Source organism: Mesorhizobium sp. M0496 (assembly GCF_040321205.1).
GTDB lineage: Bacteria > Pseudomonadota > Alphaproteobacteria > Rhizobiales > Rhizobiaceae > Mesorhizobium.
On sequence record NZ_JAMYRC010000001.1, the window covers coordinates 111,372 to 565,353 of the forward strand.

General features: G+C 61.9%; 431 protein-coding genes, 5 tRNA genes, 7 pseudogenes and 1 riboswitch (2 of these 444 only partly in view). Of the genes and pseudogenes, 260 read left to right on the plus strand and 183 right to left on the minus strand.

The genetic code is table 11. The features are described 5' to 3' along the window. Window positions 1–500: the final stretch of a 3,4-dihydroxy-2-butanone-4-phosphate synthase gene (ribB, locus tag NKI73_RS00580; protein ID WP_013532799.1), read on the plus strand. The gene continues 601 nt to the left of window position 1, outside the view; only the last 500 of its 1,101 coding nucleotides appear in the window; its start codon lies beyond the left edge, outside the window; the stop codon is at window positions 498–500. Window positions 501–544: 44 nt separating this feature from the next. On the opposite strand, the gene NKI73_RS00585 is transcribed toward ribB, so the two are convergent. Continuing rightward, window positions 545–1,768: an MFS transporter gene (locus NKI73_RS00585; RefSeq protein ID WP_352626551.1), complete on the minus strand. Its 1,224-nt coding sequence runs from the start codon at window positions 1,766–1,768 to the stop codon at window positions 545–547. A gap of 121 nt (window positions 1,769–1,889) precedes the next feature. Between NKI73_RS00585 and NKI73_RS00590 the strand changes: the two genes are divergently transcribed. Then, window positions 1,890–2,498, plus strand: a complete 609-nt coding sequence (locus NKI73_RS00590) for a TetR/AcrR family transcriptional regulator (RefSeq protein ID WP_352626553.1) — start codon at window positions 1,890–1,892, stop codon at window positions 2,496–2,498. Window positions 2,499–2,836: 338 nt separating this feature from the next. Then, the gene (locus NKI73_RS00595) at window positions 2,837–3,820 is read left to right on the plus strand and encodes a hypothetical protein (protein ID WP_352626555.1); all 984 of its coding nucleotides are present in this window, start codon (window positions 2,837–2,839) and stop codon (window positions 3,818–3,820) included. A 164-nt stretch (window positions 3,821–3,984) separates the two neighbouring features. On the opposite strand, the pseudogene bluB reads toward NKI73_RS00595, so the two are convergent. After that, window positions 3,985–4,566, minus strand: a pseudogene (gene bluB, locus NKI73_RS00600) (5,6-dimethylbenzimidazole synthase); the annotation flags it as partial. Window positions 4,567–4,667: 101 nt separating this feature from the next. Continuing rightward, window positions 4,668–4,846, minus strand: a riboswitch (cobalamin riboswitch). 121 nt (window positions 4,847–4,967) lie between these two features. On the opposite strand from bluB, the gene NKI73_RS00605 reads away from it, so the two are divergent. From NKI73_RS00605 to NKI73_RS00630, 6 genes are all read left to right on the plus strand, one after another. Then, window positions 4,968–5,894, plus strand: a complete 927-nt coding sequence (locus tag NKI73_RS00605) for a histone deacetylase family protein (protein WP_352626557.1) — start codon at window positions 4,968–4,970, stop codon at window positions 5,892–5,894. A 3-nt stretch (window positions 5,895–5,897) separates the two neighbouring features. Next, the gene (locus NKI73_RS00610; protein WP_013532792.1) at window positions 5,898–6,149 is read left to right on the plus strand and encodes an exodeoxyribonuclease VII small subunit; all 252 of its coding nucleotides are present in this window, start codon (window positions 5,898–5,900) and stop codon (window positions 6,147–6,149) included. Between the two features lie 109 nt (window positions 6,150–6,258). Beyond that, window positions 6,259–6,525 carry a DUF2277 domain-containing protein gene (locus NKI73_RS00615; RefSeq protein ID WP_027035955.1) on the plus strand — a complete coding sequence of 89 codons (267 nt, stop codon included), beginning with the start codon at window positions 6,259–6,261 and terminating at the stop codon, window positions 6,523–6,525. A gap of 40 nt (window positions 6,526–6,565) precedes the next feature. Beyond that, window positions 6,566–7,486: a pirin family protein gene (locus NKI73_RS00620; RefSeq protein WP_352626560.1), complete on the plus strand. Its 921-nt coding sequence runs from the start codon at window positions 6,566–6,568 to the stop codon at window positions 7,484–7,486. Window positions 7,487–7,629: 143 nt separating this feature from the next. Then, complete coding sequence (gene dxs / locus NKI73_RS00625) at window positions 7,630–9,543, plus strand: 1-deoxy-D-xylulose-5-phosphate synthase (protein WP_352626561.1); 1,914 nt, start codon at window positions 7,630–7,632, stop codon at window positions 9,541–9,543. A gap of 149 nt (window positions 9,544–9,692) precedes the next feature. After that, window positions 9,693–9,980 carry a hypothetical protein gene (locus tag NKI73_RS00630; protein WP_352626562.1) on the plus strand — a complete coding sequence of 96 codons (288 nt, stop codon included), beginning with the start codon at window positions 9,693–9,695 and terminating at the stop codon, window positions 9,978–9,980. Between the two features lie 84 nt (window positions 9,981–10,064). Here the strand turns inward: NKI73_RS00630 and NKI73_RS00635 are convergent, their stop codons facing one another. Beyond that, window positions 10,065–11,213 (minus strand): GNAT family N-acetyltransferase, encoded by a 1,149-nt coding sequence (locus NKI73_RS00635; protein ID WP_352626564.1) that lies wholly within the window; start codon window positions 11,211–11,213, stop codon window positions 10,065–10,067. Further along, window positions 11,210–12,205 carry a sterol desaturase family protein gene (locus tag NKI73_RS00640; protein ID WP_352627293.1) on the minus strand — a complete coding sequence of 332 codons (996 nt, stop codon included), beginning with the start codon at window positions 12,203–12,205 and terminating at the stop codon, window positions 11,210–11,212. The genes NKI73_RS00635 and NKI73_RS00640 overlap by 4 nt, the downstream gene beginning before the upstream one ends. A 219-nt stretch (window positions 12,206–12,424) precedes the next feature. Here NKI73_RS00640 and NKI73_RS00645 point away from each other — a divergent pair, with 219 nt between their 5' ends. From NKI73_RS00645 to NKI73_RS00660, 4 genes are all read left to right on the plus strand, one after another. After that, entirely contained in the window at window positions 12,425–12,559 is a 135-nt protein-coding gene (locus NKI73_RS00645) for a hypothetical protein (RefSeq protein WP_352626566.1), read from the plus strand. Further along, complete coding sequence (locus NKI73_RS00650) at window positions 12,556–13,320, plus strand: TlyA family RNA methyltransferase (protein ID WP_352626568.1); 765 nt, start codon at window positions 12,556–12,558, stop codon at window positions 13,318–13,320. Before NKI73_RS00645 ends, NKI73_RS00650 begins: the two co-directional genes overlap by 4 nt. Then, window positions 13,317–14,558: a class I SAM-dependent RNA methyltransferase gene (locus NKI73_RS00655; protein ID WP_352626569.1), complete on the plus strand. Its 1,242-nt coding sequence runs from the start codon at window positions 13,317–13,319 to the stop codon at window positions 14,556–14,558. Before NKI73_RS00650 ends, NKI73_RS00655 begins: the two co-directional genes overlap by 4 nt. A gap of 158 nt (window positions 14,559–14,716) precedes the next feature. After that, entirely contained in the window at window positions 14,717–15,001 is a 285-nt protein-coding gene (locus NKI73_RS00660) for a hypothetical protein (protein ID WP_352626571.1), read from the plus strand. Between the two features lie 24 nt (window positions 15,002–15,025). Here NKI73_RS00660 and tldD read toward each other — a convergent pair whose 3' ends face one another. Continuing rightward, complete coding sequence (tldD, locus tag NKI73_RS00665; RefSeq protein WP_352626572.1) at window positions 15,026–16,438, minus strand: metalloprotease TldD; 1,413 nt, start codon at window positions 16,436–16,438, stop codon at window positions 15,026–15,028. A 127-nt stretch (window positions 16,439–16,565) separates the two neighbouring features. Continuing rightward, on the minus strand, window positions 16,566–17,108 hold the full coding sequence (locus NKI73_RS00670) for an invasion associated locus B family protein (RefSeq protein ID WP_352626573.1): 543 nt from the start codon (window positions 17,106–17,108) through the stop codon (window positions 16,566–16,568). Between the two features lie 376 nt (window positions 17,109–17,484). Between NKI73_RS00670 and coxB the strand changes: the two genes are divergently transcribed. From coxB to NKI73_RS00740, 15 genes and pseudogenes are all read left to right on the plus strand, one after another. Then, window positions 17,485–18,384, plus strand: a complete 900-nt coding sequence (gene coxB / locus NKI73_RS00675) for a cytochrome c oxidase subunit II (RefSeq protein ID WP_502905636.1) — start codon at window positions 17,485–17,487, stop codon at window positions 18,382–18,384. Between the two features lie 37 nt (window positions 18,385–18,421). Continuing rightward, window positions 18,422–20,074, plus strand: a complete 1,653-nt coding sequence (ctaD, locus tag NKI73_RS00680; RefSeq protein WP_352626576.1) for a cytochrome c oxidase subunit I — start codon at window positions 18,422–18,424, stop codon at window positions 20,072–20,074. Window positions 20,075–20,150: 76 nt separating this feature from the next. Beyond that, a complete protein-coding gene (locus tag NKI73_RS00685) occupies window positions 20,151–21,095 on the plus strand; it encodes a heme o synthase (protein ID WP_352626577.1) in 945 nt (314 codons plus the stop codon). Further along, window positions 21,092–21,259, plus strand: a complete 168-nt coding sequence (locus NKI73_RS00690) for a cytochrome c oxidase system small membrane protein (protein ID WP_023759130.1) — start codon at window positions 21,092–21,094, stop codon at window positions 21,257–21,259. Before NKI73_RS00685 ends, NKI73_RS00690 begins: the two co-directional genes overlap by 4 nt. Next, a complete protein-coding gene (locus NKI73_RS00695) occupies window positions 21,259–21,891 on the plus strand; it encodes a cytochrome c oxidase assembly protein (RefSeq protein WP_352626579.1) in 633 nt (210 codons plus the stop codon). Before NKI73_RS00690 ends, NKI73_RS00695 begins: the two co-directional genes overlap by 1 nt. 1 nt (window position 21,892) lies before the next feature. Next, window positions 21,893–22,774 (plus strand): cytochrome c oxidase subunit 3, encoded by an 882-nt coding sequence (locus tag NKI73_RS00700; protein WP_352626580.1) that lies wholly within the window; start codon window positions 21,893–21,895, stop codon window positions 22,772–22,774. 148 nt (window positions 22,775–22,922) lie between these two features. After that, window positions 22,923–23,033, plus strand: a pseudogene (locus NKI73_RS33600) (L,D-transpeptidase family protein); the annotation flags it as partial. 21 nt (window positions 23,034–23,054) lie between these two features. Further along, entirely contained in the window at window positions 23,055–23,441 is a 387-nt protein-coding gene (locus NKI73_RS00705; protein WP_352627295.1) for a DUF983 domain-containing protein, read from the plus strand. Further along, entirely contained in the window at window positions 23,438–24,193 is a 756-nt protein-coding gene (locus tag NKI73_RS00710) for an SURF1 family protein (protein ID WP_352626582.1), read from the plus strand. Before NKI73_RS00705 ends, NKI73_RS00710 begins: the two co-directional genes overlap by 4 nt. Window positions 24,194–24,281: 88 nt before the next feature. Beyond that, on the plus strand, window positions 24,282–25,292 hold the full coding sequence (ispH, locus tag NKI73_RS00715) for a 4-hydroxy-3-methylbut-2-enyl diphosphate reductase (protein WP_023759136.1): 1,011 nt from the start codon (window positions 24,282–24,284) through the stop codon (window positions 25,290–25,292). 5 nt (window positions 25,293–25,297) lie between these two features. Continuing rightward, window positions 25,298–26,260, plus strand: a complete 963-nt coding sequence (locus NKI73_RS00720; protein WP_352626584.1) for a homoserine kinase — start codon at window positions 25,298–25,300, stop codon at window positions 26,258–26,260. Between the two features lie 11 nt (window positions 26,261–26,271). Continuing rightward, window positions 26,272–26,802 (plus strand): ribonuclease HI, encoded by a 531-nt coding sequence (gene rnhA / locus NKI73_RS00725; RefSeq protein WP_352626585.1) that lies wholly within the window; start codon window positions 26,272–26,274, stop codon window positions 26,800–26,802. A 39-nt stretch (window positions 26,803–26,841) separates the two neighbouring features. Next, window positions 26,842–27,420 carry a histidine phosphatase family protein gene (locus NKI73_RS00730; protein ID WP_352626587.1) on the plus strand — a complete coding sequence of 193 codons (579 nt, stop codon included), beginning with the start codon at window positions 26,842–26,844 and terminating at the stop codon, window positions 27,418–27,420. Between the two features lie 101 nt (window positions 27,421–27,521). Continuing rightward, the gene (locus NKI73_RS00735; RefSeq protein ID WP_352626588.1) at window positions 27,522–27,815 is read left to right on the plus strand and encodes a ribbon-helix-helix domain-containing protein; all 294 of its coding nucleotides are present in this window, start codon (window positions 27,522–27,524) and stop codon (window positions 27,813–27,815) included. Beyond that, window positions 27,805–28,119, plus strand: coding sequence for a type II toxin-antitoxin system RelE/ParE family toxin (locus NKI73_RS00740; protein WP_352626590.1), 315 nt, complete (start codon window positions 27,805–27,807; stop codon window positions 28,117–28,119). Before NKI73_RS00735 ends, NKI73_RS00740 begins: the two co-directional genes overlap by 11 nt. Before the next feature lie 4 nt (window positions 28,120–28,123). Here NKI73_RS00740 and NKI73_RS00745 read toward each other — a convergent pair whose 3' ends face one another. From NKI73_RS00745 to NKI73_RS00755, 3 genes are all read right to left on the minus strand, one after another. Beyond that, window positions 28,124–28,600, minus strand: coding sequence for a DUF2938 domain-containing protein (locus NKI73_RS00745; protein WP_352626591.1), 477 nt, complete (start codon window positions 28,598–28,600; stop codon window positions 28,124–28,126). A 79-nt stretch (window positions 28,601–28,679) separates the two neighbouring features. Further along, window positions 28,680–29,162 carry a peroxiredoxin gene (locus NKI73_RS00750; protein ID WP_352626592.1) on the minus strand — a complete coding sequence of 161 codons (483 nt, stop codon included), beginning with the start codon at window positions 29,160–29,162 and terminating at the stop codon, window positions 28,680–28,682. Between the two features lie 86 nt (window positions 29,163–29,248). Then, the gene (locus NKI73_RS00755; protein ID WP_352626594.1) at window positions 29,249–30,055 is read right to left on the minus strand and encodes a protein-disulfide reductase DsbD domain-containing protein; all 807 of its coding nucleotides are present in this window, start codon (window positions 30,053–30,055) and stop codon (window positions 29,249–29,251) included. Window positions 30,056–30,225: 170 nt separating this feature from the next. On the opposite strand from NKI73_RS00755, the gene NKI73_RS00760 reads away from it, so the two are divergent. Then, the gene (locus tag NKI73_RS00760; protein WP_292185166.1) at window positions 30,226–30,834 is read left to right on the plus strand and encodes a YqgE/AlgH family protein; all 609 of its coding nucleotides are present in this window, start codon (window positions 30,226–30,228) and stop codon (window positions 30,832–30,834) included. Between the two features lie 5 nt (window positions 30,835–30,839). On the opposite strand, the gene NKI73_RS00765 is transcribed toward NKI73_RS00760, so the two are convergent. Genes NKI73_RS00765 through thrC form a run of 4 tightly spaced genes read right to left on the minus strand, consistent with a single transcriptional unit; the run spans window position 30,840 to window position 37,048 of the window. Then, a complete protein-coding gene (locus NKI73_RS00765) occupies window positions 30,840–33,728 on the minus strand; it encodes an EAL domain-containing protein (protein ID WP_352626597.1) in 2,889 nt (962 codons plus the stop codon). Between the two features lie 3 nt (window positions 33,729–33,731). Further along, a complete protein-coding gene (locus NKI73_RS00770; RefSeq protein WP_352626599.1) occupies window positions 33,732–34,328 on the minus strand; it encodes a GNAT family N-acetyltransferase in 597 nt (198 codons plus the stop codon). Between the two features lie 15 nt (window positions 34,329–34,343). Further along, window positions 34,344–35,636 carry a M16 family metallopeptidase gene (locus NKI73_RS00775; protein WP_352626600.1) on the minus strand — a complete coding sequence of 431 codons (1,293 nt, stop codon included), beginning with the start codon at window positions 35,634–35,636 and terminating at the stop codon, window positions 34,344–34,346. Window positions 35,637–35,650: 14 nt separating this feature from the next. After that, complete coding sequence (thrC, locus tag NKI73_RS00780) at window positions 35,651–37,048, minus strand: threonine synthase (protein ID WP_352626602.1); 1,398 nt, start codon at window positions 37,046–37,048, stop codon at window positions 35,651–35,653. 128 nt (window positions 37,049–37,176) lie between these two features. On the opposite strand from thrC, the gene NKI73_RS00785 reads away from it, so the two are divergent. After that, complete coding sequence (locus NKI73_RS00785) at window positions 37,177–37,905, plus strand: hypothetical protein (protein WP_352626604.1); 729 nt, start codon at window positions 37,177–37,179, stop codon at window positions 37,903–37,905. Window positions 37,906–37,994: 89 nt separating this feature from the next. Here the strand turns inward: NKI73_RS00785 and NKI73_RS00790 are convergent, their stop codons facing one another. Beyond that, window positions 37,995–38,864 (minus strand): SDR family oxidoreductase, encoded by an 870-nt coding sequence (locus NKI73_RS00790; protein WP_352626606.1) that lies wholly within the window; start codon window positions 38,862–38,864, stop codon window positions 37,995–37,997. A gap of 104 nt (window positions 38,865–38,968) precedes the next feature. Here NKI73_RS00790 and NKI73_RS00795 point away from each other — a divergent pair, with 104 nt between their 5' ends. Further along, complete coding sequence (locus NKI73_RS00795) at window positions 38,969–39,859, plus strand: LysR family transcriptional regulator (RefSeq protein WP_352626608.1); 891 nt, start codon at window positions 38,969–38,971, stop codon at window positions 39,857–39,859. Window positions 39,860–39,929: 70 nt separating this feature from the next. On the opposite strand, the gene NKI73_RS00800 is transcribed toward NKI73_RS00795, so the two are convergent. Beyond that, the gene (locus NKI73_RS00800) at window positions 39,930–40,616 is read right to left on the minus strand and encodes an HAD family hydrolase (RefSeq protein WP_352626610.1); all 687 of its coding nucleotides are present in this window, start codon (window positions 40,614–40,616) and stop codon (window positions 39,930–39,932) included. 163 nt (window positions 40,617–40,779) lie between these two features. Here NKI73_RS00800 and NKI73_RS00805 point away from each other — a divergent pair, with 163 nt between their 5' ends. After that, window positions 40,780–41,913, plus strand: a complete 1,134-nt coding sequence (locus NKI73_RS00805; RefSeq protein WP_352626611.1) for a site-specific DNA-methyltransferase — start codon at window positions 40,780–40,782, stop codon at window positions 41,911–41,913. Between the two features lie 66 nt (window positions 41,914–41,979). Here the strand turns inward: NKI73_RS00805 and NKI73_RS00810 are convergent, their stop codons facing one another. Continuing rightward, on the minus strand, window positions 41,980–42,591 hold the full coding sequence (locus NKI73_RS00810) for an HAD family hydrolase (RefSeq protein ID WP_352626613.1): 612 nt from the start codon (window positions 42,589–42,591) through the stop codon (window positions 41,980–41,982). After that, window positions 42,584–43,765, minus strand: coding sequence for an A/G-specific adenine glycosylase (mutY, locus tag NKI73_RS00815; RefSeq protein ID WP_352626615.1), 1,182 nt, complete (start codon window positions 43,763–43,765; stop codon window positions 42,584–42,586). Before mutY ends, NKI73_RS00810 begins: the two co-directional genes overlap by 8 nt. Window positions 43,766–43,820: 55 nt before the next feature. On the opposite strand from mutY, the gene NKI73_RS00820 reads away from it, so the two are divergent. The 4 genes from NKI73_RS00820 to NKI73_RS00835 all read left to right on the plus strand — a co-directional run bounded on the left by NKI73_RS00820 (window position 43,821) and on the right by NKI73_RS00835 (window position 49,413). Then, complete coding sequence (locus tag NKI73_RS00820) at window positions 43,821–44,321, plus strand: DUF721 domain-containing protein (RefSeq protein WP_352626617.1); 501 nt, start codon at window positions 43,821–43,823, stop codon at window positions 44,319–44,321. 163 nt (window positions 44,322–44,484) lie between these two features. After that, window positions 44,485–45,237 (plus strand): DsbA family protein, encoded by a 753-nt coding sequence (locus NKI73_RS00825; RefSeq protein WP_352626619.1) that lies wholly within the window; start codon window positions 44,485–44,487, stop codon window positions 45,235–45,237. Window positions 45,238–45,342: 105 nt separating this feature from the next. After that, window positions 45,343–48,801, plus strand: a complete 3,459-nt coding sequence (smc, locus tag NKI73_RS00830; protein WP_352626621.1) for a chromosome segregation protein SMC — start codon at window positions 45,343–45,345, stop codon at window positions 48,799–48,801. Between the two features lie 219 nt (window positions 48,802–49,020). Then, window positions 49,021–49,413, plus strand: a complete 393-nt coding sequence (locus NKI73_RS00835; RefSeq protein ID WP_352626623.1) for a hypothetical protein — start codon at window positions 49,021–49,023, stop codon at window positions 49,411–49,413. A 219-nt stretch (window positions 49,414–49,632) separates the two neighbouring features. Here NKI73_RS00835 and NKI73_RS00840 read toward each other — a convergent pair whose 3' ends face one another. The 3 genes from NKI73_RS00840 to NKI73_RS00850 all read right to left on the minus strand — a co-directional run bounded on the left by NKI73_RS00840 (window position 49,633) and on the right by NKI73_RS00850 (window position 52,537). Beyond that, window positions 49,633–51,723, minus strand: coding sequence for an O-antigen ligase family protein (locus tag NKI73_RS00840; protein WP_352626625.1), 2,091 nt, complete (start codon window positions 51,721–51,723; stop codon window positions 49,633–49,635). A gap of 267 nt (window positions 51,724–51,990) precedes the next feature. Then, window positions 51,991–52,065, minus strand: a tRNA-Gln gene (locus tag NKI73_RS00845). 127 nt (window positions 52,066–52,192) lie between these two features. Next, window positions 52,193–52,537, minus strand: coding sequence for a VOC family protein (locus NKI73_RS00850; RefSeq protein ID WP_352626627.1), 345 nt, complete (start codon window positions 52,535–52,537; stop codon window positions 52,193–52,195). A 227-nt stretch (window positions 52,538–52,764) separates the two neighbouring features. On the opposite strand from NKI73_RS00850, the gene ppdK reads away from it, so the two are divergent. From ppdK to NKI73_RS00865, 3 genes are all read left to right on the plus strand, one after another. Beyond that, complete coding sequence (gene ppdK, locus NKI73_RS00855) at window positions 52,765–55,443, plus strand: pyruvate, phosphate dikinase (RefSeq protein WP_352626629.1); 2,679 nt, start codon at window positions 52,765–52,767, stop codon at window positions 55,441–55,443. A 125-nt stretch (window positions 55,444–55,568) separates the two neighbouring features. Further along, window positions 55,569–56,672, plus strand: a complete 1,104-nt coding sequence (locus NKI73_RS00860; RefSeq protein WP_352626631.1) for a glycosyltransferase family 9 protein — start codon at window positions 55,569–55,571, stop codon at window positions 56,670–56,672. A gap of 181 nt (window positions 56,673–56,853) precedes the next feature. Further along, window positions 56,854–57,573 carry a polysaccharide deacetylase family protein gene (locus NKI73_RS00865; RefSeq protein ID WP_352627297.1) on the plus strand — a complete coding sequence of 240 codons (720 nt, stop codon included), beginning with the start codon at window positions 56,854–56,856 and terminating at the stop codon, window positions 57,571–57,573. A gap of 173 nt (window positions 57,574–57,746) precedes the next feature. Here the strand turns inward: NKI73_RS00865 and NKI73_RS00870 are convergent, their stop codons facing one another. Both NKI73_RS00870 and NKI73_RS00875 read right to left on the minus strand, forming a co-directional pair. Beyond that, window positions 57,747–58,136 (minus strand): DUF427 domain-containing protein, encoded by a 390-nt coding sequence (locus NKI73_RS00870; RefSeq protein ID WP_352626633.1) that lies wholly within the window; start codon window positions 58,134–58,136, stop codon window positions 57,747–57,749. 148 nt (window positions 58,137–58,284) lie between these two features. Then, window positions 58,285–58,641 carry a hypothetical protein gene (locus tag NKI73_RS00875; RefSeq protein ID WP_352626635.1) on the minus strand — a complete coding sequence of 119 codons (357 nt, stop codon included), beginning with the start codon at window positions 58,639–58,641 and terminating at the stop codon, window positions 58,285–58,287. 181 nt (window positions 58,642–58,822) lie between these two features. Here NKI73_RS00875 and NKI73_RS00880 point away from each other — a divergent pair, with 181 nt between their 5' ends. Both NKI73_RS00880 and NKI73_RS00885 read left to right on the plus strand, forming a co-directional pair. Then, window positions 58,823–60,451 carry a fatty-acid--CoA ligase gene (locus tag NKI73_RS00880; RefSeq protein ID WP_352626637.1) on the plus strand — a complete coding sequence of 543 codons (1,629 nt, stop codon included), beginning with the start codon at window positions 58,823–58,825 and terminating at the stop codon, window positions 60,449–60,451. A gap of 80 nt (window positions 60,452–60,531) precedes the next feature. Next, window positions 60,532–61,317, plus strand: a complete 786-nt coding sequence (locus NKI73_RS00885) for a DUF1499 domain-containing protein (RefSeq protein ID WP_352626638.1) — start codon at window positions 60,532–60,534, stop codon at window positions 61,315–61,317. Between the two features lie 70 nt (window positions 61,318–61,387). Here NKI73_RS00885 and NKI73_RS00890 read toward each other — a convergent pair whose 3' ends face one another. After that, window positions 61,388–62,386: a LacI family DNA-binding transcriptional regulator gene (locus NKI73_RS00890; RefSeq protein ID WP_352626640.1), complete on the minus strand. Its 999-nt coding sequence runs from the start codon at window positions 62,384–62,386 to the stop codon at window positions 61,388–61,390. A 243-nt stretch (window positions 62,387–62,629) separates the two neighbouring features. On the opposite strand from NKI73_RS00890, the gene NKI73_RS00895 reads away from it, so the two are divergent. From NKI73_RS00895 to NKI73_RS00915, 5 genes are read left to right on the plus strand one after another with little or no spacing between them, the layout of a single operon-like run. After that, the gene (locus NKI73_RS00895; protein WP_352626641.1) at window positions 62,630–63,622 is read left to right on the plus strand and encodes an ABC transporter substrate-binding protein; all 993 of its coding nucleotides are present in this window, start codon (window positions 62,630–62,632) and stop codon (window positions 63,620–63,622) included. 27 nt (window positions 63,623–63,649) lie between these two features. After that, window positions 63,650–64,687 (plus strand): ABC transporter ATP-binding protein, encoded by a 1,038-nt coding sequence (locus NKI73_RS00900; RefSeq protein WP_352627299.1) that lies wholly within the window; start codon window positions 63,650–63,652, stop codon window positions 64,685–64,687. Then, the gene (locus tag NKI73_RS00905) at window positions 64,684–65,571 is read left to right on the plus strand and encodes an ABC transporter permease (protein ID WP_352626643.1); all 888 of its coding nucleotides are present in this window, start codon (window positions 64,684–64,686) and stop codon (window positions 65,569–65,571) included. Before NKI73_RS00900 ends, NKI73_RS00905 begins: the two co-directional genes overlap by 4 nt. Beyond that, window positions 65,564–66,355 (plus strand): ABC transporter permease, encoded by a 792-nt coding sequence (locus tag NKI73_RS00910; RefSeq protein WP_352624600.1) that lies wholly within the window; start codon window positions 65,564–65,566, stop codon window positions 66,353–66,355. The genes NKI73_RS00905 and NKI73_RS00910 overlap by 8 nt, the downstream gene beginning before the upstream one ends. 14 nt (window positions 66,356–66,369) lie before the next feature. Then, on the plus strand, window positions 66,370–67,290 hold the full coding sequence (locus NKI73_RS00915) for a phosphorylase family protein (protein WP_352626644.1): 921 nt from the start codon (window positions 66,370–66,372) through the stop codon (window positions 67,288–67,290). Window positions 67,291–67,324: 34 nt separating this feature from the next. On the opposite strand, the gene NKI73_RS00920 is transcribed toward NKI73_RS00915, so the two are convergent. Next, the gene (locus NKI73_RS00920; protein ID WP_352626646.1) at window positions 67,325–68,233 is read right to left on the minus strand and encodes an MBL fold metallo-hydrolase; all 909 of its coding nucleotides are present in this window, start codon (window positions 68,231–68,233) and stop codon (window positions 67,325–67,327) included. Window positions 68,234–68,357: 124 nt separating this feature from the next. Here NKI73_RS00920 and NKI73_RS00925 point away from each other — a divergent pair, with 124 nt between their 5' ends. Continuing rightward, window positions 68,358–68,948 (plus strand): biotin transporter BioY, encoded by a 591-nt coding sequence (locus NKI73_RS00925; RefSeq protein ID WP_352626647.1) that lies wholly within the window; start codon window positions 68,358–68,360, stop codon window positions 68,946–68,948. An 87-nt stretch (window positions 68,949–69,035) separates the two neighbouring features. Here the strand turns inward: NKI73_RS00925 and NKI73_RS00930 are convergent, their stop codons facing one another. Further along, complete coding sequence (locus NKI73_RS00930; protein WP_352626649.1) at window positions 69,036–70,223, minus strand: Fic family protein; 1,188 nt, start codon at window positions 70,221–70,223, stop codon at window positions 69,036–69,038. 662 nt (window positions 70,224–70,885) lie between these two features. On the opposite strand from NKI73_RS00930, the gene NKI73_RS00935 reads away from it, so the two are divergent. The 26 genes and pseudogenes from NKI73_RS00935 (at window position 70,886) to NKI73_RS01060 (ending at window position 101,596) form a co-directional block, all read left to right on the plus strand. Beyond that, window positions 70,886–72,025 (plus strand): sugar transferase, encoded by a 1,140-nt coding sequence (locus NKI73_RS00935; protein ID WP_352626651.1) that lies wholly within the window; start codon window positions 70,886–70,888, stop codon window positions 72,023–72,025. Window positions 72,026–72,067: 42 nt separating this feature from the next. Next, window positions 72,068–72,697 carry a nucleotide sugar dehydrogenase gene (locus NKI73_RS00940; RefSeq protein WP_502909537.1) on the plus strand — a complete coding sequence of 210 codons (630 nt, stop codon included), beginning with the start codon at window positions 72,068–72,070 and terminating at the stop codon, window positions 72,695–72,697. Beyond that, window positions 72,694–73,719, plus strand: a complete 1,026-nt coding sequence (locus NKI73_RS00945; protein ID WP_352626653.1) for an NAD-dependent epimerase — start codon at window positions 72,694–72,696, stop codon at window positions 73,717–73,719. The genes NKI73_RS00940 and NKI73_RS00945 overlap by 4 nt, the downstream gene beginning before the upstream one ends. 45 nt (window positions 73,720–73,764) lie before the next feature. Next, entirely contained in the window at window positions 73,765–74,658 is an 894-nt protein-coding gene (locus NKI73_RS00950) for a glycosyltransferase family 2 protein (protein ID WP_352626655.1), read from the plus strand. Beyond that, a complete protein-coding gene (locus tag NKI73_RS00955) occupies window positions 74,655–75,923 on the plus strand; it encodes an MATE family efflux transporter (protein ID WP_352626657.1) in 1,269 nt (422 codons plus the stop codon). The genes NKI73_RS00950 and NKI73_RS00955 overlap by 4 nt, the downstream gene beginning before the upstream one ends. Before the next feature lie 55 nt (window positions 75,924–75,978). After that, window positions 75,979–76,728, plus strand: a complete 750-nt coding sequence (locus NKI73_RS00960; RefSeq protein WP_352626659.1) for a class I SAM-dependent methyltransferase — start codon at window positions 75,979–75,981, stop codon at window positions 76,726–76,728. Further along, complete coding sequence (locus NKI73_RS00965) at window positions 76,706–77,863, plus strand: glycosyltransferase (RefSeq protein WP_352626661.1); 1,158 nt, start codon at window positions 76,706–76,708, stop codon at window positions 77,861–77,863. The genes NKI73_RS00960 and NKI73_RS00965 overlap by 23 nt, the downstream gene beginning before the upstream one ends. Continuing rightward, the gene (locus NKI73_RS00970) at window positions 77,860–79,005 is read left to right on the plus strand and encodes a glycosyltransferase family 4 protein (protein ID WP_352626663.1); all 1,146 of its coding nucleotides are present in this window, start codon (window positions 77,860–77,862) and stop codon (window positions 79,003–79,005) included. The genes NKI73_RS00965 and NKI73_RS00970 overlap by 4 nt, the downstream gene beginning before the upstream one ends. A gap of 644 nt (window positions 79,006–79,649) precedes the next feature. Beyond that, on the plus strand, window positions 79,650–79,817 hold the full coding sequence (locus tag NKI73_RS00975) for a hypothetical protein (RefSeq protein WP_352626665.1): 168 nt from the start codon (window positions 79,650–79,652) through the stop codon (window positions 79,815–79,817). Between the two features lie 72 nt (window positions 79,818–79,889). Then, entirely contained in the window at window positions 79,890–80,384 is a 495-nt protein-coding gene (locus NKI73_RS00980) for a hypothetical protein (RefSeq protein ID WP_352626666.1), read from the plus strand. Further along, a complete protein-coding gene (locus NKI73_RS00985; protein ID WP_352626667.1) occupies window positions 80,365–81,402 on the plus strand; it encodes a polysaccharide biosynthesis/export family protein in 1,038 nt (345 codons plus the stop codon). Before NKI73_RS00980 ends, NKI73_RS00985 begins: the two co-directional genes overlap by 20 nt. Before the next feature lie 228 nt (window positions 81,403–81,630). Further along, window positions 81,631–81,774, plus strand: a pseudogene (locus NKI73_RS00990) (hypothetical protein); the annotation flags it as partial. 303 nt (window positions 81,775–82,077) lie between these two features. Beyond that, a complete protein-coding gene (locus NKI73_RS00995) occupies window positions 82,078–83,820 on the plus strand; it encodes a GumC family protein (RefSeq protein WP_352627300.1) in 1,743 nt (580 codons plus the stop codon). Continuing rightward, window positions 83,708–84,967: a tetratricopeptide repeat protein gene (locus NKI73_RS01000; protein WP_352626669.1), complete on the plus strand. Its 1,260-nt coding sequence runs from the start codon at window positions 83,708–83,710 to the stop codon at window positions 84,965–84,967. Before NKI73_RS00995 ends, NKI73_RS01000 begins: the two co-directional genes overlap by 113 nt. Continuing rightward, window positions 84,964–86,256 carry an O-antigen ligase family protein gene (locus NKI73_RS01005; RefSeq protein ID WP_352626671.1) on the plus strand — a complete coding sequence of 431 codons (1,293 nt, stop codon included), beginning with the start codon at window positions 84,964–84,966 and terminating at the stop codon, window positions 86,254–86,256. Before NKI73_RS01000 ends, NKI73_RS01005 begins: the two co-directional genes overlap by 4 nt. Before the next feature lie 190 nt (window positions 86,257–86,446). Then, on the plus strand, window positions 86,447–87,328 hold the full coding sequence (gene rfbA, locus NKI73_RS01010) for a glucose-1-phosphate thymidylyltransferase RfbA (RefSeq protein WP_352626673.1): 882 nt from the start codon (window positions 86,447–86,449) through the stop codon (window positions 87,326–87,328). Continuing rightward, a complete protein-coding gene (gene rfbC / locus NKI73_RS01015) occupies window positions 87,329–87,883 on the plus strand; it encodes a dTDP-4-dehydrorhamnose 3,5-epimerase (protein ID WP_352626675.1) in 555 nt (184 codons plus the stop codon). A 36-nt stretch (window positions 87,884–87,919) separates the two neighbouring features. Then, complete coding sequence (gene rfbB / locus NKI73_RS01020; protein ID WP_352626677.1) at window positions 87,920–88,990, plus strand: dTDP-glucose 4,6-dehydratase; 1,071 nt, start codon at window positions 87,920–87,922, stop codon at window positions 88,988–88,990. Further along, window positions 88,987–89,895, plus strand: a complete 909-nt coding sequence (gene rfbD, locus NKI73_RS01025; RefSeq protein WP_352626679.1) for a dTDP-4-dehydrorhamnose reductase — start codon at window positions 88,987–88,989, stop codon at window positions 89,893–89,895. The genes rfbB and rfbD overlap by 4 nt, the downstream gene beginning before the upstream one ends. Then, a complete protein-coding gene (locus NKI73_RS01030; protein WP_352626680.1) occupies window positions 89,892–93,773 on the plus strand; it encodes a glycosyltransferase in 3,882 nt (1,293 codons plus the stop codon). The genes rfbD and NKI73_RS01030 overlap by 4 nt, the downstream gene beginning before the upstream one ends. Before the next feature lie 33 nt (window positions 93,774–93,806). Next, complete coding sequence (locus NKI73_RS01035) at window positions 93,807–94,589, plus strand: ABC transporter permease (protein ID WP_352626681.1); 783 nt, start codon at window positions 93,807–93,809, stop codon at window positions 94,587–94,589. Next, window positions 94,579–95,991 carry an ABC transporter ATP-binding protein gene (locus NKI73_RS01040; protein WP_352626682.1) on the plus strand — a complete coding sequence of 471 codons (1,413 nt, stop codon included), beginning with the start codon at window positions 94,579–94,581 and terminating at the stop codon, window positions 95,989–95,991. The genes NKI73_RS01035 and NKI73_RS01040 overlap by 11 nt, the downstream gene beginning before the upstream one ends. After that, window positions 95,975–97,711, plus strand: a complete 1,737-nt coding sequence (locus tag NKI73_RS01045) for a capsular polysaccharide synthesis protein (protein ID WP_352626683.1) — start codon at window positions 95,975–95,977, stop codon at window positions 97,709–97,711. Before NKI73_RS01040 ends, NKI73_RS01045 begins: the two co-directional genes overlap by 17 nt. A gap of 230 nt (window positions 97,712–97,941) precedes the next feature. After that, entirely contained in the window at window positions 97,942–99,930 is a 1,989-nt protein-coding gene (locus NKI73_RS01050; protein ID WP_352626684.1) for an SDR family NAD(P)-dependent oxidoreductase, read from the plus strand. A gap of 72 nt (window positions 99,931–100,002) precedes the next feature. Beyond that, window positions 100,003–100,935 (plus strand): glycosyltransferase family 2 protein, encoded by a 933-nt coding sequence (locus NKI73_RS01055; RefSeq protein WP_352626686.1) that lies wholly within the window; start codon window positions 100,003–100,005, stop codon window positions 100,933–100,935. 121 nt (window positions 100,936–101,056) lie between these two features. Beyond that, window positions 101,057–101,596, plus strand: coding sequence for a sugar transferase (locus tag NKI73_RS01060; RefSeq protein ID WP_352626688.1), 540 nt, complete (start codon window positions 101,057–101,059; stop codon window positions 101,594–101,596). A gap of 31 nt (window positions 101,597–101,627) precedes the next feature. Here the strand turns inward: NKI73_RS01060 and NKI73_RS01065 are convergent, their stop codons facing one another. Continuing rightward, a complete protein-coding gene (locus NKI73_RS01065; RefSeq protein ID WP_352626689.1) occupies window positions 101,628–102,563 on the minus strand; it encodes an NAD-dependent epimerase/dehydratase family protein in 936 nt (311 codons plus the stop codon). Further along, on the minus strand, window positions 102,560–103,885 hold the full coding sequence (locus NKI73_RS01070; protein WP_352627301.1) for an O-antigen ligase family protein: 1,326 nt from the start codon (window positions 103,883–103,885) through the stop codon (window positions 102,560–102,562). Before NKI73_RS01070 ends, NKI73_RS01065 begins: the two co-directional genes overlap by 4 nt. A 486-nt stretch (window positions 103,886–104,371) precedes the next feature. On the opposite strand from NKI73_RS01070, the gene cysD reads away from it, so the two are divergent. The 3 genes from cysD to cysQ are packed head-to-tail and all read left to right on the plus strand — an operon-like array spanning window position 104,372 to window position 108,016. Beyond that, on the plus strand, window positions 104,372–105,277 hold the full coding sequence (gene cysD / locus NKI73_RS01075) for a sulfate adenylyltransferase subunit CysD (RefSeq protein ID WP_352626691.1): 906 nt from the start codon (window positions 104,372–104,374) through the stop codon (window positions 105,275–105,277). A gap of 2 nt (window positions 105,278–105,279) precedes the next feature. Continuing rightward, on the plus strand, window positions 105,280–107,217 hold the full coding sequence (gene cysN / locus NKI73_RS01080; RefSeq protein WP_352626692.1) for a sulfate adenylyltransferase subunit CysN: 1,938 nt from the start codon (window positions 105,280–105,282) through the stop codon (window positions 107,215–107,217). Between the two features lie 10 nt (window positions 107,218–107,227). After that, a complete protein-coding gene (gene cysQ, locus NKI73_RS01085) occupies window positions 107,228–108,016 on the plus strand; it encodes a 3'(2'),5'-bisphosphate nucleotidase CysQ (protein WP_352627302.1) in 789 nt (262 codons plus the stop codon). A 14-nt stretch (window positions 108,017–108,030) separates the two neighbouring features. Here cysQ and NKI73_RS01090 read toward each other — a convergent pair whose 3' ends face one another. The 4 genes from NKI73_RS01090 to NKI73_RS01105 all read right to left on the minus strand — a co-directional run bounded on the left by NKI73_RS01090 (window position 108,031) and on the right by NKI73_RS01105 (window position 112,026). Then, on the minus strand, window positions 108,031–109,173 hold the full coding sequence (locus NKI73_RS01090) for a DegT/DnrJ/EryC1/StrS family aminotransferase (RefSeq protein WP_352626694.1): 1,143 nt from the start codon (window positions 109,171–109,173) through the stop codon (window positions 108,031–108,033). Window positions 109,174–109,433: 260 nt separating this feature from the next. Then, a complete protein-coding gene (locus tag NKI73_RS01095) occupies window positions 109,434–110,357 on the minus strand; it encodes a carbohydrate kinase family protein (protein WP_352626696.1) in 924 nt (307 codons plus the stop codon). Continuing rightward, entirely contained in the window at window positions 110,354–110,800 is a 447-nt protein-coding gene (locus NKI73_RS01100; RefSeq protein ID WP_352626698.1) for an RbsD/FucU family protein, read from the minus strand. The genes NKI73_RS01095 and NKI73_RS01100 overlap by 4 nt, the downstream gene beginning before the upstream one ends. Then, on the minus strand, window positions 110,800–112,026 hold the full coding sequence (locus tag NKI73_RS01105) for an ROK family transcriptional regulator (protein ID WP_352626700.1): 1,227 nt from the start codon (window positions 112,024–112,026) through the stop codon (window positions 110,800–110,802). The genes NKI73_RS01100 and NKI73_RS01105 overlap by 1 nt, the downstream gene beginning before the upstream one ends. Before the next feature lie 268 nt (window positions 112,027–112,294). Here NKI73_RS01105 and NKI73_RS01110 point away from each other — a divergent pair, with 268 nt between their 5' ends. The 10 genes from NKI73_RS01110 (at window position 112,295) to bglA (ending at window position 128,479) form a co-directional block, all read left to right on the plus strand. Next, on the plus strand, window positions 112,295–113,272 hold the full coding sequence (locus NKI73_RS01110; protein ID WP_502898064.1) for a sugar ABC transporter substrate-binding protein: 978 nt from the start codon (window positions 112,295–112,297) through the stop codon (window positions 113,270–113,272). Between the two features lie 158 nt (window positions 113,273–113,430). Beyond that, window positions 113,431–114,492: an ABC transporter permease gene (locus NKI73_RS01115; protein WP_352626701.1), complete on the plus strand. Its 1,062-nt coding sequence runs from the start codon at window positions 113,431–113,433 to the stop codon at window positions 114,490–114,492. 2 nt (window positions 114,493–114,494) lie between these two features. After that, the gene (locus tag NKI73_RS01120; protein ID WP_023760533.1) at window positions 114,495–115,277 is read left to right on the plus strand and encodes an ATP-binding cassette domain-containing protein; all 783 of its coding nucleotides are present in this window, start codon (window positions 114,495–114,497) and stop codon (window positions 115,275–115,277) included. A gap of 234 nt (window positions 115,278–115,511) precedes the next feature. Then, window positions 115,512–117,980: a glycogen/starch/alpha-glucan phosphorylase gene (locus tag NKI73_RS01125; protein WP_352626703.1), complete on the plus strand. Its 2,469-nt coding sequence runs from the start codon at window positions 115,512–115,514 to the stop codon at window positions 117,978–117,980. A gap of 107 nt (window positions 117,981–118,087) precedes the next feature. Continuing rightward, window positions 118,088–120,301, plus strand: coding sequence for a 1,4-alpha-glucan branching protein GlgB (glgB, locus tag NKI73_RS01130; RefSeq protein WP_352626705.1), 2,214 nt, complete (start codon window positions 118,088–118,090; stop codon window positions 120,299–120,301). A gap of 52 nt (window positions 120,302–120,353) precedes the next feature. Further along, window positions 120,354–121,619, plus strand: coding sequence for a glucose-1-phosphate adenylyltransferase (gene glgC, locus NKI73_RS01135; RefSeq protein ID WP_352626707.1), 1,266 nt, complete (start codon window positions 120,354–120,356; stop codon window positions 121,617–121,619). A 3-nt stretch (window positions 121,620–121,622) separates the two neighbouring features. After that, on the plus strand, window positions 121,623–123,068 hold the full coding sequence (gene glgA, locus NKI73_RS01140; RefSeq protein ID WP_352626709.1) for a glycogen synthase GlgA: 1,446 nt from the start codon (window positions 121,623–121,625) through the stop codon (window positions 123,066–123,068). A gap of 3 nt (window positions 123,069–123,071) precedes the next feature. Next, the gene (locus NKI73_RS01145; RefSeq protein ID WP_352626711.1) at window positions 123,072–124,700 is read left to right on the plus strand and encodes an alpha-D-glucose phosphate-specific phosphoglucomutase; all 1,629 of its coding nucleotides are present in this window, start codon (window positions 123,072–123,074) and stop codon (window positions 124,698–124,700) included. A gap of 172 nt (window positions 124,701–124,872) precedes the next feature. After that, a complete protein-coding gene (glgX, locus tag NKI73_RS01150; protein ID WP_352626713.1) occupies window positions 124,873–126,867 on the plus strand; it encodes a glycogen debranching protein GlgX in 1,995 nt (664 codons plus the stop codon). Further along, complete coding sequence (bglA, locus tag NKI73_RS01155; RefSeq protein WP_352626715.1) at window positions 126,860–128,479, plus strand: beta-galactosidase BglA; 1,620 nt, start codon at window positions 126,860–126,862, stop codon at window positions 128,477–128,479. Before glgX ends, bglA begins: the two co-directional genes overlap by 8 nt. An 18-nt stretch (window positions 128,480–128,497) precedes the next feature. On the opposite strand, the gene NKI73_RS01160 is transcribed toward bglA, so the two are convergent. Beyond that, the gene (locus tag NKI73_RS01160; RefSeq protein WP_352626717.1) at window positions 128,498–130,264 is read right to left on the minus strand and encodes a Tad domain-containing protein; all 1,767 of its coding nucleotides are present in this window, start codon (window positions 130,262–130,264) and stop codon (window positions 128,498–128,500) included. Then, entirely contained in the window at window positions 130,265–130,723 is a 459-nt protein-coding gene (locus NKI73_RS01165) for a TadE/TadG family type IV pilus assembly protein (RefSeq protein ID WP_502905599.1), read from the minus strand. A 273-nt stretch (window positions 130,724–130,996) separates the two neighbouring features. Here NKI73_RS01165 and NKI73_RS01170 point away from each other — a divergent pair, with 273 nt between their 5' ends. The 4 genes from NKI73_RS01170 to NKI73_RS01185 all read left to right on the plus strand — a co-directional run bounded on the left by NKI73_RS01170 (window position 130,997) and on the right by NKI73_RS01185 (window position 136,459). After that, a complete protein-coding gene (locus NKI73_RS01170) occupies window positions 130,997–132,589 on the plus strand; it encodes a peptide ABC transporter substrate-binding protein (RefSeq protein ID WP_352626718.1) in 1,593 nt (530 codons plus the stop codon). 165 nt (window positions 132,590–132,754) lie between these two features. Then, the gene (locus NKI73_RS01175; protein ID WP_352626719.1) at window positions 132,755–133,678 is read left to right on the plus strand and encodes an ABC transporter permease subunit; all 924 of its coding nucleotides are present in this window, start codon (window positions 132,755–132,757) and stop codon (window positions 133,676–133,678) included. Further along, window positions 133,671–134,792, plus strand: coding sequence for an ABC transporter permease subunit (locus NKI73_RS01180; protein ID WP_352626721.1), 1,122 nt, complete (start codon window positions 133,671–133,673; stop codon window positions 134,790–134,792). Before NKI73_RS01175 ends, NKI73_RS01180 begins: the two co-directional genes overlap by 8 nt. Window positions 134,793–134,839: 47 nt before the next feature. Next, a complete protein-coding gene (locus NKI73_RS01185) occupies window positions 134,840–136,459 on the plus strand; it encodes an ABC transporter ATP-binding protein (RefSeq protein ID WP_352626723.1) in 1,620 nt (539 codons plus the stop codon). A 44-nt stretch (window positions 136,460–136,503) separates the two neighbouring features. Here NKI73_RS01185 and NKI73_RS01190 read toward each other — a convergent pair whose 3' ends face one another. The 6 genes from NKI73_RS01190 to NKI73_RS01215 form a co-directional block, all read right to left on the minus strand. After that, on the minus strand, window positions 136,504–136,851 hold the full coding sequence (locus NKI73_RS01190) for a hypothetical protein (protein ID WP_352626725.1): 348 nt from the start codon (window positions 136,849–136,851) through the stop codon (window positions 136,504–136,506). Between the two features lie 201 nt (window positions 136,852–137,052). Next, on the minus strand, window positions 137,053–137,496 hold the full coding sequence (locus NKI73_RS01195) for a hypothetical protein (RefSeq protein WP_352626727.1): 444 nt from the start codon (window positions 137,494–137,496) through the stop codon (window positions 137,053–137,055). 6 nt (window positions 137,497–137,502) lie between these two features. Continuing rightward, on the minus strand, window positions 137,503–137,718 hold the full coding sequence (locus NKI73_RS01200) for a hypothetical protein (protein ID WP_352626729.1): 216 nt from the start codon (window positions 137,716–137,718) through the stop codon (window positions 137,503–137,505). Between the two features lie 72 nt (window positions 137,719–137,790). Then, a complete protein-coding gene (locus NKI73_RS01205) occupies window positions 137,791–138,090 on the minus strand; it encodes a DUF1236 domain-containing protein (RefSeq protein WP_352626731.1) in 300 nt (99 codons plus the stop codon). 638 nt (window positions 138,091–138,728) lie between these two features. Next, on the minus strand, window positions 138,729–139,715 hold the full coding sequence (locus NKI73_RS01210; RefSeq protein WP_352626733.1) for a TerC family protein: 987 nt from the start codon (window positions 139,713–139,715) through the stop codon (window positions 138,729–138,731). A gap of 477 nt (window positions 139,716–140,192) precedes the next feature. Next, window positions 140,193–140,269, minus strand: a tRNA-Pro gene (locus tag NKI73_RS01215). 199 nt (window positions 140,270–140,468) lie between these two features. Between NKI73_RS01215 and NKI73_RS01220 the strand changes: the two genes are divergently transcribed. After that, window positions 140,469–141,989 (plus strand): phosphomannomutase/phosphoglucomutase, encoded by a 1,521-nt coding sequence (locus tag NKI73_RS01220; protein ID WP_352626735.1) that lies wholly within the window; start codon window positions 140,469–140,471, stop codon window positions 141,987–141,989. 11 nt (window positions 141,990–142,000) lie between these two features. Next, the gene (locus NKI73_RS01225; RefSeq protein ID WP_352626737.1) at window positions 142,001–144,241 is read left to right on the plus strand and encodes a mannose-1-phosphate guanylyltransferase/mannose-6-phosphate isomerase; all 2,241 of its coding nucleotides are present in this window, start codon (window positions 142,001–142,003) and stop codon (window positions 144,239–144,241) included. 7 nt (window positions 144,242–144,248) lie between these two features. On the opposite strand, the gene betB is transcribed toward NKI73_RS01225, so the two are convergent. From betB to betI, 5 genes are read right to left on the minus strand one after another with little or no spacing between them, the layout of a single operon-like run. Then, on the minus strand, window positions 144,249–145,712 hold the full coding sequence (gene betB, locus NKI73_RS01230; protein ID WP_352626738.1) for a betaine-aldehyde dehydrogenase: 1,464 nt from the start codon (window positions 145,710–145,712) through the stop codon (window positions 144,249–144,251). Between the two features lie 58 nt (window positions 145,713–145,770). After that, window positions 145,771–147,423: a choline dehydrogenase gene (gene betA, locus NKI73_RS01235; RefSeq protein WP_352626739.1), complete on the minus strand. Its 1,653-nt coding sequence runs from the start codon at window positions 147,421–147,423 to the stop codon at window positions 145,771–145,773. Beyond that, a complete protein-coding gene (locus NKI73_RS01240) occupies window positions 147,416–148,417 on the minus strand; it encodes a threonine/serine dehydratase family protein (RefSeq protein WP_352626740.1) in 1,002 nt (333 codons plus the stop codon). The genes betA and NKI73_RS01240 overlap by 8 nt, the downstream gene beginning before the upstream one ends. Continuing rightward, entirely contained in the window at window positions 148,417–149,946 is a 1,530-nt protein-coding gene (gene betC, locus NKI73_RS01245) for a choline-sulfatase (protein WP_352626742.1), read from the minus strand. The genes NKI73_RS01240 and betC overlap by 1 nt, the downstream gene beginning before the upstream one ends. Then, window positions 149,943–150,533 carry a choline-binding transcriptional repressor BetI gene (gene betI / locus NKI73_RS01250; protein WP_352626744.1) on the minus strand — a complete coding sequence of 197 codons (591 nt, stop codon included), beginning with the start codon at window positions 150,531–150,533 and terminating at the stop codon, window positions 149,943–149,945. The genes betC and betI overlap by 4 nt, the downstream gene beginning before the upstream one ends. A gap of 200 nt (window positions 150,534–150,733) precedes the next feature. Between betI and NKI73_RS01255 the strand changes: the two genes are divergently transcribed. Next, on the plus strand, window positions 150,734–151,900 hold the full coding sequence (locus tag NKI73_RS01255; RefSeq protein WP_352626745.1) for an acetyl-CoA acetyltransferase: 1,167 nt from the start codon (window positions 150,734–150,736) through the stop codon (window positions 151,898–151,900). 28 nt (window positions 151,901–151,928) lie between these two features. Then, the gene (locus NKI73_RS01260) at window positions 151,929–152,933 is read left to right on the plus strand and encodes an asparaginase (protein ID WP_352626746.1); all 1,005 of its coding nucleotides are present in this window, start codon (window positions 151,929–151,931) and stop codon (window positions 152,931–152,933) included. 8 nt (window positions 152,934–152,941) lie between these two features. Here the strand turns inward: NKI73_RS01260 and NKI73_RS01265 are convergent, their stop codons facing one another. Continuing rightward, window positions 152,942–154,318 carry a TIGR03808 family TAT-translocated repetitive protein gene (locus tag NKI73_RS01265; protein ID WP_352626749.1) on the minus strand — a complete coding sequence of 459 codons (1,377 nt, stop codon included), beginning with the start codon at window positions 154,316–154,318 and terminating at the stop codon, window positions 152,942–152,944. A gap of 120 nt (window positions 154,319–154,438) precedes the next feature. Here NKI73_RS01265 and greA point away from each other — a divergent pair, with 120 nt between their 5' ends. Then, window positions 154,439–154,912, plus strand: coding sequence for a transcription elongation factor GreA (gene greA, locus NKI73_RS01270; protein ID WP_352626750.1), 474 nt, complete (start codon window positions 154,439–154,441; stop codon window positions 154,910–154,912). Here greA and NKI73_RS01275 read toward each other — a convergent pair. The 4 genes from NKI73_RS01275 to NKI73_RS01290 all read right to left on the minus strand — a co-directional run bounded on the left by NKI73_RS01275 (window position 154,909) and on the right by NKI73_RS01290 (window position 159,150). Then, on the minus strand, window positions 154,909–155,295 hold the full coding sequence (locus NKI73_RS01275; RefSeq protein WP_352626751.1) for a type II toxin-antitoxin system death-on-curing family toxin: 387 nt from the start codon (window positions 155,293–155,295) through the stop codon (window positions 154,909–154,911). The two genes, greA and NKI73_RS01275, sit on opposite strands and share 4 nt — an antisense overlap. Beyond that, window positions 155,292–155,522, minus strand: coding sequence for an AbrB/MazE/SpoVT family DNA-binding domain-containing protein (locus tag NKI73_RS01280; protein ID WP_227348380.1), 231 nt, complete (start codon window positions 155,520–155,522; stop codon window positions 155,292–155,294). Before NKI73_RS01280 ends, NKI73_RS01275 begins: the two co-directional genes overlap by 4 nt. 71 nt (window positions 155,523–155,593) lie before the next feature. Next, the gene (gene scpA, locus NKI73_RS01285; protein WP_352626753.1) at window positions 155,594–157,711 is read right to left on the minus strand and encodes a methylmalonyl-CoA mutase; all 2,118 of its coding nucleotides are present in this window, start codon (window positions 157,709–157,711) and stop codon (window positions 155,594–155,596) included. After that, a complete protein-coding gene (locus NKI73_RS01290) occupies window positions 157,708–159,150 on the minus strand; it encodes a methylmalonyl-CoA mutase subunit beta (RefSeq protein ID WP_352626754.1) in 1,443 nt (480 codons plus the stop codon). The genes scpA and NKI73_RS01290 overlap by 4 nt, the downstream gene beginning before the upstream one ends. Window positions 159,151–159,429: 279 nt before the next feature. On the opposite strand from NKI73_RS01290, the gene NKI73_RS01295 reads away from it, so the two are divergent. After that, window positions 159,430–160,977: a helicase HerA-like C-terminal domain-containing protein gene (locus NKI73_RS01295; RefSeq protein WP_352626756.1), complete on the plus strand. Its 1,548-nt coding sequence runs from the start codon at window positions 159,430–159,432 to the stop codon at window positions 160,975–160,977. Between the two features lie 36 nt (window positions 160,978–161,013). Here NKI73_RS01295 and NKI73_RS01300 read toward each other — a convergent pair whose 3' ends face one another. Both NKI73_RS01300 and NKI73_RS01305 read right to left on the minus strand, forming a co-directional pair. Next, window positions 161,014–161,838 carry a L,D-transpeptidase gene (locus NKI73_RS01300; RefSeq protein ID WP_352626758.1) on the minus strand — a complete coding sequence of 275 codons (825 nt, stop codon included), beginning with the start codon at window positions 161,836–161,838 and terminating at the stop codon, window positions 161,014–161,016. Between the two features lie 174 nt (window positions 161,839–162,012). Continuing rightward, on the minus strand, window positions 162,013–162,675 hold the full coding sequence (locus tag NKI73_RS01305; protein WP_352626760.1) for a haloacid dehalogenase type II: 663 nt from the start codon (window positions 162,673–162,675) through the stop codon (window positions 162,013–162,015). A gap of 156 nt (window positions 162,676–162,831) precedes the next feature. Between NKI73_RS01305 and NKI73_RS01310 the strand changes: the two genes are divergently transcribed. The 4 genes from NKI73_RS01310 to NKI73_RS01325 all read left to right on the plus strand — a co-directional run bounded on the left by NKI73_RS01310 (window position 162,832) and on the right by NKI73_RS01325 (window position 166,031). Beyond that, window positions 162,832–163,710, plus strand: a complete 879-nt coding sequence (locus tag NKI73_RS01310; protein WP_352626762.1) for a branched-chain amino acid aminotransferase — start codon at window positions 162,832–162,834, stop codon at window positions 163,708–163,710. A gap of 107 nt (window positions 163,711–163,817) precedes the next feature. Then, entirely contained in the window at window positions 163,818–164,417 is a 600-nt protein-coding gene (locus tag NKI73_RS01315) for a superoxide dismutase (RefSeq protein WP_013532667.1), read from the plus strand. Window positions 164,418–164,633: 216 nt separating this feature from the next. After that, complete coding sequence (locus NKI73_RS01320) at window positions 164,634–165,071, plus strand: c-type cytochrome (RefSeq protein WP_352626764.1); 438 nt, start codon at window positions 164,634–164,636, stop codon at window positions 165,069–165,071. A 9-nt stretch (window positions 165,072–165,080) separates the two neighbouring features. Beyond that, on the plus strand, window positions 165,081–166,031 hold the full coding sequence (locus tag NKI73_RS01325; protein WP_352626766.1) for a c-type cytochrome: 951 nt from the start codon (window positions 165,081–165,083) through the stop codon (window positions 166,029–166,031). Here NKI73_RS01325 and NKI73_RS01330 read toward each other — a convergent pair. The 3 genes from NKI73_RS01330 to NKI73_RS01340 all read right to left on the minus strand — a co-directional run bounded on the left by NKI73_RS01330 (window position 166,028) and on the right by NKI73_RS01340 (window position 169,325). Beyond that, entirely contained in the window at window positions 166,028–166,429 is a 402-nt protein-coding gene (locus tag NKI73_RS01330; RefSeq protein ID WP_352626768.1) for an SET domain-containing protein, read from the minus strand. The two genes, NKI73_RS01325 and NKI73_RS01330, sit on opposite strands and share 4 nt — an antisense overlap. A gap of 149 nt (window positions 166,430–166,578) precedes the next feature. Further along, window positions 166,579–167,205: a LysE family translocator gene (locus NKI73_RS01335; protein ID WP_352626769.1), complete on the minus strand. Its 627-nt coding sequence runs from the start codon at window positions 167,203–167,205 to the stop codon at window positions 166,579–166,581. Then, entirely contained in the window at window positions 167,202–169,325 is a 2,124-nt protein-coding gene (locus NKI73_RS01340) for a S9 family peptidase (RefSeq protein ID WP_352626771.1), read from the minus strand. The genes NKI73_RS01335 and NKI73_RS01340 overlap by 4 nt, the downstream gene beginning before the upstream one ends. A gap of 116 nt (window positions 169,326–169,441) precedes the next feature. Between NKI73_RS01340 and NKI73_RS01345 the strand changes: the two genes are divergently transcribed. Together NKI73_RS01345 and NKI73_RS01350 are read left to right on the plus strand one after the other, a co-directional pair. Continuing rightward, on the plus strand, window positions 169,442–169,810 hold the full coding sequence (locus NKI73_RS01345) for an SH3 domain-containing protein (protein ID WP_352627304.1): 369 nt from the start codon (window positions 169,442–169,444) through the stop codon (window positions 169,808–169,810). A 444-nt stretch (window positions 169,811–170,254) separates the two neighbouring features. Then, window positions 170,255–170,680, plus strand: a complete 426-nt coding sequence (locus tag NKI73_RS01350; RefSeq protein WP_013532660.1) for a Ros/MucR family transcriptional regulator — start codon at window positions 170,255–170,257, stop codon at window positions 170,678–170,680. 91 nt (window positions 170,681–170,771) lie between these two features. Here NKI73_RS01350 and NKI73_RS01355 read toward each other — a convergent pair whose 3' ends face one another. Both NKI73_RS01355 and NKI73_RS01360 read right to left on the minus strand, forming a co-directional pair. Beyond that, complete coding sequence (locus NKI73_RS01355; RefSeq protein ID WP_352626773.1) at window positions 170,772–171,200, minus strand: SufE family protein; 429 nt, start codon at window positions 171,198–171,200, stop codon at window positions 170,772–170,774. 100 nt (window positions 171,201–171,300) lie between these two features. After that, window positions 171,301–171,654, minus strand: coding sequence for a DUF5330 domain-containing protein (locus NKI73_RS01360; protein WP_352626775.1), 354 nt, complete (start codon window positions 171,652–171,654; stop codon window positions 171,301–171,303). A 533-nt stretch (window positions 171,655–172,187) separates the two neighbouring features. Here NKI73_RS01360 and NKI73_RS01365 point away from each other — a divergent pair. The 3 genes from NKI73_RS01365 to NKI73_RS01375 all read left to right on the plus strand — a co-directional run bounded on the left by NKI73_RS01365 (window position 172,188) and on the right by NKI73_RS01375 (window position 175,174). Further along, on the plus strand, window positions 172,188–173,936 hold the full coding sequence (locus NKI73_RS01365; protein WP_352626777.1) for a PAS domain-containing sensor histidine kinase: 1,749 nt from the start codon (window positions 172,188–172,190) through the stop codon (window positions 173,934–173,936). Further along, on the plus strand, window positions 173,911–174,705 hold the full coding sequence (locus tag NKI73_RS01370; RefSeq protein ID WP_352626779.1) for a peptidoglycan-binding domain-containing protein: 795 nt from the start codon (window positions 173,911–173,913) through the stop codon (window positions 174,703–174,705). Before NKI73_RS01365 ends, NKI73_RS01370 begins: the two co-directional genes overlap by 26 nt. A 121-nt stretch (window positions 174,706–174,826) precedes the next feature. Next, window positions 174,827–175,174: a DUF1491 family protein gene (locus tag NKI73_RS01375; RefSeq protein WP_352626780.1), complete on the plus strand. Its 348-nt coding sequence runs from the start codon at window positions 174,827–174,829 to the stop codon at window positions 175,172–175,174. Here the strand turns inward: NKI73_RS01375 and NKI73_RS01380 are convergent. Further along, window positions 175,152–176,189: a hypothetical protein gene (locus NKI73_RS01380; RefSeq protein WP_352626781.1), complete on the minus strand. Its 1,038-nt coding sequence runs from the start codon at window positions 176,187–176,189 to the stop codon at window positions 175,152–175,154. The two genes, NKI73_RS01375 and NKI73_RS01380, sit on opposite strands and share 23 nt — an antisense overlap. A 209-nt stretch (window positions 176,190–176,398) precedes the next feature. On the opposite strand from NKI73_RS01380, the gene NKI73_RS01385 reads away from it, so the two are divergent. Further along, window positions 176,399–176,587 carry a hypothetical protein gene (locus tag NKI73_RS01385; protein WP_352626783.1) on the plus strand — a complete coding sequence of 63 codons (189 nt, stop codon included), beginning with the start codon at window positions 176,399–176,401 and terminating at the stop codon, window positions 176,585–176,587. Between the two features lie 36 nt (window positions 176,588–176,623). On the opposite strand, the gene NKI73_RS01390 is transcribed toward NKI73_RS01385, so the two are convergent. The 14 genes from NKI73_RS01390 to NKI73_RS01455 all read right to left on the minus strand — a co-directional run bounded on the left by NKI73_RS01390 (window position 176,624) and on the right by NKI73_RS01455 (window position 191,497). Beyond that, window positions 176,624–177,193: a DUF1254 domain-containing protein gene (locus NKI73_RS01390; protein WP_352626784.1), complete on the minus strand. Its 570-nt coding sequence runs from the start codon at window positions 177,191–177,193 to the stop codon at window positions 176,624–176,626. Then, on the minus strand, window positions 177,186–177,770 hold the full coding sequence (locus NKI73_RS01395; protein ID WP_352627305.1) for a DUF1214 domain-containing protein: 585 nt from the start codon (window positions 177,768–177,770) through the stop codon (window positions 177,186–177,188). Before NKI73_RS01395 ends, NKI73_RS01390 begins: the two co-directional genes overlap by 8 nt. A gap of 120 nt (window positions 177,771–177,890) precedes the next feature. After that, window positions 177,891–180,044, minus strand: a complete 2,154-nt coding sequence (locus tag NKI73_RS01400; protein ID WP_352626786.1) for a transglycosylase domain-containing protein — start codon at window positions 180,042–180,044, stop codon at window positions 177,891–177,893. 249 nt (window positions 180,045–180,293) lie between these two features. Further along, on the minus strand, window positions 180,294–181,538 hold the full coding sequence (locus NKI73_RS01405) for a Zn-dependent hydrolase (protein WP_352626787.1): 1,245 nt from the start codon (window positions 181,536–181,538) through the stop codon (window positions 180,294–180,296). Further along, complete coding sequence (locus NKI73_RS01410; RefSeq protein ID WP_352626789.1) at window positions 181,535–182,377, minus strand: BtpA/SgcQ family protein; 843 nt, start codon at window positions 182,375–182,377, stop codon at window positions 181,535–181,537. The genes NKI73_RS01405 and NKI73_RS01410 overlap by 4 nt, the downstream gene beginning before the upstream one ends. Beyond that, window positions 182,374–183,285 carry a ribokinase gene (locus NKI73_RS01415; protein ID WP_352626790.1) on the minus strand — a complete coding sequence of 304 codons (912 nt, stop codon included), beginning with the start codon at window positions 183,283–183,285 and terminating at the stop codon, window positions 182,374–182,376. The genes NKI73_RS01410 and NKI73_RS01415 overlap by 4 nt, the downstream gene beginning before the upstream one ends. Before the next feature lie 2 nt (window positions 183,286–183,287). Continuing rightward, window positions 183,288–184,058 carry a glutamine amidotransferase gene (locus tag NKI73_RS01420; RefSeq protein WP_352626793.1) on the minus strand — a complete coding sequence of 257 codons (771 nt, stop codon included), beginning with the start codon at window positions 184,056–184,058 and terminating at the stop codon, window positions 183,288–183,290. Window positions 184,059–184,088: 30 nt separating this feature from the next. Further along, complete coding sequence (locus tag NKI73_RS01425; protein WP_352626794.1) at window positions 184,089–185,177, minus strand: phosphotriesterase family protein; 1,089 nt, start codon at window positions 185,175–185,177, stop codon at window positions 184,089–184,091. A 1-nt stretch (window position 185,178) separates the two neighbouring features. After that, complete coding sequence (locus tag NKI73_RS01430; RefSeq protein WP_352626796.1) at window positions 185,179–186,198, minus strand: ABC transporter permease; 1,020 nt, start codon at window positions 186,196–186,198, stop codon at window positions 185,179–185,181. Beyond that, the gene (locus tag NKI73_RS01435; protein ID WP_352485862.1) at window positions 186,195–186,992 is read right to left on the minus strand and encodes an ATP-binding cassette domain-containing protein; all 798 of its coding nucleotides are present in this window, start codon (window positions 186,990–186,992) and stop codon (window positions 186,195–186,197) included. Before NKI73_RS01435 ends, NKI73_RS01430 begins: the two co-directional genes overlap by 4 nt. Window positions 186,993–187,089: 97 nt before the next feature. Beyond that, window positions 187,090–188,031, minus strand: a complete 942-nt coding sequence (locus tag NKI73_RS01440) for an ABC transporter substrate-binding protein (RefSeq protein ID WP_352599320.1) — start codon at window positions 188,029–188,031, stop codon at window positions 187,090–187,092. Between the two features lie 141 nt (window positions 188,032–188,172). Next, on the minus strand, window positions 188,173–188,787 hold the full coding sequence (locus NKI73_RS01445; protein ID WP_352626798.1) for a cupin domain-containing protein: 615 nt from the start codon (window positions 188,785–188,787) through the stop codon (window positions 188,173–188,175). A 162-nt stretch (window positions 188,788–188,949) separates the two neighbouring features. After that, window positions 188,950–189,882, minus strand: a complete 933-nt coding sequence (locus tag NKI73_RS01450) for a dimethylarginine dimethylaminohydrolase family protein (protein ID WP_352626800.1) — start codon at window positions 189,880–189,882, stop codon at window positions 188,950–188,952. Continuing rightward, entirely contained in the window at window positions 189,869–191,497 is a 1,629-nt protein-coding gene (locus tag NKI73_RS01455; RefSeq protein ID WP_352626802.1) for a zinc-binding metallopeptidase family protein, read from the minus strand. Before NKI73_RS01455 ends, NKI73_RS01450 begins: the two co-directional genes overlap by 14 nt. An 84-nt stretch (window positions 191,498–191,581) precedes the next feature. On the opposite strand from NKI73_RS01455, the gene NKI73_RS01460 reads away from it, so the two are divergent. The 5 genes from NKI73_RS01460 (at window position 191,582) to NKI73_RS01480 (ending at window position 196,558) form a co-directional block, all read left to right on the plus strand. After that, entirely contained in the window at window positions 191,582–192,508 is a 927-nt protein-coding gene (locus NKI73_RS01460) for a LysR substrate-binding domain-containing protein (RefSeq protein ID WP_352626803.1), read from the plus strand. A gap of 90 nt (window positions 192,509–192,598) precedes the next feature. Further along, complete coding sequence (locus NKI73_RS01465; RefSeq protein WP_352626805.1) at window positions 192,599–193,693, plus strand: ABC transporter ATP-binding protein; 1,095 nt, start codon at window positions 192,599–192,601, stop codon at window positions 193,691–193,693. Between the two features lie 69 nt (window positions 193,694–193,762). Beyond that, window positions 193,763–194,893, plus strand: coding sequence for an ABC transporter substrate-binding protein (locus NKI73_RS01470; RefSeq protein ID WP_352626807.1), 1,131 nt, complete (start codon window positions 193,763–193,765; stop codon window positions 194,891–194,893). A 25-nt stretch (window positions 194,894–194,918) separates the two neighbouring features. Further along, window positions 194,919–195,752 (plus strand): ABC transporter permease, encoded by an 834-nt coding sequence (locus NKI73_RS01475; protein WP_352626809.1) that lies wholly within the window; start codon window positions 194,919–194,921, stop codon window positions 195,750–195,752. Continuing rightward, a complete protein-coding gene (locus tag NKI73_RS01480; protein ID WP_352626811.1) occupies window positions 195,752–196,558 on the plus strand; it encodes an ABC transporter permease in 807 nt (268 codons plus the stop codon). Before NKI73_RS01475 ends, NKI73_RS01480 begins: the two co-directional genes overlap by 1 nt. A gap of 90 nt (window positions 196,559–196,648) precedes the next feature. On the opposite strand, the gene NKI73_RS01485 is transcribed toward NKI73_RS01480, so the two are convergent. Beyond that, window positions 196,649–197,716: a glycosyltransferase family 2 protein gene (locus NKI73_RS01485; RefSeq protein ID WP_352626813.1), complete on the minus strand. Its 1,068-nt coding sequence runs from the start codon at window positions 197,714–197,716 to the stop codon at window positions 196,649–196,651. 583 nt (window positions 197,717–198,299) lie between these two features. Between NKI73_RS01485 and NKI73_RS01490 the strand changes: the two genes are divergently transcribed. The 14 genes from NKI73_RS01490 to NKI73_RS01555 all read left to right on the plus strand — a co-directional run bounded on the left by NKI73_RS01490 (window position 198,300) and on the right by NKI73_RS01555 (window position 213,959). After that, on the plus strand, window positions 198,300–198,707 hold the full coding sequence (locus NKI73_RS01490) for a DUF3168 domain-containing protein (RefSeq protein ID WP_352626814.1): 408 nt from the start codon (window positions 198,300–198,302) through the stop codon (window positions 198,705–198,707). A 173-nt stretch (window positions 198,708–198,880) separates the two neighbouring features. Then, window positions 198,881–199,180 (plus strand): hypothetical protein, encoded by a 300-nt coding sequence (locus NKI73_RS01495; protein ID WP_352626816.1) that lies wholly within the window; start codon window positions 198,881–198,883, stop codon window positions 199,178–199,180. A 91-nt stretch (window positions 199,181–199,271) separates the two neighbouring features. Then, window positions 199,272–199,937, plus strand: a complete 666-nt coding sequence (locus NKI73_RS01500) for a response regulator transcription factor (protein ID WP_023812809.1) — start codon at window positions 199,272–199,274, stop codon at window positions 199,935–199,937. Further along, on the plus strand, window positions 199,921–201,354 hold the full coding sequence (locus NKI73_RS01505; protein ID WP_352626819.1) for an ATP-binding protein: 1,434 nt from the start codon (window positions 199,921–199,923) through the stop codon (window positions 201,352–201,354). The genes NKI73_RS01500 and NKI73_RS01505 overlap by 17 nt, the downstream gene beginning before the upstream one ends. 186 nt (window positions 201,355–201,540) lie before the next feature. Further along, window positions 201,541–201,978: an RT0821/Lpp0805 family surface protein gene (locus NKI73_RS01510; RefSeq protein WP_352626821.1), complete on the plus strand. Its 438-nt coding sequence runs from the start codon at window positions 201,541–201,543 to the stop codon at window positions 201,976–201,978. Between the two features lie 96 nt (window positions 201,979–202,074). After that, complete coding sequence (gene ccmI, locus NKI73_RS01515; protein WP_352626823.1) at window positions 202,075–203,208, plus strand: c-type cytochrome biogenesis protein CcmI; 1,134 nt, start codon at window positions 202,075–202,077, stop codon at window positions 203,206–203,208. An 8-nt stretch (window positions 203,209–203,216) separates the two neighbouring features. Beyond that, complete coding sequence (gene ccmE / locus NKI73_RS01520) at window positions 203,217–203,660, plus strand: cytochrome c maturation protein CcmE (RefSeq protein WP_352626825.1); 444 nt, start codon at window positions 203,217–203,219, stop codon at window positions 203,658–203,660. A gap of 38 nt (window positions 203,661–203,698) precedes the next feature. Further along, entirely contained in the window at window positions 203,699–205,690 is a 1,992-nt protein-coding gene (locus NKI73_RS01525; RefSeq protein WP_352626827.1) for a heme lyase CcmF/NrfE family subunit, read from the plus strand. Further along, the gene (locus NKI73_RS01530; RefSeq protein WP_352626829.1) at window positions 205,687–206,154 is read left to right on the plus strand and encodes a cytochrome c-type biogenesis protein; all 468 of its coding nucleotides are present in this window, start codon (window positions 205,687–205,689) and stop codon (window positions 206,152–206,154) included. Before NKI73_RS01525 ends, NKI73_RS01530 begins: the two co-directional genes overlap by 4 nt. 128 nt (window positions 206,155–206,282) lie before the next feature. Beyond that, window positions 206,283–207,833: a Do family serine endopeptidase gene (locus NKI73_RS01535; protein ID WP_352626831.1), complete on the plus strand. Its 1,551-nt coding sequence runs from the start codon at window positions 206,283–206,285 to the stop codon at window positions 207,831–207,833. A 345-nt stretch (window positions 207,834–208,178) separates the two neighbouring features. Then, on the plus strand, window positions 208,179–208,853 hold the full coding sequence (locus tag NKI73_RS01540) for a response regulator transcription factor (protein WP_352626833.1): 675 nt from the start codon (window positions 208,179–208,181) through the stop codon (window positions 208,851–208,853). 7 nt (window positions 208,854–208,860) lie between these two features. Beyond that, a complete protein-coding gene (locus tag NKI73_RS01545) occupies window positions 208,861–210,336 on the plus strand; it encodes a sensor histidine kinase (protein ID WP_352626834.1) in 1,476 nt (491 codons plus the stop codon). Continuing rightward, a complete protein-coding gene (locus NKI73_RS01550) occupies window positions 210,336–213,326 on the plus strand; it encodes a bifunctional [glutamine synthetase] adenylyltransferase/[glutamine synthetase]-adenylyl-L-tyrosine phosphorylase (RefSeq protein ID WP_352626836.1) in 2,991 nt (996 codons plus the stop codon). The genes NKI73_RS01545 and NKI73_RS01550 overlap by 1 nt, the downstream gene beginning before the upstream one ends. 153 nt (window positions 213,327–213,479) lie before the next feature. Continuing rightward, complete coding sequence (locus NKI73_RS01555) at window positions 213,480–213,959, plus strand: EF-hand domain-containing protein (protein ID WP_352626837.1); 480 nt, start codon at window positions 213,480–213,482, stop codon at window positions 213,957–213,959. A 38-nt stretch (window positions 213,960–213,997) separates the two neighbouring features. Here NKI73_RS01555 and NKI73_RS01560 read toward each other — a convergent pair whose 3' ends face one another. Further along, window positions 213,998–216,319 (minus strand): PAS domain-containing sensor histidine kinase, encoded by a 2,322-nt coding sequence (locus NKI73_RS01560; protein WP_352626839.1) that lies wholly within the window; start codon window positions 216,317–216,319, stop codon window positions 213,998–214,000. 222 nt (window positions 216,320–216,541) lie between these two features. Here NKI73_RS01560 and NKI73_RS01565 point away from each other — a divergent pair, with 222 nt between their 5' ends. Both NKI73_RS01565 and NKI73_RS01570 read left to right on the plus strand, forming a co-directional pair. Further along, on the plus strand, window positions 216,542–216,838 hold the full coding sequence (locus NKI73_RS01565; RefSeq protein ID WP_352626840.1) for a type II toxin-antitoxin system RelE/ParE family toxin: 297 nt from the start codon (window positions 216,542–216,544) through the stop codon (window positions 216,836–216,838). Between the two features lies 1 nt (window position 216,839). Then, complete coding sequence (locus tag NKI73_RS01570; RefSeq protein WP_352626842.1) at window positions 216,840–217,145, plus strand: addiction module antidote protein; 306 nt, start codon at window positions 216,840–216,842, stop codon at window positions 217,143–217,145. A 24-nt stretch (window positions 217,146–217,169) separates the two neighbouring features. Here NKI73_RS01570 and pepN read toward each other — a convergent pair whose 3' ends face one another. After that, a complete protein-coding gene (gene pepN / locus NKI73_RS01575; protein ID WP_352626843.1) occupies window positions 217,170–219,815 on the minus strand; it encodes an aminopeptidase N in 2,646 nt (881 codons plus the stop codon). A gap of 156 nt (window positions 219,816–219,971) precedes the next feature. On the opposite strand from pepN, the gene NKI73_RS01580 reads away from it, so the two are divergent. Both NKI73_RS01580 and NKI73_RS01585 read left to right on the plus strand, forming a co-directional pair. Next, a complete protein-coding gene (locus NKI73_RS01580; protein WP_352626845.1) occupies window positions 219,972–222,278 on the plus strand; it encodes a xanthine dehydrogenase family protein molybdopterin-binding subunit in 2,307 nt (768 codons plus the stop codon). A gap of 71 nt (window positions 222,279–222,349) precedes the next feature. Continuing rightward, window positions 222,350–223,252, plus strand: coding sequence for a DMT family transporter (locus NKI73_RS01585; protein WP_352627307.1), 903 nt, complete (start codon window positions 222,350–222,352; stop codon window positions 223,250–223,252). Here the strand turns inward: NKI73_RS01585 and NKI73_RS01590 are convergent, their stop codons facing one another. The 3 genes from NKI73_RS01590 to NKI73_RS01600 form a co-directional block, all read right to left on the minus strand. Further along, window positions 223,253–224,065: a helix-turn-helix domain-containing protein gene (locus tag NKI73_RS01590; protein WP_352626847.1), complete on the minus strand. Its 813-nt coding sequence runs from the start codon at window positions 224,063–224,065 to the stop codon at window positions 223,253–223,255. It lies immediately after the preceding gene. A gap of 134 nt (window positions 224,066–224,199) precedes the next feature. Continuing rightward, window positions 224,200–225,066, minus strand: a complete 867-nt coding sequence (locus NKI73_RS01595) for a uracil-DNA glycosylase (RefSeq protein WP_352626848.1) — start codon at window positions 225,064–225,066, stop codon at window positions 224,200–224,202. A gap of 49 nt (window positions 225,067–225,115) precedes the next feature. Continuing rightward, window positions 225,116–225,760 carry a hypothetical protein gene (locus NKI73_RS01600; RefSeq protein WP_352626850.1) on the minus strand — a complete coding sequence of 215 codons (645 nt, stop codon included), beginning with the start codon at window positions 225,758–225,760 and terminating at the stop codon, window positions 225,116–225,118. A gap of 219 nt (window positions 225,761–225,979) precedes the next feature. Here NKI73_RS01600 and NKI73_RS01605 point away from each other — a divergent pair, with 219 nt between their 5' ends. Beyond that, the gene (locus tag NKI73_RS01605; RefSeq protein WP_352626852.1) at window positions 225,980–227,659 is read left to right on the plus strand and encodes an electron transfer flavoprotein-ubiquinone oxidoreductase; all 1,680 of its coding nucleotides are present in this window, start codon (window positions 225,980–225,982) and stop codon (window positions 227,657–227,659) included. A gap of 140 nt (window positions 227,660–227,799) precedes the next feature. Continuing rightward, window positions 227,800–228,399, plus strand: a complete 600-nt coding sequence (locus NKI73_RS01610; RefSeq protein WP_352626854.1) for a DUF922 domain-containing Zn-dependent protease — start codon at window positions 227,800–227,802, stop codon at window positions 228,397–228,399. Window positions 228,400–228,403: 4 nt separating this feature from the next. Here NKI73_RS01610 and NKI73_RS01615 read toward each other — a convergent pair whose 3' ends face one another. The 5 genes from NKI73_RS01615 to NKI73_RS01635 all read right to left on the minus strand — a co-directional run bounded on the left by NKI73_RS01615 (window position 228,404) and on the right by NKI73_RS01635 (window position 232,088). After that, entirely contained in the window at window positions 228,404–229,414 is a 1,011-nt protein-coding gene (locus NKI73_RS01615; protein ID WP_352626857.1) for an endonuclease/exonuclease/phosphatase family protein, read from the minus strand. Window positions 229,415–229,514: 100 nt separating this feature from the next. Further along, window positions 229,515–230,978 (minus strand): AMP nucleosidase, encoded by a 1,464-nt coding sequence (locus NKI73_RS01620; RefSeq protein WP_502899385.1) that lies wholly within the window; start codon window positions 230,976–230,978, stop codon window positions 229,515–229,517. Between the two features lie 159 nt (window positions 230,979–231,137). Further along, the gene (locus tag NKI73_RS01625) at window positions 231,138–231,332 is read right to left on the minus strand and encodes a hypothetical protein (protein ID WP_352626860.1); all 195 of its coding nucleotides are present in this window, start codon (window positions 231,330–231,332) and stop codon (window positions 231,138–231,140) included. A gap of 39 nt (window positions 231,333–231,371) precedes the next feature. Beyond that, window positions 231,372–231,530 (minus strand): hypothetical protein, encoded by a 159-nt coding sequence (locus NKI73_RS01630; protein ID WP_023812838.1) that lies wholly within the window; start codon window positions 231,528–231,530, stop codon window positions 231,372–231,374. Between the two features lie 216 nt (window positions 231,531–231,746). Beyond that, window positions 231,747–232,088 carry a DUF2147 domain-containing protein gene (locus NKI73_RS01635; protein WP_352626862.1) on the minus strand — a complete coding sequence of 114 codons (342 nt, stop codon included), beginning with the start codon at window positions 232,086–232,088 and terminating at the stop codon, window positions 231,747–231,749. A gap of 449 nt (window positions 232,089–232,537) precedes the next feature. Between NKI73_RS01635 and NKI73_RS01640 the strand changes: the two genes are divergently transcribed. Together NKI73_RS01640 and NKI73_RS01645 are read left to right on the plus strand one after the other, a co-directional pair. After that, a complete protein-coding gene (locus tag NKI73_RS01640; RefSeq protein WP_123167916.1) occupies window positions 232,538–232,804 on the plus strand; it encodes an SEL1-like repeat protein in 267 nt (88 codons plus the stop codon). 385 nt (window positions 232,805–233,189) lie between these two features. Beyond that, entirely contained in the window at window positions 233,190–234,311 is a 1,122-nt protein-coding gene (locus NKI73_RS01645; RefSeq protein ID WP_352626863.1) for an ABC transporter substrate-binding protein, read from the plus strand. An 88-nt stretch (window positions 234,312–234,399) separates the two neighbouring features. On the opposite strand, the gene NKI73_RS01650 is transcribed toward NKI73_RS01645, so the two are convergent. The 3 genes from NKI73_RS01650 to NKI73_RS01660 all read right to left on the minus strand — a co-directional run bounded on the left by NKI73_RS01650 (window position 234,400) and on the right by NKI73_RS01660 (window position 238,703). Further along, window positions 234,400–236,382 (minus strand): acetyl/propionyl/methylcrotonyl-CoA carboxylase subunit alpha, encoded by a 1,983-nt coding sequence (locus NKI73_RS01650; protein ID WP_352626865.1) that lies wholly within the window; start codon window positions 236,380–236,382, stop codon window positions 234,400–234,402. A 181-nt stretch (window positions 236,383–236,563) separates the two neighbouring features. Next, window positions 236,564–237,094 carry an O-acetyl-ADP-ribose deacetylase gene (locus NKI73_RS01655; protein WP_352626867.1) on the minus strand — a complete coding sequence of 177 codons (531 nt, stop codon included), beginning with the start codon at window positions 237,092–237,094 and terminating at the stop codon, window positions 236,564–236,566. A gap of 1 nt (window position 237,095) precedes the next feature. After that, window positions 237,096–238,703 carry a carboxyl transferase domain-containing protein gene (locus tag NKI73_RS01660; protein WP_352626869.1) on the minus strand — a complete coding sequence of 536 codons (1,608 nt, stop codon included), beginning with the start codon at window positions 238,701–238,703 and terminating at the stop codon, window positions 237,096–237,098. A 119-nt stretch (window positions 238,704–238,822) separates the two neighbouring features. On the opposite strand from NKI73_RS01660, the gene NKI73_RS01665 reads away from it, so the two are divergent. Both NKI73_RS01665 and NKI73_RS01670 read left to right on the plus strand, forming a co-directional pair. Next, window positions 238,823–239,077: a type II toxin-antitoxin system HicA family toxin gene (locus NKI73_RS01665; protein WP_352626870.1), complete on the plus strand. Its 255-nt coding sequence runs from the start codon at window positions 238,823–238,825 to the stop codon at window positions 239,075–239,077. Further along, entirely contained in the window at window positions 239,074–239,442 is a 369-nt protein-coding gene (locus tag NKI73_RS01670; RefSeq protein WP_352626872.1) for a type II toxin-antitoxin system HicB family antitoxin, read from the plus strand. Before NKI73_RS01665 ends, NKI73_RS01670 begins: the two co-directional genes overlap by 4 nt. Here NKI73_RS01670 and NKI73_RS01675 read toward each other — a convergent pair. From NKI73_RS01675 to NKI73_RS01685, 3 genes are all read right to left on the minus strand, one after another. Further along, complete coding sequence (locus NKI73_RS01675; RefSeq protein WP_352626875.1) at window positions 239,439–240,602, minus strand: isovaleryl-CoA dehydrogenase; 1,164 nt, start codon at window positions 240,600–240,602, stop codon at window positions 239,439–239,441. The genes NKI73_RS01670 and NKI73_RS01675 overlap by 4 nt on opposite strands. Window positions 240,603–240,667: 65 nt before the next feature. Further along, a complete protein-coding gene (locus NKI73_RS01680; protein ID WP_352626877.1) occupies window positions 240,668–241,318 on the minus strand; it encodes a TetR/AcrR family transcriptional regulator in 651 nt (216 codons plus the stop codon). Window positions 241,319–241,391: 73 nt separating this feature from the next. Then, window positions 241,392–241,676 (minus strand): acylphosphatase, encoded by a 285-nt coding sequence (locus NKI73_RS01685; RefSeq protein ID WP_352626879.1) that lies wholly within the window; start codon window positions 241,674–241,676, stop codon window positions 241,392–241,394. Window positions 241,677–241,842: 166 nt separating this feature from the next. Between NKI73_RS01685 and NKI73_RS01690 the strand changes: the two genes are divergently transcribed. After that, window positions 241,843–242,835, plus strand: a complete 993-nt coding sequence (locus NKI73_RS01690; RefSeq protein ID WP_352626881.1) for a bifunctional helix-turn-helix transcriptional regulator/GNAT family N-acetyltransferase — start codon at window positions 241,843–241,845, stop codon at window positions 242,833–242,835. A 37-nt stretch (window positions 242,836–242,872) separates the two neighbouring features. Here NKI73_RS01690 and NKI73_RS01695 read toward each other — a convergent pair whose 3' ends face one another. Then, complete coding sequence (locus NKI73_RS01695) at window positions 242,873–243,985, minus strand: pyridoxal phosphate-dependent aminotransferase (protein WP_352626883.1); 1,113 nt, start codon at window positions 243,983–243,985, stop codon at window positions 242,873–242,875. A 317-nt stretch (window positions 243,986–244,302) separates the two neighbouring features. Between NKI73_RS01695 and NKI73_RS01700 the strand changes: the two genes are divergently transcribed. Together NKI73_RS01700 and NKI73_RS33605 are read left to right on the plus strand one after the other, a co-directional pair. After that, window positions 244,303–244,393, plus strand: a tRNA-Ser gene (locus NKI73_RS01700). Between the two features lie 143 nt (window positions 244,394–244,536). After that, window positions 244,537–244,746: pseudogene (locus tag NKI73_RS33605) on the plus strand (hypothetical protein); the annotation flags it as partial. Here the strand turns inward: NKI73_RS33605 and NKI73_RS01705 are convergent. Both NKI73_RS01705 and NKI73_RS01710 read right to left on the minus strand, forming a co-directional pair. Beyond that, window positions 244,653–245,552: an alpha/beta fold hydrolase gene (locus NKI73_RS01705; protein ID WP_352626885.1), complete on the minus strand. Its 900-nt coding sequence runs from the start codon at window positions 245,550–245,552 to the stop codon at window positions 244,653–244,655. The pseudogene NKI73_RS33605 and the gene NKI73_RS01705 overlap by 94 nt on opposite strands. Before the next feature lie 255 nt (window positions 245,553–245,807). After that, a complete protein-coding gene (locus NKI73_RS01710) occupies window positions 245,808–247,880 on the minus strand; it encodes a lytic transglycosylase domain-containing protein (protein ID WP_352626887.1) in 2,073 nt (690 codons plus the stop codon). Window positions 247,881–248,230: 350 nt separating this feature from the next. Between NKI73_RS01710 and dapA the strand changes: the two genes are divergently transcribed. From dapA to NKI73_RS01725, 3 genes are read left to right on the plus strand one after another with little or no spacing between them, the layout of a single operon-like run. Continuing rightward, entirely contained in the window at window positions 248,231–249,112 is an 882-nt protein-coding gene (gene dapA / locus NKI73_RS01715; protein ID WP_352626889.1) for a 4-hydroxy-tetrahydrodipicolinate synthase, read from the plus strand. A gap of 25 nt (window positions 249,113–249,137) precedes the next feature. Next, window positions 249,138–249,617: an SsrA-binding protein SmpB gene (gene smpB / locus NKI73_RS01720; protein ID WP_013532594.1), complete on the plus strand. Its 480-nt coding sequence runs from the start codon at window positions 249,138–249,140 to the stop codon at window positions 249,615–249,617. Between the two features lie 15 nt (window positions 249,618–249,632). Further along, window positions 249,633–250,343: a glycoside hydrolase family 25 protein gene (locus NKI73_RS01725; RefSeq protein WP_352626891.1), complete on the plus strand. Its 711-nt coding sequence runs from the start codon at window positions 249,633–249,635 to the stop codon at window positions 250,341–250,343. 42 nt (window positions 250,344–250,385) lie between these two features. Here the strand turns inward: NKI73_RS01725 and NKI73_RS01730 are convergent, their stop codons facing one another. Together NKI73_RS01730 and NKI73_RS01735 are read right to left on the minus strand one after the other, a co-directional pair. Beyond that, window positions 250,386–251,042: a uracil-DNA glycosylase gene (locus NKI73_RS01730; protein WP_352626892.1), complete on the minus strand. Its 657-nt coding sequence runs from the start codon at window positions 251,040–251,042 to the stop codon at window positions 250,386–250,388. An 11-nt stretch (window positions 251,043–251,053) separates the two neighbouring features. Next, entirely contained in the window at window positions 251,054–251,635 is a 582-nt protein-coding gene (locus NKI73_RS01735) for a LabA-like NYN domain-containing protein (RefSeq protein WP_023762095.1), read from the minus strand. 328 nt (window positions 251,636–251,963) lie between these two features. Here NKI73_RS01735 and rpoZ point away from each other — a divergent pair, with 328 nt between their 5' ends. The 15 genes from rpoZ (at window position 251,964) to NKI73_RS01810 (ending at window position 267,038) form a co-directional block, all read left to right on the plus strand. Beyond that, on the plus strand, window positions 251,964–252,365 hold the full coding sequence (gene rpoZ / locus NKI73_RS01740; protein ID WP_023762094.1) for a DNA-directed RNA polymerase subunit omega: 402 nt from the start codon (window positions 251,964–251,966) through the stop codon (window positions 252,363–252,365). 128 nt (window positions 252,366–252,493) lie between these two features. Beyond that, window positions 252,494–254,722, plus strand: a complete 2,229-nt coding sequence (locus NKI73_RS01745) for a RelA/SpoT family protein (protein WP_352626895.1) — start codon at window positions 252,494–252,496, stop codon at window positions 254,720–254,722. Window positions 254,723–254,835: 113 nt separating this feature from the next. After that, the gene (gene pyrE / locus NKI73_RS01750) at window positions 254,836–255,414 is read left to right on the plus strand and encodes an orotate phosphoribosyltransferase (protein WP_352626897.1); all 579 of its coding nucleotides are present in this window, start codon (window positions 254,836–254,838) and stop codon (window positions 255,412–255,414) included. Between the two features lie 10 nt (window positions 255,415–255,424). Next, window positions 255,425–255,817, plus strand: a complete 393-nt coding sequence (locus NKI73_RS01755; protein WP_352626899.1) for a VOC family protein — start codon at window positions 255,425–255,427, stop codon at window positions 255,815–255,817. A gap of 14 nt (window positions 255,818–255,831) precedes the next feature. Continuing rightward, complete coding sequence (locus NKI73_RS01760; RefSeq protein WP_352626901.1) at window positions 255,832–256,242, plus strand: RidA family protein; 411 nt, start codon at window positions 255,832–255,834, stop codon at window positions 256,240–256,242. Window positions 256,243–256,499: 257 nt separating this feature from the next. Next, entirely contained in the window at window positions 256,500–257,099 is a 600-nt protein-coding gene (locus tag NKI73_RS01765; RefSeq protein ID WP_352626903.1) for a DUF2062 domain-containing protein, read from the plus strand. Then, window positions 257,096–257,509, plus strand: a complete 414-nt coding sequence (gene acpS / locus NKI73_RS01770; protein ID WP_352626905.1) for a holo-ACP synthase — start codon at window positions 257,096–257,098, stop codon at window positions 257,507–257,509. The genes NKI73_RS01765 and acpS overlap by 4 nt, the downstream gene beginning before the upstream one ends. Window positions 257,510–257,587: 78 nt before the next feature. Beyond that, window positions 257,588–258,337, plus strand: a complete 750-nt coding sequence (gene lepB / locus NKI73_RS01775) for a signal peptidase I (RefSeq protein ID WP_352626907.1) — start codon at window positions 257,588–257,590, stop codon at window positions 258,335–258,337. Next, complete coding sequence (gene rnc, locus NKI73_RS01780; protein ID WP_352626908.1) at window positions 258,337–259,092, plus strand: ribonuclease III; 756 nt, start codon at window positions 258,337–258,339, stop codon at window positions 259,090–259,092. Before lepB ends, rnc begins: the two co-directional genes overlap by 1 nt. After that, window positions 259,089–260,015: a GTPase Era gene (gene era, locus NKI73_RS01785; protein ID WP_352626909.1), complete on the plus strand. Its 927-nt coding sequence runs from the start codon at window positions 259,089–259,091 to the stop codon at window positions 260,013–260,015. The genes rnc and era overlap by 4 nt, the downstream gene beginning before the upstream one ends. Before the next feature lie 87 nt (window positions 260,016–260,102). After that, window positions 260,103–260,996 (plus strand): aminoglycoside phosphotransferase family protein, encoded by an 894-nt coding sequence (locus NKI73_RS01790; protein WP_352626911.1) that lies wholly within the window; start codon window positions 260,103–260,105, stop codon window positions 260,994–260,996. 670 nt (window positions 260,997–261,666) lie between these two features. After that, window positions 261,667–262,761, plus strand: a complete 1,095-nt coding sequence (locus tag NKI73_RS01795; RefSeq protein ID WP_352626912.1) for a porin — start codon at window positions 261,667–261,669, stop codon at window positions 262,759–262,761. Window positions 262,762–262,897: 136 nt separating this feature from the next. Continuing rightward, on the plus strand, window positions 262,898–263,674 hold the full coding sequence (gene recO / locus NKI73_RS01800) for a DNA repair protein RecO (protein WP_352626913.1): 777 nt from the start codon (window positions 262,898–262,900) through the stop codon (window positions 263,672–263,674). Next, a complete protein-coding gene (locus NKI73_RS01805) occupies window positions 263,671–264,189 on the plus strand; it encodes a PaaI family thioesterase (RefSeq protein WP_352626914.1) in 519 nt (172 codons plus the stop codon). Before recO ends, NKI73_RS01805 begins: the two co-directional genes overlap by 4 nt. A gap of 83 nt (window positions 264,190–264,272) precedes the next feature. Then, entirely contained in the window at window positions 264,273–267,038 is a 2,766-nt protein-coding gene (locus NKI73_RS01810) for a DUF2339 domain-containing protein (protein ID WP_352626915.1), read from the plus strand. Window positions 267,039–267,040: 2 nt separating this feature from the next. On the opposite strand, the gene NKI73_RS01815 is transcribed toward NKI73_RS01810, so the two are convergent. Then, window positions 267,041–267,469, minus strand: a complete 429-nt coding sequence (locus tag NKI73_RS01815) for a type II toxin-antitoxin system VapC family toxin (RefSeq protein WP_352626916.1) — start codon at window positions 267,467–267,469, stop codon at window positions 267,041–267,043. After that, the gene (locus NKI73_RS01820; protein ID WP_023762078.1) at window positions 267,459–267,713 is read right to left on the minus strand and encodes a type II toxin-antitoxin system VapB family antitoxin; all 255 of its coding nucleotides are present in this window, start codon (window positions 267,711–267,713) and stop codon (window positions 267,459–267,461) included. Before NKI73_RS01820 ends, NKI73_RS01815 begins: the two co-directional genes overlap by 11 nt. 290 nt (window positions 267,714–268,003) lie before the next feature. Here NKI73_RS01820 and NKI73_RS01825 point away from each other — a divergent pair, with 290 nt between their 5' ends. The 4 genes from NKI73_RS01825 to NKI73_RS01840 all read left to right on the plus strand — a co-directional run bounded on the left by NKI73_RS01825 (window position 268,004) and on the right by NKI73_RS01840 (window position 272,081). Further along, window positions 268,004–268,522 carry a sigma-70 family RNA polymerase sigma factor gene (locus NKI73_RS01825; RefSeq protein WP_352626917.1) on the plus strand — a complete coding sequence of 173 codons (519 nt, stop codon included), beginning with the start codon at window positions 268,004–268,006 and terminating at the stop codon, window positions 268,520–268,522. Further along, window positions 268,519–269,310, plus strand: coding sequence for an anti-sigma factor family protein (locus NKI73_RS01830; protein WP_352626919.1), 792 nt, complete (start codon window positions 268,519–268,521; stop codon window positions 269,308–269,310). The genes NKI73_RS01825 and NKI73_RS01830 overlap by 4 nt, the downstream gene beginning before the upstream one ends. Before the next feature lie 204 nt (window positions 269,311–269,514). Then, complete coding sequence (locus NKI73_RS01835) at window positions 269,515–270,612, plus strand: peptidase C39 family protein (RefSeq protein ID WP_352626921.1); 1,098 nt, start codon at window positions 269,515–269,517, stop codon at window positions 270,610–270,612. A 5-nt stretch (window positions 270,613–270,617) separates the two neighbouring features. Then, window positions 270,618–272,081, plus strand: coding sequence for a RimK family ATP-grasp domain-containing protein (locus NKI73_RS01840; RefSeq protein ID WP_352626923.1), 1,464 nt, complete (start codon window positions 270,618–270,620; stop codon window positions 272,079–272,081). Window positions 272,082–272,210: 129 nt separating this feature from the next. On the opposite strand, the gene NKI73_RS01845 is transcribed toward NKI73_RS01840, so the two are convergent. Beyond that, on the minus strand, window positions 272,211–273,122 hold the full coding sequence (locus tag NKI73_RS01845; protein WP_352626924.1) for a LysR substrate-binding domain-containing protein: 912 nt from the start codon (window positions 273,120–273,122) through the stop codon (window positions 272,211–272,213). A gap of 111 nt (window positions 273,123–273,233) precedes the next feature. Here NKI73_RS01845 and NKI73_RS01850 point away from each other — a divergent pair, with 111 nt between their 5' ends. Then, on the plus strand, window positions 273,234–274,124 hold the full coding sequence (locus NKI73_RS01850) for a fatty acid desaturase family protein (protein WP_352626926.1): 891 nt from the start codon (window positions 273,234–273,236) through the stop codon (window positions 274,122–274,124). 12 nt (window positions 274,125–274,136) lie between these two features. Here NKI73_RS01850 and NKI73_RS01855 read toward each other — a convergent pair whose 3' ends face one another. The 3 genes from NKI73_RS01855 to ygfZ form a co-directional block, all read right to left on the minus strand. Next, entirely contained in the window at window positions 274,137–276,278 is a 2,142-nt protein-coding gene (locus NKI73_RS01855) for a putative bifunctional diguanylate cyclase/phosphodiesterase (protein WP_352626927.1), read from the minus strand. Window positions 276,279–276,342: 64 nt separating this feature from the next. After that, on the minus strand, window positions 276,343–276,975 hold the full coding sequence (locus NKI73_RS01860) for an HD domain-containing protein (protein ID WP_352626928.1): 633 nt from the start codon (window positions 276,973–276,975) through the stop codon (window positions 276,343–276,345). Beyond that, window positions 276,975–277,835, minus strand: coding sequence for a CAF17-like 4Fe-4S cluster assembly/insertion protein YgfZ (ygfZ, locus tag NKI73_RS01865; protein ID WP_352626930.1), 861 nt, complete (start codon window positions 277,833–277,835; stop codon window positions 276,975–276,977). Before ygfZ ends, NKI73_RS01860 begins: the two co-directional genes overlap by 1 nt. Window positions 277,836–277,910: 75 nt before the next feature. On the opposite strand from ygfZ, the gene NKI73_RS01870 reads away from it, so the two are divergent. From NKI73_RS01870 to NKI73_RS01880, 3 genes are all read left to right on the plus strand, one after another. Next, complete coding sequence (locus tag NKI73_RS01870; RefSeq protein WP_352626931.1) at window positions 277,911–279,242, plus strand: dihydroorotase; 1,332 nt, start codon at window positions 277,911–277,913, stop codon at window positions 279,240–279,242. 53 nt (window positions 279,243–279,295) lie between these two features. Then, window positions 279,296–279,523: a hypothetical protein gene (locus tag NKI73_RS01875; RefSeq protein WP_352626933.1), complete on the plus strand. Its 228-nt coding sequence runs from the start codon at window positions 279,296–279,298 to the stop codon at window positions 279,521–279,523. Between the two features lie 70 nt (window positions 279,524–279,593). After that, window positions 279,594–280,322 carry a nucleotidyl transferase AbiEii/AbiGii toxin family protein gene (locus NKI73_RS01880; RefSeq protein ID WP_352626934.1) on the plus strand — a complete coding sequence of 243 codons (729 nt, stop codon included), beginning with the start codon at window positions 279,594–279,596 and terminating at the stop codon, window positions 280,320–280,322. Window positions 280,323–280,327: 5 nt separating this feature from the next. Here the strand turns inward: NKI73_RS01880 and NKI73_RS01885 are convergent, their stop codons facing one another. The 4 genes from NKI73_RS01885 to NKI73_RS01900 form a co-directional block, all read right to left on the minus strand. After that, complete coding sequence (locus tag NKI73_RS01885; protein ID WP_352626935.1) at window positions 280,328–281,116, minus strand: hypothetical protein; 789 nt, start codon at window positions 281,114–281,116, stop codon at window positions 280,328–280,330. Between the two features lie 70 nt (window positions 281,117–281,186). Then, a complete protein-coding gene (locus tag NKI73_RS01890) occupies window positions 281,187–281,444 on the minus strand; it encodes a hypothetical protein (RefSeq protein WP_008874920.1) in 258 nt (85 codons plus the stop codon). A gap of 361 nt (window positions 281,445–281,805) precedes the next feature. Next, on the minus strand, window positions 281,806–282,183 hold the full coding sequence (locus tag NKI73_RS01895) for a TIGR02301 family protein (RefSeq protein WP_352626937.1): 378 nt from the start codon (window positions 282,181–282,183) through the stop codon (window positions 281,806–281,808). Window positions 282,184–282,280: 97 nt separating this feature from the next. Then, window positions 282,281–282,715, minus strand: coding sequence for an NUDIX hydrolase (locus NKI73_RS01900; protein WP_352626938.1), 435 nt, complete (start codon window positions 282,713–282,715; stop codon window positions 282,281–282,283). 127 nt (window positions 282,716–282,842) lie between these two features. Between NKI73_RS01900 and NKI73_RS01905 the strand changes: the two genes are divergently transcribed. Continuing rightward, window positions 282,843–283,604 (plus strand): SOS response-associated peptidase, encoded by a 762-nt coding sequence (locus NKI73_RS01905; RefSeq protein ID WP_352626939.1) that lies wholly within the window; start codon window positions 282,843–282,845, stop codon window positions 283,602–283,604. Window positions 283,605–283,733: 129 nt separating this feature from the next. Here NKI73_RS01905 and NKI73_RS01910 read toward each other — a convergent pair whose 3' ends face one another. Continuing rightward, entirely contained in the window at window positions 283,734–283,889 is a 156-nt protein-coding gene (locus NKI73_RS01910; RefSeq protein WP_111549195.1) for a hypothetical protein, read from the minus strand. A 387-nt stretch (window positions 283,890–284,276) separates the two neighbouring features. Between NKI73_RS01910 and cysS the strand changes: the two genes are divergently transcribed. The 9 genes from cysS (at window position 284,277) to NKI73_RS01955 (ending at window position 292,240) form a co-directional block, all read left to right on the plus strand. Next, complete coding sequence (gene cysS / locus NKI73_RS01915) at window positions 284,277–285,713, plus strand: cysteine--tRNA ligase (RefSeq protein ID WP_352626942.1); 1,437 nt, start codon at window positions 284,277–284,279, stop codon at window positions 285,711–285,713. A 298-nt stretch (window positions 285,714–286,011) separates the two neighbouring features. Next, window positions 286,012–286,419 (plus strand): endonuclease domain-containing protein, encoded by a 408-nt coding sequence (locus tag NKI73_RS01920; protein ID WP_352626944.1) that lies wholly within the window; start codon window positions 286,012–286,014, stop codon window positions 286,417–286,419. Continuing rightward, on the plus strand, window positions 286,416–286,802 hold the full coding sequence (locus tag NKI73_RS01925; protein ID WP_352626946.1) for a VOC family protein: 387 nt from the start codon (window positions 286,416–286,418) through the stop codon (window positions 286,800–286,802). Before NKI73_RS01920 ends, NKI73_RS01925 begins: the two co-directional genes overlap by 4 nt. Window positions 286,803–286,808: 6 nt before the next feature. Then, window positions 286,809–287,300 carry a GFA family protein gene (locus NKI73_RS01930; protein ID WP_352626947.1) on the plus strand — a complete coding sequence of 164 codons (492 nt, stop codon included), beginning with the start codon at window positions 286,809–286,811 and terminating at the stop codon, window positions 287,298–287,300. Beyond that, window positions 287,297–287,773: a GFA family protein gene (locus NKI73_RS01935; RefSeq protein WP_352626949.1), complete on the plus strand. Its 477-nt coding sequence runs from the start codon at window positions 287,297–287,299 to the stop codon at window positions 287,771–287,773. The genes NKI73_RS01930 and NKI73_RS01935 overlap by 4 nt, the downstream gene beginning before the upstream one ends. Next, the gene (pip, locus tag NKI73_RS01940; protein WP_352626951.1) at window positions 287,770–288,729 is read left to right on the plus strand and encodes a prolyl aminopeptidase; all 960 of its coding nucleotides are present in this window, start codon (window positions 287,770–287,772) and stop codon (window positions 288,727–288,729) included. The genes NKI73_RS01935 and pip overlap by 4 nt, the downstream gene beginning before the upstream one ends. Before the next feature lie 197 nt (window positions 288,730–288,926). Further along, window positions 288,927–290,543, plus strand: coding sequence for a citramalate synthase (cimA, locus tag NKI73_RS01945; protein ID WP_352626953.1), 1,617 nt, complete (start codon window positions 288,927–288,929; stop codon window positions 290,541–290,543). Between the two features lie 83 nt (window positions 290,544–290,626). Next, window positions 290,627–291,544 carry an EamA family transporter RarD gene (gene rarD, locus NKI73_RS01950; RefSeq protein WP_352626954.1) on the plus strand — a complete coding sequence of 306 codons (918 nt, stop codon included), beginning with the start codon at window positions 290,627–290,629 and terminating at the stop codon, window positions 291,542–291,544. Window positions 291,545–291,553: 9 nt separating this feature from the next. Then, the gene (locus NKI73_RS01955; RefSeq protein WP_352626956.1) at window positions 291,554–292,240 is read left to right on the plus strand and encodes a glutathione S-transferase family protein; all 687 of its coding nucleotides are present in this window, start codon (window positions 291,554–291,556) and stop codon (window positions 292,238–292,240) included. Window positions 292,241–292,252: 12 nt separating this feature from the next. Here the strand turns inward: NKI73_RS01955 and NKI73_RS01960 are convergent, their stop codons facing one another. After that, window positions 292,253–293,251, minus strand: a complete 999-nt coding sequence (locus NKI73_RS01960; RefSeq protein ID WP_352626957.1) for a transporter — start codon at window positions 293,249–293,251, stop codon at window positions 292,253–292,255. 178 nt (window positions 293,252–293,429) lie between these two features. After that, on the minus strand, window positions 293,430–293,720 hold the full coding sequence (locus NKI73_RS01965) for a muconolactone Delta-isomerase family protein (RefSeq protein ID WP_352626959.1): 291 nt from the start codon (window positions 293,718–293,720) through the stop codon (window positions 293,430–293,432). A gap of 111 nt (window positions 293,721–293,831) precedes the next feature. On the opposite strand from NKI73_RS01965, the gene NKI73_RS01970 reads away from it, so the two are divergent. Next, the gene (locus tag NKI73_RS01970) at window positions 293,832–294,728 is read left to right on the plus strand and encodes a LysR substrate-binding domain-containing protein (RefSeq protein WP_352626961.1); all 897 of its coding nucleotides are present in this window, start codon (window positions 293,832–293,834) and stop codon (window positions 294,726–294,728) included. Window positions 294,729–295,130: 402 nt separating this feature from the next. Here NKI73_RS01970 and NKI73_RS01975 read toward each other — a convergent pair whose 3' ends face one another. Next, the gene (locus tag NKI73_RS01975; protein WP_352626963.1) at window positions 295,131–295,742 is read right to left on the minus strand and encodes an LOG family protein; all 612 of its coding nucleotides are present in this window, start codon (window positions 295,740–295,742) and stop codon (window positions 295,131–295,133) included. Between the two features lie 143 nt (window positions 295,743–295,885). Between NKI73_RS01975 and NKI73_RS01980 the strand changes: the two genes are divergently transcribed. After that, a complete protein-coding gene (locus NKI73_RS01980) occupies window positions 295,886–297,445 on the plus strand; it encodes a LysM peptidoglycan-binding domain-containing protein (protein WP_352626964.1) in 1,560 nt (519 codons plus the stop codon). A 29-nt stretch (window positions 297,446–297,474) separates the two neighbouring features. Here the strand turns inward: NKI73_RS01980 and NKI73_RS01985 are convergent, their stop codons facing one another. Beyond that, on the minus strand, window positions 297,475–298,266 hold the full coding sequence (locus NKI73_RS01985; RefSeq protein ID WP_352626965.1) for an NAD(P)H-dependent oxidoreductase: 792 nt from the start codon (window positions 298,264–298,266) through the stop codon (window positions 297,475–297,477). A 95-nt stretch (window positions 298,267–298,361) separates the two neighbouring features. On the opposite strand from NKI73_RS01985, the gene NKI73_RS01990 reads away from it, so the two are divergent. The 4 genes from NKI73_RS01990 (at window position 298,362) to NKI73_RS02005 (ending at window position 302,106) form a co-directional block, all read left to right on the plus strand. Next, window positions 298,362–299,294, plus strand: a complete 933-nt coding sequence (locus NKI73_RS01990) for a LysR family transcriptional regulator (protein WP_352626967.1) — start codon at window positions 298,362–298,364, stop codon at window positions 299,292–299,294. 67 nt (window positions 299,295–299,361) lie between these two features. Then, on the plus strand, window positions 299,362–299,703 hold the full coding sequence (locus tag NKI73_RS01995; RefSeq protein ID WP_352626969.1) for an ArsR/SmtB family transcription factor: 342 nt from the start codon (window positions 299,362–299,364) through the stop codon (window positions 299,701–299,703). A 76-nt stretch (window positions 299,704–299,779) separates the two neighbouring features. After that, window positions 299,780–301,660, plus strand: a complete 1,881-nt coding sequence (locus NKI73_RS02000; RefSeq protein WP_352626971.1) for an ABCB family ABC transporter ATP-binding protein/permease — start codon at window positions 299,780–299,782, stop codon at window positions 301,658–301,660. A 98-nt stretch (window positions 301,661–301,758) separates the two neighbouring features. Then, window positions 301,759–302,106: an antibiotic biosynthesis monooxygenase gene (locus NKI73_RS02005; protein WP_352626972.1), complete on the plus strand. Its 348-nt coding sequence runs from the start codon at window positions 301,759–301,761 to the stop codon at window positions 302,104–302,106. Here the strand turns inward: NKI73_RS02005 and NKI73_RS02010 are convergent. Next, on the minus strand, window positions 302,103–302,975 hold the full coding sequence (locus NKI73_RS02010; RefSeq protein ID WP_352626974.1) for an SMP-30/gluconolactonase/LRE family protein: 873 nt from the start codon (window positions 302,973–302,975) through the stop codon (window positions 302,103–302,105). The genes NKI73_RS02005 and NKI73_RS02010 overlap by 4 nt on opposite strands. Before the next feature lie 272 nt (window positions 302,976–303,247). On the opposite strand from NKI73_RS02010, the gene NKI73_RS02015 reads away from it, so the two are divergent. Next, window positions 303,248–303,946, plus strand: a complete 699-nt coding sequence (locus tag NKI73_RS02015) for a phosphatidylserine decarboxylase (RefSeq protein ID WP_352626976.1) — start codon at window positions 303,248–303,250, stop codon at window positions 303,944–303,946. A 3-nt stretch (window positions 303,947–303,949) separates the two neighbouring features. Continuing rightward, a complete protein-coding gene (locus tag NKI73_RS02020) occupies window positions 303,950–304,768 on the plus strand; it encodes a CDP-alcohol phosphatidyltransferase family protein (protein ID WP_502905575.1) in 819 nt (272 codons plus the stop codon). 143 nt (window positions 304,769–304,911) lie between these two features. On the opposite strand, the gene NKI73_RS02025 is transcribed toward NKI73_RS02020, so the two are convergent. The 3 genes from NKI73_RS02025 to NKI73_RS02035 form a co-directional block, all read right to left on the minus strand. Next, the gene (locus NKI73_RS02025) at window positions 304,912–305,727 is read right to left on the minus strand and encodes an SDR family oxidoreductase (protein ID WP_352626977.1); all 816 of its coding nucleotides are present in this window, start codon (window positions 305,725–305,727) and stop codon (window positions 304,912–304,914) included. 132 nt (window positions 305,728–305,859) lie between these two features. Beyond that, window positions 305,860–308,082: an AMP-binding protein gene (locus tag NKI73_RS02030; protein WP_352626979.1), complete on the minus strand. Its 2,223-nt coding sequence runs from the start codon at window positions 308,080–308,082 to the stop codon at window positions 305,860–305,862. Between the two features lie 132 nt (window positions 308,083–308,214). After that, on the minus strand, window positions 308,215–308,622 hold the full coding sequence (locus NKI73_RS02035; protein ID WP_352626981.1) for a tautomerase family protein: 408 nt from the start codon (window positions 308,620–308,622) through the stop codon (window positions 308,215–308,217). A 114-nt stretch (window positions 308,623–308,736) separates the two neighbouring features. Here NKI73_RS02035 and NKI73_RS02040 point away from each other — a divergent pair, with 114 nt between their 5' ends. Beyond that, entirely contained in the window at window positions 308,737–309,594 is an 858-nt protein-coding gene (locus NKI73_RS02040; protein ID WP_352626983.1) for a LysR substrate-binding domain-containing protein, read from the plus strand. Window positions 309,595–309,727: 133 nt separating this feature from the next. Here the strand turns inward: NKI73_RS02040 and NKI73_RS02045 are convergent, their stop codons facing one another. The 3 genes from NKI73_RS02045 to NKI73_RS02055 all read right to left on the minus strand — a co-directional run bounded on the left by NKI73_RS02045 (window position 309,728) and on the right by NKI73_RS02055 (window position 313,280). After that, window positions 309,728–310,636, minus strand: coding sequence for a DMT family transporter (locus NKI73_RS02045; protein ID WP_352626984.1), 909 nt, complete (start codon window positions 310,634–310,636; stop codon window positions 309,728–309,730). 60 nt (window positions 310,637–310,696) lie between these two features. Further along, on the minus strand, window positions 310,697–311,584 hold the full coding sequence (locus NKI73_RS02050; RefSeq protein ID WP_352626985.1) for a DMT family transporter: 888 nt from the start codon (window positions 311,582–311,584) through the stop codon (window positions 310,697–310,699). 178 nt (window positions 311,585–311,762) lie between these two features. Then, window positions 311,763–313,280 (minus strand): S10 family peptidase, encoded by a 1,518-nt coding sequence (locus NKI73_RS02055; RefSeq protein WP_352626987.1) that lies wholly within the window; start codon window positions 313,278–313,280, stop codon window positions 311,763–311,765. A 153-nt stretch (window positions 313,281–313,433) separates the two neighbouring features. On the opposite strand from NKI73_RS02055, the gene NKI73_RS02060 reads away from it, so the two are divergent. Then, the gene (locus NKI73_RS02060; protein WP_352626988.1) at window positions 313,434–314,141 is read left to right on the plus strand and encodes a response regulator transcription factor; all 708 of its coding nucleotides are present in this window, start codon (window positions 313,434–313,436) and stop codon (window positions 314,139–314,141) included. Window positions 314,142–314,218: 77 nt separating this feature from the next. On the opposite strand, the gene NKI73_RS02065 is transcribed toward NKI73_RS02060, so the two are convergent. Both NKI73_RS02065 and aguA read right to left on the minus strand, forming a co-directional pair. Then, complete coding sequence (locus tag NKI73_RS02065) at window positions 314,219–315,325, minus strand: polyamine ABC transporter substrate-binding protein (RefSeq protein WP_352626990.1); 1,107 nt, start codon at window positions 315,323–315,325, stop codon at window positions 314,219–314,221. A 43-nt stretch (window positions 315,326–315,368) separates the two neighbouring features. Next, window positions 315,369–316,475, minus strand: a complete 1,107-nt coding sequence (gene aguA, locus NKI73_RS02070; RefSeq protein ID WP_352626991.1) for an agmatine deiminase — start codon at window positions 316,473–316,475, stop codon at window positions 315,369–315,371. A 211-nt stretch (window positions 316,476–316,686) separates the two neighbouring features. On the opposite strand from aguA, the gene NKI73_RS02075 reads away from it, so the two are divergent. Beyond that, complete coding sequence (locus NKI73_RS02075; RefSeq protein ID WP_352626992.1) at window positions 316,687–317,193, plus strand: OsmC family protein; 507 nt, start codon at window positions 316,687–316,689, stop codon at window positions 317,191–317,193. Window positions 317,194–317,196: 3 nt separating this feature from the next. Here NKI73_RS02075 and NKI73_RS02080 read toward each other — a convergent pair whose 3' ends face one another. The 16 genes from NKI73_RS02080 to rpsF form a co-directional block, all read right to left on the minus strand. Then, a complete protein-coding gene (locus NKI73_RS02080; RefSeq protein WP_013532531.1) occupies window positions 317,197–317,418 on the minus strand; it encodes a hypothetical protein in 222 nt (73 codons plus the stop codon). 164 nt (window positions 317,419–317,582) lie between these two features. Beyond that, a complete protein-coding gene (locus NKI73_RS02085) occupies window positions 317,583–318,212 on the minus strand; it encodes a hypothetical protein (RefSeq protein WP_352626994.1) in 630 nt (209 codons plus the stop codon). A gap of 76 nt (window positions 318,213–318,288) precedes the next feature. Further along, window positions 318,289–319,035, minus strand: coding sequence for an SDR family NAD(P)-dependent oxidoreductase (locus NKI73_RS02090; RefSeq protein WP_352626996.1), 747 nt, complete (start codon window positions 319,033–319,035; stop codon window positions 318,289–318,291). A gap of 350 nt (window positions 319,036–319,385) precedes the next feature. Continuing rightward, on the minus strand, window positions 319,386–320,855 hold the full coding sequence (purF, locus tag NKI73_RS02095; RefSeq protein ID WP_352626998.1) for an amidophosphoribosyltransferase: 1,470 nt from the start codon (window positions 320,853–320,855) through the stop codon (window positions 319,386–319,388). 105 nt (window positions 320,856–320,960) lie between these two features. Next, entirely contained in the window at window positions 320,961–321,629 is a 669-nt protein-coding gene (locus tag NKI73_RS02100) for a CvpA family protein (protein ID WP_352627000.1), read from the minus strand. A gap of 65 nt (window positions 321,630–321,694) precedes the next feature. Continuing rightward, window positions 321,695–323,098: a DNA repair protein RadA gene (gene radA / locus NKI73_RS02105; protein WP_352627002.1), complete on the minus strand. Its 1,404-nt coding sequence runs from the start codon at window positions 323,096–323,098 to the stop codon at window positions 321,695–321,697. A gap of 222 nt (window positions 323,099–323,320) precedes the next feature. Further along, window positions 323,321–324,811 (minus strand): replicative DNA helicase, encoded by a 1,491-nt coding sequence (locus tag NKI73_RS02110; protein WP_126068580.1) that lies wholly within the window; start codon window positions 324,809–324,811, stop codon window positions 323,321–323,323. Between the two features lie 229 nt (window positions 324,812–325,040). Then, window positions 325,041–326,270 (minus strand): RNA polymerase sigma factor, encoded by a 1,230-nt coding sequence (locus NKI73_RS02115; protein ID WP_352627003.1) that lies wholly within the window; start codon window positions 326,268–326,270, stop codon window positions 325,041–325,043. Further along, window positions 326,267–326,632 (minus strand): YciI family protein, encoded by a 366-nt coding sequence (locus NKI73_RS02120; protein ID WP_352627005.1) that lies wholly within the window; start codon window positions 326,630–326,632, stop codon window positions 326,267–326,269. Before NKI73_RS02120 ends, NKI73_RS02115 begins: the two co-directional genes overlap by 4 nt. 48 nt (window positions 326,633–326,680) lie before the next feature. Next, entirely contained in the window at window positions 326,681–327,394 is a 714-nt protein-coding gene (locus NKI73_RS02125; protein WP_352627006.1) for a DUF1428 domain-containing protein, read from the minus strand. A gap of 142 nt (window positions 327,395–327,536) precedes the next feature. Further along, window positions 327,537–328,508, minus strand: coding sequence for a small ribosomal subunit Rsm22 family protein (locus tag NKI73_RS02130; protein ID WP_352627007.1), 972 nt, complete (start codon window positions 328,506–328,508; stop codon window positions 327,537–327,539). 1 nt (window position 328,509) lies between these two features. After that, window positions 328,510–328,833 (minus strand): YnfA family protein, encoded by a 324-nt coding sequence (locus NKI73_RS02135; protein ID WP_352627008.1) that lies wholly within the window; start codon window positions 328,831–328,833, stop codon window positions 328,510–328,512. Between the two features lie 67 nt (window positions 328,834–328,900). Then, complete coding sequence (locus NKI73_RS02140) at window positions 328,901–330,205, minus strand: cyclopropane fatty acid synthase (protein ID WP_352627010.1); 1,305 nt, start codon at window positions 330,203–330,205, stop codon at window positions 328,901–328,903. 300 nt (window positions 330,206–330,505) lie between these two features. Further along, the gene (gene rplI / locus NKI73_RS02145) at window positions 330,506–331,090 is read right to left on the minus strand and encodes a 50S ribosomal protein L9 (RefSeq protein ID WP_352627012.1); all 585 of its coding nucleotides are present in this window, start codon (window positions 331,088–331,090) and stop codon (window positions 330,506–330,508) included. Between the two features lie 237 nt (window positions 331,091–331,327). Then, the gene (rpsR, locus tag NKI73_RS02150; RefSeq protein WP_006203718.1) at window positions 331,328–331,576 is read right to left on the minus strand and encodes a 30S ribosomal protein S18; all 249 of its coding nucleotides are present in this window, start codon (window positions 331,574–331,576) and stop codon (window positions 331,328–331,330) included. After that, the gene (rpsF, locus tag NKI73_RS02155; protein ID WP_352627013.1) at window positions 331,576–332,076 is read right to left on the minus strand and encodes a 30S ribosomal protein S6; all 501 of its coding nucleotides are present in this window, start codon (window positions 332,074–332,076) and stop codon (window positions 331,576–331,578) included. The genes rpsR and rpsF overlap by 1 nt, the downstream gene beginning before the upstream one ends. Before the next feature lie 462 nt (window positions 332,077–332,538). Here rpsF and NKI73_RS02160 point away from each other — a divergent pair, with 462 nt between their 5' ends. Further along, on the plus strand, window positions 332,539–334,194 hold the full coding sequence (locus tag NKI73_RS02160) for a pilus assembly protein TadG-related protein (RefSeq protein WP_352627015.1): 1,656 nt from the start codon (window positions 332,539–332,541) through the stop codon (window positions 334,192–334,194). 47 nt (window positions 334,195–334,241) lie between these two features. Here NKI73_RS02160 and NKI73_RS02165 read toward each other — a convergent pair whose 3' ends face one another. Then, window positions 334,242–336,194 carry an LTA synthase family protein gene (locus NKI73_RS02165; RefSeq protein ID WP_502905576.1) on the minus strand — a complete coding sequence of 651 codons (1,953 nt, stop codon included), beginning with the start codon at window positions 336,192–336,194 and terminating at the stop codon, window positions 334,242–334,244. 253 nt (window positions 336,195–336,447) lie between these two features. On the opposite strand from NKI73_RS02165, the gene fabD reads away from it, so the two are divergent. The 3 genes from fabD (at window position 336,448) to fabG (ending at window position 338,459) form a co-directional block, all read left to right on the plus strand. After that, window positions 336,448–337,401 carry an ACP S-malonyltransferase gene (gene fabD / locus NKI73_RS02170; RefSeq protein WP_352627018.1) on the plus strand — a complete coding sequence of 318 codons (954 nt, stop codon included), beginning with the start codon at window positions 336,448–336,450 and terminating at the stop codon, window positions 337,399–337,401. Window positions 337,402–337,466: 65 nt separating this feature from the next. Continuing rightward, a complete protein-coding gene (gene relB, locus NKI73_RS02175; RefSeq protein ID WP_352627019.1) occupies window positions 337,467–337,691 on the plus strand; it encodes a type II toxin-antitoxin system RelB family antitoxin in 225 nt (74 codons plus the stop codon). A 30-nt stretch (window positions 337,692–337,721) separates the two neighbouring features. Further along, window positions 337,722–338,459, plus strand: a complete 738-nt coding sequence (gene fabG, locus NKI73_RS02180) for a 3-oxoacyl-[acyl-carrier-protein] reductase (protein ID WP_352627021.1) — start codon at window positions 337,722–337,724, stop codon at window positions 338,457–338,459. A gap of 79 nt (window positions 338,460–338,538) precedes the next feature. Here the strand turns inward: fabG and NKI73_RS02185 are convergent, their stop codons facing one another. After that, the gene (locus NKI73_RS02185; RefSeq protein ID WP_352627311.1) at window positions 338,539–340,419 is read right to left on the minus strand and encodes a putative bifunctional diguanylate cyclase/phosphodiesterase; all 1,881 of its coding nucleotides are present in this window, start codon (window positions 340,417–340,419) and stop codon (window positions 338,539–338,541) included. Window positions 340,420–340,551: 132 nt separating this feature from the next. Further along, entirely contained in the window at window positions 340,552–341,082 is a 531-nt protein-coding gene (locus NKI73_RS02190) for a putative pterin-binding protein (protein ID WP_352627023.1), read from the minus strand. A gap of 498 nt (window positions 341,083–341,580) precedes the next feature. On the opposite strand from NKI73_RS02190, the gene NKI73_RS02195 reads away from it, so the two are divergent. The 5 genes from NKI73_RS02195 to gmk all read left to right on the plus strand — a co-directional run bounded on the left by NKI73_RS02195 (window position 341,581) and on the right by gmk (window position 346,186). Continuing rightward, on the plus strand, window positions 341,581–341,817 hold the full coding sequence (locus NKI73_RS02195) for an acyl carrier protein (protein WP_006203723.1): 237 nt from the start codon (window positions 341,581–341,583) through the stop codon (window positions 341,815–341,817). A 35-nt stretch (window positions 341,818–341,852) separates the two neighbouring features. Further along, entirely contained in the window at window positions 341,853–343,115 is a 1,263-nt protein-coding gene (fabF, locus tag NKI73_RS02200) for a beta-ketoacyl-ACP synthase II (RefSeq protein WP_352627025.1), read from the plus strand. A gap of 102 nt (window positions 343,116–343,217) precedes the next feature. Then, window positions 343,218–344,477, plus strand: coding sequence for an endolytic transglycosylase MltG (mltG, locus tag NKI73_RS02205; protein ID WP_352627026.1), 1,260 nt, complete (start codon window positions 343,218–343,220; stop codon window positions 344,475–344,477). A 158-nt stretch (window positions 344,478–344,635) separates the two neighbouring features. After that, window positions 344,636–345,526 carry a YicC/YloC family endoribonuclease gene (locus NKI73_RS02210; RefSeq protein WP_352627027.1) on the plus strand — a complete coding sequence of 297 codons (891 nt, stop codon included), beginning with the start codon at window positions 344,636–344,638 and terminating at the stop codon, window positions 345,524–345,526. A gap of 3 nt (window positions 345,527–345,529) precedes the next feature. Then, window positions 345,530–346,186 carry a guanylate kinase gene (gmk, locus tag NKI73_RS02215; RefSeq protein ID WP_352627028.1) on the plus strand — a complete coding sequence of 219 codons (657 nt, stop codon included), beginning with the start codon at window positions 345,530–345,532 and terminating at the stop codon, window positions 346,184–346,186. A 5-nt stretch (window positions 346,187–346,191) separates the two neighbouring features. Here gmk and NKI73_RS02220 read toward each other — a convergent pair whose 3' ends face one another. From NKI73_RS02220 to lptF, 7 genes are all read right to left on the minus strand, one after another. Then, window positions 346,192–346,542, minus strand: a complete 351-nt coding sequence (locus NKI73_RS02220) for an ASCH domain-containing protein (protein WP_352627029.1) — start codon at window positions 346,540–346,542, stop codon at window positions 346,192–346,194. An 8-nt stretch (window positions 346,543–346,550) separates the two neighbouring features. Next, a complete protein-coding gene (gene rsmA, locus NKI73_RS02225) occupies window positions 346,551–347,390 on the minus strand; it encodes a 16S rRNA (adenine(1518)-N(6)/adenine(1519)-N(6))-dimethyltransferase RsmA (RefSeq protein ID WP_352627031.1) in 840 nt (279 codons plus the stop codon). A 10-nt stretch (window positions 347,391–347,400) separates the two neighbouring features. Then, window positions 347,401–348,417 carry a 4-hydroxythreonine-4-phosphate dehydrogenase PdxA gene (gene pdxA, locus NKI73_RS02230; protein WP_352627032.1) on the minus strand — a complete coding sequence of 339 codons (1,017 nt, stop codon included), beginning with the start codon at window positions 348,415–348,417 and terminating at the stop codon, window positions 347,401–347,403. Between the two features lie 13 nt (window positions 348,418–348,430). Next, window positions 348,431–349,357 (minus strand): SurA N-terminal domain-containing protein, encoded by a 927-nt coding sequence (locus NKI73_RS02235; RefSeq protein ID WP_352627034.1) that lies wholly within the window; start codon window positions 349,355–349,357, stop codon window positions 348,431–348,433. 99 nt (window positions 349,358–349,456) lie between these two features. Beyond that, the gene (locus NKI73_RS02240; protein WP_352627036.1) at window positions 349,457–351,901 is read right to left on the minus strand and encodes an LPS-assembly protein LptD; all 2,445 of its coding nucleotides are present in this window, start codon (window positions 351,899–351,901) and stop codon (window positions 349,457–349,459) included. Continuing rightward, window positions 351,901–352,986 carry an LPS export ABC transporter permease LptG gene (gene lptG / locus NKI73_RS02245; protein ID WP_352627312.1) on the minus strand — a complete coding sequence of 362 codons (1,086 nt, stop codon included), beginning with the start codon at window positions 352,984–352,986 and terminating at the stop codon, window positions 351,901–351,903. The genes NKI73_RS02240 and lptG overlap by 1 nt, the downstream gene beginning before the upstream one ends. Then, window positions 352,983–354,185 carry an LPS export ABC transporter permease LptF gene (gene lptF / locus NKI73_RS02250; RefSeq protein WP_352627038.1) on the minus strand — a complete coding sequence of 401 codons (1,203 nt, stop codon included), beginning with the start codon at window positions 354,183–354,185 and terminating at the stop codon, window positions 352,983–352,985. The genes lptG and lptF overlap by 4 nt, the downstream gene beginning before the upstream one ends. A gap of 354 nt (window positions 354,186–354,539) precedes the next feature. Here lptF and NKI73_RS02255 point away from each other — a divergent pair, with 354 nt between their 5' ends. Together NKI73_RS02255 and NKI73_RS02260 are read left to right on the plus strand one after the other, a co-directional pair. Continuing rightward, window positions 354,540–356,051 carry a leucyl aminopeptidase gene (locus tag NKI73_RS02255; RefSeq protein ID WP_352627314.1) on the plus strand — a complete coding sequence of 504 codons (1,512 nt, stop codon included), beginning with the start codon at window positions 354,540–354,542 and terminating at the stop codon, window positions 356,049–356,051. Between the two features lie 28 nt (window positions 356,052–356,079). Then, on the plus strand, window positions 356,080–356,529 hold the full coding sequence (locus NKI73_RS02260) for a DNA polymerase III subunit chi (RefSeq protein WP_352627040.1): 450 nt from the start codon (window positions 356,080–356,082) through the stop codon (window positions 356,527–356,529). A 128-nt stretch (window positions 356,530–356,657) separates the two neighbouring features. On the opposite strand, the gene NKI73_RS02265 is transcribed toward NKI73_RS02260, so the two are convergent. Together NKI73_RS02265 and NKI73_RS02270 are read right to left on the minus strand one after the other, a co-directional pair. Beyond that, window positions 356,658–357,176, minus strand: coding sequence for a DUF995 domain-containing protein (locus tag NKI73_RS02265; protein ID WP_352627042.1), 519 nt, complete (start codon window positions 357,174–357,176; stop codon window positions 356,658–356,660). A gap of 131 nt (window positions 357,177–357,307) precedes the next feature. After that, window positions 357,308–358,231: a glycoside hydrolase family 26 protein gene (locus tag NKI73_RS02270; RefSeq protein WP_352627044.1), complete on the minus strand. Its 924-nt coding sequence runs from the start codon at window positions 358,229–358,231 to the stop codon at window positions 357,308–357,310. A 608-nt stretch (window positions 358,232–358,839) separates the two neighbouring features. Between NKI73_RS02270 and NKI73_RS02275 the strand changes: the two genes are divergently transcribed. Together NKI73_RS02275 and NKI73_RS02280 are read left to right on the plus strand one after the other, a co-directional pair. Continuing rightward, on the plus strand, window positions 358,840–360,720 hold the full coding sequence (locus tag NKI73_RS02275) for a glycosyltransferase family 2 protein (protein WP_352627046.1): 1,881 nt from the start codon (window positions 358,840–358,842) through the stop codon (window positions 360,718–360,720). Window positions 360,721–361,011: 291 nt separating this feature from the next. Continuing rightward, window positions 361,012–361,419 (plus strand): hypothetical protein, encoded by a 408-nt coding sequence (locus tag NKI73_RS02280; RefSeq protein ID WP_352627048.1) that lies wholly within the window; start codon window positions 361,012–361,014, stop codon window positions 361,417–361,419. A 206-nt stretch (window positions 361,420–361,625) separates the two neighbouring features. Here the strand turns inward: NKI73_RS02280 and NKI73_RS02285 are convergent, their stop codons facing one another. The 3 genes from NKI73_RS02285 to NKI73_RS02295 form a co-directional block, all read right to left on the minus strand. Beyond that, window positions 361,626–362,630, minus strand: a complete 1,005-nt coding sequence (locus tag NKI73_RS02285; RefSeq protein ID WP_352627316.1) for a glycosyltransferase family 2 protein — start codon at window positions 362,628–362,630, stop codon at window positions 361,626–361,628. Between the two features lie 44 nt (window positions 362,631–362,674). Further along, entirely contained in the window at window positions 362,675–363,601 is a 927-nt protein-coding gene (locus NKI73_RS02290) for a lysylphosphatidylglycerol synthase transmembrane domain-containing protein (RefSeq protein WP_352627049.1), read from the minus strand. A gap of 191 nt (window positions 363,602–363,792) precedes the next feature. Continuing rightward, window positions 363,793–365,418, minus strand: a complete 1,626-nt coding sequence (locus NKI73_RS02295) for an ArnT family glycosyltransferase (protein ID WP_352627051.1) — start codon at window positions 365,416–365,418, stop codon at window positions 363,793–363,795. A gap of 104 nt (window positions 365,419–365,522) precedes the next feature. On the opposite strand from NKI73_RS02295, the gene NKI73_RS02300 reads away from it, so the two are divergent. Both NKI73_RS02300 and NKI73_RS02305 read left to right on the plus strand, forming a co-directional pair. Next, window positions 365,523–366,251: a DUF995 domain-containing protein gene (locus NKI73_RS02300; protein ID WP_352627052.1), complete on the plus strand. Its 729-nt coding sequence runs from the start codon at window positions 365,523–365,525 to the stop codon at window positions 366,249–366,251. Between the two features lie 348 nt (window positions 366,252–366,599). After that, entirely contained in the window at window positions 366,600–367,025 is a 426-nt protein-coding gene (locus tag NKI73_RS02305) for a hypothetical protein (RefSeq protein ID WP_352627054.1), read from the plus strand. 1 nt (window position 367,026) lies between these two features. On the opposite strand, the gene galE is transcribed toward NKI73_RS02305, so the two are convergent. Further along, window positions 367,027–368,058: a UDP-glucose 4-epimerase GalE gene (gene galE / locus NKI73_RS02310; protein ID WP_352627056.1), complete on the minus strand. Its 1,032-nt coding sequence runs from the start codon at window positions 368,056–368,058 to the stop codon at window positions 367,027–367,029. Continuing rightward, window positions 368,055–369,092 carry a UDP-glucuronic acid decarboxylase family protein gene (locus NKI73_RS02315; protein ID WP_352627318.1) on the minus strand — a complete coding sequence of 346 codons (1,038 nt, stop codon included), beginning with the start codon at window positions 369,090–369,092 and terminating at the stop codon, window positions 368,055–368,057. The genes galE and NKI73_RS02315 overlap by 4 nt, the downstream gene beginning before the upstream one ends. A 1,120-nt stretch (window positions 369,093–370,212) precedes the next feature. Here NKI73_RS02315 and NKI73_RS02320 point away from each other — a divergent pair. From NKI73_RS02320 to NKI73_RS02345, 6 genes and pseudogenes are all read left to right on the plus strand, one after another. Continuing rightward, window positions 370,213–370,818 carry a hypothetical protein gene (locus tag NKI73_RS02320; protein WP_352627057.1) on the plus strand — a complete coding sequence of 202 codons (606 nt, stop codon included), beginning with the start codon at window positions 370,213–370,215 and terminating at the stop codon, window positions 370,816–370,818. Window positions 370,819–370,880: 62 nt separating this feature from the next. Further along, the gene (locus NKI73_RS02325) at window positions 370,881–371,735 is read left to right on the plus strand and encodes a 23S rRNA (adenine(2030)-N(6))-methyltransferase RlmJ (protein ID WP_352627058.1); all 855 of its coding nucleotides are present in this window, start codon (window positions 370,881–370,883) and stop codon (window positions 371,733–371,735) included. A gap of 215 nt (window positions 371,736–371,950) precedes the next feature. Continuing rightward, complete coding sequence (locus NKI73_RS02330) at window positions 371,951–372,403, plus strand: hypothetical protein (protein WP_352627060.1); 453 nt, start codon at window positions 371,951–371,953, stop codon at window positions 372,401–372,403. 136 nt (window positions 372,404–372,539) lie between these two features. Further along, window positions 372,540–373,121 (plus strand): TetR/AcrR family transcriptional regulator, encoded by a 582-nt coding sequence (locus NKI73_RS02335; protein WP_352627061.1) that lies wholly within the window; start codon window positions 372,540–372,542, stop codon window positions 373,119–373,121. Then, a complete protein-coding gene (locus tag NKI73_RS02340) occupies window positions 373,118–373,954 on the plus strand; it encodes an EamA family transporter (protein WP_352627063.1) in 837 nt (278 codons plus the stop codon). Before NKI73_RS02335 ends, NKI73_RS02340 begins: the two co-directional genes overlap by 4 nt. Window positions 373,955–373,988: 34 nt before the next feature. Then, window positions 373,989–374,664, plus strand: a pseudogene (locus tag NKI73_RS02345) (LysE family translocator). 97 nt (window positions 374,665–374,761) lie between these two features. Here NKI73_RS02345 and NKI73_RS02350 read toward each other — a convergent pair. Both NKI73_RS02350 and NKI73_RS02355 read right to left on the minus strand, forming a co-directional pair. Then, window positions 374,762–375,073: a transcriptional regulator gene (locus NKI73_RS02350; RefSeq protein ID WP_352627065.1), complete on the minus strand. Its 312-nt coding sequence runs from the start codon at window positions 375,071–375,073 to the stop codon at window positions 374,762–374,764. A 222-nt stretch (window positions 375,074–375,295) separates the two neighbouring features. Further along, window positions 375,296–375,523 (minus strand): hypothetical protein, encoded by a 228-nt coding sequence (locus tag NKI73_RS02355; RefSeq protein WP_352627066.1) that lies wholly within the window; start codon window positions 375,521–375,523, stop codon window positions 375,296–375,298. Between the two features lie 122 nt (window positions 375,524–375,645). Between NKI73_RS02355 and NKI73_RS02360 the strand changes: the two genes are divergently transcribed. From NKI73_RS02360 to NKI73_RS02370, 3 genes are all read left to right on the plus strand, one after another. After that, window positions 375,646–376,113, plus strand: coding sequence for a hypothetical protein (locus tag NKI73_RS02360; protein ID WP_352627068.1), 468 nt, complete (start codon window positions 375,646–375,648; stop codon window positions 376,111–376,113). Between the two features lie 163 nt (window positions 376,114–376,276). Next, window positions 376,277–376,882, plus strand: coding sequence for a GNAT family N-acetyltransferase (locus NKI73_RS02365; RefSeq protein WP_352627070.1), 606 nt, complete (start codon window positions 376,277–376,279; stop codon window positions 376,880–376,882). A 244-nt stretch (window positions 376,883–377,126) separates the two neighbouring features. After that, on the plus strand, window positions 377,127–377,723 hold the full coding sequence (locus NKI73_RS02370) for a glutathione S-transferase family protein (protein WP_352627072.1): 597 nt from the start codon (window positions 377,127–377,129) through the stop codon (window positions 377,721–377,723). A gap of 105 nt (window positions 377,724–377,828) precedes the next feature. Here NKI73_RS02370 and NKI73_RS02375 read toward each other — a convergent pair whose 3' ends face one another. Continuing rightward, complete coding sequence (locus NKI73_RS02375) at window positions 377,829–378,485, minus strand: outer membrane protein (RefSeq protein ID WP_352627074.1); 657 nt, start codon at window positions 378,483–378,485, stop codon at window positions 377,829–377,831. A gap of 412 nt (window positions 378,486–378,897) precedes the next feature. Between NKI73_RS02375 and NKI73_RS02380 the strand changes: the two genes are divergently transcribed. The 7 genes from NKI73_RS02380 to NKI73_RS02410 all read left to right on the plus strand — a co-directional run bounded on the left by NKI73_RS02380 (window position 378,898) and on the right by NKI73_RS02410 (window position 384,597). Continuing rightward, window positions 378,898–379,662: an SDR family oxidoreductase gene (locus tag NKI73_RS02380; RefSeq protein WP_352627075.1), complete on the plus strand. Its 765-nt coding sequence runs from the start codon at window positions 378,898–378,900 to the stop codon at window positions 379,660–379,662. Then, window positions 379,659–381,743 carry an excinuclease ABC subunit UvrC gene (uvrC, locus tag NKI73_RS02385; protein ID WP_352627077.1) on the plus strand — a complete coding sequence of 695 codons (2,085 nt, stop codon included), beginning with the start codon at window positions 379,659–379,661 and terminating at the stop codon, window positions 381,741–381,743. The genes NKI73_RS02380 and uvrC overlap by 4 nt, the downstream gene beginning before the upstream one ends. Before the next feature lie 101 nt (window positions 381,744–381,844). Further along, window positions 381,845–382,441: a CDP-diacylglycerol--glycerol-3-phosphate 3-phosphatidyltransferase gene (pgsA, locus tag NKI73_RS02390; protein WP_352627078.1), complete on the plus strand. Its 597-nt coding sequence runs from the start codon at window positions 381,845–381,847 to the stop codon at window positions 382,439–382,441. A gap of 1 nt (window position 382,442) precedes the next feature. Beyond that, entirely contained in the window at window positions 382,443–382,700 is a 258-nt protein-coding gene (gene moaD, locus NKI73_RS02395) for a molybdopterin converting factor subunit 1 (RefSeq protein ID WP_013532479.1), read from the plus strand. Window position 382,701: 1 nt separating this feature from the next. Further along, window positions 382,702–383,178 (plus strand): molybdenum cofactor biosynthesis protein MoaE, encoded by a 477-nt coding sequence (locus tag NKI73_RS02400; RefSeq protein ID WP_352627080.1) that lies wholly within the window; start codon window positions 382,702–382,704, stop codon window positions 383,176–383,178. A 96-nt stretch (window positions 383,179–383,274) separates the two neighbouring features. Next, the gene (locus tag NKI73_RS02405; protein WP_352627082.1) at window positions 383,275–384,039 is read left to right on the plus strand and encodes a YbaY family lipoprotein; all 765 of its coding nucleotides are present in this window, start codon (window positions 383,275–383,277) and stop codon (window positions 384,037–384,039) included. 288 nt (window positions 384,040–384,327) lie between these two features. Next, entirely contained in the window at window positions 384,328–384,597 is a 270-nt protein-coding gene (locus NKI73_RS02410) for a hypothetical protein (RefSeq protein WP_352627083.1), read from the plus strand. Window positions 384,598–384,641: 44 nt separating this feature from the next. Here the strand turns inward: NKI73_RS02410 and NKI73_RS02415 are convergent, their stop codons facing one another. From NKI73_RS02415 to ndk, 3 genes and pseudogenes are all read right to left on the minus strand, one after another. Next, entirely contained in the window at window positions 384,642–384,977 is a 336-nt protein-coding gene (locus tag NKI73_RS02415) for a class I SAM-dependent methyltransferase (protein ID WP_352627085.1), read from the minus strand. A 26-nt stretch (window positions 384,978–385,003) separates the two neighbouring features. Further along, window positions 385,004–385,282, minus strand: a pseudogene (locus NKI73_RS02420) (class I SAM-dependent methyltransferase); the annotation flags it as partial. A gap of 102 nt (window positions 385,283–385,384) precedes the next feature. Further along, window positions 385,385–385,807, minus strand: coding sequence for a nucleoside-diphosphate kinase (ndk, locus tag NKI73_RS02425; RefSeq protein ID WP_352627087.1), 423 nt, complete (start codon window positions 385,805–385,807; stop codon window positions 385,385–385,387). A 398-nt stretch (window positions 385,808–386,205) separates the two neighbouring features. Between ndk and NKI73_RS02430 the strand changes: the two genes are divergently transcribed. Next, entirely contained in the window at window positions 386,206–386,460 is a 255-nt protein-coding gene (locus NKI73_RS02430; RefSeq protein ID WP_352627089.1) for a DUF2934 domain-containing protein, read from the plus strand. A gap of 87 nt (window positions 386,461–386,547) precedes the next feature. On the opposite strand, the gene NKI73_RS02435 is transcribed toward NKI73_RS02430, so the two are convergent. Continuing rightward, the gene (locus NKI73_RS02435; RefSeq protein ID WP_352627091.1) at window positions 386,548–387,240 is read right to left on the minus strand and encodes a glutathione S-transferase family protein; all 693 of its coding nucleotides are present in this window, start codon (window positions 387,238–387,240) and stop codon (window positions 386,548–386,550) included. Between the two features lie 60 nt (window positions 387,241–387,300). Here NKI73_RS02435 and NKI73_RS02440 point away from each other — a divergent pair, with 60 nt between their 5' ends. Beyond that, a complete protein-coding gene (locus NKI73_RS02440; RefSeq protein ID WP_352627093.1) occupies window positions 387,301–387,813 on the plus strand; it encodes a DinB family protein in 513 nt (170 codons plus the stop codon). A gap of 50 nt (window positions 387,814–387,863) precedes the next feature. On the opposite strand, the gene NKI73_RS02445 is transcribed toward NKI73_RS02440, so the two are convergent. Together NKI73_RS02445 and NKI73_RS02450 are read right to left on the minus strand one after the other, a co-directional pair. Continuing rightward, window positions 387,864–388,454 (minus strand): GNAT family N-acetyltransferase, encoded by a 591-nt coding sequence (locus NKI73_RS02445; protein WP_352627095.1) that lies wholly within the window; start codon window positions 388,452–388,454, stop codon window positions 387,864–387,866. A gap of 71 nt (window positions 388,455–388,525) precedes the next feature. After that, the gene (locus NKI73_RS02450) at window positions 388,526–389,485 is read right to left on the minus strand and encodes a LysR substrate-binding domain-containing protein (protein WP_352627096.1); all 960 of its coding nucleotides are present in this window, start codon (window positions 389,483–389,485) and stop codon (window positions 388,526–388,528) included. 111 nt (window positions 389,486–389,596) lie between these two features. On the opposite strand from NKI73_RS02450, the gene NKI73_RS02455 reads away from it, so the two are divergent. From NKI73_RS02455 to NKI73_RS02480, 6 genes are all read left to right on the plus strand, one after another. Beyond that, complete coding sequence (locus NKI73_RS02455) at window positions 389,597–390,430, plus strand: hypothetical protein (RefSeq protein WP_352627098.1); 834 nt, start codon at window positions 389,597–389,599, stop codon at window positions 390,428–390,430. A gap of 45 nt (window positions 390,431–390,475) precedes the next feature. Continuing rightward, window positions 390,476–391,402 (plus strand): DMT family transporter, encoded by a 927-nt coding sequence (locus NKI73_RS02460; RefSeq protein ID WP_352627099.1) that lies wholly within the window; start codon window positions 390,476–390,478, stop codon window positions 391,400–391,402. Next, a complete protein-coding gene (locus tag NKI73_RS02465; protein ID WP_352627101.1) occupies window positions 391,395–391,598 on the plus strand; it encodes a hypothetical protein in 204 nt (67 codons plus the stop codon). Before NKI73_RS02460 ends, NKI73_RS02465 begins: the two co-directional genes overlap by 8 nt. A gap of 162 nt (window positions 391,599–391,760) precedes the next feature. After that, window positions 391,761–392,207: a Ros/MucR family transcriptional regulator gene (locus NKI73_RS02470; protein WP_352627102.1), complete on the plus strand. Its 447-nt coding sequence runs from the start codon at window positions 391,761–391,763 to the stop codon at window positions 392,205–392,207. Between the two features lie 136 nt (window positions 392,208–392,343). Continuing rightward, on the plus strand, window positions 392,344–394,221 hold the full coding sequence (locus tag NKI73_RS02475; protein WP_352627104.1) for an ABC-F family ATP-binding cassette domain-containing protein: 1,878 nt from the start codon (window positions 392,344–392,346) through the stop codon (window positions 394,219–394,221). Window positions 394,222–394,304: 83 nt separating this feature from the next. Next, complete coding sequence (locus NKI73_RS02480) at window positions 394,305–396,413, plus strand: molybdopterin-containing oxidoreductase family protein (protein ID WP_352627106.1); 2,109 nt, start codon at window positions 394,305–394,307, stop codon at window positions 396,411–396,413. A gap of 24 nt (window positions 396,414–396,437) precedes the next feature. Here the strand turns inward: NKI73_RS02480 and NKI73_RS02485 are convergent, their stop codons facing one another. Both NKI73_RS02485 and NKI73_RS02490 read right to left on the minus strand, forming a co-directional pair. Further along, window positions 396,438–397,580 carry a flavin-containing monooxygenase gene (locus NKI73_RS02485; RefSeq protein ID WP_352627107.1) on the minus strand — a complete coding sequence of 381 codons (1,143 nt, stop codon included), beginning with the start codon at window positions 397,578–397,580 and terminating at the stop codon, window positions 396,438–396,440. Between the two features lie 76 nt (window positions 397,581–397,656). Next, on the minus strand, window positions 397,657–398,136 hold the full coding sequence (locus tag NKI73_RS02490) for an Lrp/AsnC family transcriptional regulator (protein ID WP_352627109.1): 480 nt from the start codon (window positions 398,134–398,136) through the stop codon (window positions 397,657–397,659). Window positions 398,137–398,240: 104 nt separating this feature from the next. Here NKI73_RS02490 and NKI73_RS02495 point away from each other — a divergent pair, with 104 nt between their 5' ends. From NKI73_RS02495 to NKI73_RS02530, 8 genes are all read left to right on the plus strand, one after another. Then, window positions 398,241–399,449 carry a diaminopropionate ammonia-lyase gene (locus tag NKI73_RS02495; RefSeq protein WP_352627110.1) on the plus strand — a complete coding sequence of 403 codons (1,209 nt, stop codon included), beginning with the start codon at window positions 398,241–398,243 and terminating at the stop codon, window positions 399,447–399,449. Beyond that, window positions 399,446–400,672, plus strand: coding sequence for a Zn-dependent hydrolase (locus NKI73_RS02500; RefSeq protein ID WP_352627112.1), 1,227 nt, complete (start codon window positions 399,446–399,448; stop codon window positions 400,670–400,672). Before NKI73_RS02495 ends, NKI73_RS02500 begins: the two co-directional genes overlap by 4 nt. 18 nt (window positions 400,673–400,690) lie before the next feature. Continuing rightward, a complete protein-coding gene (locus NKI73_RS02505; protein WP_352627113.1) occupies window positions 400,691–401,863 on the plus strand; it encodes a M20 aminoacylase family protein in 1,173 nt (390 codons plus the stop codon). 434 nt (window positions 401,864–402,297) lie between these two features. Continuing rightward, complete coding sequence (locus NKI73_RS02510; RefSeq protein WP_352627115.1) at window positions 402,298–402,471, plus strand: hypothetical protein; 174 nt, start codon at window positions 402,298–402,300, stop codon at window positions 402,469–402,471. 83 nt (window positions 402,472–402,554) lie between these two features. Beyond that, window positions 402,555–404,648, plus strand: a complete 2,094-nt coding sequence (locus NKI73_RS02515; RefSeq protein ID WP_352627117.1) for an ATP-dependent helicase — start codon at window positions 402,555–402,557, stop codon at window positions 404,646–404,648. Window positions 404,649–404,659: 11 nt separating this feature from the next. Beyond that, the gene (gene dapB / locus NKI73_RS02520) at window positions 404,660–405,484 is read left to right on the plus strand and encodes a 4-hydroxy-tetrahydrodipicolinate reductase (RefSeq protein ID WP_352627118.1); all 825 of its coding nucleotides are present in this window, start codon (window positions 404,660–404,662) and stop codon (window positions 405,482–405,484) included. A 394-nt stretch (window positions 405,485–405,878) separates the two neighbouring features. Continuing rightward, the gene (locus NKI73_RS02525; RefSeq protein WP_352627119.1) at window positions 405,879–406,136 is read left to right on the plus strand and encodes a DUF680 domain-containing protein; all 258 of its coding nucleotides are present in this window, start codon (window positions 405,879–405,881) and stop codon (window positions 406,134–406,136) included. A 237-nt stretch (window positions 406,137–406,373) separates the two neighbouring features. Further along, window positions 406,374–406,598, plus strand: a complete 225-nt coding sequence (locus NKI73_RS02530) for a DUF680 domain-containing protein (protein ID WP_352627120.1) — start codon at window positions 406,374–406,376, stop codon at window positions 406,596–406,598. Window positions 406,599–406,645: 47 nt separating this feature from the next. On the opposite strand, the gene NKI73_RS02535 is transcribed toward NKI73_RS02530, so the two are convergent. The 3 genes from NKI73_RS02535 to purM are packed head-to-tail and all read right to left on the minus strand — an operon-like array spanning window position 406,646 to window position 409,005. Further along, window positions 406,646–407,155 (minus strand): SixA phosphatase family protein, encoded by a 510-nt coding sequence (locus NKI73_RS02535; protein WP_352627122.1) that lies wholly within the window; start codon window positions 407,153–407,155, stop codon window positions 406,646–406,648. Window positions 407,156–407,170: 15 nt separating this feature from the next. After that, entirely contained in the window at window positions 407,171–407,884 is a 714-nt protein-coding gene (gene purN / locus NKI73_RS02540) for a phosphoribosylglycinamide formyltransferase (RefSeq protein WP_352627124.1), read from the minus strand. Continuing rightward, window positions 407,881–409,005, minus strand: coding sequence for a phosphoribosylformylglycinamidine cyclo-ligase (gene purM, locus NKI73_RS02545; protein WP_352627126.1), 1,125 nt, complete (start codon window positions 409,003–409,005; stop codon window positions 407,881–407,883). Before purM ends, purN begins: the two co-directional genes overlap by 4 nt. A 268-nt stretch (window positions 409,006–409,273) precedes the next feature. Between purM and NKI73_RS02550 the strand changes: the two genes are divergently transcribed. From NKI73_RS02550 to hdaA, 4 genes are all read left to right on the plus strand, one after another. Continuing rightward, window positions 409,274–410,263, plus strand: a complete 990-nt coding sequence (locus NKI73_RS02550) for a methyltransferase (protein WP_352627128.1) — start codon at window positions 409,274–409,276, stop codon at window positions 410,261–410,263. Between the two features lie 223 nt (window positions 410,264–410,486). Further along, complete coding sequence (locus NKI73_RS02555; RefSeq protein ID WP_352627129.1) at window positions 410,487–411,044, plus strand: CDP-alcohol phosphatidyltransferase family protein; 558 nt, start codon at window positions 410,487–410,489, stop codon at window positions 411,042–411,044. Next, entirely contained in the window at window positions 411,016–412,224 is a 1,209-nt protein-coding gene (locus NKI73_RS02560; protein WP_352627130.1) for an AI-2E family transporter, read from the plus strand. Before NKI73_RS02555 ends, NKI73_RS02560 begins: the two co-directional genes overlap by 29 nt. A 1-nt stretch (window position 412,225) precedes the next feature. Continuing rightward, complete coding sequence (gene hdaA / locus NKI73_RS02565) at window positions 412,226–412,930, plus strand: DnaA regulatory inactivator HdaA (protein ID WP_352627131.1); 705 nt, start codon at window positions 412,226–412,228, stop codon at window positions 412,928–412,930. 79 nt (window positions 412,931–413,009) lie between these two features. Here the strand turns inward: hdaA and NKI73_RS02570 are convergent, their stop codons facing one another. After that, on the minus strand, window positions 413,010–413,735 hold the full coding sequence (locus tag NKI73_RS02570) for a glycosyltransferase family 25 protein (protein WP_352627132.1): 726 nt from the start codon (window positions 413,733–413,735) through the stop codon (window positions 413,010–413,012). Window positions 413,736–414,163: 428 nt separating this feature from the next. After that, window positions 414,164–414,240: transfer RNA gene (locus NKI73_RS02575), tRNA-Pro, on the minus strand. Window positions 414,241–414,364: 124 nt separating this feature from the next. Between NKI73_RS02575 and NKI73_RS02580 the strand changes: the two genes are divergently transcribed. The 4 genes from NKI73_RS02580 (at window position 414,365) to NKI73_RS02595 (ending at window position 416,541) form a co-directional block, all read left to right on the plus strand. Then, window positions 414,365–414,670, plus strand: coding sequence for an ETC complex I subunit (locus NKI73_RS02580; protein WP_352627134.1), 306 nt, complete (start codon window positions 414,365–414,367; stop codon window positions 414,668–414,670). A gap of 50 nt (window positions 414,671–414,720) precedes the next feature. Next, a tRNA-Arg gene (locus tag NKI73_RS02585) sits at window positions 414,721–414,797 on the plus strand. A gap of 192 nt (window positions 414,798–414,989) precedes the next feature. Next, on the plus strand, window positions 414,990–415,799 hold the full coding sequence (locus NKI73_RS02590; protein WP_352627320.1) for a nucleotidyltransferase family protein: 810 nt from the start codon (window positions 414,990–414,992) through the stop codon (window positions 415,797–415,799). Continuing rightward, window positions 415,792–416,541 (plus strand): metallophosphoesterase family protein, encoded by a 750-nt coding sequence (locus tag NKI73_RS02595; RefSeq protein ID WP_352627135.1) that lies wholly within the window; start codon window positions 415,792–415,794, stop codon window positions 416,539–416,541. Before NKI73_RS02590 ends, NKI73_RS02595 begins: the two co-directional genes overlap by 8 nt. A gap of 44 nt (window positions 416,542–416,585) precedes the next feature. Here the strand turns inward: NKI73_RS02595 and NKI73_RS02600 are convergent, their stop codons facing one another. Next, window positions 416,586–416,768: a hypothetical protein gene (locus NKI73_RS02600; RefSeq protein ID WP_352627136.1), complete on the minus strand. Its 183-nt coding sequence runs from the start codon at window positions 416,766–416,768 to the stop codon at window positions 416,586–416,588. A gap of 515 nt (window positions 416,769–417,283) precedes the next feature. On the opposite strand from NKI73_RS02600, the gene NKI73_RS02610 reads away from it, so the two are divergent. From NKI73_RS02610 to NKI73_RS02625, 4 genes are all read left to right on the plus strand, one after another. After that, window positions 417,284–418,645: a c-type cytochrome gene (locus NKI73_RS02610; protein ID WP_502905577.1), complete on the plus strand. Its 1,362-nt coding sequence runs from the start codon at window positions 417,284–417,286 to the stop codon at window positions 418,643–418,645. Window positions 418,646–418,658: 13 nt separating this feature from the next. Next, window positions 418,659–419,159: a (2Fe-2S)-binding protein gene (locus NKI73_RS02615; RefSeq protein WP_352627140.1), complete on the plus strand. Its 501-nt coding sequence runs from the start codon at window positions 418,659–418,661 to the stop codon at window positions 419,157–419,159. Beyond that, window positions 419,156–421,408, plus strand: a complete 2,253-nt coding sequence (locus NKI73_RS02620; RefSeq protein WP_352627141.1) for a xanthine dehydrogenase family protein molybdopterin-binding subunit — start codon at window positions 419,156–419,158, stop codon at window positions 421,406–421,408. Before NKI73_RS02615 ends, NKI73_RS02620 begins: the two co-directional genes overlap by 4 nt. Before the next feature lie 116 nt (window positions 421,409–421,524). Then, window positions 421,525–422,280 carry an NYN domain-containing protein gene (locus NKI73_RS02625; RefSeq protein WP_352627143.1) on the plus strand — a complete coding sequence of 252 codons (756 nt, stop codon included), beginning with the start codon at window positions 421,525–421,527 and terminating at the stop codon, window positions 422,278–422,280. Between the two features lie 451 nt (window positions 422,281–422,731). Here the strand turns inward: NKI73_RS02625 and NKI73_RS02630 are convergent, their stop codons facing one another. Continuing rightward, the gene (locus tag NKI73_RS02630) at window positions 422,732–423,604 is read right to left on the minus strand and encodes a hypothetical protein (protein WP_352627329.1); all 873 of its coding nucleotides are present in this window, start codon (window positions 423,602–423,604) and stop codon (window positions 422,732–422,734) included. Window positions 423,605–423,660: 56 nt separating this feature from the next. Between NKI73_RS02630 and NKI73_RS02635 the strand changes: the two are divergent. Next, window positions 423,661–424,068 (plus strand): annotated as a pseudogene (locus tag NKI73_RS02635) (transposase); the annotation flags it as partial. A 144-nt stretch (window positions 424,069–424,212) separates the two neighbouring features. Here NKI73_RS02635 and NKI73_RS02640 read toward each other — a convergent pair. The 8 genes from NKI73_RS02640 to NKI73_RS02675 form a co-directional block, all read right to left on the minus strand. Beyond that, complete coding sequence (locus NKI73_RS02640) at window positions 424,213–424,419, minus strand: hypothetical protein (protein ID WP_352627145.1); 207 nt, start codon at window positions 424,417–424,419, stop codon at window positions 424,213–424,215. Between the two features lie 62 nt (window positions 424,420–424,481). Next, window positions 424,482–424,787, minus strand: coding sequence for a DUF1236 domain-containing protein (locus tag NKI73_RS02645; RefSeq protein WP_352627147.1), 306 nt, complete (start codon window positions 424,785–424,787; stop codon window positions 424,482–424,484). Window positions 424,788–425,083: 296 nt separating this feature from the next. Continuing rightward, window positions 425,084–425,575, minus strand: a complete 492-nt coding sequence (locus tag NKI73_RS02650) for a sarcosine oxidase subunit gamma family protein (protein WP_352627149.1) — start codon at window positions 425,573–425,575, stop codon at window positions 425,084–425,086. Beyond that, on the minus strand, window positions 425,568–428,522 hold the full coding sequence (locus tag NKI73_RS02655) for a sarcosine oxidase subunit alpha family protein (protein WP_352627150.1): 2,955 nt from the start codon (window positions 428,520–428,522) through the stop codon (window positions 425,568–425,570). Before NKI73_RS02655 ends, NKI73_RS02650 begins: the two co-directional genes overlap by 8 nt. Beyond that, window positions 428,519–428,785, minus strand: coding sequence for a sarcosine oxidase subunit delta (locus NKI73_RS02660; RefSeq protein ID WP_352627151.1), 267 nt, complete (start codon window positions 428,783–428,785; stop codon window positions 428,519–428,521). Before NKI73_RS02660 ends, NKI73_RS02655 begins: the two co-directional genes overlap by 4 nt. A 14-nt stretch (window positions 428,786–428,799) precedes the next feature. Beyond that, the gene (locus NKI73_RS02665) at window positions 428,800–430,056 is read right to left on the minus strand and encodes a sarcosine oxidase subunit beta family protein (RefSeq protein ID WP_352627152.1); all 1,257 of its coding nucleotides are present in this window, start codon (window positions 430,054–430,056) and stop codon (window positions 428,800–428,802) included. Window positions 430,057–430,066: 10 nt separating this feature from the next. Further along, the gene (locus NKI73_RS02670) at window positions 430,067–431,215 is read right to left on the minus strand and encodes a M24 family metallopeptidase (RefSeq protein ID WP_352627154.1); all 1,149 of its coding nucleotides are present in this window, start codon (window positions 431,213–431,215) and stop codon (window positions 430,067–430,069) included. Between the two features lie 36 nt (window positions 431,216–431,251). Beyond that, on the minus strand, window positions 431,252–432,442 hold the full coding sequence (locus NKI73_RS02675) for a M24 family metallopeptidase (RefSeq protein WP_352627156.1): 1,191 nt from the start codon (window positions 432,440–432,442) through the stop codon (window positions 431,252–431,254). 231 nt (window positions 432,443–432,673) lie between these two features. Between NKI73_RS02675 and ehuB the strand changes: the two genes are divergently transcribed. From ehuB to NKI73_RS02700, 5 genes are read left to right on the plus strand one after another with little or no spacing between them, the layout of a single operon-like run. Next, window positions 432,674–433,543, plus strand: coding sequence for an ectoine/hydroxyectoine ABC transporter substrate-binding protein EhuB (gene ehuB, locus NKI73_RS02680; RefSeq protein WP_352627158.1), 870 nt, complete (start codon window positions 432,674–432,676; stop codon window positions 433,541–433,543). Window positions 433,544–433,596: 53 nt separating this feature from the next. Then, window positions 433,597–434,325 carry an ectoine/hydroxyectoine ABC transporter permease subunit EhuC gene (ehuC, locus tag NKI73_RS02685; RefSeq protein ID WP_352627160.1) on the plus strand — a complete coding sequence of 243 codons (729 nt, stop codon included), beginning with the start codon at window positions 433,597–433,599 and terminating at the stop codon, window positions 434,323–434,325. Further along, window positions 434,322–434,981 (plus strand): ectoine/hydroxyectoine ABC transporter permease subunit EhuD, encoded by a 660-nt coding sequence (gene ehuD, locus NKI73_RS02690; protein WP_352627162.1) that lies wholly within the window; start codon window positions 434,322–434,324, stop codon window positions 434,979–434,981. The genes ehuC and ehuD overlap by 4 nt, the downstream gene beginning before the upstream one ends. After that, complete coding sequence (ehuA, locus tag NKI73_RS02695) at window positions 434,978–435,757, plus strand: ectoine/hydroxyectoine ABC transporter ATP-binding protein EhuA (RefSeq protein ID WP_352627164.1); 780 nt, start codon at window positions 434,978–434,980, stop codon at window positions 435,755–435,757. Before ehuD ends, ehuA begins: the two co-directional genes overlap by 4 nt. Further along, window positions 435,754–436,476, plus strand: coding sequence for a GntR family transcriptional regulator (locus NKI73_RS02700; protein ID WP_352627166.1), 723 nt, complete (start codon window positions 435,754–435,756; stop codon window positions 436,474–436,476). The genes ehuA and NKI73_RS02700 overlap by 4 nt, the downstream gene beginning before the upstream one ends. Before the next feature lie 12 nt (window positions 436,477–436,488). Here the strand turns inward: NKI73_RS02700 and NKI73_RS02705 are convergent, their stop codons facing one another. Further along, complete coding sequence (locus NKI73_RS02705; RefSeq protein WP_352627168.1) at window positions 436,489–437,679, minus strand: NADH-quinone oxidoreductase subunit D; 1,191 nt, start codon at window positions 437,677–437,679, stop codon at window positions 436,489–436,491. A 64-nt stretch (window positions 437,680–437,743) separates the two neighbouring features. Further along, on the minus strand, window positions 437,744–438,127 hold the full coding sequence (locus NKI73_RS02710) for a hypothetical protein (protein WP_352627170.1): 384 nt from the start codon (window positions 438,125–438,127) through the stop codon (window positions 437,744–437,746). On the opposite strand from NKI73_RS02710, the gene NKI73_RS02715 reads away from it, so the two are divergent. Further along, the gene (locus NKI73_RS02715) at window positions 438,090–438,521 is read left to right on the plus strand and encodes a hypothetical protein (protein WP_352627172.1); all 432 of its coding nucleotides are present in this window, start codon (window positions 438,090–438,092) and stop codon (window positions 438,519–438,521) included. The two genes, NKI73_RS02710 and NKI73_RS02715, sit on opposite strands and share 38 nt — an antisense overlap. A gap of 38 nt (window positions 438,522–438,559) precedes the next feature. On the opposite strand, the gene NKI73_RS02720 is transcribed toward NKI73_RS02715, so the two are convergent. Continuing rightward, window positions 438,560–440,470, minus strand: a complete 1,911-nt coding sequence (locus NKI73_RS02720) for a multicopper oxidase domain-containing protein (RefSeq protein WP_352627174.1) — start codon at window positions 440,468–440,470, stop codon at window positions 438,560–438,562. 194 nt (window positions 440,471–440,664) lie between these two features. Between NKI73_RS02720 and NKI73_RS02725 the strand changes: the two genes are divergently transcribed. Next, window positions 440,665–441,096, plus strand: a complete 432-nt coding sequence (locus NKI73_RS02725) for a hypothetical protein (RefSeq protein ID WP_352627176.1) — start codon at window positions 440,665–440,667, stop codon at window positions 441,094–441,096. Window positions 441,097–441,319: 223 nt separating this feature from the next. On the opposite strand, the gene NKI73_RS02730 is transcribed toward NKI73_RS02725, so the two are convergent. The 4 genes from NKI73_RS02730 to NKI73_RS02745 all read right to left on the minus strand — a co-directional run bounded on the left by NKI73_RS02730 (window position 441,320) and on the right by NKI73_RS02745 (window position 444,396). Then, window positions 441,320–441,787 (minus strand): YbhB/YbcL family Raf kinase inhibitor-like protein, encoded by a 468-nt coding sequence (locus tag NKI73_RS02730; protein WP_352627178.1) that lies wholly within the window; start codon window positions 441,785–441,787, stop codon window positions 441,320–441,322. A gap of 55 nt (window positions 441,788–441,842) precedes the next feature. Then, window positions 441,843–442,085: a hypothetical protein gene (locus NKI73_RS02735; RefSeq protein WP_352627180.1), complete on the minus strand. Its 243-nt coding sequence runs from the start codon at window positions 442,083–442,085 to the stop codon at window positions 441,843–441,845. A 32-nt stretch (window positions 442,086–442,117) separates the two neighbouring features. Further along, a complete protein-coding gene (locus NKI73_RS02740; protein WP_352627181.1) occupies window positions 442,118–442,324 on the minus strand; it encodes a hypothetical protein in 207 nt (68 codons plus the stop codon). A gap of 80 nt (window positions 442,325–442,404) precedes the next feature. Continuing rightward, entirely contained in the window at window positions 442,405–444,396 is a 1,992-nt protein-coding gene (locus tag NKI73_RS02745) for a protein-L-isoaspartate(D-aspartate) O-methyltransferase (RefSeq protein WP_352627183.1), read from the minus strand. Window positions 444,397–444,712: 316 nt separating this feature from the next. Between NKI73_RS02745 and NKI73_RS02750 the strand changes: the two genes are divergently transcribed. The 8 genes from NKI73_RS02750 to NKI73_RS02785 all read left to right on the plus strand — a co-directional run. Further along, window positions 444,713–447,124, plus strand: coding sequence for a phosphoketolase family protein (locus NKI73_RS02750; RefSeq protein WP_352627185.1), 2,412 nt, complete (start codon window positions 444,713–444,715; stop codon window positions 447,122–447,124). After that, window positions 447,121–448,308 carry an acetate/propionate family kinase gene (locus tag NKI73_RS02755; RefSeq protein ID WP_352627187.1) on the plus strand — a complete coding sequence of 396 codons (1,188 nt, stop codon included), beginning with the start codon at window positions 447,121–447,123 and terminating at the stop codon, window positions 448,306–448,308. The genes NKI73_RS02750 and NKI73_RS02755 overlap by 4 nt, the downstream gene beginning before the upstream one ends. A 219-nt stretch (window positions 448,309–448,527) precedes the next feature. Continuing rightward, on the plus strand, window positions 448,528–449,532 hold the full coding sequence (locus NKI73_RS02760; protein WP_352627188.1) for a L,D-transpeptidase family protein: 1,005 nt from the start codon (window positions 448,528–448,530) through the stop codon (window positions 449,530–449,532). A 214-nt stretch (window positions 449,533–449,746) separates the two neighbouring features. Then, window positions 449,747–450,814, plus strand: a complete 1,068-nt coding sequence (locus NKI73_RS02765) for a type III polyketide synthase (protein WP_352627190.1) — start codon at window positions 449,747–449,749, stop codon at window positions 450,812–450,814. Then, window positions 450,811–451,533 carry a methyltransferase domain-containing protein gene (locus NKI73_RS02770; protein WP_352627192.1) on the plus strand — a complete coding sequence of 241 codons (723 nt, stop codon included), beginning with the start codon at window positions 450,811–450,813 and terminating at the stop codon, window positions 451,531–451,533. Before NKI73_RS02765 ends, NKI73_RS02770 begins: the two co-directional genes overlap by 4 nt. Before the next feature lie 2 nt (window positions 451,534–451,535). After that, on the plus strand, window positions 451,536–452,786 hold the full coding sequence (locus NKI73_RS02775) for an NAD(P)/FAD-dependent oxidoreductase (RefSeq protein ID WP_352627193.1): 1,251 nt from the start codon (window positions 451,536–451,538) through the stop codon (window positions 452,784–452,786). Between the two features lie 171 nt (window positions 452,787–452,957). Further along, on the plus strand, window positions 452,958–453,422 hold the full coding sequence (locus NKI73_RS02780) for a DUF2231 domain-containing protein (protein WP_352627195.1): 465 nt from the start codon (window positions 452,958–452,960) through the stop codon (window positions 453,420–453,422). A 308-nt stretch (window positions 453,423–453,730) separates the two neighbouring features. Beyond that, a protein-coding gene (locus NKI73_RS02785; RefSeq protein WP_352627197.1) for an isocitrate lyase/PEP mutase family protein crosses the window boundary here: on the plus strand, window positions 453,731–453,982 show its 5' portion. Its footprint extends 663 nt past the window's final position; the window shows 252 of its 915 coding nt (coding positions 1–252); its start codon is at window positions 453,731–453,733; its stop codon lies off the right edge, out of view.

Consider the following 453,982-nt stretch of genomic DNA (forward strand, 5'->3'; position numbering starts at 1 on the left):
GGCAACGCAAGGAAACGCTGGTCGAGCGCGTCGCCTGCTCGGAAATCGACACGCTTGGCGGCAAGGCGCAGGTCTTCACCTACACGCTGCCGTGGGACTCCATGCATCACGTTGCCATCGTCTTCGGCGACATCCGCGACGGCGAGGACGTGCCGGTGCGCCTGCATTCGGAAGACGTCGTGACGGATGTGTTCGGCACCAGCCATCGGCTCGACGCCATCATGAAGACGATGGGCGAGCGCAGGCGCGGCGTCATCGTCTATCTGCGCGAAGGCTCCGTCGGCGTCGCCCATCAGGAGCGCAAGCGGCCGGCGAGCGGTGACCGCGAAGATCATGAAGAGGCGCGCCGCCGCGAAAACGAGTGGCGCGAGATCGGGCTCGGCGCGCAAATCCTGAAAGATCTTGGCATTTCCTCGATCAACCTGATCGCCTCGCGCGAACGCCACTATGTCGGCCTCGAAGGTTTTGGCATCCACATCGCCAAGACCGAGATTCTCTGAGCTTCCGGCCGACAGCGCCCGGTTTAAAACCGGGCGCCCGTCAACTATTCCGCAGGGATGGCGGCGGCTTCGCATCCGTCCAGTTCGCACTCATTCGTAGCAAGGCTGCGCTGGCCAAGCAGCACGGTAGCCAGGGCGATTGTGCCTGAAGCAACCGAGACCCAGAACCCGTTCTGAGCGCCGAACGCGTCCACCACCGCACCGGCGGCGAATGACCCGATGGCCATGCCGATGCCGATCCCCGTCATCACCCAGGTGATGCCTTCGGTCAGCATCGCTTCCGGCACGTGCCGCTCGATCAGGCCGAAGGCGGTGATGAAGGTCGGCGAGATCGCCACACCGCTGATGAACACGGTCAGCGCCAGCAGTGGCACGGTGTCGGCGGTGAGCGGCAGCAGCGTACCGAGCGCGACGAGGGCGACTGCGATGGCCAGTTGGCGTTGCAGCGGTGCTTGCAGGTTGAGCGCGCCGACGATGATACCCAGCACGAACGATCCCAGCGCATAGACGCCGATGACCAGGCTGGCGGCCCCCGGTTGGCCAAGCTCCTTGGTGATCGCCACGGTGCTCACTTCCGTCGTCGCGAAGGTCGCGCCGATGAAGATCAGGGCGAAGGTGATGATCTGCACCGGCCGCAGGCGGATTGCCGAGCCGCGTGAACCCTGTTCCACCGGCCGCACTTGCGGCTCGGTCGAGCGCTGCAGGATGAAGGCGGTCGAGCCGAAGGCAAGGAACAAGGTGCTCACCAGCATGCCCGCTTCCGGGAACAGGGCAGCACTCAGGCCCACCGACAGCGATGCCCCGGCGATATAGACCAGCTCGTCGGCCGCCGACTCGAAGGCGAAGGCGGTGTTCATCTGCGGCCGCCCGCGGAAAATCTCGGTCCAGCGTGCGCGCACCATCGCCGGGATGCTGGGCATCGCCGCGGCCAGCAGTGCCGACACGAACAGCGTCCATACCGGCCAGTCCCGGTTGGCCGCCGCAATCAACACGACGAAAGCCAGTACCGAAATGATGGTGGTGGGCACCACGATCCGCGTCTGGCCAAGGCGATCCACCAGTCTCGATATCTGCGGCGCGAGAAAAGCGTTGGCCAGCGCGAACGTCGCGGCGACGGCGCCCGCCAGCCAGTACTCGCCACGCGTCTGCGACAGCATTGCCACGATGCCGATTGGCGCCATGGCAATCGGCAGGCGCGCCATGAAGCCGGCGGCGGCAAAGCCCTTGGTTCCTGGGGCACGAAAGATCTCCGAGTAGGGATTTTGCATGGGTTGGTTCCTCGACAAAGCACGATTCGACAATTACATACGATGCGTATGAATGTTAAATAGAGCATACGCCGCGTATGTCAATTGGCATACGGTTCGTATGTGGATAGGGCCAGGAGCCATGCACAAACCCCGCAAGGAGATGATTGCCGAGACGCGCGCCAAGCTGATCGCGGCGGCCCGCCATGCCTTCGGCACAACAGGCTATGCCGAAGCCTCGATGGATGATTTCACCGCATCGGCCGGGCTGACGCGCGGCGCGCTCTATCACCATTTCGGCGACAAGAAAGGTCTGCTGCAGGCGGTTATTGCCGAAATCGACGGCGAGATGGCGGCGCGCATCAATGAGATAGCGTCGAGAGCGCCGACCCGCTGGCAGCATTTCGTCGACGAATGCTCGACCTATATCGAGATGGCGTTGGAGCCGGAAATCCAGCGCATCATGTTCCGGGATGGCCCGGCCGTTCTGGGGGATCCGGCACAATGGCCGAACGCCAACGCGTGCATCGCTTCAATGACAGGCCATCTGACAGCGCTGCAGGAGGAGGGGGTTGTCGTCTCTAGTCTCGACCCCGAAACTGCCTCGCGGCTGATCAACGGTGCGAGCAGCCAGGCGGCGCAACGGATCGCCAATTCGACGGACCCCGAAGCGACGTCGAAGAAGGTGGTGGAGGCGTTCAAGCAACTGCTCGAAGGCCTGCTCAAAAGGCCGGGTTCGCAACCGGACTGAAATCCCGTCGGCGGTCAGGCACACCGGGACTCCGAACTCAGGTTAACAAAAGGCCTGAGGACGGCCAGTCCAGCGGTGTCGGCAGCTTTTGTGCCGGTAGCTTTCGTGTCGATAGGAATTTTTTCTTGACTTCGTGACCTCAGCTATGGTACATATCCATCCATGGTGCTGATTTGCGCCAGTGACCCGCCGCACAGGCGGGTTTTTCGTTTCCGTCAGCCAACGCGCCGGCGAACCTGTTAACCCGAGTTCGTTGCCCTGCGGCGCCACGGCCGACAATTGACAATCGCCGGGTTGGGTCCATCCTCTTGCACCACCTCTGGGGGGAGATTCGGGACATGTGGGATTTCGATATCGGCAGGTCGGTGTCCATCATGATGCGGACCTGGCCGTTCATTGTCTTTCGCATGATCGTCTATTTCGGCATCACGCTGGCCTACATCATGGCGACCGGCATGGGCGCCAGCGTCGGCTATGGCGTCGGCCATATCTCCACCGATCCCGACGGGCCGCTATCCTTTGCCCTGTGGGGCGGGGTGGTCGGTTTCGGCGTCGTCTCGATCGCCGTTTACTGGATCCGCGAATACATCCTCTATGTCGTCAAGGCCGGCCATATCGCCGTGATGGTCCATCTGATCGACGGCCGCGACATTCCCGGCGGCCAGGACCAGATCGCCTACGCCAAGGATATCGTGACCCAGCGTTTTGCCGAGGCCAACATCCTTTTCGTCGTCGACCAGCTGGTCAAGGGCGCCATCCGCGCCATCACCGGCCTGCTCGGCGGCATCGCCGCTTTCCTGCCGATCCCGGGCTTGAGCGGCCTGATCTCCTTCGTCAACACAGTGATCCGCCTGTCGCTGACCTATGTCGACGAGATCATCCTCGGCTACAACATACGCATCAATTCGTCCGCGCCGTTCGAGACGGCGCGCCAGGGCGTCGTGCTCTATGCCCAGAACGGCAAGGTCATGGTCAAGAATGCCGTCTGGCTGGCAGTCATCATGTGGGGCGTGTCGTTCGTCATTTTCCTGCTGATGCTGGCGCCGGCCGCCGCCATTCTTTTCCTGATGCCAGGGCAATTGGCGGGCTGGGCCTTCGTGCTCGCCATCGTCTTCGCCTGGGCCTTCAAGGCGGCCTTCATCGAGCCTTTCGCCATCGCTTGCCTGATGCAGGTCTACTTCAAGACTATTGCGGGCCAGGTGCCAGATCCGGCCTGGGACGCCCGGCTGGCTGAGGCGTCGTCGAAGTTCAGGGAACTCAAGGACAAGGCGCTGGCCTCCTTCGGCGGCTCGCGCTGGGGACCGGCCGGCGCGACACCCTGATCAGCGAGGCTCGACGGCGCGGCAGCAACAGCGTTGAGGCGCGCCACGGTCGATTTGAGCAACGCTTCACCTTGCCCGGAAAACGTCTCACTCATGATCAGCTCCGGTAGCGGCAGTCGCCGTCCCCAGCCATGCGTTTCGAGGTCGGGCTTTGGCGCGAACTCCGAGACGCGGCCGACGCAGAGATAGGCGACCGGCGTCACATGATCGGGAATTGACAGCAGGCTTTTCAGCGCCTGCGCCTCGATGATGCTGACCCAGCCGACGCCGACGCCTTCGGCGCGTGCCGCCAGCCAGAAATTCTGCACCGCGCAGACCGTGCTGTAGAGGTCCATCTCCGGATTGTGCCAGCGTCCCAACGGCGAACCCTTCGAGCGTTGGCGGTCGCAGGTGATGCAGATGTTGAGCGCGCTTTCGCAGATGCCTTCCAGCTTGAGCTTGCGGTAAAGCGCCTGCCGGTCTTCCTCAATTGCCGGCAATTCCTGCTCGCGTGCCGTCAGGAACAGGTCGCGCACCCTTTCCCGTCGTTCGGCATCGCGAATGACTATGAAGTTCCAAGGCTGCATGAAGCCGACCGACGGCGCGTGGTGGGCGGCAAGCAGCAGCCGCGCCAGCACCTCATCATCAAGCGTGGTGGGCAGGAAATGGCTGCGCACGTCACGCCGTGTGAACATAGCGCGATACACCGCATCGCGCGCATTCTGCTCAAATCCATTGCCAACAGCAGCGGTCATGTGTTCCGGCATCGCTTGTCCCCTTGCGATTGCAGCAGTTTCAAACGGTCAGAGCGTACTTTGTGCGTCCAAGTGGACGCACGTCGCTCTGATGTCGTCCGCCTGACCATGCGGATGACGATGCCTGCCAGGCCGGTCTTCTGGCTCGGGATCAACCCGCGTCCGGTGCCTTCCCGTCATCGACAGTGGCGTATACCGGCGCGGTCCCCCTTACAGCGTTGGGCACGCCACGGAATTCAACCGTGTTCCCGATTCTCCCGTTTGCACGGGCACCAGGCAGTGGCGGGGACCTTACGCCGAAGCGCAGACGACGCCAATGCCTGCGGCGACACGAATGGACGCAGGCGCGATTTTCCCCAGTCATCAGCCGCCTGCGCATGGCCTTTGTCGATCCGGGTCACTAGATTAGGACGATGACCACTCGTCTCTACACCCATCCGATCTTCCTCGAGCACCTCACGCCACCCGGCCACCCCGAACGGCCGGACCGCTTGCGCGCCATCGATCGCGTGCTCGATGACGAGGCCTTTGCCGCGCTCGATCGTATCCAGGCGCCGGAAGGCGACGAGGCCACCATCCTCTACGCGCATCCCGCCGATTTCGTCGCCCGCGTGCGGGCCGCCATTCCCGACGAGGGGATTGCGCGCATCGACGCAGACACCACTGCCAGCCCGAAGAGCTGGCAGGCGGCGATCACCGCGATCGGTGCCGCCAACGCCGCCGTCGACGACGTCTTTGCAGGCCGCGCCGACAATGTCTTCGTCGCCGCGCGGCCACCCGGCCATCATGCCGAAAAGACCACGGCGATGGGCTTCTGCCTGTTCAACACCGCGGCAATCGCGGCGCGCTATGCGCAGAAGAAACACGGCGTCGAGCGCGTTGCCGTCGTCGACTGGGACGTGCATCACGGCAATGGCACGCAGGATATTTTCTGGGACGATCCGTCGGTGCTCTATTGCTCTACGCACCAGATGCCGCTTTATCCCGGCACCGGGGCAAAAAACGAAACCGGCGCCGGCAATATCGTTAACGCACCATTGGCGCCGCAGACCGGCAGCGAGGTTTTTCGCGATGCCTTCCTGTCGCGCGTGCTGCCGGCGCTCGACAATTTCGCGCCCGACCTGATCGTCATTTCGGCCGGGTTCGACGCGCACCACCGCGATCCGCTGGCCGAGATCAACCTGACCGAGGACGATTTCGACTGGGCGACCGGCCAGCTGATGCAGCGCGCGGCGCGCCACAGCGGCAACCGGCTCGTCAGCCTGCTCGAGGGTGGCTACGATCTGCAGGGATTGGCATTTTCGGTCGCCGCCCATGTCGGGCGACTGATGAAAGGATGAATGATGGCTGGTGAGACCAACGAAGACGTCAAGGCGATGAGCTTCGAACAGGCACTCGACGCGCTGGAGAAGATCGTCGATGATCTGGAGCGTGGCGACGTGCCGCTCGACCAGTCGATCCGGATCTATGAGCGCGGCGAGGCACTGAAGGCGCATTGCGACCGGCTGCTGAAGGCCGCCGAGGACAAGGTCGAGAAGATCAGGCTGTCGCGCGACGGCAAGCCGGTTGGAACGGAGCCGCTTGACGCGGATTGAGGCAGTCCGAACGATGGTCTTGCCTCACCGGTTTTTGGACATGATCATGATCGAGGATAGAACGCATCCCGATTGAAAGCGCTCCAGGACAAGAGGAGATACGGAAACGATGTGCAGAAACATCAAGACCCTGTTCAATTTTGATCCGCCTGCAACCAATGACGAAGTCCGCGATGCGGCCCTTCAGTTCGTCCGCAAGCTGAGCGGAACGACGCGGCCTTCGAAGCAGAACCAGCATGCCTTCGACCACGCGGTCGAAGCCATCGCGGCATCGGCGCGCGAACTGCTCGATTCTCTCGAAACCCACCAGCATCCGCGCAATCGCGAAGAGGTGGCGGCCAAACTGCGGGCAAAGGCGGCGATCCGCTTTGCCTGACGCGGCCAGGGCAGGCATTGCCCGCTGACAAGGAGAGTTCATGAGCTTCTTCCCGGGGAAAGACCCTGAAGTCGGCGACGCCTTCGCCAGCGACCAGATCGAACTGATGGTCATCCCGAATGCGAAGGATATTGGCGGTTTCCAGGTGCGCCGCGCCCTGCCGACCGCCAAAAGGCGGCTGGTCGGACCCTTCATCTTCTTCGACCGCATGGGCCCGGCGATCCTGCGCGCCGGCCAGGCGCTCGATGTCCGTCCCCATCCGCATATCGGTCTGTCGACGGTCACCTATCTGTTCGATGGCAGGATCAGGCATCGCGATTCGCTGGGCACCGAAATGGTCATCCAGCCCGGTGACGTGAACCTGATGACCGCCGGCCGCGGCATCGTTCATTCCGAGCGTACGCCGGAGGAACTGCGCGGCGCGCCGATGTCGATCTCCGGCCTGCAGACATGGCTGGCATTGCCGGACGGCAAGGAAGAAGTGGCTCCGGTGTTCGAGAACACCGCAGTGCTTCGGCTGCCCGAGATCGACGCCGAAGGCGTCAGCGGGCGCATCGTCATTGGTGATTTCCAGGGATTGCGGTCCCCGGTCAGGGCCGACTCCGAGACGCTTTATGCCGATCTGCGCCTGGCGCCAGGCGCCAGCGTGAAGATCCCGGCCGATGCGGAAGAACGAGCGATCTACACACTGGAAGGCGAGGTCTCGATTTCGGGCGACGTTTTCCCGGCCGAACGGCTGTTGGTATTCCGGCCGGGTGATGGGATCGTCGTGTCGTCGCAGACCGGGGCACATTTCATGTTGTTTGGCGGCGCCTCGCTCGGCTCGAAGCGTTACATCTGGTGGAATTTTGTCTCGTCATCAAAGGAGCGCATCGAACAGGCCAAGGAAGAGTGGAAGACGGGCCGTTTCGATATCGTTCCTGGCGACGAGAAAGAATACATTCCGCTACCTGAAGGCTAGGTCATGATCCCGAAAAGTGGGAACCGGTTTTCGGAAGAGATCATGCCCAAACAAAGAGACAGGCCCAATCCGCGTCACTGGCACGCATTTACTTTCACTGTCTGGCGGCCTATCCCGCCAATGAACAGAAAGCCTGAGCACCCGTGAACGCAACGCCGCATACGCCGCTTCTCGACAAGGTCCGCATCCCGGCCGACCTGCGCACGCTTGCCGAAAGCGAGCTGCCGCAATTGTCAGCCGAGCTTCGCGCCGAACTGATCGACGCCGTCTCCCACACCGGCGGCCACCTTGGCGCCGGCCTCGGCGTGGTCGAGCTGACGGTGGCGCTGCATTATGTTTTCAACACCCCCGAGGACCGGTTGATCTGGGATGTCGGCCATCAGGCCTATCCGCACAAGATCCTGACCGGCCGCCGCGACCGCATCCGCACACTGCGCCAGGAAGGTGGCCTGTCCGGCTTCACCCGCCGCGCCGAGAGCGAGTACGATCCCTTCGGCGCCGCCCATTCCTCGACATCGATTTCGGCCGGCCTCGGCATGGCCGCCGCTCGCGATCTTTCCGGCGGCCGCAACAATGTCATTGCCGTCATCGGCGACGGCGCGATGTCGGCCGGCATGGCCTATGAGGCGATGAACAATGCCGGCGCGCTCGATGCGCGGCTGATCGTCATCCTCAACGATAACGACATGTCGATTGCGCCGCCGACCGGCGCGATGAGCGCCTATCTGGCGCGTCTGGCCTCGGGCAAGGCCTATGTCGGCCTGCGCGATTTCGGCAAGAAACTGACCTCCTATCTTGGCAAGCGTGCGGATCGTGCGATCACCCGGGCGGTCGAGCATGCGCGCGGCTACGTCACCGGCGGCACGCTGTTCGAGGAACTCGGCTTCTATCATATCGGCCCGATCGACGGTCACAATCTGGAGCATCTGATCCCGGTCCTGAAAAATGTCCGCGACAATGGCGAAGGCCCGGTGCTGATCCATGTCGTCACCCAGAAGGGCAAGGGCTATGCGCCGGCGGAAGCCGCCGCCGACAAATATCACGGCGTCAACAAGTTCGATGTCATCACCGGCGCGCAGGCCAAGGCGCCGGCCAACGCACCGGCCTACACCAAGGTGTTCGCCGAAAGCCTGGTTCAAGAAGGCCGCGCGGACGACCGCATCGTCGCCGTCACCGCCGCCATGCCGAGCGGCACCGGTCTCGACCTGTTCGGCGAAGCATTCCCGTCGCGGATATTCGATGTCGGCATCGCCGAACAGCACGCGGTGACTTTCGCGGCAGGCCTTGCCACCGAAGGCTACAAGCCGTTCGCGGCGATCTATTCGACCTTCCTGCAGCGTGCTTACGATCAGGTCGTCCACGATGTCGCGATCCAGAAATTGCCGGTGCGCTTTCCCATCGACCGCGCCGGCTTCGTCGGCGCCGATGGCGCGACGCATTGCGGCGCTTTCGACACCACCTTCCTGGCGACATTGCCGGGTTTCGTAGTCATGGCCGCTGCCGACGAGGCGGAACTGCGCCACATGGTGCGCACCGCGGCGAGCTATGATGAGGGTCCGATCGCCTTCCGCTATCCGCGCGGCAATGGCGTCGGTGTCGACATGCCGGAGCGCGGCTCGGTTCTCGAAATCGGCAAGGGCCGCATCGTCAAGGAGGGCACCAAGGTAGCACTGCTGTCCTTCGGTACGCGGCTGCAGGATTGTCTGATCGCCGCCGAGGAGCTAGGTGCCGCCGGGCTTTCCACCACGGTCGCCGATGCCCGTTTCGCCAAGCCGCTCGACGAAGATCTGATCCGGCGGCTGGCCCGCTCGCATGAGGTTCTGGTGACGGTGGAGGAGGGCGCCGTCGGTGGCTTCGCCAGCCACGTGCTGCAATTCCTCGCTCACGAAGGTCTGCTGGAAAGCGGGCTGAAGGTGCGTCCGCTGGTTCTGCCCGACGCGTTCACCGACCACGCCAAGCCGGAGAAAATGTATGCCGATGCCGGGTTGGACGCAGCCGGCATCGTGCGCACGGTCTTCGTCGCGCTCGGGCACAGCACCCACGCCCAGCGTGCCTGAATCAAAGTCTCAAAGACTTGATTCAGTTCGTCGGTCAACGATGTTAAACCATTGTTTACGCTGACGTTTGGCTTTTCGCTTACCGTGTCTCTTGGCCGTTTTTCAACGGCGCCCTGCTAGATCGTTGATCAGGCAGGGAGACGACAACAATGAAAACGCTTCTGTGCGGCGTAGCGCTTTGCGCTGTCATCGCCGCGCCGGCCGCCGCCGAAACGCGCTATGATCGCAGCCTCGAAAAGGCGGCCATGGGCATCGTCGCCGGCAAGATGGGCGATATCCGCGGCGGCTTTTCCTACAAGCAGGTGCCGCAGCTTGTGGTCGTGCCGGTAGCAGCGCCGGCGGCTGTGACCGAACGCTCACGCGAGGAAGCCACGGGCAAGCCGGGCGACGGTCTGTCGCCCGCCGTGGAACGGCAGGTTTCGCGAACCATTTTCTAAATTGGAAGCCAGCAAGCCTACAGCTGCTTGAGAGGGTATGATCGGAAGCGGTCTATCATGCCGCCCATCGGCGATCTGAAGAGGCTACTCCTCCGCCAGCTCCGCTTCTTTCGCCGGTTTCCCGGAGCGCCAGGATTTCGCGGCGTGGCGAGCGCGGTCGGCCACCACGGCGAGGCGTCCGCGCAGGCTTCGCCCACCCAGCACCGATGACAAGGTCACCGAATGCGTCGCAAAGCGGCGCTTGAAATCCTCGCCGCCGCAGAGAAAGTCGATCGTGGTCAAGCCCCGGTCAAGCGACCACTGAATGTAATCCATCATCAGGACCATGCCCGGCGAGGCACGCTCGAAGGCCGGGGCATAGGTTGTGACGAAAGCCATCATCGTTCCATGCTGCTCGAAATTGATCGAGATGGCGATGATCTCGTTTTCGCGTTCGAGCACGAAGATACGCAGCAATCCGAGCCCGGCCAGAACGGAGACCAGCGCCGCCAGAGCGGCGGAGCCCTCGTCGAAGAGATCCGAAACGCGGCCGTGCTTTGCCAGCCATAGCCGCTTCAGCGCCGCGACGCGCTCCAGCACCGGCTCGCGGGCTTCGTGCGCCTCCATCAGGCGGAAGCGCAGCGCGCCGCCTTCCTCCATGAATTTGCGGCCACGGCGATAGTTTTGCCGGGCTTTTTTCGATTGGCTTTCGAACCATTGCGCGCCGCCTTGCCAGGCGCCAGCGACACGATAGCTGACCTCGCTGCGGTGGTTTGGCTGCAAGATCGTGCCGTGGCCTGCGGGAGCGGAGCCGAGCAGGGCTGGCAATCGGGCATCGGGCAAAAGACGATTCAGATAGACAAGGTCGAAGCCGCCATCGTCGAGAATGCGTTGCCAGAGCTGCCGCAGGATCTGCGGGTCGCAATCGGGGGCAAGCAGGACATCGCCATAATCGCAGTGGTCTTTCGCCGCCCATTCCAGGACGCGGATGCCGGAGCGCCTGAAGGTCGCGAGCGCAATGACGGCCACGAGCCGCTCGTCGCTCCAGACCAGCCCGATCCTGAGGCTGCGTCGCTCCTGATGCGGCGTCGTGCGCCACCAGGCCGAGATCCAGTCCGGATGCTGGAAAACGAGGCCGCCGGCACGTTGCCAGAGCGCCGCCCAGGCGGGCGCGATTTCTGCCAGGCGCGCATCCGACGTTGCGACTTCGATCCGGTGCGTTCGCGGCAGCCGGCACACGACAGGCCCGTTCAAGGCTTGGCCCTTTGCGAGGATTGCCGTGGCTCCGGCTTGTCGGTTCGAAAGTGTCTGGCGATCTGCCCCCACATCCGCTTCAGCGGCAGGACATAGAGCCCTGCGAGCGACTGATAGTCGCGCACGTTGCGTTCGATCAACCCGAATTTGAAGTCCTCGTCGGGTCTGGGAACGCATAGGGTTCCGAACAGCCGGTCCCAGAACGAGAAGAGCAGCCCGAAGTTCTTGTCGTAGTGGCGTGGGTCGGTGCTGTGGTGCAACTGATGCCAGTGCGGGCACAAGATCAGGTTGTTCAGCGGCCCAAACGAGATCTTGAAATGCGTGTGCCTGACGAAATCCATCATCAGGATGTTGCGTATGATGTAGACGTTGACGCCGAAGACCGTCAGCTCGACGAGGTTCAGCGACACCAGCGACCAGATGCCGAAGCAGATGCCGGGAATGACGCCGTCCCAGGCCCGGTTCATCAATTCGTCGAGCGGGTGGACGCGGTCCTTGGTGATGCCGACCATCACCTCGGCCGAATGGTGCACCTTGTGCAGTTCCCAGAGCACCGGATAGCGGTGCTGGGCGACGTGATAGAGATAATACGAGATGTCGTAGGCGAGCAGCATCGTGACGGTGAAGATCGTCACCGTCACCGGCCCTGCCGGCCCCTCGATCAGGGGCGGCTGGATCGATAGCAGCGTCGAGAGCAGCCAGTTCGTCGCATAGCCGACGGCGCCGACGAAGACGATGCCGGCAGGCAGCATGAGGAATGGCATGAGGGCCTTCCTCGTCACCCAGAACAAAAGATCGGCTCTCGCCGAGGGATGGGTGATCACCTCGTGCGGAACCGCGAACTCGAAGAATTCTTTCCAGCTCTTTTTCTCGACCGTGCGCCAATAGGCGACGAGGGCGCTGGCCAAAGCGGTCAACAACAGAAGTCCGGTCGCCAGCAGGCCGGCGCCGGAAATCCGGTCAAGCACCTTGTAGACGATATCGCTGGCCATTTCCAAGATTGACGCCTCTTCATCCCGTTTTGCGGGCTGTCGCAGTCATAACATTTAGTCCTCAAGCAAATGCGACGAAAATAGGTTAACAATTTATGAGATTTCTGGAATTCGGGGCAGTGATCTGCAAACGGCGACGCCTCATGCTTCGGCAGTCACGCGCCTCATGCTTCGGCAGTCACGCGCCTCAACGAGTGTAGTTTTCAAAGGATAGTGGGCGTGACAGAACTAACCACCATCGTCTCAAAGCCCAATATTGCTGGGATGATGGTTGGAGTGGGTGACGAATACCTCCCGCAATGTCCGGTTGGCGCCCTTGCCATCGTCTTCGGCTTTCGCCATGAAGGCCGATGAATTCGCCTCTGCCAGCCAGCACCCGCCAGCGGCTCGACGACCTGCTCGTCCAGCGCGGGCTGTTTGCCAGCCGCTCGCGTGCCCGCGACGCGGTCGAACGCGGCACAGTGACGGTCGACGGTGTCCTCGCCCGCAAGCCGGGCCAGAGTGTTTTGCCGCAATGCCTTGTTACCATCGACGATCCGGCGCAAGGCTATGTGTCGCGCGCGGCACTCAAGCTGATCGGTGGGCTCGACCATTTCAACCTCGATCCAGCCGGCTGCGAGGCGCTCGACATCGGCGCCTCGACCGGCGGCTTTACTCAGGTCCTGCTGGAGCGTGGCGCGGCTCATGTCACCGCGATCGATGTCGGGCATGGTCAGGTGCACCCTGATGTCGGCCGAGACCCGCGTGTGACGGTGATTGAGGGCCTGAACGCGCGCGATCTCACAGCCGCCGATCTTGGCGGTCGTATTCCGGATTTCATCGTGTCCGATGTCAGCTTCATTTCGTTGAAACTGGCGATGCCGCCGGCGCTTGGCCTTGCGAAGGCTGGCGCCAAGGCCATGTTTCTGGTCAAGCCGCAATTCGAGGCCGGTCGCGAAGCGATCGGCAAGGGTGGTCTGTTGAAAGACCCCTACGACGCCTCCCGTGTCGCCGGCCTGCTGCAGGATTGGCTCGACACCGTTCCCGGCTGGCGCTCGCTCGGGCTGCATTTGTCGCCGATCGAAGGCGGCGACGGCAATCGCGAATTCCTGCTCGGTGGGATCAAGGATCGATGAGCGCGCGCTTCAGCATCAGGAAACTTGGCGCCCAGGGTGACGGCATCGCCGAGACCGAGAACGGCGATCTGTTCATTCCCTTTACATTGCCTGGCGAGATCGTCACCGCCGCGCGCGAAAGGGATCGCGCCATGCTGATGGCGGTGCTGGAAGCCTCGCCGCTGCGCATCGATCCCGCCTGCCGCCATTTCACCGAATGCGGCGGCTGCGCCCTCCAGCATTTCGAAGCTGAAGCCTATCGCCAGTGGAAACGCGAAAAGGTGGCGCACGCCCTGAAGGGCAAAGGCATCGATTGCGAGATCGGTGGACTGGTCGCCTGCGCGCCGCACACGCGCCGCCGTGTCGTGCTTGCCGCCCGGCGCACCGATACAGGCATGCTGCTTGGCTTCAACCGTCATCTGTCGCCGGAGATCATCTCCATATCGGAATGTCCGATCTCGCTGCCCGAGATCGTCAGCGCGCTCGGCCCGCTGAAGGCGCTCGCCGAGTTGATATGCGCCACAACAAAATCGTTTCGGCTGGCTGTCACCGTGACCGGTTCGGGCCTTGATGTCGCGGTACACGAATCCGGCAAGCTCGGCGAACACCAGCGCCGTATCGCTGCCAACTTCGTCATGGCCCAGGGATTTGCCCGGCTCTCGATCGATGACGAGATCGTCATCGAACCCAAGAAGCCGGTGGTCATGTTCGGCGGCGTTGCCGTTGCCATTCCGCCGGGCGCCTTCCTGCAGGCAACCGAAGCCGCCGAACAGGCGATGGCCGATATCGTCGGCGGACATCTGAAGCGTGCCAAGAAAGTGGCGGACCTTTTCGCCGGTTGCGGCAGCTTTGCCTTGCGGCTGGCAATGAAATCGGAAGTCCATGCGGTGGAGGGCGATGCGGCAGCCCTTTCGGCGCTCGACCGGGGATCGCGCTTCGCCACCGGGCTGAAGCGGGTGACGGGCGAACGCCGCGACCTGTTCCGCCGGCCGCTGACGTTCAAGGAGTTGAATGCCTTCGATGGCGTGGTGTTCGACCCGCCGCGGGCGGGCGCCGAAGACCAGTCGAAGCAGATCGCTCGTTCGGATGTGTCGTACGTCGCTGCCGTGTCCTGCAATCCGGTGACGCTGGCGCGGGATTTGCGCATCCTCATCGACGGCGGCTACACCTTGAAAAGCGTCACCCCGATCGATCAGTTCCTGTGGTCGCCGCACGTCGAGGCGGTGGCGCTGCTGGAGAAGCCGAAGAAGAGGCGGTAGGTCTTGCTATCTGTTTGACGAAACCGGCTGCGTTGCGAGGTCCGCTTTCCCGAAATCCCAATCGGATTGATCGCTAAAGTTGTGGATCATAGCCGTTGCGGTTGAACCCGCCGTTCAAAAGGGCATAATCCAAGATGGGATCGGGTAGGGGGAGGAAGATGATTTCACCAGGATTCGTTGCTGAGATTTTTGGCTCGGCGCTCGTCATGGCGCTCACCGGTGCGTTGCTCGCTTGGGTCTTGAGAAAGGTCATCCGTATAGGCTTACTGTCATCCTATGCGCTTGGCATCGCGGTTATGACGTTTGTCGGCGCAGCGCTGTATGTATTCGGCCACAATGGGACCGTCGACTACCTAAGTGCCTGGATCCAGTATGCGATCGGCGGAGTGGTCGGCTTCCTGATTTTGTATGCTACGTCGCGCCGGTCTGTCAGTAAGACGTAGCCAATGGCTCCAGTGGCCATCGCATCAAACCCGCGTGCCGCCCACCGTCATCTGGTTCATGCGCAAATGCGGCTGGCCGACGCCGACCGGCACGCCCTGTCCGGCCTTGCCGCACATGCCTATGCCGGTGTCGAGCTTCATGTCGTTGCCGATCATCGAAACGCGGTGCATGGCATCCGGCCCGTTGCCGATCAGCATCGCGCCCTTGATCGGCTGCGTCACCTTGCCGTTCTCGATCATGTAGGCCTCGGTGCAGCCGAACACGAATTTGCCCGAGGTGATATCGACCTGGCCGCCGCCGAAGGACACGGCATAGATGCCGTTCTTGACCGAGGCGATGATTTCGTCCGGCTCCATGTCGCCCGCCGTCATATAGGTGTTGGTCATGCGCGGCATCGGCTGGTGGGCATAGCCTTCGCGCCGGCCGTTGCCGGTCGCCGTCATGCCCATCAGCCTGGCATTCTGGCGATCCTGCATGTAGCCGACCAGTTTGCCGTCCTCGATGAGCACATTGCGGGCCGAAGGCGTGCCTTCGTCGTCGACGGTGAGCGAGCCACGCCGCTCGGGCATGGTGCCGTCATCGACGACGGTCACTCCCTTGGCGGCGACCTGCTGGCCCAGCAGTCCGGCGAAGGCCGAGGTCTTCTTGCGGTTGAAATCGCCTTCGAGCCCATGACCGACGGCCTCGTGCAGCATGACGCCCGGCCAGCCGCTGGACAGCACGATGTCGAAAGTGCCGGCCGGCGCCGGTATGGCCTCGAGGTTGACCAGGGCTTGCCTGAGCGCCTCCTTGGCGGCGTGCTTCCAGCTGTCTTCGACCAGGAATTCGCCAAAGGCCTTGCGGCCGCCCATGCCGTAGGAGCCGCTCTCCTGGCGGTCGCCATCGCCGACCACGACAGAGACGTTGATGCGGACCAGCGGGCGGATGTCGCGCACCACCTGGCCGTCGGCGCGCACGATCTCGACATGCTGCCAGGAGGCGGCAAGCGAGGCTGAAACCTGGCGAACGCGCGGATCCTCGGCGCGCAGCCATGCGTCGATTTCCTGCAAAAGCTTTGCCTTGGCCTCGAAGGAAGGCGAGGGGATCGGGTTCTCGTCGCCGTAGAGATGGCGGTTGGTGCGGGCGGGTGCGGCGGCAAGCGTGCCGGAATAACCACCCTTGACGGTTGAAACGGCATCCGCGGCGCGCAGCAGCGAGGCCTCGGAAAGATCGCTAGAATGCGCGTAGCCGCTGGCTTCGCCTGCGACGGCGCGCAGGCCAAAGCCCTGGTCGGTGTTGAAGTTGGCGGTCTTCAGCCGGCCATTGTCGAACATCAGCGCTTCGCTCTCGCTGTATTCGAGAAACAGCTCGCCGTCGTCGGCGCCGTTGATGGTCTCAGCGACGATCTGCTTGATGCGATCGTCTGAAATATCGAATTGGCCGATCAGGCTGTTCATGGCGCGTCCGTTCACAGGAGGAATGGGTCTTTGCCACGATGTAGGCGCGAAGGCGCGCCGAGACAATCGTCCTGCCGCATTGTAAAGGCAAATGCACTCCGACGTCAGGTTCTCGGCGTCGCTTTTGTCAGGGCAGGGCGGCAAAACCGTCGGCGAAGCCCTTGAGATCGACCGGGATGCCGATGCCTTCTTCCGGGGTCTGGAAGACGATGAAGGTGGCCGACGTGCCGGTCTTCAGCGTGTCGAGCAGCGGCTTTTCGAGAATGACCTCGGCATAGCAGCCGTCCTGGAAGCAGCGCACGAAATAGGCGCGGCCGATGTCCTTGCCGTCGACATTGAGGCCGAGCCCGTTCGGCAAAAGCACGCCGAGCGGTGCCAGCACGCGCAGGATCTCCGCCTTGTTGTCGGCGGTGCGCAGCACGACAACCGACAGTCCCATCTCCGGACGGTCCTCGGCGACGACGTTCTGCATCATCACGCATTGTTCCGACGTGGCGCCGGCCGGCGTGTCGCAAATGATCGACCACGCGCCATGCGTCGAGCGCACCGTGCCGCTCGGTTGCGCGGCGTTGGCCGTGCCGGACAAGCCGATACCGGACAGGGCGGCGAGAACGATGACCTTCGCCCAGTTTCTCGAAAACCGAGAGTTTCTCGAAAGCCAAGGGGTCATGACGGCTCCATTGCGAATCACGGCACTTTAAGCCGCGCCAAAGCCAAGTAAAGGACGAGACCGCAGCCGGTCTGCCCCGAAAAAGCCAATGCGGCGCTTTTCCCTGTCAATTTCGCCCGAATTGCGACGTCCGGCACGAGCGGCCCGCAAGAATGCGACCGTTGGCCCAACATAGGCGATTCGGGGCCACCGTCGCTGCCTTCAAAGGCACATCCGGGCTTGCGCGCAAAAATGCCGCACGGTTTCGCCCGCTCCTTTCTTGCGGAGGGAAAAAGAGTATGGTTTGAACCAGTTTGAGACTGTCGGGATTCCCGTCCCGGCATTATTCGTTATTCTCGTGGATACCGCCGCGAGGAACTGGGAGACGATGAGGGCGATGAGAAATTTCCTGGCAAACGCCAAGTTTCCAGCAAGTGCCAAGCTTCTAAGTGCTTGTGCCGCTGTCACGTTTTTCGCCGGCACATCCGCCCATGCCGACCAGCCAAAGAACTGGGAGACAACCTTCCAGGCGCCGGCGACCGATATGATGCGGCAGATCGAGTGGTTCGGAAACTACACGATGTGGTTCATCGTCCCGATCACCATCCTGGTGCTTCTTCTCCTCGCCTATTGCATCGTGAGATTCCGCGCGAGCGCGAACCCGGTACCGTCCAAGACCAGCCACAACACGCTGATCGAGGTGATCTGGACTGTCGGCCCGGTCGTCATCCTGCTTTGCCTCGCCATTCCCTCGTTCCAGCTGCTGACCGCGCAGTACACTCCGCCGGAAGAAGCAAAGCTGACCGTCAAGGCGACCGGCAACCAGTGGAACTGGGACTACGAATACCAGACCGAGAACACGCTCTCCTTCAACTCCGCGATCCTCCAGGAAACTGACCGAGCCGCCGCCGGCAAGGAGGACCGCAAGGAATATCCGCGCCTGCTTGCCGTCGACAATGAACTGGTGGTGCCGGTCAACACCATGACCCGCGTGCTTGTTACCGCGACCGACGTGATCCACTCCTTCGCCATGCCGTCGTTCGGCATCAAGATCGACGCCGTTCCGGGCCGCACCAACGAGACCTGGTTCAAGGCGGAGAAGGAAGGCCTCTACTACGGCCAGTGCTCGCAGCTCTGCGGCAAGGACCATGCCTTCATGCCGATCGCCATCCGCGTCGTCTCCGATGCGCAGTTCAAGACCTGGCTGGCGGCGGCCAAGACCGATCTGCCCGGCGCCAACAAGACGCTGATGGCCGAGGTCGACGGCCGAAACAAGGTAGCGGCCGCCGGCAACTGATGCCGCGGCCAGAAAAGATCAGGGAACGGAGCGGAACATGGCAGACGCTGCAGCTCACGACGGGCACGACCACAAGCCTTATCACGGCTGGGTGCGCTGGGTTTATTCGACCAACCACAAGGACATCGGTACGCTCTACCTGATCTTCGCGATCATGGCGGGCATCATCGGCGGCGCCCTGTCGGTTGCCATCCGCATGGAGTTGCAGGAGCCGGGCATCCAGATCTTCAGCGGCCTGGCGCAGATGGTCTACGGCATGAACGGTGACGCCGCGATCGACGGCGGCAAGAGCATGTACAACGCCTTCGCCACCGCGCATGCGCTGATCATGATCTTCTTCATGGTCATGCCGGCGCTGATCGGCGGTTTTGCCAACTGGATGGTTCCGATCATGATCGGCGCACCCGACATGGCGTTCCCGCGCATGAACAACATCTCCTTCTGGCTGCTGCCGCCGGCCTTCATCCTGTTGCTCACCTCGATGTTCATGCCGAGCGCGCCGGGCGCCTTCGGCGTCGGCGGGGGCTGGACGCTTTATCCGCCGCTGTCGACCTCGGGCCAGCCCGGACCGGCGATGGATCTGGCGATCCTGTCGATCCACATTGCCGGTGCGTCGTCGATCCTTGGCGCCATCAACTTCATCACCACCATCTTCAACATGCGCGCGCCCGGCATGACGCTGCACAAGATGCCGCTGTTTGCCTGGTCGGTGCTGATCACCGCCTTCCTGCTGCTGCTGTCGTTGCCGGTTCTGGCCGGCGGCATCACCATGCTGCTCACCGACCGTAATTTCGGCACGACCTTCTTTGCTCCCGATGGCGGCGGCGATCCGATTCTGTTCCAGCACCTGTTCTGGTTCTTCGGTCACCCGGAAGTCTACATTCTGATCCTGCCGGGCTTCGGCATCATCAGCCACGTCATCTCGACCTTTTCGAAGAAGCCGGTGTTCGGTTATCTCGGCATGGCCTACGCCATGGTGGCGATCGGGGCCGTCGGCTTCATCGTCTGGGCGCACCACATGTACACGACCGGCCTGTCGCTCGACACGCAGCGTTATTTCGTCTTCGCCACCATGGTCATCGCGGTGCCGACGGGCGTGAAGATCTTCTCCTGGATCGCGACGATGTGGGGCGGGTCGATCTCGTTCAAGACGCCGATGCTGTGGGCGCTGGGCTTCATTTTCCTGTTCACCATCGGTGGCGTCACCGGCGTCCAGCTGGCCAATGCCGGTCTCGACCGCTCGCTGCATGACACCTATTTCGTCATTGCCCACTTCCACTACGTGCTGTCGCTGGGCGCGGTGTTCGCCATCTTCGCCGGCTGGTACTACTGGTTTCCGAAGATGACCGGCTACATGTACTCGCCGGTCATCGCCAACACCCACTTCTGGGTCACTTTCGTCGGCGTCAACCTGATCTTCTTCCCGCAGCATTTCCTCGGCCTCGCCGGCATGCCGCGCCGTACCATCGACTATCCGGACGCGTTTGCCGGCTGGAATTATGTGTCGTCCATCGGCTCCTATATCTCAGCCGTCGGCGTCCTGATCTTCCTCTATTGCGTGTTCGAAGCTTTCCAGAAGAAGCGGATCGCCGGTGCCAACCCGTGGGGGGAGGGTGCAACGACTCTCGAATGGCAGCTGCCTTCGCCGCCGCCTTTCCACCAGTGGGAACAGCTGCCGAAGATCAAGTAAGGCGGCTTCCCGCTCGAATACGAAACCGCCGGTTCGCCGGCGGTTTTGGCCAACGGAATAATGGACTTAAGTACGCATGGCCCTTGTCGACGACCCATTGACTGACGAAGCGGGCTTTCGCATGTCGGAAGCAACAGCGGGCGATTTCTTCGCCCTGCTGAAGCCGCGCGTCATGTCGCTGGTGGTGTTCACAGCCTTTGTCGGCATGGTCGCGGCACCCGTGACCATCAATCCGCTGCTGGCGGTGATCGCCATCCTGGCTATTGCCATTGGCGCTGGCGCCTCGGGCGCGCTCAATATGTGGTACGACGCCGACATCGACGCGGTGATGACAAGGACCGCCAGCCGTCCGGTCCCGTCCGGTCGCATCCAACCGCACGAGGCGCTGAGCTTCGGTCTGGTGCTTTCGGTGCTGTCGGTGATGACGCTCGGCGTTCTGGTCAACTGGCTGGCGGCGACGCTGCTGGCCTTCACCATCTTCTTCTATGCCGTCGTCTATACGATGTGGCTGAAGCGCTGGACGCCGCAGAACATCGTTATCGGCGGTGCTGCCGGCGCCATTCCGCCCGTGATCGGCTGGGCCGCGGTGACCGGCACGGTCAGCCTTGAAAGCATCGTCCTGTTCCTGATCATCTTTCTGTGGACGCCGCCGCATTTCTGGGCGCTGGCACTGTTCAAGTCCGAGGATTACGCCAAGGCCGGTATCCCGATGATGCCGAACGTCGCCGGACACGCCTCGACCCGCCGCCAGATATTCGCTTACGCGCTGGTGCTGGCCCCCGTCGGTGTGCTGCCGTGGCTGCTTGGCTATACCACGCCGGTCTACGGCGTCGCCGCCGCGCTGCTTGGGCTGGGGTTTGTCTGGTACGCATGGAAAGTGCTTGCCATGGCCGACGACGACCGCGTCATGAAACCGGCCAAGGCCTTGTTCGCCTATTCGCTGCTTTATCTCTTCGCCATCTTCGCTGCCTATCTGGCCGACAGCGTTGTCGAACGCGCGCTTGCCATGGGCGGAGCATGACCATGATCGAAGAAAAGCTCGAACTGGTCACGCTGACCGAGCGGCAGAGGAAAGCCAGACGCAACCGTTCGGTCGCCATCGGTGTAGCGCTGGCTGTACTGGTCGTCATTTTCTACATCGCGACGATCGTGAAGTTCGGCCACAATCTGTCAGGCACGATGTGATGAGCGTCGACACGCCCAAAAGACCGGCCGGGAAGAGCGGCAACCTCGTCGTCGCAGCCGTCTGCCTTGCCTTCTTCACCGGCATGATCGGCATGGCCTATGCCGCGGTGCCGCTCTACAAGATGTTCTGCCAGGCGACGGGCTATGGCGGCACGACGCAACGTGCCGAGAAGCAGTATGCCGGCCGCGTGCTCGACCGTGAGATCACCGTCCGCTTCGATGCCAACATCGCCGGCGTGCCGTGGGACTTCCAGCCGGTCCAGCGCTCGGTGACCATGAAGATCGGCGAGACGGTGCAGGCGCACTACAAGGCCACCAACAAGTTCGATCGCCCCGTGACCGGCCGCGCCACCTTCAATGTGCAGCCGGAACTGGCGGGACCCTACTTCAACAAGGTCGAGTGCTTCTGCTTCACCGACACGACGCTGAAGCCCGGCGAGACGCTGGACATGCCGGTCCTGTTCTATGTGGACCCTGATATCGTCAACGTGCCCGAACTGAAGGACGTCAAGACGATCACTCTGTCCTATACGATGTTCCCGGTCGAGAAGACCAAGCCGGTCGCCTCCTCGGAGCCGGCCCAGGGCAACAGCAAGACAATTTCCAATACCGAAGAAAATCTCGGGGGTTGATATGGCAGACGCGCACGCAAAACCACAGCATGACTATCATCTCGTCGATCCGAGCCCATGGCCTTTCCTGGGCTCGGTAGGGGCGCTCGTCATGGCCTTTGGCGGTGTCTGCCTGATGGAGTACCTGAAGGGCGGTTCCTTTCCGATCTTCGGCTTCAACATCGCCAATCCGTGGCTGTTCTTCATCGGTCTGGTGATCGTGCTCTACACCATGTTCGCCTGGTGGTCGGACACGATCAAGGAAGCGCATGAGGGCCATCACACGCGGGTCGTGTCGCTTCATCTGCGCTACGGCATGATCATGTTCATCGCCTCGGAGGTGATGTTCTTCGTTGCCTGGTTCTGGGCCTATTTCGACGCCAGCCTTTTCGCCGGCGAGGTGCAGAACTACGCACGAAATACATTTACCGGTGGCGTCTGGCCGCCGAAGGGCATGGAGGTTCTCGATCCCTTCCATTTGCCGCTCTACAACACCGTCATCCTGCTTCTGTCGGGCACCACGGTCACTTGGGCGCACCATTCGCTCATCCATGGCGATCGCAAGGGATTGATCAACGGCCTGGTGCTGACCGTCGGCCTCGGCATGCTGTTCACCATGGTGCAGGCCTACGAGTACATGCACGCTCCGTTCGGCTTCAAGGATTCCATCTACGGCGCCACCTTCTTCATGGCGACCGGCTTCCACGGTTTCCATGTCATCATCGGCACCATCTTCCTGCTCGTCTGCCTGATCCGGGCGATGAAGGGTGATTTCACCCCCAAGCAGCATTTCGGCTTCGAGGCGGCCGCCTGGTACTGGCACTTCGTCGACGTGGTCTGGCTGTTCCTGTTCGCATCGATCTACGTCTGGGGATCGGTCGGCGCGGTGGTCGAAGCTCACTGATCTAGCTTTTAGGATTTCGATTTGGGGAGGGGCGGCCGCGGCGACGTGGCCGCCTTCTTCTTTTCGGCGCAATGATCGCCGATCCGTAGCCGATGCGGCCGACGATTCCCTGTGCCATTTGCGCATTCATGATCATGACGTTGCCGAGCTGCTTCAATTGGTCGACTGGACCGACGACTGCATTGCGGTTACGGACTCCGACATGGACGAAATCTGGGCAATGGTGGCCGATGGGACACCGATTGAGATCGAGCGGTAAGCAATGAGCGACGACGCTTCCATGAGCGACGACAAGGCGATCTGGCCTCCGATCGACCCGATTTCGGCCGGCCTGCATGGCCGCTGTCCACGCTGCGGCGAGGGGCGGCTGTTTGCCGGGTTCCTCACCGTCGGCAAGCGCTGCGTCAATTGCGGCCTCGACTATTCCTACGCCGATGCCGGCGATGGGCCGGCGGTCTTCGTCATCCTGATCATAGGTTTCATCATTGTCGGCCTGGCGCTCTGGGTTGAAGTCACGCTGAGCCCGCCGCTCTGGCTGCATCTGCTGGTCTGGATCCCGCTGGCTGTCGTGTTGTGCCTGACGGCGCTCCGGCTGATCAAGGGCGTCCTGCTCACCCTGCAATACCGCAACAAGGCGGCCGAGGGGCGGCTGGATCGCGGCGAATGAGCGAGGCATCCTTCAAAGCCGGTGGCCATTCGCGGCCACGGACGGCCTTGCTGTTCGGCCTTGGCACGGCACTGTTCCTGATCCTGCTGGCGCTCGGCACCTGGCAGGTCCAGCGCCTATACTGGAAGGAAGGTCTTCTTGAGACCATCGACCAGCGCACCCACTCAGCGCCACGGCCGCTGGCCGAGGTTGAGAAAGAATTCGCCGCCACCGGGGACGTCGACTACACGCCGGTCACCGCCACAGGCACGTTCCTGCACCAAGGTGAACGGCATTTCTACGCGACCTGGGAAGGCGACGCGGGTTTCAATGTCTACACGCCGCTTGCCCTGGACGATGGCCGCTTCGTCCTGATCAATCGCGGCTTCGTGCCTTACGATCTGAAGGACGCCGCCAAGCGCGCCAAGGGACAGGTGACAGGCAAGGTGACGGTCACCGGGCTCGCCCGCAATCCGCTGCCGGCAAAGCCGTCTATGATGCTTCCCGACAATGATGTGGCGAAGAACATCTTCTACTGGAAGGACCGCGACGTGATGGCGGCGAGCGCCGGGTTGCCGGCGGGCGCTGCGCTGGTGCCGATCTTCATCGACGCCGACAAGACGCCAAATCCAGGCGGCTTGCCGGTGGGCGGCGTCACCATCATCGACCTGCCGAACAGCCATCTGCAATATGCGATGACCTGGTATGGGCTTGCTGCTGCGCTCGCCGCCGTGCTTATCCTGCGACTTCGCCGTCCCGCGAAAGAGGAATGAACGCGACCGACGCCCGCCTCTCTACCGATGCCCTTGACAGGGCAGGGGTAGGCACCTCATTTCGGCTTTGATCAACCGGCCCGGATTCATGCTTCAGACAACGACCAAACCACCTTTGACGATCCGGCTCTGCCAGCCGCGCGGCTTTTGCGCCGGTGTCGACCGTGCCATCCAGATCGTCGTACTGGCGCTGAAGAAATATGGCGCGCCGGTCTATGTCCGCCACGAGATCGTGCACAACCGTTACGTCGTCGAGGGGCTGCAAAGCCTTGGCGCCGTCTTCATCGAGGAACTCTCCGAGATCCCGGCCGAACACCGGCAGTCGCCAGTCGTGTTCTCGGCGCATGGCGTACCGAAGTCGGTGCCGGCGGATGCCCAGGCACGCAACCTCTTCTATCTCGATGCCACCTGCCCGCTAGTGTCGAAGGTTCACAAACAGGCAATGCGCCATCAGCGGCTTGGCAGGCATGTGCTCTTGATTGGCCATGCCGGACATCCCGAGGTGATCGGCACCATGGGCCAACTGCCGGACGGCGCGGTGACGCTGATCGAGACCGAAGCCGATGCCGCCAAGCTCGCGCCTGCCGACCCGCAGGCGCTCGGCTTCGTTACCCAGACCACGCTGTCGGTCGAGGACACCGCCGGCATCATCCGCGCCTTGCAGGATCGCTTTCCAGCCCTGCAGGCGCCGGCGGCGGAATCGATCTGCTACGCCACCACCAATCGCCAGGAGGCGGTCAAGGAGACCGCGGCCGGCGCCGATCTCTATTTGATCGTCGGCGCACCCAATTCCTCCAACTCGCGGCGCCTCGTCGAAGTGGCGGAACGTGCCGGCGCCTCGATGTCGCTTCTCGTGCAGCGCGCCGCCGAGATTCCGTGGAATGACATCGCCAACATCTCGACGCTTGGCCTGTCGGCCGGCGCATCGGCGCCCGAAATCATCGTCGACGAGATCATCGACGCGTTCCGGCAACGTTTCGACGTGACGATCGACCTGGCCATCACGGCCACGGAAACGGAGGATTTTCCGGTCATGCGGGTACTGCGCGATGTCGAACTGACGCGGGCCGACATGGCCTTCGTCAATGGAGCCGCGTAAGGCACATGGCGGTCTACACCGACGTTGCGGAAGGCGAACTCAGCGCGTTCCTGAAGCACTATCCGGTCGGCGAACTCCTGTCTTACAAGGGCATCGCCGAAGGCACCGAGAACTCGAACTTCCTGCTGCACACCTCCAGCGGCTCCTACATCCTGACGCTCTACGAAAAGCGGGTCGACAAGGCGGATCTGCCGTTTTTCCTCGGGCTGATGGGCCATCTCGCAAAAAAGGGCGTGTCCTGCCCGCTGCCGGTGACCGCGGATGACGGCAGCGTCATCGGCACGCTCGCCGGCCGGCCGGCTGTCATCATCACCTTCCTCGAAGGGCTTTCGCTGCGGCGGCCGACAGCGACGCATTGCGGCGAGGTCGGCAAGGCGCTGGCGCAGTTGCATCTGGCCGGCGCCGATTTTTCGATGACGCGTCCGAATGCGCTGGCCATCGACGGCTGGCGCAAGCTCTGGAACGCATCCCGCGACCGCGCCGATGAAGTCGAGCCAGGCCTTGCGGCCGAGGTCGATGCCGACTTCGCCGATTTCGAGCGCAACTGGCCGAAAGACCTGCCGCAAGGCATCATCCATGCCGATCTTTTCCCGGACAACGTCTTCTTCCTCGGTGAAAAGCTTTCCGGTCTGATCGATTTCTATTTCGCTTGCGACGACCTCTACGCCTACGATGTCGCCACCTGCCTCAATGCCTGGTGCTTCGAGAAGGATTTTTCCTTCAACCTCACCAAGGGTAGGGCGTTGCTTGCCGGCTATCAGAGCGTGCGTCCCCTAAGCGACCAGGAGAAGGCGGCGCTGCCGATGCTGGCGCGCGGTTCGGCGCTGCGCTTCATGCTGACCCGGCTGTACGATTGGCTAACCGTGCCCGATGGCGGGCTGGTGATGAAACGCGACCCGACCGAGTATATCCGCAGGATGCGGTTCCATCGGGCGATCAAATCTCCTTCGGAATATGGATTGGCCTAATATGGGGTATCATGAGCAAGCAGGTTGAGATCTTCACCGACGGCGCCTGTTCGGGCAATCCCGGTCCCGGCGGCTGGGGCGCGATCCTGCGCTTCAATGGCACCACCAAGGAGCTTTCCGGCGGTGAGGCCGAGACGACCAACAACCGCATGGAACTTCTCGCCGCCATCTCGGCGCTGAACGCGCTGAAGGAACCTTGCGCGGTCGAACTTCACACCGACAGCAAATATGTCATGGATGGCATCTCCAAGTGGATCCACGGCTGGAAGAAGAACGGCTGGAAGACCGCCGACAAGAAGCCTGTGAAGAACGGCGAGCTCTGGCAGGCGCTCGATGAAGCCAACCGGCGCCACAAAGTCACCTGGAACTGGGTCAGGGGCCATGCGGGCCATACCGAGAACGAGCGTGCCGATGAACTCGCGCGCGAAGGCATGGCGCCGTTCAAGAAGGGTCCATTCAAGCCTGCTGTGGCCTCAAAGCCAGCTGTGCAGACAAAACAGCCGGCAGTCGCAAAGGTGCGGCGCTCAACCCAGAGCTATTGATCCCGAGAGCGGGGCGGCTCTCGCCCGAGGACCTCTGTCGTGCCGATCCTCTACTACGTCACGCATCCTCAGGTTCAGGTCGATGCCAATGTTCCGGTGCCGGAATGGGGGCTATCCGACATAGGACGGGCGAGAGCGTTTGCAATGCTCGATCAGCCCTGGGTCGGGTCGATCCGGCGTATCGTGTCGTCGGCTGAACGCAAGGCGATGGAAACCGCCGAGATCCTCGCAGCGCATCTGCGTCTTGCCATCGAGGTGAGGGAACGGATGCACGAGAACGATCGCTCGGCAACGGGCTTTCTGCCGCCGCCGGAGTTCGAAGCGGTCGCGGACCAGTTCTTTGCCAATCCACACAAAAGCATTCGCGGATGGGAAAGAGCCATCGATGCGCAGCATCGTATCGTGAGCGAGGTCGACACCGTGCTCCGCACCAACGACGCCGACGACATTGTTTTCGTGGGTCATGGAGGCGTGGGAACGCTGCTGTTGCTATCCCTCAGTGGTCGCGAGATCAGCCGCGAAGCGGATCAGCCAGCCGGTGGCGGCAACTGTTTTGCTTACGATATCGGCGTTCGCGATGTTATCCATGGATGGCGGCCGATCGACAGGCTGCCTTGATCTGTAGGCGTACGCATAGGGCTAGGACGGACTTTTCTGGTGGCTATGCAGTTGCTCAAGGATATGGATGGGAGTAATATTTCCTACTATAGAGCAATGTAATGAGGAAGCAGCGTGGCAAACGTGGAAAAAATGAGCTTGCTGTGACCCCGCAACAGGCCGCCATCATGCGAGAAGCTGTGGAAGCGGGCGAGTATGCCACTGCAAGCGAGATTGTGCGTGAAGCGGTGCGGGATTGGTTGGCCAAGCGCGAACTGCGGCATGACGATATCCGCCGGCTGAGGCAGTTGTGGGATGAAGGCAAGGCAAGCGGGAGACCGGAGCCTGCGGATTTCGATGCGTTGCGAAGGGAAGCTCGGCGAAAGCTGACGGAAGCTTCACCGAATGGCCGCTAGGCTAGTCTGGTCACCTGCGGCCAAAGCGGACCTCATCGACATCTACGTGATGATAGGCAGCGAAAACATACGGGCCGCCGATCGATATTATGATCAGATAGAAGCGCGGGCCATGCAGATGGCAGACCAGCCGCGCATGGGTGATAGGCGACCGGACATTAGGTCTTCCGCACGAATGCTGGTGGAGGCGCCGTTTGTACTGCTCTACGAAACGATTCCGGACGCAGACGATGGCCCCCCTGTTGAGTGGGTTGAAATCGTCTGTGTGGTGGACGGGCGGAGGGATCTGAACCGTTTGTTCTAGCTGTCTATCGTATCAGCAGTGCTGTGCCCCAAAGCCCGAGCGCGAACACCGTGTGCGACACCAAATTGAGCGCCCGGATCAGCATCGGATTGGGTCGCTTCGATGCTGCCCAGCCGGCGCCCATGCCGGGCGCCAGCAGGAACCAGCCGGCGCCGACGGTGACGATGCCGAGGATGAAGGCCGGCAGGAACGTCGGCGCGGCAAGCCAGCCTGCTCCGGCCAGCACCACCAGGATGACGCCGTAGACGATGCCAACAAAATAATGAAAGGCCCAGCCCAGCGCTTTTTCATGCGCGTAGGGCGCTGCACCGCCGATATCGTCGTGAAAGATCTTGTCGCGCAGATGCCAGACCCAGCGACCGACCGGCCCCCAGTTCGGTCGTGGTTGGCCGAACGCCTTGTGCAGGAACATGGCCCACAGGTCCATCGCCACGGTGGCGCCGATGCCGATCACGATAGCGCGCCAGAAGATGTCAAACATCGCTAAGTCCCCCAAAGGCAAGCCCTGGACTACAGGCGCGATCGTGGTTGCGATCCCACGCCCGACGCTGCGCTGAAGTTCAGAGCTGCCCCAGAATATGAGCCGCGCCGGACTCGTCGACACCGGGCTTGGTCTCGACATTGAGTGCTGTGACCTTGCCGTCGTCGACGATCATCGAAAACCGCTTCGAGCGCAGCCCCATGCCGCCTGCGGAAAGGTCATTGTCGAGGCCCACCGCCTTGGCGAAATCGCCACTGCCGTCGGCGAGGAACAGGATCTTGCCCTCACCGCCGGTGAAGCGCGCCCAGGCGCCCATGACGTGCACATCGTTGACCGAAACGACGGCGATGGTGTCGACACCGCGCGCCAGGATGGCGTCATGGTTTTCGAGATAGCCCGGCAAATGGTTGTTGCTGCAGGTCGGCGTAAAGGCGCCGGGAACTCCAAACAGCACGACCTTCTTGCCCGAGAAGATCTCGGCCCCGGTGATCGGCTTGGCGCCATCGGCAGTCATCGTCTTGAAGGTCACATCAGGCAGCTTGTCGCCAACGGAAATGGTCATGAATTCCTCGCTTGGGGAAAGTTGGGAAGAATGTGTCATTGCGTAGCGAACTCAACGGCTTCCTGCAACCGTTCGGGCAGGCTGGATCAAGGGAAAGGCAGAACCCCTTCGACCGCACCCGACGAACTCGTCAGCGTATAGTGAAGCCCGCCATCCGTCGGCGTCGTCGAAGGGCGATCGAGGATCGGCACGGTGAAGATCAGCTTGCCGTCCTTTTCGCTGCGCGCTGGAGTGCCGAACATATAGTCCCGCTCGCCGGCAACGAAGAAATCCGCTGCTTCCGGGTCGCCGGGGAAGCTCGCCTCGACAATCAGCGTCTCGTGGTCGCCGGGCAGCACATTGATGCCGAAATCGGACCTCGCGGGCGCCGGCAGTGCCGTGAAACTTGCCTTCACCAGCGCCGCGTCCTCGGCATTGTCCGGATCGGAAGCAGGGTCGACGGTCAGCCGCGTCTGCACCGGAATGCAGATCGTTTCGCAGATGCCGAGAAAGATGTCGGCATCGATCACCGCCGGCTGGTTCGGCGTCGCCAGCGTGAATGTCACCGGCAGGGAAACCGGATAATTGTAGCCAGCCCATTTGCCATAGCCGTCATCATGGCGCTGGGGGGCAGGAAACGACAGAGCGGCGTCGGCGATGTTGGTGCTGCCTGAGATGTCGAGCTGCGGCGGCACTCCCGCGTCGCCCGGATCGCGCCAGTAGGTCTTCCAGCCGGGCTTGAGCGCTATGTCGAGAACGCCCTGGATGCGGCCGGCGTCATCGGCTTTGCCTGATGTCACCAGCCGGACCTTGCCGCCTTCGCTGTTGTACCATGCGGATGAAGAGGCGGCGGCGGGAAGAGCGGTTGCCGATCCGATGGCAGCGCCGAGCAGCAGGATTTTCAAGCTTTGCATGGCGGTGATTTGATCGTCCGTTCGTGGCCGCGCAATGATCTCATGGCCTTGCCGGTATCATATTTGCGTGACTTCGAGGGGAGAAATGCTCGATCCGACGCCACAGGCTTTGGTAGAATCCCGCACGGCGCATCTTTTCGACGCTTTGGAAACGCGTTACGCTCCCCTTCATGGACTTGTTGCGCCACAAGAAGACGGTCGCCAGCCGCGGCTTTCTCGACGATCAGTTCCTGATTGCCATGCCCGGCATGAAGGACGACCGTTTCACGCGCTCGGTCATCTATGTCTGCGCGCACTCGGATGAAGGCGCCATGGGCCTGATCATCAACCAGACGCAGCAGATGCTGTTTCCGGACCTGCTGGTGCAACTGGGCATCATGAACGAACAGGAGGCGATCCGCTTGCCGGCGCAAGCCCGCGACTTCGTCGTGCGCAACGGCGGGCCCGTTGACCGCAGCCGGGGCTTCGTCCTGCATTCGGGCGACTACCGGGTGGAATCGTCGCTGACCGTTTCGGACGACATCTGCCTGACCGCGACCGTCGACATATTGCGCGCCATATCGTCGGGGCGCGGGCCTCGTCACGCGCTGATGGCGCTCGGCTATTCCGGCTGGGGCGCCGGCCAGCTGGAGACCGAGATCGCCGAGAATGGCTGGCTGACCTGCCCGGCCAATGCCGAGCTTCTGTTCGACACCGACATCGAGCGCAAATACGATCGGATCCTCGCCGCGATCGGCATCGATCTGGCGCATCTCAGTCTCGCCGCCGGGCACGCCTAAGCCTCTTACGCTTGCGTCAGCGGATACTGTTCCTTCAGCGTCTTCAGCACCTGGTCGCCCGGCATCGGCGCGCCGAACATGAAGCTCTGGACATATTCGCAGCCCATCTGACGCAATTCCAGCGCATCGCTTTCGTCCGAAATGCCCTCGGCGACCACAGACAGGCCGAGTTCATGCGCCATGTTGACCATCGATTTGAGCAGCACCGCGCGCTTCGGCGTGTTGTCGTCGACGAAACTCTTGTCGATCTTGATGGTGTCGAAGGGGAAACGCGTCAGATAGGCCAATGAGGAATAGCCGGTGCCGAAATCGTCCAGCGACAGGCCGATGCCGAGCTGCTTCAGCTTGGTCAGCACATGGGCGGTCTGCTCGGGATTGTCCATGACAAGCGATTCGGTGAGTTCGAGGCGGAAGCAGCGCGGCTTCAGATTGGCCCGCGCGATGACCGAGCGGACATCGCTCACCAGATCGCGGCGGATCAGCTGGCGGCTCGACAAATTGACCGAGACCGACAGCGGCGCGTCGCCGATCTGCTTTTGCCAGCCGGCAAGGTCTTCCGCCGCCTGCTGCATGGCGAACAGGCCAAGCTGCACGATCAGCCCGCAGCTCTCGGCGACCGGGATGAAATCCGCCGGCGGGATCATGCCGCGGCGTGGATGGTCCCAGCGCAGCAGCGCCTCGAAGCCGGCGACGCTGCCATCCTCGAGGCGCACGATCGGCTGGTAGGCGAGCGTGAATTCGCGCCGTTCGATGGCGCGGCGCAGGTCGGATTCGAACTGCAGCCTGTCGGTGCCGACGGTGCGGAAAGCCGGGCGGAACGGCTCGATCCTGTCGCCGCCGAAGCGCTTGGCTTGATGCATCGCAAGCTCGGCATCCTTGACCATGTCCTCGGCCGACATCTGCGGCGAATTCCAGGTGATCAGTCCGATCGACGCGGTCAGCACGATTTCGCGCTTGGCGAAGGTGATGGGATTGTTGATGGCATGCTTGATGGCGTCCGCCACGGCGGCAATGCGGGCAGGATCCTGTTCGGACAGCAGCATCAGCGCGAACTGGTCGCCGGCAAAGCGCGACAGCGAATCCTTCGGCTTGAGCAGCCGATGCAGCCGGCGCGCGATGGTCAGCAAAATGGTGTCGCCGGCTGAGATGCCGAGCCCGTCATTGACCTGCTTGAAACGGTCGATATCGATGACGAAGACGGTCGGGCGCACTTTTTCCTCGGTGCGCGCGATCGAGATGATCGCTTCCAGCCGGTTCATCAACAATTCGCGGTTCGGCAGGCCGGTCAGGTTGTCGTGCACGGCGTCGTGCAGCAGCCGCTCTTCGGACTTCTTCTGCTCGGTCACGTCAACCATGGTGCCGACGCAGCGGATGACCTCGCCGTCCGATCCGATCACCGGGCGCGCGCGCAGCGAAAACCAGTGATAGTGGCCGTCGGCGCCGCGCAGGCGGAAGTTCTGCGACACCCGGCCGCGCCGATGTTCGAGTACCACGTCGAGCGTCGTGCGGAATGTGTCGCGGTCGTCGGCATGCAGCACCGGCAGCCAGTTGCGCGCGGCACCGCCGAGGCTGTTGGGCGCCAGGCCGAGCTGGATGCTGACATCGGGCTTGGTGACGACGCGGTCGCGCAGCACGTCCCAGTCCCACACCGTATCGCCCGATCCGGCCACGGCCAGCGCCTGCCGCTCGAGGTCGGAGAACAGGCCTTGATGCAGCGCGCCGCCGGCGAAGGCATGCTGCATGACGGTGAAGCCGATCAGAAGGATGATCAGGATCAGCCCGCCGCCCAACGCCGGCTGGGCGATGTCGTTGTCGAGCATGCCGGTGATCGCCATCCACGATCCGCATAGCCACAACAACACCATGACCCAACTGGGCACCAGCATGATGGCGCGGTCGTAGCCGCGTATGCCAAGGAAGATGATCAGGCCGAGTCCGGTCAGGGCGGTGGCGGCGAAGGACAGCCTGGCAATGCCGGCGGCAACCGCCGGATCGACGATGGCGACGCCGGCGATCAGCACCAGTCCGAGGATCCAGACCAGCGCGCCGTAACTGAAGTGGCCGTGCCATCGGTTGAGATTGAGATAGGCGAACAGGAACACCACGAAGGTTCCCGCCAGCGCCACCTCCGTTCCCGCTCGCCACATCTGCTCATTGCCGGGCGATATTTCGATGATCTTGTTGAGGAAGCCGAAATCGACGCAGATATAGGCCAGAACAGCCCAGGCAAGTGCGGCAGTGGCCGGGAACATCGACGTTCCCTTGACCACGAAAAGGATGGTCAAAAACAGCGCCAGCAGGCCGGCAATGCCGATGACGATGCCGCGAAACAGCGTGTAGGAATTGACCGAGTCCTTGTAGGATTCCGGATCCCACAGGTAGACCTGCGGCAGCTTCGGCGAGGCGAGTTCGGCGATGAAGGTGATCACCGTGCCGGGATTCAGCGTCACCCGGAACACGTCGGCGTCGGGGCTGGTCTGGCGGTCGAGCGCGAAGCCTTCGCTGGGCGTGATGGCGGCGATGCGCGTCGAGCCGAGATCCGGCCAGAAGATGCCGGAATTCACCAGGCGGAAATGCGGTGCGACGATCAGCCTGTCGAGCTGCTGGTCGGTGGTGTTGGCGAGCGCGAACACCGCCCAGTCGCCGGTCGAACGCGCATCATTGGCCTCGACCTCGATGCGCCGCACGATGCCGTCCGGTCCCGGAGCGGTCGATACCTGGAAATTCTCGCCCTGGTTCCGGTAGATCTCGACGGCACCCGAAAGGTCGAGCGCGACGTCGTCACGGGCAATCTTGATCGGCTCGACGGCAAAGGCCGACGATGCCGCGCACAGCGTCAGGATTGTCGCGAGGATAAAGGCGAACAGCGGCCCGTTTCGCAGGAAATTCGTCAAAAATCAGTCCTTCGTTCCAACGCCCGGCGGATCGTCCGCGATCCGGGCGTAGAGGTAGTGGTCCTGCCAGATGCCGTTGATCCTGAGATAGGATCGCAGAAGTCCTTCGCGCCGGAATCCGGCTTTTTCAAGCACGCGGATCGACCGGGCGTTGTCGGGAATACAGGCCGCTTCGATCCGGTGCAACCTCAGCGTATCGAAGGCGAAGCGGGTCACCACCTTGACCGCGTCGGTCATCAGGCCGCGGCCGCCAAAGCGCTCGCCGATCCAGTAGCCGACATGGCCGCTTTGCGAGACGCCATGGCGTATGTTGCCGAGCGTGATGCCGCCCGCCAGCTTGCCGCTGCTCCTCTCGAAGATGAAGAAGGCGATCGCGGTCCCTTGCGCATAGTCTTCGCGGTAGCGGCTGATGCGCAGCCGCCATGCGTTGCGGTCGAGTTCGTCGGGAGTCCAGCGCGGCTCCCATGGTTCGAGGAAGGCACGGCTTTCGCCGCGCACCGCCGCCCACTCGCGGTAGTCATTGGTGAATGGTACGCGCAGCGTGACGCGGTCGCCCTTCAGCGCCGGCAGGTCACGGCGAAAGAAAGGGAGCGCGAACATGGCGCTTTGAGGGGCTTAGACGGCGAGCTTGCGGGCCGTGGTCTGCGTGCCTGCGAGCGATTCGAGGATCGTCTCGTATGGCGCCAGTGTGCCCACAGGCCCGACAGCGGTAAGCGTCGGCTTGGTCGAGAACAATCGCGACGACAGATCGGTCAGCCGCTCGACTGTCAGCGCCGACAGCCGTTCCATCAATTCCTCCTTGGCGATCGGCCGGCCGAACAGAAGCAGTTGCCGTGCGATCTGCGAAGCCCGGCTGGCCGGGCTTTCGGCGGACATGATCAGCCCGGCGCGATATTGGGCGCGCGCGCGATCGAGTTCTTCCTGCAGGATCTTCTCGCCGGCCTTCTGCAGTTCGTCGATGATGACAGGCACCAGTTCGGCGATGTCGCTCTGGCCGGTCGCGGCATGGACGCCGAAGACGCCGGTGTCGGAAAACCCCCAATGGAAGGCATAGACCGAATAACACAGGCCGCGTTTTTCGCGGACCTCCTGGAACAGGCGCGACGACATGCCGCCGCCGAGGATCATCGACAGCACCTGCGAGGCATAGAAATCGCGCACATGATAGGCGCGGCCTTCGAACCCCAGCACGATCTGCGCGTCCATCAGGTCGCGGTCCTCGCGGAAGTCGCCGCCGACATATTGCGCATATTGCGGGATGGTGCTGTCGGCCTTGCTGCGGAAGCCGCCGAGCTGCTTTTCGACCTCGCGCACGAAATTGTCGTGCTTGATGTCGCCGGCAGCGACGATCACCATGCGCTCGGCGCCATATTGCCGTTCGATGAAATTGTGCAGCTGCTTCGAGGTGAAGGATTTGACGGTTTCCGGCGTGCCCAGGATCGAGCGGCCGATTGTCTGGTGGCGAAACGCCGTCTCGGTGAACCGGTCGAAGACGATGTCGTCGGGCGTGTCGTGCGCGGCGCCGATCTCCTGCAGGATCACATGCTGTTCGCGTTCGAGTTCCTGCGGGTCGAATTCGGATTCCTGCAGGATGTCGGCAAGAATGTCGACGGCCAGCGGCACATCGTCGGAGAGCACCCTGGCATAATAGGAGGTGGTCTCGACGCTGGTGGCGGCGTTGATCTCGCCGCCGACGTCCTCGATCTCCGAGGCGATTTCGAAGGCGCTTCGCCTTTTCGTACCCTTGAACGCCATATGCTCGAGCAGATGGGCCATGCCATGCTCTTCGTCACGTTCATTGCGGGCACCCGATTTGACCCAGGCACCAAGGGCTACCGATTCGATGCTTTGAAGGGTTTCGGTGGCGACTGTCAGGCCGTTCGACAGACGGCTTACCTCAACACCCATATGGCTACTACTCCCTAACGCGCCGCCCGCGCGCGGCGGCCGACGTAATCTTCCACCATTTTCAGGTCGGATGGAAGTACCGTGTATTTTTCCTCCGCTGTCATCAACCCACCTAGCCATGCGGGCAGTGCCGGCGACACGCCGCTGGCGGCTTCGACGGCGGCCGGAAACTTTGCCGGGTGGGCGGTGCCCAGCACCACCATCGGCACGGCGCCCGACGCCTTGCCTGCCGCGACATGCACGGCTGCCGCGGTGTGCGGATCGAGCAGATAGTTGCTGGCCGCGAGCGTCGAGCGGATGGTGGCGGCGACCTCGTCCATATCAGCGCGGCCGGCGTCGAATTCGGACCGCATACCGGCGATTTGCTGGGTTTCGATGGTGAAAGCGCCGGACTGCTTCAGGCCGTCCATGTAGCGCCGCACCGTCGCGGCGTCACGGCCGGAGGCCTCGAACAGCAAGCGTTCGAAATTGGACGACACCTGGATGTCCATCGACGGCGACGTGGTCGCAAAGACGCCTTTGGTTCGGTATTCGCCGGTCGAAAAGGTCCGCGCCAGGATGTCGTTGTCGTTGGTGGCGATGACCAGCCGTTCGATCGGCAGGCCCATCTTCTTGGCGGCGTAGCCGGCGAAGATATCGCCGAAATTGCCGGTCGGCACGGTGAAGGAGACCGGCCTGTCCGGCGCGCCGAGCGACAGCGCCGAGGAGAAATAATAGACGATCTGGGCCATGATACGGGCCCAGTTGATCGAATTGACGCCAGAAAGCGCAACCCGGTCGCGAAAGCCATGATCGTTGAACATATCCTTGAGCAGGCCCTGGCAATCGTCGAAATTGCCTTCGATCGCCAGCGCATGGACGTTTTCAGCCGTCGACGTCGTCATCTGCCGCTGCTGCACCGGCGAGACGCGGCCATGCGGGAAAAGGATGAAGATGTCGGTGCGGCTGCGCCCGGCAAAAGCATCGATTGCCGCCCCGCCGGTGTCGCCCGAGGTGGCGCCGACGATGGTGGCATGCTGATCGCGTTCGGTAAGCACATGGTCCATCAGCCGGGCCAGAAGCTGCATCGCCACGTCCTTGAAGGCGAGCGTCGGCCCGTGGAAGAGTTCCAGGATGAAGGTGTTGGGGCCGGTTTGCACCAGCGGGCAGACGGCCTCGTGGCGGAAGGTGGCATAGGCTTCGCGCACCAGCCGTTCGAAGACGGGTGCCGGGATTTCGTTGCCGAGGAAAGGCGACAGCACGCAGATGGCAAGATCGGGATAGGCAAGGCCGCGCATGGCGCGGATCTCGGCCGCGGAAAACCGCGGCCACTCCCGCGGCACATAGAGCCCGCCGTCGCGCGCCAGCCCAGCCAGCACGGCGTCGGAAAATCCAAGAACGGGGGCTTCCCCGCGGGTGCTCACATATTGCATGTCACAAATCCGTTACTGCTTGGCTTTTCCGTCCACCGCAAGGTGGTTAATTTCTGCGCTGGCTTAGTCGCATTTTTGCCGCGCGGTTGATATACGTCACCAGCTTTGCGAGAGGGAAGTGCAGTTTCATGGCGTTTCGTACATTCAGTGGTCGCTTTTTGGCGGGTCTTGCGCTCACCGGCTTTATGCTTGCCGCCGCCGGCTGCCAATCGGGCGACAATGGCATCCTGAACCTCGGCTTTGGCAAGAAGGACCCAACGGCGCCACCGCCGCCGCAGGATCCCAAGATACTGGCCAGCCAGTTGCAAGCCTATTGTCCCAGAGTGACGGTCCGAGAGGGCACGGCATTCTTCAACACTTACTCCAAGGACGTCCAGAAGCCCAAGCCCAGGATTAAGAAGACAGGCGACGCCGCGCAGGATGCCGCGGCCCAAGCTGAGGCCGACGCCGCCGCTGCTACTCCGCCCGACGAGTCGGCGAACATCATCTACCAGGCATCGGTCAGCGACGTGACACGCGATTGCAGCCGTGCCAACGGCCAGCTGACGATGAAGATCGCGGTCGCCGGCAAGATCGTGCCGGGACCGAAGTTCTCGCCCGGCACCATCACCATGCCGATCCGCACCGCCGTGATGCACGGCACCGAAGTCCTCTACTCGCAGCTTCACCAATATCAGGTCCAGGTCACCGATCCCTCGGTCGCCACGCAGTTCGTCTTCACCGATTCCAATGTCGTCGTGCCCGAGCCGACGGCGCAGGACTATCAGGCCTTTGCCGGCTATGATGAAAACGCGCCGAAGGCAACGACGGACAAGTCCAAGAAGACCCACCGTAAGAGAGCTGCTGCGACGAACTAGTTTCGTTGACAAAGTGCATCGGAAGACAGGGCAGTGCGAGACCCTCTCATGCCTGAGCGCGCGTCAATGGGACTTCGCCTTCCGGGTCGTCAGGCGGAGGCAGCGATCTGTGACGCGAAGTCGCGATATGGGCGCAGTGCGCGGCCCAGAAGCGCAGTCAGGCGATCGACGTCGCCGGCCTCAGGCAGCATTCCGTCGGTCAAGAACCGCTCGCCCATCAAGCGCATGTCGTAGGCCATCCAGGCAGGCAAGAACTGCTTGAGGTTTTGCTCGAAGCCCTCTGTATTGTCGCCGACGTAGTTGATCGGGCGGGCGAGCACGTCCGACCAGATTGCGGCGATATCCGCCCCGGTTAGTGTCTGCGGACCGACGAGGTTGATCCGCTCGAGCGCAAGCGGCTCTGCGGCCTGTTCGCGGCGCAGCAGCTCAAGGGCGGCGGTCTCGGCGATATCACGCACGTCGATCATGGCGAGACCCTTGGCGCCGATCGGCATCGTGTAGGTGCCGTAGCCGGTGATGATGTCTTCGATCATCAGATCGTTCTGGATGAAGTAGGCTGGGCGCAAGATCGTAGCCTTGAAGTCCATCTGCTCGATCATTCGCTCGACGCCGAACTTGCCCGCGAAATGCGGCACGTTGACGTAGACGTCAGCGTGGAGCACCGAAAGATAGACGATCCGCTCGATCCCGGCCGATCGGGCAATGTTTAGCGCGACCAAAGCCTGCGTGAATTCGTCCGGCACCACGGCGTTCAAGAGGAACAGAGTGGAAATGCCGGACATGGCTTTGCGCAGCAAATCGACGTCGAGAAAGTCGCCCTGCACGACGGATACGCCTGCCGGGAACCTGGCTTTCGAAGGATCGCGGACCAGAGCACGGACGTCGGCGCCGCGCTGGACGAGGTGTTCGACGACTTGGCGGCCAACATTGCCTGTGGCGCCTGTAACGAGAATGGTCATGGAAATTTCTCCTGTTGGATTGCTTGACACGCCCGATATGGGTGGCTCACTAGCAGTCTAACAGACGGAAATTTTGGACGCAGTGTCCCACTGGTGGAACGAGCATGGATCTCCTTGCCCTCGCCGACTTCAACCTCGTTGCCCGCCATGGTGGCTTCGGCAAAGCGGCAAGGGCCACCGGTCGGCCCAAGGCAACGCTGTCTCGGCGAGTCGGAGACTTGGAAAGCAGTCTTGATCTGCGCCTGTTTGAACGAGGTGCGCGCAACCTGAAACTCACCGAGGAAGGGCGGGCGCTCTTCGAGCGGACGGGGACCTTGCTCGCCGAACTGGACGAGACGGCTTCAGCGATCGCCTCGGGCGGTCAGAGACCCAAGGGGAGATTGCGGATCAGCGCCCCTTTACATTTTTCGCAGACCGCAATGGGGAGGATCGCCGCGGGGTTTGCCCTTAAGTTTCCGGAGGTGAGGCTTGAGGTGACGACCGAGGACCGACCTGTCGACATGATCGAGGAGGGCTACGATCTGGTAATCCGAGTCAATCCAGATCCCGACGAAAGCCTGGTCGGACGGGCGTTTCTCCGCGACCGCCTGGTCATTGTGGCGAGCCCCGACCTTCCGCGCACGACCGGCGGACGCGCCGCTCCTGGCGTTGCGCGGGGGCTAGGCGAGGGGCAAACGTGGCACGTGAAGACAGCCGGTGGCCGGTCAACAATTAAAATCGAGCCGGTCCTCACTTTGTCAACGCTCATCATGGTCCGGGATGCGGTGCGAGCCGGCGTCGGTGTTGGACGTCTTCCCATTTCGTTGGTGAGCCACGACTTGGCTGACGGCACACTTGTAAATTGGGGAGATATTGACGGCCCCGAAATTTCACTATGGACGCTCTACCCATCTCGGCGGCTGCTCAGCGCGCGAGTGTCGGCGTTCTTGGATTTCCTAGAACAGGCTTTCCCAAATGGGACGCCGGACGAACTGGCCGCCTATATTGGCAGGTGATGACCGAACCGCTTTCGGGCGTATTCCGATGCACTTTGTCAACAGAACCTAGGCGGCGGCTGGACGTACCTCAGGCGTCCGACCACTCCGACAGCGCCGCGATCACGCTTTTCAGCTCCGCCCAGCGGCGGATCACCGTCTCGGCGCCGGCCTCCGTCAGTGCGTCGGCATGGCCGGGATAGCTGTGGGCGGCACCGGTGAAGCCGATCACGCGCATGCCTGCCGCCCTGGCGCCATGGACGCCGTGCACCGAATCCTCGATGACGAACGTGTTCGCCGGGTTGGCGTTGAGTTTCTCCGCCGCAAACAGGAACACGTCGGGCGCCGGCTTGGTCTTCTTGGTTGGTATCTCCAGCCCCGAAAAGATCCGGCCGGCGAAAAACGGCAGCAGATGCACCTTCTCCAGCATGAATTCGATGCGCTCGGAGCGCGAATTCGAGCAGACGCAGCGCGGCGCGGTTACCGCGGCGACCGCCTCGCGCACGCCATCGATGGCACGCACGTCGCTGCGCAATTTGCGGTCGACCAGCTCTTCGGCGCGGTCGATCAGCGAGACCTGGAACGGGATGCTGGATTTCTCCTCGACCCGCATCATGATGTCCTTGAACGTCAGACCAGCGTAGGTCTCGGCGAGTTCTTCCGCAGAGATTTCGTACCCTGCCAAGGTCAGCAGTTCCGCCTCGACGCGGGCGGCGATGATTTCGGAATCGACGAGAACGCCGTCGCAATCGAAGATGACAAGGTCTGGCTGGGGCATGGTGATCCGGACAATGGGAGGATGAAATGGCCTCGGGAGGCCCAGGCGGCGCGGCATACACCAACAGGGCAGCGTTCGCAAACTCTGCAGTCTTCACCGAATATTTACGCTGATCGGTAACCATAACGGAGAGTAAACAGTAACGCGTGCCTTGGGTGTCAGAATGTCTGCCGTGCGTCTTCTCGACGAGCTATCCCACGCTCCCCAGCAATCCGAATGGCTGGACACGATCCTCAAGGGCGATTGCGTCGCCGCACTCGACCGGCTGCCCGAAAAGTCGATCGACGTCATTTTCGCCGATCCGCCCTACAATCTGCAGCTTGACGGCGATCTGCACCGGCCGGATCAGTCCAAGGTCGATGCCGTCGACGACGACTGGGATCAGTTCGAGAGTTTCGAGGCCTATGACGCCTTCACCCGTGCCTGGCTGCTGGCGGCGCGTCGGGTGCTGAAGCCCAACGGCACCATCTGGGTCATCGGCTCCTATCACAACATCTTCCGGGTCGGCGCCAAGATGCAGGATCTCGGCTTCTGGATCCTCAACGACGTGGTCTGGCGCAAGACCAACCCGATGCCGAATTTCCGTGGCCGCCGCTTCCAGAATGCACATGAGACGATGATCTGGGCTTCGCGCGACCAGAAAAGCAAGGGCTATACCTTCAATTATGAAGCGATGAAGGCGTCCAACGATGACATCCAGATGCGCTCCGACTGGCTGTTTCCAATCTGCACCGGCGGCGAGCGGCTGAAGAACGACAATGGCGACAAGCTGCATCCGACGCAGAAGCCGGAAGCGCTGCTCGCCCGCATCATGATGGCCTCGACGAAACCGGGCGACATCGTGCTCGATCCCTTCTTCGGCTCCGGCACCACCGGCGCGGTCGCAAAACGCCTCGGCCGCCATTTCGTCGGCATCGAACGGGAGCAGGCCTATATCGAGGCCGCCAACGAGCGCATCGACGCGGTGCGGCCGCTGGATGGCGCGGACCTCACCGTGCTGACCGGCAAACGTGCCGAGCCGCGCGTTGCCTTCGTCAGCCTGATCGACACCGGGCTGATGATGCCGGGTGCCACGCTCTACGACGCCAAGAAGCGCTGGGCGGCCAAGGTGCGTGCCGACGGCACGGTGGCGATCGGCGACAGCGCCGGCTCGATCCACAAGATCGGCGCCGAAGTGCAGGGGCTGGATGCCTGCAACGGCTGGACCTTCTGGCATTATGAGCGCAGTGGCGGCCTGACCCCGATCGACGAGCTTCGCCGCATTGCACGGCTTGGCATGGAGCGGGCAGGGGCCTGAGCCCCTGCCAATTGCTTCGGATTTTGTTGATTCAAAAGCTCAACGGATCGCTGGAAGCGATTCAAATCACGCCTTGATTCCGAGACGTTCAAGGTCTGCTTGAAGCGTCTTCGCATCGGTGAACAGCACCGACTGCCAGCCGGCCGCCTTGGCGCCGTCGACATTCTTCTGGCTGTCGTCAATGAACAGCGTCGCGGCCGGTTCGAGGCCGAACGCGGCAACGTGATGATCGTAGATGCCGCGATCCGGCTTGATCATGCCGATCTCGCCCGAGATGGTGACGCCGCGCGGCCGTTCGAGAAAATCGAAGCGCTCGCGCGCCTCGGCCAGCGTGTCGCTGGCAAAATTGGTCAGCATCGTCACGTCGTGGCCGCTCTCGATCAGGCCGACCATGATGGCGACGCTGTCGTCATAGGCATGCGGCACCATTTCGTGCCAGTGGCGGCGGAAACCGCGGATGTTTTCCGCGTGGTCGGGGTGGTCCGCTATCAGCAGCGCCTCGGCCTCTTCCCAGGTCCGGCCGCGGTCCTGCTCTATGTTCCAGTCATGCGTGCAGACATTGTCGAAAAACCACTTTCTCTCCTCGGCATCCGGAATGAGGCGGCTGAACGGAATGTTGGGATCGTAGTGGATCAGCACCCTGCCGATGTCGAAAACGATGTGGCGTATTTCAGTCATGGGGCCTCTTTGCACTGTGTGGTGACGGCTTTTTCGTCGCGCCGGGCATCGCAGCCTCGATTGCCTTTTTCATGACAGTGGGCAACGCCTCGCCGGAAATCTCGTGGGCGAGCGACCAAAAATGCCCTTCCGGCGCATCACCTTTGATGTGGGCGTGAAAGACTTCGAGTTCGAGAGCGAAATGCGTGAAGACATGGGCAATCTGGCCGGCGCGCCGCCAGCTGGCAGGGAAAGGCGCGGCCGCTTCCGTGGTCCCCCCATCGATCCGCGCGGTCCAGCCTGTCGTCGGCACCTCGGTCATGCCGCCAAGCAAGCCCTTCTCCGCCCGTTTGCGCAGAAGGATGGCGCCGTCGCCCCGCACGGCGACGAAGGCCGCGCCGCGCCGCAGCGGCTTGTCGGCCTTGGGCAGGCGCGCCGGGAAGTGCTCGGGATCGCCTGAAACGACCGCGTCGCAGTCTTCGCGCAGCGGGCACAGCATGCAGCGCGGCCGGCGCGGCGTGCAGATGGTGGCGCCGAGATCCATCATCGCCTGGGCGAAGTCGCCCGGTCTTGTCCTTGGCACCATGCGCTCGACATGGGCGCGGATCTCGGGCTTGGCTTCGCTCAGCGGCGTCGTGATAGAAAACAGCCGGGAGATGACGCGTTCGACATTGCCGTCGACGACGGCGGCGGGGCGGTCAAAGGCGATCGCCGTAATTGCCGCCGACGTATAGGCGCCGATGCCGGGCAGCTCTCTCAAAGCCGTCTGCGTGTCGGGAAACCGGCCGCCACGCTGGGCTACCAGATCGGCGCAGGCCTTGAGATTGCGGGCGCGGGAGTAGTAGCCGAGCCCGGCCCAGGCCTTCATCACGTCTTCGGTCGGCGCCGCGGCCAGTGCCTCGACATCGGGCCATTTCTCGACGAAAACGCGGAAATAGGCCTTCACCGCCTCGACCGTGGTCTGCTGCAGCATGACTTCCGAAAGCCAGATGCGATAGGGATCAGGCCTCACGCCGCGCGCATGCTCAATTGGCGTGATGCGCCACGGCAACTCACGGTGATGCACGTCGTACCAGCCAAGCAGGCGGGATGCGATATCGTCGCTATCTCCAGATGCGACTGGGCTGCTATCTCCCGATGCAGCTTTGCTGCTATCTCGGGATGCGGTCTTGCGGGTCTGGTCTGCTGGTGCCATTGATCGGGAATTGGCCTTGGCCGATACTGATGAACGTCGTGGCTGGAGAACGTACATGGCAGGGAGAACGCCCTACGGCAATCCCGTCCCGGTCAGCGACCTCGCGACCAAGATCCTCGATCCGGTGCTGCGCAAGCGTGCCGGCATTTCGATCGGCCTCGTCCAGTCATGGGAAGAGATCGCCGGCCCGCGCCTGGCCAGCCACTCGCGCCCTGAAAAAATCCAGTGGCCGCGCCGCATGCATGAGGACGATCCGTTCGAGCCGGCGGTGCTGGTCATCGCCTGCGAGGGCATGGCGGCGCTGCACTTGCAGCACGAGACCGGCGAGATCATCAACCGGGTCAACGCCTTCCTCGGCTTCACCGCCATCAACCGCATCAGGATCGTGCAGAAGCCGGTGACGGCCGACAAAGGGCGGCGCAAACCGGGCCTCAGGCCGCTGACAGCAGCCGAGAAGACGAAATTGTCCGGCACTGTCGGCTTGGTCGACAATGATGGACTGCGCGCCTCGCTGGAAAGACTTGGCGCCACCATTATAGGGGAGAGGAAGCCATAAGCCCCTTGAAGAACGCCCTGGATTCGTCGTCAATATCTCGCATTCGTGATCGCCCTTGTCAGGTTTTGCGATTGGATTGGGGATCGAGATGCCTTAATTCGCGCCAACTCTCGCCTTTTCGTGCCTTTGCATTGCAAAATCCAACCCTTGTCAGGTGATTCGTATGAACCGTCCCCCGTTTGGCCAAAGCTTGTCTCGCAGAAACGTCCTGTCTTCGCTGGCCGCCATTCCGGCGGTTGCCCTGCTCGCCGCCTGCAGCGACTCCAGCGAGGAGGCCAAGGCCGCGGATGTGAAGCCAGCAGCCCCGGCCGCTCCCGCCAAGCCTGCGACGGCGGCCACGCCGGCCGCCGCTACCGCGCCGGAAGCCCAGGGCACTGTGGATATGGCGGAATTGCTGAAGCCGGGTGCACTGCCCGACAAGCAGCTCGGCAAGGACGACGCCAAGGTCACTATCGTCGAATACGCCTCGATGACCTGCCCGCATTGCGCGCATTTCGCCGAGACCACCTTTCCGGATCTGAAGACGAAGTATATCGACACCGGCAAGGCCCGCTACATCCTGCGCGAATTCCCGTTCGATCCGAGTGCCGAAGCCGGTTTCATGCTGGCGCGCTGCGCCAAGGATAACTATTACCCTATGGTCGACGTCCTGTTCAGGCAGCAGGCGAACTGGGTTGGCGTTCAGAACACCAAGGATGCGCTGCTGCAAATCTCGAAGCTCGCCGGTTTTACACAGGAGTCCTTCGAGGCCTGCTTGACGGACCAGAAACTTCTGGACGATGTGAGATCGGTCCAGAAGCGTGGCGCCAATGAATTCAAGGTCGACTCGACACCGACCTTCTTCATCAACGGTAAGACCTACAAAGGGGCGATGTCGATTGAGGAAATGTCGGCCATCATCGACCCTCTGCTCTGATGTCCAGTCAGCACTGAGGCGGCGGCGCTTCGGCGTGCGCGGCTTCTTGTCGTGCCGCGAATTCTCATCGCAAAACCACCGACATCCGCTTAATGGGCGGCGCGAATGAAGTTTTCGCGCCTTCGCCTCCTCGGTTTCAAGTCCTTCGTCGAGCCCGGCGAGTTCGTCATCGAACGCGGACTGACCGGCATTGTCGGGCCGAATGGCTGCGGCAAGTCGAACCTTGTCGAGGCGCTGCGCTGGGTGATGGGCGAAAGCTCCTACAAGAATATGCGCGCGTCCGGCATGGACGACGTCATCTTTTCCGGCTCGGGCACGCGCCCGGCACGCAACACCGCCGAAGTCACGCTTTTCCTCGATAACAGCGATCGCTCGGCACCCGCTGCCTTCAACGATGCCGACGAATTGCAGGTGTCGCGCCGCATCGAGCGTGAGGCGGGCTCGCTCTACCGCATCAACGGCAAGGAAGCGCGCGCCAAGGACGTGCAGCTCCTGTTCGCCGACCAGTCGACCGGCGCGCGCTCGCCGTCGATGGTCGGCCAAGGCCGCATCGGCGAACTGATCCAGGCCAAGCCGCAGGCGCGCCGCGCGCTGCTCGAAGAGGCGGCCGGCATTTCCGGCCTGCACACCCGCCGCCACGAAGCCGAACTGCGGCTGAAGGCGGCCGAACAGAACCTTGAACGGTTGGACGACGTCGTCGGCGAGCTGGAAAGCCAGATCGAAAGCCTGAAGCGCCAGGCGCGCCAGGCCTCCCGCTTCAAGAACCTGTCCGCCGATATCCGCAAGGCCGAAGCAACGCTCTTGCATCTGCGCTGGACGCTGGCCAAGACCCAGGAAGGCGAAGCGCGCTCGGCGCTTGCCGTTGCCACGGCACTCGTCGGCGACCGTGCCGCCGCCCAGATGGCCGCCGCCAGGGAGCAAGGCATCGGCGCTCACCGCCTGCCGGACCTGCGCGACGCGGAAGCCGCGGCGGCCGCCGCCCTCCAGCGCCTGTCGATCGCCAAGTCGCAGATCGAGGAGGAAGCCGGCCGCATCCGCGCCCGTCAGAGCGAACTCGAGCGCCGGCTGCAGCAGCTCGACGGCGATATCGCGCGTGAGGAGCGCATGGTCCGCGACAATGCGGATATCCTCGAACGCCTTCGCACCGAAGAAGCCACGCTCAATTCGGAAAATGCCGGCGCCGCCGAGCGCGAGGCCAGCACTCGCGCCGCATTCGAACAGGCGGCATCGACGCTTTCGCAAAGCGAGGCCAAGCTCGCCGCGCTGACCGCCGAGCGGGCAGAGGCCGCCGCCTCGCGCAACCAGATCGAACGGACGCTGCGCGACACCGCCGAGCGCCGCGACCGCTTCGCGCGCCAGCTTGCCGACGTCGATCGTGAATTGTCGGAGATACTCTCCAAGGTCGCCGGCCTGCCGGACCCGGCGGAGAAGCGCGTGCTGGTCGAGCAGGCCGTGGCGCTGCTGGAGGAAGCCGAGGCTGCCGTATTGGACGCCGAACACTCGGTGATCGATGCCCGCGCCACGGAAAGCGCTGCCCGGCCGCCGCTTCAGGATGCCAGGGCCGAGCTGGCGCGGATCGAGACGGAAGCGCGCACGCTGGCCAAGATACTCAATGCCGCAAGCGGCGACCTTTTCCCGGCCGTGCTGGAACAGATCAGCGTCGATCGTGGCTTCGAGACGGCGCTGGGTGCGGCCCTCGGCGAAGACCTCGACGTGCCGCTCGACCGCAGCGCGCCGGTGCATTGGGGCGAAAGCGGAATCCAGCCTGGTGACGCGGCTCTGCCCGAAGGCGTCAGGAGCCTTGCCAGCGTTGTTCACGCGCCGGCACAGCTCGCCCGACGCCTGGCGCAGATAGGTATCGTCGAGTCAGGCGATGGCCGCCGGCTGCAGGCGCTTCTTACTCCCGGCCAAAGGCTGGTCAGCCGCGAGGGCGCGCTCTGGCGCTGGGATGGCTTTACCGCCAGCGCCGACGCACCGACCGCCGCCGCGCAGCGGCTGGCGCAGAAGAACCGGCTGGCCGAACTCGATGCCGAAGCCGTGCAGGCGACGCTCGTCCTGCGCCAGGCCGAGGAAGCGCTCGCGCAAGCCGAGCAGGCGCTTCACCTGGCGAGCGAGGCCGAGCGCAACGCGCGCCAGGCCGGTCGTGACGCCCAGCATCGGCTGGACGCTGCCCGCAACGCGCTGGCCGAGGCCGAAAAGGCTGGCGGCGAATTGCAGAGCCGGCGCGCGGCACTGGATGAGGCGCGCGCCCGCATCGTCGACAGCCATGAGGAGACCTCGGCGGCCTTCGCCGAGGCCGAAATGCTGCTGCAGGACGCGCCCGATCTCGGCGACCTGCAGTTGCAGCTCGAACAGTCTTCGGCCAACGTCGCCCGCGATCGCGCCACGCTTGCCGATGCGCGTGCCGTCCATGAGGGTCTGCGGCGCGAAGCCGAGGCGCGCGCGCGCCGGCTCGATGCCATTGGCGCCGAGCGCAGCAACTGGCTGGAACGGGCCGAAAACGCCTCGACGCAGATCGCATCGCTTGGCGAACGCAAAGCCGAAGCCGAGGCCGAACGCGAGCGGTTGGCGGATGCGCCCGATGAAATCGACGCCAAGCGGCGCGCGCTGCTATCGCAACTCACCGAGGCCGAGACCTTGCGCAAGGCGGCGGCCGACCGTCTGCAGGAAGCTGAGAACCGGCAATCCGAAATGGACAAGGCCGCCGCCGGCGCCATCCAGTTCCTGGCCGAGGCACGCGAAACCCGCGTTCGCGCCGAAGAGCGGCTGACGGCGGCCGATGAACGCCGGCTGGAGGTCGAGGCGCGCATCCAGGAGACGCTGAACACGCCGCCGCATCTGGTCATTCGCCACACCGGCCTGGAGGCTGACAGCCCGATGCCGGAAATGGTCGAGATCGAGCGTCAGCTCGACCGGCTGAAGATCGAGCGCGAACGGCTCGGCGCCGTCAATCTGCGCGCCGAGGACGAGCAGAAGGAGCTTTCCGACCGGCTCGAGGCGATCGTGTCGGAGCGCGAGGACATCATCGAGGCGATCCGCAAGCTCAGGCAGGCGATCCAGAGCCTCAACCGCGAAGGCCGTGAGCGGTTGCTTGCCGCCTTCGACGTTGTCAACAGCCATTTCCAGCGGCTGTTCTCGCATCTGTTCGGCGGCGGCACGGCGGAATTGCAGCTGATCGAATCCGACGACCCGCTCGAGGCCGGGCTAGAAATCCTGGCCCGTCCGCCCGGCAAGAAGCCGCAGACCATGACACTGTTGTCCGGCGGCGAGCAGGCGCTGACGGCGATGTCGCTGATCTTCGCGGTGTTCCTGACCAATCCGGCGCCGATCTGCGTGCTCGACGAAGTCGACGCGCCGCTCGACGATCACAATGTCGAGCGCTTCTGCAATCTCATGGACGAAATGGCTGCCACCACCGAGACACGTTTCGTCATCATCACCCATAACCCGATCACCATGGCGCGTATGAACCGGCTGTTCGGCGTGACCATGGCCGAGCAGGGCGTCAGTCAGCTTGTGTCGGTCGATCTGCAGGCAGCCGAAGCGATGCGCGAAGCGAGCTGACGCGGTCCGGCTGTCAACTACCGGTCAGCTGCAATTCAACGCTCGATCACATCCGATAACATTTGCGTTCCAAGTCGTTTCAACGCCGGAGTGGCCTCCATATATGCCTTCTCGGGCCGAGGACCGCCGGCCGATGAATGCGCCACTGCGGCTCGACGCGACCAAACGGCCCTTTTGGAAAGCGGCTTCGCCGCTCGCTTCATCATAGGAGATATCGTCATGCGCACCTTCATGCCAAAAATCATCGCGGCCGCATCGATCTTCGCGGCCATACCGCTTTCGAGCGCCTACGCTGTGGACCGTCACCACAGGGTAAAGGTCGACACCCAGACCACGGCATCGGTGCCAGCGGATCCGGAAGCGAGGGCGGCGTCAGAGCAGTTGCTCGGCGTGAAGCAGGGTATCCGCGCGGCTAGGAAAACTGGCAAGATCACGCAGGATCAGGCCCGCGACCTGATGCAGCAGGCGGATATTATCCAGCACACTGCGTCGACCTCAGCCCGTTCGAAGCTTGGGCAGATCAATGCACTCGATCGGCGGCTTCAGGCTGCCACCGGCCAAGGAACCTATATGGGTGATGGCGCGGATGGCGGCTACTATCCAAACGGCTGACCAACACACGCCCTTCAAAAAACGGCAGCCGGCGTGAACGGCCTCCTCAACCTCACGCCGGCACCGCGACGCGGCGGTGGATGGGCCGGGCTCCTGTAGGGACGCTCGTGCGTGGGGCAGGGCGGTGGTGCCCGCTACGATTGCACCGGATCTTAGAAAAAAGACGGAACCATCATTGAGTCAGACCGGTTGGCCGGGTGCGCGGTGCGAGAGCCGGCCCTAAAAATAGGTTCGCGGCGCGACAAGGTTCTTCTGCTGGCGAACATAAAAACAATAGAAGCCGAACGCTGCGGCGAACCACATGAAGGCCTCACCCATAGCCAGCCGGTTGTTTGAATTGGTAAGGATGGTTAGGGCGAAGAAGACCAGTGTTGAGATGTAGCAGGACCATGCGGCCGGAGCGATAAGCTTGGCCCGCATGGCTAGCAGAACCTGCCTGGCCGACCAGGCGTAAAGAAAGGCAAAGAACGCCAGTCCGACCACACCATAACGCACGGCAATCTCCAGATAACCGTTGTGGAAGACGTTGAAGATCATGGGATGATAGGTTCTGTTCTGCCATTCGGTCAGCCAGCTGGAGCTGGCTCCGAAGATCGGGTGGCGTTTCCAGATCTCGATCGCGTCCGCCCACAGCATCAGCCGTTCCTTGGCTGCAAGCGGAACCGTTTCGCTCGCGATGGCGCGGTCGAAGGCCGGAAGGACGCCATGCCTCAAGACATCCGGAACCAAGGCCTTGGCGAAGATCATGGTGTCGCCGGCGGTGGACGAGAAGATATTGTGTGTTGCGACAATGCCGGCCGCCACGATCGCCAGCACGCCACCCGAAACCAGCAGTTCGCGGCGATGGCCTCTCGCCAGGGTCATGACCGCCAACAAGAGCAGGGCGAGCGCAAGCGCAAGCCAGACCCCCTTTGACCGCATCTCGATGATGTTGACGAGGGCAAACAACAGAACGGCTGTCGACAGCGCCCAATGCAGGTTCTTGGTTGCTTTCCTGAGGTCCGTTCTATGGGCCGTGTATGCCATGAACTGCAGCGTGCAAAGGAAGATGAAACCGGCCGCCACCGACGCGTGGATGGGATTGTTGAAAAGCCGCGGGGTCGGTTGGATGCCTTGAAGCATGTCCGAATAGAAGGTATCCGCCGCCAGGAAGACAAGACTGAGGATCATGAACCAGAGGACGAGCCGTGCGGGCTGCCTGACAAACAGCAGGAACGCGAAGCCGGTCGTCGCATAGAACAGCGGAAACATGTAAATGCCTTCGGCGCCACCCAACTGGTGGGTGCCGAAATAGACGATCGCCAGCCGGATGAAGACGTAGAGCGACCAACCCAGACACAAAAAGCCGACCCAACCGATCAGCGGTTTGCTGTAGGTCCACAAATCCACCCTGAACCAGCGGATGACCGCGACCAGGGCCAGCGCCAGGCCCGCATAGCGGTAGGTGTCGGCCTCGCGCCACACCGCGGAGACCAAGCCGAGAATGGCGAGTGCCGCAAGCAACAGAAGCAAGGTGTGGCGCGGCGCGTTGTCCTTGGCATAGTCCAGGGTTTCTCGCGGCAAAGGGGGCCGCAGCAGGACGTGATGCAGGCGGCGCAGCTCGTCGCTGGCCCGCAAGACTCCTGCACGTAGCCGGCTCGGCCCGCCCAGCCTTGCGAATTTGTAGCTTCCCGATGGACCGGCTATGCCGGAAATCTTGCTGCTGGCGGCGAAGCCAAGCACGTTTTGGCGGACCGAATAGACTTTCAGGCCGGTATCCCAAAATCGTTCGAGTGCGACATCCCATGGCATTTTCATCACGGCGAGCGCCGACAACAGTCCCTGCGCGCCCTCCCGCGTCACCAGATAGGCGGCCGCCGAGCCTTGCGGGCCATGCAGCGCTCGACCGACCTCGTCGCCTGCCGTCGTCTCGACGGCGCGGATGAAGAAACTCATGCGATGGTTGGTCAGCTTGATGACGTCGAAATCCGGGACCGCGGCGATGATGGCTTCGATGCGCGGTATGGTGTTTTCGCTGAAGAGAACGTCGTCCTCGACAATCAGGCCATGGGCGCCGCCACTGGCCAGGAAGGTTTCCAGCGCTTGGATATGGCTGCGGTAACAGGCATATTCGCCGGGCAGAATGTCGCGCCCGCTCAGCTTGCGCGCGGTTGGAAGATCGATCTCCGTCCATTCCTCCTTAGCGAGAGCGCGGCCGTCGATGGCGGCAATGCGCTGCAAGGTCAGGCCGGCCGCTTCGGCGCTGGCGACCAATTCGCTCCAGCGACCGGTCTCGCGATCGAGGTTGATGGCGAAGATAGGAAGGTTCATTGAAGTTCCATGTTGAGCCGCCACCCCTCTGGTCGACCTATGTATGGAAAGAGGGAGATGTTCAATACTGTTCAGACTGCAAAGTGACGATCTCGGTTCGCCGCGATTTGCACTAGGATCCCCTGGCCGCAATCCAAACCCTGGAGAACTGTCCCTAATTCTGGAGAACTGTCCCTAATTAATTAGTGTCTCACCCAAGGGGTGCACTACACCATGTCTCCGGTATAAACCGTAACCTATGTGTCCGGAACGGACCCTAAAGGATGATGGCTGGGGCGCCAGGATTCGAACCTGGGAATGTCGGTACCAAAAACCGATGCCTTACCACTTGGCGACGCCCCAATTGCCGTCAGAGTCGCTTGTGCGGCGCGTTATTAGCAGAGCAGCCGAAAAGCACAATCCTTATGAGCGGCAGTCAGAACGATCAAATTTGGTCAGGCAAAGCAGCGCCGCCGGACGACATGGGCGGCTACTCGGACCACACAGCCATCTCGTTGCCGGCCGGATCGACAAAGTGGAAGCGCCGGCCGCCGGGGAATGAAAAGATCGGCTTGACGATCATGCCGCCGGCGCTCTCGACGGCACCGAGCGTATCTTCCAGATCCTTGCTGTAAAGCACGGGTAGCGGCTTGGCTGGCGCTTCCCCGGCGTCGGCCTGGAAGCCACCGTCCAGGCCTTCGGAAAAAGCCGAATAGGTCGGTCCATAGTCGGTGAACGACCAGGCAAAGGCATTGCTGTAGAAGGCCTTGAGCCGGTCCAGCGTTCCACCGGTCGCCGGCATTTCCAGATAGTCGAGTTTTCCGGACAGTTTCATGAATCACCCCGTTTGTTCCCTTTATGTTCTACCGTAAAAGCCTAGGAATGGCAAGTCTTTTTGACGCATCCTCGGACCGGGCTTTTGCTTAATCGATTGTAGCGGCCGCGCGGCTGCGCCTACGCCTTGCCTTTCGCACTGCAGCATCATATCGCTCCAAAGTCGGACACAGGCGGAGCTTTCCATTTCGCCAATCTTTCCAATCTCCTGCAACCGGAGAGCAAAGCATGACCAAATGGGTTTTCACCTTTGGCGATGGCGCGGCGGAAGGCCGTGCCGGCGACAGGAATCTGCTGGGCGGCAAGGGCGCCAACCTGGCCGAGATGTGCAGCCTGGGCCTGCCGGTGCCGCCGGGCTTCACCATCACCACAGAGGTCTGTAACGCCTATTATGCCAATGGCCGTACCTATCCGGCCGAGTTGGAAGCCGATGTCGCGGTTGCGCTCGATCACATCGGACATTTGACCGGCCGCCGGTTCGGCGACCCGTCGAAACTGCTTTTGGTGTCGGTGCGTTCGGGGGCCCGCGCCTCGATGCCCGGCATGATGGACACCGTGCTCAATCTCGGGCTGAACGACGAGACGGTCGAGGCGCTGGCTGCCGATTCCGGCGATGCGCGCTTTGCCTATGACAGCTACCGCCGCTTCATCCAGATGTATTCCGACGTCGTCATGGGCCTCGACCATGAGGTGTTCGAGGAAATCCTGGAAGACCAGAAGGGCGGGCTCGGCCATGAACTCGACACCGAACTGACGGCGCTCGAATGGCAAGGTGTCATCGCGCTCTACAAGGCCAAGGTCGAGGAAGAACTCGGCAAGCCGTTTCCACAGGATCCGCACGAGCAGCTATGGGGCGCGATCGGCGCCGTGTTTTCGAGCTGGATGAACAATCGCGCCATCACCTACCGGCGCCTGCACGACATTCCCGAAAGCTGGGGCACGGCGGTCAACGTCCAGGCCATGGTGTTCGGCAATATGGGCGAGACGTCAGCCACCGGCGTCGCCTTCACCCGCAACCCGTCGACCGGTGAAAAGATGCTCTATGGCGAGTTCCTGGTGAACGCGCAGGGCGAGGACGTCGTCGCCGGCATCCGCACGCCGCAGAACATCACCGAGGCGGCGCGCATTGCGGCGGGCTCGGACAAGCCATCGCTGCAGAAGCTGATGCCGGACGCATTCCAGTCCTTCGTCACCATCTCCGACAGCCTGGAAAAGCACTATCGCGACATGCAGGATCTCGAATTCACCATCGAGCGCGGCAAGTTGTGGATGCTGCAGACCCGCTCCGGCAAGCGCACCGCCAAGGCGGCGCTGAAAATCGCCGTCGAGATGGCGCGCGACAGACTGATCACAAAAGAGGAAGCCGTCGCCCGCATCGACCCGGCCTCGCTCGACCAGCTGCTGCATCCGACCATCGATCCGAAAGCCGCGCGTGACGTCATCGGCATCGGATTGCCGGCGTCGCCCGGTGCCGCCACCGGCGAGATCGTCTTTTCCTCTGCTGACGCCGAGGAGTTGAAGACGCAAGGCCGCAAGGCGATCCTGGTGCGCATCGAAACCAGCCCCGAGGACATTCACGGGATGCATGCGGCGGAAGGCATCCTGACCACGCGCGGCGGCATGACCAGCCACGCCGCGGTGGTGGCGCGCGGCATGGGCAAGCCTTGCGTGTCGGGTGCCGGCTCGCTGCGTGTCGACTACAAGGCCGGCACGCTGATGGCGATGGGCTCGACCTTCCGCAAGGGCGATATCGTCACCATCGACGGCGGCAATGGCCAGGTGCTGAAAGGCGCCGTGGCGATGCTGCAGCCCGAACTTTCCGGCGATTTCGCCGCCATCATGGAGTGGGCGGACGCGGTACGCCGCATGAAGGTGCGCACCAATGCCGAAACGCCGCTCGACGCCCGCATGGCGCGCTCCTTCGGCGCCGAAGGCATCGGCCTTTGCCGCACCGAGCACATGTTCTTCGATGGCGACCGCATCGTCGCCATGCGCGAGATGATCCTGGCCGACACCGAAAAGGACCGGCGCACGGCGCTCGCCAAGCTTTTGCCGATGCAGCGTTCGGATTTTCTCGAACTGTTCGAGATCATGGCCGGCCTGCCGGTGACGATCCGTCTGCTCGATCCGCCGCTGCACGAATTCCTGCCCAAGACCGAGGAGGAGGTGGCCGAGGTTGCCGCCGCCATGAAGGTGTCGCCGGACAAACTCAGGCAGCGGACCGAGGCGCTGCACGAGTTCAACCCGATGCTCGGCCATCGCGGCTGCCGCTTGGCCGTCTCCTATCCCGAAATCGCCGAGATGCAGGCGCGTGCCATTTTCGAGGCGGCCGTCGAGGCCGGCAAGAAGGCCGGCGCGCTTGTGGTCCCCGAAATCATGGTGCCGCTGGTCGGCCTGGTAAAGGAACTCGACTACGTCAAGGCGCGCATAGATGCCGTCGCCAAGAGCGTCATGGAGGAAACCGGCGTCAACATCGACTATCTCACCGGCACCATGATCGAACTGCCGCGCGCGGCGATCCGCGCCCATGTCATCGCGCAGTCGGCCGAGTTCTTCTCCTTCGGCACCAACGACCTGACCCAGACGACGTTCGGCATTTCGCGCGACGATGCGGCGTCGTTCCTTGAGACATACCGCCAGAAAGGCATTATCGACCAGGATCCGTTCGTCTCGCTCGATATCGACGGCGTCGGCGAACTGGTGCGCATGGCTGCCGAAAAAGGCAAGGCAACACGGCCCGACATCAAGCTCGGCATCTGCGGCGAACATGGCGGCGACCCGGCCTCGATCCGCTTTTGCGAAGAGGTCGGGCTCGACTACGTGTCCTGCTCGCCCTATCGCGTACCGATCGCCAGGCTGGCTGCCGCACAGGCGGCGGTGCTGGTCGCAAAGGCAGGCCGCGGCTAGGATCCGTTCAGATCGAGCTTACGGTTTTGTAAGCCAATTCACGCGAACGTGCTGGCGGCATTGCATAATTTCGACACTGTTCGCGCCCAATTTGCGGACATCCTGCCAATTGTTTCCGGAAGCAGATGTTGCAGACCTCACCCGCGCCGTTTCGCTCTATCCTGGTCATTCAAACGAAGTTCATCGGAGATCTCGTCCTCGCCTCGGTGCTCTCCGAAAACCTGCGGCTTGAATTCCCCGATACTAGGCTTGTGTTTCTGTGCGAGGCTCGCTTCGAGAGCTTCGTGATCGCCCATGGCATCGCATCCGAAGTGGTCACGTTCAGCCGCGCCCGCATGCGCGGCACCCCGCTGGAGCGTGGCAAAGAGCTTTACGCTACGGTGCGGGCGCTGCGCCGCTTCCGCTTCGACCTGACGATCGATCTGGCCGATTCGAAGACGTCGCGGCTCATCAACGGGTTCGTCAACGCAAGGACCCGCGTCGGCTACAATCCTTCCGAAAGACCCTTGCGTATGCTGGAGCGCCAGCCCGCCAACGTTTTTGCCAAGCCCTACGGCTTTGACGGTCAGCATTTTCTGTACCGCTACCTCTCGCCGCTCGAAGCGCTCGGCATCGAACTCCGCAAGGTGATTCCGAGCCTTCAGCCGCTGCCGCTGGAGACGGCGAAGGCATTGACGCTGCTGGGCAAGCACTACCTGCGGCCAAACGCCTTCATCGCCGTGCATGCGGGTGCAAGCTTCGAGGGGCGACGTTGGCAGCCGGAGCGATTTGCCGCGGCGATCGGCGAGATTGTGGGCGAAACCGGTCTGGACGTCGTCCTGGTAGGCGGCCCGGACGAGCGGAAGATTGCCGAACGTATCGTCGCCAGGACCGCGCCGTCGGTCGTCAATCTCGTCGGTGACCTGTCGCTCGAAAGTCTGCTGGCGGTGCTGAAGCAAGCCCGGCTGTTTCTCGGCAACGAGAGCGGCCCGATGCACATGGCCGCCGCTACCGGAACCCCGGTTGTCGGGCTGTTCGGTTTGACGCATCCGTCGCGCTGGGGTCCTGTCGGCGTGCCCAGCATCTCGCTCCAGCCGCCGATGCCTTGCAACTGCCTGGCCAAGGGCCTCTGCCGCGCGCCGGATCCCAGCAGGGCCTGCTGCGTCTGGGGCCTAGAGGTCAAGCCGGTTGTCGACGCGGTGCGCGAGGTTCTTTCGCGCACCGAAATGAAACTGGGACGCGCCATCTGACATTATGGTCGCGCGGACAACCGCTATCGCGGAATGGCCTGTTCACCACACGAACGGTCAAATTGTCGCGCCGCGCGCTTTTCTGCTATCCACCATCCCGATTTCCGCCTTCATGCGGGTCTAGGGATGCCTGCTTGAAACGACCGGTCAGGAATTCGGTTTGCTGCAAAAAAATCTCTGCATGATCGCCATGTCGTTGGCCATGGTATCCGCCGGTCATGCCGCGCCGCTCGTCGAGCCCACGCTGCACATCAGGCCGGAGGCGAGCGGAGCCGGCCGCGTTGCGCTCACGCTCGATGCCTGCGGTGGACAGACCGACAACCGGATCCTTTCGGCGCTGGTGGACAACAAGATCCCCGCCACCATTTTCGTGACCGGCATCTGGCTGAAGCGAAACGCCGCCGCCGTCGAGATCATGCGGGCGCATCCCGATCTGTTCGAGCTGGAAAATCACGGTGGCCATCATATCCCGGCGGTCGACACGCCGCAGAAGATCTACGGCATCCGCAGCGCCGGCAGCCCGGACGCGGTGCTGGCCGAGGTCGAGTCGGGTGCCGCTGCTCTTGCCGGGACCGGCGAGCCGGCGCCGAAATGGTTTCGTGGCGCGACCGCCGAATACAGCCCGTCGGCAATCGCCATGATCCGCAAGCTTGGCTTCAAGATCGCGGGATTCTCGATAAACGGCGACGGCGGCTCATTGCTTGGCGCCAAGGAGACGGCGCGGCGCATTGCGGCGGCCAAGGACGGTGATGTGATTATCTCGCACATCAACCAGCCGACCCATGCCGCCGGCGAAGGCGTGGTGCAGGGGCTCCTGGCGCTCAAGGCCAAGGGCCTGACCTTTGTGCGGCTCGACGATGCCGATGCCGATGGTCTTGGCGATCACGGCACCACCGACTGACCGGTGCATTGATATTCAGGTGATGCCGGCCTGCGAATGTTGGTTTCCTGCGCTTCCGGTACTCACGGACCAAAAGTCCGCTCCGTTCCGGTTCTCGGAACCCACCATTCTCGACTCGGCCTGACCTGAATCTCAATGCACTGACGCCGAGTTCGCCTGGGTTGGAAAATCGCTCAGTCCGGTTTGGCTTCGATGCTGACCTTGCTGGCGTAGAACGCGCCGTGGTTGCGGATCTCAGCCATTTCGTCGAAAGGATGCTCGTAGGCCCACATTGCGTTCTGGCCGGTTTCGCCGGCAGGCAGCACGCTCCAATAGCTTGCATCGCCCTTGTAGGGGCAATGGGTCGAGTGTTCGGTGCTGCTGAGCTTGCCGAAATCGATGTCGGCGAACGGAATGTAGAAGGCCGCGGGATAGGGGGCCTCGGTCAGCACCTTGGCCTTCGCGGATGAAGCGATGACCACGTCTCCGGCGCGCACGGTGACGGTGCCGGCGTAGGGCTCGATGGTGATGACCTTGTCGGGATTGCGTTGAAAACCGGGGGAGGGGTTGGCGATCTGATCCATGCGGGGTCTCCTTGCGTCGACTTTAAGTGTGTCGCGCAAGGGCATTGTGCAAGGTCTGCTGTCGCCATCCAGCACGCAAGGCCTTACCGAGGCCGACACTGACAGATCGCGCCTCCGAAGCTAATTGAAACACCTGCCGCCAGCGCGGTCAGGCGGCAGCCTTGAACACGTCCATGAGACCGGCATAGGCGGCTGCGATGCCGGCCACCGGGTTGCTGCTTCTCGACGCTGTCTCTACCTTCAAGGGGCCGCCGCCGGTCGGCAGGGTGAGCAGCAGGAACTGGCGATTGCCGCCGTCGCCGACGGATGCGGCCGCGACATGCTGGCCTTCACCCTGGTTCTGGACGCACATCTTGAACAGCAGCGTGCCGCCGACCGCTTCGAGCGCGCCGCCGACAACTTCAACAAATTCGTCTTCGGAAACAGTCTTTGCATCCGGCACCAGATCGGCCAGACCTTCGGCAAGCGTACTCTCAAGGGCCTTGTCGTCGAGCTGCGCGTCCATGCGAACCTCTTTCAGTCGCCAATCGCCCCTTGCCCGTTAACGAAGCTTAACGCCGACGATGGCCGGATTGTGGCGGTTTTCCACCAATGCAGCGCTCGGCTGCGCTGGCGGCTGGACAATCCGGCGGTTCGCTCCACAATGGCACAAAAAGCACAACGCAAAAGCGTGAGGGAGGAACCAAATGCTGGGACTGATGCAGGAATGGCCGCTGCTTTGCCACAAGCTCATCGACAATGCCGAGCGGCAGCATGGCGTGCGCGAGATCGTGTCGCGCTCGATCGAGGGGCCGATCGTGCGCACCACCTATGCCGACATCCATCGTCGCGCCCTGAAGGTCGCCCAGCGGCTGGAGCGTGACGGCTACCGCTTGGGCGACCGCATCGCCACGCTGGCCTGGAACACCGCGCGCCACATCGAGGCCTGGTATGGCATCATGGGCATCGGCGCCATCTACCACACGCTCAATCCGCGGCTGTTTCCCGAGCAGATCGTCTGGATCATGAACCACGCCGAGGACAAGGCTGTCTTCGTCGACCTGACCTTCATGCCACTGCTGGAGAAGATCGCCGGTGCCGTCAAATCGCTGAAACAGGTGATTGTGCTGACCGACAAGGCGCACATGCCGCAGACGACCTTGCCGAATGTGGTCGCCTACGAGGACTGGCTTGACGAGGCGGATGGCGACTTCGCCTGGAAGACCTTCGACGAAGGCACCGCCGCCGGCATGTGCTACACGTCGGGCACGACGGGTGATCCCAAAGGCGTCGTCTACAGCCACCGTTCGAACGTGCTGCACGCCATGATCGCCGCCATGCCCGACGCCATGGGTCTGTCGTCGCGCGATACGATCTTGCCGGTCGTGCCGATGTTCCACGCCAATGCATGGGGTCTTGGCCAGAGCGGACCGATGATCGGCGCCAAGCTGGTCATGCCTGGCTGCAAGATGGACGGCGCCTCGATCTATGAACTGCTCGACACCGAGAAGGTGACCTTCAGCGCCGCCGTGCCGACCGTCTGGATGATGCTGCTGCAGCATCTGGAGGAGAGCGGCAAGAAGCTTCCCTATCTCAACAAGGTCGTCATCGGCGGCTCGTCCTGCCCGCGCGCGATCATGACGAAGTTTCAGCAGAACTATGATGTTCAGGTCATCCATGCCTGGGGCATGACCGAAATGTCGCCGCTCGGCACGCTGTGCACCTTGAAGCCGGACTATGTCGGGCTTCAAGGGGAAGCCCGACTCGATGTCCAGCAGAAACAGGGCTATCCGCCCTTCGGCGTCGAAATGAAGGTGACCGACGACGACAACAAAGAGCAGCCCTGGGATGGCAAGACATTTGGCCGCCTGAAAGTGCGTGGACCGGCCGTTGCCCGCGCCTATTATGGCGGTGCTGGCCCGGAACAGTTCGACGAGGATGGCTGGTTCGACACGGGCGACGTCGCTCACATCGACGCCGGCGGCTACATGCAGATCACCGATCGCGCCAAGGACGTCATCAAGTCCGGCGGCGAATGGATTTCGACCATCGACCTCGAGAATCTGGCTGTCGGCCACCCCGATGTCGCCGAGGCCGCAGCCATCGGCGTCCCTCATTCGAAATGGGGCGAGCGGCCATTGCTGGTCGTCGTCCGCAAGCCGGGCAAGGAACCGACCAAAGCGGACATTCTCGGCTTCATGGACGGCAAGGTGGCCAAATGGTGGATGCCGGACGATGTCGCCTTCGTCAGCGAAATCCCACACACCGCCACCGGCAAGATCCAGAAGATCACCTTGCGCCAGCAGTTCAAGGATTATCGCTTGCCGACGGATTGATGGGATGTTGCGTGTTTCGGCTTCATGCCATTGCAAAAAGGTTCTAAGTCTCCGTTCGGGTTGGGGTGGTGCGGCAATCGATGGCAAGTATTCCTGAACGGCAAACGTCGAGGGCGGCCGGCTGGTCGCGGCGCACGGCCGCTTTTTCATTGGTGTTGTTGCTTACGGTCTTCGTAGGCCATCGCTTCGACCTCGTCGAAACGCCGGCTTTCCTGTGGGTGCTGGGCATTGTCGCTCTGCTGGCGGCTCTGGCGCTGTTGTTTGCCGGATTTGCCTTTTCGCGGCTGTGGAACTTCGGCGACCGCGGCGGTCGCGACCTGACAGTCGGCGCCCTCCTGGCGTTGCTGGTGCTCGCACCTTTTGGCGTTGCCGCCTACTGGGCGACAATCTATCCGCCGCTCAGGGATATCTCGACCGATTTCGACGAGCCGCCGGCGCTCGACGTGAGTGACCGAACGAAGGAGATGAACGTGCTCTCCCCGTCGACGCCTGGCGAACAGCGGCTGCAGACCGATAGCTATCCGCTGGTCAGCGCACGCAGCTACGACCTGCCGTTCGAGACTGTCGTCAATGCCGTCGAAACCGTGCTCGACCGGCGCGATTGGGATCTCTCCGAACCCTATCCTGACCTCGCCGGGCAAAGTGACGTGACCATTACCGCAGTCGCCAAGGGGTTCGTGATCGGTCTTCCCGCCGACGTTGCGATCCGCGTGACCGACGATGGCGATGCGGTCATCGTCGACATGCGGTCAGCTTCGCGATACGGCCGCTTCGATCTCGGCGACAACGCCGCGCGTATCGTCGATTTCCTCGCCGAACTCGACCAGGAAGTCGCCGGTCAGGTTGGTGCGGCGCCGGCCGAGTGATGGTTCAGAATTTGTTGTAGTTAGGCGGATCCGCCTGTCGCCGTAGAGATGCAGCTTGAGCTGCGGCCGACTATTCGCCAGGGTCGAACTCACCTTTGAACAAGACTGTCTCCACCGGCCCGAGGGGATTGACGATCCGGCTCTCCAGGACTTCGACAAGTTTGCGTCCGACACCCGCTATGTCCACGAAATGAACGCCGATCTTCGCAGGCAGGAAGCGCGATAGCCGCGTGCTATCCCGAGTGACAATGTGGATGTCACTCCCTGGCGCGAGACCTCTTCTGCCAAGAGCGTGTAGTGCCCCCAGAAGGCCAAGTTCGTTGGCGCATGCCAAGCCCGTCGGCGGATCTGACCAGGCCAGCATGCGATCGAACCAGGCTGCGCTCGATTCCATGGTGAACATTCCATGACCGATCAGCGACTGATCGATCGGAATACCAGCCTCGGCCATTGCCCTTCCATACCCGGAAAGACGCATGGCACTCGCCTGGTCCCCCGGAACGAGAAGTTGCAGCGCAATGCGTCGGCAGCCCTTGTCCATGAGCCACCGGGTCGCCTCGTAGGCAATCTGTTCATTGTCGATGTCGACATAAGGATATGCTGTATCCAGGTCAGTTCTTCCAAACGCGACGAATGGCATGCCTCTATCCAGCAATAGCTTAACGCGCGGATCACCCGAGACCATACGCGTGATAATCAGTCCGTCTGTGCTGCCCGCCTGAAGCTGTCGCTGCACACTCTCGACGGGATCGTCATCGGGCGTAGTGGAATAGATGGACAGACTATAACCCGCTTGCCGCGCCGCCAGCGTCATGCCTTCGATCAAGGGAAGCTTCAACAGATCGGACAGATGGTCTTGTGTCTCCATCGGGTATACGGCCGTCATCGTCAGCGTACGGCCAGTTTTGAGCGCGCGGCCATGATGATTTGGCACATAGCTGACCCGCTTCGCCGCCTCCTTGACGCGAGCGATGGTGGCGGGATGAACTTCCGGCCCATCCTTTAGAGCGCGCGACACCGTGGTCACCGAAAGGGAAAGTTCCGCCGCGATCTGTTTTAGATTGGCCACCTCGCCCGACCTCATTTGTGAAAGCGCCGGCTGATCTTGCTGACCGTCACACGCTACCGGATTCCACCTCACGGTCAATCCAAGCTCTCGCTAAAGCAGCTTGACACTGGCACGCTTCGATGCAATCGTAACGTTACGATTACAAAGAAATGGCTATTTTAAGCGCATCTTGACAAATCCCAAGGAGGAGAACCTATGTCCTGGCTACGCATTTCCTTGACGACATTGGCTATCTCGACCGCCGTGCCGGTCTATGCCCAATCAGTCACCATCACGACCGCGGGTGGCGACTATGGCACCGCCATGAAGGAGGCCATGTGGGCCCCTGCTGCAAAAGAGCTTGGCTATGATGTCCGCGAGGAGACCCTAAGCGACGGCCTGGCCGCCCTGAAGATGCAGGTCACCTCAGGTGCGGTCACAACCGACGTCATTCACCTGGGCTCACCGGAAGGCGCGCAGGCCGCCGCACAATCGCTGCTGGAGCCGCTCGACTACAAGATCATCGACCCAAAGGCCGTGCCGGACGGCGCAAAGTCCGACTACTGCTATCCGTTCGACTCCTATGGCACCGTCTTATCGTGGAACACCAAGACCTATGGCGAGAACCCGCCGAAGACATGGGCGGAGTTCTGGGACGTTGCCAAATTTCCCGGCCGTCGTGCGCTGCGTGCCAATGCGCAAGACTCGATTGAGATCGCACTGCTCTCCGATGGCGTAGCACCGGCGGACGTCTATCCCGTTCTCAGCACGCCGGAGGGGCTGGATCGCGCCATCAAGCGGCTTGAAGCAATCAAACCAAATGTCGCCGTGTGGTGGACCTCGGGAGCGCAGTCGGCGCAGTTGCTGAAAGATGGTGAGGCGGATTTGGTCGTTACCTGGAACGGGCGGGCCCAAACCGTGAAAGCGGATGGCGGCGCGGCCGACTACACGTTCAAGGGTTCGGTCATTGGCACCGACTGTCTTGCGGTGCCGAAGGGGGCGCCGAACAAGGAAGCAGCTATGAAGCTCATCGCGGCGATGACACAGCCCGCGCGCGTGGCGAAGCTGACCGACTTCATAGCCTATGGCCCGGTCAATCCTGCTGGCTATGAGGGTGGCCTTATCCCCGAAGACCGTCTCAAGACCCTGGCGACCGCGCCTGAAAATGCCGGCACTTCGGTGTTTTCGAATTCAGAATGGTGGGTCAAGAATGGCGAGGCTGCCCAAAAAGCCTTTGATGAGATGATGGCCCGCTGAGTCTCAGCTCTAAGGCTTGAGCACATGATGAAGTCGCTCCCGATCACCATCGACAGCGTGCGCAAGGCCTATGGGTCTTACGTCGCGCTGGACGATGTCTCGCTCGACATTCGGGCTGGCGAATTCCTCACGCTGCTGGGGCCGTCGGGATCGGGCAAGACCACGCTGCTCATGGCTTTGGCCGGTTTTGTCCGGCCCGATTCCGGTAAACTCTTGTTGGACGATCGGGACATCACTCGCCTGGCCCCCAACAAGCGGGACATCGGCATAGTATTCCAGAACTACGCCTTGTTCCCCCACATGAACGTCCTGGCAAATGTCGCGTATCCGTTGGTGCTGCGCAAGGTGCCGAAAGCCGAGGCCCGCCAGCGGGCGCTCGGCACTTTGGCCCGCGTGAAGCTCGAAGGTTTGGCGGAGCGCAACATTGCCGCATTGTCCGGCGGCCAGCGCCAGCGCGTAGCGTTGGCGCGGGCGATCGTCTTCGAACCGCGCGTGATGCTGATGGACGAGCCGCTGTCGGCGCTCGACAAGAACCTGCGCGAGACCATGCAGTACGAGATCCGGCGTCTGCATGATCATCTACGGATCACCACGATCTATGTAACCCACGACCAGCGCGAAGCGCTGATTATGTCTGACCGGATTGCGGTGATGAATTCCGGCCGCATCCAGCAGATAGATACGCCGCAGCGGATTTATGATCGTCCATCGACCCGCTTCGTCGCGGAGTTCATGGGCGAGGCCAACATTGTGGCCCCGGGCTCGGCGCGCAGAATGGACGGCGCCGAAGCATCACGCGAAACCCTGATGATCCGCGCCGAAAGCTTCCATCTTGATGCGAAGCTCGTCGGGGGAGACGGGATAGCGCTCGAAGGAACACTGCGCGCCAAGGCGTTTCGCGGCGAGAACTGGCTTCTGACGCTTGTGTCGGACGGCGGGCAAGAGGTTCTTGTCTGCATTCCGGCAGCGCTGGCCGGCGGCTGCGCCGAGCTTGCCGCCGGTCAGCGGATGACCGCGTATGCACCGGCAGCGAAGGTTCACGCGATACCGGGAGCGATGGCGTGACCGTCGTCCGGGACCCGGCGCTCGCGGCGGACGCGCGGCGCGAGCGGCGGTTTTTTCTTTCACTTTCGCTCCCGGCGCTGTTCATCGTTGGACTGGCGGCGATACTGCCCATCCTTTGGATCATCCGGCAATCCTTCCTGACCACCGGGGGTGAGTACACCGTCGGCAACTACGAGAAGGTCCTTTCGAGCGGACTGACGTGGTCGGCGCTCGTCACGACCCTCGAACTATCCTTGGGTACACTGGCGGCCTGCATTGTTCTCGGCACTCCTCTGGCGCTGGCTCTGGCCAGCGTCAGACCAAGGCTAGCCAACGTGCTCATGGCGTTCGTCATGCTGCCGCTGTGGACCTCTATTCTGGTGCGTACCTATGGTTGGCTCGTGCTCTTGCGGCGCGACGGCCTGATCAACGCGGCTTTGACCGGTTCAGGCCTGACTGCGGAGCCATTGCCGCTGGTCTACAACTTCACGGGAACGCTCATCGGCATGGTGCACTATATGCTGCCACTTTTTCTGCTGCCTGTTTATGCTGCGATGCGCGATATCGACCCAAATCTCATTCGCGCGGCTGCGAGCATGGGGGCCACTCTCAGGCAAGTCATCCGCACAGTCATTATGCCGCTTTCGGCGGGCGGCATCTTCTCGGGTTCGATCATCGTCCTCATCTACGCCATAGGTTTTTTCATCACGCCGGCGGTGCTTGGCGGCGGCAAGGTAAATCCGCTCTCTACCCGGATCGAGCGTACACTATCGACCTTTCAGGATTGGGGGTCGGCAAGCGTCCTGGGCATTCTGCTCCTCGTTCTTATGGCGCTGATCGGCGTGATGTTGCTGGCGGCGCGCCGTCTGGTGGCCCGGAACACCGTGGAAGCCTCCCATGCTTGAAGCCTATCCGCAAAACAGGCTCGCCCGCATTTTGCTCTGGAGCTTTGCCGCTCTTGTCATGGCATTTCTGATGCTACCGACGCTCGTGGTGGTGCCGCTTTCCTTCTCGGCGTCGAATCTCCTCGAGTTTCCGCCGCACGCTTACTCGTTGCGCTGGTACGAGAACTTCTTCGGCTCGGCAACGTGGATGGCCGCGCTGAGAACGAGTTTGATCCTTGGGACGTTGACGGCGTTGATCGCGGTGCCTTTCGCGCTGCTCGCCTGCATTTCAATGAATCGGCTGGGCGGAAAGACCGCTGCGGCCATCCAGAGCGTCCTGCTGACCCCCTCGATCACCCCAGGTATCCTGCTTGCGATCGGTCTCTTCTTTGTGTTGGCCGCACAACATCTGATCGGAACGCTATTCGGTGTGCTGGTCGGACATGTGGTGCTGGCCGTTCCAGTCGCCTGCATTGTGTTGCTACCCGCTCTCGCCCGCTTTGACTGGAACCAGGTTCAGGCGGCGCGCAGCCTCGGTGCAAACTGGGCCAGGTCCATTGGCGGAATCATCGTTCCGCAACTTCGGATCAGCTTGCTGTCAGCGACATTGATGGCGTTCCTGACTTCGCTCGACGAGTCTGTGATTTCGATCTTCATCGCAAGTGGTCGCAACAGCACGATGCCGAAGCTTATGTTCCTGTCGCTGCGCGATCAGATCGATCCGACCATTGCGGCGATCTCGACATTGTGGACCGTCATCGTCGTGGCGGTGGTCCTGATTGTGACCCTTCGCCAAAAATCCTGACCGAGACTGGAAACATGCCCACCAATTACCATGCAGCCGACGATCTGACGGATCATTCGACGGACATCCCTCAGGTAGGGTTGGCCATCATCACCGGGTCGGCCAACTGGGGGCTTGCCTTCCCGGAAGATGTCGAATTCGATGGTGTGCGCACCTTGCGGCGCGACATGAGTTTTGAAACGCCTTTCGGTCGCTCCGACAACTGGAAGCTTCTCGAGTTCGATGCGTCGATTACAGCCGAAGGTAAAACCAAACGTGCATTGTGCATGTATTCGCACGGCAATCCCCGAGACCATATCGACCATTCCTGCCATCGCCGCGCGTTCTGGGTGTTGATGAGCGCGGGTGTACGGCAAGTGCTCGCTTGTTCGACCGTTGGCGCCGTCAACAAGGCGATCCAGCCCGGAGACATGGTGGTGAGCGCCGATATCATCGAACTGTCGCAGACCCCGTTTTCACTGCTGCCTGGCCGCCAGAGCTTCGACTGCTCGGGCAAGCAGATCGTATGTCCAAGATGTGCGGCATTGCTGGCCGAGACCGCCCGGCGCCATTGGCCTACCGAATGCCGGGTCCATGGCATCGAACAGCAGTTGGTGGCCGCTCATTGCTATGGGCCGCGATTGACCACCCCCGCTGAAGCTCTGGCGTATCGAAACATGGGAGCGGATGTGCTCAACCATTCGATCGCCCCTGAGGCGACCCTGTCGCGCGAGATCGGCGCGTGTTTCGTGCCCTTTGCGTTCGTGACCGCGGGTTTCAACGACTATATGGACCGCAACCGCCAGGAATTGCTGCAAAAAGACGTGTTGCCGAGCCTCTCCATGACAGCCTCGCGGGTTGCTCTGGAGACCGCGGCACGACTTCCGGCTAACCCTGAATGCTCTTGCCAGGGCTTGAAGTCGCCCCAACCGGCAGAGCGCTCCAGCCGTTTCTAACGTATGAGAGCACGGATGAACTCGTGCCCAGGTTTTAAGCGGCCGGCACAAAAATACCGGCTATGGCCGGGTCGCCGTCGGTGCCGACAAGACCGCGCGCCACCAGATCCTCGAGATGGGCAAGCACCGACAAGCCGGCGGCGCCATGCAGCCGCGGGTCGGTATCCCTGTAGATCGCCTTGACCATGTCCACGATCGTCCGGTCGCCGGCTCTGACACGCTCCAGTATGGCGCGCTCGCGCATTTTGCGGTGCGTCTTCAATCCGCGCATGAAGGCGCGCGGCGCCGTCACCGGCCCGCCATGTCCCGGCAACAGCAAACGGTCCCCGCGTTCGATCAGCCGGTCCATCGAGGCCATATAGTCGGCCATCGCCCCATCCGGCGGGGCGACGATGGAGGTTGCCCAGGCCATGACATGATCGGCAGAAAACAGGATGCCGGTTCCCTCCAGAGCGAACACCGCGTGATTGGCGGTGTGGCCGGGGGTCAGAGCCGTCCTGATCGACCAGCCGTCGCCGTCGACCACCTCGTCGTCGGAAAGGGCTATATCGGGGACGAAGGCCATGTCGGCACTGGCGTCGAGCGCATTGGTCTCGCCGATATGCAGGGGTCTTGCCGGCCTGTGTGGCCCCTCTGCCAGCACTGGCGCACCGGTGCGCTCTTTCAGCCGGGCCGCCAGCGGGGAGTGGTCGCGGTGCGTGTGGCTGACGAAGATATGGCTGACCGGCCGGCCTGCGATCACGTCGAGCAGGGTCCGTAGATGCGCCTCGTCATCCGGGCCCGGATCGATCACCGCCAGCGTATCGCGGCCAACGATGTAGCTGTTGGTGCCGTGAAAGGTGAAGGGGCTTGGATTGCGGGCCGTGACACGCTGGATATCAGGCGCGACACTTATCCCTTGGCCATAATGGGGGTCGAAGCCGGTATCGAATCTGAGTGCCATGGCGGATGCATCGGTGCCTTGTTTCGGGAAACGGCAAAACCGATTGCCGCATAACACGCAAGCCAATATAGGAGAACGTGAGGCCGCGAACATCGGATAGCGGCAACCGGATTGGGGAAATACCATGGCAATTGCAACTACGATGCGTCCGCTTGTTTCTCTGGCTCTGCCGCAAAATGCCGCGGCGCGGCTGGCAACGCAGCTTTTCCTGGCCATCGCCGGAACGCTGCTGCTGACCCTGTCGGCCAAGACCAAGGTGATGCTCGGGCCGGTCGACATTTCGATGCAGACGCTGGCCGTGCTGCTGATCGCCGCCGCCTTTGGCATGCGTCTCGGCGTCGCCACCCTGCTGCTCTACATGGCGGAGGGCGCCATGGGCTTCCCCGTCTTCCAGAGCACTCCGGAGAAGGGCATCGGCCTTGCCTACATGCTCGGCTCGACCGGCGGCTATCTCGCCGGCTTCGTGGTCATGGCGGCAATTGTCGGCTGGGCCGCCGATCGCGGCTGGGACCGCCATCCGATCAAGCTTTTCAACGCCATGCTGGTTGCCGAAGTCGTCATGATGGCAATGGGCTTTGCCTGGCTGGCGCTGCTGATCGGCCCGGAAAAGTCATGGCAGTTCGGCGTCGTGCCGTTCATCGTCGGCGACCTGATCAAGGTGGCGCTCGCGGCAAGCCTTGTGCCGGCAGTGTGGACGTTGCTGAAGCGCGGCTGAAACGCGAGCAGCAGCCAGCGGCTTGAGCAATCAATCCTGGCTGGATCGGAGTGACTGGCGGGCGTGGTGTCAGCCAAGTGATCCCATCTAGGTTTCCGGAAACAGCTTCGGAAACAGCGCATCCAATGCGTCGGCCCGGAAGCGTAGCGACACTGGGCCTTTGGGTGTTTCCGACGCCAACAGACCGAGCGCGATCACGTCATTGAACACGCGACGCGCCGTGCGCTCGGGCAGTCCGCTAATACGGGATGCTTCGCCGCGTTCAAATTCACCGCGCATTAGCGCTTCCTCCAGGAGGCGGCCGGCTTCGGGTTTCAGGCCGCTGCGCTCGACATAGCGACGTAGCCGCGTCGCGAGCGTGTCGAGATCGAACAAACCGGTCATAAAGTTCACCTGATCGATGCACACCTGCATGAACCATAGCGTAAAGTCGCCGAGTGCACGCTCGGAGAGGTTGCCTCGTCCGTCGAGATCTCCCTGGCGGGGCATATCGGCATGATCCATCATCCGCTTGTAGTCCGTGCGGCTTTTTAAGCCGCGCGCCAGACCGCGTGAGATCGACCACAGCCCATGCGCGGCGATCCCCGCTTCATGCGCCATGGCGTGGCTCATCAAACGGCTGACGCGGCCGTTGCCGTCGGGGAACGGGTGAATGAAGTTGAAACGATGATGCGCGGCGGGAATGGCCAGGATCCGTCCGGCTTTGCCCAGCCTATCGAAGCGATAGCGCATGGCAAAATGCTGCATGAAATCATCGACGCGCTTGCTCGAAGGCGGCTCATGCCGGCCGACGGCGACGTCATGTTCTGGCTTCGATCGCCACTCGCCTGGCGCCATGACGAATTCACGGCCGGCACCCTTGACAGTCAGCATGGGCGCTTCCGCATCGCGGTAGAATTCCGTATGCAGCCATCGCAGAAACTCTGTGGATGCAGGCTCAGGCAACCGCTTCTCGGCGGCCATACGATCGATCTCGGCTTGCAGGCGAACATGGGCGGCCGCCTCTAGCTGCAAGTTGCGGCGGTTCTCGTCTCGATCGAAATTTCCTGCCAGCGCCCGCTCGATGTCGCGCGGGCGCGTATCATGGCCCTCGATCAGGTTGCTGTAGTACGTGTTCATGATGCGTACCAGATCGGCGAGGTTGGCGGCGGTACGTGGGTGCAGGCTTTGGCCCAAAATGGCCGAGGTGGCCGATAGCTCCGCCAGCGCATCCGATATAGTTTCGGAAACATCCGTCAGGCGTGCCGGTTCGATGCGCTGTACGCTTTCTTCCATGGTTGGCCGATCTTGGCTTCCGCTAAATGCATAATTATAAATATATATTTCGAATTTGCCAAGATATTTGGCCGATCTTCTGGCCGATCATCGGCACTCTGCAGGCTTCGCGGGCCATAGGTGTCACGACGACGCCAAGATCCAGCGGCTTCGGGAACACAATATCCCCTCTCGAAATCGATCTTTCCAAGCTCCCGCGCGACTCGCTATCGCTAAGGGATGCGATCGCCGAAGCAGTGCTGAAACTGCTCAGCCTCATTGGCTCCACCATCCCCGCATCGGCACTGTGCGCACAGCGGCTTTTCTGAAGCATCAAACAGTTCTGTTGATCAAAACTTCTACTAACTGTTGATATGAAATAGATGCTTGCTGGTGCAACCGCACTGTCGTAGACCATTGATCTTCGACTATGTCGAAATCGCCGGGGGGCGAGGCGTTCGGTTCGTTCTACGAACGGGCAGGTCAGGTGCAGAACCACGCTGGCCTGTCGCCGTCACGGCAACTTCGGGGGGAGGGGCAAGGCGTTGAATGTCGCAGCGTCAACGATCGTCGGAAGCCGGCATTTCCTGTTCAGGATTCGATTTCAGCTGCTTGGCGGGCTGACATTCGCGATTTTTGCGCCGGCCATTATCAGGATTGTCTTCAATCCTGAGTTTATCTATTTGGCAAACCTTCAGGTGACGGTGACCGCCGCGGCGATTGCACACCTGGCGGGCTTCCTCTCCTATCGCCGTATCGGAAATTTCCCGGGCGTGGCCGCGGCGAGTTACATCTTGCCGACATTTGCCCTGTCCTACGGGGCTGTTTTCCTGACCATCTTCTTCTTTCGTTTCGAGTACAGCCGGTTTCAGGCCGCCGCCAGTTTCACGCAGTCAACCCTCTGGTATTTCGGCCTGAGCCTGTTGACGCGGCGTCTCGATCCGTACCGGCTCGTCGTGGTTCCCGGCGGAGATGTCGAGCGTCTCAAGACCTTGCCCGGGGTGCACTGGTTCTGGATCAAGTCTACCGACACGATCGTTGAAACAGCCAGCGGCGTGGTCGTTGATCTGCGTGCCGATCTTGGCGCGGAATGGGAACGATACATCGCGGATCGGGCCCTTTCGGGAACGCCGGTATATCATGTCAAGCAGGTCAGGGAGTCATTGACCGGTCGGGTCGAGATCGAGCATCTGTCCGAAAACACGCTCGGCTCGCTCAATCCGAACCAGGCCTATCTCAAGATCAAGCAGGCAGCCGATTGGGTCTCCGCGCTTATCCTGATCGTCGTTCTTTCACCCGTTCTGGCGCTCGTAGCCCTGCTGATCAGGCTGGATTCCGAGGGTCCCGTGCTGTTTCGACAGCACCGCATGGGCTACCGGGGCAAGATCTGCACGGTCTACAAGTTTCGCTCGATGCGACAGCACGCCGGCGCCGGCGGCGACAAGGAGAAGGCCATCACCAAGCGCGACGACGATCGCATCACCCGCATTGGGCGTCTCCTGCGAAAGTTCAGGGTCGACGAACTGCCGCAGGTCATCAACATCCTGCGTGGCGAAATGAGCTGGATCGGACCGCGACCGGAAGCTGTCGTGCTGTCGCAGTGGTACGAGGCGGAGCTGCCATTCTACCGCTACAGGCATATCGTCAGGCCAGGTATAAGCGGATGGGCGCAAGTAAATCAGGGGCATGTGGCTGCCGTCGATGACGTTATGGAAAAATTACACTACGATTTCTATTACATAAAGAACTTTTCGCCTTGGCTTGACGTTTTGATAACCCTCAAGACAATGAAAACGATGCTTACCGGCTTTGGCGCCCGATAGCCAAAGCGAAGCATGAATCCGGGCAACAATCTCAGGAAGCAGATGGATCTCGCCTCCAGGAAAATAGTCATCATCGGACTTGGCTACCTCGGCCTGCCGCTGGCGGTCGCCTTCGGTGCCACCAGGGATGTCGTCGGCTTCGACATCAACCAATCGAGGGTGGACGCGCTGGAGCGCGGCGAGGACCATACGCTGGAAGCCAGCAGCGATGAGATCAGGGCAGCCAAGGTCATCGAGAACACCCAGAGGGACCTCAACATCGCGCTGATGAACGAGCTGTCGCTCATCTTCGGCAAGCTGGGCATCGACACATCCGAAGTGCTGGAGACCGCCGGCACCAAATGGAACGTCCTGCGCTTCACGCCGGGTCTCGTCGGCGGTCACTGCATTGGGGTCGATCCCTACTATCTCACCCACAAGGCCCTGGAACTGGGCTATCATCCGGAGGTGATTCTTGCCGGCCGCCGTATCAAATGCGTGCGCGCCTTCGGCATAACGAGCATGAAGGACATTCCCGACGGGCGCTATGACGGCGTCATCGTGGCCGTCGGCCACAGGCAGTTCCGTGCGCTGGGCGTCGACGGCCTGCAGGCACTTTGCAAGACCCCGGGCGTCATCTACGACATCAAGGGTCTGTTCCCCAGGCATGTTACGGATGGGCGCTTCCGATGAAGGTTCTGGTCACCGGCGCTGCCGGCTTCATAGGCTATCACGTGTCGAAGCGGCTGCTCGAGCGCGGCGACGAGGTTGTCGGCATCGACAACGTCAACAGCTACTACGATCCGCAGATCAAGGAGGCGAGGCTGCGGCTGCTGGAGGAGGCGAGCCGAAAGACCAATGCGGGCTATCATTTCATCCGCGGCAATCTCGCCGACAGAAGCGTTGTCGACGATTGTTTTGCCGACCACGCATTCGACCGGGTAATCCATCTCGCCGCCCAGGCTGGGGTTCGCTACAGCTTGGAAAACCCGCGTGCCTATGTCGAAAGCAACATCATCGCCTATACCAACATGCTGGAAGCGTGCCGCAACAGCGGTGTCGCGCACCTGACCTACGCCAGCACATCGAGTGTCTACGGCGCCAACACCGACATGCCATTTTCCGAGCACCGGCCGGCCGACCACCCGCTGCAGTTCTACGCCGCGACCAAGCGTGCCAACGAGCTGATGGCGCACAGCTACAGCCATTTGTTCGGGCTGCCGACGACCGGGCTTCGCTTCTTCACCGTGTATGGCCCATGGGGGCGCCCGGACATGGCGCTTTTCCTGTTCACCAAGAACATCCTTGCCGGCGAGCCGATCAAGCTGTTCAACAACGGCAACCACACGCGCGACTTCACCTATGTCGAGGACATCGCCGAAGGCGTCGTCCGGGCCAGCGACAGCCCGGCCACGGGCAATGCCGCCTGGGACTCTAGCCGTCCGGATTCGGCCACCAGCAGCGCCCCTTGGCGCATCTTCAACATTGGCAACAACAACCCGGTGAAGCTGACCGCCTATGTCGAGGCGCTGGAAAGCGCGCTCGGCAGGAAAGCCATCGTCGAGCTGCTGCCGCTGCAGCCCGGCGACGTGCCCGACACCTTTGCCGACACATCGGCGCTGGAGCAGGCAGTGGGCTACCGCCCGACGACGACGGTGACCGAGGGCGTCGGGCGGTTTGTGGAGTGGTACCTGGCGTATTTTGGGCGGGGATAGGCCTGTTCCTGGCGGTTCCCGGCTGATCCTCGATAGCTCCGTTCGATGACCGCGCAACCAGGAGGGGATGGAATCGATACGGTTCGCAAACAGGCAGTCTGCAATCCATTGCAGTCCCAAGCGCTGTTGAGCGTTTGCATCCCTACGTTTAATCGGCGGGATCGCGTTGCTGCGCTGGTTCGGGAGCTGCTGCGCGCGAAGTGCCCGTTGCAAATATGCGTCCATGTCGACGGTTCGACCGACGGGACAAGCGAAGCGCTTGCGGAAATCGCGTCTCGCGACGCCAGATTGGTGGTCACAACTGGCCCCAATGGCGGCAGAGGGGCCGCGATGTTTTCGGCGATCGCTTCCGCCACTGCCGATTATTGCATGATTTTCGATGACGACGACGATCTCTTCGCCGATCGCTTGCCTGAGGTTTGTGAGCGTCTCTCCCGGCAAAGTGCCGATGAGAAGCTTGCGGGTTTTGTGTTCTCGATGGTTCTGAGTGAACCAGATGCGAGAGCAAACCAGTTTCCGTCAGGGCGTACAAACCTGATCAAGATGCGAGCTGACGAAGGTGTGGTCGGCGACAAGAAGGAGGTCATCAGAACTGCCTTGTTGAAACGGGTTGCCGTGCCACCCGCAGGGCGGTTCCGCCGTGTTCCAACATCTCTTCTCTGGTCCAGATTGGCGATCGAATACGACGTTGTTTGTGTCAACGTCGATATCGGGCGAAAGCGGTACCTGCCGGAGGGGATGACCGCAAGAATTCGCCTTCTTCAACGACAAAATCCGTATCCGATGTTTTTGCTGAATTTGAACTACGTCAGGGCATTCTGGATTGGACGATATCGCTCGGTTCGATTCTTGGGCAAGGCGGTCCTTGCCTGCTTGAGCTTTGGTGTCTTGAGTTTCCCATTCTTGCTCAAGAGGTCATTCGCACGGGTGACCCCATGAAAAGAGCCAGCCTGTGGGAATTTGTGGAGTCCATCCTCATACGAATTGTGCCTGGTCTACTAAATATAGTGACCTTACTATATATCGGAAGCCATCTGGAAACTCGGCAGTATGGGATTTTCAGCACAACGATTGTGACGGTTTCATTTATTTCGACGCTTGTTTTTGGAATCGTAACTTATTCCATAATGCCAGTTTCTGCAAAAATGCATGCCGCAGGGTTAGGTCGAGAGTACGTATCGTCTGTTCTTGTCGCCCTGTCTATTGTGGCGTTATGTGTCGTCTCGGTCGGATCGGTGCTGGTCTGGTTCGGATTTGGCAACGCCGTCGCCGCAACCATCATCGTTTCATTCGGCTTGCACACCGCACTTCAAGAACTCCTAAGGTCGCAACTGCGTTTGTGGGCATATGGTTGGTCGGCGATTGGCCAGGCTGTCGCATACCAGGCGGGAGCTATAGTCCTGCTTGTCGGAGATGCGAAAATAGGCTCCGCGCTTACGGCCTTTTCGCTCAGCTATGTCGCCGGAGCGCTGATTTCATTTGCTTTCCTGGGGCCGATGACTCTGAGGCGGCCCCGCCTTTCCTATCTTGACGGGTCGCTGGCCACAGGCTGGGGATTTGTGTTGAGCAATCTGGCCGAGAGCGGCGTGTTTGTCGGCATTCGATACATCATTTTGATGTTTGGCTCTCAGGCCCATCTCGGCGTCTTCTCGTTTTGTGTCGATCTTTCACAACGCACCGTCGGCTTCTTCATGAATGCGGCCAGCTTCGTGTTCGTGCCAAGCGCGTTTCTCAGTGCCGCAAATGGAAACGTCCGGGAGTTTCGGCGCGGATTGTTTGAGGGGGCGACCATTGCGCTGATTTTTGCAGCTGCGTCTGCCGCGGGGTTAATTGGTCTGTTTTTTTCCGGCTATGCGTCCGGATGGCTGGGGAGGTCATTTGACCCGACGGTTTTTGCGATCGTTTCTTGCGCTGTTCTAACAAACAGGACGAAGAAGGTGATCATCGATCCGTTTGCGCTCCGCTCGAACAACGCAATGACGCTGACCTATTCTTACGCGACAGGAGCATTGGCTTGCTGCTGTTTGGCGGCATTGAGTCTGTGGTGGCGGCTGCCGCTTGGCAGCGAAATGGCATTCCTGTCCGGCTATGCCATAGCCGCGGCTTGTTCGGTTTTCGCGTTGAGGAGCGTGATCGCCGATGACGGGCCTGATGCCACGCAGAGAGTTTTTTTGGCAACTGGCTCTGATGCCAAGAATGAATGAGAGAAGTAGCGGGCACAGATCGGCCAACGGAATTCATGGTGAAGCAGTGTCGATATTGCGAAAGTTCGTTCGCGCGAACGTGGCCATTTCCGAGTTCCTGGACCGGGCGCTACCGTTGCGTCTTCGGATCGACGGCGACCGAATTTTTGCAACGGAGATAGCGCCTGCCTGGCTTGTCTCCGATGCGCTGGTTTACGACCTTGGCGGGGGTGCAAGGCCGTTCGTCAGTCTCTCGGAGAAGCGGCGCCTGAGGCTTTTTGTCGTTGGGGTCGACCTGGACGCGCAGGAATTGTCGAAAGCGCCGCGTGGGCTATACGACGAGGAGATTGAAGCGGACCTTACCTCGTTTGAGGGGAGGGGCAATGCTGACATTGTGATCTGTCAAGCGACGCTCGAACACGTGCGCGACGGTGAGGCTGCCTTGCGTGGCATTGCCAGTTGCGTGCGGCCAGGAGGCGTGGTTGCCATTTTCTCGCCCTCGCGCAACGCTGTTTTCGCCAGGCTCAATCGAGTCCTGCCGGAAGGAGTGAAACGACGGCTGCTTTTTGCGATCTATCCAGAAAAGGGCAAGGGTCATGACGGGTTTCCGGCTTTCTACGACAAGTGCCTGCCAAGTGACGTCGAAACAATCGCAAGACGGAATGAGCTGGAACTCGTCGAGCGTCGTCTGTTCTGGAAGAGTTCCTATTTCTATTTTTTCGTGCCGGCCTTTCTCGCCTGGCGCATCTGGCTAGGCGTTTCGGCTCTTCTTCTCGGCAAGGATGCTGCCGAAACCTACGCTTATGTCTTTCGGCGAAAACAGTGAAACCTCGCAGCTCATGAAAAGGAAGCTCGCGCTGATCGCCATCCCGCTTGACATCAAAGGTGGAGCCGAAACCATCCTGAAACTGGTTGCGCGTGTCCTCGCGAGCCGGCCCGATTGGGACGTCGAAATAGGCTTCCTGGGTGGCCAGGCAACGGGGGACGCCGTTGGATCATATCGGGATGGAATTCGGCGCAGTTACGGCTTTGGCTCCGGCAAGGCGATGAGCGAACTTTTGCTTGTTCCGCGGCTGATCCGGCATCGGTACGACCTGGTGTTGTCGAGCCATGCGCGGGTGAATTCGTTTCTGGCTGCCGCCCGAAGTGTTGGAACTCTTCGAAGCCGCAGGCTGGTCGCTCGCGAGTCCACGATCCTGCTGGACCGCTTCAAAGGCCCTCGCGCACTGGCCTACAAGACGCTCTACGCTGCCTATGGCAGCCAGGACATGGTTGTCGCGCAAACGAGCTACATGAATGAGAGCCTGCGTGACGTATTGCCCCGGCGAGTAATCGATAAACTTTGTACTTTGCCAAATCCGGTCGATGAAGATCTCATCGTCAAAATGTCCAAGGAAACATTGTCTGAGCATGACGCCAAGATATTTCTCCGCCGTCCACAGATAGTCTGGTGCGGCCGGCTGATTGAAGTGAAACGCCCAACGATCGCGGTTGATGTGCTTGCCGAGGTCAGACGAAGGACCGGCGAAGATTATGAGCTTACCATGGTTGGCTCCGGGCCCATGGAAGCGGAACTGAGGGCCTATGCCGGTAGGCTCGATCTGGCCTCGCGCGTAAATCTGCTCGGTCAGAGAGACAATCCATTTCCGCTGTTTCGCGCATCGTGCGCCAGCATACTCACGTCGGCGGCCGAGGGATTTCCAAACGTCCTTCTGGAAATGATGGCTTGCCGGGTTCCGGGCGTCGTCACCACGCCCTGTGCGGGAGATCTGGACATGCTGTCCGGCCTGGAGATTTCAGCCGGCTTTGGCGCGTCCGAAATTGCGGATGCACTGTTGAAGGTCGTTCACGGCGGCGATCGGTCGACCCTATATGCAAAGACCTTGTCGGAAAGGTCGCCCGGGCGATTTGCGGATATGCTGTTGGGAGCGCCTTCGTCATATCCGGGTGGGCGGAGATGATGCCCGCAGTTCGCAACAAGATAATCATCTCGATAAACACGTCCTGGAACGTCGTCAATTTCCGCAAAGGCCTGATCGAGGCGTTGCGGAGCCGTGGCTACGACGTCGTCATCGTCGCGCCGAGAGACGAGTATTCTTCGCTGATAGCGGCGATGGGCTGCCGCCATGTCGAACTTGACATGGACAATTCCGGCACGTCGCTGTTGCGGGATATGGTTCTTCTGTGGCGCTACTGGCGTCTATTGCGGCGGGAGAGACCGTTGGCGTTCGTCGGCTTCACGATCAAACCCAATGTGTTCGGCTCCATCGCGGCCAATTTGAGCGGTGTTCCAGTCATAAACAACATTTCCGGGCTGGGGACGGCATTCGTCCGCGGTGGCCTCCTGCTCAGAATTGCCAAGGCCCTGTATCGGGTGGCGCTGGCCCGTTCCAAAATGGTTTTCTTTCAGAATGACGATGACCGGATTCTGTTCGTCGATGGGCATCTGGTTCGCAAGGAGCAAACCGGGCTTTTGCCTGGCTCCGGCATCGACCTCGTGCGTTTTGCCCCGTCGTCCGAAGTGCGCACCCGGTCTGATGCGATTGTGTTTCTTCTCGTGGCCCGGCTTCTCTGGGACAAGGGCGTCGGCGAGTTCATCGAGGCGGCCCGTCTGGTTCGCCAGGAGCTGCCCGGTGTGCGTTTCCAGCTGCTCGGCTTTCTTGATGTCGAGAATCGAACCGCGGTCAGCCGGCAGAACGTCGAGCAATGGGCCGGTGAGGGATTGGTCGAGTATCTCGGCTCCACCGACGATGTGCGGCCTTTCCTGCGTGCTGCCGATTGTGTCGTCTTGCCCTCCTACAGGGAGGGAACGCCGCGCTCGCTGCTCGAGGCGGCTGCCATGGGCAAGCCGCTGATCGCGACCGACGTGCCCGGATGCAGGGAGGTGGTGGACCACGCCGTCAACGGCTTCCTGTGCAAGGTGAGAGACCCTGATGATCTGGCAAGCAAGATGATCGAGTTTGCGCGGATGAACGGCGCATCCAGGAACAGGATGGGCGCTCAGGGCAGAAACAAGGTCGAGCGGCAGTTTTCGGAAACGATCGTCATCGAGAGGTACATACAGCAGATAGAAAAGCTGGATGGCCTCGCGGCGAAAGAATGAACGGGTTTGACGGACAGTTGGGCCGGATGGAGGACGGCCTTCGGAGCGGCGCGCCGGGACTATCAGGGGATGGTCCTGACCTGCAAATCCGTTGGTGCTGGAACGCCTTGTGATGGCAAGATCGCTTCGAACGTTGGCGATACCCTGGTTGTGCAGTGCTTGACGGCCAAGCGGGAAAGCCTGGCTATCATATTTACGCAGGGTCGTATTCTCTGCGGCCAGCCGGTTCAAGCCGATCCAATGTACAAGTCTTGCCGAACGGCTACGGATTGGATGCTCTTGCGGCGAAATGAATGGATCTGTCCCTGAACCCGACCGGCGGTTTCCTGCATTTGAGTATTTACGGTCATCTGTTGGGTAAAGTCGGTTCTTGAGCTTTTTTGGTCGAAACTGTTCATGCAATCTAGCTAAAATACTGTGCTCCGACAGTCGCGAATCGCTCTAAGTTGCCTCGCGCGCAAAATGTGTTGGAATTGTGATCGAAAAACTGCTACGTGCTGATCTGCTTTCTTTGGTGCGTCCGAAGGTGGATGCAGAGGGGATCAAAGACAGATGAATCTGTGAGCAAAATTGCGCCTGCCGTATTTGTTGCGTCGATCGGTTCGGCGGCTGCAGCCTGAATGTGCCGGCCAATTCGAGTCTCGATGTTTTCCGCCTCGACGACAACATTTTGCCTCAAGCTCGTTGGTTCCAAACAGACGGTCGCCATTCAGCCGTCCGGTGGCGGCGGGGTTGATCTGCCGGAAGCGATTTTGCTGACAACTGCCGTGCTCGCGGTGACGCAGTACGACGTCAACGGCGTCAGCCACTGACGGAGATTGCCGGGGGTGGAGCCGGTGTAATTCGTCCCAAGAGGGTGAGTTGCAGGTTTGGGTGGGGTAAAAATGAGGATTCGTCGTAGGTTCGGGGCTGTTTTCGTTTTTGTTGTATTCGCCGCAGAGGGCATTCTGGTTGCAACGCCCGATGCTTTCGCTCAGGAGACCTGTTCCTGTCCTGCGACCGTGCCGGCGTCCGCCGGTGCGATAGGTCGCCTTACACAGGTCCAGGGTAACGTTCAGATGTCCCAGGCCGGCGGCTATGCTGGCGTGGGGCCCGAAGCGCCAGTGTTTTCGGGCGCGCGCATCATGACCGGGGCAGAGGCGTCCGCCTTGCTGGCGGTGGGTGCCAATTGCGCATTCGATATTCCTGGCAACACCACGGTCAAGGTCGATCCTGTCGAAGGTGGCATCTGCGTTTCGCTCGATACGCCAGTTGCGACGGTTGTGCCTGCCAGCTCGGAGCCTGTCATGCTGCCAGTTCTCTTGGGCGGGGCCGCGGTTGGTGGCGCCGCCGCTCTTATTACTGGGCTGCAGGACGACGATGACGCCGTCAGCCGATAGCAGAGGTTCGACACCCGCTGTTTTGCGCAATTTTGTCGAATGCGTCATTCGCCTTCATGCGAGTAGCGCATTTGTGTTTTGTCGAGGCGAGGCTTTTGGCGGTCAACCGTCCGGACGCGATATTGCAGGATCGGGCGCTCGTGCTCATTGGAAAGCGGAATGCGAAAAGGTCTCGTGCCCGCAGCGTAGGCCGTTTCGGCGGATTTGGCCGGCTGTTCAAGAGCGGGACCCAGCGATCGGCATTTTCGATTTTGCAAGGCGTCATGCAAGCATCCTAACAGCGTTGCTCGCATCGCTGGCTATATCTGCTTGCACCAGCACCGCGTCGACATCGACGTCATCCACAAATCCTGTCAACGCCCTTCAGCCGGCGGCGTCCTCCACGGTTCTTTCGGGCGGCGGCACACTGCAGGTGGTGAAGGATCTTCCGCCGCCGCAGAACACCCAGAATGGCAGCGAGCAGCCCTTGTCTGCCAATGACGTGCTGGAGGTTAGCGTGTTCCAGGTCGACAATTTGAACAGAACTGCTCAGGTCGACGCAGGCGGGCAGATTTCACTTCCGCTGATCGGAACGATGACTGCGGCAGGCAAGACCGTTCGTCAGCTCGAGAAGGAAATCGAGACTGCCTACGGTGAAAAGTACCTGCAAGCGCCGGATGTGACGATTTTCGTCAAGGAATCGATTGGTCAGCGCATCACGGTCGATGGTGAAGTGAACAAGGCCGGAATCTATCCTGTGTCCAGCAGTGCTTCTTTGCTGGATGCGATCGCCCTTGCCGGAGGCTTCAATCCGGTCGGTGATGCCGGCAAGGTCTTCGTTTATCGGAATATCGGCCAAAACAAGCTCGTGGCAAACTACAATGTCGAGGAAATCCGGGCCGGCAAAAATCGCAACCCACGCATTTATGGCGGCGATGTGATCGTCGTTTTTGCTTCGAAGTCGAAAATCGCGATGAACAATTTGAAGGATGCTCTGGGCCTCGCCTCCAGCGCGGCCCGCATTGCGGTCATTCCTTAGGACAGGTCACGATACGGACAACGCAGGATCACCTCGCGCATGCTCGATCATAACAGGCAGCCCCAACGTGCCGAACCCGGACATGGCCAGGCTCAGTCCGCGGACCTCTATTGCGACGTGCCGCAAAACTACCGTCCTTATGGTCGCGGCTATGCCGGTCAGGATGAGGGGTTCAACCTGCTCAAGCTGCTTTTCTACATTGTCCAGTATCGTTGGCTCATCGTCATGATGGCAGCTGCTGGGCTTGTTGCCGGCGTCATCGTGACAATGATGCAGACACCAAAATATCAGGCAACGACGCAGCTCGAAGTTCTGGTCCCTTCGGCGAAGGTCTTTCAGGACATCGAAGTTGTTTCCGAAAACAGCGACGTCAGGGCCTTCCTGACCGCCCGTGAAAAGCTGAAGAGCCGCGCGCTGGCTCAGCGCGTGGCGTTCCAGCTGGGGCTTGGCGAAAAGCCGGACTTCCTGTTTCCGACGCCGAGCTTTTCGCTGAGCAACATTGTCTACCGGGCGTTCGGACTTTCGAAGTCGCCTTCCATCGAGGAGAAAACGCCCGAAGAGCGCGAAGCAATTGCTATCAAACGGATCCTGGACGACCTGACGGTCAATCTGGTCACCAACACAAGCCTGCTGTCGATCACCTTTGTCGATCAGAAGCCGAAATATGCAAGCGACGTGGCCAACCAGGTCGCCCAGAGTTTTATCGATCAACGCCTCGATCAGACCAGCGAGACCTCCGATCTGGCAAGGCAGTTTATCCAGGAACAAGTTTTGCAGGTGAAGCAAAAGCTGCAGACTTCCGAGGAGGAATTGGTCACCTATGCAAAAGATGCCGGCATCACGGTTACCGGCGACGACAAATCGCTGATCGGCTCGAACATCGAAGCCCTGAACACCGCGCTGGCCACGGCAATCCAGGAGCGCCTCGATGCGGGGCGGGTGGTGGATCAGATAGAAAAGGGGCGCGGCTCAAGCCTCGGCCCGGTTCTGGAAAGCGAAGGTCTGCAGAAGCTCAGCGAAAAGCTGGCGGATCTGTCCAGCCAGTATCAGCAGAAACTGGGCATCCTGAAGCCTGGTTTTCCGGAAATGCAGCAATTGCAATCGCAGATCAAGGAACTGCAGCGGCTCTATGACAATGGCGTTCTTGCGATAACGGATTCGTTGCGACTGAAATACCAGGAAGCGCAAAGCAAGGAAGCCGACCTAAAATCCAAGCTCGCGGAGATGGAGAGACAGCAGGCCGTCTTCAACGACAAGAATATCAAATACACGATCCTGAAGCGTGAGGTAGATTCCAATCGGTCGCAGTATGACAGCCTTATCACCAAGCGGAATGAAGTCGGGGTTAGCTCGGAACTCAAGACGCAAAGCGCTGCGATCGTCGACTTCGCTTCGCTGCCCGTAGCCCCCTATTCTCCACGCCTGAGCATCAATCTTGCAATCGCGCTGGCGCTTTTCATGGCTTTGACTGCATCGATCATCTACATCATCGAGCTCTTGAACAACACCTTCACCAATCCGGAGCAGGTCGAGAAAGAGCTGAGGCTGGCGATGCTCGGCATCCTGCCGCTTGTCGATGACCGCGAACTCATCGCCAGCATCGCCGATCAAAAATCCGGGCTCTCAGAGGCCTATCGTTCGTTGCGAACATCGCTGCAGTTCTCCGGTGCTGAAGGCGCGCCGCGATCGCTGCTGGTGACCAGTTCGGAACCTTCGGAAGGCAAGTCGACCACGTCGTTCAAGCTTGGCCAGGATTTCGCGGCGCTCGGTGCAAGGGTTCTGCTGGTCGATGGCGATCTTCGCAAACCGAACCTGCATCGGCTGTTCGGTCTCGACAACGCGATCGGGTTGAGCAACCTTCTGACGAATACCGTTCGCAAGGATGATCTGGCGGGCATTTTCAGGACGACGAAATACCCTAACGTGACTGTACTGACGTCCGGGACGATTCCGCCGAACCCGGCCGACCTGCTCTCTTCGCAGAAGATGGCGCTGATCTTGACCAATCTCGGCAAACGCTTCGATCTGATCATCATCGATGCTCCACCGGTCGTCGGCCTTTCCGACGGCCCAATCCTCAGCCGGCTTGCGGAAGGCACCTTGATGGTCGTTTCCACCAACCAGGTCACGCGCAAATCAGCCAAGACGGCGCTCAAGCGTCTGCGCGCAGCCGGTGCGAATGTGATCGGAGTGGCGATGTCGAAATTTGCCGTGAACAAGTTCGACTACAACTATGCCTACAAATACATGAACTACCAGTACTACGACTACGGCGCGAGTACCCCGAAAATTGAGGGCAAAGTCGATGACGGAGCAGGCCAGCCCGCTCACGCAAAATCTCCGGCGTTCAGGCGTTTGGTTCGTCGCCTCCGTTCTGGTGTTGGCGGCTTCGTCGATCGGGCTAAGTCGGCTCCTTGAGGCCGGAACGCCGGCCGTCTCGCTTGCGCTCGATCCGTTGAACATAAATGCCTTGGTAGGTGACATCACCGATGAGCTGAATGAAACAGGCAGTGGTCCTGATCTCGACGCTTTGGCCGTCAAGGCAAGGGGCGCGCTTCGCTTCAATGTCGCGGACGCCCGGCTTTACAGCCTGTTAGGCGAGATCAGGTACCGGCAAGGCGAGAAAGACGAAGCTTTTGAACTCTTCGATAGGGCTCGAAAGCTGTCCAAGACGGAAATCCATGCGCTTCAGAGATCGATCGACCGTTCGATCGAGGGAGGCGATCTGTCGAAGGCCGTCGGCGAGATCGATACCTTGCTGCGCCGGTGGCCGGACCGTTTTCCAGTCATCGCGGCGGGCATGCCGGCCATTCTTTCAAATCCAGACGGATATCGGGCTGTCCTGGCAGCCATGAAGATCGGGGCTCCGTGGAGGTCCAATCTTTTCTCCGCCCTTGGCCACGATCCGCGGGGCCTGCGCGCCGCCAGCCAACTGTTGCTCGACCTTGCCGGATCGAGTTCACCACCGACATCGAAGGAACTGTCCGCGGTGATCAACGGCTATATCAGGCAAAAGGAATACGAGCCTGCCTATCGGCTGTTCCTTTTCAGCCTGTCCGATCAGGAACGGACGCTGGGTGGCTATATTTTCAACGGCGGCTTTGAACCGGTCCGCAGCGGCAAGCCATTCGACTGGCAGGTTCACGATCGCTCCGGTCTGGAAATTACTTTTGCCGGGTCGCGCGATGTTGGCGAGAGCGACAGCGGAGCGACCGTTCGATTTTTGAATACGCCGGTGAAGAACGCAGCATTCCAGCAATATGTCGAATTGCCTCCCGGCTCCTACAGGATTTCCCTGACTGCCTCCGGGAGAAACCTGAAGCTGCCAAAGCAGCTGTTCTGGTCCATCAGATGCGCGGATCCGGCAAGCGAAATAGCCCGGTTCAACATTCCGGAAGGCACATTCAACCGGCAGGACCTGAGCCTGGATTTCGCGATCGGACCGAGTGCGTGTCCGATGCAATTGCTACGGCTGGAAACAGCCGCCATCACTGAGAGCTGGCGATTTCGATACGTAGGCACGTTGGTCATGCACAAGCTGAGCATCGAAAGAGTTTCATCTTGAGAGAGCGGTCAATTCGGCCCACGGAATGGGAAAAGTACCTGCTTGGGTCGGTTCTTTTTCTGTCGGTGCTGATTGGCGGCGGCACGGCGAGTGGCCTTTACACCGAAATGCTGATCGAAATCGCGGCGATTGTCTCGGCCGCGATCGTCCTTTCAAGGCCGTTGGGGCAGAGGGTCCCTCGGTCGGTCCTATGGCTGCTTGCCCTGGTCCTTGCCGTATTCTGTTTTCAAATCGTGCCGCTGCTGCCTGCGGCCCTGTTGAGCGGATTGCGGCCCGAGGTGCTGCTGGCAAGTCCATGGCTGGCCGGCGAAACCCGGCTGCGTTTCGTCAGTGTCGGCGTGGGGCGCACGATCGAATGTTTTTTGTATTTCTCGGCGGCGGCGGCATTCTTCCTGAGCGTCGTCCGCTTGCGCCCGGATCAGGTCTACGGCCTTCTGCCTTTCTTTTTCATGGGTGTCATCTGTAACGGATTGGCGGCCGCGATCCAGTACTCACTCTCCGATACGGTTGCCATAAAGGGATTGTTGCCGTTCACGGTCAATGCCGGGCTGTTTGCCAACCAGAATCATTTTTCGGCGTTGCTCTTCGTCTCCATCCCTTTCGCTGTCTACTACGGACTGTTCCGCGGGAATCTTCTGTCTGGATCACTCGGATTGATAACACTGTTGCTGCTGCTTCTGGCCACCGGTTCGCGCGCCGGTATTCTGATAGGATTGGCGATCACCATCGTATCGGTTGTCTTTCTGTCCGCTCGCTCCAGGCTAGGTGGTTATGGCATCCTTGCGGTTTTCATCGGTCTTTCGCTCTACACGATGGGCGCGTGGACGAAGATCGATGCGGAGGTGGTTGATCCGACCTTTGGGCGCGCCGAATTTGCCCGCACGACGATCGCGGGAATTGAAGAGAACTGGACGACAGGAGTGGGTTTCGGCAGCTTTCAGAAGGTCTATCAGATTTACGAAAAGGGCGAGATGATCTTCAAGCCCTACGTGAATCACGCTCACAACGACTATCTGGAACTGACACTTGAGGGTGGCGCGCCCGTTGTTCTTCTGATCGTGGTCTACCTGACATTGCTTTTCGCGTCGTCCGTTGGGATTCGGCGGTATCCGCTGCAGAAAGCCGCGTTCCTCTCGGTGTCGTTTCTTCTCGTTCACTCGCTGGTTGATTACCCCTTGCGAACAGCGGCGCTTGCGATGATTTTTGCCTACATGAATGGCATTATCTTTCACAAAGGCTTTGCTGAACGGTTGAACCCCAAGAGGCGAGCCGACCGAGGCCCATCATGACAATCGGCTTGTTCCCGTCATGCCGCCGGCGTTGGCAAGATGACAGCATTGGGTTCGCCGGGAATTGACCGCGGCATCGGTGCCGGGCTGATCCGGTCGTTTGTCGAGCGCCGAGATTGACAAGCCATTGCGTGGAACCTAATCACGGGCAGCAAGGGCCAGGGGGCCTAGGCATGTCAAGGAGAGCTTCTTGAAAGGAATTATCCTTGCTGGGGGCAGCGGAACGCGTCTTTACCCGCTAACATTAGCGATCTCTAAGCAGATTCTGCCGATATACGACAAGCCGATGATCTATTATCCGCTGAGCGTTTTGATGCTTGCGGGTATCCGTGAGATTCTGGTCATTTCAACGCCGCGCGATCTGCCGGTCTTTCGTGATCTGCTTGGCGATGGATCGGAGTTCGGGCTTGAACTGTCTTATGCCGAGCAACCACAGCCCAACGGCCTTGCGGAAGCCTTCATCATTGGCCGCGATTTCATTGGCAAGGACAGCGTGTCGATGATCCTTGGCGACAACATCTATTTCGGCGACGGGTTGTCGCAGCTTTGCCGGGCCGCGGCCTCGCGCGAAAAGGGTGCTTCGGTGTTCGCCTATCATGTCGAGGATCCCCAGCGTTATGGTGTGGTGTCCTTCGACAAGGCCACCGGAACGGCGCTGACGATCGAGGAAAAGCCGCAGAACCCGAAATCCAACTGGGCCGTCACCGGTCTCTATTTCTATGACAACGACGTCGTCGACATCGCCCCCGCCATCCGGCCCTCGGCGCGTGGCGAACTCGAGATAACGGCGGTCAACAATGTGTACCTCGAGCGTGGCCAGTTGCATGTGCACCGGTTGGGGCGCGGCTATGCCTGGCTCGACACCGGCACGCATGACAGCTTGCATGAAGCCTCCTCATTCGTGCGCACCATCGAGCATCGCCAGGGCATCAAGGTTGCTTGTCCGGAAGAGATTGCCCTTGAACAGGGTTGGCTGACAGTGGACCAGATTCTGCGGCGCGCCGACCGCCTGGGCAAGAATGAATATGCCGCCTACCTGCGCCGGCGTGTCGTCGAGCTGTCGGAGGGCTAGATGCTGGAAGTCAGGTCCCTCGGCATTGATGGCGTGCTGGAAATCGTCCCGAAGCGGCATGGCGACGCGCGCGGTTTCTTTGTGGAAACCTATAATGCCGAGCGCTTTGCGCAGGCAGGCATCGACCTGCTTTTCGTGCAGGACAATCATTCATATTCCGCGGCGGCAGGTGTTTTGCGCGGGCTTCACTACCAGCTTGCGCCGCGGGCTCAGGACAAGCTGTTGCGCGTCATTCGTGGCAGCATTCTCGATGTCGCGGTCGACATTCGCCGTAGTTCGAAGACCTTTGGGAAATGGGTCGCTCTCGAAGTGTCGGCCGAAAAGGGCAATCAGATTCTGGTGCCGAAAGGCTTCGCGCACGGCTTCGTAACGCTCGTGCCCGACACCGAGGTCCTGTACAAGGTCACCGACACCTATTCGCAGGCGCATGACCGGTCGATCCGCTTCGACGATCCCGCCATCGGCATCGAATGGCCGTCCTTGGCCGGCGGGTTCCAGCTTTCGGACAAGGACCTCAAGGCGCCGCTATTGGCCGCCGCCGAGGTGTTTGCCTGATGGATTGCCAAAAGGGTGTAGAATGAGGACAGCGGCATGAATTTTCTGGTGACGGGCGGTGCTGGCTTTATAGGTTCGGCGGTGTGCCGGCATTTGTGCGCCAACCCGGCCTATCGGGTGACCAATCTCGACAAGCTCACCTATGCGGGAAACCTGGCCTCGCTGCGGCCGATCGAGAATGCACACAATTACCGCTTCGCGCAGGCCGATATCTGCGATGAGAGGGCTGTGCTCGACATCCTCCGCCGGGACGATATCGACATCGTCATGAACCTCGCCGCCGAGAGCCATGTCGACCGCTCGATCGACGGGCCAGGCACGTTTATCGAGACCAACATCGTTGGCACCTACAGGATTCTCAATTCCGCGCTGGAATACTGGCGCGGCCTGCCCGAGGACAGGAAAAGCCGCTTCCGCTTCCATCATGTCTCGACCGACGAGGTGTTCGGCGATCTTCCTTTCGATGGCGGCATGTTCGTCGAGGAAACGCCCTACGCGCCGTCTTCGCCCTATTCCGCCTCGAAAGCGGCCTCGGACCATCTGGTACGCGCCTGGCACGAAACCTATGGCCTGCCGGTCGTGCTTTCCAATTGCTCGAACAATTATGGACCCTATCACTTTCCCGAAAAGCTGATCCCGCTGGTCATCCTCAATGCGCTCGACGAAAAGCCGCTACCGGTCTATGGCGCCGGCGCCAATGTGCGCGACTGGCTGTTCGTCGAGGATCACGCGCGGGCTCTGGAACTCGTCGCCACGAAAGGACAGCCGGGCGAAAGCTACAATGTCGGCGGCAATTCCGAGCGGACGAACCTGGGCGTCGTCGAGACGATCTGCGATCTGCTCGACATCAGGCGTCCCCGGGCCGGTGGCAAGAGCTATCGCAACCTGATCTCTTTCGTCACCGACCGCCCCGGTCATGATCGCCGCTATGCCATCGACGCATCGAAAATAAGCCGGGACCTGGGCTGGGCGCCCAACGAGAATTTCGACAGCGGCCTGGCGAGAACCGTGGACTGGTTCCTGGCCAACAAATGGTGGTGGGGGCCGATCCGCGAACAGCACTATGCCGGTGAAAGACTGGGCGAAGCGCGCAAGGGGGCCGCGTGAGGCTCGTTGTCACCGGACGCGAAGGCCAGGTCGCGGCAAGCCTTCTGGAAGCCGGCCGGCGAAGCGCCGGCGTGGAGGTCATTGCCATTGGCCGGCCGGAACTCGATTTGGCAAGACCCGACATGGTGAGCGAAGCCATTGCGGCCGCCAAGCCGGACATCGTCGTGTCGGCCGCCGCCTACACGGCGGTGGATCAGGCCGAGGATGAGCCCGACCTGGCATTCGCGGTGAACGCCGTCGGCGCCGGCAAGGTGGCGGAAGCGGCAAGGCGGCTTGGCGTTCCCGTCATCCATCTTTCGACCGACTATGTCTTCGACGGCTCGAAGGACAGCGCCTATGTCGAGACCGACGCGACCGCACCAGCCAGCGTCTACGGCGCCTCCAAGCTTGCCGGTGAGCAGGCGGTGGCATCAGCCAATCCGCATCACCTGATCCTGCGCACGGCATGGGTCTACAGCCCGTTCGGCAAGAATTTCGTCAAGACCATGCTGCGGCTTGCCGCCGATCGCGACGAGATCGCCGTGGTGGCCGATCAATGGGGAAATCCCACATCCGCGCTTGATGTCGCCGACGCAATCCTGCATGCAGCGGCGATGCTGCATGGCAACACAGGCTTTGGTGCATCTGGCATTTATCATCTGGCCGGAACCGGCGAGGCCAACTGGAGCGGCTTTGCCCGTCATATCCTGGACACAAGCCGCGTGTTTGGTGGTCCTTGGGCGCGGGTACGGGACATTGCTACGATGGACTATCCAACCAAGGCGCGCCGCCCCGCCAATTCCCGGCTTTCGAGCGCAAAGTTCGCCTCCGTCTTCGGCTGGAATGCGCCGGACTGGCGGCAATCGGCGGAAGCGGTTGTGCGGCGGCTTCTCATCGATGGGACGAAACAGGCATTGACGGCATGAATAAGCATCCTTCACGGGAAACCACGCGCGATGCGACGCCTGTTGACCGCAAGGCAAAGCCGAAAGCAGCCAAACGCACCTGCATCATGGTGCTCGGCATGCATCGCTCGGGCACCAGTGCGCTGACGAGAGCGATCAGTCTGCTTGGCGCGGAATTGCCGAAGAACATGCTCGGCGCCAATCCAACTAACGAAGCGGGCCATTGGGAGCCCGTGCGGCTGATGGAACTTCATGACCGGATGCTCGCGGAGGCCGGCAGCCGGTGGGATGATTGGCGTTCATTTGACCCCGTCGATCTTGGCGCGGCGCGTCTTCGTTTCTACAAAGCCGAGATCACCAAGCTGATAGACGAGGAATATGGCAGCGCGCCGCTATTCGTCCTCAAGGACCCGCGCATTTCACGTTTCGTACCGCTATACGCAGACATTCTGAAACGGATGCGTGTCGACGTTCGCTGCGTACTGATCCAACGCAATCCGTTGGCCGTGATTGCCTCGCTCGACAAACGTGATCGCTCAACGCCCGGGTTCGGTGCATTACTTTGGCTTCGCCATGAGCTAGAGGCCGAGCGATCTACGCGCGGCGCACCGCGTGTCTTCGTCTCCTATGAAGGGATGATGCAAGGCTGGCGGCCAAGCTTGGACAAAATCACGACGGCGCTCCCTGTTACCTGGCCGAGGTTAATCGAGGAGGTTGCTGATGAGGTAGATGCCTTTATATCGAAAGACCATCAACACCACGTGGCAAGTGATGATGCGCTCTTCGCAGACAAACGCATCGCTGAATGGGTGAAGGACGCCTATGCGGCACTCCAGGCCTTAGAAACAGACACTGGTGACGCCGAGGCAATAGCGGTTCTTGATCGCGTCAGAATGGAGTTCGACGAGCAATCTGCGATCTATGGCAGCGTCTTCTTCTCCGAACTTGGAGCGCGCCTTCGTGCACAAAGCGAAAAGGACGCGGTTCATCGACGATTGGAGGAAGAACAGAATCAAGAGATTAGTGGGTTAACCAGTCAGCTTGCCTCTAAGGACATGAAAATCGCGCAAGAATTAGAAGAGAGCGACAGGCTCAGGATCGAGACAAGGAATAAATCGGAGGAAATTCAGAATCTCGCGCAATACAATAGGATCATCTTGGAGAGCCTTGATCGATATAGGAGTAAAAACTCAAATCTTCTCAAGAGAAACGCTGAGATTGAGGGGGTAGTTGCCGTTCTTGGTCAAAAGGAAGTAGATTTGTCGCGTTTGATGGGGTCATATTCTTGGAAAATCACACGCCCATTGCGTGTGATGGCAAGAAGCGTGTTCACCCTCAGAAAGATCATTCGTAAGAAAATTTCACTGGCAAGTTTCTTTGGTGGAAAACTACACTATTCTCTAAGAACTTTTGGTGGGCCTGCTACCGTTAGGAAGATCGTTGACTATGCTAGGCGTTATCGGGGGCGCTGGAAAGACGGAGATTATTTTGTAAATGGGCTTCATCCGAGAGGAAATGTAACAGATCTTGCGAAATTCTACCCTGACGAAGTGCATTCCTATTCGACCGAGATAGTCGTGCTTCGAGTTCTTATTGTTGCGGAGATTTCAATTCCGCAATGTAAAAAATACAGAGTTGATCAGAAAGTTGAGATGCTCAAGTCGCTCGGCATCGAATCTCTGGTTGTTGACTGGAAAGAGTTGGAGAAGGTCCGTAGCGCCCTTCAGTTGTTTTCAATGGCAATTTTCTACCGCGTTCCTGGCACCGAGGGAGTGATCAATTTAATAAATGAGGCGGCGCGTTTGCGTGTGAAAACCTATTGGGAAGTTGACGATCTCATTTTTGACAAAGAGCTCTACAAAGCAAACAAGAACCTGTCTAGGTTAAGGCCTGAAGAAGTCATAGGACTATTGTCCGGCGCGGCCCTGTACCGCGAAGCGATGTTGGCGTGTGACGAAAGCATCGCTTCTACACCTCCGCTTGCCCAGTTGATGGCAACGGCAACCGGTCGGTTTGCGCATGTCGTGCCAAACGCATTGGATCATGAAACACGACGCTTCGCCGAGAAGGCGTTAGGGGGGGCAGGTTCACGTGAGGATGCCGAGGATGTGGTTATCGTCTATGGGTCTGGAACCAAGACCCACGACGCTGATTTCGCCGAAGCCGCTGAGGCGCTCCTCCGTATAATGTCGGCTAGGCCTCTCGTTCGTCTGCAAATTGTCGGACCCTTGGAATTGGATCCACGCTTCAGTCAGTTTGTTGATAGAGTCGATAGAATAGAGTTCATAGACTTTGAGGAGTATATTGCCGTACTTTCAAGATGCGATATAGGCATAGCTCCGTTGGAGGCAAGTTATTTCAATGATGCTAAAAGCAACATAAAATATATTGAATATTCAATATTGAAGATTCCTTCGGTGTCTTCGCCGGCCGCGGCATTTCGAGCTGCCATTACCGACGGTGACGACGGGTTTTTGGCGGTGGGTGCTGAGCAGTGGGAAGACAAAATACTACGTCTCATCGACAATCCGGCCCTTCGGCGTGTCATGGGTCAAAAAGCGTATCAGACTACCGTCGAACGGTTCAACCTCGAGGGTGTTGCAAATAGTAGCCTTCAGCCAATCCTTCAATCGTACAATGCCAGGGAAGCTAAATTTCGAATACTGATGGTGAACATTTTTTTCAGCCCGTTGTCATTTGGAGGTGCGACCGTCGTAGTAGAAGAGTTGGCAAGGCGTATTGCTGAAATCGACGGAAATGACGTTTTTATATTGACGTCTTGGTCGAATGAATCGGCGCCGGATGGGGCGATAGTGCGTTACAAAGTTGGAAAGGTTAATGTTGTTGCAATTAAATTGTCAAAGGTCACTGAAGCTATAGATGATCTTAGCAACAAGCTCGTAGAGCGCGCATTCGTCGAAGTCCTCAAAGCTGTCGAACCGTCCGTTGTGCATTTTCATTCGATCCAAGGTCTTGGCGCTTCGCTTGCAAATCTGTGCGCCGGGCAGGAAATTCCTTTCGCGGTCACTCTTCACGACGCTTGGTGGATTTGCGAGCGGCAGTTTATGGTGACCGCTAAACATGAATATTGTTTCCAGAAAAAAATAGATACGGCTGTATGTGCAGTATGCGTTCCGGACGCTCATTATAACAAAGTCAGAGCTGCATTTCTTAGAGATGCCTTGTCTAAGGCAAGTATGCTGTTGGCCCCGAGCGGATTTTTCCGTGAACTGTACGCGGAGAACGGCTTTGACGAGAAGAAGATATTTGTGAACAAAAATGGAGTAAATCTTCCTGGAAGTGAATTTTCAAGGAAACCAGACTCTCGTATTCGCTTTGGATATGTTGGAGGAAATACTCCGATAAAAGGGTTTGATCTTATATTGAAGGCGTTTTCTAGCATAGACCGCGACGACGTTGAATTTGTTGCGGTCGATAATACACTGAATCTCGGATATCAAAGTGTTGACCTCTCCCGAAGGGGTTTGAAAGTCCCATATCGCACCGTGCCTGCATATACTCAGGCGACGATGGATGGCTTCTTCTCAGAAGTAGATGTCTTGCTTTTTCCAACGCAGTGGAAGGAGAGTTTTGGATTGGCTGTCCGTGAAGCGCTCGCTCGTGACATTTGGGTGATCGCGTCGGACGCGGGCGGGGTTGTCGAGGACATCGTGGAAAATGAAAATGGATACATCATCCCCATAACTCGCGATTATAGGGTTCTGAAGGAAGCCATCGAACGCACTATAAAAATGTTTGCGGAGAGGCGAAACTTATACAGCAACCCTTACAAGAAGAGAATTCAGGATTTTGATTCCCAAGCGAATGAGTTGTTGGCCTTGCTACGAAACATCGGAAGTCCTGAGGGAGATCTGAAGGGGAACTATGGACCTAATTAAAGTAATTGTTGCCGGTCGATCGAGGGTCATTCTGTGTTCGAACTGACTATGACCCTCATTCGTCGCGAGATTGCAGGTCGATATCGGGGCTCTGCCCTTGGCTTGTTGTGGTCGCTGCTCAATCCGCTGTTCATGCTGGCCGTCTACACTTTTGTTTTCGGCGTGGTAATGAAGTCCCGTTGGACAACCCCCGACCAGCAGAGTGTCGCGCATTCGACTGGCGAGTATGCGGTCATCTTGTTTTCCGGGCTGATCGTCTTCCAGTTTTTCGCGGAGATGGTTTCGCTATCGCCCGGGCTGATCGTCGCCAACGCCAACTACGTCAAGAAGATTGTATTTCCAATCCAGATCCTGCCGGTGGTTTCAGCCGGCGCTGCACTGTTTCACGCGGCCGTCAGCTTACTGGTGTTGCTGGTCTTTGCCTATGTCGTTTTTGGCAACATCCCACGGACGGCGGTTCTAGCACCGGTTGTCTTTGCGCCGCTGATTCTCCTGGTACTCGGCATTGCGTGGATATTGGCCTCGATCGGCGTCTATTTCCGTGACATGAACCAGATCGTGGCGCCATTGGTTACCGCGACTTTGTTCTTGTCGCCGGTATTCTTTCAGAGAGCGGCTCTGCCGGCCTGGCTGCAACCCTGGCTTTCGCTCAATCCTCTCGCGATTCCGGTCGAGAGTTTTCGCAACGCAGTTATCTTTGGTGTACCACCTGACTGGGCGGCGCTTGGCTATTACTCATTGGTGGCGATTATAGTTGTGTTTCTCGGCTACCAGTTTTTCCAGAAGACGTGTCGAGGTTTTTCCGATGTCCTCTGACAAGTCTGACGCCCGCAGCTCGGGTGTCGCCATTCGCGTGCGCGATGTGTCGAAACACTATGTCATGTTTGAGCGGCCGGAAGACCGCTTCAAACAGATGGTCGTGCCGCGGTTGGAGCGGCTGATTGGTCGACCCCCGCGCCGCTATTTTCGTGACTTCGCCGCTCTGTCAGGTGTCTCGTTCGAGATCGGCAGAGGCGAGACGGTCGGCATCATCGGTCGCAACGGCTCTGGCAAGTCGACGCTGCTGCAGATCATTTGCGGCACGCTGCAGCCGACCAGTGGCTCGGTAGAGGTCAATGGCCGTATTGCCGCGCTACTGGAACTTGGTGCCGGATTCAATCCCGAATTTACCGGACGAGAAAACGTCTTCCTCAACGCCTCGATCCTAGGCGTCCCGCGCAGGGAGATGGAGTGGCGCTTCGACGACATTGCTCGCTTCGCCGATATCGGTCCATTCATCGATCAGCCAGTGAAGACCTATTCATCAGGCATGTATGTACGGCTGGCATTCGCCGTCGCTATCAACGTTGACCCGGACATCCTGGTGGTTGACGAAGCACTTTCAGTCGGGGATGAGGCCTTTCAGCGCAAGTGTTTTGCTCGCATCGAACAGATCAAAGAACGGGGGGGCACAATCCTATTTGTGAGCCACGGCGCTCAGACTATTGTGCAACTTTGCTCGCGAGCGATATTGATTGATAGGGGAGAAAAGATACTAGAGGGCGAACCAAAGGCTGTGGTGAGTCAATACCAGAGGCTGGTGAATGCAAGTTCGGAAACAGCTCTGCAACTGCGCGACGCAATCCGAAATATAGGCCAAGGGAAGACGCAAGAGATTAACCAGAACGACAGTCAGGATCGAAATTCGAAAGGTGAAGAAACTGCTCGCCACACGGAGGGGTATGATCCCGCTTTTATCTCGAAAAGTGTGGTCGAGTATGAAAGTAAAGGAGTTAGAATACACAACTTGCGGATAGTCAATAAGAGCTCAAGTATCGTAAACACGCTTCAGAGTGGACGTCGATATATATTTGAGTATAAAGTATCATACGAAGAACAAGCCAGCGATGTTTCTTACGGAATGCTCATAAAGACAGTCAGTGGAATTGAGATCGCGGGTACGGCCACTAACTTGATCGAAGGGCCGAAGCAAGACGTTGCGGCTGGATCGACAGTGGCAGTACGAATGGAATTTGATTGCGCATTGGCTCCTGGAGTATACTTTATTAACGCGGGTACCGGAAAGCAGAAGAACGGTCAGCGGATAATGGCCCACCGTATTCAGGATGGGCTTATGTTTCGCGTTAATACCTCTGGGAAAGTCGCATTTACGGGGATGGTAGACCTAAACATTCTTTCATATTTCGACGCCGAATTGACAGATGGTGTACCGAAATGATGCATTGGACCGTGGAATATTGGTGACCAAATTGAATAGAATAATATGGACCTGCTGGTTTCAGGGGCAGGAATCGGCTCCCGAGATCGTAAAAAGATGCCTAAAAAGCTGGGTCGAAAAGAATCCGGGCTGGGAATTTAGGTGCTTGGATGCTTATAGCGTAGAAGAATATGTGAACATAAAAGAATACATAAAACTTAATATCCAGGAGATAACTGCTGCGTCTCTTTCCGATATTGTAAGAATACTTTTGTTGCATGAGTATGGTGGTGTTTGGGTCGATGCCACTTTGTTCTGCAGTCAACCTCTGGACAATTGGCTACCTGAGAAGTTAGTTGAGGGCTTTTTCGCCTTCGCCCGCCCCGCCCCCGATCGTCCTCTTTCAAGTTGGTTTCTCGCGTCGGCGCCCGGCAATCGTCTCGTGTCTCAGTGGTGCGGGGCGACCCTGCGCTATTGGGATGGCCGCAGTCGGGCGGATTCCTATTTCTGGTTCCACTACCTGTTCAAAGAGCTTTGTGCGAGCGATGAAGAATTCGGGCGTAGTTGGCAAAGAGTCCCTCATGTGAGCGCAGATGGCCCGCACTCAATACAAACGGCCGGAATGTATGAAGCCTTCCGCGAGGTGTCCGCTCGCGTGGATTGGGCATCAACCGTATACAAGCTTACCTATCGCGTTGAGGTAGATAAGATAAAGCCGGACAGTTTGTTGGCCAGTCTCTTGAGTCCAATTCAAGATACGGGTTCGGGAGAGGCCGAGACAACTTCCTCGGCGTTGTTGAGGCACGTTGTACCCCGATCTGCCGAGGAGATGACATTTGCTTCACTGAAGGTATCAACAGAGAATTTGGGCGACCATATTCAAATTCTGGCCGGCGAGCACCTTTTCAAGCGCTTTGGAGTTCGGCCACAGGTCTTCTTGGACCGGGACGACGAGATTCGATCGGCCCCGGTTCTGGAAGGGTTTCCTGGACCGGTGCCGATACTGATGAACGGCTGGTTCAAACGAAATGGTACGGAATGGCCCCCGAACGGTAAACTTCTTCCGATTTTTATCGGCTTTCATATTCGACTGTTTCAGAGCCCGGAGCTTTTGTCCGACGAGAGTATAGAGTATTTTAAAAGATTTCAGCCAATTGGGTGCAGGGACATATACACCGAGATGCTTCTACGAGGCAAAGGTGTGGAAACCTATGAAAGCAATTGCCTGTCGCTTACCTTGGATAAAAGAATTTTTGATGGTGGAGATGAGATATTTGTAGTGTCACGAGACAGGAGAATAATTGAATTCATACCGGAGCGGCTTGGGCCGTTCACGTTCCGATCTCATTACACCGGATCAAACGATTTTGAAAATAACATGAGATCGGCTAGTGATTTACTAAATGAATACAAATCGCGGGCAAAGTTGATCGTCACTTCGTTGCTGCATTGTGCTCTGCCAGCGATAGCGATGGGAATCCCGGTGGTGGTTATTTATCCAGTTAACGATCAAGCGGGGCACGCTTCGGATAGAGAACGCTTCTCCTCCCTAGAACGATTGACTCGAATATATCACATTGACCAGCTGGGCGAGGTCGATTGGGAGCCAAAGCCAATCGATGTCGGTATGATAAAGCTTGCTCTTCACGACTGCTTGAAATCGGCTTTACAAGCGTTACACATGCAGCCAAGCGTTATGCTGGGTCCGATCGCTTCCTCGGATATGTTACCTCCTCCGTAATGTGCTTGGGATATCGAGTGTTTTAGGTACCAGCACCAACTTCTACCGACAGCTTGATCAACTCCGAGCTCCCAAAAAACATCTGGCTATGCCTTCACGCCCGCAGTATGCGATACAGGACGGCGGGGACTGGGGATGGCACTTTGAGAAAGATGAGCGGCCTCGAAGTATTTCGTGTTCGCATTTCGCTGGGTGTTCATGCCCTTGATTATGGAGTCTAGTACCATCCCATGAATTCTTACCTCGAAGCAGTATTCGGGCTCAGACCACAGATGCGGCGCGCCTTCATCATGATCCAGGACGTGGTCATGGTTCTGGTCGCCGTGGCGCTCAGTCTCGTGCTTTCGCGGTCGAATCTTTCGTTCGAAGCGCTCTCCAACGAGGGCTTGGCAACCTGGGCGGGCATTGTTCTCATCAGCCATCTGCTATTCCGGTATTGTGGCCTCTACACGACCGTCTGGCGCTTTGCCTCGACGCCGGATTTTTTCAACATCCTGAAGAGTTGCGCGATTTTGACGTTCGCTCTGTATGCCACTTCGTTGGCGGTTCGCACTTTCCAGCCTGTGCAGGGACTAAACGAGCGTCAGTTCATCGTCTTCTTCCTCGTCTCCTTCACGATCATATCGGCGCCTCGCCTGTTCTACCGCTTCCTGCGTGATGGCGCGAGCTGGGGCATTCTGAGCCTCAAGACCGACAAGACGCAGACCAAGCGCGCATTGTTCGTCGGCCGTCTCGGTGAGGCCGACCTGATCATTCGCTTCACGCGCACGGCGCAGCCGGCGGACTACTCCATAGTCGGGATCATGGCTACCGAGCGCGGCGCGCCTTTGGGCACACGGATCCAAGGTGTTCCCGTGGTGGCGACCCTGCCGCGTTTGATTGACGTCCTGGAAGACTACGCGACCGGCACCAAAAGCCTGGACCTGCTGATTTTCGGCAGCGGCGCCGAGCACGAGATCGAGGAGTATTCGGAACTCGTCCGCGTCGCCCGGCACGGCGACATAAATGTGGTGCAGTTTTCCGGTCTTTCGGAGCTGGAACGGCACGGAAAGCTGGTTCTCGACACCGTCGAGATGGAAACAATCCTGCGCCGTCCGACGGTCGCGTCCGACATCGAGCGCATCAGTGCCTTTGTTGGCGGCAAACGTGTTCTGGTGACGGGCGGTGCCGGCTCGATCGGCCGAACGCTGGTCAAACGGTCGCTGGAACTGGGAGCGGAGGCGGTGCTGGTCGCCGACAACTCCGAGTTCGGCATCTTCCAATTGAGCCAGTATATTGACGAGAAGGACCACGACCGTCTCAAGGTTCGCATCGTCGATGTCGCGGACCGACGCCAGATAACGCGTGTCGTTACGGAATTCCGGCCGGATATCATTTTTCACGCCGCGGCGCTCAAACACGTTCCGTTGCTCGAGGAAAACTGGGATTCGGCCATCCAGACCAATATTTTCGGAACGCTCGTCTGTGCCGAGGTCGCCGCCAAATGCGGGGTTGCGCAATTTGTCCTGATATCGAGCGACAAGGCGGTGGATCCCTCATCGGTGCTCGGCATGACAAAGCGAGCCGCTGAACAGATCGTCAGCGCCTTGCATGGGGCGCCAGCGGGCGAGCCGGGCGGGCGTCGCTCCGCCACCAAATTCATAGCTGTGCGGTTCGGTAATGTCTTTGGCAGCAATGGTTCGGTAGCGACCATATTCCAGGCGCAGATCGAGGCCGGAGGGCCTGTCACCATCACCGACCGGCGCATGACACGCTATTTCATGACCGTGGCGGAAGCCGTCGATCTCGTCATCATGTCGGCCGCCGATGCCGCGTCGCGGCAGAGTGGGGATGACTATGCCGTCTATATGCTCGACATGGGCAAGCCGGTGCCGATTCTTGAAGTGGCCGAAACGATGATCCGCATGTCCGGAAAGAGCCCATACAAGGACGTCGCAATCCGGTTCACCGGCATAAGGCCGGGCGAAAAACTCCACGAAACGCTGCATGGCGAAGATGAGGAACTCGTCGAACTCGGCATTTCGAAGATTTTTGGTCTCAGCACGGACGTCGTGGAATGGTCGGATGTCCAGGTCGCGCTCACAGCGCTGCAGCAGTCGGCGAAAAACCAGGACAAGGCTGCCGCGCTCGCCGTGCTGGCACGCCTTGACCGCGCCAAGAAGGCCAAGGGGAGCATTCATCAGGACGCGATCCCGAAAACGGTCGGGCAGGCGAGCTAACCGTTCCTCTTCCGACGCGACCATGATTCGGGGCTCTGAAAATCTCGGGCATATGCAAGGTGTTTGACGTTCGTGGATAAAGCAGATCTGCGCATCGCAGTCCTGATGGGCACGAAAGATGGCGCCGCCTTCATCGATGAGCAGCTGCAGTCGCTGCTCGCGCAGTCGCATCCTCTGATCGACCTGTGGATATCCGACGATGGTTCCACCGATGGCACGATTGCCATCATCGAGGCATGGCAATCCCGCTGGCCGAAGGGGCGAATGACCCTTGTGGAGGGGCCGCGGCAAGGATTCGCGGCCAATTTCCGGTCGATGATCCTTGATCGACGCATCGATGCGGACGGCTATGCCTTCTGCGACCAGGACGATATCTGGGAGCCCGACAGGCTGGAGAGCGCTATCAGCTGGATGCAGGCCTATGACGCAAACACCCCGCTGATGTTTTGCTCGCGAACCGCGACCATGACGGAAACGGGAAGCCTTGTCGGCCATTCGCCGCTGTTTGCCCGCCCGCCGTCCTTTCGCAACGCACTTGTGCAAAGTATCGCCGGCGGCAACACCATCCTGCTCAACGCCGCGGCACGCGACCTGTTGGCCAGGGCCTCTGCGCGGACCGGGTTCGTCAGCCACGACTGGTGGGCCTATCTCATCGTGACCGCCGCCGGCGGCATCGTCCGCTACGATCCACGGCCGCTGGTGCGCTATCGGCAGCACGCGGCAAACCTGGTTGGCGCCAACGTGTCGTGGAGAGCAAGGATTTCCCGGCTTGGCCGCCTCTTCAAGGGCGAGTTCGCCGACTGGACGGATCTCAATCTTGACGGACTCGCCGTCAATCGCGATCTGCTGACCGAAGACGCGGCGGCGTGCTTTGACCTGTTCACCAACGGTCGGCAGGGCGGTCTTTTCCGCCGCTTGGCTGGTTTGCGCAAAAGCGGTGTCTATCGACAGACCCTTCCCGGGACCCTGGGGCTCTATCTCGCTTTCATCCTCGGGCGCATCTGAGCATCGAACGACTGCGTGGCGCGCTTGGTCAAGAGATGAGCTCATGCTACGTCGACCGGATTGATGGGCTTGGCCTGCGGCGTTGCCTCGGGACTTTGGCAGGGAGCACGATCGGCCGTTCATGAAGGCAACCAAGCAAATCTTCGATCTTGCCGGTGCGGCTTTGCTGCTGGTGGTCACGTCCCCCGTATTGGTGCTTGCCGTCCTTGCCGTTCGGGCATCGTCGCCCGGTCCGGCTATTTTTTCGCAGACGCGGGTCGGCCGCGACGGCAGGCCTTTTCGCTGTCACAAGTTGCGCACCATGTATGTCGGGACGCCGTCATTGCCCTCGCATGAGGCGCCCCCGAATTCCGTGACATCGGTCGGAAAGGTCCTGCGGAAGTTCAAGCTCGATGAGCTGCCACAGTTCTGGAACGTCCTGAAGGGCGAGATGAGCCTGGTCGGGCCGCGTCCCTGCCTGCCGACCCAAACGGAATTGATCGAGTGTCGCAGGCGGCTGGGGGTTTTGGCGGCGCTTCCAGGCATAACCGGCCTGGCTCAGATCAGGGGAATCGACATGTCGAACCCTGAGCTTTTGGCTGAAACGGATGCCACCTATCTGAGGACCGCGTCGTTCCGGCTTGACCTTCGGATCCTGCTCGGAACGCTCTATCGAGGCTGAACAAACCACGATCCCAAAAGTGGATAGGAAGCTACGACTTACCGAGCCGCGCCAGCTCGGCCAGCCGCTCCAACGGATCGGTTTCCGGCGCCCATCCCTGCGATATCAAGAGGGCGGGATCGCATATCTGTGTCGCTGTCATGCTGTCCCAAAATGCCTGCTTGCCCAGCAAGCCCGCGACCGGTCGCATCAGGCCGGCCGGTACCGTCATCAGCCGCGTCGGCCGTCCAAACCCCCTGCGAAAGGCGGCAATGACGGCCTCGACGGCGACCGGTGGCATGTCGGCGCCGACATAGATTGGGCGGAGCGCTCCGGAATGGCTCAGCAGGTGCGACACCGCCCGCACTACGGCCTCGGCGGACATCAGCGAGCGGACTCCCGTCAGGGCACCCGTCGGCAGCGGCAGCGCCGTATCGGCAAGGCGCATCAGCGTCGCCAGGTTTCCCTTCATGCCGCTTCCGTAGATCGGGGGCAGGCGCAACACGGCGGCGTCGGAGCGGCCATGCGACGCATAGGCGTCCAAAACCTTGATCTCGCTTTCGCGCTTCGAGCGCCCATAGACGCATTGCGGGTCAGAAAACGTGTTCTCGTCGATCGTCGCGCTGACGCGAGCGCCGATCACGGCCCGGATCGAGGAGAGATGGATGAAGCGTCCGCTTGCCTGCGCCGCCGCGGCATGCGCCAGCCGCGCGCTCAATTCCACATTGGCCGCCCGGTAGTCGGCTTCGGTGGCATTGCCTTGATCGTTGTTGAGGCCGGCACAATGGACGACGTGGGTTACTTCCCTGGTGAGTGTCAGGAAGGCCGCGGCCGGCGCATCGAAATTGGGCATCGGCACCGCGCCATCCCCCGGCCCAAGCCGCTCCGGGTGGCGGGAGGCGAGGCGAAGCTCGGCGCCGGCTTGGCGAAGATGATGCACGACCAAGCGGCCGATGAAACCCGTCGCGCCGGTGACCAGGACCCTCATTGCCTTGCTCGCAACAGCTCTTGGGTGGCTGCCGGAAGCGCCTGCTCTTCCATCACTGGTGGAGGTGCATGCTTTTCCATCAACGGAGCCTGACGGCCGGAGGCAAGATACGTTCCGCACACCAGGAAGATCATCAGCACCGAGTCCAGAATGTCATGGCCGACGAGGATGCCCGTCATCCCCGCCGTGAGATAGGTGACAATGACGATGACAATCATGGTGGCGCCGAACCGCTCGACCGGATCGCTGCTGTTTCGCAAGACCCGGACAGCATTTCCAGCGGCAACGACAAAGATCGCCGCCAGCGTTGCGGCGCCCAGAATTCCTGCTTGCACCAAGGCGGTCAGGAAGCCGTTATGAAAATGGTTGAAGCCTGTGCTCATTGCGAACTGATCATGAAAGCCCTGCTTGATCAAAAGCTGGGTCGCACCCACCCCGTGCCCGAACAGCGGCATGTCACGGAATGCTTTGAGGCCGATCTCCCAAAGCGCAACACGTATTCCCAACGAGCTGTCGTAATTGCCCTGCGCGCCCAGCGCATTCCAATCGGAGTGCAGAAAGTCGATGCGCCCGGATATCAACTGGAAGCCGAAAGCGGCGACCACGATGCCGACTGCCGCCAGCAGCAGAAGCACACGAACGGCATTCCTACCTTTGAGCCTCCGATGGTTGATAAGCAAAACAGCGATGCCGGCAACCAGCAGAGCCAGCCAGGCAATACGCGAACCGGAATAGATGATGGCTATCGTCCCGGCCAATGCGGCGTAGAAAAGGGGATTACGGGCTCGCTCTATGCCTGACAAGGCGCCGGCCACGCAGACCACCACGGCAAGGCAGACGACGGTTGCGAAGACGATTGGATTGCCGGCCCCGCCCTCGGCCCTGACCCCAATCCAATATTGCTGGATGACGGCCATGAGCAGCGCGACAAAACAGGCGGCCATGCTGCTGAGCACGATGGTGCGGGCAAGCATGGTTTTCTGCGTGATGCTCCAGGTCGAATAAGAGACGGGGAAAAACAGGAAGGTGACGAGCGGGATAAGGTGTGGCGCATCGCGGACGAACGAATTGTTGACGACGGTGGCCAGGAGATTGGCCGCGCAGTAGGCGTAGATCGCTATCGTCAGCCAGATCATTGGCCGGTCTGCGTTGAAGCGCCTTTTCCCAGATGCAATCAGCACGACGGAAGCCAGGGCTCCGCCGTTGAAAACAAAACTGACCACCGATCCCAGAACCGGTGGAAAAAAGAAACAAAGGATGGAGAAGTAGATGTTCACCCGCGAGGGCGTGAATTGCTGTTTCAGGGATGAAAGCCTGCTCAATTTTTCCGGCTCGCTATTTTCGGGAATTTCATGCGGCGGATCTTGTTTAGCGACGTAGAATGCGCTCGCCTCGAGACTGCCCATGCCCCATGATGCACTTGCCCGCTTCCCAAGGGCGGTATAGCGGCTGGGCTCCCTTTTCGATAGTGTGTCGGGGTCCCAATTGCCACTGAAAATCGGCAGCCGGCGCGGGTCGATCGGAGGAGGTTCCCGGAAGGAACCGTAGCCTGTCTATTCAAGCAATATTTTTCCTGCGTTTTCTCACCTGTCGAGCTTGCGAGCAGGAATTTCCGGGTTTTTCGGCATCCGTGGAAAATTCATTCCCGAACCATGTGCCGCAGGACCAGTCTTGCATTGTTCTAGACACCGGCGATCTGGTAGAACGCCGGACGAGAGAGATTGTCCAGAAGCAGGCTTGAACCGGGCGCAAAAAGCTCGAATAGGTGACGTCTTCTGTCGGAATGTACGAAAGAACGCCCGCAGTCCATGACAACAGCGCTTACGCATCTTCAGCGGCTTGAAGCCGAGTCCATCCACATATTCCGCGAGGTTGCGGCCGCCTTTTCCAAGCCGGTCATGCTTTATTCCGTCGGCAAGGATTCATCGGTGCTGATGCATCTGGCGATGAAGGCGTTTTATCCCGCCAAACCGCCGTTTCCCTTTCTTCACGTCGACACGACGTGGAAATTCCGCGAGATGATCGCCTTTCGCGATCAGATGGCGCAGAAACTCGGCTTCGATCTCCTGGTTCACGTCAACGAAGATGGCGTGCGTGACAACATCAATCCGTTCGACCATGGTTCGAACACCCACACCCATGTGATGAAGACTGTGGCGCTGCGCCAGGCGCTCGACAAATACCGTTTCGACGCGGCCTTTGGCGGCGCCCGTCGCGACGAAGAGAAATCGCGCGCCAAGGAGCGCATCTTCTCCTTCCGCAATGCCCAGCATGTGTGGGACCCGAAGAACCAACGCCCCGAGATGTGGAAGATATTCAACACCCGCATCGCAACAGGCGAATCGATCCGCGTCTTTCCGCTGTCGAATTGGACTGAACTCGATATCTGGCAGTACATCCTGCAGGAAAGTATCCCGATCGTGCCGCTCTATTTCGCCAAGGAACGGCCGGTGGTGGAACGCGACGGCATGTTGATCCTCAGGGATGACGAGCGCATGAAACTGCGCCCCGGCGAGACGGTGGAGAACCGGCTGGTGCGGTTCCGCACGCTGGGCTGCTATCCGCTGACCGGCGCCATAGAATCGGATGCCGACACGCTGGAAGCCATCGTCGGCGAAATGCTGACCGCGCGCACCTCCGAACGGCAGGGGCGCCTGATCGACCGCGACGAATCTGGCTCGATGGAAAAGAAGAAGCGCGAGGGGTACTTTTGACCATGCGCCACATCATGGCAAAGAGCCTCGCCCCCACCGACGGCGTCCGCGACTATCTGGCGGCGCAGGAGAAGAAGTCGCTGCTGCGCTTCCTGACCTGCGGTTCCGTCGATGACGGCAAGTCGACGCTGATCGGGCGCCTGCTTTCCGACACCAAGCAGATTTTCGAGGACCAGCTCGTCGCGCTCGAACGCGATTCGCGCAAGCACGGCACGACCGGCGACGACATCGATTTCGCGCTGCTGGTCGATGGCCTTGAGGCCGAGCGTGAGCAAGGCATCACCATTGATGTCGCCTACCGCTTCTTCGCCACGCCGAAGCGCAAGTTCATCGTCGCCGACACGCCCGGCCACGAGCAGTACACCCGCAACATGGCGACCGGTGCCTCCACCGCCGACCTGGCGATCGTGCTGATCGATGCGCGGCAAGGGGTGCTGCGCCAGACGAGGCGCCACTCGATCATCGCCTCGCTGCTCGGCATCCGCCACATCGTGCTGGCCGTCAACAAGATCGATCTCGTCGGGTTCGACCAGGCGGTCTTCGAGCGGATCGTTGAAGACTACCGGCAATTCTCGCGCGATCTCGGCTTCCAGACCATGGTGCCGATCCCGATGTCGGCCCGTTACGGCGACAATGTCAGCCGCCACTCCGAAAGCATGGAATGGTATTCCGGCCCGACGCTGATCGAGCATCTCGAAACCGTGTCGGTCGATGAGGCGGTGGTTGAACTGCCGTTCCGGTTTCCGGTCCAGTATGTCAATCGCCCCAATCTCGACTTTCGCGGCTTTGCCGGCACGATCGCCTCCGGCTCGGTTGCGTCAGGCGACGAGGTCGTCGTCGCCAAATCGGGCAAATCCTCGCGCGTCAAGCGGATCGTCTCGTATGGCGGCGATCTTGCCCAGGCGGCTGCCGGCCAGGCCGTCACGCTGGTCCTTGACGACGAGGTCGAGATCTCACGCGGCAACATGCTGGTTTCGCCGGCCGCACGGCCGCAGGTCGCCGACCAGTTCGCCGCCAACATCGTCTGGTTCGACGAGCATGCGCTGCTGCCCGGCCGTTCCTACATCCTGCGCACCGAGACCGACCAGGCCAGCGCCACCGTCACCGACCTGAAATACCGGATCAACGTCAACGACTTTGCCCATGAGGCGGCCAAGTCGCTCGAAATGAACGAAGTCGGCATCTGCAACATCTCGACGCGGACGCCGATCGCCTTCGACCCGTTCGCCGAGAACCGCACCACCGGCGCCTTCATCCTGATCGATCGCATCTCCAACGCCACGGTCGGCGCCGGCATGATCCTGCACACGCTGCGCCGCGCCGAAAACATCCATTGGCAGTCGCTCGATGTCGGCAAACGCGTGCGCGCCGACATGAAGAACCAGCGGCCCGCCGTGTTCTGGTTCACCGGGCTGTCGGGCTCCGGCAAGTCGACCATCGCCAACCTGTTCGAAAAGAAGCTGTTCGCCACCGGCCGCCATACCTATATCCTGGACGGCGACAACGTCCGTCACGGTCTCAACCGCGATCTTGGTTTCACCGACGCCGATCGCGTCGAGAACATCCGCCGCGTCGCCGAAGTGGCGCGGCTGATGGCCGATGCCGGGTTGGTCGTCATTGTGTCGTTCATTTCGCCGTTCAGCGCCGAGCGGCGCATGGCACGCGAATTGATGGCCGACGGCGAGTTCATCGAGGTGTTTGTCGATACGCCCTTCGAGGAATGCGCCAGGCGGGATCCCAAGGGCCTCTATGCGCGCGCACTGAATGGCGAGATCAAGAATTTCACCGGCGTCGATTCCCCTTACGAAGTGCCGGAAAACCCGGAAATCCATCTCAAGACACTCGGCAAATCGGCCGAGGAGATGGTAGACGCCCTGGAACACTGGCTGAACGAGCGCGACATTGCCGAAGACCAATACGACAACGGCGGCGGCATCTGACGACAGGCCGATGCTCGAAATCTTCGAGCGGCTGGCGCTGGCGGCCGGGCGCGAGGTGATGCGTGTGTTCCACGCCGGCTGCGCGGTCGACCGAAAATCCGACGCCTCACCGGTGACCGAGGCGGACCGCGAGAGCGAGAAGATCATTCTCGCCGGACTGCGCGCCGCATTTCCCGACATTCCCTGCGTCGCCGAGGAGGAGGCATCCGCCGGCATCGTGCCGCCCGACCTGGACGGTGCTTTCTTTCTGATAGATCCGCTCGACGGCACCAAGGAATTCGTCAACCGCCGCACCGACTTTACGGTCAACATCGCGCTTGTTCGTCACAGAGTGCCGGAAGTCGGCGTCGTCTTTGCGCCCTGCACGGGCCGCTTCTTTTCCGGCCTGCCGGGCAGGGCGGAATCTCTCGAAATCGATGGCGACTACCAGATCGTCGGGCGCCGGCCGATTTCGGTGAGAACAGCCATGGCGCCGCTGGCCGTCGTTGCCAGTCGTTCGCACAACACGCCGGAAACCGAGGCCTATATTCGCGACCTCGGTGCCGCCGAAATCGTCTCGGTTGGCTCGTCCTTGAAATTCTGTCTTGTCGCCAGCGCCGAAGCGGATGTCTATCCGCGCTTCGGGCGCACCATGGAATGGGACACGGCGGCGGGCGACGCCGTGCTGCGCGCGGCCGGCGGCATGACACGCACACTGGACGGCCAACCTTTGCTCTACGGCAAGCGCAGGCAAAGCGACGACGAGGATTTTGCCAATCCGCATTTTATTGCCAGCGGGGCAGGGGCCAGCCCCGCTTGAGAAGGCCCGGCAGCTTACTCGGCTGCGGCCTGCGCTGAATTCGAGCCGATGTAGTTGCGGATCGTTTCGATGATGCGGTCCTGGTCGGCTTCGTTCAGATAAGGGTGCATCGGCAGGCAGAGGATCCGCTTCGGCAGGTCTTCCGACACGGCAAGGCCGGTCGGCGTGCGCGGGTAGTCGCGATAAGCGACCTGGGCATGCAGCGGCTTCACATAGTAGATAACAGACGGAATGCCCTTTTCGCCGAGATGCGCTTTCAGCCCGTCGCGCTTGGGCGTCTCGATGGCGTACTGTGCCCAGGCCGAACGGCTGCCGTCCAGATTGCGGGCGGCGGTGACGATGTCGCCGAGCCCGTCGGCGTAACGCTTTGCCACCACCTGGCGGACAACCATCTCGTCTTCGAAGATGGCCAGCTTCTCGATCAGGATCGCCGCCTGCAGCGTGTCGAGCCGCGAATTGATGCCGACGCGGACATTGTCGTATTGCGTTTCGCCCTTGCCGTGGAAGGCGAAAGACCTGAGCTGCTCGGCCAGCGCGTCGTCATTGGTGAACATCGCGCCGCCGTCGCCGTAGCAGCCAAGCGGCTTTGCCGGATAGAAGCTGGTCGAGCCGACCGCGCCGAAGGAACCGCACATCTTACCGTCGAGCGAACCGCCCATCGACTGGGCGGCATCCTCGATCACCATCAGCCCTTCGCGGTTGGCTATCGCCATGATCGCCTCGTAGTCGGCGGCAAGGCCGAACAGATCGACCGGGATGATTGCCTTCGGCTTCAGCCGGCCTTCCTTCTTGATCATGGCGATGGCCGCTTCGAGGCTGGCAATGTCGATGTTGTAGCTATGCGGGTCGACATCGACGAAAACCGGCTCGGCCTTGGCCAGTGCCACCACTTCGGCGGTGGCGGCAAAAGTGAAGCTCGGCACGAACACCGCGTCACCCGGGCCGACACCGGCCGCAAACAGCGGCAACAGCAGCGCATCGGTGCCGTTGGCGCAGGCCACGACATGCTTGGTGCCGATATAGGCGGCGAGCTTGTTCTCGAATTCGGTTACTTGCGGGCCGAGGATATAGCGGCCCTCGTCGACGACACGGTCGATCGCGGCCTTCAGCCGGTCGCGGATTCGTTCGCGCTGCGCGCCAAGATCGATGAACTGCATGTCGGCCTCAAAACGGTTTAAACAGGCGGTTTAGCCAGATAACGGCCCGCTGGTACCAGAGTTGCGCCTGTCGAGAAAGCCGGACAGGTAGAGCCGCGAATTGCCTAGGTGTCGCAGTCTGTTACCAGTATTTTCCGATGCATCTTCACAACATGCCGGAAATCCGGCCTTCGTTGACCGCGATCCTGCCCTTATAGTCCCTGCGATCGGTCCTGCGAAACATAAAGTGATCGACTGGCTCAACTTATGTTGAGCGGTACTCAGGCAATTTCATGCCGCCACGGCGGATTGGCGCCGGCCCGTGACACCGTGACCGCTGCTGCCTTGGCGCCAAGCGCCAGCGCCTTGTGGATGGCTTCTTTCGACAGGTCGGAAATCGCCGCCTTTGTCAGCAGGCCCTGCTCATGCAAGGAAGCGAGGATGCCGGCGTTGAACGTATCGCCGGCCCCGACCGTATCGTCTACCTCCACCTTTTCCGGCATCACCGTCACGGCGTGCTCCTTGCTGTAGCCGACGGCGCCTTCGCTGCCATGGGTAACGACAATCAGCTTCGGGCCGCGATCGAGCCAGTTGCGGATGACATCCTCATGTGAGCCGGCTTCGCCGAACCACTTCAAATCTTCGTCCGACAGTTTCACGATGTCGGCCATCGCCATCATGGCGCGGATGCGCCTGAGGTGCTTGGCCTTGTCCGGGATGAAGTTCGGCCGGATGTTGGGATCGAGCATCATGACGCGGCTTGCGTGCTCGCGCCGCATGAACTCTTCATAGGCACTGCCGGCGGGCTCCGAGATCAGGCTGATGGCGCCGAACAGCATGGCCTCGATCTCGTTGCCGAGTTGCGGCAGGTCGTCGATGGTCAGCATGCGTCCGGCGGTGTTCTCGTCATAGAATGTGTAGGTCGCCTGGCCATTGGTGAGCTTGACGAAGGCTAGTGTGGTCGGCCGTGGCGAGGTGTGTGCATAGGTGGAGCTGACCTTGCTCGCGCCAAGCGCATCCCTGAACTGACCGCCGAACAGATCCGACGACAGTCCGGAAAAAAAGCCTGCCGGCGCGCCGAGCCGGCCAAGCGCGATCGCCGTGTTGAACACGGCGCCGCCGACATAAGGCGCAAAGGCCGGCTCGCCCGCTGTTGTCGTGCGCGGCAGCATGTCGATCAGGGCTTCGCCGCAGCAGAGAATCATGGCTTCCTGGTCTCCGGCGGATAGATCACGCCCTTGCGGATGATGATGTTGGCGTAGAGCCGCGGCTCGCTTGTCGCGACGATGGCATGCGCCGATTTGACCCGTGCATAGAAGTCGGCGCCGGCCAGTGCAACCACCTTGCGGCCCGGCGCGCGGTTGGCACAGATCGCCTCGATCTCATGATGGACGGGATCGGCAAGCGAAGGGTCGCCCTTGACCGAGGCGCGAAACAGCGCCTCCGGCACGGCGTCGTCCACCGGCAAGACGCTCAATATCGCATCGAGCACCGGGATGAGGTGGTGACCATCGGCCCGCACCAGCCTGGTTGCCTGTTGTTCCGCCGGATAATTTCCGTCGACAAGGGCGATTTCGTCGCCATGGCCCATGCCGCGCAAAATCGCCAGAAGCTCCGGACCGAGCAGCACCGGGATTCCGATCAGCATCAGGCGCTCCTGGAAATCGTCGTCGAGCCGATCAGGAAGCGTTCGGAAAGTGGCAGGCTGGCGCCACCAAGCGCCCGGGCATGAATGCCGACGGTCCCCTCGCGTACCGCGGGCAGCTTCAAGCCTTCACCGTCGATGGTGGCGATGGCCGCGATGATGGCGTCGACCAGCCGGCGGCGCACCGCCTTCGGCATCCATCCGTCGATCACCGCCGCTTCGAAATCGATGACCGAGGATGCGGCGACGATCGCGTAGGCGAGCGCTCGCGAAGCACTGACGATCCAGTCGTCGAGTTCGGCGCCGATCTCGCCCCAGTCTTCCGGCGATGTCCAGAGATGCGAGGCCTCGAGACCGCGCGCATTGAGCGCCTTTTCGAGCATGGCGATGGACGCCACGTCGATCAGTTGGGTCGGCTTGCCGTCCGGCCCTGGCACGGGCATGGAGCCGAGTGCTCCGGCATTGCCGGTCGGGCCGCCAAAAAGCCGGCCATTCAGCACGATGCCGCCGCCGGCAAAGGCGCCGATGTAGAAATAGACGAAGTCACGCGCAGCACTCGTCTGGCCGAAGACGAGTTCGGCGCCGCAGGCTGAAGTGGCGTCGTTCTGCAGGTAGACCGGAAAATCGCATTGCGCCTGAATGTCGCCCCTGATGTCGCGATGACGCCATTCGTCCATGACGTCGCGCGGGGCGCCGGCGGTATCGGCCCAGTTCCACAACTCGAATGGCATGGCGATGCCGAGCCCGGCGATGCGCTTGTCCTGGGCAGGCGTCAGTTCGCCGCGCATCTGCCGCATGCCGTTGCTGACGAAGTCCACCGTCTCGCGTGGCGCAGGGTAGCGGTATGAATGCTGCAGCATCGAGCGCACATTGCCGAGAAAGTCGATCAGCACGAGTTCGGCGCTGCGCCGCCCGATCTTCAGGCCGATGAAGAAAGCGCCTTCGGGATTGAGCGCCATCGGGATGGAGGGTTGGCCGATCTTGCCGCGCAACGGTGCCTGGCGCAGCAGGAGGCTCTCTTCCTCCAGCTCGCGCATGATGACCGAAACCGTCTGCGCCGAAAGTCCGGTCATGCGGGCGATGTCGGATTTCGCCAGGCTGCCATGCTGGCGCACCAGCGAGAGCACCAACCGCTCGTTGTGGTCGCGCATGCCGCTCTGGTTGGTGCCGCGGTGAATGAGGCTGTCATTCGCCTCGGGCGAACCGTGCCTCGCTATGGCGGTTTCCACCCTGTTCCTCCCGTCGTTTCCCCGCAATGCTTTTGGGCCAGAATGGGTGAACGAAGCAAGGCTGTCAATAATAAATAAGAGTGATTTAATTATTGACAGAGGCCCCGGCCTGGTGTCTGTTGAGGCAGCGTCCACGCTGGGAGAATTTCGTTGGATGCGCTGCAGGTGCCGGTTGGCCGGCATCCGGAATGGTTCCACTGGGAGGAAAATCGTGACCAATACAAAACTGTTGAAATCGACCGTGTTTGCCGCCGCGGCTCTGGGCCTGATGGCGTTTGCGTCGTCCGCATCCGCGGCCGGTGTCGGCGCCTGCCTGATCACCAAGACCGACACCAATCCTTTCTTCGTCAAGATGAAGGAAGGCGCCACGGCTAAGGCCAAGGAGCTCGGCGTCGACTTGAAGACCTACGCCGGCAAGATCGACGGCGACAGCGAGAGCCAGGTCGCGGCGATCGAAAGCTGCATCGCCGACGGCGCCAAGGGCATCCTGATTACCGCATCCGACACCAAGGGCATCGTGCCAACCGTGAAGAAGGCGCGTGATGCCGGCCTGCTGGTGATCGCGCTCGACACGCCGCTCGATCCGATCGACGCCGCCGACGCGACCTTTGCAACGGACAATCTCGAAGCCGGCAAGCTGATCGGCGCCTGGGCCGCCGCCACGCTCGGCGACAAGGCCAAAGATGCCAAGATCGGCTTCCTCGACCTGACCCCCTCGCAGCCGACCGTCGACGTGCTGCGCGATCAGGGCTTCATGATGGGCTACGGCATCGACGTGAAAGACCCCAACAAGATCGGCGATGAGGACGATGCGCGCATCGTCGGCCACGACGTCACCAACGGCAATGAAGAGGGTGGCCGCAAGGCGATGGAGAACCTTCTGCAGAAGGACAACACCATCAACGTCATCCACACCATCAACGAGCCCGCTGCTGTCGGCGCCTACCAGGCGCTCAAAGCTGTCGGCCTCGAAAGCCAGGTGCTGATCGTTTCCGTCGATGGCGGCTGCCCCGGCGTGAAGTCGGTGGCCGAAGGTGTCATCGGCGCCACGTCGCAGCAATATCCGCTGCAGATGGCGGCGCTCGGCATCGAGGCGATCGCTGCTTTCGCCAAGGACGGAACCAAGCCGAAGCCGACCGAAGGCAAGAATTTCTTCGACACCGGCGTCAACCTGGTGACCGACAAGCCGGCCACCGGCGTGAAGTCCATCGACACCAAGGAAGGCCTCGCCAAGTGCTGGGGCTGATGCCGGTCTGACCGGTAACAACCGAACCTGAGCGGTCGGGGCTTGATCCCCGGCCGCTTCGGGTGGACGATGGTCGCGTGACCGCGAACAATCCCGGCAGCAGACCGGAAAAGCGTGGATGGCGTCGGCGTTTGGCTGAAGCCCTACGGGGAGAAAACATGGCTCAAGCTCAGGAATTCGAGAAAGTTCTCTCGAGCAGCGACACCAGCGTAGCCGCTTTTGACGAGCACAAATCTGCCGTCAAGCGCATTCAGCATTTCCTGCATTCAACTCCGGCCGCCGTGCCATTGATCGTGCTGGTTCTGGCCATCATCGTCTTCGGCATCACCATCGGGGGGCGCTTCTTTTCGTCCTACACGCTGACGCTGATCCTGCAGCAGATAGCCATCATCGGCATTCTGGGTGCTGCGCAGACGCTGGTCATCCTGACGGCCGGCATCGACCTGTCGATTGGCGTGATCATGGTGATTTCAGCGGTGATCATGGGCAATTGCGCGGTCAGCTACGGCATGCCGAGCGTGCTCGCCATAGCGATCGGGCTTGCCGCCGGCGCGGCCTGCGGGCTGCTCAACGGGGTACTGGTCGCCTATATGAAGCTGCCGCCCTTCATCGTGACGCTTGGCACTTGGAACATCGTCATGGCCACGAACTTCATCTATTCGGCCAATGAGACGATCCGCGACACCGACGTCGACACCCAGGCGCCACTGCTGCATCTCTTCGCGTTGAGCTTCAAGGTTGGCACGGCGGTGCTGACGCTCGGCGTCATTGCCACGGTCGTGCTCGTTTTAGTCCTGTGGTACGTGCTCAATCACACGGCATGGGGTCGCCATGTCTACGCCGTTGGCGACGATCAGGAGGCGGCGAAGCTGTCGGGCATCCAGACCAAGAAGGTGCTGATGACGGTCTACACCCTTGCCGGACTGATCGCCGCTTTCGCGGCCTGGGTCTCCATCGGCCGCAACGGCTCGATCTCGCCATCCGCCGCCGTCACCGACTACAATCTGCAGGCAATCACCGCGACGGTGATCGGCGGTATTTCCCTGTTCGGCGGACGCGGCTCGATCCTGGGCACGCTGTTCGGCGCGATGATCGTCGGTGTCGTCTCCATGGGCCTCAACATGCTCGGCGCCGATCCGCAATGGAAAGTGCTGCTCACCGGTGTGCTGATCATCGGCGCCGTGGCAGTCGACCAATGGATCAGAAAGGTTTCGGCATAGCCATGACCCAGGAACCCATCCTTACCGCACGCGGTCTCATCAAGCGCTATGGCCGCGTCACCGCCCTCGACAATGCCGACTTCGACCTCTACCCGGGCGAAATCCTCGCCGTCATAGGCGACAATGGCGCCGGCAAGTCGTCGCTCATCAAGGCGATTTCCGGCGCGGCCGTGCCCGATGAGGGCGAGATCCGGCTCGAAGGCAAACCCGTCGCCTTCAAATCACCGATGGAGGCCCGCGAAGCCGGCATCGAGACCGTTTATCAGAATCTGGCGCTGTCGCCCGCGCTGTCGATCGCCGACAACATGTTCCTCGGCCGCGAGATCCGCAAACCGGGTTTTCTGGGCGACTGGCTGCGTATGCTCGACCGTCCGGCGATGGAAAAGCGCGCCCGCGACAAGCTCACCGAACTTGGCCTGATGACCATCCAGAACATCAGCCAGGCGGTGGAAACGCTCTCAGGCGGCCAGCGCCAGGGCGTGGCGGTGGCGCGCGCCGCCGCATTCGGCAGTCGTGTGGTGATCATGGATGAACCGACGGCAGCCCTAGGCGTCAAGGAAAGCCGCCGCGTGCTCGAACTGATCCTAGACGTCAAGAAGCGCGGCCTGCCGATCGTGCTCATCTCGCACAACATGCCGCATGTCTTCGAAGTGGCCGACCGCATTCACATCCACCGGCTGGGTCGTCGCCTCTGCGTCATCGATCCCAAGCAATATACGATGTCCGATGCCGTGGCTTTCATGACTGGTGCAAAGGTTCCACCCGAGGCAGCGCTCGCGGCTTGATGCATGTCGGCCAAAAGTGCGTAACGGTTTGGGACAACGACAGGCACGGAACAAGAATTTGAAGCGCGACGCGCAGATCGTCTGAGCGCGCCGCGCTTGAAATTGTCAAATTGCCGCAGGGTAAAGCAAGCATGGGCTGATCTAAATCGATTGAACATATAGCGGTATCGGCTAGCATGGGCTGGGAGGAACGATGAAAGCCGGTATGATCATGGCAACCGCACGAGAGGCAGCATGACGAGCGCGATGACATCCGAACCCCTCCCGCCACTGCTCGAAAATCCTGATCCAGAGACGCTCGCAAGGGAAGTCCTGATGGCCCTCAAATACCGGGTCGGCAAGGACACCACCGTCGCGACCCAGTACGACTGGCTGACCGCCTCGATCAAGGTCGTGCGCGACCGCATCGTCGATCACTGGATGCAGGCGACGAAGGAGGCCTACGACCAGAAGGAAAAGCGCGTCTATTATCTGTCGCTGGAGTTCCTTATTGGCCGTCTGATGCGCGACGCCTTCTCCAATCTCGGCCTGATGGACGATATGCGCGCGGCGCTGTCGTCGCTGGGCGTCGATCTCGATCTCATCGCCGCACTCGAGCCTGATGCGGCACTCGGCAATGGCGGCCTGGGCCGGCTTGCCGCCTGCTTCATGGAAAGCATGGCGACCGTCGACATCCCCGCGCATGGCTACGGCATTCGTTATGCCAACGGCATGTTCCGCCAGGAGATTCACGACGGCTGGCAGGTCGAATTGCCCGAAACCTGGCTCGATCACGGCAACCCATGGGAGTTCGAGCGCCGCGAACGCTCGTTTGAGGTCGGGTTCGGTGGTTCGGTGGAATCGATCACCTCCAAGGACGGCCGGCTCGAGCGCCATGTCTGGAAGCCGACCGAGCATGTTTTGGCCGTTGCCTATGACACGCCGGTCGTCGGCTGGCGGGCCAATCGCGTCAACACGCTGCGGCTCTGGTCGGGCATGCCGGTCGATCCGATCCTGCTGGACAAGTTCAATGCCGGCGACCACATCGGCGCGCTTGCCGAAAGCAACAAGGCCGATGCCTTGTCGCGCGTGCTCTACCCCGCGGATTCCCACAAGGCCGGGCAGGAACTGCGGCTCAGGCAAGAGTACTTTTTCTCCACCGCCTCGCTGCAGGACATCGTTCAGCGCCATCTCAGCCAGTATGGCGACCTGAAGTCGCTGCCCGACAAGGCTGCGATCCACCTCAACGACACCCATCCGGCCATCGCCGTGCCTGAGCTTATGCGCCTGTTGATGGATGTCCACGGCATGGATTTCGATCAGGCCTGGGATATCACCAAGCGCACCTTCGGCTACACCAATCACACGTTGCTGCCCGAGGCGCTGGAAAGCTGGGCGGTGCCGCTGTTCGAGCGGCTTTTGCCGCGCCACATGCAAATCGTCTATGCCATCAATGCCGAAGTGCTGCTTGAGGCGCGCGCGTCCAACCAGTTCTCGGACGAGCAGATCAGCCGCATCTCGCTGATCCAGGAAAATGGCGACCGCCGTGTGCGCATGGGCAATCTGGCCTTTGTCGGTTCGCACTCGATCAACGGCGTTTCGGCCCTGCACACCGACCTTATGAAGGAGACGGTGTTCGCCGACCTGCACAAGCTCTATCCTGATCGCATCAACAACAAGACCAACGGCATTACCCCGCGGCGCTGGCTGATCCAGTGCAACCCCGGGCTGACGTCGCTCGCCCGTGAGGCGATCGGCGACCGCTTTCTCGATGACATCGACGCCATCAAGGATCTCGATGGCTTCGCCGACGATGCCGCCTTCCGCGACAAGTTCGCCGCCGTCAAGCGCGCCAACAAGGCGCGGCTGGCCAACCTCGTCGCCGACCGGCTCGGCATCAAGGTCGATCCCTCGGCGCTGTTCGATATCCAGATCAAGCGCATCCACGAATACAAGCGCCAGCTCCTGAACATCCTCGAGGCGATCGCGCTTTACGACCAGATCCGTTCGCATCCGGAACGCGACTGGATGCCCCGCGTGAAATTCTTCGGCGGCAAGGCGGCGCCCAGCTATCACAATGCCAAGCTGATCATCAAACTCGCCAACGACGTCGCCAAGGTCATCAATCGCGATCCGGCCGTGCGCGGTTTGCTGAAGGTGGTGTTCCTGCCGAACTACAATGTCAGCCTTGCCGAGATCATGATGCCGGCTGCCGACCTTTCCGAGCAGATCTCGACCGCCGGCATGGAAGCGTCGGGCACCGGCAACATGAAGTTCGCGCTGAACGGTGCGCTGACCATCGGTACGCTCGACGGCGCCAATGTCGAGATCAAGGAATGCGTCGGCGACGACAACATCTTTATCTTCGGCCTGACCACAGCCGAGGTCGCCGAGCGGCGCAACAATGGCTACAACCCGCGCGCCGTCATCGAAGGATCGTCTGAACTGGCGCAAGCAGTTGCCGCCGTTTCGTCGGGTGTCTTCTCGCCGGACGATCCGGAGCGTTATCGCGACCTCATCAACGGTCTTTACAACAGCGACTGGTTCATGGTCGCCGCCGATTTCGATGCCTATGCCGCCGCCCAGCGCGAGGTCGATGCGGTCTGGCATAACAGTCCCGACTGGTACGCCAGGGCAATCCGCAACGTTGCGCGTGTCGGCTGGTTCTCCTCCGATCGCACGATCCGGCAATATGCGAAAGAAATCTGGAACGTGCCTGTCTGATGTGATTGCATGAGGCCGCGAACAATGTGGTCCCGGTGGTGTGAATTTGAAAGTCGGATCACACCACTAGAAACAAACACTCGGTGCCCGGGGAGGGACGCTGCCTGATGAAGAAGCCGCGCGCGACCGCTGCGACAAGCGGGCCGGACGGACTGGCGCCAGCCAGCGATGTTGCGGCGATTGTTGCCGGCACGCATGGCGACCCCTTCGCGGTTCTTGGCGTCCATGAGGTCGGCAAGACCCTGTTTGCTCGCTGCTTTGTCCCACATGCTGAATTCGTCACCGCCTACACGCTGACCGGCATCATCGCGGGTGAACTGTCCAGGCGCGACGATGGCGGCTTTTTCGAAGGCAAGCTCTCGATCAAGAAGCGCCAGCCCCTGCGCTATCACGCGCGCAACGCCGCCAGCGACTGGTGGCTGACCGATCCCTATTCGTTCGGTCCGGTGCTAGGCCCGATGGACGACTATTACATCGCCCAAGGCTCGCATCTCAGGCTGTTCGACAAGCTCGGCGCCCATGTCATTGACCACGAAGGCGCTTCCGGCGTGCATTTCGCCGTCTGGGCTCCCAATGCCCGACGCGTATCGGTGGTCGGCGACTTCAACGAATGGGACGGCCGCCGGCACACGATGCGCGATCGCCGCGATACCGGCATCTGGGAACTGTTCGTGCCCGATATCGGTGCCGGACGACCTTACAAATACGAGATCATCGGTCCTGATGGCGTGAGACTCCCGCTGAAGGCCGACCCGTTCGCCTTCAAATCCGAACTGCGTCCGGCCACCGCTTCGGTCGTTGCCATGCCACCGGCGCATGAGTGGGGTGACGAGGCGCACCGCAATTTCTGGCGCAATGCCGATCACCGGCGCGAAGCCATCTCGATCTACGAGGTCCATGCCGGCTCCTGGCAGCTTCGCGACGACGGTACGTTCCTGTCATGGGACGAACTGGCCGACCGGCTGATCCCCTATGTGGTCGAGACCGGTTTCACCCATATCGAATTCATGCCGATCTCCGAACACCCCTATGACCCGTCCTGGGGCTACCAGACGACCGGCCTCTACGCGCCGTCGGCCCGCTTCGGCGACCCGGACGGCTTTGCCCGTTTCGTCGATGGCGCCCACCGCGCCGGCGTCGGTGTCATCCTCGACTGGGTGCCGGCGCATTTCCCGGTCGACGAGCATGGCCTGGCCAATTTCGATGGAACCGCGCTCTATGAGCATGCCGATCCGCGCAAGGGTTTCCATCCCGACTGGAACACCGCGATCTACAATTTCGGCCGCCGCGAAGTGGTGTCCTTCCTTGTCAACAATGCACTATTCTGGGCCGAGAAATACCATGTCGACGGTTTGCGCGTCGATGCGGTCGCCTCGATGCTCTATCTCGACTATTCGCGCAAGGCCGGCGAATGGATCCCCAACGAGAAGGGCGGCCGCGAGAACCTCGAGGCGGTCAGCTTTCTGCAGAAGATGAACAAGGAGGTCTACGGCCACCATCCCGGCGTGATGACCATCGCCGAGGAATCGACTTCATGGCCGAAGGTCTCGGCGCCGGTGCACGAGGGCGGCCTAGGCTTCGGCTTCAAGTGGAACATGGGCTTCATGCACGACACGCTGGAGTATTTCTCCAAGGAGCCGATCTTCCGCAAGCACCACCACAACGACCTCACCTTCGGCCTGACCTACGCCTTCTCGGAGAACTTCATGCTGCCGCTCTCGCATGACGAGGTCGTGCACGGCAAAGGCACGCTGCTCGGCAAGATGGCCGGCGACGACTGGCAGAAATTCGCGACGCTACGCGCCTACTACGCCTTCATGTGGGGTTATCCCGGCAAGAAGCTGCTGTTCATGGGGCAGGAGTTCGCGCAGCGCCGCGAGTGGAGCGAGGCGCGCGCGCTCGACTGGAACCTGCTCGAGTTCCGGACGCATCGCGGCGTCTGGCAGACGGTCCGCGATCTCAACTATCTCTACCGTTCGCGTCCGGCGCTGCATGGCCGCGACTGCGAACCGGAAGGGTTCTCCTGGCTGATCGTGGACGACAGCCAGAATTCGGTTTTTGCCTGGCTGCGCAGCGCACCCGGCGGCAGCCCGGTGGCCGTCATCTCCAATTTCACGCCGGTGCCGCGCGATAATTATCGCGTGCCGTTGCCGACGGCCGGCAAATGGCGTGAAATCATCAACACCGACGCTTCGGAATATGGCGGTTCCGGCAAGGGCAATGGCGGCATGGTCGAGGCCCGGGGCGAGGGGGGAAGCATCTCTGCAACGATGCTTTTGCCGCCGCTGTCGACGATCATGCTCGAGCTTGTCGCCGACTGAGCCCGTCGACCCTGAGCAACATGTCGAGACTGAGTAACTTGGGAGGGTAGAAATGGCAGACTTGAAACGGACCCAGCCGCTGGCGCGCGATGCCATGGCCTATGTATTGGCCGGCGGCCGTGGCAGCCGCCTCAAGGAACTGACCGACCGGCGCGCCAAGCCGGCCGTCTATTTCGGCGGCAAGACACGCATCATCGATTTCGCGCTCTCCAACGCGCTCAATTCCGGCATTCGCCGCCTCGGCGTCGCCACCCAGTACAAGGCGCATTCGCTGATCCGCCACCTGCAGCGCGGCTGGAACTTCCTGCGGCCCGAGCGAAACGAGAGTTTCGACATCCTGCCGGCCAGCCAGCGCGTGTCGGAAACCCAGTGGTACGAGGGGACGGCCGACGCCGTCTATCAGAACATCGACATCATCGAGGCCTACGGCCCCGAATACATGGTGATCCTGGCTGGCGACCACATCTACAAGATGGACTACGAACTGATGCTTCGCCAGCACGTCGACGCCAATGCCGACGTCACCGTCGGCTGCCTCGAAGTGCCGCGCATGGAAGCCACCGGCTTCGGCGTCATGCATGTCGATGGCAAGGACAACATCATCGCCTTCGTCGAAAAGCCCGCCGATCCGCCCGGCATTCCCGACAAGCCGGAGTTCGCTTTGGCCTCGATGGGCATCTATGTCTTCAAGACCAAATTCCTGATGGAGCAGTTGCGCCGCGATGCGGCCGAGCCTGGCTCAAGCCGCGACTTCGGCAAGGACATCATCCCTTATATCGTCCAGCACGGTAAGGCGATTGCCCACCGCTTCGCCAAGTCCTGCGTCCGCTCGACCGCCGAGAACGAGGCCTACTGGCGCGACGTCGGAACGGTCGACGCCTATTGGGAAGCCAATATCGACCTGACCGACATCACGCCTGAACTCGACCTCTACGACCGCGACTGGCCGATCTGGACCTATGCCGAATTGAAGCCGCCGGCAAAGTTCGTGCATGACGAGGATGGCCGCCGCGGTTCGGCCGTGTCCTCGCTTGTCTCGGGCGACTGCATCGTCTCGGGTGCTTCGCTGAAGAGAAGCCTGATCTTCACCGGCGCGCGCATCAATTCCTTTTCGACGCTGGAAGAAGTCGTCATGCTGCCCGACGTTCATGTCGGCCGGAACGCAAAGTTGAAGCGCGTGGTCATCGACCATGGTGTTAGGATACCGGAAGGGCTGGTGGTCGGCGAAGACCCTGCTCTCGACGCCAAGCGTTTTCGGGTCTCGGAAAAAGGCATCTGCCTGGTCACTCAGGACATGATCGACAAGTTGGGGCTCTAGTGCATGCAGGTTCTGTCGGTCACGCCCGAGATTTTCCCGCTGATCAAGACCGGTGGGCTTGCCGACGTGACCGGCGCGCTGCCCATTGCGCTGGCGGCCAAGGGCGTGAGCATGCGCACGCTCATTCCTGGTTTTCCGACCGTCATGGCCGCTTTCAAGAAAAGGAAGGCGGTGCTGCAATATCCCTTGCTGCAGGGCGGCAAGGCCTCCGTCCACTCCGTTCAGCTCGCCGGGCTCGAGCTTTTCGTGCTCGACGCGCCGCATCTGTTCGACCGTCCCGGCGGCCCCTATGGCAATGCGACCGGGGTCGATTGGCCCGACAACTGGCGGCGCTTCGCGGCGCTGAGCCAGGTCGGCGGCGACATTGCCGGTGGCGCCATCTCGGGCTACCAACCCGACATCGTCCATGCCCATGACTGGCAGTCGGCGATGACGCTGGCCTATATGCGCTACGGCAAGGCCGTCGGTGTGCCATCGATGATGACTGTCCACAACCTCGCTTTCCAGGGCCAGTTCGGCGCCGCCATCTTTGGCGAACTCGGTCTGCCGGCAGCGGCGATGGCGCTCGACGGCGTCGAATATTACGGCGGCGTCGGCTTCCTCAAGGCCGGCCTGCAGGCCGCCTGGACAATCACCACGGTCAGTCCGACCTACGCGCAGGAGATCCGCTTGCCGGAATTCGGCATGGGCCTCGACGGCCTCATCAACATGCGCTCCAGCGATCTCCATGGAATCGTCAACGGCATCGACACCGGCATCTGGGATCCGGAAACGGACAAGCATCTGGTGTCCACCTACACGGCCAGCACGCTGAAGGCGCGCGCCCCCAACAGGGCTGCCGTGGAAGACCGCTTCAGCCTTGAGCGCGACGACAGTCCGATCGTCTGCGTCGTCAGCCGCCTGACCTGGCAAAAGGGCATGGATACCTTGGCGACAGCGGTCGATGGCATTGTTGCGACCGGCGCGCGCCTGGCCATCCTGGGCTCGGGCGATGCCGGCCTCGAAGGCGCGCTGCTTGCCGCGGCTGCCAGACATCGCGGCCGCATCGGGGTCGTTATCGGCTACGACGAGGGGCTTTCGCACATCATGCAAGGCGGCTGCGATGCCATCGTCATTCCCTCGCGCTTCGAACCCTGCGGGCTGACGCAGCTTTACGGCCTGCGCTATGGCTGTGTGCCAGTGGTGGCGCGCACCGGCGGCCTGGCCGATACGGTCATCGACGCCAATGAGGCTGCCGTCTCTGCCGGCGTCGCCACCGGCTTTCAGTTCGCTCCCAACAATGGCGGCGCCTTGCTGCACGCCATTCGCCGCCTCGTTGACGCGCATGCCAGTCCGGCGGTCTGGGAATCGTTGCAGCGCCAGGGCATGAAGGCCGATGTGTCGTGGGACAAGAGCGCGGAAAAATACGTTGAACTCTATCGCTTGCTGCTTTCGAAAAGGGTTGCCTGAAGCATGATACGAACCGTCCCCACCAAACCCTATTCCGATCAGAAGCCCGGCACGTCGGGCCTGCGCAAGAAGGTGCCGGTGTTCCAGCAGGAGCACTATGCCGAGAATTTCATCCAGTCGATCTTCGACGCGCTAGACGGCTTCAAGGGCAAAACCCTGGTGATCGGTGGCGACGGCCGCTTCTATAACCGCGAGGTCATCCAGAAGGCAATCGCCATGGCCGCCGCAAACGGCTTCGGAAAGGTGATGGTCGGGCAGGGCGGCATTCTGTCGACGCCGGCCGCTTCGCATGTCATCCGCAAATACAAGACCTTTGGCGGCATCATCCTGTCGGCCAGCCACAATCCGGGCGGCCCGCACGAGGATTTCGGCATCAAGTACAATGCCGGCAATGGCGGCCCGGCGCCGGAAAAGCTGACCGACGCGATCTTTGCCAAGACCAAGGCAATCGCGAGCTTCAAGATCGTCGATATCGATCCGATCGACATCGACACAACAGGCACGGTCAAGGCGGCCGGCATGACGGTCGAGGTCATCGATCCGGTCGCCGACTATGCCGAACTGATGGAAAGCCTGTTCGATTTCGACGCGTTGCGCAAACTGTTCAAGTCCGGCTTTCGCATGCGCTTCGACGCCATGCACGCGGTGACCGGCCCCTACGCCAAGGAGATACTGGAAAACCGGCTTGGTGCGCCCAACGGCACCTGCCGCAATTTCAAGCCGCTGCCGGATTTCGGCGGCCATCACCCGGACCCGAACCTCGTCCATGCCAAACACCTCTACGACGAGATGATGGGGCCGGACGCGCCGGATTTCGGCGCTGCCTCGGATGGCGATGGCGACCGCAATTTGATCATCGGCAAGGGCATTTTCGTCACCCCGTCGGATTCCGTCGCCATGCTCGCCGCCAACGCCCGCCTGGCGCCCGGCTACAAGGCTGGTTTGAAAGGCATCGCCCGCTCGATGCCGACCAGTGGTGCTGCCGATCGTGTCGCCGAAAAACTTGGCGTCGGCATTTATGAGACGCCGACCGGCTGGAAGTTCTTCGGCAATCTGCTCGACGCCGACATGGCGACGATCTGCGGCGAGGAAAGTGCCGGCACCGGCTCCAACCATGTCCGTGAAAAGGACGGCCTTTGGGCAGTGCTCTTGTGGCTCAACATCCTTGCCGCGCGCGGCGAAAGCTGCAAGCAGATCGTCACCGAGCACTGGGCGACCTACGGTCGCAACTACTATTCGCGGCACGATTATGAAGAGGTCGAGAGCGACCGCGCCAACGCGCTGGTCGATGAACTCCGCGCCAAGCTCGGTTCGCTGTCCGGCACCAGCGTGCGCGGCATGACAATCGCCAGCGCCGACGATTTTGCCTATCACGATCCGGTTGATGGTTCGACCAGCGAGCATCAGGGCATCAGGGTGCTGTTCGAAGGTGGCTCGCGCGTCGTCTTCCGCCTCTCCGGCACCGGCACTTCGGGCGCGACGTTGCGCGTCTATATCGAGCGCTACGAGCCGGACAAGTCGAGGCACGATCTCGACACGCAGGCCGCATTGGCGGATTTGATCGCCGCGGCCGATGATATTGCCGGGATCCACAGCCATACCGGCCGTCCCAAGCCGAGCGTCATTACTTGAGGGTGGCTGTGCGCGCTTTCCCTTCTCCCCTTGTGGGAGAAGGTGGATCGGCGCGTAGCGCCGAGACGGTTGAGGGGTGCGCGAAGGATCGCCGTCCCTGCCAAGCTGGAACACCCCTCATCCGTCGCCTTCGGCGACACCTTCTCCCACAAGGGGAGAAGGGGGAGACTGCATGACCCCACTCGGCGCCACCGTCACCCGCGAAGGCATTCGCTTTGGCGCCTGGTCGCAGGCCGCCCGCCGGCTCTGGGTCTCGATGTTCGACGAGCAGGGCAATCGGGAAATCCAACGGCTCGAATTGCAGCCGGAAGGCGAGGGCGTGCATGGGCTGTTCGTCCCAGGTCTCGCCGCCGGCACCCGCTACGGCTTTCGCGCCGATGGCGAGTATGCGCCGGAGCGCGGGCTGTGGTCCGACCCCACCAAGCTCCTGACCGATCCCTATGCCGCCGAGATCGACAGGCCTTACGCCTATGACTGGCGGCTGGGCCAGCGTCGGGGCGAGGGGGCCGATACCGCGCCGCTGATGCCGAAGGCGATTGCCCCCGCGCCGCTGAAGCGCGTGCCGGCTGCGCCGCCGCTATTCCAGCCCGGCGGCCTGATCTACGAAATTCCGGTGCGCGCCTTCACCATGTTGCATCCGGACGTCCCGGAAAAGCTGCGCGGTACGGTCGCCGCTCTCGCGCATCCGGTGGTTGTCGAGCACCTGAAAAAACTCGGCGTCGGCGCGGTTGAACTGATGCCGGTGACCGCCTCGATCGACGAGCGGCATTTGCCGCCGCTCGGGCTGCGCAACGCCTGGGGCTACAATCCCGTGACGTTCATGGCGCTGGATCCACGCCTGGCGCCGGGCGGCATCATGGAATTGCGAAACACGGTCGCCGTGCTGCGCCAGGCCGGCATCGGCGTCATCCTCGATCTTGTCTTCAACCATACAGGCGAGAGCGACAGGCTCGGGCCCACGCTGTCGCTGCGCGGTCTCGATAACCAGGCCTATTATCGGCATACATCTGACGGCAGGCTGGCCAACGACACCGGCACCGGCAACACCGTCGCTTGCGATCATCCGGTCGTCAGGGAAATGGTCCTCGACACGCTTCGCCATTTCGTCAGGGATGCCGGCGTCGATGGTTTCCGCTTCGACCTGGCGCCCATTCTGGGCCGTGTCGAAGGAACATTCGATGCCGAGGCGCCGCTGCTGAAGGCGATGCGTGAAGATACGCTGCTGGCCGATCGCGTATTGATCGCCGAGCCCTGGGATATCGGCCCGGATGGCTATCAGCTCGGCAATTTTCCGCCGCCTTTCCTCGAATGGAACGACAAATACCGCGACGATGTTAGACGCTTCTGGCGCGGTGACGCCGGCATGGCCGGCGCCTTGGCGACCCGGCTCGCCGGTTCGTCCGATGTGTTTGCCGCGAAGGAACAAAACGTCAGCCGCACGGTCAATTTCATCGCCGCCCATGACGGCATGACGCTGGCCGACATCGTGCGCTACGAGCACAAGCACAACGAGGCCAATGGCGAGCAAAATCGCGACGGCCACAATGAGAACCTGTCGTGGAATAACGGCGTGGAAGGTGATGCGGACGACCCGGCTGTGGCAGTGGCTCGCCTGAACGACCAGCACGCGCTGCTCGCTACGCTGTTTGCCTCGCGCGGCACGATCATGCTGACGGCTGGCGACGAATTCGGCCGCACCCAGCAAGGCAATAACAATGCCTATGCGCAGGACAACGAGATCACCTGGCTCGACTGGGTCGGCCGCGACCAGGCGCTGGAGCGGTACACGGCGCTGCTCTCGACGTTGCGCCGCGCGATATCAGCGCTTTCCGACACAGGCTTCCTCACCGGCCAGCCACCGGCAGGCTCAGAGATGCCGGACGTCGCATGGCTGACCGAGACAGGCGCACCGCTCGACGAACAGAGCTGGCAGGATCCGCAGAGGCACCGCCTTGTCATGATCTTGGGTGGCGACGGCGAGTGCCGTGTTGCCGTCATCATCAACGGCGATCGCCGGGCTTGCATGGTCACGCTGCCTGAGCGCGAAGGGTTCTTCTGGACCGCTGCCGTCGATGCGGCGGACATCTCGCGGCCGGTATCGGGGCGGACGGTGATCTTCATGATCGAGCGCGTGCAGGCCGGCACAAGGGAGAAGCGCAATGGGTGACAAGGCCGGATGGTGGCGCGGCTGCGTCATCTACCAGATCTATCCGCGCTCGTTCCAGGACACGACCGGCGACGGCAGCGGCGATCTCGCAGGCATTACGTCGAGGCTCGCTCATGTCGCCTCGCTTGGTGTCGACGCCATCTGGCTGTCGCCCTTCTTCAAGTCGCCGATGGCCGACATGGGCTACGACGTGTCGGATTACCGCGATGTCGATCCGATGTTCGGCGCGCTTGAGGATTTCGATGCGCTGGTCGCCGAGGCGCATCGTCTCGGCCTGAGGATCATCATCGACCAGGTGCTGTCGCATTCGTCCGACAAGCATGACTGGTTCGTCGAAAGCCGCGCCAGCCGCGATAACCCCAAGGCCGACTGGTATGTCTGGGCCGATACCAAGCCCGATGGCGGCGCGCCCAACAACTGGCTCTCCGTCTTCGGAGGCCCGGCCTGGGAATGGGACTCGACCCGCCGCCAATATTACATGCACAATTTCCTCGCCTCGCAGCCCGACCTGAATTTCCACAATCCGGAGGTTCAGGACGCGCTTTTGGAAACGGTCCGGTTCTGGCTCGAGCGTGGCGTCGACGGCTTCCGGCTCGATACGGTCAATTACTATGTCCACGACCGCTGGCTGCGCAGCAATCCACCTTTGGCATCGAGCGTCGCCGGCACCAACAGCGAGACCAACACCTACCTCTACCAGGAGCATATGTTCGACAAGACGCAGCCGGAAAACCTGGCATTTCTCCGCCGCTTCAGGGCACTGCTCGACGAATATGGCGACCGCGCCGCTGTCGGCGAGATCGGCGATGAAGGCCGCTCCTTGCAGACGCTCGCCGCCTACACATCCGGCGGCGACACGCTCCATATGTGCTACACTTTCGATCTGCTGGGACCACAGTTCTCGGCGGCGCATGTGCGTGGTTGCGTCGAAGCCTTCGAGGCGGCCGTTTCCGACGGCTGGGTCTGCTGGGCGTTCTCCAACCATGACGTGGTGCGCCATGTCAGCCGTTGGACAAGGCCGGACAGCGATCCCGACGCGATCGCAAGATTTTCGATCATGCTGCTCTCCTGCCTGCGCGGCTCGATCTGCCTCTACGAGGGCGAGGAACTCGGCCTGGAGGAGGCGGAGCTTGCCTATGAGGATCTGCGCGACCCCGTCGGCATCCGCTTCTGGCCGGGCGTCAAGGGCAGGGATGGGTGTCGCACGCCGATGGTCTGGGAGGCCGGCGCCGACAATGCGGGCTTCTCCACTGGCAAACCGTGGCTGCCGATCCCGGCCAGCCATCGCGCCCGCGCGGTCGACGTCCAGAACGCCGACGCGGCCTCTGTGCTGACGTCCTATCGGGCCGCTCTGGCGTTGCGCAGGGAGCATGAGGCGCTGGCAACAGGCTCGATCCGTTTTCTTGACGCTGAGGGTGACATGCTCGCGTTCGTCCGCGAAGGCAGCGGCGAAAGACTGCTCTGTGTCTTCAATTTCGCCGGGGAACCAGGGAACTGGCCATTGCCGCCCGATATCGGAGCGGTCGCAAAGCTTGATGGCGATGCCGCGATTATCGAGGGGACCGAGCTTTCGCTGCCCGAGCTCGGATGCTTTCTTGGCCGCTTCGACTAATTTGGCGCTTTGGTCGCCTTACTGGACAAGCACGGAACGCCCGCATGTCGCGCCGGTGACCCGAACATCGGCTTCGCCGACACCGACACCCAGCGCTGAAAGCACATTGTAGAGTAGGTCGTCGACGGGTGCCGTTATGCCGTTCAGCACGGCCACCACCGCCGGCTTGACTGCTCCGAGCAGGGCGGTGAGATCGATCCCCAGACCAAGCGCATTGACCGAAAGCGACAGGTTGCTGACCAGCGATGTGGTGAGCGACTGTGTGATGTTGCGCGTCGAAACGGTCCTGATCGTCTTGTTGGCGATATCGGTCGCATCGAAGGTCAGCGTCGTCGGGTTGTTGTTGGTGATCGCGGTGGCGGCGGAGCCCATCACCTGTATCAGCGGAATGTTGATCAGCAACAGCTTGAGGCTCACATCCGCGATTTCCGCGTCGGTGAATGTCTGCGGTTGGCTGAAGTCGCCAAAGCCTGAGGTGTTGCTGTTGGCCAGATGCAGCGCGGCAATGCCTGGGTGCGCCGCGATGGAAACCTTGATGCTGGAAGGCCCTGTCGGACAGGTGATGTCGGTCAGTCTGGCTTCGGCATAGGCGACTTCCACATTGAGCGGCAGATTGACGGCCAGCAGACTGATGCCGCCGCCGAGACTGGGTGTGCCAACCCCGACGCTGGCCACCAGCTTGATACGCGTCTGGGCCGTGCGCACCGTGGTGCCGATTCCGCCGATCGCGAGCCATGGCGAAAATTGCGCCGGCTCGCCAATGGCAATGGTAAGCTGAGTGGAAAGAAGCCCAGGTACGGTGGCTCCGAGATTGACCTGAGCCTGGTTGGTGCCGTTCGCCAGCACGGCGGCGGCGGTCAACATTCCCATGGCGCTTGCATCGACCCCAAGGCCTGTCGGAGTTTGTCCCAGTCCAAGGCTGCCCACGGTGCCTAGGTCGACAAGGCTGCTGAGCGGGATCTTGACCGTACTGGTCGACTTGGAAGCGATCGTCTGCAGCGCGACCTTGGCCGTGTTGCCTAGTCCGGGCACGTTGGCCATGGCGGTGGCGATCTGACCGACGGTCGCCTTGGAGGCCAGCACATCCGAATAGGTGCCTCCGGTCACGTTCACTTGTGTGGCAAGGGCACTTATGAAGGAAAGGACACTGACGTCGGCCGAGATCAATCCGTTGTAGTCCATGACGCTGAGCGAAATGTTGCCACCGAGAAGACTGCCGAGAAGTGCGTTGAGGATGCCGCCATTGACGCTGGCGAGCCTCGACCCGACCGAGAACGTCGCCTGCGGCGTCATGCTGGCGATAGCCTCGGTGCCGATGACGGGAGTGGGGATCAGCGAACTTGCGAAATAGCGGGCGGGGATCTTCTTCAGGGTGACACGGACTGCATTGTAAGGTGCTACGCTGGCCTGGAAGCGCTGGCTCACATTGGTGCCGGATGCCGCGTATCGCCCTGGCGTCACCGACACCACGGTTTTGCCGACGGCCGGCGCGATCGTCTGCCCCGAGCCTTGAACGACCACCCCTGGCATGCCGTTATCAGTTAGCGTGGTCACGACAGCTGTGTTGATGTTGGTGATGTTCGAGGCGGCGGTGATCGCCGCCAGGTCGACCATTGCCTGGGCTTCGCGGCGCTCGGTGTAGATCGAGGCTTCGTCGATGGCGACGGCAGCCAGCGCAAGCCCGACCGGCGCCATGAGCGCCGTCATCACGGCAAAATTTGCCTTTCTGTCACTCAGCATTAGCCGCGCCAGCCGGCCAATCTCTTTGCGCGCATGCGGCAACATTCAGATGCCTCCGACCCGTATCGTTGACTGGCGTGTGATCGTGGTCCTTGGCATCGCGATGCCCGGAAAGAGATTCCATATCGGCAGGTTGCGGGCATCGTATTGGATGGAAACCACGAACTGGCTGCCATCGGCTGTGCTGTCGTTGGCCTGATAGGTCAGCTTGCTCGCATCGACGAAGGGATATCCGCCGGCATTGTTGGTGACGAAGCTGGCCACGAGCGTTTGCCGTTCGGTCTGGTTCATTCCCGCAATGGCTGTCCGTGCGGCGTCCGCCGCGATTTGCTGGATCGAGTTGGCCGCACCGAAATATATGCCGTACGCAACCATTCCGAGCAGGATGAGGATGAAGATCGGTGAGAGCATGGCGAACTCAACCGCCGAAGTTCCCGAAGTATTTGTCCGGAATCGGTGGCTTCTGGCCATGAGAACGAGGTTGCGAACCATGGCGCTGAACATGCCAAAGTTCGCATGCAAAAAGCGGAAACTCTAGGTGCAACCTGGAGGTGTGAGTGATTGAAAGGAAGTTCTAATTTAGCAAATGTCTCTTTTATTTCTGATTGTTGACTTAAGGTCACTCAGTACTCGGTTGAAAAGAGCTTACCTCCTGTCTAGTCTCCTGCCACCAGCCGCAGGAAGGGAACCGGCGGCGCGCTCAAAGGAGTCAGATATCGGCTCCGGGGCGTCAACACGTAAAGGCGCGCCGACGGCAGCGCCGACAGGGAGAACTTCATGCTGAAAAACATGCTGAAGGCGACGGTATTCGCCACGACGATGGCGCTGGCCGCCGGCACGTTCTACACGCCGGCTTTCGCCGAGAGCGTCTACAACCGCGGATCCGCCGCCGAGGCGGAGACGCTCGATCCGCACAAGACCTCAACGGTCTACGAAGCCGATATCATACGCGACCTGTTCCAGGGCCTCGTTATGCATGACCAGAAGACGAACCTCATTCCGGGCGCCGCCGAAAGCTGGACGGTGTCCGACGACGGCACCGTCTACACCTTCAAACTGCGCAAGGACGGCCTCTGGTCGGATGGCAGCCCGGTGACGGCGGACGACTTCGTCTATTCGTTCCGTCGGCTGGAAGATCCGGCCACCGCCGCCGAATATGCTTCCATGCTCTATCCCGTGAAGAACGCCGAGGAAGTCAACACCAAGAAGGGCAAGCCGGAGGATATGGGCGTCAAGGCGCTTGACGCAAATACCCTCGAAGTCACGCTGAAGGCGCCGACGCCTTACTTCCTGGAGATGCTGACCCACCAGGCGACCTATCCGGTCAACAAGGCGTCTATCGAAAAGCTTGGCGCCGACTGGATCAAGGCAGGCAAGCTGGTCTCCAACGGGGCCTTTACGGCGGCGGAGTGGATTCCCAACGACCATCTGAAGCTGGTCAAGAATCCGAAATTCTGGGACGCCGCGACCGTCAAGTTCGACGTGGTCAACTACATTCCGACCGAGGATCGCTCGTCGGCGATGAAGCGCTTCGAGGCCGGCGAACTCGACAGTTACGGTGACCTGCCGACCGAACAGCTCGCCGATCTCAAGACCAAATTCGGCGACCAGATCCGTGTCGGGCCATATCTTGGCACCTATTATTATGCGGTCAAGACCGACAAGGCGCCGTGGGACAATGTCGAGCTGCGCAACGCCATCTCAATGGCGATCGATCGCGACTTCCTGGCGGAGAAAGTCTGGCAGAATTCGATGCTGCCCGGCTATTCGATGGTACCTCCGGGCATCGAGGGTTACACGCCGGCACTGGCCAAATACGCCGACATGCCGCCGATCGACCGCGAGGACGCTGCCAAGAAGATCCTCGAGAAGCTCGGCTATACACCCGAGCATCCGTTGAAGATGGAAATCCGCTACAACACCTCGGAAAACCACAAGAACACCGCTGTCGCCATCCAGGAACAGTTGAAGCCGCTTGGTGTCGAGATCACGCTGCTCAACACCGACACCAAGACCCACTACGGTTTCCTCGAGCAGAAGGGCGACTACGACGTGGCGCGCGCCGCCTGGATCGCCGACTACAAGGACCCGGAGACCTTCCTCGGCATCTCGCGCAAGGCCAGCGGCAACAATTATTCGAACTACGATAGCCCAGCCTATGAAGCCGCCATGGACAAGGCCGCCGCCGCCGGCGGCAAGCCCGAGGAGCGCATGAAGGATCTCGCCGAGGCCGAGCGCATCCTCGTCGACGACGTTGGCGAGATCCCGCTTCTCTACTACAGCTACCACGACATCGTTTCCTCGAAGCTGCATGGCTTCGACGACAATGTGATGGACATCCACCCGTCCCGCTTCATCAGCAAGGACTGATCCCTTGGCTGGGCCGCCGCGCAACCAATGCGCGGCGGCTCTGGTTTGCCATCGCATCGGCCCGGGAACCGGATTCGATTTTCGACAATGTCGGTGCGAAGATTTGAAGGCTAGAGCGCAATCGTCCAGCTGGACGCGCGCTGCTCTGGATCAAGCGGGGCACCGATGCTGCGATATGTATTAAGGCGGCTTTTGACCGCCATTCCGACGCTGTTCGTCATCGTGACCATGGCGTTTTTCCTGATGCGCGTCGCGCCAGGCGGCCCGTTCAACCAGGAGCGGGGACTGAGCCCCGAGATTAGAGCCAATCTTGAAGCCCAGTTCGGTCTCAACGACCCGCTCTGGCTGCAATTCGTCCACTATCTCGGCAATCTTTTGCGCGGCAATTTCGGCCCGAGCTATAACATGCCGGATTTCACCGTCACCGAACTGTTCGCCAAGGGTCTGCCCATTTCGGTCCAGCTCGGTGCGTCGGCTCTCATCCTGGCGCTTCTGCTCGGTTCCGTGCTCGGCACCATCGCCGCGCTCAACCAGAACAAGCTTGGCGATTATACGGTGATTGCCCTGGCGACGGCCGGCAGCACCATCCCCACCTTCGTCATCGCGCCGGTGATCCAGCTCTTGTTCGGACTGACCTGGAAGCTGCTGCCGATCGGCGGATGGGGCGATGGCGCTTTCATCAACAAGGTCGGCCCGGTGCTGACGCTCGCGCTGCCGCAGATCGCCATTGTCGCCCGGCTGATGCGCGGCTCGATGATCGAATCGCTTCGATCCCATCACATCCGCACGGCGCGCGCGCTCGGCCTCTCCGATTGGTCGGTGGTGGTCAAGCACGCGCTGCGCGGCGCCATCCTGCCGATCGTCTCCTTCACCGGCCCGGCAGCCGCGGCACTGCTGACCGGCTCGGTCATCGTCGAGACGATTTTCTCCATTCCGGGCGTCGGCCGCTATTTCGTCGATGCCGCGCTCAACCGCGACTACACGCTGGTGATGGGAACGGTCGTCGTGATCGCCATCTTCACCATCGTGTTCAACCTGATCGTCGACGTCATGTACGCGGTCGTCGATCCGAGGGTGCGCTATGACTGACATCGCAGCCACGGCACCCGCCGTCGTCGGACGCTCGCTCTGGGGCGATGCCTGGGCGCGCCTGAAGGCCAATCGCGCCGCCATGTTCAGCCTCTATTACCTCGCTTTGATCGCGGCCATCAGCGTGTTCGGCCCCTCACTCGTGCCGCATCAATACACGACCATCTATGGTGACTATGTGCGCACGCCGCCAAGCCTTTCGGCCTATCCGAAGGCCGACACGATCGAGACGGCGCTTACCGAAGCGATCAAGCGCATGCGGGTCGATATCAAGGAGTGGCGGCAGGAAGGCAACCAGGTCTTCGTTACCGTCAAGTCGACCAAGCCGATCGACGACCGCAACATCCGCTATCTCGACCGTTCCGATGCCTTCGACGACACCAAGATCGAAAGCAAGTCGCCTGACGGTCTCGAAGTGACGATGAGCGCCTCGATCAAGCAGCAATATTTCCTGTTCGGTACCGACAACACCGGCCGCGATCTGTTGTCTCGTACGCTGATGGCCGGGCGCATATCGCTGGCCATCGGCCTGCTCGCTGGCGTCGTGGCGGTAGTCATCGGCGTGGTCTACGGTGCCGCGGCCGGCTTTGCCGGCGGCAAGATCGACGAGGTGATGATGCGCATCGTCGACGTGCTCTATTCCTTGCCCTTCATCTTCTTCGTCATCATGCTGGTGGTGTTCTTCGGCCGCAACTTCGTGCTGATGTTCCTGGCCGTCGGCGCCGTGCTGTGGCTCGACATGGCGCGCATCGTGCGCGGCCAGGCGCTGTCGATCCGCCGGCAGGAATATGTCCAGGCGGCGGAGGCCATGGGTGTCGGCCAGCGCGGCATCCTGCTGCGCCACGTCATCCCCAACCTGCTCGGTCCGGTGGTGATCTACATGACGCTGCTGGTACCGCAGGTCATCATCCTGGAGAGTTTCCTGTCGTTCCTCGGACTCGGCGTGCAGGAGCCGATGACCAGCTGGGGCGTGCTGATCTCGGTCGGCGCCAAGAACATCGGCACGGCCAACTGGCTACTTCTGTTTCCCGCCTTCTTCCTCGTCTCGACGCTGTTCGCGCTGAACTTCGTCGGCGACGGCCTGCGCGACGCGCTCGACCCAAGGGATCGCTAAGATGGGGATCGCTAAGATGGGGATCGATAAAGATGGGGATCGCTGAAATGGCTGCTTCCGAAACGATCCTCAGCGTCAAGGACCTGCGCGTCCGCTTCCGCACGCTCGACGGTGCGGTCGAGGCGGTCAAGGGCATCAACATCCACGTCAATGCGGGCGAAACCGTTGCCGTTGTCGGTGAATCCGGCTCCGGCAAGAGCCAGACGATGATGGCGGCGATGAGTCTGCTGGCGTCGAATGGCGAAGCGACAGGCAGTGTCGATTATCGCGGCCGAAACCTTCTGGCACTGAGCAAATCCGAGCTGAACAAGGTCCGTGGCCGCAAGATCAGCATGATCTTCCAGGAGCCGATGACCTCGCTCGATCCGCTCTATTCGATCGGCAACCAGCTGATCGAACCGATCCGCCGGCATCGGGGCTTGAAGGCCGCCGAGGCGCACGAAGAGGCGCTCAAACTGCTGCGGCTGGTGCACATTACCGATCCCGAACGGCGGATGAAATCCTATCCGCACGAAATGTCCGGCGGTCAGCGCCAGCGCGTGATGATTGCCATGGCACTCGCCAACGACCCCGACATTCTGATCGCCGACGAGCCGACGACAGCGCTCGACGTGACCATCCAGGCGCAGATCCTGATGCTCTTGGCCGAATTGCAGCGCAAGCTCGGCATGGCGATCGTCTTCATCACCCACGATCTTGGCATCGTCCGTCGCTTTGCCGACCGGGTCTACGTCATGCGCCAGGGCGAGGTTGTGGAGGAGGGCGAGGCGGAAGCCATCTTCGTCAACCCGCAGCATGCCTATACCAAGATGCTGTTGGCGGCCGAGCCGACCGGCAATAAGGCGCCGCCGCCCGCCAATGCTCCGGTGTTGCTCGAAGGTAGGAATGTCGAAGTGACGTTCAGGATCGGCGGCGGGTTTCTTGCTGGCGAGCCGCTGATGCTGCGTGCCGTCGATCACATCTCGATCCGGCTGCAGCGCAACCAGACCATCGGCATCGTCGGTGAATCCGGCTCGGGCAAATCGACGCTCGGCCGCGCCTTGCTGCGATTGTTGCCAAGTGACGGTCTCATCCGTTTCGGCGACCGCGACATTTCCACTGCCGACCGACAGACGATGCGGCCGCTACGGCGCCAGATGCAGCTCGTCTTCCAGGATCCGTTCGGTTCGCTGTCGCCGCGCATGACCGTCGGCCAGGTCATCACCGAGGGGCTTCTGGTGCATGAGCCGAACCTTTCGGGCAAGCAACGCGACCAGCGCGCGGTCGAGGCCTTGCGCGAAGTCGGCCTCGATCCCAACGCACGCAATCGCTACCCGCACGAATTCTCCGGCGGCCAGCGGCAGCGCATCGCCATTGCCCGCGCCATGATCCTGAAGCCCAAGCTGGTGGTGCTGGACGAGCCGACCTCGGCGCTCGACCGCTCGGTCCAGAAGCAGATCGTCGAACTGCTGCGCAAGCTGCAGGCCGACCACGAACTGTCCTACCTCTTCATCAGCCACGACCTGTCGGTCGTGCGCGCCATGGCCGACTACATCATCGTCATGAAACAGGGCAAGATCGTCGAGGAGGGACCGACCGAGGCGATCTTCAGCAATCCGCAGCACGTCTACACACAGACGCTGATGGCCGCGGCGATCGACGTCACGCGTTTCCGATTGAGCGCCTGAGACAGTAGTCACCAAGAGGCGCAAAGCACCAAGGCAGCGCCTGTTCACTCAGTCCATTGACCTCGGCACTTATTTGCTCGTACCGCGACGATGGCGTCTTGCTGCTGCTTCAGTCGGTCGATCCTGGCCGTTTCACGGTCGGCGACCGCGGCTTTCACGCGCGAGCCGCCCAGCAGCCAGCGTGGAACGTTGGTGTTCGCGACCTTGCCGCGGGTGATTGCGGTTCGCGAGATGTCACGGGCGATGCCTCCCAGCGTGCTGTTGAGCTCGGTGCATGTCATCGAATCGTATTTTGCCGGATCGACGGTTCTGCCGATCGATGAACAGCCGGCGACGAGAAACAGCGCGATCATCAGGGCCGGTGGCGAGGCTGTCGTCGAATTCAAATTCATATCGCATCCGGCTTGCCGTTTCATTGACCCCATCATACCGCACCGAAGTACCTAGGGCCGACGGCCATGTCGTCAAAGTTTGCGGCCGCGACGGGACCCAGCCACCGAGCTGGGCGTTGTCGGTCAATGCAGTAGCGTTCTTCCCATCGCGCCCGCCTCCCAAAAATTATCGGACCATTCATCCAATTTCCCTGCAAATTCTCACGCTGCCTCGGCAACGAATGTCGTCGGGTCGTCCCCCTCGAGCACTGCCTGAGCGATACTGATCTCGTTTTCATCGACATGCGCGGTCACCAAAACGATCCCCTCTGCGATACTTCGGTCCTCCGGCTTTGCGGCAGTCGCGGTGAATGTTGCGAGCAGGCCGCCGGCAACGCCGCCAAAGACCGCGCCTGCCACTGCTGTTGCCGATAGTCCCGCGGCAAGAGGATTGATGGCGTGAACGGCAACAGCGCCCAGGCAGGCCAACCCGCCAGCACCAGCGCCAACGATGGACGCCAGAGCGAGAGCCCATAGAAATCCCGCTTCGTCCTTATAAGGTCCAATGATGGCGATCTGTACCCGAGGAATTCCGGATCCCACAAGGTCGCCGGCGACTCGGGCCGCTTCGGCGGGCGAATCAAAAAGTCTGCTGATTGTTGGCATGGTCGTTCAAGGCTTTTGGTTGGTCAGCAACATATCGGTGACGAAAGACGCGGCAATCAGGTCGTCACCCTGAATTCGACCCTCGTGGTCCTTCATGATGGCCGCGACCTTCTGGAAGGTCTTCATTTCGCTTTCGGTGATCTGAGCCTCCTGCATCCTGGCTTTGAGGTCAGCCACGCGCACTCCCAGCGCTTGGGATTTTTCAGTCTCACGGTTCGACATGGCGATCTGCGTCCGTTTTATTGGGAAGCCCGTCGCCTCGAGGGCGGCGAGCTTCAGCCGTAAGCGGCTGGTTCAGTCGATGATCTTGATGATCTTGTGGGTGCCCGGATCCACAACAACTGTCCGGTTGTCGATCACTGTGTAGCGGTATTTGACGTTGGGGACTTCGTGAAGCTCGACCGTGTCGGGCAGCGCTGTTCCGATATTGAGTTCCACACCGGGAACCTTCACCGAAGCGAGGGGCTGCTTCTTCACATATTCACGGATGACTGTTTCCTGCTCGGGCTGGATGATGATGTCCTCGGCTGCGGCTGCGCCGACACCCGCAAGCAGCAGAAGCGACGCCGCGGCGGCGGCAAGATGCACTTTCATGAATTCCTCCTTTGCAAACCGACGCAGCACAACAACGTCTGCGCCCAACCAACCGAACTTTGGGCAAGCGCAAACGTTCCCGAGGCTGGGCTTCGGTCGGGCGGGGCGGGGGACTTAAGTCTGATCGCAAAACGCAATGGTCTTACCAAGGGCGTCGCCCGGAACGGCCACTGTTTGCGGTCGTTGTCGGCTGCAAGTTTGTGGGAGGAAACCAATGGAGAAGAGTGTTGGCCAGGCACGCTGGTTGCTCGCACCGGTCTTCGCGGCGGCCATCACTTTGATGGTGATTGGAGTAGCTCTTGGCTGATCGTCCAGGAGAATTGGCGAACGAATTTGCACATCGGCGCAGCTACGTCCCTTCCTGAGCCGATAGGGGTTCGCTCGCCGGGTGCAAATCCTGGCGAGCGAACTCTCATTTCCATACCCGCCGCAACCGGGCATTTTGGTTCCTTTCGAGTGAAGGAGGCCAGGCGCCGTAGTCGGCGTCGCTGACATATTCCAACCAGTCCACGACCTTGCCGTCTTTTGACCTCCTGGAGGGCAATGTGGGTCATGGCGGTCGGCATCCGGAGCAGGAACAGCGCCGGTCTGTAGCTCCTCGTCGTTGCGTTGACCGACGGACGGGGTCGGCTCCCCGTTCACGCAGACTGCCGCTGCTGATCCCTAGTCTTGAGAAGACTCCAAACCACGCCGGCCGCGATGATCGCAAAGGTAATGCCGAGCGAGAAGGCGGCCGGGAACTTTTCAAGGCCAAGGAGATCGGCGACGAAGATCTTCGAGCCGATGAAGATCAGAACGATAGCGAGCGCGGGCTTCAGGTAACGGAAGCGCTGGATCATCGCCGCAAGCGCGAAATAGAGGGCGCGAAGGCCGAGGATCGCAAAGACGTTTGAGGTGTAGACGATGAACGGATCGGTCGTGATCGCGAAAATCGCAGGGACGGAATCCACGGCGAAGATGACGTCGGCCACCTCGACCATCACCAGCGCCATGAAGAGCGGCGTGATGAACCAACTCGCCTGGCCCGTTCCGGGATTTGTCTTTTTGACGAAAAACCGCTGTCCGTGGTGCTCTTCGGTGACGTTGAAGCGATTGCGCATGAAGCGGAAGAGGACGTTCTTAGACAGGTCGGGTTCTGCCTCCTTGACGATCAGCATCTTGATGCCGGTGATGATCAGGAATGCGGCAAAGATATAAAGAACCCAGGCGAACTCGGCGACCAGCATCGCGCCGACACCGATCATGATGGCCCGCAGCACCAAGACGCCGAGGACGCCCCAGAAGAGCACCCGGTGTTGGTAGATGCGCGGCACAGCAAAGAATGAGAAGATCAGGGCAATTACGAAGATGTTGTCGAGCGCCAGCGTCTTTTCGACGACGAAGCCTGTCAGATAGGCGAGGCCGGCGTCGGAGCCGAGATACCACCATACCCAGGCACCGAAGGCGAGCCCGAGGGTGACATAGAGGGCAGAAAGCATCACGCTTTCGCGGACGCCAATTTCCTTGTCCTGCTTATGAAGAATTCCAAGGTCGAACGACAAAATGGCGATAACGAGGACAAAAAAGCTCGACCACATCCAGACCGGCGTTCCGAGCCATTCGATGAACAAAAATGAGAAACTCAAGGGCAATCCCCTGTCGGCACGGCTGTCAGAAAATCGGTCCGACATCGTAAGAGTACCGAGGCTCTCACCAGAGGGGCCCGGACCAGCGGGTTGGTACCCACTTGGGAACTCATTTTCTGGCGATCAAGGGTCCGGCGGGACTTTTACTGGGGCCGGAAGATTTGTCTCTCGGAGTCCGCTTAGGTCGTAAGACGTATGGGCTATCTCTTCAGATATGGCACCGGTACACCACCTGGTCCGCAAGCTGGTGCGGCCTGGAGTTGAACTGGGGTTTTGCTATGAGACTGGTCCGACGGGCTACAGCCCTGCGTCGGAGTCGCCTGATTCCCGCGAAGGAACGCCGCCATGACCAAGACTGAAAATAAGACTGCCAGCGCTGCCGTCAAAGACATTCTGCTCTCGAACCCGGATGGATTGCCCGAAGGTCTCGCGCTGTGGGGTATCGGGAGAAACAAATACCTAAGTATCTGTTTTTTCTGGTCGGAGTGGCAGGATTTGAACCTGCGACCCCCTCGTCCCGAACGAGGTGCGCTACCAGGCTGCGCTACACTCCGTGACCAGACCGCGGGCTTATAGCTGCCGTACTTCGTTCCTGCAAGCGGCAATGGCAGCACTTCTGTCGCATTTCATCTGCTTTCGTCGGGCATTTCCGCAAAGCCCGGATTTCGGCCCGGGATAAACGTGGCTTAAAGCCTTCTGTGCTAAGCCACAGCCTCGATAGATCGTGTTTCCACCGCCTGGAGTTCTGCTGTCTTGCATCCAAAAATCGTTGGCGAGGCCCGGCCCAACAGCTTCGAATTCGAGACCTCGGCGCTGATCGACGCATCCGGCTTTCGCGAATATGATGCGCGCTGGTGGTTCGGCCATCCTGGCTCCGCGCGGCCGCCGGAACTCAACCTGATCGGTGCCCAGGCGCTCGGCATGGGGCTTGGCACGCTGATCCGCCGTCTCGGCGCCGGTCCCGATATCGTCACCGGGCATGACTTCCGCTCCTATTCGCTGTCGATCAAGCTGGCGCTGGTGTCCGGCCTGATGGCTGCCGGCGCCCGGGTGAGAGACATCGGCCTGGCATTGTCGCCGATGGCTTATTTCGCCCAGTTCGCGTTGGATACTCAATCCGTTGCCATGGTCACGGCCTCGCACAACGAAAATGGCTGGACCGGCGTCAAGATGGGCGCGGCGCGGCCGCTGACCTTCGGTCCCGAAGAGATGAGCGCGCTGAAGACGATCGTGCTGGCCGGCGACTTCGACCTCGCCGACGGCGGCTCCTACGATTTCGTCCGCGATTTTCGCGCGACCTATCTCGACGATGTGACCCGCGACAAGCGCATCGCGCGAAAACTGAAAGTGGTCGCTGCGTGCGGCAACGGCACAGCGGGCGCCTTTGCCCCGCAAGCGTTGGAACGCATCGGCTGCGAGGTCATCCCTCTCGATGTCGAGCTTGACCACACCTTCCCACGCTACAACCCCAATCCGGAAGACATGCAGATGCTGCATGCCATCAGGGACAAGGTGCTCGAGACCGGAGCCGATGTCGGCCTTGGCTTCGACGGCGATGGCGACCGCTGCGGCGTCGTCGACAATGAAGGCAATGAGATCTTCGCCGATAAGGTCGGGGTGATGCTGGCGCGGGATATTTCCAGCCAGCATCCGGGCTCGACCTTCGTAGTCGACGTCAAGTCGACCGGCCTGTTCAACACCGACGCAGTGCTGCGTGCCAACGGAGCCGTCACTGATTACTGGAAGACTGGCCACTCCTACATCAAGCGCCGCGTCGCCGAGCTTGGCGCGGTCGCCGGCTTTGAGAAGTCCGGCCATTTCTTCTTCAACCCGCCGATCGGCCGCGGCTATGACGATGGGCTGATCACCGCCATCGCTATCTGCCAGATGCTGGATCGCAGCCCCGGCAGTTCGATGGCCGATCTCTACCGCGCGCTGCCGCTGACTTTCGGCACACCGACCATGTCGCCACACTGCGCGGACGATGTGAAGTATGGCGTGGTCGAGCGGGTGGTTGCCGACTTTCAGGCCATGAAGCGCGATGGCGTCACCTTTGCTGGCCAGAAGATCGCAGACCTCATCACCGTCAACGGCGTGCGTGTCGTCGCCGAGGACGGCACCTGGGGGCTGGTGCGCGCCTCATCGAACAAGCCGGAACTCGTGGTGGTCGTCGAAAGCCCGGTATCGTCGCAGCGTCGCCGGCAGATGTTCGACGCCGTCGATACCATACTGCGCCGCAGCCCCGAGGTGGGCGCCTACAACCAGACCTTTTGAATGGTAATTGAATGACCGAGCGGATTGTCAGTTTTGTCATGAGCGGCGGCGTCGGGTCGCGGTTGTGGCCGCTGTCGCGCGAGGACAATCCCAAGCAGTTCCACGATCTGTCGGGCGACGGCTCGATGCTGGCCAAGACCTTGCGCCGGCTGACGGCAAGGCCGGAAGGCCAAACGCCGATCTTCCTGATCGCCGCGGAGCGACACGCCGATCGGGTTCATGCCGATCTTGCCGGCCTCGACCTCGCGGGCGGCGGTCCGCTGTTCGAGCCGACCGGTCGCAACACGGCCGCCGCCGTCGCACTGGCGACGCTGCGCACATTGTCCGAGTTCGGCGACGGCCTGGTTCTGGTGGTGCCTTCGGACCATGAGATATCGACCCCGCGCCAATTCTGGCAGAGCGTCGAAGCCGGTACCGAGGCCGCGCGCACCGGCCGGCTGGTGGTGTTCGGCATCAAGCCGACACAGCCCGAGACCGGCTACGGCTATATCGAGGTCGCAGCCGAAAGCGGCGGCACCTTCGACGTGTCGCGCTTCGTCGAAAAGCCGGATCTCGCGACGGCGCAGAGCTATCTCAAGGCTGGAAATTTCTACTGGAACACCGGCATCTTCCTGTTTCGCGCCGGCGCCATGCGCGACGCCTTCGCGGCGTTCCAGCCTGATATCTGGCAGGCTACCGAAGCAGCCTACAAGGCCGCGACATCGGATCTCTCCGGCCTCTATATGCCGCTTGAGCTCTACGCCGCCATCCCGTCGAATTCGATCGACTACGCCATCATGGAGCGGGCAATAGACATCGCCATGGTGCCAGCCGGCTTCCGCTGGAACGATCTCGGCTCCTGGCAGTCGCTGCTCGATGTCGGCCCATCCGACAGCAAGGGCAATGTGATCGTCGGCGATGTCGTCGCCATCGACTGCGAAAACTCCTACATCCGCAGTGACAGCCGCCTGCTGTCGGCGATCGGCATGAAGGACGTCGCCATCGTCGCGACATCGGACGCCACCTTCATCGCCCCCGTCAGCCACAGTCAGCACGTCAAGAAGATCGTCGAGCAGCTCGAAAAATCGGGCCGGCTGGAAACCAGGTTCACGCCGGCGCAAGACCGCGTCATCGAAAGCGGCGCCTGGCGGCGGCGCGTGCACCACTGGCTGTTTCAGGAGACCTTGCCGCTGTGGTCGACATCGGGCGTCGACGAACGCCATGGTGGTTTTCATGAAGCGCTCGGCCTGGATGCCTCGCCGCTGATGAAGCCCAAGCGCATGCGCACCATGGCAAGACAGGTCTATGCTTTTGCGGTCGCCAAGGAGCGCGGCTGGGACGGTCCCGCTAACCGGCTGATCAGCCACGGCATCGACTTCATGGCCGGGAAGGGCCGCACCGACAAAGGCGGCTGGGTACGCACGCTGAATGTCGATGGTTCAGTCGCCGACGCCACCGAGGACGCCTACGATCATTCCTGCGTGCTTCTGGCGCTGGCGCATGCGCATATGTCGGGCAATCCCGACGCCTTGCGGCTCGGTGAGGAAACCTTCGCCTTTCTCGATGCGCATCTCGAGGACAGCCGCATGACCGGCTTCCTCGAAACGTCGGACGGCGAAGGCGAGCGTCGCTCCAACCCGCACATGCATCTGCTCGAGGCATTTCTTGCCTGGTACCAGGCAACCGGCGAGCGCGCGCATCTGCGCCGCGCGGCACGCATCATCGACCTCTTCCGCAGTCATTTCTTCGACCCGGAAAGCTGGACACTGGGCGAGTACTTCGATGCCGAATGGAAGCCGTCCGCCGGCGAGAAAGGCTCATGGACCGAGCCTGGCCACCATTTCGAGTGGGCCTCTCTGCTGGTCGATTTCGCCGGACGCAGCGGTCAGGCTGAGTTGAGCGGCTTTGCCAGGAAACTCTATGCATCTGCCATAGCGAACGGCCTCAACCGCGCCACCGGCCTTGCCTATGGCGCCGTCTCCAGGCAGGGCCTGCCGCTTGACCAGATATCACGCAGCTGGCCGCAGGCCGAGGCGATCAAAGCGGCCATAGCACTCGACGGCTCGGGCGGACCGGATCTCAAGCCCGAGATCGAGGCGCGTGTCGGCCGACTGTTCCGCTGGCATATCGACCCGGCGCCGCTCGGCTTGTGGATCGATCGCATCGACGAACGCGGCCGCTCGCTGGCAACTGACGTGCCGGCCAGTATCTTCTATCATCTGGTTTGCGCGTTGACGCAGTATCTGGACAGCACAGCAGAAAAGGTCGCTTAGGGTTGGCTCAGTACGGGCTCGCCACGTCCCCGGTCTCGACATAGATCGACTTCAACTGCGAATAGAGTGCCAGCGCCGCCAGCGAATTCTCGCGACCGATGCCGGACTGCTTGAAGCCGCCGAACGGGATTTCCACCGGCGTCAGATTGTAGGCATTGATCCAGCAGGTGCCGGCCTGCAGCTCGGCGATGACGCGGTGAGCGCGCGGCAGGTCGCGCGTGAAGACGCCTGCGGCAAGGCCGAATTCGGTGTCGTTGGCGCGGTCGATCACCTCGTCCTCGCCGTCGAATTTCAGCACGCTCATCACCGGCCCGAAGATCTCCTCGCGGGCGATGCGCATCGTGTCGGTGACGCCGGTGAACACCGTCGGCTCGACGAAGAAGCCGCCCTGGAAACCCTGCAGTGAAGGCACGTTGCCGCCGTAGGCGAGAACGGCGCCATCCTGCTTGCCGATTTCGATATAGCCGACCACCTTGTCATGCTGCGCCTTGGAGACCAGCGGACCCATCTGGGTTTCGGGGTCGAGCGGGTCGCCGATGCGGATTTTTTTGGTCCGCTCTACCAGACGTTCGACGAAGCGGTCGTGGATGCCGCTCTGGACGAAGACCCGCGTACCGTTGGAGCAGATCTGGCCAGTCGAATAGAAATTGCCGAGCATGGCGCCGCCGATGGCATTCTCGATATCGGCATCGTCGAACACGATCAGCGGTGACTTGCCGCCGAGCTCCATCGTCGCGTGCTTCATCTTCGAACCGGCCAGCGATAGCACCTTGCGGCCGGTCGGTACCGAGCCGGTCACCGAGACCTTGGCGACGACATCGTGGCCGACGAGCCCGGCGCCGACATCGCCATAGCCCTGCACCACGTTGAACAGCCCGTCGGGCAGCCCTGCCTCACTGTAGATCTCCGCCAGTGCCAGTGCTGAAAGCGGCGTGTTTTCCGATGGCTTGAACACCATGGCGTTGCCCATGGCGAGCGCCGGTGCCGATTTCCAGCCGGCGATCTGGATCGGGTAGTTCCAGGCACCGATGCCGACACAGACACCGAGCGCTTCGCGCCTTGTGTAGGCGAAGGGCCCGCCGAGATCGACGGATTCACCATTGTAGGCGGCGACGGCGCCGCCGAAATATTCGAGGCAATCCGCAGCCGACGGCGCGTCCGCCACCAGCGTTTCCTGGATCGCCTTGCCGGTGTCCAGCGTCTCGATGCGGGCGAGGTCGGCATTGCGGGCGCGCAATATGTCGGCGGCGCGGCGCAGGATGCGCCCGCGCTCGACCGGCTTCAGCCGCGCCCAGGCGGGCTGCGCCGCGCGTGCGGCCTCGACGGCGAGTTCCAGCACGTTCGGCGTCGCCGAACGCAGCATGGCGATGGTCTCACCGGTTGCCGGATAGATGACCGGCAGAGGCGCGCCGCCTTCGTCCTCGATGTAGCGTCCGTTGACATAGTGCGATGCCGTGGGCTGGGCGCGCATGGGAGATCTCCAAATCGTCTTTCGCGGCATCCGGATCGTGCAGTCACACGATCATGCTCTATCTGTCCGACGCCTGCCAGCGCGGATTGATCCATGGTTCCTGGTTGGACGGCGCCAGAGGCGTGCGGCCAAGGATGTGGTCGGATGCCTTCTCGCCGGTCATGATCGAGGGCGCATTGAGGTTGCCGTTGGTGACGCGCGGGAAGATCGAGGAATCGGCGACCCGCAAGCCGTCGACACCGATGACCCGGCACTCCGGATCGACGACGCTCATCATGTCGTCGGCGCGGCCCATCTTGCAGGTGCCGCAGGGATGGTAGGCGCTCTCGGCGTGATCCCTGATGAAGATGTCGAGGTCGTCGTCCGACTGCACGCGCGAGCCCGGCGAGATTTCCTGGCCCCGATAGGGATCGAACGCCGACTGTCCGAAGATTTCGCGCGTCAGTCGGATGCAGTGGCGGAACTCCGTCCAGTCGTCTGGGTGCGACATGTAGTTGAAGCGGATCACCGGCTTCGATTTCGGGTCCGGCGAGCGCAGCGTCACCGAGCCGCGCGACTTCGAGCGCATCGGCCCGACATGCGCCTGGAAACCGTGCGACTTCGCAGCCGCCTTGCCGTCATAACGAACCGCCGCCGGGATGAAATGGTACTGGATATCGGGGTAGTCGACGCCGGCGCGCGAGCGCACGAAGGCGGCCGCCTCAAAGTGGTTGGTGGCGCCAAGCCCGGTCTTGAAGAACAACCATTGCGCGCCGATGCGCGCCTTCGAGAACGGATTCAGCACTGAATTGAGCGTGATCGGCAGCAAGGATTCCTGCTGGATGTAGAGTTCCATATGGTCTTGCAAATTGCGGCCGACGCCGGGCCGGTCGGCCAGCACTGGAATGCCGTTTTCGCGTAAATGCTCGGCAGGGCCGATGCCGGACAGCATCAGGATCTTGGGTGAATTGATCGACGAGGCGGCGACGATCACCTCGCGTCGCGCCTTAACGACCTGAATCTGTTTGTGAGCTTCGATCTCGACACCGATGGCGCGTTGATTCTCGATGATCACCCGCCGCGCAAAGCCCTTGATCAGGCTGACATTTTTGCGTCCGAGAGCCGGCTTCAGATAGGCTGATGCCGCCGACCAGCGGCGTCCGCCGCTGATGGTTTGCTCCATCGGCCCGAAACCTTCCTGCTTCGAACCGTTGTAGTCGTCGGTCAGTTCGAACCCGGCCTGGCGGCCGGCCTCTACGAAGGCGCCGTAGAGCGGATTGCGGCGCGAGCCGCGCTGCACATGCAGTGGCCCGCCGTGGCCGCGCCAGCCATCCTCGCCACCATCCGAATCCTCCATCCGCTTGAAATAGGGGAGCACATCGGCGAAGCCCCAGCCGGCCGCACCCTCTTCGGCCCAATGGTCGAAGTCGCGGGCGTGGCCGCGCACATAGACCATGCCGTTGATCGAGGACGAACCACCGATGACCTTGCCGCGCGGCGTCGCCAGCACGCGGCCGCCGAGATGCGGCTCCGGCTCGCTGGCAAAGCCCCAATCGTAGAGGCTCATGTTGAGCGGGATCGACAGCGCCGACGGCATCTGGATCAGCGGCCCGATATCGCTGCCGCCGAATTCGATGACGATGACCGAATGCTTGCCGTCTTCCGACAGGCGATAGGCCATGGCCGAGCCGGCCGAGCCGGAGCCGATGATGACGAAATCCGCTTCAAGCATGGTTCATATGCGCCATAAAATCGGCGAGCGAGACATTGCCGCCGGTAGCCACAACAAGGACGGTCTTGTCCTTCACATCCACCTTGCCGCCGAGCAGTGCCGCCAGCGACGCCGCGCCCGACGGTTCGAGCACCAGCTTCAACCGCTCGAAGGCGATTCGCATCGCGCGCCGCACCGAGGAATCGTCGACCGTGATACCGCGGACACCGGCGGCCTTCACAGCCGCAAACGGCGCGTCGCCCGGCCGTCGCGACATCAGCCCGTCGCAGATCGATTTCGGGCCGATCGGCATCGTCTCGATGCTGCCATGCGCCAGCGACGAACCCATGCCGTTGAAACCCTCCGGCTCGACGCCGATGATCTCGGTGACTGGCGAGAGATAGTGGAAGGCGAGCGAAACGCCGCCGATCAACCCACCGCCGCCGACCGAGCAAAACAAGAGATCGGCGCTGGCGTCCTTGGCTTCGAGTTGGTCGAGCGCTTCGAGCCCGGCGCCTGCCTGGCCGGCGACGATTTCCGGGTCGTCGAACGGATGCAGCAGGGCAAGTCCTTCGGTCTCGGCGATCTCGCGTGCCTTGGCGGCGGCGACCTCTTCACGCGCTCGCTCGCCATGGTCGGTCAGCACGACACGAGCGCCATAACCTGCCGTCGCGTCGCGCTTGGCGGCCGGTGCATCGATCGGCATGACGATGGTCACGGGAATGCCGAGCGCCTGGCCGGCAGCCGCCAGCCCTTGCGCGAAATTGCCGGAGGAATAGGCGACGACGCCTTTCCTCGCCTCGTCGGCCGAAAGCTGCTTCAGGCGCCAATAGGCGCCGCGCACCTTGAACGAGCCGGCCCATTGCAGCGATTCCGGCTTGATGAAGACGCGGGCCGCCCCCGTCTCTCTGGTCAAGGCTGCCGATTCCAGCAGCGGCGTGATCTGCGTCGCCCGGGAGGTGACGGCATAGGCCTGCCTGAGATGGTCAAGGGAGGGGACGAGAAGGTCTGACATCATTCGCCTCGCGGATACCTTTTGCTCTCTTCGAGATTGTCGAGGTTCATGTGGTTTCGCATGAACCGCTCCGAGGCCTTCTGCAGGGGCTGGAAATCCCAGGGGTAATAAGCGCCGTTGCGCAGCGCCGGATAGACCACCCAGCGGCGCGCCTGGCTTTCGCGCACGGCGGCGTCGAAGCCGGCCATGTCCCAACGCGCCCGAATCTTGTCCATGAAATCAGCCACCAGGCCATCATTGGCGGGGTCGTCGGCCAGCTTGTTTCGCTCGAGCGGATCGGCTTCGAGATCGAACAGTTGCGGCGGATCGAGTTCGCAATGGACGAATTTGTATCTGCCGTCGCGGATTGCAACGAGTGGCGCGCTGGAGCCTTCCGCCGCATACTCCATCAACACAGGCGCGGTGCGCTCGATGCCCTTGGTGAGCGGCAGCAGCGACTGGCCGTCGGTCCACGGTGCGATCGCAGCGATGTCGATACCGGCGAGGTCGCAAAGCGTCGGCGCCACGTCGAGATTGGAAACCGGCGTCTCGATCAGCCCGGCGCGAACGCCCTTGCCGGCAATCATCAGCGGCACCCGCGCCGAACCCTCGAAGAAGGTCATCTTGAACCACAGGCCGCGCTCGCCGAGCATGTCGCCGTGGTCCGAGCAGAACAGGATGATTGTGTCGTCGGCCATGCGGGTGTGCTCGAGAACGTCCAGGAGCTCGCCGAGCTTGTCGTCGACATAGGAGATGTTGGCGAAATAGCCGCGCCGCGAACGACGCACTTGCTCCGGCGTGATCTCGAAAGAGGGATAGTCGCTGGCGTGGTACAGCCGCCGGGAATGCGCATCCTGCTCGTCATCCGCGATGAACCCGGTTTCCGGATCCAGCGCCTGGCAATGCTCATAGAGATCCCAATACTGCTTGCGCGCGACATAGGGATCGTGCGGGTGCGACAGCGAGACGGTGAGGCACCAGGGCCGATGGTTCGCATCATCCTGTTCGCGCGAAAGCTGATAGAGCTTCTGCGTGGCCAGGAACACGACCTCGTCGTCATACTCCATCTGGTTGGTGATCTCGGCGACGCCGGCGCCGGTCACCGAGCCCAGATTGTGGTACCACCATTCGATACGCTCGCCGGGCTTGCGGTAGTCCGGCGTCCAGCCGAAATCGGCCGGGTAGATGTCGGTGGTCAGCCGCTCCTCGAAACCGTGAAGCTGATCCGGCCCGACGAAATGCATCTTGCCCGACAGGCAGGTGTAGTAGCCGGCAGCGCGCAGATGATGGGCGAAGGTCGGGATCGATGAGACGAATTCGGCCGCATTGTCATAGACACCGGTGCGCGACGGCAACTGCCCGCTCATGAACGAGGCACGACCCGGTGCGCAGAGCGGCGAGGCCGTGTAGTTGTTGGCAAAGCGCGCCGAACGTGCGGCCAACGCTTTCAGATGCGGTGTGTGCAGAAACTCTGCCGGCCCGTCCGGAAACAGGGTCCCGTTGAGCTGATCGACCATGACGATGAGGAAATTGGGTCGCTTCGTTGTCACTGTTTGCGCCGTTCGCCAAGTTTGGTTTCGAGATAGTCCTCGACCAGCGCGATCGCGGTCGCGGCATCAGGCACGCCGTCCTTCAGCGCCCGCCTGATGTAAAGCCCGTCGATCATCGCCGCCGTCGCTTCGGCGGCGCGGTCGGCTTCGGCTCGGGGCAAGATGCCGGTCAGGCCGCTCATCAAATTGGAGTGCAGGCGCCGCGCGTAGACCCTGAGCAGCCGGCGCAAGGCAGAGGATTTCTGTGCCTCGACATAGAAGGCAAGCCAGGCGGCGATGGTTTGCGGCTGGAACTGGATGTCGGAGAAGTTGACGGCAACCACCGCCGAGACGCGCTCGCGCGCGGTGCTGGCTGAACCAAGGGCGCGCAACGTGTCGGCGGTCAGTTCGGCCAGGATGTGGCGCATCGTTGCCAACAGCAGCTCGTCCTTGGCGCCGAAATAGTGATGGGCAAGCGCGGAGGATACACCAGCGCGCCCGGCGATCTCGGACATGGTGACGTCGAGCGAACCGCGCTCGCCGATCGCCGAGATCGTCGCGTCGATGAGCGCCTTGCGGCGCAATGGCTCCATTCCGACTTTCGGCATCTCGCTATGATCCTTTGAAGCAAGATTATTTTTTATTGACGGGTCAATCAACAAAAAAATCGGCACTGGTTTCGTCTGTACCAAGCGATTGTCCGGTTCCAGCCCTTCACGAAGCGGGCACGATTGTTTATATTTGAACAATAAATGCGAGGTGCGCCAACCAGCCACGTGCTAGGCTGGCGCCAAGGATGGAGACCGCCATGACCGCATGTATCGTTGGCTGGGCGCATTCGCGCTTCGGCAAGCTTGAGGGCGAAACGCTCGAAAACCTCATCGTCAAGGTGGCAACGGACGCGCTCGACCATGCCGGCATCGGCCCGGACGAGGTAGACGAGATCGTGCTCGGCCATTTCAATGCCGGCTTTTCGGCGCAGGATTTCACTGCCAGCTTGGTGCTTCAGGCCGACGACCGGCTACGCTTCAAGCCGGCGACGCGCGTCGAGAACGCCTGTGCCACCGGATCGGCGGCGGTCCGGCAAGGCATCCGCGCCATCGACGCCAATGCCGCCCGCATCGTGCTGGTGGTTGGCGCCGAGCAGATGACGACGACGCCCGGTCCCGAGATCGGCAAGAACCTGCTCAAGGCCTCCTATCTGCCCGAGGATGGCGAGACGCCGGCGGGTTTTGCCGGTGTCTTCGGCAAGATCGCGCAGGCCTATTTCCAGCGCTATGGCGACCAGTCGGACGCGCTGGCGATGATTGCCGCCAAAAACCACAAGAATGGCGTCGACAATCCCTATGCGCAGATGCGCAAGGATTTCGGCTACGAGTTCTGCCGCCAGGAGAGCGAGAAGAACCCGTTCGTTGCCGGCCCGCTGAAGCGCACCGACTGCTCGCTGGTCTCCGACGGCGCTGCCGCCCTTATTCTCGCCGACACCGCGACGGCACTGAAGATGCGCCGTGCCGTTGCCTTCCGCGCCAACGAGCATGTGCAGGATTTCCTGCCGATGTCGAAGCGCGACATCCTCACCTTCGAAGGCTGCGAGCAGGCCTGGACCCGGGCGCTGAAATCGGCCGGTGTGACGGTCGACGATCTCTCCTTCGTCGAGACGCATGATTGCTTCACCATCGCCGAACTGATCGAATATGAGGCGATGGGTCTGGCCAAACCGGGAGAGGGCGCCAGACTGGCGCTGGACGGCACAACGGCTAGGGATGGCCGCCTGCCGGTCAATCCGTCCGGCGGGCTGAAGGCCAAGGGCCACCCGATCGGCGCCACAGGCGTGTCCATGCATGTCTTGACTGCCATGCAGCTTGTCGGCGAGGCCGGCGGCATTCAGGTGCCGGGCGCAAAACTCGGCGGCATCTTCAATATGGGCGGTGCGGCGGTCGCCAACTACGTTTCAATATTGGACCGGATCAGGTAGAAGCAGCCCGTATTTTTTCGGGGTAGCCATGACAAATCCGGTTCTGATCGAAGTCTCGCGCGGCGCGATCGTCGAGAGCGCGCATCGTGGCGCGGTCGCAGTCTTCGATGCCGACGGCAAGCCGGTCTGGGAAATCGGCGATACGGCCAAGCCGGTGTTCCCGCGCTCAGCGGTCAAGGCGATTCAGGCATTGCCGCTGGTCGAAAGCGGCGCGGCCGACGCCTATGGCTTCGGCAACCGCGAACTGGCGCTTGCCTGCGCGTCCCATTCGGGCGAGCCGGCGCATGTCGAACTGGCGCGGTCGATGCTGGCCAAGGCCGGGCTGGACGTCTCGGCACTCGAATGCGGCACGCATTGGCCGTCCAATCATGACGCCGAGATCGCACTCGCCCGGGCCGGCGGCTCGCCAAATGCATTGCATAACAATTGCTCCGGCAAGCATTCCGGCTTCCTCTGCACATGCGTCCATGCCGGCATTGCGCACCGCGGCTATGTCAAGCCGGGGCACGGCCTGCAGGCGATGGTGCGAGACGCCATGCAGGCGGTGACGGGCGCTGTCCATGGCGCGGACGAACGTGCGACCGATGGCTGCTCGATCCCGACCTATGCGGTGCCGCTCCGGAGCTTCGCGCTTGGCTTTGCCCGCATGGCAACGACAAATGGTTTTGGTCCCGAGCGAGCCAAGGCCGCGAAGCGCCTGCTGGCTGCCTGCATGGCCGAGCCCTTTTTCGTTGCCGGCACCGGCCGCGAAGACGTCGCGCTTATGGAGGCCGCACCAGGGCGGATTTTTACGAAAGGCGGCGCCGAAGGCGTCTATTGTGCCGCAATTCCGGAACTTGGTCTCGGCATTGCGCTCAAATGCGATGATGGCGCCGGCCGCGCCGGCGAAGCCATGGTTGCCACCGTTCTTGCCAAACTGTTGCGCGCTGACGAGGCCTTGGCAGCTAAGCTGACCGACTTGGCGAACGCGCCAATCGAAAGCCGGAACGGTGCCAAGGTCGGGGCGCTGAGGCCCACCGGCGCCCTGAATTAAAACGGCCCTCAACTGGCGTGATTGCGCTCGACGGTCAGATGCGCATATCCGGTATCGTTTGACGAGGAGAGATCGCCTGTCGCCGGCTGGGCCCAGCGTTGGCCAACAATGGCGCCATTCTGCGCACTGTCGATGACATTGTCTGAAATGACCGCCGTGCCGGCGCCCTCGACCACCGACACGACGATGCCGGTACCAACCTTGCGGATGATGTTGCCGGTGGCGACGACATTGCGCAGATACGGTCCCCAGCCGATCTGCATGCCATAGAGCGGCGCGTTCTCGATGACGTTGTTGGAAACGGTCGTGTCGGCTTCGACGCCGATGCCGACACCGAATCCAGGCGCGTCGGCGGGGTAGGGGCCGCTGGTCGACAGATTGCGCACGATGTTGCTGGAGCAGACGCCCATGCGGCCGCCTTCGTTGAAATTGACGATCGAGATACCGTTGGCGGCGCCGTCGACGATGTTGTTGCTGATGATGGCGCCTTCGAAGGAGAACTCGGAGTAAACTGCTGTCTCCCCCGAACGCGAGCAGGTGTTGCCCGATATCTGCAGATTGCTGGCGCTGTTGGCGCGGATTGCCGAGAAGGCGCAGTCCGAGACGATGTTGCCTGAAATAACCACGTTGCCGGCGCGAAAGGCGTTGATGCCATTGCCGTTCTGTCCGGTTCCGCCGCTGCGCGCCCGGATACGTTCGACGCGGTTGCCAGTCACCATGGTGCCGTCTTCCGCTGCCTGCCAGCGGTGCACGAGGATGCCGCCATTGGCGCAGTCGGAGACGGTGTTGCCCGTGATCGCCAGCCCCCCGGCCTCGACCGAATAGATGCCGGCATCGGCAGCCCCCGATATTTCCGAACGTTCGACCCGGCCCGCCGCGTGTTCCAGCGCCAGCCCGTTCTTGCCGCTGCCGGTGATCTGGCAATTGTCGACGACCAGATGAGCGACCCGGCGCAGATCGAGCAGCCCTTGCGCATAATCGCCCATCGTACGGTTCGAGCCGTCGAAGACCAACCCAGTGAGTTCGATATGGTCGGCTTGCTCGGCCATGAACAGATGACCGTCGCCGCCATAGACGATGCGCGTTGCGCCCGGCACGCCGGAAAGACGCACGCGGCTGGGCAGCGAGAGGTTAGATACGATATAGGTGCCGGGTGGCAGGAACACCGGCATGTCGCGGTCGTTGGCATCGCGCAACAGCTTGGCGAAGGCCTTGCTCTGATCATCGAAGGTGCCGGGCTGCACGCCAAGTTCGGTGGCATTGATCGAGCCGCGCATCGAGGCTTTCTCGATACCGGTCAGGCTGGCGGCCGCCGCCTTGCCAAGCGAGAGGCCCATGACGGCAAAGCCGGCGGTTCCGGTCAGCAGCGTTCGTCTGTTCAACATCGGCACAGGTCCTGGCTTTCAACCCTGACACCGCAGGAATCGTGCCAGCCGGCCTGCCTCTCCTCCCGAGGGCAACGACAATGGCTTGTCGAGCAGCCTTTCCGCGCCTAAGTTCAGGAAATGAGCAGAGCTTTCACGCGTGAGGAAGACAGCGAAAACGCCATCGCCGGTGTCGGCGAGCGGCCGATCAGCCAGCACCGCAATCTGGTGACGGAGCATGGCCTGGCACAGATCGAGGACAATCTGGCCGAGTTGCGCGACATACTGGCGAAAGCCGAAAGGAAGGCAGACCGCGAGCGCATCGCGGTGGTGTCGCGTGACCTGCGCTATTGGACCGCCCGGCGCGAAAGCGCCGAGCTATCCGTGCCGGAGCCGGGCAGCGACTTGGTGCGGTTCGGCATGGGCGTCACACTTGAGGGCGATGACGGCAGGAAGGTGCACTGGAAAATCGTCGGCGAGGACGAAGCCAATCCGGCCAAGGGCACGATTTCGCACGTATCGCCAATGGCGGTCGCTCTGTTCGGCAAGAAGGTCGGCGACGTGGCAAGCGTCAACGGCAAGGAATGGGAAATCGTCAAGCTCTCCGACAGCTAATCCTCTAGCTTGACGACATGATCGCGGAAGAAGGCTGTGGCGCCAGTCTCGTCGATTTCGCCAGCGGCAACCATCAAGACCAGTTGGATGACGTCCTGCTGGTCGGCCTCAATGCTTAATCCGTTGAAATAAAGAAACAAATCGGCTGCGGCAAAGGCAGTACGCTTGTTGCCGTCGACGAATGGATGGTTCTTGGCGATGCCGAACAGGTATGCCGCCGCCAGTTCGCACAAATCCGGATCGCCATAGATCTCTCGCTGCTGTGGACGGGAGAGCGCCGATTCCAGCATGCCCTCATCGCGTATACCTGCCGCCCCGCCGTGCAGGCGCAACTGCTCGGCGTGAAGCGACTCCACGAACTCCCGCGAATGATGTTCGGTCATTTCGCGAGCGCGCGGTAGGCAACCTCGTATTTTTTCATCCGCTCACGTGCGATCTTCATCTTGCGCTCGAACTCTTCGGCGCTATCCTCGGTGCGGCGCAAACGAAGCTCATCGCCTTCCTGAACGATGACGATGCTGTCGCCCGCCTTCATGTTCAAACGATCGAGCAGATCCTTCGGCAGGATCACACCTTCGGAATTGCCGATCTTGCGAATGGTCGTGTTCATGATGGATCATCCTGTTGCAACGTCGATTATAACTCGATTGGCACGCTGTTGCAACGGGTATTATAACAGACCTAGGCCAGCAGCCGGTCCAGCAAGCGATCCGCCGCCTCCGGAATGACGGTGCCAGGCGGGAATATCTCCGCCGCGCCGGCTTGCAGCACTGCGTCATAGTCCTGTGGCGGGATGACGCCGCCGGCAACGATCAGCATATCGCCGCGGCCAAGCTTCTTCAGCGCGTCGCGCAGTTCGGGGATGAGAGTCAGGTGTCCCGCCGCCAGTGACGAGGCGCCGACGATGTGGACGTCTTGCGCGACGGCGAGCCTGGCGATCTCATCGGGTGTCTGGAACATCGCTCCGATGGTGACGTCGAAGCCGAGATCGGCGAAGGCCGTGGCGATAACCTTCTGCCCACGATCGTGGCCGTCCTGTCCCATCTTGGCGACGAGAATGCGCGGCTTGCCGCCAGTTTTCTTTTCAAAGGCGTCAAGCTTGTCCTGCAGCCCGTCGACCACGGGATGATCGCCAAGGGCCTTGCGATAGACGCCGGAAATGGTCTGCACCGTGGCGACGTGGCGACCAAAGACCCTTTCCAACGCAAATGAAATCTCGCCGACCGTGGCATTGGCGCGCGCGGCGCGGATAGCGAACTCCAGCAGGTTTTCATTGCCTTGCGCGGCACGGGTCAGCGCATCGAGTGCGCTTTCGACAGCGGCGACATCGCGCGTGCCCTTCAGCCGTTGCAGCTTCGACAATTGCCGGGCCCTGACTTCGGCATTGTCGATCTTCAGCACGTCGACCTCGATGTCGGTCTCGGGCCGATGCGCGTTGACGCCGACCAGCATTTGCTCGCCGGAATCAATGCGCGCCTGCGTGCGTGCGGCGGCTTCCTCTATGCGCAGCTTGGGAATGCCCTGTTCGGTCGCGGCGGCCATACCGCCGAGCGCCTCGACCTCCTCGATATGGGCGAGCGCGCGCGCCGCGAGATCATGTGTCAGCCGTTCGAGATAGGCCGAGCCGCCCCACGGATCGATGACGCGCGTGGTGCCGGATTCCTTTTGCAGGATGAGCTGCGTGTTGCGCGCGATCCGTGCCGAGTGGTCGGTCGGCAGCGCCATTGCCTCGTCGAAGGAATTGGTGTGCAGCGACTGCGTGTGACCCTGCGTCGCGGCCATCGCCTCGATCATGGTGCGGATGATGTTGTTGTAGGGGTCCTGCGCCGTCAGCGACCAGCCCGAGGTCTGGCAATGGGTACGCAGCGACAGCGAGCGCTCGTCCTTCGGCGAAAAATTCTTCTTCATCAACGTCGCCCACAACAGGCGCGCCGCACGAAGCTTGGCGACTTCCATGAAGAAGTTCATGCCGATCGCCCAGAAGAAGGACAGGCGCGGCGCGAAGCGGTCGATGTCGAGGCCCGCCGCAACGCCGGCGCGGGCATATTCGATGCCATCGGCAATCGTATAGGCGAGCTCAAGGTCGGCCGTCGCGCCGGCCTCCTGCATGTGGTAGCCGGAGATCGATATCGAATTGAACTTCGGCATGTTCTTAGACGTGTAGGAGAAGATGTCCGACACGATCCGCATCGAGGGCTTTGGCGGATAGATGTAGGTGTTGCGGACCATGAACTCCTTCAGAATGTCGTTCTGGATGGTTCCGGCGAGATCCTTCTGCGCAACGCCCTGTTCTTCAGCCGCGACGATGTAGAGCGCCATGATCGGCAGCACCGCGCCGTTCATCGTCATCGACACGGTCATCTCGCCGAGCGGAATGCCGTCGAAGAGCTGGCGCATGTCGAGAATGGAATCGATGGCGACGCCCGCCATGCCGACGTCGCCGGCAACGCGCGGATGGTCGCTATCATAGCCGCGATGCGTGGCAAGATCGAAGGCGACCGACAGCCCCTTCTGGCCAGCGGCCAGATTGCGCCGGTAAAAAGCGTTGGATTCTTCTGCCGTCGAGAAGCCAGCATATTGCCGGATCGTCCAGGGCTGCTGGACATACATGGTCGGGTATGGGCCGCGCACGAAGGGCGGCAGGCCCGGATAGGTGTCGAGATGCGGCAACTCCTTGAGGTCGCTTTGATTGTACAAATGCTTGGCGACAAGGCCTTCCGGCGTCGTCCGCTGGCCCTTGACCTCGACGGGAACGCGGCGTGGCGGCACCCAGCCGACCTGGCTGAAATCGGGGATCAAGAGGCGGCTCCGATCGATTGGTCGATGCCGGCCGGAAACAGGGGCTCGCAAACGGCAACGCCTTCGGTGAAGGCCGGCCGCCGTTCCGCAGCCAACGTCTCGACCGGACGTTCGCTTTTCATCGGGTAAAGCGTCGTGCCGATGATGGTCCGCTCGCCTGCCCGGTAGGCCGCATTGCGCTGCGCTGCCGCGGCGTGAACGCGCTTCTGGATATGTCCGTCCCGAAGGCTGGACAGGATGCCGCCCTCGGCCTCGATTGTCTGCAATTCCGCCCAGGCAATCTCGCAGAGTTCGGCGGTCAGCGCTTCGATCGCGCCGGAACCATAGGCGGGATCGGCGACATGATCGACATGGCTTTCATTGGCCATGATCAGTTGCGCGTTGCGGGCAACGCGACGCGCAAACCCCGCCGGCAAACCATGCGCGATCGTGTGCGGCAAGATCGAGATCGAATCGGCACCGCCGGACGCCGCGGCAAAGCAGGCAATCGTGGTACGCAGTATGTTGGTCTCCGGATCCATCGCCGTCATCATGCGAAACGACGTCTCGGCATGGATATTGGCCGTGGAGGTCGGGATCGAGCAGGCCTCCTGCACCCGTGCCCAGAGCCTGCGCAAAGCTCGCACCTTGGCCATCGACAGCAACTGGTCCTGGTCGACGCTGAGCGCAAAGCCGATATGGGGTGCCGCATAGACAAGCGGCTGCCGCGCCGTCTCGAACATTCTAAGGTAGGAAACCGCCGAAGCCAGCATGATGCCAAGCTCTTGCGCTTCCGTCGCGCCGGCGTTGTGGAACACACGCCCGTCCGCCTCCAGCAGCACGCCCGGAACGCCCATCGAGAAGAAATGCGCCAGCGATTGCGGCATTGAGGCCTGCAACGCCTCGATCGACATGCGCAGCCGGCCGGTTCCGGCAAAGATCGCCGCCGGATCGATGCCGAAGGAGAGGTTGAGCTTTGCCGGGTCGGACCGGCGCTTGCTCAGGAACGCCACCAGCCAGTCGGCCACGGCGCGGCTCCAGGGATGGGCGTCGATGCGAACCTGGATGCGGTTGAGCGGCACGCCGTCCAGCACCGTCTCCAGCGCTTTCGCCGTTCTCGGCAGGCCGTAGCCGAACGCGTTCGGCGCCCCTTCGAAGACAAGCGACAATCCCGTAGCGCCTTGTGCCACGTCCTCCAGAGCCTGGGTCCTGGCGCGGTCGATATCCGGATCGTCGATGCGCTGGCTGACGATCCAGGGCGATTTCGGATTTGCGCGCACGATCGGTTCCGCCGAGGTGCTGCGGTCGTAGAGAGGTTCGATGCGGATGTTGTCGTCGGTATGCGAGACCAGCTTCTCCTCGAAGGATGCGCCGGCCAGCGCCTTTTCCGCCAGGGCCAGCCATCGCTGGCGCTCGGCGTTCTCGGGTTCGACATCCCTGGTCAAGGCTCCGGCGCCCATCCGTTTTCCTCGTTTTATGCGGCCGCACCTGCCTAGAGCAATTCAGTCTACGGTCCCCGGTCCGATATCGCAATGCAATGCGCTTTCAGCGGCCGAATTCGATCCATCAGATATAGGTCGACCTGCGTGGACGAACCATGAACGATTGCCAAACACCTGCAAAATTCGCAAGCTCCAAAAAACCGATTTTTAGGATCGGCATTGTCGCTGCGCAACGGCCTCACTATACCTGCGGCAAGGCCACTGGCTTTAACACATCAGTTTGCGGAGACCGGACATATGGCTGACGACACCAGTATTTTCATCGGCGCCAGCCGCAAGCCCGACGACAGCTATCAGCGTGCCGAGCAGCTGTTGCTGCAATATGGGAATCGCCACGGTTTGGTGACCGGCGCCACCGGTACCGGCAAGACCGTCACCTTGCAGATCCTGGCCGAAGGTTTTTCCAACGCCGGTGTGCCGGTGTTCTGCGCCGACATCAAGGGTGACCTGTCCGGCATCGCCATGATGGGCACAGCGCAGGATTTTCTCGTCAAGCGGGCCGAACAGGTCAAGCTCGACCCCTATGACTTCCAGGAATTTCCGGTCATCTTCTGGGACCTGTTCGGCGAACAGGGCCATCCGATCCGCGCCACGGTTTCGGAAATGGGGCCGTTGTTGCTGTCGCGCCTGATGAACCTGACCGAGGCGCAGGAAGGCATCATGAACATCGCCTTCCGACTGGCGGACGAAGAAGGTCTGCTGCTGCTCGACATGAAGGATCTGCAGGCGCTGCTCGCCAACATCGCCGAGCGCGCCGACGAGATCGGCTCGCGCTACGGCAATGTAACGAAGCCCTCGGTCGGGGCGATCCAGCGCACGCTGCTGGTCCTGGAGCAGCAGGGCGCGGCAAACTTCTTCGGCGAGCCGGCACTGCGCATCGCCGACATCATGCGCACTACCCGCGACGGGCGCGGCGCCATCAGCGTGCTTGCCGCCGACAAGCTGATGATGAACCCACGGCTCTACGCGACCTTCCTGTTATGGCTGATGTCGGAACTGTTCGAGGTGCTGCCGGAAGTCGGCGACCCGGACAAGCCGAAGCTGGTGTTCTTCTTCGACGAGGCGCATCTTCTGTTCGACGAAGCACCCAAAGTGCTGATCGACCGCGTCGAACAAGTGGTCCGCCTGATCCGCTCGAAAGGCGTCGGTGTCTATTTCGTCACGCAGAACCCTTTGGATATCCCTGAAAAAGTTCTCGCCCAGCTCGGCAATCGCGTACAGCACGCGCTGCGCGCCTATACGCCACGTGAGCAGCAGGCGGTGAGGACGGCGGCCGAAACGTTCCGGCCAAATCCCGATTTCGACTGCATGACCGCCATCACCCAGCTCGCCACCGGCGAGGCGCTGGTCTCGACGCTTGGGGCCAAGGGTATTCCGTCCATGGTGCAGCGGACGCTGATCCGCCCGCCATCCTCCCGGCTTGGGCCTATAACAGTGGCCGAGCGACAAAAGCTGATCCAGGAAAGCCCGGTCGCCGGTCAGTACGATCAGGTCGTCGATCGCGAATCGGCCTTCGAGATGCTGCAGAAAAAGGCCAAGGACGCGCAGGATGCCGAAGAGCAGGCGCAGCAGGCCGGCAGCGGCGGCTCGCGCTGGACCATCCCGGGCTTCGGCAATGACGATCCGGCACCCCAATCCGGTGGCAGGCGCGCGCCTGCGCCGCGCCCGTCCAATCGCCAGACCGTGGCCGAGGCGGCGATCAAGTCGGTGGTGCGATCCGTCGGCTCGTCGGTCGGCCGGGCGATCGTGCGCGGGATATTGGGCAGCTTGTCGAGGGGACGTTAGGACTTGAGGCAGCGGCGTTGCCGCTGCCTCGTTGGCTCAGAAGATCGAGTCGGTGATCGCCTTTACGGGGCCGAGCAGCACTGATCCGTCCGGCACACCGGCATCGATCGGAATAGCCTTGCGGTTGGCCGTCGCCACCACCGGCTGGCTGGCGTCGCTGGTCACGACGACCGGGGTCTTCGACGGCACGCGATCATAGAGGTCGATGATGTCCTGATTCATCAGACGCACGCAGCCTGACGAGACCGACTTGCCGATCGACTTCCATTCCGGCGAGCCGTGCAGGCGGTAGAGCGTGTCCACGTTGCCCTGGAAGAGATAGAGCGCGCGCGCGCCGAGCGGATTCTTCAGCCCGCCGGGCATGCCGCCATTGTCCGCGCTGTATGGCTTCAGTTCCGGCTGCCGGGCGATCATTTCATCCGGCGGTGTCCACTTTGGCCATTTCTGCTTCCACTGGACGACGGCATCGCCGGACCATTCGAAGCCGGCGCGGCCGAGACCGACACCGTAACGGATTGCCTGGCCGCCGGGGCGAACCAGGTAGAGGAAATGGCCGGTGGTATCGACGACGATTGTTCCCGGCTTCTGCCCGGTCGGGTCGGGAACGATCTGGCGCAGGAACTGCGGATCGATCCTGTCGAAGGGGATTGCCGGCAAATCGAAGCCGCCATCGCTGACGGCCGCGTACATCGTCGCGTAGTCGGCGAGCGGCGGCTCGACATAGGTTGGCGGCGGGGGTTCAACCGGCCCCGGTCCGGTGGTCGCACATGCTGAAACCGCGATCGAGGCGGCGCCCAATGCTGCGGCGTTGAGAAAGACACGACGGCTCAGGCGATAGGATTCGATTTCGGTTTTGGACATGGTTGCCTTCTTTAAGTCTCAAATCGCAACAAAGCGTCAATGCTCCGACCGTTGCGCGGGTGCCTGACAACACCTGGGGCGATAGGCGGTTCCGATTCTGGCCTGAAGGTGGACAAACAAAGGCGAAGCTGTGACCGCGTCGCCACTGTGGCGCCAGGGACACACGTGCGTGTCTCAGCTACCCGGCACCAAAGCTTCGAGCGACGGCAGGATCAGGGCCGGCGGGAAGTCCCGGTATTCTTCGGGCTGATTGGAACGGTTGATCCACACCGTGCGAAAACCGAATTTGGTGGCGCCTGCGATATCCCAGCGATTGGAGGACTGGAAGGAAACCGCGCCGGGGTAGAGGCGCCAACCGGTGGCGACCATGTCGTAGACCGCCGGATCGGTCTTGAAGCGCTGGACCGTATCGACGGAATAGATATCGTCCAGAACCTGGTCGAGCGCGGCGGATTTGACCGCTGCCTGCAGCATTTCGGGCGAGCCGTTGGACAAGATCGCCAGTCTCGCTCCCGAAGCCTTGAGCGCCTTGAGCACGGCCGGCACTTCCGGATAGCAGTCCAGCCGCCAGTAGGCATCCAGCAATGTCGCCTTGAGGCCGGGATCGGCCGAGGGAACTTTGCGCAGGGCGAAATCGAGCGCCTGTTCAGTCAACTGCCAGAAATCGGCATAGGCGCCCATCAGCGTGCGCACCCAGGAATATTCGAGCTGCTTGGCGCGCCATATCTCGGACAACAATTGGCCCTCCGGCCCAATCCGATCGGCATGACGGCGCACGGCGGCATGCACGTCGAACAGCGTGCCATAGGCGTCGAAGACATAGGCGGCGTATTGCATGACAACAGTTTTGAGGGCAGGCGCGACAAGGTGCAAGCCTTGATTGCAGCGGCTCCGGCGCTGGCCTCAACAAAACTCCTCGATGCTGGTTGACGGCGCCCGCCAAAGCATCTTCCAATGGCCGTCACAACAGACCGATTGAGACGGGACAACACGATGACACTGGCGGCTGCGGCGCAATCCGCGACATGGACTTTCGTCGATGGTGATTGGTACGAGGGCAATGTCGCCATTCTGGGGCCGCGCAGCCACGCCATGTGGCTCGGCACCAGCGTGTTCGACGGCGGCCGCTGGTTCGAGGGCGTCGCGCCGGACCTCGATCTTCACGCCGCCAGGGTGAATTCTTCGGCGATTGCACTCGGCCTCAAGCCGTCGATGACCGCCGACAAGATCGTCGGGCTGACATGGGATGGGTTGAAGAAGTTCGACGGCAAGACGGCGGTCTACATCAGGCCGATGTACTGGGCCGAGCATGGCGGCTATATGGGCGTGCCGGCCGATCCCGCATCGACCCGCTTCTGCCTTTGCCTCTATGAATCGCCGATGATCCCGCCGACCGGCTTCTCGGTGACTGTGTCGCCGTTCCGGCGCCCGACCATCGAAACCATGCCGACCAACGCCAAGGCCGGCTGCCTCTACCCCAACAACGGCCGTGCCATTCTTGAAGCCAAGATGCGTGGCTTCGACAACGCAATGGTGCTCGACATGCTGGGCAACGTCGCCGAGACCGGAACCTCGAACATCTTCCTGGTCAAGGACGGCCATGTGCTGACCCCGGCGCCAAACGGCACCTTCCTGTCCGGCATCACCCGCTCGCGCACAATGACGCTGCTTGGCGAATATGGCTTCAAGACCACCGAAAAGACGCTGTCGGTGCGCGATTTCCTCGAAGCGGACGAAATCTTCTCGACCGGAAACCATTCCAAAGTGGTGCCGATCACGCGTATCGAGGATCGCAACCTGCAGCCCGGTCCGGTGGCCAAGAAGGCGCGCGAACTCTATTGGGATTGGGCGCATTCGACTTCCGCCGCCTGAGCGGATAAAAAGGCGATCGGCGCTTCATTCCGGAGTTGCCCCAACCCATTCCAGACCTATCTTAGTCCGGTATCGACACCGGATTTTTCCACGAGGGAGTACTATCGATGGCTTTTGAATTGCCCGCTCTGCCTTACGACTATGAGGCGTTGCAGCCTTACATGTCGAAAGAGACGCTGGAATATCACCACGACAAGCACCACAAGGCCTATGTCGACAACGGCAACAAGCTCGCTGCCGAGGCCGGCTTGGGCGATCTGTCGGTCGAAGAGGTGGTCAAGCAGTCGTTCGGCAAGAATGCCGGCCTCTTCAACAATGCCGCCCAGCACTACAACCACATCCATTTCTGGAAGTGGATGAAGAAGGGCGGCGGCGGCAACAAACTGCCGGGCGCCCTGCAGAAGGCGGTCGATAGCGATCTCGGTGGCTATGACAAGTTCAAGGCCGACTTCATTGCCGCCGGAACGACGCAGTTCGGCTCTGGGTGGGCCTGGGTCTCGGTCAAGGACGGCAAGCTGGCGATCTCGAAGACGCCGAATGGCGAGAACCCGCTCGTCCATGGCGCGTCGCCGATCCTCGGCGTCGATGTCTGGGAACACTCCTACTACATCGACTATCGCAACGCCCGGCCGAAATATCTCGAGGCGTTCGTCGACAGCCTGATCAACTGGGATCACGTGCTGGAGTTGTACGAAAAGGCCAAGTGATCGATTTTCAGAAAAGCCCCGGCATCTGAACTGGCCCCCGAAGGTTGATGTCCAACTTTCGGGGGCCAGTTCACATCCCCGGGGCTTTTCTTTTTCTGCGTCTAAGTTCCCGTAACAGCAAAAGTTTGCCAAAAAATCATCCGGGGAAGGGAATTTTCCCCCTGTAGCATCCGTTAACGTCCTGTCCCGAAATGCCTTCATCACGGAGCCAATTGAATGAGAAAGCTTGTTATCGCCATCTCTACGCTCGCCCTCGCGGCGTCGGCGGCCTTTGCCGACCCGATCCTCGATCGGCAGGCTCTGATGAAGGAACGCGGAAAGATCGCCGGCGGCCTGTCGAAAGTGGTCAAGGGCGAGGAGCCTTTTGACGCCGCGGCGGTGCTGACGGCACTGCAGGCCTTGCAAGCGAATGAGGAGAAATTGGATGTCGACGCGCTGTTCCCGGCGGGCAGCGACACCGGCGATACCACGGCGTCGCCGAAGATTTGGGGAGACATGGCTGGCTTCAAGGCCGCCAACGACAAATATCTGGCCGACATCAAGGCAGGGATCGCCGCCGCTCCTGCCGATGTCGATGCGTTGAAGACGCAGTTTGGCACCATCGCGTCCAATTGTGGCACCTGCCACCAGACCTATCGGGTGAAAAAAGGCTGATAGCGGGCGATGCCCTGGCTGAAAAAACTCGTCGGCGCCCTCGTCGTTCTGGGCGGCGTCGGCGCGGCTGCCGGGTGGGTTCTGTCGGCGCCGGTGAGGCTCGACAGTGAGATCCCGGTCAAGCTCGGTCCTGGCGACGCGGCCAAGGGCAAGCGCATTTTCTATGCCGGCGGTTGCACCTCCTGCCATGCAAAGCCGGGCTCGCAGGGCGATGCGCGGCTTCAACTCGTGGGTGGGTTCGAACTCAAGACGCCGTTCGGCACCTTCGTGCCGCCCAACATCTCGCAAGATCCCAAGGACGGCATCGGCGCGTGGTCGGTCGAGGACCTCGCCAACGCCATGCTGAAGGGTGTCTCGCCCTCGGGCGAGCATTTCTATCCGGCATTTCCCTATGCTTCCTACGCGCGCATGAACGCGGTCGACATTGCCGACCTCTACGCCTTCCTGAAGACATTGCCGGCCGTCGCCGGCAGAGCGCCGGGCAATTCGCTCAGTTTTCCCTTCAACATTCGTCGCGGCATCGGCCTGTGGAAACTACTCTACCTCAGCGACCAGCCGGTCGTTGCGTTTGCCGAAGGCACGCCAAATCCGGTGATGGCCGGCCGCTATCTGGTCGAAGGGCCAGGCCATTGCGGCGAATGCCACACGCCGCGCGACTTTGCGGGCGGCACGAAAAAGAGCGAATGGCTGGCCGGTGCCGTGGCTGCCGAAGGCAAGGGCATCGTGCCCAACATCACATCGGGCGAGGGTGGTATCGGCAATTGGTCGGAAGCCGACATCGCCAACTACCTCGAAACTGGTTTTACGCCTGATTTCGATTCCGTCGGCGGCGCCATGGTCGACGTGCAGCGCAACATGGCCCAATTGACGCCAGAGGACCGTGCGGCCATCGCCGCCTATCTCAAAGCAATACCGCCGCATCCAAACGGCTATCCGGCGCGCAAGAAGACGACGAACTAGTCTTCGGATGACAGGTGGCGGTCGCCGAGAAAGTCGAAGCCTGTTTCGAAGAAGTGGTTGTAGTTGCAGGTTAACTCCTCGCCGGGTGCGATGTCGCGCAAGGCGTAGGTCTCCTCGGGCGAGGAGACATCGCAATTCGGTTCGTCGTCATGGTTCATGTAGCGCGCGTCGTCGGCTTCGAAGACGATGTAGTTCGGATCGCGCCGGTCGGGATAGGAGTAGCGGTCGAGATAGTTCTTCACCGGCCCGGCTTCGCGCTCATAAGTCTCGACCTCGATGAGCCGGTCGAACCGTGGATCCAGCTTCCAGATCAGCGTGCCGCGGGGAATGGCGTTCCTGGCAAAGACGCCGATGCCCTGGATGGGCGATTTGTCGAGATAGACGTCGACGAGCAGCATGACGGACCTTTATGCGATTGGGGCTGTCGGGGCCTGGGAAAGCCGCGCACTGGGTAGCGCGCGGCCATCGCAATTGCGAGTGAAATGAGCAGTGCCGAATTCAAAAAATCATGATCGCCAGCACGACTGACAGACCTCGCCTCTCTCCGTCAGCGCTGCTGCAGCGCGAGCCGAACACCCAGAGCACAGTAGATGCCGCCAACAATTTTGCCTTGCCATCGCAGCACCGTCGGATTTCGGCGCAGGAACGCGCCGAGCCGACCGGCGCTCACGGCAAAGACGACCGTGCTGAAAAGGCCAAGCATGACAAAGATGATCCCCAATGTGGTCAACTGAAGCATTACCGATCCGTTTTCAGGCCGCACGAACTGAGGCAGGAAAGCGAGAAAGAAAAGCGCGGTCTTGGGGTTGAGCACTTCGGTCAGGACAGCCTGTCGAAATGCCTTGCCGGCGGAGATCGCTAGCCCACCGGCAGCCGGATCGGCCGGTGTCTTCTCGATGATCGCGCGAATGCCGAGATAAACCAGGTAGGCCGCGCCGATGTATTTTATGAGGCTGAACAGCGTCGCCGACGTGGCGATGATCGCCGAAATGCCGACCATCGCCATGACGGTGTGAAACACATCGCCGGCCGCGATTCCGGCGCCGGTCGCGATGCCAACCTTGGTTCCCGAACTCGTTGCCCGGGCGATCGTCAGCAGGGTGGCGGGGCCTGGAATGAAGACGAAGCCAAGCACGACCGCGATGTAAGCGGTCAAGGTGGTGAGATCGATCATTTGTGGGTTGCTCCTGCAATATGTGCCTTGCCCGTCACCTTCAGCGCAAACGAATAGGTGTAGGCGATCTCCTCCAGCCTTGAAAACCGGCCGGAGGCACCGGCGTGTCCGGAATCCATGTTGATCTTGAACAGCACCGGATTGTTGCCGCTCTTGCGGTCGCGCAGCCGCGCCACCCATTTGGCCGGTTCCCAATAGGTGACGCGCGGATCGGTGAGGCCGGCCAGCGCCAGGATCGGCGGATAGTCGAGCGCGGCGACATTGTCATAGGGCGAGTAGGCAGCGATATTCCGGTAATCGTCGGCGGACGCGATCGGATTGCCCCATTCCGGCCATTCCGGCGGCGTCAGCGGCAGGCTGGCGTCAAGCATCGTGGTCAACACATCGACGAACGGAACCTCGGCGACGATGCCGCCGAAACAATCCGGCGCCATGTTGGCGATGGCGCCCATCAGCATGCCGCCGGCCGAACCGCCTTGCGCGACGATGCGCTCATGCGCCGTGTAGCGCTCGGCAACAAGGTGGCGCGCACAGGCGATGAAATCCGTGAACGTATTCATCTTATGCGCCCGCTTGCCGTCATCGTACCAGCCATAGCCCTTGTCCTTGCCGCCGCGGACGTGGGCGATGGCGAAGACAAAGCCGCGGTCGACCAGCGAGAACCAGTTGGTATTGAAAGCGGCCGGCACGGTGATGCCATAGGAACCGTAGCCGTAAAGCAGGCACGGCGCGGATCCATCCAGCGGCGTGTCGCGGTGGTGCAAGAGCGAGATCGGCACCAATTCGCCATCGCTGGCCGGCGCCATCAGCCGCCGCGTGACATAGTGGTCCGCGTCATGGCCGGTCGGCACTTCCTGCGTCTTGAGCAGCACCCGCTCGCGGGTGCACATATTGTAGTCGAACACCTGGGCCGGCGTTGTCATCGACGAATAGGAAAAGCGCATGATCTCGGTGTCGTACTCATAGGAACCCGAGAGGCCGAGCGAGAAAGCCTCCTCATCGAGGGACAGAAGGTGCTCTTCGCCGCTGCTGCGGTCGCGCACGACAATGCGCGGCAGGCCTTCCTTGCGTTCGAGCCGGACCATGTGGTCCCTGAAGCCGATCACCGACAGGATCAGCCGGCCGGGCTCATGCGGCACCAGTTCCTGCCAGTTGGCGCGGACCGGATCGCTCGCTGGCGCCGTCATGATCTTGAAATCCTTGGCGCCGTCGGCATTGGTCAGGATGAAGAAGATGTCGCCGCCTTCTTCCAGATCGTACTGAAGGCCAATCTCACGCGCCGAGACCAGTTTCGGTTCGGCAAACGGGTCGCTGGCGCGCATCAGGCGGTATTCCGACGTCTCGTGATCGTTGATGCCGATCATGATCCATTCGTTGTTGCGGGTGCCGTCGACATTCATGAAGAAGCCGGGATCGGTTTCCTCATAGATCAGCCGGTCGCTTTCCGGGCTGGCGCCCAGCGCATGGAACAGCACCTTGGACGGACGGTGGTTGGGATCGAGACGCGTATAGAAGAAGCCGTCATTGCCGGCGTTCCAGACGCCTGAACCGCCGGTGTCGGAAATCTGGTCGGCAAGCTCCTTGCCATCGGCAAGGTCACGCACGCGAAGCGTGTAGAATTCGGAGCCCTTGTCGTCGAATGCCCACAAGAGCTTGGCGTGGTCGGCCGAGTGATCGACGCCGCCAAGGCGGAAATAGGCCTTGCCCGCGGCCTCCGCGTCGCCGTCGAGCAGGATATGCTCGGCGCCCCCGTCACGCGCCATGCGGAAATAGCGCGGCTGTTCGCCGCCAAGCTTGAAGGACGAACCATAGGCATAGGGTCCATCCTTCATCGGCACGGAAGAATCGTCTTCCTTGATACGGCCCTTCATCTCCTTGAAAAGCTGCTTTTGCAGCTCGACCGTGTCGGCCATCAACTTTGACTGGTAGACATTCTCTGCCTCCAGCTCAGCGCGGATCCCCGCATCGAGCAATGACGGGTCCCGGAACATCTCCTGCCAGTTGTCGGCCCGCAGCCAGGCATAGTCGTCGGTTCGTGTTATGCCGTGATGCGTGTCGAAAACCGGCCGCTTCTCGGGCGTTGGCGGGCTGACGATCGGAAATGCGGATGTCTTGGTCATTGCGTCTCGCTTTAGAAGAATCTTGAATGGCGAATGAACACGCTGATCAGGGCGGGTTCAAGAGCCGCAGCGCATGGGTTGTGCCGGCTCCAGGAGATGAGCCGGGAGGAGAGATGATGACTATTTGGTCTCGGACTGCCGCGGCTTTCGCCGTTGCTTCGCTAACTCTGGCCTTTGCCGGCCAGTCTCATGCGACCGTATTCGCGGCTTGGCAAGTGGCCAATGTACCGTTCGGCGACACGCTCAATGTGCGCAAATACCCTTCGGATACGTCCCAGAAGCAGGCAGCATACCCCAACGGGACCGTTCTGCAGATGACCGGACGATGCACCGGCGGGATAAACCTGCTCGACATCGCCAACCAGCCGACGTGGAAGCAGAAACAGACGGTTCGCTATCGCTGGTGCGAAGTCTGGCATGACCCGGCCCAGAACGGCAACTTCGTCATCGGGTGGGCCTACGGCAAATACATCACCCCGCATTGATTATGCGGCGGCGATCAATCGATCCGGTCGGATGACAGGCATGTCGCCTGATTGCTTTGCACAGGACGACGGCAACCTGTGGTTTTGTGGACAGATATGAACAACCAAGCTTGCGCGTGCAGTAGCCAAGAAAAATCAAGCATTGAAGCCTGATTTGTGAGTTACCACGAATGTAACGGCGAGCTGACGTTGCGTCAGCCGTTGCTGGTTGGCGCGAGAAATATCGATAAATTACACAATGCACGAAAGATTGAAGCTGATCGGCGAATAATTGATCAGCATCGTTCAATATAGCGCAAAGGGTGAATTGACTTACTTTGTGCGCAGGCTCATTGATATGCCCGTGACGCGAATCGCAGAAGCTCTAGCTGCACAAATTCGTGCAATGCCCTGGTTGTAAAAAAGGGCGCAGATCGAAGTAACTCTTGTTGGGGCCTGAAAACCATGGATATTGTCGAAACACCTTCCAGAAACAGCGATGCGCTGATCGAATTGACCGCCGACGTGGTGGCCGCCTATGTCAGCAACAACCCCGTGCCGGTCGGCGAATTGCCGAACCTGATATCCGATGTCCATGCTGCGCTTGGCCGAGTGGGCGGAACCGCCGAACAGCCGCCTGCCGACAAGCAGAAGCCGGCGGTCAACCCGAAGCGCTCGGTCCATGACGACTACATCGTCTGCCTTGAAGACGGTAAGAAGTTCAAGTCGCTGAAGCGCCATTTGATGACCCACTATGACCTGACGCCGGATCAGTATCGCGAAAAGTGGAACCTCGACCCGACCTATCCGATGGTTGCACCCAACTATGCCGCTGCCCGCTCCCAGTTGGCCAAGAAGATGGGCCTCGGCCGCAAGCGCAAGGCGCGGTAATCGCTGCTAGCCAGATTGATCGACTTCAACGGCGCCTTCGGGCGCCGTTTGATTTTGCACGGGCGGCAACGTGCCGTAGCTTGATGGGCTATCAGGCGGTCTGCTTGAGCGCCGCCTCCGCGTCGCGCTTGATGCGCTTGACCATCGAGCGAAGGCCGTTGGCGCGCTGCGGCGACAGATGCTCGTCGAGGCCGAGTTCTTTCAATGTCGCTTCCGCGTCGGTCTTCTGGATCTCGCTGGCGGTCCTGCCGGAAAACAGCGCCAGCATGATCGCGACCAGCCCACGCACGATATGAGCGTCCGAATCGCCGGTGAAGGTGACGACCGGATCGGCTCCAGGCCGCTGTTCGGTGGTCAGCCAGACCTGGCTTACGCAACCCGGAACCTTGTTGGCGGCATTGCGCTGCTCGTCCGGAAACGGCGGCAGTGCCTCGCCGAGTTCGATGACGTAACGATAGCGGTCTTCCCATTCCTCAAGGAACGAAAAATCGTCGCGGATCGTCTGGATCGTGGTTGTCATGGGCCGGATATAGTGACGCGGCGCCGCCGCGTCACGGAAAAAACAAGGACACCGCGGGCGTCGAGAGGGCAGACAGCCCGCGGCGCGCCGTCGAAACGGCTTAATTCTGCGCCGGAAGGGTGACTGTCTCGGGCAAGACGACTTCCTCCGGCACGCTGCCGGTCATCGTCGATGTGTCAGGGCCGGCGGCGGACTTGTCGTCCAGCATCGCTGCCGCGATCTTGGCGGTCTCCTTGGCGCGGGCGCTGATGGTGTGCATCGCCGACTTGCCGGTCTCGCAGACATCGGGCTTGCGTTCGCAAATGCCGGCGATGTCGCCAACCGCTTCGCGTGCCGCAAACAGGGCCTGGATCGGGCCGACGCTTTCGCGGCCCGTTTCATCGGGACCAACAGTCAGCGGCAGCGCCAGCAGCACCAGCGAAAACCAGAAAGCCATTCTTATCAGGAAGACCATACCCTTGCCCTCTCGTCGTGACCGGATCATGCATCCATATGGCATGACCTCTTTTGTAGGCAGGATGTTGGCACACAGGCGCAAAGGACGGCTTGCGGGCAAAGTGAGAATTTTCCTCAAATTTTAGGTAAATTCGAAATGAGTCGTTATGCAATCGATTTGCCTCAAATCCGAATGATTTCTCTTAACGCGAGATAACCATCTATCTCCATGCTTTTCCTGCTTTTTGAAAGCCGGGAGTCCGGGCTCTGCGTGCAGCCACCCGACGGGCACGGGTCGGCGAATAACCCTCCGTTTACTATGGCTGCATTTGCCCGGGCTTTCGGCTGCCGGCATCCCGATATTTGCCGCAAGCCGAGGCCTTGGTCGACCCTGCCTTATCCATTCCTTAAACGCTGGATGCGAATTTCAGAGCCAACCAGAACGATCTGCAAAGCAGAGCTGTCCACGACGATTACGGGTGCGTTGAGTTGAGTTCAATCAAGGCCAGATACGTTGAATTGCCTGGCGCGATTGCCGCCGGTTGCGAACGTATGGTCCATCCGTCCATCCTTGGGCAGAGCGACCGCGAGCGCCAGCGCCGCTTCATCGGGGTCATGCTCGCCGCTCCTTTCTTTGCCGCTGGTGCCGCGGTCACGCTGGTCACTTCAGGCATGGGCGCCGCCGTCACCATGGCCGCCATCTTCGCGGCGTTTGGCCTGTGCTGGTTCGTCGCCTTGCTGGTGGCGGCGACCGGCAAGATGGCGATTGCAAGTCAGCTCGCCCTGGCAGTGGCGGGCATTGCTCTCGGCAGTCTCATTGCCGCCGCGGGCGGGCTGAGTTCGCCTGTCGCCATGCTTGTCGTGGCGCTGCCATTCGAAGCCTGGTGGATCGGCGCCTCGCGGCGTGCAGCACTTTGGGGAGCCGTATCGGCCGCTGCCGCCATCCTGGCTCAGCCTCTGGCTGGAACGGTGTTCCCGTTCGCAGGAGTGCAGATTGCTGCGTGGCACTGGCTGGTGCCGTTGGCCTGGGCGCTCACACTGATGCCGCGTGCGTCGGTGTTTCGCGACACCGCCGATGCGGCCGATGTCGTGAACACTGCCGATCGACTTGAAGACATTATTGATGCGGTGGTCTTGCGCGTCGCCCGCCATGGCGAAGTTCTGGACGCTTCGCCAAAGGCGCGCACGCTTCTAAAATTGCCGGCCGAACTGCTGTCTGGAAACGGCTTCTTCGATCGCATTCATCTCTCGGATCGCGTCTCCTATCTCAGCGCCCTGGCCGACATGCGCGACGGTGCGCTGTCGCGCCGGCTCGAATTGCGCATCAGGCTGCCTCAGAACGGCAACGGCCAAAATGACAATCGCTTGGCGGCAGACAATTATCGGCCGTTCTCGCTCGATCTGGTGCGCGGTGAGGAACAGGGCGACGTCTTCACGCTTGTCCTGCGCGAGAATGACGAGATTGCCCGGCTGCGCGAGGATCTGGCGGCGGCCAATGAGGCGGCCGCGTCCGCCGAGGTGGCGAAGGGGCGCTTCCTGGCGGTGGTGAGCCATGAACTGCGCACGCCGTTGAATGCCATCATCGGCTTCTCGGACATGCTGCTGCATGAGATGTTCGGCGCCTTCAAGGATCCGCGCCAGAAGGAATATGTCGGTCTGGTGCGGGATTCGGGCCAGCATCTGCTTGCCGTCGTGACTTCGATACTCGACGTGTCCAGGATTGAATCGGGTGCCTATGCGACCGAACCGGAGCCGTTCCGGTTCGCGGAAGCGGTCGATATGTGCCAGTCGATGATGCGGTTGCAGGCGCAGGCCAAGAACATCGATCTGCAGGCGCAGATCGCGCCGGACGCCGGCAACATCAATGCCGATCGACGTGCCGTGCAGCAGATGCTCATCAACCTCGTCTCCAATGCGATCAAGTTCACTCCGGATGGCGGCGATGTCGTCGTCGGTGCCAAGCGGATCGGTTCGCGTCTGCATTTCTGGGTCAGGGACACCGGCATCGGCATAGCTGAGGAGGATTTTGCCAAGCTCGGCAAGCCCTTCATGCAGATCCAGAACGACTACACCCGCCGTTTCGAAGGGACAGGTCTTGGCCTTTCGCTGGTCAAGGGCCTGGTAGCGTTGCACGAAGGCACGATGTCCATCGAAAGCATGCCGGGCGAGGGTACCATGGTGACCATCAGCCTGCCGGTGAACGGACCGAAGGGACATCAGGCGGAGAAGGCCGGCGTGCTGACCATGCCTGTGGCGATGGCGAAAGGGGACAGAAATGGCTCGCTCCGCAAAACAGCCTAAGGCGGTAAAGCGCCGCAGCAATGCCTTTCAGGATGGCGCTGTCGCCGTCGGCGGCATGATCTCGCGCAATCCCGTCTTGGTGGGTGGCTCGACGGCATTCCTGGTGACGCTGTTCTACGTTTCAGCCAATGCCTTGTGGTATCAGCCTTTCCCGCATGCCGGCGCGTTCTTCGCGACCCGCAGCATCGAGGGCTTTCCGCACACGGCGGCCGACGAACCGGAGACGACATTCAACATCGTGCGGCCATCCGGCGCGCCGGCGCCGATCAAGGGCGATCCGGTGGTCGAGCAGGTGCAAGGCATACTGAAGGATCTCGATTTCTATTCTGGAACGGTCGACGGCATTTCCGGACCCAACACGCGCAAGGCCATCCAGGCCTATCAGCAAAAGGTTGGGCTCAACGCGTCCGGCGAGATCGACGCGCTGCTGCTGGATCAACTGGGCGCGACGCCGAAAACCGCTTCCGTCGTACCCAGACCGCAGCCGCGCCCGGATACTCCGGTCGCCGTTCCAGTGTCTTTACAGACGAATTACGGGCAGGCGAATGCCGAGCAGACGAACACCGCGCAGGCGCCCGATGCCCGCATCGTCAAGATCCAGGCCGGGCTCAAGGCATTCGGCAATGACGATATGCAGCTGGACGGCGTCGTCGGCGCGCGCACCAAATCTGCGATCAAGGAATTCCAGTCGCTGTTCGGGCTGCCGCAGACTGGCGAGCCCGACGAGATCGTCTACGTCAAGATGCGTGAGATCGGCCTGACCAACTGACGGCTGAAGCGACGGCTCGCCGAGCGGCTGAAATATCGATAGAGCCCTCTTGTTTCCATGCGTGTCGTTGTCCCAAAACCGGGGCCACTTTTGGTCGACATGCATTAGCGGAGTTCTCACTATGCGCGTCACATCGGATCTGTGGGTCTCGGCCCTGTTGCGCCGGGTTTTCAGCGCCGGCGGATTTGCCGCCGTGGCCAAGCGCGGCGCGACCGAAGCCGGCGCTGTTTTCGTGTTGGCGCGGGGGAGGCTGGGCGAGGTTGCCTTGTTCGGCCCGGCGCCGCAGACCAGCTACGACTCAGCCAAGCCCGACGACCGGTTTTTCAGTCTGCTCGGGGCCGGCAACGATGCCGCCGTGCTCGATGCCAGGCTGGAAAGGGAGAAAAAATTTGATCCCGATATCTGGGTGGTCGAGATCGAGGCTGGCACTGTGCCCGTCGAGGAGCTTATTTCCGTAAAGATGCCCTGAGGCTCGACGAGGCCGCCGCATCGTCGCTGTTCGATGTCGTGCGGATATCGCTGTTTGCGGGTGCTGCGTCGCGAGCCGCCCTTGAAAGGGTTTCCGCTTTCCACAACCGCACCTTGTCCTGGGCCGCCTCGCGATGCAGCAGGCGGTAGCGGTCGAGGAAGGTGCGGATAGCCTGCGGATGCGGGAACTGGTTGGGATAAACGGCAACCGTGACCAGGAATGCCCTGTCCTCGCTGAGGTCGAGCGAGCGCAGAGCGGCAAGCAGCGATGCGTAGTTCTGGTTGGCGGTGAGCGATCGCGCGACCGAGAAATCGATATCGAGCGCGTCGGCGAGCGCGGTGTGGAAGAAGGCGGCATTTCCCGTCAGCGCCGTCTCCCGCAATTTCACATAGGTATCCGCGCCGGTGAAAGGATCGGCGCTCGTCGCCGATGCCTCGTCGCCGGTGCGCATCATGGAACGCAGCCTGCGCCGTGCGCTTTCGGCGGCAGCGCCGGCCACCTGTCCTCCGTTGGGCTCGTCGGCGGCAGGTTCGGTACTCGCAGGCACGATCTTGTCCGCCGCGATGGCGTTCGCTTCTGGCTCCCGCATTCGCACCAGAGTTGGCCTTTCGAGGGCCCTGATCAGATCGGCGATGGTCGGGTTCAGGTCCTTGCGGCGCGCAATGGCGCGCGCATGCGGCAGTCCGTGCCGGCCGATCAGCGCGATGAGATCGATGTTGCTGATGGCGCGTGAGCGGATGAGCAAGGGAGCGGCAATGTCGACCGGTTCCTCGCAGAGGCGGCGCACCAAGGCAGCGGGGGCATATTCGCATTCGGAAAGGGCGGCTGCCACGTAACGGCGAGATTCGACTGAGACATCGTTGAACAGCGGCAGCGTCAGATCTTCGAGCTGGCCGATCTCACGGCGTGAAGGGCGGGTGAGCGAGCAGAATGCCGACACCGCGGCGCGGAACAGCCTTTCGGCCTTTCCCGAGTCTTTCCGTGCCGCGATTTGCCTGAAGTCCGAATATGACACGAAGGATACGCCCGACAACATACACAAGCTTGACCACGCTCGACCGGACTGTGTCGGTTTCGCGAATGCCCCGGTCAGGACACCCTGACCTCTAGACAAAGATCAAGTTAGCGACGATCCGTTAGCGCTCCGTTAACCCTCTGCCGGCCTTAATGATATTTGGAGGCGTTGCGTTGTGCTCCGGGGAAACCGAGAGGAATGCGCGAACCATGGGCATGGTACTGTCTTTCGTGCCGCGAACGGCACCAAGCAATCGAGCAAAGCAAACCGCCGAAATGCCGGCGGCGGTGATCATCTTTCCCGGCATCCGCTACGAGCGGTCTCATACCGGCGAAGTGCGGCCGGTCGATCCCGACACGCCGGGATCGCCAGGGACGAAGCCGGTTCCGCACCACTGAGTTTCGGCAGGCACGGGCATTAGTCCGGGATCATGTCTAGAAGTCCTGCAGCTCGCAGGAACTCTGCTCGAAGAAGCGCGATACGATCGGCTTCCAGCTGTCATCGGGCACGAAGGCGCGGATGACGAAGATGCCTTCCTCGATCGGCGCCTCGACAAAGATCGCTCCCTGAAGCTCCTCGGGAAGGTCCTTGCGCACGTCGATCATCTGCACCGGCGTCAGCACGACGGCATCCAGCACGCCGCCGGTCGCGGTGTGGTCGTTGAAGGAATAGATGTTGTGGCCGCTGCGGTCATAGACCGACACCGACCAGAACGGGACATGTCCAGGCGCCTTGATGCGGACCATGCCTTCGCCCAGGTCGAACCGACACGCCGTTGCGTAAAACAGCGGATCGACGGATTTCACTACGGGCGCGCCACCGGCCTCGGCATCGAGCCGGGTCATCTTGTAGAGATCCGAGGCCATGGACAGCCGCGACCAGGCATCGCGTTCGGAAAACTCAGGCACCAGGAACAGCACGACGATGTGCACGATGCCGGCGCCGAGCAGGCCGAGCAGGACCGCATGAAAAAGCCTGCGCATCGCCGCATGGAAACTACGCATCGCAGTCGACCTTTACGATCCGCGGCAGCGAAACGTCCGACAGGCCGGTGCTGCTGGCAATCGGCGTGTCGTAGAAGGTCAGCACGAAATACATCCTGCCGAAACCGTCGGTCAAAAGCCAGTTGCCCGGCATCGGGTGATGGCCGGCGGAAATGATGACCGAATTGTCAGGCTGGCGCATAACCCCATAGGATTGCAGCGCTGCAAGCCGGGGTTTGCCGGTTTCGACCACGCCGAGCGACTGGTCGGCGGCATAGAGCGTCCAGAACCGTGCTGTCGGAAAACCACCCTCGATCGTGTAGGTGCATTCGCGCTTGAGTTCGCCGCCGCCCGTGTCGCGCTCGGCGACGAAGGACAGCCCTTCGGCGCGGCCGAGCGCAAGCACGCCCTCGCGGGCCACGCGGGCTTTGGAATAGGGATCGGCGGATGGCGTGCCTATATCGGGAAAGGCCGTCCATTGGCCGATCCGGATGGCGCCGACACCATCCTGGACTTTCAGCGCATACCAGACGCTGCCGCCACCGCCGACGATGGCTATGGCAAGCGAAAGCAGTGTCAGGAAGGCATTCTTGAGCATGAGGGGCCGGGACACGAAGAGTTGCCGCTCGGGGATATCGCGGCGTGGGGCCTTGTGGCAAGCGGGCCGATGGATTTGCCCGCCCAAGCCAGTCGGAAAGACCCACCCAGTCGGAAAGGATCACAGTGCCGACAGCGTCTCCGGCGGTTGAGGCGCATCGAGGGCCAGCGGCGACTGGAACAGTTTGGTCATGTCCCTCAACGTCTGCGTGGTCCGGCTGGAGAGTACCGCCGGCCGTTCGGCCGCGGCATCGGCTGCCGCCTGTTCATTCTTCTTTTTCTGCGCTTCCTCGGCCTTGGCCGCGATCTCCTCGTCGACAAAGGGTTTGTCGATGCCGGGGATTGGTTTAAGGTCGATATTCTGGTGCGCGTAGACCATCAGTCGCTGCCACACCATCGCCGGCAGCGAGCCGCCGGTCATGTTCTTGGTCGGCGTGAAGTCGTCGTTGCCCATCCACACTGCCGCCGTGTAGTTGCCGGTGAAGCCGACAAACCAGGCGTCGCGGTAGGATTGCGTCGTGCCGGTCTTGCCGGCGACGACGATGTTGGGAAGTTGGGCCCGCCGCGCCGTGCCCATCACCGGAACCGCCGCCAGCATGGTGTTCATCGATTTCAGTGCCTGCTCCGACAGCACCCGGTGTGGCGGCGGCGCATCCTTGGCAAAATCATAAACCACCTCGCCGGTGCGGGTCACCAGTTGGGAGATGCCGTGCCGGGAGCCGACGAAGCCGTTGTCGGCGAACACGCTGTAGCCGGTCGCCTGGTCCATCACCGTCATGCCCGAGGTGCCGAGCACCATCGTCTTGTGCGCTTCGAGCGGCGACTCCACACCCATCGCCTCGGCCATTGCCTTGATCGGCGGAATGCCGAGATAATCCTTGGCCAGCCGCACCGGCACGGTGTTGATCGACTTGGCCATTGCCATGATCAGCGTGACGTTGCCCGCCGATCCGCCGCTGTAATTGTGCGGCGACCAGGAGCCCCAGCTGATCGGGCCGCCGGAAATGATGGAATTGGGCGTGAAGCCGTGCTCCATCGCCGTGGCATAGACATAGGGCTTGAACGATGAACCGGTCTGGCGCAGCGCCTTGGTGGCGCGGTTGAACTGGCTGGCGCCATAGTCGCGGCCGCCGACGATGGCTCTGACGGCGCCGTTGGTCTCGATGACGACGACCGCACCTTCGGTAACGTTATACTCCTTGCCGAACTGGCGCAGGTGGAACTCCACCGATTCTTCCGCCGCCTTCTGGATATTGGCGTCGAATGTGGTGTGGGCAACGAGCGAATGCTGGCCCGGTTTGGCTATCTTCTTGACCTCGTCGAACGCCCAGTCGAGGTAATAATCCGGGCTCTTCTGTTCGCCGCGATCGACGACGTCGGCCGGGTGCAGCCTTGCCTGCAAAACCTGGCCCTCGGTCATGAAACCGGAATCGACCAGGTTGGACAGCACCACATTGGCGCGCGCACGCGCCGCCGGCAGATTGATGTGCGGCGCATATTTGGTCGGCGCCTTGAACAGACCGGCCAGCATCGCTGCCTCGGCGAGGTTCAGGTCCTTGACGCTCTTGCCGAAATAGAAATCGGCGGCCGCCTCGATGCCGAACGTGCCGCCGCCCATGTAGGCGCGGTCGAGATAGAGCTGCAGGATTTCCTTCTTCGACAGATTGGCCTCGAGCCACAGCGACAGGAAAGCTTCCTTGATCTTGCGCTCCAATGTGCGCTCATTGGTGAGGAACAGGTTCTTGGCCAGCTGCTGGGTGATGCTGGAGCCGCCCTGGACGACGGAATTCGCCCGCACATTCTCGAAGATCGCGCGTGAAAGGCCCAATACATCGATGCCGTAATGGTCGAAGAAGCGGCGATCCTCGGTGGCGAGAACCGCCTTGATGACGTGATCGGGCATCTCGTCGACCGGCACCGAATCGCGCTGGATGATGCCGCGCTGGCCGATCTCGTTGCCGTAGCGGTCGAGGAAGGTGACGGCGAAGTCGCCCTGGGCGCGCCAATCGCCGGCTGTATCCTGGAAAGCCGGAATGGCCAGCGCCAGCATCACCACAATGCCGCCGGCACCGAGGGTAAAGCCTTCGCTCAACAGTTCGATGATGCCGCGGCGCCAGCCGCTGACACGGAAGCGCCGCGAGAAGATCGTCGCGGATTCCCAGAATTGGCGCGCCTTGAAACCGATCTCGTAGAGCGAGGAATCGATCCACGCGTCGAGCGCCAGCAGCCGGGTGGCGATCGGACCTCTTCTCTTGCGTGGTTCAGGACTGGCCATTCGGAATCCGGCTAGCGATCGCACGACCTGAGGACCGCAAATCGGCAATTTCAGGGCGATGCACCGTCCCGACTATTCATCCATTTTGCCGACACCTACAAGGGCGGCGAGGACACAGCTGCACGGTTTGTTGGTGCAAGGGCAGGGGGCAGGCATGAATGGCGACCGCCGCCGCCTCGAAACCGGGCGCCTCGAGCTCGCCGGCCCGAGGTTGGCGCAATCAGCCTGCCAGAGCAGTGCCTTGAACGATCATCGCGGCGAAGCTGCCGCGACAGCCGCCCGGAGCAGAACCCGCGCGCCGGTAACTGCGTCGGCGGGCTCCACATATTCTGCCTCGTTGTGACTCAGCCCGTCACGGCACGGCACAAAAATCATCGCGGCAGGCGCCACCCGGGCGAGGAACAGCGCGTCATGGAATGCACCCGATATCATCTGCTTGTGCGGCAACCGCAGGGAATTGACGGCCTCCTCGACAATTTTGACCATATCGGGAGAGAATGCCGCCCCTGGCATGTCGAACGACCGCCTGATCATTGCCGTGCAATGCTGTGCCTCTGCCTCCGCCGCGCAGACCTGGCGCGTTTCGGCTTCGATGGCATCGAGCCGCTCTACCCGCGGGTGTCTGATGTCAACGGCGAAGACCACCGACTGCGGTATGGCGTTGATCGATCCCGGCTTGGCGGTGACCCGGCCCACCGTCAGCCTTGCGCTGCTGTCGAGCGGCATGACCGTCGTCTGCAGCCTGTGCATTGCGGCAACGGCCGCGACCATGGGATCCCTGCGGTAGGCAAGGCCGGTTGTGCCGGCGTGACCGGCAGCGCCCTCAATGGAGACTTCCAGCCAGCGCGTGCCTTGCACGGCGGTGACGATACCGATCGGCAACCGCTCCTTTTCCAGCGATGGTCCCTGTTCGATGTGGAGTTCGATGTAGCCGGAGACCGGCATGCCGAGAGGGCGAAGGGTTGCCTCTGGCAAGGCGGAGATGGTTGCCGCGAGTTCCTCTGCGAGCGACGCACCGTCGCTGCCGACTATGGATTGCCACGCTGAAATATCGGCCCCGGTGAAGGCCATGGAGCCCATGACGCCGGGCGCGAACCGGCTACCTTCTTCATTGGCCCAGGCGACGACCTCGATCGACATTCGAGTTTCGGCCTTCACGTCCTCCACGGCTTCGAGAGTCTCGAAGGCGGAAAGCGTGCCGAGCGCTCCATCGAAGCGCCCGCCGGTGGGCTGGCTGTCGAGGTGGCTGCCGATCAGCAGCGGCGGCAGCGTGGCATCCGTCCCCTCGCGGCGGATGAAGAGGTTCGCCATGGCGTCCTGAAAAACCGCGAAACCACGCTCGAGCGCCAACTCCGCCAGCAGGCGCCTGGCGCTACGATCCTCAATGCTGAACGCCTGACGGTTTACGCCGCCGGCCCGCGTCGCGCCGATCCGGGCGAAGGCATCGAGGCGGCCCAACAGCCGCTCGCCGTCGATCTCCGGCACCAAAGTCACCGCTTGAGGCCTCGGATAAAGCCGTTCACCCGTTGAGGGTCGACCTGGTTCCACCAGACGCCATCGTGCTTGAGCGAACTGGCGACAATGATGCCGTCGACGATGTCGAGGATATCGTTGGCGTTGTCGGTCGTCACCCCGCTGCCGACAAGCGTCGGCAGTCCGGTGGCGTCCTTGATCATCCTGATGTAACCGAGATCAGCGGCGTGGCCGGTGCGCTGGCCAGTGGCGATCACCGCGTCGGCATCGAAAAACACCAGGTCCTTGACCTGTTCCTCGACCGGCCGGTCGCCGACGATGGCGTGGGCGCCATGCTTGACATGGGCGTCGGCGAAAATGCGGATGCCGTTGGCCCTAAGCCTGGCGCGGAAGCGCATGGCGCGCGCCGCCTCACCTTCGATAAGGCCCTCATTGGCGACATAGGCGTTGGCCCACTGATTGACGCGGACGAAGGAGGCGCCTGAGGCACTGGCGATCGACAGCGCGGGAATGGAAGCATTGGCAAGCACGTTGATGCCGATCGGCCTGCCGAGTTCCCTGCGGATCCGGTCTGAGACGACGGACATGTAGGCGGACGTTTCCGGCCCGATATCATCGGGCTTGGCAAACGGAACGTCGCCGTGGTTCTCGACGATCACGCCATCGCAACCGCCATGCAAATAGGCTTTCGCGTCGTCGAGGCCACGTTGATAGATGGCCTCGACCGCTTCGCCATTGTAACGCGGCGCACCTGGCAGGGGTGCCAGATGAACAACGCCGATCACCACCTTGCTTCTGCCGAAGATCGACTGCAACGCATCATTCGTCACCTGGCCGACCGGTTTGGAGGATTTTATCATGCGGTTTCCGCTTCCGTCGTTTCCATGAGCAGTTTCATCTCCTGCCTGTCGGGGCAGGAGCCGAGCGTGCCGGCGCGTCCGACCGAGATCGCTGCGGCACGGACCGCGATCCGCACTGCCACCGCGAGGTCCATGCCGGCTGCAAGACAGCCGGCGAGGCAACCGCAGAAGACATCGCCTGCGCCGCTGGTGTCCACCACAGCCACCCTCGGCGCCACGAACCGGTCGATCCGTCCTGCGCCATCGGCGACCAGGCAGCCGAGCGCGCCAAGCGTCACGATAGCGGTTCCTGCGCCTTGGCGGATTAGTTCGCGGGCTGCCGCGTCGGGATTGCTCAATCCGGTCAGTTGCGCAGCTTCGCCGGTATTGGCGACGGCGACGCTGACGTCGCTCAAACCCGGTGTATTGCCGGCCGCAAGCGGGCTTGGATTGAAGACCGTCGTTGCCCCCGCGCCCCGCGCAACCTTTAGGCAAGCGGTCGTTACATCCGGATCCAGGTTACCCTGAACCACGACGATGTCGCCGCGTTCGATCGATCGGATAAAGTCGCCGTCGGCCAGGGGATCGAAGGCTGCGGCGCAACTGGCGCCCGTGACGATGAGGTTCTCGCCCCGCGCATCGACCATGATGGCCGACCGGTCGCTGGGCAGCTGCAGCGTCGTCAGATAGCTGGCATCGAGATCGCGGCTCAACTGCTCTGTGATCCAGGCTCCGGCGGCATCGTTGCCGATTGCCGCACGGAAGCGGACATCGGCTCCGGTGCGCGCCGCGGCCACCGCCTGGTTCGCACCCTTGCCGCCAAGCCCGTCGGCATGTTCCGAAGCGTTAAGCGTCTCGCCTGGCGCCGGAAAACGGTCCAGGCGAAACGTCGTATCGACGCAAACATTGCCGACGACATGGACGCGCATGGCTAGTCCCTGGCCGTTGCCCAGCCCAGCATCTGTTCGAACAGTGTCTTGTAGCCATTCCAGGCGATAAAGCCGGCCGGCAGCCAATGCGGGCCGACATCCGAGGTCCAGGCAACGGTGCGGCCATGGCCATATTTGCCGGTCACCAGCAGTGGCAGCGAACGGTAGTCGGAGGAAACGGTGGCGAGAACTTCCGCGCCGTCCTTGACCGTGACTTCGTTGAAGCCGAGCAGGATCGGCCAATCCTTGCCGAGGCCCTTAAGGATCGGATGGCTCTGCGGGCCGACAACGACCGGCGCATAGCCCTCCGGAACCTCGACGCGGTCGTCCACCGGCAAGCAGGTGACCGGCAGAACGTCCTCGACCGGCGTCTTGTGATAGCGCGCGCCCCCATTGATGCCCTGGAAGCTGTAATAGCCGCCGAACATCAACAGGCCGCCGCCATTGCCGACATAGTCGCGCAACAGGCGCAGCCGGTTCGGGGTTGGTTTGGAGTGGACCCAGGTGTCCGGGTGGAGCAACAGCGTGTTGGCGCCAAGATCGGAAAGCACGATCGCGTCGTAGGCCGAAAGCGTTTCCATCGTCTGCGGAAAGTTCCGTTGCGCCTCATGCGCCGGCATGAAGGTGACGTCGAACGGACCGTCCTTCAGCGCGGCCAGCAACTCGTCGGCACCGGTGTGATAGGTCACGGTCGGAAACTGGTCGAAGCCTTTGATGTGGGTCGCGGTCGAGACCCAGGACTCGCCTGCGAGAAGAACCTTCTTCCTGGACATGTAGACTCCTGCCTTGTTTGGAGCCGCGGCTCAGAGGCCCTCGGCGAACACAGTCTTTGGATTGTCGATAAGCATCGTGTCGATTGCCGATTGCTCGACACCATGGCGCTTCAGTCTCGGCACGAAATGCTTGAGGATGAAGCCGTAGCCGAAACCGCCGAAGCGGGTCAGCATGATCTTGAGAAAAACGTCCTGCGACAGCAGAATCCGGTCGAGCAGCCCCATGTCGATCAGCGAACGGATGGCACGCGCGTTCTGCTCGTCGGACGGCGACTGCGCATCCTGGTCGGCATAATAGAAATCCATGCCGATCATGTCGTATTCCAGGAAGGCGCCGCGCGCGGCGAGGCTTTGCTGATAGGCAAGATCGTTGTGGCTCGGGTTCATGTGGCAAAGCACCGTATGCCGGAGATCGGCGCCTTCCGCCTCGACCACGTCGAGCACGTCATGCGCCAGCCGCTCCCAGCCGGGCAGATGAATGGTCAGCGGCACGCCGGTGATCTTGGCCGCTCGGGCCGAAGCCCGCAGTGACTTGCGTTCCTCGTCGGTGAAATCCTTGCTGACGCCGACCTCGCCGATGATGCCGGCCATGATTTCGGGTTGCGTCGATCCGCCGCCGACGTCGTTGACGAGGAATTCGGTGACCTCGTCGACGTCCATCGCTTTCAGCCAGACGGGGTGGGTGTGCTGCAGGTAAAAACCTGTCCCCATGACGATCCGCAACCCCGAGGCGCGGGCAATGCGTGCGAGCTTCACCGGATCGCGGCCAATGCCGATATTGGTCGCATCGACCACGGTGTGGCCGCCGAGCGCCCGGTATTTCGCCAGCTCCGAAAGCGCCAGATCGCTATCGTCGAGCGAGACGTTGTCGCGGTTCATGTAAGGGTTCATCCGCAACTCGCCGATGATGTCCATGCTGACCGGCTGCTCGGCGATCTTCTTCTCGTCGGGATGGCAGGGGCATTTCCACGAAGTCGCGCCATCGAGCAGGATATGCTCGTGCATCAGCGTCACACCCATGTCGGCGATGGCGACGGGGCCGGTAACGGTCATCACGGTGCCGGAGCGGACACCGATGGGCGCCCGTTCCCTTGGTTTGTCGTCGAACAGATGATCCATGTCAGCGGCTCCGCGTTGCGCCCTTGAACAGCCGGAAATTCAGCCAGATGGCAACGAGGATGATTGTGCCGGTGACGATCGGCGTCAGGAAGGGCGACATGTGCGCCAGGATCAGGCCGTTGCCGATAACGGCGACGGTCAACGCGCCGAGCACGGTGCCGATGATCGTGCCGCGCCCGCCGAACAGGCTGGTGCCGCCAAGCACCACGGCGGCGATGACATCGAGCTCGAAACCCTGGCCGGAATTCGACGAGCCGGAACCGAGCCGGGCGGCAAGAACAATGCCGGCCACCGCCGCCGCCATGCCCGACAGGACATAGACGAACAGCGTCATGAAGCGCGTATCGACACCGGCGCGGCGCACGGCTTCGGCATTGGCCCCGATGCCGGTGACATAGCGTCCGAATGGCGTCTGGTTGAATGCGAGATAGGCGACGATCAGGACGACAAGGGCGAGCAGTGCCGGTACCGGCACACCGAGAAGCCAGGCCCTGCCGATGTTGACGAAGAAGCTGGTCGGCTCAACCGGGATAGAATAGCCGCCGGTGATCAGCAACGCCACGCCGCGGATAATCGAGAGCCCGGCAAGTGTGACGATAAAGGCTGGTATCCGCTCATAGGCGATGAAGAAGCCCTGCAAAACCCCGATCGCCGCGCCGAGTGCCAGCATGGCGACGACGACGAGCGGCCATGGCAGGCCGGACTGCAGCAAGACAGCCGACAGTGTCGCCGTCAGCGCCAGCACGGACCCGACCGACAGGTCGATACCGCCGGTGGTGATGACGAAGGTCATGGCTGCCGCAACGATCAGCAGCGGCGCCGACTGGCGCACGATGTTGAGCAGATTGGGCGCCGTCAGGAATGAGCCGGTGGTCAGCGAGAAGACCACGCAGACGACGAGGAAGAACAGCGCTATCGAGACGACGCTGCCATTGGTTATCGCCATGTCCTTCCAGGTGGTGTTGTGGACGCGTTTGGGCGGCGAGGCGCTGATATCCGTGGGTGATGACGTGACATTCATGGCTGCGCTGCCTCATCACGGCTGGCGCGGGCCGAACGCGCCGTGAATTTGCGGCCGACGATGAGGTTGACGACCTCTTCGATGCTGGTGTCGCCGATCTTGCGTTCGGCGACATTGCAACCCTCATACATGACCTGGATGCGATCGCAGACCAGGAATAGATCCTGCAGCCGGTGGGTGATGAGGATGACGCTGACGCCGCGGGCGCTGACGGCGCGGATGAGCTCCAGAACCGCTTCAACCTCCGCCACGGCAAGGGCCGCCGTCGGTTCGTCCATAATCAGCACCGATGGATCGAAGGAGGCGGCACGGCCGATGGCAATCGACTGGCGCTGCCCGCCGGACAGGTTTTCGACCTTGAGCCTGGTATCGGCGATGACGATGCCGAGCCGGTCGAGCATCTCACGCGTCTGATCATGCATGCGCTTGTTGTCAAGAAAGGGGACGCCGAGAACGCGGCGGCGCGGCTCGCGGCCGAGGAAGAGATTGCCCGCCACATCAATCGTGTCGCAGAGTGAAAGGTCCTGATAGACCATCTCCACCCGTGCGGCGCGGGCATCGGCCGGTGAGGAAAAAGAAACAGCCTTGCCGTCGATCTCGATGGTGCCGGAATCCGGAATGACCGCACCGGACAGAACCTTGCTCAAGGTGGATTTGCCGGCTCCATTGTCGCCGACCAGGCCAAGCACCTCGCCAGGCTTCAGGTCCAGCGAAACGTCGTCCAGCGTCTGGATGGGGCCGTATCGTTTGGAAATACCGGTCATCCTGACGCGGTAGGATTCGCCATCGCTCATCACGGTTCCAGTTCTCAAGCCAACAAAGTTCAATCGGTCGCCGGGCCGCGCAGGCAACCCTCAGGTCATTGCGCGGCCCGGCGGTCCGGGGAGGATACTACTTGAACATGTCCTTGAACTGGCCGACATTTTCCTTGGTCACGATGGTGATCGGAACATTGATGATCGGATCGATCTTCTCGCCCTTCTTGAGCTTGCCGAAGGCTTCAACCGCTGCCTTGCCTTCACCAGCCGGATCCTGCTGGACGACGGCGACCACCCAGCCCTCTTCGAGACCTTGCACCGCCGACTTGGTCAGGTCCCAGCCGAACACCTTGACATCGCCGGTACGGCCCTGGCTGGTGACGGCGGAAACCGCACCGAGCAGAGCCGGCTCGCCGGTTGCGTAAAGCGTCGTCATGTCGGGATTGGCGGTCATAAGGTTCTCGGCGGCGGACAGGGCTACGTCCTGCACGTTCTGGCCGTCGACCGTGTCGAGGAAGGTTACCTTCTGGCCGCTGTCGGTGACGGCCTTCTTGAAGCCGTCGAGCCGCTGGTTCTGGATGAACGAATTGAGCGCGCCGACGACGCCGATCTTGGCGGTTCCGTTCAGCTTGGTCTTGACGTATTCGGCGTAGAACTTGCCTATATCCTCGCCGGCCTTGGTGTTGTCGACGCCGACAAAGGCGACGTTGTCGCCATTCGGGATCTGCGCATCGATGGCAATGACCGGAATTCCGGCAGCCTTGGCCGCGGTGATGGCCGGCTTTACACCGTTGACATCGATGGCGACGAGAATGATGCCGTCGACCTTCTGGGTGATGTAATTCTCGATCGCGTCGTTCTGCGCGCTTGGTACATTGTTGGCGTTGAAGATGACGAGGTCGACGCCGGCGGCCTTGGCAGCAGCCGTTGCACCGTCATTGATCTGGTTGAAGAACAGGGCCTGCTGGTTGATGGTCACCAGCGCATAGGTCTCGGCCATGGCGGAAGCAGAGCCGAGGGCGAGGGTCATGGCGATGGCTGCGGCGCAGCTTGAAAGGATCTTGGTAAGACGCATTCCGGTTCCCCTTGGTTTTACGAAAAGGCCCTTGATCGGGCTCACCTGGCGACTGAGCGCAAGGGCATAATTCAAGATACTTGATTTCTTGTCAAGTGACTTGAATTAGCGTCAACGAAAGGAATAAGGGGATGCGCCGGATCAGAACGTCGCTGGTGTATTCACCCAGAAAATGCTGGCGCGTTCATCTCCGACATTGCGGTACCAGTGCGGCAGTTCGGAGTTGAAGACGAAGGAATCGCCGGCGGACAGGCGAAACGTTTTTTCGCCGACCATCAATTCGATCGCACCTTCCAGGAGATAGCCGACTTCCTCGCCGGCATGCTGGATCGGGCCAGCGCTCTCACCGCCCGCTTCGATATGATGGATGTTGCACTGCAGGAGATGGCCGGGCGAATACGGAATGACACGCTCGAGCGAAATACCTTCGCCGCGCCGAAGCGGATCGAGCGCTATCAACGGCCGCGATCCAGCCCGAAAGACAATGCCTTCCTCGCCATCGGACTCCTCGAACATCCAGCCAATATTCGTGCCGAGCACCTCGACGAGCCGGTGAAGCATGGGAAGCGAGGGCGAGACCTTGCCGTTCTCGACCTTGGAAAGCAGGCTTTCCGAGCAGTTCGCGGCGGCAGCGAGCGCCTTCAAGGTCAGCCCTCGCGTCTGCCGGGACAGCTTCAACCGCGTGCCGAGCCGCAAGAGGCTGGTGGCGGTCGAGCGCTCGTCGCGCTTGCTGTTCTGGGTATCGATCTTGTTCATCGGGGGGCGCGAACATCTCCTCTGGTCGGGCCGACTCGTAAAACTGATCCAGTGCGATGTCCATCCTATGAAAAATGGAGGACTGCGCTGGATCGCAATCAGCGACCCGTCCATGGCAAGCGTCGCGCCCGCCGTTTCAATGCTCCGAATGGGCTCCGCCGCTCAGGCCGGTTCGCGCTTCAGCGCCTGCGCCATGCAGTGGATGCCGCCGCCGGTCTTGGAGATCTCGCTCATGTCGACGGCCGCGACCTCGAAACCGCGGGCCTTGAGCTGGCCGATCAGCGCCTGGCTGGAGGTCGGTGCGATCACCCGGTCCTTGCCCAGCGACATGAAGTTGCAGCCGAGCGCCATCGTGTCCTGGAACGGCACGTCGATGATCTCATGGCCCTTGCCCTTCAGCCAGTCGACGATGCCGGGTTCGGTGCAGGCGAGGCAGACGGCGGTCAGTTTTTCGGCGATCGGCACCACCATCAGGTCGATATGGACGTAGTATTCGTCGATGAAAGCGATGCGGGTTTCCCAACCTTCCTTGTCGAACCAGGCCTGCACCTGGCGGGCACCTTCCTCCTGCGTGCGAGCGCCGCCGCAGCCGATCAGCACCACGCCATCCTCGATGACGTTGAAGTCGCCGCCTTCGAACGTGCCTGCCGTGACCATGTCGTAGATCGGGATGCCGAGTTTTTCGTAGGTTCGGATGGCGGCGTAGTTCTCGCCGCGCCGCCACCAGTTGGCCATCGCGGTGATGAAGGCGCCATAAGGCGTCATGACACTGGAATCACGGGAATAGACCTGCATCGGCAGCTCCGGCGTCGGCTCGTGCCAGTGGATGTTGACGCCGAAATGTTCATAGGCGGCGACCAGGTCCTTGTGCTGCGCCTGCGCGATCTGAACATTGCAGGGCGCCTCGCGCAGATGCTTTCGCGACAGCGAACTGGTCGACAGATGACGCAGGAAATTGGGCGAGCCGAGCAAGACGTCGGTCAGGACGTCGGTCTCGTTGGCAAAACCCCAGGCGGTCAGCGGCTTGGTGCCGCCGGCCGGGTTGCGGCGCTGCAGCGAAAACGGCTCGGCGACAATGCGGTCATGAATGGTCATGGGGTGCTCCTCGTGAGGTGGCCTGGGGTGTTTGATTGCTCGGTATCCACCAGTCCCGTCCGCGCGGGGTGGTGACATATTCCGGCCAGCGAAATCCAGTCGGCGGCTCGTAGTCGCAAAGCGGCGCGATCCAGTTCGAACCGCCAACGCCGCCGCCGGTGCGGGTGACGAACTCGTCCATCGCCGCATCGCGGGCGTTTTTGTCCTCCAGCAGGCGAAGGGCCGCCAGCGCAACCGTCTTCGCCGCACAGATGACCATCGGGTCGATCGTCGCTGAAATGCCGCCCAGCGCATTCATCACCCAGGCCGGATAGACGTGGCCATTTGCGGAGCGCAGCGCCGGACGGGCGACGTAGAAACGCGCCGTCGGCGTATGCCACGACATGTCGGTGTAGTCGTCGGAGGTCGAATTGAGCTGCGACGGCGGCAGGTCGCGGCGCAGCAGCGCTTCGGCGTCTTGCGGCGCGATCAGTTGCTCCATCTCGGCAATGAACGGCTCCTCCGTCGCCACCCCGCCGGCATTGACCTGGATTTCGCGGGCGATTGCCTTGGCCGTTTCGTCCCAACGTGGCGGCCCGACGGTCGACAGCGCTTCATAGGCGATTTCGGCCATCGCGTGGTTGGCGAGCCCCGGCCGTGACTTCGACACCCAATGCCGTTCGGTGCGGCAGCCGCTCATACTGGCAGCGGCCTGCGCATTGCGATCGAGCATGGCGGTGACCTGCTCGGCCATGGCCAGCGTCGGCACGCGGATCATGTACTGGATCTCGGCCAGCCCGGCCGGCAGATTGTCGGCGGTGGCCTGGCCAGCGGTGAGGATCGTCTCGCTGATCGACCAGCCGCCCTGATGCGGCAGCATGGAATCGCGCAGCGCCTTCGAGGCCATGTACATCATGACAAGTGCGTCGTTGGCGCCGGGCGCGCGCACCGCCGAATGCGCTTGCGGGATCGGTGCGCCGTCGCCTGCGCGAACCCAATTTTCGGGTTCGTCGCACACAAAACGGTAGATCATCGCATAGGCCGCGCCACAATGTGTGTCCCAGCGCGCCGTGTTGCAGAGCGGCAGCATATAGAAGGGATGGAAGGAGATCATGCCGGCAAGGCCGTCATAATAGCCCTTGGCGGCATGGATGGGCTTCGATCCGCGCACCTTCTCGGCCGGCTCGCCGGTGAAGCGCAACGTGCCTGATATGCCGTGGCGCTGCATCGCCGCCTTGGTCGCCAGCAGCCCGCCAAGGCTTGAGATACCGAGCCCGGAATGCGGGTCAGTATGGCCGCCGGCCTGCTCGCCTAGACCCGGGCGAGGGCGCTTGACCGTCGCTGCGTCCTGGCAATTGCCGGGCACGGCGTCATATTCTGCGTATAGGCCGATGGTCGGGCCGGCGCCGTTCGTCCAGTGGGCGCAGAAGGCTGTGGGCATGCCGCCGGAACCTTCCTCGACGGAAAAGCCTTCGCGTTTCAGCAACTCCACATACCAGGCTGCCGACTGATATTCGCGCCATGCAGTCTCGCCGAAGTCGAAAATGGTGCGCGTCCACGCCGACAGCGACGGCTGGATGTCGTCAAGACAGGCAAGCGCGGTTGCTTGCGCAGGGGTGCTGACCGCTTTCTCCATGGCTTGAGAAGAAAGCAGTGAAGCGGCTTTGCAAAAAGTGATATGTTTTCCCGGCTCATACAAATTCGGTTCACCTGAGGCACCTTGCGAATACCATCGACACAAGCGCTGCGCGCGCTCGATAGCTTCGCCCGCCACGGCAGCGTCTGGCGCGCCGCCGACGAGTTGCACCTGACCCGCAGCGCCGTCAGCCACCAGCTTCGGCTGCTGGAGCGCGATCTCGGCTTCGATCTGCTCGAACGCATCGGCAAGGGCGTGGCGCTGACGCCGCGTGGCCAGCGCTACGCCAGCGACGTGCGCAAGGCGCTGACCGTGCTGGGTGACGCGGTGACGCGCCATGCCGGCACCGGCGTTGGCGGCTCGTTCAGTGTCAGCTGCACGCCGGGCTTCGCTTCGTTGTTCCTGTGCACCCATATCGGCGAATTCCGCCAGATGTACCCCGATGTCGCGCTGCGCATTCTGACGCCGCGACGGCTAGACGATGTCAGCAATGCCGAGGCCGATGCTTTCATAGCGTTTGGCGTCGGCAATTGGCCGAACCGGGCGGTCGAGCTTCTGTGCGAGATCTCCTTCACGCCGCTGTGCAGCCCGACGCTGCTCAACAAGGTTGGTGGATTTTCGAAGCCAGCCGACGTTTTGCGCGCCAATCTCCTACATCTCGGCGATACCGAGGACTGGGCGCGCTGGCTGGCCCTGTCCAAGGTGGAAAACCCGGACACAGAGGGCGGCATCTTCTTTTCCGACATGAATCTCGTCTTCTCGGCCGCGATCGCCGGCCAGGGCATGGCCATGGGCGACGAACTGACCAGCGGCAAGGCATTGGCCGAAGGCAGGCTCGTGCGTCCGTTCGACATCGCGATCAAATCGCCGCGCTCCTACTTCTTGGTCTCCGAACATGCCAAGGCGACGCATCCGGTGCTTGACGCATTTGCAGGATGGCTGCGATCGAAACTCGCGGAGAGCAATGCCAAGGGCATGGCCGACCACGGGCGTCATCGATTGGACAGATGAATGGAATTTGCCGGTCCGGCGAAAACTATTCGGTTGCGGTGAGGCCGCGCGCTGCCCTACGATTTCGACAAGCGTTAGGGAAAGGGCAGTATGCAGCAACCCGGCCGTGCCGCAGAGATCAAGGCAATCGGGATCGGCAAGAGCTTCGGCTCGTTCCGTGCGCTGGACAATCTGTCGCTCGATATCGGCCGTGGCGAGTTCCTGACCCTGCTCGGGCCGTCCGGTTCGGGTAAGACGACCTTCCTGATGATCCTCGCCGGCTTCGTGCAGCCGACCGAGGGCAAGCTGTTCAGCGACGGCGTCGACATCACCGACCGGCCGGCCGAGCAACGCGCCGCCGGCATGGTTTTCCAGGGCTACGCGCTGTTCCCGCATATGAGTGTCGAAGCCAACATCGCCTTCCCACTCAAGGTGCGCAAGAAAGCGGCGGCCGACATCAAGCGCCGTGTCGGCGAGATGATCGAACGCGTCGGCCTCAAGGGCCACGAGAAAAAACTGCCGGCGCAGCTTTCCGGCGGTCAGCAGCAGCGCGTGGCGCTGGCGCGCGCGCTGGTGTTCGAACCGGGCGTGCTGCTGCTCGATGAGCCTTTCTCGGCGCTCGACAAGGGCCTGCGCGGCCAGATGCAGGCCGAGATGAAGCGGCTGCACCAGGAGACCGGCACCACCTTCGTCTTCGTCACCCACGACCAGAGCGAGGCCTTGGCGCTGTCGTCGCGCGTCGCCATCTTCAATCACGGCAAACTGCTGCAGGTCGGCGCGCCCGACGAGGTCTACGACCGGCCGGACAACCGCTTCGTCGCCGAGTTCCTCGGCGAGATCAACATGCTGCCGCTGAAGGGCGTGCGCCCGTCCGGCAATGGCTCGACTGGCCTGTGCGAAGACCGCGCGGTCAGCATGCGCTGCAAGGCCGAGGCGGTGCGCGGCGATGCAATCCTGGCGATCCGGCCCGAATACATGTCGATATCAGGCGAGGCGGCAGCCGGCGAGAACGGCATTGCCGCGACAGCGACCAACTCCACCTATCTCGGCGCGGCAACACGGCTTGACCTGACGACGCGGCAAGGCGCCAAGGTCACGGTCTCGGTGCCCAACGAGGTGGCCGCCGCCGCCCTCAGCAAGGGCAATTCCGTCTGGCTCACCTGGCCGGCGGAAAAGGGTTTCCTCCTTCCGCATGGAGGACAATGACGAACGGTGTGGCGAGATATGCCCACCACCGCTTTCCGGTACTATCAACGACAAAAAAGGGGAACTGACATGACAAGCAATTCAAAGACTGGCGACACCAAGAAACAAGCCATCGAAAGCCTGTCCGCCAAGGCAGGCCGCGGCGAAATCTCGCGCCGGCAGTTCACGCAGCTGGCGGGACTCGTACTGGCCGGCACGCCGATGCTGCTGCGCTCGACCGGTGCTTTCGCGCAGGCCAAGGAACTGGTGCTGGTCAACTGGGGTGGTGACGCCATCACCGCTTATGACGCCGCCTACGGCCAGGCTTTCACCAAGGACACCGGCATCACCGTCAAGATGGACGGCTCGGGCCCGACAGAAGGCGCCATCGCCGCGCAGTTCAAGAGCGGCGCGCCGACCTGGGACCTCGTCGACGTCGACCCGTTCTCGGCCATTACGCTCGGCGCGCAGGGCGCTCTCGAGCCGATCGACTATGCGATCGTCGACAAGAAGAAGATGCGCGAGGGCTTTGGCTGGGAATACGCCGCCTCGACCTATTTCTTCTCCTATGTCATCGCCTATGATTCCGAAAAATACGGCAAGGACGCGCCGACCGGCATGGCCGATTTCTTCGACGTGAAGAAATTCCCCGGCAAGCGCTCGCTCTACAAATGGGGCGTGTCGAGCTGGGAGGCCGCCCTGCTGGCCGACGGCATCGCGCCGGCGTCGCTCTATCCGCTCGATCTCAAGCGCGCGCATGACAAGATCGCCGCCTTCAAGGAAAACGTCGTGGCCTATTGGGGCGGCGGCGCCGAAAGCCAGAGCGTGCTGCTCAATGGCGAGGCCTCGATGGCGATCGTCTGGTCGACGCGTGCCTCGCTGATCGAGCAGGACTCGGGCGGCAAGATCAAGTTCATCTGGGACCAGGGTCTGATCTCGCCCGGTGCGCTCGCCGTGCTCAAGGGCAATCCCGGCGGCAAGGATGCGGCGATGAAGTTCATCGCCAGCGCCCAGGACCCGGAAAAGCAGCTGGTCATGTTCGACAAGCTCGGCCAGGGTCCTGCAAACCCGGCTGCCGACGCGCTGATCCCGGCCGACAAGAAGCGCATCAACCCGGTCGATCCCGAGAACATGAAGAAGCAGATCGCGCTCGACATGGATTGGTACGCCAAGAACTATGGACCGGCGCTCGACGAATACACCAAGATCATCTCGGCCTGACCAGGGCCGGGGTAATCGGGTCGAAATGAGATCCTACCTCTCCGACAGGATGGGCGCGGCGCTGTTGATGGCGCCGCTGCTCCTGTTTCTTGTCCTGGCCTATGCCTGGCCGTTCCTCGGCGTCGTCAAATGGAGCTTTACGCTGCCGACGCCCGGGCTCGGCCAGTATAATGCACTGCTCACCGACGATCTGGTGCAGTCAGTGTTCATCCGCACGCTGCGCATCGCGGCGATCGTCACCGTGGTTTCGGTGGCCGCTGCCTACGCCATCACCGTCGTCTGGGTACGCGGAACCCCGGCACAGCGGCTGATCGCCGAGTTCTGCATTCTCGTACCCTTCTGGATTTCCGTGCTGACCCGCGCCTTCGGCTGGGTGGCGCTGCTTTCCAATCGCGGCCTGATCAACACCTGGCTGCAAGCGATCGGCTTCATCTCCGAACCGCTGGCGCTGGTGCGCAACGAATTCGGCGTCATCGTCGGCATGACGCATTTCCTCATTCCTTTCGCCGTTTTCCCGCTGGCATCGGCCATGCGCAGCCTCGACGACCGCGTGCTGCTGGCAGCGCGCGGGCTCGGCTCCAGCCGCATGCGCACCTTCTGGACGGTGTTCGTGCCGATGACGCGCTCCGGCATCATCGGAGCGGCGATGATCGTGTTCGTCTTCTCGCTCGGCTTCTTCGTCACGCCGGCGATCCTTGGCGGCGGCCGCAGCGTCATGATTGCCGAGCTGATCTATCTCAGGATCTTCCAGAGCCCGGACTGGGGCCTGGGTGCGGCCATCAGCGTGGTCCTGGTGCTGTTCGTCGGCGCGCTGATGGCGCTTTTGTTCCGTTATGTCAGACCGAAGCAGTTGATCTGATGCCGACCTATCGCCCCGGTCCCGTCTCCCTGATCATCGCCGCCTTCGTGGCTTTATTCTTGCTGATGCCGTTGCTCGCCGTCATCCCGGTGTCGCTGACGCCGAGCCGCATGCTGGCGATGCCGTCGGGCGAACTGTCGCTGCGCCACTACCGGGCGCTGGTCGAGGATCCGCGCTGGCTCCAATCGATCCTGCTCAGCATCCGCATCGGTATCGTCAGCAGCGCCTTTTCCACCGTGCTGGCACTGTGCTTCAGCCTCGGCGTGTGGATGTTCCAGCCGCGCTTCACCGCGGCGCTTGTCGGCTTCGTGCTGCTGCCCATGGTGGTGCCGCCGGTGGTCTCGGCGATCACGCTCTACTTCCTGCTCACCTCGATCTCGGGTTTCAGCTCGTTCTTCGGCTACGACACCTGGCTTGGTGTCGCCATGGCGCATTCGGTGATGACGGTGCCGTTCGCCACAGTGCTGATGCTGGTCTCGCTCAGCCAGCTAGACCGGCGCATCGACCTTGCCGCGCGCGGCCTCGGCGCCTCGGTTTGGGAACGCGCCACCCGCATCATCATGCCCAACATCAAATTCGGTATCGTCACCGCGGCACTTCTGTCCTTCGTGCTGTCCTGGGAGGAGATCGGCGTCACGCTGTTCATCACCTCGGTCAACGCCATCACCCTGCCCAGGCTGATGTGGATGGGCCTGCGTGACAACATCGATCCTGCGATTGCTGCACTCTCGGTGATCCTGATCATCATCACCGTGCTGGTGCTGGCGGTGCGAAGCTTCGTGAACCGGACGAACGCGGCGCAGTGAGAAGGCAAAGCGTGGCGTAGGCTCGCTTGAGACCTTCGGGCAAAGCGCTCCTCCCATCCTGCCTGACATCTCGCCCACAAGGGCTTCCGGCTACCCCATCGCGCGGCGGATTGTCCTGGACAGGCGGGCAAGGAATTTTGGTCGGGACGATGCGTCGAGCTTCCATGACAGCACCGCCATGGCCATTTGCCGCGGTAGCATGCCGACCGACAGGAACCAGGCGGCAAGCACGGCGCGGCGGCGCAAGGACGCCGTCATTTCGAGGCTGGCGACGGCGCCCGCCGCCGCAAGCGCCAGCCGGGAATCCTCGGCCACGGGATGCCGGTGCCTGTCCGCGCAGAGCGACGCCAGCCGTTCTTCCAGGTGGACCGGATCATGGCGAACGACGTCTGCCGGCACGACCGTCAGGCCGGCCTGCGATGCCTGGTCCGACAGCGCCGCCATGCGGTGGAAATCGTGCTCTACCCGCCAGCGTGCCCTCTCGGCGAGCTTTTCACCGAAAACCGAATGATTGGCGCCGTGGATCCGGTAGGCGCCGACACATTCATCGATGGACTGGACGTGGCCATAGAGCGGCGCCAGCGTCGCAAGATAGCCGTCGGCGCCCTGGCGGAAATCCGGTTCCGGAATCGGCATGATCGATTCCAGGGTCGTCCGGTCAAAGGCCAGCCCGCTGGTCACGGTCGTCTGGTAGCGCCCCTTGCGCAGCAGTTTCGGCATGACATCACCGCTGTCGAAGGGCAGTTCCGGCGGCGGAAAGACGTCCTTGATGCGTTGCCGGTCATCGACAATGTGCAGTCTGGATTGCACCTGGGCGGTTGCCGCGTCCCAGGTGTCGACGATCCTGGAGACGGCTTCCGGATAAAGATAATCGTCGGCGTCGAGGAAGAGGACGATTCTGCCCGAGCTTGCAGCAAAGCCGGTGTTGAAGGCGGCCGCATGCCCACCATTTTTTCGTCGCGGACAAGCGAGGATCCTGTCGCCGTAGGATTTCATGATGGTCGTGGAATTGTCCTGCGATGCATCGTCGACGACGATGACTTCGACGTCGTCGTGGTCCTGCTCCAGGGCGCTGTCGATGCTACGTTCAAGGAAACGTGCGTAATTGTAGTTCGGAATAATGATGGAAACCGGGGTTTTGTGGTGGGTAGACTGCATCGCATTCGACCTCGCATCTTGCTTTGGTTTCGGCAAACCCCGCTCGTGGGCTGCCTCCCAAGGAAAAGCCCCGCCTTTTTGTCTGGAGACTGGTCACGTCTCTCTTTCGCGACTTCATGCAAAGCCGCCATCGCCTTCGAGGATCGCAGTGGCTGACTGGGGTAAAGGGGTGTCGCCGGCCAGCTAAAGCTCCGGCGCTCCGGGCCATCGACCAGGCTCGACGGAATGGCGTCACGTTCCGTCACAGTGGGACCGCAGCGGACACCTTGAAGGCACGTCCGATACTGGCCTTCAAATGCGGCTGGAACAAGCCCGCTATCCGAAAACTGATGTCCAGAGGCGTGGGCAGATGATGTCAGGCAAAACAAACCTCACCGAGACGCGGCCAATCTTGCCTAGATCCCAACGCCGCGCCGCGCGCCCTGACGACGTTGTTGGCAAAGTCGTATCAGCATTCATCAGTCCGATGACGAATCGCCATCGCCTCTGCGCGGCGAATGACTATATCTGACAAAGTATGCAGAACACGGACAGGCTTCCGAGAGGTAATGGTAGGAAGCACAACGGTTAGGGGAAAAGGACGATGACCGCGCCCGGCGATTTGCAGCAGGCACTGTTTCTGAGGCTGAAAAGCGATGCCTCGCTGTCGAAATTGTTGGGCGGTGCCGGATTGCTCGAACGGGCAACCGACAATGCCGCTTTTCCATACGTGACCTGCGGCCAGACTTCCGCCTTTGACGGGGACACGGGCGCCGAGAACAACGATGATCAGTTGATCACGCTGCACGTCTGGTCGAAAGCCCAGGGGGAAGCCGAAACGTTTGCCATCATGGACGCCATCAAGGCGCGGCTCGCCGATGCGGTGCTGGTGATCGGCCCCCACGGCCAGACACGACTATCGCTCGAATTCACCGAGGCCCGCCATGACGAGGACCTCCTCGTGCATCACGGGCTGCTGCGTTTTCGCGCGCTGACGCAGGAAAATGCCTGACGCGCTTTCAATCTGGTCGAAACGGAGTCTAGATTGGGCTTTCGCGGGATTTGCCGGGTGGGCCGGTAAAATCCCAGGTTGACTGTCTCGCATTGCAGGGGTGTGGCGAGGATGTTTTCAGCGGCGTTCACTGTTCATTTCACGTTCAGCACCGATGCGTTACAACGCCGACCATGAAAACGCTTCGCTCCCACTTCCGAACCGCGACACTGGCGCTCTGTGCAGCCGGGCTGTTTGCGTCGCAGGCGACAGCGATGCCGGCCATCGCGCCCGATCAGGCCAGCCCGATCGTACTGGCCGCGTCCGATTGCTATGCGATCGGCCAGCAGGTGGCCGAACAGAATGGCGGAACGCTGGCCAAGGCCTCGCAATCGACACGCGGCGGCCAGCCGGTCTGCGTCATCGTCGTGCTCGTTCCGGGCAAGGATGGACAACGTCCGCGCCGTTCCGAAATCGTCGTTCCACTGAACTGACCCACTCTTCCATTTTACAGACCTCCGTTTCCCAGGCCGCCGGAATCGGCCTATATCTGACCCTAGTCCTTCAACAGGTATCGAACTCCGCATGCGCGTACTCGTCGTCGAAGATGACAAGGATCTCAATCGGCAGATATCGGATGCGCTGGTCGACGCCGGCTACGTCGTCGACCGCGCCTTCGACGGCGAGGAAGGCCATTTCCTCGGCGACACCGAGCCCTATGACGCCGTCGTGCTCGACATCGGCCTGCCGCAGATGGACGGTATCAGTGTGGTCGAGCGCTGGCGGCGGGGCGGCCGCAAGATGCCGGTGCTGATCCTGACCGCGCGCGACCGCTGGAGCGACAAGGTCTCCGGCATCGATGCCGGCGCCGACGACTATGTCACCAAGCCGTTCCATATCGAGGAGGTGCTGGCGAGGCTACGGGCTCTGATCCGGCGCGCTGCCGGCCACGCCTCGTCCGAACTGACCTGCGGACCGCTGCGCCTCGACACCAAGGCGTCGAAAGCCGATGTCGACGGCGTGCCTTTGAAACTGACATCGCACGAATTCCGCCTGCTTGCCTATCTGATGCACCATATGGGCGAGGTCGTCTCGCGCACCGAACTGGTCGAGCATCTCTACGACCAGGATTTCGACCGCGATTCCAACACTATCGAGGTGTTTGTCGGGCGGCTGCGCAAGAAGATGGGCATCGACATGATCGAAACCGTACGTGGCATGGGCTACCGCATGCGTGAGCCGGAGGCGTAACTCGGAACCGCTCAAACCAACCGCAAGGACGCCGCTTTCGCTGCGTTTGTGGCCGCGTTCGCTGACGTTCCGTGTCATCGCCTTTTCCACGGTCTGGGCGATCGTGACGCTCGTTGTCATCTTCACTCTGATCACCACGCTCTACCGCCAGGCCAGCGAGCGCGGCTTCGACAGCCTGCTTTCGGCGCATCTGTTCAACCTGATCGGCTCCATCGGTATTTCCGACAACGGTACGCTGACCGGCGCGCCCGACCTCGGCGATCTCCGGTTCTCGGAGCCGAATTCGGGCTGGTACTGGTCGGTCGAGCCCGCCTCGGAAGGCGTGCACGGCGATCTTCATTCTTCATCGATGTTGAAAAACATCCCGTCGCCGAGCGTTGCCGATGTCCCGTTCAACGCCAGCTTCCAGCGCAGCTATCCGACCGAAGGCATCGATGGCGAGCAGCTCGAAGTGTTCGAGAGCGAATTCGTTCTCGATTCCAAGAACCGCGCCGCGCGTTTCCGCGTCATGGGCAACCAGAGCGAACTCGAACAGGAAATCGCTACTTTTCAGCGCCGGTTGTTGACCTATCTCAGCCTATTCGGCGTCGGCATGATCGCCATCAACGCGATCGCCATCCTGCTCGGCCTGCAGCCGCTGCGCCGGGTCAGGAATGCGCTTGCCATGGTGCGCGAGGGTACCGCGCAAAGGCTCGACGGCCAGTTCCCTGCCGAGATCGAACCGCTTGCCAACGAAACCAATGCGTTGATCGAAAACAACAGGCGCATCGTCGAGCGGTCGCGAACCCAGGTCGGCAATCTCGCCCATTCGCTGAAGACGCCGCTCGCGGTGCTGCTCAACGAGGGCCGGGCGCTTGGCGGCGCCAAGGGACAGCTGATCGCCGAGCAGGCCGCTTCCATGCAGAAGCAGGTCGAGCACTATCTGCAGCGCGCCCGTGTCGCGGCGCAACGCGACAGCGTCGTCTACCGCACACCGGTGACGCCGCTGGTGCAGCGCATGGTGCGGGTTTTGCAGAAGCTCAATCCGCAGACAAACCTGTCGCTGTCGGTGCCGGCGACCGAAATCGTCTTTGCCGGTGAGCGCGAGGATCTTGAGGAATTGCTCGGCAATCTGCTCGAAAACGCGATGAAATGGGCTAGGAGCGCGGTTCTGGTCTCGGTCGTGCCTTTGACCGGCAAGGACGATCCGGCCGGCCTGTTTGAGATCGGCATAGAGGATGATGGCCCAGGCATTCCCGAGGACAAGGCGCGCGAGGTGCTGAAGCGCGGACGGCGTCTGGACGAGACGAAGCCGGGAACAGGTCTGGGGCTGGCCATTGTCGCCGACCTCGTCAACGAGTATGGAGGCGTCCTGGCGCTCGAACGGTCCGGCATGGGCGGATTGAAGGCGGTGGTGCGATTGCGGAGCCTTCAGTGATGTTCACCAGGGCCAATCGACATAGAGGGACGGAAGATGTTATTGGCGGCATGTCGATTGGTCCCGCAGCGACCAGCGGCCAAATTTCCGACAAATATCAATACTATGGGCACGCCGACTTCTCCGATGACGCGGCCCCCGGGCTCATCCGTAACAGGCTCCAACTCAAGAAAACCGGTTGTTGGCATGAAGATTCGCGTCGCGCTTGTTTCCGCATTGGTGGCCGTTTCCGGCTGCACCACCTTGAGTGGCAAGGGGCCAACCATAGCAGTGACACCGGCCTCGACGCCTCCTTCCAGCGGCAAGGTGACCACGACGATCATTTCGGCGATGGGCGGCGGCCTCATCGGTGGGTCGATCGGCGCCGGCCTCAGCGAGGCTGAAAAGCGCAGTGCGCTCGAGGCTGAATACAAGGCGCTTGAATATACCGCCAGTGGCCAGAAGGTGGCATGGAAGGGCGCCCAGGCTTCGCGCTATGGCGAGGTGGTTCCGGCACAGCCCTATCGCGTCGGTTCGCAGGACTGCCGCCAGTACACGCAGACGGTGTTCACCGGCGGGGCCGGGGTCACGGCACGTGGAACCGCTTGCCGCAACACCGACGGCAGCTGGACGCCGCTGACCTGACCGTCTGCCGGCGGTCGGCGCCTGGCGCCGATTCCGTCAAAGCGTCGCAGGATGCATCTGTTGGCAGGGCAGGGCTCTGCCTTTATTGGAAGAACCATGCTGTTCTGGGTCATAGCCGCAATTCTCACGCTGGGTGCGAGCCTGGCGGTGCTGCTGCCGCTGACCGCCAGCTCGAAGGGCGCGTCGTCGAGCGGCGATCACGATCTCGAAGTCTATCGCGACCAGTTGTCCGAGCTCGACCGCGACGCAGCGCGTGGCTTGATCCAGCCGGCGGAAGCGACTGAGGCCCGCGCCGAGATCGCCCGCCGCATCCTTCGCATCGATAGTTCGGCCGGCACGGCATCCGTTGGCCGAGCGGCGGTCGCGGCAAGGCTGGTGGCAACCGCGGCCGTGCTGGTGGTGCCGCTGGTCAGCTGGGGCCTTTACAGTCAGCTCGGCTCACCCGATTTGCCGTCCCAACCGCTCAGCGAGCGGTTGGCCAAGAATCCGGCCGACAGTTCGGTCGACGAACTGGTGGCGCGGGCTGAAGCCCATCTTGCCGCCAATCCTTCCGATGGCAGGGGCTGGGATGTACTCGCGCCCGTCTATCTGCGCATGCAGCGCTTTTCCGACGCGGCGGCGGCCTATCGCAACGCCATCCGCCTTGACGGCGATAGCGCCGTTCGCCAGGCTGGTCTTGGCGAGGCGATCGCCGGTGCGGCGGGCGGCATTGTCTCGGCCGATGCCCAGGATGCCTTCGAGGCGGCGTTGAAACTCGACCCGGCCAATGCGAAGGCCAGCTTCTACCTGGCCATGGCACTGGCCCAGGAGGGCCGCGCCAAGGAGGCAGCCACGGCCTGGCAGGCAATGCTGGGCAAGCTGCCGCCGGATTCGCCGTGGCGCGGTGCGGTCGAGCAGGCATTGGCCAAGTCCGGCAGCCCCGAAGTTGCCTCAGGCGGGACCACGAATGGTCCCGATTCCGGCGATATCGATGCCGCATCCTCGATGTCGCCGCAGGATCGGGAAGCCATGATCAACACGATGGTCGCTGGTCTCGACGACAAACTGCGACAAAATCCGCGTGATCCGGAAGGATGGATGCGGCTCGTTCGTTCCTATGTCGTGCTGGGAAAGGCCGATCAGGCGCGCGAGGCGCTGGGTCGCGCCATTGCCGTCTTTGGAGCCGACAGTGACGAGGCGAAAAAAATCACCGCCTTTGCCGCCTCGCTTGGCCTGACGGCGACGGAGTAGAGTAAGACATGACGCGCAAGCAGAAACGATTATCGGTGATCGCGGGCGGACTGGCTTTCCTCGGTGCCGCCACCGGGCTGACCTTCTATGCGCTTGGCCAGAAGGTGTCCTATTTCTACATGCCGGCCGACCTGACCACCGCCAGCGTTCAGCCTGGCCAGCGCATCAGGCTAGGCGGACTGGTCGAAAAAGGCACGATCCAACGCGGGCAAGGCGCAAAGGTCGGCTTTTCGGTCACCGACACGCACAAATCGGTCAAGGTCATCTATACCGGCATTCTGCCCGACCTTTTCCGCGAAGAGCAGGGCGTGATCACCGAGGGCGCTTTCGGCCCGGACGGGGTCTTCGTTGCCGACAGCGTGCTCGCCAAGCATGATGAGCGCTATATGCCCAAGGAAGTGGCCGATGGCCTGAAGGCCAAGGGCGTCTGGCAGGAGAGCAAGAGTGAGTAACTCTGGCGGAAGAGCAGGAGTAAACTACGAGCGCAACCATGGTTGAAACCGGTCATTTTGCCTTGGTTCTGGCGTTTGCGCTGTCGCTGGTACAGACGATCGTGCCGCTGTTTGGTGCGCGCCTGAACAACCAGCGCCTGATGGCTGTCGGTGGTCCCGTCGCCGTAACCGGCTTTGCCCTGACGGCGCTGTCTTTCGCAGCACTTGCGAGTGCCTATGCCAGTTCCGATTTCTCGGTGGCGAGTGTTTGGGAAAACTCGCATTCGCTGCAGCCGCTGATCTACAAGATCACCGGAACCTGGGGCAATCACGAAGGCTCGATGCTGCTCTGGGTGCTGATCCTGACCTTCTTCGGTGCCCTCGTCGCCGCTTTCGGCTCCAACCTGCCGGCAACGCTGCGCGCCAATGTGCTTGCCGTGCAAGGCGCTATCGGCGCCGCCTTCTTCCTGTTCATCCTGGCGACATCCAATCCGTTCGTCCGGCTCAATCCGGCGCCGATCGAAGGCCGCGATCTCAACCCGATCCTGCAGGACCTCGGCCTCGCCATTCATCCGCCGTTTCTCTATCTCGGCTATGTCGGCTTCTCGATCTGTTTTTCCTTCTCGGTCGCCGCCCTCATCGAGGGACGCATCGACGCGTCCTGGGCTCGCTGGGTGCGGCCGTGGACGCTGGTCGCCTGGATGTTCCTGACCGGCGGCATCGCCATGGGATCATACTGGGCCTATTACGAACTCGGCTGGGGCGGGTTCTGGTTCTGGGATCCGGTCGAAAACGCCTCCTTCATGCCGTGGCTGGCGGGCACCGCACTGCTCCATTCGGCCATCGTCATGGAAAAGCGCTCGGCGCTGAAGATCTGGACGCTGCTGCTCGCCATCCTGACCTTTTCGCTGTCGCTGCTCGGCACCTTCCTCGTGCGTTCGGGCGTGTTGACCTCGGTCCACGCCTTCGCCACCGATCCGACACGCGGCGTCTTCATCCTGTGCATCCTGACGCTGTTCATCGGTGGCTCGCTGGCGCTGTTTGCGCTGCGCGCCTCCCGGCTGACGGCCGGCGGCCTGTTCCATCCGATTTCGCGCGAAGGGGCGCTTGTCCTCAACAATCTGTTCCTGACCACGGCGACCGCGACCGTGCTCGTCGGCACGCTCTATCCGCTCGCTGTCGAGGCCTTTTCAGCGGACAAGATCTCGGTCGGCGCGCCGTTCTTCAATCTCACCTTCGGACCGTTGATGGTGCCGCTGTTGCTGGTGGTTCCGTTCGGGCCGCTGCTGGCCTGGAAGCGCGGCGATGTCTTCGCCGTCGCGCAGCGCCTGATGGTGGCGTTTGCCGCAGCCCTTCTGGCAACGCTTGTCACAGCTTTGTTCATCGACGGTGCCTCGGTGTTTGCAGCCCTGGGCGTTGGCCTTGCCGTCTGGCTGATCCTTGGCGCGCTCACCGATCTTGCCGTCAAATCCGGCTTTGGCAATGTTGCCGCGGGGATCATGGTCAGGCGCTTGCTCGGCTTGCCGCGCTCGGTCTTCGGCACCGCCTTCGCTCATCTTGGTCTTGGCCTGACCACGCTCGGCATCGTCGGCACGCTTTGCTTCGGGACCGAAAAGATCCTATCGATGCATGCCGGCGAGACCGTCGAACTCTCCGGCCATAAGGTGCGTTTCGTCGGGCTTTATCCAGCCCAGGGGCCGAACTACAGCGAGGATCGCGGCCGCTTCGAACTGATCGGCGTCAGCGGCAGTCCTGTCGGCGAAATCAGCTCCGCCAAGCGGTTTTATCCGGTGCGGCAGATGACGACGACGGAATCCGGCATCAGGACGATCGGCCTCTCCCAGCTCTATATCTCGCTCGGCGACGAGGGCAATGACGGTTCCGTCGTGGTGCGTCTGTGGTGGAAGCCGCTGGTGACGTTGATCTGGGGCGGCGGCCTGGTGATGATGGCGGGCGCGGCGATGTCGCTGATGGACAGGCGCCTGCGCGTCGGTGCGCCGTCGCGGCGGCGCAAGCAGGCGAGCGCGGTGCCGTCCGCGGGCCTGCCATGAGTGCACGGCTTTCGCTGACCTCCATTGTCCTGTTGCTGGCGCTGTTTTTTGCCGGCGCGGCAATGGCGGTGAAGCCTGACGAGATGCTGCCCAATCCGGCGCTCGAGGCACGAGCGCGGGCGCTGTCGGAGGGTCTGCGCTGCATGGTCTGCCAGAACCAGTCGATCGACGAATCCGACGCCGACCTTGCCCGTGACCTGCGCATCCTCGTGCGCCAGCGCCTCGTCGCCGGCGATACCGACCAGCAGGTGATGGATTACGTCGTCTCCCGCTATGGCGAGTTCGTGCTGCTGAAGCCGCGTTTCGATCTGCGCAATGCGTTGCTGTGGGGCACGCCTGTCCTGCTGTTGCTGGTAGGAGGCGTCTTCATTGTGCTGATCACGCGATCGCGCCGCACGCTGGCGACAAAATCCCTGTCCGCCGAAGAGCAGGCATCGTTGGACGCCATATTGCGCCGCGACTGACGCTGCGGTCGCTGCCAAACATTACCAAAGTTTCATGTGTCGGAAATGGCGCTGTAATGTGCGCCTGTCTAATTCTCTCTTCCCGAGGATGCCGATCACGCAGCGTCCATTTGAAAGAGGATACGAGAATGAATATTGCCCCCAATTCATATTCCGTCACCCGTAAGCGTCTGCTGGCTGCCGTCGCTTCTATCGCCGTGGTCGGTGCGATTGGCGTCGGCGCGCTGACCAGCGGAACCAGCCCTGTTCTGGCCGACGCCGTGCGCGTCGAGGCGCCGCAGGTGCCAGGCTTCGCCGATGTCGTCGAGCGCGTTTCTCCCGCCGTCGTCAGCGTCAAGGTCAAAGCAAAGATCAGCCCGGCGGCCGATGACGGCTCTGACCAGTCCGACGATCCGGATGGCATGAACAACATGCCCGACAACCCGCAGCTGCGCCGCTTCTTCAAGGAATTCCGCGGCTTTGGCGATCAGGATGGCCAAGGCGGCAACAGGCGCTTCAGCCACCGTGATCACAACAACGACCAGCCGCGGCCGGTTGCGCAGGGGTCCGGCTTCTTCATCTCCGATGACGGCTATCTCGTCACCAACAACCACGTCGTTTCGGAAGGCTCGGCCTTCACCGTGGTGATGAATGACGGCAAGGAACTCGACGCCAAGCTGATCGGCACCGATCCGCGCACCGATCTTGCCGTGCTCAAGGTCGACGGTGTCGGCAAGTTCACCTATGTCGACTTCGCCGACGATTCCAAGGTTCGTGTCGGCGACTGGGTGGTGGCCGTCGGCAATCCGTTCGGCCTCGGCGGCACAGTCACCGCCGGCATCGTCTCGGCCCGCGGCCGCGACATCGGCGCCGGCCCCTATGACGACTTCATCCAGATCGACGCCTCGGTCAACCGCGGCAATTCGGGTGGCCCGACCTTCAACCTCAACGGTCAGGTCGTCGGCATCAACACCGCGATCTTCTCGCCGTCCGGCGGCAGCGTCGGCATCGCCTTCGACATTCCCGCCTCGACCGCCAAGCAGGTCGTTCAGGACCTTATGAAGAGCGGTTCCGTACAGCGTGGTTGGCTCGGTGTCGAAATCCAACCGGTCACTCCCGACATCGCCGAATCGCTCGGCCTGAAGTCCAACAACGGCGCGCTGGTTTCCAGCGCCCAGGACAACGGTCCCGGCAAGAAGGCCGGGATCACGGCCGGTGACGTAATCACCCAGGTCGACGGCAAGGACGTTGCTTCGCCGAAGGAACTGGCGCGTCTGATCGGTGCCTTTTCGCCGGGCAAATCGGTCGACGTCACGGTGTGGCGCGACGGCAAGAGCCAGGCAGTCAAGGTCGATCTCGGCACGCTGCCCACCAGCGACAAGCAGGCATCTGCCGACCAGCCGCAGCCGCCTGCTCCGGCCAGGCCCGACACTCTGGCCGATCTCGGCCTGACCGTCACCAAGTCCGAAAACGGCAAGGGACTGGTGGTCACCGACGTCGATCCCGACAGCGATGCCGCAGATCGCGGCATCCAGCCGGGCGACGTCATCACATCAGTCAATTCGACCGAAGTGAACGGCACCGACGACGTCACCAAGGCGATGACCGACGCGGTCAAATCCGGCCGCAAGGCAGTGCTGATGCAGATTACCCGCGACGACACCAATCGTTTCGTCGCGCTGCCCGTCGCCAAGGGCTGAAGCTGCTCGACTTTTCCAGTGCGGCCGTTTCAAACACCCCCGAGCCGCCGCACGGGAAAGCATGGAGGAGCGTGCGTTAGTCAGTCATCGTGCTCTCCCCCGGCGGCAGCGGGCCTCCCATCGCCCGCTGCCGCACTATCCCTGGATTTCGTCGGAAAGCTCCGGCATTTCGTCAGAAAGCCTGGAGTGTCGTCTGAAAGCTTTCAGCGGTCTTCGCGCAACGACATCGGAGACAAGGACTTTATCGCGCACGGCTTCGGATCTTGATCGCGATGCGCTTTGGCAAAGGCCACAATGCAGATGTCTGCCACTCAACGTTCCGGCGAAATCGCGTATAACAGTCCTATGAAGATTCTCGTCATAGAAGACGATCGCGAGGCCGCGGATTACTTGCAGAAAGCCTTTACCGAGGCCGGTCACACCGCGCATGTCGCCGGTGATGGCGAAACCGGCTTCGCGCTCGCCGACGCCGGCGACTACGACGTGATGGTCATCGACAGGATGATGCCGCGCCGCGACGGCCTATCGGTTATTGCCGGTCTCAGGTCCAGGGGCAACACGACGCCGGTGCTGATCCTGTCGGCGCTCGGCGAGGTTGATGACCGGGTCACCGGCCTGCGCGCCGGCGGCGACGATTACCTGACCAAGCCCTATGCTTTTTCCGAGCTTCTGGCCCGCGTCGAGGTGCTGAACCGCCGCGCCAGCGCCAAGGAAGCCGAAACCGTCTACCGCGTCGGCGATCTCGAACTCGACAGGCTGTCGCATTCGGTCCGCCGCGCGGCGCGCGAGATCACATTGCAGCCGCGTGAATTCCGCTTGCTCGAATATTTGATGCGGCATGCCGGGCAGGTGGTGACGCGCACCATGCTGCTCGAAAATGTCTGGGACTACCATTTCGATCCGCAGACCAATGTCATCGACGTCCATGTCTCGCGGCTGCGCGGCAAGATCGAGAAGGGCTTCGACAAGCCCATCCTGCATACGGTTCGCGGCGCCGGCTATATGCTGAAGAGCAGCTAGCGGCAGCATGGCTCTTTCCGTGCCAGCCATCATGAAGACGACGGCAGCGCGGCTTTCGGCGCTCTACCTCTTGCTCTTCGCGCTCTGCGCGGTGGCGCTCGTCTTCTACATGACCTCCCTTTCGGCGCGCATGCTGACGGCGCAGACCCAGGACACCATCAATGACGAGGTGCTCGGTCTGGCTCGCGCCTATCAACGTGGCGGCCTGCCGGTGTTGGTCCGTGTGGTCGAGGCGCGCTCGCGCCAGCCCGGCGCAAACCTCTATCTGATCGCCGACGCCAACGGCCAGATTCTGACCGGCAATGTGCAGAGCCTTGAACCGGGCGTTCTCGAAACCGAAGGTTGGACCAGCAGTCCGTTCTCCTACCAGCGCTTTGGCGAAGGAGAGCTCGAACGTCTGCGCAATCTGCCCGCCGAGCAGGGTACCAACCAAACCGAGCAGAACGACGCGCAGGCGCAGGGCGAAACGGGCCACAACGCCATTGCGCTGGTGCTGCGGCTGCCGAACCAGATGATCATGCTGGTTGGTCGCGACCTTGGCGAGCCGGAGCGATTTCGCGCCGTCATTCGCCGCGCGCTGATGCTGGCGCTCGGCATGATGGGGCTTGGCGGGCTGCTGATCTGGTTCTTCGTCGGCCGCGCGGCGCTGAAGCGCATCGACAGTGTGTCGGAGGCCAGCCGCCGCATCATGGGTGGCGACCTGTCCGGCCGGCTCCCGGTGACCGGGACCGGCGACGAGTTCGACCGGCTTTCCGAAAACCTCAATGTGATGCTGGCCAGGATCGCCACGCTCAACGAAGGCTTGAAGCAGGTTTCCGACAACATCGCGCATGATCTGAAGACGCCGCTGACGCGGCTGCGCAACCGGGCAGAAGCGGCGCTTTCGGGCAAGCACAAGACTGCCGACTACCGCCAGGCGCTGGAAGGCACCATTGCCGAATCCGACCAGCTGATAAAAACCTTCAATGCCATCCTGATGATCTCTAGGCTGGAGGCAGGCTACTCCTCGGAAAACACCAACCGAGTCGATCTGGCGGAAGCCGTGCGCGATGTCGTCGAACTCTATGAGCCGGTGGCGGAGGAGGCAGGCGTGTCGCTGGAGGCCGACGTGCGGGAGGCGACCTTCGTCAACGGCAACCGCGAACTGATCGGCCAGGCGTTGTCGAACATCGTCGACAACGCCATCAAATATTCGACCGACGCCGCCGCTCAGCCGGCCGTGCGTGTAGCCCTTGAGCGAACCGGCACGGATGTTCGGCTGTCGGTCGTCGACAATGGCCACGGCATCCCCGACGACAGCGACCGCGCCCGCGCGACGGAACGTTTCGTGCGGCTGGAAAAGAGCCGTTCGCAGCCGGGTTCCGGCCTCGGCCTCAGCCTCGCCAAGGCCGTCATGACATTCCACAATGGCCGGCTTGATCTCTTGCCTGGCAATCCCGGACTATCCGTGATCATGAGTTTCCCGGCACGGGAGGATCACTGATGAGCACGGCTGCGAGGGCGACGGATTGGCTGTTGAAGCCGGCGACCAGCCTGGCTCCGCTGGACGAGGACCGTTCGCGGCAGGAACTGGCCGAGATCGCTTCCGCCGCCCGCGAAGAAGGGCTGACGCGGCTGGCCAAGTTCTTGGCCGGCAAAGGGGAGGGCCAGGATTTCCTCGCAGCTGTCTTCGATCTGTCGCCCTTCCTGCGCGACACGGCGCGTCGCCGGCCGCAGATCCTCGACGGGCTATTCGAGCAGGCGGTCGAGGATCGGCTGAAGGCGATCGGTGCTGCCATCGACCAGGCGCATTTGGCCGAGTCGGTCTCGGAATCCGGCCTGATGATGGAACTGCGTCAATGGAAGGCCGAGGCGCATTTCTTGATCGCGCTGGCCGATCTTGCCGGTGAAGCCGAAACGGCGCTGACGGTGCAGCGGCTGAGCGACCTTGCCGATGCTTGCACCCGTGCGGCCGTCGACTTCCTGCTGCGCGACGCGCATGGCCAGGGCAAGCTCAAACTGCCGGATCTCGACAGCCCATCGAAGAAATCGGGCTGGATCCTGCTCGGCATGGGCAAGCTTGGTGCGCACGAGCTGAATTTCTCCTCCGACATCGATCTCGTGGTTTTCTTCGATCCGGAAGCGCCAGCCGTGATCGATCCGCTCGACGCCACCGAATTGTTTTCCCGCCTGACGCGCCGCCTGGTGCGTATCCTGCAGGATCGCACCGAGCACGGATATGTTTTCCGCACCGACCTGAGGCTGCGCCCCGATCCGGGTTCAACCCCGCTGGCGATCCCAGTCGAGGCCGCGCTACGCTACTACGAGGCGCGTGGCCAGAACTGGGAGCGCGCCGCCATGATCAAGGCACGCCCGGTGGCCGGCGACCTGGCCGCTGGTGCGGCCTTCCTCAAGGAGCTGCAGCCCTATATCTGGCGCAAATACATGGACTATGCAGCGATCGCCGACGTCCATTCGATCAAGCGCCAGATCCACGCCCACAAGGGCCATGGCGAGATCGCCGTGAAGGGCCACAACGTCAAGCTCGGGCGCGGCGGCATCCGCGAGATCGAGTTCTTCGTTCAGACCCAGCAGCTCATCGCCGGAGGACGCTTCCCGGAATTGCGTGGCCGTGAGACCGTGCCGATGCTCGGCCAGCTTGCGGCACGCGGCTGGATCACCGCCGATGCGCGCGACGCGCTGGCTCGTCAATACTGGTTCCTGCGCCGCGTCGAACATGCCGTGCAGATGGTTGCCGACGAGCAGACCCACACGCTGCCGGAAGACGATGAGGGGCTGGAGCGCATCGCGCGCATGCTAAGCTTTGCCGATGCTTCTGCCTTTGCCATGGCGTTCCGCACCTCGCTGCAACAGGTCGAACGCCACTACGCAGCACTTTTCGAAACCGCGCCGGAGCTTTCGACCGGCATCGGCAATCTGGTCTTCACCGGCGATGTCGACGATCCCGATACGTTACAGACCTTGCATGGCCTCGGCTTTCACAGGCCGAGCGACATCTGCCGCGTCATTCGCGGCTGGCATTTCGGCCGCTATCGCGTCACCCAGTCGGCGGAGGCCCGCGAGCGGCTGACGGAACTGACGCCGGCGCTGCTGCGCTCCTTCGGCCAGACGCGCCGGGCGGACGAAGCCCTGATGCGCTTCGACGAGTTTCTCGCCGGCCTGCCCGCCGGCATCCAACTGTTTTCCTTGCTGCAGTCCAATCCGGCCCTGCTGAAGCTTCTGGCGACGATCATGGGTGCGGCACCCCGGCTGGCGGCGATCATCACACGCCGCCCGCATGTCTTCGACGGCTTGCTGGACCCGGCCTTGCTGACCGAATTGCCGGACCGCGCCTATCTGTCGGCGCGGCTTTCAGCCTTTGTCGACGGCGATCGGCTCTATGAGGACGTGCTCGACCGACTGCGCATTTTTGCCTCCGAGCAGAAATTCCTGATCGGCGTGCGGCTGCTGGCCGGCTCGATCGATCCGGCGCGGGCCGGCCGCGCCTTTTCCGATCTGGCGGATCTCACCATCGAGGCGGCGTTGCAGGCGGTGACGGCCGAATTCGCGGCCCGTCACGGCACGATTGCCGGCGGCGTGGTTTCGCTGCTCGGCATGGGCAAGCTCGGCAGCCGCGAGCTGACCGCCGGATCGGATGTCGACCTGATCCTGCTCTACGATCACGCGCCGGATGCGGAAGAGTCCGATGGCGACAAGCCGCTGGCGCCTTCGCATTACTACACCCGCATGACGCAGCGGCTGATCGCGGCCGTGTCCGCGCCGACGGCGGAGGGGGTGCTCTACGAACTCGACCTGCGCTTGCGGCCATCCGGCAACAAGGGGCCGGTGGCCACCCATATCGATGCCTTCAAGAAATACCAGCGCCAGGAAGCCTGGACGTGGGAGCACATGGCGCTGTCGCGGGCGCGCGCCATAGCCGGCGACGCCAACCTGTGCAGCGAGGTCGAGGCGGAAGTGGCGGCGGTGCTCGGCCAGCCGCGCGACGCGGCAAAGGTGATGGCCGAGGCCTCGGACATGCGCGCCATGATCGAAAAGGAAAAGCCGTCGCGCGATCTCTGGGATATCAAGCTGATCCCCGGCGGCCTGATCGATCTCGAATTCATCGCTCAGGTGGCTGTCATCACCGGGCAGGTCGAGGCCGGGCCGCGTGCCCTGGCCGTGCCACGTGCCCCGGCCGTGCCAATTGCTCGTGCCACCGGTACGGCCGAGATCCTGTCGCGCCTGGCGCCGGGCTTTGCCGATGCAGGGATAAGGCAGGACCTTTGCGATGCTTATGCGCTTTATCTGGCACTGACCCAGATGACGCGGCTGTGCCTCACCGGAGCCTTTGAGCGCGACGACGTTCCGCCGGGGCTTTCGGATCTGCTTCTGGCGGTGACCGACCTGCCGGATTTCGGTGTGCTGGAAGCGCACCTCAAAGAGACGTCGCAAAAGGTCAGGAAAGACTTCGACCTTCTGCTTCGTACGGGATGACCGCGACGAGCGGCTATCTCGGCTAGAGCATCGGACCCAAAAGTGGAAACCGGTTTTCGGAAAATCCGATGTTCAAACAAAGAGACAGAGCGGCAACAGGATCGAAGATCCGCCGCTCTGGCATCGGGGGTGACGATGCAACAGGAGAAGACCATGAGAAAGTCAACCAAACTTGCCCTTGCCTTCGTAGCCTTGGCCGGCGCCGTCGGCACCACGGCCTATGCCGAAAACAATGCCAGCGCAAAAATACGTGAGGGCACGATGGTGCGCCTCAACAAGGCGATGAAGGATTCGAACGGCACCATCACCTTCGACCAGTTCTCCGACGCCATGAACGCACGGCTGAAGAAGCTCGTCGCCGACAATGGCGGCAAGCTGACTGTCGCCCAGCTTGCCGACGCGCTGGAGAAGGCGCGCTTCGAGCAGATGGCCAGACGCATTATCGCCCGCTACGACACCAAGGGCGACGGCACGCTGACGTCAGACGACATCACCAGTCGGGAGAAGAAAGTCTTTGCCATGCTCGACAGGAACAATGACGGCAAGGTCGAGAAGAGCGAACTGCCCAAAGGCGGCCGCTTTGATCGCCACCGTCAATGGGGCGGCGACGGCAACGACGGCAGTATGCAGTGAGGCTGCAGGCTCCGGCGGCGTCAGCCGGAGCCTGTTTGCTAGGCAGCGACCTTGATGGCTGGCGCGGCTTTCTTCACCGGAATGCGCACCGACACGATCGTGCCGACGCCTTCGGTCGAACGGATTTTCAGCGCGCCGCCCTGGAGCTCGGCCAGCGAGCGTGAGATGGCAAGGCCAAGGCCGGATCCGGCATGGCTCTTGGAGAACTGGTTTTGCACCTGTTCGAAAGGCCGGCCGAGCTTGCCGAGCGCGTCTTTCGGTATGCCGCAGCCATTGTCCTCGATCGTCAGCACCAGCGCGGCGGACGTGTTGCGGGCTCTGACCGATATGCGGCCACCCTGGCCGGTGAATTTCACCGCATTGGACAAAAGGTTGATGACGATCTGCTTGATCGCACGGCGATCGGCGACCAGCGTCAACGCGTCGGCGATGCGTGTTTCCACGGTGATCGCCTTTTGCGCCGCCTGCAGCGAGACGACGCGAACGGTCTCGCTGATCAGCGGGCCGAGGTCGATCTCTTCCCGGTCCAGCGAGAACTGGCCGGCCTCGATCTTCGACATGTCGAGAATGTCGTTGATGACCCCCAGCAGATATTTGCCGCTGCTGTTGATGTCGGTGGCGTACTCCTCGTAGCGCTCCGACCCGAGCGGACCGAACAGGCCCTGTTCCATCAGTTCGGAGAAGCCGATGATGGCGTTCAGCGGCGTGCGCAACTCATGCGACATGTTGGCCAGAAATTCGGATTTGGCCCGGTTCGCCGCTTCGGCGCGCTCGGTTTCCTTCATGTATTTGCGGTTGAGGTCGACCAGTTCGCGCGAGCGCTCCTCTTCGGCCCGGCGGGCGAGACTGAGATCATGGATCGTCGCCATAAGCCGGCGTTCGCTGTCGACCAGCTTCTCCTGGTGCAGCTTGATCTGGGTAATGTCGGATCCAACCGAAACGATGCCACCGTCCCGGGTCGTCAGTTCGTTGACCTGCAGCCAGCGGCCATCGGCCAGCTGCCGCTCGAAGGTGGCGCCACCTTGCAGTCCGCTGGTGTTGGCAAGCCGCCGCTCGGAAGCAAAGGCTTGCATGCGTTCTTCAAGAGCCGCGCGTGTGACGCCCGGCATCACGTCGCGGTCCGAAAGCCCATTGTCCTGCTGGTACTTGGAATTGCACATGATCAGGCGCTGCGCCGAGTCCCACAGCACGAAGGATTCGTTGATGTTCTCGATCGCGGTCCTGAGGCGAAGGTCGGCCGCCTCGGAACGCAGCGCCAGATGACGCTGTTCGGTGACGTCGACGGCGATGCCGATCAGCTGGATCTCCGGCGCTTCCGGATCGATGACCTGCGCCCGTGCGCGCATCCAGACCCATTGGCCGTCGGCATGCCGCATCCGGAACACCTGGTCGATGTGGTCGATCTCGCGTGCGACGATTCTGTTGGCAAGCTCGAACAGGTCGCCGTCCTCGGGATGGATGATCTGATCGACCTCGCCGAAGGACAGCATCGTGTCGCAGGGCTTGTAGCCGAGCATATCGTACATCGAGCGCGACCAGTACATCTTGCCGCGCACCATGTCCCAGTCCCACAGGCCGCAGCGGCCGCGAACCAGTGCCATGTCGATGCGCTGATGCGCTTCGAGGTAGATGCGGTCAGCCGCCTGTGCGCGCGCTGCCTGGCCGAAATAGGCGTAGAGGATGATAATCAGTACGCCGGCCGTCAGCACGAACAGGGTGACGTTCATCGAAACCGTCTTGCGCCAGGCATCGAAAACCGCGTCCTGCGGCACCAGCGCCGCCGATGCGCCCTTTCCACCATTCGCCAGGCTGACCGCCGCATACCAGTCCCGTCCGTCGATGTTGACTTCCATGACGCCGGCACGATCGCCGAACATGAACAAGGGCTGGCCGCCCTCGACGAGGCCGTCGAGCGAATGGCCCTGCCATGGCATCGAGCGCGGTGTCACCGCGACTATTCTGAAAGCACTGTCGGTGATGACGAGCACATGGCTGCGGCCCATCGCGCCCTGACGGCTGGTGGTCTCCAGCAGATCCTGGATGGCGCCGGGCACCGTGTCCGAAGTGGTGGCGAGCGAACTGGCCAGCTGGCCGGCCGCCAGCGTCAGGATTGCCTTGGCATTGCGTTCGACATCGTCGCGCTCGTTCATCAGCGACAGCACGCGCAGCGCCGCGATGACGATCAGGAAAGTAATGATGAGGACGGGTATCGATCGGCGCAACAGCGGCTCGGCGGCCAGCAGCCGCCGGTAGGCCGGTTCGGCGATGAGCCGCGTATTCCCGGCAAGGCCGTCGCTTCGCGTCTCGCGATGCGCAAAAGCCGTCCCTCCGGGCGCGCCCCACGCGTCCGCCTTCGCCATAAATGGCACTCCCCGAATTTGCCTATGCTGCTTGGTGATCCGGCAAACGCCGCACATCCGAATCGTCAGTAAAGAATCAAAGGTGATTCGCCTTGTCCAGTGGTCCGGCGAAAAAAGATTAAAAATCGACTAAAATAATGCCGAAACGGCCCAATGCCTTCTGGCGCGCGACCGTCTCTCTGGGTTGCTTGACAAGTTGTAGTTTATAAACTACATTTCCCTATGATCGATCTGAAGCAGACCGAAACGTTCCGAAAGTGGTGGACGCGGCTAAGGGATGAGCGCGCCCGAGGTGCGATCTTTGCTCGGCTTGACCGTCTTGCCTATGGGCACCCGGGAGATGTCGAGCCCGTGGGGGAAGGGATAAGCGAGTTGTGCATCCACTACGGCCCCGGCTACCGCGTCTATTTTCAGAAGCGGGGGAGCACGATCATCGTCCTCCTGTGCGGCGGCGATAAAGGCACCCAGAAGAAGGACATCGCGACGGCGAAACGTCTGGCAAAAGAATGGAGTGAATGACATGGCTGAAAAACTGACAACCTTTGATCCGGCCGAAGGCTTGACCTCCGACGAGGCGATTGCGGCATTCATGGCGGAAGCATTTGCTTCCGAAGATTCCGGCTATATCGCGCATGCGCTGGGGGTCGTAGCCCGCGCCAAAGGCATGGCCCAGATAGCGAGCCAGACGGGACTTTCGCGTGAACAGCTTTATCGCTCGTTCAGTGAGAACGGCAATCCAACCCTGAAAACGACGATTGCCGTGATGAAGGCGCTTGGGATCGAGTTGACCGCAAAGCCCCAATCCCATCAGCCGGGACTGGTTTAACGGGTGCTTGAAGAGATTGCGCATTCACGCCAGTGTGCGCTCGACGATATCCCTCAGATCAGCCGACAGGTTTTCGGCGTTGGCGATAGAAAGCAGCGCTTCCCGGGCCTTGGCCTGCCGCAGAGGTTCCAGCGAACGCCACGATCTGAGCGCCGTCGCCAACCTTGCCGCCACTTGCGGGTTGCGCTTTTCGACCTCGAGCACCGTTTGCGAAAAGAACCGGTAGCCTTCGCCGTCAGCACGATGGAAGCCGGTCTGGTTGGCGCTGGAGAAGGTGCCGATCAACGAGCGCACCCGGTTTGGGTTGCCCACCGAGAAGGCCGGATGACTGGTCAGGGCCCGCACAGTGTCGACGGTCTGCGGTCCTGGAACGCTGGCCTGGATCTGGAACCATTTGTCCATGACCAGCGGGTCGGAGCCATAAATCGTCTCGAAAGCCGCCAGCGCCTCGATCGCCTCGGGCGAACCGTGGTGACGATGCGCGAGCACGGCAAGCGCTGCCGCGCGGTCGGTCATGTTGGTCGCGGACTGGAAATGCCCGGCGGCGAGTGCTGCTCCACCCGGCTGCAGCGATAGATAATCGAGCAGGGTGTTGCGCAAGGCGCGTCGTCCGGCGCTTGCCGCGTCGGGGCTGAACGCCGCCTTGTCGGCGAGGCTGAGGTAGAGGACCGAAAAAGCGTCCCGGTTGGCGGTACCGATTGCCAGCGCCAGCGTCTGGCGAGCCGCATAGATGGCATCGGGGTCGATATTCCTGCCGATGTCGCGGGCAATGTCGGCTTCGCCCGGCAATGCCAGCGCCAGTGCACGATAGGCAGGCTCCAGCGTCTCGTCGCCGGCGATGCTGCCGGCGAGCTCGGTCAGCCGCGATGCAAAGGCCGGCTGCTTGCCGCCGAGGATCTCGCGGAAGGCAGCAATCAGGGCATCGGTCAGCAATGTGTTGAAGGCCTGCCAGCGCGAGAAGGCGTCGCTGTCATGGCGGGCGAGGAAGAACTGGTCGTCGGCTTTCTGCTCGACCGAAAGCGTCACCGGCGCCGAAAAGCCGCGGTTGAGCGACACGGCCGGGCGCTCGGCGACGCCTGAAAACCGCACCATGTGGCGGCGCTTGCGGACATGGATGACGCCGTCCTCGACGCTGGCGCCCTCGACGCCGCTATATTCCACGGCCTTGCCGCCGGCGCCGATCAGGCCGAAGGCGAGCGGGATGTGCATCAGCCGCTTGCGGCTTTCGGAGGGTGTCGGCGGCACCGACTGCTCGATTTCGAGCGTGAATTCTTGCGCGGCCGGATTGTGGGTCGAACTGATTGTCAAATTGGGGGTGCCCGCCTGATGATACCAGAGCGCGAACTGCGACAGGTCGCGGCCGGACGCATCCTCGAACACCTTGATGAAATCCTCGATCGTCGCCGCGTCACCGTCGTGCCGCTCGAAATAGAGGTCCATGCCTGCGCGAAAGACGTCGGGCCCGAGAATCGTGCGGATCATGCGCACCACTTCGGAGCCCTTCTCGTAGACCGTCGCCGTGTAGAAATTGTTGATCTCGCGGTAGCGGTGCGGCCGTACCGGATGCGCCAGCGGGCCCTGGTCCTCGGGAAACTGGTGGGCGCGCAAGGTGCGCACTTCGGCGATCCGCTTGACCGCTCGCGAGCGCTGGTCGGCGGAGAATTCGTGGTCGCGGAAGACCGTCAGGCCTTCCTTCAGGCAGAGCTGGAACCAGTCGCGGCAAGTGATTCTGTTGCCTGTCCAATTGTGGAAATACTCGTGCGCAATGATTGCCTCGATATTGGCGAAATCAGCGTCCGTCGCGGTCTCGTGATCGGCCAGCACATATTTGTCGTTGAAGATGTTAAGGCCCTTGTTCTCCATCGCGCCCATGTTGAAGTCGGACACGGCGACGATGTTGAAGACGTCGAGATCGTATTCCCGGCCGAACGCTTCCTCGTCCCATTTCATCGACCGCTTCAGGGCGTTCATCGCGTAGCCGGCCAGCTTCTCCTTGCCGGGCTCGACATAGATGCCGAGCTCGACCGTGCGGCCGGACAGGGTGACGAAACTGTCGGCGAGCTGGCCGAGATGGCCAGCCACCAGCGCGAACAGGTAGGACGGCTTGGGGAAGGGGTCGTGCCATCTGGCATAGTGCCAGCCGTCGCCCAGATCGCCTCTGTCGAGCGGGTTGCCGTTGGACAGAAGCAGCGGCGCCTCGTCACGCAGCGCTTCGATCCGCACCGTGTAGACGGACAGGATGTCGGGCCGATCGAGGAAATAGGTGATGCGGCGAAAGCCTTCGGCCTCGCACTGCGTGCAGTAGACATTGCTCGAGCGGTAGAGGCCCATCAGGGCTTCGTTGCCCGCCGGCGCCAGCTCGGTCTCGATCAACAACTGGAAGCGATTTGCGGCCGGCGGCTTGAGGATGGTCAGCTGGTCTGGGCTCGCCAGCAGATCCGCCGGTTTCACCTTCTTGCCGTCGATCTCGATGCGCTTGAGCGTCAGGCCGTCACCGTCGAGCACCAATGGTGCCGACGCGGATACGCCGTCACGTCGCTCGACGGTAAGGAAGGCGGTGACGCGCGTTGCGTCTGGCGAAAGGCGGAAGGTGAGGTTGGTTTGCGGAATGAGGTAGTCGTTGGGGCGATAGTCTTCGAGCTTGAAGACCTGGCCGGTGTCCGTGCGCATTCCGTGGGTTTTCCTGTCGATTGCGTTGGTGGCGGATTGTGTCCGCTGGTCCAAGAAATTTGAAGTCCGCGCTCTTTACACGAAACGGCCCCTCGACAAAACTAAGGCAATGCCTATTTCAGGCGTTCCTTCTCCCGGCATCATCACGAGGCATCCATGACCGTCGTCACACCGAAATTCGGCATGGGCGCATCCGTGCTGCGGCGCGAGGATGCTGCCTTCATCCAGGGGCAGGGCCGCTATACCGACGACATCCAGCCGGCTGGCGTGCTGCACGGCTATGTCCTGCGCTCGCCGGTCGCCAAGGCCAGCTTCACCATCGGTTCGACCGAGGCGGCGAAGGCGGCACCAGGCGTCCAGCTGGTGCTGACCGGCAAGGACCTTGCCCATCTCGGCGATCTCAAATCCGGCGTCATGCAGGAACAGCCGGACGGCACCAAGGCGCCGACGCGCGACATCCCCATCCTGTGCCGCGACCGGGTCCACTATGTCGGCGATGCCGTTGCCTTCGTCGTCGCCGACAGCCGTGCCTTGGCGCAGGATGCCGCTGAACTGATCGACGTCGACTATGACAGCGAAGATGCGGCCTCTGGTACGGCAACGGCACTTGCCGAAGGCACGCCGCTGGTCTGGCCGGAACTCGGTTCCAACCGCGCCTTCAGCTACCACATGGGCGACAAGAAGAAGACCAACGCGGCTTTCGCCAAAGCCGCCCATGTCACCCGCATCGACTTCGTCAACAACCGGCTGGTGTGCAACTACATGGAACCGCGGTCCGCGATCGGCGAGTGGAACGTAGAGGAGAACCGCTTCGTGCTGACCACGGGGTCGCAGGGCGTGCATTCCATGCAGTACATCCTGGCCGGCCTGTTCAAGATCAAGAAGGCTCAGCTGCGCGTCATCACGCCCGATGTCGGCGGCGGTTTCGGGCCGAAAAGTTTCGTCTACCGCGAGTATCCGCTGGTGCTGGAGGCGGCAAAGCGGCTTGGCCGCCCGGTCAAATGGGCGGGCGATCGCACCGAACACTTCCTCACCGATGCGCAAGGGCGCGACAATTTCGTGACGGCCGAGATGGCGCTGGACAAGGACGGCCGCTTCCTTGGCATGAAGGTGGATCTGCTCGCCAACATCGGCGCCTATATCTCGCAATACGGTCCCTTTATCCCCTATATCGGCGTCACCATGTCGACCGGCGTCTATGACATCCAGGCGCTCGACGTCTCAGTCACCGGCCTCTACACCAACACCTGCCCGGTCGATGCCTATCGCGGCGCCGGCCGGCCGGAAGCAGCGTTCCTGCTGGAAAAGCTTGTCGATGCCTGTGCCCATGATCTCAGCCTGCCTGTCGAGGAGATCCGGCGCCGCAACTTCATCCGGCCTGAGCAGTTTCCCTACCGCACCCAAACCGGCCGCCTCTACGACACCGGTGAATTCGAAGGCCATATGGAGCGTGCCATCGAACGCTCCGAATGGAAAGCGTTCCCGGCGCGGCTGGCGCAGTCGAAAGCCGGCGGCAAGATCCGAGGCCTCGGCATGGCGACCTATATCGAGGCTTGCGCTTTTCCCGGGTCGGAACCGGCCTTTGTCGAACTCAATGGCGACGGCACGGTGACGCTGAAGATCGGCACCCAGACCAACGGGCAGGGGCACGCCACCGCCTATGCGCAGTTCCTGTCGGAAAAGCTCAACCTCGACATCGACAAGATCCATGTCCGCCAGGGCGATACGGACGAGCTGAAGGCCGGCGGCGGCACCGGAGGTTCGCGCTCCATTCCGCTGGGGGGTGTATCAGCTTCCCGCGCGGGCGAGGATCTGGCCCACAAGATCAAGCGCATCGCTGCCGATGAGCTGGAAGCCTCGGCCGGCGACATCGAGCTGTCTGATGGCGCTGCCCGCATCGTCGGCACCGATCGCTCGATCGATTTTTCCACCATCGCCAAGGCCGCCAAGACGCCGGATGATCTCAAAGGGTTCGGCGAGTTCGTGCAGGACGAGTGCACCTACCCGAACGGCACCCATATCTGCGAGGTCGAGATCGACCCCGACACCGGCGCCACCGAGATCGTCCGCTACACCATCGTCGACGATTTTGGCGTCACCGTGAACCCGATCCTGCTTGCCGGCCAGGTGCACGGCGGCGTCGTGCAAGGCATCGGCCAGGCACTGATCGAAGACACGATCTATAGCGAGGACGGACAGCTTTTGACGGCGAGCTACATGGACTACGCCATGCCGCGCGCCGACAATTTCCCGTTCTTCCATTTCGAGACCCGCAACGTGCCTTCGACAACAAATGCGCTCGGCATCAAGGGGGCAGGCGAGGCCGGCACCATCGGCTCGACCCCGGCCGCACTCAACGCGGTCACCGACGCGCTCTGGCGCGCGTATGGCGTCAGGCACATCGACATGCCGGCGACGCCTGCGCGCATCTGGGCAACGATCCGGGAAGCTATGGGAGCGTGACAGCCAGCCCCGGCAACCCATCATCCACAGCCAGCGATCATGCTGGCGGGCACAATACGCTCACCGGCATCATGCTCAAAATCGTGTCGGTGGCGGTCTTCGTTGGCATGCAGACCTGCATCAAAGCCGCGGGCACCGTGCCGGCGGGTCAAATCGTCTTCTTCCGTTCGTTCTTCGCCATCTTCCCGATCATCGCCTTTCTGGCTTTCAGGCGAGAACTTGGCACTGCGTTCACCACCAAGCGTCCATTCAATCACATCGCCCGCGGCCTTGTCGGCGTCTGCGCCATGGGGCTTGGCTTTTTCGCGTTGACCCGGCTGCCGCTGCCGGAGGCGATCACCCTGAACTACGCACAGCCGCTGCTTGTGGTGGTGTTCAGCTCGATCTTTCTCGGTGAAGCCATCCGTGTCTATCGCTGGAGCGCGGTTGCGGTCGGTCTGGTCGGTGTGCTGATCATTTCGTGGCCGGAATTGACGCTGCTCAGTTCCGACCAGGCGCTCGACGACCAGGAGGTGCTTGGCGTCATTGCCGCCCTCGTCGCCGCGGCGATTTCGGCCGTCGCCATGCTTCTGGTGCGCAACCTCGTGCAAAGCGAACGCACCGCCACCATCGTGCTGTGGTTTTCGGTGACGGCGAGCGTCATGTCGCTATTATCGCTGCCGTTCGGCTGGCTGGCACTGACGCCGCTCCAGGCGGCTCTTCTGGTTGCCGCCGGCTTCTGCGGCGGCCTCGGCCAGATCCTTTTGACGGCGGCATATCGCCATGCCGAGGCCTCGGTGGTGGCGCCGTTCGAATACACCTCGATGATCCTCGGCGTCGTCGTCGGTTATCTTGTCTTCGGCGACGTCGCCACGCTGAACATGCTCGTCGGCGGCCTGATCGTCGTCGCCGCCGGAATATTCATCATCTGGCGCGAACGCCAGCTTGGCCTGGAGCGCACCCGCACCCGCAAGGCATCTTTGCCTGAAGGGTGATTACGACAGCTCGGCCCGCTCCTTCGCCAATCGCACGAGCACCGTCCTCGTCTGCTCATCGGCCGGGAAAAACGATTCGATCGCCAGTTCCGACAACGTCACATCGAGCGGCGTGCCGAACACGGTGATGGTGCTGATGAACGATAGCACTTGATCGCCATGCGCCAGCCTGAGCGGGTGCACGATGGCATTCGGCTCGACCGGCGCTGGCCGGCTGCCTTTCAAGCCGGACGGGTAGCTGCGCAGCTCGCGCTCCAGGTCGACCAGCACCGGGTCGCCGCTGGCATCATTCTGGTGTTTGAGGCGCTCGAGCAGATGCGTCCGCCATTCCTGGAGATTGACGATGCGTGGTGCGATGCCGCCGGGATGCAGGCTGAGACGAAGCACGTTGACCGGCGGCGCCAGCAGCGAAGCCTCGCCGACATCGGCAAGGAAGGGAGCGATGGCGGCGTTGGCCGAAACCAGGTTCCAATGGCGGTCGACAGCCAGTGCCGGGAACGGTTCATGCCCCTTGAGCACGATCTCGACCGCCGCCATCGCCGGCGCCAGTGTCGCGTCGCCAAGCGAGCGCTCGCCGAAGCTGGGGGCAAAGCCCGCGGCGAGCAGCAGCTGGTTGCGCTGCCGGAGCGGGATCGACAGCTGCTCAGCCAGATGAAGCACCATGTCGCGCGAGGGCGCGGCCCGGCCACTCTCGACGAAGCTCAGATGTCGCTGCGATATCTCGGCCTCGATGGCGAGATCGAGTTGGCTCATACGGCGGCGCGTGCGCCATTCGCGGATAAGGCTGCCGGCGGAGATTTGGGCTGTTGTCATGGGGGATGACTAGGCCGACGCTGGGCGTATTTCAATTACCTCTGAGGTCATAGTTCTTGCCTGGGCTCGCCTATCAACATTGGCGAAAGCCAAGGTGACGGCCGATCTCCCCCACGAGGGGGGAGATTGGCCAATCACCCAAGCCCACGCAATTTCGCCTTCACCTCGAGGAAATCCCGCCACGCCAGTTTCTTGTGCGACGGGGTTCGCAGCAGATACGCGGGATGCAGCGTCGGCATGGCGGGAATGGAGATGCCGGATGCCGTCGTGTGGACGCGCCAATTGCCGCGCAGCCGCAGGATGCCTTCCGAGGTGTTGAGCAAGGTCTTTGCCGACGGGCCGCCAAGGTTGATCAGCACCTTCGGATTGACCAGTTCGATCTGCCGCTCGATGAATGGCCGGCAGATCTCGGTTTCGTGCGGCGTCGGCGTGCGATTGCCCGGCGGCCGCCACGGAATGACGTTGGCGATGTAAACCGAGGTCCGGTCGAGCCCAATCGCCGCCAGCATGCGGTCGAGCAGCCGGCCCGAGCGGCCGACGAAGGGCAGTCCCTCTATGTCCTCGTCGCGGCCCGGCGCCTCGCCGACCAGCATCACGGCGGCTTCCGGGTTGCCGTCGGCGAACACAAGGTTCTTGGCCGTGGCTTTGAGATTGCAGCCGTCGAACGCCGCCATGTGCTGGCGAAGCTCGTCCAGGGTCATTGCCGTCGTTGCCAGCTGGCGGGCCAGTGCCGCTTGCGCTTCGTCGGGAACCGTGGCCGACGGTGCGCGCGCAACGGGCGCATTCGGTCTGTCGCCCGCTTCGAGGCGATTCGTCGAACGCTGCGGTGCGGCGGTGTCGCCCGAAGGCGCCGCGGTCGGCGCGCGCTCCAATGATTTTGGCGCAACCTCGGCGAACCGGTTCACCGGCTGGTCTTCAAGCGCCTCGTCAACGCCCACGCTGGCATAAAAGGCCAGCAGGTCGGCGATGTCAGGTCTGTTGTTGGGGGAAGCGGCAGTCATGCCGGCACATTCGTCCGCGTGGCGGCAATTTGCAAGGCTAGCCGCTTCTCTACCCCGTTGGTATGCGCGGATCCTGCACCAGATAGAAGGTCCATCTGGGCGTGTAGTCGGTCATCAGGAATTCGAACCTGGCTGTTTTCAACGGGTCGACCTTGCCGTTCCTGAACAGCAATCGGTCATAGGGTTCGAAATCGCGATCGAAATCGGCGAAATTGCTCGACCAGATATTGTCAGGCGTCTTGTTGCGCTGGTCGAACGAAAGCCCGTCGCCGAACACGCTCGGCCGGTTCAGGATTTCCTGCAGCTCGAACTGGAATTCGATCCAGGCCTGGCCACTGTTGTTGAGCACGTCGATGCGCATATACATGATGCCGTTGGCGAATTCGCCGGCCGGACCGTAAGCCTGGATCGGCTTTGTCGTGCGGATGGTCAGCGTCACTGGCGTTGACGAATTCAGCTCTTCGGTGATGACCAGCGGATCGTCCTTCGTTCCGATGCCTGAAGCGCCGGTTATGTGGAAGCCGCCAAGCTCGTCGGAGAAGGAGTAGGCCCCGGCCGCCCAGACCTTCACTTCGTCCGCGAAAGCGTGACCCGGTGCCAGCACCAGAAGGGCCAAAAGGAGCGCCCGGCAGACCCGGCCGGGCGTGAAAAGAAAGCGCGTGGATGAAAAGCCGGCTGGCCCAGGAATGCGCATGGCGTGAAGTATGGCCGATAAGCAAGCCGTCGAACAATTAAAAACGTCAGCGCCGAGGGCCATGCCGGACGAAAACAGCCGCCCAGCCTCGCAATGCGCGACTTTTTGGCCAAAACGGCATTGTCACGTATGCGCCGGTTTCCTGTCGCCGATTGATGCGCTATGCAGCGCAGGAGCCAGCTAGATACCCGAATGGGATAAGCCAGTGCGGAGGGGTTGATGAGCGACATCGAACGCGAAAGCATGGAATTCGACGTGGTTATCGTCGGCGCCGGCCCGGCCGGCCTCGCCGCCGCCATCCGCCTCAAGCAGGTCAATCCCGAGTTGTCGGTCGTCGTCCTGGAAAAGGGCGGCGAGGTCGGCGCCCATATCCTCTCCGGCGCCGTCGTCGATCCGATCGGTATCGACCGGCTCTTGCCGGGCTGGCGCGACGAGGACGGTCATCCTTTCAAGACGCCGGTCACGGCGGACCATTTCCTCGTCCTTGGCCCTGCCGGCTCGTTCCGTCTGCCCAACATCCTGATGCCGCCGCTGATGAACAATCACGGCAATTACATCGTCTCGCTTGGCAATGTCTGCCGCTGGCTGGCTGGTAAGGCCGAGGCGCTCGGCGTCGAGATCTATCCCGGCTTTGCCGCCGCCGGCCTCATCTACAATGAAGAAGGTGCCGTCACCGGTGTCGTCACCGGCGACATGGGAGTCGAGAAGGACGGCACGCATGGCCCAGGCTTTGCGCCCGGCATGGCGCTGATGGGCAAATATGTGCTGATCGGCGAGGGCGCGCGCGGCTCGCTCGCCAAGCAGCTGATCGCCAAATACAAGCTTTCCGACGGCCGCGAGCCCGGCAAATACGGCATCGGCCTCAAGGAACTCTGGCAGGTCAAGCCGGAGAACCACAGGCCTGGCCTGGTCCAGCATTCCTTCGGCTGGCCGCTTGACATGAAGACCGGCGGCGGCTCCTTCCTCTACCATCTGGAGGACAATCAAGTGGCGGTCGGTTTCGTCCTCCACCTCAATTACAAGAACCCTTGGCTGTCGCCGTTCGACGAATTCCAGCGCTTCAAGACCCATCCGGCAATCAGCGGCACCTTCGAGGGCGCCAAGCGCCTGGGCTATGGCGCGCGCGCCATCACCGAAGGCGGCTGGCAGTCGGTGCCGAAACTCTCCTTCCCCGGTGGCGCGCTGATGGGCTGCGCAGCTGGCTTCGTCAACGTGCCGCGCATCAAGGGCTCGCACAATGCCGTGCTGTCCGGCATGCTGGCGGCCGAGCATGTCGCCGAAGCGATCGGTGCTGGGCGCGCCAATGACGAGCTTTCCTCCTACGAGGCGGCCTGGCGGGCGACCGACATCGGCAAGGACCTGAAGAGGGTGCGCAACGTCAAGCCGCTATGGTCGCGCTTCGGCACCATCGTCGGTGTCGGCCTCGGCGGCCTCGATATGTGGCTGAACACGCTGTTCGGTATCTCGCCCTTCGGCACTCTGAAGCATGGCAAGGCCGACTATGCAACGCTCGAGCCTGCAGCCCAGCACAAGAAGATCGCCTATCCGAAGCCCGATGGCGTTTTGACCTTCGACCGGCTGTCCTCGGTGTTCCTGTCCAACACCAATCATGAGGAAAACGAACCGGTCCATCTGCTTGTCGGCGACATGGAGCTGCAGAAACGGTCCGAACACGATGTCTTTGCGGGACCCTCGACACGCTATTGTCCTGCCGGTGTCTACGAGTGGGTCGACAAGGACGGCAACGCGGCCGCCGATCCCGCGGCCAAGGACGTGCGCTTCGTCATCAACGCGCAGAACTGCGTCCACTGCAAGACATGCGATATCAAGGACCCGAACCAGAACATCAACTGGGTGCCGCCACAAGGCGGCGAAGGCCCGGTCTACCAAGGTATGTAAGCCACGCGTTGGCCGGACCGTCTCGGCCGCCGCAAGCAAAATGTCGGCGAAGGCCCGGTCCACCGGGGCATGTGAAATATTAGAACTGTTGAAACTGCCACGCGCTTATGGTTCCATTGCCTGACGAAGGGAGATGGCCAATGCGCGTGGCGGTTCTGGCATGCCTTATGGCGATCGGCGCGGTGTGCGGTTCCGCTCCGGCGGCGTCGGCCGGCACCAAGGTGCTGGTCAAGACGCGGACCTATGACATCACCGGGACCACGGGGCTGGCGCTGATGAAGGCGATGGACCGCAAGGGGCCGAAGCACGGCTTCATGACGCACGCTATCGCGCAGACCGGCTATACCGTGGATTGGGACCTTGACGCCGGCCAGGACAATGGCTTCTGCCGTCTGCGGCGCGCCAACGGCACGCTCAATCTCTTTTACACGTTTCCGCATGTCGCCTCGGCCACCGCGCCGGCGCTCCAGAAGCGTTGGACACGGTTCTTCGCCGGCGTCCGCGCCCACGAAGAAACCCATGGCCGTCTCGCCAGGGAGATGATGCGCGCCACTGAAAGATCGATCTCCGGCCTCAGGATTGCCGACGACCGGTCCTGCTACAAGACACGCCACGAGGCGCAGCGGCGTATCAGAGCCACCTATGCCGCATATGAGGCGAAGCAGATCGCTTTCGACGCCCGCGAGCATCGCGACGGTGGCCATGTCGAACATCTCGTCACCGCTTTGATCAAGCCTTGATCTTTTAGCCTGGCGTCTTGCCGGTCTGGACTATCGCAGCCGTCGCGGTTTCATGCTCATCGACCGGCTTCTGTTGTGCCAGCCTGAGCGAGAATTCCACCATGACCGGCAGGTGGTCCGAGCCGGTGTCCTCCAGCCGTGTCGCGGAATGAATGGTCACGCCGCCCTTGCTGAAAACCTGGTCGATCGGCAGGCCGGCGAAGCGCCGCAGAACATCCGGCAGCTTGATGTGGATCCAGGTTGGCCCGGCGGACGGCATGACGGTCAGCCCGCCGAGCAAGGCGACGCGCCGTACGGCGGCACTCCACGGCACGGCGTTGCAGTCGCCCGCCATGATGGCCGTCTCGCCAAGCGCGGAGAGCTGCTCGGTGAGTTCACCGATTTGCCAGTACTGCTCGCGTGGCCAAGGCCAGCTGAGATGGATCGCGGCGACATCGATATCGATGCCGCCGAAGTCGACGGTCGCTGTCGCCATGGCGCCGCGCCGTTCGCAATGCGCCTCGGTGCCGGCGGCAAAGGGCCGCCGCGAGAGCAGCGCGACACCGAATATGCCGTTGGGATAAGGGCAGAGGATCCGGTAGGGATACGCGCTGCTGATATAGCCAAGCTCGGTCGTCCACATCGCTGACACCTCGTCGAGGGTGATCACGTCGGGATTGGTCCGGCCGATCAGCGACAGCACCTTCTTCGGCGTTGGATTGTCGTAGCGCAGGTTCATCTGCAGCAGCTTGTAGATCGCCCGATCTTCGTTCTTGGCTTCATAGGCAGCCTGAACCGGCCATGGACTGGGCAAAGCGTTCAAGGTCGTGGCAAAGGCCGCCACGGCAAAAAGCAGTGCCACGGCCGCTTGCAGGCGAAATGTCGTGGCCAGCAGCGGCAGCGCGCAAAGCGCCATCAGCACGGCAAAGTGGACGCGAAAATGCGAGAAGGAATCGAAGGCCGGATGCAGCGTTCCGAAAAATCCGGCCACCAGCGTGATCGAACAGGCGAGCATTGCCAGGAATGCAACCGACATCAGCAATGTCCCGAAGCTCGCTCTCTCCATGCCGCCTGCTTATCGGCAGAAATGCGGCCCAATCAAGATGACGAAATGCTCGGGCAGCGCACAGATCGTCCTACTGGAACGCCGTCTCCGAAAAACTTCTGAGCTTGCGCGAATGCAGCCGCTCCATCGGCATTTCCGCAAGCTTCTCCATAGCCCTGATGCCGATGGTCAGATGCTGCGCCACCTGGCGCTTGTAGAATTCGGTCGCCATGCCGGGCAGCTTCAGTTCGCCATGCAGTGGTTTGTCCGAAACGCACAGCAGGGTGCCGTAAGGAACGCGGAAGCGGAAGCCATTGGCGGCGATGGTCGCCGATTCCATGTCGAGCGCGATCGCACGCGACTGCGACAGCCTCTGTACCGGGCCGCGCTGGTCGCGCAGTTCCCAGTTGCGATTGTCGATGGTGGCGACGGTGCCGGTGCGCATGATGCGCTTCAAGTCATAGCCGGACAGGCCGGTGACCTCGGCGACGGCTTCCTGCAACGCCACCTGGATCTCGGCCAGCGGCGGGATCGGCACCCAGACCGGAAGATCGTCGTCGAGGACGTGATCCTCCCGCACATAGGCATGCGCCAGCACATAGTCGCCCAGCGCCTGGGTATTGCGCAGTCCGGCGCAGTGGCCAAGCATCACCCAGGCATGCGGTCTCAGCACGGCAATGTGGTCGGTAATCGTTTTGGCGTTGGAGGGCCCGACGCCGATATTGACCATGGTGATGCCGCCATGGTTCGGCTTTTTCAGGTGATAGGCCGGCATTTGCGGCAGGCGCGGCGGTGCGACGCCTTCGCTGGGTGCGCTTTGCCCGACCCAGGTGATGACATTGCCTGGCTCGACGAACTCGGTGTATCCGTCGCCGCCATTGGCCATCAGGTCGCGGGCGCGGGCAACGAATTCGTCGATGTAAAACTGGTAATTGGTGAACAGCACGAAGTTCTGGAAATGCTGCGGCGTGGTCGCCGTATAGTGCGACAGGCGATGCAGCGAATAGTCGATGCGCTGCGCCGTGAAGGGCGCCAACGGTCTCGGCTCGCCGAAGGCCACTTCAAAAGTGCCGTTGGCGATCTGGTCGTCGGTGCCGTCGAGATCCGGCACGTCGAACAGGTCGCGGATCGGCCGCTTGATGCGCTCGGCCGCCGCGCCGTCGACATGGGTGCCTTCGAGAAAGGCGAAATGCAGCGGGATCGGCGTGGTCGATTCCGACACCGTGACCGCAACCCCATGATTGCGCATGATCAGGCGCAATTGCTCGACAAGGTAGCTTTCAAACAGGCTCGGCTGGGTGATGGTGGTCGAAAAATGCCCGGGCGTCGGCATATGGCCATAGGCCTGGCGCGAGTCGATCTGGGTGAACGAGTTGGTGGTGACGCCGATCTCCGGGTAGAAGGCCCGGTAGCGCTTGCCATTGTCGCCGCCCGCCGCCGCCAGCTCCGCAAAGGAGTCGCGCAGGAACTTGGTGTTGCGGTCGTAAAGCGCCTGCAGTGCCGCGACGGCCTTTTCGGCGCTATCAAAGCTTTGCCGGCCAAAAGGCTCCGGCATGACGACAGATTCGATGGCTTGAGGGTAGATTCGCTTTTCCATGGCTTAATATAGAGACTTGGATCGGCACTTGGGAGGGGTGTCGCGACCGAAGGCGGCCAAAGCGTCTTTTTTCTTTCCGTTGCATGTCGCGGAATAACGACATGCACGAGACATCCCTTATCCGCGCTGCAGGCTGACAAGGAGCACGAAGCCGACGCCGGACTTCTTCAGAGCCGGTGCGTCGATCGTCGAGCCGGCATCGGCGCGCATCATCGGCACGGCCAGAACCGGAGCGGCCAGAACCGCCAGGATAAGCGCCGCCCGCGGCAGAAGCCGAAGGGTCTTGAGAGCGTTGGCGGCGATGCGGTTCATGGGTTTCAGCTTTTCTTTTCGAGGTCTTGGTTTCTTTGTTCAGTTGCGAAGATGGGTGGGGCAGGCGAGGCGGCAGGTTCTTGAACTGGCTTCGTCCCAGGCACGGGCCGGACGGCCCGCTTCGGCGACGAGGATGGCGAAGAACATTCCAAACAGGCTCACCAGCAGGCAGACGATGGTGAAGCGGCGAGCAAGCATTGGGTCGGGTCTCCTTCAACACGCCGGAGAATGCCCTGATGCAACTGAACCGGCTCTGATGCCAGCGTTCATCTGCGGTTCAAGATGATTGACGGGATTTTGGCGGCGCCGGCGTCGGTTTCGACAGGGCGCCGGCGAGACCAGGGCATTGCGCCGCGACAAAACGAAGACGGGGCCCGTCGGGGCCCCGTCTTCATGTCACAAGGATAGGGTCGATCAGAGCTTGTGCCAGGTCTGGCTCTTGCAGATCAGTCCGCCAAGCACGCAGCCGCTCATCTTGAGCGAGCTGCCCGAAAGGGTCGCCTTGCCCGAATAGGTCTTGTCGTTTGCCGGATCGGTGATGTTGCCGGCATATTTGTTGTCGCCGGCCGCCTTGAGCGAGCCGATGGTCTTGCCGGCATATTTGCCGGTCTTGAGCGTGATGGAAAACGAGCCGCCGCCAGCGATGGCCGCGGTGTCGCCGGCCTGCGTCTTCCAATTGCCTTCGATCGGATCGGCCCAGGCTGCACCCGCCATGATCAATGTGGCCGCAAGGGCCAGGCTCACTTTTCGAAACATGTCTTCCTCCCTTTGGATGTCCGGCCGGATGCTCCGCCTCGCCGGCCTGCCGCTTACGCAAACGTAAGCTAATCCACCTCCCAGCAAAACAAAAGCGGTGCCGCAGCGGAAGACTTTCGGATTTTGAAGGCGCCTGAATGCGTCCCGTCGGCGAGGAAATGAAACGATCGGCGCATCGCCTTTGGTTTCCGTGGTTAGCGGAGTCTTGATTTCTCAGTTTGAAATTTTCGTCAAATTTGACGCAAGCGGGCTGAATTGCTGACTTCGTATCCTTAACAAATTTCCGCGTTTACCTCTTGTTTTAGCTTTGTTTTCCTCAAATTAAGCACGCCATTTAACGACGGATTCAAGCCTGCACGGCATTCTCGAAAGCATCGGAAGAGCAGCCAGCAAGGACGAACGAAGGCAGCTCTCGGGAGCCTGACAGGGGCCGGAAACAGGGGATTGAAATGGCACGTTTTGAAATGCTTGAAGCAGGTTTCGGCGCCATGGGGGCAACTGCCCAGGCCGACATCCTTTTCGAACTGGGCATGATGTATGCGACCGGCCGCGATTGCGAAACCGATGTCGTTGCCGCCCACAAATGGTTCAACATCGCCGCGATCAAGGGCTCGGCCCGCGCCGCGGAACTGCGCTCCGAACTGTCGGCGGCAATGTCGAAAGTCGAGATTGCCAAGGCGCTTCGCGAAGCCCGCGAATGGATGACCATCCACTAAGATCTGCCTACAGACCTATCGAAGACAGGGAAGCTCCGGGATCAAGACCGCACAGACGGCCAGACCCGGCGGAATAGAAGGCCGCGCAAGACGGTCACGATGTTAAGAAAGAGAACGCGGCAGGCCGCAGGGCCTAGTCGTGCGCGACACAGGGAAGGTGAGCGGGATTTTTAGGCGCGGGGGCGCCTGGAGATTGCTCGACGGGCAAAAAGCCACGACCGGCCGGAACAAGGCTGGCGTGGCTTTTTGCGTGGATGACGTCTTGCAGGCCCAATCGAGCGGCGCCAATGCGCCTAGACAGGCCCAAGGAAGGGTGAAATTGTCCGGCCTCTCTGGAAGAAGCGCGGCCGGGGCGGCCGCGCGTGAGTGGAGGAGTTCTACCATCATGAAAAAATTGAGTATTTTGAGCGCGGCCATATTCGGCCTGATGATGAGCACGCCGGTCGCATTCGCGGACGAGCTCACCTTTGCGGTGGTCGGCCCGATGACCGGACAGCTCGCCACCATCGGTGATCAGTTCAAGCAGGGCGCACAGGCCGCTGCCGACGCGATCAACGCCGCGGGCGGCGTCAATGGATCGATGATCAAGCTGAGCATCCAGGACGACCAGTGCGATCCCAAGCAGGCTGTGTCGGTCGCCAACCGCATCGTCGCCGATGGCGTCAAGTTCATCGACGGCCATGCCTGCTCGGGTTCGAGCATTCCGGCCTCAGCCGTCTATGCCGAAGCCGGCGCTCTGATGATGAGCCCGGCGTCTTCCAACCCGGTGCTGACCGACGCGGCGGCCAAGGCCGGCTGGCCGACGATCATGCGGCTTTATACGCGTGACGATGCGCAGGGCGCCTTCATCGGCCCATGGATCGCCAAGAAGTTTGCCGGCAAGAACGTCGTCGTCCTGCACGACAAGAGCGCCTACGGACAAGGCGTGGCTGACGCCGTCAGGGCAACGATGAATGCCGGGGGCCTCAAGGAGGTCTATTATGACGGCATCAACGCCGGCGAGAAGGACTATTCGGCTCTCGTCACCAAGCTCAAGGACTTGAAGGCCGACGTCGTCTATTTCGGCGGCTATCATCCTGAGGCTGGTCTGATCCTGCGTCAGTCGGCGGAACAGAACCTGAAGTTCCAGCTGATCATGCCGGACTCCATCGCCTCGCCCGAATTCTGGCAGGTTGCCGGCCCGGCAGGCGAGGGCACCATGTTCGTCTTCCCGTCGGATCCGCAGGCAAAGCCGGAAGCCAAGGCAGCCGTCGAGAAGATCAAGGCGGGCGGCTTCGTGCCGGAGGGCTTCACGCTGTTCTCCTATGCCGTGATCCAGGCCTTCGCCGAGGGCGTCAAGCGCGCCGGCAGCGACGATCCGGCGAAGGTTGCCGAAGCGTTGAAGAACGGTACGCCGATCAGCACTGTTGTCGGCGACGTCACCTTCGACGAGAAGGGCGATCTCAAGAATGCCAGCTACGACATCAACCAGTGGCATGACGGCAAATACGCGCCGATCGCGCAGTAATCGCTGCCCTGGCGACTGAATAGCATAGGGAAATGGCCGGGTTCGTCCCGGCCATTTTCTCGTTTGCCCCGTCGACAGCTTGCGTCTGTCAGCTCGCTACTGCGCTCGGGGCGTTGTGCTCCTCGACGAACCGCACCAGCACCGTCCCGTCGGTGACCTGCGCGCCCTCCGTGGCGATCTCGGCGATCACGCCATCATGCGGCGCGGCGATGGTGTGCTCCATCTTCATCGCCTCGAGGATCAGCAGTGGTTGGCCCTTGATCACTGCATCGCCTCCTGTCACGCGCACCAGCTTGACCAGCCCCGGCATCGGCGCGCGCAAGCTGCCTACACCTGCGGCTGCCTCATCGGCGCGCGCCAGCGGGTCCGGCACGGCGAAGGTGTAGCCAACAGCGCCTTCGAACACGGTGATGTGGCCTGGCCAGCGGGCGAGACGCGGTGAAGCGCGAAAGTCATGCGAATTTGTGCCGTCATAGGGCGCATCGAGCGCCACCTGGAACCGTCCATCCGGCCGCAGCGAAACCTTTGCCACTATATCGTCCTCGCCGAACTTCAGCCATGTGCGCCGCGCCACGTTGTGGAAATGCGCATAGCCGGCAAGGGACGACCAGGGATCGTCGGATGGCGGCGATACCCCGGCGCCCGAGGCCGCAACAGCGGCGGCGGCAACGGTTTCGCCTGTCGGCGGCGGGACGATCGTCAATGTTTCCTGGTGCCTGCCGATCAGGCTGGTGTCGACGTCGCCCGAGCAAAAATCCCGATCGGTGGCCAGAGCGGCGAGAAAGGCGGTGTTGACGGTGGAGCCGGCGATCTCGGTTCGCGACAGCGCTGCGCCGAGTGCTTGCAGTGCCGCCTGCCTGTCCTCGGCGTGGACGACCAGCTTGGCGATCATCGGGTCGTAGTAGGGCGAGATCGCGTCGCCGGCCCGCACGCCGGTCTCGATACGTATCGCGGCGCCTTCGGGCGCTGCATCCGGAAATTTCAGATGATGCAGCGTGCCCGTTGCCGGCAGGAACCCCTTTGCCGCATCCTCGGCATAGATGCGCGCCTCGAAGGCATGGCCGGCAAGCGTGATCTCGTTCTGTGTCTTCGGCAGCTTTTCGCCGCTGGCGACCCGCAGCTGCCACTCGACCAGGTCGGTGCCAGTGACCATTTCGGTGACCGGGTGCTCGACCTGCAGGCGGGTGTTCATTTCCATGAACCAGAAGCGGTCGGCCTTCAGGCCTTGCGAGGCGTCGACGATGAACTCGATGGTGCCGGCGCCGGAATAATTGATCGCCTTGGCGGCCTTTACCGCCGCCTCCGTCATCGCCTTGCGCAAAGCAGGTGTCATGCCGGGGGCGGGCGCCTCCTCGATCACCTTCTGGTGCCGCCGCTGCGCCGAGCAGTCGCGCTCATAAAGGTGCACCGTGTTGCCGAAATTATCGCCGAACACCTGCACCTCGATGTGGCGCGGCTTGTCGACATATTTCTCGACCAGCACGCGGTCGTCGCCGAAAGCGGCTTTCGCCTCGCGCCGCGCGCTGGACAGCGCTTCGGAAAACTCATCGGGATGCTCGACGCGGCGCATGCCCTTGCCGCCGCCGCCGGCGCGCGCCTTGATCAGCACTGGATAGCCGATCTCGCGTGCCTTGGACGCAAGCAGCACGATCTCCTGCGCCTCGCCATGGTAGCCCGGCACCACCGGCACGCCGGCCTTTTCCATCAGCCGCTTGGCGGCGTCCTTCAGCCCCATGGCACGGATCGAGGCCGCCGACGGGCCGATGAAGGTAAGCCCCGCCGTCGCCACCTGGTCAACGAAACCGGGGTTTTCCGACAAGAAGCCGTAGCCGGGATGAATGGCTTCAGCACCCGTCGCCAGCGCCGCGGCGATGATCTTGTCGCCGCGCAGATAGCTTTCGCCGACGGGCGAGGCGCCGATATGCACTGCTTCGTCGGCCATCTCGACATGCAGGGATTTCGCGTCGGCATCCGAATAGACGGCGACAGTGCGCACGCCCATCTTGCGTGCCGTGCGGATAACGCGGCAAGCGATCTCGCCCCGATTGGCGATCAGGATCTTGGCGAACATGGAGCCTCCCGGGACAGAGTTTGCTTGAAGCGACGCAGGCGCTCCGTCGCGCCCCCCTCTGTCCTGCCGGACATCTCCCCCACGAGGGGGGAGATTGGCAGCTTCAACCTCGCCGCCTTGCCGTTGACGTAGGCGGAGATTCCAGTCTGCCTATGCTGATGAATTGGTTGGTCCATACAGTTCAGCCTTCTCGAAGAGCAGCAACGGCATGCCGGTATAGTTCAGCCGTTTGCTCGTCGAAGCAGCAGAAAATGACGATTTCCGGCCTGCTTGCCTCGTCGAGGAACGCGTTGACAGTGCTGACGGCGATCCGCGTCGCCTCGTCTTTCGGGTAGCGGTAGACACCCGTCGAGATCGCCGGGAAGGCCACTGTGCGGCAGTCATTGGCGGCGGCGAGTTCGAGCGATCTGATATAGCAGGAGGCCAGCAACTCGGCTTCGCCCTTGCCGCCGCCCTGCCAGACGGGGCCGACTGTGTGGATGATGTGTCGAGCCGGCAGTTTGTAACCCCTGGTGATCTTCGCCTCGCCGACCTTACATCCGTTCAGCATCCGGCATTCGAACTCAAGCTCGCGGCCTGCGGCGCGGTGGATGGCGCCATCGACCCCGCCACCGCCGAGAAGTGATGTGTTGGCGGCATTGACGATGGCGTCGACATCCAGTTTCGTGATGTCGCCGGTGTGGATGCGGATCCTGTCCAGCGCCTTGCTCATCTCACATCCTGAACACGCCGAAGCGCGTCTCCTCGATTTCGGCGTTGAGCGCGGCGGACAGGCTGAGCGCCAGCACGTCGCGCGTCTTCGCCGGGTCGATGATGCCGTCGTCCCAGATGCGTGCCGACGAGTAGAGCGGATGGCCCTCATGCTCGTATTTCATCAGGATCGGCTTCTTGAATTTCGCCTCTTCCTCGGCGCTCCATTCCCCGCCCTTGCGCTCGATGCCTTCGCGCTTGACCATGGCGAGCACCGTCGCCGCCTGTTCGCCGCCCATCACCGAGATGCGCGCATTAGGCCACATCCACAGGAAGCGCGGTGAATAGGCGCGGCCGCACATGCCGTAATTGCCGGCGCCGAACGAACCGCCGATGATGACAGTCACCTTCGGCACGCGGGCGGTGGCGACGGCCATTACCAACTTGGCGCCGTCCTTGGCGATGCCGCCCGCTTCGTATTTCCTGCCGACCATGAAGCCGGTGATGTTCTGCAGGAAGATCAGCGGGATCTTGCGCTGGCAACAAAGTTCGATGAAGTGCGCGCCCTTCAAGGCGCTTTCGGAAAACAGCACGCCGTTGTTGGCGATGATGCCGACCGGCATGCCATGGAGGTGGGCAAAGCCGGTGATCAGCGTGGTGCCGTAGTTCTGCTTGAACTCATCGAATTCGGAGCCGTCGACAATGCGCGCGATCACCTCGCGCACATCATAGGGCTGGCGCAGGTCGGTCGGCACGATGCCGTAGAGTTCATCCGCCGGATGAAGCGGCGGAATCGACTTCTGTAAGTTCAGGCTTACAGTCTTGTTCCGATTCAGGTTTTTGACGATGCGCCGGCAGATGGCGAGCGCATGGTCGTCGTCCAGCGCATAGTGGTCGGCGACGCCGGAAAGACGCGTGTGTACGTCCGCTCCACCAAGATCCTCGGCACTGACATCCTCGCCGGTGGCCGCCTTCACCAGCGGCGGGCCGCCGAGGAAGATGGTCGCCTGGTTGCGCACCATGATCGTCTCGTCCGACATCGCCGGCACATAGGCGCCGCCCGCCGTGCAGGAACCCATGACGCAGGCGATCTGCGGGATGCCCACCGCCGACATGTTGGCCTGGTTATAGAAGATGCGGCCGAAATGCTCGCGATCGGGAAACACCTCGTCCTGGTTGGGCAGATTGGCGCCGCCGCTGTCGACCAGGTAGATGCAAGGCAGATTGTTCTGCAGCGCGATCTCCTGCGCGCGCAAATGCTTCTTCACCGTCAGCGGATAGTAGGTGCCGCCCTTCACCGTGGCGTCGTTGACGACGACCATCACCTCCGTGCCCTCGACGCGGCCGATGCCGGCGATCATGCCGGCTGAAGAAATCTCCTCGCCATACATCGACCATGCGGCGAACTGGCCGATCTCGAGGAACGGCGAGCCGGTGTCGAGCAGCTGGGCAAGGCGCTCGCGCGGCAACAGCTTGCCGCGCGAAACGTGGCGCTCACGCGCTTCGTCCGAGCCGCCACGCTCGACGGTAGCGGCTTTTTCCGCGATATCGGCGACCAGCGCCCGCATGCGCTCGGCATTGGCGCGGAAGGTCTCGGAGGAGGAGGAGATTTGTGAAGTGAGGGTCGTCATTGACAAATCCGAAGTGATATCATATTTTGCTATCAAGAATAGATCTTGTCGCGCATGACGTGCGACCGCCAACGGCGATCACGGCTTTCCCCGCCTGATCATTTTCCATGGAGGTCATCATGCGCGGAAAGCACAAGCAGACACTGAACGTCATTTTTGCGAATCCGATAAACGGCTCGATTAAATGGCGGGACGTCGAAGCGCTGTTGATGGCGCTTGGCGCACAAGTGTCGGAAGGGCGTGGATCGCGAGTGCGCTTCACATTGAACGGGATAACGCTTCGCGTGCATCGACCGCATCCATCGCCTGATACGAAAGCATATGTGATCCGAGAGATCAGGACTTTCCTTTTAGAGTCGGGTGCCGAACTATGAAGCCTTACAAGGGATATCTGGGAACGATCGAGTTCGATGAAAGCGATGTTGTGTTTCATGGTCGTATCATGGGCATTCGCGACATCTTCACATATGAAGCCGCTTCGGCGGAAGAGTTGCTGAAGGCTTTCCATGAATGCGTGGATGACTATCTTGATTTCTGCGCCGAACAGAACAAAGAGCCGGAAAAGCCTTTTTCGGGCAAACTCGCTCTGCGCACCACGCCGGAAGTCCATCGCCTTGTCAGCCGGGCAGCAGCCAGTGACGGCAAATCGATCAATCAATGGGTATCGGACACGCTCGCCGAGGTCGCCCGCAAGCGCGTCGACGAAGGCTCGACGAAAGTCACGACCCGCGCGCATTAGACCCCCTCCGTCATGATCTCGCGCCCGATCAGCCATCGGCGAATTTCGCTGGTGCCGGCGCCGATCTCATACAGTTTGGCGTCGCGTAATAGGCGGCCGGTCGGATAGTCGTTGATGTAGCCATTGCCGCCAAGCAGTTGGATAGCGTCCAGCGCCATCAGCGTGGCTTTCTCGGCGGCAAACAGCACGCAGCCGGCGGCATCCTTGCGCGTCGTCTGGCCGCGATCGCAAGCGGCGGCGACGGCGTAGACGTAAGCGCGCGCGGCGTTCATCGTCGTGTACATGTCGGCCAGCTTGCCCTGCACCAGCTGGAACTCGCCGATCGCCTGGCCGAACTGCTTGCGCTCATGCACGTAGGGGATCGCCACGTCGAGACACGCCGCCATCAGGCCGATCGGCCCGCCGGCGAGCACGGTGCGCTCATAGTCGAGGCCAGACATCAGCACCTCGACACCGCGGCCTTCCTCGTGCAGCACGTTGTCGAACGGCACTTCGACATCCTCGAACACCAGTTCGCCTGTGTTGGAGCCGCGCATGCCGAGCTTGTCGAGCTTTTGCGCCACGGAAAATCCGGCCATCGCCTTCTCGACGATGAAAGCCGTGATGCCGTGCGATTTCCGTTCCGGATCGGTCTTGGCATAGACGACCAGCGTCTCGGCGTCCGGCCCGTTGGTGATCCACATCTTGGTGCCGTTGAGCACGTAGCGGTCATTGCGTTTTTCGGCGCGCAGCTTAAGCGACACGACATCCGAGCCGGCGCCGGATTCCGACATCGCCAGCGCGCCGACGCGCTCGCCCGAACACAGCGGCGGCAAGAATTTTTCCTTCTGCGCCGTCGTCGCCCAGCGGTTGATCTGATTGACGCAGAGATTGGAATGGGCGCCGTAGGAGAGGCCGACCGAGGCCGAAGCGCGCGAGATTTCCTCGACGGCGATCACATGCGCGAGATAACCCATGCCGCTGCCGCCGAAATCGGGGTCGGCGGTGATACCAAGCAGCCCGAGCGCGCCGAGTTCGCCCCACAGATGCGCCGGGAATTCGTTCGAGCGATCGATGTCGGCGGCGATCGGCGCGATGCGATCCTGGGCGAAGCGCCGCACCATGTCGCGCAGCGCCTCGATCTCCTCGTCATGCCCGAAGCTGAGCGTGTTCGTGTACATGTTTTCCTCCCTGCCGCATGACCCCAAAAATCGACTTCGATTTCCGGAAGGGATCATGCGCGAAATTAAAGTGCTGCAGCGTCCTTTGCGCGTCCAAAGGCGCGCGCGGCGCTGTAGGCGTCGATCTTCGCGCCGACGAGCCGCATGGTCATCGACAGATATGTCGCCGTCACTTCAGCGATCGACAGCCGTTCGCCCGGCCGAAACCAGACGATGACGCCGGTCATCATCTGGATCAGCGCCATGGCCGTCAGCCCGGTGTCGTCGATGCTGAAGGCGCCCGCCTCGGCGCCGTCGCGCAGAATGGTGCGTAGCTCCTTTTCATAGGCTGTCCGCATGCGCAGGATCTGCGTCAGCCGTTCGGGCGACAGGCTGCGCAATTCCATGTTCGACACATGCGTGGCGTGCCGACGCTCGATATGAAAGGCGATGTGGTTCTCGACAAAGGCTGACAGCCGTTGCGCGGGATCCGCACTGATAGGGCGGGCTGCTTCCCACGCGCCTGTGAGACCTTCCATGTGTTCGCGCATCAGCGTGAACAGAAGCTCTTCCTTGGTTGGAAAATAGCGGTAGAGCGCGGCAGCCTGCACGCCGACTTCGGCGGCAAGCTGGCGCATCGACATCGCCTCGTAGCCGAAACGCGCAATCAGATTGACGGCCGCCTCGCGGATGGCTGCCTCGGTCTTTTCACCATCGGATCCAGTCGTGCGTGCCATTGTCGGCCTCGTTTACGAGGCAATAATAAAACGAACGTTCAATTAATTCAAGGGCGCTGAATCAAATCCGCCATTATGCAACAATCCTAAACTCGACAAATGTGTCTCCGGGTGCCAACTCCTCGACGTCGACCCTGGAAACCGAAGCACCGGACGGCCCTTTCCAAAGTCGCTCGATCATTGTCGAGACCGCTTCATCAAGACCTGCGATCTGGGTCGTTACAGACGCGTCCGCTTCATTGCGGACCCAGCCCGCAAGACCGAGGCTTGTGGCCTCGTCTCGAACCCAGAGTCTGAAGCCTACGCCTTGCACATTGCCGTAAATGCGCGCCCGCACATTCCTGCGATGACCAGCCATGAATCTCTCCAAGCCTGTCTCCTTGGAATCTGGGGCATGGCGCAGGGAAAGCAACCTGAGAATTGCGGGCACGACGCGAAAGCTGGGCTCCTGGCCTTTTGAAATTTAATTGACTCAGTCCACTAATCTTGGAAAATGGAGCTGCCTTATTAGGAGCTGGAACCAGATGTTGGATGAACGAAAGGCATTGGTGGCCGATATCAGGCGCTTCAATCGCTTCTACACGCGCACCGTTGGCCTTCTCGACGAGACGCTGACACAAAGCGCATTCACTCTGACCGAGGCGCGCGTGCTTTTCGAACTCGGCCGCCTTGATCGTCCGGCGGCTTCTGAAACTGCTGGGGAACGCGGTTTTCTTGCCAAGGCTTTTCATTTGGAGATCGGCCCCACTGCTTCCGACATCGCCAGGCAATTGCGTGTCGATGCCGCTTATCTGACACGAATTCTGCGCAAGTTCGCCGGCGAGGGTCTGACCGAGACCCGGACCGATCCGGCCGACAAACGCCGGCGGATTCTGTCGCTCACGGCAAGAGGCGAGGCAGCCCTTTCAGGGCTACAGGCGGCGGCGGATCGCGATACGGCACGGCTCATCGAGAATTTGCCCGACGACAGATTGCATGAGCTCGGCAGCGCTTTGCGCAAAGCGGGGGAATTGCTGGGCGATCCTGCCCGCGAGAACAGCGAGGTGACGCTGCGGTCACACCGCGTCGGCGACGTCGGCTGGGTCGTGCAGCGGCAGGCCCAGCTCTACGCCGAGGAATATGGCTGGAATATCGAATTCGAAGCCCTGGTTGCTGAGATCGGCGCCGATTTCATCCGCAATTTCAAGCCCGGCCGCGATTTCTGCTGGATCGCCGAACGCGCAGGCCAGCCGCTTGGTGCGGTGTTTCTGGTTCATGTGGACGATGGGGTCACGAAGCTGCGCTTGCTGCATGTCGAAGCGTCGGCCCGAGGCGCGGGTATCGGCAAACGCCTTGTCGCCGAATGTATTCGCCAGGCCCGCGCTTGCGGCTATGTCAGGCTGGTGCTCTGGACCAACGACATTCTCGTCGCGGCGCGCACGATCTACGAGCGCGCCGGCTTCAAGCTGGTTTCCGAGGAGCGCCACCACAGTTTCGGCAAGGAATTGACCGGCCAGACCTGGGAACTGGATTTGTAAGCGCGCCTTGTGATCCCGGTTCGCCTACTGGCGGATACTAGTTTCCGCGGGCCGCGGCGAGCGCGCCCGGCAGTTCCTCGGCGAAGATGTCGAGCTCATGATCGAGGCCGACGCTGACGCGGATGCAGCGGTCGAGTACCGGCACCATCGGCTTGCGGATGAACACGTCGCGCGACAGCAGGCCCTGCAGGACTTTCAGCGCGAAAGCGCCATCGCCACCACAATCGATGGTGACGAAGTTTGTGGCCGACGCCAGTGGCTTCAGCCCGTTCGCCTCGGCTATCCCTGCGATGCGTCGGCGGCCGGCCGCGACCCGCGACACCACGCTCCTGAGATAGTCCTGATCGGCAAGCGCCTCGACGCCGGCGACCTGCGCCATGCGGCTGACGCCGTAATGGTTGCGGATCTTCTCGAAGTCGCGGATCACCTGAGCCTCGGCGATCGCATAGCCGCAGCGTATGCCGGCGAGCCCATACGCCTTCGAAAAGGTGCGCATTCGGATGACGTTTGGCCGCGAGATATCGATCGGCGGAAGCGCCGAGGCCGGTCCGAGTTCGCCATAGGCCTCGTCGAGCACCAGCATGGTGGTTTCCGGCAGCGCCTCGATGAAGCGGATGAGCTCGTTCGCCTCCCACCAGCTGCCCATCGGATTATCCGGGTTGGACAGATAGACCAGTGGCGCCTTGTCCCTCTGCACCGCCGCCAGCAGGCCGTCCAGGCTTTCCCTGTCGTTGTCATAGGGGACCGTGACGAGCCGTCCGCCGACACCGGCGATGTGGAAGTTGAAGGTGGGATAGGCGCCGAACGACGTGACCACGGCATCGCCGGGCACCACATACATGCGTGCCACCAGGGCGAGCAGGCCGTCTATGCCCTCGCCGACAACGACATTCTCGGCCTTCACCCCATGATGCGCGGCGATCGCCACCTTCAGATCGTGATTGTCGGGATCGCAATACATCCACATGTCGCGGGCAATTCCAGCCATCCGGTCGATGACGCGCGGCGACGGCCCAAAGCTGCTCTCATTGGCACCGATGCGGGCGCGAAAAGCGCGGCCCCGCTCGCGCTCCTGCGCTTCGGGGCCGACAAAAGGTACGGTCGACGGAAGCGCTGAGACGAGAGGCGTGAGGGGAGGGCGCTGGCGCATGGCAAAAAGCTCAGTTGAAAAGGCCTTCTTGCTAGCGCGCCCGCCGGGCTGGTGCAAGTTGCCGAGCGAACTGCGTTTCGATGCAAAAACCCGGCGGTTGCCCGCCGGGTTTTCGATTTCGACAGGTCGAAATCGTTAGACGCCGAATCCGGCGAACAGCCAACGGAATCATGGCCACGCCCCGAGCTGCCAGCCAGGGAATTGCCGCAGAACCGCCGCATCGCGGAAAGCCGCGGTTCGGCGTCTTCGTTATTTTTCCATATAATGACGCGGGCTTGTTGATTGTGCCGGCGCTTTTCTTTATCCAGCGGCGCAACGGAGAGGTGGCCGAGTGGTCGAAGGCGCTCCCCTGCTAAGGGAGTAGAGGTCAAAAGCTTCTCGTGGGTTCGAATCCCATCCTCTCCGCCATCCTGCTTCGCGCTGTGCGCTTTGGCGGACCATCGCGTATATCGGCTTCTCGAATCGAGCCAAGGCGACTTCATTCGAGCATTATCTCAAATCCAGTTCTTCTCGGCTCCGTTGCGGTCCTGACCGTAGTTTCCGGTGCACGCGCCGCCAACGTCGCCTACCACGTGGTGCCTGGCTTCACGGTTACGGCCGAAGTCGACTACTTCAACCTTGGCGATAGCGACTGGCATGATAGCGACGACGGCGTCGGCGGCAGGGTCTACTTCAGGCTACTCTGCCGCTCGGCCCGATCAAGAAAAGTTGCAATGTCGTTGGGCAGGCTGCCGGTCTCGAGGAATGGCGCGTGGCCCTGACCCGCGACGGTGATCGTTTCGATGCCAGGATGGCGCTTTCGCATCTGCTCCAGTGTTCCCGCCGACAGAAGCCTCGAATTGGCGCCGCGAATGGCGAGCAAAGGAACGGTCGCCAATGCCTCGAATTGTGGCCATAGATCAGGCAGCGGCTGCGTCAGATCGAGGCTGGCAACGGTATCGACCAGCTTCGGGTCGAAATCCGGCACCAGGCCACCGTCCGTTTCGCGGTAGAGAGCCCATACCATCCGATCCCAATCCGCCCCGGCAAGGGCAGCGAAGTCCTTGCCATGCACGCTGCGCTGGGCGGCAGTCGCCTGTACGCGGGTCTTCGGTGTCGGATCACGTTCGAGATAAGACTGGATATGGGCAAGCCCAGCCGCCTCGATCACCGGCCCGATGTCGTTGAATACAATGGCTTTCAGAACGGCCGGCCGCATCATCGCGAGCACATGGATGATCAGCCCGCCGCGCGACGTGCCGATGAAGGCAGCGTCCTCGATGTTCAGCGCCGCAAGCCCGGAAAGGACGTCGCCAGCTTCAATGCCGACATTGTAGTTTTTGACGTCGGGGTCGTAGGCCGACTGCCCGCGCCCGCGAAAGTCGAAGGCGATGACCTTTCGCGGATTTGCCGCACGCGTCGACAGATAAAGCGCCAACTCATGAAAATCCCGTGCATTGCGGGTCAGGCCAGGCAGACAGACGACCGGCCAGTGGCCAGTATTGGCCTCGCCGTAGACGCGTGCGTGGATCTTCAGCTCGTCCGGCGCAGCGTAGTAGAAATCGGAAAAGCCCTGGTCGTTTGACATATAGACTCGTTTCCCCGTCGTCATCGGATCGCCTCCAACTGCTATAGGCGAGGGCATGGGCGGTCAAATAGATGGCTGCGCCGGAGCTGCCAATCTCCCCCTTGCGGGGAGATGGCCGGCAGGTCAGAGGGGGGTGTGAAGGATCGCCGACCTGAATGGCTGGGAACAAGCCAATGAGTTCGCTGATAGGTCCAGGGACAGCATCCCGCAAGGGAGGAGATTGGCAGCTCCAGCGAAGCGGGCACCTTGCCTCGGTCAACTCCGCCCGTTCACCAGATCGCCAACGATGTCGTATTTACCGGAAATACGCATCTTGTAGACCTCGTAATTCTCCATCACGCGCTGCACGTAACTTCTTGTTTCCGTGTAGGGAATCCGCTCGATCCAGTCGACGACCGCGTCGATGTCCTTGCCGCGCGGATCGCCGTACCGGGCCACCCACTGGCTGGCCCGGCTGGGGCCGGCATTGTAGCCGGCGAAGGTCAGCACATAGGAGCCGTTGAAGCGATCGAGCTGCTCGCCGAGGAAGGCCGAACCAAGCGTCGCGTTATAGCCGGCGTCGGTGGTCAACCGTGCCTGCGAAAACTGCAATCCGGCCTTCTTCGCCAACTGCTTGGCGGTGCCCGGCATCAACTGCAGCAGCCCGCGCGCGCCTGCGCTGGAAACGGCGCCGATGTTGAATTCGCTCTCCTGGCGCGCGATCGCATAGGCCAGCGCCTTGCCTGAGCCGGAAATGTCGGCCGAATCCGGAATGACGCCGAGCGGATGCGACAGCGCACCGACATCGATGCCACGCGCGCCAGCGATCTTGCCGATTTTCAGCGCCATGAAATGGTTGCCCTGCTTTTCCGCAAGGACAGCGAGCAGCGCCAGCTCGCCCGGACTGATCAACTGCCCGGCAAGGTCGCGATAGAGCGTCTCGGCATAGCGGTCGTAGCCCGCTTCTTGCAGCCGCTTGATGGCGCTAACGGACTCGCGGCCAGCAAAATTCTGCCGGTCGGCGGCACTTGGCGAGGGGTAGACGATGTTCAGCGCCTGCCGGCCGACGCGTTCTGCGGCAAGCTGGCCGTAAAATGTTGTGCCGTAGGCAGCGGCGCGTCCAAAATAGTCGTTGGCATTGCCCGGACCGCCAACTTCGGCGGCACGGCCGAGCCAGTAGTAGGCGCGTGACAGCGTCATCGGCCCTTGCGCAAGGTCGGCGATGCGCGCGAAATGCGTTGCGGCAAGCTTGGGGTCGTTCAGGCCACGCAGCGCGTACCAACCGGCGTGGAATTCAGCATCCGCCGCATTGGTGGCACTTTCGGCGGCGTGGGTGGCGACGATCCGGTAGGCCGTCTTCATGTCGCCCTGGTCGACCAGTTCGCGCGAAAGCACCCGGCGCTCGACCCACCAGGCATCCGGATCGACCAGAGCATCGCGATCGGTCGGCGCCTGCATGACAATGGCCGCGGCGCCGGAAAAATTCTGCTGTTTGCGCAGATATTCGGCCTGCGCGAAGAAATAGCCTGCCGAACGTTGGGCCGCCGGCACTGCCTTCAGCAGTTTGGCGGTGTTCTTGTCGCCTTTGTCGACCGCTGCCCAGGCATCGGCGAGTTGCTGGGCTCCGGCGAGGGCGGCGACGCGCAGCGCGGAATTCGCGCGGTCAGCGTAGAACATGCGCTCCATGCGAAAACGGTGATCAGCGGCCGGGATCACGCCGCCGAACTCCTTGATCAGCGCCGTCTCGTCCTTGGCCTCCAGGATCGCGGTGCGCCAGAACGGCGACAGCACCGAACGCGCCGCCTTGACGTCGCCGGACGCCACATAAGCGCGGGCAAGCACCATCACGCCTTCGAATGTCTGCGGCTGGCTGCCGTCGAATGCAGCAACGACGATGTTGGGGGCAGGGTTCTCGCGATAGAGCGCGCGCTCGCTGTTTTTGCGCAGGGCGACGGTGCCCGGCCAGTTGGGCAGCATCTTCGCCGCGGCGGCAATGTCGCCGCTTGGAACCTTGTCGCCGCCGTAGAGCGCGATCGCCCAGGCGAGGATGTGCTGGTCGAGCGAATGGACGGGAAGGGCATCGCGCACGGCACGGGCACCGGGACTGTCGCCAGCCGCCAGCGCGTCCAGTCCACTCTTCAACAGAGCGACGCTGGGTGAGGTATCCTGTTGCGCCTTGTCCTGCAGGCCGGGCACCGCGATATCCGAGCCTGGCATCGCGATGGCCGAGCCTGGCATCGGTATGGCCGAAGTGACCTGCACATCGACGCTACCGCCGGTCGCCATGCCCGGCATCAGCGCGAGCGTGGCGCCAAGCAGCGCGAAGAGGTGAGGCCGACTGCCCGGCATGATCTTTACGTCTTCCCCTATCCTGGCATTGTACCAGCAGGCCGAGAAGCCTCGAAGCCTAAACTTAGGTCGTGAAGAGCCCGTAAACAAAGAGTTAGCGAGGTCGTTCGAATTGCGCTTGCTGGCACCATGGCAATGCTTGCCGCGCAACAATGTCGAGACTATGGTGCGCCGCTTCGCTTTCGGCTAGAAGGCGCGCACGATAAAACACCGATGCATGTCGCCCAAAAGTGGACACCGGTTTTGGGGCAACGGCATGCATGAACTAAAGATGCATGTCGCCCAAAAGTGGGTACCGGTTTTGGGACGACGACTTGCATGAACAAAGAAGTCCCAAGGAGTTGGACGATATGCTGAGAGGCTCGCTTACTGCGCTCGTGACACCGTTCGAAAAGAGCGGGCGTTTCGACGAGAAAGCCTTTCGCGCGTTCGTCGAATGGCAACTCGCTGAGGGCACGACGGGACTGGTTCCCGTGGGCACGACCGGCGAGTCGCCGACGCTGTCGCATGACGAGCATCGCCAAGTCGTCAAGGTCTGCATCGAGGTTGCCAAGGGACGCGTTCCAGTCGTTGCCGGCGCCGGTTCCAACAACACCGAGGAAGCCGTTGGCCTCGTGCAGTATGCCGAGAAGGCCGGCGCTGATGCTGCCCTGGTCGTCACGCCCTATTACAACAGGCCGACACAACGCGGCCTGTACGAGCACTTCGCGACCGTCGCCAGGGCAACCAAGCTGCCGATCATTATCTATAATATCCCGCCGCGCTCGGTGATCGACATGATGCCGGAGACGATGGGCCGGCTCGCGCACGACTTCAAGAACATCGTCGGCGTCAAGGATGCCACCGGCAAGGTCGAACGGGTCTCCGAGCAGCGCGCCACTTGCGGCAAGGATTTCATCCAGCTTTCGGGCGAGGATGCTTCGGCACTTGGTTTCAATGCGCATGGCGGCGTCGGCTGCATCTCGGTGACCTCGAATGTCGCGCCGCGTCTGTGCGCCGAATTCCAGGAGGCGACGCTGTCCGGCGACAGCGCCAAGGCACTGGAATTGCAGGACCGGCTGCTGCCGCTGCACAAGGCGATCTTCGTCGAGCCTGGCGTTTCGGGCGCGAAATATGCGCTGTCGCAGCTGGGCAAGGTCGAGAATGTGCTGCGCTCGCCGCTGGTCACGATCGAACAGTCGACCGCCGAAAAGATCGATGCGGCGATGAAGCACGCCGGCTTGATTAATTAGCGATGAGGCGCCACCTCTCCACATCATGAATCAAGTCAGAAAAGCCGATCCCAACAACAAGACCGTTTCGGAAAACCGCAAGGCGCGGTTTTCCTACGAGGTGCTCGACACGGTCGAGGCCGGCTTGGTGCTGACCGGCACCGAGGTCAAGTCGCTGCGCCAGGGCCAGGCCAACATCCAGGACAGCTATGCCTCGGTCGAAGGCGGCGAGATCTGGCTGATCAATTCCTATCTGCCGGAATATCTGCAGGCCAACCGCTTCAACCATGAGCCGCGACGTCGCCGCAAACTGCTGCTCAACAAGCGCGAGATGGCAAAGCTGTCGCAGAGCGTCGACCGCGAAGGCATGACGCTGGTGCCGCTGAAAATCTATTTCAACGACCAGGGCCGTGCCAAGCTGTTGCTCGCGGTCGGCCGCGGCAAGAAGCTGCACGACAAGCGTGAATCCGAGAAGCAGCGCGACTGGTCGCGAGAGAAGGGTCGGCTCTTAAAAGAGCGTGGGTAGGCTGGGGCCGTTCGTTTGAAGAACCGGATTGTCCTCTTTGGTTTGGCCAGCCTGGGCTTGGTATGTTTCGTTGCAGCAGGCGGCTATCTCTATTTCAGATCATTCTCGCCGGACCGCGATAAGTATCCCGTCAGAGGCATCGACGTCTCTCATCATCAGGGCCAGATCGACTGGCGGCGTGTAGCCGCCGATGATGTCGCCTTTGCCGTCATCAAGGCGACCGAAGGCGGCGATCATGTCGACGATGCCTTTTCTACCAATCTGCGTGAGGCCCGCGCCGCCGGTCTGGCTGTCGGCGCCTATCATTTCTTCACCTTTTGCCGGTCTGGCGCCGACCAGGCCAAGAATTTCATCTCGGTGGTGCCGCACGATCAGCCGCTGCTGCCGCCGGTCGTCGACATCGAGTTCGGCGGCAACTGTCCGCAGCGGCCGACGCCGGAGCAACTGAGCACTGAACTGGCCGCATTCCTCGGCCCCGTCGAGACGGCGTTCGGCAAGCCGGCGATCGTCTATCTGACCGACGAGGCGGCACAGATCTTTGCCGGGCGCATCGCTGCCCGCCGGCTCTGGCTTCGCTCCTTGCTTCTGGAGCCGGACCGCGACGACTGGGTCTACTGGCAATACCACAACAGGGGCCGCGTCGACGGCATCAACGGCGATGTCGATCTGAATGTGCTGCAGGGTGGGGCGGCCATGTTGGCCGCGCTGTCCGCGCCACCACGCTGATAAGTCTGCCGACACCCGTCTCTGTTTCTGCAAAAACAGCCTCTATGTCCGCAGAAACGCCGCTATCTGACTGAAAACGCTGACGAACATCGCTTCGGTCAGCACACCGGTATTGGTGTTGTAGCGTGAGCAGTGATAGCTCGAAAACAGCGTGATGCCGTCGGCCGGCAACTGTCCGCCATGCTTGAACGGATAGGCGGCGACGCGCCCGCCCAGCGCCCGCACGGTCGACTGGTGCGCGATCGATCCCAGTGCCAGCACGGCGCGCAGGTTGGGGAACCGGGCGATCGTCGGCACCAGGAACGTCCGGCACGTGGCAATCTCGGCGCCTACAGGCTTGTTCTCAGGCGGCACGCAGCGCACCGCATTGGTGATCGCGGTGCCGACAAGCTCCAATCCGTCGTCGGGCCTGGCCTTGAATTCACCGCGCGCAAACCCGTGCGAAATCAGCGTCGAGTAGAGCAGGTCACCGGCAAAGTCGCCGGTGAATGGACGCCCTGTGCGGTTCGCCCCGCGCAGCCCGGGCGCCAGCCCGACGATTAGTAATTGAACCGCGGCGTCGCCCTCCGGCGGCAAAAAAGTCGGCACCGGGGCGTTGAACCAGGATGGTTCGCGCTGCCGCCACTCGGCGATGAAGTCATGCAGCCGTGGGCAGAGCGGGCAGTCGCGGCTGGGTTCGGGGGAAGAAGGGGCGGTCAAGACGACCGGCCTCAATAGTCGTCCTCGTCGACTTCGGCGGGCTCGGGCCTACGCACCGGCCGCTCGGACGGATCTCGGCCAACCTCGTTCTTCAGTGTCGTCAGGTCGATGAAATGGTCGGCCTGGCGGCGCAGATCGTCGGAGATCATCGGCGGCTGCGAGGCCATCGTCGAGACGATCGAAACCTTGCGGCCGCGCCGCTGCAGCGCCTCGACCAGCGTGCGGAAATCGCCGTCGCCGGAAAAGATGACGTAGTGGTCGACGACATCGGCGAGTTCCAGTGCATCCACCGTGAGCTCGATGTCCATATTGCCCTTGATCTTGCGGCGGCCGGTCGAGTCGGTGAATTCCTTGGCCGGCTTGGTGACGACCTTGAAGCCGTTATAGTCGAGCCAGTCGATCAGCGGGCGGATCGAGGAGTATTCCTGATCCTCGACCAGTGCGGTGTAATAATAGGCGCGCAGCAGATAACCACGCTTCTGGAAGCTCGCCAGAAGCTTGCGATAATCGATGTCGAAGCCGAGCGCGCGCGACGTCGCGTAGAGATTGGCGCCGTCGATGAATAGGGCGATTTTTTCACGAGGGTCGAACATGGAAAATATTCCTTCTCGAAATAAACGGCCGTCTAAACGAAATGCGATAGCGACGTTCGGTCAGGCTCATAATAAACCGGCTGACCTCTACGCCATTCGAGATAGCGCCAGTTTCGCGGCAATCCAAGGGCGTGTTGCGGCACCGCAAGCAATTGTGATCGGAACACCGAACGCGTAAAGCGCAGGCTGGTTTTGCGGAATCGGGTGTCTGACCGAGAGATTGGGCGCCCTGCGGCCCAGCCATTGCCATGATGCTTGTATTTTGGCGGCGTTCGGGTTATGGACCGCGCCTGTTTTCCATCAAATCCATCGCATGAAAGGGGCATCCATGGCCCGCGTAACCGTTGAAGATTGCATCGACAAGGTCGACAACCGCTTCGAGCTGGTGCTGTTGGCCGGCCACCGCGCCCGGCAGATCAGCCAGGGTGCGCCGATCACCGTGCCGCGTGACAACGACAAAAACCCGGTCGTGGCGCTGCGCGAGATCGCCGACGAGACACTGTCGCCCGACGACCTCAAGGAAGATCTGATCCATTCGCTGCAGAAGCATGTCGAGGTCGACGAGCCCGAGGCCGATGGCGAGGCGATTGCCGATCAGACCGGCGCCGCCGTTGCGGCCACCGACGCCGATGACACCGAAGAGAACATCACCTTCGACCGGATGACCGAGGAAGACCTCCTGGCCGGCATCGAGGGTCTGGTGCCGCCGGAAAAGAGCGACGACTACTAAGCGAGCGCTCTGGACCTGCCTGGAATACGTTTCCGGCACTTCCGTCCAGTCAGTTTCGTGGCTATCTATGAGGTGCGCCGTACGCTAGTGCGGCGCATCAATCATTTCAGCACCGCGAGATTCCGCCCATGATGCGTCAGTATGAGCTTGTCGAGCGCGTCCAGCGCTACAAGCCTGACGTCAACGAGGCGCTGCTCAACAAGGCCTATGTCTATGCCATGCAGAAGCATGGCCACCAGAAACGTGCTTCCGGCGATCCCTATTTCTCGCATCCGCTCGAAGTTGCCGCCATCCTCACCGAAATGCACATGGACGAGGCGACGATCGCGGTCGCCCTGCTGCACGACACCATCGAGGACACCACGGCGACGCGGGCCGAGATCGACGATCTGTTCGGCCCCGAAATGGGCAAGCTGGTCGAGGGCCTGACCAAGCTGAAGAAGCTTGACCTCGTATCGAAGAAGGCCGAGCAGGCGGAAAACCTGCGCAAGCTTCTGCTGGCGATTTCGGAAGATGTCCGCGTGCTTCTTGTCAAGCTCGCCGACCGCCTGCACAACATGCGCACCCTCGACCATATGCCGGAGGCCAAGCGCCTGCGCATCGCCGAGGAGACGATGGACATCTATGCGCCGCTGGCCGGGCGCATGGGTATGCAAGGCATGCGCGAGGAGCTGGAGGAGATCGCCTTCCGCTTCATCAATCCTGAAGCCTATCGCGCCGTCACTGCACGGCTTGTCGAAATCTTCGAGCGCAACAAGGGGGTGCTGACGGACATTGAAAAGGCGCTGTCCACGCTGTTCGAGAAGCATGCGATCAACGCCAGCGTGAAGAGCCGCCAGAAGAAGCCGTGGTCGGTCTTTCGCAAAATGGAGGCGAAGGCGCTGTCCTTTGAGCAGCTGTCCGACATTTTCGGCTTCCGCGTCGTCGTCGATACGGTCGAGGACTGCTACCGGGCGCTTGGCGCCATCCACACCGCGTGGTCGATGGTGCCGGGCCGCTTCAAGGATTACATCTCGACGCCGAAGCAGAATGACTACCGATCGATCCACACCACCATCGTCGGGCCGTCGCGCCAGCGCGTCGAACTGCAAATCCGCACCCGAGAGATGAACAAGATTGCCGAATACGGCGTTGCCGCCCATTCGATCTACAAGGATACCGGCGGCAAAACGAACGGTGCCGCCCACGCGATCTCGAAAGAGACCAACGCCTACGCCTGGCTGCGGCGCACCATCGAGCAGCTTGCCGAGGGCGACAATCCGGAAGACTTTCTCGAAAACACCAAGCTGGAACTGTTTCAGGACCAGGTGTTCTGCTTCACCCCGAAAGGCATGCTGATTGCGCTGCCGCGCGGCGCGACACCGATCGACTTTGCCTATGCGGTGCACACCGATGTCGGCGATACCTGCGTCGGTGCCAAGGTCAACGGTCGCATCATGCCGCTGATGACGGAGCTGAAGAACGGCGACGAGGTCGAAATCATCCGCTCCAAGGCGCAGGTGCCGCCGGCGGCGTGGGAATCGGTCGTCGTCACCGGCAAGGCGCGCTCGGCCATCCGCCGCGCCACCAAGAACGCCATCCGCAAGCAGTATTCGGGTCTCGGCATTCGCATCCTGGAACGCGCCTTCGAACGCGCCGGCAAGACTTTCACCAAGGAGAGCCTGAAGCAGGTGCTGCACCGGCTGGCGCGCAAGGACATCGAGGATGTGCTGGCCTCCGTCGGCCGAGGCGAGCTTGCCTCCGCCGACGTCATGAAGGCGGTATTCCCCGACTACAAGGACGAGCGCGTCACCACGGCCGCACCCAAGCCGCGCGAGGAGGGCTGGTCGAAGATCCGCAATGCCGCCGGCATGCTGTTCCAGATTCCGGGCCGCGCCGCGCGCAAGGACAAGGATCAGCCGCGCGACGGCGCCGTGCCGATCCGCGGCGTGCGTGGCGACTTGCCGGTGCGTTTCGCCCCGGAAGGGGCAGTGCCTGGCGACCGCATCGTCGGCATCGTCCAGCCGGGCACCGGCATCACCATCTATCCGATCCAGTCGCCGGCGCTGCAGGCTTTCGACGACCAGCCCGAGCGCTGGATCGACGTGCGCTGGGACATTGACGAGCGCACCAAGGAGCGCTTTCCGGCGCGCGTCTCGGTCACCGCCATCAATGCGCCGGGCTCGCTCGCCGATATCGCCCAGGTGGTTGCGTCGAACGACGCCAACATTCACACGCTGTCAATGGTGCGCACCGCGCCCGACTTCACCGAAATGCTGATCGATCTCGAAGTCTGGGATCTGAAGCACCTCAACCGGCTGCTGTCGCAGCTCAAGGACAATTCGAGCGTCAGCGATGCAAGGCGTGTGAACGGGTGAATAGTGAATAGTGAATAGTGAATAGTGAATAGTGAATAGTGAAAGAAGGTGCTCACTACCATTCACCATTCACCATTCACCATTCACCATTCACCATGGTCATGGAGCAAACAATGAACACTGATGAAGTGCTGGGCATTTTCCGCGAGGCCGGTGCTGTTCTGGAAGGGCATTTCATTTTGACCTCGGGCCTGCGCAGTCCGGTCTTCCTGCAGAAGGCGCGCGTGTTCATGCATGCCGACAAGACCGAGCGTCTGTGCAAGGCGTTGGCCGAGAAGATCCGCGCTGGCGTGCCAGGCAAGATCGACTACATCGTCGGCCCGGCGATCGGCGGGCTGATCCCGGCTTACGAGACTTCGCGCCATCTCGGCGTGCCGGCGATCTGGGTCGAGCGGGAAGGGGGCGAGTTCCGGCTGCGCCGTTTCGAGATCGCCAGGGGCGCGCGTGTCGTCATCGTCGAGGACATCGTCACCACCGGCCTGTCGATCCGCGAGACCATCGAGTGCCTGCGAGAGCTTGGCGCCGAAGTGGCTGCCGCCGCCTGCATCATCGACCGTTCGGCGGGCAAGACTGATGTCGGCGTGCCGCTGATCGCACTCGCTGAATATGAGGTTCCGGCCTATCCGGCCGACCGGCTGCCGCCGGAGCTGGCCGCCATCCCGGCGATCAAGCCCGGCAGCCGCAACATCTGACGAGGAGGCGGTGATGATCACCGGCATCGATCATTTCGTGCTGACCGTCGCGTCGCTGGAAGTGACCTGCGCCTTTTATCAGCGCGTGCTGGGCTTTGAACGCATCGATACGCCGGGCCGGCCGACGGCGCTGGCTTTCGGCGATCAGAAGATCAACGTGCATGAGATCGGCCGCACCTTCGAACCGAAGGCCAGGGCGCCGACGCCCGGCTCGGGCGACTTCTGCCTGATCACCGACCGGCCGCTGGACGAAGTCAGCACCCGTGTCGCGGCCAACGGTGTGGTGGTGGAACTCGGTCCGGTCGAACGTGCCGGCGCCCGTGGCCCGATGATGTCGATCTATTTTCGCGACCCGGACGGCAATCTCGTCGAGGTCAGCGAATACGAACGCGGCAAGACCTGAAGGTCTGATCTCGAATGGCTACAAGCTTCAATCCACCCGGGATCTGGCAGCCTTTCGGTGCATTTTCGATGCTGAAAATCCAGGGGTCAGGTCAGACCGTTCATCTCAAGGGACAGGTTTCTCTCGACAGAGAGGGCCAGATCGTTGGCAAGAACGACATGCGCGCTCAGGTCCGTAAGACATTGGAAAACATTCAAGCGGTTCTCGTATCCGTCGGCGGCACGACGGCCGACATCATCTCTTTGGCCCAGCATGCCACCGATATAGAACAGTTCTTGGCCGCGGCTGACATTCGCAAGCAGTTTTTCGCCGAACCGTTTCCGGTCACCACCACCGTGCAGGTGGTACGCCTCTATCACCCTGACTTGCTGATCGAGATCACGGCGATTGCGGAAATTCCTCGCGACCGGTTCAGGCAGCCGTAGAACATTCACAATCTGCGGGATGGTTACGGGCCTTCCTCAAATCCGCCGTGATTGTACTATGTTGGGCAGCCCAACGCCGATCTCGAGTGCCGCAAGCGACCCAGCGCCGCCAGCCCGTCGGTTGTTCTTCGGCCGGCCCGTCGCTATATCAAAGTCATTGTTGCCTTTAGGCGACCGTAAAGCGCAGGATATGGCTGTCGTACCCCGGCTTGGAATGGCTGGGGTGGTGGTGTTGGTGAACCAGGAATTGGACCAGAGTGCTTTTTCGACGCCGCAAGCCTGATGGCCTTTTCGACCGGGTGCGCACCTATCTTTGGCCGCGCCGCTCGTTTTCACGCTCGCTTCAATATTTTTCCAAGCGCATCCTGCGGCTGAAGGCCACACCGCATGCGGTGGCGGCCGGCGTCGCTGCCGGTGTCTTTGCTTCGTTCTTTCCCGTCGGTTTCCATTTCATCATCGCTGCCGTCGTGTGCTGGGTGATCGCCGGCAATCTGGTGGCGGCGGCGCTTGGCGCGGTGTTCTTCGGCAATCCGCTGACATTTCCGCTGCTGTGGGGCGCCTCCTGGGAAACAGGCAAGCTCATCCTGCATGACCGCCTGCCGCAGCACGGCCCGCCGGCACATCTGGGCGAGATGCTGCACAACCTGTCCTTTGCGCAATTGTGGAAACCTATCCTTGAGCCGATGCTGATCGGAGCGGTGCCGCTCGGACTGGTCTTCGGGCTCTTGTTTTATGCCATCACGCGATGGGGCATGAACGCTTTCCGCGAGCAGCGGCGCAAGCGCCTGGCCGAGCGCGCAAGCCGGCATCAGCAATCGTCTCATCCCAGCGCAAGCATCGGTTCCGCCGCACGATGATCATCGGCATCGGCAGCGACCTGATCGATATCAGACGCATCGAGAAGTCGCTGGAGCGTCACGGTCAGCGTTTCATCCAGAGAATCTACACCGACGTCGAACAGGCCCGCTCCGAGAACCGCCGGGCGCGTGCGGCGTCCTACGCCAAGCGCTTCGCTGCCAAGGAGGCCTGCGCCAAGGCGCTGGGCACCGGTCTGGCCCAGGGCGTGTTCTGGCGCGACATGGGTGTCGTCAACCTGTCCAGCGGTGCGCCGACCATGGCGCTGACCGGAGGGGCACAGGCGCGGCTGGCCAAAATCCTCCCCAAGGGCCATCGGGCGGCGATCCACCTCACCATCACGGACGATTTCCCGCTCGCTCAAGCCTTTGTGATCATCGAGGCGTTGCCCGTCGAAGAAGCGCCACATTGATTGCATCTGACGACCGGCATTGACGTTGCCCAGCGCGCGCCGAGACTCTATACCATCCAACGCACAATCGAGGACGACATGAGCGTGGCTGAAAAAACTGAGAAGAAATCCGGCGGCCTTGGCGAGACCGTCAGCGTCATCGTCCAGGCGCTTTTGCTCGCCCTGGTCATCCGCACGCTCTTGTTCCAACCCTTTTCGATCCCATCGGGATCGATGCGGCCGACGCTTCTGGAGGGCGACTATCTGTTCGTCACCAAATGGTCCTACGGCTATTCGCGCTATTCGCTGCCCTTCGGCCCCGACATTTTTTCGGGCCGCATCTGGGGCTCCGAGCCCAAGCGCGGCGACGTGGTGGTGTTCAAGTTCCCGCCTGATCCGTCCATCGACTACATCAAGCGCGTGGTCGGCCTGCCGGGCGATAAGATCCAGGTCAAGGACGGCCAACTGTTCATCAACGGCGTCGGCGTGCCGCGTGTGAAAACCGGCCAGATCGACAATCCCGACATCACCGAGGAATCGCGACCTATCGATGTCTATCGCGAGACCTTGCCCAACGGCGTCAGCTACGACACGCTCGACCTGAATTCGAACTCGATTGGCGACAACACGCGCGAATTCGACGTGCCGCCTGGCCACTATTTCATGATGGGCGACAACAGGGACAATTCCGCCGACAGCCGTTTCACCGTCGGCTACGTCCCCGAGGAAAATCTGGTTGGCCGCGCCAATCTTGTTTTCTTCTCGATCGCCGGCAAGGCGAGCCCGCTCGAAATCTGGAAGTGGCCGTCGCTGATGCGTGCTTCGCGCCTGTTCCACTTCGTCAATTGATGGCTTTGAAGCGCCCGACAGGCGAAACACTGGCCGGTTTGGTCAAGGCCAAGACCGGCCATGTCTTCCAAGACATCCGCTTGCTCGAAACCGCCTTGACGCATTCCAGTGCGGTCAAGGCGGCAAGCAACAACCAGCGTCTCGAATTCCTTGGCGATCGCGTGCTTGGGCTTGTCGTCGCCGATATGCTTTTTGAAAAGTTCCCTGACGCGCCGGAGGGTGAAATCGCGCCGCGCTTCAACGCACTGGTCGATGCGAAGACATGCTCCGAGATCGGCATCGAAATGCAGCTCGAGGATCTGGTCCGGGCCGACGCTGCCTTGAAGATGCGGTCGCGTGGCTCGGGCGGAAACTATCTGGCGGATGCGGTCGAAGCTCTGATCGCGGCGGTTTACGTCGACGGTGGCATCGACGCCGCGCGGCGGTTCGTCCTGCGTTATTGGGAACCGCGCTCGCGGACGGTCGTGGCAAAGCCGCTCAATCCGAAATCCGATTTGCAGGAATGGATTGCCAAGACCAGCGATGCGCGCCCCGAATATGTAATCGAAAAGCGCGAAGGGCCGGACCATCAGCCTATCTTCACGGTTTCCTTGCAGGTCCGCGGCTTTGCGCCGATAAGCGGCACCGGCGGCTCGCGCAGGGCCGCCGAAGAAGCGGCGGCTTCGGCATTTCTTTTGCGCGAAGGCGTCTGGGCCACCGCACCGGCCCAAAAAACGGAGGGCGCGCGGCGCTCTAATGAAGGGAGCGCGGCATGACCGCCACCGAAGAACCGGCAACGGAAGCTGCCCCCACGCATTCCGGCTTCGTCGCGCTGATCGGCGCGCCCAATGCGGGCAAGTCGACGCTGGTCAACCAGTTGGTCGGCGCCAAGGTGTCGATCGTCACTCACAAGGTGCAGACGACCCGCGCCATCGTGCGCGGCATCGCCACGCATGACAATGCGCAGATCGTTTTCGTCGACACGCCTGGCATTTTCAAGCCGAGGCGGCGGCTCGATACGGCGATGGTAACCACCGCCTGGGGCGGCGCCAAGGACGCCGATATCGTGCTGCTTCTGATCGATGCCGAGCGCGGCATCAGGGGCGACGCCGACGCCATCCTCGAACGGCTAAAGGATGTGCGCCAGCCGATGGTGCTGATCCTCAACAAGGTCGACCGCGTCAAGCACGAGGCGCTGCTGGCCTTGTCGGCGGCAGCGAACGAAAGGGTGCCGTTCAAGCGCACCTTCATGGTTTCGGCGCTCACCGGTTCCGGTTGCAAGGACGTGCTCGACTATCTCGCTGAAACGCTACCCGTCGGTCCCTGGTACTATCCCGAGGACCAGATTTCGGACCTGCCGATGCGCCAGCTGGCCGCCGAGATCACCCGCGAAAAACTTTATCTCAGGCTGCATCAGGAACTGCCCTATTCCTCGCATATCGAAACCGAGAAATGGGAAGAGAAGCCGGACGGCTCGGTGCGCATCGACCAGACCATCTATGTCGAGCGCGACAGCCAGAAGAAGATCGTGCTTGGCCACAAGGGCGAAACCATCCGCGCCATCGGCCAGGCGGCGCGCATGGAAATAGCCGGCATTCTCGAACAAAAGGTGCACCTGTTCCTGTTCGTCAAGGTGCGCGAGAACTGGGGCGACGACCCCGAGCGCTACCGCGAGATGGGGCTCGAGTTTCCGCGCTAAAGCAGGATCCCGAGCCGAAGGTCCGCGCAGCGAAAAGCGGAACCGGTTTTCGGAAAAGACCATGCTCAACAAATCCGCTCCCGATCCATGGACAGCAAGCTGAACATCGACACAGCGCTTGTCAGCCGATTGATCGCCACGCAATTCCCCCGCTGGAAGGATCTTGCGGTCAGGCCGGTCGAGTTTGGCGGCTGGGACAACAGGACCTTTCATCTCGGTGACGAGATGACCGTGCGGTTGCCGAGCGCCGCGGCCTATTCCCTACAAGTGGAAAAGGAGCATCGCTGGCTGCCAAGGCTGGCGGCTCTGTTGCCGCTGCCGATCCCCGTGCCGCTGGCGATGGGAGTTCCGGCTGAAAACTATCCCTGGCATTGGTCCGTCTACCGCTGGATCGAAGGCGAGACGGCAAAGCGCGAGCGTATCGCCGGCCTGTCGCAATTCGCGGCGGATTTGGCCGCGTTCCTGGTTGACTTGCAGCGTATCGATCCCACCGGCGGACCGGCGCCGGGACAGCACAACTTCTTTCGCGGCGGACCGCTCAGCGTCTACGATGGCGAAACCCGGGAGGCGATCGCCGCCCTCGACGGCAAGATCGATACCGACGCCGCAAGTGCGGTGTGGGAAGCAGCGCTTGCCGCGACATGGCACGGTGCGCCGGTCTGGTTCCACGGTGACGTCAGTTGGGGAAACCTGCTGGTCAGGCAAGGCCGGCTGAGCGCGGTGATCGACTTCGGAACTTCGGGCATCGGTGATCCCGCCTGCGATCTGGCGATTGCATGGACGCTGTTCGAAGGCAAAAGCCGGGAGATGTTTCGCGCTGGTCTTTCGGCTGACGAGGCCATGTGGGCACGGGGTCGTGGCTGGACGCTGTGGAAGGCGCTGATCACGATGGCCGGACACATCGGCGTGAATCCCGTCGAGGTTGAAAAATCCCGACATGTAATCGATGAAGTGCTTGTCGATCACGCTCAGCGGGCTTGAGGCGCCTGGTCGATGCGGCCAAAAACCCCGAGCGGTTTCTGAAAGATTTCGGATAGCTCCATAGGGCATATTGTTCGGCGGCCTCGCCGTTGCGGGCACGATCTGCCTCCATTCGCGCAGCCAACTCACATAGATCGTCTTCGGCGCTTGGCCGCTGTCACAATCGGCAACGCGACAGCGCTTTGGGAGTTTCGATCGCCTCGGCAAAATGGCGGTTGGCCTGGCGGGCACCATCGATGCTTCATCACGACGATAGAGCGCGATCATTCAGATGAATGTCATCTGGCGATGGAGAGCAGCGGCAGGAATCAGTTCGATTTCCACGAAAACGAGGTAGATATTGCGAATTTGACCGCCATAGCGGAAATTTGATGCGTTGAAGTATAATTAGCCGCGAAAGAATCCGCGTATATATTGAATATATGACGTTGTGCCGATTGTGCCATTCGCAGCGTGCATAAGTGTTATTTGTGCAACACAGCGTTATTCTGTTATCTGAATCGGAGTTATTTCAAAAATCGTCATTGAAGGCGGAAGACCGATGGGTATGTTCGCGACCGAAAAGGGGGAGCGGTGCGAGCCCTTTTCACTGTGGGGGTGAGGCGGGAAAACATTGCCGCCAGCCACAAATCCGAAGCCATTTTAAAACTATGACTGGAGAGGTCAGCAAATGAATATCAAGAGCCTCCTTCTCGGCTCAGCCGCGGCACTGATCGCGGTGTCCGGCGCTCGTGCCGCGGACGCTGTCGTCGTCGCCGAACCGGAACCGGCCGAATACGTCAAGATCTGCGACGTCTACGGCGCTGGCTACTTCTACATTCCGGGCACCGAGACCTGCCTGCGCATCGGCGGCTACATCCGCTATGACGCCAGCTTCGGCGACGGCAATCGCGTGCTGGACGGCACCAAAGCCATCGATTCCCAGGATGGCGGCATCAACGATACCTGGAACAAGAACGCGCGCTTCACGCTGAAGACCTGGACGGGCCAGGAAACCGAACTCGGCACGTTGAAGACCTACACCGAGACGCGCTTCAACTTCGGTAGCGTTACCACGGCCAAGGGCGCAGATGGCTTCGCGATCGACAGCGAAGCCGGCAACAAGGCTGCCGATCTGCATTTCGCCTGGATCCAGCTTGGCGGGTTGCGCGTCGGCAAGGACGAAACGGCCTATGACTCCTTTATCGGTTATGCCGGCAACGTCGTCCAGGACACGATCATTCCTTACGGCCTCAAGGACACCAACCTGATCAGCTACTACTTCGATGCCGGCAACGGCTTCTCGGCGGTGGCCTCGCTCGAAGAAGGTTCGGGCGCCGAGACCATCGACAGCTACGTTCCGCATGTCGTGGGCGGTGTAAAGTACAAGGGCGACTGGGGTGCGGTCACCGCGGTCGGCGCTTACAACAGCAACTGGGAAGAATGGGCTGGCAAGGCTCGCCTCGACATCAAGGCGACCTCGGATCTGACCCTGTTCGCCATGGTGGGCTACGGCACCGACGATAACAAGGCGACCAACTTCTACAAGCCATGGACTGGCAACTTCGCCGTCTGGGGCGGCGGCACCTACACCGTCAACAAGAAGGTCCAGCTCAACGCCCAGGTCTCCTACACCGACTTCCAGGACTTCGCGGTTGCCGCGAACGTCGCCTACACCATCGTCCCCGGCTACACGATCACGGCCGAAGTCGATTATTTCAAAAATTTCGACGACAAGTTCGAGGATGGCGTCGGCGGCATCGTTCGCTTCCAGCGCTCGTTCTAACGGATCGACCGACCTTACCAAACCACCCGCAGCACATCGCTGCGGGTGGTTTTTGTATGCTGATGTGAGATGTCGGCTTTCCGGGCGCCAAACCCAACCCTTGATTTCGCCATCCAACAGGTGAAATGCTCTTGGCATGGAATGGCGCGACGAGGGAATCATTCTCGGCACCCGCAAGCATGGCGAAACCAGCGCCATTCTCGAGGTGATGACACGCGCGCATGGCCGTCATCTCGGCCTTGTTCGTGGCGGCCGTTCGCGCAAACAGCAGCCCGTGCTCCAGCCCGGCAATCGCGTCGACCTGTTATGGCGGGCGCGGCTTGACGAGCATCTCGGCACGTTCCAGGCCGAGGCGATCGAGATGAATGCCGCCCGGCTGATGGACAGCGCCGTCGCCGTCTATGGACTGCAGACCATGGCGGCGCATTTGCGCTTGTTGCCCGAGCGCGACGCGCATGAAGGTCTCTACCAAACGCTTGCCGTGATGATCGCCCATCTCGACGATGCCGATGCGGCCGGCGAACTGGTGGCGCGATTCGAGCTTCTGGTGCTGGACGAACTCGGCTTTGGTCTCGATCTCACTCAATGCGCCGCCACCGGCACGCGCAAGGACCTGGCCTATGTCTCGCCGAAGTCGGGTCGCGCGGTATCGCGCGAAGCAGGCTTGCCATGGCGCGACAAGATGCTGGCCTTGCCGGCCTTTCTGCAGCGCGGCTCCGGCCTGCGCGCCGATCCGGCAGCGGTCGACGATGCCTTCCGGCTGACCGGTTTCTTCTTAACCCGCCACGTCTATGAGCCGCGCGGCATAGAGCCGCCCGACGCTCGCGCCGGCTTCCTCGCCGCATTGCGCAAACACGACGCGCGCGGCAAGGCCATTGTCGGCGAGGACGCTGCCAGAGAAATCATCACATGAGCGAGGTCGAACTTTATCCGGGCCGGGTCTCGCCGCTCGGCCTCGGCACCATTCCGCATGCCGATATCCTGAAATACAGCGGCTTGGAGCTGCTGCAGCGCATCATCGACGGCAAGTATCCGGCGCCGCCGATCTCTTTCCAGCTCAGCTTCGCGCTGACTGAAGTGTCGGAAGGCCGTGCCGTGTTCCGCGGCGTGCCCAATGAGCGCCACCTCAACCCGCTGGGCGGCGTGCATGGCGGCTGGGCGGCGACGCTACTCGATTCGGCACTGGCCTGCGCCGTGCAGACGCTGCTCGTCAGGGGTGAGGCCTATACGACGGCCGAGTTCAAGGTGAATTTAACGCGGCCCATCACACCGAAAACCGGCGAGGTGGTCTGCGAGGGCAAAGTCGTCCACAAAGGCCGCACGTTGGCCGTCTCGGAAGCTACGTTGAAGGATGCCGGCGGCAAGCTGCTGGCTTTCGGCACCGAAACATGCTCGATCTTTCCAGCGGCCAATCTGGCGGCACGTTGAGTTTTGCGGCCGTTTGGCCGCCGCATTTGAGTGTCAGTGAGACTGAACGTCAGTGAAAACTGGCCTGGTTTGGGGGAACCGCCATGTTTGAAAGCCTGATCGGCCTTGTCGCCATCATCGCCTTGTTCGTCATCATTTCGCGTCAGCAAAGCCGCATTGGCCTTATCGAGCGCGAGCTTGGCGCGCTGCGCAGCCTGGTTCTTTCCGGCGCCGTGCCGCCCGCGGCCAAGCCGTCCGAACAGGCCGCGCCCGATAGTGCGCCCGCTGATGTGGCTCCGGCCGCTGTGGCAGCGGCCGACATTCCCTCGCCCGTGATAAGCGAGCCGGTCTCCGCACAGGCGCCAGCTATGGAAGCGGAAGCCTCGACTGGTGAGGTCGTGTCCGGGCCATGGACGCCAAGCGAGGCGGCGCCGAAGGCAGCGGAACCCGCCGTAGCGGCGAAAGCCGCGCGCCAGTCGGATGTCGAAACCGCGCTTGGCATCCGCTGGGCGGTCTGGGTCGGCGGCATCGCCCTGGCGCTGGGCGGCCTGTTCCTGATCCGCTACACCATCGAGGCCGGCATTTTCGGTCCGGGCGTGCGGCTGACCATGGCTGGGGTGCTCGGCCTTGTGCTGGTCGCCGGCGGCGAATTCATCCGCCGCACCGGCTTCAAGGTGCCGGTGCAAGACGCTGCCGGCGCCTATATTCCAGCGATCCTGACGGCTGCCGGTGCCTTCATCCTGTTCGGCACCGTCTATGCCGCGCATGGCATTTACGGCTTCATCGGCCCGGCACTTGCCTTCACGCTGCTCGGCGCCATCGGCGTGGCGACGATCGCAGCCGCCCTTGTCCATGGTCAGGCGCTGGCCGGCATCGGCCTCGTCGGCGCCATGGTGACGCCGGTGCTGGTCGCCTCGCAGGCGCCCAATCCCTGGGCGCTGTTCGGTTATCTCGTGATCGTGCTCACCGCCACCGGCATCATCGCCCGCATGCGCGACTGGAAGGCGCTGATGGCGGCTGCCTTTTTCGGCACCGGTGCCTGGACCATCCTCTACATGACCGATGCACCGGGGGCGAACCTCTCCGCCATCCTGTTCATCGACGCCGTCACGCTCGCCGTGCTTGCTTTTGTCTGGCTCGCTCGCCGTGGCGATGAAGCCGGCCCAGCCACGGTTTTCGATTGGCCGTCCATCGTGCCTGGGCTGTTCGTCGCATTCTCGGCGCTGGGCCTGTCGGTCGACCCGGTCTTCGCCGCCGCCGGCTATGCCTTGCAGGGCGCGGTGGTGATAGCCGCGATGGTGGCCGTCGCGCTCTATCGCCGGCTGGCGCTGCCGCTGCTTTATGCAGCCGGACTGGTCACGGTGCTGATCTATCTCGGCATCATCCCGCCAACGTTGATCGCTTCCGATTTTTCGGGCGGTGCCCTGGGCGTCGATGGACTGCCCGTGGCCACGTCCAATGCGCTGACATTGCGCATCGGCATCGCACTTGGCCTGGTCTTCATCGGCGCCGGCTTCTGGGCCGCGCGCAGGTCCGCCGGCGAGACGCAGATCCGCGCGGCCTCATGGGCAGCGTGGGGCGTCATCGTCCCGCTGGTCATCCTGCTGGCACTCTGGTTCACCTTCGGCAATCTCGACCTTGACTTTGTCTACGCCGCCGTCGCGGCATTGCTGGTCGTGGTTTTCGCCGCTGGCGGCGAGTGGATCGCGCGGGCCGAAGAACCGCCGCTCAAGGGCGGCGTCGCGGTGTCGTTTGCCTTGGGCGGTGCGGCCGTCGCCGGCCTGCTGCTAATGCATATGGCTTTCGATTCCGGCTGGACCACCATCCTGCTCGGTGCGGCGGCCATCGTGCCGGCGCTGGCCACGCGCTGGCGCTCCTATCCGGTGCTCGGCTGGATTTCGGTCGGCGCGGTGATCGCCGTGCTTGGCCGCGTCGCCTTCGACCCGACCATCGTCGGTGCGGAGTTCCTCTCCACGACACCGGTGTTCAACTGGCTGTTGCCGGGCTACGGTGTGCCGGCCCTGGCCTTCGGCTTCGCCGCCTGGCAACTCGCGCGCACCACCCCCACACCACCAATGGCTGGCAATGGCCGGCCGCGCCTCGCCATGGAAGCGGCGGCGGCACTGTTTGCGCTGCTCACGCTCGCCATGCTGGTGCGCCATGCCATGCATGGCGGCGTCATCGACACGGGTGCCATGACGCTGGCTGAACAGGCGATCTACACGCTGATCGCCATCGGCGCCGGCGCCATCCTGGTCGCCATCGATATGCGTTCGCCAAGCTCGGTGCTGCGCTATGGTTCGATGGCCGCCGGTGTGATCTCGGTCGCCTTCATCGTTGTCCGGCATTTCGTGGTGCTGAACCCTTTATTCACAGACGAATCAACAGGCCGGATCCCGGTGTTCAACCTGTTGTTCCTCGCCTATCTCTTGCCGGCGGTCGCCGCCGGCGGGCTAGCGCTCTATGCCAGGGACAAGCGGCCGAAATGGTATGCGCAGATGCTGGCCGTGGTGGCGGCCGTGCTTGCCCTGGCCTATGCCACACTGTCGGTCAGGCGGCTGTTCAAGGGCGAGTTCATCGGCTTGTGGAGCGGGCTCGGCCAGTTGGAGACCTACACATATTCGGCGCTCTGGCTGATCATCGGCGTCGCGCTGCTCACCGCCGGCGTCTGGCTGAAGTCGCAGGTGCTGCGCATTGCCTCCGCCGCGCTGATCGCGATCGCCGTGCTGAAGGTCTTCATCTTCGACATGTCGGAGCTGGAAGGCGTGCTCAGGGCACTGTCCTTCATCGGCCTCGGTGCGGTGTTGATCGGCATCGGTCTGTTCTACCAGCGGCTTTTGACGCGGGCGGCTAAGTCCGAGATTGGGTAGGTTCAAGCCAGGTCGGTCTGCGAAAAATCGTTGCCCTTGTAGAGCAGCGGTATCCGGTGAGCCTTAGCACACGCGTAACTGAAGCAATCTCCGAAATTCAGCTTGGCGGGATGGCCCAAATATCGACCATAGTCGCGGGCGGCTTTGATGGCGAGTTCGCGGATGCGTGCATCTATTGGTATCTCTACAGCCCTAAGCTCGGCCAGGAAGCCTACAACGATCGTTTGGCACCGATCGATTAAGACTGCTGGTGTCAGGGCTTGGTCGCCGTTTTCCGCCAGGGATGTACTGCGGGCTATCCCAACGATCGCTTCGAATGCGGAGCTCGGAGAAAAATAGAGCTTGTCGGCACTTTCAGCTTTTTTTAGCAGACTGTCCGCATCTGCCTCCTGCAGGAGGATCGCGATGATAGCCGAAGCATCAAGGAACATCAGGTTCTCCCCATCCTTCGTCCATGAATTTTTTCATGTCGAAGTTCGGGTCACGAGGACCAAGTGCGCTTGCAGCGTCCTGAAACTTCTTGATGCGCTCACTCAATGGAAGGACGGCGTTCGTCCGTTCAAGCTCGCGCTTGAGAGCAATCCGGACCGCTTCCGTCTTTGTCGGCGCCTTGATCGCAGACTGTAACTGGCGAGCCAGCGCGTCGACCTCGTCATCACGGATGTAAAGAGACATACTCGGGTTCCTCGTCAGAGGTATATCTTAAATTGAATATACGGAATATACGATTTTGAATATACATTCTCCCGGGCGGATTTTCAATTCTGCCGGACGCGTTTTCGTCTATCGTGCGGAAAAGACGAGATACCCTCTCCGTTTTCTGCCGGGGAATAAAACGGTCGGTCATGTCGTTATCTCATTGCTTGGGTGACCGGGGCGGCGGACCGCTTCGCGCTGGCCGCTTGCGCCGCGCCGAGAAGACGCGTTCAATCGAGATCAACAAGGCGACCCCAGAAACAGCGGTCATGGACGAAAAGAAGGCTGCAATCCTTGGCGAAATACCGCGCCTGCGCCGCTACGCACGCTCGCTTTTGCGCGACGGCGACGCTGCCGACGACCTCGTCCAGGATTGCCTCGAGCGGGCGCTTGTGCGGCTCGACAATTGGCAGACAGGAGAAAGCCCCCGGAGGTGGCTGTTTACGATCATGCATCATTTGTTCATCGACCAGATGCGCAAGGTGAACCGTCGCGGCGAAGCGGCGATGCTGCCGTTGGAAGCCGGCGAGGCCGTTGCCCAGCCGGCCGAGCAGATGGAGAGCATCGCCTCGCGCGAGATCATCGACGCGTTGCAGGCGATCAGCCCCGACCGCCGCGCAGCCCTTGTCATGGTTGCCATCGAAGGTTTTTCCTATGCCGAAGCCGCCAACATTCTAGGCGTGCCTGCCGGCACGCTGATGTCGCGCATTGCGCGCGGGCGCGAGGAATTGCGCGGGTTGCTGGACGACACAGCGCGGCGCCGTGCGATAAGGATCGTCGAGAAATGATCCGTCGTGACTTCTCCGAACGTGACATCCACATGGCGCTCGATGGCGAGTTGCCCAGCGACGAGCGCGCCGCTTACGATGCCTGGCTCGACGCCAATCCCGAGATGAAGGCCAAGAGCGCTCGCTTCACTGCCGATCGGACGGCGTTGCGGACCGCCTTCGCCGGCGTGTTGGACGAACCCGTGCCGGCGCGGTTGCGCAAGGTCGTGCTTGGCGAGCCATCGGCCAGGGCAGCTATGCCACGCTCACGCTGGTGGTTTGCCGCTGCAGCTGCAGTGCTTCTGGTCGCCGGCGGGCTTGGCGGTTACCTTGCCGGCATCGACGGCATCGGGCAGGAAGACCCTGCGGAAGATCGGCTGGCCGAGCAGGCAATCGCGGCCCATGTCATCTTTGCCGCCGAAAAGCGGCATGCGGTCGAAGTGCCGGCCAGCGACAAGGACCATCTGCAAACCTGGCTGTCCAACCGGGTCGGGCTGAAGCTGGTGGCGCCGGACCTGACCGCGAACGGTTTCCAGTTGATCGGCGGCCGGCTGTTGCCGGCGGGCGAGAGCAAGGCCGCCATGCTGCTATACGAGGACGGCAATGGACAGCGCATATCTCTCTACGTCACGGCGGAATCGGCGGAAAATGCCAAGGGAACCTATGCATCGGCGCAAGACGGTCCCCGGGCCGTCTACTGGCTGGACAAGGGCTATGGCTGCGCCGTCGTCGGCTCGCTGCCGCGCGAGCAATTGGCCGTTGTGGCAAAGAGCGCCTATGGCCAGCTTTTGGCCGGCCTGGCCGGTTGAACAGCCGCCGCTTTTGATGGCAACACCGATCTATATTGGTGATCTGGTTCAACGCGTTTTTACATCGCCGACTGCCGTCGAATCTGTCACAATTCGGCCCTATTCGAGGTGCGATAGCGCTTTCTGGCCGTCAGTATTTCGGCTGATGTCTTGAACGTTTTCGAGTAGGGCATTTCCCCACCAATCGAGGTTTTCTCAAGCCGCATGCCTGCCGAGATCCGCACGGCCCGCGCATCTGACGTCGATGACCTCGCCGCCATCGAGAAAGCTGTTTTCTCAAGCGACCGCATTTCCCGTCGCTCCTTCCGCCTGTTCATCGAGCGCGAAACCGCCGAGACACTGGTCGCGGAAGTCGATGGCCGCCTGGCCGGCTATGCGATCGTGCTGTTTCGCAAGGGCAGTGGCGTGGCGCGCCTCTACTCGATCGCTACCAGTCCGTTTTTCGGTGGGCTGGGTGTTGGCCGCGTGCTGCTCGGATCCGCCGAAGACGCCGCCTTCGAGCATGACCGCATGATGCTGCGTCTCGAGGTGCGCGAGGACAACAGCCGCGCGATCCGGATCTACGAACAGGCCGGCTATCGCAAGATCGGCCGCGAACCCGGCTACTATGAGGATGGCGAGACGGCACTGCGCTATGAAAAAACCCTGCGCGGCGACATTCCGATCGGCACCAAGGTGCCGTTCTATCAGCAGACCTGCGAATTCACCTGCGGCCCGTGCTGCCTGATGATGGCCATGGCCAATTTCGATCGTGGCTTCGTGCCGGATCCGATCATGGAAATCCGCCTGTGGCGTGAGGCGACGACCGTCTTCATGATGTCGGGCCCCGGTGGTTGCGAACCGTTCGGTCTCGCTGTCTCGGGGTACGAAAGCGGGCTTGCGGCGGAGATCTACGTTTCCTTCTACGGCGCGCTGTTCCTGCAATCGGTGCGCAGCGAGGACAAGCGCCGGGTGATGGAACTGGCCCAGGTCGACTTTCGCCGGCGCGCGGAACTTTACGGCATCCCGGTGAATTACCGTGCATTCACCATCGACGATATCAGGGCCGCGATCGCTCAGGGGAAACTGGTGCTGGTGCTGATCAGCGGCTTCCTGATGTTCGGCAAGAAGGTGCCGCATTGGGTGCTGGCGATCGGCGATGACGGCGACCATATCCTGATCCACGATCCTTGGGTCGAGGACGAAAGGCAGGAGACCATCCTTGATGCCGCCAACATTCCCGTGCCTTACGGCATCTTCATGAACATGGCGCAGTTCGGCCGCGACGGACTGCGTGCCGCCATCACTCTGGGAAAGCGCTGATAACAATGACCTGGGTTATTCTTACAGGCAGGCAGAGCGATCTCGACCAGGTGGCGACGCCACACAAGATCATCACCAATCGCGACTATCTCGCGCATCCGTCGCTGTTTCGCGGCCAGCGGCCGAAGGTCATCAACCTGTCGAACAATTACGCCTACCAGAGCCGCGGCTACTATGCCTCGCTGCTGGCAAGCTCGCGCGGGCACAAGGTGATCCCGACCGTCGAGACGATAATCGACCTGTCGGAGCGCAAGCTCTATGAGCACGCGTTGCCGGAACTGGAACTGGCGCTCAACAAATGCCGTAAGGATCTTGGCGGCCCCTTTCCGCAAAAGGTCTGCATCTTCTTCGGCATCGGACCGTCGAAAATCTGGGACCGCTTCGCCAAACTGTTGTTCGACTGGTTCCGCGCACCCGCGCTCGAAGTCCACATCAAGGACAGCGCAGAATGGGCCTCGATCCGCAAGATCGGCTTCCATCCGCTGGCGCGGATGACCGAGGACGAGGAAAAAAGCTTCATCCAGTGCCTGGAGACCTACACCAACCGCGAATGGCGCGACACCAAGGGCCGCACGCCGGCACGCTACACCTTCGCCACGCTGGTCGATCCGCATGAGGAATTGCCGCCGTCGGAGATATCGTCGCTGCGTTACTGGGCCAAGATCGCCGAGAAGATGGGCGTCGAAATCGAGCCGATCACCAAGCGGGACCTTGCCAAACTGGCAAACTACGACGCGCTGTTCATCCGCGAGACCACCTCGATCTCCAACCACACCTACCGTTTCGCCCGCCGCGCCCAGCAGGAAGGCATGCCGGTCATCGACGATCCGCTGTCGATGATCCGCTGTACCAACAAGGTCTATCTCAACGAGCTGATGGCCTACAACAAGGTGCCGGTGCCGCCGACGGTGATGATCGCCGGCACTTCGGACCTCGAACTTGCGGCGCAGACACTGGGCTTTCCGCTGGTGCTGAAAATCCCGGATTCGTCGTTCTCGCGCGGCGTCAAGAAATGCGCCAATTTCGAGGAACTGAAGACGCTTGCCACCGAATGGCTGGAGGATTCCGATCTTCTGATCGCGCAGAAATTCATCCCGACCGAGTATGACTGGCGCGTCGGCGTGCTTGGCGGCCAGCCATTATTTGCCGTCCACTATCTGATGGCCAAGAAGCACTGGCAGATCGTCAATCACAAGGCCAGCGGCAAGCCCGACCAGGGCGGCATCAAGACCTTTACGCTGAAGGAAACGCCGGCGCATGTCGTCGAGACGGCGGTGAAGGCGGCGCGCTGCATCGGTGACGGGCTCTATGGCGTCGACCTCAAGGAAACCAAGGACGGCGTCTTCGTCATCGAGGTCAACGACAATCCCAACCTCGACCATGGCTGGGAGGATTCCGGCGAAAAGGACGAAGTCTGGGTGCGGTTGACGCAATGGTTCCTGGAGCGGCTGGATCGACCCGGGCGGTAATTTGATGTCACGCGGCGTTGGGTCATTCGAATGGGCGGATCCGGTGGAATTCGAGATCGTTCCGTGGCGACAAACAAGGACGTGGCAGAGGCATTGAGCGAGCACCTCTGACCATCGTCGCCTGTCAGGTCAACGGAGTGCCGGCGAGCTCACTGCGCGCTGGCATTCGTCGATCAGCCACTGGCGAAACGCCGCCACGACATCGCGCCTCGCGCTGCGCTCCGGGATCGTCAGGCAATAGGGCTGGCGCAGCTCCAGCGCCCGGGCAACGGGCCTGACAAGCCGACCGTCCTCCAGCGCCGCGGCACAGTAGATCCCTTGCGCCAGCGCTACGCCCAATCCCGAAATGCCAAGGTCGAGTGCCGCGCGCGACGAGTTGGCCGAGAGGCCGCGCTGCGCTGCCCGGCCGGGCTCGATGCCGGCCGCCTCGAACCAGTTGTTCCAGGACGGAAAGAACGCACCGGTCGGTCCCCAGCCGGTATGGATGAGCGGCAGGCCGGCGAGGCCGTCGGGCTTGATCATGTCGGCCAGCCCGGGCGCACACACGGGATAGACTGCGTCCTGGACGATATCCTCGGTCGGGTGCTCGCGATAATGCGGGCCATAAGTGAGCCTGATGTCGATCAGCTCACGGTCGAACGGCACCGGGTCGTCGTCGCCTCTGAGCGATATGTCGACGGCGCCACGGCTTGCGACAAAACCGGCGAGACGCTGCGAAAGCCAACCCATGGCCATGGATGGCGGTACCGATACGACCAGGCGCGGGCGGAATGCATCGCCGCCCAGTTCGCGCGAGACGCTGCCGATCTCCTGGAAGGCCATGGTCAGCCTGGGCAGCATCTCGACGCCGGCCTCGGTGAGGACGACGCGCCGGTTGACGCGGTGGAACAGCTTGCGGCCCATCTGCTCCTCGACGGTCCGGATGAGCTGGCTGACGGCGGCGGCCGATACCGAAAGCTCTTCCGCCGCCGCGGCAAAGCTGCCAGCACGCGCCGCAGCCTCGAAGGCCTGAAGTCCTTTGAGAGATGGAAGTGTGACCATGACCGCCAGATAGATAAGCTTAGCTTATCTAAATTGCAGAAATCGTCGTTTTTGGAAAGTTTTTTCATTGACTACAGTGGATTTCGTCAACCCCAGCATGGATCGAAGCCCGTGGATCATCGCGACATTATTGCATCCTTGACGCAGGAAGAGCGCAACCGCCTGACCACCAAGTCCGATGTTATGGGTCTCGTCCAACTCGGCGCTCATTGGGGCGCGATCATGATGATCGGATCGCTGATCGCAGCCAAGGTGCCGTTCTGGCCGCTGCTGATGCTGCCGCAAGGCATCCTCATCGTGTTCCTGTTCACGTTGCTGCACGAAACGGTCCATCGCACGGCTTTCGAAACGCAATGGCTGAACGATGCCGTGGCACGGGTGTGCAGCCTGGCGATCGCGCTGCCGGCGGACTGGTTTCGCTACTTCCATTTCGCCCACCATCGATACACGCAGGATCCGCAAAACGACCCGGAGCTGGCCTTCCCCAAACCGGAGACATGGCGGCAATATCTCGTCCATGTCTCTGGTATCCCGTTGTGGTGCGGCCACCTCAAGACGCTTTATGCCAACGCGATTGACCGAGGCCGGGGAAGCTACGTTCCGTCAAAAGGCTATGACAAGGTGCGCATCGAGGCGCGCGCCATGATTGCCTTTTATGTCGTGGTCATTCTGCTGGCCGTTTATTTCCGGCTCTCGGTGCTTCTCTATGTCTGGATATTGCCCGCTCTGTTGGGACAGCCGTTTCTGCGCCTCTATCTCTTGGCCGAGCACGGTCGTTGTCCGTTCGTCGCCAACATGCTGGAGAACACCAGGACCACACTGACCAACTGGCTGGTCCGCAAGCTGGCGTGGAACATGCCGTTCCATGCCGAGCATCATGCCTATCCCGGTGTGCCGTTTCATCAACTGCCGCGGTTTCATGCGCTGATCGAGCGGCATTTGAAGGTGGTCGAGCCGGGCTATGTCAGCTTCCACGGCAAATACATCGAGACACTGCATTGATGATGGCCGACTTCAACCGGTCTGGCTGTGCAACGCGCGGGATTTCAGCAGACGCTGAATGTCCGCCGCCTTTGACGGCACGCCGATCAGATAGCCCTGCGCCTCGACACAACCATTGCCGCGCAGGATGTCGAGCTGCATTTCGGTCTCGACACCCTCCGCGGTGACGGTGATGCCAAGCTCGGCGCCCAGTCCGATGATGGTGCGAACGATCGCCGCAGTGTCGCGATTGCCGATGTCGCGAATGAACGAACGGTCGATCTTGATCTTGTCGACGGGAAAACGCCTGAGGTAGCCGAGCGAGGAATAGCCGGTGCCGAAATCGTCCAGCGCGATCCGGATGCCCAGTTCGCGCAACTGTCGCAGTGTCTTCAACACCGCCTTGCTCTCGTCCATCAGCACCGTTTCGGTGATTTCCAGCTCCAGCTGGGCAGCGGGCACGCCGGAAAAGGCGAGAGCCGAGATGACGCTGCGGGCAAAGCCGCCGCTTTTGAGCTGCACGGCCGAGACATTGACCGCGATGCGCAGGCCGGCAGGCCAGCTTGCCGCCGCAGTGCAGGCTTTCCTCAGCGCCCACTCGCCAAGCGGCACGATCAGTCCGGTTTCTTCGGCGACCGGAATGAAGCTGTCCGGCGCCACCGTACCGCGCTCCGGCGAATGCCAGCGCATCAAGGCTTCCGCGCCGACAATCGAGCCGGTGGCTATGTTCATGATGGGCTGGAAATCGAGATCGAATTCCTGGCGCGGCAGCGCAGCCTCGAGATCGGTCTCAAGTGCGCGCCGTGCCAGCACCATGGCGTCCATTCCGGGCTCGAAGAAGCGGTACAGGTTGCGCCCTTCGCTCTTCGCACTGTACAGCGCCGTATCGGCGTTTTTCAACAGCGTGTCGGCGTCCCTGCCATCTTCTGGAAAAACGGCGATGCCCAGGCTGATGCCGACATGAATATCCCGGTTTTTGTCGCGGAACGGTTTTGTAATCGCCTCGACGATCCGCTTTGCCAGTTTTTCGGCATCGGCGATGCTTTTGAAATCGAACTTGATGATGACGAATTCGTCGCCGCCGAAGCGGGCGACGATGTCTGTCTCATCACGCAGGCAACGTTGCAGCCTTTCGGCCACGCTTTTCAGCAGCCAGTCGCCGGCCGGATGCCCCCAAGTGTCGTTGACGGCCTTGAAGCGGTCGAGATCGAGCGAGAAGATTGCCAGAGGCGTGGCCGCCGGGTCTTCCAGCGCAAGGTCCAGCCGTTCGCGAAACATCTGGCGGTTGGGCAACCCGGTCAGCGTGTCATGATGCGCAAGATGCGCCATGCGCTCTTCGGTGCGGCGGCGTTCGGTGACATCGTCGAAAGTCGCTACCCAGCCGCCGCCGCTCATCGGCTGGCGTGTGACCAGAACCGTCCTGCCGTCGGTAAGATGCCGATACGCCGAATGCATTTTTCCCGCCACCAGGCAGGCTTCGGTTTTGGCGACTTCGCTGTCGACGTCGATCTTCGTATAGATGCCGAGCTCCAGCAATCGTTCGAGCGCGTCGCGGTGCGTCGTTCCGAGCGGGAAGTCCGCTGCGGTGACGTTGTAGAGTTCCAGAAAACGCCCATTGCGCACGATCATCTTGCCGTCGGCATCATACATCAGCAGGCCTTGCGACATGTTGGCAAGTGCTGCGTCGAAGCGGCGGTGCTGCTCCTTGAGATCCTGTTCGGCGCGCCGCTGTACGGTGATGTCTTCGTAGATCGAAACCCAGCCGCCCAAGGCCAGCGGACGATGCGAGATGTTGATGATGCGGCCATCCGACAACGTTTCCTCATAGGTCGAGGGTCTCGCCTGGTCGATATAGGGCTTGCGGATGGCGTAGAGTTCGTCGGCGCTTTGCGACGCGATGCCGATGTCGACGCTGTGCCGCAGGATGTCGATGAAATGGATGCCCGGCCGCACCAATTTGGCGTCGAGACAGAAGATGTTGATGTAGTTGCCGTTACAGATGATCATCCGCTCGTCGGCGTCGAACATGCACAGCCCATGCGACATGTTCTCGACCGCGGCCGAAAAGCGTTCATTCTGTTCGCGCAGTTCGTTTTCCATGTGGCGGGAGCGATCCATGCCTTCGGCGTCCCGTTCCGGGACGGCCGAACCATCCTTGGCATCAGCGACGGGCATGAGGCGCGCCTGCGGATCGTGATCGAACGAGCTACTGTGATCGCCGCCGGTTAATTTAGCGTTTTTAGCCGATTGCGGCCGCCGAAACCTGATGCCGCGCCTTCTCGATCGCGGAAAACCGCTTCAGGAACGCATTCTGCGCCCAGGTCACCGAGCGTGGCGTGAAATCGAAGCGGTCGGCATTGAAGCCGCGCGGACGGCCGAAGAACTCGGTCGCCTCGGCGGTCGAAAAACCGGCAAGCAGCGTTGCTTCGAAATAGGCGGCGATCTGGTCGGCGCGCTTGATCTCCTTGCGCAGTGCGGCACTTGGTTCCGGCAGCGAGAAACGCAGATGGATGGCGCGCTGCAACCGCAACTCACAGTCCTTGTAGCTGCCGCCCATCACCGATTTGAACGGCGAGATCATGTCGCCGATGACATATTCGGGGGCGTCGTGCAGCAGTGCCGCCAGCCGGGTATCGGCCGAAGCCTCGGGCACCAGTTCGCAGAACAACGCCTCGACCAACAGCGAGTGCTGGGCAACCGAAAAGGCATGTTCGCCGCTGGTCTGGCCGTTCCAGCGGGCAACGCGGGCGAGCCCATGCGCGATGTCCGAAATCTCGATGTCGAGCGGCGAGGGATCGAGCAGGTCGAGCCGGCGGCCCGACAGCATGCGCTGCCAGGCGCGTGCCGGCGCGCCGACGCGGTCGGCCGCCATCAGGCCTCCTCCGCGCTGACGGCTTCCTGCGGGAAGGCGAATTTTGCCCAGGCCGGGATGGCAAGTGAAACGGCGGCGTCCCCGGCCATAATCGGTTGGCTGGCGTCGAGTGCCGCCTTGACCCTGTCGATGCGGGCAATGGCCAGACCGGTCATGCCGACGCTCGAGCCGAGCGTGCCAACCGGCCGTCCCGCGACGGTTAGCTCGGTGCCCGGCGCGGGTAGGGGGCCATCGGCCGACGCAATCAGCACGCGCCGCCTGGCCGTGCCGCGATGCTGCATGCGTGAGACGACCTCCTGGCCGACATAGCAGCCCTTCTTGAAGCCGACACCGCCGGTTTCGTCCAGCAGCACGTCATGGGGGAAAGCGTCTCCAAGCTGGTAGTCGCTGCCGCTTTCGGCAATACCGCCGGCGATGCGGAAGGCTTGCCACGCGGCAAGGTCACCGCGCTCATCTGTTTCACCATAGGAACGCGTGACGGCACCCTTCGGAAAGCGCGTGTCGGCGGCCGCCGTTGATTCAGATTGTGAGAGCGTTGATTCATGTCCCCACGCGACGGTGACAAGTGCCTGATCCGCCTTGGCAATCTCGACTTTGGCGCGCAGTTTGTAGAGCGTCAGCCGGCGTATGAAATCGTCCGAGATATCGGCACGGCATTCGAGCCGGAATGCATTCTCGCCGGCACGCGAGATCAGGAAATCGAACAAGATCTTGCCTTGCGGCGTCAGCAGCGCGCCGGGCTTGGCTTCGCCGGGAGCCAATACGTCGAGATCGGTGGTCAGGATGTTCTGCAAAAAATGCTCGGCATCCGGGCCTGACACGGAGATGAGCGCGCGGTCTTTGAGCTGGGCAAAGGGCATGGGCGGAAAAGCAGCCTGATCTTGCAAAACGGTCGGCCTTTACGTAAGCCGCTGACACTCCCCCCGCAAGAGAGCATGGCCATGATCTACGACCTCATCCTGACAGGCGGCACCGTGGTCAACCATGACGGCGAAGGGGCTCGCGACATCGGCGTGAAGGACGGGCGCATCGCCGCCATCGGCGATCTCCGCCAGGCCTCGGCCGGCGAGACGATCGATTGCCGCGGCCTGCATATCCTGCCGGGTGTCATCGACAGCCAGGTGCATTTTCGTGAGCCGGGACTGGAGCACAAGGAAGATCTGGAGACCGGTTCGCGCGCGGCGGTGCTGGGCGGTGTCACCGCCGTGTTCGAAATGCCCAACACCAATCCGCTGACCACCAGCGAGGCAGCCCTTGCCGACAAGGTGCGGCGCGGCAGCGGTCGCATGCATTGCGATTTCGCCTTCTGGGTTGGCGGCACCCGTGAGAACGCGAAACACGTCGGCGAGCTTGAGCGGCTACCGGGTGCTGCGGGGATCAAGGTGTTCATGGGCTCGTCCACCGGCGATCTGCTGGTTGAGGATGACGAAGGCGTGGCATCGATCCTTAGAAACACACGCCGCCGTGCCGCCTTCCATTCCGAGGACGAGTTCCGGCTGCGCGAGCGTCTGGGCATGCGCATCGAGGGCGATCCGTCATCGCACCCGGTATGGCGCGACGAGATCGCCGCCTTGCGCTGCACGGAACGGCTTGTGCGCATCGCTCGGCAAGCGCGTGCCCGGATCCATGTCCTGCACATCTCGACCGCCGAGGAGATCTTGCTCCTCGAACAGCACAAGGATGTCGCGACCTGCGAAGCGACGCCGCATCATTTGACGCTGAGCGCCGACGACTATGCGCGGCTCGGTACCCTGATCCAGATGAACCCGCCGGTGCGCACCGCGCGCCATCGCGATGGCGTCTGGCACGGCATCGCGCAAGGCATCGTCGATGTGCTCGGCTCCGACCACGCCCCGCACACGCTGGCCGAGAAGGCCAAGCCCTATCCGGTCTCGCCCTCGGGGATGACCGGCGTGCAGACGTTGGTGCCGATCATGCTCGACCACGTCAATGCCGGCCGGCTGACGCTGCAGCGCTTTGTCGACCTGTCCAGCCACGGCCCGCAACGCATCTTCGGCATGGCGAGAAAGGGTCGCATCGCCGCCGGCTACGACGCCGACTTCACCGTCGTCGATATGAAGCGGCGCGAAACCATCACCAACGCGCAGGCCGGCTCGAAAGCCGGCTGGACGCCTTACGACGGCAGGGAAGTGACCGGCTGGCCTGTCGGCACCTTCATTCGCGGCCTGCGTGTGATGTGGGAAGGGGAGATTACCACGCCGAGCCAGGGCAAAGCGGTGGAATTCTCCGAAGCATTGGCGGGGTAGCTGTTGCTACGGCGTTGGATTTTTTAAGGACAATCCACTAAGTTAATTGGGATATGAACGCCGATCTCGCGCCCACGATTGTCCCTGCTGAGTTCCCGGAACTCCAAGCGCTTGCCTGGAACCGCGATGCAGCACGCCCAATTCCGGCCGAGGAGGCATTTGCGCTATACGAGCGGAATTGGCGTTTTGTCGATCAAAAGCGGCTTACGACGCGTGAAAAGCTGCTTATCCAGACTCTGGCAGACAAGTTTGGTCACGGCATCCTTTTGACCACTGTCTGAAGTTTGTTCCCCTCTTCTGATCTTCACCTCGCAGCTGGAACATCAACGGGACACACCGCGAGCGGAAATCATGACGAAATTCAAGAAGCCTGAACATCGGATCATTGCCGAAGCCCTCGGATTGATGGATCACCGTTTCCTGACCGCAAACCAATGCTGGTTCGGTGGCGGCACGGCGATCGTCATGAAATTCGGCGAATACCGACGGTCGCTGGATGTCGACTTCCTGTGTGCCGACGCCGACGGTTATCGCGAACTGCGGACCTGGGCGGCCGAAAGAGGAGTTAGGGCGTTCTTTCCCGCGCCCGTGGAGGCCGTTCGGGATTTCCAGATCGACCAGTATGGCTTGAGGACGATTGTACGATTGAAAGGGCAATCGATCAGATTCGAAGTCATCCGCGAAGGCCGCATCAGACTGCAAGGTCATTTCGACAACGATCTGAATGTATCGATCCTCGTCCCCGCAGACATGTTTGCCGAGAAGTTGCTGGCCAATGCCGATCGATGCCAGGACCGCGCAACCGCATATCGCGATGCTATCGATCTTGGAATGTTGATTGACGCGTATGGCGAAATCCCGATCGAAGCGCTCGGCAAGGCGCAAACTGCTTACGGGCCAGACATTCAGCACAAGGTCGCATGGGTGGTGAACAAGCTTCAGGACAAGGACGAGCTACGCAACGCAGCCGATATCCTGCAAATGGACTCCAGCGTGGCGGCGGATACTATTTCGCTTCTTCGAGGGGAAGCCGCTCGCATATGGCCGGATGCCGGAATCGACGAGGGACCACGTCGATAGCTGGCTCAATCCCCGGCGACGAAGAAGGTCCATTGCCCTGAGGGCGTGATGCCAACGCGATAGAAAATATAGGCGCCGAACTGCTTCATGTCGTCGAAATCGCCCGCGGTGACGATCTTGAACAGTTCGACCCGCTGCTTGGCGTCCAACTTGTCCAACGGCAGGGCGAAAAAGTACGGCCACACATAGAGCTCTTCCGGCTTGCCGGCATCGAGATGGACATAACCGGCATTGAGCACCTCTTCCAGAATGGCCAGAATCTCCTGCCCATCCGGATCACTGGAGAGACCCTTGAGGAAGGCGATGGCATCACCGTCTATGTCGGTCAGCGATATCTGCGTCATGCTGTCGCCCTGGCCGATCAAGGGCCGCAGCTTTTCGATGTCACCGCCCTTGCAAGCCTCGACGATCAGATCGTGCATGCGCCGAACCGGTTCCGGCAGCTTGCCGAGATCGTAGACAACCTCGGGCACCGGCGTGTCCGGATCGACGCGCGGCCTGGTCACGCCGCCATCCGCCGGACTGTCGGGCTCGGATTCGGCCGGAGGAACCGGCTGGCTGGTCGGAGGCGGCGTTCCGACCGGATTGGGCATTGGCACGGTGCTTCCCGGCGGCGAGATGTCGCCGTCGGCCGACGGCGTGACTGTTGGGGGAAGCTCTTCGCGCTTGATCTCGCTCAGCGCATAGGCGGGGCTGCTCACGAAACATACGATCAGGGGAATCGCGGCACAGCAAGCGGCGAAGCAGATGCAAAGGGCCAGGCCACGCGGCTTGCCTGACATCGAAAAACTCACTGCCCGTTTCTCCCTGCTTCCGGGCATGACGCCCGAGCGGCATTCCGTCGTCAAAGAACCGGAGGTCGGTTCAGTGCCGCAGCCGTTCAGGTTCGAAGGCGCCAGCAATCACCTTTTCACGCATACGGTCGAGCAGGGCAAGGGCCGAGGTCTCGCCATTGGCACGCAACATCTCGCCGAAGGCGGTTTCGAGCGCTGCTTCGGCAATGATCTCGGGCTCTATGCCGGCGGAGAGACCTTCCGCCCATGCCTCGCTGTGGCTTTCCACGGCGGTCAGGCGCTTCTCTTCCCTGACCAGCGCGTCGATGTCGTTGACACCATGTTCCATAAGCGAATGTCCACCCTTTCAAGCAGCGATCCGTCAATGTGGATCAGGCTTGATCTGTTCATTTCACACGCAGGGTCAATTAAGTATTTGTAAATACGACATTTTTTTGATCGTCTTTTACAAAGCCCGATTGCCTTGCGCGAAGCTGCATTCAACTCGAGTCAAACTTAGCCGATTAGGGCTGCCTGCGGGGCGAAAACCTTCAGTTTGAGTTAATTCCGCATTCTCGCGGTAAGGTTTCGTTAATACTGTTGCAGAAGTGCCACATGAGGATTGCACCAAGATGTCGCCTGGCACAAGTCGGATATATCGGCTGTCGCCGGCAATTGTCCGGATAGTTGTTGATGAGCAACCGAAATGCCTAATTTCCGTAACGCGAGGCAATGTCGCGCGACAGCGTCTCGCCTTCCTTCATATAGCGGCTGATGGCCTCGGTCGCCGAAGGGGTGCACTGCGTATAGATGCCGCCGAAGGAGCGGTAGCCGCGATTGAAGCTGGCGATGAAGCGGGCGCGCCGCTCGGCGTCCGGATTTTCCGAATCGAGCAGCTTCTCCATCTCGACACGCCACTGGTCGCCTTTCTCGCCGCACAAATTGCGCAGGAAATGCAGCGACCCCAGAACCTCCGCCAGCCGCATCAACCCGGGCTCGAACGGCGAATCGGCGCTGAGCGCGGGTCGCGTCGAGATAGCCGTGCTGGCAACAAGACATATGGCAAGGAGCAGGGATGGACGGTTCATATCATAAGGTTCTCTGCCGAACGGCATAAGCCGTTCTGGCTCTGCCAAACAGCATAAGCCTTTGTGGCGAAACAATTTGTCGCCCGCAAGGCGATTTTCAGGGCTGCGGCCCGCCGCTTCCGCCGGAATTCAACAAGTCTTCGGCGACCGCGAACACCGAGCCGGCAAGCGGCAGTGCCGCCATCTCGCTGAGCGTATAGAAGGCGGCTGTCTCGGCGTCGTCGTTGGCCACCGCCTCGCCGCCGGCATAGGCGGCGCCGAAGACCGTGAGGAGATAATCGACCGGGTGGCTGTCGTCCCTGCCGTCGATGTGGATTTCCCGAAGCGGTCGATAATCGGTGGCTCGCAGGCCGGTCTCTTCCAGCAGTTCACGGGCGGCAGCCTGCTCCAGCGTTTCGCCGGGCTCGACCTTGCCGCCCGGAAAGGCATAGAGCCCTTGTGAGGGTTGCCGGGCTCGCTTGACCAGTAGCACGGTATTCGCGCGCACGATGGCGACCGAGACTGCCGGGAGTGTCTTGCGCGCTTCGTTCATGGATTCCCGATCAGGCATTGAAGGCAGGTCTGTTGTGGACCGCTCAGCATGCGGAAGGTTTAGCGGTTGCGCAACGCCGGTTCCATCGCCACTTTCAAACAGAACCATTCGAGGGCACCAATCGACCATGTGCGGACGTTTTGCCTTGACCGCGACGCCGGACCAGACCGCCGCCTTGCTAGGCTTGGCCGAACTGGAGGATTTTCCAGCGCGCTACAACATCGCGCCGACGCAGCCGGTCCTGATGGCGATCGCCGCCGCTCCGCGGGCGCCGGGCTCGAATCTGCCGGACCGGCAGCCGATGCTGGTGCGCTGGGGGCTGATCCCGACCTGGGTCAAAGACACCAGGGAGTTTCCACTGCTGTTCAACGCGCGCTCTGAGGGCGCTGCCGAAAAGGCCTCGTTCAAAGCCGCCATGCGCCATCGCCGCGCGCTGGTGCCGGCGTCAGGCTTTTACGAGTGGCGGCAAACCGGTGGCAAGAAGGGGCAGCCCTACTGGATACGCCCAAGGCACGGCGGGTTGGTCGCCTTTGCCGGCCTGATCGAGACCTATGCCGAGCCGGGCGGTTCGGAGATGGACACCGGTGCCATACTGACAGTCAACGCCAATGCCGATATCGCGCATATCCACGACCGCATGCCGGTCGTGATCGATCCCAGGGATTTCGCCCGCTGGCTGGATTGCCGCACGCTCGAGCCGCGCGATGTGGCCGATCTGTTGCGGCCGGCACAGCTCGATTTCTTCGAGGCAATTCCCATCTCCGACCTCGTCAACAAGGTCGCCAACACCGGACCGGAGATTCAGGAGCGGGGCGAGATCGGGCCGGAGCCCGAGAAGGTCAAGCGCCGGAAGCCCGGCGCGGACGACAGTCAGATGACGCTGTTTTAGAGCATGATCCTGAAAGTGGCCCCGGTTTTCGGGAAAGATCATGCTCAAACAAAGGACCGAAGCTATTGCTTCAAGGTGCGCATTGGCGCCTTCATTTCCGGCGCCTTGGCGCCAGGCCGCACACCGCTTTCAGGCAGCGCGGGGCGATACGATCTTCTGTGCCGGCTTCTTCTTCTTCGCGGTATGGAGAAGGGCGGCGACGATCGCGGCCGGGCCGATTGCGCGGTAGTGGTTGGCCAGCGCTGGTTGCTTGGCGCGGTTGGATTCCTGCTTCGTTCGGGGCATGTCTCTCTTCCCAGGTAACATTTCCGTGTCTGCGTTTGATGGCCGATTCTGACCAAATCGTGACGCCTGCTGATCTAGCCGACGAATGTTTCATGACTGTGCCGACATGTTTAATAAAATGTTTCAGTGCATCATTACCTGTGATCCGGCGACGTTTTTGCCGAAACTAGCGACTTGACGGCAACACAAGCCAAGGCGATAAAGCCGCCTATGAAAACGTTTTTCGCCATTTGTGGCATTTGCATTATTGGCTAGCCTCGCGCTGGTCCGGACGTTTTCGCCTCATCTTTCCCCAGATTGGACAAACGCCCCGGCCAGCAGGCTGGAATCCGGTTTGCGCCTCGGCGCTAGGCGGACTCCTGAACACAACAGATCGGGAAGGCACGAATGTCTGACGCATCGCAGGGCCTGCGCCTCTACAACACGCTGACGCGGATGAAAGAGGATTTCGTCCCGATCGATGCGCACAACGTGCGCATGTATGTCTGCGGCCCGACCGTCTATGACTTTGCCCATATCGGCAATGCCAGGCCGGTGATCGTCTTCGACGTGCTGTTCCGCTTGCTACGTCATGTCTATGGGCAGACGCACGTCACCTATGTGCGCAACATCACCGACGTCGACGACAAGATCAACGCGCGCGCCTTGCGGGATTTCGGCGGCGAGATCGCTTCAGGCACGCTTTCGCTCAACGAAGCGATCCGGCGGGTCACCGAAAAGACCGCCGATCAGTTCCACAAGGATGTGGCGGTTCTCGGCTGCCTGGAGCCGACGGTCGAGCCGCGCGCCACCGAATTCGTCGAACCTCGCGCCGACGGCAAGGTCGACATGATCACCTTGATTCAAAGCCTGATCGAACGCGGCCATGCCTATGTTGCGGCAGGCGAAGTCCTGTTCGACACGGCGTCGATGCCTGACTACGGCCAACTGTCGAAGCGCAATCTCGACGAGCAGCAGGCCGGCGCTCGCGTCGCCGTCGACGCGCACAAGAAAAATCCCGGCGATTTTGTCCTCTGGAAGCTGTCGTCACCGGAGGAGCCGGGCTGGAATTCGCCATGGGGCAGGGGCCGGCCGGGCTGGCACATCGAATGCTCGGCAATGTCGGCGGCCTATCTCGGCGAGGTCTTCGACATCCATGGCGGCGGCCTCGACCTGATCTTCCCGCATCATGAAAACGAGATCGCCCAGTCGCGCTGCGCCCACGGCACCGACGTCATGGCCAACATCTGGATGCACAATGGCTTCCTGCAGGTCGAAGGCCAGAAAATGTCGAAGAGCCTCGGCAATTTCTATTCGATCAACGAGTTGCTGGAGACCGAGACCTTTGGCGGCCGCAAATGGCCGGGCGAGGTGCTGCGGCTGGCGATGCTGATGACGCACTATCGCGAGCCGATCGACTTTTCCGTGCGCAAGCTGGAAGAGGCTGAGAACACGCTGCGCAAATGGAAGCGGGGGGCGGACCTCGCGCCGTCGGCGGCAGGGCAGTTGCCAGTGGAGGTCATCGATGCCTTGTCGGACGATCTCGCCACCTATGCCGCCTTCCAGGTTTTGACGCAGTTGGCCGGCGAGGCAGCGGACGGCAACGATGCCGCTGCGTCGCTGAAGGCGTCGCTGGTGTTCCTCGGCTTCGATGTCGCGTCGGCCAAGGTTGACGAAGACCGCGTCGCAAAGGCCATCGCCAAGCGCCTCGCATTCATCGCCGCTAAGAACTGGGCCGAGGCCGACCGCATCCGCGACGAACTGCTGGCACAAGGTATACAGTTGAAGGACGGCAAGGACCCGGTCACAGGCGAACGCATCACCACTTGGGAGGTGAAGCGGTGAAGGTGGTGCGAAACACTTTTGCAAGGTTGGCGGAGACGCTGGCGACGGCCAATCTCCCCCCTTGCGGGGGAGATGTCCGGCAGGACAGAGGGGGGTGTGAAGGAACGCCATCGTTTCTGATTGCTTACCCTCGTTTCGACCGTTTCTCGAGAAGGCAGCGGTCTCCAGTTAATAGGTCGGCGGGACAGCACCCTCCTCTGTCCTGCCGGACATCTCCCCCGCAAGTGGGGAGATTGGCAGCTCCGCCGAGTAGACCTGTTCTGCAACGTTTAGCAGCCTTCTCGTACGAAGGTGCCTGATGGGTCACGACCTCGTCCCATCACGCCAGCGCAAGAACGCAAAATCCATGCGTCGTGTGATGACCGACGCCGAGCTGAAGCTCTGGAACGAGCTTCGCGCGCATCGGCTAGTGGGCATAAGCTTCCGCCGGCAGGTGCCAATCGGCCCTTATATCGTTGATTTTGCCTGCTCGGAAAAAAAGCTGATTATTGAGGTTGATGGTAGCCAGCACGCAGACGCTGAGCACGTCGTGCGCGATGCAGAACGCAGCGCATATTTGAAGAGCAGTGGCTGGACCATCCTGCGCTTCTGGAACGACGACGTCATTCGCGATATCGACAATGCCTGCCAGCACGTCGTGATCGAGGCCGGCCTGGTCGGCCTCGAAATGCCGGCGAGCGAACCAGTAAGGGAGTCCGTTCAATGATCGACCATCTCGGTATCACCGTTGCCGATTTCGACGCTTCGAAGGCGTTCTATGACAAGGCAATGGCGCCGTTGGGTGCCGCGCTCCTCTACATGGTGCCGCTGGAATACACCGGCGGCGCCAAGGTCGGTGGCTATGGCCGCGACCGGCCGGTGTTCTGGCTGAGTGCCGGCAAGGACAAGCCCAAGGATCACCAGCACGTCGCCTTCACCGCGCGCAGCCGCGCCGAGGTCGATGCCTTCCATGCCGCGGCCCTTGCCGCCGGCGGCAAGGACAATGGCGGGCCAGGGCTGCGCCCGCACTATCATCCGAACTATTACGGCGCTTTCGTCTTCGATCCCGACGGCAACAATGTCGAAGCCGTCTGCCATGCCCCGGAGTGAGCGGCGATGAGCCTCGACAACCGGCCGATCTACACCGGCGGCTGCCAATGCGGCGCGGTGCGCTTTCGCGTCGAAGGCGCGTTGGGAGACGCTTCGATCTGCCACTGCCGCATGTGCCAGAAGGCGTTCGGCTCGTTCTACGCGCCGCTGGTTTCGGTGCGCGGCGCGAAGCTCGACTGGACTCGTGGTGAGCCGAAATATTTTCGCTCGTCCAACCATGTCGATCGTGGTTTTTGTGCCGATTGCGGTACGCCGCTGACCTTCACCGCGCCGGATGGCGTCGGCCTCGCCATCGGTGCGTTCGACAATCCGGCGGAGATCGTGCCGCTGATTCAGTGGGGCACCGAGGCAAAGCTGCCCTATGTCGACACCATTCCGCAATTGCCGGGCGAGGAGACGATGGCCGATATGTCTTCGGCCCCCTATCTGGCCGATCTCGTCTCCTACCAGCATCCCGACCACGACACCGAACAATGGCCGCCAAAGGAAAAGCCATGACCGATCAGGTAAGAACTGGTGGCTGCCAATGCGGCGCCGTCCGTTTCCGCATTCATGGGGCGCTCGGCCGTCCGTCCATCTGCCATTGCCGCATGTGCCAGAAGCAATTCGGCTCGTTCTTCGGCGCGCTGGTCACGGTACCCAAGGATGGCGTCGAATGGACCCATGAAGAGCCGAGCTATTTCCAGTCGTCGGTCAACATCGATCGTGGTTTCTGCGCCCGCTGCGGGACGCCGCTGACCTATCGGCAGCCAGGCGGACTTGAGATCGCCATCGGCGCCTTCGACGACCGTTCGGATCTGGCACCGCAGATCCAGGTCAACTACGCCGCGCGGCTGCCCTGGGTGGAGACGATCTTCGATCAGCCCGTCCACCAGGATCCCGACTATTACGCCCGGCAGGAATCCATCATCTCCTTCCAGCACCCCGACCATGAAACAGCGGACTGGCCGACCAAAGGTTTGCAGCTATGAGCAGTCAATTGCGTACTCTTTATCCAGAAATCGAAGCGTTCGATTCCGGCGTGCTCGATGTCGGCGACGGCCATCAGGTCTACTGGGAGCGTTCCGGCACCAAGGGCGCCAAGCCGGCGGTGTTCCTGCATGGCGGGCCGGGCGGTACCATCTCGCCGAAACACAGGCGGCTGTTCGACCCCAAGCTCTACGATGTCATCCTGTTCGACCAGCGCGGCTGCGGAAAATCGACCCCCAATGCCTCGCTCGAAGCCAACACCACCTGGCATCTGGTCGCCGACATCGAACGGCTGCGCGAGATGGCCGGCTTCGACAAATGGCTGGTGTTCGGCGGCTCCTGGGGCTCCACGCTTGCGCTTGCCTATGCCGAAACGCACCCCGAACGCGTCAGTGAACTGGTGGTGCGCGGCATCTACACGCTGACGCGCGCCGAACTCGAATGGTATTACCAGTTCGGCGTCTCCGAAATGTTCCCGGACAAATGGGAGCGGTTCCTGGCGCCGATCCCTGAGGCCGAGCGCGGCGACATGATGGCCGCCTACCGCAAGCGGCTGGTCGGCAGCGATCGCAAGGCGCAGATCGAGGCGGCCCGCGCCTGGAGCCTGTGGGAAGGCGAGACCATCACACTGTTGCCGGAGCCGGAGACCAGCGGACCGTTTGGGCAGGACGACTATGCCGTCGCCTTCGCCCGCATCGAAAACCACTATTTCGTCCATGCCGGCTGGCTGGAGGAAGGGCAACTGCTGCGCGACGCACACAAGCTTGCGGATATCCCCGGCACCATCGTCCACGGCCGCTACGACATGCCGTGCCCGGCGCGCTATGCCTGGGCGCTGCACAAGGCCTGGCCGAAGGCGGATTTCCACCTGATCGAGGGCGCCGGTCATGCGTATTCGGAGCCAGGCATTCTGGATCAACTGATCCGGGAGACGGATCGGTTTGCAGGGAAGATATAGGCGATGCACGGCGATCCTTCACACCCCCCTCTGTCCTGCCGGACATCTCCCCCGCAAGGGGGGAGATTGGATGTCGCCTTCGCTTTCGCCAATCGCCGACATTGCAGGACCAGCGCTGTCGTCAAAGCTGCCGATCTCCCCCTTTGCGGGGGAGATGGCCGGCAGGCCAGAGGGGGGTGCTCAAGCACCTTGCTGTCATGAAAAAGGAAAGACTGTTCCTCTTCGACACCACCTTGCGCGATGGCCAGCAGACGCCGGGCATTGACTTTTCCGTCGAGGATAAGATCGCCATCGCCAAACTGCTTGACACCTTCGGCCTCGACTATGTCGAGGGCGGCTATCCCGGCGCCAACCCGACCGACACCGCCTTCTTCCAGGAGAAGCGGACGGCGCGGGCCAAATTCGTCGCCTTCGGCATGACCAAGCGGGCAGGGGTGTCGGCGTCCAACGATCCCGGCCTTGCGTCACTGGTGCAATCGAAGTCGGATGCCATCTGCTTCGTTGCCAAGAGCTGGGACTATCATGTCCGTGTCGCGCTCGGCTGCACCAACGAGGAGAACCTCGACGCCATCAAGGCCTCCGTCGAGGCGGCGATTGCCACCGGCAAGGAGGCGCTGGTCGACTGCGAGCATTTCTTCGACGGCTTCAAGGCCAACCCCGACTATGCGCTGGCCTGTGCCAGGACCGCTTATGATGCCGGCGCGCGCTGGGTGGTGCTGTGCGACACCAATGGCGGCACGCAGCCGTCGGAAGTCCGCGCCATTGTCGAGAGCGTCATCGCCTTCGGTATGTCAGGCGATCATCTCGGCATCCATGCCCATGACGACACTGGCCAGGCCGTGGCCAATTCGCTGGCTGCGGTCGAGGCCGGCGTGCGCCAGATCCAGGGCACGCTCAACGGCATCGGCGAGCGCTGCGGCAACGCCAATCTCATCTCGATCGTGCCGACGCTGGCGCTGAAGCCGGCCTTCGCCGACCGTTTTGAGACGGGCATTTCGACTGAAGCGCTGACCGGCATTTCGCGCCTGTCGCGCGCCTTTGACGAACTCTTGAACCGCGCGCCGGAAGCGCAGGCGCCCTATGTCGGCGCTTCCGCCTTCGCGACCAAGGCTGGCATCCATGCTTCGGCGCTGGCCAAGGAGCCGGCGACCTATGAGCATGTGCCTCCGGAAACGGTCGGCAACCGCCGCCGCGTCATGGTTTCGGACCAGGGCGGCAAGGCCAATTTCCTCGCCGAACTGAAGCGGCGCGGCATCGACGTGCCGAAGGACGATCACCGGCTCGACGCGCTGATATCGGTGGTCAAGGAACGCGAGGCCGAGGGCTATGCCTATGAGGGCGCCGACGCCAGCTTCGAGCTTCTGGCGCGCAAAATGCTGCACGGCCTGCCGGAATTCTTCAACGTCACCTCGTTCCGCTGCATGGTCGAGCGCCGCTTCGACGCCAACGGCCAGTTGAAGACGGTCTCCGAAGCGATCGTCAAAGTGCTGGTCGACGGCGAGGAGAAGATGTCGGTGGCCGAGGGGCATGGCCCCGTCAACGCACTCGACATCGCGCTGCGCAAGGATCTCGGCAAGTTCCAGGGCGAGATCGCCGACATGGAGCTCGCCGACTTCAAAGTGCGTATCCTCAATGGCGGCACCGAGGCGATCACCCGCGTTCTGATCGAATCGCATGACGGCACCGGCGCGCGCTGGTGGACAGTGGGTGTTTCCGAAAACATCATCGACGCCTCGTTCCAGGCGCTGATGGATTCGATCGTCTACAAGCTGATGAAGAACCGCGAAATGGCGGGACTGGTGGCGGCCGAGTAGGGTTGAACCATCAGCGAAAGTCCATTGATCCATCAGAACTTTGCGATGGTCTTGGCAAGATGGCTGGGCCATAGGCTTGGGCCATGGCCACTGAAGCAATTACCCTGGACGCTGATTCCAAGGCTCGTCGCGGATTCCTGCTTGCACTGGGCGCTTATTTGCTGTGGGGAATGCTGCCCTTCTACATGAAGGCCGTGGCGCATCTGCCTCTCGCTGAAGTCATTGCCCACCGCATCGTCTGGTCGGTGCCGATCGCCGCCGCCGTGCTGGTCTGGGCCGGCCGTACAACCGACTTCAAGGCGGCACTGCGCTCACCCCGCACCATCGCCATGGCCGCACTGACGGCGGCGCTGATCTCGGTCAACTGGGGCATCTATGTCTGGGCGATCGCCGTCGACCGCACCGTCGAAACCGCGCTCGGCTATTACATCAACCCGCTGGTCAGCGTCGTCGTCGGCGCGCTGTTGCTTGGCGAGCGGCTCGATCGTCTGCAGATCGCGGCAGTGGTGCTGGCGGCCGTCGCCGTTGCGGTGCTGACCATCGAGGGCGGCAAGCTGCCCTGGGTGTCGCTGGCGCTGGCGTTTTCCTTCGCCGCCTACGGCTTCTTCCGCAAGACCTTGCCGATCGGCCCGAGTCAGGGCTTTTTGCTCGAAGTGCTTCTGCTGTCGGTGCCGGCCCTTGGCTACATCATCTATCTGATCGCGACCGGACAGGACCACATCGTATCCAGTAGCGGTGCCGATACGGCGTTGCTGATCGGCTGCGGTCCGATCACATCGGTACCGCTGCTGTTGTTCGCCTTCGGCGCCAAGCTGTTGCGCCTCTCCACCATCGGCATCATGCAATATATCGCGCCTACCATGGTGTTCCTGATCGCAGTGCTGATCTTCGACGAGCCTTTCGGCACCACTCAGGCGGTAGCGTTCGCACTGATCTGGGCCGCACTGGCGGTCTATTCCTGGTCGATGTTGACGACAGCGCGCAAGGTTTCTGCCCGGTAAGGAGTTTCGATGTACCTGTTGCACATCGCCAACAAGAACTATTCCTCATGGTCGCTGCGGCCCTGGGTGCTGATGCGAGAGCTGGATATCCCATTCGAGGAGCAGCTTACGCCATTCCCGACCGGATCGAGCTGGGAGCTCTACCGGTCGTTCTCGCCCAGCGGCCGGGTGCCGTGCCTGATCGACGACGGTTGGGCGGTCTGGGATTCACTGGCCATCGCCGAGTATCTGGCGGAGCGCCACCATGGCGTTTGGCCCGTCGAGGCCAAGGCGCGCGCCTGGGCACGCTCGGCCGCCGCTGAGATGCATTCGAGCTTCACCGCACTGCGCGGTTCATGCCCAATGAGTTGCGGCCTGCGCGTAAAGCCGTTTCCGATGTCCGATGCGCTGAAGCAGGATCTCTTTCGCCTCGGCGATCTCTGGAACGATGGTCTTGCCCGTTTCGGCGGACCGTTTCTCGCCGGTCCTCATTTCACCGCCGTCGACGCCTTCTTTGCCCCAGTGGCGTTTCGAGCACAGTCCTACGGGCTCGTTTTCGGAGGGGCTGCCACCGCCTATCCGGCGCAGTTGCTTGCCTTGCCGGCGATGTGCGAATGGTATGCGGCAGGCCTTGCCGAGACCTGGCGCGAGCCCGACCATGAAGCGGAAGTCGCCGCCGCCGGCACCGTCCTCGAGGATTTTCGCGCCTCGGCGTGAAAGGTACTGACGTTACATCCCCCGGCCGAGCCGTCGGACGAACAGATAGGTAGCCGCGGCGATAATAAGCGATACCGCCGACACCACCCAAAACCCCATCGGTGTGTTGACCAGGGGCAGGCCGCCGACATTCATGCCGAACAGGCCCGAGATGATGGTCATCGGCAACAGCACCGCTGTCATGACAGAGAGAACATAGAGGAGCTGGTTCGACTGCATGGTCAGCTTGGCCATCAGCTCGTCCTGCAACAGCCTTGTGCGCGCCTGCAACTGCTCGCCGTCATGATAGAGCGTATGCGCTCGTTGCGAGAGCCTGACTGCCATGTCGTTGATCGGGTCAGGCAGCTCGTTGCGATGCGAATGATCGAGATGCCGGAACAGATTGGTGATCGTCGCCATCTGCCGATGGATCACCACCAATTGTCGGCGCGCCTCGACCAGCGCTTGTCGTTCATTGTGCCATGCATCGCGCACGACACGGTCCTCGATGCCATCGAGCGTGTCGCCCAGCTTGCGGAGCTCGGCCGACATGCCATCGAGCGACTGGCCCGTGACCGCCTCGATCAGTTCCGCCGGCGAGCGGAATTTCCGCGATCCATTTTCCACCACCTTGCGGACGGCGTCGATCGATTCCAGCGGCTGCTTGCGAGCGCCGATCAGCATCGTGTCGTTGAAGGCGAAGCGGAAATGGACGAGTCCGCGCGCCTCCGAAAAGTCGTGCCTGAGATCCGGCAGATCGCCATAGAGCCAGCCATCCTCGAAGTCGATGTGACAACCATGGCTCGGGGCAAGGAAGGCGTCGCGCACCGGCCCCGGCAAAGCCCTTTCGGCGCCGATCTCCTGGCGTGCGTGCAGGTCGGTGATCTGATAGCTGCGCCATGTCCAGCGTGCGGCGGCTGCGTCCCTGGTTCGCACGCCCTCTGCGGTGAAGTGATAGATGAAGAACAACCCGTGCTCGTCGGGCAGGTAAGGCGACAGGTCGGTGCCTTCCGGGGCGAGAGCGATATCCATGGGCGCGGTGCCAGATGCAAGTTTCGAACATGGCGCCGCATGGCGGCCGCCTGACCCTTGATGTCTAGCACGGGCGAACCCGGTTTCGTGTGACGGTTTCTTGACGGCCGATCACAGTCTGTCGATCATCCACGTCAATCCGGTGGAGACGCCTTCGCCGCCACCGGATTGCGCCCTCTCAACGCTTCGGGCCGAACCCAGGGTAAGGGTTAAGCGGCACGATGGCAGCGATGTCCATCATCCCTGCCTTCACCAGCGGCAAGGTGGCGAGATGACTGCGCACGTCGGCGTCGCTGCCGGCTTCGAACATCATGCCGCTGCCCGGGATGTCGCCTCGGTTCCAAACCTGGCGGATCGCGCCTTCGGCGTAGAGCGTGCGCCGCTGTTCGGCCTCGCTGGGCAGAAGTGGGGCGAAATCGGCATCGGCAAACTCAGCGGTGTTGCGGGTGAGAAGGGCAAAGAACTGCATGGCGGTCTCCTTTGGTTGGGATGGCCGAGTATCACCTCCGCTGGTCAGACCGTCCAAGACTGGTTAGGCTAAAATTGAGATCGAAAAGGACTTGAGACTCGGGGAAACAAGATGTTCGACCTGCGCCAGCTCCGCTATTTCGTCACCGTCGCCGAAACCGGCAATGTCGGGCGCGCCGCCGAAATGCTGCATATTTCGCAATCGCCGCTCAGCCGGCAGATCATGCAGCTCGAGAAGCAGCTCGGCGTCTCCCTCTTTGAAAGGTCGAAGCAACGGGTCCATCTCAACGCCGAAGGTCGCGCCTTCCTCACCGAGGCCCGCTCGCTGCTGTCCAACGCGCGACGCCTGGAGGAGTTCGGCCGCAACCTGGCCAGCGGCGCAGTCGGCCGGCTCGCCATCGGCTATGTCGAAGGGGCCGTGCATGCCGGGCTTGTCGCAGGCATGCTGCGCCAGTTCCGCCGCGACCGGCCGGACTTTCACCTGCAACTGAGAAGCCTGCGTTCGGCGGCGCAGCTGGAGGGGCTGCGCCAGCGGGTGCTCGATCTGGGCTTTGTCTATTCGCAGCCAACCGACGATGACCCGGATATCGCCGCCATCGCGCTGCGGCATGAGCCGCTGGTGCTGGCGATCCCCGAAGATGATCCGCTTGTCCAAATATCAGAGATCGGGCCGCATCACCTCGACGGCCGCATCTGGATCACGGTCGTGCGCCAGCCTGACGACACCAATCGCGGGCAATTCCTTGCCGCCTGCGCCAAAGCCGGCTTTCTGCCCGACATCGCCTATGAGACGGCGGACCCGCTGACCTCGCTCGGTCTGGTCAGCGCCGGTCTCGGCCTGGCGACGGTGCAGGCCAGCCTGCGTGCCGCCGCACCGTCGCGGATCGTGTTTCGCGACCTGCCATGGTTCGAGCGCACGGTTTCCATCTATCTTGCCTGGCGGCGTCACGACCGCCGCGAGGTGATCTCCGGCTTGCGGCAGGCAGCTGCTGTAGGCAGTAGGCAGTAGGCAGTAGGCAGTAGGCAGTAGGCAGTAGGCAGTAGGCAGTAGGCAGTAGGCAGTAGGCAGTAGGCTAGGGCTCCGCACTCAGGTTAACAAAGACGACAGTTCGGCGGTGTCGGCTTTTGTGCCGGTAATAGGAATTTTTTCTTGACTCCGTGACCGCAGCTATGGTACATATTCGGCTATGGTGCTGATTTGCGCCAGTGACCCGCCGCACAGGCGGGTTTTTCGTTTGATGCTCCGTCAGCCAGTGCGCAAGCGAAGGCTCCAAAGGAACCCGTTAGCCCGAGTTCGTTGTCCTGGGCAGTACAGTAGGCAGTAGGCAGTAGGCAGTAGGCAGTAGGCAGTAGGCAGTAGGGGTTGCCGTTCCCCGGCATTCATACTGCCTATTCCCTATTCCCTATTCTCTCACATCTTGTCTATCACCGACTGCACGCCTTCGGTCGGGGCGTCGACGGAGGACCCAGCCACCATGATGGCAGCGACGATCGCCTCGGGGTCGTCGACAACCAGCGGCTTGACCCGTTGCGCGGTGTGGATGAAGCCTTCGGCGGCCATGTGATCGAGCAACGCCAGCATCGGATCCCAGAATCCGCCGACATTGCCGAAGACGATCGGCTTGCGGTGATGACCGAGCTGCGCCCAGGTCATGACCTCGACGATCTCCTCGACCGTGCCGATGCCGCCCGGCAGCGCCACAAAGGCGTCGGATTTCTCGAACATCTTGTGTTTGCGCTCGTGCATGTTGTCGGTGATCAAGAGTTCGTCGAGCCGGTCAAGCGCGGTTTCCGTTGCCTCCCTATTGATCAGGAAGCGCGGAATGATGCCCGTCACCTTGCCCCCCGCGCGCAAGGCGCCTTCGGCGACGGCGCCCATGATGCCTTTGGTGCCGCCGCCATAGATCAGCCGCAGGCCCGCTTTGGCAATCGAGCGCCCGAGCAGGTGCCCGGCCTTGATATAGATTTCATCGCGGCCCGGAGACGAGCCGCAATAGACGCAGACGGATCGAATCGTGTTCATGCCGATGATTGGTGATTGGGTCTGAAAGCGCGGTCAAGCCCCAAGGGTCAACAAGCTAGGGCTTTTTCTTGTCGGTCCCTCTTTCTTGTCGACATGGGCAAAACAGGCTAGACCGGCGTTAGGTGGCTAAGGGGTAGAGAAATATGGTGATTAATCCATTGAAGGCGTTCCTGTTCGTGGCGGGTGGGACCGTTGCGGCCGCGGGGACCGCCTATGTTTCGGGTGCGCTCGACCCGTATCTTAATCCGACGCCGCCGGCGCAAGTGGCGGCCTTGACGCCGCCCGCGGCGCCGAAACCGGCTGCTCCCGGCACGGAAGCGCGGCTTCCAGCGGCGGCTGTGCCGGCCGCGCCCGCCGCGGTGCCCCAGGCAACGGCACCAGCGGCACCGGCAACGGATGCAGCGGCTCCGGCAGCGCCGGCTGCGGCCGGTCCGATCGCACCGTCCTTCGATGTCGTGCGCGTCGAGGGCAATGGCTCTATCGTCATTGCCGGCAATGCGGCGCCCAATGCAAAGGTCGAGATCCTCAACGGCACGGCGGTGCTCGGTTCGACGGTCGCCGGTCCCGATGGCGCCTTTGTCATCGTGCTCGACGATCCGCTGAAGCCTGGCGACTATACGATTGCCCTGCGTGCGACCACGGGCGATGTCGTAACGCCCTCGACGCAGACCGCCGTCGTTTCGGTTCCCAAGGATGCGGCCGGCCAGGTGCTGGCCATGGTCGAGGAGCCGGGCAAACCGGCCGAACTGCTCACCGTTCCGGCTCCCGAGGCAAAGCCGGCCGCACCGGCTGCAGGCGACCAGGCTGCTGCTCCTGCAGCCGAAGCGCCCGCAACCGCTGCTCCGGCGCCAGCCGCACCGGCGGCTCCAGCGCCAGCCTTGGTTGAAGCAGCACCTGCTCCGGCAGCACCGGCGACGCCGCCCGCCGCAGCAGAGGCCGAACCCAAGATCGTCGTCGAGGCGGTCGAGATCGACGGCAACAAGATCTTTGTCGCCGGCCTCGCCGATCCGGGCCGCAAGGTGCGCGCCTATGCCAATGATATCCTGCTCGGTGAGGCGCAGACGTCGCCGGACGGTCATTTCCTTGTCGAGGCGACGCGCGACATCCCGGTCGGCAGCTATACCATCCATGTCGACGGTCTGGATGTCGACGGCGTGAAAGTGGTGGCCCGTGCCGCCGTGCCATTCGAGCGCGAGCCGGGTGAATCGATCGCCGCCGTGGCGCCCGCAGAGCCCAAGCCCGCCGAGGCAAAACCCGCGGACCCGAAGCCTGCGGCTCCCGCTGCCGCCGAAGCGCCCGCAGCTCCTGCAGCGCCAGCCGCCGAGGCGCCAGCGGTTGCCGCCGCACCGGCCGAAACGGCACCGGCCACGACGCCTGCTCCCGCCGCCGAAGCCCCGGCCATTGTGGCGGAGACCGCGCCGCCGAGCGACGTGCCCGAGACGGTGGCGCCCAAACTCGAACATGCCGATGGCGCCGTCATCATCCACCGCAACGACACGCTGTGGCGGATTTCGCGGCGTGTTTACGGTCATGGCGTGCGCTATTCGACCATCTACCTCGCCAACCAGGACCAGATCAGCGATCCCGATCGCATCTGGCCGGGACAGGTGTTCAAGGTCCCGGAAAAGTCCAAGGAAGGCGAAGCCGCCGACCTCAAAGCGATGGGCAAGCAGGCAACGACGGCGCCGGCCAAGACCAACTAGAGTCCAAGGCCATCCAAGGTCGAAGTCAGCTAGCTCGTTGAGCCGCTCAGGTGAAGTTTGAACCCGGTCATGTTCTGATCGCCCAGCTCGGGGCGTAGCTTCATGCTCGGAATCAAATAGTCGCCGCCATTCTGCCGGCGATAGGGGATGGGTTGCGTGGTCGCGAACGTTCTCATCCTCTCGCGCAGGCGCTCCGCAGTGGGCTCGAAGTCGGCTTCGCCGAAGCGGTCGACGCTATAGGCGACGAACGGCGGAAGGACGTCGTAGCCCGGGTAGTAGAGAATCCCGTGGTTTATCGGGAACAGCAGATCATCGATTGGTCCGTTGACGCCGCGAGGGGCATAGTGCTCCTCCCAGCCGCCGGCGGTCACGATCAACATTGCGCGCTTGCCCATCAAGGTTCCCTCGCCGTAGCGGTCGCCCCATCGTTTGTCACTATGTTCGCCCACACCGTAAGCGAAGCCGTAGGCAAAGACCCTGTCGACCCAGCCCTTGAGGATCGCCGGCATGGCAAACCACCAGAGCGGAAACTGGAGAATCAGGGCATCCGCCCACAGCAGCTTTGCGATCTCGGCCTTGACGTCCTCTGTCAGCGCGTCGGTCTCGAAGGATTTTTTTGATGCGGTGGCAGGCATCAACCGCGCGTCCGATGCCAAAACCGGAAAGTCGGCCTGATCAACCGCTGATTTCCAACCCTGGGCGTAAAGGTCCGTAACCCGAACTTCGTGGCCTTGTGCCTCGAGTTCGCTGATGGCGACGTCGCGGAGCGCGCCGTTGAGCGAGCGCGATTCGGGATGAGCGAAAACAAGTAGAATTTTCATGCGGGGACTCCGAGGATTGAAAAAACTGGTCCCTTAGCTACGCAATATCGACATAATCCGCTACGTATTCATAATGCATAAGATTGTGCCGAATAATGGATAAATCGGATATCACGTTCGAACGCATGCGCACCTTCGTTCGCGTCGCGGAACGGGGTAATCTGTCGCTGGTTGCCAGCGAACTGGGTATCGGGCAGTCGACGGTTACGCGGCATTTGCAGGAGCTTGAAGAGGCGGTGGGTGTGCCTTTGCTCAGCAGGACCACCCGGCGGGTCACGCTGACTGATGAGGGTAGCCGGTACTATACAAACAGTATCCAGATCCTGCGCCTTGTCGAGCAGGCCGGCGACGAAGCGCGGGGCGCACGTGGCGCGCCGGCCGGCACCATCCGGATATCCTGTACGGCCGCATTCGGGGTCTTGCACGTCACCCGGTTCATCTTCGCCTTTCAGGACCGATATCCCGACATCGGAATTGACCTCAGCCTCACCGATGAGCGTGTGGATTTGGTCCGGGAAGGCGTCGATATCGCGCTTCGCTTGGGACCGCTTACTGACAGCTCGTTGAAGCTGCGGGCCCTCGGCCTGTCACGGCGCCTGCTCGTAGCATCGCCGGATTATCTGGCGGCGCGAGGGAGACCGGCTGTCCCGTCGGACCTGTCTGGACATGAGGGCATCCGGATGTCGAACGTGGCGGGCAGTGAAACTCTTGCTTTGCAGGGCGCCGGAGGCGAGCGCTATATGGTGCCCTTCGCGGGGCGACTGCGTGTCGACCATGGGCTTGCCGCGCGCGAGGCCTTGGTCGCGGGTCGAGGAATCGCACCGGCTCATCGATGGCTTGTCGGCGATCTTTTGGCGGCGGGCCTGCTCGAGACCTTGCTGGATGATTATTCGCTGCCGTCCGTCCCGTTGAACATGCTGATCGTCCCGGAGCGCGCGGGCGTTGCAAGGGTTCGCCTGCTGGTCGACTTTCTGGCTGAACGGATAGCCGATATCCCGGGGATCGAGAAGTCCATCTCACAGCGTTAGCCGCTATCTGGTCTGCCCAGAAGAGTAGCTTGCGGCAGCGCCAACCATCGTTTATCGCCGATGGACGATGAGCGACAGCCCCTTCGAAACCCATACACTCCGCTCCGCGTCGGAGGCCCCGGACAGCCGCACCGTCGCTGCTCGGCTGGCAGCGCTTTCGCACCCGGCGCGGATCGACATCCTGAAACACCTGTCGGCGAGCAGCCCCTGCTGCTGCCGCGAAGTCGTCGATCGTTTCGATCTGGCGCAGTCCACGGTGTCACAACACCTGAAGATACTGGTCGAGGCCGGGCTGGTCAGGTTCGAGCCTGATCGCCAGCGCTCGCGATATGCTATCGACCACGCCGCGCTCGCCGACGTCTCGGCGTCGTTGATCGCCCTCGTCAATTCCTGCTGCTCCGGCCGCTAGACCATGATCCCGAAAAGCGGAGCCCGGTTTTCGGAAGAGATCATGGTCAAAAAGACATAAGAAGAAGGCACAAAGAATGGCCGAAAAAACCGTCTCCGACTCCTCGACTTTCAAGACGCTGCTCAACCTGTGGCCATACATGTGGCCAGCGGATCGTGCTGATCTGAGAGCACGGGTCACCTGGGCGACGCTTCTGCTGGTCGTCGCTAAGCTGACGCTGGTCGCCGGTCCCTATTTCTTCAAATGGGCGACCGACGCGCTGGCCGGCGACGCCAAATCGGTGCCGCCGCTGCCGAGCTTTCTGCTGGCGCCCGTCATGCTGGTCGTCGCCTACAATGTCGTGCGCCTGGTGCAGCTTGGCTTCAATCAATTGCGGGACGCGCTGTTTGCCCGCGTCGGCCAGTACGCTGTGCGTCAGCTCGCCTTCCGCACCTTCGTCCATATGCACCAACTGTCGCTGCGCTTTCACTTGGAACGCCGCACCGGCGGCCTGTCGCGCATCATCGAGCGCGGCACTAAGGGCATCGAGACGATCGTGCGCTTCATCATGCTCAACACGGCGCCGACCATTCTCGAATTCGCGCTGACCACCGGCATCTTCGCCTACACCTATGGCTGGAAATATGTGGCGGTCGTCGCGGTCACCGTCTGGGTCTATGTCTGGTTCACGGTACGCGCTAGCGACTGGCGCATCTCGATCCGACGCGACATGAACGACAGCGACACCGACGCCAACACCAAGGCAATCGACTCGCTGCTCAACTACGAAACGGTCAAGTATTTCAACAATGAAGGCATGGAGGCCGAGCGCTTCGACCGCTCCATGGCACGCTACGAGATATCGGCGACGCGCATCTGGACCTCGCTTGGGTGGCTGAACTTCGGCCAGGGCATCATCTTCGGCCTCGGCACTGTCATCGTCATGTGCATGTCGGCGCTGGAAGTGCAGGCCGGCACGCAGACGGTCGGCGACTTCGTCTTCATCAACGCCATGCTGATGCAACTGTCGGTGCCGCTCAATTTCATCGGCTTCATCTACCGCGAAATCCGCCAGGGGTTGACGGATATCGAGCAAATGTTCGACCTTTTGGATGTGCCGCAGGAGATCGTCGACAAGCCGGACGCGAAGCCACTTACTGTCAGCGCCGGCAAGGTCGAGTTCCGTGACGTCCAATTCTCCTATGACCCGAACCGCAAGATCCTGAAGGGCATCAGCTTTGAGGTGCCGGCCGGCAAGACCGTCGCCATTGTCGGGCCATCGGGCGCCGGCAAGTCGACCATCTCGCGGCTTCTGTTCCGCTTCTACGACGTGCAGGACGGCCAGGTGCTGATCGACGGCCAGGATATCAGGGACGTGACACAGGAAAGCCTGCGCGGAGCGATCGGCATGGTGCCGCAGGATACCGTGCTGTTCAACGACACCATCGCCTACAACATCCGCTACGGCCGCATCGGTGCCAGCGAGGAGGATATGCGCAAGGCTGCCGAACTTGCCCAGATCGGCCCGTTCATCGAGCGGCTGCCCGACGGCTACAAGTCGATGGTCGGCGAGCGCGGGCTGAAGCTTTCGGGTGGCGAGAAGCAGCGCGTGGCGATCGCCCGCACCATCCTGAAGGCGCCGCCGATCCTGATGCTGGACGAAGCGACCTCGGCGCTCGACAGCCACACCGAGCAGGAGATCCAGGCCGCGCTCGATCTGGTCAGCCGCGGCCGCACCACCATCGTCATCGCTCACCGTCTGTCGACGGTGATTACGGCCGATGAGATCATCGTGCTGCAGGATGGCCAGATCGCCGAGCGCGGCACCCATGCCGAGCTGATGCGCAAGCACGGCCTCTATGCCTCGATGTGGGACCGCCAGCGCGAGGCGACCGAAGCCGAGGAGCGGCTGCGCATCGCCCGCGAGGACGACGAGTTTGGCGTCATCGTCCGCCGGCGGACATCTGAGGTGAATTGAAGGTTGAGCGAATTTTCTGCTTGACCTCAACTTAAGTTGAGATTGTAGGCCGTTCTTGGAGCCGAATAAAAACATGGTCCAGGAACGGAATGATCGAAATGAGCAAGACAAATCAGAACGTTAACGGCGGCAGCGTGTTCAGGGTGGACAAATTCGTCGTCCCGGCCGCCGCTCGCGAAGAGATACTGGCCAAGGTCAGGACAACGCATGAATTGCTGCGCCTGCAGCAAGGCTTCGTGCAGGATTTCCTACTCGAGCAATTCTCGGGTCCTGGCGAGTTCAACCTCGTCACTATCGTCGAATGGGAGAGCCAGACGTCCGTCGACAATGTCGTGCCGATCGTCAAGGCGGCGCACGAGCGCATCGCCTTCAACCCACAGGAGACGATCGCCCGGCTTGGTGTTCGGGCCGACATCGCCAACTATCAGCGGGTTCCCGGGCTCTAGCCGGGCCAGCCGACGCCAGGTGCCGGCGCTTCCACGCTGAGCACCTGGCCGGTGCGGGCATCACTGACCATGTGCTCGAAGCCACGCCATTCGGCGGCGAGAATGAACAGTATTTTCCTGTCGGCGCCACCCAGCATGCAGGCAAAGCAGCCGCGATCGACAGCGACCGTTTGCAACACTTCACCGCCTTCGAGCACCCGCACGCAATGCTTGTTGGGCACATCCGCGTACCAGATCGCCCCCTCGGCATCGAGGCAGATGCCGTCGGGATAGCCGTCGAGATCGGCCCAGACGCGCCGGTTGGAGAGACTGCCGTCGGCGGCGATGTCGAAGGCGGTTAGTCGATTGGCATGGGACTCGGCGACGATGAGCGTCTTGTTGTCCGGGGTTACCGCCATACCATTGGCAAAGACGATGTTTTCCGCCACTTGCCGGACCGCGCCGTCCGGCGTGATCAGCACGATGGTGCCGGGGCCGAAATGCTCGCCCGGCGCCGGCGCCGGTCCGCCACCATTGACATAGATATTGCCGCGTCCATCGACGACGATCTCGTTCCACGGGCTTTTCGACAGGCTGCGCAGATCGGCATGGGTGACGAGACTGCCGTCAGCTTCCCGCCGCAGCAGCAAGCCTTCACGACCCGAGATGACAAGCAATCGGCCATCCGGCAGCCAGTCGATGGAATAGGGCAGGACGGCGGGTATCGTGAGCATGACCTCGCGGTTGCCGTCGGCATCGACGGCGATGATCTGACCGGTGCCCCAGTTGCAGAGCCAGAGCCGTCCGTCGTGCCAACGCGGCGATTCGCCGAAGGCGAGGCCGGCAGTGATGAGATACGCTTGAGAGACTGCTGATTTTTTCGACGGCATTGCTGGCTCCTCGGGTCGGCTCACGGGCGCTTCGCCTCCCTTGGCTGGGTCGATGCAAGCGCCATCTCTTCAAGGACGGGCGAGGATGGCTCGCCCCGACAATGGCAATGGGTTTCCCGGGGCAATGGGTTTTTCCCGGTCAGGTCGGGCGCTGTCAACAACGACTGAGGCCGTGGAGCGGCTGCAATCAATGCCTTGCCGATTGTTGCGTTGCGGCGAGGGGGGCTTTCGGCTATTGAGGCCGCAATTGAAACGGAGCCCGTTTTTACCCGATGAGCCTTGTCGATACGGTCAAGAACGCGTTCGTACCGATCCATCGCGAAGGCTATCCCTTCATCGCGGCCTTTGGCGCGGCGACGCTTTTCCTCGGCTATTTCTCCTCGATCCTGTTCTGGATCGGCCTTATCCTGACGGCCTGGTGCGTCTATTTCTTCCGCGATCCCGAGCGCGTCACGCCGGTCGACGACCACCTCGTGGTCAGCCCCGCAGACGGCATCATCTCTGCGGTCGGGCCGGCCGTGCCGCCGCGCGAGCTTGGTCTCGGCAACGTCGAAATGACCCGTATCTCCGTGTTCATGAACGTGTTTTCCTGCCATGTGAACCGCGCTCCCGTACGCGGGCGCATCACCAGGATCGAGCATCGGCCGGGAAAATTCCTCAATGCCGAACTCGACAAGGCCAGCACCGAGAACGAGCGCAACGGCCTGGTCATCGAGAGTCCCAACGGCACGGTTGCGGCCGTCCAGATCGCCGGCCTGGTGGCGCGCCGCATCGTCTGCTGGGCCGAGGCCGGCGGCTCGATCGCCATCGGCGAGCGCTTCGGCCTGATCCGCTTCGGCTCGCGTGTCGATGTGTTCCTGCCGCTGGCCGCCACGCCGCGTGTTGCCGTTGGCCAGACGGCGGTCGGCGGCGAAACGGTGCTGGCCGAATTCGGCGGTGTCGCCGGCACTCCTCTTGTTCGGATTTCCTGACCCGTGGGCACGCAATACAAAAAGTTCGAGTCCCATGCCAGCGGCGGCCCGCGCATCCGCGAAATCCCGATGCGCATGGTGCTGCCCAATCTGGTCACGGTGCTTGCCATCTGCGCCGGCCTATCCGGCATCCGCTTCGGCTTCGAAGGCCGCTTCGAGCCGGCGGTGGTGATGGTGCTGCTGGCAGCCTTCCTCGACGGCATTGACGGCCGCCTGGCGCGGATGCTGAAGGCGACCTCCAAATTCGGCGCCCAGATGGATTCGCTGGCCGACATCGTCAATTTCGGCGTGGCACCTGCTCTGGTGCTCTATGCCTTCCTGCTCGACCGCGCCGGCTCGCCGGGCTGGATCGCTGCACTTCTGTTCGCCATCGCCTGCGGGTTGCGGCTCGCCCGTTTCAACGTGCTCGACGACGACAAGGCCGATCGCCCCCTATGGCAGTCCGAATATTTCGTCGGCGTGCCGGCGCCGGCCGGCGCCGTGCTGGTGATGCTGCCGCTCTATCTCTATTTCCTGCGCACAGGGCTGGAGCCCAGTCGTCCAGCCGCCTTCGTCGCCACCGGCTTCACCATCCTGGTCGCCTTCCTGCTGGTCAGCCGGCTGCCGGTCTATTCCGGCAAGAGCCTGAGAATCCCGGGCGACAGGGTGTTGCCGATTATCCTTGGTGTCGTGCTCTACGTACTCCTGCTGATGACCTATCCCTGGTACACGCTGACCGCCTCGGTCGCTGGCTACCTGATCTTCCTGCCGTTCAGTGTGCGCGCCTATTCCAAGCGCGCCAAGCGAGAGGGCGAGAAGGTGCCGCCTTCGGACATAGGTTAGGGGACATAGGTTAGTCCGGGGGTCGAGTCCTGGGCTTGAGCCCTTGCAGCAACAAATCGCTCCAGGCGCAAGCGAAGCGCTCATGGCGGTTTCATGGCTGTTCCTGGCTCCGTCGGGCATCGCATGAGATTCGCGACAGACGATCAGGGAGCCTTGGCGGATCGCGCGCTCTGGCTTTGTTCGGAAAGCCACGCCCTCCACGTCCGTTCTCCGCGCCGTTCGCCGGTTTCGACCAACCCCATGCTGCGGCTCATCTTCCGGCTGAACGGCAGCGGCAGGATGAAACGCTTGATCCCAAGCGCCTGGCAATACTGCCGCGCGAAGGTTGAGAATGGCATTGTTTCGGGGCCGCCGATCTCCGGCCATACCCCACGTTTCCCGTCGCCGGCCGCCTCTGCCAGATAGGAGCCTACGTCGCGCGTATCGACGGGATTTGAGGGCGAGGTTGGCAAGGGCCAGACCGGCAGCCATTTCAACCCACCCAGCATCTGCGCCAGCAGGTAATAGAACGGCGTCGCGCGAATGACTGACCACGGCAGCGGGGACTCTCGCACAAGCTGTTCGCCCGCCAGTTTCACCCGGGCATAGGGCAGGCCGCTGAATTCGAGGCCGACGATCGAAACGAAGATAAAGTGACCGACACCGGCACGCTGCGACGCGGCAAGCAAGTGCCGCGTGCCCTCGATATCGACGCTTGCCGGGCTGGAGAAGAAATCGATCGGCCTCATACCGCGCCTGGCGATCGGCGAGAGCGTCGCGGCATGGATGACCGTGTCGACGCCGCCAAGAGCCTCATCGATGCCTTCGCCGGTCGCGAGATCGCCAATGGCCCATTCGACGGAGTCGTCTTGCCCGGCTTTTCTGACGAGCAGCCGGACGATATGGCCGGCCTCGTTCAGCGCCGGCACGAGATCGCGGCCGAGATGCCCCGTTCCCCCGGTGACAAGTATTTTTGCCACTCAAGACCTCCGTGCCTCGCTGCTGGTGGCGGGTGAATGGTCTCTCACCAATAAATTGTCGATCAGACAAAAACGTGGCGGTGAACGCCACATTCGCGCCCGCCGGGTCTGGTTCGGAAGAAGGAACGGACGCTACGCCGCGACGCCGAGCCCCAGCCTGTCGATCGCCAGTTTTCTCGTCGACACATAGTCGGTCTTACCGGATCCCAGCACCGGGATTTCCTCGACCTTGACGATATCGTTAGGCACCATCAGTTCGGCGGCACCCGCCTGTTTGCCGAATTTGCGCAACTCGTCAGGATTGGCGTCGTCGGCGGTGGTGACTAGCACGATGCGTTCGCCGCGCCGCTTGTCCGGCACGGCCACAGCCGCATGGCGTTCTTCTGGCCATAGCGATTGCACCAGCATCTCGACCGCACCCAGAGACACCATCTCGCCGGCGATCTTGGCGAAGCGTTTGGCGCGGCCGCGAATGGTGATGAAACCTTCACGGTCGACCGCAACGATGTCGCCGGTGTCGTGCCAGCCGGTCAGCGGCTGCAGCTCGCCGGGGCGGTCCGCGGTCATGTAGCCCATCATTAGGTTCGGTCCGTCGAGCCACAATTGGCCGGCGTCGGAGATGCCCTCGACCGGCTCGAGCTTCATGCGCATGGCCGGCAACAACCGGCCGACGGTGCCGTCGCGGCCATGGATTGCGGTGTTGACGGCAACCACGGGTGCTGCCTCGGTCAGTCCGAACCCTTCGATGATCTCCGCCTGGAAGCGCTCGCGATAGACGCGGCGGGTTTCTGGCTTCACCGCCTCGGCGCCGGCGACGACGAAGCGCAGGCTGGAAAAATCGCCGTCCTTGGCGGTGCGCGCATAGTTGGCGAGGAACGTGTCGGTGCCGAACATGATGGTCGGTTTGACCTTGCGTGCGACCTCGGGGATGATCTTGTAGTGCAGCGGTGAGGGGTAGAGGAACAATCTTACGCCGGTGACCAGCGGCAGGATGGTGCCACCCGTCAGCCCGAACGAGTGGAACACCGGCAGCACGTTGAGCAGGATATCGGCGGGCGAGATGGTAATGCGTGCCTCGGCCTGCATGGCGTTGGCCAGCAGGTTTTTGTGCGAAAGGATCACCGCCTTGGGCGTGCCTTCCGAACCCGAGGTGAAAAGGATCACCGCCGGCTTGGCCGCATCCTGCCGTTGCAGCGGCCAGCGCCACAGCAAGGCGGCGGCGAGCTTGTCCAGCGCGGTGACGCTCTCCCGCACATCCTCCAGCCAGAGCAGCTTGGCGCCACCCTTTTCGACCGCCGCGACGATATCGGCAAGGTCGGCCTTCTCGACGAACGCGCGGGAGGAAATCACGGTCCTTATCACCGCGGTGCGCACGGCAGCGGTGACGCTCGCCGGCCCGGCTGTGTAGTTGATCATCGCCGCCACCCGGCCGGCCGACAGAAGTCCGGTGAGCGACAGCACGATCCCATTGGCGTTCGGCAGCATCAGCCCGACAGCTTCGCCCGGCGCCGTGATCGCCTCGAACCGGCGGCCCAGGACGCGGGCGCCGATGAACATCTTGCGGTAGCTCATCGCGCCGGAGATGACGTCCTCGATGATCGTGTGCGAAGCGCCGACCCGGTCGGCGGCATCGCGCATGGCCAGGAACAGGCTGCGATCGAGGTTAGTGCCGAAAAGCCGGGCTTCGGCGATACGGTCGAACAACGCATTGGTGTTCGAGGCCTGGTCGGGGTTGCGCGCCACCAGTTCGGCGATGGTCATCGGCTCCAGCACGCTGATCGACAGCTGCGGAAACCAGTGCCGTGGTGCCTTGTCCGCCGGCGTCAACGACACCGGCAGGCTGCGCGCGCCGCCGACGAAGATCGGCACAATGCTGGCGTCGGCCTGCATCGCGATGCGGGTGACGGCACGAAACAGCCGGAACGTCTTGACGTCGGGCTCGACCGCATCCGGCAAATAGACGGCGAGCCGGCCTTTGCCTTTGAGTACGCGCACCAGCCGGCGGCTGACGAAGACATGTTCGGCATTGAAGGCGATGGTGCGGCCAAGCTCGCGCCACGGTTCGAGCCAGGGCGACCGCGCCGAGACCTCGTCGAGTATGTGAAGTGTATCGTCCGGCAGCAGCGACAGCATCAGCGCCGGTTCGAAACGCGATTGATGCGAAATGACGTAGATGACGGGGGCCTGCGCCTTGCGGGCGATCTTGATGCGGGTGTCGGCAATCCGGTAGGCGAGCTTGAACGGCACATAGAGCAGCGCCTGGGTGAAGCGCAGGCCGAGGCGGAATTTTTCCACCACGCCGATCAGTAGCCAGGCCAGAACAAGACCCGCAAGCAGCGCCAGTGTCAGGACCATGCCGCGTCTCTCCCAACGATTTTATCATCTCGGCTCTTTTGCGGCCGCTTCGGCCAGAACCTAGACGATGTGGGAGCAACGTCAATGCGGACCTTTTTCGTTCCCCCTTGTGGGGAAGGTGAGGCGGCCTGCTTAAGCCGCCTTCAACCGTCCGCTGATAAACCGAAACTCCTGCGTCTTGCCGCCATAGCCATAGGCCGCCGCCGGCACTTCATGCACGAAGGCGTAGCTTTCCTCGTGCACGCCGCCAAGCAGGCGGCCGAACGCGTCGAAGATCGCCTTGAGATAGGCTTCCAACTCAAGCTTGGTGTTGGTGCCGTCGACCACCTTGATATCGAGCCAGAACGTATTGGTGCCGTGCTCGGCCAGCGACTTGCCGCCGGCGAACCAGTGCTGCGGATCGATATAGGATACGGCAACCGCGGTGATCGTCGGATCCTTGCGCAGCTGCATGGCGGTGATTTCGGTAACCTCCTTTGCGATGCGGGCGGACAGAGCCGCGTCAGGCTTGCCGGGGACGCTGACGGTGATGATGGGCATTTTGCTTCTCCTTGGTTCGAGCGGCGTCTGATCGCCGTTGGGAAGGATCATGTCATCATCATTGGATCAAAAAAATCGAATTGTTTTCAACTGAAGATTCGACATAATCGAATTATGGAGACACTCGATCCCGATCTGCTCAGGACTTTCCTTGCTTTCGTCGACAGCGGCTCGCTGGCCCAGGCGGCTGCAAGCGTCGGCCGTTCGCCCTCTGCGGTGACCGCCCAGATGCAGCGGCTGGAGGAAATCGTCGGCGAGCCGCTACTGGCGCCGCAAGGGCGGGGACGCGGCCTGACGCCGGCTGGTGAGGACCTCGTCGGCCACGCCAGGCGCATCCTTGCCGCCCATCGCGAGGCCTGGCTGGCGCTGAAGGGCGCGCGGGCTAACGGACGCGTCGCCATCGGCACCACACAGGATTTCGCCGACAGCGGCCTGCCGGACCTGCTGCGTGCCTTCGCCGTCAGTCATCCGCGCGTCAGGATCGAACTGCGGGTCGGCCGTTCCGCCGAACTGGCGCAGGCGCTGCAGTCTGGCGGCCTCGATCTGGCGATCGTCATGCGTCAGGCTGCGGCTTCTGACGAAGTCGGCGTGCTGCGCGAGCCGATGATATGGCTGTGTTCGCAGAAAGGGCTGGCCTCGCGGCAGGAGGAACTGCCGCTGGCGCTGCTCGATCCCTATTGCGGTTTTCGAGAAGCGGCACTTGCCGCGCTCGATGCTTCCGGCCGCCGCTACCGCATCGCTGCCGGCAGTGCCAGTCTGGCCGGCCTGCGCACGGCGGTGAACGCCGGTGTCGCGTTGACGCTGCGAACAGCCCGCTTTGCCCATTCCGGTATTGTCGAGGCGCCGCGCGAGCTTGGCCTGCCGCAGGTTCCTATGGCTGAATTCGCGATCCGGCTGCGCGCCGGCGCCGATGGTCCGGCGGGCGACCTGGCGACACTGCTCAGCGGCAACCTTGCCTTGTCGGCTGGCTGAACACCAAAGAAAAAGCCGACCTTACGGTCGGCTTGAGAGTAGGACGGGCCGAGGGGTTTGGGGGGACTTGGGGATGGCCCGTCGCACCATTAATGCCTGACCACGATGATGGTTCCGTGACTGTGTCATTTTTTTAAGAAATATTTGACGCCATGCGTTGCGAGCGGGCCATCAGCCAATCCCGCCCCGCATGGGCAAACACCGCGCACAACACGATGGCGCCGCCGATCATGCTGGCGGCCGGCGCAATCTCGCCCAGGAACAGGAAGGCAAACAGGATAGCGAACGGCACTTCGGCCGAGCCGAGCAGCCCGGATTCGGCGGGCGGGATGAGCCGTGCGCCCTCCGTCCACAGGATCGAGGACAGCGCGAAGGACGCACCAAAAGTGGCGAGTAGAACGGCGTCCCTTGGCGAAACCGCCAGCGGATCGGTGACGAACCAGCCGAGCACGAACAGCAAGAAGGCCGAAACCGCGCCGGCCCACACCACCGGCGTATCGCGGAAGGCGCGGACCATGATCATGTAGAGGCCGCTGCCGATGGTCATCAGCAGCGCCAGTCCGTCGCCGAACAAATTGCCGCTGCCGAAGCCGGACCAGACCATGATCGCCACGCCGCACAGCGACACGGCGGCGGCGACCATCGTCTGCAGTCGGAACGGCTCGCGGGTCAAAACCCAGGCCAGCAGCGCGGTGACGAAAGGCGCTGTGGCATAGATGACCGCGACATTGGCGACGAAGGTGAACTTGAACGCCGAGATGAAGGCGATGCTGGCCAGCGCCCCCTCTACCGCCAGCAGCCAGCCGCGCCAGCCAAGGCGCAGCGTTTCGCGGTTGCCGGAGCGGCGGCGGCGCCACAGCACGTAGAGGCTGATCAGGATCGCACCGACAAAGCCGCGCCAGCAGATGATGGTCAACGGGTCGGCATGAATCGACTTTGTCAGAACACCAGTCAGGCCGAAGACGGCGGCCGACAATGACACCAGGATGATGCCGAGCGTGCGCTCTGCGGCGGTGTCGGTGGTGGCTGCAATGTCAGTCATGCAGCCAGCCTACGCCGTTCAGTCCTGACACCGTAGCGTCAGCAGTGATGGTGATCCACATCATAGCCGCTTGCGAAAATGCTCGGTGCCGACGATCAGCAGGCCGGCAGCGATGATCAGGGCTGCACCCAGGAAGACTTCGCGGCGCGGCACGTCGCCCCAGATCGCAAAGCCGAGCGCGAATGCCCACAACAGCGAGGTATACTCAAGCGGTGCGAGGACCGAGGCCGGTGTGCGCTTCATGCCCTCGAAGAGAAGATATTGCGCAAGGCCGCCGAGCGCGCCGACGCTGGCAAGAAGCAGTAATTGAGCCCAGTCGGGCGTCTGCCACCAGACCAGCGCCGGCCCCGCTGCGAACACCAGGAAATAGAAATTGTTGAGAAGGAGCTGGATCATCGAGCGCTCGGCAAGGGCGGTCTTGCGCAAGAGCACGATGGCGATGCCCCACAAAAGGGCGGCCGCCAGCACCAGCAGCACCGGCACGGACAGGCCGAGATGCGTTGGGTCGCAAGCGACGAACACGCCGGCAAAGCCGATCAGCACCGCCAGCCAGCGTAGCATCGGCACCTTTTCGCCAAGCATCACCACCGAAAGCACGGTGACGATGATTGGCGCCGCGTAATAGACGGTTGTCAGCTCGGCGAGCTGCAGGCTGCGCGCGGCGTTGTAGTAGCAGAGCCAGGCGGCAAGCGTGAAGGCGCTCCGCACCAGCATCGGCCGCACGATCGGCGAGCGCGCCGTGTCGGCAAACAGCTGTCGGCCGCCGATCGCCGCGCAGGCGCCCAGAATGGTGATGCTGCGGAAGAACATGATCTGCCAGACGCTCATGCCGACGACCAGCAGCTTGATCGAAGCATCCTGCGTCGAAAACAGCAAATAGGCCGCACCGGTCAGCAGGATGCCGGCAAGAACCCGCTCGCGTGTTTCGAGAGTGGCGATATCGGCCATAAGGCGCGGGGACCAAAATTGCCGGAGCGGCAGAGATGCTGTGAGGAGCAATACAAGGGACCTGGGAATTCAGCTCCCTCGGCACCAAGCTATACGGGCGAAAGTCGGTGCAGCGCTACGCCAGCCCCGTGCTTGTGTTGGCGCAGGCGTTCCATGGCGAGCCGCACCGTCGCAAAGCTTACTGCGTCGCCTGGTAAAGCTCCGAAGCGGCCTCTTTCAGGGCGCGCCGGCCGTCGGACCTGAAATACATCATGTGTCCGCCCTCGACGACATCGAGACGGATAGGCTTGGCATTGGCGAGCGACGGGATCTGGTTCACCAGGTAGCGCGAGGCGAGGTAAGGCGTGACCAGGTCGGTGTAGCCGTTGACGATCACGACGCCGAGCGAAGGGTTCAGCGAACGTGCCCGCTGCAGATCGTCCATCACCCCGGCATAGCCTTGTCGTGAGGCGCTGGTCCCGTAATCCCAATTGTGGCTGATTTCGCCATTGAGCAGCCGATAGCTGACATCGGTGCGGAAATTCAGTTCGTCGCTGACGTAGCCGACGAAAGCCGACGTCAACGCCGGCACGCTGCGGTCGAGCACTGGATCCGGGCCGGCGATGCGGGCGCTCTCGGGCGCGATATCGGCCGTGCCGATCATGGCGTCATATGGGCTGAGCACTTTGCCGCTGGCACGGGCGAACTCCCTTGCGAACAGGCCGGTCGGGATGCGGGCGGAGTTCCGCTGCACGAGGTCGAGCGGCAGGCCGGTGATGTCAGCCACGCGTTGACTCGCCAGCCTCCTGCCTTGCTCCAGTCCGCTGGTGAGCGCTGTAAGGTAATCGCCCAGCGCATAATGTTCGACTTCGGCCAGCTTCTCCCGCAACGCATCGCCGCTGACGCCTTCGGCGCGTAGGCGCACCGCCGCCAGGGAAGGCAGTTCGAGCGCCCAATGCAGCGGCTCGAATTCGTCGGGCTGCACCAGCGTGAACTCTAGCGCCGGCGAGATCAGCACGATGCCGTTCGGACTGATGCCGATATCTTCCTGCAATGTCCTGGCGAGCAGTGCCGCGCGGAAGCCGCCATAACTTTCGCCGGCGAGGAACAGCGGCGATCCGGTGCGGCCGTTCTGCGCGAGATAGAGCCTGATGAAGGCGCCTATCGAGCTGGCATCCTGATTGACGCCCCAGAAGTCGTGCGTATCCTGGCCCGGTGCCTCGCGGCTATATCCGGTTCCGACCGGATCGACGAAGACGAGATCGGTCATGTCGACCCAGCTGTCCGGATTGTCGATAAGCCTTTGCGGTGAAGGCAGAAATTCGCCGTCGGCTCCCGTCGCGATTATACGCGGACCGAGTGCGCCGATATGCAGATAAGCGGACGCTGCTCCAGGGCCGCCGTTGAAGACGAAGGTAATCGGCCGCTGCGGATCTTTGGTCGCGCTTGCCGGTGGCTCCAGCGTGTAAGCGACATAGAAGATCTCCGCCGTGACGTCGCCCTTGCCGGAAAGCAACGACAGGGTGGCGGCCTTGGCCTGATAATCCAGCTTGCGCCCGGCGAGGGTGATCGAATGGTTGGTGGTCTGCGGCGGCGGCAGCAGGGACAGCACGCCGCCCGAGGGGCCCGGCCGCTCCGCCGTTTCAGCCAGGACGGGCTGCGCCAGGGCGGCAAGCATTGGCAGGATAAGGAAGATCAGTTTCAGCTTGACCGGCATGATGGCTCCGCGAGAACGACTCCCGCATAGGTATGGCCGAGATGATCGAAGTCAAAGGAAATGGCTATTTTGAACTTGCAACGGCTTGCGCTAGTGTGACCCGGAATGCAGTCGAACGTTTCTCTCGATCAGTTTGGACGCTGGAGCGACGGCGTGGCCGCTGCGGCAATGGCTGCGACGCCCGAAGAATTGTCGGCTCGCTTCACGGCGGCGGCGAGCGGGCTGGTTGGCTCCGATCGCGTCTATGTCGGCTTCTACCATCGCGATATCACGTCCCTGACTATAGACGATGCCGGTCCCGATCGCTGGAACCGCGACTGCGACGCCCACATTTATCGCCAGGATCCCTTCTTCCAGAGGTTCGCCAGCACAAGGCAGGATTTCCTGTTGCCGCTATCGGCTCTGCGCAATGGCGACTTCCGGCGCACACCCTACTATCGCGAATTCTATGGTCCCTCCGACAGCTTCGACGAGATTACCGGCGTGTTCAATCTTGACAGGCTGACCGCCGGCTATGTCACCTTTCTCAGGCGAAACGGGGCGCCGGCCTTTGGCGAGCAGGATCTGGCGATGGCTTGCGCGGCAAGCAGCGCGACGAGGCTCATTCTGCGAAGGCTGCTTCATCTGTGCCGCTCCCGGGACAGGGACGCTGCAATCGATGACGCCCGCTCGCGGCTGAGCCGGCGCGAGAGCGAGATCGCACGGCACTTGATCGGTGGCGGCAATGCCAAGACCATTTCGCGAAGCCTCGCTATCTCGCCCGGCACCGTCCGCAACCACATCAAGCAGATCTATCGCAAGCTCGGCGTGCACTCCCAGGTCGAGCTGCTGGCGACCATACGCGAAATCGTCCAGGGCTGACGACTTCCGCGCCGGCCCTATCTTCTTTTGACGCAATTCCGGACGGAAAACCGCTACGCACTTTTCCTGGAATTGCTCTATTGTCCTGTGACGATGCGCGTCCACATGCGGTTTTGTGATCGCAGCCACTTGGCGTCGTTGTTGTCCACCACGAACAACTTGGCCTTGACGGCATCGGGCGGAAAGACGCCGGGATCGCTGGCTATCGCCTTGTCCATCAGCGGCAACGAGTCCGGTATCGCATTGGCGTAGGAGACATAGCTGGAATTGGCCGCGGCGATATCGGGCCGCAAATTGAAGTTGATCCAGGCCTGGGCGTTGTCGGGATGCGGCGCGTCCTTCGGCACCGCCATCGTATCGAAGTTGATGAGCGTGCCTTCCCTGGGAATGGAATAGGCGATCTCCAGCTTCTTGGCGGATTCGGCGGCGCGGGTCCTTGCCTGAAGTATGTCGCCCGACCAGCCCAGCACCACGCAGATGTCGCCGTTGGCGAGGTCGTTGATGTATTTCGACGAATGGAAATAGCGGATGTAGGGCCGCACCTTGCCCATCAGTTCCTCGACCTTGGCGAGGTCGTCGGGGCTGGTCGATTTGGGGTCGATGTGAAGGTAGTTCATCGCCATCGGGATGACTTCGGCGGGAGCGTCGATCATGGCCACGCCGCAATCGGAGAGTTTTTTGACCACATCGACGTCGAAAACCATGGCGAAGGAATCCGTCGGCGCGTCCGGTAGTAGCCGCTGTTTGACCGCCGCGACGTTGTAGCCAATGCCGTCGGTGACGGCCATGTAGGGCACGGCATGCAGGTTCCGCGGGTCGTCGCCCGCGATCAGCGAGAGGGCTTGCGGATCGATCTTCGAGTGATTTGCAAGTTTCGCTTTGTCGAGTTCCAGGAAAGCCCCCGCCGTCACCTGGTTCTTCAGGAACGGATAGGCTGAGGGGTAGACCACGTCATACCCGGAGCCGCCGGTGAGCAGCTTTGTTTCGAGGACCTCGTTGCCGTCATAGACATCGTAGCGAACCTTGATGCCCGTCTCCTTCTCGAATTTCTCGGCTGTGTCCGGCGCGATGTAGTCGGACCAGTTATAGACGTTGACGATTTTTTCCTCGTCCGCCGAGGCCGTACCGGCGCAGATGCCGCAAGCAAGCCCGGCAAGCAGGGTTGAGAAGATCAGAGCGCGCATCAGTGTTCTCCTTTTCGCTGCCGGTTTCGGCATGCGTCGTCCGTCAACGTCGTTGTGGGGCATAGATCGGCAAGGTGATGCAGGCGACATTCCCTCCGCCCAGCAAGATCTCGCGGGAGTTTTCGATGCCGACTATTCTGTGGTCGGGAAACAGCGTGGCCAGCTTTTGCTTGGCAGTCACGTCGAGATCGCTGCCGAACTGCGGCGCGACGACGACGCTGTTGCCCGGATAGTAGTTGATGTAGCTCGCCGCGATCCGGTTTCCGGCCGGTCGCGCCCAGGTCGAATCGAGCCGGTCCACGCTTTCGCTTTCTTCCGGCGTCATCTCGATCGGCAAGGGATGCGGCAGCCGATGGACCTCGAGCGCACGACCGCGCGCGTCACGGGCCGAACGCAACACCTCCTCGGCTTCCCGCACGATCTCATATTGCGGGTCGTCCCGATTGTCGGTCCAGGTTAGTACGACGACGCCGGGACGCACGAAGCAGCAGACGTCGTCGACATGGCCGTCGGTCTCGTCGAAGGCTAAGCCGCGTGGCAGCCAGATGATGGTGTCGACACCGAGATAGTCGCCAAGCTGCCGCTCCACCTCGGCCTTGCCGAGATGGGCGTTGCGATTTCGGTTGAGCAGGCATTGCTCCGTCGTGATGAGAGTGCGCTGGCCGTCGCACTGTAATCCGCCACCCTCGGCGATCAGCGGCGCCCGATACCGATCCATGTTCTCGATCTCGAGCACCTTTTGCGCCGCCAGGTCATCCAGGTCCCATGGCGCGTAGAGGCCGCCGTCAAAACCGCCATAGGCGTTGAAGATCCAATCGACGCCACGCACATCGCCATGGTCGTTGACGACGAAATTGGGACCGCTGTCGCGCAGCCAGGAATCGTTGGTGGACATCTCCACGACGCGCACATGGCCTGGCAATCGCGCCCGGGCGTTCTGCCATTGGCGAGCGGACGCCGCCACGGTCACCGGCTCGCTTTGCGCGATCGCCGCAGCGACATCGACGAACAGCTTTTGCGCCGGCTTGGCGCCAAGGCGCCAGGTGTCCGGCCGCTCCGGCCAGATCAGCCAGCAGCTTGACTTGGGCTCGAATTCGCCGGGCGCGCGAAACCCATCCTGCTTAGGCTTTGTCGAGAGGGTACGGGGCATCTGGGAACCGCCGGAAAAATGGAGTGACGACTTGCCCGGATCAGACGTTTTTGGAGCCTTGTCCGTCAATGTCCCATTTGGGATATTGTGCGGCGGCGGCCGGCCCATTGCGGCAAGGATGAATGGCATTGCCTTCCCATGGTGATCGGCGCAAATCTCGGCCGGACGGCGTTATGCCGGTGGTGGTAACACTCGACGAAAGGGAGAGCGGATGGATGCGACCGAACTGAAGGCCATGCAGGCGCCGCTGAAGCAGGCCTATCGCGACGACGCTTCGCAGGCCCTGATCACGCTTCGCGCCAAGGGCTCGATCGACGACCAGTCAGTCGCCTGCAAGGTCGAGACGGGCAGGGCGCTCGCCATCGCCGGTCTGCATCCGGCAACCGGCGGCTCAGGCCTTGAACTCTGCTCGGGCGACATGCTGCTGGAGGCCTTGGTGGCCTGCGCCGGGGTGACGCTGAAGGCAGTGGCGACAGCGCTTGAGTTCAAACTCGGCGCCGCCACGGTGGAAGCCGAAGGCGATCTCGATTTTCGCGGCACGCTCGGTGTGGCAAAAGATGCGCCGGTCGGCTTTCGCGCCATCCGGCTCAATTTCAACCTCGGCACCGATGAACCGCAGGAGCGGATAGACTCGCTGCTGAAGCTGACCGAGCGCTATTGCGTGGTGTTCCAGACCATCAGCCAGAAGCCCGAGCTGACGGTTTCAGCGCAGCGCTGATGCTTACTGGGCTGACGGTTCTTCGGCGTCACCCTCGTCGGTGAAGGGCGAGGCGCTCGGCACGCATTGCACCGACCAGCCGGCCGGTGTCGGCTGCTTCTGATATTCGGTGATGGCGGCGGTACACTGTTCGCGCTTGTCGAAGGTGCTGGGCAGCACGACCATGCCTCCCTGCGGGCCGGCGATTACCAGATACCAGACCAACGCTGCTGCGGTCGTAGCCATGGGGATTTCCTCTGCCAGTTGGGCACTTGTTGTGGGAGTCGATGCGATCCTACCAACTCCACGGAAATGACGAAAGCATGACCGCGGCGCAGCCTTCCATCGCCACATCACAGCCGCGTGATGGGGTGACGGGTTCCAGCCTCAATTTTTGACGCCCAATCGGCTCAATTGGTGGCAAAACAATAGAAAAGGCCGTCGCCACCGGTGCCATTCAGCGCCTCCTGGCTGCAGCCGCCGCGCGAGGCGTGCGAGGAATTCCAGGATTTGGCGACCGCCGAATCGTCAAGGCCGGTACGGTCGTGATGACCCATCATCGCGGCCCCCTCGGCACCGCTCATCGTCCAGTCGCCACAGGTCTGGTCGGCGATCTTGGTGCCGTCGGGTTTGGAGCCGGTCAGCATGTCGTGGCGGTTTGGCGTGTCGCCGCGGCCGTTGACCACTTCGCCCTTCTCGTTCAGCGCCGTCTGCTTGGTGATGCCGTTGGCGTCGCTGTGCAGCGAGGTGACGTCGTCGGCGATCTTGACGCCCTTGGCGTTTACCCACGGCCCCTTGCCGATGCGGTCGCGCGCATCGGTGTCGCTGGTCGACAGATAGGCGGCCCAGGTCTTGCCAGTGACGCCGGCGGCTTCCGCCAGCGAAGCGCAATGCGCGTCGGCGCCTTTGAGGCCGCCGAGATCGGCACCTTTGCCGGACCCGACGCTGGTGACGAAGAAGCTCATCGTTGCGTCTTGCGAATAGGCGGAGCCCGCGGCTGCGATCAGGGTAGCGGCGGTGGCGAGAAGCAGTCTGCGCATGGTGTCCTCCGTTTCGACCGGTTACGTCAGAAGAAACGTTGCCGGAGGCTTATTTAATCCATCTCGCAGTCAAGTTTTATTCCGGCTGGCGATAGGCGACGAAGCGATTGTGCTTGGCCTGGAAGATCAAACCTGTCTCTTTCAAATCCGGGCTGGCCAGCGGCACGATGCGTTTGGCGATCTCCGAGGGGTGCGGCAGCGTCTCGGGATCCTCGCCAGGCACCGCCTGCGCCCGCATGGCGGTGCGGGTGGCGCCGGGGTCGGCGGCGTTGACCCTGAGCGGCAGGCTCTGTGTCTCATGCGCCCAGGAGCGCATCATCGTCTCGACCGCCGCCTTGGATGCCGCGTAGGGCGCCCAGAACGCGCGGGCCGAGTGCGCCGCATTAGAGGACAGGATGATCGCTCGTCCGGCGTCGGAGAGCCGCAGCAGCGGGTCGACCGAGCGGATCAGCCGCCATGTCGAAGTGACGTTGATGGTCATCACCTTCTCGAAGGTTTTTGCTTCGACATGGCCGATTGGCGAGATGACCCCGAGCACGCCCGCATTGGCGACGAGAATGTCGAGCTTGCCCCAGCGTTCATGGATGGCGCCGCCCAGCCGGTCGATGCCGGCCATGTCGGCGAGGTCGAGCGGCACCAGTGTCGCCTGGCCGCCGGCTGCCTTGATCTGATCGTCAAGCTCTTCCAGGCCGCCGACAGTGCGCGCCACAGCGACGACATGCGCGCCGGCGGCAGCCAATTCCTTGGCGATGAAGTAGCCGATGCCGCGCGAGGCGCCGGTGACGACCGCAACGCGGCCGGTAAGGTCGAGGGCAGGGGTCAAAGGGCAACTCCGAGGGTTAGCGTTCTAACTCGGACTTGGCTCTGCCTCGTCAGCCTGCATATTTGGCGAAAGCGGAGGTGGGAGCGCAATCTCCCCCCTTGCGGGGGAGATGTCCGGCAGGACAGAGGCGGGTGTGAAGGATCGCCAATTTTCGAAATGATCCGACCCCGAGAGAGAACTCGGCCAAGCGCGCGGCTGGAATTGATGGACAGGATGGAGGGACAGCACCCCCCTCTGCCCTGCCGGGCATCTCCCCCGCAAGGGGGGAGATCGGCTGCTTCGAGGAGGCCGCAACAAAGTGATCGCGGCGAAATTTGCAAGCCGGCGAAATTCACGGTTGCAGCAACGCCCTACGTCCCGCTCGTCGCCAGCAGCGACAGCGTGCGCACATTGTCGTGGCCTTCGAAGTCGAGCAGGCGGGTCGGGTACTGGCCGGTGAAGCAGGCGTCGCAGAATTGCGGCTGGTCGTTGTCGCGGCTGGCTTCGCCGACGGCGCGGTAAAGTCCGTCGATGGTCAGGAACCCAAGCGAGTCAACACGGATGAACTCGGCCATTTCTTCCACAGACATGCGCGATGCCAGAAGCTTCGACTTCTCCGGCGTGTCGACGCCGTAGAAGCAGGAGGCGCGTGTCGGCGGCGAGGCGATGCGCATATGCACTTCCTTGGCACCAGCGTCGCGCACCATCTGCACGATCTTTTGGCTGGTGGTGCCGCGCACGATACTGTCGTCGACCAGCACCACGCGCTTGCCCTCGATCATACGGCGATTGGCGTTATGCTTCAGCTTGACGCCCATATGACGGATCGAATCACCGGGCTGGATGAAGGTGCGGCCGACATAGTGGTTGCGGATGATGCCGAGTTCGAAGGGAATGCCGGCCGCCTGGCTAAAGCCGATCGCCGCCGGCGTGCCCGAATCCGGCACCGGCACGACAATGTCGGCCTCGACCGGGCTTTCGAGCGCCAGCTCGGCGCCGATGCGCTTGCGCACCTCATAGACATTGCGGCCTTCGACCGAGGAATCCGGCCGCGCGAAATAGACATATTCGAAGATGCAGAAGCGGGTCTTCTGCGGTTCGAACGGGAACAGGCTTTCAATGCCCTTGGACGTGACGACGACCATCTCGCCGGGCTTCAGGTCGCGCACGAAACGCGCACCGATGATGTCGAGAGCGCAGGTTTCGGAAGCCAGGATCCAGGCGCCGTCGAGATCGCCCAGCACCAGCGGGCGGATGCCGAGCGGGTCGCGGCAGCCGATCATCTTCTTGGCCGTCATGGCGACCAGCGAGAAGGCGCCCTCGACCTGGCGCACAGCATCGATGAAACGCGAGTTCAAGTCGCGCTCCTTGCTGGTGGCGACGAGGTGCAAAAGCGTCTCGGTGTCGGAGGTGGAGGAGAAGATCGCGCCTTGCTTCTGCAGCGCCCGCTGCACGGTCATCGCGTTGGTCAGATTGCCGTTGTGGGCGACGGCGAAGCCGCCGTCGCCCAATTCGGCGAAGAAGGGCTGGATGTTGCGCATGCCGGCGCCGCCGGTGGTGGCGTAGCGCGTGTGGCCGATGGCGCGGTTGCCTTGCAGGCTGTCGATGACGCGCTGCTTGGTGAAGGTGTCGCCGATCAGGCCGACATGGCGTTCGACATGGAACTGGCTGCCGTCATAGGAAACGATGCCGGCCGCTTCCTGGCCGCGATGCTGGAGCGCATGCAGGCCCAATGTGACGATGGCCGCGGCATCCTGCCGGCCGAAAATGCCGAACACGCCGCATTCGTCGTGGAAATGGTCGTCGGCCTCGGCGGAAAGCACGTCGTCTGCGTCTGCCATCTTAAGCTCCGCTAAAATCGCCATATAATGCGGGTTCGCGTCGAAAGCAACGCGCGCCGTGCAGCCGTTCACACCATCGTCAATTCCCAGCGCGCATTTCCGGCGTCAGTTTGCCGGTGCAGCCGGTGCTGGATTGGCCGGGGCGTTGTCCGCCGGCGGTGTTGCGTCATTGTCGTCGGGTGCCGGCGTGTTGGCATCGTCGCCACCTGATGGCGCATCCGCCGCCGGTGCGTCCGGAGCCGCGGGCGTCTCGACGGCCGGCTGATTCGGATTGAGCTTTTTCAGGATGGCGTTTTCCGGGTCTTCGGGCAGCAGGCTTTCGAGCTTGGCGCCGATCTGCTCGAGCAGCGGCCGCGACTTGGCCTCCGTGACCCAGGCCGGTGCCTTGGCGCCGGCCAGCCAGTTGAAAAACAGCAGCGCGACGGCAACGACCAGGATGCCGCGCGCGGCGCCGTAAAGGAAACCCAGCGTACGGTCGAGCGCGCCGATCCGGGAATCGATGATCCAGTCGGCGAGCTTCATGGTGATGACCGACACGACGATCAGCGCGATGATGAAGACCACGCCCGCGGCGGCCGCCATGGCGACCTTTTCATTCTCGATGTAGGGCGCGAGGTAAGGCACAACCGGCTTGTAAAAGAAGAATGCCGCCGCTGCCGCTGCTGCCCAGGAGACGACGGACAGGATTTCGCGCGAGAAGCCGCGAACCATGGCGAGCATCGCCGAGACCAGAGTGAAGCCGACGAGAATTCCGTCAAGCAGCGTAATCGGCATGTCTTTCGCCCCACTCCATGAGCCGCATTATAGCGCGGAGCATCGGTTTTTTTGGGTCCGATGCTCTAGTCTTCCTCGTCCACGCGGCTTCGGCGTGAGCCGGCTATGCGTGCCACGAGGTCGGCAAGCTCGGTCGGCTGGAAAGAACCGGCCCCGATCCCCCCGGCCAGTTCCCCGCTGCCCGAGGGCAGAACCGCGCTTCCAAAACCCAGCTTTTCGGCTTCCTTGAGGCGCTGTTGCGCATGCGCAACCGGCCTCACGGCGCCCGAAAGGCTGATTTCGCCGAAATAGACGCAATCGGCGGGAAGGGCAAGGCCGGTGAGCGAGGAAACCAAGGCCGCCGCCACTGCCAAATCCGCTGCGGGCTCCGAAATGCGATAGCCGCCGGCGACGTTGAGGTAGACATCGTGGCTGCCGAAGCGCACGCCGCAATGGGCTTCGAGAACCGCCAGGGTCATCGACAGCCGGGCGCCATCCCAGCCGACGACGGCGCGGCGCGGCGTGCCGAGTGAGGAGGGCGCCACCAGCGCCTGGATCTCGACCAGCACCGGCCTTGTCCCCTCCATGCCGGCGAAAACCGCGGCGCCCGGCGATTTCGCATGGCGTTCGCCAAGAAAAAGCTCGGACGGGTTGGCGACCTCGCGCAGGCCCTTGTCCGACATTTCGAAGACGCCGATCTCGTCGGTCGGTCCAAAACGGTTCTTCACCGTGCGCAGGATACGATAGTGATGGCCGCCTTCGCCTTCGAAGTAGAGCACGGCGTCGACCATATGCTCGACGACACGCGGCCCGGCGATCTGGCCTTCCTTGGTGACATGGCCGACCAGCACGATCGCCGCCCCCGTGGATTTCGCATAGCGGATCATCGCCTGCGCGGCGGCGCGCACCTGGGTGACGGTGCCCGGCGCCGAATCGGCGAGGTCGGTCCACAGCGTCTGGATCGAATCGAGGATGACGAGGTCGGGCCGCTTGCCGTCGGCTATCGTGGCGAGGATGTCTTCGACATTGGTCTCGGCGGCAAGCTCCACCGGAGAGGAGGCGACACCAAGCCGTTGCGCCCGCAGCCTGATCTGCGCGACCGCCTCTTCGCCCGAGACATAGACGATGCGGTGGCCCTTTGACGCCAGTGCGGCGGCCGCCTGGGTGAGCAGCGTCGATTTGCCGATGCCAGGATCGCCGCCGACCAGCAGCGCCGAGCCGCGCACGAAACCACCGCCGGTGGCGCGATCGAGTTCGCCGATGCCCGAAATGATACGCGGCGCATCCTCGATATCGCCGGACAGCGTGGTTAGCACCACGGCGCGCCCCTTGCGGGCGTTGCGCGTGTTGGCCGGACCGGAGCCGATGCCGCCGGCCGTGCCTTCCTCGACCAGCGTGTTCCACTCGCCGCAGGCATCGCATTTGCCGGCCCAGCGCTGATGCACCGATCCGCAACTCTGGCAGATGAATTGCACGCGCGATTTGGCCATCAGAGGGGTGCCGGGTGGTGACAGGTTAGCGGGACAGCGCCCCCCTCTGGCCTGCCGGCCATCTCTCCCTCAAGGGGGGAGATTTGCAGCTTCGGCGCTTGCGCCTTCTTTTCAGCGTCAAAAATTGGCGAAAGTGTCGATGACATCCGATCTCCCCCCTGGAGGGGGAGATGTCCGGCAGGACAGAGGGGGGCGCGAAGGAACGAGACCTTTCTCAATCGGTCACTCGAACCTTTCGGGCAGATGATGCTCCTCGGCAAGGTCGGAGAAGCGGGTGAACTCGCCTTGGAAGGCAAGGCTGACGGTGCCGGTCGGTCCATGGCGCTGCTTGGCGATGATCACTTCGGCCTTGCCCTGGACCTCGACCATCTTCGTTTCCCAGGCGAGGTGCTCGGGCGTGCCTTTCTCCGGCTCCTTGTTCTTGATGTAATATTCCTCGCGGTACACGAACAGCACGACGTCGGCGTCCTGCTCGATGGAACCTGATTCGCGCAAGTCGGACAGCTGCGGATGCTTGTCGTCGCGGCTTTCGACCTGACGCGAGAGCTGTGAGAGGGCGATGATCGGCACGCCGAGCTCCTTGCCCAGCGCCTTCAGCCCGGTGGTGATCTCGGTGATTTCCTGGACGCGGTTCTGAGATGCCTTCGCGGATGAGCCCTGCATCAGCTGGATATAGTCGATGACCATCAGATCCAGCCCGCGCTGTCGCTTGAGGCGGCGGGCGCGAGCTGCAAGCTGAGCAATCGAAATGCCGCCCGTTTGGTCGATGTAGAGCGGGCGCTTGTGGTTCTCCTGCGTGTAGGCGACAAGCTTGCCGAAATCGGCTTCCGTCAGGTCGCCGCGCCTGATTTTCGATGACGGGATCTCGGTCTGCTCGGAGATGATGCGGGTGGCCAGCTGCTCCGACGACATTTCGAGCGAGAAGAAGCCGACGACGCCGCCATTGGCCGCCTTGACGGAGCCGTCCGCCTGCTGTGCGGGCTCGTAGGCGGCAGCGATGTTATAGGCGATGTTGGTGGCCAGCGACGTCTTGCCCATGCCCGGACGGCCGGCGATGATGATCAAATCCGATGGCTGCAGGCCGCCCATGCGGTGGTCGAGATCGCGCAGGCCGGTGGCAATGCCGGACAGGTGGCCATCGCGCATATAGGCGGCACTGGCCATGTCGACGGCGTTCTTCAACGCATCGGAAAAACTTTCAAACCCGCCATCGTAGCGGCCGTTTTCGGCCAGTTCGAACAGGCGGCGCTCGGCGTCCTCGATCTGTTCGCCGGGTGCCATGTCGACCGGCGCGTCGTAAGCGATGTTGACCATGTCCTCGCCGACGGTGATCAGCGCGCGGCGCGTGGCAAGATCATAGATGGCGCGGCCATAATCGGTGGCGTTGACGACGGTGACGGCCTCGACCGCCAGCCGCACGACATATTGCGCCATTGTCATGTCGCCGACCTTCTCGTCGGCCGGCAGGAAGGTTTTCAGCGTGATCGGCGTCGCGACCTTGCCCATGCGGATGAACTCGGACGCCACCTCAAAGATCTTGCGGTGCAGCGGCTCATAGAAATGGCTGGCTTTGAGGAAGTCCGAGACGCGGTAGAAGGCATCGTTGTTGACGAGGATGGCGCCGAGCAGCGCCTGCTCGGCCTCGATGTTGTTTGGCGCTTCACGATAAAGCGGTGTTTCCGCGACGCCGAATTTTCGCGCTGCTTCTGCCATGATGTCCCCGATTAAAAATCCCGGCTTTTCGATATCAGAACGTGACAAGTCCCATGCTGACTTATCTGCACCAGTGCCTGTCCAATCAGCTTTGATACCCGCGATTCACAGCCGAGTTTTTTCGGTGGAAAGAATCACGATTGACTCGAATCGAAAGAACGATCGTAGCGCATTTACAGGGAGAACAAAACGGGAAAACAAGCAACGGTGGCCTATGCAGCCACTGGGCTCAAAGCCGACTGAGTCGCCTCTCGATGAAACGGCGTTCCGCCGGTTGCCGGGTCAACTCAAGCGCCCGCCGATAGGAGGTTTTTGCCGCATCACCCAAGCCAAGCCTGCGCTGCATGTCTGCCCGTGCGGCATGCGCGAGATGGTAGCCGTCGAGGCCGCCTTGTCCCATGACCGTCTCGATTGCCGCCAGTCCGGCCTGCGGGCCGTCGCGCATGCCTATGGCCGCAGCGCGGTTGAGTGCCACAATAGGCGAGGGGTCGACGCGACTCAGCACGTCGTAAAGCGCGACGATCTGTACCCAGTCGGTCTCGGTCGTACCTGCCGCGTCGGCATGCACGGAAGCAATCGCTGCCTGCAGGATATAAGGTCCGATGCGGCGCGAGGCGATCGCCTGGCCGATCAGGCCGTCGGCCTCGGCGATCAGCGCACGGTCCCACAGCGTGCGGTCCTGGTCCTCCAGCAGCACGAGATCGCCGGCAGGGTCGACCCGCGTTGCGCGCCGCGCCTCATGCAGCAGCATCAGGGCGAGCAGGCCTTGCGCCTCCGGTTGGTCGAGCAGTTCAACCATCAGCCGGCCGAGCCGGATCGCCTCGGCGCAGAGATCGGCCCGTGTCAGGTTCGGCCCCTCGGTTGCCGCGTAGCCCTCGTTGAAGATCAGATAGATCACCTGCAGCGCGCTCTCGAGCCGCGCCGGCAATTCACCGCGGTCGGGCACTTCGTAGGGGATCGCCTCGTCACGGATCTTGGCCTTGGCCCGCACGATGCGCTGGGCGATGGTCGGTGCGGGCGTCAGATAGGCGCGGGCGATCTCTTCTGTGGTCAAGCCACCCACTTCGCGCAGTGTCAGGGCGATGCGTGCATCCGGTGTCAGCGCCGGATGGCAGCAGACGAAAATGAGCCGCAATTCGTCGTCCTGGATGTCTTCCGCAAGGGCCGGCTCAGGTGTCGGCTCGGCCAGGGCCGTGAGCTCCGGTAGAGCCCCTGCCAGCCGCGCTTCCCGGCGCCAGCGGTCGATGGTTCGGAAGCGGCCTGCCGAGACCAGCCAGGAATAGGGATTGGCTGGCACGCCCTGGCGCGGCCATTGTTCGGCGGCAGCAGTGAAGGCCTCATGCAAGGCCTCCTCCGCCGCGTCGAAACCGCCGAGCAGGCGGATCAAGGTCGCCAGCACACGCCGTGCCTCGGTGCGGTAGGCCGCCTCCAGGGCGTCGCGCGGGCTGGCGGTGCTCACAGCACCGGCGGCGGCTGGCTGAAGTCGACGACCGGGCGGACTTCGACGAAGCCGATCGTTGCCAGCGGATGACCGCTCGCCACCCGCACGGCTTCGTTGAGGTCGCGGGCTTCGATGACGATGATGCCGCCCAGTATCTCCTTGGTCTCCATGAACGGGCCGTCGACAGACGACATCTTGCCGTCGCGGACCTGCACGGTCATTGCCTCTTCGGGCAGCACAAGGGCCTCGCCGGTAACGAAATGGCCGCTGGCCTTGAGCACGTCGTCATATCCGGCGCATTCGGCGAGCGCGGCATTGGCTTGCGGGCTACCGCCGAACAGCGTCTTGGGGTGGTAGTAGATGAGACAGGCGTAACGCATGGTGGGTTTCCTTATCTTGATACCTGGGCTCAGGCGTCATTCTTGGGTTCAGGCGTCGAGGATCGTGGCGAAGCCGCCATGGACCCGTCGCTGGTTGTCGTAGGGCATGGCGTCGGCATACATGCGCGGATCGGCAATCACCTTCTTCCAGGCTTCGTCGCGCACCTGCTTCGACGGCCATTCGACCCAGGCATAGACGACCACCTCGTCGCCCGTCGCTTTCACGGCGCCACGGTAATCCGTGATCTTGCCGTCGGGAACATCGTCGCCCCAGGCTTCGACGACGCGGGTTGCGCCATGTTCCTTGATCACCGCGGCCTGCTTCGCCGCCACTGCAAAGTAAGCTTGCTTGTTGGCGGCCGACACCGGCACCAGCGAGCCATCGATGTAGCCGGTCTTGCTGGTCGTGTTCAGGTCGATGAACGGCGTGAAGCCGCCGATGATCATGCGCTGGCCGTCAAAGGGCATGGGCGCACCGATCTCCGCCATGCGCGGATCGCTCATCATCGCGTGATAGGCCGCGTCCGCGGCCGCCTTGTCCGCATATTCGTGCCATGAAAAGGTGATGACCTCATCCGACTTTGCCTTCACGGCACCTCTGAAGTCGGTGATCTTGCCGCCGGGCACGTCATCGCCCCATCCTTCGACCATGCGGGTGGTGCCGAACTCCTTCAGCACCGATGCCGCCTTGGCAACAAAGTTGCGATAGGCTTCCTTGTTGGCGGCAGGCACCGCGGCGACAAATCCTGCGATATAGCTCATTGCGTTTTCTCCTGTTGGCTGATGCCGTTTGACACTCTTGGCGTCTCGAAAGGTCCGAGAACGCCAATGGTCGAACGGCACGGCCCGGATTCGACATCGCTCCGAAATTTTTCTTCGGCGTGGTCCCAAACGCCACTGCCGCCTATTCGGAAGCCAGCCTGTCGCCCCAGTCCAGCCGCCGGGCGAGCTTGAAATCGGCGCCGTCGCGCTTGGTGAACAAGCGCTCGGCGGCGGTACCATCCTCCTGACAGAGCTTGAGCAGAACCTTGCCGGAGCCGGATTTCGGCGGCGCAAGAACCCGTGCCCGGTTCGAGGTGGGTCCATAGCGGGAAGCCGCGACATAGATGAATTTCTCGTCCTCCCATGGCACATCGGCATCCTTGGCCAGCCGGTGCAGGCGCGAGCGGGCGACTCGGCGGGAGAAATGGCACCAGTCGGGCTGGGCGAGCGGGCAGGGCGCCTGATGCGGGCAAGGGGCAATCACATGCGCGCCCGCCTCGATCAGCTGCCGGCGCACGGCAAGGATGCGCTGCCATCCGGCTGGCGTACCCGGCTCGACGATGAGCAGCGTGTCGGCGGTGAGCTGCCAGAGCCGGTCGATGAGTTTCGGTAGCGATGCCGGAACAATTTCGTCCAACACATAGGCGCACGTCACCAGATCGGCTGGCTTGAGGCCGGCGAGGTCGACGGTGGCGTCGCCGGCCAGCCAACTGGTCTGGGCGGTGATCGCGTCGGCGGCAAGTGCCTCGCCGACCTTGCGCACTGTGGCACTGGCTTCGAACAACACCGCCTGTTCGAGATCCGGCCACTGATCGGCCGTGGCCCAAAGCACCGTACCAGGGCCGGCCCCGACATCGAGCAGACTCTTGGGTTGAAAGTCGGGCTTGGCGTCGCTCAGCGCGTCGAGGCTGGCGCGGATCGCGGCATAGGTCGCCGGCAACCGCGTCGCCAGATAGGCCTTCACCGCCAGATCTTCCGCCATGTGCAGACGACCGTCGCGCAATTCGGCACGATAACGGTCGGAAAGCGTTTTTGCCGCTTGCTTCAGTGTCGCCAGCGGAATGTTTTCGAGCAGACGCTCGACACCCTGGCGAAGTTGGGCCGGCAGTTCCATCTCACGCGCCCCGAGGGGCGAGAAGGATCACCGAAGCGCCGGCAATACAGAGCGCTGCTCCGGCAAAATCCCAGCGGTCGGGGCGCATGCCCTCCACCAGCCACAACCAGGCAAGCGACGCCGCAATGTAGATGCCGCCATAGGCTGCATAGGCACGGCCGGCTGCTGACGTGTCGACTAGCGCCAGCAGGAAACCGAACAGAGCGAGCGAGGCGAGACCGGGCAGCAGCCACAGCGGCGACTTTTCCAACCGCCACCAGGCCCAGAACGAAAAGCAGCCGGCGATCTCGGCCAGAGCGGCGGCGGCATAGAAGACATACGTCATGAAAAAGGTCCCGAGACGATCACGGGACCTTTTTCAGTGCAGGCGCCGGCAATGGCAAGCGACAATGCTATTCCTGGTCCGCAACCTTGCGGCGCCGAACTGGCCTGGCTGCAGGGTTCTTTTTGACCGGTACCGTTTCGCGATGCCCCATATCGCGCATCTCAAGCGCTTTCTCGCACTTGGCCATGTAGTCGCGCGACACTGGCAGCGTGTCGTTCTTCTTGGCGATCTGAATCTGGAAGATCACGAGGTCCTGCCAGCGGAAAGCGGCTTCCGAGGCGGCCAGGTAGAACTCCCACATGCGACAGAAGCGCTCGTCATAGATTGCCTTGGCCTTGTCGCGGTTGGCGGCGAAGCGCTGGCCCCAGTGCTTCAGCGTGTCGGCATAGTGGAGCCGCAGGATCTCGACGTCGGTGACGACAAGGCCCGACTTCTCGATCGCCGGCATGACTTCCGAAAGCGCGGGGATGTAGCCGCCCGGGAAGATGTATTTGCGGATGAAGGCACTGGTCGCCCACGGCACGCCGGAACGGCCGATCGTGTGCAACAGCATGACGCCATCCGGCTTGAGCAGCGTCGCGCTCTTGTCGAAGAAGGTGCGGTAGTGGTTGACGCCGACGTGCTCGAACATGCCGACCGAGACGATACGGTCGAAGCGCTCGTTGAGCTCGCGGTAGTCCTTGAGTTCGAAATGCACGCGGCTTTCCAACCCTTGCGCGTGCGCCCGGTCGGTGGCGACACCATGCTGCTCGGTCGACAGCGTCACGCCTTGCACGTCGACGTCGAACGCCTTGGCGAGGTAGAGGCCGAGTCCGCCCCAGCCGGAGCCGATGTCGAGCACCGTCTGGCCGGCCTTCAGCCGGAGCTTGGCGGCGATGTGGCGCTTCTTGGCGGACTGCGCTTCGTCGAGCGTCATGTCCGGCTGCTCGAAATAGGCGCAGGAGTACTGCATGTCCTCGTCGAGGAAGAGCCGGTAGAGATCGCCCGACAGATCGTAGTGGCGCTGCACGTTGCGGCGCGAGCGCGAGGCGGTGTTGATCTGCTGCAGGCGGCGGAAGGCGTGGCGCAGGCCTTCGATGGCCTTCGACCAGGTGGCGTCGATGCCGCCGCTGCCCATGTTCTGAAAGGCGATGCGCATCACACCCAGCACGCCGCCTTCGAGGATGTCGAGTTCGCCGTCCATGTAGGCTTCAGGCACCGCCAACATCGGATCGAAGGTGATGGCGCGCTCGGCATGCGCGGTCTTGATGTGCATGTGCACCGGTTCGCCGCTGCCGTCGCCGAAAACCACCGTCGCGCCCTTGGGGCCGGTTACCCTGAGGTTGCCGGTGCGCACCAGGCGGTCGAGAACGCGCTTCAACAGAATATTCATGACCAAATGTCCCCTCTCGGCCAGACAGGCTGTCTTGGCGCGTGACCCGAAAATCGGAATCGATTTTCATCGGGGATCTTGCGCCGAACCAAAGCTGCACAGCGTCATTTGCGCGGCCAAAGGACGCGCGACGCTATAGTCTGCAACAATATATAGGGGTTCGAAAAGTTCCATTTGGCATAAAAAAGCCCGGGCGCGAGGCCCGGGCGTTGGTCCAGTATGGCTGGATGCCGGCAAAGTGATCGGAGCGTAGCTCCGATCGGGATCAGAGCACAGCTCCAATGGTCTTGCGACGTATGATCAGGCGTTGTCTTCGCCGCCCTCGAACTCGGTGTTCGGGTCGAAGAAGTTTTCCGGCCGGGCATTGTCGTTGATGTCGTCGCCATAGATGGCTTCGGCGGTGGTCAGCGTCTCGCCCTTGGCCTGGCGCTCGGCTTCGTCAGCCGTGCGGGCGATGTTGAGCGTGACGGTGACCTCAACTTCCGGATGCAGCGCGATCGCCACATTGGTGACGCCGATGGTCTTGATCGGCTGGTTGAGCAGGATCTGGTTGCGGTTGATCGAAAAACCTTCCGCCGTCAGCAGATCGGCGATGTCGCGGGTCGAAACGGAGCCGTAAAGCTGCCCGGTTTCACCGGCGGAGCGAACGGCGACGAAGCTCTTGCCGTCGAGCTTTTCGGCGACTTGGCTGGCTTCCGATTTGCGCTCGAGGTTGCGGGCTTCGAGCTGGGCGCGCTGGCCTTCGAACTTTTTCTTGTTGGCTTCGTTGGCGCGCAGCGCCTTGCCCTGCGGCAGCAGGAAGTTACGGGCAAAGCCGTCCTTGACCTTGACGGTATCGCCCATCTGGCCGAGGCGGGAAACGCGTTCGAGAAGAATGACTTCCATGGTTTTGTTCCTTTGGTTGGGCGCCAATCGATCGATGAGATCGACGCCGAATGTCTCGGAACAGGTCAGGAAGCTTGAGCGCCCGGGGCGCTGGTGTCGCTGTCCTGCCTGTCGCGGCAGTTAGAGGTTTTTGACCTCAACCCGGGATTTGTTGTTCAACCCTGCGGCGCCCGTCGCCGTGGGAGAAGAGCGGGCGGCGAACCGCCCGCATGTTAGATCATGGTCAAACTAAAAGTCTTAGCGAACCACGTAGGGCAGCAGGCCGAGGAAGCGGGCGCGCTTGATCGCCTTGGCGAGTTCGCGCTGCTTCTTCTGGCTGACGGCAGTGATGCGCGACGGCACGATCTTGCCGCGCTCGGAAATGTAGCGCTGCAGGAGACGCACGTCCTTGTAGTCGATCTTGGGCGCGTTGGCGCCGGAGAACGGGCAGGTCTTGCGGCGGCGATGGAACGGGCGCCGGGTCGGGATCTGATTGATGTCGACCATTATTCTGCACCCCCTTCAAAGCCTTCGCGCGGACGGCGCGGACCACGATCGGCACCGGCGTCGCCGAACGAGCGCGGCGGACGATCGCCACGGTCGCCGCGATCACGGTCGCCGAACGAGCGCGGACCACGATCGCCACGGTCGCGGTCGCCGAAGCCGCCGCGTTCCGAGCGCTCTTCGCGCTTCTGCATCATGGCCGACGGGCCTTCCTCATGCGCCTCGACCTTGATGGTCAGGAAACGCAGCACGTCTTCGGACAGGCCCATCTGGCGCTCCATCTCGTTGAGCGCGGCCGCCGGGCAATTCAGGTCCATCAGCGTGTAGTAAGCCTTCCGGTTCTTGTTGACCCGGTAGGTGAGGGACTTCAGTCCCCAGTTCTCGACCCGGCCGACGGACCCGCCATTCGCGGAGATGACACTCTTGTACTGTTCGACAAGCGCATCGACCTGCTGCTGCGAGAGGTCCTGCCGGGCAAGAAACACATGTTCGTAAAGAGCCATTATGTCTTATGCCTTTCTTCGTTTCTCTCCCGGTTCCCGGCGGCAAAAGCCTCTGCAACTTCTCTGACCCGCAAACCCTGCAAGGGCACGGGGAAGAAAGGAGCATCACGAGACGGTCGAGAGCGGAGACACGGGAGGCGGAAGCACTTCTGGCTTCACACGAAGGTTTTCGAAAAAACCTCCGGCCCTCCGTTCAGCCCCCAGCAAGGACCGGCAGATTGCGGGCGTCTATATAGCAATCCGGCCACAACGCAAGGGCAAGCGGGCATTCTCCTGTGTCGCAGGAGGAAAAACGAGCAGCAACAGTGGCCGGAGTTTGTGGTTTCCGGCAACCGCGTCTTAACCACAATGTCAGGTTGTGCGGAGTTGAAACCTCGCCGTCAACGGTCGATTCATCATGGGAGGCGCAGAAGCCAGATAACCCGTGCACAAAAAGCGCGGCAAGCATTTCCGGGGGTAAGGATGCTTCTCAACAAATTCTGGCGCTCGACGAGCGGCAATTTCACGCTTGTGCTGGGACTGGGCTTGCCGGTCATCCTGACGGCTGTCGCTTTTGCAACCGATGTCTCCACCCTGATGCGGGCCAAGAGCAATCTGCAGAATGCCCTCGATGCGGCAAACCTTGCCTCTTCGCATCTTGGCGATCTCGACATCACCCGCAACGATGCCTTCAACCGCTATTTCCAGGCCAACATCGTCGGGCACGGCGAACTCGGCAATGCGCAGGCGACGTTGACCGTCGACAAGGGCGTCAATTTCGTCAAGACAAAGGCGGTTGCCACGGCGGACGTCAATCTGAACTTCGCCTTCCTGTTCGGCGACAGCAAGCACATCGCGGTCGATGCCTCCGCCGTCGAATCGAACAATCAGCTCGAAGTCGTGCTGGTGCTGGACAACACCGGCTCCATGGCCGGCGCCCGCATGACGGCGCTGAGGACGGCGACCAAATCATTGCTCGACACTCTCGAGGCATCGAAATCGCCGACGCGCAAGATCCGCGCCTCGCTGGTTCCATTCGTCACGGCCGTCAACGTCGATGGCGATGGATTCGACCCGTCCTGGATCGACATGGACGGCAAGTCCTCCACCAACGGCGTCAATTTCCCGGTCATCGACGGCAAGCGGCCGGACCACATGGCGCTGTTCAAGCAGCTTCAGCAGGATGTGCCCGTCGGCAAACGGACAGGCTGGAATAGCACTGGATGGAAAGGCTGCGTGGAAGCGCGGCCGGGCACCTACAACATTTCGGACACGCCGCCCGATCCGACCAGGCCCGACACGCTGTTCGTTCCATACTTCGCGCCCGACGATCCGGCGAACGCCACGAAGCCGTCGGGCTCCTACGGCAACTCTGCCACCGGCTACAACAATTCCTATCTCGACGACATCAGCGACAAGACCAAACTTGCCCAGTCGGGCGTTAATATTCTCGGCATTGACCTGAGCAGGCTGCTTGGACCGGTCGTCAACCTGCTGCTTAGGGCAGACCTCGAAAAGATCGCCAAATATGTCGCGCCCGCCAACAAGCTGATCACGGAGACCGGCACCGCCATCACCGTTGGCCCAAATCGTTCCTGCCCGACTCCCGTCGTTCCCCTGACCGACGATTTCGACAAGCTGCGCAAGGCGGCCAGCGAGATGACCGAATGGAACGGTTCAGGCACCAATGTTTCGGAAGGCCTGTCATGGGGCATGCGGGTACTGTCACCCACCGCGCCGTACACCGATGGAGCGCCGTGGAAGACACCCGGCATCAGCAAGATCGTGCTGTTGCTCACCGACGGCGAGAACGTCGTTTACGGGGCCAGCAGCCAGCCGACGAAGTCCGACTATACATCTTATGGCTACCTGGCCGGCGGCCGTTTCGGATCGGACAACCAGACGACCGCGGCGCGCAATGTCGATGGTTGGACCAAAAGCGTTTGCACGCAATTGAAGGACGAGGGCGTGCAAATCTACACCATGGTGCTGCAATCCGACACCGCCGCCAACCGCGCGCTCTACAGCGCCTGCGCATCGGATCCGGCCAATTATTATGCAGTCAGCGATCCGACCAAATTGCCGGACGTTTTCCAGCAGATCGCCAACAAGTTCTCGAAGTTGCAATTGACGAATTGAATACTCACCGGAGAGAGTCGATCCGGCTCCTGACGGGATCGATCGGTTCAACTCGTATGGGCGACAACCTTGTCGACCGTTTCGGGGAAGAAGTCGGGCGCCGCATTGCGTTTGCCGAACATCATATCGTACTGCAACAGGCGGAAATCGCGGATCGCCGGGTCGATCTCTTTCTGCCGCGCCCAGTCGGGCGTGGCCTCGCCAGCCGGCGTCAGCAACAGGTTGCGGTCGACGACACGATAGCGCTCGCTCATCTCGCCCAGGAAGCCGGTGTAGTAGGGATGAGTGATGCCGGCCGCCTTCAGGATATGATAGGGCAGGAAGGCCGGGCTGACGGCGCCCACGTCTTCAGCCGGCCCGGTGCGGTTCGACCAGATGACCAGCGGCGTCTCGTGGTGTTCGAGGGCGGCCTCGGGCGACGCTTCCTTGCGCGGCGCGACATTGTCCTTGAGGAAACCCGTTTCGACGTAGACTGGCCCCAGCGGCGGCAGATGGTCGCCGAAGAAGGCGATCACGGTGGGGCGGGAGCGTTTCTTCGCCCATTCGACGAGGCGTTCAAGACCGCGATCCGCATCGGCTGAACCCTCGGCGTAGCTGAGCAGCGATTCGCGCGCCCACTGGCTGATCGGCGCCTGCACCGTATGCGTCGGATTGTAATAGCGGTTCGGCTCGTAGGGACCGTGGTTTTGCAGGCTGACGGCAAAGAAGAACACCGGCGCGTCGCTGGCGTCGGCCTCGCTGATGATCTCGTCGGTCATCGCGGCGTCCGATGCCAGCGGCCCGCGCTTTTGCATGGGCGGCAGCGTCTCTTCCGACTTGAAGTCGTTGAAGCCGAAATCGGCGTAGACCGCGCCACGGTTCCAGAACCAGTTGGTGCCGGGATGGATGGCGCGCGCCCGGTAACCCTGGCTCTTGAGGAAGGTTGCGAGCGAAGGCGTCGGCGTGCGCACATATTGTTGATAGGGGATGCTGCCGGCCGGCAGGAACGCATTGGAAAAGCCGGTCAGCGCCTCGAACTCGATGTTGGCGGTCATGCCGCCGAATTCCGGCGAGAACATCGAACCCGAGCGCAGCGCGCGCACGTTGGGGATCGGATCGGGCGTGATGGTGACGCCGGGTAGCTTGGTCGGATCCCAGAAGGATTCGCTCATGACGATGATGATATCGGGCTTCTCGGCCGGTACCGAGACGGTTACATCAGGCTTGCCGATCGCCGCGATCGCTTTGTCGGAATACCCCGGCGGCGCCGAGACATGCGCCATCGGCACATTGAGCGCGAAGGCCAGCGCAAAGCCGTTGGAGGCATAGTTTTCCTTCTGGTCCCACATGATCGGGATGATCTGCAGCCGGTCCCTGGTCCAGGAGAAGGTGGCGTAGTCCATGATCGAAACGAAGAAGGCAAGCAGCGGCACTGCCAGCGTCAGCCGGGCAAGGCGTCCCTTGCGGCTGAGCGCCGGAACCTTGCGGCGCCATAGCCGCCAGCCGTAGACGAGCAGCGACAGGCCGGCGACGATGCCGGCGACCATGGCGAGCGCGGTCATCGGCCGGTCGCGCACCAGGAGTGGCAGCAGCGCGAAGATCTGGCGGGCATAGAGGAAATCGGTCGGATAGAGCGGATCGCCGAGATAGTGCGACTTCTGGTGACCGACGAAAGCAAGGGAAAGCGTCAGCGGCGCGACGATCATCAGGCTCTGGTGGCTGCGGCCGAGCACCGCATCGAGGCCGATCAGGATCAGCGCAAACACGACAATGGTGGTCCAGCCCGGCTTGAGCGGCTGCAGGAAGAAGGAGACCGTGCCGGCAAAGTCGCCGCGTACGATCAGTTCGATGGCGAACACCAGGACGGCAGCGATCGCCAGGCTGATCAGCCCATAGCGCACGACCGGCCATCTCCTGCCCGGCAGGTAGCCGGTGGAGGGGTCGTCTTCCAGGAACTGTGGCGCGGCCTTGGCGGCGCGTTTCGAACTCTTTGCCACTTTAACTTCCCCACCCGGCGACAGCACGTCACTCGATTGTCATAGAATTGTCACGCAAAGCTAGCGCCTGTGGCCAAAATAAGAAGAGCCAGCAAACGAATCGTGAGCGGTTTTCATCAGGAGTGATCGCCAAAAAGCCTTTCGGAACAGGCACTCGGTGCACAAAGTTGCCGCCGGGCAGGGTCGAACCGGGCTTGACTTGGCGGCCTGCCTTGCGTCACACGCAAGAAAAACTTGTCTGCCAGGCAAGCAAAACCAACCTCTTGGGAGTCCTCGCATGGCCGTTGCATTCACCTTTCCTGGACAAGGCAGCCAGGCCGTCGGCATGGGCAAGGATCTCGCCGACGCCTTTCCGGAGGCGCGCCGGATCTTCCAGGAAGTCGATGATGCGCTCGACGAAAACCTGTCAAAGCTGATCTGGGAAGGTCCGGAAGAGACGTTGACGCTGACCGCCAACGCGCAACCGGCGCTGATGGCGGTGTCGCTGGCCGCGATCCAGGCGCTGGAATCGCGTGGTTTCTCGCTGAAAGGCAAGGTCGCCTATGTCGCCGGCCATTCGCTGGGCGAATATTCGGCGCTCGCGGCCGCGGGCTTCGTTTCGGTTGCCGATGCCGCCCGGCTGCTGCGCATACGTGGCAACGCCATGCAGGCGGCGGTGCCGGCCGGCGAGGGCGCGATGGCGGCGATCATCGGACTGGAACAGGCCGATGTCGAAGCTGCCTGCGCCGAGGCCGCCCAAGCGGCCGGGAAGGGTTCTGTTTGCCAGGTGGCGAACGACAATGGCGGTGGCCAACTCGTCATTTCCGGCGTCAAGGCCGCGGTCGAACTGGCGGCAAAACTGTGCACGGAAAAGGGTGCCAAGCGCGCGCTGATGCTGCAGGTGTCTGCGCCCTTCCACTCCGCCCTGATGACGCCTGCGGCCGAGATCATGCGCGAGGCGCTGGCCAGCGTGACGAAGGCCGCGCCGGTGGTGCCCATCGTCTCCAACGTTACCGTCACCCCGACCAATGACCCCGACGAGATCGCGCGGCGTCTGGTCGAGCAGGTGGTCTCCCGCGTGCGCTGGCGCGAGACGGTGGAATGGTTCGGCGCAAACGGCGTCACCACACTTTACGAGATTGGCGCCGGCAAGGTGCTTTCGGGATTGGCGCGCCGCATCAACCGCGACATCGCCACATCAGCTGTCGGCACGTCGGTCGAAGTCGAGGCAGCGCTAGCGGCGCTTGGTTGAACGGCCTGACTTGAATTCACAGACGCGCGGCCACATGAATACGCGCATCGCAACCAAGGTGCGGCATGTCCACATCGATCCGTCTTTCTCCAGAGATCAGGCTGCGCCTGGATGCTCTCGCGTCCAAGACCGGTCGCGCCAGGGCTTATTACATGCGCGAGTTCATTGAGCGCGGCCTTGAGGACCTGGAAGACTACTGTCTTGCCGCCGAGGTGCTGGTGCGGATCAGGATCGGTGAGGAAGGTATTATGAAAGCCGACGACTTCTGGGGCAGTGATGTCTACAGATAATCGTTATCCGGTTTCAGAGAAGGAAAAGACATGTTCGAATTGACTGGCCGCAAGGCGCTCGTCACCGGTGCATCCGGGGGCATCGGCGAGGCGATCGCCAGGGTGCTGCATGCGCAAGGCGCGATCGTCGGCCTGCACGGCACCCGCGTCGAGAAACTGGAAGCGCTGGCCGCCGAGCTTGGCGACCGGGTCAAGCTCTTTCCGGCCAATCTGTCGAACCGCGATGAGGTCAAGGCGCTCGGCCAGAAGGCGGAGGCCGATCTCGAAGGCGTCGACATCCTGGTCAACAATGCCGGCATCACCAAGGACGGGCTGTTCGTGCGCATGTCGGATGCCGACTGGGACACCGTGCTCGAAGTCAATCTGACCGCCGTGTTCCGGCTGACCCGCGAACTCACCCATCCGATGATGCGCCGCCGCTACGGCCGCATCATCAACATCACCTCGGTCGTCGGCGTCACCGGCAATCCCGGCCAGACCAACTACTGCGCCTCCAAGGCCGGCATGATCGGCTTTTCCAAGTCGCTGGCGCAGGAGATCGCCACCCGCAACATCACCGTCAACTGCGTCGCCCCAGGCTTCATCGAATCGGCGATGACCGGCAAGCTCAACGACAAGCAGAAAGAGGCGATCATGGCGGCGATCCCGACGCGCCGCATGGGCACCAGCGTTGAAGTCGCGTCCGCCGTCGCCTATCTCGCCTCCAACGAAGCCGCCTACATCACCGGCCAGACCATCCATGTAAATGGCGGCATGGCGATGATTTGACCGGACGTGGCACTTCCCCGCGCATCCGCTTTGTTCGGGATGAGGCCAGTTGTTCGGAATGAGGCCAGTCGAACGATGACTAGGCAGAGAGGCTCAGCTTGAATTTTCCTGCGCTTCTCGTCCTGCCTCGCCGGGCAATCATATGGTTTGTCAGCAAGGTTTCTTCGATGGGCTTCGACATAAAGAACCCTTGAGCGCGGTGACATTGTTCAGCGATCAGAAAATCTAGCTGCGCTTCGTTTTCCACCCCCTCCGCCACAACCGTCAGGCTGAGCGAATTGGCCAGCGCTATGATCCCTCGCACGACATTCTGCTTTTTCGGGGACGATGCCAAATCGCTCAAGAAGGACCGGTCGATCTTCAATTGATCCAGGTTGAAATCGGCGAGATAGCCGAAACTTGCATAGCCAGAGCCAAAATCGTCGAGTGCCAAACTGACTCCGATGTTTCGAATTTCGGTCAGGATATCCAAAGCGCTTCGGCTGTTCTGGACAAACACCCCTTCAGTGATTTCCAGTTGCAGACGTGACGTCGGCAGTCCCGTTTGTCGCAACACTTCAACCAGATGGGTGAAGTACACGTCGTTCTGAAGACTCTTTCCTGAAACATTTACCGAGCAGACAAAGTCCTCCGAGCAAATGGGCAGCCACTGTGCTGCCTGCCGGCAAGCCTTGCTCAAGACCAATTTGTCGAGTTCCAATATCAGGTCACTTCGCTCGGCTGTTGGAATAAACGATATCGGCGGCCGAATCGCCCCTGAGATCGGGTCACGCCAACGGACCAAGGCCTCGGCCCCGGTCATGCGGCCGGTTGCCAACTCAAATTGTGGTTGCCAGACCAGGAAGAATTCGTCGCAATTAAGCGCTCGCTTGATTGCGGCCTCTTCGCCAAGCTGCACATCGATTTGACTGAGGATTGCAGGCGAAAACGTCACCAGGCCGGCCCGCCCCTGGGCTTTTGCGGCATAGAGAGCGCTATCCGCGTTGCGCATCAATGTTGAAATGTCCGCACCGTGCTGCGGAAAACTGGCCATGCCGATGCTTGCGCCAACTCGAACTTGATGGCCTTCCAGCTCGGCAAACCCATTCAATTGCTCCCGAAGACGATTGCCGAGACCTTTTTCGGCCGAATGCGTCATTCCAACCTCGATGACGGCGAACTCGTCTCCACCCAATCGAACCGCAAATACGTCATCGGGGCGTTCGATCAACTGCAGGATTTCGGCGACGGCTTTCAGCAGAAGATCGCCAACGTGATGGCCGAACGTATCATTCACATTCTTGAAATGATCGAGGTCGATCAGGTAAAGATGGAGTTGCTTGCCAGCTAGCTTTGCGCGATCCAGCAAATCGTCTCTATTGGCTGACATCCAGGCACGGTTCTTCAAACCAGTGGTCGCGTCACGCCAAGCCAGAAATTCCAGTTTCTTTATGGTCTCACGGCGGCCGATAAGCAATACGGCAGTCCCGATTGCAAGTAGTGACAAAATCGCCAACGCGAAGGAAATCTGATAATTAAATCTATTCAGGCTGATTTCTGAGGCGTAGAGATCGGCGTTTACCTGTTCACCGAATTTATAATACTCCTCATTCATTCGGGCTACGATCTGATCGAGTTCCAGCCCCATTTCCTTCAATCTGTCTGCATCGAGAGGTAGCCCGGCGGCAATCAGCGCATCAGTCCGCGTCACCAGGTCGTTGACGCGCGGCACGATCCCCGCGTAGGCAGGAATTTCACGACTCGTTCCACTGCCGTCGACCCGCTCGAAGCGGACATAAACCAGATCATTTGCCGCCAGTAGCTGATCGAGGCCTGTTGTGGACGTGGGCGCAGCCTGAGCGAGCGAAATCATATCCCGCAAGTGCGTCACGTCGCGTATGGCGATGTGGAATTCGCGAATGGCGAAAAACCCGAACCGGGGCAGCGATGACTCTATCTTGCTGATGCTGAGAAACAACACCGTGATCAAGATGCTTGAACAGGCCACGGCTGCAGCTATGGCTGTCCCGTATGTAACCGGAACTCGCCAGCCCCTCTTTCCTCGCCAGCCCCTCTTTCTAAGCCTTGCCATCAAGGTCACGCGGAAGCTCAACTAGCTGCCGGACTCGATCGCCTTGATCAGCCAGACCCATCGTGGTTTGCGAATCGGCGTATCAAAGCCAGGATAGTCATTGAGGGGATAGACGAGCCGGGTAGGACCCTGGGTGCGTCGGGTCAGCAACTTTCCGTCCTGTCGCGTGGCAAGCAGGAGAGGACCGTCGGTCCAGTCCTCTCTCGGAATTATCTGCACATAGTCGTCGACTGCTCGCAGAACAACGGAATCCTTGCCCTCCAATCCAACCAGCTTGAGCACATCGCTGAACAGGACGCCTTCAAATGTAAGCTGGCCGCTTTCGAAAGGACTTGGGGTAGTGATCCTATAGAGGCCGAGCTTCTCCAGTTGCCTCAAGGTGATCGGAGTCGATTCACCGTTCTTCTGGATATTGAAAGCAACCGTGTCCGGCGGTTCTGGGAGCTTTATGGATTCCAATGCCCGCGCAGGCAGAATGCCAAATGCGAAAATCGCCAGTATGACTAGGCAGCGCTTGGTCGTCAGGCGTCTTTTGTTGAGCAAGGATGACATACGTCCACTCCTTTTCTTATTCCCGCAAGCCAGCGCGACCGTCATCGGGGCACCATTTCTTGACAGAATCATTAACGGTACCATGATGGAGTAACTTTTCAGTTAGCAGGCTATCTCCATTTTCGATTTTCGTCTGGCTGTCGTCGGCATGCCCAAGATGCCCGTCTTGTCGCTGGTTCGCGTCTAGAACAATGACTCTAATCGACCCGCATCGGTCATCCTGCTGGACCATTCTCGCGGAATTTCTTTTGCGGGACGCCAGGCACGCATGCGACGGAGGGATGGAGCGGGGTCGCGACAGAACCCGCTCAAAGTCATCGGAGAAGGCCCATTTCGGCTTGGACCTCAGCTGATTTTCGTGTAATGCGGCCCGCAACCCGGCGGTTCGGGCAAAAACCGGTCGTAGCCGTTGCGTTTCCGGCAGGACCATCTTTCAGCTTGATTAGCGGCATTCTGCCCGCTAACGAAGACAGACAAACAAAAGACGAGGATGCCCAAATGAGTGACACCGCAGAGCGCGTCAAGAAGATTGTCATCGAGCACCTTGGCGTCGATGCCGACAAAGTGACGGAGCAGGCGAGCTTCATCGATGATCTGGGCGCCGACAGCCTCGACACGGTCGAACTCGTCATGGCGTTCGAAGAAGAATTCGGCGTCGAGATTCCCGACGACGCAGCCGAGACCATCCTCACCGTCGGCGATGCGGTGAAGTACATCGACAAGGCTTCGGCCTGACACTTTCCGCAGTCATCACCGGGGAGGAACCTGCGATGAGGCGTGTCGTCGTCACGGGCCTTGGGTTGCTGTCGCCGTTCGGCATGGGCTTCGAGCACAGCTGGAAGGAACTTCTGACCGGCCGCAGCGCTGCCAAGCGCGTCACCGAGTTCGAGGTGGAGGATCTTGCCTGCAAGATCGCCCACGTCATTCCGCGTGGCGACGGCAGCAATGCCACCTTCAATCCCGAGGCCGTGCTCGAGCCGAAGGAATTGCGCAAGATCGGCGACTTCATCCTGTACGGGATTGCCGCCGCCGACGAAGCGCTGAAGGATTCCGGCTGGGAGCCGAAGACACATGCCGAGCAATGCGCCACCGGCGTCCTGATCGGCTCCGGCATTGGCGGCATCGAGGGCATCGCCGAGAACGCGATGATCCTCAGGGAACGCGGCCCGCGCCGCATCAGCCCTTTCTTCATCCCAGGCCAGATCATCAATCTCGTCTCCGGGCAGGTTTCGATCCGGCACGGGCTGAAAGGCCCGAACCATGCCGTCGTCACGGCCTGTTCGACTGGCGCGCACGCCATTGGCGATGCCGCCCGGTTGATCATGTGGGGCGATGCCGATGTGATGCTCGCAGGTGGCGCCGAAGCGCCGGTGACGCGGCTGTCGATCGCCGGCTTCGCCGCGTGCCGGGCGCTGTCGACCGATCGCAACGATGCGCCTCAAACGGCGTCGCGTCCCTATGATCGCGACCGCGACGGCTTCGTCATGGGTGAGGGTGCCGGCGTTGTCGTGCTGGAGGAGCTCGAGCATGCCAAGGCGCGCGGCGCCAAGATCTATGCCGAGGTAACCGGTTATGGTCTCACCGGCGACGCGCATCACATCACCGCGCCCGCCGAGGATGGCGACGGTGCCTTCCGCTGCATGACGGCGGCGCTGAACCGGGCCAAGCTGACGCCTGCCGATGTCGACTACATCAACGCTCACGGCACCTCGACCATGGCCGACACGATTGAACTCGGCGCCGTCGAGCGGCTTGTCGGCAATGCCGCGTCGAAGATTTCGATGTCGTCGACCAAGTCGTCGATCGGCCATCTGCTTGGGGCGGCCGGTGCCGCCGAAGCGATCTTTTCGATCCTTGCCATCAGAGACAATGTCGCGCCGCCGACCATCAACCTCGACAACCCGGAGCGAGAAACCGCGATCGACCTGGTTCCGAACAAGCCGCGTGCCCGCCAGATTGACGTGGCGCTTTCCAATTCCTTCGGCTTTGGCGGTACCAACGCGTCGCTGGTCTTCCAGCGCTACAATGGCTGATCGTCCGGCTGCCGGGCGCCGCTTTGGCGTGCCGTCAATTTTGCCATATTCGCCCCTACTCTGCCGTTGGGGATTCGTTGGGCGATCAAACGGTAGGGCGAAATGAACACAAATCCGGCAGGCAACGGAGAATTCGGGCAGCGGCCGGCGACATCCGGACCGATCGTGCCGAAAACGGCCAGCGAGGCGTTGCGGCCTGAGGCCGGCACGCCGCCGCCGAAGCGCTCGCGTGCATCACGCAGCCAGGTCGTCGTGTTCATGAACTTCGTCATCTCCTCGGTGATGCTGATGGTTCTGGCGGCCGGCGTTGCGGTCTATTTCGGCAAGCAGGAATTCACCGAACCCGGCCCCTCGGCCAATGGCGACACCTTCCTGGTCAAGCCGAACACCGGCGTTCAGGATATCGCCGACCAGCTCGAACGCCGCGGACTGGTCAGCGACGCCCGGGTCTTCCGCCTTGGCGTGCGCGCCTTCGGCAATGATTCCGCGCTGAAGGCCGGCGAGTACGAGATCAAGCCCAGAGCCTCCATGCGCGACATCATGGAGCTTTTGAAGAGCGGCAAGTCGGTGATGTATTCGCTGACCATTCCAGAAGGGCTGACGGTCGCGCAGGCGCTTCAGCGCATCACCGACGACGCTGCCTTGAGCGGCGATATGCCGGCGACCACGCCTCCAGAAGGTAGTCTCGCCACTGACACACTGCGCTTCACGCGCGGCGCGACGCGCCAGCAGATGGTCGACAAGCTGCTGGCGGATCAGAAGAAGCTGGTTGACGACGTCTGGCAGCGGCGCGCGCCGGACCTGCCGCTGGCCAATGTCGAAGAGTTTGTTACGCTGGCCTCGATCGTAGAGAAGGAGACCGGCAAGGGTGACGAGCGATCACGGGTTGCCGCCGTCTTCCTGAACCGGCTTGCCAAGGGCATGCGCCTGCAGTCCGACCCAACCATCATCTACGGTCTGTTCGGCGGCAAGGGCAAGCCGGCGGACCGGCCGATCTACCAATCGGACATCCAGAAGCAGACGCCCTACAACACCTATGTGATCAGCGGTTTGCCACCGACGCCGATCGCCAATCCGGGTCGTGCGGCGCTGGAGGCGGTGGCCAATCCGTCGAAGACCGATGACCTCTATTTCGTCGCCGATGGCACCGGCGGGCACGTCTTTGCCGCGACGCTGGAAGAGCACAATGAGAATGTCGCCCGCTATCGTGCGTTGCAGAAGAAGCAGGCCGATGACGCCGCCAAGGCCGCCACCGGCGTCAGCGACATCAATGCCGGCAAGCCGACAGACGGGGGGCCGACCGATGGTGAGCCGGCTGACGGTGGCGACGACAGCGGCGGTGACGCGGGCGCTGCCCAGTAGAATAAAGAAAGGCGTTGCCCACCAGGCAACGCCCCGACATTTGCAAGAGCGCCGCGCATCCGATTTCGACGTGCCTGCGGTGCGATCATTTTCAAGCAGCACTTGCTCCTCTCCGGAAAGCCGGTCTCGGGGTGATGCGCCAGGGACTTGTGGGCGATATGAATTTGCAGAGCATGACCGGATTTGCGCGTGCCGTCGCCGAGCATGAAGGCACGTCGATCGCCTGGGAGGTCAAGTCCGTCAACGGCAAGAGCATCGAAGTGCGGCTGCGACTGCCGCAAGGCTTCGAGCGGCTGGAACCTGCCGTCAGGCAGACACTTCAGAAACGCTTTGCACGCGGCAATTTCCAGGCGACGCTGACCATCGGCCGTGCCGCAGGCGCGCAGGCGCAGCCGGTCATCAACGAAGCCTTCCTGAAGGATCTGGCCGGGCTCGCCAAGCGGCTGCAGGAGCAATTCGGCGTTGCTCCCGCAACATCGGACGGATTGCTGTCGCTGCGCGGCGTGCTCGATATTCCCGAAACTGTCGAAACCGAAGAGGCGAGGGCCGCGCTCGACGCCGTGGTCATGGTCGCGCTCGAGGTCGCCCTGACTGGGCTCGAACAGGCACGACAGGGTGAGGGCGCTGCGCTGGCTTTGCTGCTGTCGGGCCATATCGACACAATCGAGGCGCTGACGCTGCGGGCCGAGGCGGATCCGTCGCGCGAGACGGTGGCAATCCGCGAACGCATCGCCGAGCAGGTCAGGCTGCTGATGGACGCTTCCGCCAACCTGGACGCCACCCGGCTGCACATGGAGGCGGCGTTCCTCGCCACCAAAGCCGATATTCGCGAAGAGATCGACCGGCTGAAAACGCACGTCGCATCCGGTCGGGCACTGCTCGAAGCCGGCGGCGCGGTCGGCCGCAAGCTCGATTTTCTGGCACAGGAATTTAACCGCGAATCGAATACGCTGTGTTCGAAGTCGAATGCCGCCGCCGTCACCGCGATCGGGCTGGAACTGAAAGCGGTGGTCGACCAGTTTCGTGAACAGATTCAGAATCTGGAGTAGCCGATGGTTGCCAAGGATTTGGGGTCCCGCATTCGCCGCCGGGGCCTGATGCTCGTTCTGTCGTCGCCATCCGGCGCCGGCAAGTCGACGATCGCGCGCAACCTTCTGGAAAGCGATTCCAGCCTCGAACTGTCGGTCTCGGTCACCACCAGGCCGCGCCGCGGCAGCGAGATCGAGGGCGTCCACTACCATTTCCGGACGGTGCGCGAGTTCGAGCGGCTGCGCGATTCCGACGCGCTGCTCGAATGGGCCGAGGTGCACGGCAATTGCTATGCCACCCCGCGCGAACCGGCCGAACTGGCGTTGGCTCAAGGGCGCGACATGCTGTTCGACATCGACTGGCAAGGTGCCCAGCAACTCAAGGAGAAGATGCGCGCCGACATTGTCTCGATCTTCATCTTGCCGCCGTCGATGAAGGAATTGAAGGCGCGGCTGAAGCGCCGGGCCGAAGACCAGGAGGCGGTGATCGAGACGCGGCTGAAAAACGCCCGCAACGAGATCGAGCACTGGAAGGAATATGATTTCGTCATCATCAATGACGACCTCGACCGCGCCTTCGCCGAAGTGCGCGGCATCGTCGTCGCCGAGCGGCTAAGACGCGATCGCCGGCCAGGCCTGTTCGATTTCGTCTCGGGACTGTTGGACGAGAAGACGGGCTGAACCCGTTACGGCGTGGCAGCCGGGTAGCTGGATAGACGCATGCTATCGGCCGGCGTCAGATGTTCGACGATCTGCACGATGTCGGTCCATTCGATCTCAGGATAGTGCTCTCGCATTCCAGACAGCATGACATCCATTGGCCATTCGCTTTCCCGCCCGACAAAGGCGGCAGCTTCCGACAACGGCATTTCCGTACAGCGCGTAACCCACACGATGGCTGTCGACGTAGCGTCACCATCGCAGACATAACGCATGTAACCGGGCACGATCGTCGTCTCGCGCCAGCGTATGGTGGACGTCTTTTGCCCCGCCACCACAAGCGGGAAAAGTCGAGGCACCACCCCAAGTTCCTGCATGTCGGTCCTCATACCGCGTTGGTCAACCGCACGAATTCCTCGACGCTGAGCGTTTCGGCGCGACGTGTCGGATCGATGCCGGCGCGTTCGAGAAGAGCCTCGCCACCGAGGCTTTTCACGCTTTGCCGCAGCATCTTGCGGCGTTGGCCGAAAGCGGCTTCGGTGACACGGCCGAGTTTTTTCACCTCGGCGGCCAGGGGGGCAGGGCGCGGCACCAGATGCACCACCGAGGAGGTGACCTTTGGCGGCGGCGTGAATGCCTGTGGAGGCACGTCGAAGGCGATTCTTGCCTCCATCCGCCAGCCGGCCAGAACCCCGAGCCGGCCATAGCTGTCGCTGCCGGCGGGAGCGACGATGCGCTCGGCCACCTCGCGCTGGAACATCAATGTCATCGAGGTGTAGAAGGGCGGCCAATCGCTGACCGTCAACCAGCGCACCAAGAGTTCCGTGCCGATATTGTAGGGCAGGTTGGCCACGATCTTTACCGGGCCGCCGCTCCCGCCTGCTCGACTGGCGAGTGCCGCGAAATCCGTCTTCAGCGCATCGCCGGAGACAATCTCCAGCCGGCCGGGATAATGATCGGACACTTCGGCAAGGGCTGCCAGGCAGCGTTCGTCACGCTCGATGGCAACGACGTGGCGCGCCCCGTTGGAGAGCAAGGCGCGGGTCAGCCCGCCGGGACCGGGACCGACCTCGATTACGGTTGCGTCGGACAAGTCGCCGGCGGTGCGGGCGATCTTGCCGGTGAGATTAAGGTCGAGCAGGAAATTCTGGCCGAGCGCCTTTTTGGCTTGTAGCCCATGACGTTCGATCACCTCGCGCAGCGGCGGCAGCCCGTCGATGCTCATCCCTGCGGTCTCATGCGGCAACCGGCCTCGTGTTCGTGTCGGCCAATTGCCGGGCAAGCTTCAATGCCGCCATCAGGCTGTCGGGCCGCGCCACGCCCTTGCCGGCGATGTCGAAGGCGGTGCCGTGATCGGGCGAGGTGCGGATGAAGGGCAGGCCGAGCGTGACATTGACCGCCTCATCGAAGGCCAGCGCCTTGGCCGGGATCAGCGCCTGATCGTGATACATGCAAAGTGCGACATCATAGCCGGCCCGTGCCCGGACATGGAACAAGGTGTCGGCGGGCAAAGGGCCGAAAGCATCGATGCCTTCGGCACGCAGGATGTCCACCGCCGGGCGCACGATACGCTCGTCCTCGAGGCCCATGGCGCCGCCTTCACCGGCATGCGGATTGAGCCCGGCAACGGCCAGCCGTGGCCTGGCGATGCCAAAGCGGCTGGCGAGGTCGGCGGCGGTGATGCGCGCAGTGGCGACGATCAATTCGGTGGTCAGCGCCTTCGGTACTTCGGCCAGAGCAATGTGGATGGTGACGGGGACGGTGCGCAGGTCGGGGCCTGCCAGCATCATCACAGGCATCGCCTCGACGCCGCTGTGCCGGGCCGCCAGATGCGCCAGGTATTCGGTGTGGCCGGGAAAGCGGAAGCCGGCATCGTAGAGCGGCTTCTTGGCGATGGGGCAGGTGACGACGGCCAAGGCTTCGCCGGCAAGGCAGTCGGCGACGGCACGGTCGATGGCCTCGATGGTGGCGGCCGCATTGGCCGGCTCCGGCCGGCCGGGGCTGTCGATGCTGCGGGCAATCAGCGGTACGATCGGCAGCGCGCGGGCAAAGACTTGCGCCGCTTGTGCTGGGGTCGTTTCGGCGGTCGGCAGCGAAATGCCGAGCAGGCGCGCCCGGGCGGCGATCAGCGCCGGATCGGCGAGCAGATAGAAGGGGGGCAGGGCGGCAGCCTCACGCGCCATGAAAGCGGCGATGGCGATCTCCGGCCCGATGCCGGACGGATCGCCGGCGCTCAACGCGAGCGCAACCATTGTGCTGCCCACGTCAGCGCTTGACGATGCGGGCTTTCGCCTTCAGCTCGTCGACATATTTTTTGCTGAGCTCATCGGTGTTCTTGTCGCCGGAGCCCTCGTTCTGGAACACCATCTGGGCGACCTTGTCGTCGGACACTTCGCGCGACGAGCAGATGCCGATGAATTCGACGCCGCGTTCGGTCGCGCGCGTGACGGTGGCACCACCGACCTTGGTAGCCTTGATCTGCTCGGCCCAGTCCGGCGGCAGTTGCGGCGCCAGCACCCGGCCGAGATCGCGAACGGTGACATCGATCAGGCCCTTGGCGAATTCGCGCGTCGTGTTGCAGCCGCTGAAGCGGGCACGCATGGCGTCGGCCTCGCGCTTGCGCTTGGCCAGCGTTGCGCTGCGTTCGGCCGCCGGAACCACAAAGATGACCTGCTGCAGCATGTACTCGGTAGCGCTCGGCTTGGCGCCGCCTTTTTCGAGCATCTTCCTGACAAGGTCTTGTTCGCTGACGGCACCGGTGCCATCGCCGGAACGGTAACGCGCGCTCAAGGCCTGGTTCCAGGCCATCTGGGCGCGGATGAATTCCTTGAAGTGACTCTTGGTGACGCCTGACTTCTCCATGACGCCGTCGAGCTGGCTGAGCTGCATCTTGTTGCTCGAAGCAAAGCGTTGATATGCCGCCTCGACCTGTGCGTCGCTGATGCGGATGCCAAGCCGTTTGGCCTCGGCCATGCGCAGCGTCTGGTCGATCATTTCCTGGCCGGCGTCGCCCTTCTTGCGCTGCAGCTTCAGGAAGGCGGCGCGATGAGCGATGTCGCCGGTGGTGACCGGAATGTCGTTGACGACGTATTTGATCTCGCTGGCGAAAGCCGGCGGCGTCATCGCGGTGATGGACACGGACGTCGCTGCTACAAGCAACGCGAAACCTGCTGAAAAGAGGTATTTCCTCATCGTTGGTATCCCAATTCTATCCCGGTTCCGCCCATTTTATCGTTTCCAGGTGCGCGAAATCCGTGCCAGCCCTATGCGGCGAAACGATGTCGCCGATGATTACTGGATCGTGTCGATGGCACTGCTCGACGAGCCGAAATCGCCGAGGGTGCGGAACGACAGGTTGAAGCCGATGGTCTGCGACACCTCCCTAGTGTTCAGGTCGCGGGACTGGGAGTAGGTCATCAGATAGGTGAAACAGGAGTCGTTGTAGGCAAAGCCGACACCGTCCTTGACCAGCAGGCTTTGCTGCAAGTCGTAGGTTCCGGTGCCGAAGACGCGCCAGTTTTCGGCCAGATGCGTCGATGCACCGAGTGTGACCTCGTGGCGGTCGGTGGTGAAACCGTAGAGTGGTTGGGCTTGGATGAAGGCGTATTTGGCGCTCAGCGACACTGGCAGGCCGGAATAGGCGGCCTTCAGCTCGGCGCGGCGGATCTCAAAGCTCTGTTCGTCGAAACGGCCGCTGACCGAGGCCGCGAAGCCGTTGGGGCTGTTGATGCCAAACAGGCCGACATAGTCGGACTTGGTCGTGTCGAGACCTGAATAGGCGCCGACATTGACAAGATCCGGAGCGGCGAAGGAGTTCTCGCCGCCGATCTGATAGGATTGGCCGAAAATGGCATTGGTGCCCCAGCCATTGTTGTACGAGCCGGAATAGCGGAAGCCGACATTGGCGCGCGAACCGCCTTCGACACGGTCGTAGCCGGAGAACTTGTCGCGCTCGAACAAGGTGGTCGCGTCGAACACTATGCTTTGGGCGTCTTCGTTGGGAACAGCCAGACCGCCGACATACTGCTCGTTAGGGCGCATGAAGACCTGCGCCATCGGCTCGATCACGTGGCTGGATCCACTCGCCATTGAAAACAGCACTGGCCAACGCATCTCAAGGCCTGCGGTTGCCATGTAACGGGCAAATGACGAGCGCATATCGTCGTTGGTATTTATTTCAGGGTTCGTCGCCATCTCTTTGATGGCAGCAAGCGAAGCCGACGACGCGTTGAGGTAGTCCACGTCACCCTGCAGTGCGAGCAACGGCGTCAACACCAGCCCGCCATCGGTAACGAAGCTGCGTTTCCACTCGGCCTCGACGGTGACACGGCCGGATTCGCCTTCGATGCCACGGACACGCTCGGTTGGCGTAAGCGGGTTAAAAGGGGTCGAAAAGGCTTGATCGAGATCATCACGACGGATGACCCGCGCGTTGGCGTTGAGCGACAGCTGGCCGCCGGCCACCGATACGTCGGGAATATAGGCGTAGTCGAGCGACGGCAGCACCCAGGGCTGTTGCCCGCTTCGCGCGGATATGTTGTCGTCCGGCGTATCTTCCTGCACATCGAAGTGCATGGCACGCACGTCGAAATAGTTGCGGCCGTTGAGGCCCGTCAGATAGACCGAGGACTGGTGGACGGAAGCATTGTACTTGTCGATGTTGTAGGTGTTCGAAAAGTTCTTGTCGGTCTGCAGCAGCACATCCCAGCCGAAATTCCAGCGCGAATTGATGGCGAACTGGCCCTGGGTTCCCATCATGCCGCGGAATTTGTTGGGATCGCCCGCCGAACCCGAGTTGACATTGTGGCCGGCGGTGCTGAGAAAAGCTGTCGTGTCGAGAAAAGCATCGGGATCCTGCTGATGGATCCCGGCGATCTTCAAACTGTACTGGCCATTGTTGAAGCGCTGGCGCCACTCGGCCTCACCGAGGAAGCCCTGCTTGGTGTAGCCGGTGCCGGTGACGGTCAGGTCATAGGTCGGCGACAGTGCGAAATAATAGGGAATTTTCACGCCGACGCCGAGATCGTCGTTGAAGATGATACCGGGAATCAGGAAGCCGCTCTTGCGCTTCACCGTCGGGTCGGCAATCTCGAATGCAGGCAGATAGGCGAGTGGGAACCCAAAGAACTCGAAATTCGCATTCTCGAAGCGAACCGTCTTCTTCTCGCCGTTCCAGATGATCTTCTTGGCCTTGACGCGCCAGGTCGGCGCTTTGTCGGGCTTGTCCTCGCACGGTTCGCAGGCGGTGTAGACGCCATTGTGGAACGTGGTCAGCACGCCGCCCATGCGCTCGGCGCTTTCGGCGGCGAAATAGGCCTTGTCGATGGTTTCGACGCGCAACGCGTTGACGAAACCGTCGGCGAAATCATCGGTGATGTCGATATGTTCCGAATTGATCTTGGTGCCGTCGCTGTTGATGACTTCGACATTGCCGCTCGCGACCATCCGCTTGGTGTTGCGATTGTATTCGACTCGCTGGGCGACAAGGCGATTGCCACCATAGTCGATCTGCACGCCACCGACGGCGGTCACCGTCTGATTGTCGTTGTTGTAGACCAGCGTATCGGCCGCCAGCAGCATCTGCGAGCCGGACGGAACCGACGTCGCCATGTCGCCGACATCCTGCGCGAACGCCGGCATTGGGACGGCGCAGGCAAGCACGCACGCCAAGGCGGTCGCCGCATAGAGGCGCGCCAAACGGGCCTGCCTGTTGCTGGGCAAAAACGCCTCCCTCACTAGCCGTCTTCCTTGTATAGCAGGAAAGTCACCCCGAAGAACATAGCCACTACGACCGGCACCCAGGCTGCTACGACAGTCGGCACGAACCCCGCCACGCCGAATGCCTTCACCAGCACCGAAACGACATAAAGCAGAAAGCCAGCGATGATGCCACCCAGAATCATCGTCGCCGACTGCCCCATCCTCGCAAATCGCATTGAAACTGTTGCCGCAATCAGCGTCATGGCGACGAGAAGGAACGGCAACGCCACCAGCGAATCAAACTGCATGGCAAAAGCATTTGCCTTGAGGCCGAAGGAGCGGGCAACCTCGATTTTTCCGGGCAGGTCATAGAACGGGATGGTTTCGGGGCGCGCCAGCCGCTCCTGCACGAATTCGGGCTTCAGATTGGTCGGCACGCGATCGCTTGGCGACACCTGGATCGTGCCGTTCTGGAACGTCTTGACGTCCTGCAATTCCCAATAGCCGTCGCGCAGGAAGGCGCGCGCGGCGTCCTTGCGTTCGACGATGTTGCCTTGCGGGTCGAGAATGAAAAAGACGACATCGGCCATCTCCAGGCCCTGGTTCAGGATGGCCCGCGCACCGATGATGGTGTCGCCCGAACTGGTTTTCTGCCGGATCCAGGGCGCGGCATCGGCCGAAACCGTGTTCGATTTGCCGGAACGCAGCTGAGTTTCGATCTGCTCGGACCAGGAGAATGCATGAGCGGCGAGCGGATTGATGACGCCAACCGACAGGACGCCGAACAGCAAGGCTCCGATGCAGCACGGCAAGAGGAATTGCCAGGCGGAAACGCCGGCGGAACGCGCAATGACCAATTCGTAGCGCCGGTTGAGCGACACCAGCGTCGCCATCGCCGAGAAGAGACCGACAAACGGCACCGTCTGCAGCATGATCATCGGCATGCGGAGCCCCGAAATGGCCACTGCCGTTCCATAGGTGAAGCCGGGCAGGCCGGTGGTGCGACCGGAGAGTTCGGTGAAATCGATCAGGAACACCAGCGCCAGGAGGCCGATGAAGAACCAGAGGGTGATCGTCACATAGCGGAAGAAGAAATAGCGGCCCAGCGTCCAGCCCATCAGCTGACCCCTTGCCTTGAAGTGCCGCGCCTGGACAGACGCAGCTTGAGAGCGTTCCAGCTGTCACCGATGCGGGTGGCGAAGTTTGTCATCCAGTCGGCCCAGGCCACCGGCAGTTCCATGGTCCGGTTGGAGACGATAAACCAGATCGCCACCGCGGAAGCCACAATCGGCACGCCATAGACCATGTAGGCATATTGCGGGATCTCATCGGCCTTGCTGGCGGCAAAGAAGCCCAGCCAGCGCACGAACAGCGATATCGAAATCGCCGTGATCAGCGGATTGACGCGCGCCTCGCGGTGCGAGCGCGCGTCTCCGGCGACCGCGAGCGCGATGAGCGCGAAGACCACGGAATACGTCCATTCCGAAAACCGCTGGTTGACCTCGGCCTGGTATTGGTAGGGGGTCTGTTGATAACTCTTGTCGTTGGCGCTCGGGTTGAGCAGGTACTGGGTCGTCTGGTCCTTCGGCAGGAGTGTCACCGCCGAAGCCGCCGCCATGAAGGCCGACATGTCGAAGGCGTAGGAGGTGAACCGGATGACGGAGAGATCGCCGGTCAGCGTTTTGCGATGGATAACGCCGTCATTCATCATCAGCACCTTTTCGCCGCCGCGTTCGACGATGCTGCCGGTCTTGGCATAGTAGACGAGGTTGACGCCTTCCTCGCGTGAATCGGCGACGAAGATGCCGCCCAGCCGATTGTCGGGAAGCCGCTCGCCGACCTGCAGGAACAGCCCGTCCTCGACCTTGCGGAAGGTGCCCTCCTGGATGATCAGCGACAACAGATCCGCGCGCGACGACGCCACCAGGGCCCGGTTTTTCTGTCGTGCATAGGGGTCGATGCCGTTGTCGACGGCAAAGGAAAAGACGGCCGCCGCGAGCGCTAAAAGCATGATTGGCCGCACGATCGTCCAGCGCGAGGCGCCTGCAGCGTTGACGACGGCGAGCTCGGAATCCGAATTCATGACACTGAGTGTCTGTGCGACCGCCACCACCAGGGCGAAAGGCACCACGATCGGGATGATGGACGGAAGAATGAGGGCGGCGACCTCGAAGAAGGTCAGCGCCGATTGGCCGCTGTCGGTAACCAGGTCGATCTTTGCCAGCACCTGCGTCGTCCACACGATGGCCAGCGTCCAGACAAGCGCGGCCATGAAGACCACGAAAGCGCGGCGCATGATGTAGCGTTCAACGACCTTCATGAAGGCTTTTCTCGATTTTCTCGAACGGCATCATGCCACCGCACAAGGGTAGCTGTCCGGCAGCGCCTGCACAACTGGCTCCAACAGAGGCTCGATCCGGTTCCCGTCCCAGGTCACCCGCCCCGGCGGGCCGGAGTGTCGGCGGGAATGGATAAGAAAGGGAGAACATCGATGGTTAACAACAGGTTGCGGCAAAAAGCGGGGCCGTGCCGCGAAGAATCATTATCGATTCCGTAGGTCATATGGGATGTGAATTCGGCAAAGTCTTGCCAAATGCCCGAAAACGACCAAATGTCGCGCATCGCTTCGAACCGCTTTCCCCAAAAGCTGCGCATTCCCTGAAAGCAGGACATGATGAATCAAAGACCGTCGATCGCCTTCGCCAAATTCTCCGCACCCCAGACCGCGTCGAACAAGAAGGGCACAGTCTTCGTGCTCTCGGCGGATGAGGGCGGCCTGAGCGACGCAGCCAAGGCTTGCGATCCCGGCAAGACACTGGAGCGGGCCTTTCCGGTGGCCGAGTTCACGGGCAAGTTCGCCAGCGTCGTGGAAGTTCTGGCGCCACAGGGAGCGTCGCTCGACAGGCTTGTGGCGATAGGCGCCGGCAAGGTGTCGAGATTGGATGATTATGCGTGGCTGAAACTTGGCGGCACCATTGCCGCGTCGCTGCGCAAGGCGACCGACGTGGCTGTGGTGCTCGATCTCGCCGGCGCGTCGCCAACTGGCAAGGATGCGGCAAGCCTTGCGGCGGGCATTCTCCTGCGCAGCTATTCCTTCGACAAATACAAGACCAGGAAGGACAAGGACGACGGCAAGGCCGAGCCGAAAAAGCCGGTCAAGGTGACCATCCAAACCGCCGATCCGGCCGCGGCGAAAAAGGCCTTCACCGATGCCGAGGCGGTGATCGACGGCGTCCTTCTGGCGCGCGACCTCGTCAACGAACCGGCAAACGTGCTCGGGCCGGTCGAGTTCGCCGCCCGCGCCAAGGAACTCGAGGCGCTCGGCGTCAAGGTCGAGATCCTGGCCGAGAAGGAAATGAAGAAGCTCGGCATGGGCTCGCTGCTCGGTGTCGCACAGGGCTCGCCGCGCGGCGCCCGCATGGCGATCATGCAGTGGAATGGCGGCAAGCCAAAGGACAGTCCGGTTGCCTTCGTCGGCAAGGGCGTCACTTTCGACACCGGCGGCAATTCGATCAAGCCGGCCTCCGGCATGGAGGACATGAAGGGCGACATGGGCGGTGCCGCCGCGGTCACCGGGCTGATGCATGCGCTGGCCGCGCGCAAAGCGAAGGCCAATGTCGTCGGCATCATCGGTCTGGTTGAAAATGCCGTCGATGGCCATGCCCAGCGCCCCGGCGACATTGTCACCTCTATGTCGGGCCAGACCATCGAGGTGCTCAACACCGATGCCGAGGGCCGCCTCGTGCTGGCCGATGCGCTGTGGTACTGCAACGACCGCTTCCAGCCGAAATTCATGGTCAATCTGGCAACGCTGACCGGCGCCATCATGGTGGCGCTCGGCCAGCACTATGCCGGCTTGTTTTCCAACAACGACGAACTGGCCGAAAGGCTGGCGGCGGCGGGGCAGGTGACACAGGAGCGCCTGTGGCGCATGCCGCTTGGCGCCGAATATGACAAGCTGATCGATTCCAAGAACGCCGACATGAAAAACATCGGCGGCCGCTATGGCGGCGCCATCATCGCCGCGCAGTTCCTGCAGCGCTTCGTCAAGGAGACGCCTTGGGCGCATCTCGACATTGCCGGCACGGCGATGGGTTCGCCGTCGAACGAGATCAGCCAGTCCTGGAGTTCCGGTTTCGGCGTCAGGTTGCTCGACCGGCTGGTGCGCGACAATTATGAGCAGTAAGCGGATTCAATCACTATAGACTGAAGCGATGGCCGACGTCCTGTTCTACCACCTGACCGAATCGACGCTTGAGGATGCGCTGCCAGGCCTCCTGGAGCGCAGCGTCGATCGTGGCTGGCGTGCCGTGGTGCAGACCGGCACCGAGGAACGACGTGATGCGCTCGATCAGCATCTCTGGACCTTCCGTGACGATTCGTTCCTCGCCCACGCAACCGATCGTGAGGCACATCCCGGCGAACAGCCGATCTTGTTGACCACCGGCGACGGCAATCCCAACCAGGCCAAAATAAGGTTCCTCGTCGACGGCGCGGCGCCGCCCGACCTTGGCGGCTACGAGCGTGCGGTGTTCCTGTTCGACGGCCACGATGCCGCCCAGGTCGAAGCGGCGCGGGGACACTGGAAGGTGATGAAGGACGCCGGCCATGCCGTCACCTACTGGCAGCAGACGCCAGACCGCCGCTGGGAGCGCAAGGCCTAATACATGTCGCCCAAAAGCGACCTCGGTTTCGCGAGAACGGCATGCATAAAAACAAGGACCTAAAGCAGGTCGCCTGAACCGTTCAGTCGGCCCGCTTTAGACCAGTGGCTTCTCGCAGAAGACAGTATCTACTGCTTTGCCTTGATCCGGTTCATTTTCCTGGTGACGTAGTCGCCGTATTTCAATTTCATCGACTCGTCCGACCGGTTGCGATGCGAACTCCTGAAAACGTACCACTCGCCGTCAGGGGATTTACGCTTGTAGATCACCTTGCCTGCCTGGCGATGCTCGAAGCAGGTCATCGAGCCCTTCACACCCCAGGAGCCGTGCCACTGCGCGCGGTAGCACAGCTTGCCGCCTCCGGGGATGAACCACATGCCATCGCCATAGCCCGATTTGCCTTTGTCGTGGGTCCAGGCGTCGAACTGCCGCTGTTTGACGGCAAAGAATCCGGCGCCCTTCTTGGCCCACAGCCACGTATGGTTCTGATAGATCTGGTAGACGCCTTCGTCAGGAACCGCGGCGGCCTTTTGTGCCTGCTCGGCGATTTTCGTCGCCGCCTTGGCTGTCGTAGGGATCTGGAAGGCAAGAATAAGAACGGAGCAGGCGAATGCCGCTCCGAGACAATTTCCCAGTATTCGTTTCACGAAAGTCCTCCACAGACTGATTTATGCCATGCCTCAACCACCTTCCCGAACCGCTGGTTCGGGAAGATCACGATCAAACAGGGAGATGGAGATCCATCCCGATCGCGCCGGGATGGATCGGCACGATGCGTCTACGGCAGGACGTGCTGGGTTACCCTCCAGTCGGGCAGACCGTAGCCATCCAGCCACGGCCACACTTCCTTCTGGTTGAAGTAGACGACCGAAGTCAGCGCCGGGAACTCCGCATAGGATTTGCGGGTATCTTCCTGCCACTTCGACACATAATCCTGCTTTCCGACATAGCCGAGTTCCGCCACCACGATCGGCTTGTTGAATCCTGCGACGCGGTCATAGCCGGGCTTCAGCATCTCGGCGAACGTACGGTCACGACCGGCCTCGGTATTGTCCCTTTTCTGCAGACCAAACACCGACAGGCCGATGACATCGACGTAGTCGTCACCAGGATAGTATTTTTCCAAACCCTCTTCGCCTTTGGGTGACCACATGTACTTGGCGGCCGGCGCGGCTTTCCGGCAAAGATCAACTTCGCGCTTATAGGCGGAGATCCAGTCCTTGGGAGCCCAGTTGGCCCAGGTGAAGCGGCCGTTGTTGTCCTCCATTTCCTGTGCCCAGCGAATGGTCACCGGGCTCTTCATCTGTCCCACTAGGTCGCAGATCGCCTGCATGTTGGCGTCATATTTGCCGCTCAGTATACCGTCGCGCAATTCGGGCGGGGTGATGCGCCAGTCCTTCGACCACGTCCACGGCTCAATCGTGATCAGCAGCGAACGGCCGCGTTGCAGCGCATAGACGTCGGCCAGTGGCAGCGTCGCCAGATCGACGTCCTCCCAGGGTAGGAACAGCTCTTCGATGCTGGCACTCTTGTCGGCGCTGAAGTCCCCATAAGGATCATAGGATCCGAATGCCGAGGCGGCGCTGCTCGTCTGAACGGGGTCCGTCGCGGCTACGGAGCCGGCGACGCCTGCAGTGGGGAACGCGGCGCTCCCGCCCAATACCAGCGCGATTGCAAGTGCCTTTGCTGCGGAGTGTTTCATGTTGATCTCCCATGGCCTCAACTTCTTGCGGAAGTTAAGGCTTCGCCCGTGCGCATCGATGCTTGTTCGACACGACTACCCAAAAACCGATCGGCCCTGTTGGCGGAATCTGCGGGATTTCGGAGCGACCATTGGCGGATGTGCGAACCTTCGCACAGAGCCTACCCAAAATTGTCTCTCAAGGCCCCGACATAGGGGGCGGTCGAGAGTAAGTTCGCCGCGATACTCACAAATTCGCGTCAATATCCCGATATATCATCCCTAGCTAATTTAAGAGCCGGACAGGGCCAAGAGTCAAGTGCAATTAACGGTTGCTTAACCTTAACACGCGCGACATGGTTAACGCTGCTGTCAAGTCGGTCTTACCGCACGGCCTTTGGCCCATCGACGAATTCTCCGGCGCTTAAAAATTGATCGCCAGTCCTGCGTTGGTGAGTTGCGACCGTTCCACGGAATTGTCTCCTTGGTGTTAGGTTAACCAGTTCTCAAGAAGCCTAATTAACAAATTCCTAATTTAGTTGACTCTCTAAGAAGGCGTGAGCAGATTCTACGGCCGGGTAGGCTTGTCAGCCGTCGTTCGGCTGATGCTAGGGTGCGGCGGTACGTGTATGAGTGTTTCCGCGGACGGAAGGATCATCAGCGGTAAGACCAGGCCGACACGGCGGCATGGAGCGGCTCTGGGCAAGGCGGCGGAGAAGGCTCCTTTTTTGGTACCCGTCCTGTCGGCCACCCAGCAGCGGATCTGGAGGCTGGGACTTGCTTGCTGGTCAGTCACCTTCGGATTTTTCTGGTTCTGGTGGCTGCAGCCCGAGCACCTCGAACACGTCTTTCCATACATGTTGGCAACGCTCACGCTCGTATGGCTGACGTTCATGCCGATGTATTTTCTCTTGAACGTGCATGCGATGAAAAAGCCGTCCGGGCTTCACACGATCCCGAAGCATTCGCGTGTCGCGATGGTGGTGACCAAGGCTCCGTCAGAGCCGTTTTCCGTGGTTGCGCGAACCCTCGAGGCAATGCTGGCGCAGGACTATCCGCATGATACCTGGCTGGCCGACGAGGATCCCTCCGAGGAAACGGTTGCCTGGTGCGATGCCCGAAACGTCATGATTTCGACGCGGCGCGGGCGGGAAGATTATCACCGCAAGGTGTGGCCTCGCCGGACGCGCTGCAAGGAGGGGAATCTGGCGTTCTTCTATGACCACTATGGTTATGAATGCTATCATTTCGTCGCGCAGATGGATGCGGACCACGTCCCGACACCAACCTATCTCAGGGAAATCCTGGCCGCCTTTGCCGACCCGGCAGTTGGCTATGTGTCGGCACCGAGCATTTGCGACAACAATGCCTCCGAAAGCTGGTCGGCGCGCGGCCGGCTGTTTCCGGAAGGGATGTTCCACGGACCCTTGCAGTCCGGCCACACGGGCGACGGAACGCCACTCTGCATCGGCTCGCACTATGCTGTGCGAACCGCCGCGCTCAAGCAAGTCGGCGGCCTTGGTCCGGAACTGGCCGAAGATCACTCGACGTCCATGCTGTTCATTGCGGCTGGATGGCGCGGCGTGCATGCGATAGACGCCATTGCCCATGGCGACGGCCCGCAAACCTTTGCCGATCTTGTCACGCAGGAATTCCAGTGGTCGCGGAGCCTGATGACGATCATGCTCGAATACTCACCCACATACCTCTCCAAGGTATCGCCACGGCTGAGATTCCAGTTCCTGTTTCGCCAGCTCTGGTATCCGCTTTTCGCCGTATTTTCACTTCTCATGTACGTCATGCCGATATACGCGCTTCTTACGGGGCAGAACTTCGCCAATGTGACATATGTTGACTTCCTTTTGTACTATGCGCCGAACTCGATTTCGCTGATTGTGCTGGTGATGTTGTTGAAGTCCTTCAGCCTGTCGCGCCCGCTCGCCGCCAAGACGATCAGTTGGGAAGGAACGCTGTTCTCGTTCTTCGCGCGTTGGCCGTGGGTGCTGGCGGGCACGCTGTCGTCAATCCGTGATTATCTGACCAAGTCGTTCGTCGATTTTCGTGTTACCCCTAAGGGCAGTGGTCCGAAAAACCTGCTGCCTGCCCGCGTCATTGTTCCCTATGTGGCGCTTGCAATCGGAGATTCGCTGCCGGTCCTTCTTGTAGACCGCGCCTCGGACGCCACCGGCTTCTACTGGTTCGCTGCCTTCAATGCGTTCGTCTACGGGTTGCTTGTGGTCGTGATCATCACCAGGCACGTCGTGGAGAACAGAATTTCGTTGCGGCGCAATGTCGCGAAACTCGCCTTGCAGGCTTCGCTCGCCGGTGTCGCGCTCTCCGTCCCTGGCGCTGCGTTCTATGACCGCGGCCTGGAAGGCATATACGGGCTCCAGCAGGGTGCGGGCGGTGTGCGCATCGTCAGCGTGGCCTATCCAGTTTCTGGAGCCGGCCGTGGCGGCATCGGAACCCGCACATTCCATTTTGACCCCGGCTGGGATCCGCCACGCTGACGCCGAGAGGCGTCCGTGCGCAAACAGCTCCCTGAACCGCATTTGCCTTGATGGCCGGGCGGCAACCTGTGGCAGAGCCAGGCACGATCCCAAAAGATCAAATTTTAATAATATCCGATCGAGTGCCGAAAGGCCGCGCTCATCATGTCGTTTGCATGATCTTTAATAAGTCTCCCCTAATATACAATCCATGATGTGAGTGGCGATAGGCTACTCGCGTGGCGCGGAAAGCAAACAAGAGCAAATAGATCTCCGCGCTCCAGCAGCTTATATTCGTGGCAGGGGATGGCGATGAAAAAAAATATGGAAAGCGGGGCGAGGATCGGCAAGAAATATGCCTGTGCATTTGCCGCTGTTGCACTGATCTCGATGGTGTCCGGATGCCAGAGCATGGATGCGACCAGGACCAGTTCGATCGGCACAAAGTCGGCGGTTCATACGCTCGGCAAGAAGGTGCACTACGTCAAGAACAAGCGGCTGCATCCGATCAACCGCCAACCGCTCACACAGACGACCAGCGTGACGCGCACGAGGCAGGAGGCCTATGCGGCCTTCGTGCGGCCGCAGCGTATCGGCAGGCCGGCGCCGGTGAAAGTCTCCTACCGCCTGGGCAATGGCGGCCCGTTCCTGGGTCATTCGCCTTGGATTTGCGGCCCGAGCGGTTTCGGCCAGCGCGCCAGCTGCCGTTCGCGTTACTAACCAAAAGTGGCGGCGCGATTTGACTGAAGAGTCGGCCGCTCTGGTCTTCGCCGGGGGGCGAGAGTCGAGGGCAAGAGGTTGGCGCAGGCGTTGCGCCTTACCTCTTGCCCTCCGACCGCCATTCTAGAAGTCGCTGACAGATGTGGCTGCCAATAAAGCGGCGGCTCCGGTCACCACAATCGGCATGGAACTCCAGGGCGTTCCGATCAGGTCAATGGCCGGGTGGGGCGGTGCCAGCCGTTATTGCCACCGGAAGCCGGCCGCGGCCGCGCGACATAGGCCGATGCTCCGTTCGCCTCGTGATAGACGCGTGCCAGCATTTCCGCCAGCACGCCCGACGTCACCATTTGCACCCCGGCGATGAGCAGGAAGAAGCCGGTGAACAGCATCGGGCGTGTTCCGATGTCTTCCGCGAAAAGCAGCTTCAGGCAAAGCAGGTAGACAAGGATCAGCGAACCCAGCGCGCCAAGCACAATGCCGATGCCACCGAAAAAATGCCCGGGCCGTGTGCGGTAGCGCATGAAGAAATACATGAACACCAGATCGAGCACGACCCTGAAGGTGCGCGAAATGCCGTATTTGGACTGGCCGTGGATGCGGGCATGATGCGTCACCACCTCCTGCGCGATGCGTCTGGGGGTGGTCACCGTGGCTAGCCAGGCCGGGATGAAGCGGTGCATCTCGCCATAGAGCTTGACGCTGCGGATGACGTTGCCGCGATAGACCTTGAGACTGCAGCCATAGTCCTTGAGGCGCACGCCGGTGACGCGCGCGATCAGCGCGTTGGCGATACGCGAGGGCAGTCTGCGCATGAAAAAACCTTCCTGGCGGTCCTTGCGCCAGCCGACCACCAGGTCGAGATCCTCGCTCAGCAGGCGATAGACCATGCGCGGGATGTCGAAGGGATCATTTTGCAGGTCGCCGTCGATCGTGGCGATGACGTCGCCGCGCGCCGCGTCGATGCCGGCCTGCATCGCGGCGGTCTGCTTGTAGTTACGCACCAGCTCGACCGCATGCACGTGCGGGCCGTAATGCGCTGCCAGGCGCCTGATCTCGCTCACCGTCGCGTCGGTGCTGCCGTCATCGACCAGCACGACCTCCCACGGCTGGTCGTAGCCTTCCATCGCCTGGTGAATCCGTGCCAGCAGCGGCTCGACGTTCTCGGCCTCGTTGTACATGGGTACGACGATGGACAGCGTATGGTCCGGCATCACCGCGCCGTCAGGCAGTCCCGAAGCAGGGATGGGCAATACGTTCATTGGGATGGCTTCCTTGCAGGTCCGACAGCCGGGTTCCCGGGCAGCGTCGATTTCGAGGGAAACAGCCAGGCGATCGCGCCCGTGGCGATAGCCGAGCAGAAGATGAACAGGTGCAGCGCCAGCGCCGCCTGCAGGCCGTCCTTCATCGCGATTCCGGAAGTGAGCAGCGCTGCCGCCGCTCCCGCTTCATAGGTGCCGAAGCCGGCGACGCCTTGCACCGGCAGTATGGCGGCGCCTTCGGCCCCGACGACGCCTGGAAAGGCGGTTGAAAAGGATGTCCCCAGCAGCATTGCCAGCAGCCATCCCTGTACGGCGAGCTTCAGCGACCAGTTGGCGATCGTCCACCACCAGCCGTAGCGCGAGCGCCCGGTCGCTTCGGTGAACACATCGCGCAGCTTGCCGAGCTTCGCCACGATCTTGCCGCGGCCGGCCCAGTCATGCGGCGCGCGCGCCCAGCGCGGCAGGTACCAGGCGGCGGCGATCAAGGCAGCCACGCCAGCGATCCTTATCGCCGGATGCAGGCCCGGCCACACTGCCAGGGCCAGCACGCCGACGACGAAGGCATCCTGCAGCCTGAACCACAGCAGCGAGGCGCTGGCGCGCATGATCGGTACGCCGAAGACCTGGCGCAGGAGCAAGGGAAAGGCCGTCTCGCCGCCGCGGAACGGGACGACGTTGATCATTGCATTGTGGATCAGGATGACGCGCAGGCAGGCGCCGAAACGGCCATGCACTTCGTCGCGGAACTCGTCGCAGACGCGCAGAGTACGCAAGACATAGGTGACGAAAAACGCGATCGTTGCCACCGCGAACGTGCCGGGCGTGATGCGGTCGAAGGCGTCGCCGACCATCCGCCAGCGCGAGTCGCTGGCCAGCCAGGCCAGCAAAGCCAGCGTCATGACTATCGAGATTGCTCTTTTCAACCAATTCTCCGCCGGTTTCCACCGCCGAGTTCCAGCGGCAGCATCACGTGGCGCCCGAATATCCCTGGCGTCATCGCGGATCGGTTCGCCTGGCCCACCGCCTTGCCGGCCTTCCGCGGGCGAATGCGGAGCCGCTGAACCGTCGGGACCATATCCTGTCCGAGGCCCGCGGCCCCAGACTGTCGCGGCTCTCATGGGCGGGTGATCCTATAGACCAGCAAATCATCCGAATCCACAAGCTTGGTGCCGGTCTTGTCCAGATAGTCAATGACCCCGTCATGGTGCTCGACGAACAACCGATCCTGCCGGTCGGCGGCGTTCTTGGCCGTGCCGAACAGGTCTGCGCCTCGCGCGCGCAACTCCTCGAGCTGCGCGATCGCGGTGGCGTCGTCCGCGACGAACTTCGACCATTCAGCATCGCCTCCGCCAGGCGGGAACACCCAGCCGCGCGCTCTGCTGTAGTAGACGGCGACGGGATCGCCGACCTCGGGCGCGATAGCGACGACGAGGTCGCCCGGGCGCGCCAACCGCGCCAATTCCTCGCCAAGCAGCTTGCCGTTCATGGCGATCGGCGTCTTCATTGTCCTGACGAGGGGAAAGGTCGACCACACGAGTGTGACGGCCGCGATGCAGATCGAGCGCAGCACGACCGCCGGCGACAGGACGGTTCCCGATGTAAGCGTTGCCAGGAGAAGCGCGCCGCGGCCGCAGAACATCGCGAACGGCACATGGAAGATGTGGTAGTTCCAGGGATTGCTGGTGATCTCGCGGGCCGCCGCCAGATAAACGACCATGGCCGCAGCCAGCCAAACATAGGGAATGGCCGAAAGGGTGCGTTGCTGGTCTTCGGCGGGTCTGGGCGGCATCCAGAAGCCGACCGCGATCAGCACCATGAACGGATAGCCGTAGAACCACCAGACGGAGGTGTTCCATACGGATTTGAAGAAGAAGCTGTTCCTGAAGAATGTCCAGAAGCCGGAATCCCAGATATAGCCGCTGCCCGCGACATGAAACGGCGGATAGCTGCGGCCGAGATAGATCGCCCAGCTGAAATAGGCGCCGATGATGGCCATGCTCAAAAGCCCCGACAGGAAGACCCTTTTCGCCTGCTTCCGCTTCCTTTCCAGAATCCAGCAGACCATCAGGTAGAAGATGACGGCGCCAGCGGCGAGGCCCGGCGGCTTTGCGAGCACGCCGAGCGAGAAGCTGACCGTGGCGAGCGGCAACAGCCAGCCGCTGCCGCCGGCCCAGTATTTCGCGAAAAGCCAGACGCCGAGCGTCACCAGGGCCAGCATCGAGGGGTCGGGAAGAAACGAGCTGTCGATCATGATCGCCGCCGGCATCAGCGCGTAGGCAAGTGCCGCGGCGTGGGCGTGCGTCTCGCCCCAGAACAGTGCCGTTAGTCTGTGCAGCGAAAACACCGTCAGCAGGCCGAAGAAGGCCGCAACCATGCGGCCGAACCAGTCGTGCCAGCCGAAGAGTTGGTAGAGCAGGGCGGTCAGATAGCTGACGATCTGGAACTCGCGGCCCTGATAACTTGGCCCGGGCCCGGTCCAGCTGACTTCGGGGAAGAAGATATTCCAACTGCGCTGCTGAAAATTGTCGGCCATCATTGCCGTGCTTGTTTCGCGCCAGCTGAAGGCGTCAACCAGCGGCAAGGTTATGTTGTGGAACCTGAACACCACCGCAATGAACAGGATCCCCAGCAAGATTGCCTTGTTGGGGCTCAGGTAGTTGCGAGCAGCCCTGTCCCGGTCGGCCGACTGCCGCAGGTATTGCTGAACTTCGGCCTGATTCAATTCCGGGTCGTCCGTCATTTGAAACCGCGTCCTCTCTGACATCAGCGGATGTTGCTTTTGCGCGCGGTTGTCAAAGGTGCGGGAGTATACGACGCAATCCTTAATTTTGACGACAGCGGGCTATGCGTGTCTCGAATAGTTGCTGTCCGTCGGCTTCGCGAACGTTGACATCGCGGTTCTCCCGGCTGTTAAATAGTTCGCATGGCTGTCGCGCCGATAGCGCTGCCTTGGGTCAAACAGACAGGAGAACGCCAATTGTGCCGATAGCTCCGACCAGGTCGCCGCCGCCAGGTGTCGACCGTCGGCGACACAAGGAACGTCGTCGGCTCGCAAGTTGCACGCGATTTCTGTTTCTCCTGGCTCTCTGCGGCCAGACGGCCCTTGCGGGAACGGCGCACGCGGCTGCCGCCAAGGACAGCGCACCTGCGCAAGCAGATAGCGCAATCGTTCCAACTGCCTACGAGCTGCAGCTTCTGTATGCCGACCGCACATGGGTATGGAAAAACGGAGCGGCCTATTTCGCAAAGGGCAATCGACACCTCGAGGCCTGGACGTCCGGGCAGGATATGGCATCTTTCGCGGCGGGCAGATGGCTGGTCACCAAGGACGGCAAGGTGTGCATGGAGCTCGCCTGGCGGTCGAAGGGCTACACCGGCAAGCAAAATCGCACCTGCTACAGCCACCGGATCCAGGGCGGGAACATCGAGAAACGCAAGGATCCGGATGGGGAATGGTACAGTTTCAAGCGATCTCCCGAGGATCTTTCCGACGAACACCGGAAATTCGAAACAGGCAACACAAAGGGCGCGCAGTTCGAAGAGGCCCGCAAGCTGGTCGATTCCAAGAATTAGGTCATGTTTCAGCTGCGCAGGAGCGCGACGTGACTCGCCCGCTTCCCGACCCATCCAGACGGCTGGTGCCAGGGGTGCCTGTCAAGAAACTAGCGAATCGCTTATGGTGAAGCATCAAGCGGTTCGGCTAGAGCGGTCGGCGCGCCGACCGCCGATTGATCGCATTCAATTACACCTGACAAAACGACGAGACGATGGGCCCACCATACGGTTTTCATAAAATTTAATAATTAGTGATGTCTAATGTTCATGCGTGATGTGCGAGTGGTTGCTCATGCGGCGTGAAAGCGACGAAGGCATCGTATGTCGCAAACGCGCCCTTGGCTTATACTTGGTGATAAGGGACACATGATGAACAATGACGCAATGGGCGCATTTCGCCCAAGCAAAAATATCGTATCTATTGTTGCGGCTGTAGCGATGAGCTCTATGGTTGCAGGCTGTCAGAGTATGGATACGACCGAAACCAATTCGGTCCTCATCAAGCCTGTGGTCCACGCGGTCCGCAGTCAGCCTGCAGTCCAGCCGGCCCAAGCAAGATTCTTGGTGCGTTCGCTCAGGGCTGAGCCTCAGATCCTGATGACAAGCACGATACGGACCACTGAAAGAGATTTCGCTTTTGCATCGCCGCAGCGGATCAAAGTCCGCACGCCGGCGCCGGTGAAAGTCTCTTTCAATCCGGGCGATGGCGGCACATTCCTGGGCGGTTCGCCTTATATCTGCAGCCCTAGCGGGTTTGGCCAACGCGCGAGCTGCCGCCCCCGCTATCTCTGATCTACCGAGAGGCGGCTGACGCTGCCGCCTTGATTGGCGGCAGCGTCATCGGCTTTGTCTCCAGTCCAAAAAACGGGGCAGCCGTTCTGACAATCGTGTCGATGTCGGAGAGCTCCGGCACGAAGCCAAGCTGTTCGCGTGCGCTTCCCGGATCGGCGTAGAGCTCCGCCGGATCTCCCGGGCGCCGGCTCCTGAAGACGGCCGGAACCGATCTTGACGTCATTCGGGCGACCGCCTGGACAATCTCCTTGATAGACACGCCCCGCCCTGTGCCGAGGTTGACCGCCAGGCTTTGTCCGCCGCGCTCGAGATGTATGAGGGCCTTCAGATGGGCGCGGGCCAGATCGCTGACATGGATATAATCGCGTACGCAGGTGCCGTCCGACGTGTCGTAGTCCGTGCCAAAAACCTCGATCTCGTCGATGATGCCCGATGCGGCCATGAGCACCCTGGGAACCAGGTGCGTTTCCGGCGAATGCCACTCACCAAGTTCGCCGTCGGGATCGGCGCCACAAGCGTTGAAATAGCGCAGGATCGCGAATTTCATTCCGTATGCGGACGCATAGTCGCCGATGATCTGTTCGCCCATCAGCTTTGTGCGCCCGTAAGGGCTGATCGGATTTTGCGCGGAGGTCTCGCGAACGGGCAACGCTTCGGGCACGCCGTAGGTTGCGCAGCTGCTGGAGAAGATGAAGTTCTCGATTGAGTTCGCACGCGCCGCATCGAGCACCGCGATGGTGCCTGTCACATTGGTCGAATAATATTCTGCCGGCTGGTGAACGGACTCTCCGACATAGGCCAGTGCCGCAAAGTGGATGACCGCGGTCGGCCGATGCGTCTTCATCGCCGCCTGCAGCGCATTCTGGTTGCGGATATCGCCGACGACAAGCGGACCCCAGGCGACGGATTTCTGATTGCCGCGGCTTAGATTGTCGAAAACCACAGGTAAATAGCCGGCGGCGGCCAGCAGCTTGCAAGTGTGGCTGCCGATGAAGCCGGCTCCCCCCGTCACCAGGATTGCCGGTCGGGTCATGAAGCCGCGGCTCCTTTGGCCATACGGCTTCCGTAGAGCAGGGTGTCAAAATACTCGACGGTACGCGCGAGCCCCTGGCGCAGGCTGACTTTCGGCTCCCAGCCGAGATTGGTCCTGGCAAAGGAAATGTCCGGCTTGCGCTGTCTGGGATCGTCGATCGGCAGTGGCCGATGCACGATCTTCGATCGGGCGTTGGTGTAATCAATGACCAGTGTCGCCAGTTCCATGATGGTGAATTCGGCGGGGTTGCCTAGGTTGACCGGATGCGCCGGCGCACTTGGCGCATTCATCAGCCGGACAAAGCCCTCGATCAGGTCGTCGGCATAGCAGAAGGAACGCGTCTGCAGGCCGTGGCCATAGACGGTCAGGTCCTTGCCCTGCAGCGCCTGGACGATGAAGTTCGAAACCACGCGCCCGTCATCGGGTTGCATGCGGCGGCCGTAGGTGTTGAAAACGCGGGCGACGCGGATATCGAGGCCATAGGTTCTCGAATAATCGAAGAACAGGGTTTCGGCCGAGCGCTTGCCCTCATCGTAGCAGGACCGCGGTCCGTGCGTATTGACGTTGCCGAAGTAGCTCTCGGGCTGCGGGTGCACAAAGGGATCGCCATAGACTTCGGACGTCGAGGCTTGGAATATCTTGGCATTGTTCTGACGGGCGAGCTCCAGAAGGTTCAGCGAACCCAGCACGCTTGTCTTGAAGGTATGGATCGGGTCTGCCTGGTAGTGCGGCGGAGAGGCTGGGCAGGCGAGATTGTAGATCTCATCGCACTGAAGGCCCGAAGGCAGTGCATCGACGATATCGTGCTCGATGCACGTGAATCTCGGATTACGCAGAAGGGCATTGAGATTGTATCTCTTGCCGGTGTGGAAATTGTCCAGCGCGACGACGTCGTATCCGTCCCGCAAAAGGCGTTCGCACAGATGCGATCCTAAAAATCCCGCACCTCCGGCGACCAGGGCGCGGCTTCGGTTTTGGTTGGCGCCGCTTTGACTGCCGGATTCCAGTTTCAGAACCTTGACAAGCTTACTCATGCTTTCCCCACACGCATCGCACACGCTACCGCCCGACCGGACAAAGCATAGCCCGGCCACGTTCATGAGAACGCGGCAAACCCTCCGCATCTGCGGAATCGCCATCGCCATCGTTGATGTGCGTTAATTGTTCTTTGGGGTTCGCGAAGCTGGTGCTGCTACACGATCTACGTGCTACCGCCCAGCATTCTCTGTGCCCCGAATCGCGATCACACGTCTGGTGCCATCATCGTCGATTGCTCGCCCAAATTGCACATCCCAACGCATCGAAAATATACCTGTGGAAATCATAGTCAACTAAATTAGCAATTCCTTAACAATATCTGTTTGCGAATGGTTAACCATAAGGCCGGTGTCGGCTTCCCGGGGCTGGGCTATGGCCGTCCTAGGGCCGATCCTCGTTTTGGATCAGCGTATTGGCCCGGTCGCTGAAAAATATACAGTCGGACGCGGCGAGCTGCTCTCAAGGCAGAATCAAAGCCTGGCAGCGAGGAGCGCCAAGAACGAGCCAGTGGCGCAATTCAGGACGCGACCGGGGGAAATGTTCAGCCGAACAATGGAATTTGACGATCTGGGCGGAAGTCAAATTTTCAGAGTGCAATGAGGGTGTTGCCAAAAGCCGCTCGGATTTCAAATATAAATATCATGGTGTGAATATTTATCCGGCATGAATTGGTATACTGCAAAAGAATAGCGGCCGGCTAGCATCGATAGAAAGCCAGAGCCAAGGATTTGTAAACAAATTTGTTTACAATAGCCGATTTTGATTTTGGTATCTTTTCGTGGTGCTGCTCAAGATCCTTGTGCATCAAGGCCTCTCATTCGCGAGGCACAAGTCAATGATCCCATTTCGTCGGAAAGCGCGCAGGCGCGTTCTTTTCAGGGTGGAATACCGGTCATTTTAGCAATGGCTTTTGAGCGCATAGGTAGAACCGTGCCTGCATTGTTGCGCGGCCACGCCGCCAATCGGTTGCTCCTGCACTGCGGAAGACACCTTGCCGCCTTGCTCAAGGCGCGCTAGCCGCGAAAGCCCTGGAAGCCGGATGCAGCTGCAACTGGCCATCGCCTTTTGACCGTCGGGGCGCTATTGGCAAGGTCACGATACCCTGTGGTGATGTGAATGCGCTTTCTGTTTGTCCTGATCCTCCTTGCCGGCACCGGCATCGGTGTCATCTACCCCTGGGCGATGAACAATTTCTCCGGCCATGAGATCGGCACCTGGCGGGTCTATGAACAGGGTCGCTTCAAGCCGCTGACGGTGCCGCTCGGCAGCCGCGACGCGCCGGTGCGGGTGCTGGTCGACCTGACCGCAAGAGCCGAGCGCATCGTTTCGCAGCAGCGCACCGTGCTGACGCTGACCGCCGCCAGCAGTGGCCGCACCGTGCTCGCCTCGACGCTCCAGTTCAATCATTCCGACAATCCGCGCCAGGCCAGCCCTCAGCTGCCAGACAAGATCTTTCGCGACGAGGCGGGCGTGATCGAGACCGTCAGCCCAGGCCCCTATATCTTCACCGTTGGACCGGGTGATGCCGACGACATACCGATGCGAGCGGTCGATCTCATCCTGCGCTCCGGTGTCCGCGAGATCGACAGCCGTGCGCGGCCGGCCGGCTTCTCGCTGATGGCGATCGGCTTGATCGGGTTCTTGCTGACTTTTCGTACTCGTGGCGGCCGGCCGGAAAATCCGAACTCGCAGCCGCCTCCGCCGCGCTGGGGCAGGGGCTGATGCATGTCGCCCAAAAGTGTGCAGCGGTTTCGGGACAACGATATGCATGACGGCACCGAACCATGAATTACCGCCACGCCTATCACGCCGGAAATTTTGCCGACGTCGTCAAGCATGTCGTGCTGACGCGATTGCTCGAGTATCTGAAGCAGAAGGACAAGGCGTTTCGGGTCATCGACACCCATGCAGGCATCGGCCGCTACGATCTGTCGTCGGTCGAAGCGCAGAAGACCGGTGAGTGGCAAGGCGGCATCGGCAGGCTGATCGATGCCCAGTTTGCCGCGCCGGTGGCGGCACTGCTTGCGCCTTATCTGGAGACGGTACGGTCGCTCAACCCCGAGGGCGGCATCCAGAAATATCCGGGCTCGCCGCTGATCGCGCGCCATCTCATGCGCAAGCAGGACCGGCTGACGGCGATCGAGCTGCACCCCAAGGATGTCGCGAAGCTTAGGACGCACTTTGCCGGTGATTTCCAGGCCCGGATCATCGAGCTCGATGGCTGGTTGGCGCTTGGCGCGCATCTGCCGCCGAAGGAAAAGCGCGGCCTGGTTCTCATCGATCCGCCATTCGAGGAGCCGGGTGAGTTCGAGCGCCTCGTCGACGGGCTCATGAGGGCGCACAAGCGGTGGCCCGGCGGCATCTATGCGCTGTGGTATCCGATCAAGGACCGCAAAGCGATCATCGCCTTCCGAAAGGCGCTGAAGCAATCCGGCATCCCGAAGCTGCTCGACATAGAATTCGAGATCAGGCCGGCTTCTTCGGAACCCAGCCTCGACGGCAGCGGCCTGCTGTTGGTCAACCCGCCTTTCACGCTGGAGGGCGAACTGCGGATCCTGCTGCCGGCTTTGCACAGACTGCTTGCCGTGGAAAAGCCGGCGCACTGGTCGCTGGAATGGCTGGCCGGCGAGCAGGTTTGACGGGGGAGGACGTTTCGGCTCTCGCCGTTCGGCGCCAGGCGCGAAAAGCCGGTGTTCCAGAAGGTGAGGAAGGCGGGCTCATTGACGACCCAGGGCTCGCGCAAATCCGGCTTAGGCCAACGCCGTTTCAACCTGGGAAACCATTGTTTCCGCAACCGCTTGACCGCCGCCAAGCGAATCCGCACAGTGCGCACAACCGACCTTGAGAGGCTGCTATGACTCGCTTCGCCAAATCCGCACTTGCCGCCCTGATTTCGCTCTGCACGCCGCTTGCCGGGCCTATCGGCGTCACCCAGGCCGTGCAGGCGGCCGATCTTACGGTCTATTCCGATGAGGACAGTGGCGTCTGTGGCGAAGCCTGGGTGTTGAACAAGATCACCAGCCGCTTCTCCTACCAGGTGCATCACGTGCCGCATCTGCCGGACGTTCAGATCACTGACTTCCAGCGCATCCACCAGCACCGTTATCTGCCGGCCAACGATACCTGGCCGATCGGTCGCCGTTATTGCGGCGCCACCGTCAGTCTCTCCGACGGCCGTGACCGCACCATCTGGTACCTGATCGAGGAAGGCCAGGGCTTCGCCTCGATCGGCGACAATGTCGAATTCTGCGTCTCGGGCTTCGACCGCTGGATGGTCTACAACGGCCGCTGCCGCGTCCTGCGCTGAACTCGGCTTTCCGTTCCTATCTCTTTTCGCGCCTGCGGCCCGATCGGTTGCAGGCGTATTTCTGTGCCGTGTTGACATAAGATACGATCCGCCGCACAGATAGTAGACAGACCTGTCTCATCACTTGGTAGGCGCCATGACTTCATCGCCCGCTTCCGACAAGCGTCAACATGTCGTCGAAACGGCCTACGCGCTGTTCAAGCGCGGCGGCTTCCATGCCACCGGCATAGACCGGATCATCGCCGAGGCCGATGTGGCCAAGATGACGATGTATCGTCACTTCCCCAGCAAGGACGAACTGATCGTCGAGGTGCTCGACTACCGCGCCATGCGTTTCGACCGCCAGCTCGACCGGCTCGCCCACGAGGGCATCACGCCAGAGCAGAAAATCGGGAAAATCTTCAGCTGGCATGAACGTTGGTTCCGCAGCCCGGTTTTCCATGGTTGCCTGTTTGCACATGCGCTGGCCGAGTTCGGTGATCCCCGGCATCCGGTGTTCAAGGCTGCTGCCAGGCAGAAGAATGGGCTCAAGCGGCGCATGCAGTCGATTCTCGAGGAGGTGATGCCGCGTGGCCGCGCCGAGAGTGTGGCAGCGACACTGCTGATGCTGATCGAAGGGGCGACCTTGCTGGCGCAGATGGGGCAGGCGGACACCGCCATTCGCGATGCCCGCAAGGCGGCCCTGAGCTTCGTCGCTGCTTCGCGCGGGCCGCAATGAGCCCGCTGGTCATCGGGCTCGCGCTGTTTGCCGCGATCCTGCACGCAACCTGGAACGCCTTCCTGCGAACGGGAGCCGACAGGCTGTGGACCATCACCGTCATGAGCTTTTCCAGCACGGCGCTCGCGATTCCCTTCGCCGTCTTCCATGCCCTTCCGGCCGCGCCTGCCTGGTTCTATATCGTGCTCTCGGCCTGCCTTCAGGTCGGCTACAGCGTGTTTCTGGTGGCGGCCTACAGAAATGGTGAGCTGGGGCAGGTCTATCCGATCGTCCGCGGCAGCGTGCCACTGCTTGTCACGCTTGGCGGATTTTTCCTGGCCAACCAGCAGCTCACCATGCCGCAAACAGTCGGCGTCGCGCTGGTCGCTGGTGGCATCATGGGCCTGTCGCTCGGGAGGGGCAAGGCGGCCACGACATCGATACTCTATGCGCTGGCAACGGGCGCGATCATCGCCGCCTATGCGACAGTCGATGCGATCGGCGTTCGCGCGGCGGGAAATGCCGGCGCCTATACCGCCTGGGTCCTGCTGATCTACGGCGCCTTGCTGCCGATGACCTTCGTCGCCTACCGTGGCCGGCTCATCGTCGACCCGCGGGCGCCGGAAACCTGGAAGGCGCTGGGCGGCGGCCTGTTCGCACTTCTGGCCTATGGCGTCGTGGTCGCGGCCTTCGCACTCGGGCCGGCCGGTCCCATCACCGCGATCCGCGAAACCAGCGTCGTCTTCGCGGCCTTCATCGGGCGCCTGTTCCTCGGTGAGATGCTGACGCCGCGGCGGGTCGGCGCATGTGCCATTGTCGCGCTCGGCGCCATCTGCCTCGGCTATCAGCCGTGACGAATGGGCATCACCGAAACGCTGAATTTTCCTGATGTCGCCGACAGGCAAACCGGCTGATCTGAATGCCCGAGACCTTGCCACCATCCTTGCCTTCGCGGCTGCCTTCTTCGCCTTCGCCTTCGCCTTCGCCTTCGCCTTCGCTGCCAGCCCCGGACCGGACAACATGACGATCGTCGCGCGCACGATCTCAAGCGGCGCCGCCTCGGGCATCGCCTATGGCGCAGGCACGGTGGTTGGCATTCTCATCTTCCTGATCCTCGCCGTCTTCGGCCTGTCTATCATCGCCGCCAAGATGGCGATCGTCATGACGATGCTTCGTTATGGCGGAGCGGCCTATCTGATCTGGATGGGCATCAGGCTGTGGACCGCCGTGCCCGTCGTGCCGGAACTGCAACCCGTCTCCGGAGGGCGCGGGCTGCTGACGATTTTTGCCATCGGCATCGCGCTCAATCTTCGGCAATCCGAAAATGCCGCTGTTCTACGTGGCACTGCTCCCGAACGTGGTCGGCGCATCGCTGGACGCTGATCATCTCGGTGTGTTGATGATGATCATCCTGGCCGTCGAGGTCGTGGTGATCGGCGGCCATGTCATCCTCGCCGGTTGCGCTCGCAGCCTGTTGCGCACACCGAAGATCGTGCGCCGGGTGAACCGCGCGGCGGGTGGTGTGATGATCGGTGCCGGCGTCGCCATGGTCGCCACGCGTTAGAGTAATTCCAGGAAACGTGTGAAGCGCTTTCCCCTGGGAATTGCGTCAAAACAAAGAGGGCAATTGCGCGCTCCAGGAGAGATCGCCAGTCGCCGCGCTATTTTCTGCGCGGCGCTGCCTCAGCATGATCGAGGATTTTGCGCAGGAACGCGGCGTGGCCGCGGAACGCGCGCCGTCCGCTCGTCGTTGCCCTGACGCGCGTCTGCGGTCGGCGCCCGACGAACAGTTTTTCGATGTCGACATAACCGGCCCTGGCCAGCGTATCGAGATGTGCGCCGAGATTGCCGTCGGTGACGTCCATGATGGCCTTCAACTGGCTGAAGTCCAGCGTTTCTCGCCTTTCCAGCATGTTCAGGGCGGCCATGATCCTGAGCCGAGTGCTCTGGTGGATGATTTCGTCGGCACCCATCAGCCGGCTCCGATGCGGCGACGCCGGAGACCACCGACGACGAGGTCGCCGTCATGGGGTGCCGTCTCGGCAATCTCGAACAGTGACAGCGCCGCTTGCATCTGTGAGATCGACATTGAAAAACCTCCGTATGTGCAGAATACTCTGTGATGTAGAGTAATCTGTCAAATCGCACACATGCCGGTGATGCGATCATGCTTGACAAGGTGATGCAGCGATCGGCTATCGGATTGCAGTGTAGATCGCCTGCTTGCACGAGATGATCGCACCGCTGAACCAGCGGGTCATGATATCAGCGGCCGAAGATCGATGCGCAAAGCTGCTCGCTGATCTTCGAAGCTTCACAGGAGGAGCGATCTCGCAGGCGCGTAAAATGTCGGCGGCACGTTGCTGGCAATGATCGAAGATCAGCAGCGGATTTTTGCGATGAACAGCGCGATCGTGTGCCATTCGTAACCAAAACTTAAACTGCGAAAATCAGTCTATTGCTTCGCTGGCTAGCAAGCCGCGAGTCAGATATGCATGAGCGCGCCGGGTCATTACGACCGTCGGCACAACGGAAGGGGCATCGCATGGCTAAGCAGTCATCCAAAGCGCCGGCGTCCAAGGCACCGGCAAAGAAAGCACCCGCAAAAGCAGCGCCGGCGAAGGTCGCAGCTGCAGTGAAGAAAGCAGCACCTGCTGCCAAGCCGAAGGCCGCGGCGGCCAAGGCAAAAGCAGCGCCGGCCAAGAAGCCGGCTGCAAAGGCCGCGGCAAAACCGGCAGTGAAGAAGGCAGCACCCGCCAAGGCAGCGGCAAAGCCGGCTGCGAAGGCGGCACCGGCCAAGAAGCCGGCTGCCAAGGCTGCGGCAAAACCCGCAGTGAAGAAGGCAGCAGCACCTGCCAAGAAGCCGGCTGCGAAGGCTGCGCCTGCCAAGAAGCCTGCAGCGAAAGCTGCACCGGCAAAGAAGGCGGCGGCAGCGAAATCTTCAGCACCGGTGAAGAAAGCGGCACACGCGGCCAAGCCGAAGGCAGCACCCGCGAAGGCCGGCAAGAAGTAATCGCGTCTTCCCTCGCCGGGGGCAGTGCCGAGACAGTCAAGGGCGGGTGCCTGACAGGCGCCCCGCTGTTGCTTCGGCATTCGGAAGGCGAGAACAGAGGCGGACGGAGGATATCTTTTCGCAGTTCCCAGGACTTCGCCACAGGGCGAAGTCCGGTGGGGCTTTGTCCGCGTCATCGCTGGCGGATCAAATCCAGGCGCGAGGCCTCTCAGCCTTTGTCGTCGACCGCCTGATCCGCGTGCCGCCAGTGTCTGCGCCACAGGGAATTCGGGCCGGCTGCGTGGGTGGTGAGGTGACGTTGGAACTCACAATTCGCAGAGCAAACGAGGACGATGCGGAAGCCGTGAGCCGCGTGATCCTGGCAGCTTTGCGACAGACCAATGCGAAAGACTATTCGCAAGACATCATCGCTCGCGTGGAACAGAGCTTCAGCCCATCCGCTGTCTTGGCGCTTTTGAGGAAGCGAAGGGTTTCTGTCGCGGTCGTGCGTGGCAGGATCGTTGGAACAGCCAGCCTAGATGGAAGTATTGTTCGATCCGTCTTCGTGGATCCTGAACTGCAAGGCCGTGGTATCGGTAAACGACTTATGGCGGAGGTCGAGGAAGCGGCGCACGCCGGCGGGGTTACGGTGCTGACCGTGCCGTCCTCGGTTACCGCAGAGCCATTTTACGCCGGGCTTGGATTCAAGGCAGTTCGAGACAGCTACTATGGTGATGAACGCACCATCGTCATGGAATGCTCGCTAAACGATCCCGGTCAACGACGCTAGCGCATGTCGCTCAAAAGTGGCTCCGGTTGGGGCCACGACATGGATTGAATCCGTGTCGACGCGGACGCGCTTCAGCCCGATGTTGCACTGTTGGCGTATGCATATCGCGTGATAACGGAAGACTGCAGGCCGCCGACTTGCCGAACCCGCCGCTCGCTGGTGGCTGGGGTTTTCCGGTTGTGGCCATTGCCCCATCGCGCCCGATCGGTCAACACTGCCCGCCTGCAAAACAGGAAACCGATCCATGCCGAAGCTGCTCTACGCGTCGTCTTCTCCCTACAGTTCCAAAGTACGAATGGCAGCAGCCTATGCCGGCATCGCCGTCGATTTGGTGCCGATCAAGACCGAGGAGAAGCCAGCCGACTTGATGATCGCCAACCCGCTCGGCAAAATTCCGGTTCTGGTGCTCGATGACGGCCGCTCCATCCATGACAGCCGCGCTATCACCCAGCACCTCAACCGTTTGGCGAAGAACGCGCTTTTTCCGCGCAATCCCGACAAGCGGCTTGAGGCGGAAGTGCTGGAGGCGTTGGCGGACGGCATATGCGACTGTGCGCTGTCGATGGTCTATGAACGGCGCACGCGGCCTGAGGAGATGGTCTATCAGCCCTGGCTCGACCGCCAATGGGGAAAGATCACGGCGGCACTCGATCTGCTCAACGCCAACCCGCCGAAGCTGCCGAAGAAGATCACTGCCGGCCAGATGGCGCTGCGCGCCTGCCTTGGCTATCTCTCGCTGCGCTTCGCCGGAAAATGGGAAAAGGGCCGCGCCCGGCTGATACGGTGGGCAGCGCGCTTCGACGAGAAGTTTCCAGAACTGAAACCCTGCATTCCCGGCTGATCCACTTGATCACCCCGGTGATCGCCTCGGTCTCCTGGGTGATCATTCCGGCACAAAAAAAGCCGGGCGCGAGGCCCGGCTTTTTCGTGTCGTGGCTTGAACGACTTAGAACTTCATACCGACGCCGAAGGTGACGCGGTTGTCGGTGGCCTTGACCTTGCCGATACCATCGAAGCTTTTGCTGCCGAAGTCGGTGTAGCGGTACTCGACACGGCCGAAGACATTGTCGGTCAGCTTGATGTCGGTGCCGAGGCCGGCGGTCCAGCCGATCATGGTTGCGGTATCGCTGGCGCCAAGGACGCTATCTTCCACCTTCAGGCTTCTGCCGGCGAGACCGCCGGTGCCGTAGAGCAGGATTTCCGGGGTCACAGCGTAGCCGAGACGGGCACGCAGCGAGCCTTCGAAGCCGGCCTTGGAGTCGATGCCGTTATCGTCACCCTTCACGCCGTTGTAGCCGAGTTCGGCTTCAGCACCGTAAACGAAGTTCTCCTGCTGCCACTGGTAGCCGCCGAAGACGCTGCCGACGAAACCCTTGGTATCGGTCTCAACGCCGAAATCCTTTTCCTTCGTACGGCCGCTGAAGCCATAGCCGACGTTCAGACCGGCATAGGGGCCGGCCCACGAGGCGACGGGAAGCTCAGCAATTGGCGCGGGTGCCGGCGGCTCTTCCTGGACGACGTCCGCGGCATAGGCAGTTCCGCTGAGGGCGAAGAGCCCGAGCGCCACGGCCAGCGGCCGTGCGAATTTGAAATTGGCTTGCATTGTTCTTTACTCCTTAAGCCACAGGACACAGGCTTTTTTCTCACGATCGCCATCAACCCGTCCGGGGGGTGAAACGGATCTGGCGTTCGTCGGTTCCAAATGTCGTGTCAAAATGCGGCTGAAGCGAACCTGAACTTGGGTCATTCCCCGGCACGAATGAGGCAGAACCTTGACGTTGCATCTTCGCAACAGCGAAATGGCAGGAGCCGTCCCGTGCTGCGCTGCACGCCGCTTGGTACAAGGAGTCCAGCGTCCTATATTCCGGTCCGGCGGCTTTGAGTCCAAGGCGAGTCGGGACGCCGGAAAGGTCGTTTCGCCACAATGCTGCCCATGGTGCGAACGCCATTTAACGCATGCCGGGCCATATTTCGCCGGCACCGTTTTTTGGGCCGAAAATGAGGATTGACACCCTATGAGCAAAGCCACGGCCACGGCACTGGTGACGGGTGGGGCCAGACGGATCGGCAGGGCAATCGTCGAGGATCTCGCCGCGCATGGTTTTGCCGTCGCCATCCATTGCAACCGCTCTCACATCGAGGCCGATGCCTTGGCTGCCGCAATCATCGCCAGCGGTGGCCGCGCCGCCGTGATCGCCGCCGACCTGACCGATATGGACGCTGTCGGCGACCTCGTCGGGCAGGCGGGAGCAGCGCTCGGACCGGTCTCGTTGCTGGTCAACAATGCGTCGCTGTTCGTGGACGATTCGGTTCTGGATTTCGACTGGCGGGCCTGGGATCGGCACTTTGCCGTGCATGTGAAGGCTCCGGCGCTGCTGGCGCAGAATTTCGCCCGGGCGTTGCCGGCAGGGCAGGAGGGCTTGATCATCAACATCATCGACCAGCGCGTCTGGCGGCCGACGCCGCGCTATTTCTCCTATGCGCTGTCCAAGTCGACGCTGTGGACGGCGACGCAGATGATGGCGCAGGCGCTCGGTCCCCGCATCCGCGTCAACGCCATCGGTCCGGGGCCGACCTTGAAGAACACACGCCAGGACGACAGCGATTTTGCCGCCCAAGTCGATGGCTTGATCCTCAAGCGCGGCCCGGAATTGCCGGAATTCGGCGCCACAATCCGTTATCTCTGGAACGCGCGCTCAGTCACCGGCCAGATGATCGCGCTCGATGGCGGCCAGCATCTTGCATGGCAGACGCCCGATGTGACAGGCATGACGGAATGAGTCCTTTGGATCACAAAAACAAGCCGCGCGGCGGCGCCGACGATCTGCCCCCCGATATCGACCTCGAGGACGAGGCAGCCGAGGAGGTCGTGGAACCTGCCGGTCCCGATGTCGCCTTCACCGCCATCGACTGGACGCCGCATGCAGGCGACGCCGAAGGCATGGTCGGTGCCGAGGTGATCCAGACGCTGGTCAAGCGGCTGCCCAACGCGCCCGGCGTCTACCGCATGATGAACGCTGCCGGCGACGTGCTTTATGTCGGCAAGGCGCGCAGCCTGAAGAAGCGCGTCACCAACTATGCGCAAGGCCGCTTCCACACCACCCGCATCGGCCGCATGGTGCGCGAGACATCGACGATGGAATTCGTCGTCACCCGCACCGAGATCGAAGCGCTGCTGCTCGAAGCCAATCTTATCAAGCGCTTGCGGCCGCGATTCAATGTTCTGATGCGCGACGACAAGTCGTTTCCCTATATTCTTTTGACCGGCGATCATGTCTCGCCCGGCATCTACAAACATCGCGGCGCGCGCTCGCGCAAAGGCGACTATTTCGGCCCCTTCGCTTCGGCCGGCGCCGTCGGCCGCACCATCAACTCGCTGCAGCGCGCCTTTTTGCTCAGGAGTTGCACCAACTCTTTTTACGAGAACCGCACGCGGCCGTGCCTGCTTTATCAGATCAAGCGCTGCGCTGGCCCCTGCACCGGAGAGATCTCGCACCAGGACTACGCCAAGCTGGTCGGCGAAGCGAAGGACTTCTTGTCCGGTCGCAGCCAGAAGGTGAAGACGGAAATCTCGGCCGCCATGCAGCAGGCGTCTGAAGCTCTCGATTTCGAGCGCGCCGCGATCTATCGTGATCGACTGGCCGCGCTGTCGCATGTGCAGAGCCACCAGGGCATCAATCCGGCGACCGTCGACGAGGCCGATGTCTTTGCCATCCATCAGGAAGGCGGCCAGGTCTGTATCCAGGTGTTCTTCTTCCGCACCGGTCAGAACTGGGGCAACCGCGCCTATTTCCCCAAGGCCGACCCGACGCTGGAAGCGGCGGAGGTGTTGGGCTCGTTCCTGGCGCAGTTCTATGACGACAAGCCCACGCCGCGGAACATTCTTCTGTCGCATGGCGTCGAGGACCAGGAATTGCTGGCCGAGGCGCTCTCGACCCGCGCCGGCCGCAAGGTGGCGATCTCGGTGCCGCAGCGCGGCGAGAAGAAGGACCTGACCGACAACGCGCTGCAGAATGCCCGTGAGGCGCTGGGCAGGCGGCTGGCCGAAACCTCCACCCAAGGACGTCTGCTTGCCGGTTTCGCCGAAACCTTCGGCCTGGCCAAGCCGCCGGTGCGCATCGAAGTCTATGACAATTCGCATATCATGGGCACCAATGCGGTCGGCGCCATGGTGGTCGCCGGGCCGGAAGGGTTTGTGAAGAACCAGTACAGAAAATTCAACATCCGCTCGACCGAGATCACGCCTGGCGACGATTTTGGCATGATGCGCGAGGTGATGGAGCGGCGGTTTTCGCGGCTTCTCAAGGAACATGGCGATGTTGCCGTTGCCGACGATGCGGTGGCAGGCGAGGCGATAGCAGCCGAAGCGGGCGATGATATCGAAGACGATATTTCCGGCAACTTCCCGGCCTGGCCCGATGTCATCCTGATCGACGGCGGCCAGGGCCAGATGACAGCGGTGCGCAAGATCCTATCGGATCTCGGCATCGAGGACCGGGTGGTGGCGATCGGCATCGCCAAGGGCCAGGACCGCGATGCCGGCCGTGAGCGTTTCTTCGTCAGAGGCAGGGACTCCTTTTCGCTCCCCGTGCGCGATCCCGTGCTCTATTTCGTCCAGCGCCTGCGCGACGAGGTCCACCGTTTCGCCATCGGCTCGCACCGTGCGCGCCGCAAGAAGGAGATGGTCAAGAGTCCGCTCGACGAGATCAGCGGTATCGGTCCGGGCCGCAAACGAGCGCTGCTACTGGCCTTCGGCACCGCCAAGGCGGTCAGCCGCGCCGCGATCGAGGATCTGCGCAAAGTCGACGGCATTTCCGAGCAGGTGGCGAAACTGGTCTACAATCATTTCCATGAGAGCTGACAGCCAGGATGCTATTTTCATCTGGCCAATCGATTCTCGCCTGTTGACCCCCTACATTCGCATCTGATTTGAGTACGCAGGCAAAAAGAGTTCCCCGAGATATGGCCAAGCGCGCGTTCAACCTGCCCAACATGCTCACCTATGCCCGCATCATCGCGGTGCCGCTGGTGGTGCTGTGCTTTTTTCTCGAAGGGCACCTGAAGTCGAGCGATTTTGCCCGCTGGTCGGCGCTGGTCATCTTCCTGCTCGCCTCGATCACCGATTATCTGGATGGCTACCTGGCGCGCGCCTGGCAGCAGACCTCCAATATCGGCAAGATGCTTGACCCGATCGCCGACAAATTGCTGGTCGCTACCTGCCTGTTGCTGCTGGCAGCCGACACCGATCGCCATGCCGGCATTGCCGGTTGGTCGCTGTGGGCGGCGATCATCATCCTGTGCCGCGAAATCCTCGTCTCGGGCCTGCGCGAGTATCTGGCGGCGCTCAAGGTCTCGGTGCCAGTGACGCAGCTGGCAAAATGGAAGACCGCGATCCAGATGGTCGCCATCGCCTTCCTGCTGGCCGGGCCGGCTGGCGACAAGATCTTCCCGCTGACCACCCAGACCGGGCTGGTGCTGCTGTGGATCGCCGCGTTGGTTACGCTCTACACGGGCTACGACTATTTCCGCGCCGGCCTCAAGCACATCATGGACGAGTGAGATGACGACCCGGCTCATCTACTTTGCCTGGGTGCGCGAACGCATCGGCATGCCTGAGGAAGACGTCGACTTGCCTGCTGGCATCGAGACGGTCGCCGATCTCCTGCGCTGGCTGAAATCGCGCGGCGAGGGCTACGAGCACGCGCTGCAATATCCCGACGTGATCCGCGTCGCCATCAACCAGGAACATGTCGAGCACCGCGAGAAGATAGCAGGCGCGCGCGAGATTGCGTTGTTCCCGCCGATGACCGGGGGCTGACATGACCGGCACGGTCGTACCTGTCGTGCGAATTCAGGCGCAGGATTTCGACGTCGCCGCCGAGATCGCCAGACTGACGCAAGGCCGCGCCGATATCGGCGCAGTGGTGACCTTCTCCGGCCTTTGCCGCGACGAGCAGGGCGCGCTTTCGGCGCTTGAACTCGAACACTATCCCGGCATGGCGGAGGCCGAGATCGCCCGCATCGCGGCTGAAGCGGTTCAGCGCTGGCCCCTGCAAGGCCTCACCGCCATCCATCGCCACGGCAAGATAGCGCCCGGCGACAACATCGTGCTGGTGGTAGCCGCCTCGGCACATCGCCAGGCGGCATTCGAGGCGGCGAACTTTCTCATGGACTATTTGAAATCGCGCGCGCCGTTCTGGAAGAAGGAGCATCGCACCGATGGCTCCGAGGGTGGTTGGGTCGAGGCCAAGGAAGCCGACGCCAGTGCCGCGCAGCGCTGGAAACCGACCGAATAAAATTCGGCCGCAGCCATGCATTGACCGCAATCCTTTGGCCAATTGACCGCGGTTGATCAGCCCTAGGCGTTGGTCAGCCTGGGCAGGGAGATGGTCATGCTGGACAGGATCGCGGAGTTCTTCGTCTTCGGTTTCGTGCCTCTGGTCGTCGGCATATTGGCCGTGCCGGAACCCTCTGTTGCCGCTGAAAAGGTCGTGAGAGGCGAGGTGATCTATCGCGAGCGCATCGCCTTGCCGCCCAGTGCCGTGCTCTCCGTCCAACTTGCCGACGTGTCGCTGGCCGATGCGCCGGCCACGATCATCGGCGAGCAGAAAGTGAAGCCGGCCGGCCAGGTGCCGATCAGCTTCGAGATCAAATTCGATCCCTCCGTCATCCGGCCGCGGATGACTTACGCGTTGCAAGCCCGCATCACCGTCGACGACAAGCTCGTCTTCATCTCCGATATGCGCCATCAGGTCGATCCGCTGACCGACGTGCCGCAGACCGTCATGCTGAAGATGGTCACGCCGAGCACTGAGCCGACGGCTTCCTTCTTTGGTCAGGTTTGGCTGGTCGACTATGTCGACGGCATCGGCGCCATCACCGCGCCGCAAGCGACGTTCACGGTCAGCGAGGCCGGCAAGGCAGGCGGCAGCGGCCCCTGCAACACCTATTTCGCCACCGCCAAGGTCGACGGCCAGGCGATCGCGATCAGCGATATCGGCTCGACCTACAAGGCCTGCGCTCCCGAGGTGATGGCCGAGGAAAAGGCGCTGTTCGATGCATTGGCCAAGGCTGCGTCATACAGTGTCGATGCCGGCAAGCTCGTCATATCAGACAAGGATGGCCGCGAGATCCTGCGCCTCAGCGCCGCGAGTTAGCGCAATTCCAGGAAAAGTGTGAAACGGTTTCCCGGGAAAAGCGAATAGCGCTTTCCCTTGGGAATTGCGTCAAAACAAAGAGATAGGGCAGTTCGGCGTTTCCGTGAAACGGTGAACCGCTCTGGCGGGTATTTGGAACGCCACAACTTTTCCGGAATAATTCGGGCAAGAGAAGCGTTTCTCCCAGACAGGGCGGGTGAGGCAAAAGGGATATTTTCGAATATCCCTTCATCGAAGCCGCCAGACCTGCTGCGGCTCGTTCTGGCTTAACTCAAAGGGAGTCCAGAGATGAAAACGCACGCGCTTATCCTTGCTGCCACAGGCGTATCGCTCCTTGCTCTTACCGACCTCGCGACGGCGGACGACCATCTGGTCAATGCCCTTCAGCATGGCCTCAGTGCCGATGGCCATGCCTTCACGACTAACAAGGCCGGCCACAGCGGCGATCTCGCGCCTGGGCAGGGTAGTCCATTTACCGGCGACGATACCCAGACGCCAGCCACCGACACGGCAGCGGCGAACGCCCATGCGAACGTAAAAGATCGTCAGGCGAAGTGACCAGAACCCCGCCGCTGGGGCCGGCGGGCCTCTCAAGCCGTAGTCTATTCGAACACGGCGCCGTAGTGATAGGGAGGCACCTCGACCAGGTCGGCAAGCCTGAGACCACCCGCTTCGGCGGCCGCTACGGTCTGCTCCGGCGATAGCCTCAATTCGGTCCTCGGTCCGCGGGGCTCGCCCTGGACGATCGTTGTTTCGCGCGGACGCTGGTGCCAGTTGACAACGGCGAAACGTCCGCCCGGACCGAGTGCTGCCCGCACCGCGCGCGCCAGACGCGGCCGGTCCGGAACGCCGTGAAAGGCGTTGGCCAGGAAGATGAAATCGGCCGGTCGAGGCGCCAGCCTTGCAAGCTCATAGGCATCGCTGCGACAAAGTCGCAATTCGTCGCGCCGCTTTCGGTCAACCGGTGTTTGGCGGCTTCGAGCAGATCGGCGTCGATATCGATGGCGACGACATGGCGGGCTGCCCTGGCCATCGGCAGCGTGAACCAGCCGTCGCCGCAGCACAGATCGATCACCTCCATACCTGGCTTGATCCCCGTTGCCGAAAGCACGGCGGCGGGGTCGGGCCAAAGCGCCTCCCACCAGCCGCTGTTCGGCATCTCGGTGCCTTGGAAGAAACCCGGAATGGCACTGGTCATGCTGTGGTCCGCTCCATTGTCGGCTATATACGCTCCATGTCTCATCCTAGTACATGCAATTCGCACGCGAGGCCTGACCGTTCGGCCATGAAAAAGGCCGGCGAAACGCCGGCCTTTTTCATGTGATCCAAGATCTGGACGATCGGCTCAGCCGACGATCTGGGTGTCCGAGAACCAGTACTTGATCTCTTCTGCCGCGGTCTCCGGCGCATCGGAGCCGTGCACCGAATTCTCGCCGATCGACAGCGCATGCACCTTGCGGATGGTACCTTCGGCGGCGTTGGCCGGGTTGGTGGCGCCCATCACTTCGCGGTTGCGGGCAATGGCGTTCTCGCCTTCCAGCACCTGCACGACTGTCGGTGCCGACGACATGAACTCCACCAGCTCGCCGAAGAACGGGCGATCCTTGTGGACGGCATAAAAGCCTTCAGCTTCGCGGCGGCTCATCCAGACCCGGCGCGAGGCGATGACGCGCAGGCCGGCCTCTTCCAGCATCTTGGTGATGGCGCCGGTGAGGTTGCGCCGGGTTGCGTCCGGCTTGATCATGGAAAATGTGCGTTCGAGCGCCATGGGTCGTCCTTGTCTGAGAATGGAATTGAGAGTGGCGGGCTCTATACAAGCCGTCCGGCCCATTGCCAAGGGGTGAGGCCAAAGGGGGAGGCCAAGGGGGTGAGGAGCGGTCTGCGAAGCGGACGGAAAGCCAATTACTTGGCTTTCGGAGTGACGAACGGTGAAAGCCCGGTCCGCCTTCGGGCGGATTGAAAGGTCCATTGGACCTTTCAAAGGGTTTGAACGCCCGAAGGGCGGCAGCGATAGCGAAGGGCCGAAACGGTGCGTGTTTCTATGCAAGGCTTGTGTCGACAAGGTCAGGCGGAGGCGAGATCGGATGGCTGCACAGCAATGCTTTGCTTGCTATAGTCAACTGTCGGCGCCGCGCTGAAGTCGGCCCGCATGGAGACAACACGACCATGGCAGACGATCGTCAGGAACGCATTCGCAATCGCGCGCATCAGATCTGGCTGCAAGAGGGACAGCCGGCTGGACATCATGAGCGCCATTGGCATCAGGCGGCAGCCGATGTCGATCAGGAGGATGCCGCGGGGAAGTCGGCAGCCAAAAAGCCAACCAGGAAGGCAGCAGTGGCCGGCAAGGCAAAAGCCGCCCCCAAGGAAGCAAAGGCTGCCACGAAGGCCAGCAAGCCAAAGAAGGCGCCGGCCAAGTAAAGCCTGGCTATCTCCTCGCTGCTGAGCTTTCTTGCAGGACATTGACGGCCCACCTACTGCCTTGCGGCAAGGGCAGGCGTTGCGGCGTCACGCTGCCGCGGCCACCTGTCGTCCCAGCCCGCCATGCAGGTCGAGGCAGCGGGCGAACCATTGCGCCACCACGTCGCCGTCGTCGAGCAATTGGTAGGGCGAGGCTATGCGCGCCCATTGCAGCGCGCCGAAGACGATATAGTCGGCAAACAGCGGCGACGCACCGCCGATGAAAGGCTGATAGCCGAGCGTTGAACGCAAGGGTTCCAGCGAGGCCCTGAAGTTGCCGAGCCCGGCCTCCCGGGCTGCCATCACGTCTTCCAGCCGCTTGCCGAGGCGCTGTTCCCGACTCTGGCGGAAATAGGCGGCGTTCTCCGCGTCCTGCATGGCATGCAGGTCGATGATCGCGGCGGTGGTCACATAGGGATGGATGGTCAGTTGCGACCAGCGTTCGATGAAGCGCGCCATCGCCTTGCCGCCTTCACCGCCAAACAGCGTCGGCCGATCCGGATAGGCTTCATCGAGATAGAGCGCGATGGCGAAGGAATCCGCGACGACCATCTCGCCGTCGCGGATCACAGGAACGGTTTTCGAAACGCCGCCTTCGACAGCGGGCACTTCGAGAAAGCGCGTCGACGCGGTTGATATGTCGAGCCCCTTGTGGGCAAGCGCCATCGCCACCTTCCAGCAATGCGGGCTGAACGGACGTGTGGTGTCGCGTCCGACGAGGTCATAGAGCAGAATGGTCATTGGCGGCGGCCCCCTCACGGGTTAGGTAGGCCCCGCATCGACGCGAGCCGAGGGGAAGCCATGAGACAGCATTTCATGATGTTTGCGGCCTATAATCAATGGGCCAATGGCCGCATCTATGATGCCGCCGCCGAACTCGACGAAGAGGAATTCAATCGCAATGTCGGCGCCTTTTTCGGCTCGATGATGGGCACGCTCAACCACCTGCTGACAGCCGACCGCATCTGGATGAAGCGCTTCACGGGAGAGGGCGACGCGCCGACGACGCTGGACGCCATCCTGCATCGTGGTTTGCCCGGCCTGCGGATGGCGCGTGAAGCCGAGGACAGGAGGATCATCGATTGGGTCGGCGGCCTCAATGACAAGGCGTTGACGGGCCGCTTCACCTATATGACCGTCTCGGACATGCGCACGGTCTCGCAAAGGCTGGCGCCGGCGCTGGACCATGTCTTCAATCACCAGACCCACCATCGCGGCCAGGCGCATGCCATTCTAACCATGCTGGGCAAGCCAAGCCTGGGGTTGGATCTGATGCTCTTCCAGCGCACCGAGGAGGGCAGGGCTTTCGCCTGATCTCCGCGATGTTTGGCGGTTGTGAGTCCGAAGGTTGAGGGCCAGCTCACTTATCGCTGCATTTTGTGCTGCAGCATCGTCTTTACGTCAGGCCACTCGGAATCGATGATGCTGAACCGGACGGAATTGCGCTTCCGTCCGTCCGGCATGATCCGCTCATTGCGAACGATCCCTTCCTGCTTGGCCCCAATTCGCAGAATGGCTGCCCTCGACGCGTGGTTCAGTTCGTCCGTGGTGAATTGCACACGGACATATCCCATGACCTCGAATGCATGGATCAGGAGAAGATACTTCGCCTCGGTATTGACCCCGGACCGCTGAACCGAGCTGCTGAGCCAGCTATGCCCTATCTCCAGCTTTTTATCCGCTCGATCGATCTTCCAAAACCGCGTACTTCCGCAGATCAGTCCCGTGCTGCGCTTGACGATTGCATAAGGCATGACAGTGCCGGCCTGTCGTCCAGCCAGGGCGTTGGCCACATAACCATCGATCGTATCTGGCCCGGGGATCACGGTGGTCTTCAGGTTCCACAGCGCACCATCCGCCGCCGCGCTCAGAAGCCCCGACGAATGGTCCTGCTGAAGCGGCACGAGTTCTACAATCACACCGACCAAGGCGGGCTGTATGGATTGGGCGTACATTAACCGATGGCTCTCAACTTGCCTATTGCCGGTCGTATCTCGTCGGCAGACAACCAATGCTTGCCCGAAATTCAGACAGCCATCGCAGCCTCGCTGCTGATTTCACTGTCCAGCTGGCGCTGCGTTATAGCCGCTTCCGCCATCACCCAGTGCTTGAACAGCAGCACCTTGCGTGTGGCAAGGCTCTTTGGGGGAGAGACAAAATACCAGCCAGCCGTGTTTGGATGGTGGACGGCGAATGGCGCCACAAGCCTTTCGGCGCGGATATCGCTGGCCATATAGGCGCGGTTGGCCACCGCAAAGCCCATCCCGGAATTGGCTGCCTCGTAGGACATCATGCACGAGTCGAAATAGATGCTTTTGGTCTCGCTGAGCACGAAGCTGGCACCGGCGAAACCAAGCCAGGATTGCCAGTTCTGGGTGCAGGTATCGGAATGCAGCAGCGTGAAGTGCCTAAGATCGTCCGGCGTCACCTTCGACAGCTGCTTGTCGGCGAGAACTTCATGAAACAGCTTGCGGCTGCACACCGGTGTCAGGTCTTCGCGAAACAGCAGATTGGATTGCAGCCCGTGAAAGTGACCGTCGCCATAGCGGATTTCAAGATCGAACTCGGAGGTCGTGAACTCATGCGTCGCGTAGGAGGTCGAGACCCGCATCACGATATCCGGATATCGCTGCTGGAACAGCGGCAGGCGCGGAAACAGCCAGCGTGCCGCAAAGGTCGGCAGCACTGATATCTTCAACACATGTTCCTGGGATTGCCCGGTCGCTTCCATGCTGGCGGCGACGATTCTCTCCAGCGCCTCGCGAACGCGCGAGACATAGGTCTCGCCCTCCGGCGTCAGCGACACCGCATTGCCGCCGCGCTGGAATATCTTGAATCGCAGCTGATCCTCTAGGCTTTTGACGCGCTGGCTGACCGCTGAAGCGGTGATAAATTGTTCTTCGCCGGCGCGCGTGAAATTCCCGTGCCGCGCAGCACTCTCGACGATTTTCAGCGAATTGAGGTTGACCTGACTGAGCAGACGCACGGTTTCGACCTTAAGCTGGGCTTACACTAGCACCAGCATTCCTAATTTTACAGGGGGGGGCTAATTTAATCGACTGTTTACCAAGTGTTGCCCCCATCCTGGAGAAGTACAATGAACGCCCATACCATTCCCGAACTGCGTTATGCGATGAGTCGCGAGGCCATCATCGGCCATGAAACCGCCTGGAAAGTGTCGAGTTTCGGGGTCGCGCAATATCTACACGGCTATGACCCGGCACTGCTCGCCGCGATCGAGGAGGCTGCTCTGAAGCTCAAGGCCAGCCATGCCGTGCACAAGCACCTCGATCTGACCTTCATCACCGGGGCAGACCGTTTCATCCCCGAGATCAAGGAATTGCTGCATGACAAGCTGCGCCTGGAGCGGCTGTCCGACATGATGGGCACCAAGCTGGAGCCTTATCCGCTGTCGATCGTCGGCTCGACGGTCACCTTCATGAACCCCAAGGACGGCGCCGTGGAATGGCATTGCGATGGCGTTCCTGTCACCGAACTCATTCCACTGTCGATCAGCAATCCGCTGGTCGGCGGCCACCTCGAAATCTACTGCGACGACTCCGAAACCGGCCGCGCCATCCTCGAATCCGGCCGTGAGATCCCACGCAACCGTGTCATGCGCATCGATCACAAGATGAACTACGCGACGCTCGGGCAGTTCCTGGGCGTCCTGCATCGCACCGCCCCGATCCGGTTCGGTGAGCGCGTCACGCTGGTGCTCAACCAGCGCTCGGTGGCCAAACCCTATGTCGACGACAACCGCATGTTCTATCTCGCCGCCGACAACGACCACGACCGTGAGTGGGTCAACGAACTGGCCGAAGATGTCTGGACCAACCAGCTGCCGGCCTATCGCCGGTTCGAGGCAGAGCATCCCGTGCCCGCCGCCGCCGCCGCGCCGGTTCCGGGCGGAGCCAGGGAATCGTGGTAACGAGCCACGATCCCGAAAGGTGGGAGCCGGTTTTCGGGCGGGATCATGATCAGACATAGAGATAGAGCCCTATGCCGGACCTTTCGGCATGGATCAGGCTCGATATCCGCGCTGGCCTTCGCTGCCGGCGCGGTGGCTCTGTGGTCGACCAACGCGCTGGTCGGCAAATCCCTGCTGGCCAGCCACCCGGTGTCGCAGGTGCAGTTCCTGCAATTTGCAGGCGCCGCACTCGTCTTCGCCGCTATCCGGTTGATGAGCCGGGAAAGCGCCGCGCCGGTCGCGGCCGGGGCCGCGCTCATGCCTCTCGGCGTCGGCTTCATCGGCCTCGTCGGCACCATGGTGCTGCAATACATGGCCTTCGCTTCGATGCCGGTTATCGAGGCCAATCTGGTGGCCTACACCTGGCCGTTGATGGTCGCGGCGGCGGTCATCGCCCTGGAAAATCCGCAGCGCCCGGTACTGCTGGGCCTTGCCGCGGTGGTGGGCTTCGTTGGCGTTGCATTGGTGATTTCGGGAGGGCGTAACCAATCTTGGCTCCAGGGCGATCTCGTCGGTTATCTCACCGCATTCGGATCCGCACTGTGCATGGCCTTCTATTCGATCATGGTGGGACGGGTTGTCACCTCACCGGAACGCCTATTGCTGCCATCGGCGCTGATCGGTGTCGCCTTGACGTTTCTGTGGTGCGTTCACGACGGTTTCACCTGGCCCGTCGGCACGGACCTGGCTCTCGGCCTCTATCTCGGCGCCGGTCCGATGGGGTTGGGTTACTATTTCTGGTCGCGCGCCTTGAAGCTCGAAGGCAGCGGCAAGGTCGCGGTCGTGGCCTATCTCACGCCGATCGCTTCAACCCTGCTGCTGACCCTGTCCGGTGAACGGCTGACGATGACGGCCATCGTCGGAGCCGTCCTCGTCATCGGCAGTTGCGTCGCGGTCGGTGTGGAACGTTCGGAGGCCGAAAACCATGTTTGACGAAAATGAACGCCTGGCCATTCAGGAAGCGCATTGGCTGATCAAGGAATTTGGCGCCGAGGCGCCGCTTTACGCCGCGATGAAGGCCGAAAAAGCGATAGAACAGAAGGATTTCGGGCGTTGCGCCCGCTGGAAGCGTATTCTGGAGATATTGACCGATAGCCCTGACGCGAAGTCTGCTGGTTCGAAGTATTAGATTTTCTAATTTGCACAGCGTCGATTTCGCATGAAAGCTATTTCTGCCGATTCTTGATTCCTTGTTGAGACTTGGCGGTCCGTTGGGGGACGCGGGTAAAGAGATACATCGACATAAGTCTTCGCTGGGGTGGAGGATATTGTCGCAAATAGGGTGAAAGAATTGTCAAATATCGATGATAAGACCGTTATCGAGCTGACGGCCGATATTGTCTCGGCCTATGTAGGCAACAATCCGCTTCCGGCTTCCGGTCTGCCCGAGTTGATTGCCAGCGTCAGCGCTTCGGTCCGCAAGCTCGCTGGTGCGGCTGTCGCGGAAACCCCAAACCTTGTTCCGGCAGTCAATCCGAAGAAGTCGGTGTTCCCCGACTACATCATCTGCCTTGACGACGGAAAGAAATTCAAGTCGCTCAAGCGGCACCTGCGGACCGACTACGGCCTGAGCCCGGACGACTACCGGGCCAAATGGGGCCTGCCGCCGGACTATCCGATGGTTGCGCCAAACTACTCGGCGACACGGTCGGCTCTGGCAAAGTCGACAGGACTTGGCCGCAAGCCGGCAGCAGTGCCGGCCGCCGTTACCAAAGCGAAGCGCAAGGCGACTGCCTGAAGCGCTGCCTGGTCGGTAGGCGAGCCACTGATCGACTGCTTGACGGCGTTCTCGCGGGCGTCGTTTCGAGGCCTTGTGCGGCCAACTGGCCCACAAGGTCTTGCGAAGCGTTGATGTCCGGTGCAAAAGCGCGGCCATGCTGATCATCAACGACCTTTCGCTCCGGATGGCCGGACGCCTGCTTCTCGACCATGCCTCGCTGACCTTGCCGGCCGGCACCAAGGCCGGCCTTGTCGGCCGCAACGGCACCGGCAAGACGACGCTGTTCAAGGCCATCACCGGCGATTTCCCGTCCGAGACAGGCTCGATCAGCCTGCCGAAGAGCACCCGCATCGGCCAGGTGGCGCAGGAAGCGCCGGGCACCGAGGATCCGTTGATCGAGATTGTGCTCAAGGCCGATCTCGAACGCTCGGCGCTGCTCGAAGAGGAAAAGACGGCGACCGATCCGCACCGCATCGCCGACATCCATATGCGGCTGGCCGATATCGACGCCCACTCAGCCGAATCCCGCGCCGCCACCATTCTCGCCGGCCTTGGCTTCGATGACGCAGCGCAAAGGCGTCCGGCCTCGTCCTTCTCCGGCGGCTGGCGCATGCGCGTGGCACTTGCCGCGGTGCTGTTTGCCGAACCCGACCTTCTGCTGCTCGACGAACCGACCAACTATCTCGATCTCGAAGGCACGCTGTGGCTGGAAAACTATGTTTCGAAATACCCGCACACTGTGCTTTTGATCTCGCATGATCGCGATCTGCTCAACCGCGCCGTCAACTCCATCGTCCATCTCGACCAGAAGAAGCTGACTTTCTGGCGTGGTGGCTACGACCAGTTCGAGCGCCAGTATACCGAGCAGAAGGAGTTGCAGGAGAAGGGCCGGGTCAAGCAGGAAGCCGCCCGCAAGCACATGGAATCCTTCGTTGAACGCTTCCGTGCCAAGGCCTCCAAGGCGAGACAGGCACAGTCGCGCATCAAGGCGCTGGAGAAGATGAAGCCGATCGCGGCCATCGTGAACGATTCGGTGCGGCCGTTCTCGTTCCCCGAACCGGTGAAGACGGTGGCCTCGCCGATCGTGGCCCTGAACAACGTCAATGTCGGCTACACCGAGGGGCAGCCGATTCTCAAGAAGATGACATTGCGCATCGACGCCGACGACCGCATCGCACTGCTCGGCGCCAACGGCAACGGCAAGTCGACCTTCGCCAAATTGCTGTCCGGCCGGCTCAAGCAGGAGAGCGGCACCATGACGGTGGCGCCCGGGCTGAAGGTGGCGATCTTTGCCCAGCATCAGCTCGACGATCTCAGGCCGGAAGAGAACGCCTATGAGCATGTCCGCCGGCTGATGCCGGAGGCCCCGGAATCGAAGGTGCGCGGCCGCGTTGCCCAGTTCGGCCTGACTACCGAGAAGATGAACACCGCCGCCAAGGATTTGTCGGGCGGCGAGAAGGCGCGGTTGTTGATGGGGCTGTCGGCCTTCGAAGGCCCCAACCTGTTCATCCTCGACGAACCAACCAACCATCTCGACATCGACAGCCGCGAATCGCTGATCCATGCGCTGAACGAATTTCCTGGCGCCGTCATCCTGATCTCGCACGACCGCCATCTGCTCGAAGCGACCGCCGACCGGCTTTGGCTGGTCAAGGATGGTGCCGTCAGCCCGTATGATGGCGACCTCGAGGACTATAAGACGCTGGTCACCGGCGTGTCCGGCGACCGCCGCGGCAAGCGTGAGGCCGACAAGGCGTCAAAAGCCGATCGCCGCCGCGATGCAGCGGCGCGCCGCGCCGCCTTCGAACCGCTGGCCAAGGAAATCCGTGCCACCGAAGCGCTGATGGACCGCATCCGCAAGCGTATCGACGGCATCGAGGACGAACTGTCCAATCCGGCCGTCTACGAAAAGGATCCCTCGACGGCGACGCGGCTGGCCAAGGAGCGCTCGCAACTGGCCCAGACGCTGGCCGGCCACGAGGAAAAATGGCTCAGCATGTCTGCCGAATACGAGGAAGGCACGGCGGAGTGAGTGCGTAATCTCCCCCACGTGGGGGGAGATTAGCTAATCATCTGGCCCTACACGCCGCCCCCCAAACCCGCTAGACAAATGCCATGAACCAGCACGCCAAGCTCCGCATCGGCCATTCGGCCTGTCCGCATGACTGCCCCTCGACCTGCGCGCTCGAGGTCGAACTGCTCGACGGCAATCGCATCGGCCGCGTCCATGGCGCCAAGTCCAACAGCTATACTGCCGGTGTCGTCTGCGCCAAGGTTGCCCGTTACGCTGACCGCGTCCATCATCCCGACCGTTTGCTGAAGCCGCTGATCCGCGCCGGCGCCAAGGGCGACGGCGCCTGGAAGGAAGCGAGCTGGGAGGCAGCACTCGACCTCGTCGCCGAGAAATTCATCGCGGCCGAGGAAAAATACGGCTCGGAGACAGTCTGGCCCTACTATTATGCCGGCACGATGGGGCTGGTGCAGCGTGACGGCATCGACCGGCTACGCCACGCGAAAAAGTATTCCGGCTTCTTCGGTTCGATCTGCACCAACCTGGCCTGGACCGGCTGGATGATGGGGGCCGGCGCGCTGCGTGGCCCCGATCCCCGCGAGATGGCGAAATCCGACTGCGTGGTGATCTGGGGCACCAACGCCGTGGTCACCCAAGTCAACGTCATGACCCACGCCGTCAAGGCGCGCAAGGAGCGCGGCGCGAAGATCGTTGTCATTGATGTCTACGAGAACGCGACGATGAAGCAGGCGGATCTCGGCCTGGTGTTGAAGCCAGGCACCGATGGCGCGCTGGCGTGTGCTGTCATGCATGTGCTGTTTCGCGACGGCCTCGCTGACCGCGCCTATCTCGAAAAATACACCGACGACCCGAAAGGGCTGGAAGAGCATCTCAAGACGCGCACGCCGGAGTGGGCGGCTGGTATCACCGGCTTGACGGTCGCCGAGATCGAGGCCTTCGCCCGCCTCGTCGGCACGACCAAGAAAACCTATTTCCGCCTCGGCTATGGTTTCGCGCGCCAGCGCAATGGCGCCGTCAACATGCATGCCGCGTCGTGCATCGCGGCTGTCACCGGCAGCTGGCGATATGAGGGCGGCGGCGCCTTCCATTCCAATTCCGGCATCTTCAAGCTCAACCAGGATGTGCTGGAAGGCACCAGGATGCGCGATCCCTCGATCCGTCATCTCGACCATTCGCGCATCGGCCCGGTGCTGACCGGCGCCAGCGACGCGCTTTATGGCGGCCCGCCGTTGACGGCGATGCTGATCCAGAACACCAACCCGGTGAATGTGGCGCCAGAACAACGGCTGGTGAAGCAAGGTTTTATGCGCGACGATCTATTCACCTGCGTGCATGAGCAATTCATGACCGACACGGCCAAGCTTGCCGATGTCGTGCTGCCGGCGACGATGTTCCTTGAACATGACGACGTCTACAAGGGTGGCGGCAACCAGCACATAACGCTCGGCCCCAAGCTGATCGAGCCGCCGGAAGGGCCGCGCACCAACCATTTCGTCATCGAGGAATTGGCTGAGCGCCTCGGCGTCGCCGACCGTCCGGGTTTTGGTCTCACCGAGCAGCAGCATATCGACATCATCCTTGGCAAGCGCGGGCTGGGCAGCTTCGACAGCTTGAAGGAAGACAAGTGGGTCGACCTGCAGCCGGATTTCGACACCGCGCATTTCATCAAGGGATTTGGCCATACGGACGGAAAATTCCGCTTCCGCGCCGACTGGACCGGGCAGGCGGCGCCCAACCGGCCACCGAAAAGCATGGGCCTGTTCGGCCCGGTGGCGCTGCTGCCGGAATTCCCCGACCATGTCGACCTGATCGAGGTCGCCGACGAAGCACATCCGTTCCGGCTGACGACGTCGCCGGCACGCAACTTCCTCAATTCGACCTTTTCGGAGACACCGGTGTCGAAGGCCAGGGAAGGTCGCCCGGAACTCCTCCTGCACCCCGACGATGCCGCGGCGCATGGGCTGGCCGACGGAGACCGCGTCGAGGTCGGCAATCAGCGTGGCGAGGTCGTGCTGCACGCAAAACTCTTCGACGGTCTCAAGCGCGGCGTCGTCATCGCCGAAGGCATCTGGCCAAACAGCGCGCATGAGCGCGGCGAAGGCATCAACGTGCTGACCGGCGCCGATGCGCCCGCGCCCTATGGCGGTGCTGCCTTCCACGACAACAAGGTCTGGCTGCGCGCGGCAGGCTGAGAATTCAGCTCCCCTCGCGCCCAATCATACCGGCAGGATTTCAGCCGTCTTCTTTCGGTCTCGTCGCAGGCGGATGTCGTCGGCGATCTGCTCTGCCTCGATCGAGATTTCGCGCAGCAATCCGGTGACCGGATTGTGAAAGCCGATGAGATAAAGGCCGAGATCCGAAGCCCTCGCATTGACGCCGCTGCGGCCCGGCTGGACGCCGGGCTCCAGCAGCTTGGTATAGCCCGGCCGGAAGCCGGTGGCGAAGATGATCGCGTCGAACTCGCCATGCTTGCCGTCGACAAAACGGGCGCCTTGTTCAGTGATCTCGGCAATGTCGGGTGCGACCTTGATCGCGCCTTCGCGGATCTTGCGGATGGTGCCGACATCGATCGTCGGAATGCGCGACGAGAGCGCGATCTGCTGCAGCATTCCTTGCTGTGGCCGCCTGAGCCCGTATGTCTCCAGCCTGCCCAATGCCAGATCGAGGATGATGGGGAACAAGGCATCGTTGATGCGTTGCGGCATCAGGCGCGCCGCCATGCCGATCATCTGGATGGGCACGCCGAGCAACTCGCGCGGCACGATATGAACGCCGCCGCGCACCGAAATCGTCGGTCGCGCACCGCCTTCCACAAGATCGAGTGCAATCTCGGCGCCGGTATTGCCCATGCCGACGATCAGCACCGACTGGCCGGCAAAAGGCATGGCGTTGCGATAGTCAGCGCTATGCAGGCTTTTGCCCCTAAAGGCATCGGCGCCGGCAAATCCGGGCATCAGCGGCTCTGCGTTGTTACCCGACGCGATCACGACGTTTGAAGCGTGCAAGGGGCCTGTTGTCGTGTCCACGAGCCAGCTTCTGCCTTGCCGGGTGATCGCCCGCACCGCTTCTCCAAATCGGGGCCGCAGATCGAAACGTTGCGCATAGGCATCGAGATATGCGGTGAAGAGATCGCGCGGTACATAGCGCGGATAGTCCTTCGGAAAGGGCACGAAGGGCAGCGAAGAATAGCGTTTGGTCGTGTGCAGGTGGACGCGCTCATAGTGGCGTCGCCAGGCGGGCGCGGATTGCTGCTCTTTTTCGAGGAGGACGAAGTCCTGCCCGGCCTGTCGCAGGCACGCGGCAATAGCCAGGCCCGCCGGCCCGGCACCGATGATCGCAACTGGGGTGGTGTCGTCCAAGCGCGCCTCCGCCAACAAATTCGCTTCCGGAGAATGGCAAAAGCGTGGCAGCCGGAGCCTGCCACGCCAGCAATTTTCAGCCGGGCAAGGGCACCGTCAGCCCGACCTTAACCCGGTCCATGGCAACGAAAGTGCGGAACTTCCGGACATTGTTGCTGTCGAAGAACAGTTTTCGCGTCAGCGCCTCATAGGCGCCCATGTCGGCCACCGTGATGACCAGGATGAAATCGGCCTCGCCGGTGACGTAGTAGCATTGCTGGATTTCAGGGGTCGCCGAGAATTGCTGCTTGGCCGCGTCGATCAGTTCGGCGCGTTCGCTCTCGAGTTCCACCTCGACGAAGATGGTGATGGGCTGGCCGACCGCCGCCGGCTCGATGACCGCGACATTGCCGGCAATGACGCCGGTTTGCTCCATACGCTTGATGCGGCGCTGCACCGCCGGCGCCGAGAGGTTGACCGCTTCGCCGATCAGCCGCTGCGGCGTCGTGTTGTCGCGTTGCAGGATGGCAAGGATGGCGAGATCGAAACTGTCGAGCGAGGGTGGCGATACAGGCAATGGAGATATCCCGGCGAAACAAATTTGCATTTAGAAGGCCGTATTACAGCGCTCCTTGCGCCAATCCTGCAATATATTCTCATTGAACGCCAAGGAGGCCGCCAGTGTTCCTGCTCAACGGCAATGCTTTGCATCACCTGCCACTCGATCCGGTCGATGCCGAAACCCTCGGCGTTGCCGGCGCCAATACTGTCGAGCGTTTTCTTGCCCATCGCGACAATCACCTGGTGACGCCGCTGCATGCGCTGCCGGCGCTCGCCGCCGAACTCGGGCTGGGCGCCATCCATATCAAGGACGAGGGCTTTCGCCTCGGCCTCGGCAGCTTCAAGGCGCTGGGCGGCGCCTATGCCGTCTTCCGCCTGGTGCTGGAGGAGGCAAGCACCAGGCTTGGCCGGCCCGTCGATGTGGCCGATCTCGATCGGCCGGATGTGCGGGCCATCGCCGCGACGATAACATTTGCCTGTGCGACCGACGGCAATCATGGCCGCTCGGTCGCGCAAGGCGCGCAACTCGTCGGTGCGCGAGCGGCTATCTTCGTCCACGCCGGCGTCAGCGAGGAGCGCATCGCGGCAATCGCCCGCTATGGCGCCGAGATGATCCGCGTCGACGGCAATTATGACGACTCGGTCAGGCAAGCAGCCCAGGTTTCGGCCGAGAAGGGCTGGACCGTGGTCTCCGACACCTCTTGGCCGGGCTACGAGCACATTCCAGGCCTCGTCATGCAGGGCTATACGGCGATCGTGCGCGAGGCGCTACGCCAGCTCCCTCGGGCGCCAACTCATGTCTTCGTGCAAGCCGGTGTCGGTGGCATTGCCGCAGCGCTGGCCGGCCATCTCGCCATCGTGCTTGGTGATGCCAGGCCGACCCTCATCGTGGTCGAGCCGGCGCGTGCCGCCTGTGTTTTTGCGGCCGCCCAGGTCGGGCGCCCGGTCAAGATCGCGCACGGCCGGCCGACGGTGATGGCCATGCTTGAATGCTACGAGGCCTCGCCGGTCGCCTGGCGGGTGCTGGCACGCGTCGCCGACGCTTTCATGACGGTCGGTGAAGACGACGCCATCGCGGTGATGCGGCGGCTGGCGCGGCCGAGCGCTGGCGATCCGGTGATCGTTGCTGGCGAAAGCGGCGGCGTCGGCCTTGCCGGACTGATCCGGGCGGTGGCCGACAACCATGCTGATCTTGGGCTTGACGGCAAATCGCGGGTGCTGGTGATCAACACCGAAGGCGCCACCGACCCGCATCGCTATGCCGAGCTGGTCGGCATGAGCCCGGCCGATGTGCTGGCCGGCAAGATGACAGCCGAGGCAACGTCATGATCGCAATCGATGCACAGCGTCTGCTTGGCCATATCCACGAACTCGGTGCCGTCGGCCGCGACAGTGAGGGCAGGCTGATCCGGCTGGCCGCCTCCGACACCGACAAGCAGGGCCGCGACCTCTTTGTCGGCTGGCTGCGGCAGGCCGGGCTCGATATCGCTGTCGACCGGGTCGGCAACATTTTCGGTATCTGGCAAAGCCTGGAAAATGCCGGGCAGGCGCCGCTGCTCATCGGCTCGCATATCGACACCGTCATCGATGCCGGCATTTATGACGGCTGCTACGGCGTGCTTGCCGGACTGGAGGTGATCGAGACGCTCAAGGCATCAGTCTTTTCGCCGTCGCGCCCGATCGCGGTCGCCGCTTTCACCAATGAGGAGGGCGTGCGCTACACCCCCGACATGATGGGTTCGCTGGTCCATGCCGGCGGCATCGATGCCGAAACGGTGCTGGCGGCCGTCGGCACCGACGGCAGAGTGCTTGGGCAGGAACTCGCCCGCATCGGCTACGCCGGCGACCGGGAACCCGGCTTCCTCAAGCCGCACGCCTATCTCGAACTGCATATCGAGCAGGGGCCGGTGCTGGAGCGGGAAGGCGTGCCGATCGGTGCGGTGGAGAATCTGCAAGGCATCTCCTGGCAACGCGTCACCATCGACGGCGTCGCCAATCATGCCGGCACCACGCCGATGTCGATGCGCAGCGATGCCGGCCACGCCGCCGTCCGTGTCATCACCTTCCTGCTCGATCGGGTCCAAGCCTCGAATGCGCCGACGGTGGCTACCGTCGGTACGATCCGCTTCGAACCGAATGCCATCAATGTCATTCCCTCGCGCGCCGTCTTCACCATCGATCTGCGCGACCCCGACGAACAGCGCCTGCAGGCGGAGGAGGCGGCACTTGCGGCCTATCTCGAGCAGCTTGCCCTCACCGAGAAGGTGACGGTCTCGGTGGAGCAACTGGCCCGCTTCGAGCCGGTGATCTTTGATATCAGCATCGTCGAGCGGATCGAGACCGCCGCGAAAGACCGCGGCCTTGGCGTCAAGCGGATGACGTCCGGCGCCGGTCACGACTCACAGATGATGGCGCGCATCGCCCCGGCAGCGATGATCTTCGTGCCGAGCGCCGGTGGCATCAGCCATAGTCCGCACGAGCACACCGGAGATGCAGAGCTTGTTGCCGGCGCCAACATCCTGCTTGATGTGGCCGCGCAACTGGCAAAGTAGCTCAGGGAAGGCAGAAGAATGTCTGAACTCGATCGTGACGCGCTGAAGCAGGAGATGATTTCCTGGCGGCGTGACCTGCATGCGCATCCGGAGTTCGGCTTCGAGGAGAAGCGTACCGCAGCCTTCGTCGCCGCCAAACTGCGTGAGTTCGGCCTCGACGATGTCACCGAAGGCGTCGGCGGCACCGGCGTCGTCGGCACGCTGAAGCGCGGCAGCGGCAACCGGGCGATTGCGCTGAGGGCCGACATGGATGCGCTACGCATCACCGAGCAGTCGGACGCGCCCTACCGTTCCGGCAATCCCGGCTTCATGCATGCCTGCGGCCATGATGGCCACACCACCATGCTGCTCAGCGCGGCAAAGCTGCTGGCCAGCGAGGGCGGTTTCGACGGCACCGTGCGCTTCGTCTTCCAGCCGGCCGAGGAATGGGGCAAGGGCGCACTCGCCATGCTCGACGATGGCCTGATGCAGCGCTTTCCCTTTGACGAGATCTTTGGCCTGCACAACATGCCCGGCCTGCCCATCGGGTATTTCGAGACCCGAGCCGGTCCCATCATGTCGGCCGAGGATATCTTCGAGATCGTGCTGAAAGGGCTTGGTGGCCACGCCGCGCGACCGCATGCGGGAAACGAAACGCTGGTCGCCGCCTGCGCGCTGGTCACCAATCTGCAGACCATCATCTCACGCCGGCTGAGCCCGGCCGACATAGCGGTGGTTTCGGTGACCGAGCTGATCACCGACGGCACCCGCAACGCTCTACCCGGCCTTGCCCGCATTCTCGGTGATGCGCGCAGCTTCCGCCCCGAGGTCAGCGCCGAGATCGAGCGGCAGATGCGCATCGTCGCCGAGGGCACCGCCGCCGCCTACAACGTCACCGCCGAGGTTGAGTACAGCCGCGAGTTCGTGCCGCTGCGCAATGATGCTGAACTGGTCGATGCCGCGTTCGCGGCCGCAAGAGACGTCTTCGAGCCCGGCAATATCGCTGTCGCCCGCGAGCCGATGACCGCCTCCGAGGATTTCGCCCGCTTTCTCGACCATGTGCCGGGCTGCTTCGTTTTCCTCGGCAATGGCGAGGCTTCCGCGCCGCTGCACAATTCCAGCTACGACTTTAACGATGACGGGCTGTTGTTCGGCACGAATTTCCACGTCGCCGTGGTCAGGCAAAGGCTCGGTGGCGAAGCCGGGAGATGATCGCGGGTTGCCGCGCTCGCCGCTGGCCCAAACACCATGGGTATTGCCAGCCAGCTCGCGGTTTTAAACTCCTCAAGGAATTGCAGGGATGATGGTCAAGACACGCTTGGCCGGCGATAGACCGCTTGTGCGGGTCGGTACGCTTTTAACGTAAACAATCGACCGATGACGCAAGGGAAAGACTCAGCTAACCTCTTTGGTGCGGCGGACCTAATTATCCGCTTGGCCGGCGCTTCATTCTTCCTCCCAAGCGGCGCCGGCCTTCTTCTCCCAAACGCCCTCTTTGCTGACGCGTCTCAAGGAATGCATCACCGAACGTGCGCGTTGGCGGAAGCTGTCGCCGCCCCTCGATTTTCTTACCGCGCCTGAACATCGGCAAAGGGAACCAAATGCCGTCTCCTCGGTTGGTCCTGCTCCAATGGAGTGTTGCAGCCATGTTCCGTCTGCTTGTCGCCGGCGCTTTGGTCTATGTCGCCTATCGTATCGCCAGGAAGATGGTCGAAGACGTGCCCGATACAGTCGACCCGCTGCTGTTGCCGCCGTCGAAATATGATCGCGAGACCTTGCGTCGGCAATCAGCCGCCATGAGCGTCGATCCGCAACGCTAGGCGCGATCCGTTTCCTCGGTCCGGGGGGCCGATCTGCTTCGCATCGACGTTGCGAACAAAGCAGAAACGATGCTTGATGGGCGATGAACCTCGCCGCCGCTGATTCGACCTTTCGGGAACCGACCATCCAGCCTGCCTATCTCGCGCGGCTGAACGACGCCCAACGCCAGGCCGTTGAGCATGGCGACGGCAAGATCGCCGGTCCGTTGCTGGTCATTGCCGGCGCCGGTTCGGGCAAGACCAACACGTTGGCGCATCGCGTCGCTCATCTTATCGTCAAGGGGGCCGACCCGCGCCGCATCCTGCTGATGACGTTCTCGCGCCGCGCGGCATCCGAAATGGCCAAGCGTGTCGAGCGCATCGCCGGCGAAGTGCTCGGCCGTGATGCAGCTGTCATCACCGACGCACTGACCTGGGCCGGCACCTTTCACGGCATTGGAGCGCGGCTGCTGCGCGACTATGCGCTGGAGATTGGCCTCGACCCGGCCTTCACCATCCATGATCGCGAGGACTCCGCCGACCTGATGAACCTGGTGCGGCATGAGCTCGGCTTCTCGAAAACGGAAGCGCGTTTCCCCACCAAGGGCACCTGCCTTGCCATCTATTCGCGCGCCGTCAATGCGCAGGCGCCGCTTAACGAGGTATTGGGATCTGCCTTTCCCTGGTGTGTCGGCTGGGCGGAGCAGCTGAAACTTCTGTTCGCTGGTTATGTGGAGGCCAAGCAGGCGCAGAACGTGCTCGATTACGACGATTTGCTGCTCTACTGGGCGCAGATGACGGCCGAACCTGAAATAGCGGCCCATCTGGGAGGACGTTTCGACCATGTGCTGGTCGATGAATACCAGGACACCAACCGCTTGCAGTCCTCGATCCTGCTGGCGCTGAAACCCGACGGCGCCGGGCTAACTGTCGTCGGTGACGATGCACAGTCGATCTATTCGTTCCGCGCCGCCGAGGTGCGCAACATCCTCGACTTCCCCAACCAGTTCGCGCAGGCCGCCGATGTGGTGATGCTGGAGCGCAATTACCGCTCGACCGAAACCATTCTCGCCGCCGCCAATGCCGTGATCGGCGAGGCCTCGGAACGCTTCACCAAAAACCTGTGGTCGGAGCGCAAGTCGACCGACAGACCGAGGCTGGTGACCGTGCGCGACGAGGTCGAGCAGGCTAATTTCGTCTGCGATACGATCCTGGCCGAGCGAGAAGCCGGGACAGTGCTGAAATCCCAGGCGGTGCTATTTCGCGCCTCTCACCACAGCGGGCCGCTGGAGATCGAGCTGACGCGGCGCAACATCCCCTTCGTGAAATTCGGCGGCCTGAAATTCCTCGATGCCGCTCACGTCAAGGACGTGCTGGCGGTGCTGCGCTTTGCCGAAAACCCGCGCGACCGCGTTGCAGGTTTCCGCGTGCTGCAATTGATGCCGGGTATCGGCCCTTCGGCCGCCGCGCAGATCGTCGAGACCATGACGACGGCGCTCGATGAAGCGATGGGCCTGGCCGGCTGGCGCCCACCGCAACGCGCGGCCGATGACTGGCCGGGCTTCGTCTCGCTCTATTCCGGCCTGCGGGCGGGCTCCAAATGGCCGGCCGACCTCGAACAGATCAGGCTGTGGTATGAGCCACATCTGGAACGCATCCACGAGGATGCGACGACGCGCCGGGCCGACCTGTTGCAGCTCGAGCAGATCGGGTCGGGCTATGCGTCGCGTGAACGCTTCCTGACCGAACTGACGCTCGACCCGCCGGACGCGACCAGCGACCAGGCCGGCCCGCCGCATCGCGACGAGGACTATCTGATCCTGTCGACCATCCATTCGGCCAAGGGCCAGGAATGGAAGAACGTCTTCGTGCTCAACACGGTCGATGGCTGCATCCCGGCCGATCTCGGCGTCGGCACCAAGGAAGATATCGACGAGGAGCGCCGGTTGCTTTACGTGGCGATGACGCGGGCCAAGGACAATCTCAACCTCGTCATGCCGCAGCGCTTCTTTCCGCACGGCCAGGCGGCGCGCGGCGACCGCCATCTCTATGCCTCGCGCACGCGCTTCATCCCGGCTTCGATCCTTGCGGCATTCCAACAGGTATCATGGCCGAGCGCGCAGGCGGCACAGGGCAGGGCGGCCCGGCCTGAGGTGCGCGTCGACATCGGCGCGCGCATGCGCGGCATGTGGAAATAGTCTCTGGCGCCATGCCCCAACCACCGACCAGGATAGCCCTCGCGGGCGCGCTGGGCCGCATGGGCCGTCAGATGGCGGATGCCGTGCAGGCCGATGCGCGGCTGGCGCTCACCGCCCGCTTTCACCGGCCGGGGATCGTCGGCGAAGGTCTGGTGAGCCGCGACGAGGCGCTTGCCATGGCCGAAATCGTGATCGATTTCACCACGCCGGCTGCGTCGGCCGAGCTGGCCAGGATTTGCGCCGAGCGCGGCGGGCCGGCCCTGGTCATTGGCTCGACAGGATTCAGCACCGCTGAGTTGGCGACCATCGTCGCTGCCGCGAAAACCATTGCAATCGTGCGCTCCGGCAGCTTTTCGCTCGGGCTCAACATGCTGGTCGGATTGGTCGAGCGGGCGGCGAAGGCGCTCGATCCCGACGACTGGGATGTCGAGATTGTCGAGGCGCATCATCGCCACAAGATCGATGCGCCATCGGGGACGGCGCTGATGCTGGGGCAAGCCGCAGCCGGCGGGCGCGGCATCGACCTGGAGACGGTCGCAAGGCGGGTCCGCGACGGCGTCACCGGCCCGCGTCCAGCCGGCGAGATCGGCTTTGCGGTGATGCGTGGCGGCAGCATCATCGGCGAACATAGCGCCATCTTCTGCGCCGAGGGCGAGACCGTGACCCTGTCGCATTCGGCCGGCGACCGCATCATGTTCGCCCGCGGCGCCATCGCCGCCGCACTCTGGGTGGCGGGACGCCCGCCCGGCGAATATGACATGCGCGACGTGCTGGGACTGAGCGACCCGTTGGGTGTGCCACGACAGGGTGGCGTATCACCGCATGACCGCCGATAGGGCCGGTTTGTCGTCCCGGTTGGTTGTTCGGATCCGTACCTCGCCCGCGTCGGCATCGCAAAAAAGAACTCCGGAGCGGCCAAATAGGTTCAAATCGAACCGATCGGTTCGTTTTCTGTTGACGGACCGTGCAGCGTAGAGTGAACGACCGGCTCGGTGCACGGTCGCGCCCACGGTGATGACGTATGTTAACAACTTGATTTTGAGCGTAAAATTATGACTGCCAAGGCTATTTGTCGAATTTCAAGGGCCGAAATCTCACAATCCGTGGAACATCTTCGTGATTGGAATCCGCGGCAGGGCAAACCCATCTCGGGGTGGTCCGAGCGACGCGAAATTCCTCCCAAGGGCACGCACTAGACGGACAGAACAGAGAACCGTTGGAGTAAATAAAATGACCAAGATCGCACTCACCGCCGCCGCCATTCTCGTTGCCACGGGCACCGCTTTCGCCGGCAGCGACAATTACGGCTCCTACAATGCCAACCAGCCGGTTCCCAATCAGTCGACTTCGAGCCAGTCGATTTCGGGCCAGTCGACTTTCAACATCGACACCTCGCACACCGGCTCGATCCTGAAGCTCTCGAAAGCACAGGGCGACGCCAACGCCAAGGTGCCGGCTGAATCTGGCCGGGGCATCTGGGGCCGTTAATCCAGGCAAGTCTTGACTACAAAGAGCGGTGGGCTTGGCCCGCCGCTCTTGTTTTTTGTGCTTCGGGGACTCGCAGCCCGCGGCGCCGGCTTGAGCAGCGATCTTCGCAGTCGGCAAAAACATTCCGCGTCCCAAAACATTCCACATCCGGGAATAAAACCGGACTGCCCAGGGTCTTGTTCTTAGCGGGACCGTCCTCCCAAGGCGCCGCCTAACGCAAGAACCAGGAGACTTGAAATGAACAGAATTGCTTTCATTGCCGCCGTCATCCTCGTTGCCACGGGCAGCGCCTTTGCCGGCAGCGATCACTACGGATCCGGCACTGCCAACCAGCCTGCTGTCAGCGTCGATCATGCCGTCACCGGCTCGGTCAGGACCATGGATATGGCCAAGCACAAGGCGACCGATGCCAAGATGAGGACCAACTGGCCCGAATCCGGTCAGGGCATCTGGGGCAACTGATGGCTCGAGCGGGTGCGCGGCAGGCTGCCCGCTACCTGTCTTGCACTCTAGCCCAGATCCTTCGGCCGCAGAAAATGTGTCAGCCGGGCGCTGGACAGGGCCGACCAGTCGCCCTCGAAAACGAAGCGCACGAGGGCTGCTGTCGGGAATTTTTCAGCGAGCTTCTTGCGCGCCTTGGCCTCCGACCTTGGCCCGGCAAGCTGGTTGGCCAGATCTTCCAGACCCGGATTGTGCCCCACCACAAGCACGCTGCCGTCCGACGGATCGACCTGACGAATCTGGCTTAGAATATCCGCCGCCGAAGCATCGTAGAGCGCCTTGGCGAATGCGACCTTGGGATGCGCAGGCAGTTCCGCCGCCACCAGCCGCCACGTGTCGCGGGTGCGCAGTGCCGGCGACACCAGCGCCAGGTCCGGCAGCCAGTCGCGCGCTACAAGCTCGCGCCCCATCGATTGTGCCGCCTTCAATCCACGGTCGGCGAGCGGACGGTCGAAATCATCGAGTGCCGGATCGTCCCCACTCGATTTGGCGTGGCGAAGCAGGAGAAGCTGTTTCATCACCACGCCCTCGACTCACGGCGTGATGCGCGCCAGATGCTCGAGGTCGGCTTCCTCGCGCAGCGGGTCGGGCGCCATCACCACCGAAGTGCTGTTGTCGGCATCGTCGGCAAAGTGGGCTAGCACGGTACGGCCGGCCTCCATGCGTGCCTTGCCCTCGGCGACCAGCCCCAGCGCCAGCGGATAGAGCCGGTGCTCGGTCTTCAGCACGCGGGCAGCCAATGTATCCGCATTGTCGCCGACCATCACCGGCACGGCCGCCTGGGCGATGATCGGGCCGTCATCCATCTCGGAGGTAACGAAATGCACCGTGCAGCCATGGATGCGCATGCCGGCGGCGAGTGCGCGCGCATGGGTGTCGAGCCCCTTGAAAGCAGGCAGCAGGGCAGGGTGGATGTTGATCATGCGGCCCTGCCATTTCTGGACGAAGCCGGGGGTGAGGATGCGCATGTAGCCGGCCAGCGCCACGATATCGGCATTGAATGCCGTGAGCGCTGCGTCGATGGCGGCGTCATGCGCCTGCTTGCTGCCATGGTCGGCACGCGAGATGACTTGCGTGGCGATACCGCGCGCCTTGGCGATGCCGAGGCCGGCGGCGTCGGCCTTGTCGGAAATGACGCCGACGATCTCGGCCGGGAAGGCCGGGTCGCTGGCCGCCGCGATCAGCGCGGTCATGTTGGAGCCGCGCCCCGAGATCAGGACAACGGTGCGTTTCCTCTGCGCGCTCATAGGCCGATCGAGCCCCGATAGATGACGCCGGCATCTCGGCGCGGCACGATGCGGCCGATCGGCGTCACCGTCTCGCCGGCCTCCTGCAGCACGGCGGCGACCTGCGCCGCCTGGCCGGACGCGACCGCCAAAATCATGCCGATGCCGCAATTGAAGGTGCGCATCATCTCTTCCGGCGCCACACCGCCGGTCTTGGCCAGCCACGAGAACACTGGAGGGACGTCGATCGCCTCGAGATCGAGTTCGGCCGAAAAATCCTTGGGCAGCACGCGCGGAATGTTCTCGGGGAAGCCGCCGCCGGTGATGTGGGCCAGCGCCTTGATGCCATGCGTGTTGCGGATAGCCTTGAGGATCGACTTGACGTAGATGCGGGTCGGCTCAAGCAGCGCCTCTGCAAGCGTGGCCTCATCGTTGAATGGCGCCGGGTCGCCCCACGCCAGGCCGCTGACGGCGACGATGCGGCGCACCAGAGAATATCCGTTCGAATGCAGGCCCGAGGAGGCCAGGCCCAACAGCACGTCGCCTTCGACGATGTCGTCGGTCGGCAAAAGCTGGCCGCGTTCTGCCGCGCCCACCGCAAAGCCGGCAAGGTCGTAGTCGTTGCCATGGTACATGCCGGGCATCTCGGCTGTCTCGCCGCCGATCAGCGCGCAGCCGGCCTGGCGGCAGCCCTCGGCAATGCCGCCGACGATCGCGGCGCCCTGATCGGGATCGAGCTTGCCGGTGGCGAAATAGTCGAGGAAGAATAGGGGTTCGGCACCTTGCACGACGATGTCGTTGACGCACATGGCGACGAGGTCGATACCGATCGTGTCGTGCTTGCCGGCATCGATGGCGATCTTGAGCTTGGTGCCGACGCCGTCATTGGCCGCCACCAGCACCGGATCGGTGAAGCCGGCGGCCTTGAGGTCGAACAGGCCGCCGAAACCGCCGATCTCGCCATCGGCGCCCGGCCGGCGCGTCGCGCGCACCAACGGCTTGATCTTCTCGACCATGAGATTGCCCGCGTCGATATCGACACCGGCCTCGGCATAGGTGAGCCCGTTTCTGCGCTTGCTCGTTTCGGGCTTGCTCGTTTTGGGCTGGCCCGTTTTGGCCTGGCTTGTGTCGCGCTTGCTCATCGCAATTTTCCTGCTCGTTTGCGGGCTCTTCGCATGAACGGCTGCGCCTCGCAAGGATGACGACAGAATGGTTGGCTTTTGCCCCCGATAAAAGCGAAGCGATGGCGCCCCTTGTGCAAAATCTCCTCCGCCCTCGTTTCTCATCGGAGGCAAACCTCTCTCATCGGAGGCAAACCTCGCGTCTCCATTTCGCCTCCCCCCTTTGCATCCTTGTATGTAGTTGTTGTTGGTGCTCTGTTGCCATGCATCAGGCATTGGGGGACAAGCCATGCTCAATCCTTCGCAACAGGTCATGAGACTAGGCTTCGGATTCGCCGTGTCACAGGCGCTGCGCGTCATTATCGAACTCGGCATCCCCGATCTCCTGGCTGCCAACGAGCGGTCGGTAGATGAACTGGCGGCTGCCACTCAATCGGATGCTGACTCGCTTTATCGTGTAATGCGACTTCTCGCGCCTGAAGGGGTGTTTAGGGAAGTGCTGCCCCGTCATTTCGAGTTGACGGAGGTTGGTGCGGTGCTGCGCTCCGATCAGCCGGGTCCCCGTGACTTCGTTCGTATGATCAACAGCGAGGCCTATCTTGCCTTCGAGCAGCTCCTGCATTCTGTTCGCACCGGAAAGCCGGCCTTCGACAAGGTTTTCGGGAGCCCAAGGTTTGACTGGCTGTCGGAACATCCGGAGCAGGCTGCCTTGTTTCAGCGTGCCATGGTCGCCTTGAGCCAAGGCAGTAACGAGGCCATTGCCGAAGCCTATGATTTCAAGCCGTTCACGCGGATCGTCGACGTTGGCGGTGGACATGGCCAGCTTCTCTCGGCGATCCTGGCGCGCAACCCTCACCTGGACGGCGTGCTTTTCGATCTGCCTTCGGGCGTCGCGGCAGCGCGCCAGGGTGCCGGAGGCGACCTGCCGCGCACCGAATTTGTCGCCGGTAATTTCTTTGAAAGTGTTCCCACCGGTGACGTCTATGTCATCAAGAAGGTCGTTCACGATTGGGATGATGGGCGTGCCGCGGAGATCCTGCGAAATTGCCGCAAGGCAATGCTGCCGAACGGGAAGGTGCTTGTGGCCGAGACGCTCGTGCCGCCAGGTGACGAACCGAACCAGATCAAGGGTATCGACGTGGTCATGCTCGCCGTCACTGGCGGCCTGGAGAGAACGCGGACCCAATATGCAAGCTTGTTCGACGCCGCCGGGCTACGCCTTGAACACGTGATTCAGACCCGAGGACCCATTTCCATCCTCGAGGCGTCTGCGGTCTGACCAAGGAAGGTGTCGCCGCGAGCCCAGGTCGCTGTACTTCGCTGTCCAGCGACCGCACATTTTCCGTGAAGGTTAGGGACATCGTATATACGCGAGACTGTCGAGATGGCCGGCAGGGCAAAAGGGGTGGTTCACTCACAGACCTTTGCCACGTCCGGCGCTTCTCCCTTGCGATCCTCCTCCGTCTCCATCATGTATTAGAAGCAAACCCGGCAGGCACGCTTTGACCATCCCCAATCTGATCACCATCCTGCGCCTTGTTCTGGTGCCGGCGGTGGTGCTGGCAATGCTGCAGGCGCGCTGGGACTGGGCCTTCGCCGGTTTTCTCATTGCCGGCATTTCCGACGGCGTCGACGGCTTCATTGCCCGCCGTTTCAACCAGCAGTCCACGCTCGGCGCCTATCTCGACCCGATCGCCGACAAGCTGCTGCTGGTTTCGGTCTTCGTCGTCATGGGCTTCATCGGGCAATTGCCGCTCTGGCTCGTCGTCACCATGGTGTCGCGCGACGCGTTGATCGTCTGCGCCGTTGTGTTGTCCACCGTCATGGCCCATCCGGTCGAGATGAAACCGCTTTTTGTGTCGAAGGCCAACACCGCCATCCAGATCGTGCTGGCCTCGGTTGTGCTGGGCGAACTCGCCCTTGTCGTGCACCTCGACCCGCTGAGGCTAGTCCTCATATTGCTATCCGGGGTCTTGACCGTGGCTTCGGCCGCGGCCTATCTCGTGGCTTGGCTGAGGCATATGAGCGGCTATGGCGAAGGCTCCAAACCGGGCACCTGACCAAGAATCCATCGAAGCGGCCGCCGAGGCCGCGGCGGCAGGCGAAACTGCGTCTCTGGCATTTCACCGCCAGATCCGCTTCTGGCTGATCAGCGCCGTCCTGCTGGCGCTGTTCCTCTACGTCTTCTCAGGCATCCTTTTACCGTTCGTCGCCGGCATGGTGCTGGCCTATTTCCTCGATCCGGTCGCCGACCGGCTGCAGCGGCTCGGCCTGTCCCGCTTCATGGCGACGGTGGTCATCCTCATCACCTTCCTCATCGTGCTGGTGCTGGCCTTCGTCATCCTCATTCCGGTGCTGGCGACGCAGATGGCCGATTTCGCCAGCAAATTGCCGGAATACCTGACCCGGCTGCAGAGCCTGATCACGTCTTTCGATCCGAAATGGCTGGAACAGAGATTCGGCGTCAACGCCAATGGCTTGCGTGACGGGCTGAATTCGCTGCTGACCTCCGGCTTCGGCCTGCTCACCACGGTCTTCACCTCGATCTGGAGTTCCGGCGTGGCGCTGGTCTCGGTGGTCAGCCTGTTCGTGGTGACGCCGGTGGTCGCCTTCTACATGCTGCTCGACTGGGACCGCATGGTGGCGGTCATCGACGGCTGGGTGCCGCGCGACAACGTCGCGACGGTGCGCGCCATCGCCAAGGACATCAACACCGCCACCGCCGGCTTCGTACGCGGCCAGGGCACGCTGTGCCTGGTGCTGGGCGCCATGTACGCCACCGGACTGACGCTGACCGGCTTGAATTTCGCCATCCTCATCGGCCTGTTCGCCGGGCTGATTTCGTTCATTCCCTATGTCGGTTCGCTCACCGGGTTGGTGCTGGCCGTCGGCGTTGCCATCGTCCAGTTCTGGCCGGACTGGACGATGATCGTCGCCGTCGCGGTGGTATTCTTCATCGGCCAGTTCATCGAGGGCAACATCCTGCAGCCGCGGCTGGTCGGCAAAAGCGTCGGCCTGCACCCGGTATGGCTGATGTTTTCGCTGTTTGCCTTCGGCGCGCTGTTCGGCTTCGTCGGCTTGTTGATCGCGGTGCCGGCTTCCGCCGCCGTTGCAGTGCTGGTGCGGTTTGCCATCGCCCGCTATCTCGAATCGCCGCTTTACAAAGGTCACGGCGCTGCGTCTGTGCCGCAGCTTCCGGCCGATCGCGGCGGCGGCCACCGCACGCAACCGCGTCGCTGAAGTGACTGCCCAACCAACCGACCCGCCGCGTCAGTTGCCGCTCGATCTCGGCCATGGCACCGGCTATTCGCGCGACGACCTCGTCGTCTCCGGCACCAACAGCCAGGCGGTGGCGCTGGTCGACCGCTGGCCGGACTGGCCCTCGCCGGTGGTAGTGCTGGCCGGTCCCGCGGGTTCGGGCAAGACGCACCTGGCCTCGATATGGCGCGCGCGCGCCAACGCGGTGGCGGTTGACGCCAGGCGCATTGGCGACAGCATCGCCAATCTCGGCGCCAGCCCGGCACTGATCGACGATGTCGATACCGGAGCGGTTGATGAACAGGGCCTGTTCCATCTGATCAATGCGGTGCGTGGTGCCGGATCCACATTGCTCCTGACGGCGCGCCGCTTTCCGTCGGCCTGGGGTGTCAGGCTGCCTGACCTTTCCTCGCGGCTGAAGGCGGCGGCGACAGTCGAGATACATGAGCCCGACGATCTCTTGCTCGCCGGCGTAATCACCAAGCTGTTCGCCGACCGCCAGATCGAGGTCGAGCCGCATGTCGTGCAGTATCTGGTGCGCCGCATCGAGCGCTCGCTGGCGACAGCGATGCGCGTGGTGGAAAGGCTGGACCGCACCGCACTCGAGCGCAAGACGCCAATCACGCGCACGCTCGCCGCTGAAACCGTCAGCGCCATGGATGCGGGACAGGGAGAGTTCGAGATTTAGTATTGGGCGAGGACGGCGAACTTCTGGCGGTCCAGATCGGTACCATATGCGATGATGATGATACCGTTGCGGAGTAGAGTTAGATGTGCCCAAATATCCGGCGACGAACCTTTTTCCAATTCCACTCAAGTCGCTTGTACCACAAGGGGCGCCACTTGTTTTGACCGGGTATGGAGGTCGGGAAGGCTCCGTTGTGGGTTCCCTGTTCAACGATAGGCCTTTCAAACCAAAGGACTTCTACGCCCAGTAGCGGATCGATCCTGTCCAACTGGTGGCCTATCGTTGTTGTCACCTTGTTTTTGGAAAACCAATCACAACGCGCTTCCGCGGTCGGTCTCGTGATGAGATATGAGTCCGTCGCACGACTATGGGGGGCGGGATACAGCTTCTGCCGCTTCGATATTCTCCAGATTGGCAAGTAGTAGTTACCTGCATTGCCGAGATATATCGCTACTTTCCTATTGGGGTTTCCAAGTTCGGCAATTCCTTGCTTCAGCTTGTCGACAAAATCCGGAGTAAGAAAAACGTCGTCTTCCAGAACGAGACAATATGGCAATCCGGAGGTCAAAAATTCCTGCCATACACCAATATGTTTCAAACTGCATGATATTTGCGGTGCGGAAAGCGTCGCTTCAGAAAACTCTTCTCGAATTTTTTCTTGGATATCCGAAACATCGTAATCCAAGAACCAGTTGACGGGAACGCCCCGGCTTCCAAGCTCTTTCAAAATGTGCCGCTCTCGGTCCTCGTATCCCGTCTTTACATGGCATACCCGGACAAAGACATCGTTCGGAAAGGTTTTCATGGAGGCGTTTTACGCATTCAGATTGGTAAATCAAGCGCCTCTGATGGCAACAGTATTGGTTGTTTCTGCCAAATGCCGACCGGGCTGGTGCGGAGGCGTGCGACGAGGTCACTCTGCTCTTGCGGTCCAGCGGTGTACGGTAGGTTCCCCATCGGGCAGTAGCCTTGGCCAAAAGCGCGCCAGCTGTATCGCGGCATTGCCCACCGAACCGCCGATCACCGATGCTGCCAGAAACTTGCCGGCAGCGAAGCCGCTGTGTTCATCAGGGCGAGAGACGACCATGCGGAATGAGCATTCGCTCGGCTCGCCTGCCAATCGCATTCGCCAACGAAGCGAAGAGGATCAAGGGCACGACGGATCGGTTGACCGTGGTGGTTACGGCTCTCGTCGCGGGCACAGATGCCTGGATCTCGTGGAAAATGAGAGGATGGTCGGAGTGGAGAGATTCGAACTCCCGACCCTCTGGTCCCAAACCAGATGCGCTACCAGGCTGCGCTACACTCCGAACGGTCTGTTGCCTATTCATTTCAGTGGAGCATGGCAAGTGCAAAAACCTTGCCGCCGTGCGCATTGCGCAGTAATGACGGGCAAAGGGTGGCGATGCTGCCTTGCACAAAAACGAGGTGGCCATGTCCGCGCGCATTTTCAGCCCTGCCAAAACCGCGATGCAGTCCGGCAAGGGCAAGACTGGCTACTGGGTGCTCGAATTCGATCCTGAGATGCGCAAGAAGATCGACCCGCTGATGGGCTACACGACGTCGGGAGACATGAGAAGCCAAATCAGGCTCACCTTCGACACGCGGGAAGAGGCGGTGGCCTACGCCGAGAAGCAAGGGCTGGCCTACCGCGTCGAAGAGCCGAAAGAGACCAAACGCCGCCAGATTTCCTATGCGGAGAATTTCCGCTATGACCGCAGGACGCCCTGGACGCATTGAACGGCGGCCAGCGCCTCGCACAAGTATCTGACCGGCCCAGGCCGGCCAGCGGTCCCGTAGCTCAGCTGGATAGAGCACCGGCCTTCTAAGCCGATGGTCACAGGTTCGAATCCTGTCGGGATCGCCAGATTAACTAAATGATATCTAACAGTTTTTTGCCATCGGGATTGTTCTCCCGCGATAGATTGTGCCGGCCCCTGATCCTCACACCGTGACGAGAATGAAATCCAGCTGGCTGCCTGGCCGGCGGAACCGGGTGCGGTTCACGTTGTTACTCCAGTGGGCGGTCGTTGGCCGTCGGATTCGGAGTCATCGTTTCATGTCCAATGGCCCTTTACCCGAAAACGTTCCGGTTACGCTTCCCACGATCGACGCAAAGGCTGCGCCGACACTCAAGAACGCCGAGGCGGAGGTGTTCTATATGGAGGCGATCCGCGAACTCACCGCCACGGACATTCCTTTTCTTGTCGCCGGAACGTACGCGTTAAGCGCCTATACGGGCGTCACCCGCCAGACCAAGGATCTCGATATCTTCTGCAAGGCGGGCGACTATCCGCGTATCCTCGCCCATTTCAAACAGCTTGGATATGCGGTCGAAATCGAAGACGATCGGTGGCTTGGAAAAGTGTTCAAGGGCACACATTTCTTCGACGTCATATTCGCCTCTGCGAACGGCATGATGCCTGTTGGCGATCTGTGGCTGGAGCAGGCCCGTCAAACCGAGCTGCTGGGCAGTCGGGTGAGGATCATCGGACCGACCGAGCTTGTCTGGTCCAAATGCTTCATCCAGGACAGGGGCCGTCACGACGGAGCCGATATCGCTCATACGATTCTCAAGGCGCATGACCAGATCGACTGGCACAGGCTGCTTTCCTACCTGGAGGTTCACTGGGAGGTGCTGCTGATGCATCTTCTCAATTTCAGATGGATCTATCCGAGCGAGCGCGATCATATTCCGGCTTGGCTGCTCGATGAATTGCTGGACCGCCTCGCCAAGCAACGACAATTGCCGTCTCCCAGAATGAAGATCTGCCGCGGACGCCTGCTTTCGCAAGTCGACTACGAAATCGACGTCAAGGAATGGGGCTTTGCGGGCGTCGGGGGCGCGGGAGAGTCTCGCGATGGCTGATCACATCAAGAGCGCAACGTCGACGGACGGTGCACGCACGCTCAAGATTGCCGCGGTGGGCGACCTGCATGTCAGGGAAGATGCCCAAGCGTCGTATCGCGATCTCTTCGGCGAAATATCGCGCGAAGCCGATGTCCTCGTGCTCGCCGGAGATCTCACCAACCTCGGCAAGCCTCGTGAAGCAGAGCTGCTCGCCGAGGATTTGCGTCACTGCTCGATCCCGGTGGTGGCCGTGCTCGGCAATCACGACTATGAGTCCGATGCGGTGGAAGACGTCACAAACATCCTGCGCCAGGCGGACGTCCGCCTTCTCGACGGGCAGACGATCGAAATCGCGGAAGTCGGTTTTGTCGGCGTGAAAGGGTTCATCGGCGGCTTTGGGGCGCGCATGCTCGGCTCCTTCGGCGAACCGGCGATCAAAGCGATGGTCGCGGAAAACGTGAACGAGGCAATGCGGCTTGAAAATGCGATGCGCCAGGTTCGCACGAAACGCACACTGGTAGTTCTCCACTACGCCCCGATTGCCGAGACCGTTGCGGGAGAGCCCCTGGAGATATTTCCGTTTTTGGGTTCTTCACGTTTGGCGGAAACGATCGATCGTTTCCGGGTCAGCGCCGTCGTGCACGGTCATGCGCATCGCGGCTCCTACCAAGGTCAAACGCCTGGCGGAGCCAATGTCTACAACGTCGCGATGCATGTGGCCAAGCCGACCGGCCGCCCCTATGCCTTGCTCGACATCTGATGCGCGTTGGCATGCAGCCCGACCAGATCCAATCTGCCCCGGGCTCAGTTCGCTGCGTTGATCGACTTTGCCAGCTCTTCCAGCTTCCTGGGATCGTTGCCGTGACGGCGCACCAGTTCGCGGGCTTGGTTTGGCGGCAAATCGGCTGTGGCGGCCAGCTGTCGCACCTGATCGTCGATGGCAACCTGCGGCAAGGTGTTGTCGAAATCTGCTGCCTTGTCCTTCATGACGGTTCTCCTCGATCGCTGTCCAAGACAACGGCTTGAAAATCGCACCGGTTCCGAAAGATCTGCAAAACACGAGCGCCAATGTCTCGCCGCTACCACCAGCCATGCAAGGTCTCGATTGCGCAACGATCACAACGGCGAAGGTTCTGCCAGGAAGAACGGAGATAATCTCGATGTTGCAGCCAAGAGAACCCGACCCAAATCGCGATGTGCCCATGCCGGCTCCGACGTGGAAGCCTGAACCGATCGAGGAGCCCGAACCGGAAAGGCTGTCGGGACGAAACTCCGCTGCCCAATCCCCGACGAGAATGAAGAACCTTCGGTCCACGCCACAGGATCGATATCTGGTTCGCAAGCGAGTGATCGCAGTTGAAGCAATCGGACAATTGACGACAGCCGCATCGCGCCTAACTTTTCCTGCGTGGCGGTGAACACGCGCGCGGGAATAATCAGGTGTCTGCGCTCCTGCCTCTGGACGGTCTGCCAAAGGAGGCTCTGTCTTGAAACGCTTCTGGATGAGCGTTGTTGTCATTGTCGTTGTGTTGGGCGCTGGGTTCTTCGCCTATGCCTGGAAACCGGCGATCGGTCCGGTCGAGCCGCCGCAGCGCTCGTCCTTCGATCAGTCCCTGATCGAGAAGGGCGCGGTGCTGGCCTCGGTCGGCAATTGCACGTCCTGCCACACCAGGCCCGGCGACAAATCCTTTGCCGGCGGCCTTGCCGTGCCGACGCCCTTCGGCACGATCTATTCCACCAACATCACGCCCAACCCCGAGACGGGTATCGGCCGCTGGTCGCAGGCCGCCTTCACCCGTGCCATGCGCGAGGGCGTCGACCGCGCCGGCAACCACCTCTACCCGGCATTTCCCTACGATCATTTCACGTTGGTCTCGGACGAAGACAACAGCGCGCTCTATGCCTATCTGATGACGCGCCAGCCGGTGAACAAGCGCCCGCCCGCCAATGAATTGCCGTTCCCGCTGAATGTGCGGCTGGTGCTGGCCGGCTGGAAGCTGCTGTTCTTCGACAGAGGCGCATACCAAAATATCGCGTCGGAAAGTGCAGAGTGGAACCGCGGCGCCTACCTCGTCAACGGCCTCGGACATTGCGGCGCCTGCCACACGCCGCGCAACGTGCTCGGCGCCGAGAAAAAGGGGTCGCACCTTGCCGGCGGCGAAGCCGAGGGCTGGACGGCTTTCGCCCTCGATGCCAGCTCGCCCGCGCCAGTGCCATGGACGCGTGACAGTCTTTTCGATTATCTCCGGCAAGGGTGGCATACCGACCATGGCGTCGCCAACGGCCCGATGGGCGAGGTGACCGGCAATCTCGGCCGGCTTGCAGATGCCGACATCAGCGCCATGGCCACCTATGTCGCCTCGCAGATGGGCGAGCCTTCGCCGCAGCGCACCGCGAAAGCGCAGGAGATCCGCACGAAACTGTCGGCCGATGCCGGCGCGGTTCCCATTCCGGTGTCGGCATCGGCCGAAACGCCGGCCGGGCGCGGCGCGGTGATCTTCCAGGCGGCCTGCGCGACCTGCCATGACGGCAGCCGCCCGCCGCCGTTCGGCGGTATAGACTTCCATCTTTCGAGCGCGGTCAATGCACCCGGCCCGCAGAACCTCATCAACACCGTGTTGTTCGGCCTGCCGGCGGCGAGCGGACGCCAGAGCGCAGTCATGCCGGGTTTCGCCGCGACGCTGCGCGACGAGCAGGTGACCGATCTGCTCGCCTATCTGCGTGAGGCCTTCGCTGGCCAGCCGGCGTGGCCGGATGCCGCCGACCGGCTGACTGCTACACGAAACGGCAAATACCAGGTCAGCGTGCGCCCGTCCGACGGCATCGAGCGCGGCCCGGACAATGTAGGGGCCCAGGACAAATGAAAGCAGGAGCCAGATGATGAAGCTCAACGTCAACGGCGTCTCGCATGACGTCGAAGCCGACCCTGCGACGCCACTCCTCTATGTGCTGCGCAACGATCTGAAGCTCAACGGCGCCAAGTTCGGCTGCGGACTCGGACAATGCGGCGCCTGCACGGTGATGGTCGACGGCCAGGCGGTCTTCTCATGCCTGACGCCGGCGATGCTGGTGGAAGGCCGCCAGGTCAAGACGGTTGAGGGGCTGGGCACGATCGATGAGCCGGGGCCGATGCAGACCGCTTTCATCGAGGAGCAGGCGGTGCAGTGCGGCTACTGCATCGCCGGCATGATGATGCGGGCACAGGCTCTGCTCGAGGCCAAGCCCGACGCCGGCGACGCCGACATCCGGCAGGCGCTGGAGCCGAATCTTTGCCGTTGCGGCACGCACATGCGCATCCTGCGTGCCGTCGCCCGCGCCCGCGACCTTATGAGGTCGAAATCGGCTTCGATGCCGGCAGCCGCGGGGAGGGCATCATGAACGCCCCAGACTTCCCCGACCTGAGCCGGCGCGGTTTTCTGGCCGGAACAGGAGCGCTGCTCGTCTCCTTCACCGTTCCAGCACTAGCCCAGCAGGCGGCACCTGCGGCACCCGCGCCGGCCCCTGCACCGGCCAAGACGTCGCCGCTACCGGGCAGCCTTGCCGATACGCCGTCGCTGGATGCCTGGATCCGCGTCGATGCCGATGGTTCGATCACCGTCTTCACCGGCAAGGCCGAACTCGGCCAGGGCACCAAGACATCGCTGCGCCAGATCGCGGCCGAAGAACTGGAAGTCGAGCCCGCGGCAATCAGGCTGATCACCGCCGATACCGCACTGACGCCCAATGAAGGCTACACGGCCGGCAGCCAGACGATCCAGAACAGCGGCACTGCGATACGCTATGCGTCGGCGCAGGTGCGCCAGATCCTGGTGGCCAAGGCCAGCGATAAGCTCGGCGTGCCGGTCGATCAGCTCAAGGCGCAAGATGGCAAGATCGTCGGGCCCAACGGCGCCTCGGTTGGCTATGGCGAACTGGTCGCCGCCGATTTCCTGCATGTCGACGCAGCCGCCGACACCAGGCTGAAGGCGCCGGAGACCTATCATGCGATCGGCAAGCCCTTCGCCCGAGTCGACATTCCAGCCAAGGTGACCGGCGGCGAAGCTTTCGTTCAGGACATGCGGTTGCCCGGCATGGTGCATGCGCGCGTCGTCCGCCCGCCGAGCTATTCGGCAAAGCTGACCGGTTTCGAGGAGGCGGCCGTCAAGGCCATGCCGGGCGTGGTGGCGGTGGTCCATGACGGCGATTTCCTGGCGGTGGTGGCGAAACAGGAGTTCCAGGCGGTGAAGGCCATGCGCGCCATGGCGGCGACGGCAAAATGGCAGGAACAGGCTGCACTGCCGGACCAGGACCAGATCCCGCCCTTCCTCGAAAAATCAGTTGCCGAAATCGGCACGGTGACTTCGGTTGGCGCCGATTCCGCGCCGGGTGCAAAGACGCTGGAGGCGCAGTTTACCCGCGCGTACCAGATGCACGGCTCGATCGGCCCGTCCAGTGCTGTCGCCATGGTCGACAACGGCCTGACGACGGTGTGGACGCACACGCAGGGTGTCTATCCCGACCGCAAGGCGATTGCGGAGATGCTGGGCGTACTGCCCGAAAAGGTGCGCTGCATCCACACCGAGGGTTCCGGCTGCTATGGCCATAATGGCGCCGACGATGCCGCGGCCGATGCCGCGCTGATCGCGCAGGCGCTGCCCGGCACGCCGGTGCGCGTGCAGTGGATGCGCGACCAGGAGCATCTATGGGAACCCTACGGTCCGGCCATGCTGACGAAGGCGAGTGCGACGCTCGACGCGAACGGCAACATCGTCAATTGGCACTATGATCTGTGGAGCAACAACCATGGCACGCGGCCGGGTTCGGCCGGGTCGCTGATCGCCGGCCGGCTGATGGCACGGCATTTTCCGCCCGACACGGCCAAGCTGCAGATTTCTCCGCTCGGCAATGGCGACCGCAATGCCATTCCGCTCTACGATGTGCCGAACCAGCGCGTGAACTGGCATTTCGTCGCCGACATGCCGGTGCGCGTCTCGGCGCTGCGCGGGCTTGGCGCCTATTGCAACGTCTTCTCCATCGAAAGCTTCATGGACGAGCTGGCGCTGGCGGCCAATGCCGACCGTGTCGAGTACCGGCTGCGGCACCTGAAGGACCCACGCGCCAAAAAAGTGATCGAGGTGGCGGCCGAAAAATTCGGCTGGAGCAACGACCCGATGCCGGAAGGCCGGGGCAGGGGCTTTGCCTTCGCAAAGTACAAGAACCACGCCGCCTATCTCGCCATCGCGTTGGAAGCGGACGTGGACCGCGACAGCGGCGCCATCGTCCTCTCGCATGTCGTGTGCGCGGTCGATTGCGGCGAGGCGGTGGCGCCGGATTCGATCGTCAACCAGACCGAAGGCGGCATATTGCAGTCGCTGAGCTGGACGCTCTACGAGGCCGTCCATTTCAGCGACACCCGCATCCTCAGTCCCGACTGGTCGGCCTATCCGATCCTGCGTTTCAGTGCCGTTCCCGACAGCGTCGCGGTGCATGTCGTCGACAATCCAGGCTCGCCCTATCTCGGCGTGGCGGAAGCAGCTCAAGGGCCGACTGCTGGCGCGATCGCCAATGCGTTCCGCCACGCAACGGGCAAGCGCATCCACGACCTGCCCTACACGCGCGAACGCGTGAAAGCCGTACTCGGCGTCTAGGCGGCCGAAAGGAGCAAGACGAGGCACGCAAGGATCATTTGGTGCCTACGTCTAACCACCATTCAAATCGTGGTGACGCTTCAAGGTTCGGCCAATTTTTTCCAAGGAGAAATCCAATGCCTGAGATCCGTTCTCCTCGTCTCGCCGTTCTCATTGACGCCGACAACGCGTCGTCCAAGATCGCTGATGGCCTGTTCGAAGAGATCGCCAAGCTCGGCGAGGCAAGCGTTCGCCGCATTTACGGCGACTTCTCCGGCGTCCGTTCCAAAGGCTGGGCCGACATCCTCTCGAAGCATGCCATCATCCCACAACAACAGTTTGCCTACACAACGGGAAAGAATGCCTCGGACATCACCCTGGTGATCGATGCAATGGACCTGCTTCACAGCGGTCGCTTCGACGGTTTCTGCCTGGTTTCCTCGGATAGCGATTTCACTCGTCTCGCGGCACGTATCCGCGAGCAGGGGATCGATGTGTTTGGCTTCGGCGAGCAGAAGACCCCGGAGAGTTTTCGCCAGGCCTGCCGCAAATTCGTCTACACGGAGAACCTGCTTGCAACGACGCATGCGAATAGTGGGGACGCAAGCCGGGCCACAAGCCCGCTTCAGTCTCCCAGCGCCGCCACGCCTGTCATTTCGAAAGTCATCGCGCAGATGGAGAGCGAGGACGGTTGGGTCCCACTTGGCGCTGTCGGCACGCAGCTCGCCAACCTGGCCTCGGACTTCGATCCGCGGACCTTCGGGTTTCGGAAACTAAGTGATCTCGTGCGGAAAACGAATTCTTTCGAGATTGACCATCCCGAAGGTGGATCGTTGCGGATTCGTATAAAACCGGCGGCAGCCAGGCAGGCGAGGTCGAAGGCTCGCCGATAAGCGGGTGTCGAGATAGAGGCCTCTCGATCATGGTGTGGTCGGTCGAACTATCCCCATAGACCCTCAGTGTGAGGACGCGTTATGGCGAACAGCTCCAGCCCAGCAGAAAGTGGCTGTGTCAACAAGCCGACGCGAGCAGAAACTTCCGCCGGCGGCAATCATTGGGTTCTTGCGACTGGGGCGCCGAACAAAAGACCTGACGACAGCCAGTTCGGCGGTTTTGGCAGCTTTTATGCCGATAGCTTTTCATGATAGGAATTTTTTCTTGACGTCGTGCCCTCAGCTATGGTACATGTTTACCTATGGTGCTGATTTGCGCCAGTGACCCGCCGTACAGGCGGGTTTTTCGTTTGATGCGGTCTTATGTAGCAAAAGCACCAAGCCCCGACGACAGGGGGGACTGTGAGCTAGGCGGCGCGCCGTGTGGGCGCGAGCGGCTTGGGCCGCCGCCTTAGTTGGCGTCGTTGCCTATCTGATGGTATCTGGCCTTTTCGGCGAAGAGGATTTGCCGGGTCTCGGTCGGAGCGGGAGCGCTCGCTGGTTCCTCGTCAAATTCTCGATTGCGGCTATCGATAGCGTACCTATGGCAGAAGCGAGTGAAACGGCGCTCGTCGAAGCCGTCAAAGTAATAGACCACCCCCCAAACATAGACGAACTCCCATTCATCCGGCGAGATGAAATTAAGTGGCTCTCGGTCTTCCGATCCTTGGGCAGGATTGTCGCCGGGTTGCACGACTCTGTCGACAAACGCCAGTTTACTGTCAGTCAAATCGTCGGCTACGGGCAATTTCGCGAGATCGCGAACGCGCTCGTTGAACAGGCCCATTCGGACATGGATAAAAACCTTGCGCGCTGGCAGGCGCCCGACGTTCCGAACCTCTATGTGGCCCATCACGTCTCGCGTGCCGATCAGTTGATTAACGCCCTTTGGCACAATCGCGAGGTAGGCTCGAAGTTCAAGGCTGGACGCCTTCTCGGCATGCCTGACAGCGGCCCACGCCGCGTCAGTCGACTTGCGGTTCAATTCGAGCGTGTCTCTTACAAGCCGAACGGCCCAGATGCTAACGCCTACACTGCCGAAGGCGGCGAAGGCTGCGATCCACTGTGCGTACGTATCCGTAGGCGAAGTGTAGGTCTCCCAGAGGCTGGGCCTTACGACTGGGTTGTATTCCCCGGTCTCGCCGTTCTTGGCGTTTTGGTATCGTTCTTGCTGATAGGCTGGATTACGAAACCCGGGGAAGGCCCAGACAAGAAACAATAGGGCAATGCCGACGCCAACAATTACGCCAAGTGCAGCGTCTGTGAACCGATTGCGGTTAGACATTGAAGTGAAAACGCCGCCGTGAACTTGCCCCTAGAGAGCTTGCGCACGTTTACCTCATGCTCGTCAACGTGCTATTCGGCGGCGTCTACAAGGGTGGCGAGGAAAAGGCTTACGACACGTTCAAGCGCCTTCGTTGGGCTTCGACGCAAGGCGAGTCTGTTTGCCCGAAATGCGGATGCCTGGATCACTACGACATCCCGACCCGTCGCAAGTTCAAGTGCGCCGCCTGCGGTGCGCAGTTCTCTGTGACGAGCCGCACGATCTTCGCCTCGCGCAAGCTGTCGTTTGTCGATTTGCTTGCTGCGATCTGCCTGTTCGTCAACGGCGCGAAGGGCATGTCGGCGGACCAGTTCTCTCGCGATCTGGACGTTCAATACAAGACCGCCTTCGTGCTGGCTCACAAGCTGCGCGAAGCCTTGTCGGCTGAAACCAAGAACGAAACCCTTGAAGGCGAGGTCGAGATAGCCGAAGATCGCCAGTGTATGATCTATGTGCGATAGCTGGTCTTCCAAGGCGGCTTTCTGCCGTTCCAAGTCGAGAACCTGGCCTGACGATTCCGCTCGCTTGGCGACGGCAACCAAGTGCGCCGGTCAATGGCGCTTTCGCCTTCAGTCCCTGTCGGACAGCACCGCGACGCCGAAGAGCGCCGCCTTCTTGGTGATCAGTCCTTCCAGATCCGCGTCGGAGCGCTCCGTTCCCGTACGTTCCCGCAGTGCGGCGATTGCTGCCTTCATCGACAGCAACGCATTGCATCGCTCGTTCAGGAGTTGATCGACAGCCGCAGCCACATCGCACGTCTCAACATGCGGCAACATTGAACTGGCTCCTTCCCTATCGAGCGGTAAGCCTGCCATCCCGAGGAACGGCAGGCTTACCGTCAGTCGATAACTCTCACAATCTTGCGCGTGCCGGGGTCGACCAGCACCGTGTGATCGCCGACGACGACATATTTGTATTTGACATCGGGAACATCGATCGACCGAAGTTCGACCGTGTCGGGCAAAGCGGAGCCGACACTAAGCTCCACCCCAAGAAGATTGATCGATGCCAGCGGATGCTTGTGCACATATTCGCGGATGACCGTCTGCTGTTCGGGCGTGATAATCACCTCGTCCGCGATGGCCACGCCGATGCCGGCGAGCAGAATAAGCCCGGCGGCGGCAGGAACCAGATGACTTCCCATCGTCTTCTCCTATTCCTGGAAGAGAGATCCGCCTTTCACTGCTTCGCAAACGGCGAACCCATTTTTTTCAACGTTCACCGAGCCGCCTTGTTCCGTGAGCGATGACTAATTGATCGGGTAGTTGGGCATCGTAGCGGCCGAGCGCTGTCGCAGGAATACGAGGCTATCGACTTCCCTTGGGCGGGAAAAGTCTGGAGCAAACGCCATCAATCGCTTTGTGATGAGCGAAGTCGCATGACCAAACCCGGCGCGGCGGCGTCGGATACGCATAATGGGATTTCTGGGCAGTATTCAGCCTAGCCGTCGGCGAGCCAATCATGGAGGCTGCGGGCGAAGCTTCGCGGCGCGAAGAGATCGCACGAGGTCTCACCGGTGCGAAGCAAGAGTACCGGCACATGGTGGAAGGATGTCTGCACGGCCCGGCCCGGAGCGGCGGTCGGCGCATGCCAGTCGACGGCGACGCAGGTTGAGAGAACGCTTGCGATGTCGCCTCCGGCCAGGCTGAACCGCACGCGACCTTCGCCAAGGCAAACCGAACAGCCGAGATCCGGATCTATGGCAAGGGACGGCGCTTGCGTCCCGTCGTCGAGCGCCAGCCAGAGACGGCGCGGTGCAACGCGAATGATGATAAGGTTCCTGTGACGCACCGTCTCTCCGACCGAGGCCGGAAGTTCTGCGCCGAGCGCCGCCGAGAGGCTTGATTCGAATTGCCTCAGCGTTCCGTCCCAGCCCTCGACCTGGATGAGCGGGCAGTCGGCCACGGACAGGCTGAAATCCGGGCTAGCCATGCAGCCGTTCTCCTTGCGGATCGAGGAATACCGGCGAGACGATGCGGGCACGCACAGTTTCGGCCTTCATGGGGTAGACGGCCACGATCTCGGTCCCCTCTGTCGCGACATCGCCGGCAAGCAATGCCAGCCCAACATAGCGGCCACGTTCGGGGCTGAAGGTGACGGAGGTGACGCGCCCGCGTCCGTGGCCGTGAGCTTTCTCGCCTGGTAGGAACAGGATGGCGCCACCGCGTAGGCGCTTTCCGTCTTCTATGCATTCCAGTCCGGCCAGACGTTGCCGGTCAGGCGCCAGCAGGGCAGGGCGCCGCCGCAGCACATCGCCAACGAAGCCGCTGCGCTTGCCGACCATGCGGCCGAGGCCGAGATCGTCCAGCGTCGTGCGCCCATCGATTTCGGGCCCCGCGACGTGGCCCTTCTCGACGCGCAGCGCACCAAGCGCCTCGACGCCATAGGGCTTCAGGTCGAACGGCCGGCCGGCTTCGAGCAAGCGGCTCCAGAGCCGTTCACCGGCAGGTGCGCCGACATAGATTTCATAGGCACGCTCACCGGAATAGCTGAGGCGCAGGATGCGCAGCGCGCGGCCTTCCCATTGGCTTTCGAGCAATCCCATATGCGGCAGCGCTTCGTTGGAAACGTCGAGCGACGGAAACGCTGCCGCCAGGATCGCATGGCTCTTCGGTCCGGCGACCGACATCGCCGCCCATTCATCGCTCACCGAGGTGACGGCGACGCGCAGTTCCGGCCATGCTGTGTCGAGCAGGAACTCCAGCCTCGACAGCACGTCGGCGGCCTTGGCGGTCGACGTGGTCATGAAGAACCGGTTTTCCGCCAGCCGCGTCGTGGTGCCGTCGTCGAAGACAATGCCGTCGTCGCGCAGCATGACGCCGTAGCGGGCACGGCCGACCGGCAGTTTGGCGAAGCCGTTGGCATAGACACGGTCCAGGAATGTGGCTGCGTCGGGACCCTGGACGTCGATCTTGCCGAGGGTGGAGATGTCCATCAGGCCAGCGGCCTGGCGCACATTTCGCATTTCGGCGACGTAGGCTTCGTTCACATCCGCTCCGGACTGCTTGTAAAACCAGGGCCGCATCCAAAGGCCGACTTCCAGCATGTCGGCGCCGTTCGCCAGATGCCAGTCGTGCATCGGCGTGCGGCGAAATGGCTTGAAATGATGACCGGTGGCGCGGCCGGCAAGTGCACCGATGGCGACCGGCGTGAAAGGCGGGCGGAAGGTCGTGGTGCCGGTCTCGGGGACCGTTGCGCCACGCAGGGCGGCCATAGCCGAAAGTGCGGGGAAATTGCTGGTCTTGCCCTGGTCGGTACCCATGCCGAGCGTTGTGTAGCGTTTCAGGTGCTCAACCGATTCATAGCCTTCGCGATGGGCGAGTTCGATGTCCTTTGTCGTCACGTCCATCTGGAAATCGACAAAGGCTTTTCCGCGTTGGGCGGACGGGACTTCGCGAAGCACGGTCGTGATGGTCTCGCCTAGATCGAGCTTCGAAGGAGCTGGTGCCGGCGCCGATTTGCCACAGAAGGATGCCGCTTCGATGCCGGCGCGATGGCCGTCCTGGACGGCATCGGCGGTCGAGTAGTTTCCCATTATTGCGCCGGCGCCGAACTGATTGGCTGGAAAGGCGCCCGGCACGAAGCCGTCGACGTCTTCGCGATATCGAGGCTTGATGCCCAGATGCGAAGTCAGGTGCACGGTCGGCGACCAGCCGCCGGACACGCAGACCAGATCGCAGGCGGCCTCGGATTGGCCGTCCGGTCCGGCGAGTGTCGCGCCCCTGACGGCACGGCCGCCGTGCAGGTCGACAATGCGCGTTGCGGCCCGCACCCTGACGCCGATGCGTGCGGCTTCCGCGACAAGCGCCGTTGGCGGTGCGGCGCGCTGATCGGCAACCGTCACCTCTGCGCCGGCTGCGGCGTAGTCGAACGCAGTGCGCCAGGCGCTGTCATCGGCAGCAGTGACGATGACTTTCCTGCCCGGCAGGACAGCGAAGCGGTTGAGGTAGGTCCTGGCGGCCGAGGCTAGCATGACGCCGGGCCGGTCGTTGTTGGCGAACACCATTGGACGCTCGATGGCGCCGGTGGCGAAAACGATCGAGCGGGCGCGAAGCATGGTGACTGTCTGCCGAGCTTCGCCGGTTCGCGGCGGGTCGATCTGGTCGCGTTGTTCGACCAGGCCTATGACATTGCCGTCATAGATACCGAAAGCGCTGGTCCGCTTCATCAACGTGACGGTTTCGAAGTTCTTCAACTCGGATTCGATATGGCTCAACCATGAGGCCGCCGTGCCGTCCGACCGTTCCGCCAGAAGCTGACCGCCCAGCAGGAAATCCTGTTCGATCAGCACTACTCGCGCGCCGGCGGCGGCCGCAGCCCGCGCCGCCGACAATCCGGCCGGACCGCCACCGACAATTGCCACATCAGCAAAGGCATGACGGACGACGTAGCGATCAGGATCCGGCTCGGTGCCGGCTCTGCCGAGGCCGGCAGCCTTGCGGATGAAGTGCTCGTAGACCTTCCAGGCGCGCCGCGTCGGACCCATGAAGGTCTTGTAGTAGAAGCCAGCCGAGAGGAACGGCGAAAACAGGCCGTTGATGCTTTGGACGTCGAAGGCAAGCGACGGCCAGCGGTTCTGGCTTTCTGCGACCATGCCGTCGTCAAGTTCCAGTGTCGTCGCCGGCAGGTTCGGCTCGCGCCTGCCCGCTGTGCCCAGCGTGACCAGTGCGTTCGGCTCCTCCGGCCCGGCGGAAAGAATGCCGCGCGGACGATGATACTTGAAGCTGCGTCCAACCAGGCTGACGCTGTTGGCGAGCAGCGCGGATGCGAGCGTGTCACCACGATATCCGGTTATCTTTCGGCCGTCGAAGCTGAATTCGACGGGATAAGAGCGGTCGATGCGACCACCGCCAGGTAGCCGCTTGTTCTGGACGTTCATGCTTGCGATGTCCTGGCGAAGGTGACCGAAGAAACGACGTGGTTGCGCGTGTCGCGCTCGACCACCAGCCACTGGCGGCAGCCGATCACGTGCTGCCAGAACTCGCGGTGAAGGCCTGCCGGGTTTTCCCGGACATAGACATAAGCGTACCAGGCCTCCGGATCGGGATCGTCATGGGCCGGACGGCTGACGGAAGCATCGCCGCCATAGCGGAACTCGTCATGGTCACGCGGACCGCAGCAGGGGCATTCGATGCGCAGCATTTTCTTCCCGCCTCCTATTGCAGCCAGGCGGAGGGGCCGGCGCCGGCCTCGTCCAGCGTGCGGCCGGTCCGGAAACGGTCGAGCCCGTAGGCCGCGATCAAGGGATGCGGTTTGCCGGTGGCGATCGTGTGGGCGAAGCACCAGCCGGAAGCCGGCGTCGCCTTGAAGCCGCCATAGCACCAGCCGCCGTTGAGATAGAGGCCGTCGATCGGCGTTGGGCAGATGATCGGGCTGGCATCCGGCGTCATGTCCATCACGCCGCCCCAGTGCCGGAGCAGACGGATGCGCGAGATGCACGGCATCAAGGCGATCGCCGCCTCGGCCACTTCGCGCACGACGCCGAGATTGCCGCGCTGGGCGTAGGAATTGTAGCCGTCGAGATTGCCGCCGAACACCAACCCGCCCTTGTCCGACTGGCTGACGTAGAAATGATCGGCGCCGTAGGCGACGACATGGTCGACCAGCGGCTTCAGCGGTTCGGTGACGAAGGCCTGCAGGACATGGCTTTCGATCGGCAGTTCAAGGCCGGCCTTGGCACCGAGAATGGACGTATGGCCGGCGACGGCGAGGCCGACCTTGCCGGCGCCGATCCGGCCTTTCGTCGTTTCTACGCCGACGATCCGTTCGCCATCGCGAATGAAGCCCGTCACTTCGCAGTTCTGGATGATGTCGACGCCATGGCCGTCGGCGGCGCGGGCATAGCCCCAGGCGACGGCGTCGTGGCGCGCGGTGCCCGCGCGGCCCTGGAAGATGGCGCCATGGATCGGGAAGCGGGCCGTATCGGAGAAATCGAGATAAGGCACCAGCCGGCGCACGACGTCGCGATCGAGGATATCGGCGTCGATGCCGTTCAGCCGCATGACGTTGGCGCGGTGGCTGAAGCCGTCGAGCTGGTCGGCCGAATGCGCGGTGACGAGCTGGCCGCGCTGCGAAAACATGACGTTGAAGTTCAGCGCCCGCGACATGCCTTCCCAGAGCTTCATCGAGAACTCGTAGAACTGGGTGTTGCCGTCGAGCAGGTAGTTGGAGCGGATGACGGTGGTGTTGCGGCCGACATTGCCACCACCGATGTAGCCTTTTTCGAGCACGGCGACATTGCGAATACCATGGTTTTCGGCGAGGTAGAATGCGGTCGCGAGGCCGTGTCCGCCGCCGCCGATGACGATCACATCGTAGGACGGCTTGGGCTCCGCCGCCCGCCAGGCGCGCTGCCAGTTCTTCTGGCCGGACAGCGCATTGCGGAAAATCTGGAATGCCGAGTAGGGCGCCATGCGTGCGGCCCTATCGAACGATCGGGCCGGTCGGCGTGCGGGTCAGCACTTCGGCACCCGCATCGGTCAACAGCACGGTGTTGGAAACGAAGTCATCGCCACGACCGGTGCCCATCAGCCAGGACAGGATGTGGAAGCTCATCCCGGTCTCGATCTCGAGATCGGAATCATGCCGGAGCCCGGTCACCGAATTGCCGCCGGTCCATGATGGCGGCTGGCCGGCACCGACGAGATAGCCGCAGTGATGTCGGCGATAGTGGGCAAGGCCGGCCTCGTCGGCGACGGCCTGCCAGGCGGCGTAGACATCGCGCGCCTTGGCCCCGGGCCGCAGCGCCTTGACGACCGCGTCGAACGCCCTGGCGGTCACTTCGGCCATAGCGGCGTCTTCGTCGCTGATATGGCCGATGCGAACGAGCCGGCCGAGCGGCGCGTGGTAGCGCGAGATGCACCCGGACAATTCGACGAACACCGGCTCGCCCTTGCGATAAACTCCGTTGCCCCAGGTCGTATGCTCCTCGCCAAGCCGCGCGGCCGGGCGGATAAACGGGCCGAAGCCCGGCGCATGGCCGCCGGCGCGGATCATCGCCGAAACACATTGGGCGGCGACCTCCTGCTCGGTGGCGCCGTCCGAGATCGCCGCGATCGCGGCCCCGGCGGCAACGTCGGTCACCCTGGCAGCCTGCCGCATCAGGGCTTGTTCCTCGGTGCTTTTCACCCGCCGCATCCTGTCGACCAGACCGGAAACGTCGCTCCATCTGGCATCCGCCTGCGCCTGGAGCGCCACGGCAAGCCCGTGGCTGAGGCCCGCCGTCCAGTACTCGAGGCCGATCCGCTTGCCGGACAGGCCGAGTTCCGCCAGCACCCGCGCCGCAAGGTCGGCCGCCGTTTCGCTGTCGGAATGGCCGCGGAAATCCGCTGCCTTCACCTGCTTCTCGATGGTCACCCTTTCCATCGAACGGGTGACCAGGACGGGTTTTCCTTCGAGCGGAACGATCAGCAGGTGAGGGGCAAAATAGCCCCAGTGATCGAGGCCGGTGAGATAGAAGACGTTCTCCGGCGACGCGAAGACGGCCGCGTCGAGTTCGCGCTCGGCCAGTACCGTGCGGATCCTTGCAAGGCGGCCGGCGATTTCGGCTTCGGAAAAGGGATTGCGGTCCATTGGATATCCTCGAATTGCCAGTTCTTGCGCCGGTTGTCAGTCGATGGCGATAAGTTCGCGCGCCACATCGCAGAGGCGTTCGCCGCCGCGATCCGTGACCACGAAGGATTCCGAGATGGCGATGCCGAAATCGTCGAGCCAAACGCCGGCCATGAAATGGAAGCACATTCCGGATTGCATCTCGGTGGTGTCGCCGGGGCGAAGACTTGCTGTGCGTTCGCCCCAATCGGGCGGATATGCCAGCCCGACCGGATAGCCGACGCGGCTTTCCTTCTTGAGCCCGTTCTTGCGCAAAACAGCCTGCCATGCCGCTTCTACTTCTTCGGCGGTGCTGCCGGGCCGCGCCTTCTCAAGGCCGGCGTCGACGCCCTCGACGATTGCCCTGGCCATATCGAGGATGGCCTGCGGCGGCTTGCCGAAATGCACGGTGCGCGTCAGCGCCGCGTGATAGCGTCGACGCACGCCGGCGATCTCCAGGATCGCAAGTCCGCTGTCCGGCAGCGGCGCGTCGGACCAGGTCAGATGTGGCGTGCTGGTGCCCTCGCCAACGGGCATCAGCGGACAGATCGCGGCATAGTCGCCGCCGGCTCCGGGCACGCCCATGATCTGCGCGTGATAGATCTCGGCGATGACGTGGTTCTGCGGCACGCCGGGCCGCATCTTGTCGATGGCGCGGTTCATGGCATGGGTGCAGATCGCACCGGCCTCGCGGATCAGCGCCAATTCCGCTTCGGATTTAACCAGCCGCGCCCAGTTGACGAGATCGCGGTTGTTGGCGAAGTGCGCGTCGGGCAACCCTTGGGTGAGATGGGCGTGGCAGCGCGCGGTGTAGTAATGCGCGTCCATCTCGACACCGACGCGAGCGGTCCCCCAGCCGCGCGAGCGGATCAGCTGGGCAAGCTCGTCATAGGGATGTTCGACGGGCTGCTGCACCAGCCGTTCCGAGAACGGCACGATGTTTTTCTCCGGCAGGCCGGTGGTTAGACGCGCGCTGCGCGCATCTTGCGCCCTGCCGAACCAGATCGGCCGGTCCTCCTCCATATGGACGAGCACGCACTGCGGAACGTAGAACGACCATCCGTCATAGCCAGTCAGCCAGCACATGTTGGCGGGATCCTGACAGACGATGAGGTCGAAGCCGGCCCTTTCCATGCGCGCCTTCACGCCGGTCAAGCGCTGCGCATATTCCGCTTGCGTGAATGTTCCGAAATGGTTCGCGCTCGCCACCTGAATGCCCTGCCTCCCGGATATGTCTTCCGCCCTTGCGATGAGCAAATTTGCCTAAATTGTGCACAACTTGATAGGAGCTTGTTGCATGGTTGTCGAATTTTCAAAGGTTTCTGTGTCTTGGCTTGCACAATGTCTAGGGCAGTTGTATACGTCTGGTCAAGCGCGTTTCAACCTCGAAGAAGGCCGCGACGCTGGGAACCATCATCAGTTGTTCAATGGGAGAAAAGCATGTTCAAATCATCGATATCGCGCCGTATGGTCGTTAAGGCGGCCGCGTGTCTTGCACTTGCCGCCACGTCGCTCGTGCCCGTGGCCGCACACGCGGAAACCACCCTCGAACGGGCCAAGAAAGACGGCTACATCCGCGTCGGCTTCGCCAACGAGGCGCCCTTCGGTTACGCCACGCCTGACGGCAAGCTGACCGGTGAGGCGCCGGAAGTCGCCAAGGCGGTGCTCGCCAAGATGGGCATCAAGCAGGTCGACGGCGTGCTGACCGAGTTCGGCTCGCTCATTCCTGGTCTCAAGGCCGGACGCTTCGACATCATCGCCGCCGGCATGTTCATCACTCCCAAGCGCTGCGCCGAGATCAACTATTCCGAACCTTCTTACGGCATCGGCGAGGCCTTGCTGGTGGCAAAGGGCAATCCGAAGGCCGTGAAGGACTTTTCGAGCTTCAAGGACAATCCCGATCTCAAGCTCGCCGTGATGGCCGGCGCGGTCGAGGGCGGCTTTGCCAAGGATGCCGGTGTCGCGGCAGGGCAGGTCGTTTCCCTGCCTGACCAGTCCAGCCTCGTCGCCGCCGTCCAGTCGGGCCGTGCCGACGCCGCTGCGCTAACCGCCCTGTCTATCGCCGACATGGCCAAGAAGGCCGACGGCGTGGAATCGACGAAACCGTTCGGCGAAGTTGCCGGCAAGTCGGTGAAGGGCCACGGTGGCTTCGGCTTCCGCAAGGAAGACACTGATTTGCAAGAGGCATTCAACGCCGAGCTGAAGAAATTCCTTGGCTCGCCGGAGCATATCGCACTCGTCGAGCCGCTCGGCTTCGGCAAGGATTACCTGCCGAACAAGACCACTGCCGAGCTCTGCGCCGGCAAATAAGGTCCCAACTGCTGGGCGGCGCGAAGGCGCCGCCCCTTTTTTCGGAGAGGCAGATGGGAATTGGCACGCTTGTAGCGATGCTGGCGATTGCACTCGCGGTCATCGGCGTCCTGGCGACACAGCAGGTCTACAGCCTGTTTCTACCCGGCTTGCTGCAGGGCGCGGTCTTGACGATCGAGATCGCCATCCTTGGCAGCCTGCTCGCGGTCATCATGGGCGTGCTTGCCGCGCTCGCCCGGCTCTACGGTCCAGCACCGCTCAGATGGCTGGCAACGGTCTATGTCGAGATCTTCCGCGGCACCTCGGCGCTGGTGCAACTGTTCTGGCTGTTTTTCGTGCTGCCGCAATTCGGCGTTTCGCTCGACCCATTCCCGGTCGCCGTCCTGGCGCTCGGGCTGAACGTCGGCGCCTACGGATCAGAGGTCGTACGCGGCGCGATCCTGTCTGTCGCTCGCGGTCAGTGGGAGGGATGCACGGCGCTGAATATGAGCCGTGCCCAGATGCTGCGGCGCGTGATCCTGCCGCAAGCCTTTGTCGCCATGATCCCGCCCTGGGGCAATCTGTTCATCGAGCTTCTCAAATCGACGTCGCTGGTCTCGCTGATCACGCTCTCGGATCTCGCCTTCAAGGCGCAGCAGATGAATCAGAATACGTTCAAGACCATTCCGATCTTCACCCTCGTCCTGCTGATGTATCTCGTCATGTCGCTGGTCCTCACCATCGGCATGCGGCTGCTCGAGAAGCGGGCGTCGGCTGGTCTGGCGCGGGGGAAGGCAGCATGATCTGGGACTGGAACTTCACCCTCGAAATCCTGCCGGTGCTGGCGCACGCGGCAATCATCTCGATCGAGGCGACGCTGATCGGCTTCGTGCTTGCCGCCACCCTCGGCCTGGTGCTGGCGGTCGTGCGCATCGCCGTACCGCAGACCGGCTGGACGATTTCGGTTCTCGTCGAGCTGATCCGCTCGACCCCACTGCTCATCCAGATATTTTTTATCTACTTCGTCTTCCCGAAATTCGGCCTCGTGCTCGACGCCTTCACCGCCGGCGTGCTTGCCATCGGCATCCACTACGCCGCCTATTGTTCCGAGGTCTATCGCGCCGGTTTCGACAACATCCATCGCGGTCAGTGGGAAGCCTCGATCGCGCTCAATCTGTCGGCCTGGACGACGTTTCGCGACATCATCATCCCGCAGGCGATTCCACCGATCGTTCCAGCACTCGGCAACTATCTCGTCGCCTTGTTCAAGGAGACGCCATTGCTTTCCGCGATCGCCGTGATGGAGCTGATGCAGACGGCCAAGATCATCGGCTCGGAGACCTTCCGCTACACCGAGCCGATCACGCTGGTCGGCTTGTTCTTCCTTGCCATGAGCCTGGTTTCAGCCGCGCTCATCCGGGCTCTCGAACGCCTGCTCAACCAGAGGACCATGCGATGACGGAACAACCGATGGTTCGTTTTGACAATGTGTCGAAACGCTATGGCACGCTGACCGTCCTCGACGGGCTCAATCTTGAAATCGCACGTGGCGAAAAAGTCTCCGTCATCGGCCCGTCAGGTTCGGGCAAGACGACGGTGCTGCGCATGCTGATGACGCTGGAGACGATCAACGATGGCGTCATCTGGGTCGAAGGCGAACCGCTGACCCACATGAAGAAGAACGGCATGCTCGTTCCCGCCGACATTGCGCATATTCGCCGCATCAGGGCGAAAATCGGCATGGTGTTCCAATCCTTCAACCTCTTCCCGCACATGACGGCGATGGCGAACTGCATCGAGGCGCCGATGACGGTGCTTGGCATGAAGCGCGCGGATGCCGAGGCGCGGGCGGCCGAATTGCTGGAACTGGTGGGGCTGGCCCAGAAGAAGGACCACTACCCGTCGCAGCTTTCCGGTGGCCAGCAGCAACGCGTCGCCATCGCCAGGGCGCTGGCCATGCGACCCAAGATCATGCTGTTTGACGAGGTGACGTCGGCGCTCGACCCGGAGCTTGTCGGCGAAGTGCTGCAGGTGATAAGGCAGATCGGGCGCGAGCACGATCTGACCATGCTGATGGTTACCCATCAGATGGGCTTCGCCAAGGAGTTTTCCGATCGCGTTTGCTTCTTTTACCAAGGCAAGATCTGCGAACAGGGACCGCCAAACGAACTGTTCGGGGCGCCCAAGAATGAGCGGACACGGCAGTTCCTGCACGCTGTCCTGGAGGCTGGATGACGCTTGAAACGGATGCCGCGCCCATAACCGAGACCCCGCGCCCGCTCTCGGCGCGGGAGCGGTTCGAGCGTATCTACCGGATCTTGCGCGACCGCATCTGCCTGCTGGACTATGCTCCGGGAAGTCATCTCTCCGAAGAAGAACTCGCCCAGGAATTCGAGATCAGCCGGACACCGGTTCGGCGCGTGCTGGCGCGCCTCGAATCCGAAGGTCTTGTTCAATCCGTCCATGGCGTCGGCACGATCGTCACGGACGTCGATATCGAGGAACTCCAACAGGTCTACCACCTGAGGCTGGAACTGGCGCTGCTGGTCGGCAAGTTGTCGCCGATCCCGCGTACGGCTGAGGATCTCGATCGGATCAGAGCGCTAATCGCGCGTTGTGACTCCGATGTCCTCAACCCCGACCAGCGCGCGTTCCTTCGTCTCAATATGGATTTCTTCTACGAACTCACTGCGATGACCGGCAACCAGCCACTGCGTGAGATCAGCGAGCGCCTGTATTTTCAGGTCGCACGCGTCGTCCTGAAGATGATGCCGCAATTGGGCCTTGTCGAAGAATTCACTGCCTTCCGCCGGGAGATGGAGGAAGTCCTTGCCGCCGCGGAGATCGGAGACTGGGAATCGATCGGCCACATAAGGCGCGCCCACATCTCGATGAGCTTCCGCCGCATGATGCGCCACGCCGATGAGGCCACCGATTTCGATGACGGCATGTGATCTGCACATTGGTCAGCGGTCGATCTCGCCGAACACGATATCAAGTGAGCCGATGATTGCGGCGACATCGGCGATCATGTGCCCTCGGGACAGGAAATCCATCGCCTGCAGATGGGCAAAGGAAGGCGCGCGTATCTTGCATCGATAGGGAACGTTGCTTCCGTTCGAAACCAGATAGACGCCGAACTCGCCCTTCGGAGCCTCGACCGCCGCATAAACCTCGCCGGCCGGCACACGATGCCCTTCCGTGTAAAGTTTGAAATGCTGGATGGTCGCCTCCATCGAGCGTTTCATCCTGGCACGCGGCGGTGGCGTGATCTTCTGGTTCGGGATCGCCACCGGCCCCTGGCCTTCCGGCGAGCGCAATTTTTCCAGGCATTGCTTCATGATCCGGACTGACTGGCGCATTTCCTCCATGCGAACCAGGTACCGATCGTAACAGTCTCCATTCTTGCCGACCGGTATGTCGAAATCCATCTCGGGATAACATTCGTATGGCTGCGCCTTGCGCAGGTCCCATGGCGCTCCCGATCCACGCACCATCACGCCGGAAAAGCCCCAGGCCCAGGCGTCATCGAGCCCAATCGCGCCAACATCGACATTGCGTTGCTTGAAAATGCGGCTGTTGGTGAGCAGGGCATCGAGATTGTCGCAGACCTTGAGGAACGGATCGCAGAAATCCCAGATGTCGTCGAGAAGCTTGGAAGGCAGGTCCTGGTGCACGCCGCCGATCCTGAAATAATTCGCATGCATGCGGGCGCCCGAGGCGCGCTCGTAGAAGACCATCAACTTCTCACGCTCGGCGAAACCCCAGAGCGGCGGGGTCAGTGCGCCGATGTCCATCGCCTGGGTCGTGACGTTGAGGAGATGCGACAGAAGCCGGCCGATTTCGCAAAACAGGACGCGGATGAGTTGCCCACGCCTTGGCACCGATATTTCGAGCAATTTCTCGGCGGCGAGGCAGAAGGCATGCTCCTGATTCATCGGTGCGACGTAGTCTAGCCGGTCGAAATAGGGCAGGGCCTGCAGATAGTTCTTGTATTCTATGAGCTTTTCCGTGCCGCGATGGAGTAGGCCGATATGCGGATCGGCACGGTCGACGATCTCGCCATCCAGTTCCAGTACCAACCGCAGGACCCCGTGAGCCGACGGATGCTGCGGTCCGAAATTGATGGTGAAGTTGCGAACAGCGGCTTCGGCCATGGCGGCTCTCCGCGACATCTGCGTTTCGTTGCTTACGGCGTAGCCGTATGGTTCGGGTGGCCGATCAAGTTGTCGTTTGGATGATCAGCGTCAGCGTGCCATCGCCATCGATGTTGGCGGCCACGACCTGTGACGAGTTGAGCCCGTTCGCCCTCAGCGCCAATGTTGCCTGAGGCGATGCATCGATGGAATTCTGCAGACGCAGCAGATCTTGCGCACTGGTCTGGGTAATCATGGCTTCCGCCTGTGCCTTGATTTCCGCAGGTAGATCCTCGACGGCAACGATGGCGACGTTGGTGAAATTCTCGTCAGGAGCCCCTTGCTGGGGCGGTATCTGGTCCGGCAGGGGCTCCAGCGGTGTTATCTGTGGGGCCTGCGGATCGATGGTTTGCCCGTAGAGAGGTTGCGTGATGACCGCACCGGAAAGCGCGGCAACTATCGTCAACATTCGCATAATCGTTCCTTGCATGTCTCCCAGGACGATGCAGACACAACCGTTATACCGGGCGATGGTTCCGTGGGTCGGCCGTGTTGGGGCAATTTCAGCTGTTGCCCTTATCGGCTGGCCGGCGCCGCTTCGTACGAAAACGACAATTGGCTCCTGTGTGAAAATGCGCGATCATTGGGAAATGGGACGCCGACTGGACGACAAACTCGATTGCAAGGCTTGCGGGACGATCCAGATGGACATTCCCGACAACGCCAAGGAGTCGACGCCAATCCATTGCAGCAAGTGCGGTGCCTTCCTCGGCGAATGGGGTGAATTGCAGGACGATTTCTACCGCCAGGCTCGCGGCACCGAAGCATTCGACCTGCGCGACGGGAACATTATCAAGAAGTAGGACGCGAGCGCACTTGTTCGGCCATGGTCTCGTGTCGGTTAGCTGACATCAATGATGACCATCAACCCGCCGCCGCCCTTTTCCTCGACATTGTTGTTCGTCGTGTGATGCGGAATGTGGCAGTGGATCAGCCACTTGCCGGGCCGCTGTGCCTTCCAGACGACGTCATAGCGCTGCCCCGGCCCAACATTGATCGTATCGGCCAGGAAGCGCGCCGACGGGGAAAGTGTCTCGCCGTCACGGGCGACGACCTCGAAGGGGCCGCCATGGATATGCATCGGATGGATAAAGCCATTGTTGGTGCCGATGAAACGCACCTTCAGCGTCTCGCCGAGCTTCATATGGATCGTATCGGTTGAAGGATACGCTTTGCCGTTGATGGTGAAGAAGTTCGGCATGCCGCCTTCCATCGGCATCGACGGATAGGTCAGGCCGCCGCGCACCAGCCATTCCTGAAGCTCGATCAGATAGTCGTGGTCGGCCTGGACCTCGTCGGCGGGATCGACGGGGTCGATGATCAGCGCGCCGTAGAGGCCGAGCGCCTGGGTGCGGTCGGGCTTGGCGTGCGGATGATAGAAATAGGTCCCGTGTTGGGTAGCGGTGAACTCATAGGAGTAGGATTGTCCGGGCTCGATCGGCGCTTGGGTAATCTCGGCGGGTCCGTCCATCTGGTTTGGCAGGATCATGCCGTGCCAATGCACCGTCGTTTCCTCCGGCAGGTCGTTGGTGACATTGATGCGAACCTTGTCGCCTTGGCGGATGTGGATGCGCGGCCCGGGAATCTGGCCGTTATAGGCATAGGCATCGACCGCCACGTTGGGCAATATGTGCCAGCGGATCACCGACGGTCTGAGTTCGAACACCTTGACGCCGTTCTCCAGGCGGAACGGCAATTCCTGGTCGCCCTTGGCGGACAGATCATAGGAAGCCGTCACCCGGCGCGGATCGGCTGCCGCCATATCGCGCATGGCTTCCGCCGGCGTATCGCGGCCCATGATCATGCCTTGCGGCATGATCACCCCGCCGACATCACGGGCCGACAGCGTCAGGTTCAGCCAGTTCGCCGGCGCGGCCATGCCGATCGCCAGCGCAATCACGGATACGATGCCGAGTGCCGAGACCTGCGGCGTCGTGGCGTCCGTTTGCATCTGATGGCCAACGCTGCCTTCTGCCTTGTGGGCGGTGCTGCCGCGCCTCTGTTCCTGGCTGGCATCGGTATGATGCATTCGCGTTGCATGCTGTCGGTGAGCAGGCGGCTGCCGACTGTTCGCGTTGGCCGTCCGGGGGCGCAGCGTCATCAGCCCATGTTTCAATCCGCGTGCCACCAGCCAGACATTGGCGGGATAGGCGAGTGTGAAGCCGGCGATGACACCGATCGACATCACGCCCCAGAACAGAAGTTCCGTCGGCTCCATCGCGCGCATGTCGCGCCCCATCATCAGGAAGCTCATGACAGGCGCCATACCTGCCATCATGAAGTTCATCGAGATGAACTCGGGCAGGAAGCTTTTGCGCACGTTCCGCCAATAGGTGCCGCCCATCATCGACTTCATGAACAGCGACTGAAAGATGAACAGACCGAAGGCGAAGCCGGAAACATATTCGACAATGAGGTCGAGCCACATAGGAAGACCGAGCGTCGCCGTGACGACGGCGGCGAGGATGATGCCTGTAGCATCTCCGGCAACGCAGTGGATGGTCGAGCCGACGCCTTGCTTCCACAGCGGCCTGGTGAAGTCCTCGTGCTCGCCTAGTCGCGGCTCCTTGTCGGCCAGCACATACAGCAGCAGGCCGAGTGGGCCCATGTAGAGGGTTACGAGAATGAACCCCCATTTCATCACAACCGGTTCGGGATTGTTGCGGTACTGATCTATGCCGACATAGAGCGTCGAGGCAGCGGCAAGAGCGAACCAGGCAACAAGAAAATAGTCGATCGGCTGGACGAGCATTGGCAGAACCTGATTCTGGATCCGTGGCTGGTGATAACCCCTCTTTTCCATGAACGCGGCCGGCGTGTTTACGATCCAGCCGGTTGAACTTGGCGGTGACGAATTCTGTCGGGCTTCCGCTCTTGTCGGAGCATCGCCGCGCGATAATTCCTTTGAAGGCGTGGGCGCATCTTCCTTTGAAACAGGAGCCGACCATGAAATACCAGACACTCGACCAACTGCAGGCCGTCGCCGTTATTGGATCCTCGGCTGAATATTCGGCAATGACACGAAACCAGCGCATCGAGCGTTGGGCGGAACTTCTCGAGCAGAATCCCGAGCGATGCCTCGCAGCGTTTTCCGGCACCGAGCATTTGCATCCGGAAGCACGAGCCACGGTGCGTGGCGAGGGGTCGGCGATTGCTGTTGCCTTCGAGGACGCGGTGCTGCGCGCATCGGGCCTAAGGGATGACACGTATGGCGAGGCCAAGCGCTTCTTCGAACTGAATGACTGGCAACTGCATGACATCGTCTGCGATTGTCACGTAGGCGCTACCATGAAAGCACGGTGGGCCGCCGCCCGGGTCCGCGCAACGATCGGCGGGAACAGGTTTCTCGCGTGGTTGAGGCAAAGGATCATGCACTGACCTCGAGTTGGGGATCGTGGCGCCTGCGGCCGTGCGATTCCCGACCGCCCCCCATTTCCGGATCAGCGCCTGTCCTGGCGATACGGCGGGTCGGTAGCGCGATCACTTTCCCTGCGTTCGGTGGGGGCAGGGCGGAGGCTGTCAACACGACATAGGCGGTCAATACAACCAGCAAAAATGGCTCGCCGGCCGCGACAACCAACCACCGGCTGGATGCAACTCATCAAATCCGTTCGTATGTTCCGACGAGTTCCGCCTGCTCGAGCAGATGTTTTTGCGCTTCCTGCCAGATACGCTGGATGCCGGCGCTTGCCGGAATAGCAAGGTTTGGCGTGTCGAGCGCGGCAAGCCGGAAATGATAGTGATGGACGCCGTGTCCGACCGGTGGTTGAGGGCCGTCATAATAGGCGTTGCCAAAATCGTTCGTCGCCTGCCTGAGGGCCTGCGGACCCGGCTTGCCGCTTGCCGCCTCGGGAAGTTCCTGGGTGTCCGGGGACATGTTGAACACCGCCCAATGGCCAAACGTTCCGCTCGGCGCATCCGGATCCTGGACGACCAGAACGAAGCTCCTTGTATCATCAGGTGCCCCCGACCACTTCAGCGGCGGAGACACGTTCTTGCCGTCCCGCGCATATCTTTCGGGGATTTTTGCGCCTTCGGCAAAGGCGGAACTGCTGAGCGTGAGTGGCATGAGTTGCTCCTTCGGAAGACAGTTGCTACGCGGATATCGGCGCATGGGGCCGACCTCAACGACCTCCCCGACGCTTGTTGTGAGAGCTTTCCTGGTTCTCTCCGCGGATGATGTTCCGATCATCGGGGTCGGCAATATCCCTCAGCTTGGGTCTGAGGTTGTCCTGCCGCAAGGCTGCACGCTCAGCGTCGGTCCTTCCCAGCTCCGTCTTCGCGTCGAAGTCCTTGCCGGCATTCTTCGTATTCTCGCGCTTTTCGACTACGCGAAGGCTTTGCTCGTGGGTTTTGTTTCCGGCCATCGACAGCCTCCTTTTTCGTACAATTCGGGGGGCTACTTGTTCGTCCGCATTTTCTGCCTTGGATTGATTCCGCCGGCCGCCGTCGTGTCGTTCTCGACGTCACCTTCGATCGTGTTCTCACCTTCAAGGTCGAGTTCGTCGCCTTCCTTGATCGTGCCCTTGGAGGTTCCGATGCCCGGATTGTTCACCAGGTCGGCATCGCTCGGCTTTTTCCACTTTGGATGTCTGCTCGTGCTCATGGGACAACTCCTTCGAGGGGTTCGGTTTCAAAACCCAAGGCCGGGCGAAATGTTCCCAGCCATTCGCCGCTCGCCGACCGCTAAAGTCCGAACGGATAGGTGTCGGGAACACCAGCTCTTACATGCTCCGGACCAAGCGGAGTTACCGCGGTGGTTTTGTCGAACCACACGAAGGCGTCGAATTGCTGGGGTAGGGAAACGTCGGCATAATGGCTGCGCAGTTCAGTTTCCGGCCGGTAGATCACTCCGATGAAGCGTTCCAGCCTGCGTTCCAGGAGCCGCTCGCGCAGCATCTCGTCGCGCTTCAGGTCGAGCAGAAAACGCGGAATGCGGCAGTCATGGCAAAGCCGCTCGTAGCTGTCGGCGTGTGAGGGCCGTACCTGCTTCACCTTCATCTCGCCGTCCCAGTCGGAGGCGGCGGCCACGGTGCCGGAATGCGTGCCCAGACCGATCAGGGCTGCCCTGTCGCCGAACCGTTGCCGGCAAAGCTGGCCGATGTTCAGTTCGTCCCGGACAACGCCCATTTCTGTATAACGGGCATCTCCGATATGCGAATTGTGCGCCCAGACAACCGCCTTGGAATTCGGTCCGTTGGCGTCCAGCAGATGTTCCAGCGTTTCGAACATATGCGTGTCACGCAGGTTCCAGGATTCCGCGCCGCCATAGTACATGATCCGGTAATAACGTTCGGCGGAGGCTATCAACCGGGCGTTCTGAGCGGCATCGAGAAAGTCGCTGCCGTCCCGCCGGGCATAGTCCAGTTGCCTGGCGAGCAGGTCTCTACATTGCTCGAGAACTGCCTGCTCGCATTCCCGGTAGCCCGAGGTCAGCGCCGCGCGGCCGTAGGTGGACGGTTCGTTTTGCCATGGGGTCAGGCAGCCATAGCGCTCGCGCGCGATCTTTGCCGCCTGAGGATCAACCCGGTCAAGATATTCGAGAACCGCAGCTATGGACCCGCTCATATTGTAGATGTCGAGGCCGTAGAACCCTGCTTGCCTGGATGGCTCGAGCTTCTCGTTGTGATCGCGCATCCAACTGGTGAAGGCCGCGACGTCGGTGTTGCGCCACATCCAGGTCGGGAACCGCTGGAATGGCGCGCTGATATCGGCTCGTGGCTCGCGATGACGAACATAGCGATCGATAGCCGCGGCGTCGGGCCAATCGGCTTCGACCGCAACGATCGTGAAACCGTGCTTCTCGATGAGCCTGCGGGTGATCGCCGCGCGTGCCTTGTAGAACTCCGACGTGCCATGGCTTGCTTCACCAAGGAGAACGACGCGCCGGTCGGCGAACCGATCGAACAATTCGCCGAAGGCGGGGTCGTCGAAATCCGGAAGCGGCTCGGCTGCCATTGCGATCATATCGGGCAGACTGGCGGGACGCGGATGCCGGAGCGGACGACCGACCTCGACGATTTCGCCACTCTCGGGCCAGCCTTGCTCGCCGATGAGCGGGACGAACCGCACGCCGCCAAAATCCTCCTCGCTGTAGGTTGCAGCGCCCGTTCGGGTGACCTTGAGCAGGCGTTGCGAATCCAGATCGTCACCAACCGGAATGACAAGCCTGCCGCCGACATCGAGTTGTTCCTGCAGGGCGAGCGGCGCGCCGGGGCCGCTGGCCGTCACCACGATGGCGTCGTAGGGCGCTGCCTCCGGCCAGCCCTTGGTGCCGTCGCCGGTCCTGACCTCGATGTTCTCGTAGCCAAGTCTCTCAAACCGACGCTTCGCGGTTTCGGCCAATCCCGGATGACGCTCGATCGTGTAGACCTGTTCGACGATCCGGCTCATCACGGCCGCCGCATAGCCCGAGCCGGTGCCAATCTCTAGAACGTGGTCACCAGCCTTGACGTCCGCCAGCTCGATCATGAGCGCGACGATGTAGGGTTGCGATATCGTCTGTCCATCAGCGATGGGCAGTGGTCCGTCTTCATAAGCGAATTCTTCGAAGCCGGGGTCGACGAAAGCCTCGCGCGGAACTTCCCGCATGGCCTGCAGGATCTCGCGATTGTGGATGCCGCGCCGGGCGATATGAACATTGACCATCCGGTCGCGAGCACTGGGAAGATCGAGCATTTTCAGCTCCCTTGGCGGCCGCTTGTCCGCGATTGTTCAAGGATATCCTTTGACACCAGCCGGTGAGCCACGTCCTCTGCCTTCAGCGGCTCTCTCCCGGTTCATGCCTCTAACCGCTGGAGGGCCTCAAAGTTCCTTCTGTATTGCATGACAAGTCCATGGACCCTGTTGGAGACGCTGACGGCTCCTGTTTGCCCAAGCGGCGTCTGGACATTGCTTCGGACGCCATTGCCAATTTGGGCTTGCTCGGGCGCGAAGTCGCTCCAGTTATCTCCAGCGAGCCGATGCTGGGGAAACCGATGCTGGAGACTGGGCGATGAACGACAAGGCCGCCACGACGACGCAGGTGATCAGCCTCGAACGGATCGATCTCATGAACCGCTACTGGAGCGCCGCGAATTACATCTCGGTTGGCCAGATCTATCTGCTCGACAATCCGCTGCTGCGCCAACCCTTGAAAGCCGAGCACGTCAAGCCGCGGCTGCTCGGCCATTGGGGTACGACGCCGGGCCTCAATTTCCTCTACCTGCATCTGAACCGGATTATCCGCGAGCGTGATCTCGATGTGCTGTTTGTCTGCGGTCCAGGGCATGGCGGTCCTGCAATGGTCGCCAACACCTGGCTCGAGGGCACCTATGGCGAGATCTACCCAGATATCGGCCATGGTGAAGACGGCCTGAGAAAACTGTTCCGGCAATTTTCCTTTCCAGGCGGGGTGCCAAGTCATGTGGCGCCGGAAACGCCCGGCTCCATTCATGAGGGCGGCGAACTCGGATATGCCCTGGTCCATGCTTTCGGCGCGGCGTTCGACAATCCGGATCTGGTGGTTGCCTGCGTGGTTGGCGACGGCGAGGCCGAAACCGGTCCGCTCGCGGCGGCATGGCATTCCAACAAATTCCTGAACCCAGCCTCGGACGGCGCGGTGCTGCCAATTCTTCATCTCAACGGCTACAAGATCGCCAACCCGACGATCTTCGGCCGCATGGATGACCAGGAGTTGCGCAACCTCTTCACCGGCTACGGCTACGAACCGTTCTTTGTCGAAGGCCATGAGCCGGTCGCCATGCACCAGGCGATGGCCAAAACGCTCGACAGGGTGCTTGATCGGATCCGTTCCATTCAGGAACAGGCGCGAGGTCCGGGATGGCGTGGCGAACGTCCGCAGTGGCCGATGATCGTCCTGCGCAGCCCCAAGGGCTGGACCGGTCCGAAAGAGGTCGATGGCGAAAAAGTCGAGGATTTCTGGCGCTCGCACCAAGTGCCGGTATCGAACGCCCGCGGCAATGACGAGCACCGCAAGATCCTCGAAACCTGGATGCGAAGCTACGAACCGGAGAAACTGTTCGATAAAGCTGGACATCTGCTCCCGGAATTAGCGGCCCTTGCCCCAACTGGAACAAAGCGCATGGGCGCAACTCCGTATGCGAATGGCGGGTTGTTGAAGCGCGACCTGGCGCTGCCGGACTGGAAAAGTCTGGCGCTCGAAGTGCCTCGGCCCGGAGGCGTCATTGCCGAAGCGACACGGATTTGTGGTGGCTATCTCCGCGAGGTCTTTCGCCTTAACGCCAAAGCGCGGAATTTCCGGCTGATGGGACCGGACGAGACGTCTTCCAATCGTCTTGACGATGTGTTCGAGGTCACGGATCGGATCTGGATGGAACGTATCGAGCCCTACGACGTCCATCTTTCCCGCGACGGCCGTGTCATGGAAGTGCTGAGCGAGCATCTCTGCCAGGGTTGGCTGGAAGGCTATCTGCTTACCGGCCGCCACGGTCTGTTCTCATGCTACGAGGCGTTCATTCACATCGTCGACTCTATGGTCAACCAGCATGCGAAATGGTTGAAAACCTCTGGCGAGCTTGCCTGGCGCAAGCCGATCGCCTCGCTCAATTACCTGCTGACCTCTCATGTCTGGCGGCAGGATCACAATGGCTTCAGTCATCAGGACCCGGGCTTCGCTGACTTTGTCGCCAACAAGAAGGCTGACACGGTCAGGCTCTATTTCCCGCCCGATGCCAACACGCTGCTGTGGATCACCGACCATTGCCTGAGAACCTACAACCGCATCAACGTCATCACCGCCGGCAAGCAGCCGACGCCGCAATGGCTGTCTATCGAAGACGCTGAAGCGCACTGCAAGGCCGGCGCGGGCATCTGGGAATGGGCTGGCACGGTTTCAAAAGGCGAGGAGCCAGATGTGGTGCTGGCTTGTGCCGGCGACGTTCCGACGCTGGAAACGCTGGCTGCGACGGACATTCTTCGCTCTGCAATCCCCGATCTGAAAATCCGCGTCGTCAACGTCGTCGACCTGATGACATTGCAGTCGAACACCGAACACCCGCATGGGCTCACCGACCAGGCTTTCGATGCGCTGTTCACCAAGACAAGGCCGGTCATCTTCGCCTATCACGGCTATCCCTACCTCATCCATCGCTTGACCTACCGTCGTGCCAATCATGACAACATGCATGTGCACGGCTTTCGTGAGGAGGGCACCACGACGACACCGTTCGACATGGTGGTGCTCAACGAACTCGATCGCTACCATCTCGCACTTGCCGCGATCGCACGCGTGCCGGGCTTGGCCGAAAGAGCCGAAAGCCTCGCTGGCGAACTTCACGATCGACTGGTCAAGCACAAGGCCTATGTCCGCGAGCACGGCGAAGACATGCCCGAGATCCGGAAATGGAGTTGGCCGGCTGCGAACGGTGCAAAGGCTGGTCGATGAGTCAGTCGATCCTGGCGTTGAATGCCGGCTCGTCCAGCGTCAAGTTCGCGCTATACGATCTTGGCTCGCCGGATGGCCAGCAGCTCGTTTCGCGAGGCACTCTGGATCTGGGCGACGCGCCCAGACTCACCGCAAAAGCGGCCGATGGAACAGTGCAGTGTGATAGGCAGTTCACTGGGGACGATCCGCATGGCGCGGGTATCGGCGAAATACTGAGTTTGGTGCAGCGCGAACTTGGTGGAAGAAAACTGATCTGCACCGGCCACCGTATCGTGCATGGGGGAAACGAGTTCAGCAAACCTGTCCGACTGACGCCCGGTACCATCGAGGCCCTGGACAGGCTGACCGCACTCGCGCCTTTGCATCAGCCTCGCAGTCTCGCACCAGTTCGCGCGATAGCTGCATTGCAACCGGATTTACCACAGATCGGATGTTTCGATATCGCGTTCCACCAGACGATCGATCCGCTCGTGCGGCGCTTTGCCCTGCCGCAAAAATATGAACGGGAGGGGCTGCGACGCTACGGATTTCATGGCCTCTCCTACGAATATATTGCTGGGCGGCTGAGCGAGATATCGCCCGCCCTCGCGGCAAAACGGACAATCGTCGCTCATCTCGGCAATGGGGCAAGCCTTTGCGCTCTGTGCGAGGGCAAAAGCGTCGATACGACGATGGGCTTTTCGGCACTGGATGGCCTTGTCATGGGTACGCGTTGCGGAGCCATTGATCCCGGCGTGCTGTTGTACTTCCTGCTGGAAAGAGGCATGGCGGCGGACGAGCTGCAGACGATGCTCTATGAGAAATCCGGACTGCTCGGGGTGTCCGGCATTTCGGGCGACATGCGCACGCTGGAGGCAAGCAGCGACCCTCGCGCCCACGAGGCGATTAGGCTTTTCGCCTTCCGCGCCGCGAGGGAGGCAGCAGCGCTCGCAAACACCATGGGTGGTCTCGAATGCCTCGTGTTCACCGCCGGCATCGGCGAAAGGTCATCGTCCATCCGCAAGAAGATATGCGAAAAATTGACGTGGCTCGGCGTGGCGCTCGACGAGCCGGCCAATGACGCCCACGCCGAGATCGTCAGCCGTCCGGACAGCAAGGTGGAAGTGCGTGTGATTGCGACTGACGAGGAAAGCGTCATCGCGCGCCATAGCCGCGCGGTAATGCAGGCCGGGTCCGCAACTTAAGGCCAGCGAGCCGGCTTCTGCTCACCTTGGGACTATTCCTGCCGTGCTTTCGCACGAGGCCTTGGCTAGCAAGTCCGCGGCCGTGAGAAGGCTGCCGACACCTGCGGGCGCCTTAAGCGTCGCCCCTGTCGCCGATCATGGATGTGTCAGCAAAGGGAACCAGATAGGGCGTGCCGCGTCATAGAAGCAGAGTTCTGTTGCAGTCCAGGAGTGACATTGATGATCAGGCTCCTTCTTGTCGTCGCGGCGGTGCTCGTCCTCGCATGCGGCGGGACGGCGGCGGCCAAGCTGGACTCAATCGCTGTCAATCAGGCCCAATTCGCTGCCGGAGAGCCAAAGGGCATCGATCCGACAGTCCTGAAGGCGCAGATTCTCCTGGATCGCGCCCGTTTCTCGCCGGGCTTGATCGACGGCCGTCTGTCAGAGAATTTCGCCAAGGCGGTTAGCGCCTTTCAGACCGCGAACGGATTCCGGGCCGACGGCAAGCTCACCCGGGAGACCTGGGACAAGCTCGCCGCAAATTCCGCCGGCCCGGTCCTGGTACCCTATGAGGTAACGCCCAAGGATGTACGCGGACCCTTCACCAAGCGTATTCCGGCTCGCATGGAGAAGATGGCCCACCTGCGGCGGCTCGGCTATCACAACGCGGTGGAGAAGCTGGCGGAGCGCTTCCATATCAGCGAACAATTGCTCAGAGAACTCAATCCGGGCATCGGCTTCAGGAAGCCCGGCACGATGTTGGTGGTCCCAGATGTTGGCCGGGGCGATCCTCCTGTCGCCGTTGCCGGTATCGAGATCGACAAGGGCGACCGTTCGGTGCGCGTGCTCGATGCTTCCGGCAAATGGCTCGCAGTCTACCCCGCCTCGATCGGCAGCGACGAAAAGCCGGCGCCGAGCGGGACGGCGGAAGTCAAACGCGTGGTGCACAACCCCACCTATCATTACGATCCGGACTTCGCCTTCAAGGGAGTGAAGACCAAGCGGCCCTTTACCATCGCGGCGGGCCCCAACAATCCCGTGGGATCGGTCTGGATCGACCTCTCAGTCGAAAGCTACGGCATTCACGGCACGCCCGAACCCGGCAAGATCGGCAAGACCTTCTCGCATGGCTGTATCCGGCTGACCAACTGGGATGCGGAAGACCTCGCCGCCATGGCGCAGACGGGCACGAAAGTTAACTTCAAGGACGAGATGGCGGACGCTGGCGATACGCGGCCGCAGTAGCGTTTCGCAGCCGCGCCGCCGACATGGACGCGCGGGGTTCCCGATAGCGAGACCAATATGGTGTTCCGTGGCGGTGCGGCCGACCGGGATGAAATCGGCTCCATGAAGCGTTCATGGAACAACGCTCAAACCATGCGCCCTAACGCTGGCGTCATTCAGCAAAGATCACTCGGGCATCCGCGCCATGCAGCGTGCGGCACCCTGGGAGACGGAAATGCCTGGTAATGCCTATATCAACCGGATTGCGACAGCGGTTCCCGAATATGAGGTTCATAGGTTCTATCTGCGGTTCGCGGCCTCCATGATCGCCGTCCGTCACCGGAGGATTTTCGAACGGATGGCCGGCCTTGCCGGCATAGAGAGCCGCTATTCCTGCTTCGCACCTGCTCTCGACCCGGAAGGGCCATCCGCCGACCTTGGCGGAACCTTCATTCGTGGCGCGTTCCCAGGAACGGCCATGAGAATGGCGATGTTTGGCGAAGCCGCCCCTGTGCTGGCGCAAAAAGCCGTCGACGGGCTGCATCTTGGCGACGAGGCGTCGCGCATCACCCACCTCATCGTCACCACCTGCACCGGATTTTCCGCGCCAGGCATCGACTTGGATCTGGTCAAACGCTGCGGCCTGCCGGACGGCATCGAACGCACGATGATCGGGTTCATGGGCTGCTACGCGGCGATCAACGGCCTCAAGCTTGCCCGCCATATCGTCAGGTCAGATCCACGGGCCAGGGTCTTGCTGGTCAATATCGAACTCTGCACCTTGCATCTCAGGGAAAGCCCCGAGCTGGAAAAGCTGCTGTCCTTCTGCCTCTGGGGCGATGGCTGCGCGGCAACTCTTGTCACCGCCGAGCCGCCCGGCATTGAACTCGACAGCTTTCATTGCATGGTCGCGGATGAGCGGCGCGACCTGATGAGATGGAATATTCGCGACCACGGCTTCGACATGGTTCTCTCCGGCCAGGTGCCGACGGCGATCCAAGACGTGTTGCGAAGCAATCAGGACGCCTTTCTCGGCGACCGGCCACCGGACGCGATCGACCTCTGGGCCGTGCACCCCGGCGGGCGCTCGGTCCTCGATGCCGTCGAGAGGGCGCTGAAACTTGCGCCCGCCGCGCTCACGCCATCGCGCGAGGTGCTGCGCCGATACGGCAACATGTCGTCGGCGACGGTCATGTTCGTGATGGAAGAAATGCTGAAGGCCCCATCCGGACTGCTCGGTTGCGGTATGTCGTTCGGACCCGGACTGACGGCCGAAACCATGCTTTTTCGCACCGTGTCATGAACGCGCTCAGTCACCGCAGCCTCGTCCCGGAAATCCTTGACCGGCTTGCGGCCGACGATCCGCGGGCGCTCGCCTCGCGCAGCGACCTCCGATGGATCAACGCGTTGATGTTTCAGGCGCCGATCATGGCGTCTTTGCTCAGGAAATTCCTGCCAAGAGCGCCGCACCGCATATTGGAGATCGGCGCCGGCGACGGTACCTTCATGCTCAAGCTCGGAAGGCGATTGGCACGGCACTGGCCCGAGGTAGAGCTGACCTTGCTCGACCGCGTCGGCCTTGCCAGTACCGGAGTCCTCGCCGAATTCAACAGGCTGGGATGGAGCACCGAAGTCATCACCGCCGACGTCTTCGACTGGGCCGAAGGGACTGGGGGCGAGCAGTTCGACGCGATCACCGTCAATCTGTTCCTGCATCATTTCGATGACACCGAACTCGTGCGTCTGTTTTCACTGCTGGCGTGGAAAGCCCCGCTGCTCCTGGCGACGGAACCGCTGAGGGCAAGGTTCGCGTTGGCCGCGACCCGTCTTCTCCCGGCGATCGGCGCCAACGACGTCACGCGACATGACGCGGCTCAGAGCGTGCGCGCTGGCTTTCGCGGCAAAGAGCTTTCCGACCTCTGGCTTGCGGCCGGCGGCAGGCCACTCGAGGAGCGGCGTGCCGGTCCCTTCTCGCACGTCTTCGTCGGCGCCGGTGCCAGTGCCAGTGCGCGATCGAGTTGATCATGAGACGACCATCCACCCACGATGCGATTGTCATCGGGGCCGGCCCGGCAGGCACTTCGCTGGCGTTGCTGCTGGCCCGGCGCGGGTGGACCGTGGCGGTCGTGGAAAAGAGAATGTTCCCGCGTCGCAAGGTGTGTGGCGAATACATCTCGGCAAGTAATCTAGCGCTTCTCGACCGGCTGGAGATTGGCGCGGCCTGGCGCGCCAATGCCGGCCCCGAAATCCGCCGCGTCGGCTTCTTTTCCGGCGCGACTTGCATCGAGGCGCCGATGCCGGGTGGAAAATACGGGCCTCCTGTAGAAGACGCCTTCGGCCGGGCGCTGGGCCGGGACATGCTGGACCATCTGCTGCTGCAGGCGGCGCGATCGGCAGGCGCGGAAATCTTCCAGCCTTGCCGTGCTGTCGCGATTGATCAGGATGGCGACATGCAAGCGGTGCGAATTCAGGCAAAAGACGAGAATTCCGGGGACGGAACGACAATCTTGCGGGCCCAGGTGGTCGTCGCCGCGCATGGTTCCTGGGAACCGGGGCCGCTGCCAAGCCAGCTCGAAAAGGCCAGCCACCCATCGGACCTGCTCGGCTTCAAGGCGCACTTCACCGGGTCGTCACTCGCGCCTGATCTGATGCCTCTGCTGATATTTCCCGGCGGCTATGGCGGCATGGTCCTGGCCGATCATGGCCGGCTGTCGATCTCCTGCTGCCTAAGGCGTGACATGCTCGCGCGGCTGCGCAGGACCCATAGCTCCGAACCTGATGACCCTGGGCAGGATGGCCATCCGTCGGCCGCCGACGCGGTCTTTCGCCATCTCATGGCTTCTTGCCGAGGTGTGAGCGATGCTCTTGAGGGGGCTCGCCTCGACGGTCCGTGGCTTGCAGCCGGCCCGATCCGGCCCGGCATCCGCGCCTGCCATGAAAGGGATATCTTCCGCGTCGGTAATGCCGCCGGGGAGTCTCATCCAATCATCGCCGAGGGCATCTCGATGGCACTTCAGTCCAGCTGGCTGCTGGCCGCCGAACTCGCCGGCGCGTCAAGCGGCCGGGCGGGCCGCGAAGCTACCGGCAGACGCTACCAGGCGGCCTGGAGAGGCCTGTTTTCGACGCGTGTCCACGCGGCCGCAGCCATCGCCCGATTGGCCCTTGGGCCCGGCGGCGCTGCATTGATGGGCGCGACTGTCCGGAGTTTCCCGCAGGCGCTGACACTAGGCGCGCATATAAGCGGCAAGACGAGGGCGATCCCCGGTCTTGGATGATCGGCGCTGCGGCTTCCGTTCGCAGCATTGTCCGAGCAAGGTTATGGAACATTCCATCGGAACCAGCGTTTTACCAAGGTTTTGAGGCTATTTGCCTCCAATGGCACAGCGGGGTTTGACCGCAATCCGACGTGGACGCGAACACGCGCCACATCTGTTGGAGGCACCACGATGACCCACAACCCGCACAGCACAGCCAGCGTCGCCGGCCATCCAATTCATCCCATGTTGATTCCATTCCCTATCGCTTTTTTTGTTGCTACCTTCGTTTGCGACTTGATCTTCTGGCGAACAGGCAATCCGGGATGGGTCACCGGTTCGCTGTGGCTTCTCGGAGCGGGCCTGATAATGGCGGCCCTGGCCGCTCTTGCCGGCTTGACCGACGTTCTGGGCGATATTCAGATTCGCAATCTCATAACGGCATGGCTTCATGCAGGGGGAAATATACTCGTCGTCCTGATCGAACTTTACAACTGGTACTCCCGATACGAGCATGGGGAGGCGGCTGTGGTTCCCACTGGCCTGATCCTCTCGCTGATAGTGGTTCTCATCCTGCTGTTTACAGGCTGGAAGGGATGGGAAATGGTCTATCGGCATCGCGTGGGTGTCGCTGACGGTTCGGACGAATTGCGCTGAACCGGCGCGGCTTGCAACCGGGGTATCGTTGCAAGTGCCAGCCTGCATCTCGACGCCCATGATCGTGATCTCAAAAAGATGCAAACCACCGGCCGGATCGGTACCCGCGAGCGCTTCCGGTAAATCCGCAAGATTTTTCCGCTGAGGTGAAGCGCCGCCCTTTGCTTCCTACGGCACGTGCGAGCCCCACGAAATCGGCGCTTTGACCGTGTCAGCTTCAACGTTGTCTACCATGTCGGGCCAAACACTCTCCCGAAAGCGCCTGGAACCTCGATCTATCGCTCGCGTTTCCGACGGGAGGTTCGAAAATGGTCCGGCGTCTGTCCTGGAAATCGATGATTGATCATAACGCGCCGCTGGTGTTGCCGTCGGCGGGCGACGCGCTGACGGCCCGGTTGATCGAGCGCGCCGGATTCCCGGCCTATCAGATCGGCGGGTTCGCCATGGTCGCGGCCATGCACGCCGTGCCCGACATCGATCTCGAACAGTTTGGCGAAAAGCATGCCAGGGCACGTGAGATCGTCGAGGCTTCCGACCTGCCGGTGCTGATCGACGGCGAC

Bases quoted from the DNA above. Each gene is read 5' to 3' on its own strand.
- NKI73_RS00585 (WP_352626551.1), bottom strand. From the start codon at position 1,768: ATGCAAAATCCCTACTCGGAGATCTTTCGTGCCCCAGGAACCAAGGGC.
- NKI73_RS00590 (WP_352626553.1), top strand. From the start codon at position 1,890: ATGCACAAACCCCGCAAGGAGATGATTGCCGAGACGCGCGCCAAGCTG.
- NKI73_RS00595 (WP_352626555.1), top strand. From the start codon at position 2,837: ATGTGGGATTTCGATATCGGCAGGTCGGTGTCCATCATGATGCGGACC.
- NKI73_RS00605 (WP_352626557.1), top strand. From the start codon at position 4,968: ATGACCACTCGTCTCTACACCCATCCGATCTTCCTCGAGCACCTCACG.
- NKI73_RS00610 (WP_013532792.1), top strand. From the start codon at position 5,898: ATGGCTGGTGAGACCAACGAAGACGTCAAGGCGATGAGCTTCGAACAG.
- NKI73_RS00615 (WP_027035955.1), top strand. From the start codon at position 6,259: ATGTGCAGAAACATCAAGACCCTGTTCAATTTTGATCCGCCTGCAACC.
- NKI73_RS00620 (WP_352626560.1), top strand. From the start codon at position 6,566: ATGAGCTTCTTCCCGGGGAAAGACCCTGAAGTCGGCGACGCCTTCGCC.
- NKI73_RS00630 (WP_352626562.1), top strand. From the start codon at position 9,693: ATGAAAACGCTTCTGTGCGGCGTAGCGCTTTGCGCTGTCATCGCCGCG.
- NKI73_RS00640 (WP_352627293.1), bottom strand. From the start codon at position 12,205: ATGGCCAGCGATATCGTCTACAAGGTGCTTGACCGGATTTCCGGCGCC.
- NKI73_RS00650 (WP_352626568.1), top strand. From the start codon at position 12,556: ATGAATTCGCCTCTGCCAGCCAGCACCCGCCAGCGGCTCGACGACCTG.
- NKI73_RS00655 (WP_352626569.1), top strand. From the start codon at position 13,317: ATGAGCGCGCGCTTCAGCATCAGGAAACTTGGCGCCCAGGGTGACGGC.
- NKI73_RS00660 (WP_352626571.1), top strand. From the start codon at position 14,717: ATGATTTCACCAGGATTCGTTGCTGAGATTTTTGGCTCGGCGCTCGTC.
- tldD (WP_352626572.1), bottom strand. From the start codon at position 16,438: ATGAACAGCCTGATCGGCCAATTCGATATTTCAGACGATCGCATCAAG.
- NKI73_RS00670 (WP_352626573.1), bottom strand. From the start codon at position 17,108: ATGACCCCTTGGCTTTCGAGAAACTCTCGGTTTTCGAGAAACTGGGCG.
- coxB (WP_502905636.1), top strand. From the start codon at position 17,485: ATGAGAAATTTCCTGGCAAACGCCAAGTTTCCAGCAAGTGCCAAGCTT.
- ctaD (WP_352626576.1), top strand. From the start codon at position 18,422: ATGGCAGACGCTGCAGCTCACGACGGGCACGACCACAAGCCTTATCAC.
- NKI73_RS00685 (WP_352626577.1), top strand. From the start codon at position 20,151: ATGGCCCTTGTCGACGACCCATTGACTGACGAAGCGGGCTTTCGCATG.
- NKI73_RS00690 (WP_023759130.1), top strand. From the start codon at position 21,092: ATGACCATGATCGAAGAAAAGCTCGAACTGGTCACGCTGACCGAGCGG.
- NKI73_RS00695 (WP_352626579.1), top strand. From the start codon at position 21,259: ATGAGCGTCGACACGCCCAAAAGACCGGCCGGGAAGAGCGGCAACCTC.
- NKI73_RS00700 (WP_352626580.1), top strand. From the start codon at position 21,893: ATGGCAGACGCGCACGCAAAACCACAGCATGACTATCATCTCGTCGAT.
- NKI73_RS00705 (WP_352627295.1), top strand. From the start codon at position 23,055: ATGAGCGACGACAAGGCGATCTGGCCTCCGATCGACCCGATTTCGGCC.
- NKI73_RS00710 (WP_352626582.1), top strand. From the start codon at position 23,438: ATGAGCGAGGCATCCTTCAAAGCCGGTGGCCATTCGCGGCCACGGACG.
- ispH (WP_023759136.1), top strand. From the start codon at position 24,282: ATGCTTCAGACAACGACCAAACCACCTTTGACGATCCGGCTCTGCCAG.
- NKI73_RS00720 (WP_352626584.1), top strand. From the start codon at position 25,298: ATGGCGGTCTACACCGACGTTGCGGAAGGCGAACTCAGCGCGTTCCTG.
- rnhA (WP_352626585.1), top strand. From the start codon at position 26,272: ATGAGCAAGCAGGTTGAGATCTTCACCGACGGCGCCTGTTCGGGCAAT.
- NKI73_RS00735 (WP_352626588.1), top strand. From the start codon at position 27,522: ATGAGGAAGCAGCGTGGCAAACGTGGAAAAAATGAGCTTGCTGTGACC.
- NKI73_RS00740 (WP_352626590.1), top strand. From the start codon at position 27,805: ATGGCCGCTAGGCTAGTCTGGTCACCTGCGGCCAAAGCGGACCTCATC.
- NKI73_RS00745 (WP_352626591.1), bottom strand. From the start codon at position 28,600: ATGTTTGACATCTTCTGGCGCGCTATCGTGATCGGCATCGGCGCCACC.
- NKI73_RS00750 (WP_352626592.1), bottom strand. From the start codon at position 29,162: ATGACCATTTCCGTTGGCGACAAGCTGCCTGATGTGACCTTCAAGACG.
- NKI73_RS00755 (WP_352626594.1), bottom strand. From the start codon at position 30,055: ATGCAAAGCTTGAAAATCCTGCTGCTCGGCGCTGCCATCGGATCGGCA.
- NKI73_RS00760 (WP_292185166.1), top strand. From the start codon at position 30,226: ATGGACTTGTTGCGCCACAAGAAGACGGTCGCCAGCCGCGGCTTTCTC.
- NKI73_RS00770 (WP_352626599.1), bottom strand. From the start codon at position 34,328: ATGTTCGCGCTCCCTTTCTTTCGCCGTGACCTGCCGGCGCTGAAGGGC.
- NKI73_RS00775 (WP_352626600.1), bottom strand. From the start codon at position 35,636: ATGGGTGTTGAGGTAAGCCGTCTGTCGAACGGCCTGACAGTCGCCACC.
- thrC (WP_352626602.1), bottom strand. From the start codon at position 37,048: ATGCAATATGTGAGCACCCGCGGGGAAGCCCCCGTTCTTGGATTTTCC.
- NKI73_RS00785 (WP_352626604.1), top strand. From the start codon at position 37,177: ATGGCGTTTCGTACATTCAGTGGTCGCTTTTTGGCGGGTCTTGCGCTC.
- NKI73_RS00790 (WP_352626606.1), bottom strand. From the start codon at position 38,864: ATGACCATTCTCGTTACAGGCGCCACAGGCAATGTTGGCCGCCAAGTC.
- NKI73_RS00795 (WP_352626608.1), top strand. From the start codon at position 38,969: ATGGATCTCCTTGCCCTCGCCGACTTCAACCTCGTTGCCCGCCATGGT.
- NKI73_RS00800 (WP_352626610.1), bottom strand. From the start codon at position 40,616: ATGCCCCAGCCAGACCTTGTCATCTTCGATTGCGACGGCGTTCTCGTC.
- NKI73_RS00805 (WP_352626611.1), top strand. From the start codon at position 40,780: ATGTCTGCCGTGCGTCTTCTCGACGAGCTATCCCACGCTCCCCAGCAA.
- NKI73_RS00810 (WP_352626613.1), bottom strand. From the start codon at position 42,591: ATGACTGAAATACGCCACATCGTTTTCGACATCGGCAGGGTGCTGATC.
- mutY (WP_352626615.1), bottom strand. From the start codon at position 43,765: ATGGCACCAGCAGACCAGACCCGCAAGACCGCATCCCGAGATAGCAGC.
- NKI73_RS00820 (WP_352626617.1), top strand. From the start codon at position 43,821: ATGGCAGGGAGAACGCCCTACGGCAATCCCGTCCCGGTCAGCGACCTC.
- NKI73_RS00825 (WP_352626619.1), top strand. From the start codon at position 44,485: ATGAACCGTCCCCCGTTTGGCCAAAGCTTGTCTCGCAGAAACGTCCTG.
- smc (WP_352626621.1), top strand. From the start codon at position 45,343: ATGAAGTTTTCGCGCCTTCGCCTCCTCGGTTTCAAGTCCTTCGTCGAG.
- NKI73_RS00835 (WP_352626623.1), top strand. From the start codon at position 49,021: ATGCGCACCTTCATGCCAAAAATCATCGCGGCCGCATCGATCTTCGCG.
- NKI73_RS00840 (WP_352626625.1), bottom strand. From the start codon at position 51,723: ATGAACCTTCCTATCTTCGCCATCAACCTCGATCGCGAGACCGGTCGC.
- NKI73_RS00850 (WP_352626627.1), bottom strand. From the start codon at position 52,537: ATGAAACTGTCCGGAAAACTCGACTATCTGGAAATGCCGGCGACCGGT.
- ppdK (WP_352626629.1), top strand. From the start codon at position 52,765: ATGACCAAATGGGTTTTCACCTTTGGCGATGGCGCGGCGGAAGGCCGT.
- NKI73_RS00860 (WP_352626631.1), top strand. From the start codon at position 55,569: ATGTTGCAGACCTCACCCGCGCCGTTTCGCTCTATCCTGGTCATTCAA.
- NKI73_RS00865 (WP_352627297.1), top strand. From the start codon at position 56,854: ATGATCGCCATGTCGTTGGCCATGGTATCCGCCGGTCATGCCGCGCCG.
- NKI73_RS00870 (WP_352626633.1), bottom strand. From the start codon at position 58,136: ATGGATCAGATCGCCAACCCCTCCCCCGGTTTTCAACGCAATCCCGAC.
- NKI73_RS00875 (WP_352626635.1), bottom strand. From the start codon at position 58,641: ATGGACGCGCAGCTCGACGACAAGGCCCTTGAGAGTACGCTTGCCGAA.
- NKI73_RS00880 (WP_352626637.1), top strand. From the start codon at position 58,823: ATGCTGGGACTGATGCAGGAATGGCCGCTGCTTTGCCACAAGCTCATC.
- NKI73_RS00885 (WP_352626638.1), top strand. From the start codon at position 60,532: ATGGCAAGTATTCCTGAACGGCAAACGTCGAGGGCGGCCGGCTGGTCG.
- NKI73_RS00900 (WP_352627299.1), top strand. From the start codon at position 63,650: ATGAAGTCGCTCCCGATCACCATCGACAGCGTGCGCAAGGCCTATGGG.
- NKI73_RS00910 (WP_352624600.1), top strand. From the start codon at position 65,564: ATGCTTGAAGCCTATCCGCAAAACAGGCTCGCCCGCATTTTGCTCTGG.
- NKI73_RS00915 (WP_352626644.1), top strand. From the start codon at position 66,370: ATGCCCACCAATTACCATGCAGCCGACGATCTGACGGATCATTCGACG.
- NKI73_RS00920 (WP_352626646.1), bottom strand. From the start codon at position 68,233: ATGGCACTCAGATTCGATACCGGCTTCGACCCCCATTATGGCCAAGGG.
- NKI73_RS00925 (WP_352626647.1), top strand. From the start codon at position 68,358: ATGGCAATTGCAACTACGATGCGTCCGCTTGTTTCTCTGGCTCTGCCG.
- NKI73_RS00930 (WP_352626649.1), bottom strand. From the start codon at position 70,223: ATGGAAGAAAGCGTACAGCGCATCGAACCGGCACGCCTGACGGATGTT.
- NKI73_RS00940 (WP_502909537.1), top strand. From the start codon at position 72,068: ATGGATCTCGCCTCCAGGAAAATAGTCATCATCGGACTTGGCTACCTC.
- NKI73_RS00945 (WP_352626653.1), top strand. From the start codon at position 72,694: ATGAAGGTTCTGGTCACCGGCGCTGCCGGCTTCATAGGCTATCACGTG.
- NKI73_RS00950 (WP_352626655.1), top strand. From the start codon at position 73,765: ATGACCGCGCAACCAGGAGGGGATGGAATCGATACGGTTCGCAAACAG.
- NKI73_RS00955 (WP_352626657.1), top strand. From the start codon at position 74,655: ATGAAAAGAGCCAGCCTGTGGGAATTTGTGGAGTCCATCCTCATACGA.
- NKI73_RS00965 (WP_352626661.1), top strand. From the start codon at position 76,706: ATGTCTTTCGGCGAAAACAGTGAAACCTCGCAGCTCATGAAAAGGAAG.
- NKI73_RS00970 (WP_352626663.1), top strand. From the start codon at position 77,860: ATGATGCCCGCAGTTCGCAACAAGATAATCATCTCGATAAACACGTCC.
- NKI73_RS00975 (WP_352626665.1), top strand. From the start codon at position 79,650: ATGTTTTCCGCCTCGACGACAACATTTTGCCTCAAGCTCGTTGGTTCC.
- NKI73_RS00980 (WP_352626666.1), top strand. From the start codon at position 79,890: ATGAGGATTCGTCGTAGGTTCGGGGCTGTTTTCGTTTTTGTTGTATTC.
- NKI73_RS00985 (WP_352626667.1), top strand. From the start codon at position 80,365: ATGACGCCGTCAGCCGATAGCAGAGGTTCGACACCCGCTGTTTTGCGC.
- NKI73_RS01000 (WP_352626669.1), top strand. From the start codon at position 83,708: ATGACGGAGCAGGCCAGCCCGCTCACGCAAAATCTCCGGCGTTCAGGC.
- rfbC (WP_352626675.1), top strand. From the start codon at position 87,329: ATGCTGGAAGTCAGGTCCCTCGGCATTGATGGCGTGCTGGAAATCGTC.
- rfbB (WP_352626677.1), top strand. From the start codon at position 87,920: ATGAATTTTCTGGTGACGGGCGGTGCTGGCTTTATAGGTTCGGCGGTG.
- NKI73_RS01030 (WP_352626680.1), top strand. From the start codon at position 89,892: ATGAATAAGCATCCTTCACGGGAAACCACGCGCGATGCGACGCCTGTT.
- NKI73_RS01040 (WP_352626682.1), top strand. From the start codon at position 94,579: ATGTCCTCTGACAAGTCTGACGCCCGCAGCTCGGGTGTCGCCATTCGC.
- NKI73_RS01045 (WP_352626683.1), top strand. From the start codon at position 95,975: ATGGTGTACCGAAATGATGCATTGGACCGTGGAATATTGGTGACCAAA.
- NKI73_RS01050 (WP_352626684.1), top strand. From the start codon at position 97,942: ATGAATTCTTACCTCGAAGCAGTATTCGGGCTCAGACCACAGATGCGG.
- NKI73_RS01060 (WP_352626688.1), top strand. From the start codon at position 101,057: ATGAAGGCAACCAAGCAAATCTTCGATCTTGCCGGTGCGGCTTTGCTG.
- NKI73_RS01065 (WP_352626689.1), bottom strand. From the start codon at position 102,563: ATGAGGGTCCTGGTCACCGGCGCGACGGGTTTCATCGGCCGCTTGGTC.
- cysD (WP_352626691.1), top strand. From the start codon at position 104,372: ATGACAACAGCGCTTACGCATCTTCAGCGGCTTGAAGCCGAGTCCATC.
- cysN (WP_352626692.1), top strand. From the start codon at position 105,280: ATGCGCCACATCATGGCAAAGAGCCTCGCCCCCACCGACGGCGTCCGC.
- cysQ (WP_352627302.1), top strand. From the start codon at position 107,228: ATGCTCGAAATCTTCGAGCGGCTGGCGCTGGCGGCCGGGCGCGAGGTG.
- NKI73_RS01090 (WP_352626694.1), bottom strand. From the start codon at position 109,173: ATGCAGTTCATCGATCTTGGCGCGCAGCGCGAACGAATCCGCGACCGG.
- NKI73_RS01095 (WP_352626696.1), bottom strand. From the start codon at position 110,357: ATGATTCTCTGCTGCGGCGAAGCCCTGATCGACATGCTGCCGCGCACG.
- NKI73_RS01100 (WP_352626698.1), bottom strand. From the start codon at position 110,800: ATGCTGATCGGAATCCCGGTGCTGCTCGGTCCGGAGCTTCTGGCGATT.
- NKI73_RS01110 (WP_502898064.1), top strand. From the start codon at position 112,295: ATGGCGTTTGCGTCGTCCGCATCCGCGGCCGGTGTCGGCGCCTGCCTG.
- NKI73_RS01115 (WP_352626701.1), top strand. From the start codon at position 113,431: ATGGCTCAAGCTCAGGAATTCGAGAAAGTTCTCTCGAGCAGCGACACC.
- NKI73_RS01120 (WP_023760533.1), top strand. From the start codon at position 114,495: ATGACCCAGGAACCCATCCTTACCGCACGCGGTCTCATCAAGCGCTAT.
- NKI73_RS01125 (WP_352626703.1), top strand. From the start codon at position 115,512: ATGACGAGCGCGATGACATCCGAACCCCTCCCGCCACTGCTCGAAAAT.
- glgB (WP_352626705.1), top strand. From the start codon at position 118,088: ATGAAGAAGCCGCGCGCGACCGCTGCGACAAGCGGGCCGGACGGACTG.
- glgC (WP_352626707.1), top strand. From the start codon at position 120,354: ATGGCAGACTTGAAACGGACCCAGCCGCTGGCGCGCGATGCCATGGCC.
- glgA (WP_352626709.1), top strand. From the start codon at position 121,623: ATGCAGGTTCTGTCGGTCACGCCCGAGATTTTCCCGCTGATCAAGACC.
- NKI73_RS01145 (WP_352626711.1), top strand. From the start codon at position 123,072: ATGATACGAACCGTCCCCACCAAACCCTATTCCGATCAGAAGCCCGGC.
- glgX (WP_352626713.1), top strand. From the start codon at position 124,873: ATGACCCCACTCGGCGCCACCGTCACCCGCGAAGGCATTCGCTTTGGC.
- bglA (WP_352626715.1), top strand. From the start codon at position 126,860: ATGGGTGACAAGGCCGGATGGTGGCGCGGCTGCGTCATCTACCAGATC.
- NKI73_RS01160 (WP_352626717.1), bottom strand. From the start codon at position 130,264: ATGTTGCCGCATGCGCGCAAAGAGATTGGCCGGCTGGCGCGGCTAATG.
- NKI73_RS01165 (WP_502905599.1), bottom strand. From the start codon at position 130,723: ATGTTCAGCGCCATGGTTCGCAACCTCGTTCTCATGGCCAGAAGCCAC.
- NKI73_RS01170 (WP_352626718.1), top strand. From the start codon at position 130,997: ATGCTGAAAAACATGCTGAAGGCGACGGTATTCGCCACGACGATGGCG.
- NKI73_RS01175 (WP_352626719.1), top strand. From the start codon at position 132,755: ATGCTGCGATATGTATTAAGGCGGCTTTTGACCGCCATTCCGACGCTG.
- NKI73_RS01180 (WP_352626721.1), top strand. From the start codon at position 133,671: ATGACTGACATCGCAGCCACGGCACCCGCCGTCGTCGGACGCTCGCTC.
- NKI73_RS01185 (WP_352626723.1), top strand. From the start codon at position 134,840: ATGGCTGCTTCCGAAACGATCCTCAGCGTCAAGGACCTGCGCGTCCGC.
- NKI73_RS01190 (WP_352626725.1), bottom strand. From the start codon at position 136,851: ATGAATTTGAATTCGACGACAGCCTCGCCACCGGCCCTGATGATCGCG.
- NKI73_RS01195 (WP_352626727.1), bottom strand. From the start codon at position 137,496: ATGCCAACAATCAGCAGACTTTTTGATTCGCCCGCCGAAGCGGCCCGA.
- NKI73_RS01200 (WP_352626729.1), bottom strand. From the start codon at position 137,718: ATGTCGAACCGTGAGACTGAAAAATCCCAAGCGCTGGGAGTGCGCGTG.
- NKI73_RS01205 (WP_352626731.1), bottom strand. From the start codon at position 138,090: ATGAAAGTGCATCTTGCCGCCGCCGCGGCGTCGCTTCTGCTGCTTGCG.
- NKI73_RS01225 (WP_352626737.1), top strand. From the start codon at position 142,001: ATGACCGAGCGGATTGTCAGTTTTGTCATGAGCGGCGGCGTCGGGTCG.
- betB (WP_352626738.1), bottom strand. From the start codon at position 145,712: ATGCGCGCCCAGCCCACGGCATCGCACTATGTCAACGGACGCTACATC.
- betA (WP_352626739.1), bottom strand. From the start codon at position 147,423: ATGCTTGAAGCGGATTTCGTCATCATCGGCTCCGGCTCGGCCGGCTCG.
- NKI73_RS01240 (WP_352626740.1), bottom strand. From the start codon at position 148,417: ATGTCAGACCTTCTCGTCCCCTCCCTTGACCATCTCAGGCAGGCCTAT.
- betI (WP_352626744.1), bottom strand. From the start codon at position 150,533: ATGCCGAAAGTCGGAATGGAGCCATTGCGCCGCAAGGCGCTCATCGAC.
- NKI73_RS01255 (WP_352626745.1), top strand. From the start codon at position 150,734: ATGACCGCATGTATCGTTGGCTGGGCGCATTCGCGCTTCGGCAAGCTT.
- NKI73_RS01260 (WP_352626746.1), top strand. From the start codon at position 151,929: ATGACAAATCCGGTTCTGATCGAAGTCTCGCGCGGCGCGATCGTCGAG.
- NKI73_RS01265 (WP_352626749.1), bottom strand. From the start codon at position 154,318: ATGTTGAACAGACGAACGCTGCTGACCGGAACCGCCGGCTTTGCCGTC.
- greA (WP_352626750.1), top strand. From the start codon at position 154,439: ATGAGCAGAGCTTTCACGCGTGAGGAAGACAGCGAAAACGCCATCGCC.
- NKI73_RS01275 (WP_352626751.1), bottom strand. From the start codon at position 155,295: ATGACCGAACATCATTCGCGGGAGTTCGTGGAGTCGCTTCACGCCGAG.
- NKI73_RS01280 (WP_227348380.1), bottom strand. From the start codon at position 155,522: ATGAACACGACCATTCGCAAGATCGGCAATTCCGAAGGTGTGATCCTG.
- NKI73_RS01290 (WP_352626754.1), bottom strand. From the start codon at position 159,150: ATGGGCGCCGGAGCCTTGACCAGGGATGTCGAACCCGAGAACGCCGAG.
- NKI73_RS01295 (WP_352626756.1), top strand. From the start codon at position 159,430: ATGGCTGACGACACCAGTATTTTCATCGGCGCCAGCCGCAAGCCCGAC.
- NKI73_RS01300 (WP_352626758.1), bottom strand. From the start codon at position 161,838: ATGTCCAAAACCGAAATCGAATCCTATCGCCTGAGCCGTCGTGTCTTT.
- NKI73_RS01305 (WP_352626760.1), bottom strand. From the start codon at position 162,675: ATGCAATACGCCGCCTATGTCTTCGACGCCTATGGCACGCTGTTCGAC.
- NKI73_RS01310 (WP_352626762.1), top strand. From the start codon at position 162,832: ATGACACTGGCGGCTGCGGCGCAATCCGCGACATGGACTTTCGTCGAT.
- NKI73_RS01315 (WP_013532667.1), top strand. From the start codon at position 163,818: ATGGCTTTTGAATTGCCCGCTCTGCCTTACGACTATGAGGCGTTGCAG.
- NKI73_RS01320 (WP_352626764.1), top strand. From the start codon at position 164,634: ATGAGAAAGCTTGTTATCGCCATCTCTACGCTCGCCCTCGCGGCGTCG.
- NKI73_RS01325 (WP_352626766.1), top strand. From the start codon at position 165,081: ATGCCCTGGCTGAAAAAACTCGTCGGCGCCCTCGTCGTTCTGGGCGGC.
- NKI73_RS01330 (WP_352626768.1), bottom strand. From the start codon at position 166,429: ATGCTGCTCGTCGACGTCTATCTCGACAAATCGCCCATCCAGGGCATC.
- NKI73_RS01335 (WP_352626769.1), bottom strand. From the start codon at position 167,205: ATGATCGATCTCACCACCTTGACCGCTTACATCGCGGTCGTGCTTGGC.
- NKI73_RS01340 (WP_352626771.1), bottom strand. From the start codon at position 169,325: ATGACCAAGACATCCGCATTTCCGATCGTCAGCCCGCCAACGCCCGAG.
- NKI73_RS01345 (WP_352627304.1), top strand. From the start codon at position 169,442: ATGACTATTTGGTCTCGGACTGCCGCGGCTTTCGCCGTTGCTTCGCTA.
- NKI73_RS01350 (WP_013532660.1), top strand. From the start codon at position 170,255: ATGGATATTGTCGAAACACCTTCCAGAAACAGCGATGCGCTGATCGAA.
- NKI73_RS01355 (WP_352626773.1), bottom strand. From the start codon at position 171,200: ATGACAACCACGATCCAGACGATCCGCGACGATTTTTCGTTCCTTGAG.
- NKI73_RS01360 (WP_352626775.1), bottom strand. From the start codon at position 171,654: ATGGTCTTCCTGATAAGAATGGCTTTCTGGTTTTCGCTGGTGCTGCTG.
- NKI73_RS01365 (WP_352626777.1), top strand. From the start codon at position 172,188: ATGGTCCATCCGTCCATCCTTGGGCAGAGCGACCGCGAGCGCCAGCGC.
- NKI73_RS01370 (WP_352626779.1), top strand. From the start codon at position 173,911: ATGGCTCGCTCCGCAAAACAGCCTAAGGCGGTAAAGCGCCGCAGCAAT.
- NKI73_RS01375 (WP_352626780.1), top strand. From the start codon at position 174,827: ATGCGCGTCACATCGGATCTGTGGGTCTCGGCCCTGTTGCGCCGGGTT.
- NKI73_RS01385 (WP_352626783.1), top strand. From the start codon at position 176,399: ATGGGCATGGTACTGTCTTTCGTGCCGCGAACGGCACCAAGCAATCGA.
- NKI73_RS01390 (WP_352626784.1), bottom strand. From the start codon at position 177,193: ATGCGTAGTTTCCATGCGGCGATGCGCAGGCTTTTTCATGCGGTCCTG.
- NKI73_RS01395 (WP_352627305.1), bottom strand. From the start codon at position 177,770: ATGCTCAAGAATGCCTTCCTGACACTGCTTTCGCTTGCCATAGCCATC.
- NKI73_RS01400 (WP_352626786.1), bottom strand. From the start codon at position 180,044: ATGGCCAGTCCTGAACCACGCAAGAGAAGAGGTCCGATCGCCACCCGG.
- NKI73_RS01410 (WP_352626789.1), bottom strand. From the start codon at position 182,377: ATGATAAAATCCTCCAAACCGGTCGGCCAGGTGACGAATGATGCGTTG.
- NKI73_RS01415 (WP_352626790.1), bottom strand. From the start codon at position 183,285: ATGCGCGTCCATGTCGTCGGCAATGTTTGCGTCGATACGACGTTTCGC.
- NKI73_RS01420 (WP_352626793.1), bottom strand. From the start codon at position 184,058: ATGTCCAGGAAGAAGGTTCTTCTCGCAGGCGAGTCCTGGGTCTCGACC.
- NKI73_RS01425 (WP_352626794.1), bottom strand. From the start codon at position 185,177: ATGGATCATCTGTTCGACGACAAACCAAGGGAACGGGCGCCCATCGGT.
- NKI73_RS01430 (WP_352626796.1), bottom strand. From the start codon at position 186,198: ATGAATGTCACGTCATCACCCACGGATATCAGCGCCTCGCCGCCCAAA.
- NKI73_RS01435 (WP_352485862.1), bottom strand. From the start codon at position 186,992: ATGAGCGATGGCGAATCCTACCGCGTCAGGATGACCGGTATTTCCAAA.
- NKI73_RS01440 (WP_352599320.1), bottom strand. From the start codon at position 188,031: ATGCGTCTTACCAAGATCCTTTCAAGCTGCGCCGCAGCCATCGCCATG.
- NKI73_RS01445 (WP_352626798.1), bottom strand. From the start codon at position 188,787: ATGAACAAGATCGATACCCAGAACAGCAAGCGCGACGAGCGCTCGACC.
- NKI73_RS01450 (WP_352626800.1), bottom strand. From the start codon at position 189,882: ATGACCATTCATGACCGCATTGTCGCCGAGCCGTTTTCGCTGCAGCGC.
- NKI73_RS01455 (WP_352626802.1), bottom strand. From the start codon at position 191,497: ATGGAGAAAGCGGTCAGCACCCCTGCGCAAGCAACCGCGCTTGCCTGT.
- NKI73_RS01465 (WP_352626805.1), top strand. From the start codon at position 192,599: ATGCAGCAACCCGGCCGTGCCGCAGAGATCAAGGCAATCGGGATCGGC.
- NKI73_RS01470 (WP_352626807.1), top strand. From the start codon at position 193,763: ATGACAAGCAATTCAAAGACTGGCGACACCAAGAAACAAGCCATCGAA.
- NKI73_RS01475 (WP_352626809.1), top strand. From the start codon at position 194,919: ATGAGATCCTACCTCTCCGACAGGATGGGCGCGGCGCTGTTGATGGCG.
- NKI73_RS01480 (WP_352626811.1), top strand. From the start codon at position 195,752: ATGCCGACCTATCGCCCCGGTCCCGTCTCCCTGATCATCGCCGCCTTC.
- NKI73_RS01485 (WP_352626813.1), bottom strand. From the start codon at position 197,716: ATGCAGTCTACCCACCACAAAACCCCGGTTTCCATCATTATTCCGAAC.
- NKI73_RS01490 (WP_352626814.1), top strand. From the start codon at position 198,300: ATGACCGCGCCCGGCGATTTGCAGCAGGCACTGTTTCTGAGGCTGAAA.
- NKI73_RS01495 (WP_352626816.1), top strand. From the start codon at position 198,881: ATGAAAACGCTTCGCTCCCACTTCCGAACCGCGACACTGGCGCTCTGT.
- NKI73_RS01500 (WP_023812809.1), top strand. From the start codon at position 199,272: ATGCGCGTACTCGTCGTCGAAGATGACAAGGATCTCAATCGGCAGATA.
- NKI73_RS01510 (WP_352626821.1), top strand. From the start codon at position 201,541: ATGAAGATTCGCGTCGCGCTTGTTTCCGCATTGGTGGCCGTTTCCGGC.
- ccmI (WP_352626823.1), top strand. From the start codon at position 202,075: ATGCTGTTCTGGGTCATAGCCGCAATTCTCACGCTGGGTGCGAGCCTG.
- ccmE (WP_352626825.1), top strand. From the start codon at position 203,217: ATGACGCGCAAGCAGAAACGATTATCGGTGATCGCGGGCGGACTGGCT.
- NKI73_RS01525 (WP_352626827.1), top strand. From the start codon at position 203,699: ATGGTTGAAACCGGTCATTTTGCCTTGGTTCTGGCGTTTGCGCTGTCG.
- NKI73_RS01530 (WP_352626829.1), top strand. From the start codon at position 205,687: ATGAGTGCACGGCTTTCGCTGACCTCCATTGTCCTGTTGCTGGCGCTG.
- NKI73_RS01535 (WP_352626831.1), top strand. From the start codon at position 206,283: ATGAATATTGCCCCCAATTCATATTCCGTCACCCGTAAGCGTCTGCTG.
- NKI73_RS01540 (WP_352626833.1), top strand. From the start codon at position 208,179: ATGAAGATTCTCGTCATAGAAGACGATCGCGAGGCCGCGGATTACTTG.
- NKI73_RS01545 (WP_352626834.1), top strand. From the start codon at position 208,861: ATGGCTCTTTCCGTGCCAGCCATCATGAAGACGACGGCAGCGCGGCTT.
- NKI73_RS01550 (WP_352626836.1), top strand. From the start codon at position 210,336: ATGAGCACGGCTGCGAGGGCGACGGATTGGCTGTTGAAGCCGGCGACC.
- NKI73_RS01555 (WP_352626837.1), top strand. From the start codon at position 213,480: ATGAGAAAGTCAACCAAACTTGCCCTTGCCTTCGTAGCCTTGGCCGGC.
- NKI73_RS01560 (WP_352626839.1), bottom strand. From the start codon at position 216,319: ATGGCGAAGGCGGACGCGTGGGGCGCGCCCGGAGGGACGGCTTTTGCG.
- NKI73_RS01565 (WP_352626840.1), top strand. From the start codon at position 216,542: ATGATCGATCTGAAGCAGACCGAAACGTTCCGAAAGTGGTGGACGCGG.
- NKI73_RS01570 (WP_352626842.1), top strand. From the start codon at position 216,840: ATGGCTGAAAAACTGACAACCTTTGATCCGGCCGAAGGCTTGACCTCC.
- pepN (WP_352626843.1), bottom strand. From the start codon at position 219,815: ATGCGCACGGACACCGGCCAGGTCTTCAAGCTCGAAGACTATCGCCCC.
- NKI73_RS01580 (WP_352626845.1), top strand. From the start codon at position 219,972: ATGACCGTCGTCACACCGAAATTCGGCATGGGCGCATCCGTGCTGCGG.
- NKI73_RS01585 (WP_352627307.1), top strand. From the start codon at position 222,350: ATGCTCAAAATCGTGTCGGTGGCGGTCTTCGTTGGCATGCAGACCTGC.
- NKI73_RS01590 (WP_352626847.1), bottom strand. From the start codon at position 224,065: ATGACAACAGCCCAAATCTCCGCCGGCAGCCTTATCCGCGAATGGCGC.
- NKI73_RS01595 (WP_352626848.1), bottom strand. From the start codon at position 225,066: ATGACTGCCGCTTCCCCCAACAACAGACCTGACATCGCCGACCTGCTG.
- NKI73_RS01600 (WP_352626850.1), bottom strand. From the start codon at position 225,760: ATGCGCATTCCTGGGCCAGCCGGCTTTTCATCCACGCGCTTTCTTTTC.
- NKI73_RS01605 (WP_352626852.1), top strand. From the start codon at position 225,980: ATGAGCGACATCGAACGCGAAAGCATGGAATTCGACGTGGTTATCGTC.
- NKI73_RS01610 (WP_352626854.1), top strand. From the start codon at position 227,800: ATGCGCGTGGCGGTTCTGGCATGCCTTATGGCGATCGGCGCGGTGTGC.
- NKI73_RS01615 (WP_352626857.1), bottom strand. From the start codon at position 229,414: ATGTCGGTTGCATTCCTGGCAATGCTCGCCTGTTCGATCACGCTGGTG.
- NKI73_RS01620 (WP_502899385.1), bottom strand. From the start codon at position 230,978: ATGCCGGAGCCTTTTGGCCGGCAAAGCTTTGATAGCGCCGAAAAGGCC.
- NKI73_RS01625 (WP_352626860.1), bottom strand. From the start codon at position 231,332: ATGAACCGCATCGCCGCCAACGCTCTCAAGACCCTTCGGCTTCTGCCG.
- NKI73_RS01630 (WP_023812838.1), bottom strand. From the start codon at position 231,530: ATGCTTGCTCGCCGCTTCACCATCGTCTGCCTGCTGGTGAGCCTGTTT.
- NKI73_RS01635 (WP_352626862.1), bottom strand. From the start codon at position 232,088: ATGTTTCGAAAAGTGAGCCTGGCCCTTGCGGCCACATTGATCATGGCG.
- NKI73_RS01640 (WP_123167916.1), top strand. From the start codon at position 232,538: ATGGCACGTTTTGAAATGCTTGAAGCAGGTTTCGGCGCCATGGGGGCA.
- NKI73_RS01645 (WP_352626863.1), top strand. From the start codon at position 233,190: ATGAAAAAATTGAGTATTTTGAGCGCGGCCATATTCGGCCTGATGATG.
- NKI73_RS01650 (WP_352626865.1), bottom strand. From the start codon at position 236,382: ATGTTCGCCAAGATCCTGATCGCCAATCGGGGCGAGATCGCTTGCCGC.
- NKI73_RS01655 (WP_352626867.1), bottom strand. From the start codon at position 237,094: ATGAGCAAGGCGCTGGACAGGATCCGCATCCACACCGGCGACATCACG.
- NKI73_RS01660 (WP_352626869.1), bottom strand. From the start codon at position 238,703: ATGACGACCCTCACTTCACAAATCTCCTCCTCCTCCGAGACCTTCCGC.
- NKI73_RS01665 (WP_352626870.1), top strand. From the start codon at position 238,823: ATGCGCGGAAAGCACAAGCAGACACTGAACGTCATTTTTGCGAATCCG.
- NKI73_RS01670 (WP_352626872.1), top strand. From the start codon at position 239,074: ATGAAGCCTTACAAGGGATATCTGGGAACGATCGAGTTCGATGAAAGC.
- NKI73_RS01675 (WP_352626875.1), bottom strand. From the start codon at position 240,602: ATGTACACGAACACGCTCAGCTTCGGGCATGACGAGGAGATCGAGGCG.
- NKI73_RS01680 (WP_352626877.1), bottom strand. From the start codon at position 241,318: ATGGCACGCACGACTGGATCCGATGGTGAAAAGACCGAGGCAGCCATC.
- NKI73_RS01685 (WP_352626879.1), bottom strand. From the start codon at position 241,676: ATGGCTGGTCATCGCAGGAATGTGCGGGCGCGCATTTACGGCAATGTG.
- NKI73_RS01690 (WP_352626881.1), top strand. From the start codon at position 241,843: ATGTTGGATGAACGAAAGGCATTGGTGGCCGATATCAGGCGCTTCAAT.
- NKI73_RS01695 (WP_352626883.1), bottom strand. From the start codon at position 243,985: ATGCGCCAGCGCCCTCCCCTCACGCCTCTCGTCTCAGCGCTTCCGTCG.
- NKI73_RS01705 (WP_352626885.1), bottom strand. From the start codon at position 245,552: ATGTCAAACGACCAGGGCTTTTCCGATTTCTACTACGCTGCGCCGGAC.
- NKI73_RS01710 (WP_352626887.1), bottom strand. From the start codon at position 247,880: ATGCCGGGCAGTCGGCCTCACCTCTTCGCGCTGCTTGGCGCCACGCTC.
- dapA (WP_352626889.1), top strand. From the start codon at position 248,231: ATGCTGAGAGGCTCGCTTACTGCGCTCGTGACACCGTTCGAAAAGAGC.
- smpB (WP_013532594.1), top strand. From the start codon at position 249,138: ATGAATCAAGTCAGAAAAGCCGATCCCAACAACAAGACCGTTTCGGAA.
- NKI73_RS01735 (WP_023762095.1), bottom strand. From the start codon at position 251,635: ATGTTCGACCCTCGTGAAAAAATCGCCCTATTCATCGACGGCGCCAAT.
- rpoZ (WP_023762094.1), top strand. From the start codon at position 251,964: ATGGCCCGCGTAACCGTTGAAGATTGCATCGACAAGGTCGACAACCGC.
- NKI73_RS01745 (WP_352626895.1), top strand. From the start codon at position 252,494: ATGATGCGTCAGTATGAGCTTGTCGAGCGCGTCCAGCGCTACAAGCCT.
- pyrE (WP_352626897.1), top strand. From the start codon at position 254,836: ATGAACACTGATGAAGTGCTGGGCATTTTCCGCGAGGCCGGTGCTGTT.
- NKI73_RS01760 (WP_352626901.1), top strand. From the start codon at position 255,832: ATGGCTACAAGCTTCAATCCACCCGGGATCTGGCAGCCTTTCGGTGCA.
- acpS (WP_352626905.1), top strand. From the start codon at position 257,096: ATGATCATCGGCATCGGCAGCGACCTGATCGATATCAGACGCATCGAG.
- lepB (WP_352626907.1), top strand. From the start codon at position 257,588: ATGAGCGTGGCTGAAAAAACTGAGAAGAAATCCGGCGGCCTTGGCGAG.
- rnc (WP_352626908.1), top strand. From the start codon at position 258,337: ATGGCTTTGAAGCGCCCGACAGGCGAAACACTGGCCGGTTTGGTCAAG.
- era (WP_352626909.1), top strand. From the start codon at position 259,089: ATGACCGCCACCGAAGAACCGGCAACGGAAGCTGCCCCCACGCATTCC.
- NKI73_RS01790 (WP_352626911.1), top strand. From the start codon at position 260,103: ATGGACAGCAAGCTGAACATCGACACAGCGCTTGTCAGCCGATTGATC.
- NKI73_RS01795 (WP_352626912.1), top strand. From the start codon at position 261,667: ATGAATATCAAGAGCCTCCTTCTCGGCTCAGCCGCGGCACTGATCGCG.
- recO (WP_352626913.1), top strand. From the start codon at position 262,898: ATGGAATGGCGCGACGAGGGAATCATTCTCGGCACCCGCAAGCATGGC.
- NKI73_RS01805 (WP_352626914.1), top strand. From the start codon at position 263,671: ATGAGCGAGGTCGAACTTTATCCGGGCCGGGTCTCGCCGCTCGGCCTC.
- NKI73_RS01810 (WP_352626915.1), top strand. From the start codon at position 264,273: ATGTTTGAAAGCCTGATCGGCCTTGTCGCCATCATCGCCTTGTTCGTC.
- NKI73_RS01815 (WP_352626916.1), bottom strand. From the start codon at position 267,469: ATGTTCCTTGATGCTTCGGCTATCATCGCGATCCTCCTGCAGGAGGCA.
- NKI73_RS01820 (WP_023762078.1), bottom strand. From the start codon at position 267,713: ATGTCTCTTTACATCCGTGATGACGAGGTCGACGCGCTGGCTCGCCAG.
- NKI73_RS01825 (WP_352626917.1), top strand. From the start codon at position 268,004: ATGGACGAAAAGAAGGCTGCAATCCTTGGCGAAATACCGCGCCTGCGC.
- NKI73_RS01830 (WP_352626919.1), top strand. From the start codon at position 268,519: ATGATCCGTCGTGACTTCTCCGAACGTGACATCCACATGGCGCTCGAT.
- NKI73_RS01835 (WP_352626921.1), top strand. From the start codon at position 269,515: ATGCCTGCCGAGATCCGCACGGCCCGCGCATCTGACGTCGATGACCTC.
- NKI73_RS01840 (WP_352626923.1), top strand. From the start codon at position 270,618: ATGACCTGGGTTATTCTTACAGGCAGGCAGAGCGATCTCGACCAGGTG.
- NKI73_RS01845 (WP_352626924.1), bottom strand. From the start codon at position 273,122: ATGGTCACACTTCCATCTCTCAAAGGACTTCAGGCCTTCGAGGCTGCG.
- NKI73_RS01855 (WP_352626927.1), bottom strand. From the start codon at position 276,278: ATGCCCGTCGCTGATGCCAAGGATGGTTCGGCCGTCCCGGAACGGGAC.
- NKI73_RS01860 (WP_352626928.1), bottom strand. From the start codon at position 276,975: ATGGCGGCCGACCGCGTCGGCGCGCCGGCACGCGCCTGGCAGCGCATG.
- ygfZ (WP_352626930.1), bottom strand. From the start codon at position 277,835: ATGCCCTTTGCCCAGCTCAAAGACCGCGCGCTCATCTCCGTGTCAGGC.
- NKI73_RS01870 (WP_352626931.1), top strand. From the start codon at position 277,911: ATGGCCATGATCTACGACCTCATCCTGACAGGCGGCACCGTGGTCAAC.
- NKI73_RS01875 (WP_352626933.1), top strand. From the start codon at position 279,296: ATGAACGCCGATCTCGCGCCCACGATTGTCCCTGCTGAGTTCCCGGAA.
- NKI73_RS01880 (WP_352626934.1), top strand. From the start codon at position 279,594: ATGACGAAATTCAAGAAGCCTGAACATCGGATCATTGCCGAAGCCCTC.
- NKI73_RS01890 (WP_008874920.1), bottom strand. From the start codon at position 281,444: ATGGAACATGGTGTCAACGACATCGACGCGCTGGTCAGGGAAGAGAAG.
- NKI73_RS01895 (WP_352626937.1), bottom strand. From the start codon at position 282,183: ATGAACCGTCCATCCCTGCTCCTTGCCATATGTCTTGTTGCCAGCACG.
- NKI73_RS01900 (WP_352626938.1), bottom strand. From the start codon at position 282,715: ATGAACGAAGCGCGCAAGACACTCCCGGCAGTCTCGGTCGCCATCGTG.
- NKI73_RS01905 (WP_352626939.1), top strand. From the start codon at position 282,843: ATGTGCGGACGTTTTGCCTTGACCGCGACGCCGGACCAGACCGCCGCC.
- NKI73_RS01910 (WP_111549195.1), bottom strand. From the start codon at position 283,889: ATGCCCCGAACGAAGCAGGAATCCAACCGCGCCAAGCAACCAGCGCTG.
- cysS (WP_352626942.1), top strand. From the start codon at position 284,277: ATGTCTGACGCATCGCAGGGCCTGCGCCTCTACAACACGCTGACGCGG.
- NKI73_RS01920 (WP_352626944.1), top strand. From the start codon at position 286,012: ATGGGTCACGACCTCGTCCCATCACGCCAGCGCAAGAACGCAAAATCC.
- NKI73_RS01925 (WP_352626946.1), top strand. From the start codon at position 286,416: ATGATCGACCATCTCGGTATCACCGTTGCCGATTTCGACGCTTCGAAG.
- NKI73_RS01930 (WP_352626947.1), top strand. From the start codon at position 286,809: ATGAGCCTCGACAACCGGCCGATCTACACCGGCGGCTGCCAATGCGGC.
- NKI73_RS01935 (WP_352626949.1), top strand. From the start codon at position 287,297: ATGACCGATCAGGTAAGAACTGGTGGCTGCCAATGCGGCGCCGTCCGT.
- pip (WP_352626951.1), top strand. From the start codon at position 287,770: ATGAGCAGTCAATTGCGTACTCTTTATCCAGAAATCGAAGCGTTCGAT.
- cimA (WP_352626953.1), top strand. From the start codon at position 288,927: ATGAAAAAGGAAAGACTGTTCCTCTTCGACACCACCTTGCGCGATGGC.
- rarD (WP_352626954.1), top strand. From the start codon at position 290,627: ATGGCCACTGAAGCAATTACCCTGGACGCTGATTCCAAGGCTCGTCGC.
- NKI73_RS01955 (WP_352626956.1), top strand. From the start codon at position 291,554: ATGTACCTGTTGCACATCGCCAACAAGAACTATTCCTCATGGTCGCTG.
- NKI73_RS01960 (WP_352626957.1), bottom strand. From the start codon at position 293,251: ATGGATATCGCTCTCGCCCCGGAAGGCACCGACCTGTCGCCTTACCTG.
- NKI73_RS01965 (WP_352626959.1), bottom strand. From the start codon at position 293,720: ATGCAGTTCTTTGCCCTTCTCACCCGCAACACCGCTGAGTTTGCCGAT.
- NKI73_RS01970 (WP_352626961.1), top strand. From the start codon at position 293,832: ATGTTCGACCTGCGCCAGCTCCGCTATTTCGTCACCGTCGCCGAAACC.
- NKI73_RS01975 (WP_352626963.1), bottom strand. From the start codon at position 295,742: ATGAACACGATTCGATCCGTCTGCGTCTATTGCGGCTCGTCTCCGGGC.
- NKI73_RS01980 (WP_352626964.1), top strand. From the start codon at position 295,886: ATGGTGATTAATCCATTGAAGGCGTTCCTGTTCGTGGCGGGTGGGACC.
- NKI73_RS01985 (WP_352626965.1), bottom strand. From the start codon at position 298,266: ATGAAAATTCTACTTGTTTTCGCTCATCCCGAATCGCGCTCGCTCAAC.
- NKI73_RS01990 (WP_352626967.1), top strand. From the start codon at position 298,362: ATGGATAAATCGGATATCACGTTCGAACGCATGCGCACCTTCGTTCGC.
- NKI73_RS01995 (WP_352626969.1), top strand. From the start codon at position 299,362: ATGAGCGACAGCCCCTTCGAAACCCATACACTCCGCTCCGCGTCGGAG.
- NKI73_RS02000 (WP_352626971.1), top strand. From the start codon at position 299,780: ATGGCCGAAAAAACCGTCTCCGACTCCTCGACTTTCAAGACGCTGCTC.
- NKI73_RS02005 (WP_352626972.1), top strand. From the start codon at position 301,759: ATGAGCAAGACAAATCAGAACGTTAACGGCGGCAGCGTGTTCAGGGTG.
- NKI73_RS02010 (WP_352626974.1), bottom strand. From the start codon at position 302,975: ATGCCGTCGAAAAAATCAGCAGTCTCTCAAGCGTATCTCATCACTGCC.
- NKI73_RS02015 (WP_352626976.1), top strand. From the start codon at position 303,248: ATGAGCCTTGTCGATACGGTCAAGAACGCGTTCGTACCGATCCATCGC.
- NKI73_RS02030 (WP_352626979.1), bottom strand. From the start codon at position 308,082: ATGGTCCTGACACTGGCGCTGCTTGCGGGTCTTGTTCTGGCCTGGCTA.
- NKI73_RS02035 (WP_352626981.1), bottom strand. From the start codon at position 308,622: ATGCCCATCATCACCGTCAGCGTCCCCGGCAAGCCTGACGCGGCTCTG.
- NKI73_RS02040 (WP_352626983.1), top strand. From the start codon at position 308,737: ATGGAGACACTCGATCCCGATCTGCTCAGGACTTTCCTTGCTTTCGTC.
- NKI73_RS02045 (WP_352626984.1), bottom strand. From the start codon at position 310,636: ATGACTGACATTGCAGCCACCACCGACACCGCCGCAGAGCGCACGCTC.
- NKI73_RS02050 (WP_352626985.1), bottom strand. From the start codon at position 311,584: ATGGCCGATATCGCCACTCTCGAAACACGCGAGCGGGTTCTTGCCGGC.
- NKI73_RS02055 (WP_352626987.1), bottom strand. From the start codon at position 313,280: ATGCCGGTCAAGCTGAAACTGATCTTCCTTATCCTGCCAATGCTTGCC.
- NKI73_RS02065 (WP_352626990.1), bottom strand. From the start codon at position 315,325: ATGCGCGCTCTGATCTTCTCAACCCTGCTTGCCGGGCTTGCTTGCGGC.
- aguA (WP_352626991.1), bottom strand. From the start codon at position 316,475: ATGCCCCGTACCCTCTCGACAAAGCCTAAGCAGGATGGGTTTCGCGCG.
- NKI73_RS02075 (WP_352626992.1), top strand. From the start codon at position 316,687: ATGGATGCGACCGAACTGAAGGCCATGCAGGCGCCGCTGAAGCAGGCC.
- NKI73_RS02080 (WP_013532531.1), bottom strand. From the start codon at position 317,418: ATGGCTACGACCGCAGCAGCGTTGGTCTGGTATCTGGTAATCGCCGGC.
- NKI73_RS02085 (WP_352626994.1), bottom strand. From the start codon at position 318,212: ATGCGCAGACTGCTTCTCGCCACCGCCGCTACCCTGATCGCAGCCGCG.
- purF (WP_352626998.1), bottom strand. From the start codon at position 320,855: ATGGCAGACGCAGACGACGTGCTTTCCGCCGAGGCCGACGACCATTTC.
- NKI73_RS02100 (WP_352627000.1), bottom strand. From the start codon at position 321,629: ATGCCGATTACGCTGCTTGACGGAATTCTCGTCGGCTTCACTCTGGTC.
- radA (WP_352627002.1), bottom strand. From the start codon at position 323,098: ATGGCCAAATCGCGCGTGCAATTCATCTGCCAGAGTTGCGGATCGGTG.
- NKI73_RS02110 (WP_126068580.1), bottom strand. From the start codon at position 324,811: ATGGCAGAAGCAGCGCGAAAATTCGGCGTCGCGGAAACACCGCTTTAT.
- NKI73_RS02120 (WP_352627005.1), bottom strand. From the start codon at position 326,632: ATGCGTTACGCCTGTCTCATCTACTACCACCCCAAGACGCTGTTCGGC.
- NKI73_RS02125 (WP_352627006.1), bottom strand. From the start codon at position 327,394: ATGAGCTATATCGCAGGATTTGTCGCCGCGGTGCCTGCCGCCAACAAG.
- NKI73_RS02130 (WP_352627007.1), bottom strand. From the start codon at position 328,508: ATGGAACTGCCGGCCCAACTTCGCCAGGGTGTCGAGCGTCTGCTCGAA.
- NKI73_RS02135 (WP_352627008.1), bottom strand. From the start codon at position 328,833: ATGACGTATGTCTTCTATGCCGCCGCCGCTCTGGCCGAGATCGCCGGC.
- NKI73_RS02140 (WP_352627010.1), bottom strand. From the start codon at position 330,205: ATGAATATTCTGTTGAAGCGCGTTCTCGACCGCCTGGTGCGCACCGGC.
- rplI (WP_352627012.1), bottom strand. From the start codon at position 331,090: ATGGAAGTCATTCTTCTCGAACGCGTTTCCCGCCTCGGCCAGATGGGC.
- rpsR (WP_006203718.1), bottom strand. From the start codon at position 331,576: ATGGTCGACATCAATCAGATCCCGACCCGGCGCCCGTTCCATCGCCGC.
- rpsF (WP_352627013.1), bottom strand. From the start codon at position 332,076: ATGGCTCTTTACGAACATGTGTTTCTTGCCCGGCAGGACCTCTCGCAG.
- NKI73_RS02160 (WP_352627015.1), top strand. From the start codon at position 332,539: ATGCTTCTCAACAAATTCTGGCGCTCGACGAGCGGCAATTTCACGCTT.
- fabD (WP_352627018.1), top strand. From the start codon at position 336,448: ATGGCCGTTGCATTCACCTTTCCTGGACAAGGCAGCCAGGCCGTCGGC.
- relB (WP_352627019.1), top strand. From the start codon at position 337,467: ATGTCCACATCGATCCGTCTTTCTCCAGAGATCAGGCTGCGCCTGGAT.
- fabG (WP_352627021.1), top strand. From the start codon at position 337,722: ATGTTCGAATTGACTGGCCGCAAGGCGCTCGTCACCGGTGCATCCGGG.
- NKI73_RS02190 (WP_352627023.1), bottom strand. From the start codon at position 341,082: ATGTCATCCTTGCTCAACAAAAGACGCCTGACGACCAAGCGCTGCCTA.
- NKI73_RS02195 (WP_006203723.1), top strand. From the start codon at position 341,581: ATGAGTGACACCGCAGAGCGCGTCAAGAAGATTGTCATCGAGCACCTT.
- fabF (WP_352627025.1), top strand. From the start codon at position 341,853: ATGAGGCGTGTCGTCGTCACGGGCCTTGGGTTGCTGTCGCCGTTCGGC.
- mltG (WP_352627026.1), top strand. From the start codon at position 343,218: ATGAACACAAATCCGGCAGGCAACGGAGAATTCGGGCAGCGGCCGGCG.
- NKI73_RS02210 (WP_352627027.1), top strand. From the start codon at position 344,636: ATGAATTTGCAGAGCATGACCGGATTTGCGCGTGCCGTCGCCGAGCAT.
- gmk (WP_352627028.1), top strand. From the start codon at position 345,530: ATGGTTGCCAAGGATTTGGGGTCCCGCATTCGCCGCCGGGGCCTGATG.
- NKI73_RS02220 (WP_352627029.1), bottom strand. From the start codon at position 346,542: ATGCAGGAACTTGGGGTGGTGCCTCGACTTTTCCCGCTTGTGGTGGCG.
- rsmA (WP_352627031.1), bottom strand. From the start codon at position 347,390: ATGAGCATCGACGGGCTGCCGCCGCTGCGCGAGGTGATCGAACGTCAT.
- pdxA (WP_352627032.1), bottom strand. From the start codon at position 348,417: ATGGTTGCGCTCGCGTTGAGCGCCGGCGATCCGTCCGGCATCGGGCCG.
- NKI73_RS02235 (WP_352627034.1), bottom strand. From the start codon at position 349,357: ATGAGGAAATACCTCTTTTCAGCAGGTTTCGCGTTGCTTGTAGCAGCG.
- lptF (WP_352627038.1), bottom strand. From the start codon at position 354,185: ATGAAGGTCGTTGAACGCTACATCATGCGCCGCGCTTTCGTGGTCTTC.
- NKI73_RS02255 (WP_352627314.1), top strand. From the start codon at position 354,540: ATGAATCAAAGACCGTCGATCGCCTTCGCCAAATTCTCCGCACCCCAG.
- NKI73_RS02260 (WP_352627040.1), top strand. From the start codon at position 356,080: ATGGCCGACGTCCTGTTCTACCACCTGACCGAATCGACGCTTGAGGAT.
- NKI73_RS02270 (WP_352627044.1), bottom strand. From the start codon at position 358,231: ATGAAACACTCCGCAGCAAAGGCACTTGCAATCGCGCTGGTATTGGGC.
- NKI73_RS02275 (WP_352627046.1), top strand. From the start codon at position 358,840: ATGAGTGTTTCCGCGGACGGAAGGATCATCAGCGGTAAGACCAGGCCG.
- NKI73_RS02280 (WP_352627048.1), top strand. From the start codon at position 361,012: ATGAAAAAAAATATGGAAAGCGGGGCGAGGATCGGCAAGAAATATGCC.
- NKI73_RS02285 (WP_352627316.1), bottom strand. From the start codon at position 362,630: ATGCCGGACCATACGCTGTCCATCGTCGTACCCATGTACAACGAGGCC.
- NKI73_RS02295 (WP_352627051.1), bottom strand. From the start codon at position 365,418: ATGACGGACGACCCGGAATTGAATCAGGCCGAAGTTCAGCAATACCTG.
- NKI73_RS02300 (WP_352627052.1), top strand. From the start codon at position 365,523: ATGCGTGTCTCGAATAGTTGCTGTCCGTCGGCTTCGCGAACGTTGACA.
- NKI73_RS02305 (WP_352627054.1), top strand. From the start codon at position 366,600: ATGATGAACAATGACGCAATGGGCGCATTTCGCCCAAGCAAAAATATC.
- galE (WP_352627056.1), bottom strand. From the start codon at position 368,058: ATGACCCGACCGGCAATCCTGGTGACGGGGGGAGCCGGCTTCATCGGC.
- NKI73_RS02315 (WP_352627318.1), bottom strand. From the start codon at position 369,092: ATGAGTAAGCTTGTCAAGGTTCTGAAACTGGAATCCGGCAGTCAAAGC.
- NKI73_RS02320 (WP_352627057.1), top strand. From the start codon at position 370,213: ATGCGCTTTCTGTTTGTCCTGATCCTCCTTGCCGGCACCGGCATCGGT.
- NKI73_RS02325 (WP_352627058.1), top strand. From the start codon at position 370,881: ATGAATTACCGCCACGCCTATCACGCCGGAAATTTTGCCGACGTCGTC.
- NKI73_RS02330 (WP_352627060.1), top strand. From the start codon at position 371,951: ATGACTCGCTTCGCCAAATCCGCACTTGCCGCCCTGATTTCGCTCTGC.
- NKI73_RS02335 (WP_352627061.1), top strand. From the start codon at position 372,540: ATGACTTCATCGCCCGCTTCCGACAAGCGTCAACATGTCGTCGAAACG.
- NKI73_RS02340 (WP_352627063.1), top strand. From the start codon at position 373,118: ATGAGCCCGCTGGTCATCGGGCTCGCGCTGTTTGCCGCGATCCTGCAC.
- NKI73_RS02350 (WP_352627065.1), bottom strand. From the start codon at position 375,073: ATGGGTGCCGACGAAATCATCCACCAGAGCACTCGGCTCAGGATCATG.
- NKI73_RS02355 (WP_352627066.1), bottom strand. From the start codon at position 375,523: ATGGCACACGATCGCGCTGTTCATCGCAAAAATCCGCTGCTGATCTTC.
- NKI73_RS02360 (WP_352627068.1), top strand. From the start codon at position 375,646: ATGGCTAAGCAGTCATCCAAAGCGCCGGCGTCCAAGGCACCGGCAAAG.
- NKI73_RS02370 (WP_352627072.1), top strand. From the start codon at position 377,127: ATGCCGAAGCTGCTCTACGCGTCGTCTTCTCCCTACAGTTCCAAAGTA.
- NKI73_RS02375 (WP_352627074.1), bottom strand. From the start codon at position 378,485: ATGCAAGCCAATTTCAAATTCGCACGGCCGCTGGCCGTGGCGCTCGGG.
- NKI73_RS02380 (WP_352627075.1), top strand. From the start codon at position 378,898: ATGAGCAAAGCCACGGCCACGGCACTGGTGACGGGTGGGGCCAGACGG.
- uvrC (WP_352627077.1), top strand. From the start codon at position 379,659: ATGAGTCCTTTGGATCACAAAAACAAGCCGCGCGGCGGCGCCGACGAT.
- pgsA (WP_352627078.1), top strand. From the start codon at position 381,845: ATGGCCAAGCGCGCGTTCAACCTGCCCAACATGCTCACCTATGCCCGC.
- moaD (WP_013532479.1), top strand. From the start codon at position 382,443: ATGACGACCCGGCTCATCTACTTTGCCTGGGTGCGCGAACGCATCGGC.
- NKI73_RS02400 (WP_352627080.1), top strand. From the start codon at position 382,702: ATGACCGGCACGGTCGTACCTGTCGTGCGAATTCAGGCGCAGGATTTC.
- NKI73_RS02405 (WP_352627082.1), top strand. From the start codon at position 383,275: ATGCTGGACAGGATCGCGGAGTTCTTCGTCTTCGGTTTCGTGCCTCTG.
- NKI73_RS02410 (WP_352627083.1), top strand. From the start codon at position 384,328: ATGAAAACGCACGCGCTTATCCTTGCTGCCACAGGCGTATCGCTCCTT.
- ndk (WP_352627087.1), bottom strand. From the start codon at position 385,807: ATGGCGCTCGAACGCACATTTTCCATGATCAAGCCGGACGCAACCCGG.
- NKI73_RS02430 (WP_352627089.1), top strand. From the start codon at position 386,206: ATGGCAGACGATCGTCAGGAACGCATTCGCAATCGCGCGCATCAGATC.
- NKI73_RS02435 (WP_352627091.1), bottom strand. From the start codon at position 387,240: ATGACCATTCTGCTCTATGACCTCGTCGGACGCGACACCACACGTCCG.
- NKI73_RS02440 (WP_352627093.1), top strand. From the start codon at position 387,301: ATGAGACAGCATTTCATGATGTTTGCGGCCTATAATCAATGGGCCAAT.
- NKI73_RS02445 (WP_352627095.1), bottom strand. From the start codon at position 388,454: ATGTACGCCCAATCCATACAGCCCGCCTTGGTCGGTGTGATTGTAGAA.
- NKI73_RS02455 (WP_352627098.1), top strand. From the start codon at position 389,597: ATGAACGCCCATACCATTCCCGAACTGCGTTATGCGATGAGTCGCGAG.
- NKI73_RS02460 (WP_352627099.1), top strand. From the start codon at position 390,476: ATGATCAGACATAGAGATAGAGCCCTATGCCGGACCTTTCGGCATGGA.
- NKI73_RS02465 (WP_352627101.1), top strand. From the start codon at position 391,395: ATGTTTGACGAAAATGAACGCCTGGCCATTCAGGAAGCGCATTGGCTG.
- NKI73_RS02475 (WP_352627104.1), top strand. From the start codon at position 392,344: ATGCTGATCATCAACGACCTTTCGCTCCGGATGGCCGGACGCCTGCTT.
- NKI73_RS02480 (WP_352627106.1), top strand. From the start codon at position 394,305: ATGAACCAGCACGCCAAGCTCCGCATCGGCCATTCGGCCTGTCCGCAT.
- NKI73_RS02500 (WP_352627112.1), top strand. From the start codon at position 399,446: ATGATCGCAATCGATGCACAGCGTCTGCTTGGCCATATCCACGAACTC.
- NKI73_RS02505 (WP_352627113.1), top strand. From the start codon at position 400,691: ATGTCTGAACTCGATCGTGACGCGCTGAAGCAGGAGATGATTTCCTGG.
- NKI73_RS02510 (WP_352627115.1), top strand. From the start codon at position 402,298: ATGTTCCGTCTGCTTGTCGCCGGCGCTTTGGTCTATGTCGCCTATCGT.
- NKI73_RS02515 (WP_352627117.1), top strand. From the start codon at position 402,555: ATGAACCTCGCCGCCGCTGATTCGACCTTTCGGGAACCGACCATCCAG.
- dapB (WP_352627118.1), top strand. From the start codon at position 404,660: ATGCCCCAACCACCGACCAGGATAGCCCTCGCGGGCGCGCTGGGCCGC.
- NKI73_RS02525 (WP_352627119.1), top strand. From the start codon at position 405,879: ATGACCAAGATCGCACTCACCGCCGCCGCCATTCTCGTTGCCACGGGC.
- NKI73_RS02530 (WP_352627120.1), top strand. From the start codon at position 406,374: ATGAACAGAATTGCTTTCATTGCCGCCGTCATCCTCGTTGCCACGGGC.
- NKI73_RS02535 (WP_352627122.1), bottom strand. From the start codon at position 407,155: ATGAAACAGCTTCTCCTGCTTCGCCACGCCAAATCGAGTGGGGACGAT.
- purN (WP_352627124.1), bottom strand. From the start codon at position 407,884: ATGAGCGCGCAGAGGAAACGCACCGTTGTCCTGATCTCGGGGCGCGGC.
- purM (WP_352627126.1), bottom strand. From the start codon at position 409,005: ATGAGCAAGCGCGACACAAGCCAGGCCAAAACGGGCCAGCCCAAAACG.
- NKI73_RS02550 (WP_352627128.1), top strand. From the start codon at position 409,274: ATGCTCAATCCTTCGCAACAGGTCATGAGACTAGGCTTCGGATTCGCC.
- NKI73_RS02560 (WP_352627130.1), top strand. From the start codon at position 411,016: ATGGCGAAGGCTCCAAACCGGGCACCTGACCAAGAATCCATCGAAGCG.
- NKI73_RS02570 (WP_352627132.1), bottom strand. From the start codon at position 413,735: ATGAAAACCTTTCCGAACGATGTCTTTGTCCGGGTATGCCATGTAAAG.
- NKI73_RS02580 (WP_352627134.1), top strand. From the start codon at position 414,365: ATGTCCGCGCGCATTTTCAGCCCTGCCAAAACCGCGATGCAGTCCGGC.
- NKI73_RS02590 (WP_352627320.1), top strand. From the start codon at position 414,990: ATGTCCAATGGCCCTTTACCCGAAAACGTTCCGGTTACGCTTCCCACG.
- NKI73_RS02595 (WP_352627135.1), top strand. From the start codon at position 415,792: ATGGCTGATCACATCAAGAGCGCAACGTCGACGGACGGTGCACGCACG.
- NKI73_RS02600 (WP_352627136.1), bottom strand. From the start codon at position 416,768: ATGAAGGACAAGGCAGCAGATTTCGACAACACCTTGCCGCAGGTTGCC.
- NKI73_RS02610 (WP_502905577.1), top strand. From the start codon at position 417,284: ATGAGCGTTGTTGTCATTGTCGTTGTGTTGGGCGCTGGGTTCTTCGCC.
- NKI73_RS02615 (WP_352627140.1), top strand. From the start codon at position 418,659: ATGATGAAGCTCAACGTCAACGGCGTCTCGCATGACGTCGAAGCCGAC.
- NKI73_RS02620 (WP_352627141.1), top strand. From the start codon at position 419,156: ATGAACGCCCCAGACTTCCCCGACCTGAGCCGGCGCGGTTTTCTGGCC.
- NKI73_RS02625 (WP_352627143.1), top strand. From the start codon at position 421,525: ATGCCTGAGATCCGTTCTCCTCGTCTCGCCGTTCTCATTGACGCCGAC.
- NKI73_RS02630 (WP_352627329.1), bottom strand. From the start codon at position 423,604: ATGTCTAACCGCAATCGGTTCACAGACGCTGCACTTGGCGTAATTGTT.
- NKI73_RS02640 (WP_352627145.1), bottom strand. From the start codon at position 424,419: ATGTTGCCGCATGTTGAGACGTGCGATGTGGCTGCGGCTGTCGATCAA.
- NKI73_RS02645 (WP_352627147.1), bottom strand. From the start codon at position 424,787: ATGGGAAGTCATCTGGTTCCTGCCGCCGCCGGGCTTATTCTGCTCGCC.
- NKI73_RS02650 (WP_352627149.1), bottom strand. From the start codon at position 425,575: ATGGCTAGCCCGGATTTCAGCCTGTCCGTGGCCGACTGCCCGCTCATC.
- NKI73_RS02655 (WP_352627150.1), bottom strand. From the start codon at position 428,522: ATGAACGTCCAGAACAAGCGGCTACCTGGCGGTGGTCGCATCGACCGC.
- NKI73_RS02660 (WP_352627151.1), bottom strand. From the start codon at position 428,785: ATGCTGCGCATCGAATGCCCCTGCTGCGGTCCGCGTGACCATGACGAG.
- NKI73_RS02665 (WP_352627152.1), bottom strand. From the start codon at position 430,056: ATGGCGCCCTACTCGGCATTCCAGATTTTCCGCAATGCGCTGTCCGGC.
- NKI73_RS02670 (WP_352627154.1), bottom strand. From the start codon at position 431,215: ATGGACCGCAATCCCTTTTCCGAAGCCGAAATCGCCGGCCGCCTTGCA.
- ehuB (WP_352627158.1), top strand. From the start codon at position 432,674: ATGTTCAAATCATCGATATCGCGCCGTATGGTCGTTAAGGCGGCCGCG.
- ehuC (WP_352627160.1), top strand. From the start codon at position 433,597: ATGGGAATTGGCACGCTTGTAGCGATGCTGGCGATTGCACTCGCGGTC.
- ehuD (WP_352627162.1), top strand. From the start codon at position 434,322: ATGATCTGGGACTGGAACTTCACCCTCGAAATCCTGCCGGTGCTGGCG.
- ehuA (WP_352627164.1), top strand. From the start codon at position 434,978: ATGACGGAACAACCGATGGTTCGTTTTGACAATGTGTCGAAACGCTAT.
- NKI73_RS02700 (WP_352627166.1), top strand. From the start codon at position 435,754: ATGACGCTTGAAACGGATGCCGCGCCCATAACCGAGACCCCGCGCCCG.
- NKI73_RS02705 (WP_352627168.1), bottom strand. From the start codon at position 437,679: ATGGCCGAAGCCGCTGTTCGCAACTTCACCATCAATTTCGGACCGCAG.
- NKI73_RS02715 (WP_352627172.1), top strand. From the start codon at position 438,090: ATGACCGCACCGGAAAGCGCGGCAACTATCGTCAACATTCGCATAATC.
- NKI73_RS02710 (WP_352627170.1), bottom strand. From the start codon at position 438,127: ATGTTGACGATAGTTGCCGCGCTTTCCGGTGCGGTCATCACGCAACCT.
- NKI73_RS02720 (WP_352627174.1), bottom strand. From the start codon at position 440,470: ATGCTCGTCCAGCCGATCGACTATTTTCTTGTTGCCTGGTTCGCTCTT.
- NKI73_RS02725 (WP_352627176.1), top strand. From the start codon at position 440,665: ATGAAATACCAGACACTCGACCAACTGCAGGCCGTCGCCGTTATTGGA.
- NKI73_RS02730 (WP_352627178.1), bottom strand. From the start codon at position 441,787: ATGCCACTCACGCTCAGCAGTTCCGCCTTTGCCGAAGGCGCAAAAATC.
- NKI73_RS02735 (WP_352627180.1), bottom strand. From the start codon at position 442,085: ATGGCCGGAAACAAAACCCACGAGCAAAGCCTTCGCGTAGTCGAAAAG.
- NKI73_RS02740 (WP_352627181.1), bottom strand. From the start codon at position 442,324: ATGAGCACGAGCAGACATCCAAAGTGGAAAAAGCCGAGCGATGCCGAC.
- NKI73_RS02745 (WP_352627183.1), bottom strand. From the start codon at position 444,396: ATGCTCGATCTTCCCAGTGCTCGCGACCGGATGGTCAATGTTCATATC.
- NKI73_RS02750 (WP_352627185.1), top strand. From the start codon at position 444,713: ATGAACGACAAGGCCGCCACGACGACGCAGGTGATCAGCCTCGAACGG.
- NKI73_RS02755 (WP_352627187.1), top strand. From the start codon at position 447,121: ATGAGTCAGTCGATCCTGGCGTTGAATGCCGGCTCGTCCAGCGTCAAG.
- NKI73_RS02760 (WP_352627188.1), top strand. From the start codon at position 448,528: ATGATCAGGCTCCTTCTTGTCGTCGCGGCGGTGCTCGTCCTCGCATGC.
- NKI73_RS02765 (WP_352627190.1), top strand. From the start codon at position 449,747: ATGCCTGGTAATGCCTATATCAACCGGATTGCGACAGCGGTTCCCGAA.
- NKI73_RS02770 (WP_352627192.1), top strand. From the start codon at position 450,811: ATGAACGCGCTCAGTCACCGCAGCCTCGTCCCGGAAATCCTTGACCGG.
- NKI73_RS02775 (WP_352627193.1), top strand. From the start codon at position 451,536: ATGAGACGACCATCCACCCACGATGCGATTGTCATCGGGGCCGGCCCG.
- NKI73_RS02780 (WP_352627195.1), top strand. From the start codon at position 452,958: ATGACCCACAACCCGCACAGCACAGCCAGCGTCGCCGGCCATCCAATT.